Source organism: Ruegeria sp. CJ6, assembly GCF_056536665.1.
In genome coordinates, this window is record NZ_JBQFQB010000001.1 from 109764 (window position 1) to 563105 (window position 453342).

445 protein-coding genes, 9 tRNA genes, 1 other RNA gene and 1 pseudogene (2 of these 456 running past the window's edge) are annotated in these 453342 nt (G+C 56.5%); 235 read left to right on the forward strand and 221 right to left on the reverse strand.

Annotation, left to right across the window (positions count from 1 at the left end):
- The 4 genes from ACR0BT_RS00585 to ctaD form a co-directional block, all read right to left on the reverse strand.
- Nucleotides 1-363, reverse strand: the 5' portion of a protein-coding gene (locus ACR0BT_RS00585) for a DUF2244 domain-containing protein (protein ID WP_170465483.1). It extends 123 nt beyond the left edge of the window; 363 of the gene's 486 nt are visible here — the first part of the coding sequence; its start codon is at nt 361-363; its stop codon lies beyond the left edge, outside the window.
- A 46-nt stretch (nt 364-409) separates the two neighbouring features.
- Complete coding sequence (locus tag ACR0BT_RS00590) at nt 410-1009, reverse strand: 2-hydroxychromene-2-carboxylate isomerase (RefSeq protein WP_170393465.1); 600 nt, start codon at nt 1007-1009, stop codon at nt 410-412.
- An 83-nt stretch (nt 1010-1092) separates the two neighbouring features.
- Nucleotides 1093-2052 (reverse strand): bestrophin family protein, encoded by a 960-nt coding sequence (locus ACR0BT_RS00595; protein WP_480762298.1) that lies wholly within the window; start codon nt 2050-2052, stop codon nt 1093-1095.
- A gap of 231 nt (nt 2053-2283) precedes the next feature.
- Nucleotides 2284-3942 carry a cytochrome c oxidase subunit I gene (gene ctaD / locus ACR0BT_RS00600; protein WP_170393460.1) on the reverse strand — a complete coding sequence of 553 codons (1659 nt, stop codon included), beginning with the start codon at nt 3940-3942 and terminating at the stop codon, nt 2284-2286.
- Nucleotides 3943-4044: 102 nt separating this feature from the next.
- On the opposite strand from ctaD, the gene ACR0BT_RS00605 reads away from it, so the two are divergent.
- From ACR0BT_RS00605 to ACR0BT_RS00615, 3 genes are all read left to right on the forward strand, one after another.
- Nucleotides 4045-4221, forward strand: a complete 177-nt coding sequence (locus ACR0BT_RS00605) for a hypothetical protein (RefSeq protein ID WP_480762299.1) — start codon at nt 4045-4047, stop codon at nt 4219-4221.
- Complete coding sequence (locus ACR0BT_RS00610; protein WP_170510549.1) at nt 4221-4640, forward strand: HIT family protein; 420 nt, start codon at nt 4221-4223, stop codon at nt 4638-4640. Before ACR0BT_RS00605 ends, ACR0BT_RS00610 begins: the two co-directional genes overlap by 1 nt.
- A 486-nt stretch (nt 4641-5126) precedes the next feature.
- Nucleotides 5127-6062, forward strand: a complete 936-nt coding sequence (locus ACR0BT_RS00615) for a cation diffusion facilitator family transporter (protein ID WP_480762301.1) — start codon at nt 5127-5129, stop codon at nt 6060-6062.
- A gap of 314 nt (nt 6063-6376) precedes the next feature.
- On the opposite strand, the gene lipB is transcribed toward ACR0BT_RS00615, so the two are convergent.
- Nucleotides 6377-7033 carry a lipoyl(octanoyl) transferase LipB gene (gene lipB / locus ACR0BT_RS00620; RefSeq protein WP_170595979.1) on the reverse strand — a complete coding sequence of 219 codons (657 nt, stop codon included), beginning with the start codon at nt 7031-7033 and terminating at the stop codon, nt 6377-6379.
- Nucleotides 7034-7072: 39 nt separating this feature from the next.
- Nucleotides 7073-7732 (reverse strand): DsbA family oxidoreductase, encoded by a 660-nt coding sequence (locus ACR0BT_RS00625; protein WP_480753649.1) that lies wholly within the window; start codon nt 7730-7732, stop codon nt 7073-7075.
- 130 nt (nt 7733-7862) lie between these two features.
- Between ACR0BT_RS00625 and ACR0BT_RS00630 the strand changes: the two genes are divergently transcribed.
- Nucleotides 7863-7949, forward strand: a tRNA-Leu gene (locus tag ACR0BT_RS00630).
- Nucleotides 7950-7976: 27 nt separating this feature from the next.
- On the opposite strand, the gene ACR0BT_RS00635 is transcribed toward ACR0BT_RS00630, so the two are convergent.
- From ACR0BT_RS00635 to ACR0BT_RS00660, 6 genes are all read right to left on the reverse strand, one after another.
- Nucleotides 7977-8972: an ABC transporter ATP-binding protein gene (locus tag ACR0BT_RS00635; protein WP_480762302.1), complete on the reverse strand. Its 996-nt coding sequence runs from the start codon at nt 8970-8972 to the stop codon at nt 7977-7979.
- Nucleotides 8969-10003 carry a Gfo/Idh/MocA family protein gene (locus ACR0BT_RS00640; RefSeq protein ID WP_480762304.1) on the reverse strand — a complete coding sequence of 345 codons (1035 nt, stop codon included), beginning with the start codon at nt 10001-10003 and terminating at the stop codon, nt 8969-8971. Before ACR0BT_RS00640 ends, ACR0BT_RS00635 begins: the two co-directional genes overlap by 4 nt.
- On the reverse strand, nt 10000-10839 hold the full coding sequence (locus ACR0BT_RS00645) for a carbohydrate ABC transporter permease (protein WP_480762305.1): 840 nt from the start codon (nt 10837-10839) through the stop codon (nt 10000-10002). The genes ACR0BT_RS00640 and ACR0BT_RS00645 overlap by 4 nt, the downstream gene beginning before the upstream one ends.
- A 10-nt stretch (nt 10840-10849) precedes the next feature.
- Nucleotides 10850-11764: a carbohydrate ABC transporter permease gene (locus ACR0BT_RS00650; RefSeq protein ID WP_170393443.1), complete on the reverse strand. Its 915-nt coding sequence runs from the start codon at nt 11762-11764 to the stop codon at nt 10850-10852.
- A 66-nt stretch (nt 11765-11830) separates the two neighbouring features.
- Nucleotides 11831-13081, reverse strand: coding sequence for an ABC transporter substrate-binding protein (locus ACR0BT_RS00655; protein WP_170405048.1), 1251 nt, complete (start codon nt 13079-13081; stop codon nt 11831-11833).
- Nucleotides 13078-14001, reverse strand: coding sequence for an N-acetylmuramic acid 6-phosphate etherase (locus ACR0BT_RS00660; RefSeq protein WP_480762306.1), 924 nt, complete (start codon nt 13999-14001; stop codon nt 13078-13080). Before ACR0BT_RS00660 ends, ACR0BT_RS00655 begins: the two co-directional genes overlap by 4 nt.
- A gap of 160 nt (nt 14002-14161) precedes the next feature.
- Here ACR0BT_RS00660 and ACR0BT_RS00665 point away from each other — a divergent pair, with 160 nt between their 5' ends.
- The 5 genes from ACR0BT_RS00665 (at nt 14162) to ACR0BT_RS00685 (ending at nt 20118) form a co-directional block, all read left to right on the forward strand.
- The gene (locus tag ACR0BT_RS00665; protein ID WP_480762307.1) at nt 14162-15049 is read left to right on the forward strand and encodes a glucosamine kinase nucleotide-binding domain-containing protein; all 888 of its coding nucleotides are present in this window, start codon (nt 14162-14164) and stop codon (nt 15047-15049) included.
- A complete protein-coding gene (locus ACR0BT_RS00670) occupies nt 15036-15791 on the forward strand; it encodes a GntR family transcriptional regulator (protein WP_170393434.1) in 756 nt (251 codons plus the stop codon). Before ACR0BT_RS00665 ends, ACR0BT_RS00670 begins: the two co-directional genes overlap by 14 nt.
- A 12-nt stretch (nt 15792-15803) precedes the next feature.
- Nucleotides 15804-16832 (forward strand): SIS domain-containing protein, encoded by a 1029-nt coding sequence (locus tag ACR0BT_RS00675; protein ID WP_170421120.1) that lies wholly within the window; start codon nt 15804-15806, stop codon nt 16830-16832.
- A complete protein-coding gene (gene nagA, locus ACR0BT_RS00680; RefSeq protein WP_480561715.1) occupies nt 16829-17962 on the forward strand; it encodes an N-acetylglucosamine-6-phosphate deacetylase in 1134 nt (377 codons plus the stop codon). The genes ACR0BT_RS00675 and nagA overlap by 4 nt, the downstream gene beginning before the upstream one ends.
- A 155-nt stretch (nt 17963-18117) precedes the next feature.
- On the forward strand, nt 18118-20118 hold the full coding sequence (locus ACR0BT_RS00685) for a tetratricopeptide repeat protein (protein ID WP_480762308.1): 2001 nt from the start codon (nt 18118-18120) through the stop codon (nt 20116-20118).
- A gap of 2 nt (nt 20119-20120) precedes the next feature.
- Here ACR0BT_RS00685 and ACR0BT_RS00690 read toward each other — a convergent pair whose 3' ends face one another.
- The gene (locus ACR0BT_RS00690; protein WP_170563212.1) at nt 20121-20423 is read right to left on the reverse strand and encodes a DUF6476 family protein; all 303 of its coding nucleotides are present in this window, start codon (nt 20421-20423) and stop codon (nt 20121-20123) included.
- Between ACR0BT_RS00690 and ACR0BT_RS00695 the strand changes: the two genes are divergently transcribed.
- Nucleotides 20422-21456 (forward strand): RluA family pseudouridine synthase, encoded by a 1035-nt coding sequence (locus tag ACR0BT_RS00695; RefSeq protein ID WP_480762309.1) that lies wholly within the window; start codon nt 20422-20424, stop codon nt 21454-21456. The two genes, ACR0BT_RS00690 and ACR0BT_RS00695, sit on opposite strands and share 2 nt — an antisense overlap.
- Nucleotides 21457-21603: 147 nt before the next feature.
- Nucleotides 21604-22500 carry an RNA polymerase sigma factor RpoH gene (gene rpoH, locus ACR0BT_RS00700; protein WP_170393423.1) on the forward strand — a complete coding sequence of 299 codons (897 nt, stop codon included), beginning with the start codon at nt 21604-21606 and terminating at the stop codon, nt 22498-22500.
- A 47-nt stretch (nt 22501-22547) separates the two neighbouring features.
- Here rpoH and ACR0BT_RS00705 read toward each other — a convergent pair whose 3' ends face one another.
- Nucleotides 22548-23615, reverse strand: a complete 1068-nt coding sequence (locus tag ACR0BT_RS00705) for a fasciclin domain-containing protein (RefSeq protein ID WP_480762310.1) — start codon at nt 23613-23615, stop codon at nt 22548-22550.
- Nucleotides 23616-23953: 338 nt separating this feature from the next.
- Between ACR0BT_RS00705 and ACR0BT_RS00710 the strand changes: the two genes are divergently transcribed.
- Genes ACR0BT_RS00710 through ACR0BT_RS00720 form a run of 3 tightly spaced genes read left to right on the forward strand, consistent with a single transcriptional unit; the run spans nt 23954 to nt 26163 of the window.
- The gene (locus tag ACR0BT_RS00710; protein ID WP_480762311.1) at nt 23954-24928 is read left to right on the forward strand and encodes a Gfo/Idh/MocA family protein; all 975 of its coding nucleotides are present in this window, start codon (nt 23954-23956) and stop codon (nt 24926-24928) included.
- 56 nt (nt 24929-24984) lie between these two features.
- Nucleotides 24985-25254 carry a DksA/TraR family C4-type zinc finger protein gene (locus ACR0BT_RS00715; protein WP_010439380.1) on the forward strand — a complete coding sequence of 90 codons (270 nt, stop codon included), beginning with the start codon at nt 24985-24987 and terminating at the stop codon, nt 25252-25254.
- A 15-nt stretch (nt 25255-25269) separates the two neighbouring features.
- Nucleotides 25270-26163, forward strand: coding sequence for a DMT family transporter (locus ACR0BT_RS00720; RefSeq protein ID WP_170393415.1), 894 nt, complete (start codon nt 25270-25272; stop codon nt 26161-26163).
- A gap of 27 nt (nt 26164-26190) precedes the next feature.
- Here the strand turns inward: ACR0BT_RS00720 and ACR0BT_RS00725 are convergent, their stop codons facing one another.
- The 3 genes from ACR0BT_RS00725 to ACR0BT_RS00735 form a co-directional block, all read right to left on the reverse strand.
- On the reverse strand, nt 26191-28011 hold the full coding sequence (locus ACR0BT_RS00725) for a M3 family oligoendopeptidase (RefSeq protein WP_480762312.1): 1821 nt from the start codon (nt 28009-28011) through the stop codon (nt 26191-26193).
- A 79-nt stretch (nt 28012-28090) separates the two neighbouring features.
- Nucleotides 28091-29062: an alpha/beta fold hydrolase gene (locus ACR0BT_RS00730; protein ID WP_480762314.1), complete on the reverse strand. Its 972-nt coding sequence runs from the start codon at nt 29060-29062 to the stop codon at nt 28091-28093.
- Nucleotides 29062-29352 carry an SCP2 sterol-binding domain-containing protein gene (locus ACR0BT_RS00735; RefSeq protein ID WP_170393409.1) on the reverse strand — a complete coding sequence of 97 codons (291 nt, stop codon included), beginning with the start codon at nt 29350-29352 and terminating at the stop codon, nt 29062-29064. Before ACR0BT_RS00735 ends, ACR0BT_RS00730 begins: the two co-directional genes overlap by 1 nt.
- Nucleotides 29353-29382: 30 nt before the next feature.
- Here ACR0BT_RS00735 and ACR0BT_RS00740 point away from each other — a divergent pair, with 30 nt between their 5' ends.
- The 6 genes from ACR0BT_RS00740 (at nt 29383) to ACR0BT_RS00765 (ending at nt 35287) form a co-directional block, all read left to right on the forward strand.
- Complete coding sequence (locus ACR0BT_RS00740) at nt 29383-29991, forward strand: tetratricopeptide repeat protein (RefSeq protein ID WP_170405089.1); 609 nt, start codon at nt 29383-29385, stop codon at nt 29989-29991.
- Nucleotides 29992-30014: 23 nt separating this feature from the next.
- Nucleotides 30015-32831 (forward strand): helicase-related protein, encoded by a 2817-nt coding sequence (locus tag ACR0BT_RS00745; RefSeq protein WP_480762316.1) that lies wholly within the window; start codon nt 30015-30017, stop codon nt 32829-32831.
- A gap of 6 nt (nt 32832-32837) precedes the next feature.
- Complete coding sequence (locus ACR0BT_RS00750) at nt 32838-33203, forward strand: RNA-binding S4 domain-containing protein (RefSeq protein WP_170393403.1); 366 nt, start codon at nt 32838-32840, stop codon at nt 33201-33203.
- Between the two features lie 65 nt (nt 33204-33268).
- Complete coding sequence (gene fdxA / locus ACR0BT_RS00755; protein ID WP_010439399.1) at nt 33269-33607, forward strand: ferredoxin FdxA; 339 nt, start codon at nt 33269-33271, stop codon at nt 33605-33607.
- Nucleotides 33608-33891: 284 nt separating this feature from the next.
- Nucleotides 33892-34401 (forward strand): CarD family transcriptional regulator, encoded by a 510-nt coding sequence (locus tag ACR0BT_RS00760; protein ID WP_010439402.1) that lies wholly within the window; start codon nt 33892-33894, stop codon nt 34399-34401.
- Between the two features lie 124 nt (nt 34402-34525).
- Nucleotides 34526-35287, forward strand: a complete 762-nt coding sequence (locus tag ACR0BT_RS00765; protein ID WP_170406404.1) for an ion channel — start codon at nt 34526-34528, stop codon at nt 35285-35287.
- On the opposite strand, the gene cobS is transcribed toward ACR0BT_RS00765, so the two are convergent.
- Entirely contained in the window at nt 35284-36048 is a 765-nt protein-coding gene (gene cobS / locus ACR0BT_RS00770; RefSeq protein ID WP_480762317.1) for an adenosylcobinamide-GDP ribazoletransferase, read from the reverse strand. The two genes, ACR0BT_RS00765 and cobS, sit on opposite strands and share 4 nt — an antisense overlap.
- Before the next feature lie 79 nt (nt 36049-36127).
- Between cobS and cobT the strand changes: the two genes are divergently transcribed.
- Nucleotides 36128-37138: a nicotinate-nucleotide--dimethylbenzimidazole phosphoribosyltransferase gene (cobT, locus tag ACR0BT_RS00775; protein WP_480762318.1), complete on the forward strand. Its 1011-nt coding sequence runs from the start codon at nt 36128-36130 to the stop codon at nt 37136-37138.
- Here cobT and ACR0BT_RS00780 read toward each other — a convergent pair.
- Both ACR0BT_RS00780 and ACR0BT_RS00785 read right to left on the reverse strand, forming a co-directional pair.
- Nucleotides 37135-39018 carry a monovalent cation:proton antiporter-2 (CPA2) family protein gene (locus ACR0BT_RS00780; RefSeq protein ID WP_170393396.1) on the reverse strand — a complete coding sequence of 628 codons (1884 nt, stop codon included), beginning with the start codon at nt 39016-39018 and terminating at the stop codon, nt 37135-37137. The two genes, cobT and ACR0BT_RS00780, sit on opposite strands and share 4 nt — an antisense overlap.
- Before the next feature lie 20 nt (nt 39019-39038).
- Nucleotides 39039-39542, reverse strand: a complete 504-nt coding sequence (locus ACR0BT_RS00785) for an Lrp/AsnC family transcriptional regulator (protein ID WP_370644441.1) — start codon at nt 39540-39542, stop codon at nt 39039-39041.
- A 99-nt stretch (nt 39543-39641) separates the two neighbouring features.
- On the opposite strand from ACR0BT_RS00785, the gene hppD reads away from it, so the two are divergent.
- Nucleotides 39642-40739, forward strand: a complete 1098-nt coding sequence (gene hppD / locus ACR0BT_RS00790) for a 4-hydroxyphenylpyruvate dioxygenase (protein WP_480762320.1) — start codon at nt 39642-39644, stop codon at nt 40737-40739.
- Between the two features lie 56 nt (nt 40740-40795).
- Here the strand turns inward: hppD and ACR0BT_RS00795 are convergent, their stop codons facing one another.
- Nucleotides 40796-42682 carry a hypothetical protein gene (locus tag ACR0BT_RS00795; protein WP_480762321.1) on the reverse strand — a complete coding sequence of 629 codons (1887 nt, stop codon included), beginning with the start codon at nt 42680-42682 and terminating at the stop codon, nt 40796-40798.
- 164 nt (nt 42683-42846) lie between these two features.
- Between ACR0BT_RS00795 and ACR0BT_RS00800 the strand changes: the two genes are divergently transcribed.
- Nucleotides 42847-43542, forward strand: a complete 696-nt coding sequence (locus ACR0BT_RS00800; RefSeq protein ID WP_170405107.1) for an SIMPL domain-containing protein — start codon at nt 42847-42849, stop codon at nt 43540-43542.
- A 1-nt stretch (nt 43543) separates the two neighbouring features.
- Here the strand turns inward: ACR0BT_RS00800 and ACR0BT_RS00805 are convergent, their stop codons facing one another.
- The 3 genes from ACR0BT_RS00805 to ACR0BT_RS00815 form a co-directional block, all read right to left on the reverse strand.
- Nucleotides 43544-44254: a GNAT family N-acetyltransferase gene (locus ACR0BT_RS00805; RefSeq protein ID WP_480762322.1), complete on the reverse strand. Its 711-nt coding sequence runs from the start codon at nt 44252-44254 to the stop codon at nt 43544-43546.
- A 4-nt stretch (nt 44255-44258) separates the two neighbouring features.
- On the reverse strand, nt 44259-45551 hold the full coding sequence (locus ACR0BT_RS00810) for an O-acetylhomoserine aminocarboxypropyltransferase/cysteine synthase family protein (RefSeq protein ID WP_480762323.1): 1293 nt from the start codon (nt 45549-45551) through the stop codon (nt 44259-44261).
- Nucleotides 45552-45623: 72 nt separating this feature from the next.
- Entirely contained in the window at nt 45624-46619 is a 996-nt protein-coding gene (locus ACR0BT_RS00815; protein ID WP_480762325.1) for a hypothetical protein, read from the reverse strand.
- A 152-nt stretch (nt 46620-46771) separates the two neighbouring features.
- Here ACR0BT_RS00815 and ACR0BT_RS00820 point away from each other — a divergent pair, with 152 nt between their 5' ends.
- The 3 genes from ACR0BT_RS00820 (at nt 46772) to preA (ending at nt 50248) form a co-directional block, all read left to right on the forward strand.
- The gene (locus tag ACR0BT_RS00820) at nt 46772-47404 is read left to right on the forward strand and encodes a cupin domain-containing protein (RefSeq protein ID WP_170817646.1); all 633 of its coding nucleotides are present in this window, start codon (nt 46772-46774) and stop codon (nt 47402-47404) included.
- A 159-nt stretch (nt 47405-47563) separates the two neighbouring features.
- Complete coding sequence (locus ACR0BT_RS00825) at nt 47564-48898, forward strand: NAD(P)-dependent oxidoreductase (RefSeq protein ID WP_480762327.1); 1335 nt, start codon at nt 47564-47566, stop codon at nt 48896-48898.
- A 45-nt stretch (nt 48899-48943) separates the two neighbouring features.
- Complete coding sequence (preA, locus tag ACR0BT_RS00830) at nt 48944-50248, forward strand: NAD-dependent dihydropyrimidine dehydrogenase subunit PreA (RefSeq protein WP_480762328.1); 1305 nt, start codon at nt 48944-48946, stop codon at nt 50246-50248.
- 51 nt (nt 50249-50299) lie between these two features.
- On the opposite strand, the gene ACR0BT_RS00835 is transcribed toward preA, so the two are convergent.
- Nucleotides 50300-50521, reverse strand: a complete 222-nt coding sequence (locus ACR0BT_RS00835; RefSeq protein ID WP_480438453.1) for an N-(5'-phosphoribosyl)anthranilate isomerase — start codon at nt 50519-50521, stop codon at nt 50300-50302.
- A gap of 37 nt (nt 50522-50558) precedes the next feature.
- Nucleotides 50559-51167, reverse strand: a complete 609-nt coding sequence (locus tag ACR0BT_RS00840; protein WP_170817649.1) for a TetR family transcriptional regulator C-terminal domain-containing protein — start codon at nt 51165-51167, stop codon at nt 50559-50561.
- Between the two features lie 171 nt (nt 51168-51338).
- On the opposite strand from ACR0BT_RS00840, the gene ACR0BT_RS00845 reads away from it, so the two are divergent.
- The 10 genes from ACR0BT_RS00845 (at nt 51339) to ACR0BT_RS00890 (ending at nt 60665) form a co-directional block, all read left to right on the forward strand.
- Entirely contained in the window at nt 51339-52589 is a 1251-nt protein-coding gene (locus ACR0BT_RS00845; protein ID WP_170563162.1) for a Zn-dependent hydrolase, read from the forward strand.
- Nucleotides 52590-52681: 92 nt separating this feature from the next.
- Nucleotides 52682-54136, forward strand: coding sequence for a dihydropyrimidinase (hydA, locus tag ACR0BT_RS00850; protein ID WP_170393377.1), 1455 nt, complete (start codon nt 52682-52684; stop codon nt 54134-54136).
- Between the two features lie 55 nt (nt 54137-54191).
- Nucleotides 54192-54989, forward strand: a complete 798-nt coding sequence (locus ACR0BT_RS00855) for an ABC transporter ATP-binding protein (RefSeq protein ID WP_170393376.1) — start codon at nt 54192-54194, stop codon at nt 54987-54989.
- Nucleotides 54989-55420, forward strand: a complete 432-nt coding sequence (locus ACR0BT_RS00860; RefSeq protein ID WP_480762330.1) for a GNAT family N-acetyltransferase — start codon at nt 54989-54991, stop codon at nt 55418-55420. Before ACR0BT_RS00855 ends, ACR0BT_RS00860 begins: the two co-directional genes overlap by 1 nt.
- Nucleotides 55417-56334, forward strand: coding sequence for an ABC transporter permease (locus ACR0BT_RS00865; protein WP_480762331.1), 918 nt, complete (start codon nt 55417-55419; stop codon nt 56332-56334). The genes ACR0BT_RS00860 and ACR0BT_RS00865 overlap by 4 nt, the downstream gene beginning before the upstream one ends.
- Nucleotides 56331-57176 (forward strand): ABC transporter permease, encoded by an 846-nt coding sequence (locus ACR0BT_RS00870; protein ID WP_170421165.1) that lies wholly within the window; start codon nt 56331-56333, stop codon nt 57174-57176. Before ACR0BT_RS00865 ends, ACR0BT_RS00870 begins: the two co-directional genes overlap by 4 nt.
- Before the next feature lie 59 nt (nt 57177-57235).
- Nucleotides 57236-58225, forward strand: coding sequence for an ABC transporter substrate-binding protein (locus ACR0BT_RS00875; RefSeq protein WP_170393369.1), 990 nt, complete (start codon nt 57236-57238; stop codon nt 58223-58225).
- Nucleotides 58226-58386: 161 nt separating this feature from the next.
- A complete protein-coding gene (locus ACR0BT_RS00880; RefSeq protein WP_170421167.1) occupies nt 58387-59100 on the forward strand; it encodes an ABC transporter permease in 714 nt (237 codons plus the stop codon).
- Complete coding sequence (locus ACR0BT_RS00885) at nt 59093-59827, forward strand: ATP-binding cassette domain-containing protein (protein WP_170595904.1); 735 nt, start codon at nt 59093-59095, stop codon at nt 59825-59827. The genes ACR0BT_RS00880 and ACR0BT_RS00885 overlap by 8 nt, the downstream gene beginning before the upstream one ends.
- Nucleotides 59828-59849: 22 nt before the next feature.
- Nucleotides 59850-60665, forward strand: a complete 816-nt coding sequence (locus tag ACR0BT_RS00890) for an extracellular solute-binding protein (protein WP_170610232.1) — start codon at nt 59850-59852, stop codon at nt 60663-60665.
- A gap of 39 nt (nt 60666-60704) precedes the next feature.
- Here the strand turns inward: ACR0BT_RS00890 and ACR0BT_RS00895 are convergent, their stop codons facing one another.
- The 10 genes from ACR0BT_RS00895 to ACR0BT_RS00940 form a co-directional block, all read right to left on the reverse strand.
- On the reverse strand, nt 60705-61577 hold the full coding sequence (locus ACR0BT_RS00895) for a substrate-binding domain-containing protein (protein WP_480762333.1): 873 nt from the start codon (nt 61575-61577) through the stop codon (nt 60705-60707).
- Complete coding sequence (locus ACR0BT_RS00900) at nt 61578-61703, reverse strand: hypothetical protein (protein ID WP_480762335.1); 126 nt, start codon at nt 61701-61703, stop codon at nt 61578-61580.
- A 13-nt stretch (nt 61704-61716) separates the two neighbouring features.
- Nucleotides 61717-62979 carry a c-type cytochrome gene (locus tag ACR0BT_RS00905; RefSeq protein WP_170405161.1) on the reverse strand — a complete coding sequence of 421 codons (1263 nt, stop codon included), beginning with the start codon at nt 62977-62979 and terminating at the stop codon, nt 61717-61719.
- Nucleotides 62980-64188: a formate dehydrogenase subunit gamma gene (locus tag ACR0BT_RS00910; protein ID WP_480762336.1), complete on the reverse strand. Its 1209-nt coding sequence runs from the start codon at nt 64186-64188 to the stop codon at nt 62980-62982.
- 73 nt (nt 64189-64261) lie between these two features.
- On the reverse strand, nt 64262-64855 hold the full coding sequence (fdh3B, locus tag ACR0BT_RS00915) for a formate dehydrogenase FDH3 subunit beta (RefSeq protein ID WP_037307340.1): 594 nt from the start codon (nt 64853-64855) through the stop codon (nt 64262-64264).
- Between the two features lie 11 nt (nt 64856-64866).
- On the reverse strand, nt 64867-67761 hold the full coding sequence (locus ACR0BT_RS00920; RefSeq protein WP_480762338.1) for a formate dehydrogenase subunit alpha: 2895 nt from the start codon (nt 67759-67761) through the stop codon (nt 64867-64869).
- Between the two features lie 105 nt (nt 67762-67866).
- Nucleotides 67867-68055: a ubiquinol-cytochrome c reductase iron-sulfur subunit N-terminal domain-containing protein gene (locus ACR0BT_RS00925; RefSeq protein WP_170393361.1), complete on the reverse strand. Its 189-nt coding sequence runs from the start codon at nt 68053-68055 to the stop codon at nt 67867-67869.
- A 56-nt stretch (nt 68056-68111) separates the two neighbouring features.
- Nucleotides 68112-68723: a molecular chaperone TorD family protein gene (locus tag ACR0BT_RS00930; protein WP_170393360.1), complete on the reverse strand. Its 612-nt coding sequence runs from the start codon at nt 68721-68723 to the stop codon at nt 68112-68114.
- 4 nt (nt 68724-68727) lie between these two features.
- Complete coding sequence (locus tag ACR0BT_RS00935; protein WP_170626027.1) at nt 68728-69309, reverse strand: DUF3306 domain-containing protein; 582 nt, start codon at nt 69307-69309, stop codon at nt 68728-68730.
- On the reverse strand, nt 69306-69860 hold the full coding sequence (locus ACR0BT_RS00940) for a DUF3305 domain-containing protein (RefSeq protein WP_170510438.1): 555 nt from the start codon (nt 69858-69860) through the stop codon (nt 69306-69308). The genes ACR0BT_RS00935 and ACR0BT_RS00940 overlap by 4 nt, the downstream gene beginning before the upstream one ends.
- A 250-nt stretch (nt 69861-70110) precedes the next feature.
- On the opposite strand from ACR0BT_RS00940, the gene ACR0BT_RS00945 reads away from it, so the two are divergent.
- Nucleotides 70111-72066: a 4Fe-4S binding protein gene (locus ACR0BT_RS00945; protein WP_480705722.1), complete on the forward strand. Its 1956-nt coding sequence runs from the start codon at nt 70111-70113 to the stop codon at nt 72064-72066.
- Here the strand turns inward: ACR0BT_RS00945 and ACR0BT_RS00950 are convergent.
- Entirely contained in the window at nt 72060-72788 is a 729-nt protein-coding gene (locus ACR0BT_RS00950; RefSeq protein WP_480762340.1) for a hypothetical protein, read from the reverse strand. The two genes, ACR0BT_RS00945 and ACR0BT_RS00950, sit on opposite strands and share 7 nt — an antisense overlap.
- Nucleotides 72789-72920: 132 nt before the next feature.
- On the opposite strand from ACR0BT_RS00950, the gene ACR0BT_RS00955 reads away from it, so the two are divergent.
- Genes ACR0BT_RS00955 through ACR0BT_RS00965 form a run of 3 tightly spaced genes read left to right on the forward strand, consistent with a single transcriptional unit; the run spans nt 72921 to nt 75153 of the window.
- Nucleotides 72921-73982 carry an Mrp/NBP35 family ATP-binding protein gene (locus ACR0BT_RS00955; protein ID WP_480762341.1) on the forward strand — a complete coding sequence of 354 codons (1062 nt, stop codon included), beginning with the start codon at nt 72921-72923 and terminating at the stop codon, nt 73980-73982.
- The gene (locus ACR0BT_RS00960; protein WP_170510430.1) at nt 73979-74677 is read left to right on the forward strand and encodes a biotin/lipoate--protein ligase family protein; all 699 of its coding nucleotides are present in this window, start codon (nt 73979-73981) and stop codon (nt 74675-74677) included. The genes ACR0BT_RS00955 and ACR0BT_RS00960 overlap by 4 nt, the downstream gene beginning before the upstream one ends.
- Complete coding sequence (locus ACR0BT_RS00965) at nt 74674-75153, forward strand: DUF6505 family protein (RefSeq protein WP_480762342.1); 480 nt, start codon at nt 74674-74676, stop codon at nt 75151-75153. The genes ACR0BT_RS00960 and ACR0BT_RS00965 overlap by 4 nt, the downstream gene beginning before the upstream one ends.
- Here ACR0BT_RS00965 and ACR0BT_RS00970 read toward each other — a convergent pair.
- The 8 genes from ACR0BT_RS00970 to acs form a co-directional block, all read right to left on the reverse strand.
- Nucleotides 75150-75650, reverse strand: a complete 501-nt coding sequence (locus tag ACR0BT_RS00970) for a flavin reductase family protein (protein WP_170595890.1) — start codon at nt 75648-75650, stop codon at nt 75150-75152. The two genes, ACR0BT_RS00965 and ACR0BT_RS00970, sit on opposite strands and share 4 nt — an antisense overlap.
- Before the next feature lie 86 nt (nt 75651-75736).
- Nucleotides 75737-77149 (reverse strand): 3'-5' exonuclease, encoded by a 1413-nt coding sequence (locus ACR0BT_RS00975; protein ID WP_480569316.1) that lies wholly within the window; start codon nt 77147-77149, stop codon nt 75737-75739.
- Between the two features lie 2 nt (nt 77150-77151).
- Nucleotides 77152-77670: a hypothetical protein gene (locus ACR0BT_RS00980; protein WP_170393351.1), complete on the reverse strand. Its 519-nt coding sequence runs from the start codon at nt 77668-77670 to the stop codon at nt 77152-77154.
- A 27-nt stretch (nt 77671-77697) separates the two neighbouring features.
- Nucleotides 77698-79521, reverse strand: coding sequence for a putative nucleotidyltransferase substrate binding domain-containing protein (locus ACR0BT_RS00985; protein WP_480762344.1), 1824 nt, complete (start codon nt 79519-79521; stop codon nt 77698-77700).
- A 108-nt stretch (nt 79522-79629) separates the two neighbouring features.
- A complete protein-coding gene (locus ACR0BT_RS00990; RefSeq protein WP_170393349.1) occupies nt 79630-81414 on the reverse strand; it encodes a sodium:solute symporter family protein in 1785 nt (594 codons plus the stop codon).
- A gap of 5 nt (nt 81415-81419) precedes the next feature.
- A complete protein-coding gene (locus ACR0BT_RS00995) occupies nt 81420-81704 on the reverse strand; it encodes a DUF4212 domain-containing protein (RefSeq protein ID WP_010439512.1) in 285 nt (94 codons plus the stop codon).
- A 182-nt stretch (nt 81705-81886) separates the two neighbouring features.
- Nucleotides 81887-82570, reverse strand: coding sequence for an adenylate kinase (locus ACR0BT_RS01000; RefSeq protein WP_480762346.1), 684 nt, complete (start codon nt 82568-82570; stop codon nt 81887-81889).
- 7 nt (nt 82571-82577) lie between these two features.
- The gene (gene acs / locus ACR0BT_RS01005) at nt 82578-84542 is read right to left on the reverse strand and encodes an acetate--CoA ligase (RefSeq protein WP_170405196.1); all 1965 of its coding nucleotides are present in this window, start codon (nt 84540-84542) and stop codon (nt 82578-82580) included.
- A 408-nt stretch (nt 84543-84950) separates the two neighbouring features.
- Here acs and ACR0BT_RS01010 point away from each other — a divergent pair, with 408 nt between their 5' ends.
- From ACR0BT_RS01010 to ACR0BT_RS01020, 3 genes are read left to right on the forward strand one after another with little or no spacing between them, the layout of a single operon-like run.
- Entirely contained in the window at nt 84951-85967 is a 1017-nt protein-coding gene (locus tag ACR0BT_RS01010) for a C4-dicarboxylate TRAP transporter substrate-binding protein (protein ID WP_170393346.1), read from the forward strand.
- A 59-nt stretch (nt 85968-86026) separates the two neighbouring features.
- Nucleotides 86027-86656 (forward strand): TRAP transporter small permease subunit, encoded by a 630-nt coding sequence (locus ACR0BT_RS01015; protein ID WP_170393345.1) that lies wholly within the window; start codon nt 86027-86029, stop codon nt 86654-86656.
- 3 nt (nt 86657-86659) lie between these two features.
- Nucleotides 86660-88063, forward strand: coding sequence for a TRAP transporter large permease (locus ACR0BT_RS01020; protein ID WP_170393344.1), 1404 nt, complete (start codon nt 86660-86662; stop codon nt 88061-88063).
- Nucleotides 88064-88113: 50 nt separating this feature from the next.
- Here the strand turns inward: ACR0BT_RS01020 and ACR0BT_RS01025 are convergent, their stop codons facing one another.
- From ACR0BT_RS01025 to rocF, 3 genes are read right to left on the reverse strand one after another with little or no spacing between them, the layout of a single operon-like run.
- Entirely contained in the window at nt 88114-89157 is a 1044-nt protein-coding gene (locus ACR0BT_RS01025; protein ID WP_304621968.1) for an ornithine cyclodeaminase, read from the reverse strand.
- A gap of 6 nt (nt 89158-89163) precedes the next feature.
- On the reverse strand, nt 89164-90084 hold the full coding sequence (ctlX, locus tag ACR0BT_RS01030; protein WP_480762349.1) for a citrulline utilization hydrolase CtlX: 921 nt from the start codon (nt 90082-90084) through the stop codon (nt 89164-89166).
- Nucleotides 90084-91004, reverse strand: a complete 921-nt coding sequence (gene rocF, locus ACR0BT_RS01035; protein ID WP_170510828.1) for an arginase — start codon at nt 91002-91004, stop codon at nt 90084-90086. Before rocF ends, ctlX begins: the two co-directional genes overlap by 1 nt.
- An 86-nt stretch (nt 91005-91090) precedes the next feature.
- On the opposite strand from rocF, the gene ACR0BT_RS01040 reads away from it, so the two are divergent.
- On the forward strand, nt 91091-91519 hold the full coding sequence (locus ACR0BT_RS01040) for an Lrp/AsnC family transcriptional regulator (protein WP_170393340.1): 429 nt from the start codon (nt 91091-91093) through the stop codon (nt 91517-91519).
- Nucleotides 91520-91610: 91 nt separating this feature from the next.
- Nucleotides 91611-94217, forward strand: coding sequence for a bifunctional lysylphosphatidylglycerol flippase/synthetase MprF (mprF, locus tag ACR0BT_RS01045; RefSeq protein WP_480762350.1), 2607 nt, complete (start codon nt 91611-91613; stop codon nt 94215-94217).
- 3 nt (nt 94218-94220) lie between these two features.
- Here mprF and ACR0BT_RS01050 read toward each other — a convergent pair whose 3' ends face one another.
- The 4 genes from ACR0BT_RS01050 to ACR0BT_RS01065 all read right to left on the reverse strand — a co-directional run bounded on the left by ACR0BT_RS01050 (nt 94221) and on the right by ACR0BT_RS01065 (nt 98160).
- Nucleotides 94221-95783, reverse strand: coding sequence for an efflux transporter outer membrane subunit (locus ACR0BT_RS01050; protein WP_480762351.1), 1563 nt, complete (start codon nt 95781-95783; stop codon nt 94221-94223).
- A complete protein-coding gene (locus ACR0BT_RS01055; protein ID WP_170393337.1) occupies nt 95783-96928 on the reverse strand; it encodes an HlyD family secretion protein in 1146 nt (381 codons plus the stop codon). Before ACR0BT_RS01055 ends, ACR0BT_RS01050 begins: the two co-directional genes overlap by 1 nt.
- A 21-nt stretch (nt 96929-96949) precedes the next feature.
- Nucleotides 96950-97312, reverse strand: a complete 363-nt coding sequence (locus tag ACR0BT_RS01060) for a DUF3302 domain-containing protein (protein ID WP_170393336.1) — start codon at nt 97310-97312, stop codon at nt 96950-96952.
- Between the two features lie 89 nt (nt 97313-97401).
- Nucleotides 97402-98160: a DeoR/GlpR family DNA-binding transcription regulator gene (locus ACR0BT_RS01065; RefSeq protein WP_170421208.1), complete on the reverse strand. Its 759-nt coding sequence runs from the start codon at nt 98158-98160 to the stop codon at nt 97402-97404.
- A 190-nt stretch (nt 98161-98350) separates the two neighbouring features.
- Here ACR0BT_RS01065 and glpD point away from each other — a divergent pair, with 190 nt between their 5' ends.
- Entirely contained in the window at nt 98351-99928 is a 1578-nt protein-coding gene (glpD, locus tag ACR0BT_RS01070) for a glycerol-3-phosphate dehydrogenase (RefSeq protein ID WP_480762352.1), read from the forward strand.
- Between the two features lie 79 nt (nt 99929-100007).
- Here glpD and ACR0BT_RS01075 read toward each other — a convergent pair whose 3' ends face one another.
- The 3 genes from ACR0BT_RS01075 to metG form a co-directional block, all read right to left on the reverse strand.
- The gene (locus ACR0BT_RS01075; RefSeq protein WP_480762354.1) at nt 100008-103145 is read right to left on the reverse strand and encodes an efflux RND transporter permease subunit; all 3138 of its coding nucleotides are present in this window, start codon (nt 103143-103145) and stop codon (nt 100008-100010) included.
- On the reverse strand, nt 103145-104326 hold the full coding sequence (locus ACR0BT_RS01080; RefSeq protein ID WP_170393332.1) for an efflux RND transporter periplasmic adaptor subunit: 1182 nt from the start codon (nt 104324-104326) through the stop codon (nt 103145-103147). Before ACR0BT_RS01080 ends, ACR0BT_RS01075 begins: the two co-directional genes overlap by 1 nt.
- A 291-nt stretch (nt 104327-104617) precedes the next feature.
- Nucleotides 104618-106336 carry a methionine--tRNA ligase gene (metG, locus tag ACR0BT_RS01085; RefSeq protein ID WP_480762355.1) on the reverse strand — a complete coding sequence of 573 codons (1719 nt, stop codon included), beginning with the start codon at nt 106334-106336 and terminating at the stop codon, nt 104618-104620.
- A 210-nt stretch (nt 106337-106546) separates the two neighbouring features.
- Here metG and ACR0BT_RS01090 point away from each other — a divergent pair, with 210 nt between their 5' ends.
- From ACR0BT_RS01090 to ACR0BT_RS01100, 3 genes are all read left to right on the forward strand, one after another.
- On the forward strand, nt 106547-107473 hold the full coding sequence (locus tag ACR0BT_RS01090; RefSeq protein ID WP_480762356.1) for a hypothetical protein: 927 nt from the start codon (nt 106547-106549) through the stop codon (nt 107471-107473).
- Nucleotides 107474-107679: 206 nt separating this feature from the next.
- The gene (locus ACR0BT_RS01095) at nt 107680-108396 is read left to right on the forward strand and encodes an OB-fold-containig protein (RefSeq protein WP_170731962.1); all 717 of its coding nucleotides are present in this window, start codon (nt 107680-107682) and stop codon (nt 108394-108396) included.
- A 35-nt stretch (nt 108397-108431) separates the two neighbouring features.
- Entirely contained in the window at nt 108432-110105 is a 1674-nt protein-coding gene (locus ACR0BT_RS01100; RefSeq protein ID WP_480762357.1) for a flotillin family protein, read from the forward strand.
- Nucleotides 110106-110136: 31 nt separating this feature from the next.
- Here ACR0BT_RS01100 and ACR0BT_RS01105 read toward each other — a convergent pair whose 3' ends face one another.
- The 7 genes from ACR0BT_RS01105 to ACR0BT_RS01135 all read right to left on the reverse strand — a co-directional run bounded on the left by ACR0BT_RS01105 (nt 110137) and on the right by ACR0BT_RS01135 (nt 117063).
- Nucleotides 110137-111360, reverse strand: coding sequence for an MFS transporter (locus ACR0BT_RS01105; RefSeq protein WP_170421222.1), 1224 nt, complete (start codon nt 111358-111360; stop codon nt 110137-110139).
- Between the two features lie 81 nt (nt 111361-111441).
- Nucleotides 111442-111987, reverse strand: coding sequence for a YceI family protein (locus ACR0BT_RS01110; protein WP_480762358.1), 546 nt, complete (start codon nt 111985-111987; stop codon nt 111442-111444).
- Nucleotides 111988-112034: 47 nt separating this feature from the next.
- Nucleotides 112035-113249: an MFS transporter gene (locus ACR0BT_RS01115; RefSeq protein WP_170510795.1), complete on the reverse strand. Its 1215-nt coding sequence runs from the start codon at nt 113247-113249 to the stop codon at nt 112035-112037.
- A 43-nt stretch (nt 113250-113292) separates the two neighbouring features.
- On the reverse strand, nt 113293-113919 hold the full coding sequence (locus tag ACR0BT_RS01120; protein ID WP_170393325.1) for a hypothetical protein: 627 nt from the start codon (nt 113917-113919) through the stop codon (nt 113293-113295).
- 50 nt (nt 113920-113969) lie between these two features.
- Complete coding sequence (locus tag ACR0BT_RS01125) at nt 113970-114551, reverse strand: retropepsin-like aspartic protease family protein (protein ID WP_170465448.1); 582 nt, start codon at nt 114549-114551, stop codon at nt 113970-113972.
- Between the two features lie 41 nt (nt 114552-114592).
- Entirely contained in the window at nt 114593-115213 is a 621-nt protein-coding gene (locus tag ACR0BT_RS01130; RefSeq protein ID WP_480753479.1) for a MarC family protein, read from the reverse strand.
- Nucleotides 115210-117063: an ABC-F family ATP-binding cassette domain-containing protein gene (locus ACR0BT_RS01135; protein ID WP_480762360.1), complete on the reverse strand. Its 1854-nt coding sequence runs from the start codon at nt 117061-117063 to the stop codon at nt 115210-115212. The genes ACR0BT_RS01130 and ACR0BT_RS01135 overlap by 4 nt, the downstream gene beginning before the upstream one ends.
- Nucleotides 117064-117168: 105 nt before the next feature.
- Between ACR0BT_RS01135 and ACR0BT_RS01140 the strand changes: the two genes are divergently transcribed.
- From ACR0BT_RS01140 to rpiB, 3 genes are all read left to right on the forward strand, one after another.
- A complete protein-coding gene (locus ACR0BT_RS01140) occupies nt 117169-118371 on the forward strand; it encodes a multidrug effflux MFS transporter (protein WP_480762361.1) in 1203 nt (400 codons plus the stop codon).
- Between the two features lie 104 nt (nt 118372-118475).
- A complete protein-coding gene (gene ndk, locus ACR0BT_RS01145; protein ID WP_008757405.1) occupies nt 118476-118898 on the forward strand; it encodes a nucleoside-diphosphate kinase in 423 nt (140 codons plus the stop codon).
- A gap of 118 nt (nt 118899-119016) precedes the next feature.
- The gene (gene rpiB / locus ACR0BT_RS01150) at nt 119017-119466 is read left to right on the forward strand and encodes a ribose 5-phosphate isomerase B (protein WP_170563093.1); all 450 of its coding nucleotides are present in this window, start codon (nt 119017-119019) and stop codon (nt 119464-119466) included.
- On the opposite strand, the gene ACR0BT_RS01155 is transcribed toward rpiB, so the two are convergent.
- A complete protein-coding gene (locus ACR0BT_RS01155; protein WP_170563089.1) occupies nt 119463-119810 on the reverse strand; it encodes a TfoX/Sxy family protein in 348 nt (115 codons plus the stop codon). The genes rpiB and ACR0BT_RS01155 overlap by 4 nt on opposite strands.
- 92 nt (nt 119811-119902) lie before the next feature.
- Between ACR0BT_RS01155 and ACR0BT_RS01160 the strand changes: the two genes are divergently transcribed.
- Nucleotides 119903-121126, forward strand: a complete 1224-nt coding sequence (locus ACR0BT_RS01160) for a cytochrome P450 (protein ID WP_480762363.1) — start codon at nt 119903-119905, stop codon at nt 121124-121126.
- A gap of 35 nt (nt 121127-121161) precedes the next feature.
- On the opposite strand, the gene ACR0BT_RS01165 is transcribed toward ACR0BT_RS01160, so the two are convergent.
- The 9 genes from ACR0BT_RS01165 to ACR0BT_RS01205 form a co-directional block, all read right to left on the reverse strand.
- Nucleotides 121162-122532 (reverse strand): sensor histidine kinase, encoded by a 1371-nt coding sequence (locus tag ACR0BT_RS01165; RefSeq protein WP_170393317.1) that lies wholly within the window; start codon nt 122530-122532, stop codon nt 121162-121164.
- Nucleotides 122525-123205 (reverse strand): response regulator transcription factor, encoded by a 681-nt coding sequence (locus ACR0BT_RS01170; RefSeq protein WP_170393316.1) that lies wholly within the window; start codon nt 123203-123205, stop codon nt 122525-122527. The genes ACR0BT_RS01165 and ACR0BT_RS01170 overlap by 8 nt, the downstream gene beginning before the upstream one ends.
- Before the next feature lie 163 nt (nt 123206-123368).
- Nucleotides 123369-124805, reverse strand: coding sequence for a DegQ family serine endoprotease (locus ACR0BT_RS01175; RefSeq protein WP_170421237.1), 1437 nt, complete (start codon nt 124803-124805; stop codon nt 123369-123371).
- A 746-nt stretch (nt 124806-125551) separates the two neighbouring features.
- Nucleotides 125552-126166 carry a nucleotidyltransferase family protein gene (locus ACR0BT_RS01180; protein WP_480762364.1) on the reverse strand — a complete coding sequence of 205 codons (615 nt, stop codon included), beginning with the start codon at nt 126164-126166 and terminating at the stop codon, nt 125552-125554.
- A 31-nt stretch (nt 126167-126197) separates the two neighbouring features.
- On the reverse strand, nt 126198-128615 hold the full coding sequence (locus tag ACR0BT_RS01185; RefSeq protein ID WP_480762365.1) for a GcvT family protein: 2418 nt from the start codon (nt 128613-128615) through the stop codon (nt 126198-126200).
- A 105-nt stretch (nt 128616-128720) separates the two neighbouring features.
- Nucleotides 128721-130028 carry an HlyC/CorC family transporter gene (locus ACR0BT_RS01190; RefSeq protein ID WP_170393312.1) on the reverse strand — a complete coding sequence of 436 codons (1308 nt, stop codon included), beginning with the start codon at nt 130026-130028 and terminating at the stop codon, nt 128721-128723.
- 63 nt (nt 130029-130091) lie between these two features.
- On the reverse strand, nt 130092-131048 hold the full coding sequence (locus ACR0BT_RS01195; RefSeq protein WP_480759970.1) for a site-specific tyrosine recombinase XerD: 957 nt from the start codon (nt 131046-131048) through the stop codon (nt 130092-130094).
- Nucleotides 131049-131050: 2 nt separating this feature from the next.
- A complete protein-coding gene (locus ACR0BT_RS01200) occupies nt 131051-132577 on the reverse strand; it encodes a hypothetical protein (protein ID WP_480762367.1) in 1527 nt (508 codons plus the stop codon).
- Entirely contained in the window at nt 132567-132716 is a 150-nt protein-coding gene (locus tag ACR0BT_RS01205; protein WP_170393309.1) for a hypothetical protein, read from the reverse strand. The genes ACR0BT_RS01200 and ACR0BT_RS01205 overlap by 11 nt, the downstream gene beginning before the upstream one ends.
- 79 nt (nt 132717-132795) lie before the next feature.
- On the opposite strand from ACR0BT_RS01205, the gene ACR0BT_RS01210 reads away from it, so the two are divergent.
- Nucleotides 132796-133383 (forward strand): shikimate kinase, encoded by a 588-nt coding sequence (locus ACR0BT_RS01210; protein ID WP_480762368.1) that lies wholly within the window; start codon nt 132796-132798, stop codon nt 133381-133383.
- A complete protein-coding gene (gene aroB, locus ACR0BT_RS01215; RefSeq protein ID WP_170817674.1) occupies nt 133383-134495 on the forward strand; it encodes a 3-dehydroquinate synthase in 1113 nt (370 codons plus the stop codon). The genes ACR0BT_RS01210 and aroB overlap by 1 nt, the downstream gene beginning before the upstream one ends.
- A gap of 3 nt (nt 134496-134498) precedes the next feature.
- On the opposite strand, the gene ACR0BT_RS01220 is transcribed toward aroB, so the two are convergent.
- Together ACR0BT_RS01220 and ssb are read right to left on the reverse strand one after the other, a co-directional pair.
- Nucleotides 134499-135569 carry a site-2 protease family protein gene (locus tag ACR0BT_RS01220; RefSeq protein ID WP_170595835.1) on the reverse strand — a complete coding sequence of 357 codons (1071 nt, stop codon included), beginning with the start codon at nt 135567-135569 and terminating at the stop codon, nt 134499-134501.
- A gap of 18 nt (nt 135570-135587) precedes the next feature.
- Nucleotides 135588-136073 (reverse strand): single-stranded DNA-binding protein, encoded by a 486-nt coding sequence (ssb, locus tag ACR0BT_RS01225; RefSeq protein ID WP_170393305.1) that lies wholly within the window; start codon nt 136071-136073, stop codon nt 135588-135590.
- A 207-nt stretch (nt 136074-136280) separates the two neighbouring features.
- Between ssb and ACR0BT_RS01230 the strand changes: the two genes are divergently transcribed.
- The 3 genes from ACR0BT_RS01230 to ACR0BT_RS01240 all read left to right on the forward strand — a co-directional run bounded on the left by ACR0BT_RS01230 (nt 136281) and on the right by ACR0BT_RS01240 (nt 139028).
- Complete coding sequence (locus tag ACR0BT_RS01230; protein WP_170405293.1) at nt 136281-136859, forward strand: lytic transglycosylase domain-containing protein; 579 nt, start codon at nt 136281-136283, stop codon at nt 136857-136859.
- An 87-nt stretch (nt 136860-136946) separates the two neighbouring features.
- Entirely contained in the window at nt 136947-137909 is a 963-nt protein-coding gene (locus ACR0BT_RS01235; RefSeq protein WP_170405297.1) for a LuxR C-terminal-related transcriptional regulator, read from the forward strand.
- Between the two features lie 132 nt (nt 137910-138041).
- A complete protein-coding gene (locus tag ACR0BT_RS01240; RefSeq protein WP_170393302.1) occupies nt 138042-139028 on the forward strand; it encodes an MBL fold metallo-hydrolase in 987 nt (328 codons plus the stop codon).
- Between the two features lie 114 nt (nt 139029-139142).
- On the opposite strand, the gene ACR0BT_RS01245 is transcribed toward ACR0BT_RS01240, so the two are convergent.
- From ACR0BT_RS01245 to miaA, 5 genes are all read right to left on the reverse strand, one after another.
- Nucleotides 139143-141230, reverse strand: coding sequence for a dipeptide ABC transporter ATP-binding protein (locus ACR0BT_RS01245; RefSeq protein ID WP_170393301.1), 2088 nt, complete (start codon nt 141228-141230; stop codon nt 139143-139145).
- A gap of 93 nt (nt 141231-141323) precedes the next feature.
- Entirely contained in the window at nt 141324-142787 is a 1464-nt protein-coding gene (locus ACR0BT_RS01250) for an ABC transporter permease subunit (RefSeq protein ID WP_170393300.1), read from the reverse strand.
- A 13-nt stretch (nt 142788-142800) separates the two neighbouring features.
- Nucleotides 142801-143847 carry an ABC transporter permease gene (locus ACR0BT_RS01255; protein ID WP_170393299.1) on the reverse strand — a complete coding sequence of 349 codons (1047 nt, stop codon included), beginning with the start codon at nt 143845-143847 and terminating at the stop codon, nt 142801-142803.
- A 121-nt stretch (nt 143848-143968) separates the two neighbouring features.
- Nucleotides 143969-145639, reverse strand: coding sequence for an ABC transporter substrate-binding protein (locus ACR0BT_RS01260; protein ID WP_170393298.1), 1671 nt, complete (start codon nt 145637-145639; stop codon nt 143969-143971).
- A gap of 351 nt (nt 145640-145990) precedes the next feature.
- Nucleotides 145991-146884, reverse strand: a complete 894-nt coding sequence (miaA, locus tag ACR0BT_RS01265; RefSeq protein ID WP_480762370.1) for a tRNA (adenosine(37)-N6)-dimethylallyltransferase MiaA — start codon at nt 146882-146884, stop codon at nt 145991-145993.
- A gap of 97 nt (nt 146885-146981) precedes the next feature.
- Here miaA and pyrH point away from each other — a divergent pair, with 97 nt between their 5' ends.
- The 11 genes from pyrH to ACR0BT_RS01320 all read left to right on the forward strand — a co-directional run bounded on the left by pyrH (nt 146982) and on the right by ACR0BT_RS01320 (nt 158272).
- Nucleotides 146982-147734, forward strand: coding sequence for a UMP kinase (gene pyrH / locus ACR0BT_RS01270; protein WP_170405311.1), 753 nt, complete (start codon nt 146982-146984; stop codon nt 147732-147734).
- A 137-nt stretch (nt 147735-147871) separates the two neighbouring features.
- Nucleotides 147872-148081: a hypothetical protein gene (locus tag ACR0BT_RS01275; protein WP_480762371.1), complete on the forward strand. Its 210-nt coding sequence runs from the start codon at nt 147872-147874 to the stop codon at nt 148079-148081.
- On the forward strand, nt 148068-149294 hold the full coding sequence (locus ACR0BT_RS01280) for an aminotransferase class V-fold PLP-dependent enzyme (protein WP_480762372.1): 1227 nt from the start codon (nt 148068-148070) through the stop codon (nt 149292-149294). Before ACR0BT_RS01275 ends, ACR0BT_RS01280 begins: the two co-directional genes overlap by 14 nt.
- A gap of 47 nt (nt 149295-149341) precedes the next feature.
- The gene (locus ACR0BT_RS01285; RefSeq protein WP_480762374.1) at nt 149342-150766 is read left to right on the forward strand and encodes a cryptochrome/photolyase family protein; all 1425 of its coding nucleotides are present in this window, start codon (nt 149342-149344) and stop codon (nt 150764-150766) included.
- Between the two features lie 69 nt (nt 150767-150835).
- The gene (locus ACR0BT_RS01290) at nt 150836-152044 is read left to right on the forward strand and encodes an SAM-dependent methyltransferase (RefSeq protein ID WP_170393292.1); all 1209 of its coding nucleotides are present in this window, start codon (nt 150836-150838) and stop codon (nt 152042-152044) included.
- Between the two features lie 16 nt (nt 152045-152060).
- Nucleotides 152061-152501, forward strand: coding sequence for a TrgA family protein (locus ACR0BT_RS01295; RefSeq protein ID WP_170405320.1), 441 nt, complete (start codon nt 152061-152063; stop codon nt 152499-152501).
- Between the two features lie 29 nt (nt 152502-152530).
- Nucleotides 152531-153649 carry an NUDIX domain-containing protein gene (locus tag ACR0BT_RS01300; RefSeq protein ID WP_480762375.1) on the forward strand — a complete coding sequence of 373 codons (1119 nt, stop codon included), beginning with the start codon at nt 152531-152533 and terminating at the stop codon, nt 153647-153649.
- 66 nt (nt 153650-153715) lie between these two features.
- On the forward strand, nt 153716-154750 hold the full coding sequence (locus ACR0BT_RS01305; RefSeq protein ID WP_170393289.1) for a cysteine synthase A: 1035 nt from the start codon (nt 153716-153718) through the stop codon (nt 154748-154750).
- A complete protein-coding gene (locus ACR0BT_RS01310; protein WP_480561642.1) occupies nt 154750-157203 on the forward strand; it encodes a DUF3772 domain-containing protein in 2454 nt (817 codons plus the stop codon). Before ACR0BT_RS01305 ends, ACR0BT_RS01310 begins: the two co-directional genes overlap by 1 nt.
- An 87-nt stretch (nt 157204-157290) precedes the next feature.
- Nucleotides 157291-158118 carry a GMP synthase gene (locus ACR0BT_RS01315; RefSeq protein ID WP_480762376.1) on the forward strand — a complete coding sequence of 276 codons (828 nt, stop codon included), beginning with the start codon at nt 157291-157293 and terminating at the stop codon, nt 158116-158118.
- A 64-nt stretch (nt 158119-158182) separates the two neighbouring features.
- A tRNA-Ser gene (locus ACR0BT_RS01320) sits at nt 158183-158272 on the forward strand.
- A gap of 107 nt (nt 158273-158379) precedes the next feature.
- On the opposite strand, the gene ACR0BT_RS01325 is transcribed toward ACR0BT_RS01320, so the two are convergent.
- On the reverse strand, nt 158380-159258 hold the full coding sequence (locus ACR0BT_RS01325; RefSeq protein ID WP_480762377.1) for a LysR family transcriptional regulator: 879 nt from the start codon (nt 159256-159258) through the stop codon (nt 158380-158382).
- 96 nt (nt 159259-159354) lie between these two features.
- On the opposite strand from ACR0BT_RS01325, the gene ACR0BT_RS01330 reads away from it, so the two are divergent.
- Nucleotides 159355-160662 carry an aminotransferase class I/II-fold pyridoxal phosphate-dependent enzyme gene (locus ACR0BT_RS01330; RefSeq protein ID WP_480762378.1) on the forward strand — a complete coding sequence of 436 codons (1308 nt, stop codon included), beginning with the start codon at nt 159355-159357 and terminating at the stop codon, nt 160660-160662.
- Between the two features lie 58 nt (nt 160663-160720).
- On the opposite strand, the gene ACR0BT_RS01335 is transcribed toward ACR0BT_RS01330, so the two are convergent.
- Nucleotides 160721-161392 (reverse strand): GntR family transcriptional regulator, encoded by a 672-nt coding sequence (locus tag ACR0BT_RS01335; protein WP_170405336.1) that lies wholly within the window; start codon nt 161390-161392, stop codon nt 160721-160723.
- Nucleotides 161393-161520: 128 nt separating this feature from the next.
- On the opposite strand from ACR0BT_RS01335, the gene ACR0BT_RS01340 reads away from it, so the two are divergent.
- The 5 genes from ACR0BT_RS01340 to ACR0BT_RS01360 all read left to right on the forward strand — a co-directional run bounded on the left by ACR0BT_RS01340 (nt 161521) and on the right by ACR0BT_RS01360 (nt 165718).
- Entirely contained in the window at nt 161521-162465 is a 945-nt protein-coding gene (locus ACR0BT_RS01340) for a class II glutamine amidotransferase domain-containing protein (RefSeq protein ID WP_170421277.1), read from the forward strand.
- Nucleotides 162462-163175, forward strand: a complete 714-nt coding sequence (locus ACR0BT_RS01345) for a GltB/FmdC/FwdC-like GXGXG domain-containing protein (RefSeq protein ID WP_480762379.1) — start codon at nt 162462-162464, stop codon at nt 163173-163175. The genes ACR0BT_RS01340 and ACR0BT_RS01345 overlap by 4 nt, the downstream gene beginning before the upstream one ends.
- A complete protein-coding gene (locus ACR0BT_RS01350) occupies nt 163160-164584 on the forward strand; it encodes an FMN-binding glutamate synthase family protein (RefSeq protein ID WP_170393281.1) in 1425 nt (474 codons plus the stop codon). The genes ACR0BT_RS01345 and ACR0BT_RS01350 overlap by 16 nt, the downstream gene beginning before the upstream one ends.
- A gap of 50 nt (nt 164585-164634) precedes the next feature.
- Nucleotides 164635-165279, forward strand: coding sequence for a type 1 glutamine amidotransferase (locus ACR0BT_RS01355; RefSeq protein ID WP_480762380.1), 645 nt, complete (start codon nt 164635-164637; stop codon nt 165277-165279).
- Between the two features lie 88 nt (nt 165280-165367).
- A complete protein-coding gene (locus ACR0BT_RS01360; RefSeq protein ID WP_170510291.1) occupies nt 165368-165718 on the forward strand; it encodes a hypothetical protein in 351 nt (116 codons plus the stop codon).
- Here ACR0BT_RS01360 and ACR0BT_RS01365 read toward each other — a convergent pair.
- A complete protein-coding gene (locus tag ACR0BT_RS01365; protein ID WP_170393278.1) occupies nt 165715-166854 on the reverse strand; it encodes an FAD-dependent oxidoreductase in 1140 nt (379 codons plus the stop codon). The genes ACR0BT_RS01360 and ACR0BT_RS01365 overlap by 4 nt on opposite strands.
- 92 nt (nt 166855-166946) lie before the next feature.
- On the opposite strand from ACR0BT_RS01365, the gene ACR0BT_RS01370 reads away from it, so the two are divergent.
- From ACR0BT_RS01370 to ACR0BT_RS01430, 13 genes are all read left to right on the forward strand, one after another.
- The gene (locus ACR0BT_RS01370; RefSeq protein ID WP_170405351.1) at nt 166947-168239 is read left to right on the forward strand and encodes a glutamine synthetase family protein; all 1293 of its coding nucleotides are present in this window, start codon (nt 166947-166949) and stop codon (nt 168237-168239) included.
- Nucleotides 168239-168505 (forward strand): EutN/CcmL family microcompartment protein, encoded by a 267-nt coding sequence (locus tag ACR0BT_RS01375; RefSeq protein ID WP_170393276.1) that lies wholly within the window; start codon nt 168239-168241, stop codon nt 168503-168505. The genes ACR0BT_RS01370 and ACR0BT_RS01375 overlap by 1 nt, the downstream gene beginning before the upstream one ends.
- Nucleotides 168506-168548: 43 nt before the next feature.
- Nucleotides 168549-168857 carry a BMC domain-containing protein gene (locus tag ACR0BT_RS01380; RefSeq protein ID WP_170393275.1) on the forward strand — a complete coding sequence of 103 codons (309 nt, stop codon included), beginning with the start codon at nt 168549-168551 and terminating at the stop codon, nt 168855-168857.
- Nucleotides 168858-168880: 23 nt separating this feature from the next.
- The gene (locus ACR0BT_RS01385) at nt 168881-170065 is read left to right on the forward strand and encodes a hypothetical protein (RefSeq protein ID WP_480762381.1); all 1185 of its coding nucleotides are present in this window, start codon (nt 168881-168883) and stop codon (nt 170063-170065) included.
- Complete coding sequence (locus ACR0BT_RS01390) at nt 170065-171444, forward strand: aldehyde dehydrogenase family protein (protein WP_170662353.1); 1380 nt, start codon at nt 170065-170067, stop codon at nt 171442-171444. The genes ACR0BT_RS01385 and ACR0BT_RS01390 overlap by 1 nt, the downstream gene beginning before the upstream one ends.
- Complete coding sequence (locus ACR0BT_RS01395) at nt 171441-172064, forward strand: BMC domain-containing protein (RefSeq protein ID WP_170393272.1); 624 nt, start codon at nt 171441-171443, stop codon at nt 172062-172064. The genes ACR0BT_RS01390 and ACR0BT_RS01395 overlap by 4 nt, the downstream gene beginning before the upstream one ends.
- Nucleotides 172064-173245 carry a malate dehydrogenase gene (locus tag ACR0BT_RS01400; protein ID WP_480762383.1) on the forward strand — a complete coding sequence of 394 codons (1182 nt, stop codon included), beginning with the start codon at nt 172064-172066 and terminating at the stop codon, nt 173243-173245. Before ACR0BT_RS01395 ends, ACR0BT_RS01400 begins: the two co-directional genes overlap by 1 nt.
- A complete protein-coding gene (locus ACR0BT_RS01405; RefSeq protein WP_170510692.1) occupies nt 173242-173652 on the forward strand; it encodes a Rid family hydrolase in 411 nt (136 codons plus the stop codon). The genes ACR0BT_RS01400 and ACR0BT_RS01405 overlap by 4 nt, the downstream gene beginning before the upstream one ends.
- 96 nt (nt 173653-173748) lie before the next feature.
- Nucleotides 173749-175029: an ABC transporter substrate-binding protein gene (locus ACR0BT_RS01410; protein ID WP_170510280.1), complete on the forward strand. Its 1281-nt coding sequence runs from the start codon at nt 173749-173751 to the stop codon at nt 175027-175029.
- Nucleotides 175030-175094: 65 nt separating this feature from the next.
- Nucleotides 175095-175946, forward strand: coding sequence for a branched-chain amino acid ABC transporter permease (locus ACR0BT_RS01415; protein ID WP_170393269.1), 852 nt, complete (start codon nt 175095-175097; stop codon nt 175944-175946).
- A 2-nt stretch (nt 175947-175948) separates the two neighbouring features.
- A complete protein-coding gene (locus ACR0BT_RS01420) occupies nt 175949-176896 on the forward strand; it encodes a branched-chain amino acid ABC transporter permease (RefSeq protein WP_480762385.1) in 948 nt (315 codons plus the stop codon).
- Nucleotides 176893-177624, forward strand: a complete 732-nt coding sequence (locus tag ACR0BT_RS01425; protein WP_480762386.1) for an ABC transporter ATP-binding protein — start codon at nt 176893-176895, stop codon at nt 177622-177624. Before ACR0BT_RS01420 ends, ACR0BT_RS01425 begins: the two co-directional genes overlap by 4 nt.
- The gene (locus ACR0BT_RS01430; protein WP_170393266.1) at nt 177624-178331 is read left to right on the forward strand and encodes an ABC transporter ATP-binding protein; all 708 of its coding nucleotides are present in this window, start codon (nt 177624-177626) and stop codon (nt 178329-178331) included. The genes ACR0BT_RS01425 and ACR0BT_RS01430 overlap by 1 nt, the downstream gene beginning before the upstream one ends.
- A 7-nt stretch (nt 178332-178338) precedes the next feature.
- On the opposite strand, the gene ACR0BT_RS01435 is transcribed toward ACR0BT_RS01430, so the two are convergent.
- The 5 genes from ACR0BT_RS01435 to ACR0BT_RS01455 form a co-directional block, all read right to left on the reverse strand.
- Nucleotides 178339-179091 (reverse strand): outer membrane protein, encoded by a 753-nt coding sequence (locus tag ACR0BT_RS01435; RefSeq protein ID WP_255612112.1) that lies wholly within the window; start codon nt 179089-179091, stop codon nt 178339-178341.
- 80 nt (nt 179092-179171) lie between these two features.
- On the reverse strand, nt 179172-180416 hold the full coding sequence (locus tag ACR0BT_RS01440) for a DUF3179 domain-containing (seleno)protein (protein ID WP_170817690.1): 1245 nt from the start codon (nt 180414-180416) through the stop codon (nt 179172-179174).
- A 45-nt stretch (nt 180417-180461) separates the two neighbouring features.
- Nucleotides 180462-182129, reverse strand: coding sequence for a sulfatase-like hydrolase/transferase (locus tag ACR0BT_RS01445; RefSeq protein ID WP_170393264.1), 1668 nt, complete (start codon nt 182127-182129; stop codon nt 180462-180464).
- 99 nt (nt 182130-182228) lie between these two features.
- The gene (locus ACR0BT_RS01450) at nt 182229-183869 is read right to left on the reverse strand and encodes a sulfatase-like hydrolase/transferase (RefSeq protein WP_170393263.1); all 1641 of its coding nucleotides are present in this window, start codon (nt 183867-183869) and stop codon (nt 182229-182231) included.
- Nucleotides 183866-184144 carry a hypothetical protein gene (locus tag ACR0BT_RS01455; protein WP_170421299.1) on the reverse strand — a complete coding sequence of 93 codons (279 nt, stop codon included), beginning with the start codon at nt 184142-184144 and terminating at the stop codon, nt 183866-183868. Before ACR0BT_RS01455 ends, ACR0BT_RS01450 begins: the two co-directional genes overlap by 4 nt.
- Before the next feature lie 239 nt (nt 184145-184383).
- On the opposite strand from ACR0BT_RS01455, the gene ACR0BT_RS01460 reads away from it, so the two are divergent.
- The gene (locus tag ACR0BT_RS01460; RefSeq protein WP_480762387.1) at nt 184384-185601 is read left to right on the forward strand and encodes a tetratricopeptide repeat protein; all 1218 of its coding nucleotides are present in this window, start codon (nt 184384-184386) and stop codon (nt 185599-185601) included.
- Between the two features lie 11 nt (nt 185602-185612).
- Here ACR0BT_RS01460 and ACR0BT_RS01465 read toward each other — a convergent pair whose 3' ends face one another.
- From ACR0BT_RS01465 to guaA, 10 genes are all read right to left on the reverse strand, one after another.
- Nucleotides 185613-186227 (reverse strand): TetR/AcrR family transcriptional regulator, encoded by a 615-nt coding sequence (locus tag ACR0BT_RS01465; protein WP_170393260.1) that lies wholly within the window; start codon nt 186225-186227, stop codon nt 185613-185615.
- An 83-nt stretch (nt 186228-186310) separates the two neighbouring features.
- Nucleotides 186311-187180, reverse strand: a complete 870-nt coding sequence (gene ppk2 / locus ACR0BT_RS01470; RefSeq protein ID WP_170393259.1) for a polyphosphate kinase 2 — start codon at nt 187178-187180, stop codon at nt 186311-186313.
- A 48-nt stretch (nt 187181-187228) separates the two neighbouring features.
- Nucleotides 187229-188182, reverse strand: a complete 954-nt coding sequence (locus tag ACR0BT_RS01475; protein ID WP_480762388.1) for an alpha/beta fold hydrolase — start codon at nt 188180-188182, stop codon at nt 187229-187231.
- On the reverse strand, nt 188172-189089 hold the full coding sequence (gene metA / locus ACR0BT_RS01480) for a homoserine O-acetyltransferase MetA (RefSeq protein WP_170610376.1): 918 nt from the start codon (nt 189087-189089) through the stop codon (nt 188172-188174). Before metA ends, ACR0BT_RS01475 begins: the two co-directional genes overlap by 11 nt.
- A 38-nt stretch (nt 189090-189127) precedes the next feature.
- Nucleotides 189128-190000 (reverse strand): ATPase, encoded by an 873-nt coding sequence (locus ACR0BT_RS01485; protein ID WP_170562988.1) that lies wholly within the window; start codon nt 189998-190000, stop codon nt 189128-189130.
- Between the two features lie 49 nt (nt 190001-190049).
- Nucleotides 190050-190961 (reverse strand): DMT family transporter, encoded by a 912-nt coding sequence (locus ACR0BT_RS01490; RefSeq protein ID WP_480444162.1) that lies wholly within the window; start codon nt 190959-190961, stop codon nt 190050-190052.
- Nucleotides 190962-191043: 82 nt separating this feature from the next.
- On the reverse strand, nt 191044-192270 hold the full coding sequence (locus tag ACR0BT_RS01495; protein WP_170393255.1) for an OmpP1/FadL family transporter: 1227 nt from the start codon (nt 192268-192270) through the stop codon (nt 191044-191046).
- A 137-nt stretch (nt 192271-192407) separates the two neighbouring features.
- Nucleotides 192408-193295, reverse strand: a complete 888-nt coding sequence (locus tag ACR0BT_RS01500) for a DMT family transporter (RefSeq protein ID WP_480762390.1) — start codon at nt 193293-193295, stop codon at nt 192408-192410.
- Between the two features lie 187 nt (nt 193296-193482).
- On the reverse strand, nt 193483-194073 hold the full coding sequence (locus ACR0BT_RS01505) for an acyltransferase (protein WP_170393253.1): 591 nt from the start codon (nt 194071-194073) through the stop codon (nt 193483-193485).
- 57 nt (nt 194074-194130) lie between these two features.
- The gene (guaA, locus tag ACR0BT_RS01510; RefSeq protein ID WP_480590580.1) at nt 194131-195690 is read right to left on the reverse strand and encodes a glutamine-hydrolyzing GMP synthase; all 1560 of its coding nucleotides are present in this window, start codon (nt 195688-195690) and stop codon (nt 194131-194133) included.
- Nucleotides 195691-195760: 70 nt separating this feature from the next.
- Here guaA and ACR0BT_RS01515 point away from each other — a divergent pair, with 70 nt between their 5' ends.
- Nucleotides 195761-196201, forward strand: coding sequence for a GNAT family N-acetyltransferase (locus tag ACR0BT_RS01515; RefSeq protein WP_170625983.1), 441 nt, complete (start codon nt 195761-195763; stop codon nt 196199-196201).
- Between the two features lie 134 nt (nt 196202-196335).
- Nucleotides 196336-197880, forward strand: coding sequence for a trimethylamine methyltransferase family protein (locus tag ACR0BT_RS01520; RefSeq protein ID WP_480762391.1), 1545 nt, complete (start codon nt 196336-196338; stop codon nt 197878-197880).
- On the opposite strand, the gene ACR0BT_RS01525 is transcribed toward ACR0BT_RS01520, so the two are convergent.
- The gene (locus tag ACR0BT_RS01525; RefSeq protein ID WP_480762393.1) at nt 197881-198168 is read right to left on the reverse strand and encodes a DUF6477 family protein; all 288 of its coding nucleotides are present in this window, start codon (nt 198166-198168) and stop codon (nt 197881-197883) included.
- 253 nt (nt 198169-198421) lie between these two features.
- Here ACR0BT_RS01525 and ACR0BT_RS01530 point away from each other — a divergent pair, with 253 nt between their 5' ends.
- Together ACR0BT_RS01530 and ACR0BT_RS01535 are read left to right on the forward strand one after the other, a co-directional pair.
- The gene (locus tag ACR0BT_RS01530; RefSeq protein WP_170595789.1) at nt 198422-199519 is read left to right on the forward strand and encodes a DUF6456 domain-containing protein; all 1098 of its coding nucleotides are present in this window, start codon (nt 198422-198424) and stop codon (nt 199517-199519) included.
- 60 nt (nt 199520-199579) lie between these two features.
- Nucleotides 199580-200503, forward strand: coding sequence for a hydrogen peroxide-inducible genes activator (locus ACR0BT_RS01535; protein ID WP_170510237.1), 924 nt, complete (start codon nt 199580-199582; stop codon nt 200501-200503).
- 51 nt (nt 200504-200554) lie between these two features.
- Here the strand turns inward: ACR0BT_RS01535 and ACR0BT_RS01540 are convergent, their stop codons facing one another.
- The gene (locus ACR0BT_RS01540; RefSeq protein WP_480762395.1) at nt 200555-201103 is read right to left on the reverse strand and encodes a redoxin family protein; all 549 of its coding nucleotides are present in this window, start codon (nt 201101-201103) and stop codon (nt 200555-200557) included.
- 262 nt (nt 201104-201365) lie between these two features.
- On the opposite strand from ACR0BT_RS01540, the gene lipA reads away from it, so the two are divergent.
- A complete protein-coding gene (gene lipA / locus ACR0BT_RS01545; protein ID WP_170421324.1) occupies nt 201366-202316 on the forward strand; it encodes a lipoyl synthase in 951 nt (316 codons plus the stop codon).
- Nucleotides 202313-203458, forward strand: a complete 1146-nt coding sequence (locus ACR0BT_RS01550) for an amidohydrolase (protein ID WP_480561574.1) — start codon at nt 202313-202315, stop codon at nt 203456-203458. The genes lipA and ACR0BT_RS01550 overlap by 4 nt, the downstream gene beginning before the upstream one ends.
- Here the strand turns inward: ACR0BT_RS01550 and ACR0BT_RS01555 are convergent.
- Both ACR0BT_RS01555 and hpt read right to left on the reverse strand, forming a co-directional pair.
- Nucleotides 203448-203621: a hypothetical protein gene (locus ACR0BT_RS01555; RefSeq protein ID WP_170421327.1), complete on the reverse strand. Its 174-nt coding sequence runs from the start codon at nt 203619-203621 to the stop codon at nt 203448-203450. The genes ACR0BT_RS01550 and ACR0BT_RS01555 overlap by 11 nt on opposite strands.
- Nucleotides 203621-204169 (reverse strand): hypoxanthine phosphoribosyltransferase, encoded by a 549-nt coding sequence (hpt, locus tag ACR0BT_RS01560; protein WP_010439696.1) that lies wholly within the window; start codon nt 204167-204169, stop codon nt 203621-203623. The genes ACR0BT_RS01555 and hpt overlap by 1 nt, the downstream gene beginning before the upstream one ends.
- 72 nt (nt 204170-204241) lie before the next feature.
- Here hpt and ACR0BT_RS01565 point away from each other — a divergent pair, with 72 nt between their 5' ends.
- Together ACR0BT_RS01565 and ACR0BT_RS01570 are read left to right on the forward strand one after the other, a co-directional pair.
- Nucleotides 204242-204685 carry a type II toxin-antitoxin system RatA family toxin gene (locus tag ACR0BT_RS01565; protein ID WP_170421329.1) on the forward strand — a complete coding sequence of 148 codons (444 nt, stop codon included), beginning with the start codon at nt 204242-204244 and terminating at the stop codon, nt 204683-204685.
- Between the two features lie 38 nt (nt 204686-204723).
- Entirely contained in the window at nt 204724-206019 is a 1296-nt protein-coding gene (locus ACR0BT_RS01570) for an MmgE/PrpD family protein (protein ID WP_480762396.1), read from the forward strand.
- Here the strand turns inward: ACR0BT_RS01570 and pyrC are convergent.
- Nucleotides 206016-207053 (reverse strand): dihydroorotase, encoded by a 1038-nt coding sequence (gene pyrC / locus ACR0BT_RS01575; protein ID WP_480762397.1) that lies wholly within the window; start codon nt 207051-207053, stop codon nt 206016-206018. The genes ACR0BT_RS01570 and pyrC overlap by 4 nt on opposite strands.
- Nucleotides 207054-207199: 146 nt before the next feature.
- On the opposite strand from pyrC, the gene ACR0BT_RS01580 reads away from it, so the two are divergent.
- Complete coding sequence (locus ACR0BT_RS01580) at nt 207200-208108, forward strand: AAA family ATPase (RefSeq protein WP_480759868.1); 909 nt, start codon at nt 207200-207202, stop codon at nt 208106-208108.
- Between the two features lie 34 nt (nt 208109-208142).
- Nucleotides 208143-209399: a vWA domain-containing protein gene (locus tag ACR0BT_RS01585; protein ID WP_480759865.1), complete on the forward strand. Its 1257-nt coding sequence runs from the start codon at nt 208143-208145 to the stop codon at nt 209397-209399.
- 3 nt (nt 209400-209402) lie between these two features.
- Here the strand turns inward: ACR0BT_RS01585 and ACR0BT_RS01590 are convergent, their stop codons facing one another.
- Nucleotides 209403-209903, reverse strand: a complete 501-nt coding sequence (locus ACR0BT_RS01590) for a hypothetical protein (protein WP_170510628.1) — start codon at nt 209901-209903, stop codon at nt 209403-209405.
- Nucleotides 209904-210109: 206 nt separating this feature from the next.
- Here ACR0BT_RS01590 and ACR0BT_RS01595 point away from each other — a divergent pair, with 206 nt between their 5' ends.
- The 5 genes from ACR0BT_RS01595 to ACR0BT_RS01615 all read left to right on the forward strand — a co-directional run bounded on the left by ACR0BT_RS01595 (nt 210110) and on the right by ACR0BT_RS01615 (nt 216016).
- Entirely contained in the window at nt 210110-211078 is a 969-nt protein-coding gene (locus ACR0BT_RS01595; protein ID WP_170817705.1) for an XdhC family protein, read from the forward strand.
- Nucleotides 211075-212076, forward strand: coding sequence for a molybdopterin-binding protein (locus tag ACR0BT_RS01600; protein WP_480762398.1), 1002 nt, complete (start codon nt 211075-211077; stop codon nt 212074-212076). The genes ACR0BT_RS01595 and ACR0BT_RS01600 overlap by 4 nt, the downstream gene beginning before the upstream one ends.
- 155 nt (nt 212077-212231) lie before the next feature.
- Complete coding sequence (locus tag ACR0BT_RS01605; protein WP_170393234.1) at nt 212232-212717, forward strand: (2Fe-2S)-binding protein; 486 nt, start codon at nt 212232-212234, stop codon at nt 212715-212717.
- Nucleotides 212718-212768: 51 nt separating this feature from the next.
- A complete protein-coding gene (locus ACR0BT_RS01610; RefSeq protein ID WP_170405437.1) occupies nt 212769-215129 on the forward strand; it encodes a xanthine dehydrogenase family protein molybdopterin-binding subunit in 2361 nt (786 codons plus the stop codon).
- Nucleotides 215130-215224: 95 nt separating this feature from the next.
- On the forward strand, nt 215225-216016 hold the full coding sequence (locus ACR0BT_RS01615) for an FAD binding domain-containing protein (protein ID WP_170510198.1): 792 nt from the start codon (nt 215225-215227) through the stop codon (nt 216014-216016).
- A 47-nt stretch (nt 216017-216063) separates the two neighbouring features.
- Here the strand turns inward: ACR0BT_RS01615 and ACR0BT_RS01620 are convergent, their stop codons facing one another.
- The gene (locus tag ACR0BT_RS01620; RefSeq protein WP_480762400.1) at nt 216064-216963 is read right to left on the reverse strand and encodes a MurR/RpiR family transcriptional regulator; all 900 of its coding nucleotides are present in this window, start codon (nt 216961-216963) and stop codon (nt 216064-216066) included.
- Between the two features lie 88 nt (nt 216964-217051).
- Here ACR0BT_RS01620 and ACR0BT_RS01625 point away from each other — a divergent pair, with 88 nt between their 5' ends.
- Together ACR0BT_RS01625 and ACR0BT_RS01630 are read left to right on the forward strand one after the other, a co-directional pair.
- Nucleotides 217052-217825, forward strand: a complete 774-nt coding sequence (locus ACR0BT_RS01625) for a beta-keto acid cleavage family enzyme (RefSeq protein WP_480762401.1) — start codon at nt 217052-217054, stop codon at nt 217823-217825.
- Nucleotides 217822-219138, forward strand: a complete 1317-nt coding sequence (locus ACR0BT_RS01630; RefSeq protein WP_170510190.1) for an aspartate aminotransferase family protein — start codon at nt 217822-217824, stop codon at nt 219136-219138. The genes ACR0BT_RS01625 and ACR0BT_RS01630 overlap by 4 nt, the downstream gene beginning before the upstream one ends.
- A 75-nt stretch (nt 219139-219213) precedes the next feature.
- Here ACR0BT_RS01630 and infC read toward each other — a convergent pair whose 3' ends face one another.
- The 6 genes from infC to ACR0BT_RS01660 form a co-directional block, all read right to left on the reverse strand.
- Nucleotides 219214-219804, reverse strand: a complete 591-nt coding sequence (infC, locus tag ACR0BT_RS01635) for a translation initiation factor IF-3 (RefSeq protein ID WP_310793657.1) — start codon at nt 219802-219804, stop codon at nt 219214-219216.
- A gap of 116 nt (nt 219805-219920) precedes the next feature.
- Nucleotides 219921-220754 (reverse strand): ferredoxin--NADP reductase, encoded by an 834-nt coding sequence (locus ACR0BT_RS01640; protein WP_170393228.1) that lies wholly within the window; start codon nt 220752-220754, stop codon nt 219921-219923.
- Between the two features lie 105 nt (nt 220755-220859).
- Nucleotides 220860-221267 (reverse strand): DUF934 domain-containing protein, encoded by a 408-nt coding sequence (locus ACR0BT_RS01645; RefSeq protein ID WP_170393227.1) that lies wholly within the window; start codon nt 221265-221267, stop codon nt 220860-220862.
- Nucleotides 221264-222025, reverse strand: a complete 762-nt coding sequence (locus tag ACR0BT_RS01650) for a phosphoadenylyl-sulfate reductase (RefSeq protein WP_170510600.1) — start codon at nt 222023-222025, stop codon at nt 221264-221266. The genes ACR0BT_RS01645 and ACR0BT_RS01650 overlap by 4 nt, the downstream gene beginning before the upstream one ends.
- Entirely contained in the window at nt 222015-223679 is a 1665-nt protein-coding gene (locus ACR0BT_RS01655) for a nitrite/sulfite reductase (protein ID WP_480762403.1), read from the reverse strand. The genes ACR0BT_RS01650 and ACR0BT_RS01655 overlap by 11 nt, the downstream gene beginning before the upstream one ends.
- Nucleotides 223680-223744: 65 nt before the next feature.
- Nucleotides 223745-224059, reverse strand: coding sequence for a DUF2849 domain-containing protein (locus ACR0BT_RS01660; RefSeq protein WP_480762405.1), 315 nt, complete (start codon nt 224057-224059; stop codon nt 223745-223747).
- A gap of 245 nt (nt 224060-224304) precedes the next feature.
- Here ACR0BT_RS01660 and ACR0BT_RS01665 point away from each other — a divergent pair, with 245 nt between their 5' ends.
- Nucleotides 224305-224778 (forward strand): Lrp/AsnC family transcriptional regulator, encoded by a 474-nt coding sequence (locus tag ACR0BT_RS01665; RefSeq protein WP_010439761.1) that lies wholly within the window; start codon nt 224305-224307, stop codon nt 224776-224778.
- A gap of 106 nt (nt 224779-224884) precedes the next feature.
- Here the strand turns inward: ACR0BT_RS01665 and ACR0BT_RS01670 are convergent, their stop codons facing one another.
- Nucleotides 224885-226066 (reverse strand): cytochrome P450, encoded by a 1182-nt coding sequence (locus ACR0BT_RS01670; protein WP_480762406.1) that lies wholly within the window; start codon nt 226064-226066, stop codon nt 224885-224887.
- Between the two features lie 46 nt (nt 226067-226112).
- Between ACR0BT_RS01670 and ACR0BT_RS01675 the strand changes: the two genes are divergently transcribed.
- The 7 genes from ACR0BT_RS01675 (at nt 226113) to ACR0BT_RS01705 (ending at nt 233543) form a co-directional block, all read left to right on the forward strand.
- The gene (locus tag ACR0BT_RS01675; RefSeq protein ID WP_170421367.1) at nt 226113-227846 is read left to right on the forward strand and encodes an ATP-binding protein; all 1734 of its coding nucleotides are present in this window, start codon (nt 226113-226115) and stop codon (nt 227844-227846) included.
- Nucleotides 227843-229072, forward strand: coding sequence for a sigma-54-dependent transcriptional regulator (locus ACR0BT_RS01680; protein WP_170735136.1), 1230 nt, complete (start codon nt 227843-227845; stop codon nt 229070-229072). Before ACR0BT_RS01675 ends, ACR0BT_RS01680 begins: the two co-directional genes overlap by 4 nt.
- Nucleotides 229073-229390: 318 nt before the next feature.
- Nucleotides 229391-230392, forward strand: coding sequence for a DctP family TRAP transporter solute-binding subunit (locus tag ACR0BT_RS01685; protein ID WP_480762407.1), 1002 nt, complete (start codon nt 229391-229393; stop codon nt 230390-230392).
- A 116-nt stretch (nt 230393-230508) separates the two neighbouring features.
- Entirely contained in the window at nt 230509-231186 is a 678-nt protein-coding gene (locus ACR0BT_RS01690) for a TRAP transporter small permease (RefSeq protein WP_170393219.1), read from the forward strand.
- Nucleotides 231186-232562 carry a TRAP transporter large permease gene (locus ACR0BT_RS01695; protein WP_170393218.1) on the forward strand — a complete coding sequence of 459 codons (1377 nt, stop codon included), beginning with the start codon at nt 231186-231188 and terminating at the stop codon, nt 232560-232562. The genes ACR0BT_RS01690 and ACR0BT_RS01695 overlap by 1 nt, the downstream gene beginning before the upstream one ends.
- A gap of 157 nt (nt 232563-232719) precedes the next feature.
- The gene (locus tag ACR0BT_RS01700; protein ID WP_170510169.1) at nt 232720-233031 is read left to right on the forward strand and encodes a DMT family transporter; all 312 of its coding nucleotides are present in this window, start codon (nt 232720-232722) and stop codon (nt 233029-233031) included.
- A 65-nt stretch (nt 233032-233096) separates the two neighbouring features.
- Nucleotides 233097-233543 (forward strand): nucleoside deaminase, encoded by a 447-nt coding sequence (locus ACR0BT_RS01705; RefSeq protein WP_170510166.1) that lies wholly within the window; start codon nt 233097-233099, stop codon nt 233541-233543.
- A gap of 9 nt (nt 233544-233552) precedes the next feature.
- On the opposite strand, the gene tpiA is transcribed toward ACR0BT_RS01705, so the two are convergent.
- Nucleotides 233553-234302 carry a triose-phosphate isomerase gene (tpiA, locus tag ACR0BT_RS01710; protein ID WP_170465411.1) on the reverse strand — a complete coding sequence of 250 codons (750 nt, stop codon included), beginning with the start codon at nt 234300-234302 and terminating at the stop codon, nt 233553-233555.
- Nucleotides 234303-234422: 120 nt separating this feature from the next.
- Between tpiA and ACR0BT_RS01715 the strand changes: the two genes are divergently transcribed.
- On the forward strand, nt 234423-235337 hold the full coding sequence (locus tag ACR0BT_RS01715) for an isopenicillin N synthase family oxygenase (RefSeq protein WP_170393214.1): 915 nt from the start codon (nt 234423-234425) through the stop codon (nt 235335-235337).
- Here the strand turns inward: ACR0BT_RS01715 and ACR0BT_RS01720 are convergent.
- Complete coding sequence (locus tag ACR0BT_RS01720; protein ID WP_170465407.1) at nt 235334-235699, reverse strand: HesB/IscA family protein; 366 nt, start codon at nt 235697-235699, stop codon at nt 235334-235336. The genes ACR0BT_RS01715 and ACR0BT_RS01720 overlap by 4 nt on opposite strands.
- Nucleotides 235700-235863: 164 nt before the next feature.
- Here ACR0BT_RS01720 and ACR0BT_RS01725 point away from each other — a divergent pair, with 164 nt between their 5' ends.
- Complete coding sequence (locus tag ACR0BT_RS01725; RefSeq protein ID WP_170405485.1) at nt 235864-236187, forward strand: hypothetical protein; 324 nt, start codon at nt 235864-235866, stop codon at nt 236185-236187.
- Nucleotides 236188-236491: 304 nt separating this feature from the next.
- Here ACR0BT_RS01725 and ACR0BT_RS01730 read toward each other — a convergent pair whose 3' ends face one another.
- The 3 genes from ACR0BT_RS01730 to ACR0BT_RS01740 all read right to left on the reverse strand — a co-directional run bounded on the left by ACR0BT_RS01730 (nt 236492) and on the right by ACR0BT_RS01740 (nt 238118).
- Nucleotides 236492-236854 (reverse strand): SUF system Fe-S cluster assembly protein, encoded by a 363-nt coding sequence (locus tag ACR0BT_RS01730; RefSeq protein ID WP_170393211.1) that lies wholly within the window; start codon nt 236852-236854, stop codon nt 236492-236494.
- A 95-nt stretch (nt 236855-236949) separates the two neighbouring features.
- Nucleotides 236950-237228 carry an NfeD family protein gene (locus ACR0BT_RS01735; RefSeq protein ID WP_170405488.1) on the reverse strand — a complete coding sequence of 93 codons (279 nt, stop codon included), beginning with the start codon at nt 237226-237228 and terminating at the stop codon, nt 236950-236952.
- The gene (locus ACR0BT_RS01740) at nt 237228-238118 is read right to left on the reverse strand and encodes an SPFH domain-containing protein (protein ID WP_170393209.1); all 891 of its coding nucleotides are present in this window, start codon (nt 238116-238118) and stop codon (nt 237228-237230) included. Before ACR0BT_RS01740 ends, ACR0BT_RS01735 begins: the two co-directional genes overlap by 1 nt.
- Before the next feature lie 175 nt (nt 238119-238293).
- Here ACR0BT_RS01740 and ACR0BT_RS01745 point away from each other — a divergent pair, with 175 nt between their 5' ends.
- The 4 genes from ACR0BT_RS01745 (at nt 238294) to lon (ending at nt 243544) form a co-directional block, all read left to right on the forward strand.
- Nucleotides 238294-239205, forward strand: a complete 912-nt coding sequence (locus tag ACR0BT_RS01745; protein WP_480762409.1) for a nucleoside hydrolase — start codon at nt 238294-238296, stop codon at nt 239203-239205.
- A 63-nt stretch (nt 239206-239268) separates the two neighbouring features.
- The gene (gene tgt / locus ACR0BT_RS01750) at nt 239269-240399 is read left to right on the forward strand and encodes a tRNA guanosine(34) transglycosylase Tgt (RefSeq protein ID WP_170817880.1); all 1131 of its coding nucleotides are present in this window, start codon (nt 239269-239271) and stop codon (nt 240397-240399) included.
- Nucleotides 240400-240491: 92 nt separating this feature from the next.
- Complete coding sequence (locus ACR0BT_RS01755) at nt 240492-240902, forward strand: DUF6636 domain-containing protein (RefSeq protein ID WP_170421378.1); 411 nt, start codon at nt 240492-240494, stop codon at nt 240900-240902.
- 233 nt (nt 240903-241135) lie between these two features.
- A complete protein-coding gene (gene lon, locus ACR0BT_RS01760; RefSeq protein WP_170393206.1) occupies nt 241136-243544 on the forward strand; it encodes an endopeptidase La in 2409 nt (802 codons plus the stop codon).
- Between the two features lie 50 nt (nt 243545-243594).
- On the opposite strand, the gene ACR0BT_RS01765 is transcribed toward lon, so the two are convergent.
- Nucleotides 243595-245181 (reverse strand): APC family permease, encoded by a 1587-nt coding sequence (locus ACR0BT_RS01765; RefSeq protein ID WP_480762410.1) that lies wholly within the window; start codon nt 245179-245181, stop codon nt 243595-243597.
- A gap of 248 nt (nt 245182-245429) precedes the next feature.
- On the opposite strand from ACR0BT_RS01765, the gene ACR0BT_RS01770 reads away from it, so the two are divergent.
- Nucleotides 245430-245657 carry a hypothetical protein gene (locus ACR0BT_RS01770; protein WP_170405503.1) on the forward strand — a complete coding sequence of 76 codons (228 nt, stop codon included), beginning with the start codon at nt 245430-245432 and terminating at the stop codon, nt 245655-245657.
- Nucleotides 245658-245732: 75 nt separating this feature from the next.
- Here ACR0BT_RS01770 and ACR0BT_RS01775 read toward each other — a convergent pair.
- A tRNA-Val gene (locus ACR0BT_RS01775) sits at nt 245733-245807 on the reverse strand.
- Between the two features lie 213 nt (nt 245808-246020).
- Between ACR0BT_RS01775 and ACR0BT_RS01780 the strand changes: the two genes are divergently transcribed.
- The 4 genes from ACR0BT_RS01780 to uvrA all read left to right on the forward strand — a co-directional run bounded on the left by ACR0BT_RS01780 (nt 246021) and on the right by uvrA (nt 249860).
- Nucleotides 246021-246097, forward strand: a tRNA-Asp gene (locus ACR0BT_RS01780).
- Nucleotides 246098-246149: 52 nt separating this feature from the next.
- Nucleotides 246150-246226: transfer RNA gene (locus tag ACR0BT_RS01785), tRNA-Asp, on the forward strand.
- 127 nt (nt 246227-246353) lie between these two features.
- Nucleotides 246354-246896 carry a methyltransferase domain-containing protein gene (locus ACR0BT_RS01790; RefSeq protein WP_170510563.1) on the forward strand — a complete coding sequence of 181 codons (543 nt, stop codon included), beginning with the start codon at nt 246354-246356 and terminating at the stop codon, nt 246894-246896.
- A gap of 105 nt (nt 246897-247001) precedes the next feature.
- Nucleotides 247002-249860 (forward strand): excinuclease ABC subunit UvrA, encoded by a 2859-nt coding sequence (uvrA, locus tag ACR0BT_RS01795; RefSeq protein WP_480704711.1) that lies wholly within the window; start codon nt 247002-247004, stop codon nt 249858-249860.
- A gap of 74 nt (nt 249861-249934) precedes the next feature.
- Here the strand turns inward: uvrA and mmsB are convergent, their stop codons facing one another.
- Genes mmsB through ACR0BT_RS01810 form a run of 3 tightly spaced genes read right to left on the reverse strand, consistent with a single transcriptional unit; the run spans nt 249935 to nt 253002 of the window.
- The gene (mmsB, locus tag ACR0BT_RS01800) at nt 249935-250807 is read right to left on the reverse strand and encodes a 3-hydroxyisobutyrate dehydrogenase (protein WP_480762412.1); all 873 of its coding nucleotides are present in this window, start codon (nt 250805-250807) and stop codon (nt 249935-249937) included.
- 3 nt (nt 250808-250810) lie between these two features.
- Nucleotides 250811-251851, reverse strand: a complete 1041-nt coding sequence (locus ACR0BT_RS01805) for an enoyl-CoA hydratase/isomerase family protein (protein WP_480762414.1) — start codon at nt 251849-251851, stop codon at nt 250811-250813.
- Between the two features lie 8 nt (nt 251852-251859).
- On the reverse strand, nt 251860-253002 hold the full coding sequence (locus ACR0BT_RS01810) for an acyl-CoA dehydrogenase family protein (RefSeq protein WP_480753346.1): 1143 nt from the start codon (nt 253000-253002) through the stop codon (nt 251860-251862).
- Nucleotides 253003-253161: 159 nt separating this feature from the next.
- On the opposite strand from ACR0BT_RS01810, the gene ACR0BT_RS01815 reads away from it, so the two are divergent.
- Complete coding sequence (locus ACR0BT_RS01815) at nt 253162-254022, forward strand: hypothetical protein (protein ID WP_170393198.1); 861 nt, start codon at nt 253162-253164, stop codon at nt 254020-254022.
- Between the two features lie 2 nt (nt 254023-254024).
- On the opposite strand, the gene ACR0BT_RS01820 is transcribed toward ACR0BT_RS01815, so the two are convergent.
- Nucleotides 254025-255140 (reverse strand): carboxylate-amine ligase, encoded by a 1116-nt coding sequence (locus ACR0BT_RS01820; RefSeq protein ID WP_170393197.1) that lies wholly within the window; start codon nt 255138-255140, stop codon nt 254025-254027.
- Between the two features lie 135 nt (nt 255141-255275).
- On the opposite strand from ACR0BT_RS01820, the gene ACR0BT_RS01825 reads away from it, so the two are divergent.
- Both ACR0BT_RS01825 and ACR0BT_RS01830 read left to right on the forward strand, forming a co-directional pair.
- Nucleotides 255276-256127 carry a class I SAM-dependent methyltransferase gene (locus tag ACR0BT_RS01825; protein ID WP_480762415.1) on the forward strand — a complete coding sequence of 284 codons (852 nt, stop codon included), beginning with the start codon at nt 255276-255278 and terminating at the stop codon, nt 256125-256127.
- Nucleotides 256128-256198: 71 nt separating this feature from the next.
- Nucleotides 256199-256675: a fasciclin domain-containing protein gene (locus ACR0BT_RS01830; RefSeq protein WP_170662452.1), complete on the forward strand. Its 477-nt coding sequence runs from the start codon at nt 256199-256201 to the stop codon at nt 256673-256675.
- A 79-nt stretch (nt 256676-256754) separates the two neighbouring features.
- On the opposite strand, the gene ACR0BT_RS01835 is transcribed toward ACR0BT_RS01830, so the two are convergent.
- Together ACR0BT_RS01835 and ACR0BT_RS01840 are read right to left on the reverse strand one after the other, a co-directional pair.
- Entirely contained in the window at nt 256755-257354 is a 600-nt protein-coding gene (locus tag ACR0BT_RS01835; protein WP_170393194.1) for a L,D-transpeptidase, read from the reverse strand.
- A gap of 188 nt (nt 257355-257542) precedes the next feature.
- Nucleotides 257543-259042, reverse strand: a complete 1500-nt coding sequence (locus ACR0BT_RS01840) for a CoA-acylating methylmalonate-semialdehyde dehydrogenase (protein ID WP_480762416.1) — start codon at nt 259040-259042, stop codon at nt 257543-257545.
- Nucleotides 259043-259146: 104 nt separating this feature from the next.
- On the opposite strand from ACR0BT_RS01840, the gene ACR0BT_RS01845 reads away from it, so the two are divergent.
- From ACR0BT_RS01845 to coaD, 3 genes are all read left to right on the forward strand, one after another.
- Nucleotides 259147-260049, forward strand: coding sequence for a LysR family transcriptional regulator (locus ACR0BT_RS01845; protein WP_170393192.1), 903 nt, complete (start codon nt 259147-259149; stop codon nt 260047-260049).
- 61 nt (nt 260050-260110) lie between these two features.
- Nucleotides 260111-260548, forward strand: coding sequence for a CBS domain-containing protein (locus ACR0BT_RS01850; RefSeq protein ID WP_170510112.1), 438 nt, complete (start codon nt 260111-260113; stop codon nt 260546-260548).
- 82 nt (nt 260549-260630) lie between these two features.
- Nucleotides 260631-261122, forward strand: a complete 492-nt coding sequence (gene coaD, locus ACR0BT_RS01855) for a pantetheine-phosphate adenylyltransferase (RefSeq protein WP_170393190.1) — start codon at nt 260631-260633, stop codon at nt 261120-261122.
- Here coaD and gap (ACR0BT_RS01860) read toward each other — a convergent pair.
- The 3 genes from gap (ACR0BT_RS01860) to gap (ACR0BT_RS01870) all read right to left on the reverse strand — a co-directional run bounded on the left by gap (ACR0BT_RS01860) (nt 261114) and on the right by gap (ACR0BT_RS01870) (nt 263418).
- A complete protein-coding gene (gene gap / locus ACR0BT_RS01860; RefSeq protein WP_170393189.1) occupies nt 261114-262118 on the reverse strand; it encodes a type I glyceraldehyde-3-phosphate dehydrogenase in 1005 nt (334 codons plus the stop codon). The genes coaD and gap (ACR0BT_RS01860) overlap by 9 nt on opposite strands.
- Before the next feature lie 81 nt (nt 262119-262199).
- Complete coding sequence (locus ACR0BT_RS01865; RefSeq protein WP_010439846.1) at nt 262200-262343, reverse strand: hypothetical protein; 144 nt, start codon at nt 262341-262343, stop codon at nt 262200-262202.
- Nucleotides 262344-262416: 73 nt separating this feature from the next.
- Complete coding sequence (gap, locus tag ACR0BT_RS01870) at nt 262417-263418, reverse strand: type I glyceraldehyde-3-phosphate dehydrogenase (RefSeq protein WP_170393188.1); 1002 nt, start codon at nt 263416-263418, stop codon at nt 262417-262419.
- Between the two features lie 182 nt (nt 263419-263600).
- Between gap (ACR0BT_RS01870) and ACR0BT_RS01875 the strand changes: the two genes are divergently transcribed.
- On the forward strand, nt 263601-264572 hold the full coding sequence (locus ACR0BT_RS01875; protein WP_480762418.1) for a DUF808 domain-containing protein: 972 nt from the start codon (nt 263601-263603) through the stop codon (nt 264570-264572).
- 87 nt (nt 264573-264659) lie between these two features.
- Nucleotides 264660-265460 carry a thioesterase family protein gene (locus ACR0BT_RS01880; RefSeq protein ID WP_170465398.1) on the forward strand — a complete coding sequence of 267 codons (801 nt, stop codon included), beginning with the start codon at nt 264660-264662 and terminating at the stop codon, nt 265458-265460.
- A gap of 50 nt (nt 265461-265510) precedes the next feature.
- Here the strand turns inward: ACR0BT_RS01880 and tkt are convergent, their stop codons facing one another.
- Nucleotides 265511-267532: a transketolase gene (tkt, locus tag ACR0BT_RS01885; RefSeq protein ID WP_480762419.1), complete on the reverse strand. Its 2022-nt coding sequence runs from the start codon at nt 267530-267532 to the stop codon at nt 265511-265513.
- A 234-nt stretch (nt 267533-267766) separates the two neighbouring features.
- On the opposite strand from tkt, the gene ACR0BT_RS01890 reads away from it, so the two are divergent.
- From ACR0BT_RS01890 to ACR0BT_RS01900, 3 genes are read left to right on the forward strand one after another with little or no spacing between them, the layout of a single operon-like run.
- Nucleotides 267767-268600 carry a coiled-coil domain-containing protein gene (locus ACR0BT_RS01890; RefSeq protein WP_170393184.1) on the forward strand — a complete coding sequence of 278 codons (834 nt, stop codon included), beginning with the start codon at nt 267767-267769 and terminating at the stop codon, nt 268598-268600.
- On the forward strand, nt 268600-268992 hold the full coding sequence (locus ACR0BT_RS01895) for a cell division protein ZapA (RefSeq protein ID WP_170393183.1): 393 nt from the start codon (nt 268600-268602) through the stop codon (nt 268990-268992). Before ACR0BT_RS01890 ends, ACR0BT_RS01895 begins: the two co-directional genes overlap by 1 nt.
- On the forward strand, nt 268992-269342 hold the full coding sequence (locus tag ACR0BT_RS01900) for an MliC family protein (protein ID WP_170393182.1): 351 nt from the start codon (nt 268992-268994) through the stop codon (nt 269340-269342). Before ACR0BT_RS01895 ends, ACR0BT_RS01900 begins: the two co-directional genes overlap by 1 nt.
- A 1-nt stretch (nt 269343) precedes the next feature.
- Here ACR0BT_RS01900 and grxD read toward each other — a convergent pair whose 3' ends face one another.
- The 6 genes from grxD to ACR0BT_RS01930 all read right to left on the reverse strand — a co-directional run bounded on the left by grxD (nt 269344) and on the right by ACR0BT_RS01930 (nt 276176).
- Nucleotides 269344-269706, reverse strand: coding sequence for a Grx4 family monothiol glutaredoxin (gene grxD, locus ACR0BT_RS01905; protein ID WP_170393181.1), 363 nt, complete (start codon nt 269704-269706; stop codon nt 269344-269346).
- Nucleotides 269693-269983: a hypothetical protein gene (locus ACR0BT_RS01910; protein ID WP_170393180.1), complete on the reverse strand. Its 291-nt coding sequence runs from the start codon at nt 269981-269983 to the stop codon at nt 269693-269695. The genes grxD and ACR0BT_RS01910 overlap by 14 nt, the downstream gene beginning before the upstream one ends.
- 43 nt (nt 269984-270026) lie before the next feature.
- On the reverse strand, nt 270027-270263 hold the full coding sequence (locus tag ACR0BT_RS01915; RefSeq protein ID WP_170421425.1) for a BolA/IbaG family iron-sulfur metabolism protein: 237 nt from the start codon (nt 270261-270263) through the stop codon (nt 270027-270029).
- Between the two features lie 138 nt (nt 270264-270401).
- Nucleotides 270402-272561, reverse strand: a complete 2160-nt coding sequence (gene purL / locus ACR0BT_RS01920) for a phosphoribosylformylglycinamidine synthase subunit PurL (RefSeq protein WP_170610483.1) — start codon at nt 272559-272561, stop codon at nt 270402-270404.
- Between the two features lie 189 nt (nt 272562-272750).
- Nucleotides 272751-274997, reverse strand: a complete 2247-nt coding sequence (locus ACR0BT_RS01925) for a mechanosensitive ion channel family protein (RefSeq protein ID WP_480762421.1) — start codon at nt 274995-274997, stop codon at nt 272751-272753.
- A 270-nt stretch (nt 274998-275267) separates the two neighbouring features.
- Nucleotides 275268-276176: a LysR family transcriptional regulator gene (locus ACR0BT_RS01930; RefSeq protein ID WP_170393176.1), complete on the reverse strand. Its 909-nt coding sequence runs from the start codon at nt 276174-276176 to the stop codon at nt 275268-275270.
- 169 nt (nt 276177-276345) lie between these two features.
- Between ACR0BT_RS01930 and ACR0BT_RS01935 the strand changes: the two genes are divergently transcribed.
- From ACR0BT_RS01935 to ACR0BT_RS01980, 10 genes are all read left to right on the forward strand, one after another.
- Complete coding sequence (locus ACR0BT_RS01935) at nt 276346-279765, forward strand: indolepyruvate ferredoxin oxidoreductase family protein (RefSeq protein ID WP_480762423.1); 3420 nt, start codon at nt 276346-276348, stop codon at nt 279763-279765.
- Between the two features lie 78 nt (nt 279766-279843).
- On the forward strand, nt 279844-280722 hold the full coding sequence (locus tag ACR0BT_RS01940; protein WP_170421435.1) for a lysophospholipid acyltransferase family protein: 879 nt from the start codon (nt 279844-279846) through the stop codon (nt 280720-280722).
- 8 nt (nt 280723-280730) lie between these two features.
- On the forward strand, nt 280731-281540 hold the full coding sequence (gene murI, locus ACR0BT_RS01945) for a glutamate racemase (protein ID WP_480753321.1): 810 nt from the start codon (nt 280731-280733) through the stop codon (nt 281538-281540).
- A gap of 94 nt (nt 281541-281634) precedes the next feature.
- Nucleotides 281635-282663, forward strand: coding sequence for an N-acetyl-gamma-glutamyl-phosphate reductase (gene argC / locus ACR0BT_RS01950; RefSeq protein ID WP_170817735.1), 1029 nt, complete (start codon nt 281635-281637; stop codon nt 282661-282663).
- Between the two features lie 7 nt (nt 282664-282670).
- Nucleotides 282671-283117, forward strand: a complete 447-nt coding sequence (gene ccmE, locus ACR0BT_RS01955; protein WP_170405562.1) for a cytochrome c maturation protein CcmE — start codon at nt 282671-282673, stop codon at nt 283115-283117.
- Nucleotides 283118-283264: 147 nt separating this feature from the next.
- Complete coding sequence (locus tag ACR0BT_RS01960) at nt 283265-283876, forward strand: holin-associated N-acetylmuramidase (RefSeq protein ID WP_480762426.1); 612 nt, start codon at nt 283265-283267, stop codon at nt 283874-283876.
- Nucleotides 283867-284445 (forward strand): holin family protein, encoded by a 579-nt coding sequence (locus ACR0BT_RS01965; protein ID WP_170465392.1) that lies wholly within the window; start codon nt 283867-283869, stop codon nt 284443-284445. Before ACR0BT_RS01960 ends, ACR0BT_RS01965 begins: the two co-directional genes overlap by 10 nt.
- A 74-nt stretch (nt 284446-284519) precedes the next feature.
- Nucleotides 284520-286484, forward strand: coding sequence for a heme lyase CcmF/NrfE family subunit (locus ACR0BT_RS01970; RefSeq protein ID WP_223118277.1), 1965 nt, complete (start codon nt 284520-284522; stop codon nt 286482-286484).
- Entirely contained in the window at nt 286481-286936 is a 456-nt protein-coding gene (locus ACR0BT_RS01975; RefSeq protein WP_170405571.1) for a cytochrome c-type biogenesis protein, read from the forward strand. Before ACR0BT_RS01970 ends, ACR0BT_RS01975 begins: the two co-directional genes overlap by 4 nt.
- A 73-nt stretch (nt 286937-287009) precedes the next feature.
- Nucleotides 287010-287786, forward strand: a complete 777-nt coding sequence (locus tag ACR0BT_RS01980; protein WP_223118089.1) for an enoyl-CoA hydratase-related protein — start codon at nt 287010-287012, stop codon at nt 287784-287786.
- Nucleotides 287787-287794: 8 nt separating this feature from the next.
- On the opposite strand, the gene bmt is transcribed toward ACR0BT_RS01980, so the two are convergent.
- On the reverse strand, nt 287795-288808 hold the full coding sequence (gene bmt, locus ACR0BT_RS01985; protein ID WP_170510072.1) for a betaine--homocysteine S-methyltransferase: 1014 nt from the start codon (nt 288806-288808) through the stop codon (nt 287795-287797).
- A 121-nt stretch (nt 288809-288929) separates the two neighbouring features.
- Complete coding sequence (locus tag ACR0BT_RS01990; RefSeq protein WP_170393165.1) at nt 288930-289250, reverse strand: DUF1476 domain-containing protein; 321 nt, start codon at nt 289248-289250, stop codon at nt 288930-288932.
- Nucleotides 289251-289437: 187 nt separating this feature from the next.
- Between ACR0BT_RS01990 and purC the strand changes: the two genes are divergently transcribed.
- The 6 genes from purC (at nt 289438) to ACR0BT_RS02020 (ending at nt 297720) form a co-directional block, all read left to right on the forward strand.
- Nucleotides 289438-290193: a phosphoribosylaminoimidazolesuccinocarboxamide synthase gene (gene purC / locus ACR0BT_RS01995; protein ID WP_170393164.1), complete on the forward strand. Its 756-nt coding sequence runs from the start codon at nt 289438-289440 to the stop codon at nt 290191-290193.
- Nucleotides 290194-290293: 100 nt separating this feature from the next.
- A complete protein-coding gene (gene purS / locus ACR0BT_RS02000) occupies nt 290294-290524 on the forward strand; it encodes a phosphoribosylformylglycinamidine synthase subunit PurS (protein ID WP_170405579.1) in 231 nt (76 codons plus the stop codon).
- A 26-nt stretch (nt 290525-290550) separates the two neighbouring features.
- The gene (gene purQ / locus ACR0BT_RS02005) at nt 290551-291219 is read left to right on the forward strand and encodes a phosphoribosylformylglycinamidine synthase subunit PurQ (protein ID WP_480762427.1); all 669 of its coding nucleotides are present in this window, start codon (nt 290551-290553) and stop codon (nt 291217-291219) included.
- 36 nt (nt 291220-291255) lie between these two features.
- Entirely contained in the window at nt 291256-293034 is a 1779-nt protein-coding gene (locus ACR0BT_RS02010) for a sensor histidine kinase (protein WP_370644429.1), read from the forward strand.
- Between the two features lie 11 nt (nt 293035-293045).
- Nucleotides 293046-294380: a sigma-54-dependent transcriptional regulator gene (locus ACR0BT_RS02015; RefSeq protein ID WP_170393162.1), complete on the forward strand. Its 1335-nt coding sequence runs from the start codon at nt 293046-293048 to the stop codon at nt 294378-294380.
- Between the two features lie 508 nt (nt 294381-294888).
- Entirely contained in the window at nt 294889-297720 is a 2832-nt protein-coding gene (locus ACR0BT_RS02020; protein ID WP_480762428.1) for an Rne/Rng family ribonuclease, read from the forward strand.
- Nucleotides 297721-297776: 56 nt separating this feature from the next.
- Here the strand turns inward: ACR0BT_RS02020 and ACR0BT_RS02025 are convergent, their stop codons facing one another.
- Nucleotides 297777-298010, reverse strand: coding sequence for a sulfurtransferase TusA family protein (locus ACR0BT_RS02025; RefSeq protein ID WP_170393161.1), 234 nt, complete (start codon nt 298008-298010; stop codon nt 297777-297779).
- A gap of 105 nt (nt 298011-298115) precedes the next feature.
- Here ACR0BT_RS02025 and ACR0BT_RS02030 point away from each other — a divergent pair, with 105 nt between their 5' ends.
- The 4 genes from ACR0BT_RS02030 to ACR0BT_RS02045 all read left to right on the forward strand — a co-directional run bounded on the left by ACR0BT_RS02030 (nt 298116) and on the right by ACR0BT_RS02045 (nt 302470).
- Nucleotides 298116-298868, forward strand: coding sequence for a cytochrome c biogenesis CcdA family protein (locus tag ACR0BT_RS02030; RefSeq protein WP_170393160.1), 753 nt, complete (start codon nt 298116-298118; stop codon nt 298866-298868).
- A gap of 87 nt (nt 298869-298955) precedes the next feature.
- On the forward strand, nt 298956-300170 hold the full coding sequence (locus ACR0BT_RS02035; RefSeq protein ID WP_480762429.1) for a hypothetical protein: 1215 nt from the start codon (nt 298956-298958) through the stop codon (nt 300168-300170).
- Entirely contained in the window at nt 300167-301516 is a 1350-nt protein-coding gene (locus ACR0BT_RS02040; RefSeq protein ID WP_480762430.1) for a cytochrome P450, read from the forward strand. Before ACR0BT_RS02035 ends, ACR0BT_RS02040 begins: the two co-directional genes overlap by 4 nt.
- Nucleotides 301517-301588: 72 nt before the next feature.
- The gene (locus ACR0BT_RS02045) at nt 301589-302470 is read left to right on the forward strand and encodes a fructose bisphosphate aldolase (protein WP_480601606.1); all 882 of its coding nucleotides are present in this window, start codon (nt 301589-301591) and stop codon (nt 302468-302470) included.
- Nucleotides 302471-302482: 12 nt separating this feature from the next.
- Here the strand turns inward: ACR0BT_RS02045 and ACR0BT_RS02050 are convergent, their stop codons facing one another.
- The 4 genes from ACR0BT_RS02050 to fumC are packed head-to-tail and all read right to left on the reverse strand — an operon-like array spanning nt 302483 to nt 304933.
- Nucleotides 302483-303085, reverse strand: a complete 603-nt coding sequence (locus tag ACR0BT_RS02050; protein WP_480762432.1) for a DNA-3-methyladenine glycosylase I — start codon at nt 303083-303085, stop codon at nt 302483-302485.
- Between the two features lie 59 nt (nt 303086-303144).
- On the reverse strand, nt 303145-303366 hold the full coding sequence (locus ACR0BT_RS02055; RefSeq protein ID WP_170405591.1) for a ribbon-helix-helix domain-containing protein: 222 nt from the start codon (nt 303364-303366) through the stop codon (nt 303145-303147).
- Nucleotides 303363-303539 (reverse strand): DUF4169 family protein, encoded by a 177-nt coding sequence (locus ACR0BT_RS02060; protein ID WP_170393154.1) that lies wholly within the window; start codon nt 303537-303539, stop codon nt 303363-303365. Before ACR0BT_RS02060 ends, ACR0BT_RS02055 begins: the two co-directional genes overlap by 4 nt.
- Nucleotides 303539-304933 (reverse strand): class II fumarate hydratase, encoded by a 1395-nt coding sequence (gene fumC, locus ACR0BT_RS02065; RefSeq protein ID WP_170510046.1) that lies wholly within the window; start codon nt 304931-304933, stop codon nt 303539-303541. The genes ACR0BT_RS02060 and fumC overlap by 1 nt, the downstream gene beginning before the upstream one ends.
- Before the next feature lie 207 nt (nt 304934-305140).
- On the opposite strand from fumC, the gene ACR0BT_RS02070 reads away from it, so the two are divergent.
- Complete coding sequence (locus ACR0BT_RS02070; protein WP_480762434.1) at nt 305141-305704, forward strand: hypothetical protein; 564 nt, start codon at nt 305141-305143, stop codon at nt 305702-305704.
- A 26-nt stretch (nt 305705-305730) separates the two neighbouring features.
- Here the strand turns inward: ACR0BT_RS02070 and ACR0BT_RS02075 are convergent, their stop codons facing one another.
- The 9 genes from ACR0BT_RS02075 to ACR0BT_RS02115 all read right to left on the reverse strand — a co-directional run bounded on the left by ACR0BT_RS02075 (nt 305731) and on the right by ACR0BT_RS02115 (nt 312718).
- Complete coding sequence (locus ACR0BT_RS02075) at nt 305731-306198, reverse strand: SspB family protein (protein WP_170393151.1); 468 nt, start codon at nt 306196-306198, stop codon at nt 305731-305733.
- 76 nt (nt 306199-306274) lie between these two features.
- Entirely contained in the window at nt 306275-307525 is a 1251-nt protein-coding gene (gene chrA, locus ACR0BT_RS02080) for a chromate efflux transporter (RefSeq protein ID WP_480762435.1), read from the reverse strand.
- A complete protein-coding gene (locus ACR0BT_RS02085) occupies nt 307522-308337 on the reverse strand; it encodes a chromate resistance protein ChrB domain-containing protein (RefSeq protein ID WP_480762436.1) in 816 nt (271 codons plus the stop codon). Before ACR0BT_RS02085 ends, chrA begins: the two co-directional genes overlap by 4 nt.
- A gap of 129 nt (nt 308338-308466) precedes the next feature.
- Entirely contained in the window at nt 308467-308898 is a 432-nt protein-coding gene (locus ACR0BT_RS02090) for an ester cyclase (RefSeq protein ID WP_170393148.1), read from the reverse strand.
- A gap of 99 nt (nt 308899-308997) precedes the next feature.
- Nucleotides 308998-309344, reverse strand: a transfer-messenger RNA (tmRNA) gene (gene ssrA, locus ACR0BT_RS02095).
- A 36-nt stretch (nt 309345-309380) separates the two neighbouring features.
- Complete coding sequence (locus tag ACR0BT_RS02100) at nt 309381-309743, reverse strand: DUF4345 family protein (protein WP_170421482.1); 363 nt, start codon at nt 309741-309743, stop codon at nt 309381-309383.
- A 62-nt stretch (nt 309744-309805) separates the two neighbouring features.
- Nucleotides 309806-310456, reverse strand: a complete 651-nt coding sequence (locus tag ACR0BT_RS02105; RefSeq protein ID WP_170421484.1) for a hypothetical protein — start codon at nt 310454-310456, stop codon at nt 309806-309808.
- Between the two features lie 13 nt (nt 310457-310469).
- Entirely contained in the window at nt 310470-311870 is a 1401-nt protein-coding gene (locus tag ACR0BT_RS02110; RefSeq protein ID WP_170393145.1) for a selenium-binding protein SBP56-related protein, read from the reverse strand.
- A 116-nt stretch (nt 311871-311986) separates the two neighbouring features.
- Entirely contained in the window at nt 311987-312718 is a 732-nt protein-coding gene (locus ACR0BT_RS02115; protein WP_170421487.1) for a GntR family transcriptional regulator, read from the reverse strand.
- 89 nt (nt 312719-312807) lie between these two features.
- Between ACR0BT_RS02115 and ACR0BT_RS02120 the strand changes: the two genes are divergently transcribed.
- From ACR0BT_RS02120 to ACR0BT_RS02205, 18 genes are all read left to right on the forward strand, one after another.
- The gene (locus ACR0BT_RS02120; protein ID WP_480762437.1) at nt 312808-313599 is read left to right on the forward strand and encodes a DUF2182 domain-containing protein; all 792 of its coding nucleotides are present in this window, start codon (nt 312808-312810) and stop codon (nt 313597-313599) included.
- A gap of 4 nt (nt 313600-313603) precedes the next feature.
- Complete coding sequence (locus tag ACR0BT_RS02125; RefSeq protein WP_480762438.1) at nt 313604-314308, forward strand: DUF1326 domain-containing protein; 705 nt, start codon at nt 313604-313606, stop codon at nt 314306-314308.
- Nucleotides 314308-314814, forward strand: coding sequence for a DinB family protein (locus tag ACR0BT_RS02130; RefSeq protein WP_480762440.1), 507 nt, complete (start codon nt 314308-314310; stop codon nt 314812-314814). Before ACR0BT_RS02125 ends, ACR0BT_RS02130 begins: the two co-directional genes overlap by 1 nt.
- Before the next feature lies 1 nt (nt 314815).
- Entirely contained in the window at nt 314816-315910 is a 1095-nt protein-coding gene (locus tag ACR0BT_RS02135) for a dimethylsulfoniopropionate demethylase (RefSeq protein WP_170510029.1), read from the forward strand.
- A gap of 50 nt (nt 315911-315960) precedes the next feature.
- Nucleotides 315961-316956 (forward strand): acryloyl-CoA reductase, encoded by a 996-nt coding sequence (gene acuI, locus ACR0BT_RS02140; RefSeq protein ID WP_480762441.1) that lies wholly within the window; start codon nt 315961-315963, stop codon nt 316954-316956.
- A gap of 184 nt (nt 316957-317140) precedes the next feature.
- Nucleotides 317141-317704 carry a ribosome recycling factor gene (gene frr / locus ACR0BT_RS02145; protein WP_170393138.1) on the forward strand — a complete coding sequence of 188 codons (564 nt, stop codon included), beginning with the start codon at nt 317141-317143 and terminating at the stop codon, nt 317702-317704.
- Between the two features lie 9 nt (nt 317705-317713).
- Entirely contained in the window at nt 317714-318445 is a 732-nt protein-coding gene (locus ACR0BT_RS02150) for an isoprenyl transferase (protein WP_170421502.1), read from the forward strand.
- Complete coding sequence (locus ACR0BT_RS02155) at nt 318442-319224, forward strand: phosphatidate cytidylyltransferase (protein WP_170393136.1); 783 nt, start codon at nt 318442-318444, stop codon at nt 319222-319224. The genes ACR0BT_RS02150 and ACR0BT_RS02155 overlap by 4 nt, the downstream gene beginning before the upstream one ends.
- The gene (dxr, locus tag ACR0BT_RS02160; protein ID WP_480590431.1) at nt 319224-320396 is read left to right on the forward strand and encodes a 1-deoxy-D-xylulose-5-phosphate reductoisomerase; all 1173 of its coding nucleotides are present in this window, start codon (nt 319224-319226) and stop codon (nt 320394-320396) included. The genes ACR0BT_RS02155 and dxr overlap by 1 nt, the downstream gene beginning before the upstream one ends.
- A 5-nt stretch (nt 320397-320401) precedes the next feature.
- Nucleotides 320402-321754 (forward strand): RIP metalloprotease RseP, encoded by a 1353-nt coding sequence (rseP, locus tag ACR0BT_RS02165; protein WP_480762442.1) that lies wholly within the window; start codon nt 320402-320404, stop codon nt 321752-321754.
- Between the two features lie 91 nt (nt 321755-321845).
- Nucleotides 321846-321974, forward strand: a complete 129-nt coding sequence (locus ACR0BT_RS02170; protein ID WP_255612105.1) for a hypothetical protein — start codon at nt 321846-321848, stop codon at nt 321972-321974.
- 128 nt (nt 321975-322102) lie between these two features.
- Nucleotides 322103-324463 (forward strand): outer membrane protein assembly factor BamA, encoded by a 2361-nt coding sequence (gene bamA / locus ACR0BT_RS02175; protein WP_170393133.1) that lies wholly within the window; start codon nt 322103-322105, stop codon nt 324461-324463.
- Nucleotides 324464-324469: 6 nt separating this feature from the next.
- Complete coding sequence (locus ACR0BT_RS02180; RefSeq protein ID WP_170405633.1) at nt 324470-325054, forward strand: OmpH family outer membrane protein; 585 nt, start codon at nt 324470-324472, stop codon at nt 325052-325054.
- A gap of 72 nt (nt 325055-325126) precedes the next feature.
- Complete coding sequence (gene fabZ / locus ACR0BT_RS02185; protein WP_170393131.1) at nt 325127-325600, forward strand: 3-hydroxyacyl-ACP dehydratase FabZ; 474 nt, start codon at nt 325127-325129, stop codon at nt 325598-325600.
- Nucleotides 325597-326382 (forward strand): acyl-ACP--UDP-N-acetylglucosamine O-acyltransferase, encoded by a 786-nt coding sequence (lpxA, locus tag ACR0BT_RS02190; protein WP_170405636.1) that lies wholly within the window; start codon nt 325597-325599, stop codon nt 326380-326382. Before fabZ ends, lpxA begins: the two co-directional genes overlap by 4 nt.
- A gap of 4 nt (nt 326383-326386) precedes the next feature.
- Nucleotides 326387-327181 (forward strand): LpxI family protein, encoded by a 795-nt coding sequence (locus ACR0BT_RS02195; protein WP_480561525.1) that lies wholly within the window; start codon nt 326387-326389, stop codon nt 327179-327181.
- The gene (lpxB, locus tag ACR0BT_RS02200) at nt 327181-328338 is read left to right on the forward strand and encodes a lipid-A-disaccharide synthase (RefSeq protein WP_480762444.1); all 1158 of its coding nucleotides are present in this window, start codon (nt 327181-327183) and stop codon (nt 328336-328338) included. The genes ACR0BT_RS02195 and lpxB overlap by 1 nt, the downstream gene beginning before the upstream one ends.
- Nucleotides 328338-328919 carry a cadmium resistance transporter gene (locus ACR0BT_RS02205; RefSeq protein WP_480762446.1) on the forward strand — a complete coding sequence of 194 codons (582 nt, stop codon included), beginning with the start codon at nt 328338-328340 and terminating at the stop codon, nt 328917-328919. The genes lpxB and ACR0BT_RS02205 overlap by 1 nt, the downstream gene beginning before the upstream one ends.
- On the opposite strand, the gene mnmA is transcribed toward ACR0BT_RS02205, so the two are convergent.
- Nucleotides 328916-330061 (reverse strand): tRNA 2-thiouridine(34) synthase MnmA, encoded by a 1146-nt coding sequence (mnmA, locus tag ACR0BT_RS02210; RefSeq protein WP_170646018.1) that lies wholly within the window; start codon nt 330059-330061, stop codon nt 328916-328918. The two genes, ACR0BT_RS02205 and mnmA, sit on opposite strands and share 4 nt — an antisense overlap.
- 130 nt (nt 330062-330191) lie before the next feature.
- Between mnmA and sciP the strand changes: the two genes are divergently transcribed.
- The 5 genes from sciP (at nt 330192) to ACR0BT_RS02235 (ending at nt 335984) form a co-directional block, all read left to right on the forward strand.
- Nucleotides 330192-330485 (forward strand): CtrA inhibitor SciP, encoded by a 294-nt coding sequence (gene sciP, locus ACR0BT_RS02215; protein WP_170393125.1) that lies wholly within the window; start codon nt 330192-330194, stop codon nt 330483-330485.
- A gap of 84 nt (nt 330486-330569) precedes the next feature.
- Nucleotides 330570-331286, forward strand: a complete 717-nt coding sequence (ctrA, locus tag ACR0BT_RS02220) for a response regulator transcription factor CtrA (RefSeq protein WP_170393124.1) — start codon at nt 330570-330572, stop codon at nt 331284-331286.
- Between the two features lie 125 nt (nt 331287-331411).
- Nucleotides 331412-333664, forward strand: a complete 2253-nt coding sequence (gene ligA, locus ACR0BT_RS02225; protein ID WP_480762448.1) for an NAD-dependent DNA ligase LigA — start codon at nt 331412-331414, stop codon at nt 333662-333664.
- Complete coding sequence (recG, locus tag ACR0BT_RS02230; RefSeq protein WP_480762449.1) at nt 333661-335751, forward strand: ATP-dependent DNA helicase RecG; 2091 nt, start codon at nt 333661-333663, stop codon at nt 335749-335751. The genes ligA and recG overlap by 4 nt, the downstream gene beginning before the upstream one ends.
- Nucleotides 335752-335861: 110 nt before the next feature.
- A complete protein-coding gene (locus ACR0BT_RS02235; protein ID WP_255612104.1) occupies nt 335862-335984 on the forward strand; it encodes a hypothetical protein in 123 nt (40 codons plus the stop codon).
- A gap of 185 nt (nt 335985-336169) precedes the next feature.
- On the opposite strand, the gene ACR0BT_RS02240 is transcribed toward ACR0BT_RS02235, so the two are convergent.
- Nucleotides 336170-336808 carry a MarC family protein gene (locus ACR0BT_RS02240; RefSeq protein ID WP_170393121.1) on the reverse strand — a complete coding sequence of 213 codons (639 nt, stop codon included), beginning with the start codon at nt 336806-336808 and terminating at the stop codon, nt 336170-336172.
- Between the two features lie 54 nt (nt 336809-336862).
- Nucleotides 336863-337315, reverse strand: coding sequence for an iron-sulfur cluster assembly scaffold protein (locus ACR0BT_RS02245; RefSeq protein WP_480762451.1), 453 nt, complete (start codon nt 337313-337315; stop codon nt 336863-336865).
- Nucleotides 337316-337363: 48 nt separating this feature from the next.
- Here ACR0BT_RS02245 and hisI point away from each other — a divergent pair, with 48 nt between their 5' ends.
- On the forward strand, nt 337364-337753 hold the full coding sequence (hisI, locus tag ACR0BT_RS02250) for a phosphoribosyl-AMP cyclohydrolase (RefSeq protein ID WP_170625928.1): 390 nt from the start codon (nt 337364-337366) through the stop codon (nt 337751-337753).
- 23 nt (nt 337754-337776) lie between these two features.
- On the opposite strand, the gene gluQRS is transcribed toward hisI, so the two are convergent.
- The 4 genes and pseudogenes from gluQRS to ACR0BT_RS02270 form a co-directional block, all read right to left on the reverse strand.
- The gene (gene gluQRS, locus ACR0BT_RS02255; protein WP_480762452.1) at nt 337777-338622 is read right to left on the reverse strand and encodes a tRNA glutamyl-Q(34) synthetase GluQRS; all 846 of its coding nucleotides are present in this window, start codon (nt 338620-338622) and stop codon (nt 337777-337779) included.
- The gene (locus ACR0BT_RS02260) at nt 338619-339233 is read right to left on the reverse strand and encodes a class I SAM-dependent methyltransferase (protein ID WP_170595665.1); all 615 of its coding nucleotides are present in this window, start codon (nt 339231-339233) and stop codon (nt 338619-338621) included. The genes gluQRS and ACR0BT_RS02260 overlap by 4 nt, the downstream gene beginning before the upstream one ends.
- Before the next feature lie 38 nt (nt 339234-339271).
- Nucleotides 339272-340612: a methylenetetrahydrofolate--tRNA-(uracil(54)-C(5))-methyltransferase (FADH(2)-oxidizing) TrmFO gene (gene trmFO, locus ACR0BT_RS02265; protein ID WP_170405674.1), complete on the reverse strand. Its 1341-nt coding sequence runs from the start codon at nt 340610-340612 to the stop codon at nt 339272-339274.
- A gap of 251 nt (nt 340613-340863) precedes the next feature.
- Nucleotides 340864-341658, reverse strand: a pseudogene (locus ACR0BT_RS02270) (enoyl-CoA hydratase); the annotation flags it as partial.
- 49 nt (nt 341659-341707) lie between these two features.
- On the opposite strand from ACR0BT_RS02270, the gene ACR0BT_RS02275 reads away from it, so the two are divergent.
- Nucleotides 341708-342151 (forward strand): PaaI family thioesterase, encoded by a 444-nt coding sequence (locus ACR0BT_RS02275; protein ID WP_170625924.1) that lies wholly within the window; start codon nt 341708-341710, stop codon nt 342149-342151.
- Between the two features lie 59 nt (nt 342152-342210).
- Here ACR0BT_RS02275 and ACR0BT_RS02280 read toward each other — a convergent pair whose 3' ends face one another.
- Nucleotides 342211-342438: a YjiS-like domain-containing protein gene (locus ACR0BT_RS02280; protein WP_170393113.1), complete on the reverse strand. Its 228-nt coding sequence runs from the start codon at nt 342436-342438 to the stop codon at nt 342211-342213.
- A gap of 99 nt (nt 342439-342537) precedes the next feature.
- On the opposite strand from ACR0BT_RS02280, the gene ACR0BT_RS02285 reads away from it, so the two are divergent.
- A complete protein-coding gene (locus ACR0BT_RS02285) occupies nt 342538-343941 on the forward strand; it encodes an aminotransferase-like domain-containing protein (protein WP_480762454.1) in 1404 nt (467 codons plus the stop codon).
- 3 nt (nt 343942-343944) lie between these two features.
- Here the strand turns inward: ACR0BT_RS02285 and ACR0BT_RS02290 are convergent, their stop codons facing one another.
- The gene (locus ACR0BT_RS02290; RefSeq protein WP_480762455.1) at nt 343945-344310 is read right to left on the reverse strand and encodes a nuclear transport factor 2 family protein; all 366 of its coding nucleotides are present in this window, start codon (nt 344308-344310) and stop codon (nt 343945-343947) included.
- Nucleotides 344311-344549: 239 nt separating this feature from the next.
- On the opposite strand from ACR0BT_RS02290, the gene rplM reads away from it, so the two are divergent.
- Together rplM and rpsI are read left to right on the forward strand one after the other, a co-directional pair.
- Nucleotides 344550-345008, forward strand: a complete 459-nt coding sequence (gene rplM / locus ACR0BT_RS02295; RefSeq protein ID WP_039536983.1) for a 50S ribosomal protein L13 — start codon at nt 344550-344552, stop codon at nt 345006-345008.
- A 6-nt stretch (nt 345009-345014) separates the two neighbouring features.
- The gene (gene rpsI / locus ACR0BT_RS02300) at nt 345015-345500 is read left to right on the forward strand and encodes a 30S ribosomal protein S9 (protein WP_010440030.1); all 486 of its coding nucleotides are present in this window, start codon (nt 345015-345017) and stop codon (nt 345498-345500) included.
- Nucleotides 345501-345560: 60 nt separating this feature from the next.
- Here rpsI and ACR0BT_RS02305 read toward each other — a convergent pair whose 3' ends face one another.
- The 9 genes from ACR0BT_RS02305 to ACR0BT_RS02345 all read right to left on the reverse strand — a co-directional run bounded on the left by ACR0BT_RS02305 (nt 345561) and on the right by ACR0BT_RS02345 (nt 354280).
- On the reverse strand, nt 345561-346721 hold the full coding sequence (locus ACR0BT_RS02305) for an ABC transporter substrate-binding protein (protein ID WP_170393109.1): 1161 nt from the start codon (nt 346719-346721) through the stop codon (nt 345561-345563).
- A 30-nt stretch (nt 346722-346751) separates the two neighbouring features.
- Nucleotides 346752-348638: an AMP-dependent synthetase/ligase gene (locus ACR0BT_RS02310; RefSeq protein WP_480762456.1), complete on the reverse strand. Its 1887-nt coding sequence runs from the start codon at nt 348636-348638 to the stop codon at nt 346752-346754.
- Between the two features lie 5 nt (nt 348639-348643).
- The gene (locus tag ACR0BT_RS02315) at nt 348644-349417 is read right to left on the reverse strand and encodes an ABC transporter ATP-binding protein (protein ID WP_170405694.1); all 774 of its coding nucleotides are present in this window, start codon (nt 349415-349417) and stop codon (nt 348644-348646) included.
- The gene (locus tag ACR0BT_RS02320; RefSeq protein WP_480762457.1) at nt 349414-350178 is read right to left on the reverse strand and encodes an ABC transporter ATP-binding protein; all 765 of its coding nucleotides are present in this window, start codon (nt 350176-350178) and stop codon (nt 349414-349416) included. The genes ACR0BT_RS02315 and ACR0BT_RS02320 overlap by 4 nt, the downstream gene beginning before the upstream one ends.
- A complete protein-coding gene (locus ACR0BT_RS02325) occupies nt 350175-351272 on the reverse strand; it encodes a branched-chain amino acid ABC transporter permease (protein WP_480762458.1) in 1098 nt (365 codons plus the stop codon). The genes ACR0BT_RS02320 and ACR0BT_RS02325 overlap by 4 nt, the downstream gene beginning before the upstream one ends.
- Before the next feature lie 4 nt (nt 351273-351276).
- Nucleotides 351277-352152 (reverse strand): branched-chain amino acid ABC transporter permease, encoded by an 876-nt coding sequence (locus ACR0BT_RS02330; RefSeq protein WP_170393104.1) that lies wholly within the window; start codon nt 352150-352152, stop codon nt 351277-351279.
- Nucleotides 352153-352194: 42 nt separating this feature from the next.
- Nucleotides 352195-353223, reverse strand: a complete 1029-nt coding sequence (locus tag ACR0BT_RS02335; protein WP_480762459.1) for an alcohol dehydrogenase catalytic domain-containing protein — start codon at nt 353221-353223, stop codon at nt 352195-352197.
- Nucleotides 353224-353433: 210 nt separating this feature from the next.
- Nucleotides 353434-353988 carry a hypothetical protein gene (locus ACR0BT_RS02340; protein WP_170393102.1) on the reverse strand — a complete coding sequence of 185 codons (555 nt, stop codon included), beginning with the start codon at nt 353986-353988 and terminating at the stop codon, nt 353434-353436.
- 202 nt (nt 353989-354190) lie between these two features.
- Nucleotides 354191-354280, reverse strand: a tRNA-Ser gene (locus tag ACR0BT_RS02345).
- Nucleotides 354281-354403: 123 nt separating this feature from the next.
- Here ACR0BT_RS02345 and ACR0BT_RS02350 point away from each other — a divergent pair.
- The 9 genes from ACR0BT_RS02350 to ACR0BT_RS02390 all read left to right on the forward strand — a co-directional run bounded on the left by ACR0BT_RS02350 (nt 354404) and on the right by ACR0BT_RS02390 (nt 361889).
- Nucleotides 354404-355246, forward strand: coding sequence for a DUF2059 domain-containing protein (locus tag ACR0BT_RS02350; protein ID WP_170421599.1), 843 nt, complete (start codon nt 354404-354406; stop codon nt 355244-355246).
- 77 nt (nt 355247-355323) lie between these two features.
- A complete protein-coding gene (locus tag ACR0BT_RS02355) occupies nt 355324-356052 on the forward strand; it encodes a DUF2059 domain-containing protein (RefSeq protein WP_480762460.1) in 729 nt (242 codons plus the stop codon).
- 233 nt (nt 356053-356285) lie between these two features.
- Nucleotides 356286-356903: a 50S ribosomal protein L21 gene (locus ACR0BT_RS02360; protein ID WP_170405742.1), complete on the forward strand. Its 618-nt coding sequence runs from the start codon at nt 356286-356288 to the stop codon at nt 356901-356903.
- Nucleotides 356904-356914: 11 nt separating this feature from the next.
- On the forward strand, nt 356915-357184 hold the full coding sequence (gene rpmA / locus ACR0BT_RS02365; protein WP_010440093.1) for a 50S ribosomal protein L27: 270 nt from the start codon (nt 356915-356917) through the stop codon (nt 357182-357184).
- A gap of 95 nt (nt 357185-357279) precedes the next feature.
- Nucleotides 357280-357888: a LysE family translocator gene (locus ACR0BT_RS02370; protein ID WP_170393086.1), complete on the forward strand. Its 609-nt coding sequence runs from the start codon at nt 357280-357282 to the stop codon at nt 357886-357888.
- Nucleotides 357885-358421 carry a GNAT family N-acetyltransferase gene (locus ACR0BT_RS02375; protein WP_170393085.1) on the forward strand — a complete coding sequence of 179 codons (537 nt, stop codon included), beginning with the start codon at nt 357885-357887 and terminating at the stop codon, nt 358419-358421. Before ACR0BT_RS02370 ends, ACR0BT_RS02375 begins: the two co-directional genes overlap by 4 nt.
- 37 nt (nt 358422-358458) lie before the next feature.
- On the forward strand, nt 358459-359493 hold the full coding sequence (gene obgE, locus ACR0BT_RS02380) for a GTPase ObgE (protein ID WP_480762461.1): 1035 nt from the start codon (nt 358459-358461) through the stop codon (nt 359491-359493).
- Nucleotides 359481-360587 (forward strand): glutamate 5-kinase, encoded by a 1107-nt coding sequence (gene proB, locus ACR0BT_RS02385; RefSeq protein ID WP_480762462.1) that lies wholly within the window; start codon nt 359481-359483, stop codon nt 360585-360587. The genes obgE and proB overlap by 13 nt, the downstream gene beginning before the upstream one ends.
- A gap of 39 nt (nt 360588-360626) precedes the next feature.
- Entirely contained in the window at nt 360627-361889 is a 1263-nt protein-coding gene (locus ACR0BT_RS02390; RefSeq protein WP_480762463.1) for a glutamate-5-semialdehyde dehydrogenase, read from the forward strand.
- Here ACR0BT_RS02390 and ACR0BT_RS02395 read toward each other — a convergent pair.
- Entirely contained in the window at nt 361886-362482 is a 597-nt protein-coding gene (locus tag ACR0BT_RS02395) for a histidine phosphotransferase family protein (RefSeq protein WP_480762464.1), read from the reverse strand. The two genes, ACR0BT_RS02390 and ACR0BT_RS02395, sit on opposite strands and share 4 nt — an antisense overlap.
- A gap of 41 nt (nt 362483-362523) precedes the next feature.
- On the opposite strand from ACR0BT_RS02395, the gene ACR0BT_RS02400 reads away from it, so the two are divergent.
- The 5 genes from ACR0BT_RS02400 to tsf all read left to right on the forward strand — a co-directional run bounded on the left by ACR0BT_RS02400 (nt 362524) and on the right by tsf (nt 366329).
- On the forward strand, nt 362524-362706 hold the full coding sequence (locus ACR0BT_RS02400; RefSeq protein ID WP_170393080.1) for a DUF3553 domain-containing protein: 183 nt from the start codon (nt 362524-362526) through the stop codon (nt 362704-362706).
- Nucleotides 362707-362811: 105 nt separating this feature from the next.
- Nucleotides 362812-363567, forward strand: a complete 756-nt coding sequence (olsB, locus tag ACR0BT_RS02405; protein WP_480569703.1) for an L-ornithine N(alpha)-acyltransferase — start codon at nt 362812-362814, stop codon at nt 363565-363567.
- Complete coding sequence (gene olsA, locus ACR0BT_RS02410; RefSeq protein ID WP_480762683.1) at nt 363554-364408, forward strand: lyso-ornithine lipid O-acyltransferase; 855 nt, start codon at nt 363554-363556, stop codon at nt 364406-364408. Before olsB ends, olsA begins: the two co-directional genes overlap by 14 nt.
- Before the next feature lie 168 nt (nt 364409-364576).
- Nucleotides 364577-365377, forward strand: coding sequence for a 30S ribosomal protein S2 (gene rpsB / locus ACR0BT_RS02415; protein WP_170405761.1), 801 nt, complete (start codon nt 364577-364579; stop codon nt 365375-365377).
- Between the two features lie 76 nt (nt 365378-365453).
- The gene (tsf, locus tag ACR0BT_RS02420) at nt 365454-366329 is read left to right on the forward strand and encodes a translation elongation factor Ts (protein WP_170393077.1); all 876 of its coding nucleotides are present in this window, start codon (nt 365454-365456) and stop codon (nt 366327-366329) included.
- A 363-nt stretch (nt 366330-366692) separates the two neighbouring features.
- Here tsf and ACR0BT_RS02425 read toward each other — a convergent pair whose 3' ends face one another.
- From ACR0BT_RS02425 to ACR0BT_RS02435, 3 genes are all read right to left on the reverse strand, one after another.
- On the reverse strand, nt 366693-367445 hold the full coding sequence (locus ACR0BT_RS02425) for an autoinducer binding domain-containing protein (RefSeq protein WP_170393076.1): 753 nt from the start codon (nt 367443-367445) through the stop codon (nt 366693-366695).
- Nucleotides 367442-367891 carry a type II 3-dehydroquinate dehydratase gene (gene aroQ, locus ACR0BT_RS02430; protein WP_170509909.1) on the reverse strand — a complete coding sequence of 150 codons (450 nt, stop codon included), beginning with the start codon at nt 367889-367891 and terminating at the stop codon, nt 367442-367444. Before aroQ ends, ACR0BT_RS02425 begins: the two co-directional genes overlap by 4 nt.
- Before the next feature lie 129 nt (nt 367892-368020).
- Nucleotides 368021-369022: an NADPH:quinone oxidoreductase family protein gene (locus ACR0BT_RS02435; RefSeq protein WP_480762465.1), complete on the reverse strand. Its 1002-nt coding sequence runs from the start codon at nt 369020-369022 to the stop codon at nt 368021-368023.
- 108 nt (nt 369023-369130) lie between these two features.
- On the opposite strand from ACR0BT_RS02435, the gene ACR0BT_RS02440 reads away from it, so the two are divergent.
- From ACR0BT_RS02440 to ACR0BT_RS02455, 4 genes are all read left to right on the forward strand, one after another.
- A complete protein-coding gene (locus tag ACR0BT_RS02440) occupies nt 369131-369949 on the forward strand; it encodes an SDR family NAD(P)-dependent oxidoreductase (RefSeq protein WP_480762466.1) in 819 nt (272 codons plus the stop codon).
- A gap of 27 nt (nt 369950-369976) precedes the next feature.
- Entirely contained in the window at nt 369977-371008 is a 1032-nt protein-coding gene (locus tag ACR0BT_RS02445) for a phosphotransferase family protein (RefSeq protein WP_480613544.1), read from the forward strand.
- A 107-nt stretch (nt 371009-371115) separates the two neighbouring features.
- On the forward strand, nt 371116-372333 hold the full coding sequence (locus tag ACR0BT_RS02450) for a serine hydrolase domain-containing protein (RefSeq protein WP_480762467.1): 1218 nt from the start codon (nt 371116-371118) through the stop codon (nt 372331-372333).
- 49 nt (nt 372334-372382) lie between these two features.
- Nucleotides 372383-373249 (forward strand): acyl-CoA thioesterase, encoded by an 867-nt coding sequence (locus ACR0BT_RS02455; RefSeq protein WP_480762468.1) that lies wholly within the window; start codon nt 372383-372385, stop codon nt 373247-373249.
- Here the strand turns inward: ACR0BT_RS02455 and ACR0BT_RS02460 are convergent.
- Nucleotides 373246-374013 (reverse strand): SDR family oxidoreductase, encoded by a 768-nt coding sequence (locus ACR0BT_RS02460; RefSeq protein WP_480762469.1) that lies wholly within the window; start codon nt 374011-374013, stop codon nt 373246-373248. The genes ACR0BT_RS02455 and ACR0BT_RS02460 overlap by 4 nt on opposite strands.
- 133 nt (nt 374014-374146) lie before the next feature.
- Nucleotides 374147-375376: an acyl-CoA dehydrogenase gene (locus tag ACR0BT_RS02465; RefSeq protein WP_170393068.1), complete on the reverse strand. Its 1230-nt coding sequence runs from the start codon at nt 375374-375376 to the stop codon at nt 374147-374149.
- Nucleotides 375377-375474: 98 nt separating this feature from the next.
- On the opposite strand from ACR0BT_RS02465, the gene ACR0BT_RS02470 reads away from it, so the two are divergent.
- Nucleotides 375475-376386, forward strand: a complete 912-nt coding sequence (locus tag ACR0BT_RS02470) for a LysR family transcriptional regulator (protein ID WP_480762470.1) — start codon at nt 375475-375477, stop codon at nt 376384-376386.
- Here the strand turns inward: ACR0BT_RS02470 and phoB are convergent.
- The 10 genes from phoB to ACR0BT_RS02520 form a co-directional block, all read right to left on the reverse strand.
- Nucleotides 376383-377072: a phosphate regulon transcriptional regulator PhoB gene (gene phoB, locus ACR0BT_RS02475; protein WP_170393066.1), complete on the reverse strand. Its 690-nt coding sequence runs from the start codon at nt 377070-377072 to the stop codon at nt 376383-376385. The genes ACR0BT_RS02470 and phoB overlap by 4 nt on opposite strands.
- Nucleotides 377073-377084: 12 nt before the next feature.
- The gene (gene phoU / locus ACR0BT_RS02480; protein ID WP_170393065.1) at nt 377085-377786 is read right to left on the reverse strand and encodes a phosphate signaling complex protein PhoU; all 702 of its coding nucleotides are present in this window, start codon (nt 377784-377786) and stop codon (nt 377085-377087) included.
- A 16-nt stretch (nt 377787-377802) separates the two neighbouring features.
- A complete protein-coding gene (gene pstB, locus ACR0BT_RS02485) occupies nt 377803-378600 on the reverse strand; it encodes a phosphate ABC transporter ATP-binding protein PstB (protein WP_170393064.1) in 798 nt (265 codons plus the stop codon).
- A gap of 12 nt (nt 378601-378612) precedes the next feature.
- Nucleotides 378613-379929 (reverse strand): phosphate ABC transporter permease PstA, encoded by a 1317-nt coding sequence (gene pstA, locus ACR0BT_RS02490; protein WP_170393063.1) that lies wholly within the window; start codon nt 379927-379929, stop codon nt 378613-378615.
- Nucleotides 379926-381398: a phosphate ABC transporter permease subunit PstC gene (gene pstC / locus ACR0BT_RS02495; protein WP_170732224.1), complete on the reverse strand. Its 1473-nt coding sequence runs from the start codon at nt 381396-381398 to the stop codon at nt 379926-379928. Before pstC ends, pstA begins: the two co-directional genes overlap by 4 nt.
- A gap of 88 nt (nt 381399-381486) precedes the next feature.
- Nucleotides 381487-382527 carry a substrate-binding domain-containing protein gene (locus tag ACR0BT_RS02500; protein ID WP_170393061.1) on the reverse strand — a complete coding sequence of 347 codons (1041 nt, stop codon included), beginning with the start codon at nt 382525-382527 and terminating at the stop codon, nt 381487-381489.
- Nucleotides 382528-382708: 181 nt separating this feature from the next.
- Complete coding sequence (locus ACR0BT_RS02505; RefSeq protein WP_170625901.1) at nt 382709-383740, reverse strand: ATP-binding protein; 1032 nt, start codon at nt 383738-383740, stop codon at nt 382709-382711.
- 6 nt (nt 383741-383746) lie between these two features.
- Nucleotides 383747-384268, reverse strand: a complete 522-nt coding sequence (locus ACR0BT_RS02510; RefSeq protein WP_170625900.1) for a gamma carbonic anhydrase family protein — start codon at nt 384266-384268, stop codon at nt 383747-383749.
- Nucleotides 384265-384906, reverse strand: a complete 642-nt coding sequence (gmk, locus tag ACR0BT_RS02515; RefSeq protein ID WP_170393058.1) for a guanylate kinase — start codon at nt 384904-384906, stop codon at nt 384265-384267. The genes ACR0BT_RS02510 and gmk overlap by 4 nt, the downstream gene beginning before the upstream one ends.
- 15 nt (nt 384907-384921) lie before the next feature.
- Nucleotides 384922-385812: a YicC/YloC family endoribonuclease gene (locus tag ACR0BT_RS02520; protein WP_170393692.1), complete on the reverse strand. Its 891-nt coding sequence runs from the start codon at nt 385810-385812 to the stop codon at nt 384922-384924.
- Between the two features lie 232 nt (nt 385813-386044).
- Here ACR0BT_RS02520 and ACR0BT_RS02525 point away from each other — a divergent pair, with 232 nt between their 5' ends.
- Complete coding sequence (locus tag ACR0BT_RS02525) at nt 386045-386716, forward strand: PAS domain-containing protein (protein ID WP_170405809.1); 672 nt, start codon at nt 386045-386047, stop codon at nt 386714-386716.
- 55 nt (nt 386717-386771) lie between these two features.
- Here the strand turns inward: ACR0BT_RS02525 and ACR0BT_RS02530 are convergent, their stop codons facing one another.
- On the reverse strand, nt 386772-388142 hold the full coding sequence (locus ACR0BT_RS02530) for a class II 3-deoxy-7-phosphoheptulonate synthase (protein ID WP_170393056.1): 1371 nt from the start codon (nt 388140-388142) through the stop codon (nt 386772-386774).
- 169 nt (nt 388143-388311) lie between these two features.
- On the opposite strand from ACR0BT_RS02530, the gene ACR0BT_RS02535 reads away from it, so the two are divergent.
- Nucleotides 388312-389316: a GlxA family transcriptional regulator gene (locus tag ACR0BT_RS02535; protein WP_170393055.1), complete on the forward strand. Its 1005-nt coding sequence runs from the start codon at nt 388312-388314 to the stop codon at nt 389314-389316.
- 20 nt (nt 389317-389336) lie between these two features.
- Here ACR0BT_RS02535 and ACR0BT_RS02540 read toward each other — a convergent pair whose 3' ends face one another.
- Nucleotides 389337-389864, reverse strand: coding sequence for a GNAT family N-acetyltransferase (locus tag ACR0BT_RS02540; RefSeq protein WP_170393054.1), 528 nt, complete (start codon nt 389862-389864; stop codon nt 389337-389339).
- Between the two features lie 88 nt (nt 389865-389952).
- Nucleotides 389953-391047, reverse strand: coding sequence for a PQQ-dependent sugar dehydrogenase (locus ACR0BT_RS02545; RefSeq protein ID WP_480762471.1), 1095 nt, complete (start codon nt 391045-391047; stop codon nt 389953-389955).
- 170 nt (nt 391048-391217) lie between these two features.
- Here ACR0BT_RS02545 and ACR0BT_RS02550 point away from each other — a divergent pair, with 170 nt between their 5' ends.
- The 6 genes from ACR0BT_RS02550 to ACR0BT_RS02575 all read left to right on the forward strand — a co-directional run bounded on the left by ACR0BT_RS02550 (nt 391218) and on the right by ACR0BT_RS02575 (nt 396986).
- A complete protein-coding gene (locus tag ACR0BT_RS02550) occupies nt 391218-392399 on the forward strand; it encodes an ABC transporter substrate-binding protein (protein ID WP_170393052.1) in 1182 nt (393 codons plus the stop codon).
- A 125-nt stretch (nt 392400-392524) separates the two neighbouring features.
- On the forward strand, nt 392525-393313 hold the full coding sequence (locus ACR0BT_RS02555; protein WP_170393051.1) for an ABC transporter ATP-binding protein: 789 nt from the start codon (nt 392525-392527) through the stop codon (nt 393311-393313).
- A complete protein-coding gene (locus ACR0BT_RS02560; protein ID WP_170393050.1) occupies nt 393310-394140 on the forward strand; it encodes an ABC transporter ATP-binding protein in 831 nt (276 codons plus the stop codon). The genes ACR0BT_RS02555 and ACR0BT_RS02560 overlap by 4 nt, the downstream gene beginning before the upstream one ends.
- Before the next feature lie 85 nt (nt 394141-394225).
- On the forward strand, nt 394226-395236 hold the full coding sequence (locus ACR0BT_RS02565; RefSeq protein ID WP_170393049.1) for a branched-chain amino acid ABC transporter permease: 1011 nt from the start codon (nt 394226-394228) through the stop codon (nt 395234-395236).
- Nucleotides 395233-396546 carry a branched-chain amino acid ABC transporter permease gene (locus tag ACR0BT_RS02570; RefSeq protein ID WP_170421678.1) on the forward strand — a complete coding sequence of 438 codons (1314 nt, stop codon included), beginning with the start codon at nt 395233-395235 and terminating at the stop codon, nt 396544-396546. The genes ACR0BT_RS02565 and ACR0BT_RS02570 overlap by 4 nt, the downstream gene beginning before the upstream one ends.
- A gap of 227 nt (nt 396547-396773) precedes the next feature.
- Nucleotides 396774-396986, forward strand: a complete 213-nt coding sequence (locus tag ACR0BT_RS02575; protein WP_480438555.1) for a hypothetical protein — start codon at nt 396774-396776, stop codon at nt 396984-396986.
- Between the two features lie 45 nt (nt 396987-397031).
- Here ACR0BT_RS02575 and ACR0BT_RS02580 read toward each other — a convergent pair whose 3' ends face one another.
- Nucleotides 397032-398579: a helicase HerA-like domain-containing protein gene (locus ACR0BT_RS02580; protein ID WP_480762472.1), complete on the reverse strand. Its 1548-nt coding sequence runs from the start codon at nt 398577-398579 to the stop codon at nt 397032-397034.
- A 441-nt stretch (nt 398580-399020) separates the two neighbouring features.
- Here ACR0BT_RS02580 and ACR0BT_RS02585 point away from each other — a divergent pair, with 441 nt between their 5' ends.
- Entirely contained in the window at nt 399021-399620 is a 600-nt protein-coding gene (locus ACR0BT_RS02585; RefSeq protein ID WP_170421684.1) for an invasion associated locus B family protein, read from the forward strand.
- 52 nt (nt 399621-399672) lie between these two features.
- On the opposite strand, the gene ACR0BT_RS02590 is transcribed toward ACR0BT_RS02585, so the two are convergent.
- Genes ACR0BT_RS02590 through ACR0BT_RS02605 form a run of 4 tightly spaced genes read right to left on the reverse strand, consistent with a single transcriptional unit; the run spans nt 399673 to nt 403907 of the window.
- Entirely contained in the window at nt 399673-400881 is a 1209-nt protein-coding gene (locus ACR0BT_RS02590) for a beta-ketoacyl-[acyl-carrier-protein] synthase family protein (RefSeq protein ID WP_170393044.1), read from the reverse strand.
- Nucleotides 400882-400889: 8 nt separating this feature from the next.
- Entirely contained in the window at nt 400890-401147 is a 258-nt protein-coding gene (locus ACR0BT_RS02595) for an acyl carrier protein (RefSeq protein ID WP_170393043.1), read from the reverse strand.
- Between the two features lie 32 nt (nt 401148-401179).
- A complete protein-coding gene (lpxD, locus tag ACR0BT_RS02600) occupies nt 401180-402271 on the reverse strand; it encodes a UDP-3-O-(3-hydroxymyristoyl)glucosamine N-acyltransferase (protein ID WP_480762473.1) in 1092 nt (363 codons plus the stop codon).
- A gap of 34 nt (nt 402272-402305) precedes the next feature.
- Nucleotides 402306-403907, reverse strand: coding sequence for a L,D-transpeptidase family protein (locus ACR0BT_RS02605; protein ID WP_480762474.1), 1602 nt, complete (start codon nt 403905-403907; stop codon nt 402306-402308).
- A gap of 345 nt (nt 403908-404252) precedes the next feature.
- Here ACR0BT_RS02605 and mepK point away from each other — a divergent pair, with 345 nt between their 5' ends.
- On the forward strand, nt 404253-404822 hold the full coding sequence (gene mepK, locus ACR0BT_RS02610; RefSeq protein WP_170509840.1) for a peptidoglycan L,D-endopeptidase MepK: 570 nt from the start codon (nt 404253-404255) through the stop codon (nt 404820-404822).
- A gap of 128 nt (nt 404823-404950) precedes the next feature.
- Here the strand turns inward: mepK and ACR0BT_RS02615 are convergent.
- The 10 genes from ACR0BT_RS02615 to iscR all read right to left on the reverse strand — a co-directional run bounded on the left by ACR0BT_RS02615 (nt 404951) and on the right by iscR (nt 412752).
- Nucleotides 404951-405027 (reverse strand) — tRNA-Arg (locus tag ACR0BT_RS02615).
- 57 nt (nt 405028-405084) lie between these two features.
- On the reverse strand, nt 405085-406305 hold the full coding sequence (locus tag ACR0BT_RS02620; protein WP_480762475.1) for a cysteine desulfurase: 1221 nt from the start codon (nt 406303-406305) through the stop codon (nt 405085-405087).
- Nucleotides 406306-406318: 13 nt separating this feature from the next.
- Complete coding sequence (locus ACR0BT_RS02625; RefSeq protein WP_170510265.1) at nt 406319-406885, reverse strand: Yip1 family protein; 567 nt, start codon at nt 406883-406885, stop codon at nt 406319-406321.
- Nucleotides 406882-407367 (reverse strand): YIP1 family protein, encoded by a 486-nt coding sequence (locus tag ACR0BT_RS02630; RefSeq protein ID WP_170625888.1) that lies wholly within the window; start codon nt 407365-407367, stop codon nt 406882-406884. Before ACR0BT_RS02630 ends, ACR0BT_RS02625 begins: the two co-directional genes overlap by 4 nt.
- Complete coding sequence (gene sufD, locus ACR0BT_RS02635; RefSeq protein ID WP_480762476.1) at nt 407367-408647, reverse strand: Fe-S cluster assembly protein SufD; 1281 nt, start codon at nt 408645-408647, stop codon at nt 407367-407369. Before sufD ends, ACR0BT_RS02630 begins: the two co-directional genes overlap by 1 nt.
- The gene (gene sufC, locus ACR0BT_RS02640; protein WP_170393035.1) at nt 408647-409402 is read right to left on the reverse strand and encodes a Fe-S cluster assembly ATPase SufC; all 756 of its coding nucleotides are present in this window, start codon (nt 409400-409402) and stop codon (nt 408647-408649) included. Before sufC ends, sufD begins: the two co-directional genes overlap by 1 nt.
- Before the next feature lie 51 nt (nt 409403-409453).
- A complete protein-coding gene (locus ACR0BT_RS02645; protein WP_170405842.1) occupies nt 409454-409657 on the reverse strand; it encodes a hypothetical protein in 204 nt (67 codons plus the stop codon).
- Complete coding sequence (sufB, locus tag ACR0BT_RS02650; RefSeq protein ID WP_170393033.1) at nt 409657-411177, reverse strand: Fe-S cluster assembly protein SufB; 1521 nt, start codon at nt 411175-411177, stop codon at nt 409657-409659. The genes ACR0BT_RS02645 and sufB overlap by 1 nt, the downstream gene beginning before the upstream one ends.
- Before the next feature lie 18 nt (nt 411178-411195).
- Entirely contained in the window at nt 411196-412239 is a 1044-nt protein-coding gene (locus ACR0BT_RS02655) for a cysteine desulfurase family protein (protein WP_480762477.1), read from the reverse strand.
- A gap of 54 nt (nt 412240-412293) precedes the next feature.
- The gene (iscR, locus tag ACR0BT_RS02660; RefSeq protein WP_170393031.1) at nt 412294-412752 is read right to left on the reverse strand and encodes a Fe-S cluster assembly transcriptional regulator IscR; all 459 of its coding nucleotides are present in this window, start codon (nt 412750-412752) and stop codon (nt 412294-412296) included.
- Nucleotides 412753-412930: 178 nt separating this feature from the next.
- Here iscR and ACR0BT_RS02665 point away from each other — a divergent pair, with 178 nt between their 5' ends.
- Together ACR0BT_RS02665 and ACR0BT_RS02670 are read left to right on the forward strand one after the other, a co-directional pair.
- On the forward strand, nt 412931-413584 hold the full coding sequence (locus tag ACR0BT_RS02665) for an alpha/beta hydrolase (RefSeq protein ID WP_008758207.1): 654 nt from the start codon (nt 412931-412933) through the stop codon (nt 413582-413584).
- Complete coding sequence (locus ACR0BT_RS02670) at nt 413584-413829, forward strand: hypothetical protein (protein WP_170393030.1); 246 nt, start codon at nt 413584-413586, stop codon at nt 413827-413829. Before ACR0BT_RS02665 ends, ACR0BT_RS02670 begins: the two co-directional genes overlap by 1 nt.
- A gap of 72 nt (nt 413830-413901) precedes the next feature.
- Here ACR0BT_RS02670 and ACR0BT_RS02675 read toward each other — a convergent pair whose 3' ends face one another.
- Nucleotides 413902-414033, reverse strand: coding sequence for a hypothetical protein (locus ACR0BT_RS02675; protein WP_255612097.1), 132 nt, complete (start codon nt 414031-414033; stop codon nt 413902-413904).
- A 186-nt stretch (nt 414034-414219) separates the two neighbouring features.
- On the opposite strand from ACR0BT_RS02675, the gene ACR0BT_RS02680 reads away from it, so the two are divergent.
- The 3 genes from ACR0BT_RS02680 to ACR0BT_RS02690 all read left to right on the forward strand — a co-directional run bounded on the left by ACR0BT_RS02680 (nt 414220) and on the right by ACR0BT_RS02690 (nt 417538).
- A complete protein-coding gene (locus ACR0BT_RS02680) occupies nt 414220-414555 on the forward strand; it encodes a DMT family transporter (RefSeq protein WP_480453698.1) in 336 nt (111 codons plus the stop codon).
- Nucleotides 414556-414631: 76 nt separating this feature from the next.
- Nucleotides 414632-416449: a translational GTPase TypA gene (typA, locus tag ACR0BT_RS02685; protein WP_170421712.1), complete on the forward strand. Its 1818-nt coding sequence runs from the start codon at nt 414632-414634 to the stop codon at nt 416447-416449.
- 273 nt (nt 416450-416722) lie between these two features.
- Nucleotides 416723-417538: a hypothetical protein gene (locus ACR0BT_RS02690; RefSeq protein WP_170625883.1), complete on the forward strand. Its 816-nt coding sequence runs from the start codon at nt 416723-416725 to the stop codon at nt 417536-417538.
- A gap of 101 nt (nt 417539-417639) precedes the next feature.
- On the opposite strand, the gene ACR0BT_RS02695 is transcribed toward ACR0BT_RS02690, so the two are convergent.
- The 4 genes from ACR0BT_RS02695 to recA form a co-directional block, all read right to left on the reverse strand.
- A complete protein-coding gene (locus tag ACR0BT_RS02695) occupies nt 417640-418260 on the reverse strand; it encodes a transglutaminase-like cysteine peptidase (protein ID WP_170817786.1) in 621 nt (206 codons plus the stop codon).
- 360 nt (nt 418261-418620) lie between these two features.
- Nucleotides 418621-418908 carry a DUF1330 domain-containing protein gene (locus ACR0BT_RS02700; RefSeq protein WP_170610743.1) on the reverse strand — a complete coding sequence of 96 codons (288 nt, stop codon included), beginning with the start codon at nt 418906-418908 and terminating at the stop codon, nt 418621-418623.
- 1 nt (nt 418909) lies between these two features.
- Nucleotides 418910-421582, reverse strand: coding sequence for an alanine--tRNA ligase (gene alaS / locus ACR0BT_RS02705; RefSeq protein ID WP_480762478.1), 2673 nt, complete (start codon nt 421580-421582; stop codon nt 418910-418912).
- A gap of 181 nt (nt 421583-421763) precedes the next feature.
- A complete protein-coding gene (gene recA / locus ACR0BT_RS02710; protein ID WP_170393025.1) occupies nt 421764-422828 on the reverse strand; it encodes a recombinase RecA in 1065 nt (354 codons plus the stop codon).
- A gap of 190 nt (nt 422829-423018) precedes the next feature.
- On the opposite strand from recA, the gene ACR0BT_RS02715 reads away from it, so the two are divergent.
- Nucleotides 423019-423612 (forward strand): gamma-glutamyl kinase, encoded by a 594-nt coding sequence (locus ACR0BT_RS02715; protein WP_480704877.1) that lies wholly within the window; start codon nt 423019-423021, stop codon nt 423610-423612.
- A 5-nt stretch (nt 423613-423617) separates the two neighbouring features.
- Here ACR0BT_RS02715 and ACR0BT_RS02720 read toward each other — a convergent pair whose 3' ends face one another.
- The 3 genes from ACR0BT_RS02720 to guaB form a co-directional block, all read right to left on the reverse strand.
- Nucleotides 423618-425909, reverse strand: coding sequence for an ATP-binding protein (locus tag ACR0BT_RS02720; protein ID WP_480762479.1), 2292 nt, complete (start codon nt 425907-425909; stop codon nt 423618-423620).
- Nucleotides 425910-426012: 103 nt separating this feature from the next.
- A complete protein-coding gene (locus ACR0BT_RS02725) occupies nt 426013-427176 on the reverse strand; it encodes an RsmB/NOP family class I SAM-dependent RNA methyltransferase (RefSeq protein ID WP_480762480.1) in 1164 nt (387 codons plus the stop codon).
- 60 nt (nt 427177-427236) lie between these two features.
- On the reverse strand, nt 427237-428685 hold the full coding sequence (gene guaB / locus ACR0BT_RS02730; RefSeq protein WP_170393021.1) for an IMP dehydrogenase: 1449 nt from the start codon (nt 428683-428685) through the stop codon (nt 427237-427239).
- Between the two features lie 215 nt (nt 428686-428900).
- On the opposite strand from guaB, the gene ACR0BT_RS02735 reads away from it, so the two are divergent.
- Both ACR0BT_RS02735 and ACR0BT_RS02740 read left to right on the forward strand, forming a co-directional pair.
- On the forward strand, nt 428901-430946 hold the full coding sequence (locus tag ACR0BT_RS02735; protein ID WP_480762481.1) for an ASKHA domain-containing protein: 2046 nt from the start codon (nt 428901-428903) through the stop codon (nt 430944-430946).
- Between the two features lie 24 nt (nt 430947-430970).
- Nucleotides 430971-431828, forward strand: a complete 858-nt coding sequence (locus tag ACR0BT_RS02740; RefSeq protein WP_480762482.1) for a class I SAM-dependent methyltransferase — start codon at nt 430971-430973, stop codon at nt 431826-431828.
- Between the two features lies 1 nt (nt 431829).
- Here ACR0BT_RS02740 and ACR0BT_RS02745 read toward each other — a convergent pair.
- From ACR0BT_RS02745 to ACR0BT_RS02760, 4 genes are all read right to left on the reverse strand, one after another.
- Nucleotides 431830-431903 (reverse strand) — tRNA-Gly (locus tag ACR0BT_RS02745).
- Between the two features lie 111 nt (nt 431904-432014).
- Nucleotides 432015-433079, reverse strand: a complete 1065-nt coding sequence (locus ACR0BT_RS02750; protein ID WP_170393018.1) for a methyltetrahydrofolate cobalamin methyltransferase — start codon at nt 433077-433079, stop codon at nt 432015-432017.
- 9 nt (nt 433080-433088) lie between these two features.
- Nucleotides 433089-434015 (reverse strand): methylenetetrahydrofolate reductase, encoded by a 927-nt coding sequence (locus tag ACR0BT_RS02755; protein ID WP_170596104.1) that lies wholly within the window; start codon nt 434013-434015, stop codon nt 433089-433091.
- A gap of 26 nt (nt 434016-434041) precedes the next feature.
- Entirely contained in the window at nt 434042-434338 is a 297-nt protein-coding gene (locus tag ACR0BT_RS02760) for a virulence factor (RefSeq protein ID WP_170393016.1), read from the reverse strand.
- Between the two features lie 241 nt (nt 434339-434579).
- Between ACR0BT_RS02760 and ACR0BT_RS02765 the strand changes: the two genes are divergently transcribed.
- Both ACR0BT_RS02765 and ACR0BT_RS02770 read left to right on the forward strand, forming a co-directional pair.
- Nucleotides 434580-435692: a Ppx/GppA phosphatase family protein gene (locus tag ACR0BT_RS02765; protein WP_170393015.1), complete on the forward strand. Its 1113-nt coding sequence runs from the start codon at nt 434580-434582 to the stop codon at nt 435690-435692.
- The gene (locus tag ACR0BT_RS02770) at nt 435692-436408 is read left to right on the forward strand and encodes an RlmE family RNA methyltransferase (RefSeq protein ID WP_480762483.1); all 717 of its coding nucleotides are present in this window, start codon (nt 435692-435694) and stop codon (nt 436406-436408) included. Before ACR0BT_RS02765 ends, ACR0BT_RS02770 begins: the two co-directional genes overlap by 1 nt.
- A gap of 6 nt (nt 436409-436414) precedes the next feature.
- Here ACR0BT_RS02770 and ACR0BT_RS02775 read toward each other — a convergent pair whose 3' ends face one another.
- From ACR0BT_RS02775 to ACR0BT_RS02785, 3 genes are all read right to left on the reverse strand, one after another.
- Nucleotides 436415-436609 (reverse strand): hypothetical protein, encoded by a 195-nt coding sequence (locus ACR0BT_RS02775; RefSeq protein WP_480762484.1) that lies wholly within the window; start codon nt 436607-436609, stop codon nt 436415-436417.
- A gap of 91 nt (nt 436610-436700) precedes the next feature.
- Nucleotides 436701-438608, reverse strand: a complete 1908-nt coding sequence (locus ACR0BT_RS02780; RefSeq protein WP_480762485.1) for a cytochrome c3 family protein — start codon at nt 438606-438608, stop codon at nt 436701-436703.
- Nucleotides 438605-439462 carry a YihY/virulence factor BrkB family protein gene (locus ACR0BT_RS02785; RefSeq protein WP_170393012.1) on the reverse strand — a complete coding sequence of 286 codons (858 nt, stop codon included), beginning with the start codon at nt 439460-439462 and terminating at the stop codon, nt 438605-438607. Before ACR0BT_RS02785 ends, ACR0BT_RS02780 begins: the two co-directional genes overlap by 4 nt.
- A gap of 158 nt (nt 439463-439620) precedes the next feature.
- Between ACR0BT_RS02785 and ACR0BT_RS02790 the strand changes: the two genes are divergently transcribed.
- On the forward strand, nt 439621-440712 hold the full coding sequence (locus tag ACR0BT_RS02790) for an AI-2E family transporter (RefSeq protein WP_170393011.1): 1092 nt from the start codon (nt 439621-439623) through the stop codon (nt 440710-440712).
- A gap of 7 nt (nt 440713-440719) precedes the next feature.
- Here ACR0BT_RS02790 and ACR0BT_RS02795 read toward each other — a convergent pair whose 3' ends face one another.
- The gene (locus tag ACR0BT_RS02795; protein WP_170510220.1) at nt 440720-441400 is read right to left on the reverse strand and encodes a Crp/Fnr family transcriptional regulator; all 681 of its coding nucleotides are present in this window, start codon (nt 441398-441400) and stop codon (nt 440720-440722) included.
- A gap of 191 nt (nt 441401-441591) precedes the next feature.
- Here ACR0BT_RS02795 and ACR0BT_RS02800 point away from each other — a divergent pair, with 191 nt between their 5' ends.
- From ACR0BT_RS02800 to cls, 3 genes are read left to right on the forward strand one after another with little or no spacing between them, the layout of a single operon-like run.
- Nucleotides 441592-443202 carry an arylsulfatase gene (locus ACR0BT_RS02800; RefSeq protein ID WP_480569785.1) on the forward strand — a complete coding sequence of 537 codons (1611 nt, stop codon included), beginning with the start codon at nt 441592-441594 and terminating at the stop codon, nt 443200-443202.
- Between the two features lie 60 nt (nt 443203-443262).
- A complete protein-coding gene (locus ACR0BT_RS02805; RefSeq protein ID WP_480762486.1) occupies nt 443263-444237 on the forward strand; it encodes an HAD family hydrolase in 975 nt (324 codons plus the stop codon).
- A gap of 23 nt (nt 444238-444260) precedes the next feature.
- Entirely contained in the window at nt 444261-445673 is a 1413-nt protein-coding gene (gene cls / locus ACR0BT_RS02810) for a cardiolipin synthase (RefSeq protein WP_480762487.1), read from the forward strand.
- On the opposite strand, the gene ACR0BT_RS02815 is transcribed toward cls, so the two are convergent.
- Nucleotides 445670-446104 carry an ion channel gene (locus ACR0BT_RS02815; protein ID WP_170393683.1) on the reverse strand — a complete coding sequence of 145 codons (435 nt, stop codon included), beginning with the start codon at nt 446102-446104 and terminating at the stop codon, nt 445670-445672. The genes cls and ACR0BT_RS02815 overlap by 4 nt on opposite strands.
- A 166-nt stretch (nt 446105-446270) precedes the next feature.
- Here ACR0BT_RS02815 and ACR0BT_RS02820 point away from each other — a divergent pair, with 166 nt between their 5' ends.
- From ACR0BT_RS02820 to ACR0BT_RS02830, 3 genes are read left to right on the forward strand one after another with little or no spacing between them, the layout of a single operon-like run.
- Nucleotides 446271-446918 (forward strand): ABC transporter ATP-binding protein, encoded by a 648-nt coding sequence (locus ACR0BT_RS02820; protein ID WP_480601514.1) that lies wholly within the window; start codon nt 446271-446273, stop codon nt 446916-446918.
- Nucleotides 446915-449329 (forward strand): ABC transporter permease, encoded by a 2415-nt coding sequence (locus ACR0BT_RS02825; RefSeq protein WP_480762488.1) that lies wholly within the window; start codon nt 446915-446917, stop codon nt 449327-449329. The genes ACR0BT_RS02820 and ACR0BT_RS02825 overlap by 4 nt, the downstream gene beginning before the upstream one ends.
- Entirely contained in the window at nt 449319-450353 is a 1035-nt protein-coding gene (locus tag ACR0BT_RS02830) for a lipocalin-like domain-containing protein (RefSeq protein WP_480762489.1), read from the forward strand. Before ACR0BT_RS02825 ends, ACR0BT_RS02830 begins: the two co-directional genes overlap by 11 nt.
- Before the next feature lie 33 nt (nt 450354-450386).
- On the opposite strand, the gene ACR0BT_RS02835 is transcribed toward ACR0BT_RS02830, so the two are convergent.
- Nucleotides 450387-450472: transfer RNA gene (locus ACR0BT_RS02835), tRNA-Leu, on the reverse strand.
- Nucleotides 450473-450617: 145 nt separating this feature from the next.
- Here ACR0BT_RS02835 and ACR0BT_RS02840 point away from each other — a divergent pair.
- On the forward strand, nt 450618-451196 hold the full coding sequence (locus ACR0BT_RS02840) for a YqaA family protein (RefSeq protein WP_170393003.1): 579 nt from the start codon (nt 450618-450620) through the stop codon (nt 451194-451196).
- Nucleotides 451193-451657 (forward strand): disulfide bond formation protein B, encoded by a 465-nt coding sequence (locus tag ACR0BT_RS02845; protein WP_170421771.1) that lies wholly within the window; start codon nt 451193-451195, stop codon nt 451655-451657. Before ACR0BT_RS02840 ends, ACR0BT_RS02845 begins: the two co-directional genes overlap by 4 nt.
- A 3-nt stretch (nt 451658-451660) precedes the next feature.
- Here ACR0BT_RS02845 and ACR0BT_RS02850 read toward each other — a convergent pair whose 3' ends face one another.
- A complete protein-coding gene (locus tag ACR0BT_RS02850) occupies nt 451661-452248 on the reverse strand; it encodes an HNH endonuclease (RefSeq protein WP_170405905.1) in 588 nt (195 codons plus the stop codon).
- A gap of 211 nt (nt 452249-452459) precedes the next feature.
- Between ACR0BT_RS02850 and ACR0BT_RS02855 the strand changes: the two genes are divergently transcribed.
- Nucleotides 452460-453065, forward strand: coding sequence for an rRNA large subunit pseudouridine synthase E (locus tag ACR0BT_RS02855; RefSeq protein ID WP_480762490.1), 606 nt, complete (start codon nt 452460-452462; stop codon nt 453063-453065).
- Between the two features lie 31 nt (nt 453066-453096).
- Nucleotides 453097-453342, forward strand: partial view of a VOC family protein gene (locus tag ACR0BT_RS02860; RefSeq protein WP_170562618.1) — the 5' portion only. The gene runs 180 nt beyond the window's last position; 246 of the gene's 426 nt are visible here — the first part of the coding sequence; the start codon lies at nt 453097-453099; the stop codon falls past the right edge of the window.

The following is a 453342-nucleotide window of genomic DNA, read 5'->3' on the forward strand; positions in this document are numbered from 1 at the left end:
CGGACCACCGCTGGTGTGCATTTCGGGGCGGGCCCAATAGCGATTGCAGGTCCATTCCTGATCGCCCTTGTCTGGGTGGTGGTGCACAAGGTGGGCTTGCGTCTGGCCTAAGGTCAGAACCTCGAACACGCTGCGCGCGCGATAGTTTGTCTGGATTGCCAACCAGAGGCCCAGAACCGTCAGCAGCAGGAACGGCAGCAGACCCCACAGGACGATCGAACCCAACATCGCCAGCAGCGGGATCAGTCCGAACAGGAACACCGACAAGATGACGGTCATTGCACCACGTGGTGGCAAGGAGTTGTGCGGCCAAAGCCGCAGTTCCTGTTCAGCGTCCGAGTTTTTTGTCCATTGATAAGGCATGGCGAGAACCTAGCTCAGACCGGCGCAATGTCGAAGCAAAAATCAGTCAGACAACGTGGCCGACGCGGACCCATGACAGGGCATCGTCAAGCCGGTCATCGCCCCAGAACACTTCGTCGCGGACAACAAAGCTGGGTGCGCCGAAAACCCCCAGTTTGATGGCCTTGTTTGTCTCGTCCTCCAAGGCTGCAACAGCGTCCGGGCTGCGGGCACGGGCAAGCATCAGGCGTGGATCTTGTTGGCACCGAAGCAGGGCTTCGGAAATGGCGCTTTCGCTACCGGCCTCAATCCCGTCCTCGAACCAGATCCGATAAAGATTTTGCGTGAACCCCGCGCCCCAGCCGTCCTGCATGCCCAGCAAAGCCACCTGATTTGCCAGCGCCAGGTCAGAAATTGGATAGGGGGCGGGAAGTTTGGCGTGGATGTGATATTTCGCGGCGCGCCGCTCAATATCGCGCCACATATAGGCCGACTTCACCGGTTTGCCCGCGAAGGGTATATTTTGCTGTTCCGACATCACCGTGCGCACGTTGAAGGGGCGCCAGGTTACCGTCGCATCGTTTTCTTCGCACCAGCCATCCAGGCGCGTGATGGTCAGAAAACTGTAAGTGCTGCCGATTGAATACCAAAAGTCGATCTCGGGCATAGCAAGGCTCCTGTCAAAAGGGGCTTTGCCAACCAGAATACCGCAAAACGGAGGTTTTTTCGATCTTTGCCCAATTTAAATGGTCAAAGTAACGCTTTATCGATGGGTTCTGTCGGCTGAGGGGCAGTGCCGCAGGAAGTCATCTGGCGCAGGTCGATTTCGATCATGCGGCAGATGGACGAGATCGGAACATCGGTTACGTCGCCTTCGAACGGGTCCTCCATCGAGGCGCTGACCCGTTCAGTCACGAAGAAAATCCAGCAAACCAACGCTCCGATCGGAGCAAAGACTGCCCAGTCAAGCAGAACGGATTTTGTTACCGAGTAGCCCATGCCAGCGGTGATCGAGCGTTGGTCATTCAACGCCAGCGGTAACATGAAGATAAAAATATAGCTGAAGATGCGCCCGACCTCGGCGACCTGCCGCGGGAAGGGGGTATTCTTGATACGTTCGCTTTGGCCTTGCGCGTCTGCAAACCGTGCTAGCCGGTTCATCAGCGCCACATGCCAATAGGGTTCGATCTTGCCGGATTGCGCCAGTGATGAAAGCCGCTCACCCTGAAGAAACAACAGGTACGCGGCACGGTTGGATTTCCCTTCGAGCAGAGGCATATCAGCCGCCAGTTGGGTATCGCGCCAGCATTCGGGTTCCTGATGCAGCGCGATTTTGTCCACGACCGGTTTGTGTCCGAACATCCACGGGCGGCGGGCACGTCCATGCGTTGCGGGCTGGCGCAGCTGAAATGCCAGCATGTTGAGCCAAGCGATATGACGTTCCAGCAATTCACGCCGTATCTCGGGCGCAAGCGGCGTGCCGTCAGCCTGAACCAGATTGCTGATCGTGTTGCCCCAATCGCGACTGGCGTTGACGATGTCCCCCCAGATCTTGCGGGCCTCGACCCAGCGGCCATAGGCCGAGGTGTTCTTGAAACCCAGAAAAAATGCCACTGCCAAACCCAGCATCGTGACCGGTGGGCTGGAGTTCGAGATCAACTCAAGTGGAGTAACTTCATCCACTAGTTCAAGCAGGAGTATCCAGGCCATGACGATGCAAATGAACCCGGCAGAGCCTTTGACCAGTTGCCGAAGTGTGATGCCGTGATGGAGAATCATGTGGCGCGCACCCGTCTTAGATTATGCTGTTTTCGCAAATACTAGCGGCCTGATCTTTGGTGCGTCTACGTGTTGGAAGCAGCAAGTTGCGGACTGGGGGCATAAAAAACACAAAGCCCCGCACGGGGCGGGGCTTTGCTGAATTTGGTTTGGATGGCGGGATTAGTGCGCGTGGCCCTTATCCCAGTCTTCCTGCTTGGGCAGCTGCTCGAACGTGTGTTCAGGCGGCGGCGTGGGCAGGGTCCATTCCAACGTATCCGCGTATTCGTTCCACGGGTTCGGGCGTGTCTCTTTCGCACCACGCAGCAGGGCGTAGATCACGATGCCGAAGAACAGCAGGAACGAGGCGAACGAGATGAACGCACCAATCGACGAAACGAAGTTCCACTGAGCAAACGCTTCAGGGTAGTCGATATAGCGGCGTGGCATGCCCTGACGGCCCAGGAAGTGCTGCGGGAAGAAGGTCAGGTTGGCGCCGATGAAGAACAGCCAGAAGTGAACCTTGCCCCAGAACTCGGAATACTGACGGCCCGTCATCTTCGAGAAGTAGAAGTACACGCCAGCGAAGATCGCGAAGACGGCACCCAAGCTCATCACGTAGTGGAAGTGCGCAACGACGTAGTAGGTGTCGTGATAGGCACGGTCCACGCCGGCCTGCGACAGCACAACGCCGGTCACACCACCAACGGTGAACAGGAACAGGAAGCCGAAGGCGAACAGCATCGGGGTTTTGAACTCGATCGAGCCGCCCCACATGGTCGCGATCCACGAGAAGACCTTAACGCCGGTCGGAACCGCGATGACCATCGTGGCCAGCATGAAGTAGGCCTGCTGGCGCAGCGACATGCCAACTGTGTACATGTGATGCGCCCATACGACGAAGCCCAGCACACCGATCGCGATGATCGCCCAGACCATCGGCAGGTAGCCGAAGATTGGTTTACGCGCGAAGGTCGCGATCACGTGGCTGATGATGCCAAAGCCGGGCAGGATCACAATGTACACTTCCGGGTGGCCAAAGAACCAGAGGATGTGCTGATACAGGATCGGATCGCCGCCACCGGCCGGATCAAAGAAGGTGAAGCCGAAGTTGCGGTCCATCAGCAGCATGGTGATCGCGCCTGCCAGAACCGGCAGCGACAGCAGAATCAGCCACGAAGTGACGAAGATCGACCAGCTGAACAGAGGCACCTTGAACAGTGTCATTCCCGGGGCACGCATATTGAGGAAGGTGGTAATCATGTTGATCGCGCCGAGGATCGAGGAGGCGCCCGATACGTGCACGGCGAAGATCGCAAGGTCCATGGACATGCCGCCTTCGGTCGTCGACAGCGGTGGATACAGAACCCAGCCTACACCTGAACCAAGCTGGTCGTTACCACCGGGGCTGAGCAGCGAGGCGACGCCCAGCGAGGTGCCAGCGACATACAGCCAGAAGGACAGGTTGTTCATCCGCGGGAACGCCATATCCGGCGCACCGATCTGCAACGGCATGAAATAGTTGCCAAATCCGCCGAACAGGGCGGGGATGACAACGAAGAACATCATCAGAACACCGTGATAGGTGATCATCACGTTCCAGAGGTGACCGTTGGGGGTGCATGGATCGGCCATGAACCCTTCGAGGCACATATACTGAACACCGGGGTGCATCAGTTCGAGCCGCATATAGACAGTCATCAGAACCGAGATCAGACCGGCAAGGGCCGAAAAGACCAGGTAGAGAATCCCGATGTCCTTGTGGTTGGTCGACATGAACCAGCGGGTGAAAAAGCCGCGCTGATCTTCATGCTCGTGACCATGAATGGCTGCGTCTGCCATTAGGTGCCTCCTGTTGCAACTGTACCGCGCAGTCGGACCTCTCCAACGCGCGGGATTCATGCTGGTTTTAGATTGCGAAGGGGCGACCTTCAATGGTCGAGTTTGATCTGGATCAAGATTAATTGTCGCGGGCAGACTGTGCTGCGCGATAATCTGACCTCGGATGCGAGGGATTTGGGGATTCAGTCCGCGATTACAAGTGGTGACGAGGAAACCCGCTTGACCAGCATCAAGCGGCGGCTCAGAACAACGGGTAAGTCCAACACCGGAGGCCTGTAATGACCGCTTATGATCCCGAAAATGTCTTTGCCAAGATCCTGCGCGGAGAAATCCCGTCAAACCGTGTGTATGAAGACGACGACACCGTCGCGCTGATGGATATCATGCCCCGGGCGGACGGGCATTTGTTGGTGATCCCCAAAACCCCCTGTCGCAACATGCTGGATGCAACGCCCGAGCAACTGGCAGCGGTGATGGCGACGGTACAGAAGATGGCTCACGCTGTGAAAGAAGCGTTTGGCGCAGATGGCGTCACCGTTCAACAATTCAATGAGGCCGCAGGCGGGCAAGAGGTATTTCACCTGCATGTGCATGTATTGCCGCGCCACGAGGGCGTCTCGATACGCCCGCCCGGTAAAATGGGCGATTTTGACCTGATTGCTCAACACGCCGACAAGATCCGCGCGGCACTGACCTGATCCACCTTCGAAGCGAGCTGTCGCAGGCGACGTGATCACCAAACGCATGGAGCACGACACTTGCGTAATCGCGCTGCCCGTCGCAGACCTGAGGAATACGGATCAGTCTTGTTCCATTCATTTCATGCGTGCGATCCGGACTCGTAAAACATCAGGCTGCTGTTCGGCGATTTCATTAGCCCGGTTCAAGTTTTTCCATTTGCACTTTCGAGTGTGAGCAAAGCCTCTAATTAGGCCAGCGGGTGGCCAGATCTTGGCCATGGCGTACGCATTGCAACCGCCGCAGCGCGGTTTCGTCATAGCGGCGCCGATTACCCGCAGTAGGTTCGAACGGCGGTAGAAGTCCAGAACCGGATCGTAGGTGCTTTGAATCCAGTGCGAAATGAGGGAGCCCCGATTGCATCCATTTTCGAAAACACCCCCTTGAACCTCTAGTCACTAGAGGAATTATGTAGCATGGTGATTCAGAAAATAGGACACACTAAAATGGCTCATCAGCATTCCCACAAAGGGCACAGCCACGCGCATGTTAATCCGCAGGCCGGCGATGCGCGCGTTGCCTGGGCCATCGCGGTCAATATGTTCTTGACGCTGGCACAGATTGTGGGCGGGGTTATTTCAGGGTCGCTCGCCTTGATTGCGGACGCCTTGCACAACCTGTCAGATGCGATTGCGCTGGTCATCGCATTCTTTGCCCGCAAGATCGCTCGTCGACCCGCAAACGCGCGTATGAGTTTCGGGTATGGCAGGGCCGAGGTTGTAGCGGCGCTGGTTAACTACACAACACTGATCGTTCTGTCAGTCTACCTGCTGTACGAAGGCGTAATGCGGTTTGTCGAGCCCGAGCCGGTTAATGGCTGGATCGTTGTCTGGATCGCTGGGATCGCATTGGTCGTCGACCTTGTCACCGCTATGCTGACCTATTCCATGTCCAAGGACAGCATGAATATTCGTGCGGCATTCCTGCACAATGTGGCCGATGCATTGGGGTCCGTCGCCGTGATTGTCGCAGGTACCGCTGTAATTCTCTTCAACTGGACTTGGGTCGACCCAGCGGTCACCATCATGATCTCACTTTACATCCTTTGGCACGTCAAATCCGAGATCGGTGAAACCATACGCGTTCTGATGTTGGGCGCGCCAACAGAATTGGATCCGGAAGAGGTCGCCACAGCCATTGAGGGCGTATCGGGTGTGGCAGGAGTTCACCACATCCATCTGTGGAGCATGCAGGAGCGTGAGCCCGCGCTGTCGGCGCATCTGCTCATCAAACCCGACGCACAAGATAGTGCCGAGGATATCCGGGTGATGGTCAAGCAGGTTCTGCAGAACAAGTTTGGGCTTGGTCATGTTACGCTTGAAATCGAAGCCAGCGGGCACGCTTGCGTCGGATCAACCCGATTTGGGCATCAACAGATTTAGGGGCCTAAAACGAGAATTGCCGTTCCGATATGGGGTCGGAACGGCAGACTCGTAACCAAACACTTTCACGGATTTCGCAGGGCAGCCCTGAGATCACCGGTTAACACACCACTCACTCATGAACGGTCATTACATACTATGTGGTCAGATGGCGTTTGTAAGGAGAGGATGTGAAGAATCCCTGAATTTGAGGCGAATTGAGACCATTCAAAGGAATTTTCTGAATGATTTTCGAAACAGAGTGCCCCAAATTCTAGCATTGTCTTTTGCGTATTCTGGCCAGATCTGTCCGAATACGTGGAATCACCTATAAACTAGGCGCCTTCGGTGGCGAAGACCTCATCAAAGGTCTTTTTTAGCGCAACATCGACGTCATCCATGGTCACCGGCAACCCAAGATCGACCAGTGAGGTCACCCCGTGTTCCTGAATTCCGCAGGGCACGATACCGGTGAAATGGGACAGGTTCGGCTCGACATTGATTGAGATACCGTGAAAGCTGATCCATTTCCGCAGGCGAATGCCGATGGCCGCGATCTTGTCCTCGGCTGGCTGGCCGGTGATCGTCAGCGGCTTGTCTTGCCGTTGCACCCAGACGCCCACGCGGCCGTCGCGGATCTCACCGGTGACATTGAACTCGGCCAGAGCCGCAATCACCCATGCCTCAAGCTGCTGCACAAAGCGGCGCACATCATGACCGCGTTTGCCCACATCAAGCATGACGTAAACAACGCGCTGACCGGGGCCGTGATAGGTGTACTGTCCACCGCGCTTGCTTTCATAGACCGGAAAGCGATCCGGATCGGTCAGATCTTCTCGCTTGGCAGAAGTCCCAGCGGTATAAAGCGGAGGGTGTTCCAACAGCCAAATGCATTCGTCCGCTTCACCCGCTGCAATCGCGGCAACGCGCGCCTCCATGAAGGCAGTGGCCTCGTCGTAGTCGATCAGCCCGTCGGTAGTCTTCCATTCCATGCTCGTTCCTTAGACCGTCTGCGGGGCAGGGGGAAGGGGTCAGGCGGCCTCGGCCAGGCAGCGTTGCAGGACCTGCGCATAAGTGTCCGTGCCCTGTGCGCCGGTCAGCAGATATTTCCCTCCAAACACCATCGAAGGCACGCCCGAGATACCCTGGCTGGTCCAGAACTGTTGTTTTTCACGCACCGGTTGGGCATGCGCACCTGATTCAAGTGCGGTTCGCGCCGCCTCCGGGTCGAGCCCGGCCGTCTCGACCGCGCCCATCAACACTTCGATGTCAGAGACATCCTGTTGCTTGGTGAAATAGGTTTCGAACAGGGTCAGTTTCAGCGGATGCTGACGCCCCTGTGTTTCCGCCCAGTCAAGCAGTTGATGCGCGGCAAAGGTGTTCACGATTCTGCTGTCATCAGTGAAATTGAAAGTGAACCCAAGTTCAGTGCCCAACGCAGTCAAACGCTCGCGCGCCTGCTGGCTTTGTTCGGGCGTCGAGCCATATTTCTCGGCAATATGCTCCCGCAGGTTCTGCCCCTCGGGGCCCATGCTGGGGTTCAGTTCGAACGGATGCCAGCGCAATCGGGCCAGCACATTCTCTTGCTTCAGCGCGGCATCGAGTTGACGAAAGCCGACAATACACCACGGACAGACCACATCCGAGACGACATCAATCTGCACGGTAGGGCGGGGATCGGGCGAGGGCATGGGCTGCTCCAGATTGCATTGTATCGCGGTTAGATATGGCTAAAGCACGTGATTTCAATCGGCTGTGTTTTTGCCTCTTCACATCGCGCGGCTCAGCGTCTATACGCCGCTCTACTAAGTCATTGGCAGTGCGGTCGTGGCGGAATTGGTAGACGCGCAGCGTTGAGGTCGCTGTGGGGTAACACCCGTGGAAGTTCGAGTCTTCTCGACCGCACCAACATCCTGAAATTTTTAACCGAAATTGTCAGATGAGACGGGCGCCCTGTTGGTTGAAGCGGTACGTTCGATCCTGGGCGTAGCCGAAATGGACGGATTCACCAGCGTTGACCTGATGCTGGCCGAACAGGCGCGCGGTGATCTGGTGGTCTTTCATCATCGCGATTACGTTTGTGTCTCCGCCCAGATGCTCAACATGAGTCACGTTTGCGGTCAGGGGGCCTTCGTCGGATAAGTACAAGTCCTCTGGGCGGATGCCCAATGTTGTGTCCGCGCTGTCGCCGATTACGCTGGCGGGGAAGAAATTCATCGACGGAGCGCCAAGGAAACCCGCGACGAACTGGTTGGCGGGGTTATTATATAGCTCCATCGGGCTGCCAACCTGTTCAACGCGCCCGTCGCGCAGGACGACGATCTTGTCAGCGAGCGTCATCGCCTCGGTCTGGTCGTGAGTGACGTAGATCATCGATGCATCGAGCTGCTGATGCAGGTTGGCGATTTCCAGTCGCGTATTCATACGCAGGGCGGCGTCCAGATTGGATAAAGGTTCGTCAAACAGAAACAGTTTGGGTTCCCGCACGATGGCGCGACCGATGGCGACTCGTTGGCGCTGGCCGCCTGACAGTTCTGAGGGGTAACGGTCGATATAGGGCTCAAGGTTCAGCATCTTGCTGGCCTTGGCGACGCGTTCTTCGATGACCTGCTTGCTCTGGCCTTCCTGTTTCAGTGCCAGCGACATGTTCTTGCGCACATTCAGGTGGGGATAGAGTGCATAGCTTTGGAACACCATCGCGATGCCGCGTTTCGAGGGCGGCGTAAGGTTCATCACCTCTCCGCCAATGCGCACTTCGCCCGAGGTCACGTCCTCCAGCCCCGCGATCACGCGTAGCAGGGTGGACTTGCCGCAGCCGGAGGGGCCGACGAAGACGACGAATTCTCCGTCTTCGACTTCGATGTTAATATCTTTCAGTACCTCGACAGTGCCGAAGGACTTGTTCACGTTTGTCAGCGTCAGGGCGGTCATGTGCGTGCCTCTTTCAGCGAAATGGGTTGGCCAGTGCGGATGCTTTCATCGGCAGCTAGACAGATGGCCAGCGATTGCACGGCGTCGTTCATATGGCGGGTCAGGTCGATGTCCTCGGCGATGGCGCGCAGCATATAGGCTTGTTCGGCATCGCAGAGCTGCTGATGGCCGGGCTCATCGGGCATGTCGATTGTCTGGTCGCCATCGGGGCGATGGACCAGAAGGCCGCCAACCTTGGTGTGTCCGTCGATATCGGCGGATGCGCCCTTGTTGCCATCGGTGATCGAGACCGAGCCGTTGGGCGACACGATGTCTTTCACGAAGAACGCGGTTTCGGACATCATCGGGCCCCAACCGGCCTCATACCAGCCGACCGAGCCATCCTCGAAGACCACCTGAAACTGGCCGTAGTTGTACATGTCTTCGGCGATCTCATCGCTTAGGCGCAGGCCCATGCCGTGGACTCGCACGGGGTCGGAGTCAGTGATCTGACACATCACGTCGACATAATGCACACCGCAATCGACGATGGGCGAGGTGGTCTGCATCAGAGCTTTGTGTGTTTCCCACTCGGCCCCGCTGCTTTGTTGGTTGAGATTCAGCCGGAACACGTAGGGCCCGCCCAGGTCGCGCGCCTCGGAAATCAGGCGCATCCACGAAGGATGGTGTCGCAGGATGTAGCCGATCACCAGTTTGCGGTTGGTCTCAATGGCCTTTTCGACAGCACGCTTGGCATCTGCCACAGTGGTCGCTAGCGGTTTTTCGACAAATACATGCGCCCCGGCCTCCATCGCCGCGCAGGCGAAATCGGCGTGGCTGTCGGAGTAGGTCGCCACGACCACCAGATCGGGCTTGGTCTCTGCCAGAGCGGTGTGAAAATCCGAATAGGCCGGATAGATCGACAGATCTGGATGATCCACGCGACCGGATCGGTTCACCAACCCAACAATCTGCGCGTCTAGGTGGTTGTGGTGGGCCAAAGCGTGGCTCAGCCCCATATTGCCGAGGCCGGCGATCAGAACTTTGGTCATTTCACAGCTCCTGAAGTGATGCCGCGGATCATCTGACGTGAGAAGATGACATAGAGCACCAGCACCGGCAGGATCGCCATGCTGAGCGCCGACAGAACCGCGTTCCAGTCGGTGACGAACTGGCCAATGAAGACTTGGCTGCCCAGCGTCAGTGTTTTGGTTTCCTCGGCTGGGGCAAGAATCAGCGGGAACCAGAGGTCGTTCCAGATGGGGATCATGTTGAACACGGCCACGGTCGCCATGGCGGGGCGGACGAGCGGTAGGACCAATCGGAAGAATATGGTGTATTCGGACAGCCCATCGACGCGGCCTGCGTTCTTCAGATCGTCCGAGACTTGCCGCATGAATTCAGACAGGATGAACACCGCCAGCGGCAGACCTTGCGCGGTATAGACAAGGATCAGGGCCCAAAGGGTGTTCACCAACCCGGTTGCCACCATCATCTCAAGTATCGCCACGGTGCCGATGCGGATCGGGATCATAATCCCAAGCGCCAGATAGAGGCCCATCAGAGTGTTGCCCTTGAATTTGTATTCGCTCAGGGCAAAGGCGGCCATGGCGCCGAACAGCAGAACGAAGGCCAGCGACACCACGGTCACGATCAGCGAGTTTTGGAAATAAAGGAAGAAATCCCCTTGTTTCATAACCGTCTGGTAACCGATGAGAGAAAAGCTTTCGGCATCGGGCATGGCGAGCGGCTCGCGGAAGATCGAGCGTCGGGTTTTGAAGCTGTTGATGATGATCACGAAGACCGGGAACAGGGCGATCAGGGTATAGAGGATCAGCGCCCCGTGCATGGCAGCCGTGTTCAGCGGGTTATGGCGTGCTTTGTTCATGCGTTCATCCTCACAGCTGATACCGGCGCATCCGGGTCTGGATGCCGAAGAGGTAGATGCAGACACCCACAAGGATGATCGCGAACATGGCGCCAGCGATGGCGGAGCCCATATGCGGGTCGCCCAGTTGCAGTTGGAAGCCAAAGAAGGTGCGGTACATGAAGGTGCCTAGGATATCGGTTGAGAAATCCGGCCCTGCCAGCGCACCTTGCGAGACGTAGATCAGGTCGAACGCGTTGAAATTGCCGACGAATGTCAGGATCGAGATGATGCCAATCGAGGGAATGATCAACGGCAGCTTGATCTTCCAGAACGCCGAAGCACCGGTGATGCCGTCTATTTCTCCGGCTTCAAGGATCTCTTCAGGGATCGACAGCAGGGCGGCGTAGATCAACATCATCGGGATGCCGACGAATTGCCAGACCGAGACAAGTGCCAGTGTTGTCAGCGCGTATTCTTCCTTGCCCAGCCATGGTGCAAACAGCGACTTCAAACCAATGGCGTCCAGCATTGAAGGTGCGATGCCCCAAAGCGGGGACAATATCAGCTTCCACGCGAAACCGACGATCACAAAGCTCAGAATGGTCGGAATGAAGATCGCGGACCGATAGAGCGCGGCAAACCGCAAGCGTGGATGCGACAAAAGCGCGGCCAAAGCGATGCCGATGGGGTTCTGAACCAGCATGTGGATCAGGAAGAACCAGAAGTTGTTGCCCAAAGCGTTCCAGAACTGCTCGGACCAGATCGGATCGAAGAACAGGGTGCGGAAATTCTGCAAGCCCACGTAGATACGTGTCTGATCAACCTCGGAGAACAGTGCGAGGCGCAGTGTGTTGAACAAGGGGAAGATCATCACTGCCGTGTAGACCAGCACCGCAGGGGCGAGGAAAACGGCAATGTGCCAGCGTATGCGGCGGGTCTGCATGGGAATCTCCGGGGGAAAGGTCCGGACGCGACGCGGTAGCCGCGTCCGGTGTGAGTGGCCTAGGTGTTACTGATGCGGTGCGTACCAGCTGGCCAGACCGTCTTGCAGTTGCTGACCCAGCGCTTCGGGTGTCTCGGCACCCTTGATGGCTGCAACGGATGCACCCCAAGTCTCGTTTTCGAGGTTCGGTGTGCCGCGCGACAGGATTTGGTAGGTCGAGCGGATTGTGCTTTCGCACTCATCCCGCCAACCGACGATTTCCTTGGCCAGTGGGTCTTCCAACTCGACCGGAGTGCTGGACAGCGGGAAAAAGCCGGGTAGGGCGTTACCGAAGATGCTGGCGAATTCCGGGCTTGCGACCCAAGCCAGGAAGGTGCGCGCAGCTTCTTGGTTTTCGCTCGCCGCGTTCATGCCGATGCCGATATCGGTGTGGTCCGAAATATAGCAGGTGTCGCCCGCGTTCTGGACCGGTGGCTTAAAGGCGCCCATTTCGAAATCGGCCTGCGTGTTGAAGCCCGAGATTTCCCAGCTGCCTGCTGGATAGACCGCTGCACGACCCAGCGTGAACAGGTTCTGGCTGTCGGGATAGGTTTGCGCTTCATACCCGTCGCCGAGATAGTCGGCCCACTTGGCCAGTGTCGCATACGGGGCGACCCACTGGGGGTCGGTCAGCTTCTGCTCGCCTTTGATCAGCGCCTGACGACCTTCTTCACCTTTCCAGTAGTTTGGGCCGATATTGTTATAGCCCATCGTTGCGGCTTCCCACTGGTCATTGGTGCCCATCGCCATCGGGATATAGGTACCGTCTTCCTTGATCTTATCGAGGGCGGCAAAGAACTCAGCTTCGGTAGTTGGAACTTCGATGCCCAACTCATTGAACGCATCTTTGTTGTAGATGAAGCCGTGAATCACAGACGCCATCGGGACGCAGAAACTGGCAGAACCGTCATCGGTTTGCCACGCAGATTTGGCCACGTCCGAGAAGTTTCCCATGGCCTCAAGATCAGACAGATCGGTCAGGTGCCCCGACTCGTATAGCGCAAGCGAGGCATCAAACGGACGGCAGGTAATCAGATCGCCAGCCGATCCGGCCTCGAGCTTTGAGTTTAAGACAGCGTTGTATTCTGCCGGTGCAGAGGGCGAGAATATTACTTTGATGCCGGGATTCTCGGCCTCGAACGCCGGAATGATCTTTTCCTGCCACAACGCCAGATCGTCGTTTCGCCAACTTTCGATGGTCAAAGTGGCCTCTTGCGCATAGGCGCTTGTGACCAGCGCCGTGCTCATCATGGCAAGGCTCAGAACTTTGCGTGTCATTTGATATCTCCCAGGTTGATGGTTTCTTGGTTTTGTTTCATCCGCTCCAGCGCAGGGCGGAGGTGATCGTCGGTGTTGCTTAGCATTGCTTGCGCCGCGTCCAGGGACCCTGCGCCTACAGCCAAAAGGGCCGCGCATTTGAGGTTGCCCTCTGCCGCAGTCAACGCCTTTGTAGCCTGCGCGGAGGAAACACCGGTCAACTGACAGACGATCCCGTTGGCTCGGGCGCGTAGCTTGTCATTGTCAGCGCGCAAATTGATCATCATGCCGTCCTGAATATGCCCCAGTTCCATCGCCATCAGCGTCGAAAGCATGTTCAGTGCGATTTTCTGCGCTGTACCAGCGCCCATGCGGGTAGAGCCCGAGATCAGTTCAGGTGGTGTGGAAAGCAGGATTGGATGGTCAGAAAGCTGCAACAGTTCGGTGCCCCCGTTATTGGCAATGCCGATAACTGTGGCGCCTCTGTCCCGCGCGATCCGCGCTGCTGCGGTTGTGTACGGTGTGGTTCCGCTGGCCGAGACGGTGATCAAGGTGTCTTTGGCAGAAAGATCGGCCAGGTCTCGGGCAAGGCTGTCGGTGGCATCTTCGACATCTCCCGGCATCTCTACCCCTGAGGGCAATCCACCTGCAATGTGGATGCGAATCTGGCGGGCTGGTATCGAAAAAGTTCCCCCCAGTTCCAGCGCATCCGAGGCGGCCATCAAGCCGGAAGAGCCTGCCGCCAAATAGCGCAAAACCCCGCCCGATCGGATGGATTGCGCCATAGCTTTTGCGCCTGCGCAGAGGGTGGGCAGCGAGGAAAGCGGGGCAGCGGCAGCGTCGGCTTGCGAGCGGGCCAGCAGCTCGGCCACCTCAGTCAGCGGTCGGGCGTCAAGTCCGATCGCGTCTTGATGTAGCTGTTCGGTAACTGGCTTGGTCACGTGATTCTCCCCCGAGATTTTGAATATCATACCTTTTAGATACCATTAGTCTACCATTTTATTTTTTACGCCCTCTATTTTCAAGATTTAGACAATTATTACTGCATTATTGTGTAATTTGGTCTTCAAAATTAGAAATAGGTATTATAAAGGTATCTCCATGAGTCGCCCTTCTGATACCATTGTGCTGGCCGCTGATGGCGGTGGAACACGCTGCCGTCTTGCTGTTTCAGATGGCTCTGCGGTTCAGTGTGTCGAGGTTGGTGCGGCAAATGTATCAACCGATTTTGACGCAGCCTGCGCTGAGTTGATGCACGGAATTGCTGCTTTGGCCCGACGTGCCGGATTAGAGGCAACTCAAATCGCTCGTGCGCCAGCCTACTTGGGGCTGGCCGGTATCACGGGGCGCGCGCTGGCTGATCGGCTGGCAGAAAAGCTGCCATTTGACCATGTTCTGATTGAAGATGACAGGCCCGCCGCATTACGTGGTGCGTTGGGTTCGAAAGACGGTTTCGTAGCGCATTGCGGAACGGGTTCTTTTCTGGCGGTCCAGAATGGGGATCGCAGGTCATTTGCCGGGGGCTGGGGACCTGTTCTCGGGGATCAGGCCTCGGCGCAATGGGTTGGGCGGCGGGCTTTGGCCTTTACGCTTGACTGTGTGGACGCTCTGAAGCCTGCGTCTGATTTGGCGGACAGCCTGTTGTCGCGTTTTGATGGCGCTGCTGGGATTGTCAGGACCGCCTCCAAGATGTCGCCTACTGAGTTCGGAGCGCTGGCGCCTGTTGTCACGCAACACGCAAAGCAAGGAGATGCGCTTGCGCTGTCGATCATGGAGGATAGTGCACAGTATCTGGCGGATCAGATGTTGGCGATGGGCTGGATGCCCGGCCTTTCGATCTGCCTGACCGGCGGCATCGGCCCGCAATACGCGGAATTTCTTCCCGCACAGATGCAACAGGAATTGGCCGATCCGCTGGGCGATCCGTTGACCGGTGCCATCGCGTTGGCCCACGCCTTTCAAAAGGAGACCCGACATGAGCGTTGCTGACTTCTTGCGGCCCGAGGGTTGGCTGGGTCAGACCGCCGGTCCCCGATACGTACAGCTGCGGCAGCGGCTGGAGCAGGGGATTGAAGAGGGTATTCTGGCCCCGAACAGTTCACTCCCGCCCGAGCGCGAGATTGCCGAGCTGACGGACTTGTCGCGGGTGACGGTCCGCAAGGCGATTCAGGAACTTGTGCGCAAAGGCGCGATTGAACAGCGGCAAGGCTCGGGGTCATTCGTGCGTCAAGCGGTTGCACGGGTTGAGCAGTCGCTGTCGCACCTGACCTCGTTCACCGAAGACATGGAGAGGCGCGGTTTTGAAACGACTTCAACCTGGTTGGAGCGCGGTATATTCCTGCCGTCGCCTGATGAGATGCTGGCGCTGGGTCTGTCGGCCAGCGATCAGGTCGCGCGCATTCATCGACTGCGCGCGGCTGGTGGGCGGCCAATGGCGCTGGAACGCGCGGCGTTGCCGCTGGATATCCTACCCAACCCGACCGAGGTTACCGGATCGCTCTATGCGTTCCTCGAACACTCGGGCAATCGTCCGGTGCGCGCGATCCAGAAAATCTCAGCCATCAATCTCGAAGCGACCGAGGCCGGTTTGCTGGACGTTGCCGAAGGTACGGCAGGGCTGCGCATTCAGCGGACCTCATACCTAGAAAGCGGGCGCGTTGCTGAACTTACCCGATCCATCTATCACGGCGATGCCTACGATTTCGTGGCAGAGCTGCGTCTGTCAACCTGAAAGGCAGGGCACATGTCCAGCGAAACAACTCAAATGCGGCAGGAAATCAATGAGATACCTTTTGCCGTTGATCGGCTTCTCACTGATGGTGCCACGGCGATTACAAAGACCGCAAGCGCGATCCGCGCGCACGATCCCGGCTTCCTGATTTCGGTTGCGCGAGGTTCGTCGGACCATGCCTGCAGCTATCTGAAATACGCTTCGGAACTGCTGCTGGGCCTGCCCATGGCCTCGGTTGGGCCGAGCGTGAAATCGATCTACGGGGTCGATATGCGATGCCCCGGTGCGCTGTGTATTTCGGTATCCCAATCGGGTCAAAGCCCCGACATCGTACAGCTGACGAAGTCCCTGACAGAAGGCGGCGCGTATTCGGTGGCGATCACGAACGATACCACGTCTGCACTGGCCCAGAACGCCACCTCGGCTCTGCCCATCCTTGCAGGCCCCGAGCTTAGCGTGGCTGCCACCAAGACCTTCGTCACCTCTCTGGTCGCCGGGCTTTGGTTGCTGGCCGAGGTCAAGGGCGACGATACCTTGCTGGCTGCAATTCACAAATTGCCGGAAGATTTATCGCGGGCGATCACCTGCGATTGGAGCGCGGTGGTCGAGGCAGTCGATGGCCAATCCCTGTTCACTTTGGGACGTGGGATGTCCTGGGCAATTTCGAATGAGGCGGCGCTGAAATTCAAGGAAACCTGCCAGATTCATGCGGAAAGCTATTCCTCGGCCGAAGTTCTGCATGGCCCGGTTTCGATCGTGGATCAGGGCTTTCCGGTGATTGCGTTCTCGTCCGGAGACGCGGCTGAGGCCAACATCGCCGAAGTCGCCGATGCGCTCGCAGCTAAGGGCGCAAAAGTCTTCGCAACGACCAATCAGGTGTCTGATGCCGTGAGGCTACCACATGTCCGCACCACGCACTGGATGACAGATCCGGTAGCCTCAATCGCTTCGTTCTACGGTATGGTCGAAACTGTGGCCACGCGCCGGGGCATCAATCCCGATGCACCGCGTCACCTGCGGAAAGTGACGGAGACGGTATGACCGATGCGACGATCACCTTCGCGGGCGGGCTTATCTTTGATGGTAAAACCCTGAAGGACGGCCACGCCGCCCGTTTCGTCGGCGGGCTGCTCGACAGTATATTGCCCGAAGCCGAGTTGCCTTCGGATGAGATGGTTCAGGATCTGTCGGGTGATATTTTAAGCCCCGGCTATGTAGATTTGCAGGTGAATGGCGGCGGAGGCGTCATGTTCAACGACGATCCATCGGTCGAGACATTACAGCGTATTGCGGCGGCTCATCGCAAGCTTGGCGCGACGTCGATCCTTCCGACGCTGATCACGGACACGCCCGAAAAGACAACGGCTGCCATTTCTGCTGCTTCTCAGGCCATTCAGCGCGGAGTTCAGGGGATTGTCGGCTTGCATCTTGAGGGGCCGCATCTCTCGGTGCGACGCAAGGGCGCGCATGACGGCGGGCTGATCCGCCGGATGCAGGACGCTGATCTTGCACAGCTGATAGAAGCGGCAGGGGCGTTGCCTGCATTGATGGTAACGCTTGCGCCTGAAAGTGTCACGATTGCTCAGGTCGAAACGCTCAGCAAGGCGGGGGTCATCGTGTCGTTGGGGCACAGTGATGCCGAGTTTCAGACCTGCGTGGCTTACGCACAGGCGGGCGCGCACTGCGCCACCCATTTGTTTAACGCGATGAGTCAGTTGGGCAACCGCGAACCGGGGCTGGTTGGCGCAGTCTTGTCCAGCGGTGCGATGTCTGCCGGATTGATAGCGGATGCAATCCATGTTCACCCGCAGACGATGCGCGCCGCCTTTGCAGCTAAACAGGGGCCGGGGCATCTGTTTCTGGTGAGCGACGCGATGGCCGTTGCTGGAACGGATCTGCAGGAATTCAAGCTGGAAGGGCGTGTCATCCAACGTGAAAACAGCAGGCTGACCTTACCGGATGGAACCCTGGCCGGGGCCGATCTGAACCTGACCACCGCGCTGCGCGTGTTGACAACGGATGTCGGCGTTTCACTGACGGACGCCTTGGCAGCGGCCACACGCATTCCGGCGGATATCATTTCCCAGCGCTCAATCGCGCGTCTGAACTTGATATCGCAGGCCATTCGCATTTCTCCGGACTTGTCGCAGGCCCGTCCGGCGGTTGCTTAACCTCGCATTGCAACAAATTGCGAAACACCGCGTTTTTCGCATCTCGCCTCAACTGTAGCGGTTGTGTAAGACCTTAGGCGAACGTGGTTTGGGAATGTCTGTATGTATCAGATAATTGGAATAATTGGCAGGGCATTGACCACCCGGATCGCGCAATGATCCAAACGCGTGGCGTTTTCATTGGTCAGCGTACGGATTGTTTGGGCGCGCGCCTGCTGATGATCCTGACCTGTATCCGTCTGGTCGAAGACTTTGGGACAGACTACCGGGTGAACTGGTTCCCGCAAGGCGCCGATGCGCCGGAGTTGGATCATCCCGAGGAGTTATTCACCAAAGACTGGATGGATGCGCATTTCCTTGATCAGGCAGAGTTCGACGCGATAAGCGCGACCGCTCTGCCAATTTGGGCCTTCCAGAACGATCCATCGCCCGAGCGGCTGATCGACCATTTGGCGTCTGGCCGTTCGGTTCTGGTCGAAGAAGCGAGCGAGATATTGGCCTTCCCGTGGGAAGAGATCGAAACCATCCGTCCCCGCTATCGCGATTTCATACATAGCGTAGGATTTGTGGATGAGGTTCGTCAGATCATGTATCGCGCGGATCAGAAGCTCTCGGGGCAGGGGGTTTCGGCTTACCACATTCGGCGCGGAGAAATCCTGAACGGATTACCATGGAAGCATTCGATCTGGCCCGCCAAGATCGAACCTGACGAGTTTTACGAGGCCCATCTGGAGAAATCCAAAGGCCAGACGGTGATCATGTTTTCGGATCAGCCAGAGGTGATAGACCGTTTCAAGCAACGGTTTCCGGAGCTCATGCAGATGTCGGATATCGCTGATCTGTCAGCTCTGACGCGGGCGCAGCGGGACTTTCTGGAGCTTTTTGCGATGTCACGGGCGGATCAGGTGATCGCGCCACACATATCTGGCTTTTCAATGGCTGCAGCCCGGATTTCGGGGCAGCAGCGTAAAGTGTTCCGCGATGTATTGTCCAAGGATGAGATGCAGGCGGCCAATGCGCGGTTCATCGAACGGGTTGCGAAGGGGCCATCGGCCTTTCCGAATCCCTCAGAGGCGGCGCATATCTATTCAAAGGCGGTGCAATATCTGTCAGCGCAGGATCGCTGCGAAGAGGCGTATGATAGTGCGAAACCTATTCTGGACGCCGGGGCCGACAACGCCTTTATGCCACTTCTGCAATCCCTGAACTGTTTTTACCTGTCGAAGTGGCAGGAAAGCGAGGCACTTGCCAAAGCGGGATTGCAGAACCCGCATCTCTGGCCCGAAGACTATTCTGTTTTGTGCGCCTTGCGTGGCGCTGTTCTCGGCATGCAAGGCAAGCGTGGTGCGGCGACACACCATTTTGCAAAAGCGTTCTGGTCCAAGTCGTTACGGCCGGATATTGTGGTTCTGGGGTCCAGAATGCTCTACCGTGCTCAACTCGCGCTTAGGCTGATGCCGCCTGTGGACTGGTCATTGCAAAAGGTCGTTCGGCAACGCCGGTTTGCACCGTTCAATAACCTGTATCTGGTTCAGCGTAAGGTTGTTGTCAGGCGTCCTTGCAACTTCGATTTCATACTCTTGGATTGGGCCGAGTTGGCGCTGGATCAACGCGCAAGTCGTATCTTTGATCACCAACAAAGATTGGAAGCGCTTTCTACCTCACTCGATGAGGTTCACGACGTACCGGCAGACGACCCGCGATTGTTGGGCGCGAGGGTGATACTACAGAGGCATCTAGGGGAAATATCCGGAGCTCAGGCGATCGATAAAATCCGCCAGATCGTGGCTGGAGTGCCGGAAAGTGCCTTGTACCAAAAGCGGCTGTCCGAACTTTACGAAGCAGAAGGCGATACCGAAGCTGCGCATCGAACGATGGCTGAGGCGCTGGCTTGTGACCCGGAAAGCCCGTTTCTCATGTTCGCCATGGGTCGCTTGCTTGAGCGGACGGGCAAGATCGGGCAGGGCGAGAAGCTTATTCTGAAAGCTGCCGATCTTGATGACGTGACCGTCGTTATTCAGGGCATGGCGGGCCAGATACACATGCGGCGCGGGAACAAGAACAAGGCACGTCCCTATCTTGAGAAAGCGCGCGATCTCTATCCGCCTCACAAGCGCTTTACCAATCAGCTGAACCGGCTTTCGGGTCAGGCCTGACGCTAATCCAGCGCGACCTCTTGCCGTAGTTTTCCGGTTGTCTTGTCGAAGATCAGAATCCGATTGTCCTCGGTCACGACCGCATACCAGTTGTTGCCGATGGTCAACGCTTGCGCTTTTGCGCCGTCCGGAAGTTCGATCTGGTCGGGCAGCTTCGGAGTGCGGTCCGATAGGCGGATGACAATCAGGGCGAATGTCACTAGAACCCCGCCAATCATTACCGCGGTCAATAGCATGACCATACGCCGCAGCAGTCGAAGCTGCGGTGTTTCCTGCGGTTCCTGAGGTTCGGAAGGGACAGTCATGGGCACCCGCCTGATAGAGTTTCATATCGCGGCCGCTCCGCCGCCCCGCCTTGATAAGGCGCTTGCGCGGGATGTGCCAGCGGAAGAGAACCTGTCGCGCACCCGGCTGGCCCGACTGATCAATGAGGGTGCCGTCACCGTTGATGGCGTCGCCGTTGAAGACCCCAAAGCTAAGATAACCGAAGGCGCGCAGATTGGGATCACCGTGGCCGAGGCCGAAGATAGTCATATCGGCGCTGAGGATATCCCATTTGAAGTCGTCTATGAGGACGACGATCTGATCGTGATCAACAAACCAGCAGGGATGGTCGTGCATCCGGCGCCGGGCTCGCCGAACGGTACGCTAGTCAATGCGCTGCTGCATCATTGCGGGGATGATCTCTCGGGTGTTGGGGGCGTCAAGCGCCCGGGCATCGTGCACCGGATCGACAAGGAAACCAGCGGGTTGCTGGTTGTGGCGAAATCGGATGCGGCGCATCACGGGCTGGCTGCCCAGTTCGAGGCGCATAGCGTCGAGCGCTATTATCGCGCGATCTGCTATGGTGTGCCGGATGCCAATGACCCTCGGTTGCGTGGGATCAAGGGTGTCAGTTTTGAGCCCGGCAACATCATGCGCCTAACAACTCAACTGGCGCGGCACAAGACGGATCGGCAAAAGCAGGCCGTGCTGTTTCACGGAGGCCGCCACGCAGTGACACGGGCGCGGATTGTCGAAGTTTTTGGAACGCCCGGCGGTCTGTCCTTGATCGAATGCTGGCTTGAGACGGGCCGAACGCATCAAATCCGTGTCCATATGGCCCATGCCGGCCACGGGCTTGTCGGAGACCCGGTTTACGGCGGAAAGCGCAAACTGGCCGCGCGGGCATTCACGCCCGAAACCGCCGAGGCGGTGCAGGCTTTCCCCCGCCAAGCTCTGCACGCAGCAGTGTTAGGCTTCGAACACCCGGTTTCGGGCCAGGCATTACGTTTTGAAGCCCCGCTGCCGCAGGATATGGCGGACCTGCTGGAAAATCTCAGAAAACCACTGAAATAAACTGCAAAGGCTTGTGAAAAAGGCCTTTTCAGCTTTCCTTTACATAGGGTTAATCTCAGACTGTTAACAGATCCTCTTGAATGTATCGGGTCTGGTACCCATATCCCATGTTAAGGGCTTAAACATTTGTCCAAGGGGCAGAAATAAATGGCAAATTACTCAAATCTTCCAGCGCCGACACCCGAGGGTGGGCTGAACCGCTATATGCAGGAGATTCGCAAGTTTCCTCTGCTGGAGCCGGAGGAAGAATATATGCTGGCCAAGCGCTGGGTCGAGGAACAGGATACCGAGGCCGCGCATAAAATGGTCACGTCTCATCTGCGCTTGGCGGCCAAGATCGCCATGGGATATCGCGGTTATGGCCTGCCGCAGGCAGAGGTGATTTCCGAAGCCAATGTGGGCTTGATGCAGGCGGTCAAGAAATTTGACCCCGAAAAAGGCTTCCGGCTGGCGACCTATGCCATGTGGTGGATCCGCGCTTCGATCCAGGAATACGTCCTTCGGTCGTGGTCGATGGTGAAACTGGGTACAACATCGGCGCAGAAAAAGCTGTTCTTCAACCTGCGTAAAGCAAAGGCACGCATTGGCGCGCTGGAAGAGGGTGATTTGCGTCCTGAAAACGTGGCCAAGATTGCAGAAGACCTCGGAGTGACCGAGGAAGAAGTGATCAGCATGAACCGTCGGATGTCCGGTGGCGATGCGTCGCTGAACGCGACCGTGGGGTCCGAAGGCGAAGGCACCATGCAGTGGCAGGATTGGCTGGAAGATGAAGATGCCGATCAGGCTGGTGACTACGAGGCGCGCGATGAATTGGAAGCCCGGCGCGAATTGCTCGCTGCTGCGCTGGATGTTCTGAACGATCGCGAGAAAGACATCCTGACTCAGCGCCGTCTGATGGACCAGGCTGTTACGCTGGAAGAGCTGAGCACGCAGTACAATGTCAGCCGTGAACGTATTCGTCAGATCGAAGTGCGCGCGTTTGAGAAGCTTCAAAAGAAGATGCGTGAGCTTGCGCGCGAAAAAGGTATGCTGGGTTCAAACTGACCCCAGACAGATATCAGCCCGCCATATGAGCGGGCTGATTTTTTTTGTTATGCGAAAATGAAATCGGACTCGGACAGGTGGCTTGCCCAGACGCCTGATAGATAGATGCTGTCTCCGTCGTCCAATTCGATCTTGGTCCCGAAGAACTTACCGTCGATATCGTCTTCGATGTCCTCAAAGCTGGTAATGCCATCGTATTCGGACAGGTCGATCTTGTCCTTGCCGACGCGGAAATCGACAATCCAGTCGTGACCGTCGCCTTCATCGAACACAAACGTGTCCTTACCGCGCCCACCAAAGAGTTTGTCATTGCCTTCGCCGCCGTCGATGATGTCTTTCCCTCGGCCTCCGAAGATTTTGTCATGGCCTTCATCGCCACGCAGAATATCCTTTCCGCGCCCCCCGAAGATTATGTCGTTCCCGGCACCGCCAAGCGCCACATCATTGCCCGAGCCGGTGTTGATCACGTCATTGCCACCATCACCGTGAACAAAGTCTTTGCCGCGTCCGGTAAAGATGAATTCATCGCTGCTGTCACCTAGGATAAAGTCCGTGTTCTTTTTGCCCAGAATGCCCGACACCGAGACGGGTAGAAGTACGCCGTCAAGTACGTGAATGATACCGTTTGACGCATCCACGTCGAACGCGATCAAGCCGGGATCGTCGATGCCCGGATCGGCATCGCCCAGACTGGGGGGATCGCTTTCAAGGTTCAGTTCGACTGACGACCCAAGCAGAGTTTGGATTTCAGCCCCGTCGCCTAGACCGACCACTGTGGTGCTGTCGAACTCACCATCGACCACGTGATACTTCAAAATGTTGGTTAGCAAAGGGATGGGGTCTCCGCCGCCAAGCAGGGTGAGCGCCTTGATGATGTGGCCCAATGCTCCAGCCTCGTCATCCCCTTTATACCCAAGCGTTTGTGCCAGAGTAATAAAGGCGGCGTCATTTGGGGCAAAGACGGTCAGTTCTGCCTCAGGATTGTCCAGCGTTTCCGCCAGCCCGGCTGCAATAACCGCTTCGCGGAGAATGTCGAAATCCTGATTGTCGCTGTCAAACGTTCCGGGAACACCGCTTTTTAGCACTGTTCCTGTAATCGTATGTGTTGCTGGCATTTCAGTAAGCCTCCCACCCTGTTTGCCGTTGCTCCGGATGTTGCCAGAGCACCATCCGAGCATGATTCAGTCGATGTTTAAGCTACGGCGGCAGTATTAGACTGGATCAACAAAACTGATTTGCGAGGGCAGGTTTGACGCCGATCGATTTTAGATTATCGATATAAAGTATAAGGTTATCGGGGTTTTTTAATCTCATCAAAAAATTTACCGAGGCGTATGATTTTCAAATAGATAGAGAAAGGACTGACTTATTGGCAGGTGGTTGATAGACAGATCAGGAACTGAATTACATTGAGCTCGCCGTGAGCGGGTTACATCAATTTTTGGGGGGGCGCATGCATAAACCGGTCAATTGGGGTGTTCTGGGTGCAGCCAGATTCGCACGACAACACATGGCGCCCGCCATCCATGCGGCAGAGGGCGCGCGGCTGGCGGGGTTGGCGACCTCGGATCCGGCCAAGGCCGAGCCCTTTGCCAGATATTGCCCTGATTTGAATGTCTACAACAGCTATGAGGCATTGCTAGCCGATCCTGAGATTGAGGCGGTGTACATCCCGCTGCCCAACCATCTTCACGTCGAATGGAGCCTGAAGGCGCTGGATGCGGGCAAGCATGTGCTGTGCGAAAAGCCGATGACCATGCGGGCTGATGAATTTGACGCGCTGATCGCAAAGAGGGACCAGACGGGTTTGCTGGCTGCCGAAGCATATATGATCGTGCATCACCCTCAGTGGCATCTGACCCGTAAACTGATCGCGGACGGAGCGATCGGCCGGCTGGTCCATGTCACCGGGGCGTTCAGCTATGACAACCGGGCGGACACGGGCAACATCCGCAACCGTGCGGAAACCGGTGGGGGCGGGCTGCGTGACATCGGGGTGTATGTTATCGGCAGCGCTCGGTTTGCGACTGGGCAAGAGCCGGTCTTGGTCAGCGGTGCGATCCGGTGGGAAAATGACGTGGATGTCTTCACCGAAATACGCGCGCAGTTTCCCGAATTTACCTATTCCGCCTACGTCTCAACACGCATGCATCCACATCAGGAAATGGTGTTTCACGGAGAAGGTGGCATGATCCGTCTGACTGCTCCGTTCAATGCCCGTGTGTTCGGCGAGGCGCGGGTTGAACTGCACCGACCGGGCCTTGAGGTTCTGGTGCCCCGGTTTCCTGCGGACAACCACTATCAATTGCAGGTCGAAGCGTTCTGCCGATCGGTTCGCGAAGGGGTTGAATATCCCTGTTCGTTGGAATTCGTGAGGGGCACACAAGAGGTTATCGATCAGGTCTTTGACGCCGCCGTTTCGCTCTAGCTTGCCACGCCTGTGGTGTCTCGCGTATCCTGTCCCGACCGGATCAGGAGGGCTAAATGGCGGGCGGCTGGGCGCGCGATGGCGCGGTGAGTGAACAGATCGAAGCGTCGATTTCAGATGAACTGGCGCGGATGCAGGCGCAAAAGCGACCTGTGGGCGAAAGCCTGACCCATTGTGCTGAATGCGAAGAACCGATCCCCGAAAAACGCCGCCTTGCTCTGCCCGGCGTAAAGCTGTGCCTGGATTGCCAGCAAGAGCGTGACAGCAGCTTCAAGACCCGCGGCGGGATCAATCGGCGGGGTTCGAAAGACAGTCAGTTGAAATAACGCGAGGAGCACCCGGTGAAGGATCAGCCGCAGAGATCAGTACTGCAAAACGGGTTGGTTCTTGGGTTCCTAGCCGCGTTTCTATGGGGCACGCACAGCGTTATCGTGCGATATTTGACTAGTGATCTCGGCGGGTTACAGATTGCCGTGTCGCGCCTGTTCATTGCTGCTTTTGCGATTTACTGCATGTTGCGGGTGATGGGCGCACGGGTTTCAATCCAGTACAGGGATTGGAACTTCCGGCTGGCAGTGTTGTCGACGGTGGTGAACTATATCCTGTTCCATATCGGGCTGGAACATACAGGTGCCGCGAATGCGATGGTGCTTGAGAATACCGCGCCGTTCTTCGTGTTGATATTCCTGTATTTCTTCGCGGATACCACCGTTGGCCGGACTGATGTATTGGCGACCCTGCTGGCGATCCTCGGTGTGTTTCTGACCGTCTATCGGGATTTTCAAGGCGGGGGAGAACCCCTGCTGGGCGATCTGATGGAAATCGGGGCGGGACTTAGCTGGGCGGTGTTCCTGATTTCCAGCAGCCGCGCGATGCAGTCATCTGAGACCACTGCCGAAAGGTTGAACTTCCTGTTTGGCATCTTTTTGTGTTCGGGCGTTTTGCTGGTGCCACTGGCGGCTTTTTCTATTCAGATGCCGACCGCAAACGACGTGATCTTCTTGATCCTTCTGGGCGTTTTACCCACCGCGCTTGCCTATTATCTTTGGTACGAGGCCGCCGCCCGCGTGTCGACATTGACGGCGACGTTGCTATTCGCCGCCTCGGTTGTGTTTACCTTTGTCAACTCGGCACTGTTTCTGGGCGCAACGATCACACCGCTTTCGATTGTTGGCGCGGTATTGATTGTCACGGCCATTTTCGTGACGACGATGAAATCAGCCAAAGAGAAATGAGGCAGCCATACAGGCTGCCTTTCAACTTTAGCTTTCCATCGCTTCCAGTTCGTCAATAAAGCCCGAGATCATCGACAGGCCTTTGTCCCAGAACTCAGGGTCGCTGGCGTCCAGTCCGAACGGGGCCAGAAGCTCTTTATGGTGCTTGGAGCCACCGGCACGCAGCATTTCGAAATACTTGTCCTCGAACCCGTCCGCACCGCTTTCGTAAACCGAATAGAGCGCGTTCACCAAGCCGTCGCCAAACGCATAGGCATAGACGTAGAACGGCGAGTGGACGAAGTGCGGGATATAGGCCCAGAAGGTCTCGTATCCCTCCATGAATTCGAATGCGGGGCCAAGGCTTTCAGCCTGAACGCTCATCCAAAGGGCGTTGATGTCGTCTGGTGTCAGCTCGCCCTCACGACGGGCGGCGTGCAGTTTGCATTCGAAGTCGTAGAAGGCGATCTGGCGGACGACTGTGTTGATCATGTCCTCGACCTTACCGGCCAGAAGCACCTTGCGCTGCTCCGCTGTCTCGGCCTGATCCAGCATTTTGCGGAAGGTCAGCATTTCGCCGAACACGCTGGCGGTTTCGGCAAGCGTAAGCGGTGTGGACGATAGCATCTCGCCCTGATCTGCGGCCAGAACCTGATGCACGCCGTGGCCCAGCTCATGCGCCAGGGTCATTACGTCGCGTGGTTTGCCCAGATAGTTGAGCATCACGTAAGGATGAACTTCGGTGACTGTGGGGTGGGCGAAGGCGCCGGGTGCTTTGCCGGGCTTCACTGCCGCATCGATCCAACCTTTCGAGAAGAATGGGGCTGCAATTTCACCCATGCGCTGATCGAAGGCGTTGTAGGCGTCCATCACCGTCTTCTCGGCCTCGGACCAATCGACGATGCGGGTGTCCTCCATCGGCAACGGAGCATTACGGTCCCACACTTGCATCACGTCCAGACCAAGCCATTTGCGTTTCAGTTCGTAGTAACGATGGCTCAGCTTGGGGTAGGCGGCCACAACAGCCTCGCGCAAGGCTTCGACCACTTCGGGCTCGACATCGTTCGACAGGTGGCGACCAGTCTGAGCAGTTGGCATTTTGCGCCAGCGATCAACGATCTCTTTTTCTTTGGCCTGCGTGTTATGAACGCGCGCGAAGGTTTTGATATTACTTTGGAAAACGCTGGCCAGTTCGCGCGCGGCAGCTTCACGTTTGGCACGATCCTGCTCGGTTAAAAGGTTCAGCGTACCTTCGATATTCAACTCTTCACCATCGACGGTGAAGGTCAGGCCCGCGATTGTTTCGTCGAACAGGCGTTCCCACGCGTCACCGACAACGCCGAGGTCGTGCAGAAATTTCTCAAGCTCGTCGGATAGCTGATACGGTTTCATTGCGCGGATGCGACGGAACACGGGCTCGTATCGCGCCAGATCAGAATTGGCGGCAAAATGCGCAGCCAGCGCGTCATCGTCGATGCGATTTAGTTCCAGCGTGAAAAACACCAGAGGCGTGGTGAAGACGGTGATCTTCTCCTGCATGTCCGACAGGAACTTGGCGCGATCCGCGTCGGTGGTCAGTTGGTAATAGCGCAATCCGGCAAAGGACATGATCCGTCCGGCGATGGCGTTGATCTTTTCGTTGCGCAGCACGCAGGTCAATAGGCCAGCTGCGTCCAATTCGGCCAGCTTACCCTCATAATCTGTGGCAAAGGACGCACATTCGCCTTCCAGCCAGTCCAGATCGCGGGCCAGTTCGGGTGCATCTTCCGAGGCATAGAGGTCCGTCAGATCCCATTCCGGCAAATTGCCCAGATCATCGGCACCGCCGCCTGCATTTGCATCACGGACGGGAAAGGGAAGGTCGCGCATGGAACACCTCGAATAAACTGCGTTGGCAAACATTTAGGCGCGGCGTGTCCGGATCACAAGCAAGCTGTCTGGTCAAACCTTAATGACAGGGCTCGGGTTTTGGTTTCGCCGCGGCTGCCGCGAAATGTGCAGCAAGTTGATCAAAGACCGGCCCGCGCACCTCGGGTGCCTCCATCAGAACTTCGTGTTCGCCGTTGGGAATCTCGACCAGAGTACCGCTAGGCCAGTTGGCCATACGTGCCCGAATGGCCTTGCGGTCCACGATCTGTTCATGGCTACCCAAGAAGGTCAGGGCAGGGATCTCGGGCGCGGCCTGTTCCACCAGCCAGGTGCATTCATCCAGCGCCTCGCGCAGCCAGATGGTAGACGGTGCGCCCAAAGCAAGTTCAGGGTGTGTGGCCAACTGATCCTGCATCATTCGGTACATCGCCGGATCGCGTGTCAGCACGTTTCCTTCGAAGGGCTGTGAGGCCACATAGCTCTCTAGCGTGGTGGTGGGCGGGGTTTTCTCGCCCAAGCCCAAGCGTGGCCCCCAATAGGCAGTTAGCTGGCTGAGTGGCTTCATGATTGGTGTAAAGAAAATCCCCCACATCGGGCCCGTAAAGGCGCAGGCCGCAAAATCAGCCCCCTCCAAAACGGCGCGAAGCCCGATAGCTCCGCCCATGGAATGGCCTATGACGTACCAGGGCTTGGGCAACTCCAGTTGTTCGGCCAGTTTCAGTATTGAGCGAACGTCGTGCTGGTAATCGGTGAATTGTTCGACATGACCGATCCGCGGATCATCCAGCAGGCGATCTGCAAGCCCTTGCCCGCGCCAATCGACCGCGAGACTTGCAAAGCCCCGGTTCACAAATTCCTTGGCGGTATCACCATATTTTTCGATGTATTCCGTGCGACCGGGGAAAAGCATCACCGTGCCGTGCGCATCGCCGTCGGGCAGCCAATGTGCCACGCGGATACGTTTGCCATCTTCGGTGATCAGCCAATGCGCCGCACCATCGGCAGGGCCGCCGGCCACGTCTTCGAATAAGGGGGCCGGCGAAAACTCCATCAGGCCAGCACCGAGGCGAGTTTCATGGCAATACCCATGTCTCCGTCAACGCTCAGCTTGCCGGACATGAACGCACCGGTTGGGTTCAGGTCACCGCTGAGGATCTGTTCAAAGGTGTCCGCATCGGCGCTGAGGGTCACATCAGCATCTTCGTCGCTTACCCGCGCACCGCTTGCATCCAGAATGATAGAACCCAGATCGGCAATGGCAAATTTGGCTGACGCATCGAAATCGCCGCCCGACAGTTTCTCATTCAATGCCGCCGCGGCTTTTTCCAGAATATCGCTCATGGTCTTCCTCATATTGTTCATGCGCCGTGAATGGACATCCCCGGTCGCTACGCTACACTGACCATTGTTATGGGTATTGCAATCACCAATCTCAAACGTACCGTCGCGGCACTTGCCGTCATAGTCACGTTTTCCACCAGTTGCATCGCGCAGCAGGCGGATTCGCGGGACGAGGCATCATTGTTGCAGCAACTGGCGCAATCGACGCCCGAACAGGCCATCGGATTGGATCGGCAGTTGCAGGCGCTGTGGTCACAATCAGGTTCGGCTTCAGCGGATTTGCTGTTGGAACGCGGACGCGAAGCGCTGGATGACGGGGATGTCGAGGCAGCGCTTGATCATTTGACGGCGCTTACCGATCACGCACCCGAATTTGCCGAGGGTTGGCATGTGCGCGCTTCGGTTTTCTTCGGCATTGACAGGTTTGGCATGGCTGCGGCGGATCTTGAACAGGCATTGACGCTGAATCCGAACAACTACGACGCTATCTACGGCCTTGGCCTCATCTTTGAGATCGTGGGCAAGCCAGAACAAGCACTTGAGGCTTATTCACGTGCGCTGGCTATACATCCCCATCATGAAGAAGTAACCAATGCCGTGAATCGGCTGAAGCCTCAGGTTGAAGGCAAGGCGCTGTAAGTCTCAGGGCGCAGGGGGCAAAGGTGAGCGGGTCATCCCGGGTAGTGGCCGTACTTGGCCCGACGAACACAGGTAAAACTCACTACGCGATTGAACGTATGCTGGGGTACCGGACCGGTGTCATCGGTCTGCCGCTGCGGCTGCTCGCGCGCGAAGTCTATGACAAGATTGTCGCTATTCGCGGTCCGTCTGTTGTGGCGCTGGTGACAGGCGAGGAACGGATCGTACCGCCGCGCACCCAATACTGGGTCTGTACAGTTGAGGCGATGCCAGAAGGCATGGGCACTGATTTTGTGGCGATTGACGAAATTCAGCTTTGCGCGGATCCCGAGCGCGGCCATGTCTTTACTGACCGCCTGTTGCGGTCGCGCGGCACCAATGAAACGCTGTTTCTCGGCTCTGACACCATGCGCGGCCCCATCGCGGCCCTTGTGCCCGAAGCGCAGTTCATCCGGCGTGAACGGATGTCTCAGCTGGTCTATTCCGGTTCGAAAAAGATCAGCCGAATGCCTACGCGCAGTGCGATCGTCGGATTCTCGGTCGACAATGTCTATGCCATCGCCGAGCTGCTTCGTCGCCAAAAGGGCGGGGCGGCGGTCGTCATGGGGGCGCTCAGCCCTCGCACGCGGAATGCGCAGGTTGACCTCTATCAAAACGGTGAGGTTGATTATCTGGTGGCTACGGATGCCATCGGTATGGGGTTGAACCTGGATGTGAACCATGTGGCGTTCTCATCTCTGACCAAGTTTGATGGCCGCCGAATGCGGCCTCTGGCCCCCAACGAGTTGGCCCAGATCGCAGGACGGGCCGGGCGCGGAATGTCGGATGGCACGTTTGGTGTGACGGGCGAGGCTCCGCCGCTGGATGAGGGCGTAGCCCAAGCCATTATGGACAGCCGGTTCACGCCTATGAAAAAGTTGAATTGGCGGAATGCCGCTTTGCGGTTCGGCTCAATCGACGCACTAATCGACTCGCTTGAGGTCAGCCCAGACAATGAGCACCTGATCAAAGCGCGGCCAGCTGACGATCTGAACGTCCTGAAATCTCTGTCCCAAGTCACCGAAGTTGTTGCCCGTGCCAGCGATGGACCGTCGATCCGTTTGCTATGGGATGTGTGCAGAATCCCCGATTTTCGTGGCATCAGCCATGCCGAACATGCCAGCCTGCTTGAGGTGATCTATGGCCATCTGCATGAGCGCGGAAGTATCCCCGATGATTTCATGGCGCGGCAAATCCGCCGTATCGACCAAACCCATGGCGACATTGATGCATTGTCCAAAAGGTTGGCATATATTCGCACTTGGACATATGTTGCGCAACGAAACGGTTGGGTGCGTGACGAATCCCATTGGCGCGAGGAAACGCGCACTGTAGAAGACAGGCTGTCGGACGCTCTTCACGACCGTTTGACTCAGCGATTTGTGGACCGGCGCACGTCAGTGTTGCTGCGCCGGCTCAAACAGAAGGAGGCCCTTTTGGCCGAAGTAAATGACAAGGGTGAAGTGACCGTCGAAGGTGAATTCGTCGGTCGTCTGGAAGGGTTCCGGTTTACCCCGGACAAAAGCGCGCAGGGGACTGAAGCGAAAGCCTTGAAGTCAGCCTCTCTGCAAGCACTCGCGCCGCAATTCCATCTGCGTGCCGATCGCTTCTACAATGCGCCCGATACCGAAATTGATTTCACCGATCAGGGTGGCCTGATGTGGGGCGAGTATGCCGTGGGCAAACTTGTTGCCGGTGCCGAGCCTCTCAAGCCTGTGGTCGAGGTTTTTGTCGATGAGGCCGCCGGGCCGGACGTGGAACAGAAGGTTCAGCGCCGCCTGCAGCATTTCATCGACCGCAAAGTGGCAGCCCTGTTCGAGCCGCTGCTGAACCTGTCGCGGGATGAAGAATTGACGGGCCTGGCGAAGGGCTTTGCCTTCCGTATGGTCGAGTCGTTGGGCGTGCTGCCCCGTGTGCAGGTTGCGCAAGAGGTCAAGGATCTGGATCAGGACGCCCGTGGTGCGCTGCGCAAACATGGCATCCGGTTCGGTCAATTCACCATCTTCATGCCGCTGCTGCTGAAACCCGCGCCAACGCGCCTGCGTCTGGTACTATGGGCATTGTCCGGCGGCTTGCAGGAGTTCCCCGAAGCACCACCTCCGGGTCTGGTTACCGTTCCGGTCGCCAAGGATGCGCCGCAGGGCTATGACACCATGTGCGGCTACCGCGATGCGGGCGAACGCTCAATCCGGATCGATATGCTGGAACGGCTGGCCGACATGCTGCGGTCCGAGGATAGCCGCGGTGGGTTCGAAGCCAAACCCGACATGTTGTCGATTACCGGCATGACCTTGGAACAGTTTGCAGACCTGATGCAGGGACTGGGTTACAAGGCCGAACGCGGCGAACGTGAGAAGGCCAAGCCGGTCCCCACGGAGCAGCCTGTGGCGGAAGCCGAGGAACAACCTGTCGTCGATGAGACACCGACCGCAAATGCCGAAGCGGATGACGTCGGTATAACCGCCGAGGCGTCAGCCGAAGCCTCCGAAAGCACCGAGGCGGCAGCAGAGGTTACGGCCACTGAGAAATCAGCAGAGTCCAAATCGGATGAGCCCGAAATTGAGGTGTTCTACACCTTCACTTGGGGGCGCCAACGTCAGCAAAACCGTGGTCCGCGTCGCGAGCAGGGGCAGGGCAAGGGCAAGCCGCGTGGTAAACCTCAGGGCAAGCCGCATGGCAAGAAGGGGGGCAAGCCTCAGGGCGCCAAGACCTTCTCGTCACGGCCACCCAAAAAGGAAAAGGCAATCGATCCCGATAACCCGTTTGCGGCAGCGTTGATGGGTCTGAAGGACGGCAACTGATCCGCGATGGCCGAGGCCAAGCTGCGGATCGACAAATGGTTGTGGCAGGCGCGGTTCTTCAAGACCCGTAGCCTGGCCGCCAAACAGGTCAGCGGCGGCCATGTGCGTCTGAACGGAAATCGGGTGCTGAAACCGGCGCAAGCCGTGGCACCCGGAGATGTCCTGACCTTTCCGCAGGGGCGTATTGTTCGGGTTGTACGTATCGAAGCGCTTGGCGTGCGTCGCGGCCCGGCCCCCGAGGCGCAAGCTTTGTACTTCGATATGACCGAAAAGCAGGACGTATCGCCCAAGAATCCTGCGTTTGAGGGAAAAGGTCGTCCAACCAAGAAAGAAAGACGCGCGCTTGATCTTTCTCGCATCCCAAAGGGGTGATCTGACCTTGAAGCGGCGGTCAGACTGGATTAGCTAGTCGCCAAAGCGCAAACGGGAAATCCAACATGACCTACGTTGTCACCGAAAACTGCATTGGCTGCAAATACACCGACTGTGTCGAGGTTTGTCCGGTGGATTGTTTCTACGAAGGTGAAAACACATTGGTCATTCACCCCGACGAATGCATTGACTGCGGTGTCTGCGAACCCGAATGCCCCGCCGACGCCATCCGCCCCGATACCGAGCCGGGGATGGAGCAGTGGGTCGAGTTCAACCGGAAATACTCGGAAATGTGGCCGGTGATCGTGACCAAAAAAGACCCCTTACCCGAGGCCGAGGAACGCGACGGCGAAGAAGGCAAGATGGAGAAATATTTCTCGGAAGCCCCAGGCGAGGGCGGTTGACCGATTCGGCAGCCGGTTACCGTTCATTTGGCATCAATCTGTGCATTAATTAGTTGAGGTAGAAAGGGAATTTCCCATTTACCTCGGCGCGGTCTTTTGAGTGTCGCAAATTTGTGATATACTAGGGACTGAATGATGACTGTGATTGGGATGTGCTCCGTAAGTATGCTCGCTTTGGAGTTCTGAATTTATGACAAATAAGCCGCCTGACGGGGCCATGCAGGGCCTCGGCTGTGGTGCTTTTGTCGTCTCATATCCCGATCAGTAATGAAGGATGAATATGAATGTCGAAATCGAAAAAGCTTGAGTTCCGCCCGAACGATTATGTCGTCTACCCGGCTCATGGCGTAGGTCAGATCGTGTCAATCGAAGAGCAGGAAGTTGCGGGCTTCTCGCTTGAGCTGTTCGTGATTTCTTTTGAAAAAGACAAAATGACCCTGCGCGTGCCGACTAACAAGGTCACTGAATCGGGGCTTCGGTCGCTCAGCTCACCGGATGTGATCAGCCAGGCAATGAAGACGCTGAAGGGCAAAGCCAAGGTCAAGCGTGCCATGTGGTCGCGCCGGGCGCAGGAATACGAGCAAAAGATCAACTCGGGTGACCTGATCTCGATCGCCGAAGTGGTCCGCGACCTGCACCGCACCGACGACCAGCGCGAGCAGAGTTATTCCGAACGTCAGCTGTACGAAGCCGCGCTGGAACGTCTGACACGCGAAGTGGCCGCAGTTTCTGGCGCCGATGAGATTTCGGCTGCCAAACAGGTCGATGAGGTTCTGACCTCACGCGCAGCCTGATCGCGTTCAAGCCAATTTAAGGGTCGTCCCGATATCCGGGGCGGCCCTTTTTCGTGACTAGGCGCTTGGTCTTGTGGTGTGTGTCGGGTATTTTTCTGTAACTGCAGGAAGATACGGGGACATGATGAAGCAAACTGTCAAGTTTCTCTACATCAGCCACGAGCCGGTCTCGGTCTGGTTTCGCTATGGGCTGATCCTGTTCGATATCGCCTCGATCATCTTTTTTGTCTCCACGGCGAATATCCCGCATGGGCCTGGGCTGACGGCGGCAAGTTTGGGTGTCGGGCTGATCATCCTAATGGATTTCTGCGCGCGGATGTGGATTTCCAAAGACCGCTGGAAACTGCTGCGCCAGATTTACACGATGGCAGACATCGTTGTGATCGTGTCGCTGCTGCTTGACCCGTTCCTGACCGGCAATCTCGCGTTTCTTCGGATATTGCGCGCGTTGCGGCTGATCCATTCCTATCATCTGCTGCGGGATTTGCGCCGAGATAGTCCTTTCTTCCGAACCCACGAGGACGCGGTGATTGCGGCGATCAATCTGATGGTCTTTGTTTTTGCAACCTCGACTGCAGTACTGGTCTTTTTCGTCCCCGAAGATGCGCAGACCCCCTATATCGACGCACTTTATTTCACTATGGCGACCCTGACGACAACGGGGTTCGGAGATATCACGCTGGGCACACCAGCGGGAAAGCTGTTTTCCGTTTTCATCATGGTTGTTGGCGTGGCGTTGTTTGTCCGTCTGGCGCAGGCGATCTTCATGCCGCAGAAAGTGCGCTACAAATGCCCAAGCTGCGGCCTGTTCCGGCACGATCCGGATGCTGTGCATTGCAAACACTGTGGCGCGACGCTGCGCATTGAAACCGGTGGGGCGTCTTAGATTGAGGCTGTCAGCGCCAGGAGGAAGGTGATTTCCGAGACCTGCTGCGTGGCCCCCAGAATATCACCGGTTTGGCCACCGATCTTGGTCTTGGCGATGCGAGCGACAAAAGCCGCTGCAAGCAGGGCGCAGAGCATCGGCGTGATGGCTGATCCACCCAGCAGCAATAGCGACAGGACGATAGCCAACACGATACCGGCCAGCACCGCAGACAAGGGGGGCGCACCAACCGAATGGCTCAGCCCCGATTTGCGAGCGTTGGGTAGCGCGCGCATCAGCACGGGCATCATGGCGCGTGAGAACAGGCAGGCGGCCAAAATGCCCGTCAACAGACCTGCACCGATCAGCGCCATGACAGCCGCAATTCGGAGCAGTTGGGCCAGCAGCAAGGCCAGCACGCCGTAAGTGCCGATATGGCTGTCCTTCATGATCTCCAGTCGACGTTCGGTTGTGAAGCCGCCCCAAAGCCCGTCGGCCGTATCGGCTAGCCCGTCTTCGTGCATCGCTCCGGTTGCGATGATCAACGTGGCGACCAGCAGGGCGGCGGTGGCAAGGGTTGGCAGCTGCGCCCAGATTGCAATCCAGGCGACGCCGCAAGCCAGCGCCCCCACAACAAGCCCGGCAAGGGGATAGGCCCAAGCCGCACTCGACTGGCGGGTGAACGCTTGATCGGGCAGGCGCGGCAGGGGCAGGCGCGTCAAAAGGACCAGAGCCAGCGGGATATCCCACAGGGAAAACGGGGTTGTGTCGTTTTTGGTCACTCCCAGGCCTTTCCGGGTCTTGTTGCTTTGCCAGCATTGGTTAAACACACACAACCACTCTGATGCAACGAGGCTTTCCATGCTGCCCGAACTCAATGACCTGAACAGTTTTCGCAATGCGCTGACCGCCGCACCCGGTCCGGATACCGCTGCCAAGCAGGGCGCGGAAGAGCGCAACGGTCAACTAACCAAACCGCCCGGCGCGTTGGCGCGGCTTGAGGATCTGGCGATCTGGTATGCAGGTTGGCGCGGGGATGCGCGGCCTCAGATCGATGCGCCGCAGGTCATCGTGTTTGCGGGCAACCATGGCGTAACTGCTCAAGGTGTCTCGGCGTTCCCGCCCGAAGTGACGGTGCAGATGGTCATGAATTTCGAACATGGCGGCGCGGCGATCAACCAGTTGGCAAAGGCTGCGGGCGCGAAGATGGACGTGCACGCGCTGGAGCTGGACCGTCCGACCGCAGATTTTACCCAAGCCCCCGCGATGAGCGAAGAGGAATTTCTAAGCGCACTGCGCACAGGATGGCAGGCGGTTGATCCGCAGGCCGATCTGCTGGTTGTTGGAGAGATGGGGATCGGAAATACCACGCCGGCTGCCGCCATCGCTTGCGCGCTATTTGGCGGGGATGCCGCCGACTGGACCGGGCGCGGGACCGGTGTGGATGATGCCGGACTGGCGAACAAAACCCGGGTTGTTGCGGAAGGCGTCGCTCTGCATGGTCAGGGCGATGGGCTGCATATTCTAAGGTGCCTCGGCGGACGCGAGATTGCGGCTATGGCTGGCGCGATAGCCGCCGCGCGCGTATTGCGGATACCGGTCATTCTGGATGGATTCATCTGTACCGCAGCCGCAGCCTGTCTGGCGCAGATTTCGGAAACAGCGCTTGATCACACCATCGCGGGCCACCAAAGCGCCGAGGGCGCACATGCCGCGATGCTGGACAAGCTGGACAAAGAGCCGTTGCTGAGCCTAGGTTTGCGCTTGGGCGAGGGCTCGGGCGGGGCGTTGGCGATCAACATTCTGAAAAGCGCGGTTGCTTGCCATTCCGGCATGGCGACATTCGCTGAAGCGGGTGTGTCGGACGGTTAAGCCGACTTCTTGGCGTGTTCCTCGGCCAGTTCCAGCAGCGCGGTTTCCAGATCTTTTTCCAGTTGCCGCGCACGCTCGATGTATTTCTTGTTTTCGGCTGTCGGCATGCCGGGGATCCACAGTTCTGCAAGCTCGCGCACCGATCCCCGGTCGTGGTGATAGAAGGTCTGCTCGGCCTGTGCGGCCTCGTATTCACTGAGGCCGATATTCTCCAAAACATAGCGGCCCGCGCGTAGCGATCCGTCGAACATCTCGCGGACAATGTCGTTGGCCCCGGCCTGATACAGTTCATAGACATGGTTGCGGTCGCGGGCGCGGGCGATGATGTGCAGATCGGGCCGCTGGCGGCGGGCATATCCGACGAGACGGGTGACCTGTTTGTAGTCATCCATGGCCGCGACAAGGACCGCTGCCTTTTCGATTCCAGCTGCACGCAGCAATTCGGGGCGAGTGGGGTCGCCAAGGAAGCCTTTGACACCGAACCGTCGCATCAGCTGGATCGTTTCGATATCGTGGTCCAGAACAACTGTTTTAAACCCACTTGCCTGTACCAGCCGGTTGACGATCTGCCCAAAGCGACCGATCCCGGCGATGATGACAGGGCCTTTTTCGTCGATCTGATCGGGTTCAACCTGCGGATTGCTCTCGCCGAGAAAGCGCGAAAGTACGTCGTAGACGATAAACAGAAGCGGAGTGATCAACATGGTCAGCGCAATGATCATCAACAGTTTTTGCGACAAACCCGGTGGAATCACGTTCTGCTGCGTAGAAAACGCCAACAAGACAAAGCCGAATTCGCCGGCCTGGGCCAAACCCAGCGTGAACAGCCAGTGATCGCGCCCGCGCAGCTTGAAGGCGCGCCCGACGATGAACAGGATGATCCCCTTGGCCAGTATGACCAGCAAGGCCAAACCGATCAGGTCAAACGGGTCGGCGAAGAAATACCCGATATCGATCCCAGCGCCCACGGTGATGAAGAACAGGCCCAGCAACAGCCCCTTGAACGGCTCAAGGTCGCTTTCCATTTCGTGTCGGAACTCCGAACTGGCCAGAACCACTCCGGCCAGAAACGCGCCAAGAGCGGGCGACAGGCCCACAAGGGTCATCAGGAACGAGATGCCGACCACGATCATTAGCGCCAGTGCCGTATACATTTCGCGCAGGTGGGTGGCGTGGATGAAACGGAACAGTGGGCGGGTCAGGTAGATGCCGGCCAATACGACAAACGCGACGGCGCCAATGGTGACAAGTGTAACGGCCCAGCCGGGCAGACCTTCGACCAGCGAGAGTTTGGCGTGATAATCCGCGTCTTTGGCTATGCCTACGCCACGGCTGATGGAGCCGTCATCTTCGATGTGGATGCTTGCGGGCAGGGCAAGCAGCGGCAGGAAAGCTAGGATCGGGATTACGGCAATGTCCTGCGTCAGCAGGACCGAGAAGGTCGCTCGACCTCCGTTGGTTTGCATCAGGCCCTTTTCGGACAGGGTCTGCAGCACGATTGCAGTGGAAGAAAGTGACAAGGTTAATCCAACCGCCAGCGCCACCGACCACTGATGACCCGCATAGAACGCCACAGCTGCGATTGCGGCGGTCGACAGGCCGACCTGCAGCCCGCCCAAGCCTAACAATTTGTCCCGCATATCCCACAAGGCACGGGGCTCAAGCTCGAGCCCGATCAGGAACAGCATCATCACGACGCCGAATTCGGCCACATGCTGCAGGCTTTCCGTCTCGGCCCCGACAAGGCCCAAAATGGGACCAATCGCGATGCCTGCGGCCAGATAACCCAGCACCGATCCCAGACCCAGACGGGCGGAAAGCGGCACCGCGATCACCGCAGCTGCCAGATAGATCGATGCCTGATAAAGGAACTCGTTCATTATTGTCCTCTTAAATCCGCTCAGGTCGGGAGCGGCGCGTCGCGTTTCAATTGGTCCATTACGATCTGGCTTTGCACCCGTGCAACTGCAGGATGCGGCAGGATCACTTCGTGAAGCAAGGTATTGAGTGCGGATAAGTCGTCACAATAGACATGAAGCAGGTAATCTGCCTCACCTGTCATCGTCCAGGCGCTGGTGATCTCGGGGCGGGTGTTGACCATGCGGGCGAAGCCTGCGGATTGTTCGGGGCCATGAGTGCCCAGATGCACCTGAATGAACCCCTGAACCTGTAGCCCCAGCCTCAGCGGGTCCAGTCGTGCGGTGTACCCAGTGATATAACCCTCGGCCTCAAGGCGCTGTCGGCGACGGCCCGCCTGACTGGCGGATAGATTCAGCACATCACCCAATTGCTGCGACGTCAGATGCGCGTCGCGCTGCAAAGCTGCGAGTATTCCGATATCAATCCGATCCAGCACGTGCGGCGTTTCCTCAAGATTTGCAATCAATATGCGGAAAGTACGCATCTAAACTTAGTTTATACGAAAACAATGCGCAGAAACAGCACTCATTAAGGCGTATTTTTGAATCAGCAAAGAAATTCCTGTTTTCCGAGGAGACGCGCCATGGGTCCTTTCCCGCATAACGCCCCGAAATCTGTCATCAGCGAAGAAAACCCAGCCGGTACCGACGGGTTTGAGTTTGTTGAATTCGCACACCCCGAGCCGCAAGAGTTGCGAAACCTGTTTGCGCGAATGGGCTTCGACTATGTCGGCTATCACCGCAACACTCCCAGGGTCGAGCTTTGGCAACAGGGTGATGTAACCTACATTCTGAACGCGGATCCTGATAGTTTTGCAGCCAAATTCGTGGCCGAGCACGGCCCCTGCGCCCCTGCCATGGGCTGGCGCGTTGTTGATGCTCAGAAGGCTTATGAGCACGCGATCGCCAAAGGGGCTGAGCCCTATGATGGCGCAGACAAGACCATGAACGTTCCGGCGATCAAGGGCATTGGTGGTTCGCTGATCTACTTCATCGATCAGTATTATGACACCTCGCCCTACAACGAGGAATTTGAATGGCTGGAGCAGTCAAAACCGCGCGGCGATGGGTTCTACTATCTCGATCACCTGACCCACAACGTGTTCAAGGGCAACATGGACAAGTGGTTCAAATTCTACGGCGACCTGTTCAACTTCCGTGAAATCCGCTTTTTCGACATTCAAGGTAAGTTCACCGGGCTTTACAGTCGCGCGTTGACTTCACCTTGTGGTCGCATCCGTATTCCGATCAATGAAGATCGTGGCGAGACCGGACAGATCGTCTCCTACCTGAAGAAGTACAATGGCGAAGGCATCCAGCATATCGCGGTGGGCAGCGACGATATCTATGCCTCGACCGATGCCATTGCCGAGAAGGGTCTGAAGTTCATGCCCGGTCCGAACGAGGCCTATTATGACATGTCTTACGACCGTGTTTCCGGCCATGATGAGCCCAAGCATCGGATGATGAAGCACGGCATTCTGATCGACGGTGAAGGTGTAGTTGATGGCGGTGAGACCAAGATTCTGCTGCAGATCTTTTCGAAAACAGTCATTGGCCCGATCTTCTTTGAGTTCATTCAGCGTAAAGGGGATGACGGGTTTGGTGAGGGCAATTTCAAAGCCCTGTTTGAATCGATCGAACGCGAGCAGATCGAGTCGGGTGAAATCTCGGCAGCCTAAACATGAATCAATGAAATCAACCGAGCGCCGTGTCTGACCGACATGGCGCTTTTTCTTTACCCGCGCGGCATCTTGAGCGTGATGTTCTTGCCGCGCTTCTGATAGCGCAACTCGCTGTCGCCGATGGCGATGACATTACCTCCGTCGATGCGATCGCCCACCTTAAGCTTTTTGTAGCGTCCGCTGGGCAGGCGGACCAAAGCACGGCGGTTTGCCGGGGTGCCGTACACGCCGATTAGGTTCAACTTGCGCAGGTTAATCGCGTTGTCGATGGTTGCTTGTCTCGCAACTGACGCGGAAGACGGAATTTTGGGATTGACCGTTCTGGGCTGGAACGAACCAACTTCATCGGCATTACTGGCCACATTTGCGGTCGAGGCCAGCGCTGCACTCCCAGAACTAGGTTGCCGTGTCGCGCGCGCCGTGATGCTGGCAGGCCTGATTTTTGGACGGGGTACCCGTACAACAGCCAGCGCAGTCGGGGTTTCATCGACCTGCGGAGGGGTTTGCAGAGACTCGGGCCGCAGCTTGGGCCGGACCGAGGCCAGTTCTTGCCGGGATCGACCGCCAAGTTGCTGGCGTTCGAATTGATCCACCAGATTTTCCGGGCGTGGCCGCGGGCGAAACGCCGCGAGTCTCTCATCGACCTCTTCTATGACAACGGGTTCTGTTTCGAACCTGGTTGGGGGTTCGGGGGGCACGGATGCGGGACGACCCAGATAAACCATCACGCCGGCCGGGTTCAGCGTGCCTTCGGCACTTGGCGTCACAAGTCCGCGTTCATCCAGGTTGAACCGCTGCCCCGCTTGGCCTGGCAAAGAGATCGACTCAAAAGACGCATCTGTGTCGAGGCTGGCAAGTTCGGGTAGTGCGACGGAATCGGTCGACAGGTCCGAGCGATCGACCGATGTGAGATATTGATTATCCACGCCAGCCACAGGCGCTGGCTCCAGATCTGAAGGTTCAACAGGGGCGGTGCCGGTAAACTCACGAAACTCGGTTCTGCTCTCTGGCAGATCAGCGATGTCTTCGACCGGCTCCGGTTCAATCTTCAGTGCTTCGAGAATGGCCTCGTCCGTGGGGGTGAGCACCGGTTCTTCCTCTGCCACTTCAGGTTCTTGTGGGAGGCTTGCGATCTCGGTTTCCTGAGGTTCGGGTTGTGCCTGCGGTTCTGCAGTTACAGTTTCTGGCTCTGGCTGCAGCTCGGGCTCTAACGGTTCGGCCACTTCGACAATTTCGGGGTCAGAGCTGTTGTAAGACCAGACACCCAGCAACATTCCAAACACAACCGACGCTGCGATCGCAGGAATTGCAAAGCGTTTCAGATCCGTTCCTGTCTTGGCAGACGAGGGCAGTGCTTTGGTAGCAGGCTCAAATGCAGGGGGGGCTGCATCTTCAGCGATGGCGTGAACCGGTATGTCCGGCGTATCAACGGGTTTGGGGGCCGCAATCACTGCGTCCTCATCCACAATGATCGGCAGTTCCAGAAATGGCGCGTCCAGAGCATCGTTGCCGGTTGCGCTGACCCAGAATGCCTCGGGGATAAAGCCATGATCGGTGGCAAATGCGCTGGCTTCGTCCAGCGTTTGCTGGGCCACAGCGGCAACCGGGGTCTCAGTCCCCACGTCGCCCGCGACATAAGCCAGCTCTGATAGCTCATAGGGCGTGGCTGCGGCCAACGTATCCTTGACCTTTTTCGCCGCTGCATCGGTGTCCAAACCATCGGTGTCGACAACCAAGAGGCGCACCTGATCGGATGGAATAACAAGCTTGCAACTCAGGTCATTTTCCAGCGCGAATCCCTGATCCCGAAGGGCCTGCATCTGGTCCGCGAAATCTGACGCATCTAATGGAACGGTTCCAATGCAGTACCAGTCTCCATCCGACTGATGATGCAAGGAAATGCCGTTTTCAGAAAATGACAGCGCAAAGGCGGGTTTCATAATCGCGATGAACCATAATTGTCGGCTTTTATGCAAACGCTTAGATGTCTGCCCGCCGAGATTAGAGCAGGAACTCGCCGAGGGAAAGAAAAAGGCACGTTTCCCCCTTGCCGTGTACGGGCCCGACCACCCATCTTGAGAGCAAGCATCAAGGAGGGATCATCTTGAAGACACTTGCTTTTTTGGCCGCCATGGCCGCTGCCACCGCGACTCTGCCCGCCCATGCGGAAGAACGTCGCATCTCGGTCAGCGGGACCGGTACGGCTCTGGTTGCACCCGATATGGCAACGATAACACTGGGCGTGACCAATCAGGATGCGCAGGCATCGGTAGCGATGCAGGCGACCTCGGACGCGGTGACGCAGATCCTCAAACGACTGGACGAAATGGGATTGGAGGCGCGCGATGTTCAGACGCGCGATCTTTCGCTTTCACCGGTCTGGTCGGGGCGCAGCAATTCCAGCAATGAGCCACCCAAGATCACTGGGTTCACCGCGTCCAACCGCGTTTCGGTTCGCGTGCGGGATCTGGATAATCTGGGCCAGATCATGGATGCGGTCATCAAGGACGGTGCCAATGATTTCGGCGGTCTGAGCTTTGGCGTGCAAGAGCCCAAACCGCTTGAGGCTGAAGCACGGGCCAAAGCTGTGGCAGATGCGACCGAGAAGGCGCAGCAACTAGCGCAGGCGTCCGGGGTTACGCTGGGTCCCATCCTATCGATCAACGACCACGGCGGAGGTGTTCGCCCGATGGCTCAGATGCGCGAGATGGCGATGTCGGACGCCGGTGGCGTGCCGGTCGCAGGCGGAGAGATTTCCGTTTCGGTCAATATCGCGATGGAGTTCGAAATCGCGGAGTAAGCTACGATCCAACGCGGGCTTGCAGCGGTTGGCGCTGCTGGCCCGATGCATCGAAATTCCCCGGCGCAAGCCAGTTCTCGAATGCCGCGCGAATGCGCGGCCACTCGCTGTCGATAATCGAAAACCACGCCGTATCCCGGTTGCGCCCTTTGTAATGGGTCGCCTGCCGGAAGACGCCCTCGAACGTGAAACCCAAACGTTCAGCTGCGCGTTTTGATGGCGCGTTCAGGGCGTCGCATTTCCATTCATAGCGGCGATAACCAAGCTCATCGAACACCCGGCGCATCATCAGATACATCACTTCGGTTGATTGCGGTTTACGCTGCAGCAAGGGTGAGAAATGGATGTGGCCCACTTCTATTGCACCCGCGGCTGGTTCGACTCGAAGGTACGAGGCCATCCCGACGGGTACCTCATCCGCGTCGAACACTGTATGGAACATCGGGTCCGCATCCATGCAATTTGACTGCGCCCATGCGGTGAAATCCGCCTCAGAGTCGAACGGGCCGTAGGGAAGGTAAGTCCAATTGCGGCCGTCCATGTCATTGGCAAACGCCCGGTACAAGCCGGGCGCGTGCCTGTTTACATCCAATGGCACAACGGAACAGAACCGGCCCTGCATCGGTGTGTAAGGTGGCGTGGGGCGAGGGAACTCGCCCGTGACCGAAAAACCGATGGGTTGACCCAGTTCATTTGTGTTGTGCCCGATCATCGGATCAGGCGCTGGCTTTGGACAGAGCCTGATCGAGATCAGCGATCAGATCGTCTGCATCCTCGATCCCGATGGACACGCGCACCACTCCAGGGCCTGCGCCTGCAGCTTCCTGCTGCTCGGGCGTCAACTGACGGTGTGTGGTCGAGGCCGAGTGGATGATCAGCGACCGTGCGTCGCCAAGGTTGGCCACGTGGCTGAAGATCTCAAGCGCGTTCACCAGCTTGACGCAGGCGTCATAGCCACCCTTCACCGCAAAGGTGAACAGGGCACCCGCGCCGCGCGGGTAGTGCTTTTTTACCCTGTCGCTATAGGGCGAGGATGGCAGGCCAGCATATGTCACGTAATCCACACGGTCGTCTGCCTCGAGCCACGCTGCTATTTTCTGCGCGTTTTCGACATGGCGCTCCATCCGTAGCGATAGCGTTTCTATCCCCATCAGCGTGTAATGCGCCGCCTGAGGGTTCATCGTCATGCCCAGATCGCGTAGACTGATCGCGATGCCGTGGAATGTAAAGGCGAGCGGGCCGAAGGTCTCGTGGAATTTCAGGCCGTGATAGGCGGATTCGGGTTCGCTGAGCGAAGGAAACTTGTCATTTGCCGACCAGTCGAACTTGCCCGAATCCACGATGCAGCCGCCGGTCACGGTGCCGTTTCCGGTCAGGTACTTGGTGGTCGAATGCACGACCAGCGTCGCGCCGTGTTCAATCGGGCGGCACAGGTAGGGCGTGGCCGAGGTGTTGTCGACGATCAGCGGAATGCCTGCTGCATCGGCTAAATCCGCCAGCGCACGGATATCGGTGACATAACCGCCCGGGTTGGCGATGGATTCGCAGAACACCGCGCGGGTGTTTTCGTCGATAGCGTCCTTGACGGCGTCCAGATCATCGGTGTCGACAAACTTGGCCGACCAGCCAAAGCGTTTGATCGTCTGGCTGAACTGCGTGACCGTGCCGCCGTACAGACGGGTCGAAGCCACCACGTTGCAGCCCGGTCCCATCAGCGGGAACAGCGCCATGATCTGCGCCGCGTGACCCGAGGAACAGCACACCGCGCCAACGCCGCCCTCAAGCGTCGCCACACGTTCCTGCAGCACCGCAACAGTCGGGTTGGTCAGGCGGGAATAGATGAACCCCACTTCCTGCAGATTGAACAGCGCGGCGGCGTGGTCAGCGTCGCGGAAGACATAAGCGGTGGTCTGGTAGATCGGTGTCTGGCGCGCGCCTGTGGCAGGGTCGGGGCGGGCCCCGGCGTGAATTTGCAGCGTGTCAAAACCGTAGGTGGGTCCGTCAGACATCGAGGAAATCTCCTGTTGGAATGTGTGTTGCTGAATCTCTAGGACATTGGCTCGCCCGGCACAATGTCCGCGTCACCGCAGCCAAAGCCCCTTGGACTTGATCATTTTGCGAATGACCTGTTCGCGTGCGGGCAGGTTGTTTCGGTCGAACAATGCCCGGATCTTCGCACCCTTGCGCTGTATCACCAGCTTCTTCAGTGGATCATAGCCTTTGAGCACTTTTTTGATCTTGTTCGGGGCCACGACGGTTTCCAATATCTCGACCACATGATCGCTTTCGCGGGCGTAGAGCATCGGGAACAGGCGATAGTGGCAGCTGATCCGACCATCCAGCAGGCCCTCGGGCAGGGCATCCCGTCCGCCACCGAAGGAATGGATGACCAGCGGCAAGGCGATCTGATCTAGCCACGGGTTCAGAACTTGCCCGGTCAGTTCGGGGATTTCCTCGTCGCGAATGGTGCGGGTATAGCCCATAAACCGCTCACCAAATTGGCGGGGGCATTTGTAGAAGAAATAACCGGCGTTAAAATACAGGTAGCGCCGCCAATAGCCCTCGGGCTGGCTGGGATCGAGAGAGCTTTCGAAATCTAGCCCGAACCGGTCATACAGTGCGCGCCAGATACCCTCATATCCTGGGCCGTAGAGCGTGGGTTTGGGCCATGTTCCCTCGACCCGAAGTGAGGCGCCGGGCTGCTCGAAATCGAACGGGACGTCGGAAATTTCGCCGGTGATCAGAGTGTCGGAGTCGAAAAAGGCAAAGGGCTCGCCCTCTGGCATCGCCAGCAAAGCTTCGATCTTGTTGCCATTGGGATAGCTCGAGCCAAAAGCATGAGATTCAAAAGGCAGAATCTCGGCACCCAGATGCTGCAGGGCTTCAAGAACTTCGGCATCCTGAATGCTGGGGTTCTGAGGCCAAAGAGGGCCGGGCTGTGGCACCCCGACGAACAGCCGACCTTTGAACCCTGGTGAGCTGTGGCGCAGCGAGGCGGCGAACAAAAGAGCCTCGTATTGCAGCCGGTTGTTTTGCCCGATGATGAGGATGTTGAATGTCGCCGGGCTTGCCTGCATCGTGTTGCGCTTTCTGATCGGGCCGGTATTCGGCCGCTGCCTCAACCGGAAGTACAACAAGCTGTGAAGGGCGTCAAAACCCCAAACATGACCGGTTTGCAAATCCGGCTCGTGCTCCCATCTAATGTGACAGCAACGCAGGAGGATTGCATATGCGGGTCAATGCAGATTTCACACAGCGGGTCGCCGTTCACTTTGATCAGACCGAATGGGTCGCGTCACCGGCTGCTGGCGTCGAACGCAAGATGCTGGACCGCATTGGCGAGGAAGTGGCGCGTGCCACAACCATCGTGCGCTTTGCCCCCGGCAGCGCGTTTTCGTCGCATACTCATGACGGGGGTGAGGAATATCTGGTGCTGGACGGAGTGTTCCAGGATGAAACCGGAGATTTCCCTGTCGGCAGCTATGTACGCAATCCCCCGACGTCCTCCCATACACCCTCGGCCAGCGAAGGCGCGACTATTCTGGTCAAATTGCATCAGTTCGACCCCGATGACCGCACCGAGGTTCGGCGCTCGATCAACGGGGGCGGAGATATCGATTTGTTCAAGGATGTGCATGAGGATGTCCAGGTGCAAACCTGGGGCGCGGGCGAACATATTGAATTGGACACCGATAAGGGGTTTGAGGTCTTTGTTATCGAAGGTGGCTTTGCCGAGGCGGGCGAAGAATTTGGCACTTGGGACTGGTTGCGCTTGCCGCCTGGATCACGCTTTGCTGCTGTAGCAGGAGAGGGCGGAGCCCGTGTTTGGATCAAATCCGGCCACCTGGGCGGGATGGTCTGAGCCGCCGCTGCCAACAAAATAGGCAATTTCTGACTGAATCCGGGCCATTCCGCCCGGATTTTTCATTTTTTGACCATTCGGCAAATTTTACCAATTGATAAAAAATCAGATTGTGGCAAGCTGGGGTCCATAACAAACATATCTACAGGGAGTAGAGTGATGGCACAGGGCCAGATGGCACCCGGGATCGTCTCCGGGCGGCTTTCCAGCGATGAGCTGACCTCGAATTTCACCGATCTGCATCCGCCACTGGCCCCGCACGAGGCCGCTGTGGCCGCCGATCGATGCTATTTCTGCTATGACGCGCCATGTGTGACGGCCTGTCCTACGGATATCGATATTCCGTTGTTCATCCGCCAGATTCAGGCCGGGCAACCGCAGGCGGCAGGGCAGACCATTCTGGAGCAGAACATTCTGGGCGGCATGTGTGCCCGGGTTTGTCCGACCGAAACTTTGTGTGAAGAGGCTTGCGTGCGTGAGACGGCAGAAGGCAAGCCGGTCGAGATCGGACGCCTGCAGCGTTATGCAACCGACGATGTGATGGCTTCGGGCGTTCATCCGTTCGAGCGCGCCACGTCAACCGGCAAGACAATCGCTGTGGTCGGGGCAGGGCCCGCCGGTCTGGCCTGTGCGCATCGTCTGGCGATGCTGGGGCATGATGTGGTGATCCACGAAGGCAAGCCCAAGCCAGGCGGTCTGAACGAATACGGGATTGCGGCGTATAAATCTACCAATGATTTTGCACAGGCCGAGGTCGATTGGCTGCTTAAAATAGGCGGGATCGCGATCGAGACCGGTTCGATTCTGGGAGAGACGATTTCTCTGGAAGGGTTGCAGGAGAACTATGACGCTGTTTTCCTGTCAATAGGACTTGCGGGGGTGAACGCACTGCGGGCTGATGGGGTCGATAAAGACGGGGTGCGCCCGGCGGTCGACTTTATCTCGGATGTGCGACAGGCCAGCGATCTGGTTGATCTACCTGTGGGTCGCAATGTCGTTGTGATTGGCGGTGGTATGACTGCCGTAGATGCGGCAGTGAAATCGAAACTGCTAGGCGCTGAGCACGTCACCATCGCCTATCGCCGAGGTCGCGACGCGATGGGTGCCAGCCGGTACGAACAGGATTTGGCGGCGTCGCATGGTGTTCGGATTCTCTGCAATGTTCAGCCGGTGGCCATTCACGGAAATGGTGCCGCAGCAGAGATCGAATTGGAGTATACTGCGAGCCATGATGGTCGACTGACCGGAACGGGTGAAACTGTCCGTGTGCCCGCCGATCAGGTTTTTAAGGCCATCGGTCAGACGCTTGACGGTGCGCCGGAAGGCCTAACGCTGGATGGCAATAAGATTGCCGTGACCGGGGCGGGACGCACTTCAATGACCGGTGTGTGGGCTGGCGGAGACTGTGCGGCAGGTGGCGAAGACCTAACCGTGACCGCCGTAGCCGAAGGTCGCGATGCCGCGATGGATATCCACGCTGCACTGAGCGCGTGAAACTCAAAGACAAAGATGCAGAACTGCATCAGGGAGGCCGGATAAATGGCTGATTTAACATCAAACTTTCTTGGAATATCAAGCCCTAACCCGTATTGGCTGGCGTCCGCGCCACCGACGGATAAGGAGTACAATGTTCGCCGCGCCTTCGAGGCCGGATGGGGCGGCGTAGTGTGGAAGACCTTGGGGGCCGAGGGGCCTCCGGTCGTGAATGTGAACGGCCCACGCTATGGCGCGATTTATGGCGCGGACCGCCGGTTGTTGGGACTCAACAACATCGAACTGATCACAGATCGGCCGCTTGAGGTGAACCTTGAGGAAATGACCCGCGTAAAGGCGGATTATCCAGATCGCGCCCTGATCGCCTCGATCATGGTGCCCTGTGAGGAGGCTGCTTGGAAGGCCATTCTGCCGCGTGTGGCTGAAACCGGTGCGGACGGGATCGAGCTGAATTTTGGCTGTCCGCACGGGATGAGCGAGCGGGGTATGGGGTCTGCAGTCGGGCAGGTGCCGGAATACATCGAAATGGTGACCCGTTGGTGCAAACAGTATTACGACCGCCCAGTTATCGTGAAGCTAACGCCGAACATTACGGATATCCGCAAACCTGCGGCGGCGGCGAAGAATGGGGGCGCGGATGCGGTATCGCTGATCAATACGATCAACTCGATCACCAGTGTCAATCTGGACAGGTTCAGCCCCGAACCCTCGATTGACGGTAAAGGCAGCCATGGTGGCTACTGCGGACCGGCGGTGAAACCAATCGCGTTGTCGATGGTGTCCGAGATTGCGCGGGCCAAAGCCACGCATGGGCTACCGATCTCAGGCATCGGTGGCGTCACCACTTGGCGCGATGCAGCAGAGTTTATCTCGCTGGGTTGCGGCAATGTTCAGGTCTGCACTGCAGCGATGACCTATGGGTTCAAAATCATCGATGAATTGACGGCTGGCCTGTCGGAATGGATGGATGAGAAAGGCTATGCCAATATCGACGAAGTGATCGGACGCGCAGTGCCCAATGTGACGGATTGGCAATATCTGAACCTCAACTACATCGCCAAAGCGAAGATCGATCAGGATCAGTGCATCAAATGCGGTCGCTGTTTTGCAGCCTGTGAAGACACCAGCCATCAGGCGATTTCGATGTCGGCGGATCGGGTGTTCGAGGTTATCGACGAGGAATGCGTGGCCTGCAATCTTTGCGTGGATGTGTGCCCTGTAGAGGGGTGTATTTCCATGGAGCCGATGGCCGCCGGAGCGGTTGATCCGCGCACAGGCAAGGTCGTTGATCCTGAATATGCCAATTGGACGACACACCCCAACAACCCCATGGCGAAAGCGGCGGAGTAGTCAGAGATTTTTCGTCGAAAAATCTTGGCGTAGAAAATTCGACGAATTTACTCAGAACAGAATGTCGATGGGTCCGTTGTGGCAGATGATGACATATTGATTGGCGGTGCGGATCAAATGGTATCCGCGTCGTTTCACTTCTGCCTGAAAAGCCGCGTGACCAACCTCCCGTTCGACCCAAGCAACTAAGCGTCGTACAACAGCTCCCGTTCGAGCAGATCGGGACGAGAAAAGCTGGGTGATCCAAGGCTCGGGATCTGAGCGATACGTCATCATGCTCCGAGCTTTTCTCAATAGGGTTAAGTGTCTCTTAAGGTGTAAGCAGTTTTCGATAGAGCGTTTCTACGAACGGAACTGCGCCTTCGAATGGGTCTTCTTCCCCAAGAATTGCCCGGACTTGAACATCGAAATCCGCATAATGCTGTGTCAGTGCCCAGATCGAGAAAATCAGATGATAGGGATGGACTCGTGCAATTTTGCCCTGAGCCATCCAGCTTGTCAGAATCGTGGTTTTTTCATCGACCAGTTTTTTTAGATCGCTGGACAAAGCTACATGAATGCGCGGCGCGCCCTGAACAAGCTCATTGGCAAAGAGGCGGCTCTCGCGCGGCAGATCGCGGCTCATCTCAAGCTTGCGTTGGATATAAGATAGTATTTCTTCCAGTGGGTCGCCATCTTCATTCAACGCGTGCAGGGGAGCGAGCCAGACTTCAAGCAGACCAGACAACAGGGCTGTATGGATCGCTTCTTTCGATGGAAAATAATAAAGCAGGTTGGGCTTGCTCAGCCCCGCCTCGGCTGCAATTTGGTCGACGGTTGCGCCGCGAAAACCGTGGGCTGAGAACACATTCAGGGCCGCCTCGAGAATCGCTGCTCGGTTCTTTTGCTGAATCCGGGTTGGGGCGCGGTCTTTGGGCATGTTCACCTGTTGTCCTTTTTTCGGCCAGTTGGGCGTCAATTATGTCGAAAATTCCGGCAGGCCACTGCAATTTCTTGACTGATGTCGAACCCGTGATAGCGTGAGTTTGACCAGATGGTCAAATCAAGACACCAAAAGCGAGCCAAATCGCAAGCAACAGGGAAGAACAAGATGGCAGCTCCGGCGCAGAATCTCAGGATCAATGGCGACAGGTTATGGGACAGCCTGATGGAGATGGCCAAGATCGGCCCGGGCGTCGCGGGGGGGAACAACCGTCAGACGCTAACGGACGAGGACGCCGAAGGGCGCGCGTTGTTTCAGAAATGGTGCGAGGATGCCGGTTGCTCGATGGGGTTGGACCAGATGGGCAACATGTTTGCCCGACGAGAGGGAGCGGACCCCGAGGCTCTGCCGGTTTATGTAGGGTCGCATTTGGATACGCAGCCCACAGGTGGCAAGTATGATGGCGTTCTTGGCGTGCTTGGTGGGCTGGAGATCATTCGCACGCTGAATGACCTGGGCATCAAGACCAAGCACCCTATTGTGGCCACCAATTGGACCAACGAAGAAGGAACGCGATATGCCCCGGCGATGTTGTCTTCGGGGGTGTTTGCCGGAATGCACACTCAGGACTGGGCTTATGCACGTGAGGATGCCGAAGGAAAGAAGTTTGGGGATGAACTGAACCGCATCGGTTGGCGCGGCGATGAAGAGGTTGGTGCGCGCAAGATGCACGCTTTCTTTGAGTTGCACATTGAACAGGGCCCGATTCTGGAAGCTGAAGGTAAGGATATTGGCGTTGTAACCCATGGTCAGGGTTTAAGCTGGACCCAGGTTACCGTGACCGGCAAGGATGCGCATACTGGGTCTACACCGATGCCGATGCGCAAGAATGCCGGGCTGGCGATGGCGCGTATTCTTGAGAAAGTCGACGAGATTGCATGGTCGCATGCACCTCATGCCGTGGGTGCGGCGGGGCATATCGATGTCTATCCGAACTCACGCAATGTGATCCCTGGAAAGGCAGTGTTCACGGTCGATTTTCGCTCGCCCGAGTTGGACGTGATCACTGATATGGAGAACCGTCTGCGGGTCGCAGCTGAAGACATCGTCGAAGAGATGGGGCTGCAGATCGAATTCGAGAAGGTGGGCGGTTTTGATCCGGTGAAGTTTGATGAGGGTTGCGTGGCGGCGGTGCGCGATGCGGCTGAGCGGTTGGGGTATTCGCATACGGATATCATCTCGGGCGCCGGACATGATGCCTGCTGGATCAACCGGGTGGCGCCAACGGCGATGGTGATGTGCCCATGCGTTGATGGGTTGAGCCATAATGAAGCTGAGGAGATCAGCAAGGATTGGGCTGCAGCCGGGGCGGATGTTCTACTGCATGCGGTCGTCGAGACGGCTGGGATCGTGGAATAGGGGGCTCTGCCCCCGTCGCCCGATGGGCGGCTCCCCCGGGGTATTTTTAGCCAGATGAAGCAAGCGGCGCAGACCGCATCAGGGAGTTTAACATGAGCACTGTAATCAAGAACGGAACCGTTGTGACCGCTGATCTGACCTATAAGGCGGATGTAAAGGTCGAAGGTGGTGTGATTACTGAGATTGGGCCGGACCTGCGAGGTGATAAGGAACTTGATGCATCGGGCTGTTATGTCATGCCCGGAGGGATCGACCCGCACACGCATCTGGAAATGCCGTTTATGGGAACCTATTCCAGCGATGATTTCGAAAGCGGAACACGCGCAGCGCTGGCAGGCGGGACCACGATGGTTGTGGATTTCGCGTTGCCTAATCCGGGCGAAAGCCTGTTGGACGCCCTGAAGCGTTGGGACAACAAGTCTACGCGCGCGAACTGTGATTATTCGTTCCATATGGCGGTGACCTGGTGGGGCGAGCAGGTGTTTGACGATATCAAAACCGTCATCGAGACGCGTGGCATCAATACGTTCAAGCATTTCATGGCCTATAAAGGCGCGCTGATGGTGAACGACGATGAGCTGTTTGCTTCGTTCAAGCGTCTGGCCGAGTTGGGTGGCACCGCGATGGTTCATGCCGAGAATGGCGATGTGGTTGCAGAACTGAGTGCGAAGCTATTGGCAGAAGGTAATACCGGGCCAGAGGCGCATGCCTATTCCCGCCCGCCACAGGTGGAAGGTGAGGCAACCAACCGCGCGATCATGATCGCGGATATGGCGGGCGTACCGCTTTATGTGGTGCATACTTCCTGTGAGGAGGCGCATGAGGCTATTCGACGCGCCAAGATGCAGGGCAAACGGGTTTGGGGCGAGCCTTTGATCCAACACCTAACATTGGATGAAAGCGAGTATTTCCATCACGATTGGGAGCATGCGGCACGGCGAGTCATGAGCCCTCCGTTCCGGAATAAGCAGCATCAGGACAGCTTGTGGAACGGTTTGCAATCGGGAACTCTGAGCGTCGTGGCCACGGACCATTGCGCCTTTACGACCGAGCAGAAACGATATGGCGTGGGTGATTTCACCAAAATCCCGAACGGGACCGGAGGGCTGGAGGATCGGATGCCGATGCTTTGGACGCATGGGGTGAATACCGGGCGATTGACGCCGAATGAGTTCGTGGCTGTTACTTCAACTAACATCGCCAAGATATTGAATTGTTATCCGAAAAAAGGTGCGGTTCTCGTGGGAGCGGATGCTGATCTGGTGGTTTGGGATCCGGATAAGGCCAAGGTGATCTCGGCTGATACGCAGCAGTCGTCGATCGACTACAACGTCTTCGAGGGCAAAGAGGTGCGAGGCCTGCCCCGGTTCACGCTGACCCGCGGTGCGGTGGCTGTACATGATGGCGAGATTCAGACTCAGGAAGGGCACGGGAAGTTCGTTGCGCGCGAGGCCAACACCCATGTGAACAAGGCGCTGAGCACCTGGAAAGAGTTGACAGCGCCCCGGCCTGTTGAGCGGACAGGTATACCGGCAACGGGTGTATAAACCCCTTGGGTCGCCTTTCTGGCGATCCGGGTCTGAGCTTCTTCAAGGCAATGGAATGAATACAGAAAATACTACTCAGCCCGTTATTGAGGCAAGGCAGCTGGATCTTACATTTCAGACGAATGATGGGCCTATTCACGCGCTGAAAGATGTGAACTTGTCGATTGGCAAGGGGGAGTTCGTTAGTTTTATCGGCCCCTCGGGCTGCGGCAAGACGACGTTCCTGCGCTGTATCGCAGCGCTGGAAACACCGACCGGCGGGACCCTGACCGTGAATGGCATGACGCCTGACGAAGCACGGCGAAAGCGCGCTTATGGGTATGTGTTTCAGGCGGCCGGGCTCTACCCGTGGCGGACCATTGCAAAGAACATCAAGCTGCCGCTTGAGATCATGGGCTATTCCTCCTCCGAGCAGGAGGAACGCGTTAGAAAGGTTCTGGAACTTGTTGATCTTGATGGATTTGGCGGTAAGTTCCCCTGGCAGCTCTCGGGCGGGATGCAACAGCGGGCCAGTATCGCGCGGGCCTTGGCATTTGATGCGGATATTCTGCTGATGGACGAGCCGTTCGGTGCGCTCGATGAGATCGTGCGCGACCATCTGAACGAACAGCTTCTGGCATTATGGGCGCGCACCGAGAAGACCATCGGTTTCGTGACACATTCGATCCCCGAAGCGGTGTATCTCAGCACCAAAATCGTGGTGATGAGCCCTCGGCCTGGCCGGATCACGGATGTGATCGATAGCCCTCTGCCGAAAGAGCGGCCTCTGGATATCCGTGACACGCCCGAGTTTATCGAAGTCGCCCACCGCGTGCGAGAAGGATTGCGAGCGGGTCATGGGGATGATGTGTGATGGCGGATAAAGGCATCAGACGGGCATCCCGCGAAGATGTGGGGGATTGCGCGCGTATTATCGCGACCTGGGCCGCCCAGACCGATTGGATACCCGAGGAATTGCCAGAAGAAAAGCTGGCGGATCTGATCCTTGAGGCGTTCCCGATCAGGGACATCTGGATCGCAGGTGATCCGATTGATTGCTACATGTCTGTCGATCCGGTCGAACATAAGGTTGGTGCGCTGTATTGTTTGCGCACTGGGCAGGGCATCGGCAAGCAATTGCTGGATAAGGCGAAGGAGGGGCGCGACCATCTTTGGCTGACCACACATGTGCCAAATGTCGACGCGCAACGGTTTTATCGGCGCGAGGGCTTTGTTGAGACGGGAAGAGAGCCTCCGGTGCCACCTGACACGGTGCCTGTCATTCGGATGGAGTGGCACGCATGAAGCAGATCATTGCAGTCCTCACCGTGATCGCCGCCATTGTCGTTGTCTGGTACGCGGCCTGTATTCCTATGAATATCAAAGGGGTTCTGACCGAACTGGAGCGCGCGGGTGCTGAAGTCCAACCACCTTCAGCCAAGGATCGCCGGGACATGGGGGAGATCGGTCTGGCCTTGAACAACGCGTTTGCAGTCCCAGCTACATGGGAGCAGGACCGCCCGCGGCTGCCTGCACCGCATCAAGTTGGGATTGAGCTGTGGGAAACCACGATTGAGAAAAAAATCACCTCGAAACGCTCTCTGATTTATCATGGCTGGGTCACGCTGAGCGCCACGATGCTGGGTTTTGCTATCGGAACCGGGTTGGGTATCCTACTGGCGGTCGGGATCGTGCACAGTCGGGTGATGGATCTGTCGGTGATGCCCTGGGCGATCGTCAGCCAGACCATTCCTATCATTGCGCTGGCTCCGATGATCATTGTCGTTCTGTATTCTGTCGGGGTTCAAGGGATCATTCCTAAGGCGATCATTTCGGCGTATCTGAGTTTCTTCCCCGTCGTCGTAGGCATGGTAAAAGGGCTGCGCAGCCCGGATGCTATGCAGTTGGATTTGCTGCGAACCTACAATGCCAGCCGTTCGCAGGGGTTTTGGAAACTGCGCCTGCCGGCCTCGATGCCCTATCTCTTCACATCGCTGAAAATTGGCGTCGCTGCTTCGCTGGTCGGGGCCATTGTTGGAGAACTGCCGACCGGGGCTGTTGCCGGGTTGGGTGCACGGCTGCTGGCCGGTAGCTACTATGGCCAGACGGTACAGATCTGGTCGGCGCTGTTTGCTGCGGCCATTCTCGCCGCCTGTCTCGTCGGGTTGCTGGGGCTGATCGAGCGGACCGTCCTGAAACGAATGGGGATGGCACAATGATACCTATTCTTGGTGCAATCGCAGTCTGGTTATTGGGCTGGTGGTTGAACAGCCGTCTGGCCAGCGGACCCTATTCTGACACACGGATGGTGCGGTTTCTTGCGCCCCTGATCTTCGGTCTGACCGTGATTGGCATCTGGGAACTGGTGGTGCGTGGACTAGAAGTGCCCTTGGTCATCCTGCCCGCACCATCAGTCATCTGGGACCGTTTCTGGGACAGTTTGCCGACACTTTGGGCTGACTTTGTTCAAACGATCATCAAGGGAGCACTCAGCGGCTACATCATCGGCTGCGGTTCGGCCTTTCTCATGGCAATTGCCGTGGATAGATGGGATTTCCTGCGCCTAGGGCTTCTTCCCGTCGGCAACTTCGTTGCAGCGCTGCCGATCGTGGGCACCGCACCCATTCTAGTGATGTGGTTCGGGTTCGACTGGCATTCCAAGGCGGCGGTCGTCGTAGTGATGGTGTTCTTCCCGATGCTGGTGAACACGGTGGCAGGGCTGCGCGAAGCCACAACGATGCAGCGCGATCTGATGGAGACCTATGCCGCCACTTATTGGCAGAGCTTCCTGAAACTTCGCCTCCCCGCCGCGATGCCGTTTATTTTCAACGGGCTAAAGATTTCTACCACTCTGGCGCTGATCGGCGCTATCGTGGCTGAGTTCTTTGGCTCCCCCACATTGGGCATGGGCTTTCGGATATCGACCAGCGTCGGGCAATTGTCGCTGGATATGGTGTGGGCCGAGATTGTAGTGGCCGCGCTGGCGGGGACGGCCTTCTATGGCGTAGTGGCGATGATCGAAAAGGCGGTGACCTTCTGGCATCCGTCGCAGCGAGGATAAAGGAATAACTCAACAGACCCCATAAACGGGGCAAACATAAGCAACTAGGAGATATGAAGATGAAGAAGCTACTCAGTGGGGCGGTTGCGGCCTTTAGCCTGGCAGCCAGTGCGACACTTGCTGCGGATGAGGTGACACTACAATTGAAGTGGGTCACGCAAGCGCAGTTTGCGGGCTATTATGTGGCAAAAGACAAAGGGTTCTACGAAGAAGAGGGGCTGGACGTCACCATTCTGCCCGGTGGTCCTGATATTGCGCCCACACAGGTGATCGCAGGTGGTGGAGCAGACGTTACGGTGGAATGGATGCCGGCTGCACTTGCCGCGCGCGAAAAGGGTCTGCCTCTGGTGAACATCGCGCAGCCTTTCAAGAGCTCGGGCATGATGCTGACCTGCTGGAAAGATGCGGGTATTGCCTCGCCCGAAGATCTCAAAAATCGCACGCTGGGAGTCTGGTTCTTCGGCAACGAATTCCCGTTCATGAGCTGGATGAGTCAGCTGGGAATCGGTACCGATGGCAAAAGCGACAGCGGTGTCGAAGTGCTGAAACAAGGCTTTAACGTCGACCCGCTGCTGCAGCGTCAGGCCGATTGCATCAGCACTATGACCTACAATGAGTATTGGCAGGTCATTGATGCCGGTGTCACGCCTGAAGAACTGGTAACCTTCAAATACGAAGATCAGGGCGTCGCCACGCTTGAGGATGGTCTATATGTGCTTGAAGAAAATTTGAGCGATGCGGCCTTCACCGACAAGATGGAACGGTTTGTCCGTGCCTCGATGAAGGGTTGGAAATACGCCGAAGAGAACCCGGATGAAGCCGCCGAGATCGTTCTCGAAAACGATGCGACCGGCGCCCAGACCGAAGAGCATCAAAAGCGCATGATGGGCGAGATTGCCAAGCTGACCGCAGGGTCGAACGGGGCGCTGGACCCAGCCGATTTCGACCGCACGGTTGATACCCTGCTGGCGGGCGGATCTGATCCGGTTATCACCAAAAAGCCAGAAGGGGCATGGACACATCAGATCACCGACGCTGCGCTGAACTGAACCAGCTACAGCAAAAGACGTGCCAATCAAACGCGGCCCCGTCAGGGCCGCGTTCTTAGTTTTGAATGTCGAATTTGTGCCTGTACTTGCTGGCCAGAACCTTTAGTATTTCTCTGTAATTCATAGCATTTTGTCACAGCATACGGCATGAATGGTAGAATATGCAGGGATTTGCATCAGAATTCACTCAGGCGCTCTCGCTGATCCTCGAAGGGGATGCAGAGCTGTGGGCAATTGTGTTGTTGTCGCTGCGTGTTTCGATCTTTGCTGTTCTGATTTCGGCGGTCATCGGGATGCCTATTGGGGCAGCTTTGGCCGTCGCGCGGTTTCCGGGACGGCGGGCGTTGATTATCCTTGTGAACGCTCTGATGGGGTTCCCACCAGTCGTCGTCGGTTTGCTGGTCTACCTGATGTTGTCCCGATCCGGTCCTCTGGGGGTGCTGGAACTTCTCTACACCCCCACCGCAATGATCATAGCGCAGGTGGTGCTGGTGACGCCGATCATGGCCGCACTTACCCGGCAGGTAGTCGAGATGCTGGCCGAGGAGTATTCTGAACAGCTCCGCTCGCTCGGCGTATCGCGGTTGGCTTCGATCCCGGTGCTGTTGTGGGACGCGCGTCTGGCACTGGTCACCGCATTACTGGCCGGGTTTGGCCGGGCAATCGCCGAGGTTGGGGCGGTGATCATCGTCGGCGGCAATATCAATCACGTGACGCGTGTGATGACGACCACGATTGCGCTTGAGACTTCGAAGGGGAATTTGGCGCTGGCGCTGGCCTTGGGTGTGATCCTGATCGGTTTGGCCGTGGCGGTAAACGCGATGGTCAGCGCGTTGACCCTGCGGGCCGAGCGGGAAGGGCTGCGCCATGCGTGATGTCGTGACCGAGGCGCCGGGTATGTTGGAGGTCCAAGGGTTGCACATTGCACGCGAAGGCAAGGTGCTGCTCGATGTCCCGCATTTGTGTTTGGATGGCCCGGGTCCGACCATGATCTTGGGCCCAAACGGCGCTGGCAAAAGTCTGTTGCTGCGTTGTCTGCATGGTCTGATTCAACCCGACAGCGGGCGTGTCTGTCAGGACGGTGTTGTGTTGAATGCAGCCCACAAAGCGCGGCAGGCGATGGTGTTTCAAAGCCCCGTGCTGCTGCGCCGCTCGGTCGCGGCCAATCTGGACTTTGTGCTAAAGCGGAAATCGATGCCCCGTGCCCTGCGCAAGCAACGTATCGAAGCTTTGCTGGCCGAAGGTGGACTGGATGGCAAGGCACGTCAGTCCGCGCGTTCGCTGTCTGGTGGCGAGGCGCAAAGGTTGGCGATCCTGCGCGCGTTGGCCTTAGACCCCAAGACCTTGTTCCTGGACGAACCCACCAGCGCATTGGATCCAAGCGCCATGCAGATGATCGAGCGGATGGTCCTGCGTGCCTCGGCCCGGGGTGTGCGCATCGTGATGGTGACGCATGACATCGGGCAGGCGCGGCGCCTGGCATCTGACATCGTGATGATGCAGGCAGGGCATGTGGTTGAACATGGGGGGGCACAGCAGGTGCTGGAAACCCCAAAAAGCAACGAGTCGCGCCGGTATCTGGCTGGCGGTCTGGTAACCTGATTAACAGAGATGGAGACTTCGAATGATCCCTGATTTTGTTCGGGCTTCAATTGTTGCGCTTGGACTGACCACAGGCGCAGGTTTGGCGGAAGAACCCTTTATCGTCGTGCAATCCACGACCTCGACGCAGAACTCGGGTCTGCTGGACTATATCCTGCCAGGGTTTGAGGCTGAAACAGGTATCGATGTACGGGTTGTGGCCGTCGGGACCGGTCAGGCGATCCGGAACGCAATCAACGGCGATGGCGATGTTCTTCTGGTTCACTCCAAGCCCGCTGAAGAGCAGTTTGTAGCGGACGGTTGGGGTGTCGAACGGTTCGATGTCATGTACAATGATTTTGTATTGGTTGGCCCAAAATCTGATCCGGCCGGAATTGCCGGGGGCAACGACATTGTAACCGCTTTGACCGCTTTGGCCGAAGCGAAACTGCCGTTTGCCTCGCGCGGTGATGATAGCGGCACTCACAAAGCCGAGATGCGCTATTGGGAGGCGACCGGCGTTGACCCGACGGAGGCCTCGGGGACTTGGTATCGCGAGACCGGATCGGGGATGGGGGCAACGCTGAACGTGGCCAGCGGCATGGACGCGTATGCTCTGACCGACCGGGCGACTTGGTTGTCTTTCGGAAACCGGGGCAATCTGGAGGTCTTGGTCGAGGGCGATCCGCGCCTGTTTAACCAATATGGTGTAATCCTTGTGAACCCTGAAAAGCACACAGGCGTCCGCGCCGCTGCCGGGCAGAGGTTCATCGACTGGCTGACCGGTCCTGATGGGCAGGCGGCGATTGCGTCTTACACGCTGGATGGTGAGCAGTTGTTTTTTCCAAACGCACAGTAAGTTCGCCTTGGGTTGGCGCAACAAGGAATGGACGACGGATCAGCCACTGGCGCCGTTGTGGTGGATCCGACCCAGATTTGCGAGATCATAGCCGCCTAGTTCATCAGCGCGTTCGATAAAACGCTCGGATTTCAAAAACTGGGTCAGCGTCTGCATGGGGACCTCGAAGAAGGCGCGGCGCCAGATTGCAAGGTCCAGACGCTCGGAATGGGTGGGCACGAAACTTAGCCCATACGGGCGCGCCAGTGCACCGAGGCCAAAACCAACCTCTGCCTTGCCGTCACGCAGGGCGGTGGCCAGCTCTTCTTCTGTGCGGGCGCAAACAGGCAGGGTGTTCAGATCATCACGACCCAGACCGTGGGCGCCGAGCAGTGCATCGAACAGACGCTGGCTGGCGGCGCTGTCTTGCCGCAGAATGATCCGTCTGCCTTTCAGATCCTGAAACCCCGAGATGTCCGAGGTGCCGGGTGCCAGCAACAGGCCGCGCTGCCGGTTGGCAATCTGATAGAGGATCACAGGTGCTTCGCCCATCGTGTCGCGCAGGGTCTGAGTGTTGAAGCCTTCTGGTTCGTGGATATGCAAAGCCGCCGCCTGTGCGCTGCGCTCCGCAAGACGATTCAGCCCGTCGAAAGACCCATCATAATAAGTCGCAAGCCCAGAGCCGCTTTCCCGCAAAGCCCAGTCCAGCAGGGGATCGTGGCTACCTGCCACGATCGGCGGCAGGGGTGGTTCGACGACATCGGGGCCAGAGCGTGAGGCGTTGAGCCACGCTATGATCTCGGCTTTTGGGAACAACAGCTTGCCCATGGCGCGTACACACGGGATTTCGCCCGAGGATGCCAGATCATAGGCCTTCCGCTCACCAATGCGCAGCAGATCCGCCAATTCGCGGGTGGTCAGGTATTGCGGCATTCAGTCGAGGCGTACAGCCGAACCGGACGTCTTGTCGGCGGCGCTGAAACCGAATTGATCCAGCGTGTAAGGAGCGGCGACAGTGATCACGACCATCGCGGCGACGGCGGTCAGAAAGGCATTCATGTTCTCCTCCGGCTCAATCCTGCGGTGCGGTGGCGCTGCGCAGGAACGCGACCAGGTCTATCCGGTCCTGTGCTTGCGTGATCCGCTGCATCGGCATCTTTGACCCCGGAATGTAGTGGTCCGGGCCTTCGTCGAAAAGAGCATTTATTGTCTCTTCATTCCAAATAATATCAGAGTCTTGCAGCGTATCCGAGTACAAATAACCGGGCAATGTGCCCGCTTTCCGCCCAAAGATGTCGTGCAAGGTAGGGCCTGCACGTCGACCCCCATCCGGCGTCAGGCTGTGACAGATCGAACATTTGCGCGCAAATTGCCGTTCTCCGTTGCCCATCTCGCTTGGGTCTTTCAGAAAGCTGGGTTCGGCAGCGGCCATCTGTTCGCGATCGCCCAGCGCTGAAACGGGCCAGCTGTACATTGCCTCATCAATGCCGCCTGCGTGAAGGTTTTGACCATCGGCAGAAAAAGCGAGCGCCCAAACCGGACCGCGCAGGGTGGCGCGGAAATCTTGTGCAATGCGCCATTCAGCCGTGTCGATGACCATTATAAAGCCCTCACCATCACCGACAGCCAACAGCTTGCGATCGGGGCTCAATGCCATGGCGAGGATCGGGCGCCGATCCAACGTAAAGTCATGTTCTTCTTCGGTGGCGAGGCTCAGGATGCGTGTCACTCCATCGACGGTGCCATAGGCGATCCAGTTGTCATGTGCGTTCAGGACCAATTCATTGATGCCAAAACCATGCTCGATCAGGCGATTTGTTTCCTGACCGCTGGCGACATCCCAGATACGCAACGCTCCGTCGACACCTGCCGAATAAAGCTGCTTTCCGTCCGGCGTAAAAACAACTGCATTCACCCCGCTGCCGATTGGCCCAAGCAGGGTCGGCTCGGACCCGTCCACCGGCCACAGGCCGATGGTGCCATCCCAGCTGGCCGTCGCGATATGAGTTTTCGACGCTGCAATGCCGATAATCTTGCCTTTGTGCTGCCCGACTACATCCCCGCCGGGCCAGCGGCGGAGGGTGAAGTCATCCCCGGCAGAATAGATTGCAGTGCCATTGAAAACGACCGAGTTCACTGCCGCTTCGTGCCCCTCCAGCCATTCCGGTGTCTGTCCGGTCCAGAGACCGACCGAATTGTCGAAACTGGCCGTTGCGATACGCCCATCCGGCGCCGAAGCGATCCCCATGATCGGCCCGCCATGGCCTTTGAGCGTGAAAAACTCGGACCAGGCGGGCAGGGGGGTCAAAACAAGCGCAAGAGCGAGCCAGCGCATCTATTCTGCAGGTGAGGCCGATGCCTTGCCGGCCTCTTTTTCTTGCACCTCTTCCAGCCACAGCGAGTGGTGCTCGCGTGCCCATTGTTCTTCGACTTCACCGGTGCCCATGGCGTCAAACGCACCCTCCATGCCAACCGAGCCAAGGTAGATATGGGCGATGATGATGGCGATGAACACGTAGGCGACCATGACATGCCAGACTTGGGCATATTGCATCTCTTCCTGCGGTGACATCTGCACTGGCAGGTTCAGACCCAACGCCTGCGGAATACCTGTCGAGTTGGCGATTGAGAAGGTTTTGGCGAACATCGGCAGCTCGAACGGGAATAGCAGCGACAGGCCTGACAGGCTGATAGAGACACCCAGTAGAATGCAAGCCCAGAAGATTATCTTTTGACCCGCATTGAATTTCTTGGCTGGTGGATGGCTGTCTTTGGTGAACAAGCCCCCTCCGGCGGCCAACCATTTCAGGTCGGTCTTGTTGGGGATGTTATGGGCAATCCAGTTTATGGTGATGATTATCAGACCCAACATGAAGGCCCATGCGAGGTTGTTGTGAAGCCACTTGCACCCTTGCGCGATAGTGGCGAACCCTTCTTTGCCAAAGACCGGGATCAAGAAATCGCGGCCATAAAGGGTCAGTAGGCCTGTGATGCCGAGCACAAGGAACGACCCGGCAAAGAGCCAGTGACCGAAACGTTCGAAACTATTGAAACGAAGGACCGTGCGGCCGGTTTTTTCTCCGTCGATGCGGATTTTTCCTCGGATCAGAAAGAAAAGCACAATGATCGCAAGCATTCCGCCCAGAATGTAGGTTCCATATTCACGCAACGGGCCAGTTCGGAAGTTCAACCACCACATGCCGCCGTCTTGAATCAGCACGCTGTCCGCAGGTCCCTGGGATGAAACGGTGACGTCCGCAGATCCGTAACGCAGCGCGCGGTAGACGTCACTGTCAGAGGCAACACCGCGGGTGCCGAACTGTCCCAGCAGGCCTTCAACATTGCCCTGACCGGTGTTTTCAGACCTGTAGCTGTTGTCGACCTTCTCGCCACGCTGGCGGGCCAGAATGTCCTCAAGCGTGGTCGCGCCGCCGGTTGTAGACCGGTCGGTCGAATCCGCAGGGGCGGCCCCCTCACTGGTTTGAGCGCCCGCAACTTGGGTCAGCGTTAGCGAAAGCAGGAAAGCGATGAATAAGCGCAACATCGGAACCTCAATAAAAATCCAATGCAGGATGACCCACATCTGCGGGTCATCCGTTTTGCTTTAGTAGACGGGGTCAGCCGTCTTTCTGATCGTAGGCCGTGCCCCAACCCCAAGCGCCCGAACCAAATCCGCGCGCGACGACACGCTCACGGTAAATAGCCGAGACCACGTCGCCATCGCCGGCGAGCAGGGCCTTGGTAGAACACATCTCGGCGCAGATGGGCAATTTGCCCTCTGCGATCCGGTTGCGTCCGTATTTGGCGAACTCTGCGGTCGAGTGCGTTTCCTCGGGGCCGCCAGCACAGAAGGTACATTTGTCCATCTTGCCTCGCGATCCGAAGTTGCCCGCCTGCGGGTATTGCGGCGCGCCGAAGGGGCACGCATAGAAGCAATAGCCGCAGCCAATGCACAGGTCCTTGGAGTGCAGGACGACCCCTTCTTCGTTCTGATAGAAGCAGTCGACCGGGCACACCGCCATGCAGGGCGCATCCGAACAATGCATACAGGCCACCGAGATCGAGCGTTCACCCGGATTGCCGTCATTGATCGTCACCACCCTGCGGCGGTTGATGCCCCACGGCACCTCGTGCTCGTTCTTACACGCGGTTACGCAGGCATTACACTCGATGCAGCGTTCAGCGTCGCAGAGAAACTTTGCTCTAGCCATTATCGTCCTCCTTACGCTGCCCAGATCTTGCAGAGAGTACACTTGGTCTCTTGCATCTGGGTCACTGAATCATAGCCATAGGTCTGGGCTGTGTTGGTACTTTCACCCAGCACATAAGGGTCAGCGCCGGCGGGATATTTGTGCCGCTGGTCTTCGCCCTGGAAGTGGCCGCCAAAGTGGAAAGGCATGAAGGCGACACCGGCACCAACCCTGTTGGTCAGCATCGCCATCACCTTGACCTTGCCGCCCTCAGGACCTTCGACCCAGACCTGTGATCCGTCCCGAATACCAAGGTTGTTGGCATCGCGCGGATTGATCTCGACGAACATATCCTGCTGAAGCTCGGCCAGCCACGGATTTGACCGTGTCTCATCCCCGCCGCCCTCATACTCGACCAGACGACCAGACGTGAGGATTATCGGGTAATCCTTTGAAAAGTCGTTCTTTTGGATCGACGCATAAAGGGTAGGTAGACGATAGGCCTGACGGTCATCGTAGGTTGGATAGTCCTCCACCAGATCGCGCCGGTTTGTATAGAGCGGCTCGCGGTGCAGTGGGATCGGATCCGGGAAGGTCCATACGACCGCGCGTGCCTTTGCGTTCCCGAAGGGCGCACAGCCATGGGCAATCGCGACCCGCTGGATACCGCCGCTAAGGTCGGTTTTCCAGTTGGTCTCTGGTCCCGCTACGGCGTCGATGGCCGCACGTTCCTCAGCCGTCAGGTCACCGTCCCAGCCAAGGTCCATCAGCATCTGCATCGTGAATTCCGGATAACCATCCTGAATTTCCGAACCAACGCTATAGACCCCTTCGGCCAGCAGGTTGTCGCCGTCACGTTCCACTCCGAAACGGGCGCGGAAGGTCAGGCCACCTTCGGCCACCGGTTTGGACATATCATACAGGTTTGGTGTCCCCGTATGACCCATCTCAGCCGTTCCCCAGCAGGGCCAGGGCAGACCGTAATATTCGCCGTCGTTTGGTCCACCGATGGCTTGCAGCGTGGTTCTGTCGAACGTGTGCTGGTTGGCCATATGGCTTTTCAGACGTTCCGGCGACTGACCGGTATAGCCGATGGTCCAGAGGCCCGAGTTGAACTCACGCGTGATGCTTTCAACATTCGGGGTTTCGGGATCTTCCATCTCTATATTGCGGAAGAACCGATCCGCCCAGCCGAACTTGTTGGCGAACTTGGCCATGATGACCTCGTCCGGCAGGCTTTCGAACAGAGGTTCGACCACGCGGTCCCGCCACTGCAGCGATCGGTTCGAGGCCGTGACCGAGCCACGGGTTTCGAACTGCGTACAGGCGGGCAGCAGATAGACGCCATCGGTGCGGTCATGCAGCACGGCCGAGACGGTGGGATACGGGTCGATCACGACCAGCATGTCCAGCTTCTCCATCGCCGTCTTCATTTCCGTCATCCGGGTCTGCGAGTTGGGCGCGTGGCCCCACAGAACCATGGCGCGGACGTTGTTGTCCTGATCCATGTTGGCCGGATCTTCGAGAACACCGTCGATCCAGCGGGAGACCGGGATGCCGCGCTCATTCTGCAGCGGTTTATCCTTGCCTTCCTTGTCTTTGATCGTGGCGAACTGGCCTGCAAGCCACTCGGGCTCTTCACCCCAGACACGGGCCCAGTGACCCCATGCGCCTTTTGACAAGCCATAGTAGCCGGGCAGGGTATGGGACAGAACACCAAGGTCTGTCGCGCCTTGCACGTTGTCATGGCCGCGGAAGATGTTGGTGCCACCACCCGAGGTGCCCATGTTGCCAAGCGCAAGCTGAAGCACGCAGTAGGCGCGAGTGTTGTTGTTGCCGTTGGTGTGCTGCGTACCACCCATGCACCATACAACGGTACCGGGGCGGTTGTTCACCATGGTCCGTGCGACGCGGCGCAGCTGCGAGCCGGGCGTACCAGTGACGCGCTCAACCTCATCCGGGTTCCACTTGGCAACCTCTTCGCGGATCTGGTCCATGCCCCAGACACGGGTGCGGATGAACTCTTTGTCCTCCCAGCCGTTGTCGAAGATGTGCCACAGGATACCCCAGATCAGAGCGACGTCCGTACCGGGGCGGAAGCGGACATATTCATCCGCATGGGCCGCGGTGCGCGTAAAGCGCGGGTCGCAGACGATTAAAGGCGCATTGTTCTGCTCTTTCGCGCGCAGGATATGCAGCAGCGAGACGGGGTGCGCCTCGGCCGGGTTACCACCGATGATGAAGATGGCCCGGCTGTTGTGCATGTCGTTGTACGAATTGGTCATGGCGCCGTAGCCCCATGTATTCGCAACACCCGCAACAGTGGTCGAGTGGCAGATACGGGCCTGATGGTCCACGTTGTTCGTGCCCCAGTAGGCGGCGAACTTGCGGAACAGATAGGCCTGTTCGTTATTGTGCTTCGCAGACCCCAGCCAGTACACGCTGTCCGGCCCGGATTCTTCGCGGATGCTCATCATGCCATCGCCGATCTCGTTGATCGCCTCTTCCCAGCTGATGCGCTTCCACTCGCCACCTTCCTTTTTCATCGGATATTTCAGGCGGCGCTCGCCATGGGCGTGCTCGCGGACCGAGGCCCCCTTGGCGCAGTGTGCACCCAGATTGAATGGGCTGTCCCAGCCAGGTTCTTGCCCGATCCAGACTCCGTTCTGTACCTCGGCAACGACCGTGCAGCCGACCGAGCAGTGAGTGCATACGGATTTGATATTCTCAACGGCGGTGTTTGCCGCTGTCTGGGCACTGGCGGGCGTCACGGTTCCACCCGTGGCGCTGATCGCGGCAAGGCCTCCGATCGTCAGGCCCGAGCCACGCAAGAATGCGCGGCGATCGACGGTTTTCTCGCCGACCTGGGACAGGATACTTGTCCGCTGGGGGCGTCTCGCAACCCCGTTGGTCTTTTTCCTAAGCATTTCTTTCCTCCCTTGCTGGCCATGTAACCCATGGCTGGCTTGGTACTTCGCGAAACCGACGTCAGGGCCAATCGCAACCGTCTGTCGGGTATGACTACGTCCGGGTCAGAACCGGGCGCTGTCGAGGTATGCGCGCGTATGCGCGGTGTCCTGCATCCGGGTTTCGTCCGTCGGCAGTTCGGCTGCTTCGGCTTTCCCAGACAGGCTGGCGGCGGCTACAGCAGCGGGCGCTGCGGTTCCGGCCAGTTTCAGGAAGTCGCGGCGGGTTGCGCCTTCTTCCTTGGTCTTGCTCATGGGCTCCTCCTGTCCCAATTGCGGTTTGGTGCCTAAAGGCACCGGCGAGTGGCGGGCTAGGCCGCCGTCATTCGAAAGGCTTCACGTTCGATCTCCATGAACACCCGACCAGCCGTGCCGACCGAGGCGTAGAGAACCGAGTTCTCGGCACCTTCCAAATCCGAATAGAAATGCGCGGCCCAGGGCCCGATATGTTTGCTCCAGAACGCCTTTTGATCTTCCAGCGTGGCGGGCGCGCCGAACCGACCGACGATCATGCCCGCCATCATTTCCATTAGCGAGGCGATGTTGTCTTCGGGTTCATAAACATTCTGCGCCCGGGTGATGCCCCGCGCGGCCATGTCATTGCGCAGCTGCGCTAGGGGTTTTTCGTTCAGAAAGCCCGTCAGGTAGAAAGAGGCATAAGGCAGCAGTTCGCCTCGGCCCAATCCGATGAACAGTGCGTTGAATTCGCGCTCTGCGGCGGCAGGCTTGGTCACCTTGGCCACCCGTGCCATTGCCTGAATGGCCTGACCTAGATCCGAGTCATCACCGCTTAGCCCGGCCATCTGATCCAAAAGCAACTGATCGGGTGGACCGGCCAATAGCAGGCCAAGAAAATTATAGAAATCCGCACGCAGACGATCCTCAGTTGAGATATCCAATGTTTGCGCGTTGTCTGCGGTCATAGAGTTATCCTTCGAATTCGAATTTCATACGGCGTGGAGCAGGGGTGAGTTCGATTTCCTCTGGCTCTTCCATTTCAACCATCTGTGGGGCTTCCGGTTCTGGTTCGACGGCGTTGATCGGTTCTTCACCTGACTCGATCGCCTCGGGCATGTCAGCTTCTGTTTCTGCTTCGGACATTTCTGCCTCGGCGGCGAGCGCTTCGACATGCGCCAACATACCCTTGCCAACCTGATACGCGGTCTGGATGTTCTCAATCACGCAGGCCGCATCGGTATAATCCTCGCCGTAATCGACCAGCCCGTCGACATTGGCCAGAACAGGATTCAACCGCCATAGGCGCCGCAAGGCGCGGCGGCGCAAACGGTCAGGTACAGCTTTGGCCATGAAGCCCGAGACATCATCGCCGGCTTCCAGCGTATCGGGATCGGGCAGATCAAACTCGGCCAGAATTTCGGCGTCGCTTTTTTCCTCCAGCTCAGCTTGCCGCGTTGTGATGATCTGTTCCTCTGCGGCCAAAGCTTCTGCTTCGGTCTCGGCCTGAACGGCGGCCTTGCGGCGGGACCAGAAATCGCGGGCCTGGGTCATTGCAGCACCCGACGCGGAGCCCGGTAGACATCTGAATCCTGCCGGATTCGTGCATCGCCCTTGCCGTCTTCCACCAGATCGGTGCGTTTCTTGTCCCGTTTACGTTTTATGAACACCTCGTCCTGATGATGCTGCAGGGTGAAATCGCGGAGCCATGCAATCAACCCTTCGGTCATCGGAATCTTCTCAACGATCTCTTCGCCGGTATCCGCATAATCCTGCCCCTCGAACGGTGAGGCGGTGATCAATACGGCATTTAGGGGTGTTTCGCCTTTCAGCTCATCCCGCAAAACCAGGTACAGCGAAGGTTGACCGTCCGACAGGTTGACCATGTAGGCTTCGGTTTCATCGGCCCAGAGGGTGAGGGGCAGGGTGGCTGCATGGTATTCGATGGCCTCACCTTCACGTCGCAACTCTTGCCAGTCGGCAGGCCCTGCACCTGGCAAAACAGCGACCGCGCGCCAGTTCCAACGCGCCCAGCGTGTCACCCCGGGTGTTCTGCGCACGACGACGCCAATTGTCATTTCAGTCCGGCTTGCGGCCTTGGCCACTGGCTCCTCCCCGGAAGGCTCTCCCCTGCCTTCCATTGATGTACTATGTTACATAAATTGGCGACCTGCCAAGTCTAGTTTCGCCTAATATGAGACATTCACTTAGAGTTTATTTCTAACTTCAGGTTTTGATGGCGATTTGTGATGAAAAATAATGCACATATCGGGATTTTCTCTGATGCTTCGCATTGCCTCGGCGCGGATTGGGTCTAAGCTGCTGATGGGGCAGAACGCAGCGTCGGGAGGGGAAATGGCCAGCAAGCTCATATTGTGTGATTGCGAGGGGACGCAGTCCCTGAACGCAGATGGTATTTCTGCAGCCTGCGATACGGAGTGCTCGAAGGTGCATACCGCCCTTTGTACGCGCCAGATTCAAACTGCCGCCGAGTTGATGACGGGCGATGAGCAGGTGGTGTTTGCCTGCGCTCAGGAAAGTGCAGTTTTTAGCGAGCTTGCCGAGGAACTGGGTGTTGAAGCGCCCGGATTTGTCGATCTGCGCGACCGGGCTGGCTGGTCCGAACAGGGTACCGATGCAACCCCCAAAATGGCTGCGCTCGCGGCTGAGGCATTACTGCCGCAGCCAGTGACCCCAAGTTTCGATGTCATCAGTGAAGGAACCTGCTGTATTTTGGGGCCCGGAGAGGTTGTCTTTCCGTTGGCCGAACAGCTGTCCGCTGTGTTGGCCGTGACTGTGCTTTTGGTTGACGATGCAGAACCGCTAAGCCGCAACTATGACGTTGCGCGCGCACGAATACGCAGACTGACCGGCGCGCTGGGCGGATTTGTTTGGCATCTGGATCAGGTGCAGCAACTAGATCCCGGCGGACGCGGAGAATTTGGTTGGAGCGCACCCCGTGACGGTGCAACGTCGCGTTGCGACATTGTTGTTGATCTGACCGGAGCAACACCTTTGGTTAATGCCCCCGAAAAGCGCGAGGGGTACTTGCGCGCTGATCCTCGCGATGCGGTGGCCGTCGCGCGTCTTGCTTTTGAAGCGGTGCAACTGGTCGGGACTTTTGAAAAACCGCTCTATGTCCGATTGGATGAGACGCTTTGCGCCCATTCGCGAGCGGAACAAACGGGGTGTTCAAACTGTCTGGACGTCTGCCCGACCGGTGCGATCACACCGGCTGGCGATCATGTAGCCATTGATCCGATGATTTGCGCTGGGTGCGGTGAGTGTTCGGCGTTGTGCCCGTCGACTGCCATTACATATGAAGACCCTCCGGTCTCGGCGGTATTGTCGCGGATGCACATACTGGCCCGGACCTTCCGGCGCGCGGGCGGCGTTGCACCGCGATTACTGGTGCACGACGCCCATGGGGCGCAGATGATCCGGATGGCGGCCCGGTTTGGACGGGGACTGCCAGCGGATGTCATTCCGCTGGAGCTGAATGTGGTTTCGGGCTTTGGACATGCCGAGATGCTCGCAGCGCTGGCGCATGGCTTTGCGCGCGCCGATATCCTGATTAGCCCTAAGACCGAACGGGACGCGCTTGATCGTGAATTAGAGCTGGCTCGGGCTATCGAAGTGCACGACGCGCTGAGTCTGATTGATGAAACCGACCCGGATGCGCTGGCAGATCTGCTTTATGCGCAGAATGTTCCGCAGCCATTGGCTGATCCGGTGCTTCCACTGGGTAATCGTCGTCAAATAGCGCGTCTGGCGGCGCAAGCTTTGAACCCGGAGGTCGAGGTGCCGCTGGCCTTGCCCGAGGGCGCGCCTTATGGCGCGATTGCAGTGAATACCGACACCTGTACATTGTGCCTGAGTTGCGTGTCCCTTTGCCCATCGGGGGCGCTGATCGATAACCCGGACAAGCCGCAGTTGAATTTCCAGCAGGACGCCTGCCTGCAATGCGGGATTTGCCGAACGATCTGCCCAGAACAGGCGATCACACTAGTGCCCCAGCTTGATCTGAGCGACCAAGCGCTGTCACAACAGGTGCTGAATGAAGAGGAACCCTTTGAATGCGTCGAATGCGGCGCAGCGTTTGGCGTTAAATCAACGGTTGAGCGGATCATGGAAAAGTTGTCGGGCACACATCCGATGTTCGCGACCTCGGATCAGGCGCGGATGATCCAGATGTGCGACAATTGCCGGGTGAACGCCCAGTTCCATAGCGCTGACAATCCATTTCAATCCGCCCCCAGACCACGGGTTGTCACAACGGATGATTACCTTTCAAAGCGCAAGGATCACTGAAGTTGCAGTGGCGCGCCCAGATCGGCGGCGCGCATGGCGGTCACGAAAGCCAGAATTGCTTCGAGGTCATCCAGGCTCATCTCGACCGGATGGATCGGCGAGGGACGCTCGGGCGGGAAAGGTTCGGTGACGCCCTCGATCTGCGTGAAAGCTGGGTGTGGGTTCAGGGCAAAGAACGCCTGAAACCGTTCCGACCAGTCGGGCATTGCGCGCAGCACTGCGAAAGACGGGGTCGAACCCAGCCCGTTCATCCGATTCTTTGGGCCAATTACGTGGCACCGGCCACAATGGGTCATCGACAGTTCTTCGCCAAGCAGCGCGTTTCCGTCGACCACGACCTCTTTGGTAACAGTGGCAGTTTCGAAACTTGCGCTAAAGGGCGTGCCCTCGTCGGGGATGAAGTTTTCAACCGTCCGTCTGCCAATGTCGGAAAGTAGCCATTCACGAAACCTTACCTGCTTGGCGCTGTCGTCGATTCGTAGATGATAGACCACCCCGTCACGGGCAAAGACCGGATCGCCGGGCGAACTCGGGGCCAGTGACATGACGCCGCTTTCATCCGCAACAACACGTATTCCGGTCTTGAGAGAAAAGCGCGGAAGAATATGTTGCAAAAGACCTGAGTTTGTCACCTCATCCGGGGCGGCAAGGCCCAATGCCTCTTGCGACCAAGAGGGGGTGGCGGTGAGCGTCAGGCTCAGGCACAACAGGACAAAGCGCATGGTTAAGCCTAACGGCGGCTGACCCGATGCGTCAAATGTACAAAATGAGACGGAGACACATGCAATGAGCGGCGACTATATTCTGTCGATACGCAAGGCGCCCAGCGTGGGGCGGATCAAGGGGAATACGGCATGAGCATCCGTGATGCAGTTCTAGCGAACTTGAAGAAGATTACCGATCCGGTTTCTGGTCAGGATATTGTGAGCGCGGGTATCGTGCGTGCATTGAATGTTGAAGGCGATACCGTTCGGTTTGTGCTGGAGATCGATCCCAAACAGGCCGAGAAGATGGAGCCCGTTCGCGCCACAGCCGAACAGGCGGCGCAGATGGTTGATGGTGTTTCAAAGGTCTCGGCAATGTTGACCGCGCATTCGGACAAGGCGCCGCCTGATTTGAAGCCCAAGCCAAAGCCCTCGCAAACCGGACCGCAGGCCGTTCCCGGTGTGGACCGGATCATCGCGATTGCGTCGGGCAAGGGTGGCGTGGGCAAGTCCACCGTGTCGGCCAACCTTGCCTGCGCGCTGGCTGCTGAAGGCCGTCGCGTAGGCCTGTTGGACGCAGACGTATATGGCCCTTCACAACCCCGGATGCTGGGCGTGTCGGGGCGACCGGCCAGCCCAGATGGCAAGACGATCCTACCGCTGCGCAATCACGGTGTCACCATGATGTCGATGGGGTTAATGACCAACGAAGGGCAGGCGGTTGTCTGGCGCGGCCCCATGCTGATGGGCGCCTTGCAGCAGATGATGAGTCAGGTGCAATGGGGCGCATTGGATGTGTTGATCGTTGATCTGCCCCCCGGAACCGGCGATGTGCAACTGACGCTGAGCCAAAAGTTTCAGGTGGATGGAGCCATTGTCGTCTCAACCCCACAGGATGTTGCTTTGATCGACGCCCGCAAGGGGATCGATATGTTCAACCAGCTCAAGACGCCCATTGTTGGGATGATCGAAAATATGTCGACGCATATTTGCTCGAATTGCGGACACGAAGAACATGTCTTTGGCCATGGCGGTGTTGCCTCAGAAGCCGAGGCGCTGGGCGTGCCATTGCTAGGGGAAATTCCGCTGCATCTGGATATCCGAGTTGCCGCCGACGGGGGTGCCCCCATCGTTGTCAGCAAACCTGACAGCCCGCAAGCCGAAGCCTTCCGCAAGATCGCCCGCGACATGATTGCCAAGGACAAAGCGTGACCCAGCCGGTCTTTCCCCCATTGCTCAAAGGGCAACCTGCCAAGGCCGGCGAAGACCCGTTCGAGCGGGCCCAGGCCATGGCAGCGCTGGGCTGTGACGCGGGAACTGTGGTCCACAATATTCAGGCGGATCGTCTGCGCGTTGCGATAGTATTCGCGCCCGAGGTTCCGTTGCGGGATGCTATGGCGATGCTGCCGCTTTGTGCTGTCGGGTTCCAGAATGCGCTGGGCGCGCTGGCCCCACCCGAGGTCGCGGTGCACTTGGGTTGGGATGGGCTGATCTGTGTAAACGGTGCAAAATGTGGGACAATAAAAGTTGCAGCGTCGTCTGCCGAGGTGGATGAGGTTCCCGATTGGCTGATCGTTGGTTGGGAACTGGCCTTGCTTCAAACCAGCGATGCACCAGGGGAAACACCGGATGTTACCTCGCTCTATGATGAAGGATGCGCCGAGGTTTCTGCGACGCAGTTGGTCGAGAGCTGGTCGCGTCACATGTTGACCTGGTTGAACCGCTGGAACGAGGACGGTAACGCGCCGCTTCACGCAGAGTGGATGGGGCTGCTGCGCGGTGTCGGAGAACCTATTGGAGAAGGGGGTGTCTTTCTGGGCACCGACGAGCGCTTCGGTATGCTGATCCGCGACGGCGCGGACACACATTTACGCCCGCTGACAGAATTATTGGAGACCGCCAGATGAAACTCGCCCGTGCTATCCATTTTGATGAAAGCGATATGAACGTGTTTCATTCACCCGCAAGAACCGGTGAATGGTGCATCTCGGGCGGATTCGAGTTTTCGAACTGGAGTGAGGCTGATCTGGAAGGCAAGGCGCGTCAGGCCTTTGCCAATGGATGGCTGGGGCTTGAAACCTTCGGGCGCGTTACATTTGTTGCCGTCACACAAGTCGAGCAGGCCGAGATTGACCAGATCACGCAATATCTGGCCGAGCATTTCGTGCAATTCTACGGCGCGCCTTCGGTTGAAGCCGCGTTAGAAGTGGCGCAGGCCGAAGTCTCACATATGTCCGAGCTGTGCGAAGATCATGCCCCGAACACATTGCTGACCATCGCCCGAGAGCTGACGGGGGCAGGGGTGCACGAGGCATTCCGCGTGATCACCCCGCAAGAGACGCAACTTGAAGCGTTGGCCGTCCACGGCTCGCTGGACGATTAGATCAGATCGGCGAAGCCGCCGAATTGTCCGCGCTTGAAGATCAGCCCCTGACCTGGGCGATGCATGACCTGTTCAACATGACCAACAAGGATCAGGTGGTCACCTGCCTCATGACGGGCCGACAGGCGGCAATCGAAGCGGGCGAGGCATTCCGCAAGTCGGGGGCGCCCCGCGTCATCCTCCTGCCAATCCGCATGGGAAAAATCGAACCCGTTTCGCGCGAATTGCAATGCTTGGTCGTGCTGGTCCTGCGCCATTACGTGGATCGCGTAATGTTCGCAGTTGTGGAACGCGTCGTACCGGTTCGAATCCCGATCAAGACACCACAGGACCAGCGGCGGGTCCAGCGATACAGACGCAAATGAGTTCACCGTGATTGCTGCGGGGCCCTCGGAGGTATTTGTGGTCACAACGGTGACGCCGGTGCCGAAACAGCCCAGGGCCTCGCGAAAGGCAAGGCTTTGCTCGGGGCTGGGAATGAAAGTTTTTTCCGTCATCGCGCGCTCGTACATGGGCCTGTCTCAGGTGCCACGCGACGCCGGGATTGTCCACGGAAAGCTGCGGTGATTTTAGGAATTTCTGGTCAGTTCAGGTCTTCAAGCAACCGTCCGTGTTTGCGAGTCTCGGCGATGACGTCGCCAAAGGTCACCAAATTACGGGCCGTAAGCATCGGTAGCATCCGAACCAGCACTTCGGCGGTCGCGACGGCATCACCCAAGGCCGTGTGACGCAGGGCTTCGGGAATTGTTATGCCAAGCCGTTCGCAGACAGCGTCCAGCGTATGCGTTTCGCTTGCCCCGAACAGCACCGCCGACAGCAGGACCGTATCCAGAATGGGGTGGCTCCATTCCACCCCCATACGCTCGGCATGGCGGCGCAGGAAAGCCATGTCGAATGGTGCGTTATGGGCAACAATGACGGCATCCCGGGCAAATTGGTGAAAGCTGCGACCGGCCTCGGCAATATCAGGCGCACCTTGAACCATCCGGTCGCTGACCTTATGCACTTTGGTTGAAGCTGGGGGGATCGGGATGCCGGGGTCGACCAGGGTATCAAGCCGTTCGCCTTCGACGATCTTACCCTTTACGACGCGTACCGCACCGATCTGTACGATCTCATCCTTATGCGGGAGCAGGCCCGTGGTTTCGGTGTCAAAGACTACGAAGCAGAGGTCCAACAGGGGTCTATCTTCAAACGCGTCATCACCGGGTGTGTCGAGAAGTTCGAAATCGTAAACCAGCGGGCGGGCCGCGTCGGGGTCGATCTGCGCAGCACTGTCATCGAAAACCAGCATGTAACCAGGGGCATCGCCCAAGGGTTTCATACGGGCCGAATAGGATTGCCGCCCATCAACACTGGTCAGCGTGCAATGGACGTCTTTCCCGGTCTTGACCAGCTTCGCATAAGAATCCGTCAGGCCCGTCGCTTCGAGATAGTCAAACAGCGACGCGTTCAACCGGGGATGTGCGATCTGTGCCAGAACCTCAGCCGCCTGCGCGTCATATAGAACGATCTGATGCTTCGGTCCGGCTAAAAGCATTGCAACCGGAATCTCGGTCAGCAGCGCCGTTAGACGTTGTTTTTCCGAGGCCAGATGGGCCGTTTCCGCGGCCACGGCCTCAGCCGTGGTCATGGCGTTGGCAGCCAGTTGTTCGGCCAGTCCAGCGGCGGCGGGGGCCAGATCGCCCAAATAGCGCGCCGCCTGAAGGTCCAGATCCGTGCTGACCCCGGCGTGTGCGCGCGCCCGGAGTTGGGCCGAGAGCCGCTCGATTGGTTTTGCAACGTTATCATCAAAAAGAAGCCAGACTCCGGCAACCAGCGCCAACATTCCAAACGCGATCAGTATCTCTGCGAAGATGAACGCATCCATAAGCGCGGGATCACTTGCCCTCTGATAACCGACCCACAAAGCCAGGGTGCTGATGATCAGCCCTCCTGCCGCAAGTAATAGGAAGAACAGGAACACCCTCAGGCGCAGGCTCAGATGGTTCAACATAGTCAGACCCCGCAGGTTGCCTCGATTACCGGATCTTCAGCGTCGATCTTGATCCAGCTGGCGTTCAGCAAACGTCCGTCATCGGCGAATTCGGCCCCGTCTGCCAGGTTGGCGCGGCTGTTTTCGGCGCAGTTTACAGCGACCGGCATCTTCGAGACCGGTGCCCAGCGACCAAAAAAGTAAAGATCAACCAGACGCTCGTCCGGCAAATTGGCATTGGTGCGTACCGATGTGGCGTCGATCGCAGCAAAGCGGTCGACAAAGGGCACGGCATACGTCCAAGGGCGATAAAAGGCGCGGCTTTCCACCTCCTGCACGATGGTGAGGCTGTCGGGCAGTTGGTCGCGTGTACGGTCATACCAAGAATACTCGCTGGTAATCGTCATACCGATCATCCCCGCACCTGCCGCAACCGGCGCGGCCCATTTGGGCAAGCGGCCCCCGGTCAGCTTGTTCACCACCATCACGACACCCGCAAAGGCAAAGCCTGCAAAAATCGTGCCGATCAGTTCCAGAAACATGTGATTTCTCCGTTCATTTCCAGTTTCTTAACCCAGCATTCCTTTGCCATGGCCAACCGCTGATTGCATGGTTTTTACCACGACAAAGGCATCGCGGAGATGACTTCGCTCAAAGTCCGACAATTCAGCGGGTGGCAGGTAATTGTCCGGTGCATCCCCGGATTTGACCAGACGCACTTGATGTTCCAATCGGGTCTCAGCGATCAGGTCATATGCGTCCAGTAAATCGCGTGCGCCAGACGCGCTGAGCACACCCGCAGCCTCGGCGGCGCTAAGACGGGCGCGGGTGTTCGCTTCGGTTAATTGTCCCTGCAGGCTGTAGATGCGTGCCAGATCCACGATAGGCACCACGCCATTATGCTTGAGGTCGAGCGTATTGCGATGCTCACCCGAACGTATGGTGGCGAATCCACGCAGCAGGCCCAGAGGAGGCGTGTGTTTCAGTGAGTTCGAAATCATATGCGCGACAAAGATCGAATTCGCATTGGCTGCCGCCAGCGTATCGGCCTGCAGGTCGGTGAACAGATCGAAGGACCCTCCGATGGGCCGCAGGTCAAACATCACCGAGGCCAGCATTTGCGCCTCAGGGTTGGGTTTGGCGATCCAGCCATTGAAATATTCGCGCCAGACACGCACGGGCTGGCACCAGCGAGGGTTGGTCGCCATCATTTCACCGGGGCAATAGAAATAACCGCAGGTATCCAGCCCGTCTGAGACGAATTTGGCCAGCGCAGCGAAGTAGGCCATATCACCGACCGCCACACTGTCATCTAGCATCAGGCAATTGTCCTGATCAGAAACTCCGGTCTGTTCCTGCCGTCCTTGCGAGCCGCAAGCAAGCCACAAGTAGGGCACTGGCGGCGCACCCAGTTCAGCCTCAGCCAGTGCCAGCAACCGCCGCGTCGCAGTGTCTGCGATGTCGGTGATCAGCCGTGTAACGATCTCGTGCCGGTTGCCACCCGCGACGAGTTGGACCAGCAGTTGTGGTATCTCAGCGGTGACTTGAGCCATCTCTTGCGGGCTGTCGGCGCGGGCAATTCGTCCTACCAACTCGGCAGAATTGACCGCCTGATAGCGGGTGAGGTCGGTTTGGGTTACGATTCCGACCAGCTTACCGGCCTCGGAAATTGGAATATGACCGATGCCACGTTCCATCATCACGTGTAATACGTCCGAGCCGATATCTGTCGGGGCAAGAATGATTGGATCGGCGGTCATGATCGCCGAAACCGCGGTGTCAGCGGGCATCGCCTCGGCGACGTATTTGCCGGAAATATCGCGGAGGGTTGCGATACCCAACAATCTGTCCCCTTCGGTCACGCAAAGCGATGAGATATGGCGGTCGCGCATGATCTGCGCAGCGTTTTGAACCGGAGTATCGGGCGGGCAGGTGGCAGGGTCACGAGCCATCAGCACGTCAATTGCACTGGTAGCCAGGCTTTGCGGTCCGCTCCGCCCACCGCGTGAACGGTTAAAGAACTTGGACACCACATCGTGACCTTCGATCAGGTTTTTCACAAGGTCTGGCGGCAACACGATCAACACTGACGGCGTGTGCGCGCGCGCATGTGTGGCGGCTTTGCCGTCCTTCAGCAATCCCCGCTCACCAAAAGAATTGCGCAATCCCAGATGCGAAACGACAGCGCCGTTTTCATCGGTAATTTCTACCTGTCCTTCATAGATCACAAAGACGCCGGGCAGAGCGTTGCCCAGCTGGTAAATGCTGCCATCGGCATCGACTTCGCGCACTTCGATCTGCTTGGCCAGATCGTCCAAAGCATCATGGGGCAACGAGTCATAGGGGTGTACAGACTTCAGAAACCGGGTGATTTCGTCATGGGACAGGGGCATTTACGCTCTCCGGAGTTCCGAATAAAAAATCCCGCCCGGTGGTGTGCCGGGCGGGAACAGTAAGTCGAAAGATGCGATCGAAGACAAGAGCCGCCGACCGCATCACACTCAGTGATCCTGAGCTGCGCCCGCACCACGGGGAATGCGAATGCTTTCGACCATATCTTTGATCTCCTGCGGTGTCTCTTTGGTCATACCGGCAACGACGTAGGCGACGCCGAAGTTGATCATCGCACCGATGGCACCGAACGAGGTCGACTTGATCGGACCCAGAAGCGGATCAGCATCGGTGAACGAGTTGGTGCCTGGAATGAACAGCCAGCCCTTATGCAGGAAGATGTAGACCAGGGTTACGGTCAGACCAGCCAGCATACCTGCAACCGCGCCGGTGTTGTTGATGCGGGTCGAGAAGATCCCCATCATCAGCGCCGGGAAGATCGAGGCTGCTGCCAGACCAAAGGCCAAGGCCACGGTTTGTGCCGCAAAGCCCGGAGGGTTGAGACCCAGATAGGTTGCAACGACGATGGCTACAGCCATTGCAATCCGTGCCGCCAGAAGTTCACCCTTTTCAGAGATCGACGGGTTGATTGCACCTTTGACAAGGTCATGGGACACAGCCGACGAGATCGCCAGCAGCAGGCCCGCAGCGGTTGACAGAGCAGCCGCAAGACCACCAGCAGCGACCAGACCAATCACCCAACCTGGCAAGTTGGCAATCTCAGGATTGGCCAGAACCAGGATGTCGCGGTTGAACTTGGTCAGCTCGTTACCGACCCAGCCTTTTTCTTCGGCGATTGCAGTCATCGCCTCGGATTTGTCGTTGTAGTACTGGATCTTGCCGTCGCCGTTCTTGTCTTCCCAATCCAGCAGACCGGTTTTCTGCCAAGTGGCCATCCAGTCGTAACGCGGATCATTGTCGATTTCCTCGACCGAAACAGCGCCACCTTCGATGCCACCATTGGGCCACATCATGTCGGTGATGTTCAGGCGCGCCATTGCACCAACAGCAGGAGCCGTCAGGTACAGCAGAGCGATGAAGACCAGCGCCCAGCCCGCCGACCAACGTGCGTCAGACACTTTGGGAACGGTGAAGAAGCGCATGATGACGTGCGGCAGACCCGCAGTACCGATCATCAGCGACAGGGTGAACAGCACCATGTTAAGCGTATTCGAGTGGTGGGCCGTGTAGTCGTTGAAGCCCAACTCGGTCACGATGGCGTCCAGCTTGGTCAGCAGGGGTTCACCGCTGGCGGTGTCACCAAACAGACCCAGCGCTGGAACAGGTGTGCCGGTCAGCTGCAGCGAGATAAAGATGGCCGGGATGGTATAAGCGGTGATCAGCACGCAGTACTGAGCGACCTGAGTGTAGGTCACGCCCTTCATCCCACCAAACACTGCGTAGGCAAACACAACGCCCGCACCGATCAGCAGACCAGTGGTGTTGGACACTTCGAGGAAGCGGCCAAAGGCCACGCCAACACCGGTCATCTGACCGATCACGTAGGTCACCGACGCAACGATCAGACAGATCACCGCAACGATACGTGCGGTCTGGCTGTAGAAACGATCGCCGATGAATTCCGACACGGTGAACTTGCCGAACTTACGCAGGTAGGGCGCAAGCAGCAGGGCCAGCAGCACGTAGCCACCGGTCCAACCCATCAGGAAGGTCGAGTTGTCATAGCCGGTAAAGGCAATCAGACCCGCCATCGAGATGAACGAGGCCGCAGACATCCAGTCCGCTGCTGTCGCCATACCGTTGGTGACCGGGTGAACGCCGCGACCGGCGGCATAGAATTCCGATGTGGAACCCGCACGGGCCCAGATCGCGATGCCGATGTAAAGCGCAAAAGACGCGCCCACAAACAGCAGGTTGATGGTAAACTGATCCATGCCGATTACTCCTCGTCCACGCCGTGTTCAGCGTCGAGCTTGTTCATGCGCCAGGCGTAGTTGAAGATCAGCACCAGAAAGACCAGGATCGATCCTTGCTGAGCGAACCAAAAGCCCAGATCGGTGCCGCCAACGGCGATGCCCGATAGCAACGGACGCAGCAGAATGCCGAATCCAAACGACACCAGCGCCCAAATCGCGAGGCTGATGTAGATGAGGCGCAGGTTGGCCTGCCAATAGCCCTTGTCGGCTTCGGCAGTCTGCGCGGAGTTTGTTGAATGATCCGCCATCGCGGGTTCCTCCTTCGCTTCCCTCATTGGCGGCCCATTGCCCAACTCCTCCAGTGCGGTGGGCCGCTTCTCGGTTGTGCCAAACGCCCCGTGACGTCAGGCATAACTTCTCTGGTCCGCCACGGCGGGTCCATTGAAGTATTCTGATTTAGGATCAAAGCCCTAGGGCTTGTCTCCTCCCCTTATTTCATGACCTCGCCGACAATCCCTTGAAGGTCTTGCGCGATGTCGTCGATCTGGCCCATGGCATCGATGCCTTTCAGCACACCTTGGGCTTGATAGTAGTCAATCAATGGTGCGGTTTGCGCGTGGTAGGCAGCAAGCCGTGAGGCAACCGTCTCGGCATTGTCATCGGCGCGGCGCTTGAATTCTGTGTGACCGCACTTGTCGCATTTGCCGTCTTTGACGGGCTGCTTGTACGAGTCGTGATAGCCCTCACCGCATCCGGCGCAGGTGTAGCGGCCAGAAATCCGCGTCACCATCTCGGCGTCTTCAACTTCAAGGCTGATGGCCGCGTTGATCTTCTGATCTGAAGACGCGAGCAGACCATCAAGAGCCTCGGCCTGGACTGTGGTCCGGGGGAAACCATCCAGTATGACGCCCTTGTCGCAGTCCGGTTCTGCCATGCGGTCGCGCAGGATCGCGATGACGATGCCGTCGCTGACAAGATCGCCTGCCTCCATAACCGCTTTGGCAGCATTACCAGCCTCGGTACCTGCGGCGACCGCGTCGCGCAGCAGATCACCGGTGCTGAGTTGTACAAGCCCGAACTTCTCTTCAAGCATACGAGCCTGCGTACCCTTCCCGGCGCCCGGAGGGCCGAGAAGGATCAGAACAGCGGGGGATATGGTCGTGGCAGCGTCCATCACATCCTCACTTGTTTGCCCGGTTTTCGATCAGGTCTTCGACCACTGACGGATCGGCCAGGGTCGACGTATCGCCAAGCGAACCAAAGTCGTTCTCGGCAATCTTGCGCAGAATTCGGCGCATGATCTTGCCCGAGCGAGTCTTGGGCAGGCCGGGGGCCCACTGGATCACATCAGGCGAGGCAATCGGGCCGATCTCGGTCCGGACCCAGGTGCGCAGCTCTTTCAGCAACTCATCCGACGGCTCGCGGTCATTCATCAAAGTGACATAGCAATAGATGCCTTGCCCTTTGATTTCATGGGGGTAACCAACCACAGCGGCCTCGGCGACGGCGGCATGGGCGACCAGCGCGCTTTCCACCTCGGCCGTGCCCATCCGGTGGCCGGAGACGTTGATTACATCATCGACGCGGCCAGTGATCCAGTAATCGCCATCCTCATCGCGACGGCAGCCATCGCCGGTGAAGTAGTAGCCTTTGTAGTCCGAGAAATAGGTCTTCTCGAACCGCTCATGATCGCCCCAGACGGTGCGCATCTGACCGGGCCAGCTGTCTTTGATGCACAGAACACCCTCAACGCCATTTCCCTCGATCTCAACACCGGATTGCGGGTCCAAAACCACCGGCTGGATGCCGAAGAACGGTTTCATCGCTGAGCCGGGCTTCATCGCATGCGCACCGGGCAGGGGGGTCATCAGGTGACCGCCGGTTTCGGTCTGCCACCAGGTGTCAACAATCGGGCATTTGCCTTTGCCAACAACTTCATTGTACCAGTTCCAGGCTTCCGGGTTGATCGGCTCGCCGACTGTGCCCAGCGTCCGGAGATCGCTCAGGTCGCATTTCTCGACGAACTCGGTACCCTGACCCATCAGAGCGCGAATTGCCGTCGGAGCGGTGTAGAACTGGTTCACCTTGTGCTTTTCGCACACCTGCCAGAAGCGTGATGCATCCGGATAGGTCGGCACGCCTTCGAACATCAGTGTGGTCGCTCCGTTGGCCAGCGGGCCATAGACGATATAGCTGTGGCCGGTGACCCAGCCGACATCGGCGGTGCACCAGTAAACGTCGCCTTCATGGTAGTCGAATGTGATCTCATGCGTCATCGCGGCATAGACCAGATAACCGCCGGTCGTATGGACGACACCTTTGGGCTGACCGGTCGAACCGGAAGTATAGAGAATGAAAAGCGGATCTTCGGCATTCATCTCGGCGGGTGCGCAATAGTCATCCGCTTCAAGCGCCATTTCGTTGTAATCATAGTCGCGGCCATCAATCCAAGTGGTCTGCCCACCGGTGCGTTTGACCACCAGACATTTCACGCTGTCTTTGCAGTGCAGCAGGGCCGCGTCTGCGTTGGACTTCAGCGGAGTCTTTCGGCCACCACGTGGTGCCTCATCGGCAGTGATGACGACCTTGGCATCACAACCGTTGACTCGGGCTGCCAACGCATCGGGTGAAAACCCAGCAAATACAATCGAATGGATTGCTCCGATCCGTGCACAAGCCAGCATCGCATAGGCTGCTTCAGGGATCATCGGCAGGTAGATCACAACGCGGTCACCTTTGCGCACGCCCATCGACTCGAGAATATTGGCCATGCGACAGGTGCGACGGTGCAATTCGGCGTAGGTAATGTGCTGAGCTTCGTCGTTTGGATCATCTGGTTCCCAGATGATCGCTGTCTGATCGCCGCGCGTATTCAAATGACGGTCAAGGCAGTTGGCCGAGACGTTTAGCGTGCCGTCCGCATACCAGTTGATACCAACCGAACCAAAATCATAGCTGACGTCTTTGACCTGAGTATAAGGCTTGATCCAGTCAACGCGCTTGCCTTGCTCATCCCAGAATGCTTCGGGGTTGTTGATCGACGCAGCGTACATATCTGCGTATTTGTCGGCGTCGACATGCGCACGGGCGACAGTTTCTGCGGATGGCGGATATGTCTTGGCATCTGCCTGGGCAGCGGTAGTCATCTTTGAGGCTCCTCCCTCTGGACTGGATTACATGGGATCGATTTTGCCAGCCGATCAGGCAATGTCGATCCGGTTCCTCCCCAAGTTGAATAATACGGGGATCAGAAAAGAAATAAATAAATTGCCATAATCCTTGGATTTCTTTGTAAAGAAATTTCATTTTCGGCACTAACATTGTAAATAATTCTGAAATTGTGCGTAATATATACCTTAAATCAGCAAGATAGCTGTAATGACATAAGTGCTCATTGGCATGTGTCTGGGGCTTTGGCCGATAGCTTCACTTTGATCTCGAAGTCTGGTGGCGATAACACCACTTCTCCTCGCAGGGGTTGGCAGCTTCTAGACTTGGCGCTAGCTTCACAATCAAGCATCCCGACAGGGGGCGCAACTAAGGGAGATACCACTATGAAAAAGATGTTGAGCGGTGCGGCTTTTGCCGCCCTGAGTGTGGCGTTTGTCACTGAAGCAGCCGCGACCGAATGGAATGCCTCGGTCTGGGGTAAGCGCCGCGCATTTACCGAGCATGTTGAGAAACTGGCTGAACTGGTGAACGAAAAAACCGGCGGCGATTTCACCATCAATGTTAGCTATGGCGGATTGTCGAAGCCCAAGGAAAACCTGGATGGTATCGAGATTGGCGCGTTCGAGATGGCGCAGTTCTGTGCGGGCTATCACCGTGATAAGAACCGCGCGATCACCGTTTTGGAACTGCCCTTCCTTGGCGTAAACACATTGGATGAAGAGGTGGCCGTCAGCCACGCAGTCTATGATCATCCAGCAGTCAAGGACGAGATGGCGCAGTGGAACGCGCGCATCATCATGACTTCACCGATGCCTCAATATAACCTTGTCGGTACCGGTGACCCTCGTGATGAGCTTGCCGAGTTCGACGGTATGCGCGTACGCGCCACTGGCGGTTTGGGGCAAGCATTTGAAGCGGTTGGTGGCGTACCTACGTCCGTGCCCGCGACCGAAGCCTATAATGCGATGGAATCTGGCGTGGTCGATACCGTGGCCTTCGCTCAGCATGCGCATTTGTCATTCGGGACGATCAACGAAGCTGACTGGTGGACGGCCAATCTGAATCCTGGAACGGTAAACTGTCCGGTGGTGGTGAATATCGACGCTTATGAAGCGCTGCCTGCCGAACATCGCGAAGCGCTGGACAGCTCGATTAATGAGGCTATCGATCACTATCTGGCCAACTACGGTGGACTGCTTGAAAAGTGGGATGGCGTGCTGGCAGAGAAAGGCGTTGAAAAGGTCGAGATTGACGATGCCGTGCTTGAGGAGTTTCGCGCCAAAGCCGCTGATCCTATTCGCGCGAAGTGGATCGAAGACATGACCGCCCAGGGTCTGCCTGCGCAGGATCTTTATGATCTTGTGCAATCGACACTGCAACAGCAGCGCGGCGGTAACTGATCGCCACAGCCGGGTGTCATTAGGCACCCGGCATCTCCTTCAATCAAAGGAATGCTGAGATGGCAGGACATGCCACGGTGCTTGAGGATGGCAGTCTTCTAAGCCGGTTGGATCACCGTTTGTTACGTCTAGAGCGTTTTATGGCGCTGATCAGCGGTTTCGCGGTTTTCGGGCTCATGGTGCTAGCTGTTGTGTCAGTCAGCGGCCGAAACGCCTTAAACGCGCCTTTGCCCGGATATGTTGACTGGATTGAACAGGCGATGCCCCTGATCGCGTTTCTGGGTATCTCGTTTGTGCAACGTGATGGCGGGCATATCCGAATGGATATCGTTATCTCGCGTCTGAAAGGGCGGGCGCTGTGGTTGTTCGAGCTGATCTCGGTTCTGTTGATACTGCTGCTGATGCTGGCGCTTGTTTGGGGTAGTTGGTCCCACTTTGACCGGTCCTTTGACTTCGGCGCTCCGATGTGGAGTCGCGACAGCTCAATTGATATCGGGATTCCTATTTGGCCAGCCAAGCTGCTGGCACCCGTTGCTTTTTCGGTGCTGTGCGCCCGGCTAATCTTGCAGGTCTGGGGCTATGGACGCGCCTTCATGCTGGGGCTCGAGGCACCGGTGGCCGTACCGCTGATACAGGATGCCGCCGCACAGGCTGCAGCCGAGGCCGAACAATTCGAAGGACGTAACTGACCCATGGACACGATTGATATCGGCCTTTGGGTCACTGCCGGACTGTTGGTTCTTGTCGTCACTGGCATGCGGGTGGCATTTGCTGCAGGTCTGGCAGGGTTGGTTGGCCTTGTTTGGATATTCTGGGCAAAGTTTGGGTATGATCCCGAGCGGTTTGGTAAGGCACTGACGGTGGCCGTCAAAACGGCTGGCCAGGTGCCACATTCCAAGGTGGCGTCTCATACGCTGAGCCTGATCCCAACATTCATCCTGATCGGCTATCTAGCCTACTACGCTGGCCTGACCCGCGCCTTGTTTGAGGCGGCAAAACGCTGGGTGGCATGGGTGCCTGGCGGGTTGGCCGTTTCAACGATTTTTGCGACCGCCGGTTTCGCCGCCGTATCAGGTGCATCGGTCGCCACATCAGCCGTCTTTGCGCGCATCGCCATCCCTGAAATGCTGGCCGTCGGGTATAACAAACGTTTCGCCGCCGGTGTGGTTGCCGCTGGCGGAACCTTGGCCTCGCTAATCCCCCCATCCGCGATCCTTGTGATTTACGCCATCATTGTCGAGCAGGATGTGGGAAAACTGCTGCTCGCAGGCTTCATCCCTGGCGCGTTTTCGGCGGTGATCTATGGCTTGCTGATCGTCGGTATCGCCGTGATCTTCAAGTCCGTCGGACCGCCGGTCACCGGGTTTACCTGGAAACAACGATTTGCTGCTCTTCCGGGCGCACTGCCCATTGTGGCGGTGATCCTCATCATTATCTGCTTTGTTTACAACCCTTTCGGCGACAAGGCCTGGGGCACCCCGACCGAGGGCGGGGCCATCGGGGCCTTCATCGTGTTCTGCTTTGCCCTGATCCACGGCATGCGCTGGCCTGAATTCAAATCGGCCTTGCTTGAAACCGCCAAACTGACCGCCATGATTTTCGCGATTATTTGGGGTGTTTTGATCTACGTGCGCTTTCTTGGTTTCGCAGATCTGCCGGGGGCGTTTTCCGACTGGATCACTTCGCTCGAAATGTCGCCTATGTTGATCCTCATTTGCATCCTGCTGGCCTATGCCGTGCTGGGCATGTTCATGGATGCGATCGGTATGCTGCTCTTGACACTTCCGGTTGTGTATCCCGCCGTTATGGCCCTGAACGGAGGCGAGGCTGTCAGCGCAGCAGACAGCGCCTTTGGTATGTCCGGGCCGATGTGTGCGATCTGGTTTGGTATCTTGGTGGTCAAAATGGCCGAGTTCTGCCTGATCACACCTCCTATTGGTCTAAACTGTTTTGTTGTCGCAGGCGTGAGGCCCGATCTTAGTGTTCAGGATGTCTTCAAAGGTGTAACGCCGTTCTTCATTGCCGATGCTCTGACCATCGCACTGCTGGTGGCCTTTCCAGGGATTGTTCTCTACCTGCCATCGCTTGCGGGATAAGAAAAAGCCCCGGCCAAAGGCCGGGGCACAGTTTTAGAAGTGCGGGTTCTTTATCCTGCCCGCATCAACATCCCAAACAGATCCCGCGGGTCGTCAGGGTCTGCCAGCATATCCAATGCCTCATAGAAATCAGTGCCTTCAATCGCGCTTTTGATGTAACGTAGTGCCGAGAAGTCCTCGATCGCGAAGCCGACACTGTCGAACAACGTGATCTGTCGATCATCGGTGCGCCCTGTGGCTTGTCCGGTCATAACTTCCCACATCTCGGTGACAGGGTGATCATTCTCCAGAGCTTGAATTTCACCTTCGATCCGCGTTTGCTCGGGGTATTCTACAAAGATATTCGAGCGCAGAAGGATATCGCGGTGCAGTTCGGTTTTGCCGGGGCAATCACCGCCAATCGCGTTGATGTGCACACCGGGGCCGACCATGTTGTCGGTCAGGATGGTGGCGTATTTCTTGTCAGCGGTGCAGGTCGTTATGATCTGAGCGCCTTCGATTGCGTCCTCCGGCGTTTTGCAGGGCACGACCGTCAGCCCTTTGCCCTGCAGATTGGCTGCACATTTCGCCGTCGCGTTCGGGTCTGTGTCGTAGAGCCGGACCGTATCGATGCCGCACATGGCTTTGAAGGCGAGGCACTGGAACTCGGATTGCGCGCCGTTTCCAATCATCGCCATCGTCGTCGCGGATTTGGGCGCGAGATATTTGCCGACCAGCGCAGAGGTTGCCGCTGTCCGCAAAGCAGTCAACATCGTCATTTCGGTCAACAATGTCGGGTAACCGGTATAGACATCAGCCAGCAGGCCAAACGCGGTCACGGTCTGCAGGCCCTCAGACGTGTTCTTGGGATGCCCATTGACGTATTTGAACCCGTATGCCTCACCATCCGAGGTTGGCATCAGTTCGATCACCCCATGTGGTGAGTGGGCCGGGATGCGGGGCGTTTTGTCAAAGCTCTCCCAGCGTTTAAAATCGGATTCGATCTGCGCGGCAATCTGCGTGATCATCTGTTCGACCCCGATGTGGTGGACCAGACGCATCATGTTGTCGACGGATACAAACGGCACGAGGGCCTTATCAGAAGGTTGCATCAAAGACTCCTATCGGCGGGAAAGATGGATACCAGCGATCATACAACGTACGGATCCACCGGCTGTTTCAATTGTGGGAATCGAGAGCGGCAGCGGAGTTGCACTGGCTTCGATGATCGCGACTTGAGCAGGTGTAAGAGCCTGTAGCGCTCGGCTGGACAACGCCAGGACAAGACCATCATTGCCACTAAGCTCAATCGCGTTTCCTGCAAAATCTGCAATCTGCTCATGGGACAGATCGATGACAGTACGGCCAGATTCCTCAAGCCGTGCCCGAACTGTTGCCCGACGTTCTGGGTTGGAAATCATGTCCAAACAGATAAGGGCGTAGTGCGTGCCGATCCCCATCAGGACATTGGTGTGATAGACATCACGGCCTTCAGCGTCCTTTGCATCAAAGGCAATCGGCTCATAGTTGAAATGCGTACAGAAACGCTCCAACAACACCGGATCGGCGCGGTTGGATCGAACAGTGTAGGCAATACGGCCCACGTGATCCAGAACCATTGCGCCCGTGCCCTCAAGCGCGAGGTCGTCCTGTTCGAGGCCGGAATAGTCGATGACGTCTTGCACTCGATATTCCCGCTTCAGTAACTCAATTACATCTGAGCGTCTTTCGCGTCTGCGCGATGGAACGAACATCGGATAAACAGCGACATGACCGCCTGGATGGGTCGAAAACCAGTTGTTTGGGAACACGCTGTCGGGTGTGTCACGTTCGCCTTCGTCGTCAAACACATGAACGGTCACACCAGCAGCGCGAAGCTGTTCTACTGCTTTGTCATGCTCATCCCGCGCGGCAGCAGACGTCGCTGCAGCAGATCGATTTGCCAATGTTTGAAACGCATTGTCGTCGCGGGTCTCTGGATTTGACGCAAATGCATGGGGGCGCACCATCACGACAGCTGAAGGAGATTGAAGAGAAATCATCAGAAGCTCCGGGTTGGGCGATCGAAGATGCGACGACCCATAAGCGAGGCTGCAAGATCGACCATCAGTTTTGCGGTTCGGCCGCGCTCATCCAGGAACGGGTTCAGCTCGACGAGGTCCAGCGAACAAACGAGACCGCTTTCATGCAACAATTCCATGACCAGATGCGCCTCGCGCTCGGTTGCGCCACCTGGGACAGTGGTTCCAACCGCAGGCGCAATCGAGGGATCAAGGAAGTCCACATCCAGCGAGACATGCAGGATGCCGTTTGCTGCGCGTACTTTGTCAAGGAAGGCCAGTAGGGGTGTCTTGATCCCGTGCTCGTCGATGCTGCGCATATCGGCGAGCATCGCGTGATCTTTTTCCAATGCCGCACGTTCGGCGGGATCGACCGAGCGCAGACCGATCATACCGACGCGATCCGTTGGGATCGGCGATATCAGCGGTGGAAAGGCGTCAAAGCCTGACTGGCCAGTGAAATAAGCGACCGGCGTTCCATGCAAATTACCGCTGGCCGTACTGCTGGGCGTATGGAAATCACTATGTGCATCTAACCAGAGCACGAACAGAGGGCGCCCGATACGGTCCGCATGTGCCGCCATTCCTGCCACTGTGCCCATCGACAGGGCGTGATCACCGCCCATGAAAATGGGAAGGCCTTCAAGCGCGGCTTCCTGAGCCGTGCGGCTTAGCGCCTGTGTCCAGCCCACGCATTCCGGTAAAGAGAACAGATGGGTGTCTTCCGAAATGTCGACGGCATCTGGTCGCGTGTCACCGATGTCCGACACAGAATGCCCGAGATCTGACAGCGCTTGGGCGAGACCCGCGACCCGATAGGCATCTGGACCCATCCGACAGCCTTGGCGGTGTTTGCCGGCATCCATCGGCGCTCCGGCGAGAATGATGTTCATTTTGCTCATAAGTCTATCTATCGATACGATATGAGTTGAGAAAAGAGATCAAATTGGTCAAAGTGAATTGGCTAAATCCGATTTGGTAATCACGCATGGACGAACTGGACAATCGCTTATTGAACGCACTGCACAGAGATGCTCGGGCATCGTTGTCGGAACTGGCTGAACTGCTTGGGGTGACCCGAACAACCGTGCGCAGCCGACTAAAGCGGCTTCAGCAGTCTGGCGAAATCGTCGGCTTTACCGTTGTGACACGGCAGGGCGTGTCGGAAAGCCCTGTTCGTGGATTGATGATGCTTGAGATCGCAGGCCGCGGGACCGAGCGGATCAGATCGCGGATCGCTGCGATGCGTCAGGTTCGGGCGGTGCACTCAACCAATGGAAGTTGGGATCTGATCGCAGAGATCGGAACCGATACACTGGATGAGCTTGATGAAGTCCTGTTCCAGATCCGTCGGATGGAGGGCGTCACACGATCTGAGACCAATCTGTTGCTCTCGACACGCAAGGGCCGTTCGTGACGCGTTGCCCAAGGCCCTTTGCCGGATGGGAAAATCGTGCAAAGCTTTGAATTGACACTGATCTGAGGATCGCGGGGCAGGGGCGAACGGAATGACGACACAGCCGACAACGGAAGAGACACGCGCCGTACGTCTGGCCGAATATGTGACAGGGCTGTTGGAAAAGCCGCTGGTCAAGATTGCGGTTCCGTTGCTGATTACAGGAATCGCGCTTGCGGTTCTGCATGACCTCTCTGCGCATGTGAAATGGTCAGATATCCAAAGCGATATCGCAGCGAAACCATGGAAATTCATGTTTTTTGCGATGTGCTGGACGGCTTTCAGTTTTCTGTCGCTTTCGTTCTACGATGTGCTTGCCGTGCAGAGCGTCGCCGATGGAAAAGTGCCTCTGCCCGTTGCGGGGATGGCCGGTGCAAGCGGCTATGCGGTATCGAACTGCCTGGGATTCTCCTATATCACCGGCACCGCGATCCGATACCGTATCTATGCGTCGCTGGGGCTTGATCTTGGCCGCGTGGCCGGGGTGATCGCGACCTCTTGGGTGGCGTTCTGGATGGGACTGATCCTGCTTTTGGGCCTGTTGCTTACAATACACCCGGATGGCATTTCCAAGGTCCTGCCGATCAGTGAAACGACGGAAACTGTGATCGGTCTGAGCATGTTGGCGGGGCTTGCGGTCTTGTTTGTCTGGCTTTCAAGCGGAGGGCGGCGATTGGCCTATGGTGGGTTTGGGTTCAACCTGCCGGGCGGCAAGCTGGCGAGTCTGCTGACAATCGCGGCGGTAGGCGATCTGTTCGGCGCTTCAATGGCGCTGTATGTGCTCATGCCGGACGATCTGGGGGTTGGCTACCCGTATTTCTTCGCGGTCTATATAGGCGCAATAGCGGTGGGTATCCTTAGCCATGCACCGGGTGGAATCGGTGTGTTCGAGGCCACTCTGATCGGTGGTCTAGGGGCGTCGGGCCGGTCTGATGTGATCGCTGCGCTTCTGCTCTACCGACTGGTCTATACCTTCCTTCCGTTTGCCATCGCCAGCCTGTCGATCGCGGTCGCGTCGGTGCTGACACAGCGCCATCGCATCGGGGGCGCGGTCACTTGGGTCTATCGCGCAATTCGCCCCATTGTCCCGATGGTGGCTGCCGGCGTCGCGGCTGTGGCAGGAGTTATCCTGTTGGTTTCAGGGGCTTTGCCTTCCAGTACGCAGAACCTTGGCGTACTGCGAGAGGTTTTGCCTTTGTCATTTGTCGAGGCATCTCATCTTGCAGGCAGCGCCGTGGGTGTACTTCTGCTGCTTGTCTCACGCGGCCTATTCCGCAAGCTCTATCGGGCATGGGTTGTTGCCATGCTTTTGATGGTGGCGGGTTTCTTCGCCTCGCTCGCCAAAGGGCTTGATACGCATGAAGCCCTTTCATTGCTGTTCACGATTGGCCTTTTGGCGATGTTTCGGGGTGCGTTTTACCGGGTAAGCGGTGCATCTATCTTTCGGCTAAATATCCCCTGGCTGGTCAGCGTCGTCGCGTTGCTGGCGGTGATTTTCTGGATTGGATTGTTCGCTTATTCCCATGTCGAATATCAAAACGCGCTGTGGTGGGACTTTGCCTGGAGTGGAGATGCCTCGCGATTCCTGCGGTCCAGCCTCGTGGTGGCCGTGATCGTTGGCATCGTGGCGGTGAACTCGCTGTTCGGCCGTGAAATCCCCGCGCCGGTTAGGACTGAAATCCCCGAAGTTGTCGAACGTCTCGTGATGGAGAGCGAAGACACCGAATCTCAGATTTCACTGACGGGTGATAAGCAATTCCTGATCTCGCCTGACGAAACCGCATTCCTTGCCTATGCCGATACTGGCAATGCGCTGATCACCAAAGGAGAGCCTGTGGGTGATGAGCAAGCGGGACAGCAACTGATCTGGCAATTGCGAGAAATGGCCGATCGCGAAGGCAAGCTTTGTGCGTTTTACAGTGTATCGACCAAATATCTGCCGACATTCCTGGACCTCGGCCTATCGATCCTGAAGATCGGAGAAGTGGCCCGCGTACCGCTGCAGAATTTCTCGCTGGACGGAAAATCGCGCAAACGGTTCCGGCAGGCGAAGAACAGGGCTGAGCGTGAAGGGTACAAGTTCGAAATTATCCCCAAAGAACAGCTTGCACCGGTGTTGCCCGAACTTCGTCAGATCTCGGACGATTGGTTGGCGCAAAAGGCAGGTGAGGAAAAGGGTTTTGCCTTGGGCGGCTTTGATGATGCCTACCTTTCTTATTTCGACCATGCGGTTCTGCGGGATGAGACGGGCAAGATCATGGCCTTTGCGAACCTGTTTCAAGGCGGAAACAAATCCGAACTGTCTCTGGATTTGATGCGTTATGAACCGGACAGCCCCAGCTTTGTCATGGATGCGCTGTTTGCTGAGATGATGGTCTGGGGGTCCGAGCAGGGATTCCACTGGTTCTCACTGGGTGCTGCGCCATTTTCAGGGATCGAAAACCGGCAGTTGGCCTCGCTTTGGAATCGGATCGGTGGGTTCGTTTATGAACATGGCGAACAATTCTACCACTTCGAAGGCTTGCGCGCCTTCAAGCAGAAATTCGATCCGGAATGGAGCCCCAACTATCTAGCCAGCCCCGGCGGGTTGGCCGCGCCACGTATCCTCTACGAAGTTAACATCCTGATCTCGGGTGGCCTGCGCGGGTTGACGAAATAGGCCTTAGTTCAAGCTGGCGCGTGTTGGCGTTTTCTCCAACAGATCACCCCAATCGGTGCGATAGGCCATCTCGGCCAGCACCGTCTCGGGTAGGAATTCCTGATTCTGCCGAATCTGCCAACCACCACCCAGACCTTTGTAGATCGCGACCAGATTCGAAGAGACCTCCTGCCGGGCCTCGATCAGGTTCGCCTGCGATCGTAATAGCGCGGTCTGCGTGTTCAGGATACGCGAATAGCTGGCGATGCCGTCTCGGTACTGATCGACCGCGATTTCAGCCGCCTTGCGCGAAGCTTCGACGCTGCGCTGATAAAAGGTGACCTGTTTGCGCGCCTGTGCGTAAGCAACCATCGCGCTTTCGACCTCGGAATAGGCGGTCAGCACAGTGTTCTGATAATTGGCGATCAACGCTTGATAGGCGGCATCCTGCGCGCGGACATTGTTCTTAATGCGGCCATAATTCAGGACATTCCAGACAACGCCTGCGCTAGCCAATCCTGTGGCGCTGTTGGTGCTGAACAGATCGCGCCCACCCGAGGCCTGCAAACCGATCGCGCCCGACAGAATGAACTGCGGATAGAGATCAGCTAACGCGATCCCGACCTGCGCCGATTGGGTGGCTGCCGCCAACTCGGCGGCGCGGACGTCGGGCCGCCGCCGCAGCAATTCGGCAGGCACACCCACGGCCACGTTGCTGCGCCCAGTGGGAATACGCCCTGAATTTCCAATCAAGCCCGCCATCTGGGAAGGGGTTTTGCCCAATAGAACGGCCAGCGCGTTCTTGGCCTGTTGAATATCGCTTTCCAATTCGGGCACGAGTGCCTTGGTGTTGTTAAGCAGAGCAGTTGATTCCTGAACATCTAACTCGGTTGTAACGCCGTTGTTGAAGCGCAGCTGAGTGAGGTCTGCCGATGCCTGCTGAATCGTGATGTTTTCCCGCGCGATGCGCAGAGCCTCTTGCAACGAACGGATGTTGATATAAAGCGCCGCTACGTCCCCGGTCAGCGTGACCAGTGCGTCGTCATAATTAGCAACCTGCAGTGCCAGGTTCGATCGCGCGGCCTGTACGCCGCGACGTTGCTGGCCCCATACGTCCAGTTCCCATTGCGCATCAAACCCAACTTGCGAAGTCGAGAATTCGGTGTCCAAGGGAATGATTCGCCGGATGTCCGAAATCGGCCCAAGATTGTCGCTGATCTGTCGGCGTTGGAGCGAACCGCCCACGGCCTGCGATTGCGGGTAGAGCTCTCCGAATGCGATCCCAAGCTGCGCGCGGGCCTGAAGTACGCGGGCACCTGCGACCTGTAAGGTCAGGTTCTGCGCATAGGCTTCGGCGATCAGTTTGTTCAGCGTCGGATCATTGAACGTTTCCCACCAGCGCACTACCGGGGCGCTGCGCGAGGTCAGGCCGCTCTGGCCCGCGCTGGGGTTGTTGACCTCCATCCATTGCTTCACGACTGGAGAGTTGGGGCGCACAAAATCAGGCCCCACTGGCGTACAGGCGGTGAGGGTAGCGGCGCAAAGGGCAGTGCCTAACAACCGGCGGAGTGTCATCGTACGCATCATCAGATATCCAGTGGCCGGATGAAGTTGGCGAAGGAATAGAGGCGAATATTGATGCGCCTCAGAAATTCAAAGCTTTTTCCCATGCCGGTGTAAATCGCCACCGCAGCGTGGCCACCTGCAGGAAAAGTATGCCCCTCAGGCACATCGACCGAGATCTGAACAGCGATCCGACCGGGCAGTTTTGGCAATTCAAAGCCGGGCAGGCGGCCTGAGGGCAAGTATTGGCCCTGACGTGTGGCCCACCAGACCGCCTCAACCTTGCCGGTCAGAATTTCCCCGGGATAGAGGTCCAGAGCAACTTCGACTGGTTGGCCGACCTCGACAAATTTCAGGTTCTGCTGGCGGAAGGTGGCTAGAATATAGGGGTCTTCTTCGGTGACAAAGCTGGCAATGGCACCCAGACGAATTTCCCCCACAACCATCCCCGGGCGGGCCTGTTGCGAAACGATCATGCCATTTTCGGGGGCATAGATCGTTGTGTTGTCGAGAAAATACTCGGCCTCGGCCAGCTGCGCCTCAGCCTCAATAATGCCCGTATTCACGCCGTCGATCTGCGAATCCAGCGCAAGGTTGGCCTTTTCCAAATTGGCCTGAGCTTCCTTAATCTTCGCCTGATCTTCCGCGACCTGTTCGTTCCAGCGGTCTAGTTCATCCTGACGGGCACCTCCGGCGGGAACGAGATTCTCGTATCGCGCTTGCTCGGTCAGCGCATAGGCCAACTGCGCGTTTGCGCGTTCGACCGCTTCACCAGCGGCGATGACATCCTGTTCAAGGATCTTCGCGTTTTGCTGCGCCGCCACCAGCTGTGCATTCGCCTTGTCCACGGCCAGCGAAAACACCGTGTCGTCGAACTTATACAGCGGATCGCCCTTAGTGACCCAGGTGTTGGGCTCGACCAAAACCTCGGACAGGATTGTGGGCTGAGTCAGACGCGGGACGATCTGGATGGTGGAGCGCACGACGTGGCTGTCGACGGAAAAGGGTTGAAAGAAGCGCAGCGCGACCAAAAAGATCAGCAGCAGATGAGCGCCGACCCAGAATGAGACGATCCCCCACATGATGTTGAATTTCAGCCATTGCACCTTGAAGAAGATGAACCAGACAAAAATAATGTAGAAAAGCGTGATGCCTAGGGCGACGAACATGAGTGCTGAATTCCTTTGGCCTTAGGCTTGCTTTGTTTCGTCGGTATCAAGTGGGTCCTGGTATTCCGGTTTGACGGTGCCTCCCAGACGCTTGATTTCATCCCTTATGGCCTTGCGTTCTTCATCAGGGCCGCGGCGCATGTCGACGGTGACGCCGTCGTGAAACGCCCAGATAAAGGCATGCACCCAAGGGACAATCGCCAAAAATCCCATCCATCCCATGATCTTGACCGCTTCGGCATGGGGGTGATTGCGTTTGATCGCGATACGTCCGGGCAGACCCATTATGAATAGAAACAACGCCATCACCGCTGCCAGCAGCAAGATAAGTGCAACAAATGTCAGATAGTCATAGTAGCCCAGCGGCTGCCCCAAAAGTCCCATGCTCGCGCCTCCTGTTGTTGGAAACTGTTCCATCCTCGGGCGCTGTTGTCCAGCTAATCAATCACTTTCTGGCTGATCGGAAGGATGCATCAGCATTCAATAATTTTGGTGTTCCAGTCTATGCACTTCTGATGGAGGTCGCCGGGCAGCGGTAGATCAGTATAAACCATATCAACATCGGATAATGAGGCGATGCGTGCGGGCGCGGTGCGCTGAAACTTTGAAGCATCCGCAACTAGGCTGATCTGCCGGGCTTGTTCAATGATAGTTTGACTGACCAGTACTTCTTGGAGATCGAAATCCATTAGATCCCCATCCGCATCCAATGCGGAACAGCCGATAATCGCGTGATCGAATTTGAACTGGCGGATGGTCGAGACCGCAAGATTCCCGACCAACCCACTATCTGATCTGCGCAGCACACCGCCTGCAACGACGATCTGGCAATCGGGGTTATCGGCCAGTATATTGGCAACGTTCATATTGTTGGTCACGACCATTAGGTTTTTGTGTTTCAGCAATTGGCGGGCAACGGCCTCGGTCGAGGTGCCTATGTTCATAAAGATCGAGCTGCCCTCGGGGATGTCGGCCGCGCAGCGTTCAGCGATGCGTGTCTTGGCTTCATGGTTCAGGGCGCGCCGGTCTTCGTATCCAATATTAGACACGCCAGAACGCAGAACGGCACCCCCGTGAACCCGATCCAACTTACCAGCTTCTGACAGTTCAGTCAGGTCACGGCGAATGGTTTGAACCGTCACCTGAAAGCGCTCGGCCAGTCCTTCGACAGTAACGCGGCCCTCTTGCTCGGCGACTAAAAGAATGTCCGATTGGCGAAATGATAGTGACATGGGCGGTCCTGAGTTCCGGAGTTTTCGTTTTTGTTCTAATTTTGCGGTTAAGCAAGGGAATTCGTTAGTTGCACTTATTAATATTCGTTGTTTCAGCTAAAAACGAACAATATCGAAAAATAAAGTTGACGATACGAACCATCATACTGCTAATGCGCTTGAAACTGCCACGTTGGGGAATCAATTGGATATGTCATCGGACAGCAGCCAAGTTACCGATCTTTTTGTGATCGGCGGGGGTATAAATGGGTGCGGTATCGCACGTGATGCGGCAGGTCGGGGCCTATCGGTCACCTTGGCTGAAATGAACGATCTGGCCTCGGCGACGTCGTCAGCCTCGACCAAACTGTTTCATGGCGGGCTACGGTACCTGGAATTTTTTGAATTTCGTTTGGTGCGTGAAGCGCTGGTCGAACGCGAGACCTTACTGCGCGCTATGCCCCATATCAGTTGGCCCATGCGTTTCGTGCTGCCCTATCACGCCGATATGCGTTTTGACTCTGAAACGCCGACCTCACGGTTGCTAAGTACGGTGATGCCATGGATGCGCGGGCGTCGTCCTGCCTGGCTAATACGGCTTGGCCTGTTTTTGTATGACAATCTGGGCGGTCGCAAAATCCTGCCGGGTACACGTTCGCTGAACCTGCGCGCGACACCCGAGGGGGCTCCGCTGCAAGACAAATTTGAAACCGCCTATGAATACTCGGACTGCTGGGTCGAGGATTCGCGGCTGGTGGTTTTGAACGCCCGCGATGCCGAGGCACGCGGGGCCAAGATCATGGTCAGGACCGAGGTTCTTTCGGCTGAGCGGATCGATGAACTGTGGCAGGTTACGATCCGGGATCGGGATAGCGGCAAGACCGAAACCGTCCTTGCGAAGATGTTGATCAATGCGGGCGGACCTTGGGTAGGTGACATCATCCAGACCAAGATCCGGGTCAATTCCCGAGAAGGCGTCCGTCTGGTGCGTGGCAGCCATATCGTGACACCCAAGCTGTTTGACCATGACAAGTGCTATTTCTTTCAGGGCGAAGACGGGCGCATCATCTTTGCGATCCCGTACGAGCAGGATTTTACCTTGATCGGAACCACGGATCAGGATCATTCTGACCCCTCCGAGCCTCCGGTTTGTACCGAGGCCGAGCAGGAGTATCTGTGCGCTTTCGCATCGAATTACTTCGCGAAGCCCGTTACCCGTGAAGATATTGTCTGGACCTATTCAGGCGTCCGACCGCTATATGATGACGGCGCAAGCAGTGCCACGGCGGCTACCCGCGATTACACGCTGAAAGTTGATGCCGAGAGCGGGGCTCCGGTGTTGAATGTCTTTGGTGGTAAAATCACAACCTACAGACGCCTCGCGGAAAGCGCGCTGGAGAAGATTGGAGAGCATTTCCCGGATCTTGGCGGACCATGGACCGCAGGCGTCCCATTGCCCGGCGGGGATTTTCCGGTCGACGGCGTGCAGGATTTGATCGGGAAACTGATGGCGGAGTACCCGTTCCTGACCGATTTTTGGGCCCGTCGATTGATCCGGGCCTATGGCACCGAGACCTGGGACCTTCTGGGTCCGGCAAAAGATCAGAGCGATCTGGGTGACGATTTCGGCGCGACGTTGACCGAGGCCGAACTGGTTTGGCTGATGGACAAGGAATACGCGCGCACCGCTCAGGATGTCGTGTGGCGGCGCAATAAGCTGGGTCTAAGGCTCAGCCTCGAGCAGATCGGCCGGATAGACGACTGGATGGCCAAACGGTTAACTGACTAGCGCGCGGATCGGTTGATCCGTGCAAAAAAAAGAAACGCCCCGCAGATGTGCGGGGCGTATTTCGATTTCAATGCGGGTCTTACGCGGCTTCTTCTGACGGTTCCGGGTGTTTCTTGCTGCCTTTGACCCACTCGCGCAGGCTCTGCATCACAGCGTACAGGACGGGAACCAGAATGACCCCGAACAGAGTGGCTGCCAGCATACCGCCGAACACGGCAACGCCGATGGCCTTCTGGCTGGCAGCTCCGGCCCCGTTCGCGGCCAGCAGGGGAACCACGCCCAAAAGGAAGGACAGGGCGGTCATCATCACAGCGCGGAAACGCTGATATGCGGCTTCGGCCGCGGCCTCCTTGATTGACAGCCCCTTGGCCCTTTGCTCCATCGCGAATTCGACGATCAGAATCCCGTTCTTTGACGCAAGCCCGACAAGCATGATCATCCCGATCTGCGTGTAGAGGTTGATGTCGCTGCCAACGATCGCCACCGCTGCGACGGCACCGAACAAGGCCACGGTCACCGACATTAGGATCGAAACGGGCATCGTCCAACTTTCATATTGGCCGACAAGGAACAGGTACCCAAACAGGATCGCCAACCCAAGGATCACCACGACCAGACCGCCCGAGGCCAGCTGCTGCTGCGCCGTTCCGGTCCATTCATAGGCATAGCCGGGGGGCAGGGCAGTCGCCGATTCCTCGGTCATGACATTGATGGCGTCCCCGGTGGAGAGCCCCGGTGCCGGAACCGCTGTCACGGTGGCCGAGCGGAACAGGTTATGCCGCTTTAGCAGGACCGGACCCAGCACGTTCTCGATATCGATCAGCGTGCCAAGCGGTACCATCTCACCTTTGGTGGAACGTACATAAAGCTCTGAGATATCATCGACCTTATTCCGATACGAGCCTTCGGCCTGGATCATCACGCGGTAGACACGACCAAACAGGTTGAAATCATTTACGTAATACGAGCCAAGCTGCGCTTGCATGGTCTGGAAAATCTCGGCCACCGAGACTTGCAGAGTTTTGGCCTTTTCCCGATCCAGATCGACAAACAATTGCGGCACGTTCGCGCGGAAAGTGGTGTAGGCCTGCGCGATCTCAGGACGCTGGTTTGCGGCATAGACATACGACCCAACGGCCGAGGCCAGATCCTGCGGCGAGCCGCCACCGGTCTGCTGCACTTCCATTTCAACCCCTGCAGACATACCAAGGCCCTGAATGGGTGGCGGGTTGAACGCAACAATCGATGCGGCAGACTCACCATATGCAATCGCCAGAACCTGGTTCAGGATCGCATCCGCACTGAGCTCGGGTTCCTGCCGCTCTTCCCAGTTGGTCAGGTTGACAAAGATGGCTGCGCCATTGGTAGTGGTCCCGTTCAACAGCGAGAACCCATTGACCAGAACGGTACTGGCCACACCCGGGATCTGCTGAATCTGTTCATCGATCCGGGCGGAAACCGCTTCGGTCCGCTCAAGAGTCGCTGCGTCGGGAAGCTGGATATCAACGAACAGATATCCATTGTCTTCCAGCGGAATAAACCCTTTGGACGTGTTGCCCATAATGGTCCCGGTGCCCGCCGCGAAGGCCGCAATGATCCCAAGCGAAATGACTGGCAGGATCAGTAGCTTCCGCACAATGGCGACATAGCCGCTGCGCATGCCGCCGATAAATCCCTCGAACACGGCCAGCAGCCCCTTGGGCGGTCCTGAACGCGCCCGCAGCACCAGCCCGCAAAGGGCCGGTGAAAGCGTCAGAGCGTTGATCGACGAGATCACAACAGCGGTCGAGATCGTGACGGCAAACTGCGAATACAATCGCCCGGATATGCCGGGCATGAACGTCACCGGCACGAACACGGCCAGCAGTACCAACGTGGTTGCGATCACGGGGCCGGTGATCTGACCCATGGCTTTGCGGGTCGCTTCGGCAGGGGATAGGCCTTCGTCGGCGATGATACGCTCGACGTTTTCCACCACAACGATGGCGTCATCCACAACGATCCCGATGGCCAGCACGAGCGCGAACAGAGAGATCGTGTTCAGCGACATGCCAAAAGCCAGCAGGAAGGCAAATGTCCCGATCAATGAGACCGGAATTGCCACCGCCGGAATGATCGTCGCCCGCCAACTGCCAAGGAAGATGAACACAACTGTGATCACCAATATGAATGTCAGGATGAGGGTCGAGACCACGTCATTGAGCGACTGTTCCACGAAATCAGTCGTATTGAATGGAACATCGTATTCGACATCGGTGGGAAAGGACCGTGACAGGCGCTCAAGTTCGGCCTCAACACGTTCGGACACCGCAAGGGCGTTTGCGCCGGGGGCCTGATAGATGCCGATAACGGTCGCAGGAACGCTTTCGAAATAGCCCGAGGCGGAATAGAACTGCGCCCCTAGCTCGACGCGCGCAATGTCTTTGACGCGCACAATCGCACCGGCTTCGCCTGTACGGATTACAATATCTCCGAATTCATCGGCCGAGGTCAGGCGGCCTTTGGTCTTGATCGTATACTGAAAGGTTTGTCCTTCAGGCACAGGAGGCGACCCGATTGAGCCCGCAGAGACTTCGATATTCTGTTCGCGGATGGCATTGATCACATCACCCGGAGTGATTGACAGCGCGGCCATCTTGTCCGGATCCATCCAGATCCGCATGGCGTATTCCAGATTGGTCAAAACATCCGCTTTACCCACGCCCTGAACCCGCGCCAGAGCGTCTTTCAAGTTGATTGAGGCATAGTTCGACAGGAACACACTGTCATATGTGCCATTGGGCGAGGTCAGCGTGACCAGCAACAACATGTTGGTTGACGCTTTTTGCGTGACAACACCGGATGAAGTCACTTCGGACGGCAGCGATGCCATCGCCTGTGCCACACGGTTCTGCACGTTGACCGAGGCGATATCGGGGTCGGTGCCCACCTCGAACGTAACGTTCAACGAATACGAGCCGTTATCCGATGAGGTCGACGTCATGTAGATCATGTCGTCCACACCGTTGACCTGCGCCTCGATCGGGGCGGCCACGGTGTTTTCCACGGTTTCGGCATTTGCACCTGTATAGGTGGCCGTTACGCTGACCACCGGCGGCGTGATATCGGGAAACTGCGCAACCGGCAGAACCAGATAACCGATCCCGCCCAAAATGGTCAGGACCAGCGAAATGACAAGCGCCAGCTTGGGCCGGCTGATAAACAGGGCTGAGAACATCAGTTATTCTCCGGCTGCTCGGACGCAACGACTGCATCAACGGCGACGCCGGGGCGCACGCGTTGCAGGCCTTCGACGATGACGCTTTCGCCTTCGCGCAGGCCATCTGTGACGATAATCGCCGAATCCACGGTATCTCCGGTTGTGATGTAGCGTTGTTCAACCATCTGCTTGTCATTGACGACCAGAACGAATTCGCCGCGCTGATCACGCTGCAGCGCTGCTTGAGGGATCAATACCTGCAGCGTCGGCTCAAGCGCTTCGATCTGAACGTTCACGAAGGCACCATCTACGAGCAGACGCTTGGCATTGTCGAATTGAGCCGTGATCGTAATGGCGCCGGTCAGCGGGTCAATGCGGTTGTCGACAAAAATGATTTCGCCGGTTTCATCCAGCTCAGTACCGTTCGGCAGAGTCACATGAACATTCGGGCTTTGGCTGCTTTCAGCTAGCGTGGCCGGGTCTTCGCCAAATTGTTCAAGAACCGACGTGAACTGCTTCTCATTCAACGAAAAATTCACATAGATGGGGGCTTCGCTGACCAGGGTGACAAGCGGCGGATTGTTGGGGCCCACAACATCACCGACACTGGTTTCCACGCGGCCGATGCGGCCCGAAAACGGGGCGTGGATCTGTGTGTAGCTGAGATCAAGCTCGGCCTGTTGGATCGCTGCATTGGCGGCTTTGACCTCGGCCTCGGCGACCAGTTCATTGGCTCGGGCAATGTCACGTTCTGATTCCGGTGTAGCGTCGCGCTTGTACAGCTCTTCCTTGCGGGCGAGATCGACTTTGGCCAGTTCAAGGTTTGCCTGCGCCCGGTCCAGATCGGCTTTACGCGCCTCAAGCGTGGCTTCGTAAAGATCCGGTTCGATCGTGAACAGCAGGTCATCCTCATTCACCGGAGAGCCATCGTCGACGTTCTGGCTGTCCAGGAAACCACTGACGCGCGCGATAATATCGACCTTGTCGATTGCCTCGGCCCGTCCAATGAAGGTGGCCTGATCGGTGATCTCTTCGGTATAAGCTGCGGCGATCGACACCTTGGGCGCAGGGGCATCGCCCTGATCCTGCGCGACCGCTATCTGAGGCAGGCTGGAACATGCAAACAAAGCGGCAGAAACGCCTAGTGCCCTGAAATAGCCGCGTGGGCGGAGTGCTGGCTTCTTAAATGCAAGGGACATGTTGATGCCTCGTTCAAAGTAAAGATTGCACAACCGGGCAACAGAAACCCCCGGATGAGTCGATTGATTTTATAGGCAGGATGGCGGGTTTGACGCAGTTTCTCAAGCGTGTTGAGGTAATGCGTTGGCAAGAATCGACCCGAAATTTCTTTCCAATCTGCAGACTTAGCCTGCATCCGCAGGCGTTTATCTGCCCGATGTCAATTGGGGCGGGCGAATTTTCTCTGCCAAAAACCAGCAGCGGAGACGTTTCAGGGCTCCGCTGCGGCATTCATAAATCGAATTTTGTTGTTATTCACGCGTTCCCGCAAACCGATTCTGCCAGTCTTCGCGCTGTTCGTCCGTGATTTTGGCAAACAGCACGTCGGGAACCGAAAATTCATGGCCAGCGGGCAGGGCGCGCAGCGCGGCATCGATATCTTCGGGCCAGCTGGTATCGAGTGTGTTCATCGCGCTAAGCATTTTTGCAGACGCATCGGGAATGAACGGCGCGCTCAGAACTGCATAGAGGCGGATCAGGTTCAGCCCCAGCCGCACCTGCGCCGCAGCCTGCGCAGGATCTTCCTTAAAGGTAGACCATGGTGCGGCAGCCTGCAGATACTCGTTGCCCGCGACCCAGATCGCTCGCAGCTCTTGCGCGGATTTGCGCACTTCCATCGCTTCCATGTGGCCTTCGTAGGCACGTACTCGTCTAGTAAGCTCAGCAATCAGGGTCTGTTCACGTTCGCCATACGCACCACCTTCGGGCACTGCTTCACCGAATTTCGAGCGGCAGAACTTAGTGATCCGGCTGACAAAGTTACCCAGAACATCCGCAAGATCTTTGTTCACCGACTGCTGGAAGTTCTCCCATGTGAACTCGCTGTCGCTGCTTTCTGGCGCATGGCTCAACAGCCACCAGCGCCAGTAGTCGGCGGGCAGAATGTCCAGCGCCTGATCCATGAACACGCCACGGCCCTGTGAGGTCGAGAATTGGCCACCGTCATAGTTCAGGTAGTTGAATGATTTCAGGTGGTCGACCATCTTCCAGGGCTCGCCCGATCCCAGAATGGTGGCCGGGAAAGACAGGGTGTGGAAGGGCACATTGTCCTTGCCCATGAACTGAACGTAACGCACATCTTCTGCGCCTTTGTCGGTGCGCCACCAACGTTCCCAATCGGCATCAGACTTACCATTGGCGTCGGCCCATTCCTTGGCGCAGGCGATGTATTCAATGGGGGCATCGAACCAGACATAGAAGACTTTGCCTTCCATGCCGGGCCAATCTTGATCACCTTTCTTGACTGGTACACCCCAATCCAGATCGCGGGTAATGCCGCGATCCTGCAGGCCGTCGCCATCATGTAACCATTTCTTGGCGATCGAGGTTGTCAGGATCGGCCAGTCTGTCTTGCTGTCGATCCACGCGTCCAACTGATCTTTCATTGCGGATTGACGCAAATACAGATGCTTGGTCTCACGCACCTCAAGATCGGTCGAGCCGCTGATCGCGCTGCGGGGCTCGATCAGGTCGGTCGGGTCTAGCTGCTTGGTACAATTTTCGCACTGATCACCGCGCGCGCGCTCATAACCGCAATTGGGGCAAGTGCCTTCGATATAGCGGTCGGGCAGAAAACGGCCATCGGCGTTGGAATAAACCTGCTTTTCGCTGACTTCCCGGATCAGCCCGGCCTCATCCAGTTTGCCAGCGAAATGCTGGGTCAGTTTACGGTTCTGATCGCTGGACGAGCGGCCAAAGTGATCAAAGCTCAGGCCAAAGCGCTTGGCAATATCGGCCTGTACTGCGTACATGTCAGCGCAATATTCAGCCACCGGTTTGCCCGCTTTGGCGGCGGCCAGCTCGGCCGGGGTGCCGTGCTCGTCGGTTGCACACAGGAACATGACCTCATTGCCCCGGCCGCGCTGATAGCGAGCGTACAGATCGGCAGGCAATTGCGAGCCGATCAGGTTGCCGAGATGTTTGATCCCGTTGATGTAAGGGATCGCCGAGGTGATGAGAATTCGGGCCATAATGCGCTTCCACGTATCTGTCTGCGCGCTCGTCTACCTTATGTGGCCAGTAAGCAAAAGCCCGCATTCATACACGCTTGAATTTAACGGGTATTACTACGCGACTTCGTGCATTCCCGCGAGTTTGTGTCGCGTTCGTCAGCGATTTCGCACCGTGCGTACCAATGGTGTATGATGATCAGGAGAACCCAGCTTAGGGGGAATTTCATTATGCAGAGTTTATGGATGGGCTGCTGTGCCGCCGTTGCAGCTATTGTATTTACCGCCAGCGCCATCGCCGACCAGAGCGCCACAGATGATCCGGTGCATGCTTTTGACCACGCTATGCTCTCGATCTTTCACCGTGGCCAGGATGCGCTGACGGCTGAAACCCGGCCCGTCATGATTATCGCACGTGATGTCACAGTCATGACCGAAGACGGAGAGGCGAGCTATCCAAGGGATGCGCCAACCTATCAACATCTGAAGTCCACGTCGCATGTTGTGTTGGGATTGATCGGGGCGGTGACTCCATGGCCTGATGAAAATACCGATGATGAGCGCTGGAAGGCGGAGTTTGCAATTATCATCAATGAGATAGATGTATTTCTTGCGGCATTGGACGAACTGGACATAGCCAAGGACGACTTGGCGAGCCAGCGCAAAATGCTCGAAACAGCCCGGGCATTTGCTCAAGGTGCACTCGACAAGGATCAGATCACACGTGAAACGGTTTCGCAGGTGATCAACGACATGCGGCCCATCTGGGCAGAGAATATGGAGAAATCTGCACGTGCGGAGTTGAACGCACTTCATACCGCCGTGTCCGATGCACGCGCAGCCATAAGCGAAGTGGAGTGGGCCAAGATGTATGTGGTGCATCACGGCGGCTCCAGCGTCAAAGACGTCAATGTCGTGCTACTGTACCTACAGCGCGTGATGCCGGAAAAGGTTGCTGCCGGGCAGGTTCTGTTCGCTGAGAACGCACACGGGAACGACGCGTTGGCTGGATACGCCGGATACGTTCGAATGCAGAGGCATGTTGGTGCATGGGTGTTCGGAGACCCTGAACGGATGCGGGTTGACCTGCTGGGATATGAGGCGGGATCGATCCTGGATGAAATGATCCCGGCACCACCGCCAAAGCCCACCGATTAGAGAATTACTCCAGCAGGTGTGAACAGGTAATACGTTTCGCACGGGCGAAAGAAATTGAGCTTAATGTCATGGTTGCAGATTGTAACTGACATTTGGATGTAAATAACCTCAGGTTGAAACACAGAATCACAACCTCTTGAAATTGTAGCAATGACTTCCCATTTGTAGTGTATACAAAGGTATACAATAACGAGGGCAATCTGCTGATGTTCGACTTTTTACTAGAGGGCGCATTTGTGCCCTTTACCTTGGCGCTTGCGCTTTTGTTCGGTCTTCTGGGCCTTGAACTGATCGCATTGGTTTTCGGGGGAAGTCTTCTGGCAGGCGAGGGCGAGGTTGATTTGGACATGGTCGACGCGCCCGATCTGGACGTCGCCGACTTTGATCTGGATATCGACGCCGACATCGATCTGGGTGACTTGGAACTGGCCGAAATTGAAACCGATGTGCCTGCGGCTACGCCCGTCGGCCCGTTTGGCTGGTTGGGCATTGGCAAGATGCCATTCATGATCTGGCTCGTTGTGCTGCTGGCTGGTTTCGGCCTGAGTGGCATAGGCCTGCAACTGGCGCTGCGTGATCTGCTGGGCTTTGACTTACCTGCATGGTTGGCCGCGATTCCGGCCGGAGTATTCGGCCTATGGTTCGCACGTGGCTTTGGTGGTGTCTTCGCTCGCCTCCTGCCCAAAACCGAAACCGAAGCGATGTCGGAACGGATGCTGGCCCGCCGCCGTGGCGTGATCACTCAGGGTATCGCATCGCGAGGCCGTCCAGCCGAAGTCCGCGTCATGGATCGCTTTGGCAACACGCACTACCTGCGCGCAGAGCCGTTGCAGGACAAAGATTCGCTGGAGCAGGGAACAGAAGTCCTTGTTCTGCGTGATCGACGGCGCGACCGGTTCGTTCTGGTTCGCATGTCAGTTTAACCAAAAAATCTTAACCCCAATCCGGAGGATATTGCATGGAACTATCATTCCTGGCCATTACAGTTGTGACTATTTTAGCCGTACTCTTGTTCATAGGCCTTGTACTTGGCCGCCTTTATCGACGCGCCACGCGCGAGATCAGCCTGGTGAAAACCGGCGCGGGTGGCAAAAAGGTCATTATGGATGGCGGCGTCATCATCGTACCGTTGCTGCACGAAGTCAGCCCGGTCAACATGAAGACTCTGCGCCTTGAGGTGCAGCGCAGCGGTGAGGCCGCGCTCATCACCAAAGACCGGATGCGTGTCGACGTGGGTGTCGAATTCTACGTCTCGGTGATGGCGACTGAAGAGGGCATCGCACGCGCCGCGCAAACGCTGGGTGATCGCACCTTTGACGTCGAGCAACTACGTGAGATGATCGAAGGCAAGCTGATCGACGGTCTGCGCGCTGTGGCCGCTCAGATGACCATGGACGGTCTGCATGAAAACCGCGCCGACTTTGTGCAAGAGGTGCAGAATGCGGTGTCCGAGGACCTGCTTAAGAACGGTCTTTCGCTGGAGTCCGTCTCGCTGACCGCGCTGGACCAGACCCCGTTCGAGGCTCTGGACGAGAATAACGCCTTTAACGCCGTGGGTATGCGTAAGCTGGCCGAGGTGATCGCCATATCCAAAAAAGAACGCGCGCAGATCGACGCCGAGGCCGAGGTTGAGGTGCGTCGTGCGGCGATGGAAGCGGAGCGTCAGAAGTTGCTGATCGAACAGGACGAACAGCAGGCGCGCATCGAGCAGGCGCAGAAGGTGGAAACTCTTCGTGTGGCGCAAGAGGCGGAGATCGCTGCGCGAACTGAAGACTCGGTACGCGAAACCGAACGCGCCCGGATTGCCCGTGAAGAGGCCATTCGTTCCGCCGAGATTGAGCGCGAGCGCAAGATCCGCGATGCCGAGATCGCCAAAGAGCGTGAGATCGAAGTCGCGGAACAGGAACGCCAGATCATCATCGCGCAGAAATCCGAAGAGGAAAGCCGCGCACGCGCATCCGCCGATCTGGCTCGAGCCGAGGCGACCAAAGCAACCGAAGCCGTGGCTACGGCGCGCGAAGTGGCCGAGGCCGAGCGCCAGAAGCAGATTGTTCTGATTGAAGCCTCCCGTGAGGCCGAACGTCAGGCCACCGCGATCCGTTTGTCAGCGCAGGCCGAGAAAGAGGCCGCCGCAGATCGCGCCGAAGCCCGCCGCGAGGAAGCGCAGGCCGAAGCAGACGCGTTGAACATTCGCGCCGAGGCCAAGAAGAACGACATGCTGGCCGAGGCGGAAGGTAAGCGTGCGATCGTAGAGGCCGACAATGCCCTGTCACCTGAGCAGATCCGGATGAAGGTCGACTTGACCCGCATTGAAACCATGCCCTCGATCATCTCGGAAATGGTCAAACCGGCCGAAAAAATCGACTCGATCAAAATCCATCAGGTTGGTGGGATCGGAGCTGCCAATGGTGGTGGTGTTTCAAGCGGTGAAAAGCCGGTTGTCAATCAGGCGTTGGATTCGATCATGGGAATGGCCGTGCAGATGCCAGCGCTCAAGAAACTGGGCGAAGAGCTTGGCTTGTCCATGGAGAACGGCGTCGGGGGCGTGGTGAACGGTGCGCTTGAGAGCACCGTGGATCCAGATGAGGTGGTCGACGTGGTCGAGGGCCATGGGCCAGCGGTCCAGCAGTAAAACAGAAGGGCCGGGATTTCCCGGCCCTTTTTCATTGCTTTTCGCGAGAACCCTTGAGCAGCCTGCCGATGGTAAAGGATGTGCGCGGAGCATAGACATAATTCGTCCGTTTCTCGGGCGTCGGGCGCGAGCGCATACGGGCGAGGCCAAAAACAATAAGAAACACATGACCCAATGCAACAAAAGCAAACAGGGCTCCAGGGCCGAATTGCTGGATCAACGTGGATGAGATGTAGGGCGATGCAATCGCCCCCAGCGCGTACCAGAACATCAAGGCCGCTGCCAATTCAACGCGTTGTTCGGTCGTGGCAAAATCATTCGCATGCGCCGAGGAAACCGAGAAAATCGGAAACGTGGTCAGGCCAAAGAACCCGGCGGCCAGCATAACGCCGACCGTTCCAGTTCCGCTAGCCAACATCGTGACACCGCAGCTTAGCACCGCTGCCACGGATAGCCAGATCAGCACCCAGCGTCGATCATACTTGTCTGCGAGCCAACCCAAGGGGTACTGGGCCAGTGCGCCGCCCAGAACGAAAGAGGCCAGAAAGAATGCAATCTGATCTACGCCCAGTCCGACCTCCTGACCGTATACCGGGCCGACCATGCGAAATGATGCCGAGCTAAGCGCAGCCACGATAACGCCCGCCACAGCCAGTGGTGAGCTGTGCCAGGCCAGCTTGGGACGCAGGCGCGGGGTGTCCGGTGTCTTGGGTTGGCTGGCGCGAGTTAGGGCCAGCGGCAAGATCGATGCACAGCATAGGATCGCAAGCAGGTTGTATGAAACGTAAGAGGCGGGTGGCAGAACAGCAATGATAAGCTGTGCACAAAGCGAGGCCCCCATATCGGCGATACGGTAGGTGCCCATCGCGCGCCCACGGGTTTCGTTGGTGACCTTGGCGTTAAGCCAAGCCTCGATCACGGTGTAACAACCGGCGACACAGGTGCCCGACGCGATACGCAGAGCGGCCCAGACATAAGGGTTTTCAGTCAGCGTATGCCCCAGCAACCCCATCGCGCCCAAAGCGGTGCAGACCGCAAATGCGCGCGAGTGCCCGACACTGCCCATAAGCCGCGGAGCCCACCAGCAACCAACAAAGAACCCAATGAAGTGCGATGACCCCAGCAGACCGATCTGTTCGGTCGAAAAATCAAGCGTCAGCCCCGAGATTGCATCCAGCGGACCAACACCGCCCGTTGAGAGTTGCAGCAGAATGACCGAAAGAAAGAGGGCGGCAAATGAAATGATCGTACGCATGATAGGTGCAACTTGACCTTGTCGCCACGAAATGCGCGCGCCTAATCGACGCCCTGACGTCGTTTTTTGCCTTTTTTGTGGTTAATCCTGCCGGATGATTTCGGCGTGGATGTCCAGGCCGATCGTGGGTTGTACAAGATCAGGATATCCAGACGCGCCAAACTCATTTCGATTGATCGCCCCCTCTAGCCGGATGGACAGGGTGTCCAAATCATCCACCGCGCTTCCCGGTCTCCGATACAGGTTGGCGCTCAAAGTCACCGGACGCGTGATACCGCGCACTGTCAGATCGCCGGTCACGGTTGCACCTTCCGAGATACGGCCAGTGGGTCCCAGCTGAATCTTAGTCGTGATGAAACGGATGGTGGGGTATTGGGCAGCGTTCAACACACTTTTTCCTAACATCGGACCTCGGGCAAATGGTAGGTTCGTCCGCGCCCGGGCCACGTCCAGCACGACATCGACCCGGCTGTTTTGCAAGCGATTGGTATCAATCAGAATTTGGGCCGACTGTACTGGTATCGTGCCCGTCTGAAGCGCGCCGGACAAATCATAGGTGAAGCCAACGGAACTGCGCGATGCTGCCAGCGCATATGGGGTGAGGGCGGCCATCGCTGCCCGTGCCATTGGTAACGCGCAAAGGCTTGCAATCAGGCTGCGTCGGGTAAGGTTCCTCATGCCATTGCCGTGCGACCGCGCGGGCGCGAGCGTTTCATGAGCATCAGCACGATTGCGATGTTCAGCCCGTTCCAAAGGATGCCATTGATGAAAGCAAGCTGATAACTGCCAGTCACGTCATAGATCCAGCCCGACATCCAACCACCCAGAGCCATGCCGAGGATAGTCATCATCATGACAAAACCCACGCGCGCACCGGCCTCTTGCGGGGGCATATATTCACGTACAATCAGCGCGTAGCTGGGGACGATACCACCCTGGGCCAGCCCGAATAGCATGCTGACGACATAAAGCGAAACCATCCCATCATAAGGGAGAAACAGGAACAGAGCGATACATTGCAGGACCGAGCCGATCAGCAGTGTTGAAAGCCCTCCCAACCGGTCCGCGACAAGCCCCGAGATGATGCGGCTAACCACGCCGCCCAACAGCATCAGAGACAGCATCTCGGCACCAACGGCCGGGCCATAGCCCAAGCCCACACAATAGGAGACAATATGGACCTGGGGCATCGACATGGCCACGCAGCAGCCGATACCAGCCAGCCCGAGGATGTACTGCAGGGCGCGGGGTGAAAAGCCGACGCTTTGTGCTTTGACCTGTGCTGCCGCTGCTGCCGTGCCATGCGCCTCGACGGGGACCTGTCTGCGCAAAAGCAGGGACAGAGGAATGACGGCGACCAGGGTGATGACGGCGAGACTCAGATAAACCTGCTGCCACCCGTCGCGCTGCAGAATGCCCGACAGCAGCGTGGGCCAGATCGCGCCCGACAGGTAGTTGCCACTGGCCACCAGTGCCACGGCAATCCCTCGCCTGCGCATGAACCAATGCGAGATATCGGCGATCAGCGGTCCAAATCCGATTGACGTGCCGAGCCCCAGCAGAAGATGCGCAACCGACAGCAGCGCAATATTCGGCGCAAGGGTTGCCAGCAGATAGCTTACCGCGCTCAGCACAGCGGCGCCGATCAACGCCATTGTCACGCCCAGTCGGTCCACCAGCTTGCCCAGCCACATGTTGCCGAAGGCAAAGCCGATCATGGCGAGCGTATAGGGCATCGACGCTGCGGCTCGGTCCGCGCCAAACTCGGCCTCGATGGCGGGCATGACGACGATCACAGCCCACATGCCCACATTGACCACGGTTGCGATGGCCAGGGTGATCAGCAGGCGAAGCCAGGAATATCGGCTGTCATGGATCGGGTGTGTCATGCCGGCACGCTAGGGGGCAAGTCCGGTTTTGGCCAGTCACAAGTTATGTGATCATCGGGGCGTCTTCGGATTTGATCTGCTTTAACTGCAGTCCGCAATGAGGAGCAGCCCGCGTCACGTGCCAACTAGCCGGGGGCAGGGCGCGGGCGCGGCGGCGGGTCAGACACCAACTGCAGGCCTCGTCCCGATAGGTGGGCACCATATGCCAGCGCGTCTCAATCCCCTGTGCGCCACCATCGTCAGGCGTCAGCAATAGCCCCAGCGGAGCCTGTCCCGATATGCCGCCCTGTTCGGCAGCCAGATGCATCCGCCGGACCGGGGTCAGACCCGGCGGGCCGGGCAAATCGCCAATGACCAACGGGGCGGCACCGCTGCGCAAGGCTTCTTCCATGCACCACAACAGGTCTTCGGGTTTGTCAGGGCGGATCAGCAGAAACCGGGACGGATCGGCAAAAGGCAGCATGCCCTCGGGATGCAGCTGCGCCACCTCCCAAGCCGGGGCAATCCACATCACTGGCCCTTGAGTCTGCGCCGCCACCCACAGAGCAAAGCTACGCCGGGCAGGGCCGCAGGCTTCGTGTACACGGGCCAGTTGCAGACTGATCTGTGGGTGCAGGGCCACCCCGGGTGGGGTGCGCGCGGGCTTGCGGCCAAGAAGATTGGTGGACATGCTGATCAAATTAGCATGTTCTCATTTTGTTCTCAATTGGGGGAATGCGGTCAACGCGACAGGATTAGACGCCCATCTGCGAACTGGATGTTCGAAAAGCGGTGCAGATACGCCATCCCTAGCAAGGATTGACCCAGATCGCCTTCATTGACCGAGGCCGGGATATCGCGATCGGTGATGGGGCCCAAAGACAGGCTGTCCAGCCGAACCGGCGCTGTACGCACAATGCCATTGGCCGTCGAGGCGCGGCCGAGATAGTTCAATTGATCCGTATCGATTCCAATTCGTTCGGCATCTTTCGGGCTGATGACGATATTGCTGGCCCCGGTATCGACCAGAAAGGTCACCGCTGTGCCATTCACCAGCATTGGTAAATAGTAGTGTCCATCATAAGAGCGGGGCACTTCAATCCGCTGATCAGTTACGGTCAGTTGCGGGGTCGGGCTGACGGTTGAACGGATGTCATCCCACAATCCGACAACGGCAATGACACCGATAAAGATAAACACCCATGCCGCGACCTGCTGCATGGTTTTTCCCAACGACTGACGGTTCTGAGTGATAAACCACATCAACAGGGCAGCACCCAGCAAAACCAGATAGGTCAATCGCCCAATATCGTAGCCGTCCATTCAATCACCCGAAATCAGTTGTCTCATACCAATATGGTGTTTCATGCGGCGAAACCAAAGGCTTTGAGGCCATCAAGAATGAACTGAACCGACAGTGCAGCCAGCAGCATACCCAGCAGCCGTGTCAGCACGTTCAGCCCGGTCTTACCTAGAATACGGGCGATCATGCCTCCGGCCAGAAAGAACACAAATACAACCAACATGACGGCAAGCATAACAGCGCAGGCCGCTGCGATCCCAGGGACGCCCGGGTTTTGTCCGGCCAAAAGAATGATTGTTGCGATCGATCCAGGGCCCGCGATCAGGGGTATGGCCAAGGGGAACACCGAAGGGTCAGAATGATCTTCTTCCTCGGCGCGGTCCTCGCGGCGTTTGGTACGGCGGTCGAACAGCATGTCCAGCGCAGTCAGAAACAAAAGCGCGCCACCTGCAACGCGGAAGGCTTCCATCGAGATGCCGACGAATCCAAGAACCGCTTCACCAAAAGCGGCAAAGGCGATCAGGATGAAAACTGCGGTCAGGCAGCTGCGAATGGCAATCTTACGGCGTGTGGCCGCATCCATGTCCTGCGTCAAGGCAACGAAAATTGGCGTGGTGCCGAAAGGGTCAATCACCACGAACATCGTGGTGAAAGCCGTTATGAAAAAGGCAATGTCGATCATGCTGCGCTCTCTGCCTGTTCCAACCGTTCTGCGGCGGCGACCCATAGGGCTTCAGCCTTTTGCATGGCTTCGACCACCTCGGCGAATTTGCGGTTCCAGGTTTCCAGATCGTTGATCCGGTCATCTTCATAAAGCGCCGGATCGGCCAGCTTGGCAGAAAGCTTGTCGTGCATATTGGTCAGTTTCTCGACCCGGTCTTCGCATTTGCGCAGATCCGCACGCAGGGCCAATACGGTCTCGCGTGACGCACGTTTGGGTTTGGGCGCCTGTAGTTTATCTTTGACCGGTTTCTCGCGGGCCAGCAAAAGAGCGCGATAGGCCTCAAGATCGCCATCGAATGGCTTCACGGTGCCATCCGAGACCAGCCATAGCCGATCAGCGACAAGCGACAGTAGATGCATGTCGTGGCTGACCAAGATGACCGCGCCGGAATAGGCAGTCAGCGCTTCGACCAACGCTTCGCGGCTTTCGATGTCCAGATGGTTCGTCGGTTCGTCGAGGATCAGCATATGCGGCGCGTCGATGGTGGCGATCAGTAGCGACAAGCGCGCCTTTTGTCCGCCCGACAGGCGACCGACCAGCGTTTCTGCCTGATCCGCGTTCAATCCGAACCCCGCCAGACGCGAGCGCCACTTGCCGGGTGCTTCATTTGGGCGTAGGCGGCGCAGGTGATCCAATGGTGTTTCGTCAACATGCAGCTCATCTACCTGATGCTGCGCGAAATAGCCGATGCGCAGCTTGGAGCTTCGGGTCATTTTACCTGCCATCAGGGGTAGGCGGTCAGATAGCAGTTTTGAAAGGGTTGACTTTCCCTGACCATTCTTGCCCAGCAGAGCGATGCGATCATCCTGATCAATGCGCAGGTTCAGTCGTCGCAGAACCTCGGTCTCACCATAACCGGTCACGCCTCCTTCAAGCTGAATGATCGGTGGCGACAGTTCTTCTGGCTCGGGGAATGAAAAGGCGCGCAAAGCCGCCTCTTGTGGAGTTGAAACCAGTTGGATGCGCTCGATCATCTTCAAACGAGACTGGGCCTGTACGGCCTTTGACGCCTTATAGCGGAAACGATCCACGAAACTTTGCAGATGTGCGATGCGGGCCTTGGCCTTGGCGTTTTCCGACTCTGCTTGTGCCAGACGTTCAGCGCGACGTTCGGCAAATTTGTCGTAGGGAACCGCGTAATAAGTCAGCTTGCGATCTTCGAGATGCAGAATTGATCCGACGGCGCGGTTCAACAACCCCCGGTCGTGGCTGATGATGATGACGGTGTGAGGGTATTTGGTCAGATAGCTTTCAAGCCACAACGCACCTTCAAGGTCCAGATAATTGGTCGGTTCGTCCAACAGCAACAGGTCAGGCTGCGAAAACAGTACGGCCGCCAGCGCTACCCTCATGCGCCATCCGCCCGAGAAATCCGAACAGGGTTTCAGCTGATCCTCATCGTCAAAGCCCAGTCCTTTGAGGATCGAGGCTGCCCGAGCCTCAGCCGACCAAGCATCAATATCAGCCAGCCGTGTCTGGATTTCAGCAATCCGGTCCGGATCTGTCGCGCTGTCTGCTTCGGCCATCAATGTGCTGCGTTCCACATCCGCGGCCAGAACCGTGTTGATTAGCGAGACATCCGAGGATGGCACTTCCTGCGCCACGCCCCCGATCCGCGCACGTTTGGGCAGGGATATATTGCCTGATTCCAGCGACAGCTCGCCCCGGATCAACCGAAAGAGCGTCGTCTTTCCGGTACCATTGCGCCCGACAAGGCCGACCTTGTGGCCATCGGGAATGGTCGCGCTGGCCTCGTCGAACAGAGGACGGCCTTCAACGGCGTATGTGATGTTCTCGATCCGTAGCATGAGGCGCTCTTATCAGAGCATCCAAGACGCCGCCAGAGGTCACCATGTTCAAGCCAGAAGCAATGTGTTAGCGCTGTTCCGGTTCGTCTTCCAAACGGTTTCGATATGCGTGCGGCTCAATCTCCTCCGACCCTGATAACGCTGATCTTTGCAACGGCGCTCTCGGTTCTGACACTGAATATGTTCCTGCCGTCGCTGGCGCATATGAGCGAAGATTTCGGCGTGGATTATGGCCTGATGAACGTGGCCGTCGCAGGGTACCTATTTGTCTCGGCGGTCTTGCAGTTGATCGTCGGGCCGCTGTCGGATCGCTACGGGCGAAGACCTGTCTTGTTGATCGCGATGGTCATATTTGTCGCCGCATCAATTGGATGCGTCTTAGCCGAGTCAATCTGGGTTTTCCTTTCGTTTCGGATGATTCAGGCGGCGGTGGTGGCCGGGCCGGTGCTGTCGAGTGCTTCGATCCGCGACCGATATCCACCAAACGAGGCCGCCAGTAAGCTCGGCTACGTCGCAATGGCCATGGCACTGGCACCGATGCTCGGGCCAATGCTGGGCGGCGCACTGGATATGCTTTTTGGTTGGCGGGCCGGGTTCGTGCTGTATTCGCTGCTTGGGGCAGGGGTGCTGTTGCTGCTTTGGGCTGACATGGGTGAAACCAACACCAACCGCTCGTCGACTTTCGCGGCGCAGATGCGGGAATACCCGCATTTGTTCCGCGCGCGTAGGTTCTGGGGTTACGCCTTATGCGCCGCGTTCTCCATCGGCGGTTTTTTTAGTTTTATCACCGGCGCGCCATTGGTCGCCGCAGCCTGGTTCGACCTGAGCCCAGCAATGCTGGGTCTGGGCATCGGTATCATCACGGGCGGGTTTATGGTCGGCAACTTTGTCACCGGGCGCATCGCAAAGCGCACCCAGCTGACGACAATGATCTTGTTCGGTCGGGTCGTGGCGTCGGTTGGGCCATTTTGCGGGCTGCTGCTGTTCATCGGCAATATGGGCTCGGTCTGGGTGTTTTTTGGATCCGCCATCTGCGTTGGTTTCGGAAATGGTTTGACCAATGCAAATGCCTCGGCCGGGGTGATGTCGGTACGTCCGAAACTAGCCGGCAGCGCGGCTGGATTATCAGGCGCTTTGATCGTGGCGCTGGGGGCGGTCTTGACCATGATGACCGGGACGTTCGTAAACCCCGAAAACGGGCCTTATCTGGTGCTGAGCATGATGTGCGGCAGCAGCTTTGCGGGTCTTTTGGCAGTGCTATATGTCCGCCGGTTGGATCGTACCGACCCGCTGCCCGATGCGATCTGAGTGATAAACGATCATAACGCTTTTCATGAGGCAAATACCATGTTAGGCGGCGCGCGATGGATTTCGGCGCGGGTATCGCGCCCTTAAGTCAAGGAGAGGCCAATATGGCACTGGAACGCACATTCTCGATCATCAAACCCGATGCAACCCGCCGCAACCTGACTGGCAAGATCAATGCCAAGTTCGAAGAAGCTGGCCTGCGCATCGTTGCGCAAAAGCGCATCCACATGACCAAAGCCCAAGCAGGCAAGTTCTATGACGTGCACGCCGAGCGTCCGTTCTATGACGAACTGTGCGAATTCATGTCGTCGGCCCCTGTTGTTGTTCAGGTTCTGGAAGGCGAAGGTGCCATTGCCAAGAACCGTGAAGTCATGGGTGCAACCAACCCTGCAGACGCAGCACCTGGCACCATCCGCGCCGAGTTCGCTGAATCGGTCGGTGAAAACTCGGTCCACGGTTCGGACGCTCCGGAAACTGCCGCGGTTGAGATCGCCTACTTCTTCTCGGGCATCGAACTGGTCGGTTAATCGGCCGTCAGATCACAGCTTTAGGCCGTACCCCATATCGGGTGCGGCCTTTCTTATGAGGGCAGGGCTCAAGAGTGTTTGTCCGCATTGCTTTAGTCGACAGGAGCGAAATGCCGTCATGAGCACAAACAAACGCATTGTTCTTTCCAGTGATCACGCTGCAATCGACCTCAGGCAGGCTATCTCTGCTTACGTTGAATCCCAAGGTTGGGAGGCCGTAGATATCGGTCCGACCACATCGGAAAGCACTCATTATCCCGAACACGGAGCCGCCGCCGCGCGCCTCGTGGCATCGGGTGATTGTCGCTTTGGTATCATCCTGTGTGGCACCGGGCAGGGCATCATGATAGCGGCCAACAAAATCAACGGCGTCAGATGTGGTGTTTGCAGTGATGTCTTTTCGGCCCAGATGATCCGGCAGCACAATGACGCAAACATGCTCTCGCTGGGGGCGCGGATTCTCGATGAAAAGCAAGCACTGGAAATCACGGCTGCTTTCCTGACATCCGAATTTGAAGGTGGTCGCCACGCAATGCGGGTCGATATGATCGGGGCGCTCGAAGCCTAGTCTGCCGCCAAATCCTTGGCCGATATACGCACGCCCAAAGCATCAAGATCGGCAATCATCTGATGCTTTGGTGCTATGCTGACTCCGGCCTTGATCGCATCGAACCGTTCGCGCAAGGCCTTCTTTTCCTCGCCCTTGCAGTCATTCCAGGGGCGACCTTGCAAGCCCATGACCAATACATAATAGCCGATGAAATGAGGGCGCGTTCCGGCCTGCAATAGGCGCGAATAAGCCTCGTCTGCTCCCAACGCGCGCAACTCCTGAGCTGTCATAATGCCCGCTCGTGCGCAGGCTTGTTCGAATGCCGGGCCAAGATTGCGGATGGAGGAGATCGGATCAGACATGCCTTGTCTTATCCCGCCCGAAGCGGCCTGTCACCCGCTCAAGGTTGTTTGCGGCTTCCCTTTCCGCTACCCAAGCATTGGAGGGGTCAAGAATGAACGATCTAAGCCTAGAGAATGTCGCGCAAAATCTGGACCTGATGAACCCGCCCGAGGGGTTTGTCGACGACCCGTTCCCCTTTTACGATGCACTGCTTGAGCATGCGCCAGTATTGCGACAGCCGGACGGTTCCGTGTTGTTGTCACGCCATGCGGATCTGGATGCCATTTATCGCAACACGACGCTTTATTCCTCGGATAAGGAGGCGGCGTTTGGCCCTAAATTCGGTGTTGGCTCGCCGTTATTCGAACATCATACAACTTCATTGGTGTTCTCCGACCCGCCTTTGCACACGCGTGTGCGCAAGATCATGACCTCAGCCCTGACGCCCCGGGCAATCGCGCGGATGGAGCCGGGTCTGATCGAAACCGTTGATACGCTGCTGGATGATATGGCGGGCAGGGGGCAGGTTGACCTGATCGCGGATTTTGCTTCGACCATTCCGATCCAGATCATCGGCAATCTGCTGGATGTACCGATGAACGAACGCGCGCCTCTGCGCGATTGGTCGTTGGCCATCCTTGGTGCTTTGGAACCCGCTTTGACAGAAGCTCAGCTGGAAAAGGGCCACACTGCTGTTCGCGAATTCAAAACCTATCTTCAGGATCTTGTTGCCCGTCGTCGCGCAAATCCGGGAGATCCGGAAACAGATGTTCTGACACGTCTGATCCGAGGCGAAGGCGCGGACGAGATGCTGAGCGAGATTGAGCTTCTGCAAAACTGTATCTTTATCCTGAATGCGGGTCACGAAACGACCACCAATCTGATCGGCAATGGGCTGGCGCTGCTTCATGACTATCCAGAACAACGCCAAAGACTACTGGAAGATAGCGAATTGATTGCCCCGGCGGTTGAAGAGGTCTTGCGCTTTCGGTCACCCAACCAATTTGGCAACCGGGAAACCACGGAGGACGTTGAAATCCGAGGACATCAGATCGCCAAAGGAACGAACCTGCATCTCTGTATCGGGGCAGCGAACCGTGAACCCGAGGTGTTCGCCGACCCGACCCGATTTGACATCACACGCAAGCCGAACAGGCACCTGGCCTTCGCGGGCGGGCCGCATGTCTGCGTTGGCCTGACTTTGGCGCGCCTTGAAGGTCGTGTTGCACTGGATCGATTGCTGAAGCGATTTCCCGATTACCAGATTCAAGGAAAACGGGTGCAGGGTGGTCGCATTCGGTTTAACGGATACGCGTCGTTGCCTGCAGTTATGTAATTAGATCAACGCTCTAGTAGATGTTTTTCATGCAATTACGAATTGCGTGACAACTTCAGGGTTGTCTCAAGCCCTGGTTTACGATTGCGCGCCAGAAATGTGCCGCCGTGCATATGTGAAATTGCCGCCACAAGCGCCAGTCCAAGGCCGGCATTCCGCCCGGTCCTTGCAGGATCAAGCGTGACAAACGGCATCTGCAATCGGGGCAGATCGCTTTCTGGTACGCCAGGGCCCCGGTCGCGAACGCTGAGTAACGCATAGTCGCCGTCGTCTCGAATTTCGATGGTGATCGCTGTGCCGGGCGGGGCGTAGCGCATGGCGTTTTCAAGAAGGTTCGACAGTGCTTGAGACAGCAGAGGGCGATGGCCTTGGATTGGGTCCGCGTTTCCAACGACCTCAAGTCGGATGTTCTGATCAGACGCGACAGGTTCGTATAACTCAACCACGTCACCGACCAGTTGCAAAAGCTTTACCGGTTCAAATTGTTCGCGGCCCAGACCGGCCTCGGCACGCGAAATCTCGGTCAGTTGGCTGAGAACGCGCAGCAGGTGATCAATCTCGCCGGTCGCGCGCGCCATGTCGATCTCGCGATCTTGATCGCTTTTGCCGGGCTCAGCCAGGGATTCGACCCTTTGCCGCAGCCGCGACAAGGGAGAGCGCAGGTCATGAGCAATCGAATTGGAGGTTGTGCGCAGGTTGCTGATCAACTCTTCAATACGGTCCAGCATGTTGTTCAACGTGCCCGCGACCTGATCGAATTCATCGCCCGTGCCACGTAGAGGCATGCGCAGAGCTAAATCGCCGGAAACGATATTGTCGGCTGTATTGGCGATGTCTTTCAGTCGTGAAAACACCAGCCGGGTCAGCAGCCAGCCGGTCAACAAACTCAGCGCCAATGAAGTGGCAAGTGCCAGTGCAACAGACCGGAACAGAACCCGGTCGAATTGCTGTCTGGCCAATGAATCACGCCCGACAAGCAGCCTCTCACCACCCGGCAGCCGGACCGAAGCGGCAGAGATCGGGACATATTGATCCGTATCTTCTTTGCGAAGCTGAAGATCGACCCAGCCGCTGCCCGGAGTTATCCCTTCCGGCCAATGCGTCAGGTTGCCCGCCAGTTTCGTGCCTTGCCGACCTGTCAGCAGGTACAAGGCATCCCGCTCAGCCGCTGTCGGCAAACGGCGGTCGATGGCAGAGATCAACCCGATCATGCCACGCCGTTCATATTCATCTGCGAGGCCCGTAAGCTCGGCCTGAACGACCGAACGCGTCTCGCCTGAAATCGTGCGATTGGCCGTAAAATACACCATCGTCAGAACGGTCGCCGTCAGCAAAGTGCTAAGCACCATACTGGCCAGAACCAACCGAGTACGAGAGTTTTTCAGCGACAGGCGCAGGTTATCCATCCGAAACCATGTATCCGGCGCCTCGGACTGTTTCAATCACCGGGTCAGCTCCGTCTTCATCAAGTTGGCGGCGCAGTTTCGAAATATGGACGTCGACCACGTTGGTGTTCGGGTCAAAGTGGTAATCCCACACACCTTCAAGCAACATCGTGCGCGAGACGACGCGGTTTTTTCGGCGCAGAAAGAACTCCAGAATTTGAAATTCGCGCGGAGTCAGGGTGATTTCACGACCGTTGCGTGTGACCTTGCGGGTCAACAGATCCATTTCGAGATCGCGGCAGGCAAGGGTCGGCGTTTCTTCGGCTTCTTGCGGTCGACGCAACAGGGCTTCGATCCGGGCATGAAGTTCCTGGAATGAAAATGGTTTGACCAGATAATCGTCTGCGCCCGCGCGGAGGCCTTTGACTCGCTCGTCCACTGCACTCATGGCGGTTAACATCAGAACAGGTGTTTTCAACCCAGCCGCACGCATTGACTTAATCAGTGATAACCCGTCCAGCCCGGGAAGCATTCGGTCCAGTACGACCGCATCAAATCCGCCGTCAGTTGCGTGGTACAGGCCTTCGCGGCCATCTGATGCGACTTCGACAACATAGCCTTCTTCACCAAATCCCTTGGCAATGAAGTCCCGTGTGTCTTGGTCATCTTCAACGATCAACAAGCGTCTGCTCATGGTCAGGGCTCCTTCCCAATGGGATTTAAACACACATACTCTTTGAAAAAAACATGCCGGGTGCAAAGGTGCACCCGGCTGTTCCGGCGGCACGTGGACAATCCGTGCCTGCCAGAATAAGCGCTCCAGATTTCCCCATCATGTGGCGCGCTTAGGTGTAGGGTTAAGCGATTTCGACCGCGACGAAGATCTGGTTGCCACCGCGATTGATCAAAACCAGAGCTGGATCCGTCTTTTCGTTCTCCAGCGCTTCTTTCAAAGCGTCTGGCGTAACGGTATCCAGATTGCCCAGTCGAACGATCACATCACCACGCTGCAATCCGGCCTTGGCCGCGGGGCTTTCGGGCTCCAGATCAGTGACAACAACACCATCGACGTTCTCGGCCACGCCAATCTCGGCGCGGGCGGTTTCGGTCAGCGGTGCCACGGTTACGCCCAGCGACGTACCTTCGAACTTGTCTTCAACCACGCTATCGGTCGCCGCCGAGGCTGACTGATGCTGACCGATTGTCAGTTCGATCTGTTCTTCTTTGCCATTTCGAAGAACAGTCAGCGTGCTATCAGTACCTACCTTGGTCGTGCCAACCAGGATCGGAAGATCGCTACTGGAATCAACGGCTTCGTCATTGAAGGTCAGGATCACGTCACCTTGCTGCAGTACGCCATCGGCCGGGCTGTCCGGTACAACATCCGATACCAGTGCACCTGTTGCCGTATCGATACCCATCGCAGCAGCCAGTTCGGGGCTGACATTCTGGATCGACACTCCCAACCAACCGCGGCTGACCTCGCCGTCATCGCGCAGATCAGCCGTGATGTGATCTACAATATTCGAAGTCACCGCAAAGCCGAGTCCGACTGAGCCGCCGCTGGGCGAATAGATCGCCGAGTTCACACCGATCACCTCACCATCCATGTTGAATAGCGGACCACCCGAGTTGCCTTTGTTGATAGCAGCGTCGGTCTGGATGAATTCGGCGTAGGGGCCTTCCGAAATATTGCGCCCCTTCGCGGAAACAATACCGGTCGTAACGGTTGCATTCAGGCCAAACGGGTTGCCGATGGCGACGACGTCTTCGCCTACGCGAATGACGTCGCTGTCACCCATTTGAACGGCTTGCAGGTCTTCTCCTGCGTCGATTTTAAGCACGGCGATGTCCGTAAGCGGATCTGTACCAACGATTTCAGCTTCGAATGTGCGGTTATCGCTCAGACGTACGGTCACTTCGCTGGCGTTGTCGACAACGTGGTGGTTGGTGACGATGTATCCCGCCTTATCAAGTACAAAGCCTGATCCCAAACCCTGGCTGGGGCCTCGCTGCGGCATGTCAAATCCTTCAGGACCGCCGAACCGCTTAAAGAACTCGCCAAAGGGATGGTTTTCGAGGTCGAACTCCTGACCTTGTGTGGGGCGTGGTTTGGCATCTTGCTTGGCGGTGATCGTGACCACCGAGGGCGAGACGGTTTCGACCAGATCGGCCAGAGCCTCGTCTGCCATTGCGGGCAGGGCGGTGGTGGCCATCATGGCCGCGCCCAGTGCGGTAGCTCCCATCCAGCTGGATGTGCGTGGAATAAGCAGTGAGGATTTACGGATGCTCATTTTGACTCCTGTCTATTTCGGCGGTTGATCCCGCGCATTGAGACAGGAGATGCACTGGCAACCTTGGGATATCCTGAGAGAAATATTAAGAAACCTTAATTTCGCCACGTTTCGCCGCTTTAATGACTCCGTTCAAGGTGCTCGGGTAGCAAGAATCAGCTTGGGTGCTATGTGGCGAATCGGTGGATTGTTGCCGATAAAGTCAATAATTTCGAAAAAGCATTGAATTGATTCATTTTTGTTAACAAAGAAACGACGCTTTTGCGGTCTCAAAAATACTTCTCCTAAAAGTTGCGTGAGATGGAGTGTTCAAATTTCGAACACGCCCGTCGATGCCTTTGAAATAGGTAAGTTAGCCGTATTCTAAGTGCGCAACTGACGGAAACTTCTGGAAAAAGTATAAGTCGATGCAACCATTGGTAGAATCCAGAGTGTTGCATTGTTGCTCAAAAGCCAGTGCGCCTGCGCTGAAATTTACCATTTCATCCAATTTTACATTGTTTGAACGCATCGGATCAGCGACATTGGAGTTGCCCAAGTGAGGGGGGCCTTAGGCACTAGGGGGTGTCAAAGGCGCATCTCAGTCTCCATAGCGCTGAGCGGCATGTTAACGAGGGGGTCTTGTTTAGGTTCAGCAGCACAACGTCGGGAAGCCTGATTGGCGATCTGACCGCGCTTTAGAGATTGGTGAAAGTGGTAGTCCTGTTTTTGGGCATGCGGCCCGGTCATTATTGACCGGGTCGCGTTTATTTGAGGGGCTGCTTTTGCGGTCGGCCCGCATTCCAACGGGTCCAATCGGCGGGTGTATCCAAATCAAGCAGCGCATTCTGGGCGGGCAGGCGATGCAGATGAACCTTGCCCTTGTAGCGTTGCACGACAATCTGCGCGCCGCTGTCACCGTTCAATTCCGAAAGCTCTGAAAATAGAGAACGATCAAAGACGACAGGATGGCCGGGAGCGCCTTCGTCAGTAGCCCCACGCCATATCAGATTGTCAGGGTGGGTTTTGACTGATCGGAGAACGCTGTTCAGGTCTTGGGTTGTGAGGTCCGGAAGGTCCGATAACAGGATCATGACCGCAGGTGCATTTGCTGGAACGGAGGCCATTGCGCCTCTCAAACTGACATTCATGCCTTCTTGCGCATTTGGGATTTCGACCAGTTGAACATCGAGGCCCTCCAGCACCGTATATCGGGGATGTGGGGCCGGGGGCAGAGCGATGATAACGTGACCTGCGGCAAGCGCCCGCTGAGCCACTCGGCGCAGAAGCGGCACGCCTTCAATCGGTTGCATTAACTTATCAGCACCACCCATGCGGCTGGATTGCCCGGCAGCGAGCAGGATGATGGGAATCTGGGTCATTTCGCAAGCATGCCGTGGGTGGATTAATAAGTCATCCCCGCATTCTTGCGCCATCGGGATCGAAAAGTGGGGTCGTGATGACACGCGCTTTGTGCATCTGACCTAGAATTTCAATTTCAACCGCACGTCCCTCGGTGGCCTGTTCAGTCGGGAGGAACCCCATGGCAATCGACTTGCCCGCAAAGTGCGAATACCCACCAGATGTACAGAAGCCGACAACAGCGCCGTCTAACCAGATCGGTTCGTACGCGTTTACATCCGCATCTGCCGCGTCGACCTCAAAAGCCACCAAGCAGCGATCAACGCCAGATGCGCGCTCGGCCTCGGCCGCTGCTCGGCCGATGAAATCACTGTTCTTGGAGAATGAGATGAACCGATCCAACCCGGTTTCTGCCGCTGTATAGTCGGGTGAAAATTCTCGCATCCACGAGCCAAAGAACTTGTCCAGACGCAGACTCATCATTGCGCGCATGCCAAATGGGATCATGTCATGAGCTTGACCCGCTTGCCACAAACTCCACCAGAGTTGCCGTTGGGCCATTGGGTCGCAATAAATCTCATAACCCAGATCGCCGGTATAGCTGACACGCTGAACGATGCAGTCCGTCATGCCAATTGTCATCTCGCGCACGTCGAGGAACCTGAGCGAGTTGACTGCTTCTCGGGTGCAGGCCGACAAAACCTCGGTGGCCTTGGGGCCTGCGATCTGAAACCCATTCAACCGGTCGCTGATGTTCTCGATGCCCACGCCATGGTCCTGGTTTTGCAGGAACCAGCGCATATGAAATGCCTGACTGCCGTATGAGGCGGTCAGGTGAAAAAGGTCGTCGCCCAAGCAGGAGACGGTGAAATCCCCGATCAGCTTACCTTTATGCGACAACATTGGCGTCAGTGAAACGCGGCCTGGTTTGGGTATGCGGCCCGCCATGATGCGATCCAGCCATGCACGAGCACCGGCACCGGTAATACGGTATTTTCCGAAATTGTGGACTTCGTTGATGCCAACACCTCCACGCACGGCACGAACTTCGCGGCCGGTGGCCTCAAAGGCGTTGGAACGGCGGAACGAGGGTGTCTCGAAATCCGGTTCATCGCCCTGGGCAAAGTAGTTTGGTACTTCCAGCCCGTATTGCTGCCCCCAAACGGCACCGAGATCGCCGAAGATGTCGTACATTGGTGTTGTTCGGTTGGGTCGCGCTGCAGGCAGTTCCTCGTTCGGATAAGCGACGCTGAACCGCTTCTGATAGTTCTCGATCACCTTGGGGCGCGTATAGCCCGGGCTGATCCAATCGCCAAAACGCGCCACATCCATGGCAAACACATCGCGTTCGGGTTCGCCTTCGATCATCCATTGAGCAAGGGTCAAGCCAACACCACCGCCTTGGCTGAAACCGGCCATGACACCGCAGGCTGACCAGTAGTTCCGCACTCCAGGCACCGGACCGACCAGAGGGTTGCCATCCGGGGCAAAGGTAAACGGCCCATGGATGACGGATTTGACACCCGCCTCAGCGAGAACAGGGAAGCGTTTGTAGGCGAATTCAATGCTATCGGTGATCTTGTCGAAGTCATCGGGCAGCAGTTCGTGGCCAAACTCCCACGGGGTGCCATCGACAGCCCAAGGCTTGCAGGGCTGTTCGTAGAAGCCGATGCACAGTCCACGCCCTTCCTGCCGCAGATAGCTTTCGCCAGCGGGGTCCATCACATGCGGGTGCTCGCCACCTGCGTCGATGATGGCCTCGATCTCGGGTATGTTATCGGTGACCAGATATTGATGCTCCATCGGATGCAACGGGAAATAGATCCCGGCCATCGCACCGACCTCGCGCGCCCACAATCCGCCCGCATTGACGATATGTTCGGCGTGAATTGTACCCTTGTCGGTCACCACGTCCCAAGTTCCGTCCGGGCGCTGGTTGGTCTCGCGCACCATGCAATGTGTTTCGATCGTAGCCCCGCCCATACGCGCGGCCTTGGCGTATGCGTGTGTTGTACCCGACGGATCAAGATGCCCGTCCAGCGGATCATACAGCGCACCAAGGATGCCATCGGTGTTGGTGATCGGAGCGATCTTCTTGATCTCCTCTGGCCCGACAATCTCGGTCTCAAGACCCATGAATCGGTGCTTGGCGCGTTCGGCAAGCAACATGTCGAACCGGTCTTGATTGTCAGCCAGCGTGACGCCGCCGACGTGGTGCAGGCCACACGACATGCCCGTGATCTCTTCCAGTTCTTTGTACAGCCGGATGGTATAGCCCTGCAGGGCGGCCATGTTTGTGTCACCGTTCAGGGTGTGAAACCCGCCCGCCGCATGCCAGGTCGAACCGCTGGTCAGCTCAGACCGTTCCAGCAGCATCACATCCGACCAACCGAGCTTGGTCAGGTGATAGAGGACCGAGCATCCGACAACGCCGCCTCCGATAACTGCGACACGGGTGGTGGTTTTCACGATGTTTCTCCCTCGGCTTTTGGCCGAGCCTGCCGAGGGCTCTGGCGTATTACTGTTCCGTTCGCGACACCGCGCGTCGTTTGCTGAATACGCGCGCTGTAGGGCTTAGAGAGGACGAACCTTGAGGGCGGTGATCCTGTTGCCTTCGCGGGCCGTGACCTCAAATCGGAAACCGTGGAACGAGAATACTTGGCCCACAATGGGGATCATCTGAGCCTCGTGGATCACCAACCCGGCCAGCGTGTTGGCTTCTTCATCCGGCAGCGACCAGTCTAGCGCGCGGTTTGCGTCGCGGATGGTCATCGCGCCTTCGACCAGATACTGGCCGTCGTCAGATCGGGTAACGGGGACATCTTCGTCGATGTCGAACTCGTCTGCGATCTCGCCCACGATCTCTTCCAGAATATCTTCCAGCGTGATCAGCCCGCGCAGCGATCCGTATTCGTCGACAACCAAGGCAAAATGGCTGTGCATCCGAAGAAACTCACGCATCTGGTCGTCCAGAGTGGTGGTTTCGGGCACGAAATAAGGATCGTTGGCCACCTTCGCGATGTCGAAATTCTTAAGCCGCTCTGGGTCACCATCCGCGCCACCTACCTGCGCATACATTGCGCGAAACAGGTCTTTGGCGTGCACCACACCCACGATGTTTTCCTGTTCCTCACGGAACACAGGCAGGCGGGTGTGCGGGCTTTCCAGACATTGTTTCAAGATCGCTTCGGGTTCGTCATCCGCATCGATCATCTCAATATTCGAGCGGTGAAGCATAATCTCTTCCACCGCGCGGTCGCCAAGATCGAGCGCGCCCAGAATACGGTCGCGATCTTCTTTTTCGACCACACCTTCGGAATGGCCCAGTTGCAATGCGCCAGCGATTTCTTCACGGACCGCAAGGATGTTGCTATCAGGGTCGATCTGTACGCCGAACAGGCGCAATACACCGCGCACCAGTAGCCGGACGGCAGCCACCACCGGCGAGAACACCGTTACGACGACGCTGATAACGGGTGCCACCAAGGCGGCGGCTTTTTCGGCGTTGGTAATCGCGTAGGTCTTGGGCAGCACCTCGGCAAAGATCAGCACCAGAAGGGTCATCACGAGCGTCGCCAGCGCCACACCGCTTTCGCCGAACAGGCGGGTAAACAGGGCGGTCGCCAACGAAGCGGCAAGGATGTTGACAAGGTTGTTGCCGAGAAGGACCGAGCCGATCAGACGTTCGTTATCATCGGTGATTTCCAGCGCTTTTTTCGCCCCGCGCGAGCCTTTGTCAGCCTGCGCTCTCAGCTTGCCGCGCGATGATGCGGTCAGCGCAGTTTCAGAGCCCGAGAAAAAGCCCGATAGGACAAGGAGAAGAAGAATGGATCCTGTCGTGATCCAGAATGCGCCATCAAGCAGAGAAGGAGTGGGTTCCATTGGTCCTAGGTTGTTCGTGTTGCTGCATTCGTTATGGGGGTGCGGGCCCGGCCAATCAAGGGGTTAGCCCTGATCTGTGGTGTCGTCTTTGGCCAGCGGGTGGTGTTCCAACACCAGTTCCGACAGGCGTTCATCCAGAACATGCGTATAGATCTCGGTTGTCGCCACATCTGCATGGCCCAACAGCGTCTGGATCGAGCGCAAATCCGCGCCATTGGCCAGCAGGTGCGTCGCAAACGCATGGCGCAGCGTATGAGGTGTGACTTTTTCAGGCGAAACACCGCCTTCGATCGCCAGTTCCTTGACCAGCAGAAAGAAGCGATGCCGCGTCAGGTGCCCGGATTTCCCGCGCGACGGGAACAGGAAACGCGACGCTTGCCCCCCTTTGGAAACGGCTTTTTCCTCGGCCGCATCGCGGGCTTGCAGCCAGTCTGCCAACGCCTCGCGGGCAGGGGGGGACAGCGGAACCATCCGTTCTTTCCCGCCTTTGCCGAGGACCAGCAGCATGCGCGGATCACCTCTGGCTGAACTGACCGGCAGCGATACCAGTTCTGTCACCCGCATCCCCGTCGCATAGAGCAGTTCCATCAGGCACGTGTTGCGAATTTTGTCTGCGTCGGAACGGCCCGTGCGCCGCGCTGCTGCAAGCAGGCGGTCAACTTCGGGCACGTCCAGTGTTTTTGGCAATCGCTTGGGGCGCCCTGGTCCCTTGATCTGGATGGCCGGGTTGCTTTCGCGCCAGCCTTCTTCGAAAGCAAATCGATACAATTGTTTGATCGCCGACAACCGCCGTGCCCTTGTCGAGCGCGACAGGCCCTGCGCATCGCAATCGATCAGGTAACCTTCGATCCGATCGCGATCCGCTTCGGAAAAGCCCGATTTCCGACGCGTCAACCAATCAGAGAAATCTTTCAGATCCCGGCCATAGGCGAGCAGGGTGTTGGTGGCGGCGCCAAGCTCGGCAGCTTGCGCTTCGAGGAAGGTGGAAATCCACAGCTCCTGAGACGCGGGCGCGGTCATGCTCAAGCCCCGTTCAAGATCATCAACTGCAACGCGGCCCGACGTGCGGTGTCTTCAAGACCCACGCGGCGGAACGCAGCGATTGCAGCGGTCAGGTCGACCAGATTGCCGCGCGCGCCATGGGCGAACAATTGCATCGTTTCCAGAATGGCTTCGCCCAATTGATCGTTGCTCAGAAGCCCGTCGATATCCGAAGGGATGGGCGCGGACCAGGCAAAGCCCTGCGAAATGGCATCCGCCAGAGGGGTTGGCGACGGCGCGCGTTGCGGATCGCCCTGTGCCAGGGCGGCCAGAAACATATTCGCATCGGAACCTTCGGGCACATCTTGCGCCGCGTCTTCATAAAGCTCGGACAACAGCAGAATACGCCACCGCAGATTCTTGGCGGCCGAACCTGATAGTTTCATTGCTGCCAGACGCGGGGCAAAAAGTTCGGCAAATGGAACCTCAAGCCCGACGGTTTTCATCTGAGCCCAGACCTCAACAAGAGTTTTGGAAACTGCCTCGGGATTTCCGGTTTCCAATGCGGTTTCGAACCGTTGGATGGCGGCCACGCGATCCCACACGGCGCCGGAAGCAGCCGGCGAACGTTCGGTATATAGGCCAAGCAACTGATTGGGTGTCAGCGCCCCAATCCGCGTCAATCGTTCAGCAGCTTCGACCTGGGCTTTCCAGCCCGCCACATCGCGCAGATCGGCATTGGCGAACGCCCGTGGCAGTGAAGCCGTGGGCAAACGTTCACCAATGGCTTCGAACAGACGGAACGTAAGCGGATTCGGGTCGTCGGGCTGAGGAAGATACTCAGCCCCTTCGAACAATTCCGGGCTGAGAAAGCGATCGAGCAAGGCAAGCTGGTCTTCGGGAAGCACCTGCAGCGCATGAGCGGCTTCGAGTGTCAGAGCAGCTGACGCCCAATCTCCACGACGGGCCTTGCAGAATATTTGCGCTGCGTAATCCCGAGACAAATTCGGCTGCGCGATCAGCGCGGTGCAACTCCGGTCTTCGTCACCCGTCAGCAACGTCGCATCGAACCAGCGTTTGAAACGAGCTTGCGTATCGGTCGGACCGGCCAGCTGAACCAGAGATTGTACCGGATCGGATGCGCCCAATTGCATAAGGCGGTCCAGTCGCGCCATCAGCAATTTGTCTTCTGCCTGTCCTCCGCTCGGGGGACGTGCCTCGGAAAGGAGCAGGGTGAACAGCAGCCGCTGCATTGCGGGGTTGGACTTGACCCGCACCTGCGCGATCAGTTCCGCCAACCGATCCGCATCGCTGTTCTGCCACAAGTTGACCGGCAGACCTGTGACGGAAGAGGCCACCAAACCCAGCGGTGGCGACAACGCCTCAAGCGGGGTGACCTGAATATCCGGCTGCAACCCTGTCTGGGTGACAGGTGGCTCTAATAGAACTGTGCCCGGCAGATTCTCAGGCGGGTCGGTCAGCCAGTCGATGATCGACAAGGGCTCCGTCGATTGTGCCTGCGCAGTTCCGGCTAGAAAAAACGCCAGAAGAGTGGTTCTAGTCGGCATTCAAGATGACCGGTTCGCGGACTTCACTTTGAGGAGCGGAAAAGTCCGCACCAAAAAACGGCCCGACATAGGCATACCCAACCAGCCCGATGAAACACAGGCAGATGAGGTAAATCAGGAACTTGATTAAACGGCCCATGGGTGAACGCTGCCTCAATTTTTGCTTTTGCCCAAGTTATAACTAGCATTTTTCTTAAGATCACGTCATTCACGACGAAATGAGCGAAATTAAGCATAACACGGTGCGTTCCGACACAGCGGCGCAGTTTCAACTGCACAAAACCGTCGTTTTGGTCGGAATGATGGGGGCTGGAAAGACTGCGGTGGGCCGGGCTCTGGCGGCTCGGCTAGGCGTTCCCTTTCTCGATAGCGATTCCGAGATCGAATCGGCCGCCAACATGACCATCCCCGAGATCTTTGCCCGCGATGGTGAGGGGTTCTTTCGCAGCAAGGAAAGTCAGATCATCGGGCGGCTTCTGGACGAGGAAAAAGGCATCCTGTCGACTGGGGGCGGCGCGTTTCTGGCAGAAGGCAATCGAAAAATGATCTCAGATCGCGGTGCATCTGTGTGGTTGCGGGCCGATCTGAACGTGTTGTGGAATCGCGTCAAACATAAAGACACGCGCCCATTGCTGCGTACGGCAGACCCGTATGCAACGTTGCGCGGTTTGTACGAGGCGCGCGTGCCGATCTATGAACAGGCCGATCTGGTGGCTGACTCAGATGGCGAAACCGCAATCGAAGATATGGTGGATCGGGTGATCGCTGCATTGGTGACGCGCCCTGATATTTTGGAACGAATTTAATGCATCAAACCGTACATGTTGATCTGGCCGAGCGTTCATATGATGTTGAGATCGGTCCCGGCCTTTTGGCGCAATCTGGGGAACGGATTGCTCCACTGATAAAGCGTAAGCGTGTCGCGGTTCTGACGGATGAGACTGTCGCGGGCCTGCATCTGGATGCACTGCGTGAAGGCCTGGCCTCAGCCGGGATCGGGATGAATGCTCTGGCACTGCCAGCGGGTGAGGCCACCAAAAGCTGGCCGCATTTTGAGCGAGCGGTAGAATGGTTGCTGGCGGAGAAGGTCGAACGGAACGACATCGTCGTTGCGCTAGGTGGGGGTGTGATCGGTGATCTGGTGGGATTTGCTGCAGCAGTGATGCGGCGCGGGGTACGCTTTGTTCAGATACCGACTTCGCTGCTGGCACAGGTCGACAGCTCGGTTGGGGGCAAGACCGGGATCAATGCGCCACAGGGCAAGAACCTGATTGGAGCGTTTCACCAGCCGTCACTGGTGTTGGCCGACACGGACGTGCTGGGCACGTTACAGGCGCGGGACTTTCTCGCCGGATACGGCGAAGTCGTCAAATATGGACTGTTGGGCGATGCCCAGTTCTTTGAGTGGCTTGAAGACAACGGGCCTCTGTTAGCATCCGGCGACATGGCGGCGCGCGTGCAGGCCGTCACACGCTCGGTTCAGATGAAGGCCGATATCGTGGCACGCGACGAGACCGAGCAGGGCGACCGGGCGCTGCTCAATCTGGGTCATACTTTCTGCCACGCGCTTGAGGCTGCAACCGATTATTCTGATCGATTGCTGCACGGTGAAGGTGTCGCCATCGGCTGTGCGCTGGCGTTTGAAACTTCTTCTCGGTTGGGGCTTTGCCCGCAAGAAGATCCAAGCCGTGTCAGGGCGCATTTGCGCGCCATGGGCATGAAGACTGATCTGGCCGATATTCCGGGTGAATTGCCGGATGCAGAAACGCTGGTCGATCTGATGGCGCAGGACAAAAAGGTCATGGATGGCCAGTTGCGTTTCATTATGGCACGAGGCATCGGACAGGCCTTCGTCACTTCAGAAGTGCCGCGCGAGACAGTGGTCTCGGTGCTTGATGATGCGCTGGCCGCCTGCTGAGATTCAGCGCCCCTGGATTACCATCAGCTCGCCGATGTTTTCGCGGGTGATATAGCCAACCATGTGTCCCGATTTGGTACAAACAGCAATTGCGGGTGCACCTTTATGCAGGCCATTCAGAACTTGGTCCAAACCGCTGGTGAGCGCGACTTGTGGTATGTTCTTATCCATAATCGACGCTGCAGGCTCGGATCGGGGATGGTCGCTTGCTAACGCTGCGAACAGTCGGTCACGAGTGACAAAACCCAAAAGGCTGCCATCCTCGGCCAAGACGGGAAACTCGTGCTGGGTCGTATGAATGACCGCTTGAGCCGCCGTCGCCAACGTATCATCGGGCGACAACGCCTTGAACTCGGTGATCATCGCATCCCGGGCCTTAACACGCCGCGCAACCGAACGTAGCGCAACGTCCTGGTTTTCGGAATTCGCGGCAATGAAGACAAAGACGGCGATCAGAACCAGTATCGGGTTGCCAGAGGTCAGCCCCAGAAAACCAAGCCCGACCGCTACGATCTGACCGCCAAGGGCGGCGATCCGCGTGGCCTTGGCACGTTCCATCTTCATACATAGCAAGGCGCGGAATACACGCCCGCCGTCCATCGGAAATGCCGGGATCATGTTGAAGGCCGCCAGCAGCAGATTCACATAGGCCAGACGGCTCAGTAGGTTTGTGCCTGCCGAGTCGATCTGGGCCAGCGATCCAAGTTGTATCCCCGCGCCTAAAACCACGAGGATGGCCCAGATGACGACGTTTACGGCCGGGCCTGCTAAGGCGACCCAAACCTCCTGCATCGGTTTTTCTGGCATCCGCTCAAGACGTGCCAGTCCACCGATTGGCAGCAAAGTGATATCAGGGGTGCGAATCCCGTATCGCCTTGCCATGAGCGCGTGACCGAATTCATGCGCGACGACACAGGCAAACAAAGCCAGAACGAACAGGATGTTGTTGAGCGCAGCGGGCCAACCGCCGCTGGAATACGCTGCAAAACCAACCCAGGCGAGCAGCAGGAAGAAGGTGACATGGACCCTCAGTTCCGAGCCGAGCAATCGGCCAAGTGAGAAGGACCATGCCATGTTGTTTCTCCGTTTGGTTTAGAACGGAATCTCGTCGTCATCGATGCCGCCGGATGCAGGGGCAGGGGCGCTGGACTGGCCGCCATAGGGATCACCATAGCCTCCTCCGGCCTGACCACCGCCATAGCCACCACCGCCGCCACCGCCTTCACCGCGGGCATCCAGCATAGTCAGCTCGCTGCGGTAAGGGCGCAGGACAACCTCAGTCGAATAGCGATCCTGCCCCGACTGATCCTGCCACTTGCGGGTCTCTAACTGGCCCTCGACATAGACTTTGCTGCCTTTACGCAAATACTGCTCGGCAACGCGAACCAGAGGTTCCGAAAAGATGGCGACTGTGTGCCATTGGGTTCGATCCCGACGCTCACCAGTGTTGCGGTCTTTCCATGTCTCTGACGTTGCGATGCGCAGGTTGCACACCTTACCACCGTTCTGGAACGACCGCACCTCGGGGTCGGCACCGAGATTGCCGATCAGAATGACCTTGTTGACTGAACCCGCCATATATTCCCTCGTTTTACTCTGACTGGATGGCGCCCGAATCTGGCGCTGTATTCTGGTGCTGACCCTATACGGGCTACGACTTGGTTGAAACATGATTGATCGTGCAACGCTGAGCAGGAAAACATTAGGACTGTCTTAACCAAGCTTTCATTTCCGGCTGATTTAACTATAATCTGATTGGTTGTTGAGGGTGCAGGATTGGCATTAATGCGTTTTCTGGTCGGCGGTATCTCGGTATTGGGTCTTTGTCTGACGTCGTTCGCGACGCAGGCAGAAACGCTGTCCACCAAGAATCGCAAGGCGATATTCCTCAAGCAATCCAAGGTTTTGGATAATCGGGCCGCTACGCAATATCGCGGCTCTGAACGGCTTAAACCCAAGACCGAGCGTGGGAAATTCGTCAAGCGTTACACTGGTAACTATCGGGGCCAGTATCTGGATCATGCCAGAAAAGCAGCGCGGCAACATAACGTGCCGGAAGAACTTTTCCTGCGACTTGTTCAACAAGAAAGCGGGTGGAACCCGAATGCCAAATCCCACAAAGGGGCCTTAGGTCTTGCGCAACTGATGCCCCAGACCGCGCGGCTGCTGGGCGTCAATCCGCACGATCCGATCCAGAATCTGGAGGGTGGTGCGCGTTATCTTTCCTGGCAATACCGTAAGTTCAAGTCCTGGCGCCTTGCACTGGCAGCTTACAATGCAGGGCCCAAAGCAGTTGAAAAGCACGGCGGAATTCCACCCTACAAGGAAACCCAGAACTACGTAAAAGTGATCTGGGGGGGCTAGCTGCGCCGCAGCGTGTCTGTTTCTTGATCTACCGCCAAACGCTGTCCTAGTCTGATTGGATAACCTTTCGGACTTGTGCGAATTACGATGATCCAAGATCGACCCAACATACCACCCGAAACAATGGCGAACTGGCAGCGTTTGGTCGACCTTGTTTCGCAGCTGGCCGATGTGCCCGCCACTTTGATCATGAAGACCGAAGCGCCGGATCATGCGGTTCTGATCACATCGGATCATCCAGAAAACCCATACCCGGTCGGCATGAATTTTCGACTGAACCCCAAGCTCTATTGTCAGGGCGTTCTGGAACGCGACGGCGAATTTGTTGTCGAGGACGCAACATGTGACCCGGCCTGGAGCGACAATGAGGACATGGAGCATGGCATGTCCTTCTATATCGGTTTTCCGCTGAAGTGGCCGGATGGTTCGGTATTCGGAACAATCTGCGTCTTGGACCGTCACCGCAATCGCCGAGCCTTGTTGTTTCGTGAAGGTTTGGCACAGTTTGCGCGCATGGTTGAATCGGATTTGGCTTTGATCCAAGAGGTTTACCTGCGCCGAGCGCTGGAAGTGAAGTTGAATGAAACTCTGGCGCAACTGGAGCACCGCGTCGCGGCGAGGACGCGGGAGCTGCAGGAAACAAACACGGCGCTACGGGTGCTGTTGACCAGTTTGGACGACGATCGGAAAGACCGGGATCAGGATATCGTAGATCAGGTTCGCACGATGGTGTTGCCTTATCTGGACAAGTTGCGCGGGCTATTGACTGAAGGCGACGCCTCGCAAGTTTATCTGGAACTGGCCGAGCGTAATCTGCAAGAGATTACTTCAATGATTTCCGACAAGCTTTCGGATGCGTTTTCGGTCATGACGCCGACTGAGATCGAAATTGCTCAGCTGGTCATGTCGGGCAAAACCACGAAAGATATCGCCCGGGCGATGTCGCGCGAAACTTCTACAATTGATTTTCATCGTAACAATATTCGTCGAAAACTTGGCCTCGAAGGCCGTGATCAGAACTTGCGAAGCCATCTTTTGTCGATTTCGTGATTTCTGAATATGGGGATTTCCCCCATATTCCCCCCCGATTTTTCTGATCTGAGCAACCTGTGCCACGCGCGCTAGGCTGGTCGCAAGGGTGCGGACCAAGCCGTGCCTTTTCAACTCGGGAGGATAAAAAAAATGGATCGCAAAGATCTGAAACCCACAATTCTAAACGGAGAACGCGACACATTGGCAAGTGGTCTGTCGCGTCGATCGTTCTTTATGGCTGCCGGGGCCGCCGGCGTCGGTGCAGGGGCCTCACTGTTGGGTAGCAAACCGGCCGAGGCGCAATCGCAGGCCTGGCTGCAGCCTGGCAACAATAACCATGTAATCGATCTACAGGGCTCGACTGGTCAGGCAAGCACGGGAGCGGTTGGAATCGATTATTACGGTCACTGCGCGATTAAAATTACCTCTCCAAACGGAGCGACCGTTTTGTTTGATCCTTGGCGCGATGATCCCTCCGGCGCATGGGGCCTGTGGTTCCGCAACGAGTTCCCGCAGATCCCAGTTGATATCACTATGTCCACTCATGCTCATTTTGACCATGACGCTATCGAGCGGCCAAGTTCCACAATGGTTTTAGACAGGATGGCGGGCAATTTTGAATTTGCTGATCTTAAGATCACAGGTTTTGCTGACAAACATGCCTGCGTTGCGCCGGGTTGGTACGAATGGACCAACGCCTTGGCCGAGTTTGGCGCGGAAGCTTGTCCGCCCAACAACGTCGGACATATGGACATGGTGGTCTACCTTGTCGAAACCGGAGGCATTCGCACCTTGATCTGGGGCGACAACCGCCACAATCCGCCTCAGGAGTTCTGGGATGCTATAGGACAGGTAGACGTGCTGACTTTGCCCGTCGACGGATCGGAACACATCCTTAGCTTCGATCAGGGCAACGATATTGTCGCCAAGCTCAAGCCCAAGATCATCATCCCGACGCACTACCTCAATGAGGTTACGTCATACACGCTTACGACGCTGCAGGCCGCAGACGATTGGGTCAAAAGCCAGCAGAGTTACAAGATGCTCGACAGCGCCAGTCTAAAACTGGAAGCCGGAGATGTGGCGGGTATGAATCAGGAGTTCATGCACTTCGGCAACAACGTGATGACGGGCTGATTACGATCAGAAACTGCCACTCACCCACGACCTGCGTCGCCTGTCTCCCCACTAAACGTGACGCAAATTGAAAGGGCCGGTTTTGACCGGCCCTTCTCTTTCGTTTGCGCGGATCTATTCGGCCGCAATTTTGATAACCGGCTCCATTTTGGCCAGAATGTCTTCGGCAAGGTGACATTTCACCTGATGACCATCCGCAAGTGTTTGCACCGGGGGCACATGGGATTCGCATCGCCCATCCGGCACTTCTGATTTCCAGCGACAGCGTGTTTGGAATGGGCAACCCGGCGGCGGGTTCATGGCCGAGGGGATATCGCCCTCAAGCACGATGTGCTGTTTTTCGATCGATGTGTCCGCGATTGGAACCGCACTTAGCAATGCCTCAGTGTAGGGATGATAGGGTGGGCTAAAGACCTGATCGGTGGTGCCCAGTTCAACCACATGCCCCAGATACATCACCATCACACGGTCACTGAGATAGCGTACGATTGAAAGGTCGTGACTGATGAACAGCAGCGTGGTTTTGTGCTCGCGCTGAATCTCCATCAACAGGTCCGTAACGGCAGCTTGTACGGATACGTCCAGCGCCGAAACCGGTTCATCCGCAACCACGATCCGTGCATCACCGGCAAAGGCGCGGGCGATACCGACGCGCTGCTTCTGACCGCCTGATAGCTGGCGTGGCATCCTGTCCGCGAAGGCGCGGGGCAATTTCACGAGATCCAGCAGTTCCAGCATCCGCTTCTTGCGATCGGCCTCGGAGTCACCGACGCCAAAGATTTCCAGCGCCCGGATGATTTGACGGCCTACGGTCATCGACGGGTTCAGCGTGTCGAACGGGTTCTGAAACACCATCTGCACTTCGCCAACGGTCTTGGCGTCGCGTTCTTCGATGGGCACGTCCTCGATATTGCGATTGTCCAGCAGGATCTGCCCGTCGGTGGCTGTTTCCAGCCCCATCAAGACCTTCGCAAAAGTGGATTTGCCGCAACCGGATTCGCCGACAATGGCAAGCGTCTCGGATTCATGCGCTTCAAAGCTTAGCGTCTCATTGGCCTTGACCACTTTGGTTTCACCACCGCCGAACAATGCATTCGCAGCCACCTCATAGTATTTCTTGAGGTTATCCATTTTCAGAACAGTCCGGCCAATCTCGCCTTTCTCTTTCTGCTCACCTACTGTGATCGGTGCGTTCCAGTCGATTTCCTGGAATTTCAGACACCGCGTATGATGGCGGTCATTGCCCGGCACCGCCTCCATCAGAATGTCTTTTGCGTCACAGCGACCTTCTTCGAAATAGTCACAGCGCGGGCCAAAATTACAGCCTGGGGGGCGCTCATGGGGCAGGGGAAAGTTCCCCGGGATGGCAACCAGCGGGCGCGAGTTCTTATCTGCCCCCGGCAGCGGGATCGAGCGGAACAGCGCCTGCGTATACGGGTGCTGCATTTCGTCGAATACATCCTTGATCGAGCCACGCTCGACGGCCTCACCTGAATACATCACACACAGCCGGTCGCAGGTTTCCAGCACCAGACCCAGATTGTGCGAAATGAACAGCATCGAGGTGCCGTATTTCTTGCCCAGATCCTTGACCAACTCGACCACGGCGGCCTCGACCGTCACGTCCAGAGCGGTTGTTGGCTCATCCAAGATCAACAAGGCAGGTTTCGACATCAGCGCCATCGCAATCACGATCCGCTGCTGCTGACCGCCTGACAGCTGATGCGGGAACGAGTTCAGCATCCGCTCAGGGTCGGGCAGGCGTACATCGGTGACCACTTCCAACGCACGAGCATAGGCCTCTTCGGCACCAACGCCCTCATGAATCATTGGCACTTCCATCAGCTGTTTGCCGATCTTCATCGCCGGATTCAGCGAGGCCATCGGCTCCTGATAGATCATCGCGATTTCATTGCCACGTATGTCGCGCAGCTCTTCGGTGGTCATTTCACCCAGATCACGCCCTTTGAACTTGATCGAGCCACCGACGATGCGGCCATTCTTGCCCAAATCCTGCATGACACCCAGCGCCACGGTAGATTTCCCACAACCTGATTCACCCACCAAACCGACGGCTTCGCCGGGTTGCACACTGACCGAGAAATCCATCACGGCAGGGATCTCACGAAGGCGGGTAAAGAAGGAAATCGAAAGCTTGTCGATCTCCAGGATTGGCCCGTCATAATCCGCCAGTTTGTTCATCTTATTACTCCTCGCGAGAGTCCGGGGGTTCCCCTTCATCTGGCTAAAAATATCTCGGGGGTCCGGGGGCAGAGCCCCCGGCCTCGATCACAATCAGTCCTTCAGACTTTCTTCGCGCAGACCATCCGCCAGCAGGTTCAAGCCAAGAACCAGCGACAGCAATGCCAGCGCGGGCGGCAGTGCGGGATGTAGATAGATCGACAGAAGCTTGCGCCCCTCGTTGATCGTCGAGCCCCAGTCCGGGCTTTCCGGTGGCAGCCCCAGCCCAAAGAAACCCAAGGTTCCAAGCAGGATGGTCGTGTAGCCGATGCGCAGGCAGAAATCGACGATCAGCGGGCCACGCGCGTTGGGCAGGATTTCCCACAGCATGATGTACCATGGACCCTCGCCGCGCGTTTGGGCCGCAGCCACATAGTCGCGAGTTTTGATGTCCAGCGCCAGTCCGCGTACGATGCGGAACACGGTCGGAGAGTTCACGAAGACCACCGAGACGAACACCACCAGAATACCGCCTGGAATATCGAACAGATCAAGGTAGGTCGGCAGACCCCAGATGCGGTAGCTGTCGGTGTTGATGATGTAGCCACCGGTCGAAATCAGCGACAGGTAGAGCCAGAGCGCAACACCCAGAACGCCGATCAACAAAGGCGTTCGAAAACTGGGACGCGTATAGAAACGCGAATTCAGCAGAACGCCGAGGAAGATGATCGGGAACACGAATAGGATCGCCGCCATATAGTTCGGCACGCCGGTCGCTACGATCTCGGGCGTGACCAAAAGGTAGAACAGCAAGATAACGGGAAAAGCCAGGATCAGGTTCGCGAGGAATGACAGGAGCGTATCCAGACGCCCGCCATAGTAGCCTGCGGGTAAACCCAGAGTGATACCGACCATGAAGGCAAACATCGTCGCCAGCGGCGCGATCTGCACGACGATCCAGGCACCTTTAACCATACGGCTAAAGACGTCGCGCGCGAGGTTATCTCCACCCAGCAAATACCAAGCGTATTGACCGTCCTCCAGATTGGGAAGCGGGGTGCCCGGCACTTTGTTCTTCATACCCGAGACCTGCGACAGGGGATCGTGGGTTACGATCAGATCGAGTGCGCCAAATATGCCGGTGAACACCCAGAACATCACAAGGCCAAAGCCGATCATACCAATGGGGCTGTCGAACAGCTTGCCATATAGGCCCAGCTTGCGCTTGAACGCAATCGACATCGCATAAAGGATGATCAGCGACAGCCAGACGGGCAGAAACTGCTGAGAGATAGCGCCGATGATGCCAGCACTGGTCCCCATCAGGATGCCAAGGACAATGTACGCCACCGCGATTCCCACACTTGCCAAAAAGCTATAGCGCAGCGCCGATTGTATCAGGATTCTCAGGCCAGAGCTCGAACTGAGCGTCCCATCGGCATTCACAATCATCTGATCTTCGGGCAGCACGATACTTGCCAGCATCCAGACAACGATGGACAAAAGCATCAGTCCCAACGCAAGCATCAACAGCGGGTTCAGGAAGGCGATAGAGCCGGTCCAGGTAAGTGGTTCCATGATCTATCCCTCCTTACGAAATGCGGATGCGCGGGTTGAGGTAGACATAGCCGATATCCGAGATCAGCTGCGTCACCAGCACCACAAAGACCGACACGACCGAGATCGCCAGCAGCAGCTGGATGTCATTGTTGCCCGCTGCCTGTACAAGCGCCCAGCCAAAGCCCTTGTAGTTGAACAGGGTCTCGACGATCACGACACCATTCAGCAGCCATGGGAACTGCAGCATGATGACTGTAAAGGGCGCGATAAGCGCGTTGCGCAGCGCGTGTTTCATGACGATGTTCGGGAATGACACGCCTTTCAGACGCGCCGTCCTGATGTATTGCGCCGTCATCACCTCGGTCATTGAGGCGCGGGTCATCCGGGCGATATAGCCCATCCCGTAAAGCGCGATGGTCAACACTGGTAAGAAGAAATTCTCAAATGTCGGGTTCTCCATCGCCTGAGTGGCGGTGCCTTTGAACCATTTGAGTCCGACGGCGGAGGATGTGAAGATCGCTATGAAGATAACGCCCGAGACGTATTCTGGGGTCGCCGTCGTCGTGATGGCAAAGGTTGAAAGCGTCCGGTCAGTGGCCGAACCTTCCTTCATCCCGGCCAGGATGCCCAGAATAAGTGCCGAAGGGACCATCAGCAGCATCACCCAGAACATCAGCCGTCCGGTCAGTGCCAGCCGGTTGCCAACAACGGTAGAGACCTCTTCCTTGAAGACAGTTGAATATCCCCAGTACCCCTGCAGGATACCGCAGAAATTCGGAGATTCCTCGGCTGTTTTGCCTGGCAGGATACATCTACCCTGAACGGTTCCGTCCTCATTCGTGTGTCGGAACGAGGGCAGGACACCGAGCCATTCACCGTATTTGATCGGCGTGGACTGGAGGTAGCCGTTTTTCTCCAGATAGCTCTCGACCTGTTCATCAGACATCCTGAAATTGCCCTGCGTCTTCGCAAGCTTTTCCAGGTTCGGGTAGAGATTGGTAAGGAAGAAGACCAGGAATGTCAGGCACAATGCTGTCAGCAGCATAATCCCCACACGCCTTAGAATAAAAAGTCCCATGTTAGCCCCTGTTGATCGGCTGGCGTGACAGGCATTTCGCCCCACGCGTTGCTATTGTTCTGGTCGCCGTATTGAGGACGAAGGGCCGCGCCAGTTCGGCGCGGCCCTTGTAGGTTTCGGCTTAGGAAGTCAGGCCGAACTTATAAAGCTGCGGCAGGTCCGCAATGTGCTTTTCGACACCGACCATATTATCGCGGTGGTGACGCATCGCGGTCCGCCAATAGGGCTGGATGACCACGCCTTCGTCGATCATGATCGCCTGCAGTTTCGCCATCACCTCGCGGCGCATATCGACATCCGCGATCGAGTTCGCCTCGGCCAGCAGCTTGTCGAACTCTTCGTTGGCAAAACCAGATTCGTTCCAAGCGACACCCGACTTATACGCCAGTGCCAGAACCTGCGTGCCCAGCGGGCGGTGGTTCCAGTTGGTCGAGGAATACGGATACTTGGTCCAGTCGTTCCAGAATGTCGAACCAGGCAGAACCGTGTGCTTTGCCTTGATGCCCGCATCGTTCAACTGAGCCACTACCGCAGCCGTGGTATTGCGACGCCAGTCATCGTCGATCGACTGTACTTCGTGTTCGAAATCGCCCATACCCGCTTCGTCCATCAGCGCCTTTGCGCCTGCCGGATCGTAAGGGATACGCGTCACAGCCGAGTCGTACTCGGGGTGCATCGGGCCGACATGACAGTTGTCGGCAGTGATGCCGTAGCCGGACATGCCAAGTTCAAGGCAGACGGCGTTGTCGACTGCCATGGCAAGGGCCTGACGGACCCTCTTGTCGCCATAGATTTTGTTGCCGTCGGCGTCTTCAGCCAGCTGGTTGGGGCGAATGACAATGGTAAAGCCCGATGGGATTTCCGAGCGGACAAGGCCAATACTGTCAAAGATGTCGACAAACTCGCCAACCGATTCCCAGTTCATATCGATCTCTTCGGCCTCATAGGCGGCCAGGAAAGCAGCAGGGTCAGTGCCATAATCGATGAATTCGATCCGGTCGATATAGCCGCCTTTACCAGCTTCGTAGCCCCACCAGTCAAAGCCTTCGTTGCGGACCAGTACGCCCTTCACGCCGACCTCATGGCTTTCGGGCATCATGAAACCCGTACCAACTGGGTTGGACAGCATATCATTTGCATCAAAGCTGCTGTGTACGATTGCACCCGGATAATCTGCCATGCCGGGGATGATCGTGATATCCGGCGCGTTGCACTTCAGCTTGACTGTATGCGAGTCGACAACGGTGATGGCGCCATCTGCGGCTTTCTGAGTGCTCTCATCCATCAGTGAGGCCATGCGCGAGGCCATCGAGTTCCCTTCCAGAGACCCGTCGCACCAACCTTCGATATTGCGAGCTACGTCTTCGGCAGTGAAATCGTCACCATTGTTCCACTTCACACCTTTGCGGACGTTCAGCGTGTATTCAGTGGCGTCATCATTGGCTTCCCAGCTTTCCAGCAGCATGGGTTTGAACGAGCCGTCATTATTGTATTCGACAAGATATTCCAGCCAGCCAGCCGTGAAGGTTGCGATCTGCGTCCAGTCATATGTGCGCGGGTCTTTCAGTGCGCGCACTTCCATTTGATAGCGGATGGTGCCGCCACGCTGAGGTTCGGCAGCGGCTGCCGGTGACTGCAGGCCAATCATGCCATATGCCGTCGGTACAGCAACGCCCAGCGCGGTTACACGGGCCAGAAATTCACGACGGCTCAGATTGCCCTCACGATATTCCTTGGCGTGCATCTCTGCCGCCCAATGCATCGGCTTTCCGTTGATTGTCTGGTTTTCCATAGATGTCTCCCTGTGACACATAATTTTTTTAGATTTCGTGTTTCTGATTGATAGAGCCGGGCACTACAGGGACCGTTTGGTCTCGGTTGGTAGGGCCACGGGCTTGGATTTACGATTTATCAACATCCCCATAGCCGCATTCGGCACCAGTTTTTTCCCTGCGTCAATGTTGGAAATCGTCATAGATGGTACAAAAACGACATCCGAGCAGAAAGTGAGGTTCGGAAAGTTTCAATGTGAAAGGAAACGAGACACGTTGTGACGGGTAGATGGATATATATCTATCTCTCACCATGGTGCTGATTAAGACGTTGTTATATTAGGCTTTATCGTCTCCGGCGACTGCAGCCTTCAACACGCAGCGTCAAGGTGATGCCAGAGCTTCATGCGCGCACGGAACCATGTGCGTTGGCGTTTGGCAAACTGCCGTGTCGCGATCGTCGCTTTTTCGCGCGCCTCATCCAGTGTCATGCGGCCGTCCAGGTAGCCCATTAGCTCCGGAACGCCGATCGCTTTACAGGAGGGAAAAGAGGGGTCAAAGCGATCGCGCATGGCCTCCACTTCCACTATAGCTCCTTGGTCCAACATCAGGTCGAACCGTCGGTTTATGCGATCCAGCAGCCAGTCTTTTCTGGCGTCGAAAACAATCGGCACCGTGTTTTGAATATGCAGTATCGGGGCGGGGGTGTCAGCCTGCCAATCCGAAAGGGATCGCCCGGTTGCGCTCTGAACCTCCCAGGCGCGCTGAACACGCGCGCGGTTTTGGGTGTCGATCCTCTGCAGGGTCAGACCGTCCAAACCCGCGATCAGTTCTTGCAACGGCAACTTATCCGCGTGTTCCCGGATTTCCGGCGGGGTTGCAGGGATATCGGCCATCCCCTCGGTCAGAGCTGTGAAATACAGACCGGTCCCTCCGACGATTATCGGACGAGGGCGTTGCGACAGCATCGGCGTGACCTCTCGCAGCCAATGACCAGTCGAATAGGTCTGGTCATAGGCAACATGCCCATACAAACGGTGCTGTGCGCGGGCCTCATCCTCGGGCGAGGGTCGGGCCGAGATAATACGCCAGCAGTCATAGATTTGACTGGCATCGGCGTTGACAATCACGCCTCCGAAACGCTCGGCGATCAACAGCGCCAGCGCCGATTTACCCGAGGCAGTGGGCCCGGCGATCAATACAGGTTTGTCATCGGGGATCGACGGCAATTGCGCCAAAAGCCGGTTCTCAGAGTTGTCGGCCATGACTGGTTGCCCCGTTCCTGACTATCCGCATTGAACCTGCGGAGGTTTTGCTTCATTTTGCGCCGGAAAATAACCCCGTGCCAGCCCGGAGCGCAACATGAGCCTTTCCCCTTCCGTCGAGACCACCGAGACCCCAAAAACAACATATGACCGTGTCATGTTGAAGATTTCCGGCGAGGCGCTGATGGGAGATCAGGGATTCGGACTGCATCCGCCCACCGTTCAGCGCATCGCGCAAGAGGTCAAATCGGTTCATGATCTTGGTGTTGAGATTTGCATGGTCATCGGGGGTGGCAATATCTTCCGTGGTCTGTCTGGATCTGCGCAGGGGATGGAGCGTACGACAGCCGACTACATGGGTATGCTGGCGACTGTCATGAACGCGCTGGCGATGCAATCCGCGCTGGAGGGGGTAGGGGTCTTTACACGTGTAATTTCGGCCATTCGGATGGATGAGGTGTGCGAGCCCTACATTCGCCGCCGTGCTGTTCGTCACCTTGAGAAAAAGCGGGTTTGCATCTTTGCCGCAGGAACCGGGAACCCCTATTTCACCACCGATACCGCTGCGACTCTGCGCGCTAACGAAATGGCGTGTCAGGCGATCTTCATGGGCAAGAACGGTGTGGATGGCGTTTATGACAAAGACCCCAAGGTACACTCGGATGCAGTGCGCTATGATCAGGTTTCCTATGACGATGTTTTGGCCAAGCGGCTGCGCGTGATGGACGCATCGGCCATTGCATTGGCGCGCGACAACAATCTGCCACTGATCGTTTTCGGTCTGGATGAACCCGGCGGGTTCCGCGGCATCCTGGCGGGTGAGGGGACTTATACCAAAGTTCAGGGCTAATGCTGATTTGAGCAACACTGAGCCGGGCATCTCTGCCCGGCATTTTCCTACCTAAAAGAAACTAAGCCCCGCGTGGGCCAATGACTTCGTCAGTGCACGCATTGCGTGGCGGCAAAAAATACCATTAACGCAATCACTTGACCCAACCTTCTACCTCTGGCTATCTGGCCGGGTCTGCTGGTGGTGATGGGGCCATCATGGGGGCTGCCGCCGATCCTTACCCGTTCCAAGGACCTGCGGCTGGGCTGGAAGACCTGCCTTGTTTTCGGGGATGTCCGGACTTTGCGCGGGCAACGACCCGGACTGTAGTGCATGATAAGGGAGAGAGATGCGATGGGCGCTCTTGATATTGAATTCGTTCGGGCACAGTTCCCGGCCTTTTCGGAACCCAGCCTTCAGGGACAGGCCTTTTTTGAGAATGCAGGTGGATCCTATACCTGCAAACCTGTGCTTGATCGGTTGAGCCGGTTCTACACCCAGCGAAAGGTTCAGCCCTACGCGCCCTATGAGGCGAGCCGTGCGGGTGGCGCGGAAATGGACGAAGCACGAGCGCGACTTGCCGCGATATTGGGGGTGGAAACAGATGAGCTGAGCTTTGGCCCTTCGACGACGCAGAACGCCTATGTACTGGCTCAGGCATTCCGGCAGTGGATGCAGCCGGGCGAAGCGATTGTCGTGACCAATCAGGACCACGAAGCAAACTCGGGGCCCTGGCGGCGATTGGCCGATGAGGGGATCGAAATTCGGGAATGGAAGATTGATCCGGAGAGTGGGTCTTTGAACCCGCAAGATTTGGAGAATTTGCTGGACGAGAAAGTGCGGCTGGTGTGCTTTCCGCATTGCTCGAATGTCGTTGGGGAAATCAACCCGGTCACCGAAATCACCGCGATCGCCCATGCTGCGGGTGCTTTTGCCTGTGTCGACGGGGTCTCTTACGCACCGCACGGGTTCCCCAATGTCGGTGATCTGGGCCCAGATATCTATCTGTTTTCCGCCTACAAAACCTATGGCCCGCATCAGGGTTGCATGGTTATTCGACGAGCTCTGGGTGAATTGCTGCCCAACCAAGCGCATTATTTCAACGGCGACACTCTTTTTAAGCGGTTCACACCAGCCGGGCCTGACCATGCTCAGATCGCGGCCAGTGCAGGCATGGCGGACTATGTGGACCTGCTTTGTTCCCATCATGGCGGACCGGAAGCAGGAGCTTCGGCAAGGGGGTCCTTTGTGCATGATCTGATGCGGGAACACGAGGTCGCTCTGTTGCAACCTCTGCTGGACGCGGTCAAAGACCGGAACGCTCTGCGCCTGATCGGACCGTCTGATGCCAGTCGGCGCGCACCGACGGTAGCGTTAAGTCTGAATAAGAAGGCCGAGCCTGTTGCTGCCGAGCTTTCGAAACACGGTATCATGGCAGGTGGCGGTGATTTCTATGCTCATCGCCCTCTGCAGGCGATGGGTGTCGATGCAGACCAAGGGGTCTTGCGTCTTAGCTTTACGCACTACACCAGTCGACAGGAAATTGATCAGCTTTTGGAGGCGCTTGACCGCGTTTTGTGATCCAGTTTCTGCGGCGCTTCGTAGTTCGAAGAAAACATGGGGCGGACATGGATTTTGATCATTCTCCGATCATTTTGTGGTTCAGGCGCGATCTTCGGTTAGGAGATCATCCGGCGCTGAGCGCGGCGGTGCAATCAGGTCGACCCATCGTGCCCGTATTTGTTCTCGATCATCAGGTTCAGACTTTGGGTGCCGCGCCGAAATGGCGCCTTGGTCTGGGCCTTGACGCTTTTGCCAGCAGGCTTGAGCAGCTTGGCAGCAAGTTGATACTGCGCCAGGGTCAAGCACTGGATGTTCTTTGTGAACTGGTCAGAGAAACTGGGGCAGGCTCCGTATTCTGGACGCGGGCTTATGATCCAGAGGCGATCAACAGGGATACCCAGATCAAGGCTGCTTTGACCGAACAGGGTATCCAGGCACAGTCTTTTGCTGGCCAACTTCTGTTTGAGCCTTGGACGATCGCCACCAAAACCGGCCAGCCGTTTCGGGTCTTCACTCCGATGTGGCGATCAGTGCAGGGGCGCGAAGTCTCTTTGCCCGAGCCCGCGCCCACGCGGCTTATGACGCCGAAAACCTGGCCTGCGTCCGATCAATTGCCTGATTGGCGTCTGGATCGGGATATGCAGCGCGGGGCCGCAGTGGTCCGCCCGTTTGTCCACCCGGGTGAAAATGCGGCGCTGGACCATTTGGATGCGTTTCTGGAACGTATTGATCAGTATCGCGAACAGCGGGATCAACTGGATCAATCTGGAACCTCTGATCTTTCAGAATACCTTGCACTGGGCGAGATCGGGCCGCGTACAATCTGGCATCGGGTGCAAATCGCCGACCAAACCGGGGCGCATGGTGGTGAAGGCTATCTGCGTCAGCTTGTGTGGCGTGAGTTCGCCTATCACTTAATGTACCACTGGCCGCATCTTCTGAGTGCCAATTGGAAGCCTGAATGGGACGCATTCCCTTGGAATACTGATCCCGACACGCCCGAAGTGCGCGCGTGGCGCCAGGCAAGAACCGGAATTCCGCTTGTCGATGCCGGTCTAAGACAAATGTATGTCACCGGGCGCATGCACAATCGGGCTCGGATGATTGTCGCGAGTTATCTGACAAAGCATCTGATGACGCATTGGAAAATCGGCGCAGACTGGTTCGGGGATTGCCTGATCGACTGGGACCCAGCTGCAAATGCGATGGGATGGCAATGGGTGGCCGGCTCCGGCCCTGATGCCGCACCGTATTTCCGTATCTTCAATCCCGACACACAGCGCGAGCGGTTTGATCCAAACTCAGGTTATGTGCGTCGCTGGATTGCCGAGGGCCAATCCGAGCCGCCATCCACCGCGCTGGCCTATTTTGATGCCGTGCCGCGATCATGGGGGCTTTCTCGTGACCAGATGTATCCCGCACCGGTGGTGGGGCTGAAGGAAGGCCGCGCCCGTGCGTTGGGCGCGTATAGTGCCAGAAAAGACCAGTAAGGAACTGAAAACTTGCCAGAAACCGAATCCCGTCCTAGCTTTGACCCGCAACCGCAGAGGGGAGAGCGGATGTTCCTGACGAGCACCGAAGGGCAGGAAAACCTGCCGAGATATTTTACACAAGTCTTCAAGATGCTGAAGAGGATGGAGCGCGGCCGACTTGACATCGCGCTGCCCGACGGACGCATTTTCCGCGCGGATGCGCCACAACCAGGCCCCGTGGCACATGTGGACATCCACGACCCGGACGTCTTTTCCCGGCTGGTGCGCGAGGGAGAGCTGGGCTTCTCGGACGGCTACCTTGAAGGCGATTGGAGCACACCGGACCTACGCAGTTTCATGGACCTCGTGCATCTGGGAACTGAGACGGTCTACGATGATTTTACCGGACAGTTTCTAGTGCGAGCCTATGAAAGACTGCGGTTCTGGTTGCATCGTAACAACCGGTCGCAGGCGAAAAAGAACATCTCGTATCACTATGATCTCGGCAATGACTTCTATGGCCTGTGGCTGGATGACACGATGACCTATTCCAGTGCCATATTTGAAACGGGTCAGGAAAGCCTCGAAAAGGCGCAAACTGCGAAATACGCCAGCCTGGTGGATGAAATGGGGGCCAAACCGGGGGATCATATCCTTGAGATCGGGTGCGGCTGGGGTGGGTTCGCCGAATATGCCGCGAAAGAGCGTGGGTTGCGCGTCACCGGGCTGACCATTAGCCAAGAGCAGTTGAAGTTTGCTAGAGAGCGAATTGAAAAAGCGGGACTTTCTGATCTCGTGGAGTTCAAGCTACAGGACTACCGCGATGAGCAGGGTCAATATGATGGAATTGCCTCGATCGAGATGTTCGAGGCAGTCGGTCAGAAATACTGGCCCGCATATTTCAACACGGTCCGTGATCGGTTGAAGCCTGGCGCCCATGCCACTTTGCAGATCATCACGGTCGCGGATCATCGCTGGGACATTTACAAGAACGGCGTTGATTTCATTCAGAAATACATCTTTCCCGGTGGGATGCTGCCCGCACCGTCAATCCTTAGAGATCAGATCGATCAGGCGGGGTTGACCGTTGTACGCTCAAAAGAGTTTGGCAAAAGCTACGATCTGACCCTGCGACGCTGGTACGAGACATTCAATGCCAAGTGGGATCAGATATCGGAGATGGGGTTTGATGAGCGTTTTCGCCGCATGTGGAATTATTATTTGACCGCATGTGGCGCAGCCTTTGACACCGGTAATTGTGATGTGACACAGATCACGATAGCCAAACCCAGTTGAAGAACGGAAAAATCGAATGCCTACAGCCTCACGTCTCGTCGCCGCGTTGTGTCTGCTGGTGATCGCGTTCCTTGTGTCGGGCATGATTATCGATAACGGGGAAGAGGGTAAGGACTATGGTTATTTCACCTACGTGAACATAATCCTGGGTTGGATCTGCGGCTGGGTTGTCATGGGTAAACGTGCTGGCCGTGGCTGGACCGCGGCCGTCAACAACGGTTTGACCGGTGTTGCGGCGCTGGTGTTCTGGGGGCTGTTCGTTCAGGGCACCTACGAGATGTTCAGTCAGGCGATGCGCCATCGGTTTGGTGGTCCGTTTGAGGCTCTGCTTGCTATCTTTCAGATCGGGATTGGCTATGGTGAACAGCTTCTGGCACCGGAAATCCTGCTTACGCTGGGTTTTGGTGCTGTTCTCAGCGGGATACTTACCGAAATTGCCTTTCGCCGCTGGCGTTAAATCTGATCTGCCAATTCGGGGCCTCAACTTTGTCCAATCTGTTTTTCTATGGCACTCTGCGCCATGTCTCTTTGCTGGAACTCGTCATGGGTCGCAGCGCAGACGATTTATCGGCGATGCAGGCTGTTTTGCCCGATCACGCCGTATACGCGGTTCAAGATCAACCCTTTCCAATGATTGTCACCGAAAAGGGCAGTAAGGCCAGTGGCGTTCTGGTGCAGGGCCTAGGTGACGTCGAGCGTAGTCGATTGGCCTTCTATGAAGGCGGTTTCGAATATGAACTGCGCCCGGAGACAATCGTGACTGAGGATGGAAAAGAACATCAGGCCTTGGTGTTCTTTCCGGATACTGACATTTGGAAAAAAGGCGCACCGTGGGATCTTGAAACCTGGATCAGGGATTGGGGTGCGCTTTCGGTGTTCGCGGCAGACGAGGTGATGGCCCATTTTGGAAGAGTCGATGCCTCGGACATCGTGCGCAACTTTCCAGCTATAAGAACACGCGCCTGGGCCAGATTAGCGGCAAGACAACGTGGAACGGGGGATGAGCGGAGCGTTGCGGATGACGTGATCGTTCATGACCGCAAGCACGCTTATGTCAACTATTTTGGGATGGATGAAATTGAACTGCAGCATCGTCAGTATGACGGCGCCCTGAGCCCGGTGCTGCATCGCAGCGGGTTGATGCAAGGGGCTGCAGTGATCGTCCTGCCTTATGATCCGGTGCGCGATACGGTGTTGCTGGTAGAGCAATTTCGCGCGCCCGTGTTCTTGATCGACGACCCCGAGCCGTGGATGTGGGAGCCTGTGGCTGGCATGATCGACCCGGGCGAAACACCTCAGCAGGCGGCCACCCGCGAGGCCATGGAAGAAGCGCAGATTTCACTATACCAACTGGAATATGCAGGTGGTGCCTATTCATCCAGCGGATCGTCAACAGAATATGTTTATCTCTATGTCGGTCTTGGGGATCTGACTAGTACGGTTGAAAGCGGTGGCCTCGCTTCGGAAGGTGAGGATATCCGCAGCAGAATTCTGCCGTTTGATGAATTCATGAGCATGGTAGATGCTCATGTTTTCAAGGATCTGCCGCTTCTAACTCTTGCTTATTGGTTGGCGCGGAACCGCGATCGACTGCGCGCTAAGTGATCGCTGCTTGTGATCGCGTCAGGGCACCTGTAAATCTGCTGCAATACCATATGACAAGAGGATGCCATGCGCATTGCACGAGACCTTGCCGACGCCGTCGGTAAAACACCTTTGATCCGGCTGCGTCGCGTCAGCGAAGAAACGGGATGCGAGATCCTCGGCAAGGCCGAATTCATGAACCCGGGTCAGTCCGTCAAAGACCGTGCTGCGTTGTTTATCATCCGCGATGCGATAGCGCGCGGTGATCTGAAACCCGGCGGCACGATTGTTGAGGGCACGGCCGGGAATACCGGCATCGGTCTGGCGCTGGTTGGTGCCTCGATGGGGTTCAAGACGGTGATCGTCATTCCTGAAACCCAATCCGAAGAGAAAAAGGATATGCTCCGCCTGGCGGGCGCTCAGCTTGTGCAGGTGCCTGCGGCGCCGTACCGTAATCCCAACAACTTTGTGCACTATTCGCGCCGTCTGGCCGAGCAGTTGGCTCAAACCGAACCAAATGGCGCGATTTGGGCCAATCAGTTCGACAATGTCGCCAACCGTCAGGCACATGTGGAAACCACTGGTCCCGAAATCTGGGAGCAGACCGGCGGTAAAGTCGATGGCTTCATCTGTGCCGTTGGATCGGGTGGTACTCTGGCCGGGGTGGCCGAAGCGTTGCAGCCCAAGGGTGTCAAGATCGGTTTGGCTGATCCGATGGGGGCGGGGCTCTATTCCTTCTACACCACTGGTGAGATCGCGATGGAGGGAGGTTCTATCGCCGAAGGTATCGGACAGGTGCGGATTACCAAGAACCTAGAAGGGTTCACACCTGACCATTCCTGGCAGATTACCGATAGCGAAGCGCTGCCCTATATCTTCGATCTGCTGCGCGAAGAGGGTCTGGTGATGGGCGGGTCAACCGCGATCAACATTGCCGGTGCCGTCCGTTTGGCGAAAGAACTGGGGCCAGGGCACACCATTGTTACGATTTTGTGTGACTATGGCACTCGCTATCAATCCAAACTGTTCAATCCTGAATTCCTGCGTGAAAAGGAACTTCCCGTGCCCGATTGGATGACCGATGCGCCGCGCAGTATTCCTGGCGTGTTTGAGGACGTGTGATGCTGCGACAGGTCCGCCTGTGTCTGGTTCTGGTGCTATTCTGCTTGATTGGTTTGGGCGGGATTGCCTCTGCCCAACTTACTGACCGGCAGAGCGAATATTATCAGGGCTGGGTCAGCACGGCGGACCGGGCGGAATCTGTTATTCGCGCGAACCGTGCATCCAACGCAGCATTAGAGAATTTGCGTTCGGAAATAAATGAGTATCGCGAAGACTTTAACAAAGCCCGAGGTGCCAACACCGATCGTATTCAGACGCTGGAAAGCCAACTCAAGGCGCTTGGCCCAAAGCCGGCTGACGGGGAAAGCGAGGCCGAAGACATTGCCAAGCTGCGCGCGCAACTCGAAACCCAGTTGAACAGTTTGCGTGTTCCCCGCATCATCTCGGAAGAGGCTTTCAGTCGCGCGAATGGGCTGATCAGCGAAATTGATCGGATCGTCCGGGATAGACAAAAGAAAGAGATGCTGAAACGCGGGCCGTCGCCGCTCAACCCCGTCTATTGGGGACCAGCCTGGGTCGACATCAAAGAGGCGACGCACAGTCTTATTAACGAAACCATCGAAAACTTGCGCTCTGATGTGGTGCGCGAACAAATCCGCGAGCGCGGTCTTGGCATTCTCGTGCTGTTGGTTGTTTCAGCAGTTCTATTGCTGTTTGGGCGCAAATGGTCCGAGAAAGGCGGCGAATATCTCCGCTCGCTAGGAGGTAGCGGCAGCGGGGTTTGGACCTTTATTGTTTCGCTGTTGCGCATTCTTTTGCCTTGGTTGGGCGTGTTGGCGTTGGTCACCGCCGTCGTGCTAACTGGCGTGCTGGGCCTGCGCGGTACACTTTTGTTCCAGCAAATCCCCTATTGGGCCGCGATTATCTTCTATTTTGATTGGATCGGCCGGCAGGTCTATCTGATGGGAGCGGCGCAGAACTTCCAAAGACTGTCCGCAGGTAAAATCAGAGAATTGCGGGTTTATATCGACCTGTTGGCGGTCATGCTTATTCTGCACGAGCTGGCGCAATTGTTCGAGCAGATCGAGAATATCTCGGACGCGACCCGCGCCGTTGTTGGCTTCCCGATCGTTGTGGTATCGGCCCTTCTTTTGCTGCGTGTGCGTCAGGTCCGCCAATCAGAGCCTCAGCAAGAACAGACAGACCAAGAAGCTACCCGCCGTGGCGCAGGGTTCAGCCAATTGGTCGAGTTCCTGCGGCGCGCCTTGTTCATGCTTGGGATTGCGACTCCAATCTTGGGGGCCTTCGGATACATTAACGCCGCCGAAGCTATCGTATTTCCTGCCATCAAAACGCTGGTTCTGATTGCAGCTCTGGTGATCGTGCAGCGATTTATCGGTACAGTGTATGGCTGGCTTTCGGGGCAGGGCGACGCCGCGCGCGATTCACTGTTTTCGGTTCTGGTCGGGTTCGCGCTTGCCATTCTGGCGTTGCCGATATTAGCGCTTTACTGGGGCGCGCGGCAGACGGATCTGCTTGAAGCTTGGTCGCGATTGTTGCTGGGGTTCGATATTGGCGGGGTTACGATTTCACCCAGTAACTTCCTGACGTTCGTTGCCATTTTCGCCATTGGATATACGCTGACCCGTTTGCTGCAAAGCGGGCTGCGCAATTCACTGCTGCCGAAGACCAGCATTGATCCCGGCGGGCAGAATGCCATCGTGTCGGGTACCGGATATGTCGGAATTTTTCTAGCGGCACTGATCGCCATCATGGTTGCCGGTTTTGACCTGTCCTCGCTTGCGATCGTGGCGGGTGCTTTGTCGGTCGGCATCGGTTTCGGTCTTCAGACCATCGTATCGAACTTTGTCTCAGGGATCATCCTGCTGGTTGAGCGTCCTATCTCCAAAGGTGACTGGATCGATGTGAACGGCATGATGGGATATGTGCGCGATATCTCAGTCCGGTCGACGCGGATCGAGACGTTCGACCGGACGGATGTGATCGTTCCGAACTCGGACCTGATCAGTGGGGTGGTTACGAATTACACCCGGGGCAATACGATTGGCCGAGTGATCGTGCCTGTAGGCGTCGCCTATGGTACCGATACCCGCAAGGTCGAAACTATTCTGGGCGAGATCGCAAACGGGCACCCGATGGTTCTGGCCAATCCCGCGCCCAGCGTAGTGTTCCAGGGCTTCGGTGCAGACTCGTTGGATTTCGAAATCCGCGCAATCCTGCGGGATGTGAATTGGGTGCTGTCTGTCAAATCCGACATGAACCACGAGATCAATCGCCGGTTCGTTGAGGAAGGCATCGAGATACCGTTTGCGCAGCGTGACCTGTGGCTCCGTAACCCTGAGGTGCTGACGGGTCAGTCCGATCCGTCCAATGATGCTTCTGCCGTGGATGACGACCTATCACCCCATGCGCCATCGACAAAACCAGTGGACATGACAGCGGACGATCTGGACGCGGCAGGGGATCAGGACGGCGAGGGCGACAACCACTGAGCGTGATGCGATCGGCATTTTCCCGCAAATGGTTATCGGACTGTTTCATTTTGATGTAGTCTGAAGTCATTTGCAGGAGGAATTTTGATGGTTACATTTTCACACAGCCTCGCGCGTATTGCCGTCTGGAATCTGGCCGGCTTCAATCCGGTGAACACAAGTCTGGGTATTCCAGCCAGCAGTGACCGAGTCACCCATCAAATCGAAGGGCTGGCCCTGCTGGACGCCGAACTGATCACTCTGGTCGAGGTCAGCCCCATCGAACATATTGATCGGCTTGCCTTGGGTCTGGCCGATAAGGGGCTGGACTATCAGGTCAAGATCCTGCCGCAGCCCAACGGCAATATCCATATCGGGTTTCTGCACAAACCGGGGGTCTCGGTGATAGGTTTGCAGCTGATCGACGGCTCGGAAGGTGACGATCCCGGCGGACGTCAGGCCCTGATCGCCGATGTCGAGGTCGGCAAATTCAAGGCCAAGCTGATCGCTGTGCATCTTAAATCCGGACGAGACCGGCCCGAGCAGCAGATACGTGACAGCCAATGCAGGATTATCGGAGACAAGATCGCCGAGATCCGCTCGACCCCCGGTCTGACACAACGCACGATTCTGCTGATGGGCGACTTCAACATGATCCCCGGTCAGGACGTCAGCAATTTCCACCATCTTGGTGGGGATGACATGATGGACTTTGTTTCGTGCTGGGATCTGCAAGACCGATTTTCGCATATTCTGGATAGGGGTCGCGCCAATTTACTGGACGGTTTTGCCGTATCACGCACTTATTCCACCGATTATGTCCGCGGCAGCCTGCGACTGTTTCCAATGCACTGGACCATGAATATGGGGCGCGAGGCGTTCAAGGATGAGGTGTCGGATCATCTGCCATTTGTTGCCAGCTTTCGTATTTTCTGACCCGTCCATTTTTGCGAAAGGGGCCTTGCACTCGGTTCAGAAATTCGCATAAGTCACCTCTACCGGAGAGGTGGCCGAGTGGTCGAAGGCGCACGCCTGGAAAGTGTGTAGGCGGGAAACCGTCTCCAGGGTTCGAATCCCTGTCTCTCCGCCATATGCCCTATGAAATCTGAGTTGCCTTGCGGTCTATGCGAGACTGTTTTGTGCACGGCTTTCAATGTGAAGTGTCGTGCACAATGCACCGGATTGATGAGATTTGACTCAATCTGACAACAAGGCGATGACTTGATCGGTTTCGGGTCTTCGTCGCGATGCCACCGGCACTTGAACCGCTAGAGCACGCCCTGTCGGGCAGAATTGCGCGTGGGCCGTTACGAGTGCACCAGATTTCAATGGCTCTTCGAGTAAGCATAGGTGCCCCATTAGCACGCCAGCTGCGGCCTTGGCCTCTTCCACGGCAAGGCTGTAAAGCGAAAACTGCGGGCCAGTTTTGACATCTGGGACCTCACAACCTGTGCTTCGCGACCATGTGGACCAATCGCTGCTCCACGTCTGATCGTGCAACAAGGGAGTGCCTTGAAACCCGTTGTTGTCGGTCACCCGATCCAGCAGAGCAGGGGCGCAAACCGGTTGGGTTTCATCCTCGCACAGAACAATTTGGTCAGGTGCTTCGTCCAAGGTCGCGAAGAAGATCGCCAAATCGAACATCTCACGCGAAAGGCTGGGTGGTGTTTCCAGCGCCGTGACCGAAAAATTGATATGCGGAAAACACTCTCTGATCCGGCGTAATCGTTTGGGCAACCAGAGTTGGGCAACAGCAGGCAAGGCGGCGATGTGAAAATCGGCATTTGGTTTAAGGTTTCGCAAGGCCCGAGCGGCATCGCCCATCTGATCAAAGGCTGTGGTGAAGACAGCGACAAGTGATTGACCTTGGGGCGTCAGTTCAACCCCTTGCGCGTTGCGGCGAAACAGCGGCGCACCTGCCCAACCCTCCAACGCCTTTACATGTTGCGAGATCGCCCCCGGTGAGACGTTCAACTCTTCCGCCGCCGCGACAAAGCTGACATGCCGCGCCGCGGCCTCGAACGCCCTCATTGCATTCAGCGGAGGTCCCTTGGGGCGTTTGGGGGAGACACTCATTGATCTAGCCTTAGTTTTTCTACGCCAAGAAATAACAATTCTGCTTTGCGGTGTCACGCGAAAGCCGCCAAACTGCAAAAAACAGGAGGATGTCAGATGACACTTGTACAAAGAGATTGGGTGCCTGCCGCAAGCGAAACTCTGATCCAGGACATCGCGACAAAGGCCGCATCGTTGTCGTCTGGCGATCTTCTGGCCCGGATCGAGCATCTGGCGGACGAAAACCGCCGCATTCACGAAAAAGAGTGCTTTAACCTCAACCCGGCGACAAATGTCATGAACCCGAGGGCCGAGGCGCTATTGTCTTCGGGCATTGGATCCAGACCATCGCTGGGATACCCCGGTGACAAATATGAAATGGGACTGGAGGCGATCGAAGAGATCGAAGTTATCGCCGCAGAACTATGTGCCGATGTCTTTGATGCGCAGTTCGCCGAGGTTCGCGTGCCCTCGGGGGCCATTGCCAACCTCTATGGCTTTATGGCGACCTGCAAACCCGGAGATACGATCATCGCTCCGCCCGCGTCGATTGGTGGCCATGTGACTCATCATTTGGCGGGGTGTGCGGGGCTGTTTGGTCTGCGCACTATTGAGGCCCCCGTCAATGCGGATGGGTATACCGTTGATCTGGACCGGTTGAGGGCATTGGCGAAGACCGAATGCCCCAAGCTAATCACGATAGGCGGCAGTCTGAACCTGTTTGAGCATCCCGTGGCCGAAGTGCGTGCGATAGCGGATGAAATCGGCGCAAAGGTCATGTTCGACGCCGCCCACCAGTGCGGGATCATCGCCGGGCATGCGTGGTCCAACCCGCTGAAGGAGGGTGCGCATTTCATGACCATGAGTACCTACAAAAGCCTGGGCGGACCGGCCGGGGGTCTGATTGTGTCAAACGATGCAGAAATCGCCAAGGCGCTGGATGCAATTGCTTTCCCCGGTATGACAGCCAACTTTGATGCCGCAAAAACGGCTGCACTTGCCGTCACCATGCTGGATTGGAAAGAGTTCGGCTCAGCCTATGCAGATGAGATGATTGCGATGTCCAAAGCACTTGCTGCCGCGTTGGATGCGCAAGGTGTTCCGGTCTTCGCGGGTGGAGAGGGTTTCACCAATTCTCATCAATTCGCGGTACTGGCAGCGCCGTATGGTGGCGGTCAGACTGCCTCCAAACTGCTTCGAAAATCCGGGTTTCTGGCATGTGGCATCGGATTGCCAGTTGAGCCGGTGGAAGGCGACATGAATGGCCTACGGATCGGCACGCCCGAGCTGGTCCGGTGGGGTATGACAGGAGGAGATGCAGAGCGTCTGGCAGAACTGATCCGACGTGGCTTGGGCGGTGAATCCGTTCTATCCGAGGTATCTGGATGGCGCAGTGAGTTCGATAGGTTGCATTTTGTGATTTGAACCAGTTGCGGCCAATCAGGTCTCAGGCCCTGATTGGTCGCTCGATCAGAAACGCGGTTTAGCCGTTATCCGCTTCTTTCAGACCTTCGATCTGAAGGTCGAAACCTTCCTGAATGTGGCTGGTGAAAGTTTCCAGCGCTTCGGTGACATCACCCGTCGCAATCGCGTCAACGAGCGTCAGGTGGTTTCCGAGCGATTTGGAGATATCGACGTTTTCAATCGCCGAAAACAGATGGAACGCCATTGCTTTGCCCCAAATCATATCGAACATGTCGATCAGAAATTTGTTGCCCGCCTCAACCATGAAGGCACGGTGAATGCGCCGGTTTGCGATAAAGTAGTCTCGGGTCGTCGGCTGGCTCAGATCTTCTTCGCGACGAATGAGTTCGCGCAATCGATCAAGAACCTCTGGTTCAGCGTGTACCGCAAGTATGCGCGCGGCTTGTCCTTCGATGGCTGCACGTGCCTGGTATAGTTGCCGCACCTCGGTCTGGTCCATGCGCGCCAGTCGAAATCCGCCGCTGGCGGCCACTTCCAACACGCCTTCAGTCTCCAACCGCATGAGCGCTTCACGTACAGGCGTCCTGCTGATGTTCAACTCGGCGGCCAGCTTTTCCTGCACCAGCCGATCTTCACCGGTGATCTCGCGACTCATGATGGCTTCGACCAGTTGGTCATAGACCTCGTCCGCCAGGCGTCTGCGTTGTGTTTTGATTTGTTTCAGAGCCACTCGGAGCCTCTCTTTCTGTCCTTCATGAATTCTGTATTCAATAAAACAACTGCTGCCAAGGCGAATGGGGTTGCTATTGTTCGTGTACTGTATACAGTATACAAGAAAGAATGAACAGGGAGCTCTTCATGTGTGGAATTGCTGGTAGAATACTGGCCGCGCCCGGGAAGGTTGGGGCGGATCTTGTTGACCTGATGGATGCGCAGGAACATCGAGGCGCCGACAGCACTGGCTTCGCCGTTTATGGTTTGCCACGAGAAACGGGATACGTTCTACGCGGAATGGGATTCGACAAGTCTCAACAGGATGCGGATCTCTCCGCGTTTGAAACGATATTGCGTGAACACGGAAGCAGCTTTCTGTCTGACCCCCAAATCGTAACGGACCAAAGTCGTCACTATTGCTTTCGGATGGAAATTTCAGACCCAAGGAATCTTCAAGCCTGGGTCGCGGACGCGGATGAGCTGACAGACCGCATTGAAGTTCAATCCTGCGGCCGCAGTCTTGAGATCATCAAGGATATTGGCGGTGCCGAAGCCGTGGCCGAAAAGCACGGAGTTCGCGATATGATAGGAACACATGGGCTGGGGCATGCACGGCTTGCTACGGAAAGTTCGGTATTGCCTAACGCATCGCATCCGTTCTGGGCGCGCCCATTTTCGGATGTCGCGATCGTACATAACGGGCAGATCACCGATTACTTCACCTGGCGCGATAAGCTGACCCGAATGGGTTATCGGTTCTTGACTGAGAATGACAGCGAGTTGATTGCCGTCTGGGTCAGCGACCAGATGAAGGCGGGCCTGACCATGGAGCAGGCGCTAAAGAAGTCCATTACCTCTATCGATGGTGTGTTTACCTACATGATCGCAACGCCAAACGGGATTGGGTTTGCCAAAGACCGATTTGCAATGAAGCCTCTGGTCGTCGTCAACCGCAATGGCGATCTGGCGGCTGCGACCGAAGAACAAGCGGTCCGCCGGGTGATGACCGAGGAATGCGATGTGATCAACTACGACGGCCCGTCGCTGACCGGTATCTGGGGCGTCGGAAACCGGAGTTTGGCGGCATGAATGAGGTGGCTGCAAAGATGGATGAGATCGTCATCGAAGTCGGCAAGCGACATATCCGCGAGGTCAATCGTGAGATAATGGAAGCCTGCACAATGGGTCGGCCGATCCGCGTGGTAGATACGCTGTCTCGTCATAATTTGGGCGTGGGTCTGCCAGACAATGTGGATATCACATTTGAGGGCTCTGTGGGGTACTACTGCGGCGGCCTCAACATCGGGGCGAACATCACAATTGAGCGCAATTGTGGGTGGGCCGTTGGCGAAGGTATGGCCAAAGGGCACATCACTGTCGGTGGCTATGCCGGTATGTCCTGTGGTGCTGCGATGATCGGCGGCACGATCCATGTCAAAGGCGATGCGGGCCCAAGGGTCGGCGTTGCGATGAAAGGTGGAAACATCGTCGTCGAAGGAAAGATTGGCTATCAGTCCGGCTTCATGGCGCATTCCGGTCGGATCATAGCGCTTGGCGGAGCGGGGGAATCCTGTGCTGATGCGCTTTGGGAAGGTGAGGTCTGGGTAGCTGGCGAGGTCGACAGCCTGGGTGTGGATGTCGACGTGATCGAACCGACTGCTGAAGAAGTGGCCGAGGTCGATGCGATCCTCGACCCGCTCGGGCTTGTCGACAGTTCGCGAAATTGGCGCAAAATGGTTTCGGGCCAGCGTCTTTGGTATTTTGAAAGCAGGGACGCAAGCGCATGGCTCATGATCTGAGTAAACCTTACGAATATCCGTTCGACGTTGCCTCGGAAGAGGAAATCAGGTTCCGCGATGCGGGAGCGATCGACGGCCGCCCGGCTGGCGTTCCTTCGTCGTATGATGAAGGAGGTTCGACCCGCTGGACACCCGAGGCGATCTCGGAAGTTCACGCGCTGGCGCAGCTTGGGCGCTATCAGGTACGTGGATACAACACGTTCAACAAGCAATTGCCGACCTTTGATGATCTGACATTCGTTCCTGCAACGATGACCCGCCTGCCGCTGGAAGGCTATCGCGAGAATTGCGATACGACGACCGTACTGGGTGGAGGGCGCGGCCTTGTGGAGCGCCCGCTTGAATTGAAGATCCCGATCTACATCGCTTCAATGTCCTTTGGTGCTTTGTCGGCATCGGCCAAGGCATCGCTGGGTTATGGGGCCTCGAAAGTAGGAACCATGACTTGCACGGGTGAGGGTGGCATGCTGGAAGAGGAGCGCGAAGCCTCCCAACGCCTGCTCTATCAGATGTCACCCGCGCGGTATGGTGTGGATCTGGATCATCTGCGCCGCGCGGATGCCTTGGAACTTGTCGTGGGGCAGGGTGCGAAACCCGGAACCGGGGGTCTGTTGCTGGGTATGAAGGTCAGCCCGCGCGTCAGCCAGATGCGAACTTTGCCCGAAGGCGTGGATCAGCGATCTACGATCCGCCATCCCGATTTTCTCGGCGCTGATGATTTGGCAGTGAAGATTGAGGAATTGCGCATCGCCACCAACTATCAGGTGCCAATCTTCATCAAGATGGGTGCGACACGTCCCCGGTTTGACGTGGCAGTTGCTGCCAAAGCGGGTGCAGATGTTGTAGTAGTTGATGGTGCCGAAGGTGGTACCGGCGCGTCTCCGGAGCTGTTGTTAAACCATACCGGTATCCCAACGATGAGCGCTATTCGCGCTGCGCGTGAAGCATTAGATGAATGTGGCATGACCGGCAAAGTCTCTCTCGTGGCTGCCGGTGGCATTCGGTCCGGTGTGGACGCCGCGAAGTGTCTGGCCCTCGGTGCTGACGCTGTGATGATCGGCAACGCGGCTATGGTTGCGCTAGGGTGCAACAGTCCGCGCTATCTCGAAGATTACGCGGCCTTGGGAACATCCCCAGGTGCCTGCCACCATTGTCACACAGGTCGCTGCCCGGTCGGGATTGCGACGCAGGATGAAAGTCTCGAAGCTCGTATGAACCCGAATGCAGGGGCAGAGCGCATTGCGCGCTATTTGACGGCCATGACCATGGAGATTACAGCGCTTGCGAAAGCCTGCGGAAAGTCCTCGGTACACAATCTGGAAACCGAAGACTTGCGTGCGCTTAGTTTTCAAGCGTCAGCTTTCACTGGGGTGAAAATGGCTGGAATTGACAGGGCTTTTGACTGGTGAAAATCGCAGTTCTTGAGTTGACTAGCCACCCGCTGCCATTGTTGGAGGGAATGCCGCGGACTTCACAGCAGATTCAGGAGTGGATCGCCCCACACCTACCGGAAGCCGAGTTCGTAGTAGTAGGGGTTGTTGATGGAGAACCGCTCCCGGACGAGAGCATTTTCGACGGTGCTATAGTCGGCGGATCTGAATTTGGCGTTTATGATGACACGGATTGGATGCAGCCGCTACGTGCCTTCCTGGACCGTTGTCGAGAAATCCGAATTCCAGTCTTTGGTATCTGTTTCGGACATCAGATCATGGCTGACGTCTATGGTGGTCGGGCCGAGAAAGTCGAGGTAGGCAATGTCGTTGGTGCACGGCCCTTCAACTATGGCGGAGATAGTGTGGATGCATATGTCTGGCATCAGGATCAAGTAACAAGCATTCCGGACTCGGCTCGGGTGACCGGATCAGCGGGCCACTGTCCAGTTGGTGCACTGGATTATGATTTTCCTGCCCGCTCTGTTCAGTTTCATCCCGAATACAAGGCGCATCACTTGCGCGATCTGTTCACCAGAGGTCGAGAGGTGCTTTTGTCAGCTACGGAGGCGGATGATGGGATGTCCTCGATCAACGCGGCAAATGTGCCCGACGACATTGCAGCGCTTCAAGCAGTAGAGCTTTTTCGCGGTGCATACGTCCCTGAACAATAAGCGTTTGAGCGAACGGCTCTTGATCCTAATCAAGTCCAGCCAGCCGCATTTTGTATACTGTATACGCAATCGGTTGGGAGATTTGGCAATGACGGGATACAAGGATTTCTTTGAGAGGATTGCGCGGATTGTGAATGCTCCACGCGAGGGAAGTATCAGCGATCTGGAGCTATCGGATCTCGGCCTGTCCAGCGCTGATTTGGCCATGTTGCGCTCTGGCGCGCCCAATGCGCGAGAGCGTATCCTTTCTATGGCAAGTCAGTTTGGTCTTAGCGAAGATGATCTCAATGCACATCCTGAGCTTAGCCTTGAGCTTGCAGAAAAATGTGGGCATTGCCGTCAGGCGAAAACCTGCCGCGATGCAATTCGATCAGGTAATCGCTTGCCGCAGGAGGAGTGCCCGAACTCAGGTTTTTATAGTGCTCTGTCGGACCTTTAACGCCCGCTTGGACTTTCTTTTGGGCTCAGTTTTCTTCGACCAGTGATCTTGAAACGATCAGCCGTTCCGAAATCCTTCATTCCAACACCGGCCGCAAACTCTGCAAAAACCGGCGCGTGTTTGAACAGATGTCCCGAGCAGCCTCCGGCGAACAGCACGTTTTCATGCTCGGGGTGCCAGTCGACAATAAAGTGCGTGTCAGGTGTCAGGATGATTTGGTTGAATTTGGAATCCACCACCCGCTCACCCTCAAGGCCCGGAAGACGATGACGGATATAGCTGCGAGTGCGTCCTAGCGTTTCCTGTCGGATTAGCCTTTCGTCATTGTCCAGATCGATCTTGTCCGGGATGACGACTGCCGCTTTTACCCCTGAACCCTCGGAGGAGGGCAGCCCGAATGAGCCCTGACCATGATCGATCCAGCAGGGCATTCGGCTCATATCGAACTCCTCGGACCCATCTGGCGTTGAGGTATAGAGGACATTCACACCAACCACCGTCGATATCGGCTTGATCGTCCTGGGGAACATGTCCGCCATCCAGGGGCCGGTTGAGACAATGATAAGATCAGCCTCAAGCGGCTTTCCATCCAGCATTGGGCGCTCTGATCCATCGGTGGTCACGCGACCGCGCTGTACGATCCCGCCCGCTCGACGAAACAGCTCAAGCCCGGTCAGGACACAGCGATGCGCCATCAGCATTCCGGCTTCGGGTTCGAACAGGGCGTATTCGATGTCAGGAACGCGAAACTGCGGAAATCGCGATTCGATGTCCTGCCGCCCGAACTTGTAGTAGGGCACACCAACGCGGTCGAAGGTTTCGGCTGTGGCGTTCTCCCAGTCGCAATGACCGCCTGTTGCAAGAATCAGCGCACCGCATTCATACATCAGGTTCTGGCCGCTCTCGGCTTGCAGTTCCAGCCAGCGCAGGCGGCTTTCGCGGGCCCAACGTGTATAGAACTCATCCCGCCCGGAAATCGCACGGATGACACGGTTGTAATCCGTTGAAGATGCACGGGAATGTCCCGGTTCCCAGCGATCTATCAAAGTCACTGCCTCACCACGTCGTTGCAGTGTAAGCGCCGTCATGACGCCGACGATGCCGCCTCCGACAACGATGACCGAGTTCTTGGACATGATGCAGATTTTCCTTGTTTATCGATTGTCTTTGTGAATACTGTATACAGAATACAACAATTATAAAGCCAAAAAACAGGGAGAGCGCATCAATGAGTTCGGGATTTGATCTGCCCGAAGGCACGCACACCGTCATACTTGGTGTGGGTGACCTCAACGGCATCATGCGTGGCAAGCGCATTCCGGCCAGCCACTGGGACCACGTCTGCAAAAGCGGCAATGCGCTGTCGATTGCATTGATGGCGATCGATATGACGTGCGACGTCTGGGATACGCCTTATGTCAATTTCGACAACGGCTACCCCGATATGCACGTCTTCCCAATGACCCAGCCCGTCGCTGTGCCGTGGGAGCCAGGCGTCGCTGTTTGCTTTGGTCGGGCGGAAGGTATGGATCACAAGCCTGTTCCGATCGATCCGCGTCAGGCGTTGGTGCGTCAAGTTGAACGGGCCCGCGAAATGGGGTTCGAGGTCAATGTCGGCACTGAACTTGAATTCTATCTACTGGATCCGGAGACCGGACAGCCGCGCGATAGCGGGATTCAGGTCTACGGTCTGGGCCGCGCCGCGCGTATGGAGCACATCGTTGGACCGATCCGTCAGCAGATCAACGAGTGCGGTATCCCAATCGAGCAATCGAACCCCGAATACGCTGCGGGTCAGATTGAGGTGAATATCCGTTACGGCGAAGCGCTGGCAGCGGCAGATCGTGTCGTCTTGTTTAAGTCGCTGATCCGCCAGCTGGGCATCGCCCACGGCTATCTGGCAACCTTCATGCCAAAACCGTTCTTCGATCAGTCCGGCAACGGCTTCCACACACACTACTCGCTTTGGAAAGACGGCAAGAATGTCTTTGCCGACAACGGCAAGATAAACGATACCGGCAAATCCTTCATCGCCGGGCTGCAACAACGCATGTGCGAAACGGCAATCTGTGGCAGTGGCACCGTCAATGGTTATCGACGCCGTCAGCCTTATACTTTCTGCCCGATCAACACGAGCTGGGGTTATGACAACCGAACCGTTGGTATTCGGGTCATTGAAGGATCCGACAGCGCGGTGCGCGTGGAAAAACGCGATGCTGGTGCGGATGCCAACCCCTACCTTCTGTTGGCTGCTGAGATTGCAGCGGGGCTGGACGGGATCGAGCAGGGCCTGGCTCCGTCAGAACCGACGACCGGCAACGGTTACGAAGAAGGGATCGGCGATCCGATCCCGACCGACTTGCCAACGGCGATCGAACTGGCGCGAGGATCCGAATGGCTTCGCGATCTCATGGGCGAAATGCTGTGGGAGTTGGTATTGCAACAGGCCGAGCGCGAGCTTGAATTCTTCAATCAACAGGTCACTCCGGTTGAGTTGGACCGTTACCTGAGGACTTTCTGATGCATTTGGGCAAGGTCGCCGGGACCGTCACAGCCACGGCCAAAGACGCAAAACTGGTCGGTACGAAACTGCTGGTGACGGATTTGGTCGATAGCAAAGGCAAGGTGATCGAACCGGCGCGGGTCGCCGTCGACACCTGCGGTGCCGGGGTGGGGGATACGGTTCTGCTGGTCAACGGCTCGGCGGCGCGTATGGCCGCCGGTCTGTCCACCGCGCCCGTCGATCTGGCGATCATCGCGATTGTGGATCGCGTGTCCACGACCTGAACCAAGAACACCAAACATCTAAATTTCTTTGGAGGAACTAAAAATGGCGAAACCAGTGGCGGGGCAAATGGCCCTGGGCATGATCGAAACGCGCGGACTGGTCGGCGCGATCGAAGCGGCAGATGCGATGGTCAAGGCGGCCAGCGTTTCGATTGTCGGCCAAACCAAGGCTGGCGGAGGCCTAGTCACCACCCTTGTGCGTGGTGAAGTCGGCGCAGTCAAAGCCGCCGCGGATGCAGGTGCGACAGCGGCAAATAAAGTTGGTGAAGTCGTATCCGTCCACGTGATCGCGCGCCCACATGATGAACTTGAGGCCATAATCGACAGCCTTGGTGCTGGCTCTGCGGCTTAATCCGTCTGTCTTGAGGAGACGCTATGTCAGCCGGTTTCGAGGAATTCACACGTGCAGCGACACGTGGCTCAACCCGGGGTGCACCTGAACATCCCAAGCTCGACCGAATATCGGTGTTGGGCGGCGGGGCTGATGCGCGCCTGTTGGCCGCTCTTTGTCTTGCCGAAGGGGCTGAAGTCACCTTGTTTTCGGCCTATGGGGCCGAACTGTCGCTGTTGGCCCAGTCCTCAGGCATCTCGCTTCGCGGTGAAGGTCCGGTCGGGACCTATCAAGTCGATCGGGATGGGCCGTCGGTGCGCACAACCGCTGAGCTGGATGCAGCGGTGCGCGATGCACAGGTGATATTCCTGACCGGACCGCTTCACAAACAGCGCACGTATGCGATGGTGCTGGCCGATCACCTCAGCGACGGGCAAATCTTGGTCCTTGCGCCGGGACGATCTCTCGGGGCTGTGGAAACAGCCTGGTTGTTGCGGATCGGAGGCTGCGCGGCGGACGTCACGCTGGTTGAGGTTCAGGGTCTGCCATACTGGTTCCGTTCCGAGGGCGCAGCTTTGACGCTTTCGCAGGCGGCACCGATGGCTGCGGCAACCTTGCCGCGCGGTCGGGAAGAGGTTCTGGACGCCGTGTCCGCCTATTTGTCCAACGTTCAGGTGGTCGACTCGGTTTTGTCGTGCGGCTTCAACGATCTGTCGGCCGCAGTCGAGATACCTGCGCTGATCCTCGGCGGTGCCGCAATGGGGACAGGTGGTCCTGGCATTCCAATGGGTGGTGTTCCGCTTGAGGATAACCAGACGTTTGCGTCTCTGATTGGTCCGGACCAGACAGATGTCATTCAGGGTCTTGCAGACGAACGGCGACGCATTGCTGCTGCGTTTGGAGTTCGTAATCTGCCGGAGACAGGGCGGTGGATATCCACTTTTGCCGGCGCCGAACGTGGCTCGGGCGCGCGTCCGATCCCGGATCAACAAACGTCGCGCGGTATGATGCGGGATGGCGTGTTGGGCTCGCTTGTACCTTTGGTCTCAGCGGGTGAGCTTGCGGGTATCCCGAGCCCGCTGACGAACAGCCTGATCGCGATGTCCGACCGAATTTTGGGGGCGGATGTGGCTGCCGCCGGACGGCGCCTCGAAGCAATAGGGGTTTCAGCGGGCGACGTTGATCAAGCGCGCCGTATCTTTGACACCATCGTCACCGGAGCTTCTTGATGGATGCAGATCTGAAATCAATCGCCGCCGCACGGCGTGCCGCAGATAGCGCTTTCGAGGCTTATCGCGCCTTTCTGGGCACCGACCCGGCGCAGGTAGACGCAATAGTCGACGCCATGGCGCGCGCCATCGAGCCCGAGGCCGAACGGCTGGGGCAAATGGCCGTCGAGGAAACCGGATATGGGAATGTGCCGGACAAGCGCGTCAAGAACCTGTTCAACGCGCTTTCAGTCGCGGATTATCTAAGAGATGTGACAACGCTGGGATTGCTTTGGCGCGATGATGCGACAAAGATCGCAGCCTTCGGTGAACCGATGGGCGTTGTGGCAGCTCTGATCCCGGTGACGAACCCCACTTCAACCATCATCTACAAAGTGCTTTCTGCGGTGAAGGCAGGCAATGCGATCGTGTGTGCGCCGCATCCGCGTGGTGTGAGTTGTGGCATCGAAACGGTGCGAATTATGGCGCGCGTGGCTGAACAAATGGGTGCGCCCACGGGTCTAATCCAATGTCTGGATTCCGTGACAATTCAGGGCACAGCCGAGTTGATGAAACATCGCCGTACCTCGGTTGTGATGGCAACCGGTGGTCCTGCCATGGTCAAAGCGGCGTATTCCAGCGGCAAACCCACGCTCGCGGTCGGTGCGGGCAACGTGCCGTGTTACGTACACAAGTCGAAAGCACGCGATCTGGCGGAAGTCGCCGAGATGATCGTGACGTCGAAGAGCTTTGACTACGGGACCGCCTGCGTCAGTGAGCAGGCCGTCGTCGCTGATCCTGAGATCGCACGTGATTTGCGCCACGAGCTTAAATTGAAAGGTGCCTATTTCTGCACACCGGCCGAAGCGGATCGTCTTGCCGGGGTGATCTTCAAAGGCGTGCAGGCCATGGACCCTGAGAAGGTGGGGCAAAGCCCGCAGGCGCTGGCGGATTCTGCCGGTTTTTCCATCCCACCACGCACCCGGTGCCTTGTTTCGGAAGAGACAGAAGTAGGTTGGCAGCGCCCGCTGTCTGCAGAAAAGCTGAACCCCGTTCTAGCGTTCTACGCGGCGAAATCCACAGACCATGGGATCGAGCTGGCGCAATCCATCGCCAAGTTCGAAGGGTGGGGTCATTCCTCGGTCATCCATTCGGACGACCCTGAGATCGTGGCCCGTTTTGCCACCGTGCCGACGGGTCGGGTACTGGTGAATACACCGGGCATCATGGGCGGTATGGGATATTCGACTGATCTGGAACCATCCTTCATGCTGGGCACCGGCACGTGGTCCGGTTCGATCACTTCGGACAATGTGACGGCCCTGCATCTCATCAACATCAAACGGGTAGCCTATGAAAGCAGACCCTGGCGCGACATTTACGAGGAGTATGGCGCATGAGCGAGATTACCATCCGGGCGCTGATGCAGATCGACAACCTGCAACCAAAATTCGCCGCCTATAACGGTGCGACGGTGCAAGGGTCGGTGCCCTTGTCCGGGGATACGGTTTTGATCGGAGAGTTTGCGCCGGGTAACGGAGTATTCTCGCTGATCGACCGGGCGCTCAAGGCATCTTCGGTTGAGGCGACAACACAGATGGTCGAGCGCGAGTTCGGGTTTTTTATCTTGCGGTCTCCGTCGAATGCGGAGGTGTCCGCCGCGCGCGATGCGATGCTGGCCGAGCTCGGCGCAACAATGTCTGACCGGTTGAAACCGGCGATCAGTTCCACGCAGATTATCACCAGCGTCGAACCCTATCAGGCGCAACTGCTGAACAAATGGCGCAAGGGGGCTCTGATCGTTCCAGGGCAGACGTTGGGCATCGTCGAGTGTGCCCCGGCTGCTTATATCTCGATTGCCGCGAATGAAGCGGAGAAGGCGGCAGAGATCGATATTGTCGAAGTGCGCGCCGTGGGGCGGTTTGGCCGCCTGTTCATCTCGGGGTCTGAAAACTCGGTCAAGACCGCCGTCGAGGCCGCAACCCGCGCGATAGAGGCGGTGGACGGGCAAGCCAACTGATGGCAGTGCCGCGCGTCATAGGTTCAGAGGCGGTCGAAGATGCCCGCCGTCGCGGTCGGATCGTGTTTGAAGTCCTGCCCGACGATATCGTGACGGCCTTGGCACGCGAAACTGCCGAGCGCGTTGGCATAAAGCTTGTCGACGGACCGCTGGAAAAGCCACAACCAACGCGTACAGACGCTGCTATTTCAATGCAGCGTGTGTTGTATCGCCGCTCGCCCAAATGGGTTGCTCCGGTGCGTTCGAAACGCAAGGCCCGAAGGCTTGGCAAACTTGCCATGATCGGGGCAGGGGGCGTTGGGGGCAATGTGGCGCATCTGGCGGCGATGCAGGATATCGCGGATGAGATTGCTCTGATCGACATTGCTCCGGGGATGGCGGCTGCAACCGCGTTGGATTTGAATCACACTTCAGGCATCACCGGAGCGCGCGCCCGGTGTATTGGCGGCGAGTCGCTGGACCTTGTGGCAGGTGCCGAGGTGGTCGTGGTGACCGCAGGCCTTGCCCGGCGTCCGGGTATGAGCCGCGCGGATCTGATCGACGTGAATGCGCGCGTGATCCGCCAGGCCGCTGAGGCCATACGCTCCGCTGCGCCTGATGCCATCGTCATCGTGGTGACCAATCCGCTTGACGAAATGACCGTAGAAATGCTGCGCGCAACCGGGTTCCCTCGTGAAAGAGTGCTGGGCATGGCCGGTACTCTGGACAGCAGCCGGTTTCGCAACGCCCTTGCTATGGCTGCGGGAGTAGCGCCCGCTGATGTCGAAGCCTTCACGCTCGGAAGCCACGGGGACGAGATGGCGCCAATCCCAAGCCGGGCCAAAATTAAGGGCAGGGCATTGGAGGTGTCTTTATCGCCTGATCAGATTGAGGCTTGCGTTCAGGACGCCGTGACCGGCGGTGGGCAGGTAGTTGCCCTGAAGAAATCCGGTTCCGCAACCATAGCACCGGCGCACGCGTCGATCGAGTTGATCGACCATATCCGGGGCGCACGCACCGGCCCGGTTCCGGTCTCGGTCATGTTGCAGGGGGAATATGGCATCGATGGGGTTGTGCTTGGTGTTCCTGCCCATCTGGGGTCTTCCGGGTTGGTCGAAGTCGAGGAGTTGCGGCTGACCGATCAAGAACAAGCAGCCTTGCAGAAAGCGGCGGATGCCATCCGATCGAGGTTAGGCCTGTGACCCTCCGCATCTGGAAGTCAGGCGGGCGGTTCGAAGAAGTTGCGTCTTATTCCCGCGCAAAGCGCATCGGTCCCTTCGTTTGGGTCGCAGGGACCACAGCGATCGAACCCAGCGGGCGTATTCATGCGCCAGGAGATGTGGGCGCCCAGACAAAATACATTCTGTCCCGTATAGAAGAGGCGCTTAAGGCCGTCGGTGCCGAGATGCGCCATGTTGGCCGGGTCCGCGCATATCTGACCGATCTGTCGTGCGCGGGTGAATTCGCGAGCGTTCACGGAGAGGTATTCAAGGATATTGATCCTGTTCTGACAGCCGTTCAAGCCGGGCTGACGCAACCCGGTTTGACGGTGGAAATCGATGTGGATGCGGTAATTCACGACGAAAACGGCGAAATCAGCGGAATCTGAACATGAGTCACCAAGAAAGGATTTGATCGAACTATCGTCTTGTGTACTGTATACAGAATACAAGAAGGGCACAATAAGACACAGGGAGCTAATGTGATGATCAAGACAGCGCTACTCAGCGGAACATGTATCGCGCTTGTGGCCTCGGCGGCCGCAGCTGAAATCAAGGTGGGCTTTATTGGATCTCTTTCCTCAGACACCGGTCTGTCGACGCTGCGTGGTGCAGAGATCGCGATTGAAGAGCTTAATGCGAATGGCGGCGTTATGGGGGAACAGATCACGCTGGTGTCCGCCGACACTGGGCAGGACCCGACCGAAGGGGTGCGGGCCTATGAATACTTGGCGGAAACCGAAGAAGTGGATTTCATCATCTCAGGCTCTATCGATGATGTTTCGCTGGGCTGGCTGCCGCGAATGCAGGAATACCGAATTCCGACGCTGGACACGTGGACGTCATATATCGGCATCATCGACATGGTGGTCGAAGATCCCGAAAGCATGGCACCATATTTCATGAACATCGCCTCAGACGAGGCGCTTGCCACGCTCTACATAAATTTTGGTGCCGACGTCCTGAAGGAAAAGATGGGTTGGGACTCCGTTGTCATTCTGGCTGAGGATACAGCGTTTGGCGAAGCGATCACCGGATTGGTGACCGAGGCGCTTGCGCCGGTTGCGGGGATCGAGGTCAAGGACATCATCACCTATGATGTTGCCACCGTTGATTTCGCGCCGATCTTCAGCCGTGCGCAGGATACCGGGGCTGACTTTATCTATCAGGTCTCATCCGTAAATTCGCAGGTGGTTTCGTCGCAATATGTGAAACTGCAGGTCCCCATGGCGATGACAGGTGTGAACGTAGCCGCATTGGGTATGGAATATTGGGAAGACACTGGCGGAGCCGGTGGCGGCATCTCGACCCTGTCTCCGATTCCTTCCGTGGGATTCAAGCTAGATCCGGCCAGTCAGGCCTTTGTTGATACCTATCAGGCCAAGTATGACAGCCGCCCACTGCTGCCGCATTTCAATGGGTTCAACGCCTATCACGGTCTGAAACAGGCTATGGCTGCCGCGGAAGAGGCGGGTGGCTTCGACAATGTCGAAGGCTGGGCCGATGCGATGAAGAAGCAGGATCTGGTGCTTGAGATGGATGGTCAGCTTTGGCTGCGCTACGCCTTCTGGGGCGACGATGAGGTCGAGCCTGTGACAGGCCGCACCTATCCTCACAACATTCGCTTTGATCTGTCTGAGCCGTTTGATGATGCGGCCCCGTCAATGGTCGTTGTTCAGTGGTATGAAGACGGCACTGCCGCAGTTGTGTACCCCGAGAAATACGCGACGGGCGAATTCACGCTTCCCAGCTGGGTCAAGCCGTAACCCGGTCGCGTCGTTAGCTTGAAACGGGTGCGCGGCAGCGCGCACCCGCAGCCAAGGATCCATTTATGTTGCAGATACTGATTCAGGGGCTTTTGCTCAGCGGTCTCTACGCGCTTATAGCAATGGGGTTTACGCTGATCTTCAGCATAGGCCGCGTTCTGAATCTCGCCTATGGCGCCTATCTGATGGTCGGCGGCTACATTTACTTCTGGATATCGCAGTCACTTGGTATGCCAAAACTCATGGGCGTTGCCGTTGCCGCTGTGCTTGGTGTTTTGATGGGAGTTCTGAAGTACCGCCTGATCGTCAAAACGCTCAAAGGGGATCACGTGGCTGTCGAGATTTCGACGTTGATCCTTGCTGTCGTCATTCAGGCCGGGATCGTTTTGGTCTTTGGCGACAGCAGCAAAATCCTTTTGCCGATTGTCCCCGGTGTGATCAATGTGGCCGGGGCCTCGGTCACGTATAACATCCTGATTGCAACCCTTATTAGCTGGGCAATTCTGCTAGGGCTCTATGCCTTTGTGCGGCTCACACATACCGGACGGGCGATGCAGGCGGTGTCGATGGATGCTAAAGGCGCTGCAATTTCCGGGATCGATCCGGATCGCATCAATCTGATCACCTGGGGTATCTCGGGCGCATTGGGCGCAATCGGAGGCGTCTTCTTTGCCAGCTACACTCAGCTATCGCCATCCATGTGGGTGGCGCCACTAATCATCTCGGTAGCCGTCGTTATTGTGGGCGGGATCGGCTCGATCCTCGGTACACTGGTGGTGGCCCATATCGTCGGGTTTCTTGAAGTCATCGTTGTGGCAACGCTTGCACCGGAGTTGCGAGGTGTCTTCACGATGCTGTTGATCATCGGCGTGCTGGTCACGCGACCGCAGGGCCTGTTTGGCCGCGAGGAGCTGTGACGATGGGGCTACGCTGGTTTCACTTTGCGCTCTGGGGTGGCTTGATCGCCGGAATGTTCCTGTTGCCGCAATTCGTCTCGAACGGGACGATGCGCACGATGATATTTGCCAATTATTTGGCCATCTTTGCCATCAGTTGGGACGTGCTGTCTGGCCGAACAGGGTATGTGAGCTTTGGTCATCCGTTCCTGATCGGTATCGGGGCCTATACCACGGCAATCCTGACCAAGCGCTTTGACGTCGCTGTCGAAATCTCGATCCCGATCGCCGTGCTTGTCACCATGATCGCGGGCCTATTGGTGCTGCTACCAGCGCTGCGTATCCGTGGAAGTTATTTTGCGCTCGTCACGCTGGCGTTCATGGAGTTGCTCTACCAACTGGTCCAGGTCATTCGCCCGGATCTGACCGGCGGAACACGCGGCATGTCGGGTATTCAAACTCTGACGCGCGGCGCGGCGAACGGCTATTACCTGTCCACGACGCTGATGTTGGCAATCGCCGTCAGCATGTGGCTTTTGATGAAGACGCGACTAGGTACGGCCTTGTCTGCCATCGGAATGAACGAGGAAAGTGTGCGCGGATCGGGCCTCAGCACCACGCGCCTCAAAGCTTTTGCCTTTCTGACAAGTGCGATGATCGCGGGCTTGGGTGGTGCCTTCTACGTTCACTATCTGGGATCGCTTGCGCCGCGTGCGTTGTTTGATATTAACTTCCTGTTCACAATCATCGTTGCGGCACTTCTGGGGGGAACATCGACCATCATTGGCCCCATGATCGGCGCGTTCTTCATGACATTCCTGTTGGAGTATCTGCGACCGGTCCTTCCTGGCGCCGAACGGTATTTCGTCTACGGAGCCATAGCTCTGCTCCTCTACATGTATCAGCCGAAAGGCATTGTTGAGCTGGTTCGGCGTGGTTTCAAAGGCCTGTGCAAGGGGCGGACGACATGAGCGTGGCGTTACAGGTTACAGGTCTGGTAAAACGTTTCGGTGGATTAGTCGCGACGAATGATCTGTCGTTTTCTCTCAAAGAGGGCGAGTCGCTTGGATTGATCGGTCCCAACGGGGCAGGCAAGACGACCGTGTTCAGCCAGATCATGGGTGAGTTGCGGCAAAACGGCGGAACGATCGAACTGTTCGGACAGGAAATCTCGACGCTGTCGACCCCGCAACGCATTCGGGCCGGGGTCAGCCGAACCTATCAGATCCCACGCCCGTTTGGTGATATGAGCGTTGCCGAAAATATCCGGGTTGGCCTAATGCCCGACAATATCTGGCAGATGATCGTCTCACCCCCAGATAAAGAACGTGAGCGAGAGCTTGCGCTCAGCGTCGGGTTTACAGAAGCGGACTTGAAACGCGCGCCGACAGAACTGGCCATGGGTGATCTGCGTAAACTTGAGATGGCGCGCACAATGGCAACCGCGCCCAAGGTGATGCTGCTGGATGAAGTGTTTGCGGGTCTCACCACAGGAGAGATCGCCCAAATCTCTGATCTCATTCAGTCGATGCGCAAAGATGGGATGACTTTTCTGATCGTCAGCCATGATTTGCCTGCGCTTGAGCCATTGGTCGACCGTGCGATCGCCATTGAACGGGGCACCATGATTGCCGAGGGCTCGTTCAGCGAAGTCATGAACGACAAGGCTGTTCAGGCCTCGTATCTGGGGGGCGCGTAATGTCGTATCTGGAAATCGAAAACCTGTCGGCATTCTATGGCAAGGCGCAAGCGCTGACCGACATCTCGATCACCGTCCAACCCGGTGAGATTGTCGCTGTGGTGGGTCCAAATGGGGCTGGAAAATCGACCTTGCTGGACAGCATCATGGGGCTAGTCAAAATCGAGGGCGATATCCGGCTCAGGGGGCACAGCCTTGCCGGTCGGACGCCTTCCGAAATTGTACGACATGGCGTGGGTTATGCGCCCGAACGCTTCAACCTGTTTCCCTATATGTCGGTGCGTGACAACCTAATGGTCGGTGCCTTCACGGCCCGCGAAGACATCCAGAGCAATCTGGCAATGGTACACAGCCTGTTCCCGCGTCTCGAAGAGAGGGAAGGGCAGGAGACCTCGACCCAGTCGGGCGGGGAACGTCAGATGGTCTCGTTCGGACGCGCGCTGATGACCAGCCCCGAGCTGTTGCTCGTCGACGAACCGACGATTGGTCTGGCCCCGAAAATCTGTCACGAAATCGCCGAGGTGGTGCGCAAGCTCAACAAGGAATACGGGCTGACGGTTGTGATCACCGAGCAAAACGCCAACTTCGCGCTTTCGCTGGCGAGCCGGATTTACGTGCTCGAGTCAGGACGCATGCAGACATCAGGCACCGCAGACGAGTTGCGGAATGATAAGCGATTGCTTGAGGCCTACTTTGGCGGTCACTAGAAGCCGCTCAAAAGCGGTAAGTCGCGCCAATCAGTGGACCGGATTGGTCGAACTTGAAATCGTTTCCGTCGATGTCGTGGTCGAATGAGATATAGCGGTATCCACCGCGGATCAGCCAACGATCATTAATCGCATAGTCGGCTGTCAGCAGAACCTGCCATGTCTCGCTGCCGCTGCGGAAGCCGCCATAGTCTACAAACCCAGTTCCTGACCATTTGTCCGAGAACTTGACGCGTGCGCGGGCCCCGATTACGGGATCGGTCCAGCTTGAATCAACCGTTGTTCGACGGCCGGGGGCCGCGCCTGGTTGCAATTCAAAGTCGGTTTCCGTGCTGAACCACCTGAATCCACCGACAATATCCACATTTGCGGTTTGATCCTCGTAGACCCTGTAGCCGACATAGCCGCTGAGAAATTGCGTGGTAAAGGATGTGTCCAAGCCTGAGCTGGCAGGGCCGGGAGTGTCGCTGCTGAAAGACAGATTGGTATAGTTATAGTCGGCCAACAGGGACCACCGGCCATTTGTGGCGGCAAACGCGGCCATGAAGGCAAAATCGAGATTGTCCAACGCATCGGAAAAACTCAGGGTGCCATCCAGTGTACCCATCGGTGTGCTGAGTGAGGTCTCAGTTTCCGGCATGAAAAGATAGATTGAGGCCTCATATGACCAGTCCGACTGTTGGGCCAAGGCCATTGGTGCCATCGAACCTGCCATTGCGAGGCCAAGAGCCAATCCTGTCCACTTTACTGTCACATCCATTTTCCGTCTCCCGCCAAGAACCTTGAATTGATTTCTATTGTCGCCTCATGCCAACCTAGCCAGGCGCATTGTTCGTTCCTTCATGCTGCCACGTCTTCGGATTTGCCTGCGCCGTCACCGACACGATTGATATCGGTGCTGGGAAAAAACTCGGACCAGACATGCCAGAACACGCCTGCGCGCAGCGTTTCGACCCGTTGTAGTTGGCCCTGATCAGACATTCCCCAAAAGTCACATTGGGTCACGGGTTGACCGCTGTCATTGTACCAAACGCCCAAGCTTTCAAATTTCGGATCGAGGCTGACGACGATATCCCGCCCGCCGACACGCGCGTTGACGATCCAATCGTTGTCGACAACGAAATCGTCGGTCCAGCAGGTGGCATCCTGTCCGATTGTGATCCCCCAGACATAGGTTTTATTCGGCAGCCGATTGTCCGAACGGTCCATGTTGTCCATCACCGGAGCCTCTTCCTGATGCTGGCGGCCAATGCCCCAGCCGAACGTGATCTCGGTCATCATGTCCAGCAACCGCAGCAAGGGGTTTGGGGAGGGTTTGTTCAAAAACACCTCTCCATCCGGGAAAGCCTTTTGAAATCCACGGAAAGTCATCCGATAGGTTGGCCAGGGTGTCATCTGCGCTTCGGGCCGCAGAGGGCACGCGAGGCCGTTTGCATTTGTGTCACGATCCGCTTCGCGAAAGCCGTATATGTGCTGGATGGGTTCACCAGTATCGTTGTCCCGCAGGATCAGGTTGTTGCCGTGCTGGGCGAGAACCTCAAGGTTCAGCCGTTTGCCTTCGATGCTTGGCGCATAGCCCTGACCGAGATTGGCCATGGCGCAATAGGTCATCACGACGTCTTCTCCGCCCAGCCCTTTGTCGTCGCCCGCCAAATGTGGGCGCATGATTTGTGCATCAGGATGGGCTCGGGCATGGCCGTCATTCTCAATCACCATCACGGGGGCAGTCGGCCCGACATATTTGCGGGCCTCGTCGATGGGAAAATACTGCGCGTCATTTAGCTGATTTCTCAGACCTAGATGAACCCAGACATAGGGAAAGCCATAGAGAAGTAGAACAAGTAAAGCGGCAATGAGCCAAAGCCAGAACGGCCCGGCTCCCAGGGCGAAATGCGCGAGCGTTGCGAGAGCAAATGCGCCCAACCCGATGGCAATCAAGCGGTATTCATTGCGGATGAAGCGCACCATATTCTCGCGCTTTACCTTCAACAGCATCTGGGACACGTCGCCCAAATCACGGAAGTAGACGAACCCGATCCCAAGTGATCCGATTAAACCCAGTGCGAATAGGAGTAATCCAAGCATGTGATGATCCTAGAAACTTGAGTGAATGACGACGGCGACACCGTGCTATTGCTGCGGGGATTGGCTTTTGATCAGGAAAGCCTCGACCGCTTGTTGGGTTTCGGGGCGCAGGTTCTCGATCCCTTCATAGGGCACGCCATACGCGGGTGGCGTGTCGGGGAATTTCTCTTTGCGGGCCATGTGTCGGCCAAGGATGCGTGCGAATTCCTGCCCGCCCCAGGCGCCAACCTCGGTCGAGACTGAATATTCCTCGCGCGTGTCCCGGTAGAGATCAAAGAACTTTGCCAGAATAGCGCTTTCCCCGGCTCCCGGCAGTTTGAGCTTAAGCTGGTCCTTCACGATCGCCTCGGGTTTGTTCACCGAATAGATGATCACGTGATCTCTGCGCGCTTTGGCTTCGTCCGCAAACAATAGCGCTGCGGATTGATCGACGCCATCCACAAGACGATCTCGCGGGATGTATTGCTCGGCCCCCGCAAAACGTGAAAGCGTTGTATAAAGGTCCGAAACGTGAATGATGCTGTTCAGCAAACCATCTGCCTGAATCATCCCCGGCCAGCGAATAAAGGCGTCTACCCGAACGCCGCCCTCAGTCGTATCCCCTTTGCCACCAGCATATATCATCGGAGTATAGCCCGATTGCGGGGCGTATTTGGTAAAGTGGCCGTTGTCCCCCATAACGATGACGATGGTATTCTCGCTGACCCCCAACTCTGCCATGCTGGCGAACAAATCACCCAGCCATTGATCCAAAAGTTGCATCTTGTCGACATAGAGACCGCCATTCGCGCTTTCGGGACCAGAACGTCCGGCGCGGGTATTATCCAGAGGGATCATCGGCCAATACTGCAGGAAAAAGGGGGTATCGTCGCTGGCAAGACGTTCAAGCTCTGACAAGGTTTTGTCCTGAAAGGCCTGGTTCATCTCATCGTATTTGGCCGCATTCCAGCGCTCACCTGACTCCATCCGAATTTCGCGAATTGGACCGCCCGTTTCGCCTTCGATGACGGTCATCATCGCTGAGGCGTCCGGCCTGAACCAACCGTCCAGCGTGTATTTGTCATCATAATCTCTGATCGCGACCGAGACCTGCTCTTTGATTGCATCATCATTGAAAATCGTCAGCTGACCCTGCTGGTGAATGGCGTGTTGCGCATAGTCAAAGCCTTGGTTCATCGCCCAACTTTCCGCGATATCTCCCATGTGCCACTTGCCAACATGGCTGGTTGCGTAACCAACCTGTTTCAGCACTTCGGCCAACGTCACTTCTGCCCCCGGCAGTCCAAAGCCGGCAATATCAACGGTGGTATCACCCATTCCCATGCGTACAGGCAGCCGCCCTGTCATTTGGGCGACGCGAGTAGGGGTGCAAGAGGGTTCGGTATACATCCGAACCATGCGCATCGCGTCGTCGGAGAAATCGTTGATATTCGGCGTCGAGTAACCCCGAACGGCGTTCAACTCGGGTATCCCCATGTCGCCGAATCCCAGATCATCGATCAGAACGCTGATGATGTTCGGTGGCTTACCGTTGTTGCCTTCGCGAAATGCAGCCAGGGCTTCATCCACAGCCATATCATCCTGGGCCCATTGCTCTGCGCGCTGTGCTTGCAAGATATAGAATTCGGCATCGTGTTGGATTGGGTTTTCTTGCGCGAACGTGCTGCGCGCGGCAAGGCTGGCGAATAAAACCAATACCCCTGAAATCTTCATTCGATATCCCCCGATCATGTACTGGGCGGAACGCAAACACTCCTGCCGCTGATTTCACATTAAAACATTATCATATTTAAACAGGAATTTCTGTAGCCTTCACTGCTGCCAGCTCGTGAACACATCGCGAGCCAGTTCAGATTCCGGACGCAGGTTGTCGATGCCCTCGTAGGGGATGCCGCGCCCGATTTCGGAATGCGGGTGTTTCGCGATCATCTTCTGATGGCGTTTGATCATGTCCTGAAACGACGCTCCGGCCCAAAGTGAGTAACCGACCAAAGGGTGCAGTTCGCGTGGATCACGATAGATGTTGAAGGTCGGGGCCGCCGCTCCGGGTTGGCCGGGCGCGGGCAGGTGCATTTTGAATTCCTGCTTGACCACCGAGCGCAAAACCGGGCCTTCATAGACATATACATAATCGCGGCGACCGTTGCCTTCACCGTTCAGCAGCAGGGCGGTCTGATCGACACCATCGATGATGCGGTCGCGCGGGATATGATCAGTCGCGCCTGCGATCCGAGCCATTGTGGTATAGATATCAGACACATGAAAGATATCTCCGGCGGCGCTGTCAGCCTCGATTACTCCGGGCCAGCGAATGAATGCATCCGTGCGTACGCCACCTTCCAGATGTTGGGTCTTACCGCCACGATAGATCAGTTGATTGAGCCCCGAAGTTCCTTCGTAGTGGTACATCAGTCCATTGTCGGCCATCAAAACCACAATCGTGTTGTCGGCTTCTCCGGTTTCTTCGAGCTTGACCAGCAGGTCACCGATCCAGCCATCCAGTAGTTGCAGTTTGTCAGCATGAAACCCGCCGTTGCGAGAGATCGCGTTCTCGGCATAAACGAAATTCAGCGGGTAGAGCGGCCAATATTGCAGGAAAAACGGTTCTTCCTCGGCTGCGGCACGCTCCAATTGCTCAAGAGCCTGACGCTGATACCTCTCGTTCATCGCTTCATACTTGGCTTGGGTCCAGACCTCGCCCGGTGACATATCCACCTCTCGGGCGGTGCCGCCTGCTTCTGCCTCGACACCAGTCACCAGTCCGTAGGGTTTGAAACGCTCATCCAGCAGAAACTGATTGTTCTGCCCCTCGGGCACGTATCCGAGCATATTATTCGCGCGCATCGCCTCGGGGGTCATGAGGCTCAGTTGAACTTGTTGATGCAGGGGGAAGGCGGCCCAATCGAAACCTTGGTTGTGGGGGTAGGCCTGTTCGATGTCACCTTGGTGCCACTTGCCAACATGCACGGTGTTGTAGCCAACCTCTTTTAGGATCTCGGGCAGGGTCACCTCGCTGGCTGGAAGGCCTTCGCCTACCAGAGCCACTTTGACTTCCGTCACACCGGCACGCACCGGATGTCGCCCGGTCAGCATCGCCGTTCGGGTCGGCGTGCACGAGGGTTCCGTGTACATCCGCATCAGCGACAAACCTTCGGTGGCGAACTGGTTGATGCTGGGCGTTTCGATGCCCATGACGTAGTTCATCTTGCGATCACCCATCTGACCAAAGCTGATGTCGTCGATCAGGATGTACAGGATATTGGGTGGTTTGCCCCCGTTTGCGTCGCGGATTTCGGCCAGTTTCGCGTCAATCTCAATGTCCTGGGCATCCCAGACCGCGCCGAACTGGGCACGCAGAAATTCGAACTCACCATCGTGAATAATCGGGTTCTGTTGGGCATATGCCGAAGCTGCAGTCAGGATTAGCGCGGGCAAAATGTGTTTCAGGGTCATTTCAAGCCTTTCGTTTTATCCAAATGCCCGGGCGTACCCGGAACGTCTGACAGCTTTGCTTCGATAGAGCTTCGCAAATCAGTAACGGTTTCCGCCAGATCCGCGAGGTACCGAGGGCGAACACCCGTGTCGGAAAGAGGAGACTGAGCCAGCTCGGTCATCATCTCCTGATAGTCGAGGCAAATCCGGTCGAACTCACTGTCTTGGGCGCGCATGTTTCGCAGCAGAACGGAGGTTCCCGGGAATTGTGCGTCAAAGAAGTCTTCTTCGTCCATCCGCGTTGCCTTCGTGGAAATTGCTCATAAAGCATGCATTCCCTAGAATATGACTTGAACGTATAAAGCCGCATGCTACCGTAGCACCATGGGGTCAAGCCATTGTCATGAAAGGATAGTTCTTGACTGCCCAGGCGGATAACAAACAACGTGACACAGCGCCTTCTTTCTCGGATGAGGAGGTGCGAAGTGCTCTTGAGCGGGTATTGAACTCAGGTGGCTTCAAAGGATCTGCCCGAATGCGGGCCTTTCTTAGCTATGTCGTGACCGAAGCGCTTGCGGGCCGCACGGATGAGATCCGCGCCAAGACCATTGCCATGGATGTTTATGGCTACAGCGCCGACGACTTGACCAAGCGGGAAGGGGTTGTGCGCGTTGATGCGGGTCGTGTCAGGCGAAAGCTAAAAGCTTATTACGGAGGTGATGGCGCAACTGATCCCGTGGTGATTTCTCTGCCTGTCGGTAGCTATGCACCCGAGTTTACGCTGGGGAGTTCGCAAGCCCAAAACCCACAGGGCATTCGGCGAAGCGCGTTGGTCATCGCGTTCTTTCTGGCTTTGATTGGCGTAGGCATCTGGGTATCAGGCTATTATTCAAAGAATGAGCCACGCAGCGCTGTGGGCCGAGGGCAAAGCGCGATTTATGACGTATCTCCCGCGCGGGTAGAAGCGATAAACCTTTGCAGTGCTGGCCGCGATGTGATGTTCCCCGTCGTTGATCTATCGCGTCTGCAACCGGCTTTGCTGATTTTTGAGACGGCGATTGAACGAGATCCACTCTTTTTCTGCGGCTATGCCGGAGCGGCACAGGTCGAGACCATGCTGGCCATTTTGTTGTTCTTTGAACCGGATGCAGAAAGGTATTTGAAGTCTGCCGATGAAAAAAGCGCCCATGCGATGGATATCGCACCTGATGAGGCCTGGGCGCTTTCGGCGCGGGCCTGGCTGGAATTTGCACTGGGCAATTTCGATCGGGCATCGGCCCTGTCTCGCAGAGCCGTTGATCTGGCCCCCACCGATCCGCATGTCGCTGAGTTCGATGCACTTATTTCACTCTATACTCTGAATTTCGAGCGGATCCTGGCGCAATCTGAATGGTATGAAGAGCTCGCGGAACGCAGCGGCGGGCTTGTCTTTGGCAATGTACTAGGGTCTGCGCATTTTCATACCGGAGACTATGCCGCGGCGATCCGAACTTACGAGGACACGATCGAGCGCGGAGGACCATTTGGGCCGATTTCAGCGGCCTATCTGATGGCCGCACATTGGAACAATGGCGAACAAGTCGAGGCACGGCGTCTCGCCAATGTTTACCAGAAAACTTGGCCTGGTTTTCCGCTGGAGGCCCTGAAGCGCCGCGTATTCAAAGAGTCGCAACCGGTTGATGCGCTTATTGCAGGCGTGAGGGCAGCGGGAGTCCCGTTGGTCGACGGCGAGACCGCCCGCGAAAGCGATTGACTGGCAGGGTCTTATTCGTCCTGTGCGACCAGACCCAGACCGCGCAGATAGATACCAATTCCGCTCTCCAGAAGGTCTTCGGGTGGGAAGGGGGAACTTGCGCCGGTATTGCGTGCGAAAAGTTCGACAACACCATGGCTCATGGCCCAGATATGGGCGCTGAACATCGAAGCGGGCGGACGCTTCTCCGGCGGAATATGCTGCGACAGATCGCTGGCGGCCTTTTCAAGCACGTTTTTGGCCCGGTTCGCGGCCAGCGCCAGTTCCGGTGTACGATTGATTGAAATCCCGCTTTCGAACATCGCAATATAATAGCCGGGGTGCTTGCGGGCAAAGGCGAGATAGGCGCGGCCCGTGGCCTCAAACGCCGCAAGTGCCGAGGGTTGCCCTTTGTCATAGGCAAATTGCATCAGGTCGGCGAACATCTCAAACCCCTGACGGGCAGCCTCGGCGATCAGGTCCTCACGCCCTTCGAAATGGCGATAAACGGCTGCGGGAGTGACCCCAGCGGTCTTTGCGGCCTCTGACAATGTAAAACCGGTCGGTCCCTTCTGTTCGATCAGGGACAAGGCAGCCTCCATCAAGGCTTGCTTTAGGTTTCCGTGGTGATATCCGCGTTTCGTCATCCCGGCCTCAGGCGCGTTTTATTGTATATATGCAGCGGCCAGGGCCTAATCCAGCGTAGGCTGAGCAGAGTGTTGCAATTAGCTTATGCATCCCAGATTTCCGGACCACCACTGATCTTTTCATCCGGCATGCCCACCACTTCCAGGTTTTTGCCTTCGTAGTCGAGTTGGCTTAGCACGGTGCGAATGGCTGCCAGCCGGGCGCGTTTCTTGTCATCTGATCGAATGATCGTCCAAGGGCAGTTTTCGGAATGGCTTCGTGTAAGGGTTTCGGTAATCGACTGGCTGTATTCGTCCCATTTGTGTAGGCCTGCGATGTCGATCGGGCTGAGTTTCCACTGCTTCAGAGGGTCGGTTTCGCGGGCAAGAAAGCGGTTAAGTTGCTCGGCGCGCCCGACATTCAGCCAGAACTTGAAGATATGTATGCCATCATTGCTAAACCCGGTTTCCAAGGGCAGGACCTGCCTGAAAAAACGTTCACGCTCTTCCGTCGTGCAGAAGCCAAAGACATTTTCGACAACGCCCCGATTATACCAACTGCGATCAAAAAACACGATTTCACCAGCCGATGGGAGATGAGAGATATAGCGTTGGAAATACCATTGGCTGCGTTCTGCGTCCGAGGGTTTGCTAAGCGCCACGTTCCGCGCGCCCCTTGGGTTCAAATTCTCGCGGAACCTTTTGATGGTTCCGCCTTTGCCAGCGGCGTCACGGCCCTCGAACAGGATAGCGATGCGCTGGTCATTCTCCTTGACCCATCGCTGCATCTTGACCAGCTCAATCTGCAGACCTTCCATCTGCTGATCGTATTCCTTGCCTTTAAGCTTTTTGGAGTAGGGGTAGGTCGGGTTCAGAATTTCACCCTTCTTGGCCTCTTCAATAGCCGAGCGTATGGGTTTTGGGGCGTGGTTGTGAAAATAGTTCTCGATAGTGTCCGGGTCTGATTGGGTCATGCACGCCTCGCAATAAAATCCATATCTTACTATGAATTACGGATGGGCTTAACGCAAACCCGCGCGCTCGGCTGCGCGGTTGATTGCGGCGGCAACCTCTGGGGCGGCCACAACCTGCGGCATGTGTCCTATGCCGTCCAATTCGATCAGCTCAGCGCCAGGGATTTGTTCGATCAGGCGCTCGGAATGCCAGCCCAGCCCGACAGTCGTATCCGCCGTACCGTGGACAATTTCGGTTGGCACGGAGATCTCGCCATAGCGGGGTTGAAGCTCGGTGATTTCATCCAGCAGATTTGCACGCTGTTTGGCATTTGCGTGCATCGAAGACTGGCGCATGGTCAAGCCCGGCCCGAAATGCTCGGCATATCCTTCGGGGGCTTTTTGCGGTGCAAACACCTGGTCCAACGCCTTCGTAACAAACCAGTCAGGAACAAATGCGCTGACCAAAGGCAAAGCAAGGGCGTTGCCCGCTGTCGTCGCACCAATAGTGTTGAACGCGTCCAGAGGTGTTTCCCACGGGATCGCCGCCGGAGCGATCAGGACCAAAGCTTCGATGTTGTCGGGCCGAGTGACAGCCCAGGCAAGCGAAACCGAACCGCCATAGCTTTGCCCGGCGACGATCGGTTTTTCTGCGCCTAGTTTCGATGCGGCTCGTTGTAGGATTTCCGCTTGTTCGACAATGGTTTCGCCGTCGGAGTTAAAGCTATCTGAATATCCAAGACCCGGGCGGTCAAAGACGATGACGCGATAGGTCTCGGCCAGAATTGGGGCCAGCGCAAAAGTCATGTCGCGCGTGTTTCCGCTGGACCCGTGGATAAGCACCACATCCGGCCCTACGCCCATCACGACGGCATGCACAGCAACGCCATCGACATCGACGATCTGGCCTTCTGGCGGAAACGAAGCCTCGGCGCTGCTTTCACGCTGCGCGCTGCGCCATGCGGTCACAAGGGCGAGACCCACAAGCGCAACGCTGAGTGATATCAAAAGCTTACTGGCCAATTTTACTCATATCAAACGGGGTTGTCTGGTAAATTTCATTGATCCAGTTACCATAAAGCAGATGCGCGTGACTGCGCCACCTGTTCTGAGGGTTCTGGCTTGGATCATCGTCGGGATAGTAGTTGATAGGCACATTAATCGGCGTGTTATTTGCGATGTCCCGGTCATATTCCTGTTTGAGCGTATCGCTGTCATACTCAAAGTGATTGAAGATATAGAGCGCCCGATGCACGGGATCTTCGATCAGGCAGGGGCCGACATCATCACTGCCAAGCAAAGTGATCAGATCAGGAACCGCATCGATCTCGTATTGCCGCATCTCGGTCCAGCGGCTGACGGGTATCACGCAATCATCAGAAAAACCACGCAAAAATGGAGACGCGGGTGCTAGGTTCCGGTGCCGGAAGCAGCCAAAGGCCTTCGCATCCAGCATGTGTTTTTCAACGTCGTGGAAATGGTTGATCATCGCCATACCACCCCAGCATACGCCAAATGTGGAATGCACATTGGTCTGGGTCCACTCGAACACTTCGCGGATTTCATCCCAATAGGTGACGTCAGCGAAATCCAGATGTTCGATTGGTGCACCGGTTATGATCAGGCCGTCGAACTTCTGGTTCTTCACCTCCTGAAAAGGATGGTAGAACTCGGCCATATGCTCGGCGGCGGTATTCTTGGTCTGGTGTTCCGTCATGCGGATCAGCGATAGCTCAATCTGCAGCGGGGTCGCTCCGATCAGGCGTGCGAACTGGTTTTCGGTCTGTATCTTCTTTGGCATCAGGTTCAAAAGCCCGATCCGAAGGGGGCGAATATCCTGCCGTGCGGCCTGATCATCAGCCATGACCATGACGCCCTCATTTGTCAGGACTTCAAAGGCGGGCAGGTCAGAGGGGATTTTGATCGGCATTTGGTCACGCTGTTGAAACTGCGAAGGAAGTCTGGAACTTAGGCGGGGTTGGGGCGGGTCTCAAGGGTGCGTTCGATCAACTCATCGAAATCGCCACTATCCCGCACTTTGGCGATGTCATCGGCTGCTATTGTAACGCCCCAATTTCGGGCCATCGCTTCATAGCGTGGCTGCCGGTGCGCCAGCGCTTGCGCATAGGTCCAGCGGATGAATGCATCCGGATCAACCTTGGTGCCGGAACACTTGTTGAGGGCGAGGTATTCGTCCCAAACCCTCTGCAGGAACTCTGCCTTATAGGACATAGGCTTTGGTGCCTTGTCGAAGCGTTTGATCAGTTCTTCAGTGTGGGCTTCATCGCCCTTGATCCAGATCATCAGGGTCTGGCGCGACAATTCGGTCAGAATGTGGTCATTTGGATTGTCAGGCTCTACCCATTCGCAGATTGACCCGCCGGTATCGCAGATAAAGTGTGGATAGCTATAAAGACGATTGGCCCGGTCTATGAAATACTTGGTATCCAACAGGGCATGGATTTCGGCCTGACGAAACTGGTCTTGCCGCAGCTGATATTCCGAGATTTCAAGGCCTCCCAGATCGGGATTGCCCGGCTTGCCCAGATAAGTCGACACCGGGGTCAGGTTCTGAAACGTGATGTTCGACCCGATATATATTGAATCCGACAGCAAAAGCTCGCGGAGAAAGGGTACTTTCATCGCCTCAGCCTTGGCATTGTCCGCGATATGTTCGCCCATATAGCGGGTGCCGATGCGGTAATCGATTGAATAGTGGAACCAGTCCCCGGCATCTCGCAGCGTGTTTGAGACATAGGATTTTCCCAACCCGGACATACCGAAGAACAACACCTTCTTTCGCGCAGCCTGACGCCAGTCCGTTGCCGAGTTGTAGATCATAATCCGCCGTCCCTTGTTTTGCCCTAGCTAAAACGGGCCGCTGGCGGCGTCAATCGCGTCGGCGAGATCGGCTGAGGATGAGCAAGCCGATCGCCAGTACCGTAAAACCAATAAAAGCACGTGGTGGCAAAGCTTCATCGCGCACCAAAGCACCCATTAGGATTGCGATTGGAGGAATGATGAGCGTTACGAGCAGAACATTGCCGCTGCCTGCTTGTTGCAGCACCCGATAGTACAGCAAATAGGCTCCGGCTGTTGCCAGCAGGGCGTAATAGGCGATTGCCAGCCAGGTTTGCAGGGGCAGGGTGAAGGTCGGAACTCCATCGACCAACAACATAACAGGCGTCATCAGGATCGCAGATCCGGTCAACATACCTGCCGCGGCGATCTGAGGGGGAAGGGCGCTCATGTGGCTACGCGCCCAGATGGCTGCAAACGCATAAGAAAGCGTCCCAGCCAGGATCGCAACCTGACCCAGGTTGCTTGGGTTTAGGTTACTAAACTGTCTGAGGCCAATTGTGATTGAAACGCCCAGAAACCCAAGCCCTACGCCAAGGAGGCGGGTTTTGGTCAGCCTCTCGTCGCGAAAAAACAAGGCCGCCAGAAGGACGCCGAAGATCGCGGTGGCAGCGTTCAGAATCGATGTCAGCCCAGTTTCGACATAGAGCTGCCCCCAGGCCATAAGCGAGAATGGCAGGACATTGTTCAACAGCCCCATGATCAGAAAAATACCCCAGACCTTCGGATCGCTCGGGACCGGTTGGCGTTGAAAGATGATGACGATCCACAACGCCAGCGCTGCCCAAAAAACCCTGTGGAAAACTGATGTTATGACGGGAATCGTATCAAGTGCGATTCGGATCGCAAGGAATGACATTCCCCAAATGACACCAAGGAGTATCAATTCGGACCAAGTGCGAGCTGTGAGTGTTTTCTGAGAAGTCATGGCTTGTTCTGGCATCTCTCAATCAGCATATCGACCCGGAACATGCGAAAAAGCCCCACCGAATTGGCGGGGCTTAATATGCACATTTGCATCTGCTTTAGTTCAGCGCGTAAGTCACCTGAATACCAACGCTCCATGCGCTGTTGCCAGTGAACGTGGCACGGTTATCGGGGCCAGTACCGTTGGCAGTGGCATCCCCAATATCCGTGTAGCGTACACCACCGGAAATCTTGGCCTTTTCAAGAGAGTAAGTGCCGCCCAGACCGATACTCCAGAACCCATCCGTCGGGCCTAGGTTCGAGACCGAGTTCCCCTGAGAGCTCTCGTAACCCAGCGTTACCGCGCCAGAGAATTCTTCGCTGAACTGATAGCCGAGACCCAGTGAGTAGGTCCATGTCGCCTCTTCGTAGTCGACCAGGTTAATACCTGTCAGACCAGTATAGACCGGCGGTGCGTACACGGTTTGCGGCCAGTCAACCCAACGGATCGAACCAAACAACAGGGTTTTTGGCGCGACACCTGTCTGGAAATCGAGATTGACCGATTGAGGCGTCACAACCTCGGTCGATGAATCGGCGCTGACGCGACCCACGACGGGTATTCCGGGTGGAACAATTCCAGTGATGGCATCGTTCGCTTCGGTCTGCGACAGATCATGTGTGATTTTCGAGTTATAGGTCAGAGCGACCCGTGCGGCGATATCTGGCCGTTCCCAAGCAACACCGACAACGTAACCGAAATCGATCTCGGCATCGGTTTCAACGCGGTATCCGCCGGACGCGAATGGTGTTGTGCTTGCACCAGCGATCGGAACTGAAACACTTGCTTTCAGACGCTGGGCGCGGAGACCACCGATAACACTGAAGCCACCATCCAATTTGTAGCGAAGCAAAGCCGTGATCGCATCGGTATCTGCTTTTGCGCGAAGCACGTCAGTTGTTGCTCCGGGAAGACCTGCCAGAGCCAAGACATTCTGCGACAAGGGATAATCCGAAGAATAGTCGATATCCGCGCCAAACGGCTCGTCATAAACCAGCGCGAAGTCGAGCTTTTCGGTCAAAGAAGTCTTGTATGCCAGATGCGGCGTGAAAAAGCTGTTCGAGACATTGCCCGAGTCAATCGTTTCCCCAAACGTCGGGCTGGTCGGGATTTGATCCTCCATCGATCCGCTTACGTCCGGCTTTGTATACCCAAGCCGAAACTGCACGACAGATCCCTCTTCGAACAGGATGTTAACACCTTGCCCACTTCGGTCTAGGCCGCCGGCCTGCGCCGCGGTTGCCCCAATGCACAACGCGCATGTGTGCAACAACACTCGTTTCATATATTCCTCCCTACACTGTCCAAATTGCCTGTTATACGCATCCTCATTGGGCGTATTCGGCCTCGTTACCGCTTTTTACTGTCTTAAACTTTAAAATTGGGTCAACCGGTGACGGAGCGTTATTCAGCAAAATAGCTCTATGCGGGTGTTGCTGAATTGTTACGGTTCTCGGACCAAACGTTCAGGAAAATCCCGGCAAAGATCACCACGGCCCCCAGAAGCGTCCAGTGATCCAGCGGCTCGTGATAAATGACCATCCCGAGGATCGCGATGGTCGGAAGGCGTGCAAAATCAAACGGCACGACCACGGTCGCAGGCGCGATGGCCAGGGCATTGGTAATACAGTAGTGGGCCAATAGGCCTGCCAAGCCGACAAGCAAAAGAAGCGGCGCAGTCGTTAAGGTTGGAAGTGTTATTTGCCCATCCAGACCTGATGCAACCAGACCCAAACCGGCCTGCATCAAAGTAAGCCAGAACATAATGCATCCGATGCTGGCTGTGCGCGTTAAGGACTTGGTCGATATTGCTGTTAACGCGAAGAAAATCGCAGATGCGGCCGCAGCAATAACGCCGGGACTAAGTGTGGCGGCCCCTGGACGGGCCACAATGAGAATCCCGGCAAATCCGATCAGGGCTGCGGTCAGACGCAAAGCGGTCAACCTCTCGTGCAGCAGCAGTGGGGATAGCAGGATCACCCAGATGGGTTGAGTGAATTCGAGTGCAAAGACCTGGGCCAACGGGATCATCGTTACTGCATAGAACCACAGGTTCTGCCCGGTGAAATGCAACACGTTCCGAATACCATGCAAACCAAGACGTTTGGTGGTTACCTGATGCCATTTGCGTGAAGCCGAGAGGACGATTGCCACCACGCAGATACCAACTAGGCTGCGATAGAACATGATCTCAAAGGTGTCGTGTGTCACGCTCAGCTCGCGGCCGGCAATGGCCATCGATGTGAATGAGGCGATCGCCCCTGTCATCCACAGCGCCGCCTTACCGATCTGCATTTTATTGCTGTTCATGAGATCTCTTACATGTGCCGTGGTGCAACGGGCTGAATAGATTGCGTTTTACCCGATGAAGCAAGGCTAAATGTAAGTCTGGCCGTCTATGATCGCTTTGGGTGAGCGGCTTAGATGATGCCAGTATTCTGACGCGAACCCGCAAATAAAGGAGGTTCTTAGCCGGTCAGCGCGCTGGCGCTGATACTCAGGTGGTTGGCAGAGCTTTGCTGACCGAATCGCCGTTCAACACGTATCGAGCACCGGTATGAGGGCAGGTAACCTCACCACGCCCAGTGAGAGGTAAATCCAACTGCTCGCCATACTCGCTCATCCAGCCAATCTGTTTGGCAGCGACGCCCACCATCAGTGCGTATGGCTTCACGTCAGCATTAACAACGGCACCTGCGCCGATAAAAGCGTATTCCCCGATTGTAGCACCGCAAACGATCGTGCAATTGGCGCCCAGCGTGGCCCCTTTCTTTACCAGAGTATTGCGGTATTCGGCCTTTCGTTCGATCAATGAACGCGGGTTGTACACATTCGTGAACACCATGCTCGGCCCACAGAATACGCCATCTTCCAGCGTGATGTTGTCATAGATCGAAACGTTGTTCTGAATTTTGCAATCGTCGCCAATTATGACCTTGTTCCCAACGAAGACATTCTGCCCGAGTGAAACATTTCGGCCCAGCTTGGCGCCTCCGCAGATGTGCACCCAATGCCAGATTCGGCAGCCATCTCCGATCTGCGCGCCTTCATCGACGATTGCCGTTTCATGTACCGAGTAGTTGCTCATCGAATTGTCCTTCTCCCGTCAAATGCGGTGCATTTCAGCACTGCCGAGGGGGAATAATCATTCCCATTCAATCGTTCCGGGAGGTTTCGAGGTGATGTCGTAAGTGCATCGGTTGATGCCCTTGACTTCGTTGATGATACGCGTGGCGGTTTCACCGAGGAATTCGTGGCTGAACGGATAGTAGTCCGCTGTCATGCCATCGACGGATGTGACCGCGCGGAGGGCGCAGGCATAATCGTATGTTCGTCCATCCCCCATTACACCGACTGTGCGCACCGGAAGAATGGCGACAAAGGCCTGCCAAATCTCATCATACAGACCATGTTTGCGAATCTGGTCGATATAGATGGCATCGGCTTCGCGTAGGATCTCAAGCTTTTCGCGAGTTATCTCACCCGGGCAGCGAATGGCAAGGCCGGGGCCGGGGAAGGGGTGGCGACCGATGAAGCTGTCGGGCAGGCCCAACTCTCGGCCCAACGCGCGGACCTCGTCCTTGAAGAGTTCACGCAGAGGCTCGACCAGCTTCAAACCCATCTTTTCAGGTAGGCCACCCACATTGTGATGCGATTTGATGGTCACAGATGGACCGCCCGAAAACGACACGGATTCAATCACATCTGGATACAGGGTGCCCTGTGCCAAGAACTCGGCGCCGTCGATTGTGTCGGCGTGTTTCTGGAACACGTCGATGAACAGCTTGCCGATAATCTTGCGCTTGGTTTCAGGATCGGATTGTCCATCAAGTTCACCCAGGAACAGTTCGCTTTCGTCCGCGTGGATCAACTGGATATTGTAATTGTCGCGGAACATGCCGACGACTTCGGCAGCCTCGTTCTTGCGTAGCAGCCCATGGTCGACAAACACGCAGGTCAGCTGATCGCCAATCGCCTCATGTATCAGGATCGCCGCAACCGAGCTGTCGACACCGCCAGACAAGCCACAAATGACTTTTTTGTCCCCGACCTGTTCGCGGATCTTGCGGATCATCTCGTCCCGATAAGCCCCCATGGTCCAATCGCCCTTGAACCCTGCCAGTTTGACAAAATTCTCATAGAGCTTTGCACCCTTGGGTGTGTGATGAACCTCGGGGTGAAATTGCACCGCATAGAAATGACGCGAGGCGTCGGCCGTGATGGCATACGGCGCGTTGGGTGAAGTACCGAACACCTCAAAACCCGGAGCGATTTCGCTGACATGATCGCCGTGGCTCATCCAGACCTGCTCGTCACCTTCGGCGAACCAGCCATCGAGGATATCAAGCCGATTATTCTGAGTAACAAATGCGCGGCCAAACTCTGCAGTGCCGTGCCCGCTTTCAACCTTGCCGCCCAGTTGATGCATCATCACCTGCTGACCATAGCAGATGCCCAGGATCGGCACGCCGTAGTCAAAAATCTCTTGCGGGGCGCGGGGTGAACCCTCGCGCGTAACACTGTCAGGGCCGCCCGAAAAAATGACGGCCTTGGGCGCCATCTCTCGCACGAAATCCATCGTGACGTTCTGGTAGGGGTGGATTTCGCAATAGACGTTCAGTTCGCGCAAGCGGCGGGCAATAAGCTGCGTCACCTGGCTGCCGAAGTCGATGATCAAAAGGCGGTCATGGCTGTCTTGGGTCATGATTGGCTATTAGGTCGCAAGCCTTGCTTGTGCAAGCGTAATGACGTCAATTCAGCGAGGAGGCTGATACATGACCACCATAAAACTCAGAACTGCCGAACGAAGCGACGCCAAGTCGATACAAGTTTGTATCGCAAGCGCTTATGCCGATGCGATGAGAGACATCGCCGATCTGCCGGATGTTGCGTCTGGTATCGAGGAAGAGATCGCAGAGCATCAGGTTGTTATTGCAGAAGTGGACGGGAAACTTCTTGGGGTCATCATCTTTGATCAACAGGCCGAGGCGATGATGATATTCAATCTCGCCGTTTCGCCAGAGGCTCAGGGCAAGGGTGTTGCGCGGCAACTGCTTGCAGTTGCTGAAGCTAAGGCCGTTGAGGCCGGGCTTTCAGTCCTGCGCTTGCGGACACATCGGCTGATGCGTGCAACCCGTGAAATGTACACCCATCTGGGTTGGGTGGAGGTCGAGGAGGCAGGGAATTCTGTCGTCATGCAGAAATGGGCAAAGTAGGGACTGACCGACATATGTCGCTGTGGCCTACAGTTCATGTCGCTTTTACCTCTAGAGCGCCGTAAACTACCTGTGGCGGAGTTTGCCGTTCATGTAACACATCTACCAAACCAACCAATCACGGGATTTACTCAATGGCAGAGGCAAACACCCGGCGCAGGGCACGGGGTGGCGGTGGTGCCGCCCGTCGTGCCGAGCGTACGGCGGTCAAGATCGAAACCGCGAAATATATCGAACGCAATATCCCCAATTTCGAGGTCCTCAACGAAGAGGCGCTGGAGATTATCGAAACCAATGCGGAAACCGTATTGGCTGAGATTGGCGTCAATTTCGTAGACAATCCGGCAGCGCTTGAGCGCTGGAAAGACGCGGGTGCAGATGTGGATGGTGAGCGCGTCCGCCTGCCGCGCGGCCTGGCACGTGAGCTGATCAAGACCGCCCCTAGCGAATTTACCCAGCACGCCCGCAATCCCGAGAAATCGGTAGTCATCGGCGGCCGCAATATGGTTCTGGCTCCGGTCTATGGTCCTCCGTTTGTACGCGATGCGCAAGGCGGACGTCGTTACGCGACAATGGACGATTTCAACAAGTTCGTGAAGCTGGCCTACATGTCCAAGTGGCTGCACCATTCGGGCGGTACGGTCTGCGAACCGACAGATATTCCGGTAAACAAGCGCCATTTGGACATGCTGATGGCGCATATGACTCTGTCCGACAAACCGTTCATGGGTTCGGTCACTGATCCCAGCCGGGCGCAGGATTCGATCGAGATGTGCGAGATCCTGTTCGGCAAAGAGTTCGTGCAGAACAACACCGTGATGACATCTTTGACCAACATCAACTCGCCGATGACCTTTGACGACGTGATGATGGGTTCTCTGGAAGTTTATGCCGCAAACAATCAGGCCTGCATTATTTCGCCGTTCATCGTGGGTGGTGCTATGGCACCAGTTTCGGTCGCGGGCACGCTGACGCAGGTTCTGGCCGAGGTCATGGCAGGTGTAGCATATAGCCAGATCATCCGTCCGGGTGCTCCTGCGATCTTTGGGGCGTTCGTATCGTCGATCGACATGAATTCAGGAGCGCCGACCTTTGGCACCCCAGAGGCTTCGCACGTCACTTATGGCGCGGGTCAGTTGGCGCGCCGACTGAGTCTACCATATCGCTCTGCGGGTTCGTTCTGTGGTTCAAAATTGCCGGATGCGCAAGCTGCGTATGAGACCGCGAACTCGTTGAACATGGGCCTGATGTCGGGTGTGAATTTCATGCTGCATTCCTGCGGTTGGCTCGAAGGCGGCTTGGTGGCGGATTTCGAGAAATTCGTCATGGATGCCGATCAGCTCGGCGTCTTGCACGGATTGGCCAAAGGTGTGGCCTATGATGAGAATGCACAGGCGATGGACGCCATCCGCGAAGTAGGTCCCGGAGGTCACTATTTGGGTTGTGCCCATACGCAAGCCAACTTCAAGGAAGCGTTCTGGAAAACCGATCTCTTGGATTATAAGCCGTTTGAGACCTGGGAAGAAGAAGGCGCCCGCGATACACGGACGCTGGCTTCGGCACGGGTTGAGCATCTGTTGGCGAACTACCAGCAGCCGCAGCTTGACCCTGATGTAAAGGCGGCGCTCGACGCATATGTTGCCGAAAAGAAAGCATCGATGCCGGACGCGTTCACCTGATTACTGATACTGCGTTGCGCGACTGGCTTGATACAGTTGCGCTTCGCCATTCAATGCAATCAGCAGATCAAGATGGCGAACCAGTGAATAGGCCGCATCTTCTTCGATGCGTTGCGCGTTAATCTCACGCTCCAATTCCAGCAAACGGATCAACGCTGCACCAGTGACCGGTGTTGATCCATATCCAAGAAGCCGTTGCAGGTGGCGGTCGCGATTATAGTCCTGCGCCCCGATCTTGGCGGCACGGGCCAGTAGTCGCGGGCGGCGGAGTGTGGTGATCATGGTCATCAGGTCCTGCACGGCAGCTTTCCTTCTTTTTCAATTTCGCTGTCTGAAATGTGACACAACCTAAGCGGGTGTTGCCTTGTGCGGGATCACCCCGAACTATGGTTTCACCACTGTTTATCTTTTTGAATCAATTCTGCTCTGTGCCGTCTGTGATTAACGAACGAGTAACGAAAGCAACTCTAGTTAGATTTGGTTAACTAAGAATCCGACGGCTAAAACTGTCAGTTTGTTTTGTCGACGAGGGCGAAGAAATATGGAAAACAGCGTGGCATTCACTGTACCGGCATGGGTTCCCGAAGGGGCGCAACGATATCTGGACCATACGGAGTCAGGGCGATCTATTCGGGATATTGCGCGGTCCGCAGGATGCCATGCCTCGACCATTCTGCGTCAGATCCGCAGGGTTGAGATGCGCAGGGACGATCCTTTGGTGGATGCAGCTCTGCATTCTCTGGCCCAGTCACACTTTGCGCCAATGGAGCGCACAGGTTCTGCATTTGCAATCGTGACGTCTGAGGCAGGACGGCCCGAAGCCCAAGACGACGAATTCGAGCGCGAGTCGCTGCGTGTACTGAGGCGCATGTGTGAATCCGGTGCAGTGCTTGCCGTGGCCGAGGATATGGACAAGGCTGTTGTGGTTCGGGACAACGGCGAAGGTGGAACTACTAAAACAGCAGTTGTAGATTGCCGGATCGCGCAGGCTCTGGCGCTGAATGATTGGATTTCATGCGATAGTCCGGGTCGGATCTCGCGCTACCGGATTTCAACCTCGGGCAGGGCTGCGCTAAGTCATTTGATTGCCGAGGCCGAAAACCGGGCGCGTACGCAGAATGAATTTGGCATGGCGGAAGCGCAGGCCGCATTCAAACCCGCAACTGCGGGTGCAAGGGCGCCATCACAGCCTCGCGTCCGTTACAGCACTGTGGAAAGCCCGCTGATCGCTTTGGCGCGCCGCCGCGACCGGGATGGCAAGCCGTTTCTGGATGAAACTCTGGTGAGCGCGGGCGAGCGCTTGCGTGAGGATTTCGAACTGGCCCAGATCGGACCTCAGGTCACACAAAATTGGGATCGCTTTCTGACAGGCGGTGGACGCGGTGACTTTGCCTCGGACAGCCAGGTGGGGCGAGGACCTTCTGGTGCCAGGGATCGTGTGGCCCGCGCGCTGTCTGACCTTGGGCCGGGTTTGAGCGACGTCGCGCTGCGCTGTTGTTGTTATCTAGAAGGGCTTGAGCTGGCTGAAAAGCGGATGGGCTGGTCTGCGCGATCAGGCAAGATCGTGCTGCGGATCGCGTTGCAAAGGCTGAAGCGCCACTACGAGGACCAGACCGAGCGGGATCGGATGATCGGCTGAACGATTCATGCAGCCATATACCGGCCTTGCGGAAATGACCCCAAATGATAGTCAGGGGTTATGAATTTCACCTTCCGCCAGCTGCAATATTTCCAGGCCGTCGCCGAACAGCGTAACTTTGGCCGTGCCGCGCAGGTCTGCCATGTGTCGCAGCCTGCGCTTTCGGTTCAAATCAAGGCACTGGAAGACTCGATCGGTGGGCCGTTGTTCGAACGGCAGGCCCGCGACATCCTGTTGACACCACTTGGTCGAGACGTTTTGGACTATGTCCAACATGTCCTGAACGCGGCCGAACGGTTGGACCGGTTTGCACGCGACCATTCGGGTGGCCATAGGTCCCTGTCGATCGGGATCATTCCTACGGTTGCACCTTATTTGTTGCCGGGGGTGTTAGCCGGGTTGCGGGCTGCGGATGTCTCGTTGCGGGTTCAGATTCGTGAGGCCCGGACCGAGCGATTGCTATCCATGTTGGGCTTGGGTGAAATAGATGCCGCCGTACTGGCGCTGCCCTTGGGAAATGGAACTTTCCACGAAGAGCCACTATTCGAAGATCGGTTCTTGCTGGCAGGAAGTCAGACTCGCTTGAATCGATTGACCATCAGCCCGGAAGAGTTGCGGCCTGTGGACTTGAAGACAGCGCAGTTGATGCTGTTGGAAGACGGGCACTGCCTGACAGATCAGGCGCTAGAAGTTTGCGGTCAGGATCGTACCAGCGGCCAAATTAATATGGGTGCGTCCTCACTTGCCACGTTGTCGCGTTTGGTCGCCGAAGGGTTTGGCCTGACGTTAATGCCTGAACTTGCGGCGCAGGCCGAGACGGATGCAGTTCCTGGTCTGCGATTGTTGCGATTTGGTGCGCCGCAACCGGCGAGGACCATTGGCCTGGTGCGTCGCAGCTCGACCGGAGCGGAGGAGTGGTTCGATCGATTGGCGCAAGTAATCCGGCAGGTCGGTGAAGACGTGGTAGCTAAAACTCGAACCTAACGAAAAAGGCCCACCGAAATGGCGGGCCTTTCAAAGTAGTGCATGACAGGATTATGCCAGCGCCGGTTCGCGGGCTTCGTCCAGATGCTTCATTAGGTTTTCTGGGGACGACACGCCGTAAGGGTCTTCGGGGCAGTTATCCATCAGGCCGGGCTCTTCGAACCATGCCTCCACAACGCCATCGTTGACGATGGCTGCGTAACGCCATGAGCGCATGCCAAAGCCCAGATTGTCCTTGTCGACCAGCATACCCATTTTACGCGTGAACTCACCGGATCCATCAGGAATGACCTTGACGTTTTCCAGACCCTGATCGGCGGCCCATTTGTTCATGACAAAGCTGTCGTTGACGGACATGCAGTAGATTGCATCGATGCCCTTGGCCGCAAAATCGCCGTGGCCTTTTTCGAAACCAGGCAATTGATAGGTCGAGCATGTCGGGGTGAATGCGCCGGGCAGCGAGAACAGGATAACGCGCTTGCCTGCAAAATAATCCGCAGTTGTCTTGTCTTCCCAACGGAACGGGTTGGGGCCTTCGACGGCCTCATCGCGGACACGGGTGTGGAAGGTTACGTCAGGTAGTTTTGCAACGGTTTTCATCATCAAAATCCTGTGATTCACATATGTTTGCCGCGAGAGTTAAAATGATTCTATCTCGGCTTCAATGATATATATGCTGCAAAAGCATAATATCTTTGATGGCGTTAAAGCATTATAAGTAATGCGTAAAATGATGTGCGTGGTCACTTTCGCTGCAGGCGCGTAGACGTGCCGCATAGCGGCTATGCGCCGCTGGTGTAACCAAATGAGTCGGTCTATGTTATGAACAAAGAAAATTGACCCAAAGTCAGGAAAGCCAGCCGTGCGTGATCTGAAAATACCCGAGCAAAGACACCCCGAAAAGGCACATCGACCTGACAATGCGGCTCCGCGCAAACCGAACTGGATTCGGGTCAAAGCGCCGGGTGGCAAGGGCTATGCCGAGACGCATAAGATCATGCGTGACAACAATCTGGTCACCGTCTGCGAAGAAGCCGGATGCCCGAATGTGGGTGAGTGCTGGAGCCAGGGTCACGCGACCATGATGATCATGGGCGAGATTTGCACGCGCGGCTGTACATTCTGCAACATCGCGACCGGTAAGCCGGATACTCTGGATGCATTTGAACCGGGTCGCGTGGCGCATGCGGTGCAGAAGCTGGGCTTGAACCATGTGGTCATCACATCCGTGGACCGGGATGACCTGCAGGATGGAGGGGCTGACCATTTCGCCCAAACCATACGCGCAGTACGCCACCGCTCGCCCAAGACTACAATCGAGATTCTGACGCCGGATTTCCTGAAATGCGATCCCTCGGTGCTTGAGATTGTTGTCGAGGCCAAGCCAGATGTGTTCAATCACAATCTTGAAACGGTGCCGGGCCTTTATCCTCAGGTGCGTCCCGGTGCGCGATATTTCCACTCATTGCGCTTGCTGCAGCGGGTCAAAGAGATGGACCCGTCCATTTTCACCAAATCCGGCATAATGGTCGGACTGGGCGAGGACGAGCAGCAAGTTCGTCAGGTCATGGATGACATGCGCGCGGCGGATATCGATTTTCTGACTATCGGCCAGTATCTGCAGCCAACACCCAAGCATCATGGCATTGACCGCTTTGTTACACCCGAAGAGTTTGCGGCCTATGAAAAAGCTGCATTCGGCAAAGGTTTCCTTATGGTCTCGGCAACTCCTTTGACCCGGTCGTCTTACCATGCGGGCGATGATTTCGCCCGTTTGCGCGAAGCTCGACAAAAGAAGTTGAACCAGAGGTGAAACCCGAACTTCAATCCTGGCTTACCGAAAAGCGTCATGAACTGCATCAAGTGCCTGAGATATCGGGCGAGGAACGTGGAACCGCGACGAGTATCTCGAACTTGCTTCAGGCGTGTGATCCCGATGCGGTTCTGACAGGTATCGGTGGCCACGGTGTCGCGGCGGTTTATGATAGCGGACAGCCCGGACCAACCATCGGAATCCGATGTGAATTGGACGGTTTGCCGATTCAGGAAATCTCAAGTGCACGATACGCGTCGCAACATCCCGGAAAGGGGCATCTTTGCGGGCATGATGGCCATATGGCGATGGTGCTTGGTGTTGCCTTTGTATTGGGGGACAAGCGTCCGACCAAGGGGCGGGTGGTTCTGATTTTTCAACCCGCCGAAGAAACCGGTCAAGGTGCGATTGCCTATCGTGCTGATCCCAAGTTTGCGGATATCGCTCCGGACTATGTGTTTTCTTTGCACAATTTGCCGGGTTTGGAATTGGGCGGGGTTGAGCTTTGCTCGGGTCCGGCGAATTGCGCCTCGCGTGGGATGCGAATTGTTTTGACGGGCAAAACCTCTCACGCGGCGGCTCCTCAGGATGGAGTGTCGCCAGCCGGTGCGTTGGCAGAGCTTATGCCTGCTTTGGCCATTCTGGGGCAGGGTGGGGCGCTGGATGCAGAATATGCGCTGACAACGGTAACCCATGCTAGGCTGGGTGAGGCCACTTTTGGTATCGCACCCGGTCAGGCCGAACTGTGGGTGACCCTGCGCACGGTCTCGGACAGCCGGATGGCAAGCCTGATCCGCGACGCAGAACAGCTGGTGGCTACACGTGCTCAGGCACAGGGATTAGGTGTTGAAATCACCTATGACGATGTGTTTGAGGCTTGCACAAATACGGGTGAAGCCGTGCAGATCCTGTCAGAGGCCTGCCAAAGCCGCGACATTCCTTGCAAGCTGGTTGCGACCCCACAAAGGTTTTCGGAAGATTTTGGGCAGTTCGGAAAAGGCGCCAAAAGCGCCATGTTCTGGCTAGGCGCGGGGCGGGATCATCCGCAGCTACACAACCCCGACTATGATTTCCCGGATGCTTTGATCCCGATCGGGACAGATATTTTTCTGGCTGCTATCGAACAAACGCTCAAGGCCTGAGTTTTCTGGGCTGGCTTTCTGCCCATTCGGGCCACCAACCCATATATTCAATTCCGGCAATCATCAGGCAGATAAGGATCGCGCCAAACACCAGTTTCACGCGCCGTTCCGAGGGCGGGTTTCGCCCCCATTTCGACATGCGAACAAAATGGCGCAGACTCATCAGTCCTGATCTTCGACAAATCGAACCTTGCCGATAAACGGCAGGTTGCGATTGCGCTGCGCATAGTCGATGCCATAACCCACGACAAATTCATCAGGGATTTCAAACCCGATCCAGTCCGAGCGGAAATCAACCTCGCGCCGGCTGGGTTTGTCCAGAAGGGCGATGGATTTCAACCGGTGTGGCTTGCGGGTACGGAGCAGCTTGGAGACGTGGTTCAGGGTATGGCCGGTATCCACGATATCCTCGACCACCAAAACATCGCGCCCTTCAATGGCGCCGCGTAAGTCCTTAAGAATACGAACTTCTCGACTGCTTTCCATCGAGTCACCGTAGGACGATGCCTCCAGAAAATCGACCTCGATGGGCAGGTCCAGCTCACGCACCAGATCAGCGATAAAGACGAAGCTGCCGCGCAGCAGGCCGACAACGACCAGCTTGTCGGTGCCGCCGAATTCAGCCGTTATTTCGCGGCAAAGCTCTTCGATCCGGGCAGCAATTGCCTTGGCCGAGATCATCTCATCTATCACATATGCGCGCTGGCTCATCGCTGCCCCCTTGATCTTTGGCGCGCAACATACGAAATCACGCGCCATTGTCACCAGTTAATCCCGGATATCATGCCAACCCATTCCGAGACCCGCCCGCTGCCTTACACCGCACAGCAGATGTATGATCTGGTCGCGGATGTGGCGAAATACCCCGAGTTCCTGCCATGGTGCGCTGCGGCCCGCATCCGTCGGACCTATCAAGCCGGAGATGGCAAGGTGATGGAGGCGGATCTGGTTATTTCATTCAAGGTGTTCCGCGAACGCTTTGGCAGCCGCGTCACGCTGTTTGATGAGCTGAAACGGATCGATACCGAGTATCTGGACGGTCCGTTCAAATACATGCGCTCGGATTGGGAGTTTGAAGATACGGAAGACGGCTGCAACGTCTCGTTCCACGTTGATTTCGAATTCAAGAACGCGGTTCTGCAAGGAATCATTGGCGTGGTTTTCAACGAAGCCATGCACCGTATCGTCCGAGCATTCGAACAACGTGCTGCCGTCCTGTACGGCTGAGGCTTTACGCCCGAGCGGCGCGCGCTAGACTGCGCCACATGACCGATTTGACAACTGCCCTTGCCGAGTTTGTTGCTGGTTCTGTGTCGACCACGGCGCAGGCTCGTATCGTGACATCTCTATCCGCGTTGGACTGGCTTGCTGTGGGGCGGGCAGGCGCAGATGAGCCGGTTTCCCGCATCATACGTCAGATGGTTCTTTCCGAGAGCGGTGCCGCACAGGCGCGTTTGTTCGGAGGCGGTGATGCGCCGCTACGTGCAGCGGCGCTAGTGAATGGTACCATTTCTCATGCGCTTGATTATGACGACACGCATTTCGCTCATATCGGTCATCCATCGGTTGCTGTTTTTCCTGCAGCCCTTGCTCTTGCGGCGTGGGAAGACCGACCTCTGGTCGATCTGCTTGAGGCAGCGCTAGTGGGAATGGAGTTATCGATCCGCATCGGTTTGTGGCTTGGTCGTGGTCATTATCAGGCTGGTTTTCACCAAACAGCCACGGCTGGCGCGTTTGGGGCTGCGGTGGCTGCGGGTCGGATTATGGCATTTGACGTAAAGCAGATGCGTGACCTGTTGGGGCTAACCGCGACCCGGGCCTCAGGGCAGAAATCACAGTTTGGGACAATGGGTAAACCCTATAACGCTGGGCTTGCAGCCTCTAACGGTGTTGAGGCCGCCCAGTTGATCCGCAACGGCTTTCAACCCGGTGCTGACGCATTGGAAGGCCCGTTTGGGTTTGGGGCGACACATTTGGGGGCTGACGATTTAGCTGCTGCGCTTGATGGTTTGGGGGACGAGTGGCTGTTCGAAAGCATCAGCCACAAATTCCACGCTTGCTGCCATGGCCTGCACGCGGCGCTTGAGGCTGCGCGCGATCTCGACATCGCCGAGCCTGAAGTGGCCGAGATCAAGATCAAAACCCACCCCCGCTGGATGAGCGTGTGCAATCAACTGCAGCCGACCAGTGGTTTGGGTGCGAAGTTTTCCTATCGTACGGTGATCGCGATGCAGGCGATGGGCTACGATACAGCTCTGCCGGGGAGCTATTCCGACAAGATTTGTGCTGATCCAAGACTGCAATCCTTAAGGGACCGGATCACGGTCGAGGCGGATGAGAGTCTATCCGAGACACAAGCCCATCTGTCCCTGTTACGCCGGGACGGCGCGCGCCGCGAGGCCAACCATGATCTGCTGGCACCGATGTCTTTATCGGATCGCGAAGATCGCGTCAGGGAGAAAGCGGCGAAGCTGATCGGGGGGGATGAGGCAGACGCCATATGGTCAATGCTACGCACCGGCGGGCGCGCAGCGGATTTGGCTGAAAGGCTAACTGATTAAGCGACGCGCCAATGCAGCGGAAAGCCCGGATCGAATACGGTCACGGGGCCTTCGCCGCATTCGATTTTGGCGGGATAGATAACCTCATCAACTTTGGTCAGCGTGATGGTCTCTTCGTTCACTGGCAGGCGATAGAAGGCCGGGCCGTTGAGTGACGTGAACGCCTCTAGCTTGTCCAACGCATCTGCGCGCTCGAACATTTCGGCCAGCAGTGACATCGTATTGGTTGCAGTGAAACAGCCGGCGCAGCCACAGGCCATTTCCTTGTTAGCATCCGTGTGCGGCGCGCTGTCTGTGCCAAGGAAGAAACGCGCGTCGCCCGAGGTCGCGGCGGTCAACAGCGCCAGCCGATGCTCTTCGCGTTTGGCGACCGGCAAGCAGTAGTAATGCGGCTTGATGCCGCCGACCAGAATGTGGTTGCGGTTGATGATCAGGTGATGCGTTGTAATCGTCGCACCCAGATCTTTCTCATTCGCCTTGACGTAATCCACGCCGTTTGACGTCGTGATGTGCTCCATCACCACGCGCAGTCCGGGTGTTGCTTTGCGAATCGGATCAAGAACGCGGTCGATGAACACCGCCTCGCGATCGAATATATCGATCTCGGCATCCGTGACTTCGCCGTGCACACATAGCGGCAGACCGATTTCGGCCATCTTCTCCAGCACCGGGCGTACCTTGTCGAAATCGCAAACGCCCGAAGACGAGTTGGTTGTTGCCCCAGCTGGGTACAATTTGACCGCCTTGATCAGACCGCTTGCATGTGCGGCGGCCACATCCGCCGGGTCCGTGTCTTCGGTCAGGTAGAGCGTCATCAGCGGCTCAAACGTCATATCCTCTGGCAGAGCAGCAAGGATGCGGTCCCGATAAGCTGCTGCGTCGTCACCTTTGACAACGGGCGGAACCAGATTCGGCATGATGATGGCACGGGCAAAATGGCGCGCGGTTTCAGGCAAGACGGCTTGCAGCATCGCGCCATCGCGCAGATGCAAATGCCAGTCATCGGGGCGGCGGATCGTCAGGGATTGGGTCATAGCCCCCGGCTAACACAGCCGCTTGGGTGGTGAAAGACCCTCTTGCCCTTGCCGATGAGACAGATCGCCGTAAGTCACTGACGGATGGTGGTCTTGACCTCTGGTTGTGGTCATGACCTGTTGGGGCGCAGGAAAAAGGGGAACTCATGACACAGCCAAACTCCATCGATGCCGTGCAAGAGCTTTTGGGCTCTGAGGGTTATGTCTGTGGCCGGGCTTTGGCGACGGTTGTGTTTCTTTCGCTGAAACTTAGTCGACCTCTATTTCTGGAAGGCGAGGCGGGCGTCGGCAAGACTGAGATCGCCAAGGCGCTGGCCGCAGGATTGGGGCGGCGCCTGATCAGGTTGCAGTGCTACGAAGGCCTTGATGCCTCTTCCGCTGTGTATGAGTGGAATTTCCCCGCCCAGATGGTGGCGATCCGAACCGCAGAAGCGTCGGGTGGGGCGGACCGAGGCGCGTTGCAGACCGAGCTGTTCTCGGATGATTATCTGATCGAACGCCCCTTGCTGCAGGCCATGCGTCCGGATGCCAATGGGGCACCTGTATTGCTAATTGACGAATTGGACCGGACCGACGAACCCTTTGAGGCTTTCTTGCTGGAGGCGCTCAGTGACTTTCAGGTCACGATCCCCGAGCTTGGTACTGTCAAAGCTCCAGAACCGCCCATTGTGATCGTCACCTCGAACCGCACGCGCGAAGTACACGACGCACTGAAGCGCCGCTGCCTATATCATTGGGTTGATTACCCTGACTTTGCGCGCGAAATCGAAATCCTGCACGCACGGGCTCCCGAAGCGGCAGAAGCGCTGAGCCGTGAGGTGGTCGCCTTTGTTCAGCGCTTGCGCACAGAAGATTTGTTCAAGAAACCGGGGGTGGCCGAGACCATCGATTGGGCTAAGTGTCTGCTGGCGCTGGACGTTATCAACCTCAGTCCCGAAGTAATCGGCGATACGTTGGGTGCCATCCTGAAATACCAGGACGACATCCAAAAGTTGCAGGGGTCCGAGGCCAAACGCATTCTGGATCAGGCGAAAGCCGATCTCGAACCAGCCTGATGCTTCATATGCTCGAAAATACTTTGGGGGTTTGATGGCCGAACAACTCCCACTCGATATACCGGACAACCCCAAACTGGCCCAGAACATCACCCATTTTGCGCGCGCTTTGCGCAAGGCCGGACTGCCGATAGGAACTGGGCGCGTGATTGACGCGATCCGCGCGGTGCAGGCTGCGGGGTTCACCGAGAAAAGAGATTTCTACTGGACGCTGCATGCCTGTTTCGTGAACCGGCCGGAACATCGAACGGTTTTTGCGCAAGTCTTCCGCCTCTATTGGCGCGATCCGCGGTATCTAGAACATATGATGTCCATGATGCTGCCCGCCATTCGCGGTGTTCAGGAGGAGCGCAAAGCGGATGCGGCTGAAAAGCGCGCGGCTGAGGCGTTATTGGATGGCGTCGAACGCGACTTGCCAGAATCAACCGAGCAACAAGAGGAAAGCGAGATCGAGATCGACGCAACCCAAACCGCGTCATCTGAAGAACGCTTGCGCAACCTCGATTTCGAACAGATGAGTACATCCGAGATCGCGCAGGCCAAACGCATGCTGTCGCGCCTGAACTTACCGGTCAAACCCATCGAGTCTCGCCGAGGTCAGGCCAGTCACCTCGGTCACCGCATTGATCGCGCTCGGACACTTAGGTCAGCGATGCGGCAGGGTGGCGAACTACGCGATATCGCGCACTTGCAACCCAAACCTCGCTGGCCGAATTTGGTGGCGTTGTGCGATATCTCCGGGTCGATGAGCCAATACAGTCGGATCATTCTGCACTTTCTACACGCGGTTTCGAATGCCAAAGGCGCAGGTTGGGCCAAAGTGCACGCCTTCACGTTTGGCACACGCCTGACCAACATCACCCGCCATCTGCATCAACGTGATGTCGATGCAGCGCTGGCCGCTGCTGGGGCCGAGGCGCAGGACTGGGAAGGCGGAACCCGGATCGGAGAATGCCTGCATCAGTTCAATCGCGACTGGTCGCGGCGCGTCATGGGGCAGGGGGCGGTCGTGTTGTTGATCACCGACGGGTTAGAGCGGGGCGATCCCGAGATGCTGGAAAAGGAAATCGAGCGCCTACACCTGTCGTCGCGGCGTCTGATTTGGCTGAACCCATTGCTGCGCTGGGACGGGTTCGCACCGAAAGCTCAGGGTGTGGCGACAATGCTTCCACATGTCGACAGCTTCCGCGCCGGGCATTCGATTGCGTCGCTGGAAGATCTGGCCGCCGTGATTTCACAGCCAGATGATCAGGGGCAGAAAGCGCGGCTGATGTCCGCGCTTTCCGACTAGCTGTTACGAAAGCTGCTCTTCATTGCACTTCCGTGCCATCTCCATGGCTTTGTAAGTGCCGGTCAGATCGACGGTGAAGGCGAACTCTTTTTCCGGGAACACGACCATTACCTTCTTCTTGGCAAGGTCATCCGCGAACTGAGGGTCGTCCGACAGAACATACCCGCCCGAATAGCCCTTGGTGATGTTCCCCTTCATACCGGTGGCTTCTCCGACATAAATATTGTCGCCTATAAGGATGGCAACAGCCTCTTTCTCGCCTTTCTTGATGTTGGTTTTGGCCTTGGTGAAGACACCAACATAGCCAACGCCGCGATCTTCGGTCAGGCCCATCTGCACGACATTTTCAGCGTCATCAACCGCTTCGATAAGGCAGGATTTCTTGTCCTGATCGATGAAAACCTTCCAGCCTTCGACCTCACCGTATTTCAGAAATGTGTCAGCCCAGCCGGTGCTGGCAGTCAACAGGCCGATCGCTGCTCCGAGTGTAAGAATGCGTTTCAACTGTTTGTCTCCGCTATGAAATATGTTGGGACGATCCCGAATAGGCCCCGGAATCGCATGCAGGCTAGAATGACGCCTTCCAACATTCAACAATTTGTGAATGTGAGTTCAAAATCGGCTTGTTAGCGCCACAAGATCGACCCGCTGAGCGCTTTTCATTGCTCCAAAGCTGACTATGTTGAACCCAAGCAAGGCCGGAGGTCTAAATGGAACGATTCGATAGCAGCCCGGAAACCGCACTAAAATGGTATCGCGCCGGGAAGGGCGCGGCTTTGGCCACTGTGGTTGAGACCTGGGGCAGCGCGCCGCGCCGTGTAGGCGCGCAGTTGGTCATTGCGGGCGATGGTCGGATCGAAGGCTCGGTTTCTGGTGGTTGCGTCGAAGGTGCCGTGATCGTCGAAGCGCTGGAAGCCATAGAGGAAGGCGAGGCAAGGCTGCTAGAGTTCGGTGTAAGCGACGAGGATGCGTTTGCCGTCGGTCTGGCCTGCGGCGGTACGATCAGGGTTTTGGTTGAACCGGTCGGCAAGGTCCTGCCCGAACCAATGCTGGCCGAACTGGTCGCGGCACGGGCGCGGCGCGAATCCTTGGCCTATGAAGTCAATGTCGAGACGGGCCAGCGCGCGTTGCGCCGCAATGCCTATTCCGAACGCTTGCGTATGGACAGGTCCGGGTTCGAAGAGGATGGGCAAACCTTTGTCGCTGTCCACAACCCACCGCTACGGTTGATAGTGGTGGGAGCGGTGCACATCGCCCAAGCTCTGGTGCCGATGGCCCGGATCGCGGGCTATGACCCGGCGATTATAGATCCGCGCGAGGCCTTCGCATCGGACGCACGTTTTCCCGGAGAAACCATCCTGACGGATTGGCCGGATGAGGCTGTGTCAAAGCTTGGTCTCGACTCGCGCACGGCGCTTGTGTTGCTGACCCACGACCCCAAACTTGATGACCCCGCGCTTCAGGCCGGTTTGGCGGCCGATGTGTTCTACATCGGCGCACTCGGATCTAAGCGCACACATGCCAAACGCGTGGAGCGGATGAAGCAGGCCGGGTTCAACGATGACCAGATTTCACTGATTCACGGACCTGTTGGGCTTGATATCGGGGCGGCTGGACCGTCTGAGATAGCCGTTGCGATTCTGGCGCAGATGACGGCGGTCCTGCGAGGCAGAGCGTGAAGTTTGGTCCGGTACCCGTTTCCGACGCCGACGGCGCGATATTAGCCCATTCCGTCAAAGCGGGAAACCGCAAGCTTAGGAAAGGTATAACGCTTTCGTCCGAGCACATAGCCGAGTTGCAACAAGTCGGTCTGACCGAGGTCACAGTCGCCAGACTGGAGCAAGGTGATTGCCATGAGGACGAAGCCGCAGCGCTGCTGGCAGAAGCGCTTGCACCAAGTCCCACACAGGCAAATCTGCGTGTCACCGAAGCCTTTACAGGCCGGGTCAACCTTTTAGCAAATGGACCAGGCGTCGCGGTGCTGGATACCGATGCCTTGCAAAAGTTCAATCAGGTCAACCCGATGATCACGGTTGCGACGGTGCCACAATATCAGCAGATGACGGCTGGCGGTATGGTCGCGACGATCAAGGTGATTTCTTATGCCGTACCTCGATCCGACGTTGAGAGTGCGGCCCGTCATGCGCAGGACGCTATTCGCTTATCGGTGCCCAAATACGAAAATGCGGGTCTCATCGTTACCGACATTGCTGGCGGGCCATCTAATGAAAAAGGTATCGCTGCTATTCGTAGCCGGGTTGAGGCTTTGGGTATGAATCTGTCAGATGTTCAGGTGGTGCCGCATCGGATGGGCGACTTAACAGCATCGATTTCGACCATTCGGGGTGAGATCGTCATGATCCTGACCGGATCGGCCACGTCGGATAAAGATGATGTGGCGCCTGCTTCTGTGCGGGCGGCGGGGGGCATCGTCGACCGGTTTGGAATGCCGGTCGATCCGGGGAACCTGTTGTTTTTGGGATCTTCCGGCGAGCGCCCCATCATCGGTTTGCCCGGATGCGCGCGCTCACCAGCATTGAACGGGGCGGATTGGGTCTTGTCCCGCGTTGCTTGCGGAATCGAAACGACGGGCGCGGACATCGCAGGGATGGGTGTCGGTGGGCTGCTAAAAGAAATCCCGACGCGGCCACAGCCCCGCGCTGCCAAGAGTAAATGACGCAACGGCAATTTTGCCCTGTTTGGTGGACACATCACTGTTAGAAGGCTGATCAGCGAAACTGCGGAAAAATCAGGCAAATATTTTTGTTCTCAAACGAAATTTACCGTGTTTAACTCTGGCTTAGCAAATAAGCCAAAAAAGGGGAGGATCTTATGACCAAGGTCTCAATGACCGTGAACGGCGTTGCCGTCAGCGGTGATGTTGAAGGGCGGACTCTATTATCCGGATTTCTACGCGACCACCTGAATTTGACAGGCACACATATTGGCTGCGACACGGCTCAATGTGGCGCGTGCGTGGTGCACGTGAATGGTGAGGCGGTCAAATCCTGCAACATGCTGGCGCTGGAAGCAGACGGCGCGGATGTGGGCACGATCGAGGGGCAGGCGGCCGAAGATGGCACGCTGAACGTGATCCAACAGGCCTTTCAGGATCATCACGGGCTGCAATGCGGGTTTTGCACTCCGGGCATGGTGATGAGCGCTGCAGCATTGCTAAAGGATAACCCGCGCCCGACCGAAGGCGAAATTCGCAAGTACCTTGAGGGTAACCTATGCCGGTGCACAGGCTACCACAACATCGTCAAGGCAATCATGGCCGCATCGGGTCAAGACGTTTCCAGCATCGCCGCCGAGTGAGGCGGTTAAGAATTTTCGACGAAAATTCTTTTCCACGGAGGAGAACAAGCAATGCCCAAAGACAGTGGCATCGGAGCCAGTTCCAAGCGGCGCGAGGACGTACGCTTTCTGACCGGAGCAGGCAATTACACCGACGACATCAACGTACATGGCCAGGCCTATGTGCATTTCCTACGGTCCGACATCGCGCATGGCCGGATCACCAACATCGACACATCTGCCGCCGAGGGTATGCAGGGGGTTGTGAAGGTGTTCACCGGCAAGGACTTTGAAGGCGTGGGCGGAATGCCTTGCGGCTGGGAAGTAACCGACCGTCATGGCGCCCCGATGCAGGAACCACCGCATCCCATTCTGGCGCAAGGCAAGGTCCGACATGTAGGCGATCCCATCGCTGCCGTTGTCGCGGACAGCCTTGAACTCGCCCGCGATGCGGCGGAAGCGATTGAAGTGGATATCGAAGAGCTCCCTGCCGTGCTGGATATGAAAGCCGCAGCGCAGGATGGCGCGACGCTTATCCATGAGGATTTGAAGAACAACATCTGCTATGACTGGCATCTAGGCGAAGAAGACAATGACAAGGTCAATGAGGTTTTTGCCAACGCGGCCCATGTCACCACTCTGGACCTGATCAATAACCGTCTGGTTGCTAATCCGATGGAGCCGCGCGTTGCGGTGGCCGAATACAGCCGGGGTACGGATGAGTACACGCTCTACACCACTTCGCAGAACCCGCATGTGATCCGCTTGCTGATGTGCGCATTTGTTCTGGGCTTGCCTGAACACAAAGTGCGTGTTGTAGCGCCTGATGTTGGTGGTGGATTTGGCACGAAGATTTTCCACTACGCGGAAGAGGCGTTCTGTACATTCGCTGCCAAGGCCTGCAACCGTCCGGTCAAATGGACCGCCAGCCGGTCCGAGGCGTTTATGTCGGATGCGCAGGGCCGCGACCACGTCAGCACGATTGAGCTCGCTTTGGACGCGGACAATAACTTCACAGGCCTTCGCACCAACACCTACGCCAATCTGGGCGCGTATCTGTCGACCTTCTCAAGCTCGGTTCCGACTTGGCTGCATGGCACTCTGATGGCGGGCAACTACAAAACGCCGGTCATTCAGGTGAATGTGAAGGCAATGTTCACCAACACAGTGCCGGTGGACGCTTATCGCGGTGCGGGTCGGCCAGAGGCAACCTATCAGTTGGAGCGCGTCATCGACAAGGCAGCGCGTGAACTGGGTGTCGATCCGATCGCCCTGCGTCGCCAGAATTTCATCACCCAGTTTCCGTATGACACACCGGTGGCGCTGACCTACGACACCGGGGATTACAACGGGACGATGGATAAGCTTGAGGCTGCTGCTGATTTGGCTGGCTTTGCCGCGCGGCGGGCGGAAAGCGAGGCCAATGGCAAGCTGCGTGGTCTAGGCGTCAATTGCTATATCGAGGCCTGCGGCATCGCGCCCTCGAACATCGTCGGTATGCTGGGGGCCCGGGCAGGACTCTATGATGCAGCTACGGTTCGGGTAAACGCCACCGGTTCTATCAGTGTCATGGTTGGTGCACATAGCCACGGGCAGGGGCATGAGACTGCTTTCCCGCAGGTAGTGGCCGACATGATCGGCATCGACGAGTCGATGGTCGAGATTGTGCATGGCGACACCTCGAAGATCCCGTTCGGCATGGGCACTTATGGCTCACGCTCGCTGGCGGTCTGTGGTTCGGCCATGGTTAAGGCGACCGAAAAGGTCATCGACAAAGCCAAGAAGATCGCGGCCCACCTGCTCGAGGCGTCCGAGGCCGATATCGAGCTGAAGGACGGTCAGTTCAGCGTCGCGGGCACTGACAAGTCGGTGGCCTGGGGTGATGTGACTCTGACAGCCTATGTACCGCACAACTTCCCATTGGAGGTTGAGCCGGGGCTGGAGGAGACCGCATTTTATGACCCGGCCAACTTCACCTTCCCAGCGGGGGCATATGCCTGCGAGGTTGAGGTGGATCCCGAGACTGGACAGGTGACCATCGAAGCGTTCACCGCTGCGGATGACTTTGGCAACATCGTTAACCCGATGATTGTGGATGGTCAGGTACATGGCGGTATCGGTCAGGGTATCGGTCAGGCTTTGTTGGAAAACTGCGCCTATGACGAGAATGGCCAGTTGCTGAGCGCATCCTTCATGGATTACGCGATGCCACGCGCCGATGATCTGCCGTTCTATGCGGTCGACCATTCCAGCCAGACGCCGTGTACGCACAACCCGTTGGGTGTGAAGGGCTGCGGTGAAGCTGGTGCGATTGGCTCGCCGCCTGCGGTAGTCAACGCGGTTCTGGATGCGCTGAACTCGGGTGGAAAGGCTGTTGATCACATTGACATGCCGATGAGCCCGTCGCGTGTTTGGACAGCAATGCATGGTTGAGAGGTTCGGGTGCGAGGGGCCAGCCCCTCGCGCTCCCCGAGATATTTATAGCCAGATGAAGGGCGGATCCGCGCTTTTCGGAAAGGAAGAACGAAATGTACAATTTCGAGTTTGAGAAACCCTCGACCATCGCTGACGCGGTTACTGCGTTGGGAGTTGAGGATGCACAGGCATTGGGGGGTGGGCAAACCCTGATCCCCACAATGAAGCAGCGGTTGGCCGCGCCATCCAAGCTGGTTTCGGTCAATGGAATCGCTGAAATGAAAGGGGTCTGCGTCGAGGATGATGGCTCGGTAGCGATAGGCGGTGCGACAACCCACGCAAATGTGGCCGCTGAAGCTGCTGGTAACTATCCGGCGCTGGCAGCGCTGGCCGGCCAGATCGGTGATCCTGCGGTGCGTAATCGTGGCACTATTGGCGGTTCGATTGCCAACAATGATCCAGCGGCCTGTTATCCGGCGGGAGTGCTGGGTTCAGGCGCGACCATTGTCACCAATAATCGCCAGATAGCGGCGGATGACTTCTTTCAGGGCATGTTCACGACAGCTCTGGAAGAGGGCGAGATTATCACTTCGGTGCGTTTCCCTGTGCCTCAGGCGGCGAGTTATCAGAAGTTTTTGCAGCCCGCGTCTCGGTTTGCGTTGGTCGGGGTTTATCTCGCTCGGTTCGCCAATGGCGTTCGGGTTGCAGTAACCGGCGCAAGCGAGGACGGAGTTTTCCGCTGGGCAGAGGCTGAGGAGGCCCTGAACAAAGAGTTCCGCGCGGACGCTTTGATGGGGCTGCACATCAATCCGATGAACATGATTGGTGATCTGCACGGGAGCAAAACGTATCGGGCGCATCTGGTCACTGTTATGACGAAACGGGCTGTCGAAGCTTGCAGCTGATCTGATTGTTAATCAGCTTTGAGAGCCTCGGTGAAAGCCGGGGCTCTTTATTCTTTCCGAACTCTTGGGGGCTTGGCGGGGCGCCAGTAGGCGCCGGTGTCTTCTCGTGCCGTCTGATAGCGTTCCACGCGGTCACGCGCGGCTGATCCCCCGGCGGCAAAGAGATGACCTAGCAGGCATTCAAGCACTGCCATCGCTCCGGAGAAGCTGGAAAAGTGATGTTGCGCGCGGGTACTTACAGGCAGCACGATGTCAGGGTTAACACCAGGGGCGATGACGTCGCTATCCGACAATAGCACGATGCGCATGCCGCGTTTACGCGCAAAACGCATGGATTGTATGGTGTCAGAGGAATAGGGGTGAACGGTAATAGCGAAAAGGCAGTCCGCTTCATCGGCCTCGAGCAAATCATCGATGGCTGATCCCATATGTCGCGGGATAAGCTGAAATCCTGGGTGTGCCATCCGGCCCGCATAGTGGAGATAATAGGCCAAAGCATAGCTGGCCCGGGTCGCGGTTATGAAACAGCGATTAGCTGCAATCATGTACTCTGTGACCTGTTGCATCAAATCAGGATCGGCCAGTCGCAGGGAGCGGGCTACGACGTTCAGTTCGTTTTGCGCAAACCCAGCTTGCGCAGCGCTGAATTGGTCCCCCGATTTCATGTGATCCAGCCAGCCCTGACCCAGCCGATCTTCTCGGTCTGTGACAAGGGTTTGGCGAAAGGGGCGTCTGAACGCATCAAAACTGTCGAACCCCATACGTTGTGCCAACCGAACCAGAACGTTTGAACTGACACCGATTTTCTCGGCGGTTAGTCGAACTGGGTCGAGCCCGAAATCGCCGGGATGGTCGATGATGTATTTCGCTGCGGCTTGCATTTGCTGAGGCAAGGTGTCGATTTCGTGCCGAAGCTGCTCGGTCAGTTGGGATGAGGTGTGTTGCATCCGATAAGAAAAACAAATGTTATGAAGAATGCAAATTGAAAACGTTGGCAGGTTGTCTAATTCGGGATCGTGCAAAACAGGTGACGGAATGTCAGAGACTGGTTCGAGGATGGCGGGAAGGCCATATGTGTTGGTGGCTCCGAACGGGGCGCGGCGGGGGCATGGGGATCATCCTGCGCTGCCGATCACAACGGACGAAATCGTCAAAGCTGCGAAGACGTGCAATCGGGCAGGTGCGCAAGGCCTGCACCTGCATGTTCGTGATCAGGCGGGTCAGCATTCGCTTGATGCGGGTTTGTATAGTGAAACCATTGCTGAACTGCGTGCTGCGGCCCCTGATATGGACATCCAGATTACGACAGAAGCTGCTGGCGTTTTCGGCGTTCAAGCACAACTTGCTTGTTTGCAGAATGTGCGCCCGGACTGGGCTTCGATTTCGGTGCGCGAGATTGCACGGTCGCCCGAACTTGCGCCAAAGGTCTACGCTCTGTGCGCGGAACAAGGGACTCGTGTTCAGCATATCCTCTATGATGTCGCTGACGTCGAGTTACTGACCCATTGGCAGGCTGGGGGGGTGGTAAAATCGGATCAGGTCGACCGTCTGCTTGTCCTTGGTCGCTATGCCACGGCGCAGGAATCGAGTCCGAATGATCTGGATGTGTTTCCGCACAGCGCTGATCCATGGATGGTCTGTGCCTTTGGAGGGCAGGAGCATGCGTGCCTGCAAAAGGCCGCGCAGTTGGGTGGCGATGTGCGCGTGGGTTTTGAGAACAGCCTTGCCGGTCCGGATGGACAAACCTGGGCTGACAATGCCGCATCCGTCGCGGCGCTGATTGATCTTCTGAAAAGGACGTCGACATGAGTCACGTATTTCCACGCCATACAAAGTCGGAACTGCCTGAGGCCGCTGGTGGTGACGGCTGTTATCTCATCGACTCAACCGGCCGTCGCTATCTGGATTGTGGTGATGCTGCCGTTTCATGCCTCGGCCATTCCAACGCCGCTGTGGTCAAAGCGGTGCAGGATCAGGTGGCGCAGATTGCGTTTGCGCATACGGGCTTTATGACCTCGGCACCGGCCGAGGCACTGGCCGATCTGCTGATTAAACACTCCCCCGGCGAACTGGACCGGGTCTATTTTGTCTCGGGCGGGTCAGAGGCGACCGAGGCTGCTATCAAACTGGCGCGGCAGTATTATCTGGAAACCGGCCAGCCTGAACGCCGTCATGTCATAGCGCGCCGACAAAGCTATCACGGCAACACTTTGGGGGCACTTTCGGCGGGTGGCAATGAATGGCGGCGGGCGCAGTTTGCACCGATGCTGATCGAGATGACTCATATCGCTCCTTGCTATGAGTACGCCGAAAAGCCTGAGGATGAGAGCAGTTTTGAATATGGTCAGCGCGTTGCGAATGAGCTGGAGGCAGAAATCCTGCGCCTTGGGCCTGAAACGGTCATGGCTTTCATGGCGGAGCCGGTGGTTGGTGCGACGCTTGGGGCTGTTCCGGCAGTCGAGGGGTACTACAAGCGAATCCGTGAAATTTGCGATCAACACGGCGTTCTTCTGATCCTCGACGAAGTAATGTGCGGCATGGGGCGTACCGGGCATTTGTTTGCCTGTGATCATGACGATGTCACGCCGGATATTCTTTGTATCGCCAAAGGGTTGGGGGCTGGGTATCAGCCTATCGGAGCGATGCTGTGTTCGGGTCGAATCTATGATGCGATCCGGGATGGATCGGGCTTCTTCCAGCATGGCCACACCTATATCGGTCATCCGGTTGCGACTGCGGCTGCGCTTGCCGTTGTACAGGAACTTACTTCTCGTGAACTGCCAGCGCGGGCCGGCGTAATGGGGGGCAAATTGCAGAGCATGTTGGAAAACAAGTTTGGCCAACACCCGAATGTCGGGGACATACGGGGCCGCGGCTTATTCCGAGGAATTGAGTTGGTCGAGGATCGGGATACGAAAACTCCGTTTGATCCGTCGCGCGGCCTAGCGGCCAAGATCAAGAAGGCCGCCATGGCCGAGGGATTGATCTGTTACCCGATGTCGGGAACGCGTGATGGACGCAACGGAGATCATATCCTCCTAGCACCGCCCTTTGTCATCGAAGATGACCAACTGGTCGAGCTTGTAGACAAGCTGGATCGGGCGATATCCTCGGTGATCTGATTTAGGCGAGAAGCCAGAAAACAAAGAAGCCCCTCCGATTTCGGAGGGGCTTTTGTCATTCTACAAAAAGAAAACCTACTTCTGTGGCAGCGGGCCAATCATCATGATCATCTGACGGCCTTCCATCTTGGGCATGTTCTCGATCTTGCCCAGATCCTTGACGTCTTCGGCCACACGTTCCAGCAGCTCACGCCCCAGGTTCTGGTGCGCCATCTCGCGGCCCCGGAAACGCAGGGTGACTTTGACCTTGTCGCCGTTCTCAAGAAACTTGAACACGTTGCGCATCTTGACGTCATAGTCATGCGTGTCGGTGTTGGGCCGGAACTTGACCTCTTTCACCTCAATGATCTTTTGCTTCTTGCGGGCTTCGCTTTCGCGTTTCTGCTGTTCGTACTTGAACTTGCCGAAATCCATGATTTTGCAGACCGGCGGGTTCGCGTTGGGCGAAATCTCAACCAGATCGAGGCCGACATCGGCGGCCATCTGCATGGCCTTTGCGGGATGAACCACCCCGACATTTTCACCTTCGGCGCCAATCAGGCGAATTTCGGGAGCACGGATCTTGTCATTGACGCGCGGGCCGGTATCTCGCTGTGGCGGCGCGTTGTGAGGTCTGCGGGCTATGGGTTCATTCCTTTGATGATTGCAGAATTTCGAGCCCGGAATTTAGACCGGGCTGAGAGGTGTTTCAAGCGGCATAAATTGCAAGCCGCATGAATTTTCCATGAATTTCGTGAGTTTTTGCCGGTTTAGGGTGTCGATAACCCCACCGGCAAACCCCATTAGCCCACAAATGCCTTTTCAATCACGAATTCCTTGGGTTCGGAATTTGCACCTTCTCGCAAGCCGAACTCTTCCAGAATTGCTTTGATGTCATGGTTGAAGGCAAGGCTGCCACAAACCATCGCGCGATCAGTATCTGGCTTGATACCACCTTCGATGCCCAGATCGGCGAATACGGTGCCGTCTTTTAACAGCTCGGTTATACGGCCCATCTTTGGGCTCTCTTCCCGCGTGGTGGTGGGATAATAGCGAATCTTGTCGGCGAAACCGTCACCAATCAGTTCGGCCAGCAACTCGTCCTGTTTGACGCTCTCGATCAACTCGCGGCCGTAATCCAGTTCAGCTACGTCGCGGCAGGTATGGGTGATGATAACCTCGTCATAATCCTCGTAGGTCTGCGGTTCACGCAGCAGCGACGCGAAGGGCGCAAAGCCTGTGCCGGTGGCGAAGAACCAGATGCGCTTGCCGGGCAGCAATGCGTCATGCACCAGTGTGCCAACGGGTTTAGGCCGAAGGATGATCTGATCACCAGGCTGGATGTGCTGCAGTTTTGAGGTCAGCGGGCCGTCTTGCACTTTGATCGAGTAGAATTCCAGTTCCTCATCCCATGAAGGCGAGGCGATGGAATAGGCGCGCAACAGCGGTTTGCCATTATCGCCCAGTAGGCCGATCATAACGAACTCACCCGAGCGAAAGCGCAAGGAAGCCGGGCGCGACACCTTGAAAGAGAACAGGCGGTCGGTCCAATGTTTGACCTCGGTCACAGTCTGGGCGTCGGGCAGGACGGGGGCCTTAACGGCGGTTGCTTCACTCACGGATTTCATCTCTGTCATCATTTCACTGCCGGTCTGCTAAACCGGTATCTCCGTTTAATCTTTGATCCAAGTCAGGAAAAGGGGCAGATTGCCCCTTTCGTATCACAGGTTGGCGATGGCGGGTCAGCCGCGCAGGCGGGCCTGGTAGTTGTTGTCCTGCCAATTGGCCCGGGCCAGCCACTGATCTTCGGGCTGCCGGTTCGCCAAGGTGTCATCAATTTCGACTTCGTCAAAGCCGCTACGACGCGCCATGGCGTATTGGTCTGCAAGAACATGGCCTTTTGCCCGCAGGCGACCTGTATAACCTTTCAGACGCAGAACACGCGCGATGGTGAAACCGCGCCCATCCGCTGAGGATGGAAAGTCCACGCGCACCATTTGGGCGCTGCCCAGCCGGTCAAACAGTTCATCGGGGTCAGTGTCCGAGGCGATATCCAGTGCGACCACGTCATTCGCTGCGTCGTCCAGCGTGACATAGCCATCGGTCCAATCATCGGGGGCAAAGCCCTCGTCGTTTACGATTACGTTCATGTTTTCTCTCCGATGCGCACCATTTTTCCATCAACAAAATGGATGCCGCATTCTTCCTTGTTCTGATCGCGCCAGCGCCCGGCGCGGGGGTCTTCGCCTTCTTTGACCGGCGAGGTGCAGGGCGCACAGCCGATCGAGGGGTATCCTTTGGCCACCAGCGGATGCCGGGGCAGGTTGTTTTCGTCCATATAGGCGCGCACATCCTCGGGTGCCCAATGGGCCAGTGGGTTGACCTTGATCCGGCCGGTCCCGTCCTCGACCTCGAAAAAGTCCAGCGCGGCACGGGTGCCGGACTGAAACCGTTTGCGCCCGGTGATCCAGCCACAATACCCGGTCAGAGCTTTCTGCAGCGGGAAGGTCTTGCGCAGGTTGCAGCAGGCATCGGTGTCACGCAGACGCAACGCGCCATAAGGATCGTCGCGCTGAACATCTTCATCCTCGGCGCGGATGATCTGCACATTGCGCAGGCCCAGACGCTCGCTGACCTCCTGCTGGTATTCCAGCGTTTCGGCAAACAGCATCTGGGTGTCCACGAACAGCACTGGGGTCATCTTGTCGACCACTGCAGCCATATGCAGCAACACCACCGATTCCGCGCCAAAGCTGGAGACCAGAGCAAGCTCCTCGATCTCGTCCAATGCGCCATGCATCACATCATGGGCACTGTGGTGGCGGAAGCGGGCGTTCAGCGCCTCGACCTTTTCGGTCAGTTCGGCGCGGTCAGCCCCCAGTTCCGTTTGGATCAGGTCAAGCGGCATTGGCCTGTGCCTCGGGGTAAAGCGCCGCTTTGAACGGTGCCATGCCAACGCGGCGATAGGTCTGCAAGAAGGTCTCTTCGGCGCTGTCGCGCTGCTCCAGATACGTGTCGACGATGCGCTCGACCGCCGGAACGATCTCGTCATAGGCGAAGCCCGGGCCAGTACGATCACCGATGGCGGCGGATTCGGTACCGTCACCACCCAGAGTGATCTGGTAGTTTTCGACGCCAGCGCGGTCTAGGCCAAGAATGCCGATGTGACCCACATGGTGGTGACCACAGGCGTTGATGCAGCCTGAAATCTTGATCTTCAGGTGACCGATATCATGCTCCAGCTTCAAGTCTTCGAACCGGGTCGCGATTTCCTGCGCCACGGGAATCGAACGTGCCGTCGCCAGTGCGCAGTAATCCATACCGGGACAGGCGATAATGTCGCTGATCAAGCCGATGTTGGCGGTCGCCAACTCGTATTCTTTCAGCGTCGCGTGGATCGCGGGCAGGTCGGATTTGTGGACATGCGGCAGGATTACGTTCTGCTCGTGGCTGATACGCAGTTCATCATAGGCGAACTCTTCGGCCAGATCGGCCATCACGCGCATCTGCTCTGCAGTCGCATCGCCCGGCGTCTGGCCGTGCTTCTTGATCGAGATCGTGACGATCGCGTGGTCCGCGTTCTTGTGCGGCGCGATGTTGGTGTCGACCCACGAACGGAAGACCGGATCGTTGGTGTAGGCACTCTCGAACGAGGCAACCGAACCATCACGGAAGGCTGGAGGCGCAAAGTGGCCTTTGATTTCGTCCAGCAGGTTCATATCCGCGCCTTTGAATTGCGGGCGAACCTTCAAAAAGCGTTCGTTCACTTTGGCACGGATGGCGTCGATGCCGTGCTCATGCACGGTGATCTTGATACGTGCCTTGTACTTGTTGTCGCGACGGCCGATCTGGTTCCACACGGAAACGGTGGCCTCAAGATAGGCCAGCAGGTCGTCAAAGGCGACGAATTCCGATAGCTCTTTGCCGATCATGGGCGTACGGCCCAGACCACCGCCAACGATGACGCGGGCACCCAGAACGCCATCACGCTCAACCAATTGCAGACCGATGTCATGCGCCTTGATCACGGCGCGGTCATTCTCGCTGCCGGTGATGGCGATCTTGAATTTGCGGGGCATGAACTGGAATTCAGGGTGGTCGGTCGACCACTGGCGCAGCAGTTCGGCATAGGGGCGCGGATCAGCGACCTCATCCGCGGCGGCACCGGCGAAATGATCGGCGGTCACGTTGCGGATGGTGTTACCCGAGGTCTGGATGGCGTGCATGCCAACCTCGGCCAGTGCGTCCAGCATATCCGGCACGTCGTTCAGTTTCGGCCAGTTGTACTGAATGTTCTGACGGGTGGTAAAATGGCCGTAACCTTTGTCCCATTTCTCGGCCAGCAAAGCGAGCTGACGCATCTGAGCACTGGACAGCGTGCCATATGGAATAGCGACCCGCAGCATATAAGCGTGCAATTGCAGATACAGACCATTCATCAGGCGCAGTGGCTTGAATTCGTCTTCAGTCAGCGAACCGTCAATGCGACGCTCAACCTGCGCACGGAACTGCGCGTTGCGTTCTGCCAAAAATGCTGTGTCGAACTCGGAGTAGCGATACATGTTTAGCTGTCCTTAGTTGCAGCCCCGGACCCGGGGCCTTGAAGGGGAGAGAGAATGGCCTGAGATCAGGCCCGAGGCTGCGGGGAGGTTTCCTGTTTGCCGTGGGCATAGTTGGACGGACCAGTCCGGCGGAAATCCTCCCGAAAATGGGTGGGTTCGGGGCCGTTTTCTCCGGCCACCGCGTCGGCAAGATAGGCGCCGACGATCTTGTTGGCCTGACGCGCGGCATCCAGCAGACGAACCTGCGCGTGAGCTTCGTCCGCGATCAGTTCGGCATCGGACAACTCGCGCGACCATCGGTCATCTTCGGTCTGGTAAATCACATCACCTTCCAACAAGTCGTTGGCGGTGACGACTTTGGGGGTAAAAGCGCGGGCCATCAGGCAAGCTCCTTATTGAAAACCGAGACTTTGTGCGGGTATTGCGCAACTCGGGCGACGCCGGGTTTGTGAATGCGCATATTTGTTTGTTTGACCTGCATCGGATCATCTCGTGACTGAATTGACTTGTGTGCCAATATAGGAAATATTCCCGCCAAATCGCCATATGCGTGAAGAAATAAGAACAGATGTTCTATCTGCGGCGAGTGGAAGAAGATTTGTTCTGAATTGGAAGGGAAATTGGAATGTCGGTGCGAATAGACGACACGGATCGGAAAATTCTAGCCGAGCTGCAACGGGATGCCAGCCAGTCGCTTGACGAAATCGCAGCCCGTGTAGGGAGCTCCAAGACGCCGGTTTGGAATCGCATTCGCAAGCTGAAGGGGGCAGGGGTCATTGGCCAGCAGACCGTATTGCTGGATGCCGAAGCGTTGGGCTTTGAGGCCACATTCTTTGTGCTGATCCGTACGTCGGAACATGAGGCTGAGTGGCAGCAGAAGTTCCTGAAAGCGTTGCGCGATCGTCCAGAGGTTCAGGAAGCGCACCGTTTGGCTGGAGACATCGATTACATTCTGAAAGTGCGCGTCAAGAACGCGCGTGCGTATGATGCGTTTTATCAGGCGTTGATTTCAGAGGTGCGAGTGCACAACGTAACAGCCTTGCTTTCGATGGAAGAGATCAAATCGACCACCATGCTACCACTGAAGTCTGTCGGATAGGATGAAGCGTGAATGGGGGCGCCGCCCCCGCCGCCCGAAGGCGACTCCCCCGAGATATTTATGGCCAGATGAAGCACGGATCCGGGTTTCTTGACAGGATATTAAGTCAGACCGTTACCATGAGTTTGGTCAGCCCGTGGAAATGGTAGCTGTCCGAATACTGCGGCTCTGCCGTCAGCTTTAGCTTTGGGCATTGCTGGAACAGGATGGGCAGGGCGATCCGCATCTCAAGCCGGGCCAGCGGAGCGCCCACACAGAAGTGAAGGCCACCACCAAAGCTAGTATTGGCGCTTACATCTCGCATCGGGTCGAATGTATCGGATTGGGACCAAGCAGCAGGGTCGCGATTGGCTGCGCCCAGAAGCAAGGCAACTTCGTCACCACGCGCAAAGCGGTGACCGAAGAGTTCAATATCTTCATAGGCATAGCGTCTGAACATGTGCAGTGGTGGATCGAAACGCAGGATTTCCTCGACTGCGCCGTCGATGGTGCCGGGCGTCAGGACATACTGCTGTGTACCCGTTGTTAATATAGTCTTCACGCCATTGCCGATGGCGTGCACGGTGGCTTCGTGACCGGCGTTCAGCAACAAAATGCAGGTCGTGATCAGTTCGTCGCGCGAGAGTTTTTCACCATCTTCCTCTGCCGCGATCAACCGGGTGATCAGATCGTCACGCGGGTCAGTGCGGCGTTTTTCGATGTATTCTTCGAGATAGGTGGTAAAGGCTTGTGTGGCGCGGACGGCTTCGTCTTCGGTCTGGCGCGTCCGGTTTGCCTGATACATGGCCACCATGGCGTGCGACCACTGCAACAGTTGCGGTGCCATGTCTTCCGGCACACCAAGCAGACGGCAGATCGTGATCACGGGGACCTGGGTGCAATAGGCCTCCAGCAGATCGAAGGGGCCAGCGGGGAACTGCTTGATCAAATCGTGGCACAACTGTTCAGTGGACCCCTCAAGCGCCGTGATCGCGCGAGAGGTAAACGCCCGCAGAACCAGAGAACGCAATCGAGTATGACGCGGGGGTTCAAGCTCTAACATCGAATGGGATTCGACTTCTAGCCAGGGTGCAAGATGGTCTGGGCCGGGTTTTGCAAGTTCCGCCGGGATTTCACGCCCGAAGCGCCGATCGCGCAGCAGAATTTGCACCGCTTTGTGCGAGACAGCCGCGACAAGGCCGTAGTCTTTCCAGTAGAACAGATCGCCCGACTGACGTGCGCTGTCATAAAAGGGGTATGGGTTTTGCACGAATGCCGGGTCGGTCGGGGATTGGGTCAGCGTCTTCATGCGGTGCAGACTTGCCATGGCGGCTGCTGAATGCAAGACCCTAGATATGCAACGTTTTTGGATCATAGCCGGTTTCTTATGCGCGGTCGGATTGCTGTCAGCGGCGGTCTGGACTTATGGCTATCGTCAGGCCCTGTCGCAACTGAGCGAGAAGGCCGAGGCTGATTTGGAACTGGCCGCCGACCGTCTGAGCACGCAAATGCAGGTCTATCAGGAAGTGGCCGCCTTGATGGCGGATCATCCTGCTTTGCAGGAGCTAGAAACATCAGAACAGCAACGGGCCGCCCGAAAGGTGCTGCTGGATGTGGCAGACAAAACCGCTGCCGTTAACGTTATGTACCTGAATCCGGAGGGTCAGGTTCTTGTCGCGGCCCAACCGGTGACGCAGCGCGATATGTCCGCACATCCGGCCTTCGAGCGCGCCATGCAGGGGGCCCTGGGCAGCGCGCATGGGGTCGAAGACGCAAGCGGCGATCGCATCTATTCATATGCGGCCCCTGCATTTGGGGAATTGGGGCAGATACAAGGCGCGTTGATGGTTCTGGCCGATGTGCAGGACGTTGAACAAACTTGGCGCGGTAGCACCGATGCGGTGTTTTTCGTTGATACGGATGGGGTTGTCTTTATCTCGAACCGATCGGATCTGCTACTATGGCGCCGCGGGCAAGGGCAGCAGGGCCTGATGTCACCCGAAGGTGAGAATGTCGATTTCGCCTCAACCTGGATTGCGGGATATGAAGTGTGGAAGCTCAATTGGGGTCGCTATCTGCCCCGTCGCGCCCTGCATCTGACGCTCGATCTTCCGGTGATTGCGATGACCGCAGAGATGCTGGTTGATGTCGCCCCGGCGCGCCGGTTGGCGGGGTTACAGGCGGCAGCGGTTGCGGCGATCTGTTTCGCCTTTGGTGCGTTGTTGTTTCTGGCCTCGGAACGCCGTCGGACACTTGCAGAGGCAAATACCGTGCTGGAAAGCCGGGTCGCGCAACGTACGCGCGCCTTGACGGCGGCTAATAGCGCTTTGCGCCACGAAGTTGCCGAGCGGCAGGAGGCGGAGGCCGCGCTCAAACAAGCGCAGGCCGATTTGGTTCAGGCTGGTAAGTTGAGCGCTTTGGGCAAGATGTCGGCTGGCATCAGTCATGAATTGAACCAGCCCTTGATGGCGATTCAGCAGTTCGCCGACAACGGGTCCGCCTTTCTTGAGCGCGGCAAGGGCCAGAGAGCTGGCGAAAATCTGGGCCGCATTTCCGATATGGCCGCACGCATGGCGCGGATCATCAAGAACCTGCGGGCCTTTGCGAGAAATGAAAGCGAACCAATGGGGCGCGTTGATCTGGTTCAGGTTCTGAACACTGCCACAGAATTGACCGAGGCGCGCCTGCGCGATGAGAACGTCGCGTTGGAGTGGGTGCCGCCAAAGACTGCGGTCTATGCTTGGGGTGGAGAGGTGCGACTGGTACAGGTGTTTGTCAACCTAATCAATAATGCAGCGGATGCGATGGTCGATCGACCGACGCGCAGGATATTGGTCACTCTGTCAGGGGGGAAGCCTATTCGCGTGTCGGTGCGGGATACCGGACCCGGCATCGAGGACCCCGACCGCGTGTTTGAGCCGTTCTACACCACAAAAACGGTTGGGACGTCCGAAGGGATGGGTCTGGGGCTGTCGATATCCTACGGTCTGGTTCAGAGCTTCGGGGGGGATATTCGCGGTGCCAACACGGACGAGGGTGCTGAATTCACGGTTGAACTGGAACCCTTTGAAGAAGATGAGGCAGCATGATCCGCAAAGTGCTTTTGGTCGATGATGATGCCGCCGTACGTGAGGCCTTGGCGCAAACCCTCGAATTGGCCGAGTATGAACCGGTCACCGCGGGATCTTTCGTGGCCGCAAAGGATCATATTCATCGTGACTTCGGCGGTGTGATCATCTCGGATATTCGCATGCCGGGGCGGGATGGGTTTCATCTGCTCGCATACGCGCGCGAGGTTGATCCTGAGCTTCCGGTGGTATTGCTGACAGGTGAAGGCGATATCCCGATGGCGGTACAGGCCATGGGGCAGGGAGCATTTGATTTTCTGGAAAAGCCCTGTGCAGCAGCGGACTTATTGGCGGTACTCGAGCGAGCCTTCGCAGCGCGCGCAGAAATTCTGCAGGAACGCGAGCAACGGCGCGAACTTGAGCGTGGCGATCCCGCAGCACGCATGCTGTTTGGGTTGTCAGATCAAGCCGAAGCCTTGCGTGAGCGAGTGCGGAGCGTAGCGCCAACACGGGCCGAGGTACTGGTTACCGGGCCAGCGGGTAGCGGAGTTTCAAAGGTCGCTGAAGTTGTCCATCTGATGTCTCCGGTTGGACAGGGGCCATTTGTCAAACGCCCTGCCTCAGGCCTGAACCCGGATGATTTGTTGCGTGTCTGTAAGGATGCGGCAGGCGGATCGCTGTATCTGGATGAGATCTCGGCGATGTCGGATGCCACGCAATACGCCGCGCTGGAACTGATCGAACAAGGGACGGACGCCAGAATCATAGCGGGGGCAACGGCTGATTTGTCTGAACTTACTGCACAAGGAAGATTCAATGCCGATCTGTTCTATAGGTTGGATGTCATGCGGGTGCGAATCCCGGCCCTGTCAGAACGGCCCGAGGATATCCCCGTCATCTTTCGCCGCTATGTGGCGCAGGCCGCTGAGCAGGCCGGGATTGCGGAACCTGAAGTGACACCCGAGCATCTGGCCTCGTTGATGGCGCAGGATTGGCCGGGCAATGCCCGATCGTTGATGTCGGCGGCAATGCGGTTTGTGTTGGGGATGCCGGATGAGGTTGCACAGGCCGCTGATCTGGGGTTGAGCGAGCAATTGGCGCGGGTTGAGAGGTCTTTGCTGATTGCAGCCCTTGGGCGCCACAATGGCAAGGCTGCGGATGCAGCCAAAGCACTGAAGCTGCCGCGCAAAACTTTTTATGACAAGCTGACCCGCTACCACATCAGGCCAGAAGACTATCGTCGTTAGCAAAACACTTCCGCTAGGGCGAGCCGCGGTTGCGCTGCGTCTTAAGCGAGCGATTCGCTCGCATCGATTCGGATATTGTGCGGAAATTCGCACAAGGTGCTGACTGCCTGTGCGAAAAATCGCACAGCGTAGTTCTGCCGAAACACCAGATTTATAACGATCATCATTTAACAGTAAGAAATTAATTGGAAAAAACAGATTTCAGTAACATCTAAACAAAATGTTGAGAGTGAGGAGCCGATTCGGTTCACTCCGCAACATACGGCGCTGATTGAGCGCTCGATGGAAGTTTTAGGGAAGTCTGGGAGGATAAGACTGATGAAATTCCTGACAACGGCAGCAACCGCAATCGCACTGTCCGTGACAGCGACCGCTGGTGTAGCAGCTTGCGATGATGGCGAGATCGTCGTGAAGTTTGCGCATGTGACCAATACGGACAAACACCCCAAGGGCATCGCCGCTTCGCTGCTTGAGCAGCGCGTCAATGACGAGATGAACGGCGTGATGTGCATGGAGGTTTATCCGAACTCCACTCTTTACAACGATGACAAGGTTCTTGAAGCGATGCTGCAGGGCGACGTGCAGTTGGCCGCGCCCTCGCTGTCGAAGTTCGAGAAATTTACAAAGCAATTCCGCCTGTTCGATCTGCCGTTCATGTTCAAGAACATCGATGCTGTGGATGCGTTCCAAGCCTCGGCTGATGGTCAGGCGATGAAAGACAGCATGCAGCGCCGCGGCCTTCAAGGGCTGGCATTCTGGCACAATGGCATGAAGCAGATGTCTGCGAACAAGCCGTTGGAAGATCCTTCGGATGCGAACGGCCTGAAGTTCCGCGTTCAGTCATCGGACGTATTGGTTGCCCAGATGGAAGCAATTGGTGGCAGCCCTCAGAAGATGGCGTTCTCGGAAGTGTACGGTGCTCTGCAACAGGGCGTTGTTGACGGGCAGGAAAACACCTGGTCGAACATCTACGGCAAGAAGTTCTTCGAGGTGCAGGACGGCATCACAGAAACGAACCACGGTATCATCGATTATCTGGTTGTAACCTCAGTTGACTGGCTGGAAAGCCTGGAGCCTGAAGTTCGCGATCAATTCCTGACGATTCTCGCCGAAGTGACCGAGACCCGTAATAAGGAGGCCTTTTCCGTAAACGAAGCTGCCAAGGCTTCGATCACTGACGCAGGGGGCATCATCCGGGAACTGAACCCCGAGCAGCGCCAGGCCTGGGTCGATGCGATGAAGCCAGTCTGGGACAAATTTGCCGGTGACGTTGGTCAGGACAAGATTGACGCCGCACAGGCGATCAACGCCGGGTTCTGATCCCGGTTCAAGCCACGCGTCCGGGGACTGGGGAGTTATGGACGCATTGGCTGGGCGGGCCTTAGTGGCCCGCCACACTCCCACCACTCTCATCAAAAAAATGCGGGGACAGAGAGATGTCTGGTGCGAAACCCGGCCAAGGCGGGCTGGTCGACCATATCGAAGAAACCATGATTGCGTGCCTGTTGGGTCTGATGACAATTGTCACCTTCGCCAATGTGATCGCGCGGTTTGTATTCAATTCTAACATTCTTTGGGCGCTGGAACTGACAGTATTCACCTTCGGTTGGTTGGTGCTGCTGGGTGCGTCTTATGCAGTGAAAAAGCATGCACATCTGGGTGTTGATGCGATCCTGAACATGCTGGCCCCCGCGCCACGCCGGGTTTTGGCGCTGATAGCCGTGGCTTGCTGTCTGGTGTTTTCTCTGCTCCTGCTCAAGGGTTCGTATGACTACTGGGCAGTGTTTGCCGATCTGCCGCCCACCTCGGGTCGCTGGTTTCCGACCGGCTTTGACATGAGTGCGCGCAGCCAGAGCTTCTATGAAGTTGATGATATCCCGATGGTCGCGCCGCTGCGGTTTCTGGAAGATATGATCAACTATGGCGAATATTACGAGAAACTGCCCAAGGTCGTTCCGTATTTCGTTCTGCCTCTTTCGATGTTGCTGCTGGTGATCCGTTTTGCACAGGTCGCAGTACAGATTTGGCGCGGTGAAACTGATCGCCTTGTAGCTAGCCACGAGGTTGAGGACGAGATCGAAGAAGTCCGCGCCCAGCAGGGGGAGCATGACTGATGGACGTCGTACTACTTTTCTCGATGGTCATTGGCCTATTGTTGATCGGCGTTCCGATCGCGGTGGCACTTGGTCTCAGCTCGACCCTCTTCCTGCTGATCTATTCCGACAGCTCATTGGCTTCGGTCGCGGGCACGCTGTTTGAGGCATTTGAGGGGCATTTCACCCTCTTGGCTATCCCGTTTTTCATTCTCGCGTCATCTTTCATGACCACAGGTGGAGTGGCGCGGCGGATCATCCGGTTCTCGATCGCTTGTGTGGGGCACTTGCCCGGAGGTCTGGCAATTGCTGGCGTCTTCGCTTGTATGTTGTTTGCGGCCTTGTCCGGTTCGTCTCCGGCGACAGTTGTGGCCATCGGATCGATCGTCATCGCTGGCATGCGTCAGGTGGGCTATTCCAAGGAATTCGCCGCCGGTGTGATCTGTAACGCAGGGACACTGGGCATTCTGATTCCGCCATCAATCGTGATGGTGGTCTATGCGGCAGCCGTGGAGGTTTCGGTCGGGCGAATGTTCCTTGCAGGCGTTATTCCGGGTTTGATGGCCGGTCTGATGCTGATGATCACCATTTACGTCATGGCCAAGGTCAAGAACCTTCCCAAAGGCGATTGGAAAGGTTGGGGCGAAGTTTTCACCTCGGCGCGCGAGGCCGGTTGGGGTCTGTTCCTGATCGTCATCATCCTCGGCGGTATCTACGGAGGTATCTTTACCCCGACCGAGGCCGCGGCTGTTGCTGCCGTCTATGCGTTCCTGATCGCAAGTTTTGTCTACAAGGATATGGGGCCGCTCAGCACCGAAGGGGATGCGCAGAACATCTCGCTGCTCAAGAAACCCTATGCGTTGATCACGGCCTTTGTGCACCCCGACACCAAGCATACACTTTTCGAGGCGGGCAAGCTGACTGTCACGCTGCTGTTCGTGATCGCCAACGCGCTGATCCTAAAACATGTGCTGACGGATGAGCAGGTGCCTCAGCATATCGCAAGCGCCATGCTATCGGCGGGTCTGGGGCCAGTGACTTTCCTGATTGTGGTCAACGTGATCCTGCTGATCGGTGGCCAGTTCATGGAGCCCTCAGGTCTGCTGGTCATTGTGGCCCCGCTGGTCTTCCCGATTGCCATCGAGTTGGGTATCGATCCGATCCATCTGGGCATTATCATGGTGGTGAACATGGAGATCGGGATGATCACGCCTCCGGTCGGGTTGAACCTGTTCGTAACCTCGGGCGTAGCGGGTATGCCGATGATGAGTGTTGTGAAGGCAGCGTTGCCGTTCTTGGCCGTGCTGTTCGTCTTCCTAATCATGGTTACGTATATCCCGTGGATTTCGACATTCCTGCCCAACACATTCATGGGGCCTGAGATTATAACCAACTAGATCGGTTACACCGAACATATGAACCGGGCGGTGTAATCCGCCCGGTTTTTTTTGCCTTGAAACCGATGCCCAAACACATATTTGTGGATCAGAGGACGACCTCACCATCATGGACGATTATTCGGGACGACCCGATCTCGGAAAGTGAGGTGTTCTTATGCCCTGGATATTACTGTTGTTTGCTGGCCTCCTCGAAATCGTCTGGGCCGTCGCGATGAAGCAGACCGCTGGTTTCACGCGGCTGTGGCCGACGGCGATCATGGGTGTTGCGATGATCGGGTCATTTGGCCTGCTTGCAATGGCGATGCGGGATCTACCGCTTGGCACCGCCTACACGATCTGGACCGGGATCGGCGCAGTAGGGGCGTTCACTGTTGGCATCCTATTCCTGGGTGAAGCGCTGACGCCCATGCGGATCGGCGCTGCGATTCTAATCGTGACGGGTTTGGTCATCATGAAACTGGCCTAAGCGTTGACCGCCGTAGTGGTGTCGGGCAGCTTTGCGAAACAACTCCGAACAAAGGACACCTGCATATGCTGACCGACACCGATGCACGCTTGCTGCGCGTTGCCTATGATGAGGCGAAAGCTGGATTTGACGAAGGAGGCTGCCCAATCGGTTCAGTGCTTGCGCGGGGTGGTGAGGTCGTTGCGCAAGGGCGTAATCAGCGTGTCCAACTGGGCGACCCGATCGCCCATGGGGAAATGGATGCGCTGCGCAAGGCAGGGCGGCAGAAGACCTATCGCGATACTGTGCTTTATACCTCGCTGTCGCCTTGCATGATGTGTTCTGGCACGATCGTACAGTTCGGTATCCCGCGCGTTGTGATCGGAGACACCGTGAATTTTGGCGGCAATGAGGACTTCCTGCGCGATCGTGGTGTCGAGGTCATCATCGCAAATGACCCGGACTGCATTGCATTGATGAAGCGTTTTATCGAAGAGAAGCCCGCGCTTTGGGCCGAAGATATTGCCGAATGAGGTTGGCGATCAGGCGCTTTCAAGCGCCTGAATGATGCCCGAGAAATCATTTGCTTTCAGACTGGCGCCACCCACCAACGCTCCGTCAACATTTGAAACGCCAAAAATCTCTGCAGCATTACCGGGTTTGACCGATCCGCCATACAGCAGGCGGACTGACCGGCCGACACCTTCGCCAAATCGGCGTTCCAGACGTGCGCGTATGAAATCGTGCACTTCTCCGATCTCTTCCAAAGTTGGAACCTTACCGGTGCCGATGGCCCAGATCGGCTCATATGCGACAATCAGGTTCTCGCCTGTCGCTTGATCCGGGATCGAACCCGACATCTGTCCACCGATGATATCCAGAGTATTTGCTGCTTCGCGCTGCTCAAGGCTTTCACCGACGCAGATGATCGTCTTCAGGCCTGCATCCATGGCGGTGCGGGCTTTGGCACGAATGTCTTCGTTCTGCTCAGCATGATCTTCACGGCGCTCGGAATGGCCAAGGATCACTGCGCTCGCCCCTGCATCCAACAGCATCTCGGCACTCAGATCCCCGGTATGCGCACCCGAGAGCGCCGCGTGGCAGTCTTGGCCACCAACAGTAATGCCCGAACCTTCAACCGTATTTGCCGCGCGATGAAGCAAAGTGGCTGGTGGGCATATCAGGATTTCTACCGCAGAAGATGGGTGCGAGGCTTTCAACGCTTCCAGCTCGCTCAGCGCAACGCCAGTTCCGTTCATTTTCCAGTTGCCTGCCGCCAACTTACGCCGCATCGCGATCCCTCCGGTTTTCTGCTTTGAACCCTCGGATATCACCCGCAGGCGGGGCTGACAATTCCGGTTGCATAGCGCTACGTGTCGGGACACATTGCGCGCGTTGTTGCGGAGGATGGCATGATAGACGATCTCGATCTCGCCAAATTGGATCTGCGTGATCCAGCTGAGATGGAAAAGCTGAGACATGCTGTTCGCCAGATCGGATTTCTAACAATCTCCAATTCCGGCCTCGATGCCGCCCGTGTGCAGCTGGTGATTGACGCGTATCGCGATTTTTTTCGTCAACCCGATGAGATCAAGCAGAGCGTCGATATGGCAGCTACGGGTGCCAACCGCGGTTGGGGTGCGCCGCGTTCCGAACAGGTGGATCTCAGGGCGAACCCGGATTTCAAAGAAGTCTTTGATAGCGGTTTTGAACTGCCAGCCGATGATCCCTATGCGGGGCGGGGATTAAGTGTGTATGCCCCAAATCTCTGGCCAGACGGGGCCGACGCGTTTCGGAGAACGATTCAGAGTTACTATTCAGACGCCTGCTCAGTTGCCATTCGCGTTTTGCGCGCGATTGCGATTGCCATCGGTAGGGATGCAAACAGTTTTGATGCGGCCTTTGATACGCCAATGGCGCTGCTGCGCGGTAACTTCTATCCGCAACGCCCTGATTGGGCAGGAGAAAAGGACTTTGGTATCGGCGCGCATACGGATTATGGCTGCCTGACTTTGCTGGCCACGGACGGCACACCGGGTCTGGAAGTTCGTATGCCTGATGGCGATTGGCAAGCTGTAAACGCCACGCCGGGACAATTCATAATCAATTTCGGGGAGATGCTGGAGTTTTGGACGGCAGGAGAAGTCAAAGCGACCGAGCATAGGGTCAAAGGCAGCGTGAACGAGAGGATCTCGGTTCCGTTGTTCTTTAATCCTTCTTACGACACAAATGTTGCGCCCCCGGGTTCATACGCCACGATCCGCGCCGGAGAGCACCTGACGCGGCGATTTAATGAGACCTACGTCCACCTAAAAGCTGCGAGTTAGCGTTGTTCAGCCAAGGTTTCGTCGAACTTGATCGATTCTCCGCATCCGCATGCATCGACTACATTCGGGTTTCGGAACTTGAACCCGGCCTCAAGCAGTGAAACCTCGTAGTCGATCTCGGTTCCGAACAGGAACATCTGTGCCATGGGGGCGATCATCACACGCGCGCCATCCTGCTCGACCACTTCGTCATTCGGGTCGGCATCATCGACATAGTCCATGGTGTATTCCATCCCCGCACAGCCGCCTTTCTTGACGCCGATGCGCAATCCGGTGTGACCGCCGGATTTCATAAGCCGAACAATCTGTTCAGCAGCTTTAGGTGTCATGGTCACGGCTTGTTTGCCGGGAATGCCAAACATAGTGGGCTCCGTTATCGCGCGTTATATCTAATCTAAGGCCGACACGCGCCGGGCTCAAGAGAGAGCCTGTTCAAATACACGCTCCGAGCAGGGTTGTCACGATGGTGCGCAAAGCTTTAGCGTATCTGAAGTAAAGGACAGGCATTCCAGAGAGGGTTGGATCGATGAGAGCGCAGAACTGGGCAGGAGCAGCCATTTTCACATCTATGTTGCTGGCGTCCGCGTCTGCGGCATTTGCGATAGATGACACAAAACGGCACCCGGTCAACTGTGCTACCGCACCTGGTGATCTGCGCGCAATCGCAGCTGAAAAGAAACATGCCGAGGACCAGCAGGCTGAAAGCGTGTTCTCGATCCTCCCTGCCGGTGCCTTGCTGGGTCTCGTCACAGGAACCGAGAGCAAGCACCTGAAGATGCTGTCAGGCGACTATATAAAAGAGCTGGACGCGCGCGCTGCTGAAATCAAGTCGACCTGTAACATCGAATAATCAAACAAAAAGGGCCGCTCTCGGGCAAGAGCGGCCCGGAATGGGCCCATTGAATGGGGGATGGCTATGGTCAGAGGCCCATGCAATTCACGAAGTATGTCAATTTAGCGGGGCAATCGGATAAGACGCCCGCTACTCGACATCCTGCGCCAGCACGTCCAGCAGATCGAAAAACGCATGCTTAATCACTGGGTCAGTACCTGAGGACCTTGTGACCCAGCATTGTGACAACATGAAAACGGTTAAGTAACACGCAGTACACCGTTTTGTAACATCGCCATGTTTTTTGTGAGTAAGTCGAGAGTTACATGAAACCCAGCTCAAGCCGGGCTTCATCTGACATCATTTCCATGCCCCAAGGTGGCTCCCAAGTCAGTTCGACGTCGACCTCTTTGACGCCAGCAACGGGTTCGATTGCTTCCACGATCCAACCGGGCATTTCGCCTGCGACAGGACAACCCGGCGCAGTGAGGGTCATGATCACCTTGACCGCGTTTTCTCCGGTGATGTCGATCGTATAGATCAGACCGAGATCGTAGATATTGACCGGTATTTCTGGGTCAAACACCGTCCGGCAAGCTTCGACCACGGGTTCGTAGAGCGGGTGATCGATGGTCGAGGGAGCGATTAGGGGGCTGCCTTCGAACTGTTCACTGGGGTGGGTCATTGATGCCTCGGGTCTGTTACCTGAGAAATTATATAGGGAAAGTGCCGGGCAGCGTCCAGAGGTGCCGTGGCGCCTGATTTGGGCGCCACGACAGATCAGTCGTTGATGTCGTGCTTGAAGGTTTTGACTTGGCCGTGCGGCAAGGCAAACATACGGCGCAGAACCAGCCATGCGACCAGTGATAGAACGGCAAATATCAACAGCAGAACAGGCAGGGATGGCGTGAGGCCAGGGATCAGCAAAACCACTCCGGTAATGGCTGCACCGATGGCAAAACCCAGGAAAATGAAGCCGGGCAGCGCGACCTCAAGGATGCCCAGAGCAAGCGCTCCGGCCAACCAAATCCACCACGTCAGCCAGAATGGATCGGCCATCATTTTCCTCCTTTAAGCATGTTAAAGGCATTGCCGAAGGCTTCAAGGGCGTTTGCAGGCACAACGATGGTCTGCGAGCCGGTGCCGTTGCCTAGGGCGTTCAGCGATTCCACCTGTTTCAACGCAACCTGATACTGTGCCGCTTCCAGCCCGTTGTCTTGAATGGCCTTTGCCACGACCTGAGTCGCATAAGCTTCGGCCTCAGCCGAGATTCGGCGGGCCTTGGCGGTCTGCTCTGCCGCATAAAGTTCGGCATCTGCCTGCAGCTCAACGGCACGCTTTTGGCCCTCGGCCTCGGTCACCTGTGCGCGGCGGGCACGTTCGGCGTTCAATTGCTGCAACATCGCGTCACGAGTGGCCTGATCGAGGTTCACGTCCAGAATCTCGGCGCGGGTTACTTCGATCCCCCAATCGTCAACGGCGGTTTCGACACTTTCCTGAATACGTTCAATTAGTTGCGCCCGGTTCGATTGCACTTCATCCAGGTCCATCTTGCCGATCTCGGCGCGGACGATACCGGCTACGGTCGTTGCAATCGCACCGTCGACATCGCGGATGCGATAGACCGTCTTTTCCGGCTCGAGAATGCGGTAGAACACCGAGGTATCGATCTGCACCAGAACGTTGTCCTTGGTAATTGCGTCTTGCGTTGCGTTTGGCAACTGACGCTCAAGGATGGATATCTTGTGGCGGGCAACATCTAGAAAAGGAACGATAAAATTGATCCCGGGCCCAAGCACCGAATGCAGGCGGCCAAACCGTTCAACAACGTATTTCTCGGATTGAGGCACGATCTTGATGCCCTTGAAGATGACAATGGCAATAAGCGCCGCTGCCAGCAGGTAGATAATGTTCGAAGTAATCAGTCCGATAATCTGGTCTTCTATCATACTGTCCTCATTTATTGTGTACTATGGTATACATATGGGGATTGAATCGCTCAATTTCAACTCTGGTATGGATTGTACAGGCTGGAATGCAAATCTGTGAAAGCGTTCATACCGGCCAGAAATTCCCTTTTGTGGCAGCTTTGCATCCCACTGGTGTTTGCGTTATCGGACGAGGATGAAACTGATTATCGATACAGACCCCGGCATCGACGACGCAATGGCCATTGCCTATGCCGCCGCTGCGTCCGAAATTGACCTGATCGGCCTGACCACCGTGTTCGGCAACACCCATGTGCATCAATCCAGCCGCAATGCGCGATTTCTGGTGGACAAACTGGGGCTCGGCATTCCCGTGGCCCAAGGCGCGCCCTTCGCATTGGGAGAGATCGCGCATTCACCTTCTGAACATGTGCACGGCCCCGAAGGCTTTGGTGACCTGACCCAGATTGAAGAGATCGGTGAAAACCACGCCCTGTCCGCCGCAGAGTTTCTTGTCGACATGGCGCGCAGCCATCGCGGAGAGCTGGTCGTATGCGCGGTTGGGCCATTGACCAATATCGCTGATGCCATGCGATTGGACCCTGAGTTTGCAGAGAATCTTGGCAAGCTCGTCATCATGGGCGGGGCCGTGTACTGCCCGGGCAACATCACCGAACATGCCGAGGCGAATATCTATCACGATGCCAAAGCTGCAGACGAAGTCTTTGCCGCGCCGCCGCCTACGATTCTGGTGGGATTGGATGTGACTCTGAAAACGCTCTACGAGACCGCTGATTTTGAGGCGCTCTCTGAACGTTCCCCTGACATGGGTGGTTTTCTGCGTGATATCTCACGCTTCTATTTAAAGTTCTACAAAGAGATCGGTGGGCTTGAAGGGTGCGGACTGCATGACTCGACTGCCGTTATCGCCTGCACCCATGAACCGATGTTCGAAATGGTCGAAACGGGTTTGCAGGTGGCGTTGGACGGGGCTGAAATCGGTGCGACTCGTCCTGACCCTGCACGGCCACCAGTGCGAGTGTGCCGGGATGTCGATGGGGCAGGGGTGGTGCGCCTGTTTACGGACCGTGTAGCCTCGCTGCCCTGACGGGTTGCAATGCCCTTGCAGATCGGGCAAAGCCTGCCCGGTTCAGCGATCCAAGGCGTTACCATGACCCAGCGATTTTCTTTCGACCTGAAATCCACCGATGGCAAGGCCCGCACAGGCGTGATCAACACGCCGCGCGGTGAGGTGCGGACGCCAGCGTTCATGCCTGTGGGCACAGCCGCGACCGTCAAGGCGATGATGCCGGAAAGTGTGCGCGCCACGGGTGCCGATATTCTGTTGGGCAACACCTATCATCTGATGCTGCGCCCAACGGCCGAGCGTATCGATCGTTTGGGAGGCCTGCACAAGTTCATGAACTGGGACCGGCCCATCCTGACGGATTCTGGCGGATTTCAGGTGATGTCGCTGGCCGGTCTGCGCAAACTGACCGAGAAGGGCGTGACCTTTAAATCTCACGTCGATGGCTCGAAGCACGAATTGACGCCGGAACGGTCGATGGAAATCCAGCGGCTTTTGGGCTCGGACATCGTCATGTGCTTTGATGAATGCCCTGCGCTGCCCGCCGATCGCGACCGTATCGCCGAGTCCATGCGCCTTTCGATGCGGTGGGCCGCGCGGTCGCGCGAAGCGTTTGGAGACCGCCCCGGACATGCCCTGTTTGGGATCATGCAGGGCGGGCTGGAACAAGATCTTCGGGAAGAAAGTGCCGAGGCACTTAAGCAGGTCGGTTTTGAAGGCTACGCCGTCGGCGGCCTTGCCGTGGGTGAGGGGCAGGAGGCCATGTTCAGCTGCCTTGACTATGCGCCTGACTTCTTGCCCCAGGATAAACCGCGTTATCTGATGGGCGTAGGCAAGCCTGATGATATCGTAGGTGCCGTTGCACGTGGGATAGATATGATGGATTGCGTTCTACCTTCGCGGTCGGGTCGCACCGGGCAGGTGTTCACGCGTTACGGTGTGGTCAATATCAAGAACGCCCGCCATGCTGACGACCCACGCCCGCTGGATGAGAACTGCACATGCCCCGCGTGTTCAAGTTATTCTCGCGCCTACTTGCATCACGTGTTCCGCTCGAATGAGATGATCTCGGGCATGCTGCTGACTTGGCACAATCTGCATTACTTTCAGGAAATCATGCAGGGAATGCGGGACGCGATTTCACAGGGCACATTCGCAGAGTGGCAATCGCAATTCCACGCGCTTCGGGAGCAAGGCGATATTGAACCGCTGTAGATTGTGGCCATTGCGGTGACAAACGTAGTATTTTTTGCTATACTGTTCGCGCATTATTTACCATTTTCATTTGTTTTGTTCAGGAGGATTCAATGCCTCGCTTTATTGCTTCTATCGCAATCGTTTTTTGCGCCTCGACATCTCTTGCGGATGTCTGGACCTTCGAAACCCCGTCCGAGAATATTCAGTGTGTCGTCGGGCAGGGGGCAAGTGTTTCGGACCTGTCTTGCACCATAATTGAGCGGAGTGGTGCGCCTGCGTTCCCGCGCCCGGCGGATTGCCAGTCGGACTGGGGACATGATTTTTTCATGACCAATACGGGCGCCGTCCGCATGCTGTGCCAACCAGTCAGCCATAACCGGGACGGATTTGACCGTGCAGACTACGGCGTAACCGGAGAGTTTGGCGGGTTCGTTTGCCATTCCTCGAAAAAGGGCTTGGAATGTAGAAACGAAGTCGGTCATGGCTTCTTTTTGTCCCGAGCTAAGCAGAGGGTGTTCTGATCCACGCTGGATGATTTGTTGCCCGTTTTAATGCTGGGTTCGCTAAAATCGGTGGATATGTCTGTCGGATGCCTTGAAGTCCCCAAATCATCCGGTCATGCTGCATCACGACAAACGACGATGAGGTTGAAATGGGGGAACAGGTGCCCCACCTTTATCGTCCAAGACAGGAGATGGCCAAAGGTTGCCTGAATCAGGGACCAGCGCCGTCTTGCCAATGATAAGGATAGAGCATGCAAGAGCCTCTGAATTCCTCATACCCCGTCCTGCCGCTGCGCGATATCGTGGTCTTTCCACATATGATCGTGCCGCTGTTCGTGGGCCGTGACAAATCGGTCCGCGCCCTGGAAGAGGTGATGCAGGATGACAAGCAAATTCTGTTGTCCAGCCAGATTGATCCTGGTGAGGATGATCCGGAAATCGACGGTATCTACCGCTCGGGCGTTCTGGCCAACGTGCTGCAACTGCTGAAACTGCCCGATGGCACCGTGAAGGTGCTTGTCGAGGGGCAGGCGCGGGTGCAGATCACAGAATTCCTTGAAAACGATCAGTTTTTCGAAGCGCGCGCCGAGTATCTGACCGAGATTCCGGGCGATGTCACCACGACCGAAGCGCTGTTGCGCACCGTCGCGGACGAGTTTGAGCGCTATGCAAAAGTGCGCAAGAATATCCCCGAAGAGGCGCTGGCCGCCGTCGGTGAAACCACCGAGCCTGCAAAGTTGGCCGACCTTGTGTCAGGTCATCTGGGCATCGAGGTTGAACAGAAACAGGAACTGCTTGAGACGCTCTCGGTGAGCGAGCGGCTTGAGAAGGTCTATGGCCTGATGCAGGGCGAGATGTCGGTTCTGCAGGTCGAGAAAAAGATCAAGACCCGCGTCAAATCCCAGATGGAGAAGACGCAGCGCGAATACTATCTGAATGAGCAGATGAAAGCCATTCAGAAGGAGCTTGGCGATGGTGAGGACGGCAGCAACGAAGTTGCCGAACTGGAAGCCAAGATCAACGAGACCAAGCTGTCGAAAGAGGCGCGCGAAAAGGCCGAGGGTGAGCTGAAAAAGCTCAAGAACATGTCGCCCATGTCGGCTGAAGCGACCGTTGTGCGCAACTATCTGGACTGGATCCTGTCACTGCCGTGGGGCACCAAATCCCGCGTCAAAAAGGATCTGGGTCGCGCGCAGGACATTCTGGACGCCGATCACTATGGACTTGAGAAAGTCAAAGAGCGGATCGTCGAATATCTGGCGGTTCAGCAGAGGTCGAAGAAGCTGAAAGGCCCGATCCTGTGCCTTGTTGGCCCTCCGGGTGTGGGTAAAACCTCGCTGGGTAAATCGGTCGCAAAAGCCACGGGGCGCGAATTCATTCGCATCTCGCTGGGTGGTGTGCGCGACGAATCTGAGATTCGTGGCCACCGTCGGACTTATATCGGGTCGATGCCCGGCAAGATCATTCAGGCGCTGAAGAAGGCGAAAACCACAAACCCTCTCATCCTGCTCGATGAAATCGACAAGATGGGGCAGGATTTCCGTGGCGATCCAGCCTCGGCGATGCTGGAGGTGTTGGACCCGGAACAGAACAACACGTTCATGGATCATTATCTTGAGGTCGAATATGACCTGTCCAACGTGATGTTCCTGACCACGTCTAACAGCTACAACATGCCTGGGCCTCTGCTAGACCGGATGGAGATCATCCCGCTGGCCGGTTACACCGAAGAGGAAAAGAGCGAGATCGCCAAGCAACACCTGATCGACAAACAGGTCAAAAACCATGGTCTGAAAGCCAAGGAATTTGAGCTGACCGATGAGGCGTTGCAGTCGATCATCCGCACGTATACCCGCGAGGCGGGTGTGCGGAACCTCGAACGCGAAATCGCCAAAGTGGCGCGGAAATCGTTGACCAAGATCATCAAGAAAGAGGCGGAGACCGTAAAGGTGACGCCCGACAATCTGGATGATTTCCTTGGAGTGCCCAAGTTCCGTTATGGCTTGGCTGAACAGGACGATCAGGTTGGTGTAGTCACTGGCTTGGCCTGGACTTCGGTCGGTGGTGATCTGCTGCATATCGAGGCTCTGAAACTGCCCGGCAAAGGGCGGATGAAGACCACTGGTAAGCTGGGCGATGTGATGAAGGAATCGATCGACGCGGCGTCGTCTTACGTCCGATCAATTTCGCCTCAGATCGGAGTTAAACCGCCGCAGTTCGACAAAATCGATATCCACGTGCACGTGCCCGATGGTGCGACGCCAAAGGATGGTCCGTCTGCGGGCTTGGCTATGGTGACCTCGATTGTTTCGGTCCTGACCGGTATTCCTGTGCGCAAGGACATCGCCATGACAGGCGAGGTTTCGCTGCGCGGCAACGCGATGCCGATTGGCGGGCTGAAAGAAAAACTGCTGGCTGCCCTGCGTGGCGGGATCAAGACCGTCCTCATTCCCGAAGAGAATGAGAAGGATCTGGCGGATATCCCCGACAACGTAAAAGAAGGGCTGGAGATCATCGCGGTCAAACACGTCTCGGAAGTACTGGAGCAAGCGTTGATACGTAAGCCTGAGTCAATTGAGTGGGATGAGGCCGCTGAAGAGGCCGCTGCCGCTGCCGCCAAGGCGGCCGAAGGGGCAGGACCGTCGGCAACAGCCCACTAAGCCTGAAACAGATTAATTAGAAAGGCGGGGTCATTCCCCGCCTTTTTTGTTCAAAGTCCAATGACAGGTTTGGCCGGGTCCAGCACCTCTTCGTTTTCGATGTAAGCCTGGAATTTTTTGTCTGACAGCGCCGAGCGTACGGCGAGCGCAAAAATCACCGCCGAAAATGCCGCACACAGCACAATGTCCCAACCAAACGGGATCTGCTTTTGCGCGCCTTCTCCAAACTGACCCATGTAGGAGATCAGCCCCAAACCACAGAAATAGGGCATCAGCCAAAGCGCCTCGGTTGCGTCCATTTCATCGAGCCGATTGTGAAAGCGGATCAGCAGCAGCGCCATGCCGATGAGCAGTGCAATTCCCAGCCTCCAGACCGTGTCCCATCCGCTCCAGTAGACGATCAGGGTTGAGATCGCGAAGGCCGTGATCCCGACAAGTTTGACGGCGGGAATACGGATTGAGCGCGGGCGGTCAGGCATCAGATCACGTAAGCACACCACGGCGATTGGGCCGACCGCGAATGAAAGCACAATGGCGGCCCCGTTCAGGGCGATTACGGTTGCGAACGGGACCGTCAGTAAAAACAGAGTACCAATCAGAAAGTTGAGAGCCAAGGCCCAAAGCGGTACTCCGAACGATGACAAGATCTGCAAACGTTTCGGCAGGAACCCGTTTTGCGACAGGGCCAGAGCGATACGAGCGTTCGATCCTGTTGCAACCAACCCATTGCCAAACGGGCCGATGACCGACCCGACGTTCAGCAAGCTGAGGAACCACAATATCCCGACGGACATTATGACGCCATCCAAGGGACCTTGTCCGCCAAAGTTGATGCTTGCCCAACCATTGCGGATCATCGCGGGATCAAGCGCGCCGATAAAGGCCACCTGTAATCCAAGGTAGATCAAGGCACATAATACAATGGATAGAACCAGAGCGGCCGGGATGTCGAATTTTGGGTTTCGAACTTCTCCTGCCATATCAACAACATGTCGGAAACCTATAAAGGAAAAGATCACCCCACCGGTTGATACTGCGGCCATGATGCCTTTCAGGCCGTAGGGGGCGAAACCGTCAGGGGCGGAGAAATTCTGCACGTCAAAGCGGGTCGCGATCAACAACACGGACAATACTATCGGAATGGCAATCTTGGCCCAGGTCAGCGTTGCATTTACCTGTGCAAAAAATTTTACGCCCAGTGCGTTCACAGCGACGAACAGCAACATGAACAGCAAGGCGACCGAGACACCAGCGCCGGTCAGTTCGCCGGTATCCGCGGCGTGGAGCCATGACGCGTAGGGCGCGAGGTATTTAAGCATGGCTTCAACTTCGATCGGAGCGGTGGTGTTGTAGCCAATCCAGGCCGTCCATCCCATCGCCATCGACACGATGTTGCCGTGTGAGAACTGAGGGACGCGTGCGATTCCGCCTGGGATAGGTAACATCGCTGAAATCTCGGCGAATGTTATTGCCAGTATGAACATCGCAACGGCGCCAATAATCCAAGAAAGAACCGCGGCGGGGCCTGCGTGTTGCACGGCGAGTAGGGGGCCGAAAAGCCAGCCTGACCCAATGATTCCTCCAACCGAAATGAAGGTCAGGCCGACCAGGCCAATTTCCCGCTTCAGTTTCGCCATGTTATTTCTCGCCCAAAGAGGGGTGCCTTATTGGTGGCTATGACATCAGGATAAGCAGGCCACGGGAAACATGGCAAGTGCCACATATCATGCAGAAAATTCGCGAAAACGAGGTCTGCCCGATTCATCTTCTAAATCCTGCTGGGCGTGTTCTTCGAAACGCGATCGCCGGCAATAGGTATTTTAAGTGGAATCGACTCGGAACATGAGGCACGCTGGTCGTCTGTGCCAAGGTAGGAGAACCCAGGATGCCTCTGTACAATGATATGTTCGAGCTTTCGGTCGAAGATATGGATATAATCGAAGAGGCCATGCGTCATGCCATAGCGTCCAGATCGAATGTCCCTGTTGACGAGAGGGTAGAAGAAAGGGAAACCCGTGAAGACTTTGTGCGCAAGGCACACGACCTTCTGGGGCGACTGCATGACCAAAAGGTTTTTTATCGTCCTAAATCCGGCGTGTATGTCGGAGGATGACAGCATTGTGCTCGCAGCGTTGAACTAAATGGTTCCAAAACGCTTCAACTATGTCGCATAAGCATTTGAATAATATGGTGGGTGATAAGAGATTTGAACTCCTGACATCTTCGATGTGAACGAAGCGCTCTACCACTGAGCTAATCACCCATAGCGGCGGTTGATACAGCGGCTTGTGTTTCGCCGCAAGTTCAAAGCGTTCAAATTGCAGCGCGTCAGACGAAATCCGGTTTTCACACATTGCCCGCCAAGTCGGATAGATCGGAAAAAATCAGGTTCGAGCAAAAAACTTGAAAACGCCGCTTGACGATGCCGGGGTGTAGCCATAATACACCCCAACGTTCAGAGATGAACGGGCAGTGGGCGGTTGTAGCTCAGTTGGTTAGAGTACCGGCCTGTCACGCCGGGGGTCGCGGGTTCGAGCCCCGTCAACCGCGCCATCGCTGCCAGCCTTTGATCCGGGCAAACGGATCGCACATAGACCCTAAATGCGCGGTTGTAGCTCAGTTGGTTAGAGTACCGGCCTGTCACGCCGGGGGTCGCGGGTTCGAGCCCCGTCAACCGCGCCATTTTCCTTCGATTTAGAAAGTCATACGCCCTTGTGGGCGTTTTTTTGTGCCGACATCTTACTGATCTTATGGTTTATTGCCTGCAAAACATCAGGGGCAAGCAGTGACCAGTCTAAATCGAGTTATTATGGCACGGCGCAGCCGGCAGTGGGTCCGCGGCCTAAAGCCGGAAACACTTGATGTCATTGAGATTTCTGGTTCGTGGGGTAAGCAATTTGGATTTTGCAGCTATGAACAGATTTGGCACAAGCAACATGATATCTGCACCGGACCCGTTCTGGACAAGCAGCAGCAGGTGCGAAAGGTCGATCTGGTTTTGGCCAATCAGGTGTGGGAGCACTTGGATCGCCCGGTTGAAGCCACGCTGAATGTGCTAGAGATGTTAAGGCCCGGAGGGTATTTCTGGCTTGCCGTCCCGTTCTTCATTCCGTTTCACGCTGCTCCGCATGACTGTTCGCGCTGGTCTGCGCGCGGATTGAAAAACCTGCTCACTGAGTGTGGGTTCGACCCGGATCTCATCCGGGCCGAACAGTGGGGCAATCGGCATGCCGCTTTGCGCAATCTCGAACTTGAATGGCCTCCTGTTTATGACCCTGAGACAGACAATTTGGAGAACGATCCCGATTTTCCAATCTGCGCATGGGCTCTGGCTAAGAAAACCAGTGCTTAAGCCGAGCGTCGAAAAATCGCCTGTTCTTACTTTGTTCTAATTTTTTGGTTGGAGACTCAGCCACTCTCGCCTATCTCTGAGTGACGTTGGTTGTTGGGGGCCTGAATGGCTGAGCTGAAGAATATCGAGGTGCGCGGTGCGCGCGAGCATAACCTCAAGAGCATTGATGTCGACATCCCACGGGATCAGCTGGTGGTGATCACTGGCCTGTCAGGCTCGGGTAAGTCTTCTTTGGCATTTGATACGATCTATGCCGAAGGGCAGCGCCGCTATGTCGAAAGCCTGTCGGCCTATGCGCGCCAGTTCCTCGATATGATGGAGAAGCCCGATGTGGATCACATTAGCGGACTAAGCCCCGCGATTTCGATCGAGCAGAAGACGACCTCAAAAAACCCGCGTTCGACCGTGGGCACCGTAACCGAGATCTACGACTATCTGCGCTTGCTCTTTGCCCGTGCTGGTACGCCTTACAGCCCGGCCACAGGATTGCCAATTGAGGCGCAGCAGGTGCAGGACATGGTCGACCGGATCATGACGATGGAGGAGGGCACGCGCGGCTATCTGCTGGCCCCAATCGTTCGTGATCGGAAGGGTGAATATCGGAAAGAATTCCTTGAGCTGCGCAAGCAGGGTTTTCAGCGCGTCAAGGTAGATGGTGAGTTCTATGAATTGGATGAGCCGCCGACACTGGACAAGAAGTTCCGCCACGATATCGACGTCGTTGTCGATCGTCTGGTGGTACGAGAAGGCATGGAAACTCGCCTGGCCGACAGCCTAAGGACCGCACTGGATCTGGCGGACGGGATCGCAATCCTCGAAACCGCACCGAAAGAGGGCGACCCCGAACGCATCACATTCAGTGAGAATTTTGCCTGCCCGGTCAGCGGGTTCACCATCCCCGAGATCGAGCCGCGCCTGTTCTCATTCAACGCGCCCTTTGGGGCTTGCCCCGATTGCGACGGGCTTGGGGTCGAACTGTTCTTTGATGAACGTCTGGTCGTGCCGGACCAGACATTGAAACTCTATGACGGGGCGCTTGCGCCCTGGCGAAAGGGTAAATCACCCTATTTTCTGCAAACGATCGAAGCTATCGCGCGACATTACGAGTTTGACAAGAACACTCCCTGGAAGGACTTGCCCAAGAAAGTCCAGCAGGTGTTTCTGCGCGGGTCTGGTGATGAAGAGATCCAGTTCCGTTATGATGAAGGTGGCCGCGTCTATCAGGTTACCCGAAGCTTTGAAGGCGTCATCCCCAACATGGAGCGCCGCTATCGCGAGACTGACAGCGCCTGGATTCGCGAAGAATTCGAGCGCTATCAAAACAACCGACCCTGCGGCACATGCAAAGGCTACCGTCTGCGTGCTGAGGCGCTGGCCGTCAAAATTGCGGGTTTGCACGTTGGACAGGTCGTCGAAATGTCGATCCGCGAGGCGTTGGCCTGGGTCGAGGATGCCCCAAATCATCTGAGCGCACAAAAGAACGAGATCGCGCGCGCAATTCTCAAGGAAATTCGCGAGCGGTTGGGTTTTTTGAATAATGTTGGATTAGAGTATCTTACGATGTCTCGTTCAAGTGGTACCCTGTCCGGAGGTGAAAGTCAGCGTATCCGTCTGGCGAGCCAGATCGGCTCGGGCCTGACCGGGGTATTGTATGTGCTCGACGAGCCATCGATTGGTCTGCACCAACGCGACAATGATCGTCTGCTGGGAACGCTTAAGAATTTGCGTGACCAGGGCAACACGGTCATCGTCGTTGAACATGACGAAGAGGCCATTCGCGAGGCGGATTATGTGTTTGATATCGGTCCCGGTGCAGGAGTGCATGGCGGACAGGTGGTCAGCCACGGCACGCCCGAGCATATCGCCGGCGATGCGGCCTCGATCACCGGTCAATATCTTTCGGGCACGCGCGAGATCCCGGTGCCGGTTGAGCGGCGAAAGGGTAAGAAGCAGAAAGTAGCCGTTGTTAAGGCGACGGGAAACAACCTCAAGAACGTTACGGCCGAATTTCCGCTGGGAAAATTTGTTTGTGTGACCGGTGTGTCTGGCGGTGGAAAATCGACGCTGACGATTGAGACTTTGTTCAAAACCGCCTCGATGCGGTTGAACGGCGCTCGCCAGACACCGGCGCCCTGTGAAACGATCAAAGGGCTAGAGCATCTGGACAAGGTGATCGACATAGATCAGCGACCCATTGGCCGGACTCCACGTTCAAATCCAGCGACTTACACCGGGGCTTTCACCCCGATCCGAGACTGGTTTGCCGGGTTGCCAGAAGCCAAAGCGCGTGGATACAAGCCCGGGCGGTTCAGCTTTAACGTCAAAGGCGGCCGGTGCGAAGCGTGTCAGGGTGATGGCGTCATCAAGATCGAGATGCACTTTCTGCCTGATGTTTATGTCACCTGCGAAACCTGTAAAGGCGCGCGATACAACCGTGAGACGCTTGAGATCAAATTCAAGGGTAAGTCCATCGCGGATGTACTTGATATGACAGTGGAAGATGCGCAGGAGTTTTTTAAAGCGGTGCCATCGATCCGTGACAAGATGGATGCCTTGGCTCGCGTTGGGCTCGGCTACATCAAAGTTGGTCAACAGGCGACCACGCTCTCCGGTGGTGAGGCGCAGCGTGTAAAGCTCTCTAAAGAACTGAGCAAGCGATCAACGGGTCGAACGCTGTATATTCTGGACGAACCCACAACGGGTCTGCATTTCGAGGACGTGCGTAAACTGTTGGAAGTCCTGCACGAACTGGTCGACCAAGGAAATACTGTTGTTGTCATCGAACATAATCTCGATGTCGTAAAAACCGCCGACTGGATAATCGACATTGGCCCGGAAGGTGGCGATGGCGGAGGTCAGATTGTGGCTGAGGGTACGCCCGAAGACGTCGCTGAATGTGAGCGTAGCCACACTGGGCGTTATCTGAAGCCAATGCTGGATGGGCAAGCCGTAGCTGCCGAATAGGAACAGAGCGAGAGAAGAAAATGCTGCGAATTTTCTTCTCTGTTGCTTCGTAGTGCGCTGCGTTCTGAGGTTGTTCAGTCTCTGGACCGCTTCTCAAAACGTGGCAGCATGGCGCTGAAATCGCGCCCCAAGCCATCTTCGTGTTCGACAAACAATTCATAGAGCTTTGTCGCAACCTGTCCCATGGGCGTATCAGCGTCCGCACTCTCGGCAGCCTGTTGGCTGAGACGTAGGTCTTTCAACATCAGCTCGGCGGCGAAACCAGGGGTATAGTTATTGTCGGATGGGCTTTCGGGTCCAACGCCGGGGGCAGGGCAATAGGCGTTCATTGTCCAGCTGTACCCTGAGGACGTGCTGACGACATCGAACATCTTTTGTCGATCCAATCCCAATTTATCAGCAAGCGCAAAGGCCTCGCAGGTCGCGATCATCGTCACGCCGAGGATCATGTTGTTGCAGATTTTGGCGGCCTGACCCGCGCCAGCTTCACCGCAGTGAACCGCTTTTTGCCCCATGATTTCAAATAACGGAGCCGCCTTGGCAAAAGCTGCGTCAGATCCACCGGCCATAAAGGTCAACGTGCCTGCAGCGGCCCCACCAATCCCGCCGGATACAGGTGCATCGACTGATAGCAGACCAGCCTGAGCAGCTTGCTGCGCCACCGCGCGGGCGCTGTCGACATCGACCGTAGAGCAGTCAATCAGAACCGCGCCGTCTTGCATTTCAGGGACAACTTCATCGGCCACAGCGCGCAGAATTTGCCCGTTGGGAAGCATGGTGATAACCACGTCGGCTTCCGCAGCTGCAGCGGCGCCAGAGGGCGCCATGGAAACGCCTTCGATGGCGACATCAACTTGATCAAAGCCGATGACGTCATGGCCCGCGCGCGCCAGATTGGCCGCCATCGGGCCGCCCATGTTGCCAAGCCCTATGAATGCGATTTTCATCCCTTACTCCTCTGAAAAGCTTAGTGCATCCGCACCGAGCGGTTGCAGCATCTTGGACACCGCGACTGCAGGCACATCCAAATCAGCAAACTGCCAATTCGGGTTGCGATCCTTGTCGATGATCTGGGCGCGAATGCCTTCCAGAAAATCGCCATGCTCCATCGCGCGATAGGTAAACCGGTACTCCAGATCCAGCGCTTTTTGCAATGTCAGGTTGGTTCCGCGCAGCCGATGCAAAATCTCGACAGCACAAGCCATGGAGATAGGAGAGTTTCGCTGCAGTGTGCCGAGAATTTTCGTCGAAAATTCTGTGTCATCGTTGCGCAAGCTGTTCAGGATATCGCTAAGGCTTTCTCCGCTGAATAGCCTGTCGATCTCGCCCTGCATTTCAGCCAAGGGGCTATCCGGTGCGGGCACTGCATGCTCATCCACCAGTTCCGCCCGTCCAGAGGCTTCCAACTGGTCTATCAGCCCCGCCCAATGCTCTTGGGGAATGAAATGGTCGGCAAACCCGGCATAGATCGAATCTCCGGGCCCCATGCGGTGGCCGGTGGTGCCCAGATACTCGCCCAATCGCCCCGGCGCCAGCGCCAACATCAGCGATCCGCCCACATCAGGAACCAGCCCGATTGAGCATTCCGGCATCGCGATCTTTGAGCTTTCTCCAACCACTCGATGGCTGCCATGGCACCCGATGCCAACCCCGCCACCCATGGTGAAACCTTGCAGGAAGCTGATCACTGGTTTTGAGTACTCAAAAATCAAGGCATTCAGGCGGTATTCGTCGCGCCAAAACGTTTGGCCATAAGCATAGTCCGCCTTGGTGCCGGTCGCATAAAGCTCGGCAATATCTCCGCCAGCGCAAAAGGCTTTGTCGCCTTCGGCATCGAGAATGATCAGATCGACTTGATCATCCTCACGCCAGTTGCGCAGAGCGGTATCAATGGCCATGCACATCTCATAGCTAAGGGCGTTCAGGGCGTGTGGTCGTGTCAGCGTGATGCGCCCGGCACGGCCTGTGGTGCGAATGTCGATATCGGACATCAAAGACCTCAGCGATTGGAGAGCATCTGGCGCGCGACGATCACGCGCATGATCTCGTTCGTGCCTTCCAGTATTTGGTGCACGCGCAGATCCCGCACCAGTTTCTCGATGCCATAATCAGCCAGATAGCCGTATCCACCGTGCAATTGCAGACACTGATCCACGACTTTCGATCCGGTTTCGGTTACGAACTTCTTGGCCATCGCGCAGAATTTTGTGGCGTCCGGTGCGCCTTGATCAAGTTTCCACGCTGCCTGACGCAGGAAGGTGCGCGCCGCCTGTAGCTCAATCTCCATATCTGCCAGTCGGAACTGCAGCGCCTGAAACTGATCGATCGATTGTCCAAAGGCCTTGCGCTCGGACATATACTGCAACGTCATGTCCAGACCGTTCTGAGCTGCCCCCAGCGAGCAGGAGGCGATGTTCAGACGGCCACCGTCCAGCCCCATCATCGCGTATTTGAAACCGTCGCCTTCAGCTCCGACCAGATTGCCGGATGGAATTTTGCAATCGTCAAACTGAACTTGCGCGGTTGGCTGGCTTTTCCAACCCATTTTCTGTTCCAGACCACCGAAACTCAGGCCCGGCGTGCCGTCTTCGACATAGACGGTAGAGATCCCCCTAGGGCCGTCTTCACCCGTGCGCACCATGCAGACATAGGCATCCGAATAGCCGCCGCCGGAAATGAACGCTTTTGTGCCGTTGAGCGTGAAGCCTTCATTGGTCCGTTCAGCGCGCGTTTTCAGCGCCGCAGCGTCCGATCCCGATCCGGGTTCCGTCAGGCAGTAGCTGAGGACGGTTTCGAGGCTGAGGATACTTGGCATAATGCGGTACTTCAGATCGTCACTGCCAAAGCTGTCCAGCATTTTGGCGCACATGTTGTGAATCGACAGGAACGCCGCGACCGAGGGGCAGGCCATCGATAGCGCTTCGAACACCAGTGTCGCATCCAATCGCGTCAAACCCGAACCACCAGCCTCTTCCGAGACATAAAGTCCACCAAATCCTAGTTCGCCGATTTTGGGCCAAAGCTCTTTGGGGATGGTTCCGTCTGCTTCCCACTGACGCGCGAAGGGGGCGATGTGGTCTTGGCCAAAGGCGTAGGCCATGTCGAAAATGGCCGTTTGTTCTTCGGTCAGCGCGAAATCCATGACGTGTGCTTCCTGATGGCTATAGAATTGAACGAGCGTTTTATTCTTCAATCCTTACAGAAATTTTTCAATGACGGCAAACCCGACGATTTAGGGGATTTCTGGACGGTGAGGTATACTGCGGGAATTCTGCTTTCTTGATCATTACGGAGTATTCTTATGTCGTCACACAAGCTTGCTGTTATCGCGATTCACGGCATGGGCAGCCAGTACAATCCTCAGAACCAGCCGCCATCCACGACCCCAACGTTTTCCAAAGGGCTGAAAAGACGCGTTTCGAACCGGGTCGGCGCGGATATGGATGATGTAATCTGGCACGAGGTGGTCTGGGCACAGATCCTGCAAGGGCGGCAGAAGGCATATCTGCGCAAGGTCAACCGCAGCCTTGGATACGACAAGCTGCGCGAGTTTGTAGTGTGCAATCTGTCGGATGCTGCTTCCTACCGACCAACTCCGGATGATGGCGATAAGATCTATGAGGCGATCCACAAGAAAATCGAGAATGTGATGGGGGTCGTCAAATACCAGGTCGGACCACAGGGGCCTGTACTGATCCTGGCGCATTCGCTGGGTGGGCACATAATGTCGAACTATATTTATGACATGCAAAGACATCTGCGCCAGGGTGGTTCACCGGTTCATCCGACAGATGTTGAAAACATGAAAACCGTTGCTGGCCTCGTGACGTTTGGGTGCAATATTCCGATTTTTCTGTTCGCATATCCCGAGAATGAGATTTTTCCGATCATGGCCCCGAACCGCGCGCTGCCGCCTGCGTTGCAGTTTTCGACCTGGTGGCGAAACTACTATGACAAGCATGATGTTTTGGGTTTTCCTTTGGGCAAAAGCGCGCCAAGCTATGAACAACTCGCTCAAAGTGGGGCCTTGAAGGATAAGCCGATCAATGCGGGCAAAATCTTTACGTCGTGGAACCCGCTTTCGCATAACGGATACTGGACGGATCGCGATTTGTATGAACCCGTAGCGGACCGGATCAAGGAGATTTTGGCGGCGGTTTGACTTTATAGGTCGGCGTGAAATTCCTCGATCAGGTGCTTGACCACCGCCATGCCCGGATCATCCCCGCGCGCTAAAGCTTCAGCGTAAACACGGCGTTGGCGGGTGGCGGAGGTGCCATTTTCTGCGATCTGCCGAAGGCGGGCGAGTTCGGTCATGGTGCCCAATGCCTCGGTGTCTTCGGCCAACATGCCCATCAGCTCTCCGATCAGTTCAGCCATCGGCTTGATTGAGCGATCACCGAAATCGATCAGACCTTCGCCCACACCGTAGCGCTGCGCGCGCCAACGGTTTTCGCCGATCAGAAACTTATCATATTGCCGCCAACGAAGATTGCGGTCTTTCAGGCGGCACAGCATCCGGGTCAGCGCTTGCACTAGCGCTGCAAGCGAAAGCGTATGTTCAAGCCTTGGCTGTACGTCCATGATGCGTGTTTCTAGGGTGGGGAACCGGTGAGATGGACGTAGGTCCCACCAGATTTTAGAGGTGTCCTCGATCACGCCGAGTTCGACCAGCACGCCGGTGGTGCGTTCGTATTCGCCCCAACTGCTGAACACCGGGGGCAGACCGGTCCGGGGCAGATTGTCGAACACGGTGAGCCTATAGGAGGAAAGCCCGGTATCTTCGCCGTTCCAATAAGGAGACGAGGTCGACAACGCCAGCAGATGGGGCAGAAAGTAAGAAAGCTGGGGTACCAGGTCGGCGCGCAAGGCTTGATCTTCGACGCCCACATGCACGTGCATTCCGCAGATCAGCATCCGCCGCGCCACGCCGCCCAAAGCATGCTGCAGGGCGTCGTAGCGCTCTTTCCGTGTGTGGTGTTGATCTTTCCAGTTCGCAAACGGATGGCAAGAGACCGCGATCGGAGCCAGATTATACTCGGACGCACGTTTTGATACACAAGAACGCAGGCGCTTTAGATCTTCGCGCGCCGATCTGATCGTAGCATGTGGGCGGGTCCCGACTTCGATCTGGCACTGCAGAAATTCCGGGCTGACCTGGCCTTCGAAATCTGCCTGACAAGCTTCCATCAATGCTGCGGGCGCCTCGGCGAGCTGCAGGCTGTCTTGATCGACCAGCAGGTATTCCTCTTCAATGCCGATCGTAAATTCCTGCTGCATGGCGGCCCTCGTTGGTCAATTCACGTTAGTGAATACGGAAATTAGCGTTTTGCCAAGGGTTTGGCCTGTCGGTTCTTGCGGAAGTCCTGCGTGCACGGGTAAAGAGCGGGCGCAACGCAATGTGGAGCCGTCCTCGTGAAACCCAGAAAATTTCCGCAGATCAATGCCGCCCTGGATGAGTTGGGCGTTAAGCTGATCGACAAGGTTACGGAACAGGATGAACGGGCGCGGCTGGAAGCGTTCGAACGGACAGGGGGATTGACCAGGCCCGCTTATGCCCTGTCGCCGGGAATGGACGGATTCGATATCGCGCAACTTGTCGAAGAGTATACGCGCCATGCCGATGCGCTTGCAGCTTTGAAGGACCCGGCGCGAAATCAGACTGGGTATCACACCGGCAATGGATATTACGATAGCCCGGATGCGGATGCGCTTTACCTGATGATCCGCCGCTTTCAGCCCAAGCGCGTGATCGAGGTCGGTTGTGGGAACTCTACCCGCGTGACGCGGCAGGCGATCATTGATGGCGGGCTGGATACGACGATCACGGCAATTGATCCGTACCCGCGCGCAGATATCGCCCATGTCGTCGATCAGTTTGAGCAGAAGCGACTGGAAGAAGTAGATCCCGCGCTGTTCGATCAGCTTGAGGCTGGGGATGTTCTGTTCATCGATTCAAGCCATGTGGTTCGGATGAGCAACGATGTCGCCCATCTATTCTGTCGGATCATTCCGGCGCTGAAACCCGGCGTTGTCATTCATGTCCACGATGTTTTTCTGCCTTATGAATATCCCAAACGGTTCTTCTATGACTGCCCAGGATGGGGTGAGCAGTACATGTTGCACGCCTTGCTGCAATCCGGTTTCTATTCAATGCTTTGGCCCGGATATTACCTGCAGCAGGATCGCCCCGACGCCGTCGCAGCGCTGCCGTTTCTAGAAGAGGGCCGTGCGCAGAGCATCTGGGTTCAGCTCAAAGAAAATTGATTTCTGTGTGATCCGGTTCGAACCCAGGCCCGTAACCCTTTCCATAACAAGCTGGAGAGGAGTTAACAGCCATGTTCCGCCGCACATTCATGGGCGCTGCCGCCGCATTTGCACTTGCACTGCCCGTCAAGGCACAGGCCGCTGATATCGTAGATACCGCAGTTGCTGCCGGGTCATTCAACACCCTGGTTGCTGCCGTTCAGGCCGCGGGCCTGGTTGATACGCTGAAAAGCGATGGGCCCTTCACCGTCTTTGCACCCACGGATGAGGCTTTTGCAGCTCTGCCTGAAGGCACTGTTGAAACCCTACTTCTGCCAGAAAACAAGGACCAGTTGGTGTCGATCCTGACCTACCATGTCGTGCCAGCCAAAGTGATGTCCGGCGACATTGCAGGAAAGCGCGCTAAGGTTCTGACCGTGCAAGGCGACCGACTAAGCGTGAACGCGAAAAATGGCGTGAAAGTTAATGGTGCCAAAGTTGTGCAGGCCGACATCGAAGCCAGCAACGGCGTCATCCACGTTGTCGACGAAGTGATCATTCCTGAATAAATCTACCACCTTCACGAAAACAAAAGCCCCGTTCCTGATGGACGGGGCTTTTTTTGTGTTTCGTGTAGAAACTCGCCGTTTAGACCAAACGTACCTGAGTACCGACCTTTACCAGCGGGTACAGCTCTTCAACGTGCTGGTTATAAAGACCGATACAGCCGGACGAGCTCTGACGTCCAATCTTGCGGGTATCATAGGTGCCGTGAACCAGGTAGGCAGGCCAGCCAAGATACATAGCGCGAGTTCCCAATGGGTTTCCAGGTTCACCACCCTCCATGCGAATTGGCAACGAGGGATCGCGCTCGCGCATTGATGGGGTTGGTGTCCAGCTTGGGTTCTCCGCCTTGCGTGTGACTTTGGTATAGCCGCGCTTGGTCAGCTCTTCGCTCATCGGGACAGAACTGGGGTACAGCTTGTAGGTTCCATCCGGCCCCCAGTAATGAACAGCCCGGCTGGTGATATCGGCCAACAATGCGCCGACGCCCAACTCGTCAAAGTGATCCTGCCAATTCTGCTGCGAGAACGATGAAACGTTACGACGTACTGGAAGCTGCGTACTGATTGCTTCCTCGGTCTGTGGGAAAGCATCAGTGCTTTGAGCGCGCACGATAGCAGGGGCCGCAATCAGCGATGCAGCGCCCAAAAGGGCGTGACGACGGGTAAAACGATTTTGGGACAAGGTTGCCTCCAGGGAGTTATGAGCTGCTCGGATAGTTGAATTACCGATAAAATATTAGTGAATGCCTGCTTTTTCCAGAGGGCGACCTCTGAATTTCTTGTGAGGTACGCGATAAGGCAGCAACTGGCGCATGCACGAAAAAACCCGACCCATGTAGGGCCGGGTTTCCTGATTTGTAAGCTGAATGATCAGTCCATCGCTTTGAAGTTGAACTCGCCACCTTCCTTGATGCCCGACGGCCAGCGCGATGTCACTGTTTTGGTGCGTGTGTAGAACTTGAAGCTGTCCGGACCGTGCTGGTTCAGGTCGCCGAACATCGATTTCTTCCAGCCGCCAAAAGTGTGGTAGGCCAGCGGAACCGGGATCGGAACGTTGATGCCGACCATGCCGATGTTCACACGGCTGGCAAAGTCACGCGCCGTATCACCGTCGCGGGTGAAGATCGCAGTGCCGTTGCCGTATTCATGATCCATCGCCAGTTTCAGCGCCTCTTCGTAGGAACCCGCGCGGACGGTCGACAGGACCGGTCCAAAGATCTCTTGCTTGTAGATATCCATGTCGGGAGTGACGTTGTCGAACAAGTGCGGGCCGACAAAGAAGCCGTCCTCATAACCCTGCAAGCTGAAATCGCGGTTGTCGACAACCAGCTTCGCGCCCTGCTCAACGCCCGAGTTGATCAGGCCAAGGATACGCTCTTTCGCGGCGGCAGTAACAACCGGACCCATGTCTACGTCGTCGCCCGCTGTGTAGGGGCCAACTTTCAGCTTCTCCACGCGAGGGATCAGCTTTTCGATCAGTGCGTCTGCGGTTTCTTCGCCCACAGGCACGGCCACCGAGATTGCCATGCAGCGTTCGCCAGCCGCGCCGAAACCTGCACCGACCAGCGCATCAGCAGCCTGATCCAGATCGGCGTCAGGCATAACGATCATGTGGTTCTTGGCACCACCGAAACACTGCGCCCGTTTGCCGTTGGCGGTTGCACGAGCATAGATGTATTGCGCAATCGGGGTTGAACCCACGAACGACACGCCCTGAATGATTTCGCTGTCCAGCAGGGTGTCCACGGCCTCTTTGTCACCGTTTACGACTTGGAACACGCCCTTGGGCAGACCAGCTTCGACAAACAGCTCTGCCAGCATCAATGGAACAGAGGGGTCGCGCTCGGACGGCTTTAGAACAACTGCGTTGCCGCAGGCCAGCGCCGGGCCAACGTGCCAAAGCGGCATCATTGCGGGGAAGTTGAATGGCATGATCGAAGCGACCACGCCCAGCGGCTGACGCATCGAATACATATCGATGCCCGGGCCCGCGCTGTCGGTGAACTCACCTTTCAGCATCTGGGGCGCGCCGATGCAGTATTCTATCACTTCCAGACCACGCTGCAGATCACCCTTGGCGTCCGGGATGGTTTTGCCGTGCTCGCGGCTGAGAGCCTCGGCCAGCTTGTCCATGTCGCGGTTCATCAAGCCAACCATCGCCATCAACACGCGCGCGCGCTTCTGCGGGTTGGTTGCGCCCCAAGCGACCTGAGCTGCTGCAGCGTCTTCGATCGCAGCGGTGGTCTCGGCGACACTGGCCATCGGGCATTGGTACTGCACTTCACCCGTTGCTGGGTTGAATACATTGTCAAAGCGGTCAGATGTGCCAGCGACATTTTCGCCGTTGATGAAATGGGTCAGGTTCTGCATTGCAAACTCCTCCGGATTAAGTTGCGCGAAGAATAGACTTGCGAAAATCACCTGAACAGAGGCAATATTTCAAATCAGTTTTGCAAAAATGCAAAGGGTAGAACATGACGCCGAATTGGGATGATTTGCGGGTTTTCCTGGCGGTCGCGCGCGATGAAAGCCTTTCGGGTGCGGGGCGGGTTCTCAAGATCGACCCGGCGACAGTCGGGCGCAGAATCGCGCGGCTCGAAGCGGCATTGGACGCGGTGTTGTTCACGAAATCACAGCAGGGCTATGTGTTGACGACTGCAGGACAACGCCTGATGGAGCATGGGCTGCAGGCGGAAGAAGCTATGCGCGCAGCGACTGGTGTCATGTCAGGCTCTGCCAAATCGCTAAGCGGTCAGATCCGAATTGGTGCCCCGGATGGTAGTGCCAATTACCTGTTGCCGCAGGTCTGCGCCAAGATCAGCGATGCCAATCCTGATCTCGACATTCAGATCCTGGCGTTGCCGCGCATCATCAACCTATCCCGGCGAGAGGCCGACATGGCGGTAACAGTCAGTGCGCCCACCGCAGGGAAACTGCTGGTGCAGAAGATATCCGACTATCGGCTGCATATGGTCGCAACGAAGGAATACCTGAGTCGTCACGCCGAAATTCGATCCATCGAGGATCTAAAAGGGCATCGGATGATAGGCTATATTCCGGACATGATTTTCGACCGCGAGCTGGACTATCTCAACGACATTGGTGTTGAACGTGTCGCGCTTGCATCAAACTCTGTTTCCGTTCAGCTGCGACAAGTTTCGCTGGGAACAGGGGTCTGCGTGGCACATGATTTCACATTGCCGTTCCATCGGGGATTGCAGAAAATCCTGACGGATCAGGTCAGTCTGACCCGGGGGTTCTATCTGGTCCGCCATCAGGGCGATCAGCGCAATGAGCGGTTGAACCACTTTGCCGAGGCGTTGACGCGCGGAATACGGGACGAAGTAGCGCGGCTCGAGCGCGAAGCTTCACCTTGACACATTCACACATTCCGGCAACGCTTTGGAAAACAGTACGTAATTCCGGAGGTTTTCGCTTATGCTTGTACAGGCCATTCTCAAATCCAAGGCCAGCGGCGGTGTGGAGACGGTCGAGCCAACGGCATCCGTTTCTCAGGCTGCCAAGATTCTTGCGGAAAAGCGGATTGGTACTGTGGTCATTTCCGAGGATGGGGGGCAGACGGCAGCGGGCATTTTATCCGAACGAGACATTGTTCGCGAGTTGGCTGCCAGCGGCAGCGGATGCTTGGATAAACCCGTTAGCAACTATATGACCAAGCAACTTGTGACCGCCAGCCAGCAGGATACTGTTGAGTCTATCCTGTCCCAGATGACCGAAGGACGATTTCGCCACATGCCTGTATTGGAAGATGGCAAACTGGTCGGCATCGTTACGCTGGGTGATGCGGTCAAGGCGCAACTGGCTGAACTTGCTATGGAAAAAGACGCGCTTGAAGGCATGATCATGGGGCACTGAACGCGGGGGCTGTTTCAGCCTCTTGCACCTGCGGCAAAGTTATGTTTGCTTGCGCAGAAATATTGTTGCGCTGGAGAGCCCAATGCGGGTTGGATTATATCCCGGTACTTTCGACCCTATCACCATGGGTCATATAGACATTATTCGCCGCGCGGCTGCGCTGGTGGATAAGCTCGTCATTGGTGTTGCTATCAACCGGGACAAGGGCCCGCTGTTTTCTTTGGAAGAGCGTGTCGCGATGATCGAGGCCGAATGCGCCCATCTAACCGAGCAGACTGGCACCGAGATTGTCGCGCATCCGTTTGAAAACCTGCTGATCGATTGCGCCCGCGATGTAGGCGCTCAGATCATCGTGCGCGGACTGCGTGCGGTTGCGGATTTCGAGTATGAATTCCAGATGGTTGGGATGAATCGCGCGTTGGACGACTCGATTGAGACCGTGTTCTTGATGGCAGAGGCACGGCATCAAGCCATTGCGTCGAAACTGGTCAAAGAAATCGCCAGATTGAACGGGGACGTGTCAAAATTCGTCACGCCCCGCGTCAATTCCGCCTTGAAAGAGCGGTTAGGATAGCGCGCCCATCGCGGCGGCTGTGTCCAGCATCCGGTTCGAGAAGCCCCATTCGTTGTCGTACCATGCAAGCACACGAACCAATGTGCCGTCAGTTACTTTGGTTTCAGCCAGTGAAACCGTCGAGCTATGCGAGTCGTGGTTGAAATCGATCGAGATCAAGGGGCGATTCTCGGCCGCCAGCACACCGGGGATTTTGGCGGCGGCTTCTACAAAGAGGGCATTGACCTCTTCTTCGGTCGTCGGTCGCGAAACCTCAGCAACCAGATCAACGACTGAGACATTGGGCGTGGGGACACGAATGGCTTGCCCGGTCAACTTACCAGCAAGCTGCGGCAGAACCAGACCAACAGCCGATGCCGCGCCAGTTGTCGTCGGAATCATCGACAGCGCTGCTGCGCGCGACAGGTAGGGGTCTTTACCCGCAGTGTCGTGAACCGGTTGGCTGGCCGTGTATGCATGAACTGTGGTCATGTTGCCGTGTTTGATGCCCAGTCCTGCGTCCAAAGCCGCCGCGACCGGCGACAGGCAGTTGGTGGTGCAGGAGGCATTGGAAACAACGATATCGTCGGCGGTTAGCTCATGATCGTTCACGCCGAACACGACTGTCTTCACGCCGCCGTCGCCACGGGCAGGGGCCGAGATCAATACTTTCTTTGATCCGTTTTTCAGGTGCCGCTCAGCTGCTTCACGGGTCCGGAAAACACCGGTGCATTCCAGAACCACATCCACATCAGACCAGTCCAGTGCTTCGGGATCACGCTCGCTGGTCAGCCGGATGGGCCCAGCACCCACGTCCAGACCTGCATCAGTCAGAGTTACGGGATTGGAATAGCGTCCATGCACACTGTCGAACTCGAACAGATGTGCGTTCATTTCGGGCTTTGCCAGATCGTTGATTGCGATGATTTCAACATCAGTACGTCCGGATTCCATGACGGCCCGAAGAACGCCGCGCCCGATCCGTCCAAATCCATTGATTGCCAGCTTGAGTGTCATAATGCGCTCCGTCAGAACATGGTCCATAGATGGTTAGCGCTAACAAAGCCAGATTGGCGCGAAAGTCAAGAAAAACCTCTGTCAGCGCCAGAAGGCGAGCCAATCCAGGAAATCGTAGAGCTTCTTGCCCAGGAACAGCAGGTGTTCGGTGCCGAATAGTGCCACGTCCAGCATCAGACCGCCCAGAATTAGGATTCCAAGCCAGATGGCGATTTGATTTGTCATTTCTGCGCCCTGAACGTAAATGCCCGCTCAGATAACCTGAGCGGGCATAAAGGTACAAGCGATGTGCGAAGGGTCAGTTAAGGCGGCCCATCGCGACGGCGACATCCGCCATACGCACCGAGAATCCCCATTCGTTGTCATACCACGCCAGCACGCGCACCATACGGTTGTCGACAACTCGGGTCTGATCCGGCGCAAAGATCGAGCTTTCTTCGGTGTGGTTGAAATCGGTCGAAACCAGCGGCGCAGGCTCATACCCTAGAACGCGCTGCATCGGGCCTTTCGCTGCCTCTTCGACGATGGCGTTGACCTCTTCGACAGTGACGTCGCGCGAGGCGCGGAAAGACAGGTCAACGGCCGAAACATTCGGGGTAGGTACGCGGATGGCCGAGCCGTCCAGGCGCCCTTTGAGGTTCGGCAGAACCTCTCCCAGTGCTGCAGCCGCGCCAGTGGACGTCGGGATCATCGACATCGCGGCAGCGCGGGCGCGATACAGATCGCTGTGGCGACGGTCCAGCGTCGGTTGGTCGCCGGTATAGGCGTGAATCGTGGTCATGATGCCATGCTCGATGCCGATACCTTCGTCCAGAACCTTGGCAAGCGGAGCAAGGCAGTTGGTGGTGCAAGAACCGTTCGACACCATATTGTCGTTTGCGGTCAGGCTGTTGTGGTTCACACCAAATACGATGGTCTTGTCGACATTTTTGCCGGGAGCCGACAGCAGAACCTTACCAGCGCCGCGCTCAAGATGGGTTTTAGCCTTCAGGCCGTCGTTGAATTTACCGGTGCATTCCAGAACGACATCGCAGCCTTCCCAGTCCAGCTCGTTCATATCGTAGGTCGAGAACATCTCCATCGGGCCGCGACCCAGATCCATGGTGTTGCCTTCGACCGAGACGTCTCGTGGGAAACGTCCATGGATGCTGTCGTATTTCAACAGATGCGCCGAGGTTTCCAACGGGCCGGTGGCGTTGACCTTGATCACTTCGATGTCGTTGCGCGCCGATGCGGCGATGTGCGACAGAGTACAGCGGCCGATGCGGCCAAAACCATTGATACCGACCTTGATGGTCATCCGACGTCTCCAAAAATGCGCTTGCGTTGCAGGCCATATAGCCGCGAATATTGAATCTCAAAAGGGCAAAAATGGCATATTTTTAAGGTGTTAGCGCAAACCTGCGCCGATTGCGCTAACGCTTGCGCTAGCCGTTGGATCAGGTAGGGTCCGATCGAACAGATGAATGGAAAGGAAGCGCGATGAGTGGTCTGTTGGCCCTGTTGGACGACGTGGCGGGCATTGCAAAGGTTGCGGCGGCCTCGGTGGACGATGTGGTGGCCGCTGCCGGCAAGGCTGGGGCCAAGACTGCGGGTGTGATCATTGACGACGCGGCCGTGACGCCCAAATACGTTCAGGGTTTTGCCCCGGCGCGGGAACTGCCGATTATCTGGCGCATCGCGCGCGGATCAATTTTCAACAAGATCATTCTGTTGTTGCCGGTTGCCTTGCTACTCGCCAATTTTGCGCCTTGGTTGATCACACCGCTGCTTATGCTCGGTGGTTCATATCTGTGTTTCGAGGGGGCCGAGAAGATTTTTCACGTCCTGTTTCCACATGGGAGCCATGCGATAGACGAAGATATGAAAAATCCTGATCCTGGCCATCTGGAAGAAAAGAAGGTGAAGGGTGCGATCAAGACTGACTTTATTCTGTCTGCTGAAATCATGACCATCGCTTTGGCGGCCATTGAAGCGCCGAATGTGTGGATGCAAGCCGCGACGCTGGCCGTGGTGGGCGTTGGGGTCACCGTCACCGTTTATGGCTCGGTCGCTCTGATCGTGAAAATGGATGATGTCGGCCTGTATTTGGCGCAAAACGCGCCGACGCCGATAGGGCGTGGAACGGGAAGGGGCCTCGTCAAAGCGATGCCCGTTGTTATGAAAGTTCTGTCTATCGTTGGTACTGCTGCGATGCTGTGGGTCGGCGGGTCGATCATGATCCACGGTATGGAGGTCCTGGGCTTTGGCTGGCTGGGCCATCACATTTACGACTGGGCAAATGCTGCGAGTCATACTGTGCCTGAACAATGGGCAGGCGCGGTAAAGTGGATCGCGAAGGCGACGATGGATGGTGTATTCGGTCTGGCCTATGGGCTGGCGCTGATACCGGTGGCAACCAAGCTGCTGTCCCCCGCGATCAGCGCGATTTCGGGATCTGCGAATAAACACTGAAATCAGGATCATGTGACGTGAGGTTTCATCTGGCACAACGGTAAGAGCGGGGTAAGTTCCAATCGAAGCATATCCGGTGTGAGATCGATGACTAAACTCAGCCTTTCCCAAGTCCTTGCCAGTTCAGATCGGTTGAACGGGATGCTGCAGTTTCCGGTACCGCCAAACTGGATGCAAGGCCGCACAACATATGGCGGCTTCTCGTCTGCCTTGCTGCTGGCTGCTGCGAGAAATGCGGTCGATGTTCTGCCTCCATTACGCTCGGCCCTGATCAATTTTACCGCGCCCATCGGTTCACCTCCGCTGATCGAAACCGAGGTGCTTCGCAATGGGCGGAATGTCACGACGATCAATACACGAGCAAGGATTGAGGGGAATACAGCCGCACTTGGGACATTTACGTTTGGCAAGGCACAGGACAGCCATGTGGCGTTCGAACATCCGGCTAAGGCAGAGATACAGCCAGAGATCACAGAACACTATTTCCCGCCAGATTTGCCAAAACTTCCCATCGCATTTCTTGAGAACTTCGACGTTCGGTTGATCGACGGGGCGCGGCCATTTGCTGGTGCAGAGCGTGGCTATGTGAAGGTTTGGGCGCGCCATAATGATGCCGATATGCGCGATAGGATCGAAGGGTTGATCGCAATTGCGGACCTGTTGCCACCGGCCATATTCCCGACATTGAAGAAGCCGGGAAACAACTCATCAATGAACTGGATTTTCAACGTGCTATCCGAAGATATTCATACTCGCGATGGATGGTGGTTGATGGAACATCAATTGACAGCTGGACATGACGGCTACAGCTCTCAGGTCATGCGGATGTGGAACACCGATGGTGATCTAATTGTCGATGGTATGCAGTCAGTAATAATTTTCGTCTAACAAAAAAGGCCCCGGTTTTAACCGAGGCCTTCTGACTAATTTGGGTAGGTTCAACCCAGCAGTTCTTTGACCTTGGCGACTGTTGCCTCGGTCGTGATGCCGAAGTGCTTGTAGAGCTCTCCGGCGGGTGCCGACGCACCAAAGCTGGACATGCCGATGAACCCGGCTTTGGCCTCGCGACCACGCTCGCCCAGAAGCCAACGGTCCCAGCCTCCGGCGCGAACCGCAGCCTCGATACCGACGCGGACGGCTCCCGCAGGTAGTACGCGCTTGCGGTAGGCTTCGTCTTGTTCGGCAAACAGCTCCATACAGGGCATGGAAACGACCCGAGTGCCGATGCCTTCGGCCTCAAGTATTGCTTTAGCTTCCATCGCCAGCGAAACCTCGGAACCTGTGGCAATCAGAATCGCCTGACGCTTGTTTTCTGCGTCAGCCAATACATAAGCGCCTTGTGCGGTTAGGTTTTTGGCTTTGTGCTGGGTCCGAACAGTTGGCACGCCTTGACGGGTCAGCGACAGGACTGAGGGGCTATCCTTGAAGGTCAGCGCCAATTCCCAGGCTTCGGCGGTCTCAATCGTATCGGCTGGGCGGAACACATAAGTGTTCGGCGTCGCGCGCGAGATCGCCAGATGTTCCACCGGTTGGTGCGTCGGACCGTCTTCGCCCAGACCAATCGAGTCGTGGGTCATCACGAACACCGTCGGGATCTTCATAAGTGCAGCCAAACGCATCGAGGGCCGCGCATAGTCGGTGAAGGCCATGAACGTACCGCCATACGGGCGAATGCCACCATGCAGCGCCATACCGTTCATAGCAGCGGCCATACCGTGTTCACGAATGCCGTAATGGATATACCGACCCTTGCGGTTTTCCGGAAGGAACACGCCCATATCAGCCGATTTGGTGTTGTTCGATCCAGTCAGGTCAGCCGAGCCGCCAATGGTTTCGGGCATGATCGGGTTAACGACATTCAACACCTTCTCTGAAGAGGCGCGTGTGGCCAGCTTTGGCTGGTCTTCCGACATCTGTTTCTTGAACGACCGGATGGCGCCGGCCAGCTTCTTTGGTGCCTCAAACGCATAGGCGCGGTTGAATTCGGCTTGTTTACGTTCGGAGACTTGCGCAAAACGCTCCTCCCACGCTGCGCGCTCGGCGTTGCCACGTGCACCAATGGCCTCCCAAGCGGCTTTGACCTCAGCAGGGATGACGAACGCATCATGCGGCCAGTCATATGCTTCTTTGGCGGCGTTCAACTGATCCTGATCGGTCAGAGCGCCATGGCCTTTTGAAGTGTCCTGCGCCGCGTGACCCAGTGCAATGTGGCTTTCACAAGCAATCATCGTCGGTTTGTTCGACTTCTTCGCCTGCACGATGGCCGCATCGATGGCCTTGGGGTCGTGGCCGTCAATCTCAAGCACATGCCAGCCCGAGGCCGCAAAACGGCGCACCTGATCGGTGCGGTCGGCGATGTCGACTGTGCCGTCGATGGTGATGTTGTTGTTATCCCAGAAGACGATCAGCTTGCTCAGCTCGTGGCGACCGGCCAAAGTGATCGCCTCTTGGCTGACGCCTTCCATCAGGCAGCCGTCGCCCGCAATCACGTAGGTATAGTGATCAACGATCTTCTTGCCATAATGCGCACGCTGAATTTCCTCGGCCATCGCAAAGCCAACGGCATTCGAAATGCCCTGACCCAAAGGTCCGGTAGTGGTTTCGACACCATCGATCAGGAAGTTTTCAGGGTGCCCGGCAGTTTTAGCGCCCAATTGACGGAAGTTCTTGATCTCTTCCAGCGTAACATCGCCATGACCGGTGAGATACAGCAGCGAATAGACCAGCATCGAACCGTGACCCGCCGATAGGATGAACCGATCGCGGTCCGGCCAGTTCGGGGCAGCGGCGTCGAATTTGAGGTGCTTTTCGAACAATACGGTCGCAACATCGGCCATGCCCATCGGCATACCGGAATGGCCGGAATTGGCGGCGGCGACAGCGTCGAGGGTCAGGGTGCGGATGGCCGCAGCCTTGTCCCAGTGTTCGGGGTTGGCATTGCGCAGCGCAGTCAGGTCCACGGGCGTAGTTCCTTTGGTTTACGGGCAGATGGGCGCTGAATACCATCCGATTGTCAAAGTGCAAGCAGAACCGCGTGGCACACCGAATTGGCGCTTCAAGAGCGGTGTGCAAGTGGTTGAAACCAAACAGTGGGTATTTTCTGTCGCATTCCGTTAGACTAGGGCTGAGCGCCGCCGCTTTTGATTCGGGTAGGCGAATATCAGAACGAACCTTGATAAAGAGGTGACACAGGCATGAGTCAGATCGAAGAACTACAACGCCGTATTATCACCGCGATGGAGCGGATCGGTAATGGTGTCGAGGCCTTGCACGATGCTGGATCCGCAGCCGGTGATGACACGTCGCTGCGAACGGCGCTTGAAGAAGAGCGGGTGGCCAATGCCCAGCTTGAGGAACGGCTGAAAACGATCAAAGAGAGACACGCGCAAGAGATTGACGCGCTGCGTGCGCAACCGGCACCGAGTTCGGAAGTGGATGCGCTGCGTGCGCAATTGGCCGAGGCGACCTCTCAGCTCGCCACGGTTGAGGCTGCGCGGGCCGAGTTGGCGGATGCCAAGGCTGCGCTTGAAAACACGGACGAAGTCGAGGGCTTGAAGGCTGAGATTGAGACTCTGCGATCACATCAGGGCGCCGCAGAAGAGGCCAATACGTTGCGCGCGCAGGTCGAGAAACTGACCCCAATCGCGGATCGCGCGGAAGAGATGGAGGCCGAATTGGCGCGTCTGCGGGCTGAACTGGTCGATAGCGAGCGGTTAACCGAACTCAATGCCGAGCTTGAGATGCTGCGCGCGGAACGGGCTAGCCATGGGGCCGCGATGTCCCGGTTGGATGATGATTTGCAACGGCTTCGCAATGCAAACGATCAGCTCCGGAGCGCTGTCGATGAATTACGCGCCGCCGCAGAGGACGGTGTCACGGATGCTGACATGCTGAACCGGGCCACGACAGCCGAATTAGAAGCTATACGTGCCGCGCGCGCGTCGGACGCAGCCGAAGCGCATGCGGTCCTGGCTCGACTTGAGCCATTGCTAAGTCATGCCAATCTGGCCGAGGGAGAGGTGGAATAATGCCCGAAGTAACCATTCATATCGGTGGCCGCGGCTTTGATGTCTCGTGCCAGGACGGTGAAGAACCGTTTCTGCAAGCGGCAGCCAGACTGCTGGATGATGAGGCTCAGGTTTTGTCGGACCAGATCGGACGTATGCCGGAATCGCGGATGCTGCTGATGGCGGGACTCATGTTGGCAGACAAGGCAGCCGCGCATGAAGATCGCATGAAACTGGCCGAGGCCAAGCTGGTTGAATTGGAGACCGAATTGAAGCGGCTCCGCAGCCAACCGCAGCCGGAACCTGAACGGATCGAGGTCGCGGTAGTGCCGCCATCTGTCACGGATACGCTGGCTGAAATGGCGGCGCGCGCCGAAGCCCTGGCGGCAGTCATTGAAGAAAGGACGGCCTAATGCCGATCGCCCGAATGGCCTTTTGCGCGGCCGTCGTCTCGCTGACTGGCACGATGGCAAAGGCCGATATCGACATTCTGTCCGTGACGTTTATCTGTGAAAACAACACGCAAGTGCCGGTGTCCTACTTTAACGCCTCAAATGGCGATGGGGCGGCTGCGATGATGATCGATGATCAGTTGATCCCCATGAAACAGGTTCCAAGCGGTTCGGGCATCCGGTATGAATCCGTCGGAGGGGCAGGGACATACACCCTGCGCTCCAAGGGGTGGGATGCCACGATCAGCCATCAGGCCGAAGGCGACACAGCCCCGGAACTCGTATTGTTCAAGGACTGTAGCAGCCGATAGCTTACGCGTTTGCTTCGCGGATTTTGTCCGCAGCGTCTTTGTTGTAGCCCACACTGTTTTCATCGAACAGTGTGTCTAGCTCGCCCGACAGCGTCATTTCAGTGATAATGTCGCAACCGCCGACAAACTCGCCTTTGACATAAAGCTGAGGCACGGTTGGCCAGTCGGAGTAGTCCTTGATGCCCTGGCGCACAGCTTCGTCAGCCAGAACGTTTACGTCGGTGTATTCGACGCCCATGTAATTCAGAACACCGGCCACCCGGGATGAGAACCCGCACTGCGGCATCTCTTTGGTGCCTTTCATGTAAAGCACCACATCGTTGGCTTTGACGGTTTCGTCGATCTGGGTCTTAACGTCGCTCATCTTGCTTTTCCTTTTCATCCGCTTGCGCGGCGGTCGTTCGGTTATCGGGCAGTTCAGGTGCCCATCCTTCTTCTTCAAGCCGCCGGTGTTCTGCTTGTGCAAGCGTCACCGGATCAAGCCCGTATCGTTCAATTCCCCCAACCTTGCTAAGCGTATCGGGGTCAGGGCGCATATCCGACAGTTTTCGTTTTCTGTTGCGTTTGACATAGGCTTCGATGAGGGCGGCGACAACTATCAATGCACCAAGAAGAGATATCCAGAAGGGCCAGCCACTCATGTTTTCAAAGCCACTTAGGCGCTTTTTTGAAAGTAGTTCTGTGTCATTCAGGTACCTTCGTCGTCAACGCCAGCGCGTGCAATTCCCCATCAGATCCATCCATCTTGCCTTTCAGCGCAGCGTAAACCGCACGCTGTTGCTGAACGCGGTTTTTGCCGCGAAAGCTCTCGTCCACGACCATGGCGGACATGTGCACGCCATCGCTGCCACCAACCTGAATTTGCGCATTGGGAAAGCTTTCGCGCAGCAGGGTTTCGATCTCGTGGGCGCTCATCGGCATGTAGGTTCACTCCTGTAGGTCTTTCCCAAGATGTAGAGTGATGAGAGCGGGCGTGCAAGATGTCGAGCATCTTTCAGATACGCGAATCCCGCGCCTATGGAAGACGCGGGAATTCTGGAATTCGGAAGAGACGATTTATCAGGCGACCGCGGCGGCAAAGCTCTGACGGAAGGTCTCGGTCAGTTCTGCCAAAGGAGCTTCGGAATTGCCGATCTTCACGCTGTCACCGGTAAATCGACCAACCGAGACCAGCGGGACACCGGCCTGACCGGCAGCGATCATCAGCGCCTCGGCTTGATCGAAGTTGCACGCCACAAGATAACGGGCCTGGTCTTCGCCGAATAGGAACTCGGATGATGCATCATCCAGGCAAACGCCGACGCCTGCAGCTTCAGCAAGTTCAAACGCAGCCAGTGCAAGGCCGCCATCGCTAAGATCAGTACATGCTTTGATCATCTCGCGATTGGCACGGATGAATTCCCCGTTGCGCGCCTCTGCAGCCAGATTAACATGCGGCGCGTCTCCGTCCTCGCGGTTGAATACCTCGGCCAGCAGGGCGGACTGACCCATATGGCCGTTGGTTTCGCCGATGACCAGTGCAACATGGCCATCCCGAACTTCGTTTCCGATTATCTCGTCGCTATGAGCAAGAAGACCAACCGCGCCGATGGTGGGGGTTGGCAGGATCGCCTGGCCGTCAGTCTCGTTATAAAGCGAGACGTTGCCCGACACGATGGGCATATCCAGCGCACCAACGGCGGCACCGATACCTTGGATCGCGCCGACGAACTGACCCATGATCTCGGGCTTTTCGGGGTTCCCGAAGTTCAGGTTGTCTGTGGTGGCAAGTGGTTTGGCCCCCACGGCGGTCAGGTTGCGATAGGCCTCGGCCACCGCTTGTTTGCCGCCTTCCACCGGGTTTGCACGGACATAGCGCGGGGTTACGTCGCTGGTGAAGGCCAGCACCTTGTCAGTGCCATGTACGCGGACCATGCCAGCGCCCAGACCCGGCGTGCGAGTTGAATCCGCCATGACCATGGTGTCGTATTGCTCATAGACCCATTGTTTGCCTGCGTAATTGGGTGAAGAGAGCAGGGCGCGCAGACCGTCGATCGGATCGATCTGTGGTACGTCTTCCAGTGGCGCGGACTCAGGGGTCGGTTCCCACGGGCGGTCGTATTCAGGCGCGGTCGAGGACAGTTTAGACAGGACCAGATCGGCTTTGATCTCACCATTGTGCATGATCAGGAAACGGTCTTCGGCAATGGTTTCGCCTACGATGGCAAAATCGAGGTCCCATTTTTCGAACACGGCGCGGGCCTCGGCCTCAAGCTCAGGTTTGAGGACCATCAGCATCCGTTCCTGAGATTCCGACAGCATCATTTCATAGGCTGTCATGTTCTCTTCGCGCTGAGGTACGTTTTCCAGATCAAGGCGCACGCCAAGGCCGCCCTTATCGCCCATTTCCACGGCAGAACAGGTCAGGCCCGCTGCGCCCATGTCCTGGATCGAGATCACGGCACCGGTCTGCATCAGTTCCAGCGTTGCTTCCATCAGGCGCTTTTCGGTGAAGGGGTCGCCGACCTGAACGGTGGGGCGTTTTTCTTCGATGGTGTCATCGAATTCGGCCGATGCCATGGTTGCTCCGCCCACACCGTCACGACCGGTTTTTGCGCCCAGATAGACGACGGGCATCCCAACGCCCGAAGCGGCCGAGTAGAAAATCTTGTCACTGTCAGCCAGACCAGCGGCAAACGCGTTCACAAGGCAGTTGCCGTTATAGGCCGGGTGGAACCGAACTTCGCCACCCACGCAAGGCACACCGAAGCAGTTGCCGTAGCCGCCAATACCCTCGACCACTCCGTTCACCAATTGGCGCGTCTTATGGTGGCCTGGCTCGCCAAAGGACAGTGCGTTCATCGAGGCGATGGGCCGTGCGCCCATGGTGAAAACATCCCGCAGGATGCCGCCCACGCCGGTCGCTGCGCCCTGATAGGGTTCGATATACGAGGGGTGGTTGTGGCTTTCCATCTTGAACACCACGGCCTGACCGTCGCCGATATCGACGACACCCGCATTCTCGCCTGGGCCGCAGATAACCTGAGGGCCAGAGGTTGGAAGGGTGCGCAACCATTTCTTGGATGACTTATAAGAACAATGCTCGTTCCACATCGCCGAAAAGATGCCAAGCTCGGTAAAGGTCGGCTCACGCCCGATGATCTCAAGGATCATGTCGTATTCCTCGGGCTTGAGCCCATGTGCGGCAATCAGATCGGGTGTGATGGCGGGCTCTTGCATCTTCTGTCCTGTGTCCAAGTGGGCCGAGATTGCGGGCCTTTTAGGGCAATGGGCCGCTTGAGGAAAGAGCCAAACCCGCACAGGGGTCATCGGGCAACAAAAAACGAAACCGGCCATAAGACCGGTTCCGATTTGAGAGGCGTGCTGATTTGGTTCAGCCAGCGGCTGAAACGTGTCGAAGCCTAAGTGTCAGGCGGGGTTTTGCCCTTTGTTGACCGCATCTGCGGCGGCTGCGCCGGCGGCAGCTTTTTGTTCTTCAGTTATGTTCTCAGCCTCATCCAACCCCGGGATGGCGACGCGCACCTCGCGGCGGGCGAAGTCGATACCATTTGCGTTGAATTCGGCCTTCACACGGTTAAAGATTTCCTTACGCAGTGTGAATTGCTTGCCGGGCTTGGCCATGAACTTGCCTCGGATGATCATACCGACATCGTCGAAGTCGAACACACCCTGAGATTTGAAGGGCTGCAGGAAGCCATCTTTGTGAACCTCGTCCTGCATCATCTCGGCACCGATCTTCTTGAAGATCTTCTTGACCTTGTTGGGGTCGGTGTCGAACGGCACAGTAAATTTCAACTTCATGATCACCCAGTCACGGCTGAAGTTGGTGAGCTTTTGAATCTCGCCATAAGGTATAGTGTGCACCGGACCACGATGGTGGCGAAGCTGCATTGAGCGGATCGAAATTTTCTCGACCGTTCCCATGGTCCCGCCGACATCGACATATTCGCCGACGCGGAAGGCGTCATCGATCAGGAAGAAGATGCCGCCAACGATATCGGCCACCAGTTTCTGCGCACCAAAGCCGATGGCCAGACCCAAAACACCAGCACCAGCCAGCAGCGGCGTGATGTTGATTCCCAAAGCGCTCAGGGCCAGTAGGCCGAAGATCACCGAGATGGTGACTTGTGCGGTAATCCGCAACAAGGGCAGGACGGTCGCCAGACGCGAACCACCCGCGCCGCCACCTTCTCCGCCGGCTTCTTCATCCAGCTCCTCGGCCGCTGTCTGTTCCTTGGCCAGACGACGGTTAATCCACAGCGAGACGATCTCGTTCAGGATGTAGCCGACAGCGATGATCAGCAGGAACTCGATGATTGCGCCGCCAACTTCGGCACCGATACCTGCGGACGCAACATGGCGCAGATCAAGCTGCCAAACACGGGAAATCATGAAGACGACGAAGAGGCCAGCAATCACCCGACCGATGCGAATATAACTGCGCTTGGCCGATCGATAGGCGCGTTCTGCTAATGGCCCTTCGCCCGACATTGGCGGCTGCAGGTGACGCACCAAACCACGTATCAATGTATCAAGTGCAGGTGCAATCAACAGCCAGAACATGGTTGTGAAATGCGCTCCACCGGACAGCACGCGGATCAGCGCCGGGTTGCGTTGTGCCACCAGGAATTCGACCAGCAGCCAAATCACAACCGAAACGCCGATTGCAAAATACGGGTAATACCGCGCGACTTCTTCGTCGAACTTGGTGTGGTCTGGGTCGGTACCCAGCATCATCTGTGACAAACCTTCGCGCGCAGTCCAGGCGATTACGCCAATATAGACGTGGATTGCAGCGTTCAGCCAGAAACCGATGCGCGTCTGATCGCCGGTTACCCCGTTGAGCGCGTTGAACCTTAGTACGAACAAGGTAAAGCCGATAAGGATCAGCAGACCGATCAGGTTGCGATGCAGGTATTTTGCCCAGTGGTCGTCAATGTTTACCAATCGGAATTGTGGCTTTTGCGGCGCAAGAACAAAGCGCGAGACTGCTGCCCCCAGACGCGGCACCCAGATTAGGTAGAATACAAATGGGGCTGCATAGATGATCTGCTCGGGGCTCAGCAAACCTCGGCCAATCGCCCGAATGACGACGTAGAATACGATAAGCCCTGCAATTTCGCGGCAAAATCGGCGGAACAGGTAGTTCACAGCGCCTCTGAGATCAGCGTCACCCGAGGGCTCGGTTGCCTCATGCCAGCGGCGGGTCAGGAAAATGAATAGCTTCTCAGCAATGAAGCCGACTATCAGGACCGAGAGCACCAGCCCCATTAGCGTCAGAACACCAGCGCCCCCCAATTTGTCAGAGAAATTGCTAAATGCAGTGATTTGCGCACTGATGATATTGGGAACTGTGGTCAGAACATGTGTCCAGGATGCGACCATTTCTGCCCAGATCTCATTGAGCTCGGTCAGCGGGTCTTCCTGACCTTCCTTTTCCGCCGCTTGCTTTTCGGCAACAGCGTCAAGGCGTTCCAGAAGGATTGCCCGTACCTGGTCGTCAGACATGCGCGCAACCAGATCATCAACCTGTTCTGGCGTCAGATCTTCGGGAATTTCAACTGTAGCGGTTGTGCTTGTGTCTTGTGCATGAAGTGGCACGGCCAGGAACAAGACTGAAATCATCGCCAACAATAGGCGGAATGAGTGGTACATGAATTAGCCCTCGAACACGAAATTTAGGTGTTTTTTCGGGATCATAGGCCTACGCGTTGGATTTTCCCAGTGCTTTCCACTGAATTGCATCAGCCTGGCGCAAAAAAAAAGGCCGAGCACTGAGCTCGGCCGTAGTCCAACAGGGAGGTATGAAGATGATGAGCGTTTCAGCATCACCGCCTTCATGTGCTCATTTAGGGATCAGTTTATTAACGATCAAGGTCTATTAGCAGACCCCGGCGTCATGCCCGCTATGCTCTGAGTGCATGGCTATAGCTTGCCCAATTGCCTTAGCTGTTTGCGATGGGCGATTATCTCATCCTGCACAAAGTCCCGAAATGCCGCTATCCGTTTGGAATGACGCAATTCTTCGGGGTAGGCGAGGTAAACCGGGACATCAGCACTTTCGATGTCTGACATGACGGGGACCAGATCCGGGAAGTCCTCAGTCACATAATCAGGAAGTACTCCGATACCCAGATCATGCAGCACGCCCTGAAGAACGCCGAAATAGTTGTTCACGGTCAGCAACGAGCCGGGATTGTATGTCATAAGGTGACGAACCATCGACGCGCTTGCCCCAACCTGAGGGGCTGCGGGCGTTTGGCAGATCAATCGGTGCTTGGAAATGTCTTCCAGCGTTTCAGGCGCCCCACCATGAGCATCCAAATAGCTGCGCGTTGCATAGAGCAGCATCTGCACAGTCATCAGCCGTTTGCGCACGAGATCGGCCTGGCTGGGCTCTTTCATGCGGATGGCCACATCGGCTTCACGCATTGGCAGATCCAACACCCGCTCTTCAAGCATGAGGTCGATATTGAGGTCGGGATACTGTTCATAGAGCTTCGGTAGGCGCGGGGCGAGCCACAGCGTGCCGAACCCGAAGGTGGTGGTCACCCTCAGTACGCCAAATACCTCATCTTCACTATCCCGGATACGCGCTGCAGCGGCATCCAGACGTTTCAGCATGGCCGTCGTGGCATCGAACAGCAATTCGCCTTGTTCTGTCAGAATCAGGCCGCGTGCATGGCGGTGGAACAAGGTTGCATCGAGTGATTCTTCAAGCGCGCGGATCTGACGGCTCACCGCGGATTGAGATAAATTGAGCTTGTCTCCCGCGTGTGTGAGGCTGCCAGCGTCTGCAACCGCGTGAAATATTCTGAGCTTGTCCCAATCCATCGCCGCAACTTTCGTTATCCTCGCGCAGCCCTATATGAAACAGGTAACAAATTCCACAATGAAACCCGGAAATCGTTACGGAATAGAGTAAAATCACTATACAGGTCAGTATTTATGACCTAATATGCACGAGAATAAAGCACACTAATCCGACGAGGGGAGACGTCAGATGAGTCAGCCGAAAATTTCACTCAACGACCGGTTCGACCTGTCCAAAAGCCCGGTTCTTTTGAACGGCACGCAGGCACTCGTGCGTTTGATGCTGATGCAAAAAGTACGAGACACTGCGGCGGGATTGAACACAGCGGGTCTGGTCACAGGCTATCGGGGGTCTCCGCTTGGGGCTGTAGACCTTCAGATGTCTCGTGCCGAAAAGCAACTTGCCGAAAGGGATGTCACCTTTCAATTCGGATTGAACGAAGATCTGGCTGCAACCGCATTGTGGGGCAGCCAACAGGCGGGGCTGCGTGGCGACGGAAAATTCGATGGTGTTTTTGGGCTCTGGTATGGCAAGGGGCCGGGCGTAGATCGATCCGGTGATGTGATGCGCCATGCCAATATGGCGGGCACGGCGCAACATGGCGGTGTATTGATGGCCATGGGCGATGATCACACTGGTGAAAGCTCGACCGTTTTACATCAGTCGGAATGGTCACTGGTGGACATGTATATGCCCGTGGTCAGCCCGGCAGGTGTGCAAGAAATTCTGGACTATGGCATCTATGGATTTGCGCTCAGCCGGTTCGCCGGGGTCTGGGTCGGGCTGAAAACGATGAAAGACACGATCGAAGTGACTTCCGTCGTAGATGGCCGCCCTGACCGAATGCAGCTGGTCACCCCTCAATTCGATATGCCAGAGGGTGGGCTGAATATTCGGCTGGGTGATACGCCGCATCTGCAGGAAGCGCGCGTAATCGACCACAAGCGCTTTGCGGCAGAGGTCTTTTCGCACGCCAACAAGCTAGACAAAAGGGTCTGGGGAAAACCGGGCGCCAAGATTGGGTTTGTGGCGGCGGGTAAGAACTGGCTTGATCTGACTCATGCCATGTCGCTGCTGAACATCAACGCGGATGAGGCCGAACGGCTAGGCATTACCACCTATAAGGTCGGTCAGACTTTCCCTTTGGATATGAAGGGCTTCCACGATTGGGCTGAGGGACTGGACCTGATCGTGATCGTCGAGGAAAAGCGCAAGCTGATCGAAGTTCAGGTCAAAGAAGCGATCTTTGACGACCGTCGTGGGCGCCGTGTTTATGGCTGGTACAAAGGCGGCGCGGGGACGCTGCACCGCGAAGAACTGTTCCCGACCCGAGGAGCGCTCGACCCGATCATGATTGCCGAGAAGCTGGGTGAGATCCTGATCGAAGAGGGGCGGGATACAGATGGCGTTCGTGCCGGACTGGAGGCGCTGTCCGAAGCGCGCCGGGCTGACAATGCGCAGGAAATCGCGGCGCGTTTACCATACTTTTGTTCAGGATGTCCGCATAACAGTTCAACCAAGCTGCCTGATGGCAGCCGAGCCTATGCCGGGATTGGCTGTCACTACATGGTGCAGTGGATGGATCGCGAAACCACCGGTTTCACCCAGATGGGCGGCGAAGGGGCGAACTGGATTGGCGAGGCTCCGTTTTCAACCACACAGCATGTGTTCCAAAACCTCGGCGATGGCACCTATAACCATTCCGGCGTGCAGGCGATCCGGGCGGCACTGGCTGCGGGCACAAATATCACCTTTAAGATCCTCTATAACGACGCCGTTGCGATGACCGGAGGTCAGGAGAACGAAGGTGGGCTAAGTGCCGAACGCATCGTCGCCGAGGTCCGCGCGATGGGAGTCAGCAACGTCGCTGTCGTTTACGACGAAAAAGAAGATGTGAATTTTGGTGCGTTGCCTTCGGGCGTTGAGACGTTCGAGCGTTCAAAACTGATGCAGGTTCAGGAAAAATTCCGCGAAATCGAGGGTGTATCGGTCATTGTCTATGTTCAGACCTGCGCAGCTGAAAAGCGCAGGAGACGCAAGCGCGGCACGTTCCCCGACCCAGATAAGCGAGTGTTCATAAATACCGATATCTGTGAGGGTTGCGGAGATTGCGGCGTTCAGTCGAACTGCGTTTCCATCGTACCGAAAGAGACCGAACTTGGCCGCAAGCGTGCAATTGATCAGTCAAGCTGCAACAAGGATTTTTCCTGCTTGAACGGGTTCTGCCCGTCTTTTGTAACCGTTGAAGGGGCGAAAATCCGCAAAGAGGCGACGACCGACCTCGACTTGCCCGACCTACCGGACCCCGTTTTGCCACAGATCAACGGCACCCATAATGTCGTGATCACCGGCGTTGGTGGCACAGGCGTTGTCACCATCGGGGCGGTTCTGGCGCAAGCCGCACAAATCGACGGCAAGGGTGCCGGTATGATGGAAATGGCCGGCCTCGCACAGAAGGGCGGCGCCGTACATATCCATTGCCGTCTGGCCAACCGGCCCGATGATATCAGCGCGATCCGTGTTGCCACTGGCGAGGCGCATGCGCTGATCGGCGGTGATCTGGTGGTATCGGCCGGAGCCAAGACGCTTGGCCTCACGCAAACCGGCCAGACCGGCGCTGTTGTGAACAGTCATGAAATTATCACCGGTGACTTCACGCGCGATACAGAATTCACAATCCCCAGCGATCAATTGCAGCTTGCGCTGCAGGCGCGGTTGAAAGATGGGGTGGCACTTTTCGATGCCACCGATCTGGCGCGAGCCGTGATGGGCGACTCAATCTACTCCAATATGATGGTCTTTGGCGCAGCCTGGCAGCGTGGTCTGCTACCGATCAGTCACCAAGCGATAATGGGTGCTATTGAGTTGAACGGCGCGGCGGTCGAGCGCAACAAACGCGCCTTTGAAGTTGGTCGCTGGGCGGTGACCCACCCCAACGACGTGGCCAGTATTTTGCGCCCCAACGTGGCAGAGTTGCCAAAGACCCTCGATCAAGTGATCGAATTCCGCGCTGCGCACCTGATCGACTATCAGAACAAGCGGTTGGCGAAACGTTATCGCAAGCTGGTCGACAGCGTCGAAGATCAACACGTTCGTGAGGCTATTGCCAAAGGCTACCATAAGCTTTTGTCATATAAGGATGAATATGAAGTCGCCCGATTGCTGCTCGACAGTCGCCAGAAGGCGGAGGCCGAGTTTGATGGTGACTTTAAGATGACCTTCCATCTTGCGCCGCCAACCCTGGGGACGAAGGGCGACAATGGACGCCCGGCCAAGAAAGCGTTCGGAGAGTGGTTTCTTGGTCCGTTGAAGGTTCTAGCCAAGCTGAAAGGTTTGCGCAGCACTCCGCTGGATATCTTTGGCTACACGACAGAGCGCAAAATGGAGCGTGCTCTGATCCGCCAGTATGAAAAGGACATGAAAGAGGTTTTGCCCAGCCTGACACCCGAAACCAGTGATGCGATCGCGGCCCTTGCGGCTCTGCCATTGGACATTCGCGGTTTCGGTCCGGTTTTGGTCGCGAATGAAGCCAAGGCTGCGAAACGTCGCGAGGAATTGTTGGCTGTTATTCGCGATGGCGGGCCTCAGATGAAAGCTGCGGCAGAGTGAGGCTTTACAAGCTTGTCATCAAACCTATGCAAACTGGCTACCCGGCCTTATCTAAGCGGCAGCAAACCGGAGTAGCCAATGCCCTCGCGCCATCACGTCGCTCGTGACATCTCTTACGCCCATTCCGCAGAAACGCGGAGCGGGCGGATGGTGATCAAGTTGATGGAAAACACCACCGGTCGTCTGCGTCTTATCCGCCGCGCTGACGGGTATGAGCAGGAGGTCGCACAGGGGCGTGATTTTTGGTCCGTAATGGTGGATCGATATGGGCTGACATTAGATGTGGTGGGCGGTGCGTTGTCGAACATCCCAAAAGATGGGCCATTGATCCTAATTGCGAACCATCCTTATGGCATTCTAGACGGGCTAATGATGGGACACATCCTGTCTCAGACTCGGACAGACTTTCGCATTCTCGCCAATCATGTTTTTCGCAAAGCTGAAGACCTGAACAGCATTGTGCTGCCAATTTCGTTTGATGCCACAAAAGATGCGATGAAGCTGAATCTTGCGACCCGCAAAACCGCTCTGAACTACCTAAGCGATGGTGGTGCAATCGGGATCTTCCCGGGTGGCACAGTCAGCACTGCGGCCAAGCCATTTTCTCATCCGATGGATCCGGGGTGGCGCGGATTTACAGCGCGGATGGTTGCCAAATCCAATGCGACCGTTGTGCCGGTTTTCTTCGATGGTCACACCTCGCGTTTGTTCCAGATTGCCAGCCATCTGCACAACACTCTGCGGATGGGGTTGCTGATCAAAGAGTTCAAGAAACGTGTCGATACCCCTGTCCGCGTGGTTGTAGGAGACCCCATTGGGCGAGACATTCTGGACCCGCTGGGCAAGGATACGCGCAAGATGATGGATTTCCTGCGCAAAGCCACGTATGAGCTGTCTCCAGAGCCATTGAAGTCTTATGACTATGGCTATGAATTCGAGGAACGGCATCGCGCCTGAAGGGGCAAATGGCAGTAGGTATCTTTGATTCCGGATTGGGTGGTTTGACCGTCCTGAACGCCGCGCAGAAACGTCTGCCCGACGTTGATTTCCTTTATTTCGCGGACAGTGCGCATGCGCCTTATGGTGTGCGCGATGCCGAGGATATCTTTAACCTGACACGAAACGCTGTGCAGGACCTTTGGGATCGCGGCTGCAATCTGGTGATTCTGGCCTGCAATACCGCAAGCGCCGCCGCCCTGCGTCGGATGCAAGAAGCGGGCGTGCCAGAAGGAAAGCGTGTACTGGGCGTATTTGTGCCTTTGATTGAGGCGCTGACTGAACGGCAATGGGGCGACAACTCTCCGCCGCGTGAGGTTCAGGTGCAGCATGTTGCGCTGTTTGCGACGCCCGCGACTGTGTCGAGCCGTGCGTTTCAGCGGGAGCTGGCGTTTCGGGCGATCGGGGTTGATGTCGAGGCGCAAGCCTGCGGCGGGGTGGTGGACGCCATCGAAGAGGGCGACATGATCTTGGCCGAGGCCTTGGTACGCAGCCATGTGGATGCTCTGAAGCGCAAGATGCCGGAACCGCAAGCAGCCATTCTGGGCTGTACGCATTACCCGCTGATGGCAGAGACGTTTCAGCAGGCGCTCGGACCGGATGTGAAAGTCTATAGCCAGGGTGATCTGGTTGCGGAAAGCCTTGCAGACTACTTGCAACGGCATCCGAAAATGCTGGGTGAGGGCACTGATGGCTTCCTGACAACGGGTAAGCCGGGCGTTGTGACGGATCGCGCGACTCAGTTCCTCCGACGACAAATCACCTTTGAAGCCGCCTGACCTAGGTCAAGGACGGCGCTTTTCCGATTCCGTAATTCGTTGACCGTCACAGCGGCGGTCACCCCATGTGACACATGAATGAAAGAGGTCTGACATGACCCATAAAATCGCAATTCTTGGCGCTTCTGGCTACACCGGCGCGGAACTCGTGCGGCTGATCGCCGGGCATCCGAGTATGGAAATCAAATCTCTGGCCGCCGAGCGGAAGGCTGGACAGACAATGGCGCAGGTATTTCCGCATCTACGCCATATGGATTTACCGGTGCTTTGCAAGATTTCCGAGATCGACTTTAGCCAAATCGACCTGTGTTTCTGCGCTCTGCCGCACAAGACTAGTCAGGAAGTCATTCGCGAACTGCCCAACACCTTGAAAATTGTTGACCTGTCAGCAGATTTTCGACTTCGCGATGGCGACGAATACAAGAAGTGGTATGGGAATTCACATGCCGCGCTTGGGCATCAGGAAGAGGCGGTTTATGGTCTGACCGAGTTCTACCGTGACGAAATCCGCGGCGCTCGGCTGGTTGCCGGGACCGGATGCAATGCCGCGACGGGTCAGTATGTGCTGCGTCCGCTGATTTCGGCGGGTGTGATTGATCTGGATGACATCATTCTGGACCTGAAATGCGCGGTCTCGGGCGCAGGTCGGGCGCTGAAAGAGAATCTATTGCACGCAGAACTCAGTGAAGGGGCGAACGCATATGCCGTTGGCGGGACGCACCGGCATCTGGGCGAGTTTGATCAGGAATTCACGGAACTGGCTGGACGGACGGTGCATGTGCAGTTCACACCGCACCTGATCCCAGCCAACCGGGGTATTCTGGCCACAACCTATGTAAAGGGTGACCCGCAGAGCGTGTATGAGACACTTCAATCGGCCTATGAAGCCGAGCCCTTCATTGAGATGCTGCCATTTGGCGAGACGCCCTCAACCCACCATGTGCGGGGGTCGAACTTCTGCCATATCGGTGTCGTTGGAGATCGGATCGAACGCCGTGCAATCGTGGTGGCAGCATTGGATAACCTGACAAAAGGTAGCAGTGGGCAAGCCTTGCAGAACGCCAACCTGATGTTAGGTGAGGATGAAACCCTGGGTCTGATGATGGCCCCCTTGTTCCCGTGAGGACGGTATGAAAACGCTTAAGAAACGTCGTCGTGTACAAGTCATTCTAGTGGCTGTTGCGGCCCTGATACTGGCGACGGGTCTGATCGGATATGCGATGCGTGATGGCATCAACTTCTTCCGCTCACCCAGTCAGGTGATTGCAGAACCGCCGAAACCGACCGAGGTGTTCCGTATAGGTGGATTGGTCGAAGAAGGTTCGATCATTCGCGGGCAGGGTGAGACTGTGCATTTCGTCGTGACCGACGGCGGTGAAAGCGTAAAGGTCGCTTTTACCGGTGTTCTGCCTGATCTGTTCTCGGAAAATCAGGGTATGGTGGGCACCGGAAGTTATGTGAACGGAGTTTTTGAAGCCACTGAAATCCTTGCGAAACACGATGAAACCTACATGCCAAAAGAGGTTGTGGACGCATTAAAAGAACAAGGCGTTTATCAGGAATCAGGCGATAGCTGAATGCAGCATCGCTGAATGCCATCGGCGTCAAATTTCTAAACAGAAGAAGCGGGGCGTTGCGTGCGAGAGGTAGGCAGCGCCCTTTGTTTTGCAGTGGTGTTAACGAAATTGTCCGACCGTTTGCCAAAGTTTGGCATAGGGTTGACGATGTTGACGGTACGACAGATTGCAAAAGGGATCGTGGCGCGGGAAGGTGGTTTTGTGGATGACCCCGATGATCCCGGCGGTGCCACGAAATACGGGGTGACGATCCATACCATGCGCCGATTGGGTCTCGATCTGGACCGAGATGGTTCGGTGACGCAACAAGACGTGCGCATGCTTAGCAAAGCGCAGGCCGTCGATATTTTTCTGGAACACTATTTTGAGAAACCACGCCTTCAGGTGCTGCCGGAAGCCGTACAGGCATCCGTGTTCGACATGTACGTCAATGCAGGAGCTCAAGCGGTGAAAATCCTGCAGAACCTGCTGCGGCAGATGGAGTATGACGTTACGGTTGACGGGGTCATCGGCCCTCAGACTGCAGAGGCAAGCCGCGAGGCGGCCAGTCCAAAGCCTCTGGTGTTTCGCGATGCCTATGGGGTCGCAAGACGAAACTATTATTTCCGTTTGGCAGACCGGCGGATGGCTCTTCGTAAATATGCCAGAACACGCGCGGGCGGCAAAGGCGGATGGATCAAGCGTGCCGAAGAGTTTTTATCGCCCAAGTATCATCTGAGCGAGGACGCGTTTCAGAAAAGGGTTTCGGGATGGGTTTGATCTCGGGTTTGTTGGCGCTCTTGTTTGGCGGAGGTCGCAATGTGGTTCGCGAAACTGCGGAAATGTTTCGCGAAAATGTAGAAAGCGGTGCCGAGCGTTCTGTCGAACTGCGCAGTGCGGCCATGGCGCAATTCGGCACTGAATTCCAAGCCCCAAGCAAAACCAGATTTGATCGGTTCATGGACGGGCTGAATCGCCTTCCGCGACCGGCGCTGGCTTTGGGAACATTGGGTTTGTTTCTGGCCGCCATGATCGATCCGCTGTGGTTCGCAGCACGTATGCAGGGAATTGCGCTGGTGCCAGAGCCACTGTGGTGGCTGTTAGGGGTGATCGTGTCGTTTTACTTTGGCGCGCGGCATCAGATCAAAGCGCAGGATTTTCAAAGAGAAATCAGCGCGACAATGCTGAGGGCGCCTGAGGTGATCGCCAATCTTGAAACGATCCGCGGGCTGCGCGATGACAGTCCGGGTGTCGCCGATACTGGCTCGGACGCATCGTTGGCCGAAGCAGTCAACCAGCCGGATTCGAACCCTGCATTGGAGGACTGGAAGCGACTACGAAAGACCTGAGGCGCGACATTATGTGCGGTGATCCGAGGCGAATGTGAATGGCACTTGCACCGGTGCCGCAGTATAAGCAGGCCATGATTACAGAACTCGGCCATTTCGCACTTATCTTAGCCTTCCTCGTTGCCATCGTCCAAACTGTGGTGCCGTTGATCGGGGCTGCCAACCGTTGGAACGGGTGGATGGTTTTCGCTGAACCGGCCGCCATCACGCAGTTCATTTTGGCCGCCTTTTCCTTTGGTGCGCTGGTCTGGGCGTTTACCACGTCTGACTTCTCGTTGCGGATCGTGGTCGAGAATAGCCATTCGGCAAAACCGATGCTCTACAAGATCACCGGGACCTGGGGAAACCATGAAGGTTCGATGCTGTTATGGGTCTTGATTGTAGCGATATTCGGCGCGATGGCCGCCATATTCGGCGCTGGCTTGCCTCCGACCTTAAAGGCGCGGGTGCTGGCCGTTCAGGCCGCGATCGGAGTGGCTTTCTATGCCTTTATCCTCTTCACATCGAACCCGTTTGACCGACTGCCTGTTCCTCCGTTCGATGGACGAGACCTGAACCCGCTGCTGCAGGACCCCGGTTTGGCCTTCCATCCGCCATTCCTGTATCTGGGCTATGTCGGCCTCAGCATGGCGTTCAGTTTTGCCGTTGCTGCATTGATCGAGGGCCGGGTGGACGCGGCTTGGGGGCGTTGGGTACGGCCTTGGACATTGGCGGCTTGGGTCTTCCTGACGATCGGTATCGCACTTGGATCATGGTGGGCCTACTACGAATTGGGCTGGGGCGGGTTCTGGTTCTGGGATCCTGTTGAGAACGCCAGCTTTATGCCTTGGCTACTGGCGGCCGCTCTATTGCATTCCTCCATCGTGGTGGAAAAACGCGAGGCGTTGAAAAGCTGGACGATCTTGCTTGCGATCATCGCGTTTGGGTTTTCACTGATCGGAACCTTTATCGTGCGCTCGGGGCTGCTGACGTCTGTCCATGCCTTTGCCAATGATCCTGAGCGCGGCGTGTTCATCCTGTTCATTCTGATCATCTTTACCGGCGGCGCGTTGACCCTGTTTGCCGCCCGCGCGCAGGCGATGGAGGCGAAGGGTGTCTTCGGAATGGTCAGCCGCGAAAGCGCGTTGGTTTTGAACAACATCTTGCTGGCCGTTAGCTGCTTCGTCGTGTTCTTTGGTACGATGTGGCCAATGGTGGCCGAGATGGCGTTTGACAGAAAACTCTCGGTGGGCGCGCCGTTCTTCAATGCGGCATTTACCCCCTTCATGGTCGCCCTCGGAATCGTTCTTCCCGTTGGCGCAATGCTGCCGTGGAAACGGGGCAAGTTGGGCCGGGCCGCATGGTCCTTGCGCTATGCCTTTGTTCTGGCGGTCGCGATCGCGATCCTGGTCTGGGTGATGCAAACCGGACGCAGCGCTTTGGGACCTGTGGGTCTATTCTTGGGGGCGTGGATCACCTTCGGTGCCATCGTTGATCTTTGGAGCCGCACGGGCCGCAAAGGCAATCTGGCACGCCTGTTCCGACTGCCGGGTGCGGATTGGGGCAAGGCGGTGGCCCATACGGGTTTGGGCGTCACCATGTTTGCCATCGCGGGTCTGACTGCTTGGGAGGTTGAGGATATTCGTATCGCGCAACCGGGTCAGCCATTTGAGGTCGGGCAGTTCACTTTGACACTGCAAGACGTGCGTCAGGTACAGGGGCCGAACTATTTTTCGACCATGGCGGATGTAATCGCTGAAAAGGGCGGGCGCTATATCGCGACTCTTAACCCGGAAAAGCGCGACTACCCTGTGGCACGGATGCCGACAACTGAGGCTGCAATCGACTACCGCTTTCTGCGCGATCTATATGTTGTGATCGGGGATCAACAAGCTGATGGCGGCTGGGTGATGCGTACCTATATCAAACCTCTGGCCAACTGGATTTGGGGCGGATGTATCCTCATGGCTCTGGGCGGTGTGCTCAGCCTGTCGGATCGCCGTTTCCGTGTTGCAGCCGGTGCACGGAAAACGCCTGCAAGCGGGGTTCCTGCCGAATGAAGCGCCTGCTTGTTATCCTGCTGCTGATTGCATCCCCGATCATGGCTATTCAGCCGGATGAAGTGCTTGACGACCCGGCGCTCGAGACACGAGCGCGGGATATTAGTACCGGTCTGCGCTGCTTGGTGTGCCGGAACGAAAGCATTGACGAAAGCAATGCTGAACTTGCGCGTGATCTGCGTATCTTGGTGCGAGAACGTCTGGTTGCGGGGGATACTGATCAAGAGGTTGTGGACTTCATCGTTGATCGCTATGGCGAATATGTGCTGCTGAAACCCACCGCGACCGGCGCCAATCTGTTGTTATGGCTGTCGGCTCCTGTCATGCTGCTGATAGCGGCCGGCATGGGGTGGAACTTTTTGCGCAAGCGTGCGCAGCATCAGGAAGTAGCGCATTCAGAAGGCCTTAGTGAGGAAGAACAAGAGCGTCTGCGCCGAATTCTGGAAGACTGACGCGCGGTTCTTCTTTTCCTTTTTCCGCATTTGCGTCAGTGTTTTGCAGAACGCTGCGCAGCTGAGGTTTTGCATGGAATACGAAGCGGTCCTTCTGGACATTACTGATAATTTGGCGGTTTTGACATTGAACCGGCCGGATAAGATGAATGCGTTGACGACGCAGATGCGGGCCGAGATCACCTACGCAATGAAAGATGCCGCGCAACACGCTCGCGCGATCGTCCTGACCGGTGCTGGACCTGCCTTTTGTTCGGGGCAAGATCTTGGCGACGCGTCGAGCACAGGAAAGATCGACCTCGAACGCGCGCTTCGGGACGAATATGAACCGATGCTTGAGGCTGTCTATGATTGCCCCGTGCCAACTATAGCGGCAGTTAACGGGCCAGCAGCGGGGGCGGGGGCTAACCTGGCACTTTGTGCCGATGTAGTGATAGCAACCCAGAGTGCCTATTTCCTGCAAGCTTTCGCTCGGATCGGTCTGCTGCCCGATGCAGGCGGCACCTGGTTCATGCCGCGTCAGATGGGGTTTGCCAAAGCGATGGGTGCAGCGTTGTTTGCAGACAAGATCAGCGCGCGCCAGGCGGATGAATGGGGATTGATCTGGGAAGCGGTTGCAGATGATGAGTTCGACGCTCATTGGCGCAAGAGAGCCGCGTATTTGGCGAATGGCCCAACCTCTGGGTTTCGCGCGATCAAACAAGCGATCCGGGGAACTTACGATAGAACATTACCTCAGCAACTTGCAGCCGAAGCCCACCTGCAGGGCGAATGCGGACGTACCCGAGACTTTGCCGAAGGCGTCGTAGCCTTTCTGGAAAAGCGCCCTGCGAAATTCGAAGGGCGCTGATCATTCAATCAGGCCCGGCGGCGGCGACGAGTGCGCCGTTCGGGAACGGCCTCGTCCCCAGTGCCATCTGAGGCTGAGGTAAACGGACCAAGCGCCGATACGATCTGATCCAGGGTCGGGCGCTCGCCGCGCGGACCGTTATCTAACGCCTCGCGCATTTTGCGCAAATGCGCAGGCATAGTGCCACAGCAACCGCCAATGATCGTTGCACCTGCATCGCGCGCCATGGCAGCGTACTGGCCCATCAGTTCAGGCGTTCCGTCATAATGGATATGACCGTCCACATATTTCGGAATCCCTGCGTTGCCCTTGGAAATCAGTGGACGTTCGTTTCCTTGGGCAGCGAACCCAAGCACCGTCCGCAGTATATCCGAGGCACCAGTGCCGCAATTCGCCCCGAACGCAACCGGAGGATTGGGCAGAGTTTCCACGATCATTGCCAGATCAGAAGATGTAACACCCATCATTGTGCGGCCAGCCGTGTCAAAACTCATGGTGCCGCACCACGGCATATCTGCCAGAGCGAACGCTTCTGCCGCAGCCCGGAATTCTTCCGGCGCGCTTATGGTCTCAAGCCACAGAACATCTGCGCCTCCAGCCTTTAGCGCTTCAGCCTGTTCATGAAACATCTCGACGGCTTCGGCGTGCGAAAGGCTGCCGACAGGTTCCATGATCTCGCCGGTCGGGCCAACAGAGCCGGCCACGATGATCGGGCGACCTGCCTTGTCAGCGACTTCGCGACCCAGTTCAGCGCCAGTACGGTTCAGCTCGGCCACGCGGTTCTGGGCGTCGTGTAACTTCAAACGCGCGGCTGTTCCACCAAATGTGTTTGTCAAAAACAGATCACTGCCGGCATCGACCGAGCCCTGATACAGAGCACGAATCTTGTCAGGCGCATCGACGTTCCACAATTCCGGCGCATCGCCTGATTGCAGGCCCATGTTGAACAGGTTCGTCCCGGTTGCGCCATCCGCCAGAATGACGTCTACGGTTTCCAGAAGGTTGCTGAGCGCGTTAGTCATTGGAGTATTCCAAAATTGGGGCCACAGCCCGTCAAAATATGAGACGCCCCGTGTCTCACGACCGGGGCGTCAAATCAAATTCATAAAACTCATGAAGATCATGAGTTTTGCAGCTCAGGCATCAGGACTCGGCTTCCGCCATCACCTGCTCTTTGGCTTCGACCAGAAGTTCGACCATCTTCTCGCGGATTTTAGCCTCATCCGCGAGATCACCGAGGTATCCTTTGACCGCCTCGACAACATCGTCTTCGCTGACATTTTGCAGGTCGGTGTGGACCAATTCCTGCCCGTATTTACGCGCCTGTTCCACAGTCTCGCCTTTCAGCGCCGAGGCCCATACAGCCATAAATCGGTTGCGGCGCATCCGAGCGATGAACTGCATCTTTTCGTCATGAGCGAATTTGTTTTCAAACGCGGCTTCACGTTCGTCGAATGTGGTCATTGGTTGGGGACCTCTTGGGTTAGATGTTCTTTTCTGATGATATGACTATACGACGCCCTGTGCGCAAGGTATTTGCGCTGCGTCAAAGCCTCTCGGGGTTGCGAACTTGCGGGAAAGCGGGGCTTGCACTATGAGGGCGCCAACGTGAAGGGACTCATTCCCTTTCCCCAGACTGGAAAGGTCGCTCATGGCGCGTCGCAAGAAGATTTACGAAGGTAAAGCCAAGATCCTGTATGAAGGTCCCGAGCCGGGCACCATCGTGCAGTACTTCAAGGATGACGCCACAGCTTTCAACGCCGAGAAGAAAGACGTGATCGATGGAAAGGGCGTTCTGAACAACCGGTTAAGCGAATTCTTCATGACCGGTCTGGCCCAGATCGGAGTTCCGACGCATTTCATTCGCCGTCTGAACATGCGGGAGCAACTTGTGCGGAATTGTGAGATCATTCCACTGGAAGTGATCGTCCGCAACTATGCCGCCGGATCGATGTCCAAACGCCTCGGTATCGCCGAGGGTACTCAACTGCCGCGCCCGATTGTTGAATACTGCTACAAGGACGATGCGCTGGGTGATCCGCTGGTGACCGAAGAGCACATTGCGGCATTCGGCTGGGCGAGCCAGCAGGATATGGACGATATCCTGAGCCTTGCACTGCGCGTTAATGATTTCATGAGCGGCGTGATGCTGGCGGTTGGTATTCGTCTGGTCGATTTCAAAATCGAGATCGGGCGCGTGTTCGAAGGCGATTTCCAACGACTGATCATTGCGGACGAAATCAGCCCCGATAGCTGCCGTCTATGGGATATCGAAACCGGTCAGAAGCTGGACAAGGATGTGTTCCGCCGTGATCTGGGTAGTCTGACTGATGCATATTCTGAGGTCGCCCGCCGTCTTGGCGTTCTGCCCAAAAGCAATGTCACAAAACCAACGCTGATCAACTGATCCTGTCTCATATCGACAGGGTTGTCCGACAAGCCCAAGCGGGGTATCCCGCGCCCAACGAAACGGATCGATGCGCGGTCCATCAGTGGAGTTCTCGAAAATGAAAGCACGTGTGCATGTGATGCTCAAGAACGGGGTTCTGGACCCGCAGGGCGAGGCTGTGCGTCACGCATTGGGTGCGATGGGCTTTGATCAGGTCGAAGGTGTCCGTCAGGGCAAGGTGATCGATCTGGAACTGGCCGACGGCTCGACCGAAGCGGACGTAACAAAGATGTGCGAAAAGCTATTGGCCAATACGGTCATCGAACGCTTTGAGATCGAACTGCTCTAAGTTTTTCTGACCTAGGAGGGTCCGCCATGCGCGCAGCCGTCATCGTTTTCCCCGGTTCCAACTGCGATCGTGATCTTGCCGTTGCCTTCGAGCAGGCCGGTTTTTCCGTCGATATGGTCTGGCACAAGGATGCCGCGCTGCCCGAGGGTATAGATATCGTCGGTGTGCCGGGTGGGTTTTCTTATGGTGACTATCTGCGCTGCGGCGCGATTGCGGCCCAGTCGCCCATTTGCAAAGCGCTGGCCGCGCATACCGAGCGTGGTGGCTATGCCGTCGGCATCTGCAACGGTTTTCAGGTTCTGACCGAAACCGGAATTCTGCCTGGCGCGCTGTTGCGCAATGCCGGTCTGAAATACATCTGCAAAACGATCGGTCTGAAGGTCGAAACCAGCGATAGCGCCTTTACTGAAGGGTACAATGCCGGGGATGTGATCGATATCCCGATTGCGCATCACGATGGCAATTATTTCGCAGACGATGAGACCTTGGTCGAGTTGAAGGATCAGGATCGCATTGCCTTCAAATATGCCGAAAATCCCAATGGTTCGCGCGACGATATTGCAGGGATTTTATCGCACAACCGGCGCGTGTTAGGCATGATGCCCCACCCAGAACGAGCGGCGGATTCAGGCCACGGAGGCACCGACGGGACGGCGCTCTTCCGCGCATTGGCCGGGGTGCTGACGCCCGCGTGACTTGAGGTCATCAGTCGGGACGCGTAGCGTCAGTACATGAGCGCGGAAGATCAAGCAGACAGCAAAGGGTTTCTGAACCGGTTTCGCGGCGCGCCTATGGGCTGGCGGCTGCGTCTTGCCGTGTTTTTGTTGCTGCTTGCTACTGTCGCCACAGTGTGGATCACCAACAGTCTGCTAACCAGTCGCTTCACCGAATCGACCAGAAACCGCGCCGAACTGCGGTTAGCCTTGTATTCCGGCAACCTGCTGAGTGAGTTGCGACGCAACGCCATCGTGCCGCAGTTGCTCGCCCGTGACCCCACCCTGATTTCGGCCCTGCAATCCAGCGATTACACGCTGTCGAGCCAGCGCCTGATCTCTTTCGTTGAAGAAATCGGGGCGGCCTCGCTGGTTTTGCTGGATGGGGATGGCCTGACACGTGCTGCAACCGACCGGAACCGGTTGCAGGAAAGCCACCGGAACTCGCCTTACTTCATCGATGCAATTCGATCGAATGCCACTATATTCTCGGTCATTCCACGTGAGTCCGGCGGTTACAGCTTTGTGTACTCACGGCGAATCGAGGCGAATGCAGAGATCCTTGGCGTGATCGTAGTCGAAGTTGATTTGCAGAAATTTGAACGCGCCTGGGCTGGTATTTCTGACGCGGTGATGGTCACAGACAGCACTGGTACGATCATCCTCTCGACCGAGCCTCAGTGGCGAGGTCTGGATGAAAGCGGTGCCATGTTGCGCCAACCCCCTCAGAACGCGATCCAGCGCGCAATCCGGGCCACAACCGATTGGAGCGCTTTGCCCCCCGATGCCTATCTTCAGGGCGAGGCTGTGATGCGGATGGAGACCCGCATTCCGTTCCGGGGCTGGCAAATGACTTCGTTCACCACCTATTCATCGATCCGCGAGCGGGTGAACAGCGTTCTGGCGCTTGAGATCATGGCATTTGCGATTCTTCTGGCGCTGACCTTCTATGCGCTCAGCCGCAGAGCAACGTTGCGCATGACCTTGTTCCAGCGCGAGTCGGCGGAGCTTCGCGCATTGAACGTAAGGCTGCAGCGGGAAATCGCTGAGCGTGAACGTGTTGAAAAGACGCTGGAAGTTGCCGAACAAACCCTTGCCCAGAGCTCAAAACTGGCAGCACTTGGAGAGATGTCTGCGGCAGTCAGTCACGAGTTAAATCAACCTCTGGCTGCGATGAAAACTTATCTGGCAGGCGCGCGTCTGCTTTTGCGTCGAAACCGGCCCGAAGAGGCGTTGGCCAGCTTTGGGCGGATCGACGGATTGATCGAGCGGATGGGAGCGATCACGCGCCAGCTCAAATCCTATGCGCGCAAAGGTGCAGATGCATTTTCGCCAGTAAATCTTGGCGAAGCGCTGGCCTCGTCCCTGTCGATGATGGAGCCGCAGCTGCGTCAGCGGCATGTGAAGATAACCCAGATTTTGCCCGAAGAACCTGTTATAGTGATGGGTGATCGGATGCGGATCGAGCAGGTTATGGTCAATCTCTTGCGCAATGCGCTGGATGCGACCAAGTCTGTGGATGAGCCGGATGTCGAGATCATTCTCGCTGCAGGTGAAACTGCGGTACTGACCGTGCGGGACAATGGCCACGGGATCGAGGATATCGAAAACCTGTTCGAGCCGTTTTATACAACCAAACGCCCGGGGGACGGCGTTGGTCTGGGGCTTGCCATCTCGTCCGGGATCGTGAACGACCATGGCGGACGGCTGACCGCGCGCAACGGCCAACAGGGTGGCGCGGTGTTTGAGATGCAATTGCCCATATTGGGAAGCGACGGCCTTGAGGCCGCGGAATAGAGGAAGTGACTATGGCACAGGCCATGAAAATCGCCATCGTGGATGATGAACAGGACATGCGCCAGTCGATCAGCCAGTGGCTGGCTTTGTCGGGGTACGACACCGAAACCTTTTCAAGCGCCGAGGATGCGCTCAAGGTCTTGGGGCCAGAATACCCCGGGATCGTGATTTCTGACATCAAGATGCCGGGAATGGATGGCATTCAACTTCTGAAAAAGCTGATGGGGGCCGATAGCACGCTACCGGTGATCATGATCACGGGACATGGCGACGTGCCAATGGCCGTAGAGGCGATGCGTGTCGGGGCGTTCGATTTCCTTGAAAAGCCGTTTAACCCCGATCGCATGTCCGAACTGGCCAAACGCGCCAGCAATGCGCGTCGTCTGACGCTCGACAATCGAGCCCTGCGGCGTGAGCTGTCTGGCGGTACGCAGATCATGAACAAGCTGATCGGTGCCAGCCCCGTCATGGAGCGGTTGCGTGAAGATATTCTGGATCTGGGGCAGGCGGATGGTCATGTCCTGATCGATGGGGAAACCGGAACCGGAAAGACTTTGGTGGCGCATGCGTTGCACGCGGTTGGTAGCCGGGCGGGTAAGAAATTCGTTCTGGTTTCTTGCGCAGCACTTGAGGAAGAAGCGCTGTCGAAACGCCTGTTTGGCCCGATGTTGCCCGAGGACACGCAGTTGCCCGCCATCGAAGAGGCCCGCGGCGGTACGCTGGTTCTTGAGGATGTCGAAGCCCTGAGTGATACGCTGCAGGCCCGTCTCTTGAGCGTTATGAATGAGCAGGGCACCCCTGCGGAAACGCGGATCGTTGCGATTTCGAACCTGCAGGAAGCGGGCAAAACCTCAGAAGATGTATTGCGTCCCGATCTGTTCTATCGGTTGGCGGCGCTGCGCATCACCATGCCTCCGCTGCGACAGCGGGGTGAGGACATCCTGACGCTGTTCACCCGTCTGAGCGAACAGTTCGCAGAGGAATATGGCTGCGACGCGCCTCAGGTCAGTGCGCAGGAAGCGGCTCAGCTGCTTCAGGCCCCGTGGCCCGGGAATGTGAGGCAGTTGATCAACATTGCTGAGCGTGCGGTGCTGCAGTCGCGGCGCGGGTCGGGGACAATTGCTTCGCTGCTGATGTCGGATCACGAAGAGATGCAGCCAGTGATGACAACTGAAGGCAAGCCGCTGAAGGAATATGTTGAAGCCTTCGAGCGGATGCTGATCGACAATACGATGCGCCGTCACAAGGGATCGATCGCCTCGGTGATGGAAGAACTCTGCCTGCCACGCCGGACACTGAACGAAAAGATGGCGAAGTACGGGTTGCAGCGTTCGGACTACCTGTGAAGGTGGAGGAGGGGGCTGGCCCCCCTCTTGAGCCTGCGGTTCAATTCAACCCCTGGATATTTCTGAACAGATGAAGGGACTCTTCGGCGCGTTCTTGGGTCGCGATGCAGTTTGCCCATTGTCTTTTCCACAGGACTGCTTTTATTGTGATCGAACGGGCCGGGTATTTTGTGCCTGCAAGCCCCGTGTTTTGAGTTTCGCTGCTGAGCTGATGGTGAGGATAGATCCCGCGCGGCGCGGCAGACCGATTATGCCCCAATGGGGCAGATGAATGCCTGAACCCGTCTATGCGGGTGAAAGGAATAAATGGGCGGGCCGCATATAGACGCGCCTGTCGGAGAAGAACCGCGATGACGCGCGCGCAACGATTGAGTATACGGGCAGGGGGCCAAAGCGCCAGACCCTGCCGCGCGCCGTCCGATATCGCCCGTACAAGACACCTCCCCAAAAGCGCCTGTCCGCCTGGACGGGTCAGGACAACGCGTTTGGCGCGGTGCACCAAGGACACATGGCTAAGAAAATGCTTATCGATGCCACCCACGCGGAGGAAACCCGCGTTGTGGTGGTCGACGGAAACAAGGTTGAGGAATTTGACTTTGAATCCGAAAACAAACGCCAGCTTGCTGGCAACATCTATCTTGCAAAAGTAACACGGGTTGAGCCGTCGCTGCAGGCGGCATTTGTGGACTACGGCGGGAACCGGCACGGGTTTCTGGCGTTTTCCGAAATACATCCCGACTACTACCAGATCCCCGTCGCTGACCGCGAGGCGCTGATGGAGGAAGAGCGCGCCTATGCCGAGGCGATGAAGGCGCGGGATGAGGCCGAGGAAACAAAGCCCAAGAAGCGCCGGTCGCGTTCGCGCTCAAAGGCCGCTGACGTCAAGACGGACGATCCGGTTGAGACGCTGGAGGTTTCCTCAGAGCCGACCGGAATGGAAACCATCGATCTGGATGACGGTGAAGAGACGGAGGTGCCCGAAGGGACGTCTCCGATGGAAATCGTTGCCGAGACGCCGGTGGAAGAGCCTGAGGATGCCGCCGAGCCTGTTGCTGAAGAAGCTCCGACCGAAGAAGCCGAGTCCGAAGATGTAGATCAGCAGGCGGAAGCGCCAGAAGAGACTGCTGAGGTAGCGGAAGACGCACCTGTCGAAGCAACTGATACCGACCAAGAAGAACCTTCGAATGAGGTCGAAGCCAAGTCTGACGAAGAAGAGGCGGAAGCTTCTGGTGACGAGCCCGAGGCGGATGGCGAGACAGAAAGCAAAAGCGCTGACGCGGCTTCGAAAGACGATACCATCGAGTCGGTCGCAGACGAAGACGATAGCGAGGATATCCGTCCTCCGCGCAAGCCACGCCCGCGCCGCTACAAGATTCAGGAAGTTATCAAGGTGCGTCAGGTCCTGCTGGTGCAGGTGGTCAAGGAAGAGCGCGGCAACAAGGGTGCGGCACTTACCACGTATCTGTCTTTGGCGGGTCGGTACTGCGTACTGATGCCCAATACCGCACGGGGCGGCGGAATTAGCCGCAAGATCACCAATGCCGCTGACCGGAAGAAACTGAAAGACATTGCCGCTGAAATCGACGTGCCCACGGGCGCGGGTCTGATCGTGCGCACGGCCGGAGCCAAACGGACAAAATCAGAGATCAAGCGCGACTATGAATACCTGCAACGACTGTGGGAGCAGATCCGCGAGCTGACGTTGCAATCCATTGCGCCTGCGAAAATTTATGAAGAAGGCGACCTAATCAAACGCTCGATCCGCGACTTGTATAATCGCGACATCGATGAGGTTCTGGTTGAAGGCGAGGGCGGGTATCGCATCGCCAAAGACTTCATGAAGATGATCATGCCGTCGCACGCCAAGAACGTGAAGCGATACGAAGACGCGCTGCCGCTATTCGCGCGATATCAGGTGGAAAGCTATCTGGCCGGGATGTTCAACCCGACGGTTCAGCTGAAATCCGGTGGCTATATCGTGATCGGGGTGACCGAAGCACTGGTGGCGATCGATGTGAACTCGGGTCGGGCGACCAAAGAAGGTTCGATCGAGGAAACCGCGTTGAAGACCAATCTGGAGGCCGCCGAAGAAGTGGCGCGCCAATTGCGTCTGCGCGATCTGGCCGGTCTGATCGTGATCGATTTCATCGATATGGACGAGCGCAAAAACAACTCGGCCGTTGAGAAGCGACTGAAGGACAAGCTGAAAACGGATCGTGCCCGTATTCAGGTGGGCCGGATTTCGGGCTTTGGACTGCTCGAAATGAGCCGTCAGCGTCTGCGTCCTGGAATGCTTGAGGCGACGACCCAGCCATGCCCGTCTTGCCATGGCACCGGCCTGATCCGGTCGGACGACAATATGGCACTGTCAATCCTTCGCCAGATTGAAGAGGAAGGCACTCGCCGCCGTTCGCGTGAGGTATTGGTGCGTTGCCCGGTTAGCATCGCCAACTTCCTGATGAACCAGAAACGCGAACACATCGCGCAGATCGAAGCGCGGTATGGTTTGTCGGTTCGGATCGAAGGGGACGTTCATTTGGTCAGTCCCGACTTCTCGATGGAGAAGTTCAAGACCGCTAGCCGCGTTGTTCCTGAAGCAACTGCGCCGGTGGTATCGGTTGATGCGTCGCTGATGGATATGGTCGACGCCACGGATGAGGACGAAAACGAAGAAGAAACTGCGGTTCAGAGCGAGGAAGAGACCAAGCCCAAGCGTAAACGGCGTCGGCGCCGGCGCAAGAAGAGTTCGGGCAATGGTGACGCGCCGGATGGCAATGCAGACGAGTCTGACGCAGACAGTGTAACCGACTCGAGCAACGAAGCTGAGAGCGTCGATACCAAGCAGACCGAGGCTGAGCCTGTTGCTGAGGAAGATGCTGAGAAAGCGGCCAAACCGAAAAAGCGCCGGGCACCGCGTCGACGCAAAAAGGATACTGAGGCCACAGTCGAAGCAAGCGAGACGCAGACCGAAGCGGATAATGCGAACTCCGATCCGCAGAAAGAGCCGGTCAATGCTGAGGCCGCCGAGGCTGAACAGCAAGAGCCAGCCGATGAGTCTGAAAGCATCGAACCAGCCGCTGAGCCAGATAGCGCTGATGCACCATCAGAGCTTGAGATCGCCGAAGCAACGTCGGCTTCTGAAGTCGCTGAAGAAGTGCCAGAGGAACCTGCTGAAGCGCCTGAACTGGTTGCCGAAGAAGCCGAAGAATCGACCGTGGCAGCAGAACCCGAAGTCATTGAGGCTGCCACCCCAGAGCCGGTCTTGGAGGCAGTGGCAGACGAACCCGAACCCGCGCCGGCCAAGCCAAAGCGCCGAGGGTGGTGGTCATTGGGACAGTAAGAAAAAGGCGGGCCAACTGGCCCGCCTTTTTCATTAGGGTGCGTTCCAAAGAATCCTCAGGCCGATTTTTGGATCACATATATCTGATGACCATCCACTGTGTCTTGCGAGACAAGTGTATGGCCAGATTCGGTACAGAAATGCGGTACGTCGATAATCGCGGCAGGATCATCGGCCAGCACGCGCAGCATACCCCCCGCAGGCAAGGATTTCAGGCGCTTCCGAGCCTTCAAAACAGGCAAGGGGCACAACAATCCCAACGCATCCAGTGTTTCAATCTCATTGGTCATGGGGCTGAGATATTTCTAACGAGCCATACTGTCCAGCGCGCAACCACGAGGATGTGACCGAATGGCCTCGTGACGAAACCCGCGCGATAACTTATGTGCTGAGTCATGTTCGGAATTGAGATCATAGACGCGGGCCTTCTGCCTGCCATGTTTATCGCCATGCTGGGCGGGTTGATAAGTTTTCTGTCTCCCTGCGTGCTGCCGATTGTGCCACCGTACCTCGCGTATATGAGCGGTGTGACTATCAACGAGATGCAGGATGAGGCGCGCGCGCGGCGCAAGGCGACCCTGGCGGCACTGTTTTTTGTTCTGGGTCTGTCGACCGTGTTCCTGCTGCTAGGCTTTACAGCCTCGGTCTTTGGGGCGTTTGTTCTTCAGAATCAGGTGCTTTTCGCCAAACTCTCGGGCGCTGTCGTCATTGTCTTTGGCCTGCACTTTCTGAACGTGTTCCGTATTCCTTTGTTGGATCGTGAGGCACGCGTTGATACGGGTGACTCCAGCGGATCTGTGTTCGGGGCATATATTCTGGGACTGGCCTTCGCCTTCGGTTGGACGCCGTGTATCGGCCCACAATTAGGTGCAATCTTGTCGCTGGCCGCCTCCGAAGCATCAGTAACGCGTGGCACCGTATTGCTTGGCGTATATGCGGCAGGCCTGGGCATTCCATTCTTGCTGGCTGCGATGTTCCTGAACCGCTCGATGGCGGTTATGAACCGCATCAAACCGCATATGGGCACAATCGAGAAGGTGATGGGCGGGCTGCTGCTTTTTGTCGGCATCATGCTTGTCACCGGTTTGTTCACCGAATTCAGCTGGTGGCTGCTGGAAACATTTCCGGCTTTGGCAAACCTCGGTTAACCCTCTGGCTTTAAACGCGGATGGATAGACGCCAGGTCTTACCTTGGCGTCAACGCTGCGCTAATCTTTGGCGCAGAGGGCCGGGTAATGAGCAGTCAGCAATCCAATCCGCAGGTGCGCAAACGCCGGGTGTTTTACATTCCCGGCTACGACCCGATTCATCCGCGCCGATATCGAGAGCTCTACCGCAAAGAGGGGGGCGCCCAGGCTGAGATATCGGGATACCAGATCGATATTAGCGCTAGGACGGGCGAAGGTCCCTACGGCTGGCAGGTGACTTCTCAGCAGGACGGCAGTCCTGTTGATGCAGATGTTCAGGTTCTGGTCTGGTCCGATATCGTGCGTGACAGCATGGCTCAATCGATCCCGGCAACCTATCTGCAACTGGCGAGAACCGCCTGGATATATATCTCGACCGGTACGCTTTGGCGGCTGATGCAGCTGCGCAAGGGGCCCGTAATTGCGGCGCTATACCCGGTGGCAATGCTGCTGCTACAGCTTTTTGCATCGTTGTTGATTGCTTGGGGTTTAGTCTCTGTATTGAAACCACTCGTTGGGTGGTGGTCTTTGGTACCTGCTGCCGGGGTAATCTATGCTCTGATGCAATGGTTCCGAAAGATCGATAATCGACTGTTCGCTTATTACCTCATGCATGACTATGCCCACTCGGCGAAGCTATACGGCGCGTACTCGCAAGATCTGCAATCGAGGCTGCGGGAGTTTTCTGACCTGATCACCGAGACGCTGGACACAGACACCGATGAGGTGCTGGTCGTGGGTCACAGCTCTGGCGCCCATCTTGGTGTGTCAGTGTTGGCAGATGTTTTACGACGACGGGGCGGTGTACAGGATAAGCCAGTCTTATCCTTTCTGACCTTGGGGCAGGTGGTGCCAATGGTTTCGTTTCTACCGCAGGCACACACGCTTCGCGCTGATCTTAAATATCTGTCCGAACGCGCGGATATGACTTGGATCGATGTCTCTGCACCAGGGGATGGCTGCGCGTTTGCGTTGTGCGATCCGGTCGCGGTCAGCGGCGTCGCTGGCCCCAAAAAATGCGGGCCGCTGGTTCTTTCTGCGGCCTTCACCCAAACACTGTCCCCTGCGCGATGGCAGCAATTGCGTTGGCGCTTTTTTCGCCTGCACTTTCAATATCTTTGTGCGTTCGATCAACCTGGACTTTATGACTATTTCCGCATCACCGCAGGTCCTGAAACATTGAAACAGCGGTTTGAAAGGCGCGCGCCATCACGATCGCGCATTGAGCGGGCAGTTTCGAAATACATCGCGGTGGAAGCATGATGCCCCCAAAGCCCGAAGCACGACCAGATAAGGTCTCGCTGTGGCGGTATCTACGTCTGTTTCGGCAAGACTTGCTGTCTGCTCAGCCCCAGCGTCTATATCGAGCGTGGATGGCTGAATTCCGAACGCCGTTCTTTCGCTCGTATTTAGTCAACCAACCCGATCTGATCCGTGCAGTTCTGAAAGAGCGCCCGGATGCGTTTCCAAAATCAAATCGCATCAGCGAAGGCTTACGCCCCTTATTGGGCCGGTCCGTGTTCCTGACCAATGGCGAAGTCTGGAAACGGCAGCGCAGGATCATTGATCCCGCCTTTGAAGGCGGACGTTTGAAAGACACGTTTCCCGCAATGTTAAATGCGGCGCAGGCTTGTGCGGATCGGCTTTCTGGCAGGGTTGGGCAGAAGGTGGAATGTGAAGAAATCACAAGCCATGTCGCGGCGGATGTGATTTTCCGCACCCTGTTTTCGGTTCCCATCGAACATGAGGTTGCCGCGCAGGTCTTCGATAAATTCAGAATCTATCAGCGCGAACAGCCCTTGCTGAACCTGGCCGCATTCGTTCCGGTTCCAAGCTGGATGCCCCGATTTCATTCTCGCAAAACTCGCCAAACCGCCAGCGAGATTCGGGATCTGATCAGCCGATTGACGGATGCACGCGCTATAGCAATCGAAAACGGGTCGGCCCCCGATGATCTGGCCACCAAGATCATGACGACAACAGATCCGGAAACCGGAGACCGGTTTGATGCGCAGGAAATGGTCGATCAGGTCGCCATCTTCTTTTTGGCGGGGCATGAAACCAGCGCGTCTGCACTGGCTTGGACGCTCTATCTGATGGCGATGTATCCGGACTGGCAGGAAAAGCTGGCTGAGGAAGCGAAAGCTCTGGACATGCCCGAGTTTTCAACCATGTCCCAACTAAAACTTAGCCGCGATGTGTTTCGTGAAGCTTTGCGCCTGTATCCACCAGTTCCAATGATGGTGCGCGAGGCGACATGTCCTGAACGCTTCCGTGATCGGGATATTTCGCAGGGTTCTCAGATCGTTGTAAGCCCCTGGCACTTACATCGGCACGAAAGGCTTTGGGACCGGCCGGACGATTTCGACCCCACGCGATGGACGACGGAAAACGGAAAGAAATGCCAGCGCGAGGCCTATATTCCCTTTTCGGCTGGCACCCGGGTCTGCACGGGCGCAGGGTTCGCGATGGTAGAAGGTCCTTTGATCTTATCGATGCTCTTGCGTCGTTACCGATTCGAAACAATACCAGACGAAACGCCGGTACCGGTCGCGCATTTGACCGTCAGATCGAAAGACGGAATTTGGTTGCGCTTGGTTGAGCGCTAACAAACTACCATCGCTCTTCGGCATGCTGTATGCGGATTGAAAATGCGGAATCATATTGAACGGGATTGAGTTATGTCGAAAGCAGAACAGCGCGCGCAGATGTCCGAAGGCGCAGGATTTATCGCAGCACTGGACCAAAGCGGCGGTTCAACCCCCAAAGCGCTGGCTTTGTATGGTGTTGAAGCATCGGACTACGGATCAGACGAAGAGATGTTCGGCGAGATTCAGAAGATGCGCGCGCGGATTATTCTGGCTGACGATTTCACCAAGGATAAAGTGATTGGCGCGATCCTGTTCGAACGGACCTTGGGCGAAGAAATCGACGGCAAGAAGGTCGCGGATTATCTGTGGTCCGAAAAAGGCATCGTGCCGTTTCTGAAAATCGACAAGGGACTTGAGGATCAGGCCAACGGTGTTCAGATGATGAAGCCAATTCCGGGGCTGGCTGAAACGCTGTCCAAGGCGGATGGGGTTTTTGGCACCAAGGAACGTTCAGTTATCCACGAAGCCAATGCTCAGGGCATTGCCGACGTTGTCGCGCAGCAGTTCCAGGTCGCACGCGTGGTCACTGATGCGGGAATGGTCCCAATTGTCGAGCCTGAGGTAAACATCCACTCGGAAACCAAGGCCGAAGCTGAGGACATTCTGAAATCAGAAATTCTGAAGAACCTGGATCAATTGGTCGAGGGTCAGGAAGTGATGCTGAAGCTGACGATCCCCAGCCAGGCCAACCTGTATGATGAGGTGGCGGATCACCCGCGCGTCCTGCGTGTTGTGGCGCTTTCCGGCGGATACTCGACCGAGCAGGCCTGCGACCTGCTTGGCCAAAACAGCAAGATGATCGCGTCGTTTTCGCGCGCACTGACCGAAGGGCTGTCCAAGCAGCAATCAGACGCGGAATTCAATGCAGCGCTCGGCGGGAATATCGACAATATCTTCCGCGCCTCGGTCTGATAGTGGGGTAATCTATTCGGGCTTGATGAAATCGCGGCGCAATTGCGCCGCTTTTTCGCGCATGACACATCCGTTGGCGTGATCATTGATCAACCCCATGGCCTGCATAAAGGCAAAGATCGTGGTGGGGCCTACGAATTTCCAACCGCGTTTTTTCAGATCTTTCGACATCGCAATGGATTCTGCCGACGTGGAAGCGCTTTGCGGGGCGGGTGGCGCCGTAGGCTCGTACCTCCAGACATAAGCGGCCAATGATCCTTCGGAAGCGATTAGGTCCTGCACGCGGCAGGCATTGTTGATAACGGCTTCAATCTTACCGCGGTGTCGCACGATGCCTTTATCGTCCAGAAGTCGATTGATATCTGCATCAGAAAATTCTGCTATCTTGTTGAAATCAAAATTTCTAAACGCTGCCCTGAAGTTCTCGCGTTTTGACAGAATGGTGCGCCAACTCAAGCCTGACTGAAAGCTCTCGAGGCAGAGTTTCTCAAACAGTCGTCTGTCATCGGAAACCGGATATCCCCATTCGTTATCATGATAGTCAAAGAATTCGGGGGCGGCGTTGCACCACGAACACCGAGGTTTTCCATCTGGGCCCGTTGCCAAATCGTTCATGAATGTACCCTTTTTGTTCTCCGCGAGGATAAGCGACGCGATTGTTTGAAATCAAGTACTCAATCGGTTTGACGATACCAATTCAGAATGAAGACACGAATGGCCGAAGCCAGTCCGGTTTCCGGGTCTCGCTCTGCATCAATATTTGCCGCCAGGACATTGATTGGGATATCTTTTTTCCGCGCGATGTCACGAAAGGCTTGCCAGAACTCATCCTCAAGCGAAACGGATGTTCGATGACCTTGCAAGGTCAGGGAGCGTTTGACAGGACGTCCACTCATTCGTCGACCTTGTGACCGTCAAGGTCCCGGCGCTGCCGGTCTTGCTGCAGCTTTACAACGGTCCTGTCGGCTTTGGATTGCCCGTGTTTCGCAGCGTTTGCATCCGCGCGAGCCTTTTTTTCAGCCCGCGCTTTTTCTTTTCGAAACCGGTTCAGGTTAACCGGTTTACCCATCAGTCCTTGGGTCCAATCATATGCTCGGGCCGCACAACCGCATCAAACGTCGCCTCATCCACAAAGCCCAACGCAATCGCTTCTTCCTTAAGTGTTGTGCCGTTCTTGTGCGCTGTTTTGGCGACGGTCGTGGCGTTGTCATACCCGATTGTCGGTGCCAGAGCAGTCACCAGCATCAGGGATTCCTTCATCAGCTTGTCGATGCGTGGCTCGTTGGCTTTGATGCCCAACAGCATCCGCTCGGTAAAGCTGTCGGCTGCATCGCCGAGCAGCTGGATCGACTGCAGCAGATTATAGGACATCATCGGGTTGTAGACGTTCAACTGGAAATGGCCCTGCGAGCCTGCAAACTTCATTGCTGCGTCGTTGCCCATCACATGTGCGGCCACCTGAGTCAGCGCCTCGGCCTGTGTCGGGTTCACCTTGCCTGGCATGATGGACGAACCGGGCTCGTTTTCGGGCAGAATAAGCTCACCCAATCCTGAGCGGGGCCCCGAACCCAACAGACGGATATCGTTGGCAATTTTGTAGCAGGAACCGGCGATCGTGGCCAACGCGCCCGACAGGAAGACCATGGCATCATGTGCGGCCAGCGCTTCGAATTTGTTCGGCGCGGTCACAAAGGGCAGGCCGGTGATATCGGCCATATTCTTGGCGACAGCCTCATCCCAGCCGCCATGCGTGTTCAAACCGGTACCCACAGCAGTACCGCCTTGAGCCAGTTCATAGATACCGGGCATTGCAGCTTCTACACGCGCAATGCCCTGACGAATTTGATGCGCATACCCGCCGAATTCCTGTTCCAACGTCAACGGCGTGGCATCCTGCGTATGGGTGCGGCCGATCTTGATGATACCGGCAAACTCTTTTGCCTTGGCTTCCAGCGCCGAGGCGAACTTCTCAAGCCCGGGCATCAACACATCGCGCACACTCATCGCTGTGGCGATGTGCATCGCGGTGGGGAAAGTATCGTTCGAGGATTGACCCATATTGCAGTGATCATTCGGGTGAACGGGATCTTTCGAGCCAATCTCGCCACCCATAATCTCAATCGCGCGGTTCGCAATGACCTCGTTCGAGTTCATATTGGATTGCGTGCCCGAGCCGGTTTGCCATACGACCAGAGGAAAGTTGTCGTCAAACTTGCCTTCGAACACTTCACCGGCCGCTTGTATGATCGCGTCGGCGATCTTGGCGTCCAGCTTGCCGATGGCTTTGTTTTCAATTGCACAGGCCTTTTTGATCACACCCAGCGCGCGCACGATGGCGACGGGCTGCTTTTCCCAGCCGATGGGGAAGTTCATGATCGAACGCTGCGTTTGCGCGCCCCAGTACTTATCGGCAGGCACCTCAAGCGGGCCAAAGCTGTCGGATTCAGTGCGGGTTTGAGACATCGGTCGCTCCGGTCTGGTATGCAGTCGTATGCCGTTTACCCGCAGCAAGGCTGTGGCGCAATCGGCCAGTTGAGCGCACCTTAAACTTGGGCCGCGCAAAGGTATAGACGCGGCACAGCTACAAATAATTTCTGTTAGCGAAAACAGTGCCATTGTACGTCGGCGGGCTAAAGTTAAGATGGGACAATAACCCTGACGGAGGCAACCATGCGCGTGTCACTTCTCAAAAGCCCTTTGTATACGCTTGCGTTATTGTTTGTCGCGAGTTTTTGGCTGGCAGTATTTGTGCAACACGCTCAGGCGACGGGAATCGAGCCGTTCGTGGGCGACTATACCGGTTCGGCCGACGTTGTTGATGCGGATGGTACGGCGACCCCTCGGGATATGAGCGTTTCAATTCAGGAAATCAAAGGGGGCTTCAACGTGAGTTGGACCACCACGACTTACAAAGCCGACGGTCGCATCAAGGATGAGAAATACTCGGTTGATTTTCAAAGCTCGGATCGGCCCGATGTTTATTCTGCGGCCATGAAGCGTAATGTGTTTGGCCACGAGGTGCCGCTTGACCCGATGAAAGGGGAACCCTTTGTTTGGGGGCGGATCGAAGGAGATACTCTGACGGTGTTTTCGTTGTTCATAGCCGAAAACGGTGGCTATGAGCTTCAGCAATTTGACCGGACACTAGCTGATGGCGGGCTCGAGCTGTCATTTTCCCGGTTTCGCGATGGGGTTAAGTCGCGCTCGGTCGAGACATTCCTTCAAAAAGAATAAACCCCGCATCAAGCGGGATTTTCTGGTCATTTCCGGAAGCTGTCCAGCGAGACCACATCCGCATCATGCTGCGGTTCTGCCTCTTCGGCCTCAAGCTCAATCGGGGCCTCTTCCGTCACATGGATCTCTTCGTCCTCGTCTTCCGGGCTTTCAAAGCGCAAGCCAAACTCAACCGAAGGATCCACGAAGGTTTTGATCGCCAGATAGGGGATGTAAAGCGGTTCCGGCGCATCCCCGAAATTCAGCGTAATCGAAAAGCCATCGTCACCGACTTCGAGGTTTTCGAACCAGTGCTGCATGACAATCGTCATCTCGCCTGGATAGCGCTCACGCAGCCAATCGGCCAACTCAACGCCCTCATGCCGTGTATCAAAAGTGATAAAGAAATGATGCGAACCGGGCAGGCCGGTTTCGGACACGTCGGTCAGGACGGTCTTGATCAGGCCTCGCATGGCCGTGTGCATCAGATTCCCGTAGTCGATGTCTTGCGACATGGTTGATCCTCGAAAGTGGTTAATCCCAGCATAGTTCATTCGGACGGAAACGAAAGGCTGTGCTGGGCTGTATTGATTACAAAATCTGCATGCCTAGTCCGGCCAGAACCATGATACCAAGTGTGGTTGCTAAACCGGATTTCATACGGAAAATCAACAGGCCAGCCAGAACGGTCAGCACAAGTGCGCTGAATTCAAGCGACGAAGGGTCGGGTAGGGGGAGAGAAACTGGTCCCCAATGCCACCCCGGAATTGAGGTGAACAAGACGTTTAGCCCGAACCACACGGAGAGGTTGAGAATCACTCCGACGACCGCAGCTGTGATTCCGTGCATCGCGGCCCCAAGACGCGGACGCTCGGCGATTCTGTCCAGATGCGGGGCTGCAAGAAAAATCCACAGAAAACACGGTACAAACGTCGCCCATAAAGCGACAATGCCCGCCGCAAACGCCAGCGAGGCGCCTCCGGCAATCTGACCGCTAAGCATGGCCACAAACTGAGTCACCAGAATCAGTGGCCCAGGCGTGGTTTCGGCCAAACCTAGCGCGTCGATCATCTGGTCCGTGCTGATCCATTGGTAGGTTTCGACCACGGTCTGGGTCATATAGGCCAGCACCGCATAGGCACCGCCAAAAGTTACAACCGCAAGGCGGGCAAAGAACCAGCCCAGATCGCTGAGCAGTTCCTGGCCGCTCAAAGACAGCACAAACAAAGGCCCCAGCCAAAGGATAAGCCAGAAAACCGCTGTGCGAACAGGATTGGCAAGTGTTGGGCTGGCTTGAACGGCAAAGCGCATGTCGTCTTTCGAAGTCACGAATCCCCAAACGGCAGCGCACAGTATGATTAGCGGGAAGGGCAGGTTGAAGACAAAGATCCCCAAAAAGGCTAGGCCCGCGATAACCCGGTGCTCGACGTCTGTAAGCGCTTTCCTCGATAGGTTCCGTAATGCTTGCAGGACGATGATGATCACCGTGGCCTTGATGCCCAAGAATCCGGCTTGAACCAAAGGCAATGTACCATAGGCCGCATAAAGCAAAACCAGCAGCGCGATCACCAGAGCACCCGGTAGTACAAACAAACTGCCTGCGATTAACCCACCGGCCACTCCGCGCAGCCGCCATCCTGCATAAGTGGCAAGCTGCATGGCCTCGGGACCCGGCAACAGCATGCATAAGGAAAGCGCGCGCAGATAGGTCTGTTCGTCCAGCCAGGGGCGCCTTTCAACCAGCTCCTGATGCATCAGCGAGATCTGGGCGGCGGGGCCGCCGAAGGACAGCAGCCCGATGCGCCCAAACACCCTGATCAACTCTTGATATGAAGGGGTCATCTGCCGTGACCCGCGGGCCAGTCATGCGTCTCGCCAGACCCATCGCGCGCCCAGCGATAGAGAGCATCATAGATATGCAATCCAGCCTGCAATTGCTGCTGGTCATCCCGATACTGGCGCGACAAGCCGACCGAAAGGGCGAGCAATCCGGCAGCCTCAGGCGCCAGATCGTGCTTGTTTGTATCGGCTGCACGTATGATCGTGGCCATGCGGTCCAAGGGCTCTGATCGAAGCTTGAAGTCATCCAGCATCGTGTCAAAGGTGCAATTGTCGCCGCGATGGCTCCAATCAGTTCCTTCAACATCAAAGGGTGTGGCGCCGAAGTGCTCGGCAACCCCCTGAATTTCATCCGGTGCTACAAACAGGAACCGAGCGCGCCTGTCGACAAACCTGCGGATCAGCCAGGGGCACGCGATGCGATCAATCTTGGGGCGGTGCCGCGTCACCCAGACCGTGTTGCCTTTTGCAACTGCAGGAAGGGCAGGCACAGGCACGACCATTGCGCCCGGCATAGCGCGCCAGGCGAACATTCCACCTTCCAGAAATTCTGCCACCACCCCTTCAGCCTGCAGCCATGAAACAACGCCCTGACTCAGCTTTTTGCCTTTCTGGCAAATTACTACGCAAGAATGATCGCCGGTATGATTTCTTATGCCATCAACATTTTGATATGGCATTCGGAATGCGCCGGGTATGAGGGAGGGATCATCGTCGAAATCCCCATCTGTTCGCACATCAAACAGGATAGGAGCCTGAGGCGTACCGATCAGGCGCAAGAGTTGTCGGGGTGTAATTGCATTGGGGGCAGCCATTGCATGTTTCCTTATTGCTTTGGATACATGCGAACTTGGGCTGCCGCCTCACGGGGTGTTCGCAAGCTTACCCCTTGATCCTCTGCTAGCGCGCAAATGCGGGATGGGTCAAGCTTGCGGTCAAGTTTATCAGGCCCAGTCCAACCTTTGCCCGGTCATGCAAACCGGAAGGGTATCCTGTGGGAACTGCCCCAGTTGTTCAAAAAGTGTAATGAAATCAAACTGATTATAGGCCTCGACCATCTTGTCCCCTTTGAAGCGCGCCATGACTTGTCCGGTAACTTCAAGCGGGGCACCGTTATCGGCCCGGAAGGTGCGGACATGCAGAATACCAGAGACCCAATCACCATTTTCGATGATCTTCGGCAGTTCGACTGTGATCTCGCCCAGAACATGACGAAACGCCATGACCAGATCGCGAAAGTCGTCCGCGCCAACCTGCATTTCGGGTATCAACCCTTCGGCCATCGTATCCGGGGCAAAAAACTGATCGATTGCATCGGTATTGCCTTGTTCCCAGACCTCTGAATACCATGCCCTAAGCCTGTCAGAATTCGTCATCTCAGCCCTCCTGTCGCTTGTTCAGGAAGATGGATCAGAGAAATGAATAAACCCTGAATCCCTGGTGAGTTATGGGCATGGAGCAGACATAATCGGTAAAATGCAGGTTTCTGTTGCCAGGTACCTGCGAACCCCGCCTTACGCGGCTAGGCGCAAGGGCTTAAGTTTCGGTCTTGCTACTGCTTACGCAGCAACTGCAACCGGAGCACGATTGTCGTTTGCAATTGTACTAGTTTCGCCGGTAACGGTGGCAGACAGCCGAGACAAAGCTAACCCCTTTAGACGTTCGTCGATCCTATTTCGGCCCCATGATCCTCAAACGAAGGATGTTGGTGGAGCCGCCGGGTACCGCCCCCGGGTCCGATCCGCTTATTACGAGCGCGTTTATGTCCATAGTCCCGAAGGACCCCTCATATATAGGTTAGGACGTGGTCGGATGCAAACCCGGAATGCTAAGGTTGACTTATATAAAATTCAATAAGTTAAGCAGCTCTGTTCATGTTGGCGATAATAAGCCAAAGGGCCAGAACAAGCTCGATTCCACCAAAAGTCAGCGCCTTGACGAACGGGGGATTATCCAGCGCCAAAGACACAAACCGACCCAACGCCGCCCCTGCATAAACAACGCCCAGCATGGCATATGCCATCGGTGTGTTGAGCCAGAGAACCACGGCACCTGTCACCACGAACAACCCGCCAACCGAGGCTCGCATCTCACTAAGTCCCATGGTGCTTTTGGTGGGGGCTAGGTCCAGCGCGTTGGCTGTGTAGGCCGGGGCCAGAAATCCGAACAAACCAAAGCCGACGGTCAGCAAGGCGGCAATCACGTTAAGGGTTGCGATCATGGACTTTTTCCCTTTCTGCTCTGCTCGCAGAGTCTAGCGCAGCACTATGTAAAGAAAAGCATCTAAATCGCTGACCACAAGCCTATAACTCCGACCGCGATCAGGCTGAGAGCCCAGACAAGTTCCAGATTGAACCAGCTGCGTGACAGAAATTGAAGGCCCAGCCAGCGATAGACGGCGAAGGCCAAAATGCCTCCGCCAAGGATCATGGCGGCTGTGTGAAGTGCAGCGACCGTCAGTACGAGCAGGCCATTGCTCGCCATGATCTGAGAGACTGCGATCTGGCCCGTTTCCAGCTCGTCTGATCCACACAATCCAAGATAAATCGGAACCAACATCAACGCCGCGCCGTGTGCCAGCGCAACGAGGAACGACCAAAGTGCCAATTTGCTTGGCGGTACGCGCGACAACATCCGGGGATGCCGGCGTGTTATGGCGATGTAAACACCCATTGTGATCACAATCAGCGCAGCGCCGATACGAATTTCGCGTTGATATTCAACCAGAACTGCCATCATAGCAAATGGCAGTAGGACCCCCAGCATGGCGACGAAATGACCACCAGCCAGGGCGGTCAATGCGCGCCACAAAGCTGATGGCCGTTGTTCCATCAACGCCGAAGATACCGCAAGCGGCCAGCCCATTCCGGGATTCAGGCCATGATAAGCGCCGCTAAGCACAACGGCCAGCCAGAGACCAGCCGTTGATGTCATCAGAGTCTCCAACTCAGACCGATGGGTAGCAGAAACTATCGGTTGAACAGTCTCCACCCTCAAGCCGGATTTGGTGGGCCCGATATCCGTCGGGGAAGTCGACCCAGAACTTCGGATCCAATGTCAGGCCCCCGTTCTCGCCAACATCCGCCTTGACCATCGCAGCCCCGCGTTCACCGGGATAGAACTGATCATCCCATGTGGAATACAGCGAATTGGTCCAATATACCCGCTTTCCGTCGCGGCTGATTTCAACCATCTGCGGCCCGTAACCAAAGTCTTGCCCGTTGGGATGTTTTGTTTTCTTGACGATCCCCCCGATCTCGACTTTGCCCGCAAGGGTCGGGTTCATGGGATCAGAGACATCGTATTGATGCATCTCACCCGTGCCCCAACAGGCCACATAAAGGTATTTATCGTCCAAGCTGAGATCGATATCCGTGACCAGTGGCGGAACGGCAGAGAAGCCTTTCAGCAATTCAGGCAAGTCATCTGGATCAGCGGGCTGCGGATCGATCGTGATAGTCTTCTTGGCCTCGAAGGTGCCATCATCATTACGCCACCAAGTAAAGATCGCGCCCTGCAGGTTGGTCGTGTCAACCACCACACCACAGAACCCATATTGTTTGACCGGATCGTGAGCGGGCCGGATTTCCAGGGCCATCTGGTGATTTTCACCTAGATCGATGGTCTGAATATTGGTCCGGCTGCGTAGGTTCCAGAAATGGATGCTGTGCCCGTATTTGTTCGAAAGCAGATCCTCGGCCACGATGCCGTTTTCGAATTGCGGAGGCAGTCCCCATTCCGAACTGACCATATAGTCGCGTGGCAGGTTCCACCAGAAATCGTAGTGTTTGTCTTGGATACCTCGCTCGATCTCGTAGCGCCCAATGATCTCGAAGCTCTCGCAATCCATGATGAAAATGCCCGGTGGGCCGTCCGTGCCGTCTTCGCCACCGCCTCCAAGCGTGCTCACGTAGATCCCCTCCGGTCCGCAATGGATCGTGTGCGGGCGGGAATATCCAGTTTTTGCAAAGACTTCTTCGGGTTCGATGATCTTGTGTATCTTGGCCTCAAGCGGGTTCTTTACGTCGATAATGTAGATCCGGCTGGATCGTATGCCAGGAACAATGAGGTAGCGGCGTTCCAGAAACGCATGGCCACTAAGCGGTGACAGCGCAGAGGAACAAGCGTTCCACCCGAAATGGTGAAACTCATCGCCTTTTTCTGGCATGATCACCTGATGAACAATTTTTCCGTAATCATCCGAAGTCGGATCCACGTTCACGACGGCCAAACCGTCTGGTTGGGAAAAATCAGGGCTTAGCATCAACGTGAATGCAAGCGTTTCAGTGGGGCCCTCCATCGCCAGTTTGGCTGATGGGTAAAAGGTTGGGTCCGGTCTTTGGTTCATAACGTCCTCCCGTAAGTCATTGATCTTCAATTCATGTTGGAAGTTCCGGTCTTAACGCCGGATGTCATGCTGCCTGCTCGGGCACCTCGCCGTCCTTCGTTCCTTTTTGCCTGTGGTCAGGCGGGTTTGCGTCGTCTTTCGGCCACGTCCTGCGCCAGTTGCCGTGTGTAGGCCTCAAGTTTGATCAATGCTGCATCGACCGAGCCGGCATCACGCGCTTCTAGTGCGTCTGTGATGTCACTGTGGAGGGCGATGATCTCTTCGCGGGATCGGGCCGTGAACGTAATCATGTTCATCAGAGGTTGCATAGCCTCGACCGCGCCGGCCAATTGGTAGGACAGAACGGGGTTGCCCGCGCCATCCACAAGCGCGCGATGAAAGGCGACGTCGGACGCGCAGAAAGCCTCATCTGTGAGACCTGGTTGCGCCTGACGAAAAATCTCGGCCCGCATGGTGGCAAGTTGATCCGCGGTACGACGTTGTGCCGACAAAGCAGCGCATGCACGTTCGAGCGCATAACGCGCTTCGCATGCGGTGTCGAAACTGACTGCGTTCATCGACAGCAGCAGTGTCGAGGTTGTGACTTGTTGGGAATAGGCGTCCTCAAAACTCAGTCGGTTAACAAACGCACCACCCGATGCCCCGCGTTGCGTGCGGATAAGGGACTGCGCTGCCAGACGTTTCAATGCTTCGCGAACCGTAGGCCGTGATACTTTGAACTGATCGGCCAACTCAGATTCTGAGGGCAGACGCTCATCTACGATCAGCCGACCCGAGATAATTGCGTCCCGGATCGCCTGAGCAATTTGAGCGGACAGATCTGCAGTACTCTGAGGGTCGATTTTCATGGTTGTTTTCGGCGATGCGTAATTTTTATTTGTCTGACATTTAAAAGTCTGACATTTGAAAAGCAAGAGAGTTGAGTCGGGAGGAGCAAGTGAGTCGCTCAATTTTCCGCAGCGCGCTTTGGTTGGGCTTCTACATCACGATCCTTTGGTCGTGGTGGATGATGGTCTCGATGAGCCGCGATATGGACGTGGACTGGATCGGTCGACCCGGACCGATGGGTCAGGCGATGGCGGCCATGGATCCGCGTATGGACATGTATATGCCCATGGCCGAGTTCGGCCCACTTTTCTGGATGTGGGCGATCATGATGGCGGCCATGATGCTGCCGACTTTGGTGCCCACGTTGCGCAGTTATGATGATCTGATCCGCAGCGCGAACGGTACGCGGGCAGGGTGGCTGGGCGTTCTATCCGGATACTTCATAGTTTGGGTGGGCTTTGCTGCGCTGATCACTGGCCTGCAATTGGCGCTGCTGTTTGGCGGCGCGGTTGATATGTTGGGAGTCGCCAAATCGCCATATCTGGCCGCCGGCCTGTTGATCGCCGTGGGTGCCTTTCAGTTTTCTCGGGCGAAAGAAGTCTGCCACGGTGTTTGCCATGCACCGATGACGTATTTTCTGGGCCACTGGAAAACCGGATTCGGCGGCGGTGTACGCATGGGCGTTGGACTGGGTGCGTTCTGTGTCGGTTGCTGCTGGGGCTTCATGGCGTTGGGCTTTGTCGGCGGCGTCATGAGCCTGCTCTGGATGGGGCTGGCGACCCTGTTCATGGTATTGGAAAAACTTCCCCAGATCGGGCACGCCGTGACCCGTCCTATGGGATTCGTCTTGATTGCGGGTGGTTTTGCACTGCTCGCTCATCACATTGTTTACGGAGGATAAGTCGATGGCTAAAAAAAGAAAACCGGATGCAGACAAGCTGCCGGTCAGTCAAAGAATTGACAGCCGGATGCCAAATCCCAAGCGGCGTGAGATGAGCCCGACCGATTGGGCGGTTAAGGGTGAACTGATCCTGAATTGTTCGTGCGACGTATTCTGCCCATGCGTGGTTTCGCTGGGTGCACACCCTCCGACCGAAGGGCATTGCCACGCGTGGATGGGTATCGCGATCGACGAAGGCCATTACGAAGGCGAAGATTTGTCCGGTCTGAATGTAGGTCTGCTGGTTGATATCCCCGGACGCATGGGCGAAGGCCAGTGGAAAGTCGCGGCTTATGTGGATGAACGTGCCAGCGGCAAGGCTTATAATGGACTGTTGCAGATATTCAGCGGTCAGGCAGGTGGCACAACCGGGCTGTTCACTATGTTGGTCAGCGAGATCATAGGGGCTGAACGTGCACCGGTTCAGATCGAAAGGGACGGCACCAAACGCCGGATCATGATAGGGCGCAAGATTCAGGGTGAGATCGAAATGCTGGCGGGCAAAGACCCAGAGCACCCGGTGATGGTTTCAAATTCGAAATACTGGATGGGGCCGGACATCATTGTAGCAAAAGGCACGAAATCCAAGGTGCGCGACTATGGTCGCGTATGGGACTTCGGCGGCAAGTCAGCCGAGATCTGCCCGATTGACTGGCACGGGCCTAAGTAATGATAACCGGTGCCTATGCCCGTGAAATGGCGCGATATAACCACTGGAAAAACAACCAGTTAAAGGGCTTTCTCGAAGCTCTTTCAGACGAAGAATTGGCACGGGATCGCGGCGCTTTTTTCGGGTCGATCATGGGAACTGCCAATCATCTGCTTTGGGGGGATTGGATCTGGATTTCCCGGTTTGACAAGGGACCGGGGCCAGGTGGTGGCATTCCTAAGAGTGTCTCGATCTGCACTGGCATGGCCGACTGGCTGCCGCTGCGCGATACGATTGACGCCCGTATTGCGAGATGGGCCAATACGTTGGGGGATGATGTCCTGAGCGGTTCGTTCACGTGGTACTCGGCTGCAAAAGAGAACGACGTAACAAAGCCTTACGGGCAATGCGTCATTCATATGTTCAATCATCAGACGCATCATCGCGGACAATTGCACCAAATGCTGACCGAGGCTGGTTCGCAGGCACCTGTCAGCGATCTTGTCTTTCTGCCAGAGGATTTCTGACATGGCAGTCATCTCACCGAACCGGCGCGTGCGCAAAACCCCATTCACTCCGGGCGTCGAGGCCGAAGGCGTCACAGGGTATACCGTTTATAATCACATGCTGCTTGCGACGGTTTTTGAAAGCATCGAGGCTGATGCGGCGCATCTGAAACAGCATGTACAGGTCTGGGATGTCTCGTGTGAGCGGCAGGTACAGATCAAAGGCCCGGATGCGTTGCGGCTGATGAAGATGCTCAGCCCGCGCGATATGGACAAAATGCAGGCGAACCAGTGCTATTATGTGCCGATAGTAGATCACAATGGCGGCATGCTGAATGATCCTGTTGCGATCAAACTGGCGGATGATCACTATTGGTTGTCGGTTGCCGATGGTGACCTTTGGCAGTTTGCTCTGGGAATCGTGATTGCGCTGGGGCTGGATGTCGATATTTCTGAGCCGGATGTGTCGCCCTTGGCGGTACAAGGCCCCAAGGCGGACGAGCTGATGACGCGCGTCTTTGGTGATGAAGTCAGGGATATAAAGTTCTTTCGATATAAACGGTTGGCGTTTGAAGATACATCATTCGTCGTCGCCCGGTCTGGCTGGTCAAAACAAGGCGGGTTCGAGATATACGTCGAAGGGACGGATTATGGCATGCCACTATGGGACACGCTGTTTTCTAATGGCCGAGACCTGAACGTGCGGGCAGGTTGCCCAAACGGGATTGAGCGTGTTGAAAGCGGTCTGTTGAGTTTCGGGTCGGACATGCGGCGCGAGAATACGCCCTATGAATGCGGGCTAGCACGGTTCTGCAATTCTCCGCTGGATTATATCGGCAAAGCCGATTTGGCGGATCAGGCGAAAAACGGTCCGCCCCGGCAGATCCGTCCGCTTGTCATTGAAGGTGAGATCGGACCGTGCACCGAATCTTGGCCGCTGATGGCCGGGGGCCGGCAGGTCGGGCAGGTGGCTTCGGCTGCGTATTCACCCGAGTTTGGAGTGAATGTAGCCATTGGAATGGTCGACCGGTCCCATTGGGCGCCAGGTACGCGGATTGAATTGATGACCGAACATGGAATGCGATGGGCCGAGGTGCAGGAAAAATTCTGGCGCTAAGCCCTTGTTTCAGGAACACAGCCGATTGAGGCAATAGAAGGAGTAAGTTCATGTTTAATGCACTTGTCGTTGAAAAAGATGAAGAAAGTGGCCTCGCAAGCGCTTCGGTGAAGCAGATTTCTCTGGATGCGCTGCCGGATGGAGAAGTGACGATCGCCGTTGAATATTCAACGGTGAACTATAAGGACGGTCTGTGCATGTCGCCCAAAGGCGGTGGTCTGGTGCGTAGTTATCCTCATATTCCGGGCATCGATTATGCGGGCACGGTCGAGCAGTCCTCGGATGCACGCTACAAACCTGGCGACAAGGTCGTGCTGACGGGCTGGCGCGTAGGTGAAGCGCATTGGGGCGGCTATTCACAAAAAGCAAACGCGCGGGCAGATTGGCTGGTGCCGTTGCCGGATGGGTTGGATACACGGCAGGCGATGGCAGTTGGCACTGCCGGGTTCACCGCTATGCTGGCCGTCATGGCGCTGGAGGATCAAGGTTTGCAGCCGGGTCATGGCCCGGTGTTGGTCACAGGTGCCGCAGGAGGTGTCGGCTCGGTCGCGACGGCCATTTTGGCCCATCTGGGCTATGAGGTTGCAGCTGTGACCGGGCGTCCTGAAACCGAAGAATACCTGAAATCACTGGGTGCAACCACAATTGTCCCGCGTGACGAGTTGAACGAGACCACCAAGCGTCCGCTGGAAAGTGAAACTTGGTCCGGATGTGTTGATGCGGTGGGCGGAGCGATGCTTGCCCGCGTGCTGGGGCAGATGAAGTATGGGGCCTCGGTCGCTGCGGTTGGCCTTGCCGGTGGTGCGGCGCTGCCCGCAACCGTGATCCCATTCCTGCTGCGCGGTGTTAATCTGTTGGGCATCGACAGCGTGATGCAGCCATATGACAACCGGGTCCGTGCCTGGACGCGTATCGCAACCGATCTGCCTATGGATAAGCTTGAGGCGATGGTCCATGCAGCAACCCTTTCTGATCTGCCCCAGTTGGGAGCGGACATCCTGCAAGGTCAGGTAAAAGGGCGTGTCGTGGTAAACGTGAACGCTTGATAGACAAAACAGACAACGGATCGGCCGGAGCATGCATCCGGCCGACCCAATTGTCGGGAATGAGGCCGAAATGCCGGAAACAGTTCTGGCCATTGCCACATTTCGTGACCATGATTGCTATACATCCCATTTGTGATGGCTTAAGACCCATCCGAACATCACCTGAAGACGGGGAGTGAGCAGCATGTCTGATGATTTCGAACTCGATACCGATGATCTGAAACGCCGTATGGACGGTGCCATGGCCAACCTCAGAACCGAATTCGCTTCGCTGCGGACCGGTCGTGCATCGGCTTCAATGCTTGAGCCCGTCATGGTCGATGCTTACGGCGCGATGACTCCGATCAATCAGGTCGGTACCGTGAACGTCCCTGAACCGCGCATGGTAACCGTGAATGTTTGGGACAAGGGCCTCGTCGGCAAGGTTGAAAAGGCCATTCGGGAAAGCGGTTTGGGTATAAACCCGCAACTGAATGGTACCATCATCATGCTGCCGATTCCCGAGCTGAACGAAGAACGCCGTCGCGAGCTCGGCAAGGTCGCGGGTCAATATGCAGAAAGCGCACGGGTTTCGATCAGGAATGTGCGCCGTGATGGCATGGACCAGATCAAAAAGGCCAAGGCAGACGGCATGTCCGAGGACGATCAGAAATTCTGGGAAACCGAGGTTCAGGAGCTGACGGATACCATGATCAAATCCGTCGATGATGCGCTCGAGACCAAACAAGCCGAGATCATGCAGGTCTGAGCCTCGGATATGCCAAAGGATCCCGATACCTCTCCGATTGCAGGGCCGCGCCACGTTGCTATCATCATGGACGGCAACGGTCGCTGGGCACAGTCGCGCGGGCGGCCTCGATTGTTTGGCCATCATGCAGGTGCGCGCCGCGTCCGTGAGGTGGTCGAGGCCTGCCCAGGTTTAGGGATCAAGTATCTGACAGTATTTGCGTTTTCGACTGAAAACTGGAAACGCACTCAGGTCGAAGTTGCAGGCCTGATGAGCTTGTTTCGCCGTTACATCGTCAAAGAGACCAAGACCTTGAAAGATAACGGCATTCGGGTCCGTTTCATTGGGGATAGAGTTCGGCTGGATGCCAAGTTGACCGAGCTGATGGATACGCTTGAACGCGAAACACAGAACAATGACCTGGTTCATCTAACCGTTGCCTTGAACTATGGCGGTCGTGACGAGGTGGCGCGCGCGACCAGACGTTTGGCACGTGACGTGGCCGATGGCATTCTGCGCCCCGAGGACGTGGACGAGGAAACTCTGCCCAAATATCTGGACACGCGCGTTCTGCCAGACCCCGACTTGGTGATCCGTACCAGTGGTGAAGCGCGGATCTCGAATTTCCTGCTGTGGCAGTCTGCCTATTCCGAATACGAATTCATCGATACTCTGTGGCCTGATTTCACCGCTGCAGAACTAGAACGGCTGTGCCGCAACTATGGATCGCGAGAACGGCGGTTTGGAGCGGTCCCGGCATGAGTGATGGCCGATGGTCTGATCTGACTGCCCGGGTTTTGTCGGCTTCGGTTCTTGTGACTATTGCGGCAGTCGAAGTTTGGCTAGGCGGCCTGTGGTTTGAGATATTTATCGGCACCGTCTGCGGTCTGATGATATGGGAACTGATCCGGATGATCGACCCAGAACGTCAGGGTGTCGCGATTCAGCTGGCGATACTGACCGGGTTCGCCGTGGTCCTAAGCTATCATCTACCACCGCTATACAAGCTTCCATGTTTGGTGGCCCCGGCATTGGTAGGAGCAGGACAGATCAACCGTGCGCGCGGGATATACGTCCTGTTTGCCCTTTGGATCGCGATGTCGGGGCTGGGATTCATATCGATCCGAGAGAACCTGGGATTTGGATGGATGGTTTGGCTGATCCTTGTGGTCGTGGCCACGGATGTCGCCGGGTATTTTGTGGGCAAAACGCTTGGCGGACCTAAGTTTTGGCCCAGAGTTAGCCCCAAGAAGACATGGTCCGGTACGGTTGGAGGCTGGGTTGCCGCCGCGCTGGTCGGAACAGTTTTTGCGCACTATGCCGGTTTCGGCATTGCTTTTATCGTTGTCTCGGTTCTTGCCTCTATGGCCAGCCAGATCGGTGATATTGTTGAAAGCGCGACAAAACGTGGCTTTGGCGTTAAGGACAGCTCAAACCTTATACCCGGTCATGGCGGGTTTCTGGATCGGTTTGATGGGATGATGGGCGCGTCAGTCTTTGTGTTGCTCGCAGGGCTGTTTTACGCGCCCGGAGGTATGTGATGCGAAGGGTATCCATATTTGGTGCGACTGGTTCCATTGGCCAGAATACGATTGATCTGATCGCAAGAAATCCGAATGCCTATGACGTGGTCGCGTTGACCGGTGGACGCAACGTCGCGCAGCTTGCACGCGATGCAGTGCGCCTGGATGCAGACGTGGCGGTGACTGCGTTTGATGACAAACTCGATGATCTGCGTGACGCATTGGCCGGCAGCGGAGTGCGAGCGGCTGCGGGGCAGGCCGCTCTGATCGAGGCCGGGGCGCGACCGGCGGATTGGGTGATGTCTGCAATTGTCGGTTCCGCAGGACTGGCTCCGGGGATCGAAGCGTTGAAACAAGGGGCGACACTCGCGCTTGCCAACAAGGAAACGCTGGTTTGTGCCGGGCCGCTGGTTCTGGAAACGGCTCGGGCGCATGGCGCCACGCTATTACCCGTGGATAGCGAACATTCGGCAGTTTTTCAGGCGCTTGTGGGCGAGGATATGACTAGCGTCGAACGGATCATTATCACCGCAAGCGGTGGAGCGTTCCGGGATTGGCCGCTTGGCGATCTGGCCAAAGCAACTGTTGAACAGGCATCGAGTCATCCGAACTGGAACATGGGACAGCGGATTACGATCGACAGCGCATCTATGTTCAACAAGGCATTGGAAGTTATAGAAACCAAAGAATATTTTGGCGTTAACCCATCGAATATCGAAGTCCTCGTACACCCAGAATCCATCGTTCACGCACTGGTCGGGTTTCAGGACGGCGCCTTGATGGCGCATCTGGGTGCTCCGGATATGCGCCATGCCATCGGGTACGCGCTGCATTGGCCCGAACGGCGCGATTTACCTGTTGCGCGCCTGGATCTCGCGCAACTGGGTCAGTTGCGATTTCATGCACCGGATGAAGCGCGTTACCCGGCTTTGCGTCTTGCCCGCGAAGTGATGCAGCGCGGCGGCTTGTCCGGTGCGATCTTCAACGCCGCCAAAGAGCGCGCATTGGACCACTTTATAGAAAACCGGATACGTTTTTTGGATATGGCAGACACGGTGTCGGCCGTGTTGGAGCGTTTTGAGGCCTCAGACAGCCTGATTGATGCACCATTGACCCTTGATAATGTACAGCAAACGGACCATCTCGCACGTCAGTGGGTCGATGAAACCGTATTGGAACGAGCAGGATAGAACTTTTGGACATACTCTCTTTGATCCCGCAATTTGGCAATCTGCTCTACACGATAATAGCCTTCGTTATTGCGCTTTCAGTGATTGTCGCGGTGCACGAATACGGCCACTACATCGTTGGTCGGTGGTCTGGCATTCATGCCGAAGTGTTCTCGATCGGTTTCGGCCCGGTTCTATGGAGCCGCGTAGACAAGCGCGGCACTCGCTGGCAGGTCGCGCTGCTGCCATTTGGCGGTTATGTCAAATTCCTGGGGGATGCCAATGCCGCGTCCGGCAAAGACGTAGACGCGATGAGTGAGATCTCTGCACAAAGCCCGGAAGAGCTGCGCCGCACCATGCACGGCGCCCCGCTTTGGGCGCGTGCGGCTACTGTTGCGGCAGGGCCGGTCTTTAATTTCGTGATGTCGATATTGGTGTTTGGCCTGATTTTCTGGTCGCAGGGTGTATCCCGTGAACCTTTGACTGTCGGCGCACTGCAGCCGTTGCCTGGTACAATTCAGGGTTTGCAGGAGGGCGATGAGATTATCGCCATCGCAGGCATTCCAACACCGGATTTCGATGACGCAAGCAACTGGTCCGATTTCATCAATTCGCTGCCTGTAGAACCAGAGTTGGACTATACGGTTATCCGAGATGGAGAGACCACTGATGTCGTGGCACCTTGGCTCTTTCCACCGCTAATCCAACAGGTTACGCCGCGCAGTGCAGCGATGGACATACAGTTGCGGCAGGGCGACGTAATCACGGCGGTAGACGGTGATCCGATCTTTGCGTTCGAGCAGCTTAAGGAACATGTCGAAGGATCGAACGGGCGTGTATTGCTGCTGGATGTATGGCGCGACGGGGCGGATTTGGAATTTGCACTTGCGCCCCGACGCACGGACGAGCCGACGTCGGATGGTGGTTTCATCACCCATTGGCGCATCGGTATCGTAGGCGGCATGATGATCGATCCCGAAACCGTTCCAGCGGGCATTTGGGATTCGATCGAAGGTGGCGTGGTCCAAACCGGGCGCATCATCGAAGGCTCACTGTCGGGAATGTGGCACATGATCACCGGAGCGATCAGCACCTGCAACATTTCCGGGCCGATCGGTATTGCCGAAACCTCGGGTGCTATGGCCAGCCAGGGGGCACAGAACTTCATCTTCTTCATCGCCGTATTGTCAACGGCGGTCGGGTTGCTGAACCTGTTCCCGATCCCAGCCTTGGATGGGGGGCATTTGCTATTCTACGCTTATGAAGCTGTGTCTGGTAGACCACCCAGTGATAAAGCGCTGAGGGTACTGATGGGGGTCGGTGTCACACTGATCCTGTCATTGATGCTTTTCTCGGTCAGTAATGATCTGTTCTGCTGATTAAGGCGATCTTGGCACCGTTCCGACGCAAAATTGCCGCAATTCAAGCCTATCTTATTGGGGTGCATCGATAAGTGTAGGCTTGAGTTCAATGACCAAGGCGTTTCAAAAATCCTATCAGAGTGTCAGCGTCCTGTTCCAGTTGAACTGGGATATGCTGCTCAGCTTTGCCGTGACCGCACTGGCCCTAGCTGTTGGTGGTTATCTGCTCGGTTTGTGATTCTCCTGAACATGTCTGACTTACGTGCAACGGCCTTATGGGCCGTTTTTGCTTTTTCGTCTTTTGACATGGCCCCACAATCGGGCTACTCAGCAGCTAAAGGCTGAAAATTCTGGGTAGTGATAAAAATGACTGACAGCAGGCGCACGGGCACATACTGCGGCTCGCGGGGGCGGAAAAGCAACATTTTGTGGCAGGCACTAACGTTCTTTTTCCTTTTTGCTACACCGGGTTTACTGGTTCTGACGCAGCCCGCACAGGCGCAATCTTACACCATCAACAGCTTCGAAGTTGAGGGCAATCGACGGATCGAGACTTCGACGATTATCGCCCGCACCGGAATCGAACCGGGGCAGACTGTTACGGCAGGACAATTGAATGATGCCTTCCAGCGTTTGCTTGACAGTGGTGTTTTTGAAACAGTCGAACTTACACCGCGTGGCAGTACGTTGGTCATTGCGGTCGAGGAATACCCGACCATCAACCAGATCAGCATCGAGGGCAATCGCCGCGTAAAAGATGATCTCCTGCTCGAAGCGATATCGTCCCAAACCCGCCGCGTATTCACGCCTCAACAGGCCGAAGCGGACGCTGACCTGATTGCCGAAGTATATTCGGCGCAGGGCCGCGTATCCGCGACGGTTATCCCCCGCATCATTCGTCGCAGCGATAACCGTGTCGATCTGGTGTTCGAAGTCGCCGAAGGAACGACAATCGAGGTCGAGCGCGTCAGTTTTGTAGGAAACCGCGCGTTTTCGGACCGTCGCCTGCGCCGCGTGCTTGAAACAAAGCAGGCGAACATTCTGCGGACCTTCCTTCGCGGCGACACCTTCATTGCCGACAGAATCGAATTCGACAAACAGGTGATCCGTGATTTCTACCTGTCACGCGGTTATATCGATTTTCGCGTCAATAGTGCCAATGTCGAATTCACCCGCGAACGGGATGCATTCTTTCTGGTTATGAACGTCACAGAAGGACAGCGGTTCTCGTTCGGTCAGATTACGACCGTCAGTGAGATCCCGGGTGTGGACCCAGCGCCTTATCAGGCGGCTCTGAAAGTCAAACCAGGTGTAATTTACTCTCCGACGGTGCTTGAGAACTCGATCGCGCGGATGGAGCGTCTGGGGCTGAAAAACGGCGTTGATTTCCTGCGGGTCGAGCCCCGGGTAACGCGTAATCCCCGCGATCTGACGTTGGATGTCCAGTTCGTGCTAACCCGTGGCCCGCGTATCTTTGTGGAACGCATCGATATCGAGGGGAACACAACCACGCTAGACCGTGTGATCCGCCGTCAATTCGATACCGTTGAAGGCGACCCCTTCAATCCCCGTGAAATCCGCCAGAGCGCCGAACGTATTCGCGCCTTGGGTTTCTTCTCGGTCGCTGATGTGGAAACCCGCGAGGGATCGTCGCCAAGCCAGGTCATCGTGGACGTGGACGTCGAAGAACAACCCACCGGTTCGTTGAGTCTGGGCGGTAGCTACTCGGTCTCGGACGGTTTCGGGATCGCAATCGGATTGAATGAATCGAACTTCCTCGGCCGCGGGCAAAACCTGGGTATCACGTTGTCGACAGCTCAGGATTCTGAGCAGTACGTTATCAACTTTACCGAGCCTTATCTGCTGGGCCGTAAGCTACGCTTTGATCTTGGGCTTGGTCTGGCCAGCACCAATTCGAGCTTTGCCAGCTACGACACAAAAACAGTGTTCTTCCGCCCACAGCTGAGCTACGCGATTGGTGAATTGTCGGCGTTGCGTCTTCGCTATGGTTGGGATCGCAGCGAAATGACCCAGCAGAGCAATGAGCGGAACGGCGCTGTCATCTCATCAGAGATCGATCAGGGGAAACGAACCAGCAGTTCTCTGGGTGTGTCCTACGTATACGATAGCCGTATTGGTGGCCTGAACCCCACAGCGGGCGTCTTGTTCGAAGTCGGCGTGGATGCTGCTGGTCTTGGCGGGGACAATGAATTCTTCAAAACCACGGCGCGGGCGATCGCGCAGAAACGCGTCCTCAACGAAGAAGTCGTATTGCGCGCGACGCTTGAATTGGGTGCACTGAACTGGACCGGGGACGATTTCAGCCGCACGCTCGACCGGTTTGTTCTAGGTCCTAGCACATTCCGCGGGTTTGAGCCTGCTGGTATCGGGCCGCGTGACCTTTCGAACGGGCAGGACGATGCCATCGGCGGCAACTACTACTGGGTTGCTCGTTTCGAATCGGACTTCCCGCTGGGGCTGCCCGAAGAACTGGGGCTGCGTGGCGGCGTCTTCTATGATGTAGGCAACCTCTACAATCTCAACAACGTCAACACCGCTGGCGCTGATATTGTTGGTGAAAGCGGTTCGATCCGGCATGTTGTAGGGGTATCCGTACTGTGGGAAACACCGTTTGGTCCGCTTCGCTTCAACTTCTCGCAGGCCCTCAAGAAAGAGGACTTCGATAAAGAGCAAAGCTTTGACCTGACAGTTCAAGCCAGGTTCTGATCGCGAATGATCACCGAAGTTAAGAACATCCTGCAGGGCCCGCTAAGGGCCCTGTGCGTTTTGGTACTTCTAGCTGTAGCAATGCCGCTGGGTGCGCAGCAATTGGGCGTGCCACAAACAGACGTTCTGACAATCTCCAGTGAGCGTTTGTTTGCAGATTCCGCCTTTGGGCAGCGCGTCTTTCGCGAGATTGAAGCCGAAAGCACCCTTTTGGCTGAAGAAAACGAACGGATTGTGGCGCAGTTGAGCAAGGAAGAAAAAGATCTGACCGAAAAGAGGTCAGATCTTTCGGCGGACGAGTTTCGCCCGCTTGCCGAAGCTTTTGACGAGAAAGTTCAATCACACCGTGACGGCCAGCGCGCCAAACTGGACGCATTAGCGCGGCGCGGCGAAGAGGCGCGTGGTCAGTTTTTTGAAATGGCGCAACCGGTGCTGATCGAACTGCTGCGTGAATTTGGCGCTTCGATTGTGATCGAGCGGTCCAATGTGGTTCTAAGCACGGACGCCTCAGATATTACCAACGCTGCGATAGCCAGGATCGATGCCGCAATCGGCGACGGCGCTACACTTGAAAACAATAACAACGAATAGGCTGGCTTGCCCTTGGGTACGGGTATTGCTAACCACGCTTGAAAGAGACATCCAGAACAGGACATCCGCACCATGACCACGGAAACCAAGAGCGCCGACATTCAGCTGATTCAGCGTATATTGCCGCATCGCTATCCGTTTTTGCTGGTCGACAAGGTTGTGGATATCGATGGCTATCAATCAGCGGTGGGCATCAAGAATGTCACCATGAACGAGCCGCACTTTCAGGGCCATTTCCCCGGAACTCCGATCATGCCTGGCGTGACCATTGTCGAGGCGATGGCGCAGACTGCAGGGGTTATGCTGGGTGTCGGCATGGATGTAATCGACAGCGAGTTGCTGATCTATTTCATGAATATCGACAAATGCAAATTCCGCCGCAAGGTCGTACCTGGCGATGTTCTCGAAATGCATGTCGAAACTGTACGCGGTAAGAAAGGTGGCAAGATCTTCAAGTTCAGCGGCCGCGCGACAGTCGAGGGCGAGGTTGCTGCCGAAGCTGAATTTTCGGCCTATGTCGACTGGGACATGGAAAAAACAACATGAGCGGTATTCATCCCAGCGCCATTATCGAAGACGGTGCGCAGATCGGGCAGGGTTGTACGATTGGTCCATTCTGCCATATCGGTCCGCAGGTCCGTCTGGGCGATCGGGTCGAACTGAAATCCCATGTCGTAGTCACCGGCGATACGTCAATTGGTGATGACACAGTGATTTTCAGCTTTGCTGTTGTCGGGGAAATTCCGCAAGACAAGAAATTCGGTGGTGAGAACACGCGCCTTGAAATCGGTGAGCGCAACCGTATCCGCGAACACGTCACTATCAACACCGGCACGGATGGCGGCGGTGGTATCACCCGGATTGGCGATGACTGCTTACTGATGGCCGGTGTCCACGTGGCGCATGATGTACAAATCGGCAACCGGGTCATTCTGGTGAATCACGCTGGCGCAGCTGGTCACTGTATTATCGAGGATGACGTCATCGTTGGCGGAATTTCGGGCTTACATCAGTTCGTGCGCGTAGGTCGCGGTGCCATCATTGGCGCGCTTACGATGGTCCCGAATGATGTGATCCCATATGGGCTTGTTCAGGCGCCTCGGGGCGAGCTGGATGGCTTGAATCTGGTCGGTTTGAAGCGGCGTGGTGTAACGCGTGAGGATATCTCGGCATTGCGCGCGGCCTTCAAGGAACTATCCGAAGGAGACGGCACCTTCATGGATCGCGCCACCCGGCTGGGCGAGGATGCAGACAACGAATATGTGCGCCAGATCGTCGAATTTGTGACGGGGCAAACAGACCGTTCGTTCCTGACCCCAAGGAAGTAGGCCAATGCTGGCATTGATCGCAGGAACTGGCGCTTTACCAGACGAGGTGGTCAATTGTCTGCCAAACCGCCCGCTGATCTGCGCTCTGGAAGGGTTTGAGCCCGATACACTGACCACCGACTTGGTTTTTCCATTGGAGCAACTGGGTAGCTTCGTCGCCGATCTCAAAGCCCGCGGCGTGACCGAGATTTGCATGGCAGGGGCAGTGCGTCGTCCGACTGTCAATCCAGCTCGCATTGATGCGGCGACGATGCCGCTGGTGCCGATCCTGCAAAAGGCCATAATGGCCGGTGACGACGGCGCATTGCGCGCGGTCATTGGTATATTTGAGGATGCCGGTTTGACGGTCCGTGCGGCGCATGAGATCGCGCCGGATTTGCTGCCGCCGCTTGGCTCATTGACCGAAGCCCAGCCTTCTGAAGCGGATCACGCCGACGCAGATCGAGCGGCAGGAATCCTGCGCAACATGGGGGCGGCGGATATCGGTCAGGCTTGCGTAGTACTGAAATCCCAAGCGTTGGCGATCGAGGGCATCTATGGCACCGCATGGATGCTGCAATCCTTGACACAGCGCCCCGACGCGGGCGGTGGCATTCTGTACAAAGGTCCAAAGCCGGATCAGGACCGGCGCGCAGATATGCCTGCCATCGGACCCGACACCGTGTCAGCAGCCGTCGCTGCGGGCTTGTCTGGCATTGTCATTGAAAAGGGCGGCGTCATCGTTTTGCAACGCGATCGCGTGATTGAAGAATGCAATCGCCTTGGTCTGTTTCTTTATGTCCGCGAGCGCACGGTCTGATGCGCGTTTTTCTGGTCGCCGGTGAACCTTCGGGCGACCGTTTAGGAGCCGCGTTGATGGAAGGTCTGCGTACCCTTTTGCCAGAGGTGCACTTTGATGGGGTTGGCGGGCCGCTAATGCAGGCGCAGGGGCTGACCAGCCGATTTCCCATGTCTGAACTCAGCATTATGGGGTTGGTCGAGGTTCTGCCCAAGTTCTTTCACCTAAAACGCCGTATCGCTGAGACTGCTCAGGCAGTTCTAGACACGAAGCCTGATGTACTGATCACTATCGACAGCCCGGATTTCTCGTTGCGTGTGGCTAAGCTGGTAAAGGCCTCCAGCGAGATTCGCACTGTCCACTACGTTGCCCCCAGCGTCTGGGCCTGGAGACCGGGGCGCGCAGACAAGATGGCGAAAGTAATCGATCACGTCCTTGCGCTGTTACCCTTTGAACCGCCTTATATGGAGCGGGCAGGGATGGAGTGTGACTTTGTCGGCCATCCGGTTGTGAACGAACCCATTGCGTCCGATCAGGATATCCAGCGATTCCGCGCGGCTCACGATCTGGGCGACGCGCCCATCGTGCTGGCTTTGCCCGGCTCTCGGCGGGGTGAGGTCGAACGGCTGGCTCCGATCTTTGGCGCTGCTTTGCAGGAATTTCTGAAAAACCGTCCCGATATGCGCGTGGTCGTGCCCGCAGTTGCACATATGGTTGATGCGGTCGCCGAACAGGTTCGGAACTGGCCGGGGAATCCGATAGTTGTCGATCCGCGGGAATTGCCTTCGGACGACGCGCAAGCGCAGAAACGGGCAGCGTTTGCCGCAGCTGATCTTGCATTGGCTGCATCCGGCACGGTCTCATTGGAACTGGCCGCGCAGGCAACACCGATGGTGATCGCCTATAACCTCAACTGGCTGACCACGCTGATCGCAAAACGAATGGTTAAGCTGGACACCGTCACACTGGTCAATCTGGTCTCGGAGACACACGCAGTACCCGAATGTTTGCTGGATGAATGCCAACCGGACAAGATCGCTTCGGCGTTGGAACAGGTGGCCGCCACCCCCGACGCCCAACATCAAGCCATGGCGACGACGATGGAGCGTCTTGGTCGCGGTGGCGAAGCACCGGGTTTGCGTGCGGCAAGGTCCGTTTTGGACAGAATGAAATCGTGATGCTGGATCATGTGATCTTTGCTGCTTCGGCCTTCATGGCGCAGGTTTTGACCAATCTCGACAACCTTGCAGCTCTTGTAGCGTTGATGATGGTGTCTGGTCCGCGCCGGACCGTTGCGGGCTTCCTGCTGGCGCAGATGTTAATCATCGCGGCCGCCTTATTGTTGGCCTTGGGTGTCGATGATGTGGTGCCACATTGGGCTGGATATCTGGGCGTGATACCACTTGGCCTCGGGCTGATCGGAGTTATCCGTCAGTTCCGCGGATCAGAAACCGACGAGGCCCCCCAAATATCCACGAGTGCCTCAACATTCGTCACCATGCTGCTGTTCATAAGTCTGTCGATGGACACGTTCGCTGTGCTTGCGCCGCTATTGGCCGACTCAGCCCCCAGCTATCGGATTGCGGGTGTCACCGGCGCGGTGGCCGCAGCGCTGACGCTGACCATGCTGGGGCTTTGGGGCGCACAATCCCCGATCATGACTGGCGGTTTCGCGCGACGGCTTGAAAAACTGGTGCCTTACGTGATGATTTGTGCCGGGATCTATATCCTCAGCAACTCGTGGACTGACGCGATTTAGTAACCGCGCCAGATCCAGCCGCCGCCGAAGATACGGCTGCCATCGGTTTCGTAGAACACACAAGCCTGACCCGGAGAGATACCTTCCTCGGGCGTCAGCAATTCAACCTCGGCTGTTGTGTCCGAAAGGGGGCGAATAATCGCCTCACGCGGGGGGCGGGTCGAGCGGACTTTGACCGAAACATGCCATTCGTTCTTTGACGTGAACGGTTCGTCTCCCAGCCAATTGATCTCGCGCACGGGAACGGTTCTTGTGGCCAACATCTCTTTGGGGCCGACAACAACCTGTTTCTTGTCCACATCCAGCTTGACCACATACAAAGGTTCGCTGAGACCACCGATACCGAGCCCACGACGCTGACCGATCGTATAGTGAATCACCCCGTTATGCTGCGCCAGAACGCGGCCATCGGCGTGTACGATCTCACCGGGTTCTGCGGCTCCGGGGCGCAGTTTTTCGATCACGCTGGCATAGTTTCCGTTGGGCACAAAACAGATGTCCTGACTATCCGGCTTGTCCGCAACGGCCAGCCCATATTGTGCCGCCATCTCGCGCGTGGCGTCTTTGGAGGGCAGGTGGCCAAGCGGGAAACGCAGGAAATCCAACTGTTCCGGTGTGGTCGAAAATAGGAAATAGGACTGATCGCGATTTGCATCCTCAGCGCTATGAAGCTCGGCGCCGTTGGGGCCCATCTTGCGCTGAATATAGTGGCCCGTGGCCATGCAGTCGGCCTCAAGGTCCTTGGCGGTCTCAAGCAAGTCCTTGAACTTCACCCGTTCATTGCAACGGATGCAGGGCACCGGAGTCGCGCCGGCAAGATAGCTGTCGGCGAATTCGTCGATTACGGCGTCCTTGAAGATATTTTCATAGTCCAAGACGTAGTGAGGGAACCCGCGTTCTTCCGCCACGCGACGCGCATCGTGGATGTCGATCCCCGCACAGCACGCGCCTTTCTTGGCCAACGCCGCACCGTGATCGTAAAGCTGCAAAGTAACACCTACGACATCATAGCCTTGATCAGCGAGATGGGCCGCCACAACAGAGCTGTCCACACCGCCGGACATGGCCACGACAACCCGCGTTTCCGAGGGTGGTTTGGCAAAGCCAAGCGAGTTCAGCGGGGTCTCGGTATCGAGGGCCATAGGCGGTTCCTGTCCGGGTTAAGAAAGACCGGCAGAATATAAGAAAATTCTAGACACTCTCAAGGGGCGGTTTCACGCCCTTTTAAGTAGGCTGGGTGCAGCTTTGTCGCAGCAGCAGAAGGTATGAGAGATGTATTTGCACAAAGTGGAAGGTCCAAGGTCGGTCACCCTACCGGACGGGAGCGTGCTGACACGCGCCGATTTGCCTCCTGCGGATACGCGGCGCTGGGTGGCGTCGCGCAAGGTGATCGTCGTGCGTGGTGTACTTTATGGGTTGATTTCGTTGTCCGAAGCCAAAAAGCGCTATGGCATCAGCGATGAAGAGTTCAACTCGTGGGTCTCAGCAGTTGCTGAGCACGGGATCGATGCGTTGAAGGTGACGGCCTTAAAAAAATATCGACAACTTAAAGGTGAAAGTGAATAAATGATTCAACGGTAACGTCAGATTAACCATTTTTATTCAGGCTCAAATCAGTTGAAGAATTTGACCTAAATTGGAGCAGTGAACATGCGCATACTTCTTGTCGAGGATGATCCAACCACGTCCAAAAGCATCGAACTGATGCTGACACACGCCAATCTCAACGTGTATGCGACGGACCTTGGCGAAGAAGGCATCGATCTGGCCAAGCTATATGATTACGACCTCATCCTGTTGGACTTGAACCTGCCGGATATGAACGGCCATGAAGTGTTGCGCCAACTGCGCATAGCACGGGTAGAGACACCGATCCTGATTCTGTCGGGCGCTGATGACACCGAAAGCAAGATCAAGGGATTTGGATTTGGAGCAGACGATTATCTGACCAAACCTTTCCATCGCGAAGAGCTGGTGGCGCGCATTCATGCGATTATCCGCCGCTCTAAGGGGCATTCTCAATCCGTGATTCACACCGGGCAGGTCGCCGTAAATCTGGATGCCAAAACCGTAGAGGTGAACGGAAAAACCGTACACCTGACAGGCAAGGAATATCAGATGCTGGAACTTCTGAGCCTGCGGAAAGGAACAACACTGACCAAAGAAATGTTCCTGAACCATCTCTACGGCGGCATGGATGAGCCCGAGCTCAAGATTATCGACGTCTTCATCTGCAAGTTACGCAAGAAACTCAGCAATGCGACCGGCGGTGAGAATTATATCGAGACGGTCTGGGGCCGTGGATATGTCCTGCGTGATCCGCAAGCCAACAACATGGGTGAAACCCGCATGGCCGTGGGCGCTTAATCTGATCTGATTGCTACCGTCAATGGTCCGGGGCGGTAAATCCACTCGCGTGTCAGCACAACACTGGACCTGACCATGGCCTCGTCCTATCACTGGTTTTCAAGACGATGTGACAGGGCGGGGCCATGAGCGATACCACAGCAATCGCAGATCTGACAGAAGATGAAGCACGGGAAGAATTGGCCCGGCTCGCCAAGGAATTGCTGCGGGCAAACCAGCTTTATCACACTGAAGATGCTCCAGAAATTTCGGATGCCGACTATGATGCTCTCAAGCGTCGCAATGCCGAGATCGAGGCGCGTTTCCCCGAACTGAAACGCTCCGACAGCCCTACTGAACAAGTGGGCGCACGCGTTTCAGATGGGTTTGCAAAAGTGACCCACGCCGTGCGTATGATGTCACTGGGCAATGCGTTTGATGACACGGATGTTGCCGATTTTGACCGCTCGATCCGCAAATATCTAGGACTGGGAGATGAGGCACCGCTCGCCTATACAGCTGAGCCCAAAATCGACGGCCTGTCATTATCCCTGCGGTATGAGCAGGGTGAACTGATGCAGGCTGCAACACGTGGTGATGGTGAGACCGGTGAAAACGTTACCGCAAATGCGCGTACGCTTTCCGATATTCCACACCGAATTGAGGGTGCACCAGACGTTCTTGAGGTTCGCGGCGAGGTCTACATGTCTCACCATGATTTCGAGGCTTTGAACGCACGTCAGGTCGAAACAGGTGGAAAGACCTTTGCAAATCCGCGCAACGCTGCGGCTGGTTCGCTCCGTCAACTGGATTCCGAAATAACACGATCTCGCCCGCTGAAATTCTTTGCCTACGCCTGGGGTGAGTTGTCTGTACCGCTAGCTGAGACTCAGATGGACGCAATTGATCGCCTCAAAACCTTGGGGTTCCAGGTCAATGCGCTGACAAGGCGTTGCTCAACGACTAATGAGATGTTGGAACATTACCGTCAGATTGAAGCTCAGCGCGCGACCTTGGGCTATGACATTGATGGGGTCGTATACAAGGTCGATGATCTGAGTCTGCAGGCCCGGCTGGGTTTCCGATCTACCACGCCCCGCTGGGCGATTGCGCACAAATTTCCTGCCGAACTGGCTTGGACGCGGCTTGAAGCCATCGACATTCAGGTGGGTCGTACGGGCGCGCTTAGCCCGGTAGCGCGCCTGCATCCGGTAACCGTTGGCGGGGTAGTTGTTTCGAACGCGACCCTACACAATGAAGATTATATTGCAGGGCGGGACGCCAAAGGCGGGGTCATTCGTGAGGGCAAGGATATTCGCGTTGGAGATTGGGTTCAGGTCTATCGGGCCGGGGATGTGATCCCGAAAATCTCGGATGTTGATCTGTCGAAACGACCCGATGATGCGCGGCCCTTCGCTTTCCCGACGAAATGCCCGGAATGTGACAGCGACGCGATCCGGGAAGAGGGGGATGCGGTCCGCCGCTGCACAGGGGGGCTGATATGTCCCGCTCAGGCGGTTGAAAAACTCAAACATTTCGTATCGCGCAAGGCGTTCGATATCGAAGGGCTTGGCGCAAAACAAATCGAGATGTTTTATGGCGATCCTCTTCTGCCAATAAACACACCCGCTGATATATTTACATTGAAAGATCGCGACGCCGAAAACCTGGCCCGATTGAAAAACCGCGACGGCTGGGGCGAGACATCGGCCAGCAACCTGTTTGCAGCGATCGATGACAAGCGAACCATACCGTTTGCCCGTCTGTTGTTCGCTCTGGGGATTCGTCATGTGGGCGAAGTTGGTGCACGAGATTTAGCGTTGTTTTATCGGGAATGGGATGTAATGGCGGCCTCCATTGATACGGCCCGGCCTGCCGCGCTTGCGCAGCGTGCAGCCGATGAAGCGGAAGACGCCGAGAGGATCGCGGCTACTGCAGAAGCGAGGCGTGCGAAAGTTAAAGAAGTTCGGGACGCGGCTTTCGTGCGAATGGATGTTTCGACAGATGCCGCCAGCGCCTGGGCTGATCTGATTGGTATCGATGGAATCGGCGCCACGCTCGGGTTGTCACTATCTGATGCGTTTGCCAATTCGGAGGAACGCCAAGCATTTGATGATCTGCGTAAACATCTGACGGTTGTTCCACCAGAGGCTCCTGCGTCAGACAGTCCGGTCGCAGGAAAAACCGTCGTGTTTACGGGAACGCTTGAAAAGATGACACGCGCCGAGGCCAAGGCCCGCGCCGAAGCGTTGGGAGCCAAAGTGTCCGGCTCAGTCAGCCAGAAAACTGATTTGCTCGTGGCGGGCCCGGGCGCAGGGTCCAAGGCGAAAAAAGCGGCTGATCTGGGCATCGAAACCTTGGATGAAGATAGCTGGCTTCAACTGATTGGCGATCTATGAGCGGCAGGCCTGAACAGCTCTTTCCGCTGTTTGCGGGTCTTGAAACACTAGATGGTGTGGGGCCGAAGACCGCGCAGCTTCTGGGCCAATTGGGGATCGATTCACCGCGCGATGTATTGTTTTCGCTACCCTATGCGGTGATTGACCGGCGGCGACGCGATACGATTCAGGGCGCCGACCTTCCGACGACTCTGACTGTTGAGGTGACGATCGGCGCGCATCGACCACCGCGGAACAAAGGGGGCGCATATCGCATTCATGTTGAAGACAGTCAGGCGGATTTCCAACTGGTGTTTTTTCATGCCCGAGGGGACTATCTGAAGAAGCTGTTGCCGGAGGGCGCACGCCGGGTGGTATCGGGAAAGCTTGAGCTGTTCGATGGCATGGCTCAGATGGTACACCCCGATCATATGGTCGCGCCTGAAAATGCAGGCGAATTGCCCGAGTTTGAGCCGGTTTATCATCTGACGCAGGGTGTAACGCAAAAAACTGCCTATAAAGCTGCTCAAAGCGCGTTGGCGCGAGTACCTGCATTGGCCGAATGGGCCGACCCCGCTCAGGCGGCACAACAGAATTGGCCTGATTGGGCAACTGCTATTCACGCGGCGCATCACCCGCAGGGGGCGGACGACGTAGCACCTTTTTCGCCCGCGCGGGAACGTCTGGCTTACGATGAGCTGCTCGCACATCAACTGACGCTGGCCCTGGCACGACAGCGTGAGCGCAAAGCGCGGGGGATCGTCAGTCTCGGCACCGGTGCTTTGCAATCCAAGGTGCTTGCAAGCCTTCCATATCGACCAACCGGAGCGCAGACACGCGCGATCGAGGAAATCTCGGCAGATATGGCCGCTGAGACCCGGATGAACCGGTTGCTTCAGGGCGATGTGGGGGCAGGAAAAACTCTAGTAGCATTTGTTTCGCTGCTCATAGCCGTTGAAGCTGGCGGGCAGGGGGTAATGATGGCCCCTACCGAAATCCTTGCCCGGCAGCATCTTGAAGGGCTGCGTCCATTGGCAGAAGAAGCCGGAGTTGTACTGGAAATCCTGACCGGGCGCGACAAGGGGGCTGAGCGTCGAGCGAAGCTGGCCGCGCTGAAGCAGGGAGATATTCAGATATTGGTCGGTACCCACGCGGTGTTTCAGGACGATGTTGAATTCAAAGCCCTAAGGCTGGCCATCGTTGATGAGCAGCACCGTTTTGGCGTCCGCCAACGCATGGAGCTGTCCGAAAAGGGCCAACGCGCTGATGTGCTGGTGATGACCGCTACGCCCATCCCGCGCAGTTTGGCGCTTGCGCAGTACGGCGATATGGACGTCTCGGTGCTGGATGAAAAGCCGCCGGGTCGTAAACCGATCAAGACCGCAGTCGTCAGCACGCAACGCATGGACGAAGTTGTGGCCCATCTGCGCGGTGCGATTGATGCAGGCAAACAATGCTATTGGGTGTGCCCATTAGTCGATGAATCCGAGGTCTCGGACCTGACTGCGGCTGAGGAGCGTTTCAAAAGGTTGCGCGCGATCTTGGGGGACGATGTGGTGGGCCTGGTACACGGCCAAATGCCGCCCGCCGATAAAGACGCGGCAATGGCGGCGTTTCAGAGTGGTAAGACCAAAGTCCTTGTCGCTACTACGGTGATCGAGGTTGGGGTGAACGTGCCGAACGCCACGATCATGGTGATTGAGCGGGCAGAGATTTTTGGTCTGGCGCAGTTGCATCAGCTTAGGGGCCGAGTTGGACGTGGTGAAGATGCCTCAACCTGTTTGTTGATGTATCAGACACCGCTTAGCGAGGGTGGTCGCAAACGGCTGGAGGTACTCCGAGAAACTGAAGACGGCTTCCGCATTGCCGAGACCGATCTGCAGATGCGCGGTGCGGGTGACTTGATCGGAACCGCACAATCTGGCCTGCCAAAGTTCCGGATAGCTGATCTTGAAAGGCAAGCTGGGCTGATGGCGGTGGCGCAATCAGATGCGCGCGCTTTGCTGTCCGCAGACCCCAAATTGACCTCGGATCGGGGGCAGGCTGCGCGTGTTCTTCTGTGGCTTATGAAGCAGGATCAGGCGATCCGTTTGATATCAGTGGGTTAGACCGAAAATCCCACTAAGTTCACAAATGTTCTCAAAAAGTTCTTTACCGACTCGTTAAAATATGAGAACAAAAGGTCAACAAAGGATTAAACCTGACCGGAGGTGAGACCATGCTGAGCCAGATCAAAACTGCCTTTACCCGTTCACAATCCACGATTTTGCAGGATGCAGCGGGCGCGGTTTCACTGGTTGTGATGCTGGTGGTTGCCCTTCACCTGCCAACCGGGTTCTGAGCCTTTCTGCCTGCGATCTCGTGCCGATCACACCGCGCTTGTCTCCCCGTCATAGTCAAGGGTGACCTGCCTGTCCCATTTCCCTTGAAGGGGCCTGCCTCGGCCCCGTGCGGTGATCCGGACCCTACATGAGAAACGCATGACTTGCCGCCGCCCTTTCCGCCCGGAAGGTGCGGCGGTTCTTTTTACAGCTGTCCGGTTTTGATGATTTCGATCGTGGCGGATAGAACTGAATTTACGGCGACGGATGCAAGGATCATCCCCATCACGCGGCTGATGATCGCCGCGCCGGAATGCCCGATCAACCGGATGATCGGCTCGGCCAGCAGCATCAGCACAAACGCTATGGCAATAACGACCAACATAACCAGTGCAGTGATGCTCTGATCGGCGACGCTGTATCGGTTGTTGTCCGTTAGAACCACTATCGCCAGCATCGCGCCCGGTGACGCAAGCGAAGGGACGGCCAAAGGGAAAATGGCCGGATTGGTCTTGTGCATTTTGTCGTCCAGGTCTTCTTCGGCCTGGCGCTGCTCGATCACCTGTTTGCTTTCGCCAAAGATCATGGTCAGAGCGAAGAGAAACAGAATAATTCCGCCTGCAACCTGAAACGAGTTAAGGCCGATATCCAAAGCCTCGATCACAAGTTGCCCAAAGATCAGAAAGAACAGCAGAATGCCTGCGCTGACCAACGCGGCCAGTAAAGCAGTTTTACGACGCGCACCCGTCGCGATCCCAGCAGTGACAGCGATAAAGACGGGGATGGTGCCGATCGGGTCGATCACGACCCAGAGCGTCACAAAATGTTCCAGCAAATTGTTCACGTTAGCCCCCCAATCATTGGGGGCACCCTATACGGCTTTGTATGGAAAAGCCAATCAGGCGCAGTTGGCCTGTTCGGCCTGCTCCATCGCCTCGGCGGTCGCGTCAAGCGCCAGCAGGATTGACGCGTGGCGGTTCTTGTAGTCCCGCGCGGGCATCAGAACTTCGAGCCCGTTAAAGGGCGCCTCGGGGGCAGGGCCGTCTTTCTTCAGCATTGCGGAAAGCTGATCACGTGCAGTTTCGACCTGCGCCCGCGTCGCTCCGATCACGGAACTGCCCACGACAGAGGCCGAGGCCTGACCCAGCGCACAGGCTTTTACGTCCTGCCCAAAGTCCGCGATCCGCCCGTCTTCAAGCTTGACGTCAACAGTTACAGTCGATCCACACAAAGGGGCCCGTTTCTTCACCGTCGCATCGGGATTATCCAAGCGATCCAGATGCGGAATATCCGCAGCTAGCGCCAAGATGCGTCCGGAATAGAGCTTGATCAGATCGGTTTCGCCGCTCATGGCTTTCCCTCGTTGTCCATTCCCCATACATAATGGCGGGATTCTGGGATGCAAAAGGTTTTTGCGATGGCTGACGCAGTCTTGTTCGATCCGTCGACACTGAAATTCAACGAGGCGGGTTTGATCCCCGCGATCGCACAGGACGAAGCGACGGGTGAGGTTCTGATGATGGCCTGGATGAATGCCCAATCCATCGAGCACACGTTGGAAACCGGACGGGTTACGTATTGGTCGCGGTCACGACAGGCGTTCTGGATCAAGGGCGAAAGCTCAGGCCACTTGCAGGCCCTGGTGGATCTTCGCGTCGATTGCGACAGGGATTGCCTGCTGGTCGTGGTGAACCAAACGGGGCCAGCCTGTCACACCAATCGGCGAAGTTGTTTCTACACGGCCGTCCGCGGTGGGACCGAAGTCGAGCTCATGAAGCCGATGGAATAGTGGGGCCTCTGATGGTGGTCAGGTCAAATGCCCACCATCTTTCTGATTTCAGCAGGAGATGCTCCTTGTTCGCGATAAAGCGAGATGGCGCGTGCGTCGTCACGTTTCGCGAGGCGTTTGCCATTGTTGTCCCGGATCAGACGGTGATGATGATAAACAGGTGTCGGCAACCCAAGCAGCCCTTGTAAAAGGACATGTATCTGCGTGGCATCGAACAAATCCTCGCCTCGGACCACATGGGAGATGTTCTGATCCGCATCATCAACCACGACGGACAGGTGATACGAACTGCCCATATTGCGCCGAACGAGAATGATATCGCCAACCGCGTTCAGAAGGTTGTGCGCATCAAGCGCATGCGTTCCCGAATACTTCGCACCAGTTTCACAAAATCCACGAAGTTCGGATGCCTTAATAGCCTTGTGCATGTTCAGGCGCAGAACATCCCCAGCTGAAGCATCCGACAAAGGGCGTTCGCGGCACGTGCCTGGATAGATGCGCCCGTCAGGTCCGAACTGGGGTACACCTTCCTGCGGAGCACCGGCCGCAGATTCGATGTCGGCACGATTGCAGCTGCAAGGGTAGGCAAGGCCCATGTTTTTCAGAATTTCCAATGCCTCGCTGTATCGCGGCAGCCTGTCCGACTGGCGCATCACCGGGTGCGGCCAGCGCATTCCAAGCCAGTGCAGGTCGTCGTAGATCTGGGTTTCCCAACGGGACCTGGATCGCGATTGATCAATATCTTCGATCCGCAAAAGAAATGATCCACCCGCAGCCCGTGCCTGATCAAACGCAAGAAGCGCGGAATAGGCATGCCCCAGATGCAGCGGACCTGTTGGAGATGGTGCAAAACGCGTTGTGAATGTCACGTTTTTTCAACAACATAAACGTCAGATTTCATGTCCATACCAGGTAGGTGTGGACCATATTCGCGGAATAACAGCCTTGCGTGCCCCATGTCCAGCCAATCGTTCAGCCGCCCGGTGTAAGTGCGGTCAGCCAAAGTGTGATCGTTGAAAGAAAACGCCAGATATCCGCCACGTGGCAGCGCGTTCATAAGTAGATCAAAGGTTTCAGGCGGCGCTGCACCAACGCCGATGACGCCAATGCATGTTATGGCTGAGTAAGCTTCGGCCTCAATGGGGTTGGGATCAGTAACTTCGAAGTTTATCAAGTTGCGATAAACCCCCTTGGCAGCGGCACCTTCCAGCATCTTTGGTGTTGGATCCATCCCATCGATGACACGAAAACCCGCCTTGCGAAGTGCTAAACCCGACAACCCGGTACCGCATCCGTAGTCCAGCACCGGCACATCAGCATCTGAGACAAAGGATTTCAATGCTGCCGCAACACGGTCCGGGGTGACATATCCGTGCTCACCGACCTCATCATCGTATGAGGCCGCCCATTTCTGGTAGTGATCGTGCGTTTCCTGGGCAGAATTCAGATTGTATGTGTCTTTCAGAAACTTATCGCTCATACCTTACATGTTAGGCGCAGGCTGGGGGCGACGTCCAGTCAACACTGCTTTACCCAATCGCTCCAGACTTCTTTTGCGCGATCGGTATAGGCCTTGTAGCGGTCCTTACGGCCTCGGCGCCCCCCCTTCAGGCCGTCGACCGGACGAAACAGACCGAAATTCACGTTCATCGGCTGGAAGGTCTTGGCTTCGGCGCCGCCCGTGATGTGGTGGATCAATGCGCCCATCGCACTGTCTTGCGGTACGTCGGGAAGTGATCGGCCTAGTATTTCGGCAGCGGCCAAACGGCCTGCCAAAAGGCCCATCGCTGCGCTTTCCACATACCCTTCCACCCCCGTGATTTGCCCCGCAAAACGAATATTTGGCCTAGACTTGAGCCGCATCTGCGCGTCCAGCAAAGTCGGAGAGTTGATGAAAGTGTTGCGGTGAATGCCACCCAATCGCGCAAAGCTGGCATTCTCCAAACCCGGTATCATACGAAATACCTCGGTTTGCGCACCGTATTTCATCTTGGTTTGGAAACCGACGATGTTGAACAACGTGCCCAAGGCATTGTCGCGCCGCAATTGGACGACGGCATAAGGTTTTACGTCCGGTTGATGCGGATTTGTCAGGCCAACAGGTTTCATCGGGCCATGGCGTAAAGTTTCACGACCGCGCTCGGCCATAACCTCGATCGGCAGACAGCCGTCGAAATAACCAGCGGTCTCTCCCTCGTGGAATTCGGTCTTATCTGCAGCCAGCAGCGCATCAATGAAGGCTTCGTGCTGATCACGATCCATCGGACAGTTGAGGTAGGCGGTACGCTCTTCCTCAGTCTCGCCCTTATCGTAGCGTGACTGCATCCAGGCTTTGCTCATATCAATGCTGTCTGCATAGACGATGGGGGCGATCGCGTCGAAAAAGGCCAGCGCCTCGGCACCAGTTTCTGCGCGAATGGCTTCCCCCAATGCGGGCGAGGTCAACGGCCCGGTTGCAAAGATCCACTTTCCGTCTTGGGGTAGACTGGTTACTTCTTCCGCTGAGACCGAGACCCGTGGATGGGCCTTCAGCTTGGCAGTGACGGCTTCGGCAAAAGGATCACGGTCAACCGCAAGCGCGCCACCCGCAGGCAGGCGATGGCTATCTGCGGTCGTCATGATCAACCCGTTTGCCGCGCGCATTTCCCAATGCAGCAAGCCGACTGCGTTCTGTTCATCATCATCCGATCGGAATGAGTTCGAACACACCATCTCGGCCAGATTGCCGGTCTGGTGTGCAAACGTGCCCACATTAGGACGCATTTCGTGGATCACAACATCCACGCCCATTTCCGCTGCCTGCCAGGCGGCCTCGGACCCGGCCATGCCGCCGCCCACGATATGCAATGTCTCTGTCATGTGCTGCCAAATAGGGCAGAGCAGCGCCATGCGCAATGCGCAGTAATCGCTTTAGTTCTGAGGGGAATTCTTGGGGTCGCCGCTGCGGGAATGTCGACGCCGGTGAGAGAAACCAGCTTGGAGGGACCTTCCGCCCACGGCGACCCAAAAGTATGGTCAGGCCTTGGCCTTGACCCAGCTTTGCCACAGTGTCGCCCTTTTGAAAAGTGAAAAAATGCGAACAGTCGGCAAAAATGTATTAAATAATTGCGTTACTGGTGCCAATCAGGCGGGCGCTTTTCGATAAAGGCACTAATTCCTTCCTCAGTATTCCGGTCCATCATATTCTGTGCCATTACCTCGGCGGTATAATCGTATGCCTGATCAGTCCGCATTGTAATCTGTTGATAAAAAGCGGTTTTACCGATTTTCACCGCACTGCTGAGCTTGCCTGCCAACTTCTCGGCCAACGCATTGGTTTCATCTTCCAACAAGTTCTCGGGAACCGTTCGATTGATCAGACCCAGCTCAGCCGCGCGTTCGGCGGTGATAAAATCACCGGTCGTGAGCATTTCAAACGCCTGTTTCCGCGGTATATTCCGGCTGAGAGCCACCATCGGAGTGGAGCAGAACAAGCCGATATTGACACCATTTACGCCGAACCGTGTACCCTCGGCCGCGATTGCCAGGTCACAGGTTGCTACAAGCTGACACCCTGCGGCAGTGGCGATCCCGTGCGCTTGGGCGATCACGGGTTGGGGCAGGGACTGAATGGACATCATCATCTTAGCACATCGGTCGAACAGATCCTGAAAATAGGAAAGCCCACCATCGGGTGCCTGCCGCCCCTGGGTCATCTGTTTCAGATCGTGCCCCGCGCAAAAGGCTTTCCCCGCACCGGAAAGAACAACAACACGAATCGACTTGTCTTCGCGCAGCGCATTGAACTCTGCCTGCAGGGCCGCCAGCATTTCATCGCTGAGGGCGTTCAACCGCTCAGGCGCGTTCATTCGAAGCCGTGCAATCGCACCTGTGTCGTGACGTTCCAGAATTGCCATCTTGCCCTCCCGCTGGCGTTCAGGCCAACTCTAGGCGGGCAGAGCGACGAGGGGAAGCATGTCATTAGCACTGAATAAACAAGAATTGACGGAATACCTGGCGCAGGTGTTTCCACAGGTTCATAACGACTTTGTTGTCGAGGGTCTGACAGAAGCCAACATCACCATGCGCCTGAGGGTCGAAGACCGTCACCTGCGCCCCGGAGGCACAGTATCTGGTCCATCCATGTTCGGGCTGGCCGATGTCAGTGTATATGCAATGGTTTTGGCGCGGAAAGGTCGGCAATCTCTGGCTGTCACGACCAACAGTTCTCTGGATTTCTTGCGCAAGCCGGAAGGCGGGGCGGACCTGATTGCTGAGTGTAAGTTGTTGAAATTAGGTCGAACACTGGCTGTCGGGGATGTGCTGATTTACTCGGAAGGCTCTGACAAACCCGTCGCGCGGGCCAGCATGACCTATTCGCTTCCTCCAGAAGGCTCAGCCGCTGCTGCCTTTGGGTAAAAAAGGCCGGGGATAAACCCCGGCCAGGAAGAGGTCCCTTAGATGGGACTGGGGATAGTCTATTTCATCCAGAAATAGCGGCTGACTTCTGCATCTGCCCGATGGCGGGTCAGCCCGACATCGCGGAGCAGCCTGTCATCCAGCTTACCTAAGTTTACCCGGCTGCGGCGGCGTTGTTCCCATTGTGTGACCGACGCCGCAAACCGCACGGCCAGCGCGGCGATCAGCGGCAGCCGGGGGCTGTCGTTCAGCAGCAAGAGGGCGGGGTTGTGCATTGCGCGTGTCATCTTGGGTATCCTTTCAAATTGTATTGACACAAAGTAAAAATGTTCGGTACACTGCTTTGATACATTCAGCATTGTGTCGAAATCAAAGGAAGAATTGTAATGAATACAATTTGGCCAGAGGCGTTACCGAAGTCCAAAGGTCCAAAATATACTCTGGTCGCTGACACGATCCGAAAAGCGATAGAAAACAAAACGCTGGAGGTTGGAAAGAAACTGCCTCCGGTGCGGGAACTGGCGTATCGATTAAAGATCACACCGGGCACTGTCGCGCGCGCCTATACGATCCTGACCGATGAAGGTTTGCTACAAGCCGAGGTCGGACGTGGTACATTTGTAGCCCCGCCGAGATCGCCCATTCTGGACGATGTCTGGTCGCGGCAGTTACATCTGAGGGACGACAAATATGAATCCAATGTCAGTCTGTTCAGTCCACGCTTGCCAGATGTGGGGCAGGTGACATTAATCCGCGAATGCCTTGAAAAGGTTGCAAAAGGCGATCCGCGGATGTTTATGAACTATCCGACCCGAGATGCCTACCTACCCGTGCGTCAGGTTGTGGCCGACTGGTTGTCAGATCTTCCTCTGGGCTCATTGAATGCAGATGACATTGTACTGACACACGGTGGGCAAAGTGGCATTTGCGTCGTGTTCCAGACCGTTCTGAAAGATCCGAAACCCATCGTGTTGGTTGAGGACCTGTCTTATGCCGGGTTCAGACGGGCAGGTGAGTTGATGCGCGCCGAGGTTGTCGGGGTTAAAATGGACAAATGGGGCATAAGCCCCGATGCGCTGGACCACATCCTCAGGCAAACGAAGGCACAGGCGATCTGCGTCTCACCCGAAGTGCAGAACCCAACGGGCGGGCATTCGCCGTTGGAACGGCGCAAAGAAGTTGTCGAGATTGCGCGAAAGCATGAATTACAGATCATCGAAGACGATTGCTATCGCATGGGCGAGGCCCGCGCGCCCAGCTATCGTGCTTTGGCACCCGAACGGGGATGGCATGTTTCGTCAATTTCGAAAACCCTTACACCAGCGTTGCGGGTCGGCTTCGCCATTGCACCGAAAGAGCAGAGCGTCGATCTGCGGCGTTCTGCAGAATACGGGTATTTCGGGCTCGCCCAGCCTTTGGCTGAGTTGACGCGGTTGCTGTTGGGACATCCAGAGGCGAGGCAACTTGCAAAAAACGTCCGTACCAAGATGGGCGAATATGTACGTGTGGCGGTAAACTCCCTGGGTGGCTTCGATCTAAACTGGGATTCTGAGATTCCCTTCGTCTGGCTTCATCTGCCTTCCGGTTGGCGGTCTGCTGCGTTCAGCCGGGCGGCCGAGCGGGAAGGTATTCAGTTGCGATCGGCCGATGAATTCGCGCTGCGGGATGGTCGCGCGCCAAATGCCGTTCGTATAGCGGTGAATGGGCATGTCTCGCTTGAGAAGTTCGAAGACGCCATGCTGCGTCTGCGCGCATTGCTGGACAACCCACCCGAGCAAATAAGCGTCTAGTACCTATTGCAATGGGGCAGGGTCGCCAAAAAAGCCCGCCAAATGTGCAATCTTGCCATCGGCATCGAGACGAATGAAATCATGCCCGGTAACCATAATGGACCCATCGGGAGCAACCATTTGCCAGGTGAAGTGGACCACATCATGGTGTGAATTCGGCTCACTGGTCAGCTCAACTCGGCCCTTTGTATCACTCAGAACCGCTCCGATATGGGCATTGAGTTGATCTCTGCCGGAAACTTCTGCAGTTGGATCGACGTAACGACCAGTTTGTGCAAAACACTGCTCAAGAAGGCTCAGTCGCCTTTCGGGATCGGTCGACTGCCATGCCGCACCATAGGCAGCGATAACCTGTTCCAATTCTTGCATAGCCACCTCCGACATTGGATGATCTTGGTTGAGTCTAGCTTAACTAAGCTACGCAAAATTGGATATGCCGAAGAAATTTTGGGGTAAAATAATACCTATTTTATAAGTTATTGTTATTGATAGATATATTATACTTTGCCTGTATTGACCTGCATAACTAGTAGGTCTAAACCCCCTCCATCGAATTCGGGCCGCTCCGCCAAGGGGCGGTCTTTCACATCAAACAGGACTATCCTGCCATGAAAACCTTTTCTGCAACACCTGCAGACATCGACAAGAAATGGATCCTGATCGACGCCGAGGGCGTTGTTCTGGGCCGTCTTGCCTCGATCGTCGCCATGCGCCTGCGTGGCAAGCACAAAGCGTCGTTCACACCCAACATGGACATGGGCGACAATGTCATCGTAATCAACGCTGACAAAATCCAGATGACTGGCAAGAAGCGCGAAGAGAACTTCTACTGGCACACTGGCCACCCGGGCGGCATCAAGTCGCGCACCAAGCAGCAGATCCTTGAGGGTGCACACCCCGAGCGCGTCGTGACCCAAGCGGTCAAGCGCATGCTGCCGGGCAACCGTCTGGCGCGTCAGCAGATGACCAACCTGCGCGTTTATGCTGGTGCCGAGCATCCTCATGAGGCGCAAGCGCCCGAAGTTCTAGACGTTAAGTCCATGAACAAGAAAAACACCCGGAGCTAATGACCGATGGCTGATCAGATCAATACTCTCGAAGAGCTGAGCGCCGTCGCAGGCGTTGAAACCGTGGCCGAAGAAGTCATCGTACGTGAGCCCGTACGTGACGAGCTGGGTCGTTCCTACGCCACCGGAAAGCGTAAAGACGCTGTTGCCCGCGTTTGGATCAAGCCGGGTTCCGGCAAGGTCACCGTGAACGGCAAAGACCAGGACAAGTATTTTGCTCGTCCGGTTCTCCAGCTGATCCTGCGCCAGCCGTTCCAGGTTGCTGGTGTGGAAGGTGAGTTCGACGTTGTTGCAACCGTCAAAGGTGGTGGCCTGACCGGTCAGGCCGGTGCGGTCAAGCACGGCATCTCGAAAGCGCTGCAACTGTACGATCCCAACCTGCGTGGCGCTCTGAAAGCCGCAGGCTTCCTGACCCGCGACAGCCGCGTTGTGGAACGTAAGAAATACGGTAAGCGCAAAGCGCGTCGTTCGTTCCAGTTCTCGAAGCGTTAATCGCTACGGATACCGAATTGGAAAGGGCTCGCAACTGCGAGCCCTTTTTCCTTGGTCGGTTTATTCTTCGTAAACCAGTTTCCACGCACCATTTTCGACGACGCTGACAAATACAGAGTCAGCACCCTGATGGTCATCGGGCCCATATGTGATCTGGTTGCCGACCAACTCATCCATGTAATCCAGAGATTCCATCGCGGCAATGAAGCTATCATGCGTCAGATCAGGACCTGCAGCTTCAAGTGCTTTGACCATCATCTCGGCCGCTGAATAGCCCAGCATTGAAAATCCGACCGGGTCTTCGCCCGTAGCCTCTTTGTATTCAGCAATAAATGCTGCCGGGGCGGGCTCTTCGGCGCGCGCCCAGAGATCCAGCCACGAGGCCGCCGCATAGAAACCGTCGGTCACACCACCGGGCACCTGTGCGACCACGGTTAGGAAGCTGGCCGAGGTGCCGAGAAACTTCATGTCGGTCAGGCCCATTTTCTTGGCCGTTCCAACAACAGTGATTGCCTGACGCACGCCGAGCGCCATCGTGACGATGTCACAACCTTCTTCTTTAAGCTTGCTCAAGGACCCCACGAAATCCGTCTCGTCCGGTTTGTGGGTGGTCTCAGCGCCGAAAGTGATGCCAGCCTCTTCGGCTCCCGCTTTGCTGCCTTCCAGAATTTCCTCACCGAAATCAGTAGGCAGGTACATGGTGCAAACGGTTTGCGATCCAAATTCACCGTTCAGATACTTCACCCCAATCCGAGCTTGATCGTAATAGGTCGAGAACGAGGTGAACTTGTTCTTCATCGGCTCTTGCAGCATTTGCCGCGCGGCGGTCAGAGGGGCGACGTTGGGAATACCTTTCGGGTCCAGCAGCTTGAACCCAGCAACATTCATCGGCGTACCCAGCGACTGCAACATCGCGAAAACCTTGTCGCGGTTCAGCAGCTTGTTATAGCCCTGCATCGCGCGTGGCATCTGATAGCCGTTATCCTCGACGACAAAGCGGATCTTGCGGCCATGCACGCCACCCTCGGCGTTGACGCGATCAAAGACCACATTTGCGCCTTTGGTGGCCGGAACGCCCACGGCAGCGAAGATGCCGCTGAGGTCGTTGACTGAGCCAATGACGATCTCGTCATCTGTCACGCCTTGTGTTTGCGCCCAGCTGATCGTGGCGGATGCAGTCAATGCCGTCGCTGCGGCAAGGCCCTTAAATAAGTGTTTCATACTTCTCCTCCCTGTTGGGTCGCCCCTTAACTAATTGTACATATCTTCAATGAGATGTGCGTGTTTCTTTTCCACCAGACCACGTTTGAGTTTCATCGTCGCAGTCAGCTCCTCATCTTCGGCAGTGAGCAACACGTCGATCAGCCGGAAATCCTTGATCTGTTCGACCCGCGCAAAGTCCTTATTAACCGCTGCGATTTCCTCGCCGATCAGCTCCGTCACTTCGGAAGCAGCACAAAGGGAAGAAAAGTTCGAAAAGGGGATCTTGCGCTCTTGTGCGAATTTCTCGACATTTTCCTGATCGATCATGATTAGCGCCGTTAGATACTTGCGCCGATCCCCGATGATCACCGCGTCCGAGATATACTGGCTGAACTTCAACCCGCTCTCGATCTCTGCGGGCGTGACGTTCTTACCGCCCGCAGTGATGATGATGTCCTTGAGGCGCCCTGTGATGGTGACAAAACCTTCCTCGTCGATATGCCCCATATCCCCAGTGCGCAGCCAGCCGTCGCAGGTGAAGCTTTCGGCTGTTTTGGCATTGTTGCGCCAGTAGCCCTGAAAGACGTTGAGGCCTTTGACCTGAATTTCTCCGTCATCCGAGATGCGCAGGTCGTTGCCAGGAACAGGTTTCCCAATGGTGCCGATCTTGTTGGCCTCAAGCGTGTTCAGCGCTGCTATGCCGGCGGTTTCAGTCATACCGAAGCCCTCGACAATGGGCACGCCAATTGCCCAATACCACCTGAGCAAATCGGGAGAGATCGGCGCTGCACCAGAGCCGCCTCGGCGGAGACGATCTAAGCCCAGCATCCGGCGCAGGTTGCGCAGAACAAGCCGATCCCAAAGCCAGAACTGCATAGCGATCGGTGCTGGAACAGGTTTGCCTGCAAGGATAAATTCGGCGCGCGCCATTCCAGACTTGAGCGCCTGTGCAAAGGCGAAGCGTCCTGTGGGCGTTGCTTCCTTCGCCATGAACATGACCTGAGAGTAGATCTTCTCCCACACGCGCGGGACGGCAGTGAAGGTGGCGGGAGAGACCTCTTGCAGGTTGGAGAACACTGTCTCGGGGCTTTCAGCGAAATTCACAGTAGTCTTCATCGCAAGCGGGTAGTAGATCGACACGTCGCGTTCGAGGATATGACAGAGCGGCAGAAAGCATAGCTGTTCGTCGGTTGATTGGGAGGGCAGGGAATGCGCCCCTGCCTCTATCGCGGCCATGATGTTCTCATGGCTCAGCATGGCGCCTTTGGGATTACCGGTGGTACCTGACGTATATATGAGCAGGGCGGTGTCTTGTGACGTGGTTTCAGCGATTTCTGCTTCGAATGCGCCGGGTTCATCGACCTCAGCCTGCTGCCCCAGAGCATACAAGTCCTCGATCATCATGCAACGCGGATGATCCAGGTCGTGCAGGCCTTCATCCTCAAGGATAATGACCTTGAGCAGATCGGACAGATCCGCCTCGACTTCGAGGAACTTGTCCAACTGCTCTTCATCTTCAACGATCAGAAACCGGCTGCCACTGTCATTGATCAGGTATTTTAACTGGCTGGCCGAATCTGTGGTGTAGACGCCCGAAGCAATCCCTCCGACACACTGGATGCCCATGTCGAACCACGCCCATTCCTTGCGGTCTTCGGACAGGATCGAGACAACCTCGCCACGTTGCAGACCCAGCTTGCGCAGGGCCAGCCCGATCCATTTGGCGTGTTGCCAGTAGTCGGCCCATGAGTAGGATTTCCAGATGCCGAAGTCCTTCTCGCGATGCGCCGTACGCTGTCCCAGTTCGGCACAGCGTTTCTGGAATAGCTCGCATATCGTGACACAGCCATCGACTCGCAGGGGTCTCTGACCTGGCGTAGCGTTGAACTGCACACCGTTGATTCTGGTCTGAGGGGGCAGGGGGCTTGCGTCCATCCAGCTCACCTCCATGTCTTCTTGCGTTTCCAGCGGCGGTTTTCTCGCGCGCCTTCTTCCTGAACGCCCAGATAGAAATTCTGAATGTCCTCGGATTGCAGCAAGGTTTCAGCCGCACCATCCATAACGATCCGTCCGATCTCCATTACATAGCCATGATGGGCGAGTTCCAGTGCCGCATTGGCGTTCTGCTCGACCAGCATCATTGTCATGCTCTGTTCGTCATTAAGGCGTTTGAGAATGCCAAAAATCTCTTGCACCAGCAGCGGCGATAGGCCCAGCGAAGGCTCATCCAACAGCATGATACGCGGGTTAGCCATCAGGCCGCGCCCAATCGCCAGCATCTGCTGTTGCCCGCCGGACAGAGTGCCAGCCTCCTGATTGCGGCGGTCTTTCAACACAGGAAAGTAGGAAAACACCAGATCGCGGTCATGATCGATCTGTCCTTTATCCGACAGGGTATAAGCCCCAAGATTCAGATTCTCGTCGACGGTCAAAAGTGGAAAGACCTCGCGTCCCTCGGGCACATGGACGATGCCTTTTTGCACGACCTTGTGAGGTTCCGATCCCTGTATCTGCTGACCGTCAAATGTGATTGAACCTTTTTCGGGATCCATCACGCCTGAGATTGTTTTCATCAGCGTTGTCTTGCCCGCGCCATTTGCGCCCAGGATTGAAACGACCTGCCCTCGATGCACGTCCAATGACACGCCACGAATGGCCATGATCGGGCCATAAAAACTTTCAACATTGCGAATGCTAAGGATCGGTTGGTTCATGAAGCTTTGCCCAAATAGGCCTCTACCACAGCAGGATGAGATTGAACTTCGGTTGGGGTTCCAAGGGCAAGCTTCGCTCCGTCGGCCATGGCAAGAACCCGGTCGGACACGCCCGAGACCAGACCCATATCGTGCTCTACCATAAGCACGGTAATGCCCATCTGACGCCGGATGTCATCGATCCACCAACGCATATCTGTGGTCTCTTCCACCGATAGGCCCGAGGCGGGTTCATCGAACAGCAGGAGTTTTGGATCGGTGGCCAACGCTCGGGCGACTTCGACCACCTTACGCACGCCATAGGGGAGGCCCGAGATCATCTTGTCACGAAAGGCCTGGAGGTCGAGGAAGTCGATGATCTCTTCAACCTTTTCTCGGTTCTCGATCTCCTGCCTGCGAGCTGAGGGCGAGAACAGAATTTCCGAGATCAGATTGGTTTTGCGGTGCCGGTGGCGCCCGACCAGAAGGTTCTGCAAAACGGTCGCATGTTCGAACAGTTCAATGTTCTGGAATGTCCGCGCGACGCCATAGGCCGCGACACCCGAGGGCTTGATACGCAGCAGATCATGCCCGTCAAAGTGGATCGCCCCTGCATAAGGATCATAGAAGCGCGAAATCAGGTTGAAGACCGTTGATTTGCCGGCGCCGTTGGGACCGACGATGGCGAACACCTCACCTTCTTGCACGTTGAAGGACAGATCATCCACAGCAGTCAGACCGCCGAATTTCAGGGTAACGTTTTCAAACTCCAGCAAGCTCATCTCAGACGCTCCGTCTTGAGATAGGACTTTTGTCTTTTGAACATGTCCTTGCGGTAGAAGGGGAACAGTTCGAACCACGTCCGGATTTTTAGCCATCGACCATACAAACCCAACGGTTCGAACAGGATGAAGGCGATCAGGATCATGCCAAAGATGCCGAATTCGAGCCCCGGAATGGCGACCGTATTGCCACCAAACAAGGCTGCTGCGTATTCCTTTGAAATCGACAGAAACTGCGGCAGGAAACCGATCACAATTGCGCCCAAAAACGCGCCATGGATTGAGCCCAGACCTCCGATAACGATCATCATCAGCAATTGGATGGAAATTACGACACTGAAGGTCTCGTTATTGAACGCCCCAGAGAACATACCCATCAATGCGCCTGCTAGTCCGGTGACCGCGCAGGAGAGGGCGAAAGAGATCGTCTTGGTGCGCGCGATATCCACACCCATCGCCTGCGCTGAGACCTCAGAGTCTCGTACGGCGATGAAGCTACGGCCTAAGGGCGCGCGCAATAGGTTGATATAGCCCAGTGTCACGACAACGGCGACGGCCAGCACCAGCCAGAAGAACGGGGCCGGGGTGGCCCAACGATCGACCAGATGTCCGAAGATTTCGACACCACCCAGATATTTACCCGCGACACCTCCGGTGACGGGTTCGGCCAGAACGATGATGTCGTCCATGAGCACAGACAGAGCAAGGGTGAAGATCGCAAGATAGATGCCATGCAGGCGCAGGGCAGGGATGGCGACGGTTGCTCCGACGATGCCGGTCAACAGGCCCGCCAACGGGAACGCCAGCAGAAAGGGCACCCCAGCCTCAATCAGGATGACATTGGCATAGCACCCAACGGCCAGAAAGGCGGCATGGCCAAGGCTGGCCTGCCCGGTATGGCCGGTTAGGATCATCAAGCCCAAACCCGCGATGGCCCAGATCAGAACATTGGTCAGTTCGCCAAGATAAAAGTCATCCAACCACCACGGCGCAGCGGTTACGACCGCCAACAGGATCAGATAGAGGCTGAGCTGATAGCCATCCTTCCAAGGGCGAATGTCCTGCATATAGTTTGTTTTGAAAACAATCCGCATGCGATCAGACCTTCTTGACCCGCACCTGGCTGAACAGCCCATGCGGTCGAAAGATCAGAACTGCCAGCAACAGCGCATAAGGCGCGATCTGACTGTACCCGGCTGCAATATAGCGGCTGGCAAAGGGCTCAATCACGCCGACGATTAGCCCGCCGGCCAATGCGCCGGGCAGGCTGCCAAACCCGCCGATCACAGCTGCTGCAAATGCCTTGATCCCCAGAAGCCCAGTTGTGGGATCGACCGAGCCTTTGGCCGCGAACAAAATTCCGGCAATCCCGGCGACAACTCCGGCCAATGCCCAGATTAAGCCCTGAACCCGCTTAACCGGTATCCCCATGTAATATGCCGCCAACTGGTTTTGAGACGCACCTTGCATGGCAAGCCCCAGCTTGGTCTTGCTGAAGAACACATAAAGACCCCAGGTCAGTAGGACGGTGACAACAATCACGGCCACGTCCTCCATCCCCAGCACAAGACCACCGAACCGGATCTCCTTACCAGCCAATGGGTTCTGCAGCGTTTGCGGCTCGTGCCCCCAGATCAGACCAGCTGCAAACCTGATCACAAAGCCCAAGGCGATGGTTAGGATCACCACGGCAGTCTGACTTTCGCCAAAGACGCGGCGGATGATCAGCCGATCGATCAGATACCCAAGTGCGCCCATAATCCCCAGTGAAATCGGTAGCGCCAGCCAGAAAGGCAGCCCCATATATTCCGTATTCGTAAGGCCAATAGTGACAAACGCACCCAGCATCATGAAATCGCCCTGCGCAAAATTCACTGCCTCGGTGGCTTTGTAAATCAGTACAAAGCCAAGGGCGATCAGGCCGTAGACACAGCCGTTCGCCAGCCCGCTGATCAGCAGCTGCGCGTTATCCAATCTCACCCTCCCTAAGCCGGTTAAGTCCGGCGCTTTGTTCTACTATGGAGTGATTATCACCTTCCCGTCACTCTTTTTCAGAGCATCCGCCAGATTTGGCAGCACTTCTCGTAGCGAAAGCCGTGCGGAAACATCTGTGCGCCAGCGCCCATCTGCAAATCGCGCCTGCACTTCGCTGACAACTCGCATTTGATCAGCCGGGGGGGTGTCCATCATCCAGCGGGTCAGCCAGAAACCCTCGATCCGTTTGCTCATGAAGATCAACTGGCCCATCTGAGTCAACTTCGGCATTTCCGTACTGAGTTTCCCATAGCAAACCCACCGCGCGCCATTGGGCATCGCGCAGAACACCTGCTCTGACAGTTGGTCGGCAACCGCGTCGAGAAAAACAAGAGGTTTCAGATCTGCACTGATCGTGGCAAACCGCGTCGGCGCATCCGTATCGCTGGTCACGACCACCTCTGCCGCACCCAGGCCTTTTAACATCTCGACCGTTTCGGCGCGCCGCACCAGAGCGATCGGTTTCAACCCAAGATCCCGTCCAAGGCTGCACATCAACTTACCAAGCTGGCTGGTGGCGGCAGAGACCACAAAAGCCTCGCCCTCAGCCCGTGCGATATCCACCATCGCCATTGCGGTTAGCGGGTTTACGATCTGCGCCGCCCCGTCTTCATCCGAGATTTCGGGGCGCAAGGGGATACACATCTGGGCCTGCGTCACAACATACTCGGCCCAGGCACCAGAGCCTGCTGCCACAAAGGCCACGCGCTGATCCAGCAGGGCGTCAGCCCCGGTACCGGTGGCAACAACATCTCCGCACCCCTCGAACCCTGCTGCGGCGCCTTTGACCCGCGGCTGACCATATTCTCCTTTGATAAAATGGATATCTGAAGGATTCACCGAGGCAGTGCGCACTTTGATCAACACTTGTCCCGCCTTTGGGACAGGTACAGGCAATTCAGCCTCCGCTAACCAGTCCGAGGCATTCTCCAGCGTCGGTCCCGTGGCTGTGCCGGAATATCCGTCCTGCGTCTGAACAACGGCAAACATGGTGTCGGGCAGGGTGGTCATCGTTCGATCCTTCTTTGATGCGAGTTCAGCACGAGGCCTTCATCGTCACAATGTAACACACTGACAAAAGGTTTTATTTTTTCAAAGCAATCTCAAGAAAGCAATCAAACACGGTGAGCTATGTCAATTGGGTAATGCCGTAATGTGACGCAAATTAAGTCGCATCCCGACCGGGTGAACCAGCCCTATTGGGGCTGGTTCTGGAATTGATCACTGCTGCGTCATCAGATTGCGCAGATCCTGTATCTTCGCGACAACCAGCTCAGGCGACGCTTTGATCTCGTCGAGGATCTTCATAACCTGTGTTTTGATGTCCTGAGACAAGGCGCTTTCCTGAACTGACGTGACGATTGCGTCATAGTCGAAATTCTGCGCGGTCAGCATGCCGTCCTGAACCCACGAGTTGAACAGTTCCTGTCCCTGACCGGCAAGCGCTGCGACCTGATCGCCAGCTGCTGAGGCTGCATCATTGGCCTGCTCGGTCAAAGATGTAGCAGCGTCGCTGGCCTGTTCCGATACCGAAGATGCAGCTTCCGAGGCCTGATCAGCAATCGAGGACGCAGCCTCGGATGCTTGTTCAGTCGCCGCCTCAACGGCATCAGCAGCGCCCTCTTGTATTGCCGAGGCTGCTTCACCAACCGCCTCTGAGGCATCTTCAGCCGCCGATTGCAACTGCTCGGCAGGGGTTGGTTCAGGTTTTGTGGCGAAATAGTAAGCGCCTCCGCCGATAACGGCGATGGCTACGATAAGTAAAAGACGCGACATTGGATGTCTCCTTCAAATGATGTGTCGCTCAGATGGGGTTAAGGTACGTTAAAGCAAAGGGGAAAACACGTGAGTTTGCAGCATATTGCGGGTTTGAGCCACACTGCGCTGATTGACACTGCAGGCAGTGGCAACATCATGCCATCCATTGCAGGAATCGCAACACAAGCAAAGAAACAGCCTTGAAGGATGAGTTGATTTATGGCGGAGAGACAGGGATTCGAACCCTGGGTGGGCTTGCACCCACAACGGTTTTCGAGACCGCCCCGTTCGACCACTCCGGCACCTCTCCGCGGGGGTCTGTGAGGGGGGGATTTAGTGGTGAACGGGCAGGGGTGCAAGCAGAAAATTCCGGATTTTGACGATAGTGGGATTTTCCATTGCCAGAGGTAAGAAAACACCTAGGCTGATATGTATGACTTACTTTATACGCCAGTTCGCAATCAGCCTCATCCTTCCAATTTTCTCGCTTGGTGTCATGGCCTCGCCATCTCAGGCCGCCAGTCAGGATCAGATTGAGGCGTTTCTGACCACGACAGGGTTTGACGTTGCCTTGGAAAGCATAGCGCAGGCCTCTGCTTCGGCCCCGCAGATGCTGGGTATCGACCCTGACGGCTTCGGATCGGATTGGGCGCGTCTGACCGAAGAGGTGTTTGATACCGCTTTGATGCACGAAACGGCCGTCTCTATCCTTGAACAGACGCTTAGCGAAGAGGCGCTGGTCCACGCGGTCTCGTTTTATGCCTCGGAGTTGGGGCAAAGACTGGTCGTTGCTGAAAACGCCGCTCATATGGATGACGATGATGATGCCAAACAACTGGCCGGGCAGGAAATCGTCTCGAAGTTGATAAAAGAAGGCTCATCGCGCGTTGAAAGCCTGAAGCGCATGAACCGTGCGGTGGACGCCAGCGGAACCTCGCTGCGCGCGCTGCAAGAGATTCAGGTGCGGTTTTTACTGGCCGCAAGTGCGTCTGGCATTATCGACATGCAACTGAGCGGAGATGAACTGCGCGCGATGATCCAACGCAATGAAGGTGAGTTGCGTCGATCTCTGCAACTGTCAGCTTTGGCAGGGGCGGCTTACACCTACCAGGATTTCTCGGATGAGGATGTCGACGCCTATGTTGACGCTCTGGAACAGCCTCTGATGCAGGAGGTCTATGAGCTGTTGAATGCGATCCAATATGAAATCATGGCGATGCGGTTTGAAGTATTAGCCGCCCGCATGGCCGAATTGCGCCCGGCGCAGGATATCTGATGCGAGTTTTAGCTACGGCACTCTGTTTGACGATCTGGGCGCTGCCTCTGGCCGCAAGCGAGCGTGCTGAAAGACTGATGCAGGCGATGCATATTTTGGATTTTATGAAAATTCTTAGTGAAGAAGGCGTGGCGCAAGGGCATGCAATCAACGAGTCGATGCTGGGCAGCTCAGGAGGAGCCTATTTTTTGGCGCAAGTTGAGGATTTGTACGATCCGAGCACGATGCACCAACAACTTTCGCTGTCGGTTGGCGAGATGATGTCCGATGCGCAGCTAGAACAAGCTTCGATCTTTTTTGAAAGCGAACTGGGGCAAAGCATCGTTTCTCTGGAAAACTCGGCGCGCCGGGCCATTGCAGATGACGCGATCGAAGAGATGGCACGCAGCGCTTACGAACAGGCTGATCGCGAGGGCATGTTTTTTCGTCTTGTAGATGAATATGTGCAGGTCAACGACCTGATCGAGAAAAATGTGCAAGGCACCATCAGCGCTGATTATAGTTTTTACCAAGGACTTGCCTCTGGGCAAAGCGCCCTGTTTGACGATGCATCCGTGTTGCAGGAACTGCTATCTCAGCATGAGAACACCAGGGCTGAGACAACTGAATGGATGTACTCGTTCCTTTTATTGGCCTATCAGCCGTTGAACGAGTCTCAGATGCGAGAGAACATCGCCTTTTCCCGCACCGATGCGGGTCGGGCCTTGAATTCCGCCTTGTTCATGGGTTTTGATGAGATGCTAAACGGCATCTCTTACCAGCTTGGGCAATCCGTCGCGCAAGCCATGAAAGCGTCGGATCTCTGAGCCACAGATTTTCGGATCTCAAAGCTGCGGATTTTTGGTTGACTTTCTTCATGAATGCTTCGATAAGCGCGCATCCCGGTCGGCTTTCCGCGCCGGGTATCGTTATTCTTTGACCTGATGGCATGCGCCAAAGGTCATTCACACAGCCCGAAAAGGGCGCGCTGTTCGAGGTGGCGAAAGCCAGTAACACCCAATCGGGGACCACAGAACGCGGTTAGACAAAGGAAAGACGCATGTTTGCGGTCCTCAAGACTGGCGGCAAGCAGTACAAGGTTCATGCGGGCGATGTGCTCCGTGTTGAAAAGCTGGCTGCCGACGCAGGTGAAAAAGTTCAATTCAACGATGTTCTGATGCTGGGCGGCGACGCACCGGTTGTTGGTGCACCTTTCGTTGAAGGCGCAGGTGTACAGGCCGAAGTGATCGAACAGATCAAAGGTGACAAGGTCATCAAGTTCGTCAAGCGCCGTCGTAAGCACAGCTCGAAGCGTACTGTTGGTCACCGTCAGAAACTGACTCTGGTCAAAATCACCGACATCCTGTCGTCAGGCGCTGACAAGTCGGGCATCAAAGCTGCAACCGGTTCGGCACCGGCTGGCGAAGCTGCTCCGGTGGCAAAAAAGCCTGCCAAGAAAGCTGAAGCCAAAGCAGAGGCACCCGCCGCAGCTGCTGCCGCTGACGATCTGACTGCTCTTAATGGTGTCGGCCCTGCCGCTGCCAAAAAGCTGGTTGAAGCCGGTATCGAAAGCTTTGCCGCTCTGGCCGCCTTGTCGGACGAGCAGATTGCTGCTATCGACACCATCAAAGTGAAACCCGAATGGGTTGAGCAAGCCAAAGAGCTGGCTCAGGGCTAAGGAGAGAGAGAATGGCACATAAGAAAGCTGGCGGTTCCTCCCGTAACGGTCGCGACTCAGCTGGTCGTCGCCTTGGCGTAAAACTGTATGGTGGCCAGGCCGCCATCGCAGGCAACATCATCGTGCGTCAGCGCGGCACCAAGTTCTGGCCGGGCGAAGGCGTAGGCATGGGCAAAGACCATACCATCTTTGCAACTGTCGATGGCGCCGTGAAGTTCCATAAGGGACTTAAAAACCGCACCTTTATTTCGGTCCTGCCAGTGGCGGAGGCCGCAGAGTAAGCCGAAACCCAGAAGGTTTAAGAAAAATTCATGGGGGACCGGCACAAAGTGCCGGTCCCTTTTTCGTTTTAACGCAGTCGTGATCACAAGAACCGATGACAGTCGCAACCACCAGTTTCCTGATTTTTGCCGCTTCGCAGGTCGGCACGCCGGGACCGGCCAATATGGTCCTGCTGGGAACAGGTGCGCGTTATGGCTTTCGGTCGGCTCTACCCTTTGTGGGCGGGGTCATTCTGGGCAAACAGCTGATCATCTGGCCGGTTGGTTTTGGCCTGATGCAAGTTGCCGATCAGGCGCCGTTGGTGTTCGAGGCACTCAAATATGCTTCTGCTGCATATATTTGCTGGCTTGCGTGGAAAATTGCCAATCTGCGGCTTTCCCGAGGTCAATCGGATAAGCAAGTGCCCGGTTTTCTGGCGGGGTTAATAGTGCATCCGCTTAACCCTAAGGCTTGGGCAATGATTATCGCAGGTTTCACCGGGTTTGTGGCAACTGGAACACCCAGTTTTGAGGCGACCCTCACGATCGCTCTCTGTTTGTTAATCTGCCAGATCGTATTGCACCCGATCTGGACATTTGCAGGAGATCGGATCGCCCATGCGGTTGAAGGTCGGCCTGCGGAAAAATATCTGATGTGGACGTTAGCCAGTTTGACAGTTGCGTCCGTACTTTTTGTGTTGTTCGGAGGAGGAACGCACTCATGAAAATTGAGGCAATAATAAATCAGCCGGTCATTGAAACCGAGCGGTTCGACCTTCGCCCTCTGCGTCGGTCGGATTTGGGTCTCATTGAGCATTACGCAGGCGATGAGCGTGTGGCGCGCATGACGACATCGATCCCGCATCCATTGCCGCCCGGCTCGATTGAAGCGTTTGTGATGCGCGCGATGGCCGAAGACCGGGACGAGGATGTCTGGGCAATGGATGCCACAAAGGATGGTGGCCCGGAGCTGATCGGACTGATTTCATTGACCCGGCTGGATCGCAACCAGTCCGAGGTCGGCTATTGGGTCGCCCCGGTGTATTGGAACACCGGCATTGCATCGCTGGCCGTTGAAACGCTGGTCAACGCCAATCCGCTGGAAAACGCGACCATGTTCGCCAGCGTGTTCCAGGACAACCCGGCCTCGGCCCGGGTTCTGACCCATTGCGGGTTCCAGTATCTTGGCGATGCGGAAACCTATTCGGTGGCGCGCGATGCGAATGTGCCCACCTGGACCTATACAAAGAAACTCTGACTTGTGGCCGATGGGGCCTTTGCAGTAGGGGACAGCTATGAAATTTCTCGATCTTGCAAAGGTCTACATCCGGTCCGGGGCCGGAGGTGGCGGCTGCGTCAGCTTTAGACGTGAAAAGTACATCGAATACGGCGGACCCGATGGTGGGGACGGCGGAAAGGGTGGGTCTGTTTGGGCCGAGGTTGTGGACGGGCTGAACACCCTGATCGACTTTCGCTATCAACAGCATTTTTTCGCCAAGAACGGCCAACCCGGTCGCGGTCAGCAGCGTACGGGTAAGGATGGTGACGACATCATCCTGCGCGTTCCCGTCGGAACCGAAATTCTGGACGAAGACGAAGAGACCGTGATTTGTGACCTGACCGAGGTTGGTCAGAGATTTTTGCTGGCAAAAGGCGGCAACGGCGGCTTTGGCAACCTGCATTTCAAATCCGCGACCAATCAGGCCCCGCGCCGCGCCAATCCGGGGCAGGCGGGGATCGACCGCACCATCTGGCTGCGGCTGAAGCTGATTGCGGATGTGGGTCTTTTGGGCATGCCCAACGTCGGGAAATCAACTTTCTTGGCTGCCACATCCAATGCACGGCCCAAAATCGCCGACTATCCTTTTACTACGCTGCACCCCAATCTGGGCGTTGTCGGTGTCGATAACGTGGAGTTCGTCGTTGCTGACATTCCAGGTCTGATCGAAGGCGCGCATGAGGGGCGTGGAATCGGTGACCGGTTTCTTGGCCACGTGGAACGCTGCGCGGTACTGTTGCATCTGGTCGACGGCACCTCGGAAACTGTGGTCGAAGACTATCGCACAATCATCACCGAGCTTGAGGCCTATGGCGGAGAGCTCGCGGATAAGCCGCGTATCACCGTATTGAACAAGATCGACGCTCTGGACGATGAGGAACGCGAACTGATCAAGGCCGAACTGGAAGATGCCGTTCGCGGCCCGGTCATGACCATGTCAGGCGTTGCGCATTTGGGCGTGACCGAGGTGCTGCGGTCCTTGCGGGCTCAGATCGATGAAAACCGCCTGCGCCAGAAACCCGCCGAGGAGGCCACGCCTTGGCAACCCTGACCCATGCCCGCCGCCTGGTGGTCAAGATCGGATCGGCCTTGTTGGTCGATCGGGATACGGGATTGCTCAGGTCGGATTGGCTGAAATCGCTGGCGCAGGACGTGGCTTGGCTGAAAGGGCAGGGGACAGATGTTGTTCTGGTCTCGTCCGGGTCAATCGCGTTGGGTCGAGGTGTACTTGGCCTGCCGATGCAGAATCTGCCGCTGGAACAGTCACAGGCCGCTGCGGCGGTTGGACAAATCCGGCTTGCCCGTGCGTATGAAGAAGCGTTGACGCCGCATGAGATCAAAACCGCTCAGGTGCTGGTCACGTTGGAAGACAGCGCAGATCGGCGGCGTTATCTGAATTCCCGTGCAACGCTGGAAACGCTGCTGAGCCTGGGTGTTGTTCCGATTGTCAACGAAAACGATACAGTCGCCACGGATGAGATCCGGTATGGCGACAATGACCGGCTGGCAGCGCAAATCGCCGTGACTATCGGCGCGGATCAGTTGATCCTGCTTTCAGATGTCGACGGGTTCTATTCGGGCAATCCCAGCGAGGACACGACAGCCACCCGGTATGACGTAATCAAACAGATCACGCCCGAGATTGAGGCCATGGCAGGTGACGCGGGATCGGGGCTGTCAAAGGGCGGCATGAAGACCAAGCTGTTGGCTGCCAAGATGGCAACCGCAGCTGGCTGCGATATGGCGATAACTGAAGGATCACCCCTGAACCCGCTGAAAACGCTTGAAAATGGCGCGAGCTGCACTTGGTTCACGGCCACACTCGATCCGCATGCAGCCCGGAAACGCTGGATTTCGGCGATGAAACCGCGAGGGGAGATCGTGATCGATGACGGCGCGGCAAGGGCGCTTTCCAATGGCAAAAGCCTGTTGCCCGCTGGCATTGTCGAGGTGACGGGTGATTTTGGTCGCGGCGATCCCGTCGCTGTTCTGGATGCGCAGGCGCGGAGGCTGGCACAGGGGCTAAGTCGCTATACCGCGCAAGAGGCGGATGCGATCAAAGGACGTAAATCGTCTGAAATCGAGGCGACGCTAGGCTATCCAGGCCGCGCGGCCCTGATCCACCGGGACGATCTGGCGCTGTAAGGGCGTGATTTGATAAACTGAGACCGAAAGGCGCTTGAGATGAAGGATTTCGACAACATTCCCGCAATGATGGCCGACCTTGGTGCGCGCGCCAAAGCAGCCTCGCAAGAGCTTGCCTTTGCCACCGCCGAACGCAAGCACGCCGCGCTGATCGCAGCCGCAGACGCCGTTTGGCACAAACGTGCCGACATTATCGAAGCGAACAAGAAGGATTTGGAGTTCGGGCGAGAAAAGGGTTTGAGCCCCGCGATGATGGACCGCTTGATGCTGGATGAAGCACGCGTTCAGGGCATGGTTGACGGGCTGCGCACCGTTGCCGATCAGACCGATCCTGTGGGTGAGGTGTTGGCCGAATGGGACATGGCCTCGGGCCTCAACATTCAGCGTGTGCGCACGCCTTTGGGTGTGATCGGCGTGATCTACGAAAGCCGTCCCAACGTGACGGCGGATGCGGGTGCATTGTGCCTGAAATCCGGAAACGCCGTGATCTTGCGAGGCGGGTCTGAGAGTTTTCATTCGTCAACCGCGATCCATGCCTGTCTGGTTGAGGGGCTAGCAGCTGCAAGCTTGCCCGAAGACGCCATTCAACTGGTGCCGACTCGCGACCGGACTGCGGTGCAAGAGCTTTTGACCATGACAGATTATGTCGACGTCATCGTTCCCCGAGGTGGCAAAGGATTGGTGGGTCTTGTGCAACGCGAGGCGCGCGTGCCCGTCTTTGCGCATCTCGAAGGCATCGTTCATATTTATGTTGATAAAGCCGCCGATCCCCAGAAGACGCTGGATGTTGTGTTGAACGCCAAAACTCGGCGCACCGGTATCTGTGGCGCGGCAGAATGCTTGCTGATCCATCAAGACGTTGCAGAAACACTGGGCCGTGATCTGATCGCTGCTCTTCAAACTGCGGGTGTTGAAGTGCATGCCGAAGGCGTTTTGGCCAATGAAAACACGGTTCCTGCGTCGGATGATGACTGGGGCAAAGAGTACCTAGATAGTATCATCGCTGCACGGCCAGTCGCAGATATCGACGCCGCGATTGCGCATATCCGGCAGTTTGGCTCAAGCCACACCGATTGTATCATGACCGAGGATTCCGTGGCCGCCGAGCACTTCTTCGAACGGCTTGACAGCGCAATCCTGATGCATAACGCCTCGACCCAATTCGCGGATGGCGGTGAGTTTGGCATGGGTGCTGAGATTGGTATCGCCACCGGCAAGATGCACGCGCGCGGTCCTGTCGGTGCCGCTCAGTTGACCAGTTTTAAGTATCTGGTACGCGGAAACGGGACCACGCGGCACTAAAACCGCAGTGTCACCTGGGTTGCGGTCGTTTCTACCGTGATTCTGCGACCCATCGTCGAGGCTGTATCCGGCAGCAGGGCAAATTGAACCTGCGCCGGGCTTAGTTTTTCGGTGAATCGCCCCGAGCCAATCCCTTTCCACAGTCCCGTATTGAGGTTCAGCTTGTCAGCAACGCCAGTCACCGTCCATACGTCGCCCTGAGTTTCGATTTCCACTTCGCCGCCGAAGGGCATCGCACTTTCACAGCACATCACAGCCAGAAACGCGAGTTTAACCTGATTGCGCGGGACAGGTTCGGTCAGGTTCCAACTGATCCGCAGACGCCCGGCCTTTTCCACATCTTTAAGAAGCTCGACCACTTCGGTGCGACCCAATGGCTGATCGCTTGCTGATCCAAAGGCAACGCGGAAAAACCGGATGCGGGCGCCTGCACTGCCAACGCTGCCTGAAATCAGCTCCATTTCAGGGCCTTGGACTGCGCCAACCATCTCCAACAGCTCAAGCCCGTTGGTAATTGCCCCAATGGGGCTGATCAGATCATGACAGATCCGAGAGCCGATCAATTCGGCCAGGTTGACGTCTGACGCGCCCATGCGTACCTCCTGCTGCATCTGCCTTGGACCCGGAGCCCGATATGACAGATCTGAATGCCATTCTTGCACCGGGCATGTTTGTCCGCCACCCCGATTTCCCCGATTGGGGCGTTGGACAGGTGCAGTCCAATATCGGAGGCAAGATCACCGTTAACTTTCGCGAGCAGGGGAAAGTGGTGATCGACGGGACACGCATAGCCCTGATGCCGGTCTTTGATCCGTGAAACTGGTTTAGGAAAGGTTAACAACTCGGGCAAAACGCGGGCGAGTTGCCTTTGGCCGAGCAATCGCGTTATCAGCGCGCAACCGCGATCGATGGAATTTTCTTGATGCCAGACGAAGGCCCCTCATTCACTGTCAAATTGGCCAATACCGAGGTTGAACTGCGGGCGGCCCAACGTCTGCGCTATGACGTGTTTGTTCAGGAATTGGGCGGTGGCGGCGAGATGGTGGATCATGAGGCGGGGCTCGAGAAGGATCGGTTCGATCCATACTTCGATCATATGCTCGCCATCGACGATTCATCTGGAGAGGTGATCGGCGTCTATCGACTGCTTCCTGGTGAGCGAGCTGCCGAACTGGGGCAATTCTACTCCGAGGATGAATACGATCTCACCGTTCTGAAACAAAGCGGGCGCAAGCTGTTGGAGCTTGGACGCTCGTGCGTGCATCCGGATTATCGTGGTGGCACGGCGATGTATCATCTGTGGAATGGTCTGGCTGCATACGTCACTGAGCGTGGTATTGAGATCTTGTTCGGGGTCGCGAGTTTCCACGGAACCGACGTGAGCAAATTGGCGCAGCCGCTGTCGATGCTGCATCACAACCATCTTGCCCCGCTGGATTTGCGGGTTCGGGCCCAGCCAGAGGTATTTCAATCAATGGACCTTTTGGCACCCAACGCGCTGGATCGGCGCGCGGCGATGGTTCAAGTGCCGTCTCTCATCAAGGCCTACCTTCGCCTCGGTGGATTCGTGGGCGAGGGGGCATTTATCGATCATGCCTTCAACACAACCGATGTGTGTCTGATCCTTGACACAGCCCGCATGAATGAGCGTCAGCGGCGTATTTATGGTGGAGCATAACCCTGTGAGCGACCCATCGTGGCAGAGTGGAGACGCTCCTGATCCAATTGAGCTTGGTTTCTTAGGTTGGGTCCTGGTGATACTTCGCGGTCTGCCGCTGGCCCTTCTGGTTTTTGGGGGGCTGTTCGTCTTATTGGCCATACGTCTCATCGAACGACCGCTTTATGGCGTTCAACGGCCGGTGACACCGTTCATTTCTCAGTTCGTTTGTCGCAGTGCATTTCGAATTCTCGGGATCAGATTTCGCACCTCTGGCGCGCTCATGCAGGAACGCGGCGCTGTGGTTGCAAACCATACATCGTGGTTGGATATCTTTGCGCTGAATGCCCGTAAGCGCGTGTATTTCGTATCGAAAGCCGAAGTTGCAAAATGGCCCGGCATCGGCTGGCTGGCACGCGCGACGGGTACGGTCTTTATCGAACGTGATCGCAAGAAAGCCCGCGAGCAGACCCGGATTTTCGAGGAACGTCTGAAAGCCGGGCACAAGCTGTTGTTCTTTCCTGAAGGCACTTCGACCGACGGACAGCGAGTTTTACCCTTTAAAACAACACTCTTTGCCGCGTTCTTCACTGAAGAGCTGCGGGAATTCATGTATGTTCAACCGGTTTCGGTCATCTTTCACGCTCCCCAAGGTCAGCCCGATAGGTTTTATGGCTGGTGGGGCGACATGGATTTCGGACCGCATTTGCTTAAGACTTTGGGGGCACGTCGACAAGGCACCGTGGAATTGATCTACCACGCGCCAGCTAAGGTTAGCGACTTTGAAAACCGCAAAGCTCTGGCAGCCCATTGCGAAGACGCGGTACGTCATGCGCATTCACTGGCGCGGCTTGAAAAATAGGGGCATTTGGCCCTTGCGCTGATGCTAAACCTGCCGTATACGCGCGCCATTCAAACCCGCAGGCGGGGTTTGGGCTTTTTGAGGGAGACATCCTTATCTGGCCCGCCGGTTGGAGCATCCGCTTCTTTCACCCCCGCCGAGGCGTAAACCGGAAAAGGAAAGTAAAGCATGGCTCTTCCCGAGTTCACCATGCGTCAGCTGCTAGAAGCTGGCGTTCACTTTGGTCACCAGACACAGCGTTGGAATCCCCGCATGGGCCCGTTCATCTACGGCTCGCGCAATGGCATCCACATCATGGACCTGACTCAGACCGTTCCGATGCTGGATCAGGCTCTGCAGGCTGTTCGTGACACCGTCGCAAAAGGTGGCCGCGTTCTGTTCGTAGGCACCAAGCGTCAGGCAGCTCAGCCGATCGCAGATGCCGCTGAAAAATCGGCTCAGTACTACATGAACCACCGCTGGCTGGGCGGCACGCTGACCAACTGGAAAACCGTTTCCCAGTCGATCAACCGTCTGAACCAGATCGACGAAGCCATGGAGTCGGGTGCCGAAGGCCTGACCAAGAAAGAGCGTCTGGGCATGGAACGTGACCAGGCCAAGCTGCAGGCTTCACTGGGCGGTATCCGCGAGATGGGTGGCGTTCCGGATCTACTGTTCGTCATCGACGTCAAGAAAGAAGCACTGGCTATCGCCGAAGCCAACAAGCTGGGTATCCCGGTTGTGGCTGTTGTCGACACCAACTGCTCGCCCGATGGCGTTGACTACATCATCCCCGGCAACGACGACGCAGCGCGCGCAATCGCTCTGTATTGCGATCTGGCCGCACGTGCCGCTCTGGACGGCATGACCGCTCAGATGGGTGCTGCTGGCGTTGACCTGGGTGCATTCGAAGAAGCTCCGGTTGAAGAAGTGGTTGCCGAAGAAGCACCCGCTGAAGAAGCCGCACCGGAAGTCAAGGCCGAAGCGTAAGCTGCCCGTCACGTAAATGACATATGGGGCAGGGTAGACCTGCCCCAATTCCGTTTGAATTGAGGAGAGCCAAAAGATGGCAATCACAGCAGCAATGGTAAAAGAACTGCGCGACTCGACCGGCGCAGGCATGATGGACGCAAAAAAAGCGCTGACCGAAACCGGCGGCAACATGGACGAAGCCGTTGACTGGCTGCGCACCAAAGGCCTGGCCAAGGCGGCCAAGAAATCGGGCCGTACCGCAGCCGAAGGTCTGGTTGCTGTTCACGTCAACGGCGGCAACGGTGTTGCTGTCGAAGTGAACTCGGAAACCGACTTCGTTGCGAAAAACAGTGAATTCCAGGAGATGGTCGGCAAGATCACCTACGCAGCCGAAGGTGTTGATGACGTCGACGCGCTGCTGGCTGCCGATCTGGGCGGCAAGTCTGTTGCAGATACCCTGACCGACAAGATCGCCACCATTGGTGAAAACATGTCGGTCCGCCGTATGTCGAAACTGTCGGGCGATACCGTCGTGTCCTACGTTCACAACGCGGCGACAACCGGCATGGGCAAAATCGGCGTTCTGGTTGCTCTGTCCGGCGGCGATGAAGCCTTCGGCAAGCAGGTTGCAATGCACATTGCAGCGGTGAACCCGGCGGCCCTGTCCGAGGCGGACATGGATCCGGAAGTTGTCGAGAAAGAGAAGCAGGTCCAGATGGACATCGCTCGCGAATCCGGCAAGCCGGAGCAGGTGATCGAAAAGATGATCGTCGGTCGCATGAAGAAATTCGTCGCCGAAGCGACCCTGCTGAACCAGGACTTCGTTGTGAATCCTGATCTGACCGTCGAAGCGGCTGCCAAAGAAGCAGGTGCTACCATCACCGGTTTTGTCCGCATGGAAGTAGGCGAGGGCATCGTGGTCGAAAAAGAAGACTTCGCTGCCGAAGTTGCCAAGGCAGCCCAAGGCTAAAATCTTTTGCAGCTTCGGTTAGAGGCTGCAACAAATACCGAGCCCGGTTGCATAGCGCAGCCGGGTTTTTTTCATGTCAAAAGACTGAAAACCGATGCTTGCGAAGATTGGTGAATTGAGGGGCCCTGCATGATGGGGATGGAAGGGCCCCTCAATAATCCCGACAAAGAGACGTGGACGAATAGACGCCTCGGTGTCAGAGCGATCAGAGAGCTTTGGTATTACAAAGATCCGATCAAAACGTTCCCTGGCTAAAGCCACCACTCACGGAACAATATCAATTTGCAATTTTATCGGGAGATTCGGAAAGTCATGTATTCCTTACCCTAGGTCAATTTGATGCTAATTAGCATCAAAATAGGGTCATGCTTCCATCACAAACATCTGATTCTGCAACGCGGCCTTCAACACGGCCTGTGCCGTTGTTTCAACCGAAAGCGCCTCGCGCGCGAGTCTCAGATGTTTTTCCACCGTTGCCGAAGTCAAACCCATCAATAGCGCGATGTCTTGCGTGGTCTTTCCGTCGCCGACCCATTGCAAAGCTTCGCGCTGGCGTTTGGTCAGCGCGCGGTTCGGGGCATGATATGGCAAGGTCAGGATTTTGAGATGGGCAACATTGTTCATCAGAAGGATGTCGTCGCCGTGCTCGTTCCAGACCTCGTCCATCTCCTCCTGGCTGTGATTACGTGCCGCAAGCGAAATCGCCCCTTTGGAACGCATCGACACCGAGTTGAAGCTGACCGTATAACCTACTGTAATATCACGCGACTTATTGAACTCAAAAACCCGAAGCTCTTCGTTCGACATGACCCCGCTGGACATCATGTCCTGTATCATGCTCCAACTTGCAGCGCCTTCGTTGTTCAGCGCCCATTTCAGCATGGGGGCGTGAAAATACAGGCCAGATTGAAGGAACCCTTCCAAGTAATCCGAGCAGTGATTGGTCAGGATTACAAAGTCTTCTGGATCGCCGAGCGAAGTCGCCGTTCGGTATTGCGTATACCCATACAACAGCCGGTCGAAGCCATACTTTTCCATCTGGCGGCAATGTGCATCCCAAAGCTCTTCCAGAGTTTTCGTGTAGCTCAGAAAATTCAGATACTCTTTGAGGGTCATCCTGTGTCCCTCTCAGCCAGATGCGCGGCAATCGCGTTCAGTGCAAGAACATAGCTTTGCGCGCCAAAACCACAGATCTGTCCAATCGCGACTGGTGCGATATGCGATTTGTGACGAAACGCCTCGCGCGCGTGGATGTTAGATAAATGAACTTCAACCACGGGTACTTCGGCCGAAGATATCGCATCCATCAGCGCAATCGATGTATGCGTGAATGCGCCTGCATTCAGTACTATGCCATCCTGAACGCCGCGTGCCGCGTGGATCGCATCAATCAGCGCGCCTTCGTGATTGGATTGGAGATGGGTTATGTTTTGACCCAGCGTTTCACCATGCGCAACGCACAGGTCCTCGATCATCTGCAACGTCGTTGCACCGTAGACCTCGGGTTGCCGTGTACCAAGCAAATTCAGGTTCGGACCATTCAGAACCAGGATATTGTGCATATTCAAACTGTCCCCATCTTCCTTTTTTCATAAACATGAATTTAAAGGTCGTCCAGCGACCTTCGCTCTTATGGGTAGAGCTTCATTGACGCATGCAGGTTGCTGGATCGGCTCAATCCCATCCTCTATTCAATTATCTTCCATCGTGACCACAACTTTACCGAGAGCCTCGCGCCGTTCGAGCATGCCAATTGCCTCTGCCGCTTGGGTTAGCGGAAATCGTGCACTGATACGGGGTGAAATCTCTCCCGAACCATATAGGCGGAACAACTCGGCCAGGTTCTGTGCGTGCCCTTTCGGGTCGCGAAATACGGACGCGCCCCAGAACACCCCGACGATCTGACAGCCCTTGAGCAAAGTCAGGTTCAGCGGAATGCTGGGGATGCCGGCAGGAAAGCCAACAACCAGATAACGCCCGCCCCACGCCATACTTCGCAAGGCGGGCTCAGCGTAGTCTCCGCCGACCGCGTCGTAGACCACATCCACACCTTCGCCCCGGGCCAGTGCCTTTATCTCGGCGGACAGGGCCTTTTGCGCTTCGCGGTCCAAATCGCGTGGATAGATCAGCGTCTGGTCTGCACCAATATCTCTGCAAAACAATGCTTTGTCTTCAGACGAGACCGCCGCGATCACATGTGCCCCCATCGCTTTGGCTAGCTCGATCGCCGCAGACCCAACGCCACCGGCGGCCCCCAGAACAAGTACTTTTTCGCCGGGCTTAAGTAGCGCACGGTCCTTGAGGGCGTGGTATGAAGTGCCGTAGGTGAAGACAAAGCTAGCCGCATCTTCAAACGGCATCACGTCGGGTATCTTGACGGCAGTCGCTGGTTTGAGCTTCAGGTGCGTAGCGAACCCTCCGTGCCCTGTCAGCGCCAGAACCCGATCACCAGGCGCGAAGTCTGTGACGCCTTCTCCGACCGAGACAACTTCTCCGGCGATTTCACCACCTGGTGCAAAGGGGCGGGGTGGTTTTATCTGATAGAGGTCCCGGATCATCAGCGTATCAGGGAAGTTCACCCCGGCGGCGCGGATACGCAATACAATTTCACCTGACTCAGGGGTTGGATCGGGCAGGGTGGTCAGTTCCAAACTCTCGGGGCCGCCTGGTGTGACGCTGAGTAATGCCTGCATGTTTTTCAATTGCCTCTTGCTTCACCTGTTTTGAAATCGTTGGATTGTCAGCACGTATTGTCAAGAAGACCTCACGCCAGAATCCCAGATCGCCTGAATGGAGTGCACATGACGCCCGAGACTTTGTTTTCGCTCAGTGGAAAGACGGCACTGGTAACTGGGGGTGCCACCGGTATCGGCCGAATGGCGGCCGAGGCGTTGGTACGTGCCGGGGCGCATGTGCTGATCGCTTCTCGCAAAGGCGAGGCATGCGAGGAGGTTGCAACAGAGTTGAACGCTCTGGACGCGCCAGGCTCGGCCGAAGGGTTTGCTGGCGACATCAGCAGTGAGGCGGGTGTAGATGCGTTGGTGGATGAAGTCAAAAGTCGCACTCAAGCGATTGATATATTGATGAATAATGCAGGTGTGTCTTGGGGCGCGCCGATGGGGCAGTTCCCTCATTTCGCTTGGGACAAAGTCATGTCGGTTAATGTCGCAGGCGTATTTGATCTGACCCAGAAATTGCTGCCACTTCTGATGAAATCCGCAACCGACGAGGATCCTGCGCGGGTCATCAATGTAGGTTCGGTCATGGGTGAAGTTCCGATGGGTGACGGGGCCTACAGCTATTCCGCGTCCAAAGCGGCGGTTATTCACCTGTCCAAAATCATGGCTAAGGAATTGGCACCATACAGAGTCACGGTGAATGCGCTGGCCCCGGGACCATTCGTATCGCGCATGACGGCCTTTGCCACCGAAGACGAAACCAAGCGCGCGCGGGTCGGCAAAGGTGTTCCACTGGGCCGGGTTGGCCAGGCCGAGGATATCGCTGGTTGCATGTTGTTTCTATGCGGTCGCGGAGGCAGCTATGTCACTGGCGCGGTCATCCCTGTCTCCGGCGGGATAAATGTGCAGACCGGTGGCAATATCTTTGCCGATGCCCTTTAGCCGTGGGTTCATACGCAGGCTGAATATATGACACACACTGAAAACACTCTGGATATCAAGTCCGTCGACGCTTATCTAAACACGCATCTTGTTGGGTATCATGGCCCTCTTGAAGCTACAAAATTCACCGTGGGCCAGTCGAACCCAACCTATCTGCTGCGTACGCCGGCCAAATCCTATGTTCTGAGACGCAAGCCGCCGGGCATATTGCTGAAATCCGCACATGCAGTGGATCGAGAATTTCGCGTACAAGCGGCGCTGGCTGGAAGCAAAGTGCCCGTCCCGCAAGTACATCTGCTTTGTGAAGATGACAGCGTCATAGGCTCTGCCTTCTACGTGATGGAGCATTTGAAAGGGCGCACATTTGTCGACCCTGTCATGAAAGGCGAAAACAATGCGACGCGCACGGGTGTGCTGAAAGAGATGAATCGCGTACTGGCCGAACTGCACATGGTCGATATCGATGCGGTCGGTCTTTCGGATTTCGGACCTCCAGGCAACTATTTCGAGCGGCAAATTGCTCGCTGGACCAAACAATATCGCGCCTCTGAGACCGAAAAAATCGCCGAGATGGATCAGCTGATCGCCGGGCTTGAGCGCCAGATCCCCGAGGATGACAATCAAAGAACACTGGTTCATGGGGACTACCGAATCGACAATCTGATGTTCGAGGCGCATGGCACCGCCTGCATCGGAGTGCTGGATTGGGAGCTATCGACCATCGGTCACCCATATGCGGACCTGGCAGCCGTCATCATGCAATGGCAGCTGCCTCCGGGCAAGGAGGGTCGGGGGCTAGCTGGCGTAGATCGGTTGAGCCTTGGGCTACCGTCCGATCAGGACTTCATCACCGAGTATTGCGCGCGCCGCGGCCTAACGGGGATTGAGAATTTTGGCTTCTACCTTGCTTTCAACTTCTTTCGGATGGCCGGTATTCTGCAAGGTGTCTACAAGCGGGCCTTGGATGGAAACGCGTCAGACCCGGCACGCGCTAAGGCTTTCGGTGCCTATGTGCCGGTCTTCGCCCAACACGGATTATCTGCGCTGCAAAAAACGTAGGCAGTATTCTCGACGCCCTTCAACAAATCCAGCAAAAATCGGCAGAATTCGCTGTTGCCTAGGGTCTTACGAAGGCAAGATCGGCCTGATCAAGATGGAGTTGCCTCATGGGATTTGATCCGACCGCGCAGACCCACATCCGCCAATGGATGCACAGATATGTTGAGCAGAAGAAATATGCAGGCAGCGCCCTTCTGATCCACCAGAACGGGCAAGAGGCATTCTTTCACGCATGTGGCCGCCGCTGCATTGAAACCGACCTCGCGTTCCAGCGCGATAGCCTGGTTCGGATCTATTCGATGACTAAGCCTGTGACGTCCGTTGCTTTGATGATGTTGGTGGAACAAGGATTGTTTCATTTAGATGCCCCGGTTTCCGATTTCCTGCCAGAGTTTGCAACGATGCAAGCCTTGGTCCCGGGTGCAACGCAGTTGAACCAGACCGAGGACGCGCCGACACCCAGCTTGCATCAATTGCTGACGCACACCAGCGGGCTGAGCTACCCGTTCAATCCCGGTGTGTTACCCGAGGCTATGGATGCGTTTGATCTAATCTTTTCTCCGCAACAGGGTCTGCTGGCAGATCGGGTCAAAGTGCTGGCAGAGTTACCGCTGGCGTTTCAGCCGGGCAGCCGCTGGGAATATTCGGTAGGGATCGACGTGATTGGCCGCGTGATTGAAGTCGTATCAGGCAAACCGCTGGACGTGTTTCTGACCGAACACATCTTTCGACCACTTGGGATGAGTGAAACCGCGTTTTCAGTGCCTGAAGGGGCAGGGGACCGATTTGCCTCGCTCTACACCCCGCTCGAAGGCGATGCCATGGCGCTGAATGCCGCAAAATCGGGTGGCGAAACACTTCGGTTGGTGGATCGGGCCGGAGAGTCCCCGTTTGAGGCGGCAACGACCTTTTCTGGCGGTGGCGGATTGATCAGTACCATCGACGATTACAGCAAGTTCGCCGAGATGTTGCGAAACAAAGGAACCGCAAATGGCGCGCGATTGCTTGGGCCGAAGACTGTAGAATTCATGTTTCGCAACCATTTACCGGACGATATTGCATCCATGGGTCCACAAAGCTTTGCCGAGCAACCCATGGAAGGCACAGGCTTTGGCATCGGAGGCGCGGTGGTACTGAACCCGGCGCGCACCCGAGCCCCAAGCTCGGTTGGCGACTATGGCTGGGGCGGGATGGCCTCGACCTACTTCTGGATCGATCCGGTCAACGCGCTGTCGACTGTGTTTTTTACACAGCTCTCGCCATCCAGCTCTTATCCTTCCCGAGCCGAGTTAAAGGCGCTTGTTCACGCGGCGCTCGTTGAATGATCGGTGTTTGAGTGATACCGGAAAAGGCCAAGACGCCGGAGAGCCCCGAATGACCGAAGCCGAACGCATATTGCTTGATCTGCTGAATATCGAACCGCTTGAGGTCGATTTGTTTCGCGGAACCGGTTCTGGTGGCGAGACACCAACGCGTATCTTTGGCGGGCAGGTGATCGCGCAAGCGCTTGCGGCAGCGTACAGGACGGTCGAGGATCGTCTATGCCATTCCTTGCACGCCTATTTCATAAGGCCCGGAGATCCGTCAATTCCGGTTATATATCAAGTGGATCGCGCGCGCGATGGTGGTTCTTTCACAACCCGCCGCGTGGTTGCGATCCAGCATGGCAAGCAAATTTTGAACATGTCGGCCTCGTTTCACAAGCAGGATGACGGATGGGAACATCAGCATCCGATTCCGGACGTTCAAGCGCCCGAGCACCATCCATCGCGTGACGAATTGCGCGAAAAATACCTGGATCGCGTTCCCGAAAAGCTGAAAACTGAATTGCTGCGCGAGCGCCCGATCGAAGTGCGCGAAATCGATCCGCTGGACCTGTTTGCGCCCGCCAAGGCAGATGACAAGAATCACGTCTGGTTTCGCATGGGCGCAGCGAACCACGCGGACACCGTTACACAACATCTTCTATTGGCCTATGCCTCGGATATGAGTTTGCTCAGTTCCGGAATGCGGCCCCATGGGCTGAGCTGGTTCACTGGTGAAATTGATGGGGCCAGTCTGGACCATGCAATCTGGTTTCATGCACCCGTGCAGTTTCAAAACTGGCATCTGTATTCGATGGAATCGCCGTGGACAGGGCAGGGGCGCAGCTTCAATCGGGGTTCGATCTTTTCGCAGGATGGCAAACTGGTTGCGTCCGTCGCGCAAGAAGGCCTGCTCAGAAGACGGAAACCGCGCTAAGAACTGCCAGCAAACCTTTGATTAAGCTTCATCATTCCACCTAACCATCGGTCGTAGTCTTCTGTTTTTAAACGCATATAGTCAAGCACTTGTGGATGCGGAAGAATCAAGAAACGTTCATCCGCCAGCGCCTCGACACAGGCTTGGGCGACCTCATCAGGTTCAATTATTCCGTCAATCGCGGCGACCGAATCCTCATGTCCACGTATCATCTCGGACCGAACGGCCTGCGGACACAGAACCGAAACCCTGAGACCTTTATCGCCATAGGTCATCGCGATCCATTCAGCAAAACCCACAGCCGCATGTTTGGTTACGCCATAAGGGGCTGTGCCGGGTTGATTGAGCAATCCAGCCGCTGAAGCAGTGATCATCAAATAACCACCACCACGCGCAACCATCCTTGGGATCAGGTGCCGCGCGGTCCAGACATGGGACATAACGTTGATCTGCCAGATGCGGTCCCATTCAGCATCCGGCACTTCAAATCCACCTAGGGTGAGTATTCCCGCATTGGCACAGAATAAATCAATCGGAGCGATCGTATCCTCGACAGTCTCAATCAGATTTCGAATATCACTTTCCTTGGACACATCACAGCTGAGTGCATCACCGCCAATTTCCGCCGCCACGGCCTGCGCGCCGGCAAGGTCGATATCGGCGCAGAGTACATGCGCACCTTCTTCTGAGAACCGCTTGGCAAGACCTTTACCTATGCCATTTGCAGCGCCAGTGATGACGACGGTCTTCCCAATCAGAACCATTGCATAGCTCGTGTCTTACTTCTCAGACACAGCGTAACATATTGGCATGCCACGACCAATGTGTGTTCTATAGTCGTGGCTCGCTTGCTACTTATTTTACATAATACCGATTATGCGAGTAACAGATGCAGCCTCAGTAAAATGCCTGTAGTCCGGTTTGCGCCCGCCCCAGGATCAATGCATGAACGTCGTGCGTGCCCTCGTAGGTGTTGACTGTCTCAAGATTGATCATGTGACGCACCACCTGGAACTCAAGTGAGATACCGTTGCCGCCGTGCATGTCACGCGACATCCGCGCAATGTCCAATGCCTTGCCGCAATTGTTACGTTTGATGATCGAGATCATCTCGGGCGCAGCTTCAGCCTGATCCATCAGACGGCCGACGCGCAAGCTTGCTTGCAGTCCCAAAGAGATTTCGGTCTGCATCTCTGCCAGTTTGCGTTGAAACAACTGGGTCTGCGCAAGTGGTCGATTGAACTGTTTACGATCCAAGCCGTATTGACGCGCTGCGTGCCAGCAGCATTCCGCGGCCCCCATCGCACCCCAGCTGATACCATAGCGTGCGCGGTTCAGGCAGCCGAACGGCCCCTTGAGACCCTGAACATGTGGAAGCAAAGCGCCCTCGTCTACCTCAACGCCATCCATGACAATTTCACCTGTGATCGAAGTACGCAGGCTCAGCTTGTTCTCGATCTTCGGTGCGCTCAGGCCCTTGGTGCCTTTATCCAGCACGAACCCACGAATCTTGCCGTCATGTGCATCAGACTTGGCCCAGACCACATAGACATCTGCGATCGGTGCGTTTGAAATCCACATCTTGCTGCCGGTCAGACGATACCCGCCATCAATTTTCTCGGCGCGGGTCTTCATCGCCGCCGGATCCGAACCCGCATCCGGCTCTGTCAGGCCAAAACACCCAATCCATTCGCCACTTGCCAGTTTCGGCAGATATTTGCGACGCTGTTCTTCGCTGCCATAGGCGAAAATCGGGTACATCACCAACGAGCTTTGCACCGACATCATCGAGCGATAGCCGGAATCCACCCGTTCAACTTCCCGCGCCACCAGTCCATAAGATACGTAGCTTGCACCGATCCCACCATATTCTTCGGGGATTGTCGTGCCCAACAGCCCCATTTCACCCATTTCACGAAAGATCTCGGGATCGGTTTCTTCGTTTGCAAAAGCCTTGGTGACACGCGGCTGCAATTTCTCCTGGGCGTAAGCGCGCGCGCTGTCGGCAATCAGGCGTTCATCCTCTTCCAACTGGTCCGACAAGCGAAACGGGTCGTCCCAGTTGAAACGTCCAAGGTCAGGCGCATCTTTTGCGCGCAGGACAGGCTTTGTATCTGGAGCGTTCATTTTGCTTCTCCGACTTGAATAGATTTGCGCAACTATAATCTGAGAAATATTCAAAAAACAGCGAGACATTTGCATTGTTTCATGATCAAAACGCATAGATGGACACCAAGCGCCCTATCCTGCCGCCTATATCCGCGCTGCGCGCGCTTGAAGCTTTGGATCGCCTTGGATCAGCCTCGTCAGTCGCGGATGAAATGGCACTGACGCAGAGCGCGGTCAGTCGGCAACTGCAGACGCTTGAAGCGCATTTGGACGCAGAATTGGTCAGCCGTGATCGCAAGCGATTGTCACTGACAAAGGCTGGACAAGACTATGTACAAGAAATTCGGCCAGCCTTGTCTCAGATCGCGCAGGCGGCGCTGAAACTGCACATTTCCCCTGTCGGTGGGACATTGAATCTGGCGATTCTGCCGACATTCGGAATGCGCTGGCTGGTACCGCGTCTGCCGGATTTCGCCCGCCGCCATCCGGATATCACAATCAACATGACCACGCGGTTGCGACCGTTTAGTTTTGCTTCGGAACCCTTTGATGCGGCTTTACATTTTGGGGAACCTGATTGGCCGGGAACTGATCGCTTGTTATTAAGTGTCGAGCGGGTTTTGCCCGTCTGCGCGCCCGAGCTTTTACCCAAAGGCACTCCGACCTCACCTCGCGATCTGCTAAAACTGCCGCTGCTGCATATCCAGACACGACCGCGCGCCTGGCAGGACTGGTTTCAGCAGATGGGTGTCACGCACCCGCATCCCCTGCCCGGCACCGTCCACGACCAGTTCAACACCATCAACCAAGCCGCGTTGCACGGCCTGGGTGTTGCGCTGTTGCCAAACTATCTGGTGGAACAAGACCTTGCGACAGGTAGGCTGGTTGCAGCCTTCCCTGACGCGATGGAGACGATGGGGGCATATTATCTGGTTTGGCCGCGCGAAAAATCGGATGACGGATCATTGCGAGAGTTTCGACACTGGCTTGCTTCTCAGGCCCAGACCGAAGAGTCATTGCCACGTTAGCCGAGCGCGTACCCTGCCCCGCGCACCGTTCGCACCGGATCTTCGCCGCCATGTTGGGTCAACGCTTTGCGCAGACGACCGATATGAACATCAACAGTACGCGTGTCGACGTAGATATCGCGGCCCCATACGCGGTCAAGCAACTGCTCGCGGCTCCAGACCCGGCCGGGCTTTTCCATGAATGTGCTCAGCAACCGGAACTCGGTCGGGCCCAGTTTTAACAGCTTGTTGTCGCGGCTGACCTTGTGGGTCTCAGAGTCCAGTATGATATCGTCAAACTCCAACCGGATGCCAACGGTCGCTGGACGGACTCTGCGCAATTGTGTCCGTACACGTGCCATCAATTCGACAACCGAGTAAGGCTTGACCACATAATCATCGGCACCGGTTTCAAGGCCGCGCACTTTATCAACCTCTTCCGAGCGCGCCGACAGCATGATGATCGGAATTGATCGGGTGTCCGGCCGCGTTTTCAGGCGGCGGCAGACCTCGATACCGCTGAGATTGGGCATCATCCAATCCAGAACGATGATATCCGGGCGGTCTTCTTCGACCAGCAACAAAGCTTCGTCGCCATTAGCGGCACGGATTACCCGGAACCCTTCGGCGTCCAGATTATAGGCCAGTACCTCTCTTTGGGCCAACTCATCCTCAACAACCAGTACCGTCGGTTGATCAGCGGACATGACTGAGATCTCCTAGATCGTTTGCGACGTGTTGTCGGCTTTGGGGCGCGCTTCGCTGGGTCTCTCGCCGGTGACGAGATAGACGACCTGCTCGGCAATGGCGGTGACGTGATCGCCCATGCGTTCGATATTTTTTGCGATGAAATGCAGGTGCATGCACGATGAGATGTTGCGCGGATCCTCCGCCATGAAGGTCAGGAACTCGCGAAACAGGCCGTTATACATCTGGTCCACTTCCAGATCCCGCTCGATCACGTCCTGCGCCAGCTCAGCATCACGCTGGATATAGGCATCCAGCGCGTCGCGCAGCATCCGCTCGACCTCGCGCGCCATTCGGCGCAGAGCGGCGGCACTGCCGTTGATTTCGCCGGCATTCACCAGAACGGTCGTTCGCTTGGCGATGTTCTTGGAGTAATCTCCAATCCGTTCAAGGTTGGTCGCTACCTTCAGCACGGACAGCACCAGCCGCAAATCGCTGGCCGTCGGTGCACGCAAGGCAATCAGGCGCGCGGTCTCTTCGTCAATCAGTTCTTCCAGTGCGTCGATGGCCTTGTCGCCTTGACGCACTTCATTTGCCAGTTCTTCGTCGCGGGTCTCCAGCGACCGGGCCGCGCCCATAATGGCGGCTTCGACCAGTCCACCCATCTTCATGATGTGTGCTTGGATGGCCTCAAGGTCGCGGTCGAACGCGGATGCAATATGTTGTTCGCTCATTGCAGTTATCCTGTGCTCAGCCAATCCGGCCGGTGATGTAACTTTCGGTTCGGGGATCTTCGGGGTTGGTGAAGATCTGCCCGGTTTCGCCGAACTCAACCAAGTTCCCCAGATGGAAAAACGCTGTCTTCTGACTGACCCGCGCGGCCTGTTGCATCGAATGGGTTACGATCACCACTGAATAGCGTGAACGCAGTTCGTCGATCAGTTCCTCGACCTGCGCGGTTGCGATTGGGTCGAGCGCCGAACAGGGTTCGTCCATCAATAGCACCTCAGGCTCGGTGGCTACGGCGCGCGCGATGCAAAGACGCTGTTGCTGACCACCAGAAAGGCCGGTACCGGGGGCATCCAGACGGTCCTTGACCTCATCCCAGATCGCACCACGACGCAGAGATTTCTCTACGATTTCATCCAGTTCTGCCTTATTCTTGGCAAGGCCGTGGATACGCGGACCGTAAGCCACGTTGTCATAGATCGATTTGGGGAACGGGTTCGGTTTTTGAAAAACCATGCCGACCTTGGCACGCAACTGTACCGGATCGACGCGCTTGTCGTAAATGTCTTCACCGTCCAGCAGGATATCACCCTGCACCCGGCAAATGTCGATTGTGTCGTTCATCCGGTTCAGACAGCGCAAGAAGGTGGATTTACCGCAGCCAGAGGGACCGATGAAAGCCGTCACAGTCTTGTCTTCGATATCGACGCTCACGTCCTTAATGGCGTGGGTCTCACCGTAGTAGACCTGAACCTGCTTGGCGTTGATCTTGATGTCTTTGGAGTCCACGGTTCTCTCCACTCGTGTCATATCGTTCATTTTAAACCCCTCCTACCAGCGGCGTTCAAAGCGGCGGCGCAGGATGATAGCGATGATATTCATGGTCAGCAGGAACATCAAAAGGATGATGATGCCGCCCCAGGCTTTCTCGTAAAAACCCACATCGGCACGCGCGGCCCAGGTGTAGATCTGTGCCGGCATGGCCGAGTTCGGCTCGGTGAAGCCCGCCAAAAAGCCATCGGGATAGCCTCGGGCGACAAAGCCCACCATGCCGATCAACAGCAACGGAGCAGTTTCACCCAGCGCCTGCGCCAAACCAATGATGGTACCAGTCAGGATACCGGGCGCGGCCAACGGCAGCACGTGGTGGAAGACGGCCTGCATCTTCGAGGCCCCTACCCCCAACGCCGCGTCGCGGATAGACGGGGGAACCGCCTTTAGCGAGGCTCGGGTCGAGATGATGATCGTTGGCAGGGTCATCAGCGTCAGCACCAGACCACCCACCAGCGGTGCCGACTGCGGCAGGTGCATGAATTGAATGAACACTGCCAGCCCCAGGATACCGAAGACGATGGACGGAACGGCGGCCAGGTTCGAGATATTCACCTCGATCAGGTCGGTAAATTTGTTCTGCGGCGCAAACTCTTCCAGATAGATCGAGGCGGCGACCCCAATGGGCAGCGATAGGCACAGCACCACCAGCATCATGAAGAACGAGCCAACAACTGAGGCACCAATACCCGCGCCACCGGGGTTATCCACGCCCGAGTCCGCACCAGTGATGAACGGCCAGTTGAATGCCTGTTTGATGATCCCTGCCTCTTTCAACGCGTCCACCAGATCCAGATCGCTGAGTTGCAGGAAGCGGCTGTCCTGCAGGGTGTCACGAGACACCCGACCCTTGAAGTAGCCATCCACACGGCTTGAAGCCGCCAGATCGAACATGATCGGCTCACCCAGCTTGCTAGGATTATCGGCATAGAAGGTTCGGATCGTACCGCCGATTTTGCCCAACAGACGCTCGATGGCATCCTGATCGAAATCCACGGTGATGCCACTTTCGGCTAGTTGTTCATTCAGTTCCGCAATGAACAGATTGGAGTAGGCCTTTGTCTTGAACATCGTGCCTTCGGCTTCATCGCGCTGCGCTTCGCTCAGCGTGAATTCTAAACTGATCACTGTGCGCTGGAAGGCCGGGATGCCCTGCGACAGGATTGAGGCAAACAACACAATCAGAAAGAACAGTCCGGTCGCGATAGCGACGATCCCGTAGGCGCGAAAACGCTTTTCGGCAGCCGCGCGTTTTTTGGTCCGGGCATCGGATGCAGTCAGCGAGGTCGAGGTGTTTTGCATGCTGGCGTCGGTCATTCGTACTGCTCCCGATACTTGCGCACGATATACAGGGCGAAAACGTTCAGCCCCAGCGTGAGAATGAACAGTGTCATGCCAAGCGCGAAGGCGACGAGGGCCTCGGGCGAGGCGAAATCGGCGTCGCCTGTCAGCTGGCTGACGATCTTGGCGGTTACGGTGGTCATGGCCTCGAACGGGTTCAGGTCCAGACGCGCAGCGGCCCCTGCCCCCAGAACCACGATCATGGTCTCACCAATTGCACGCGAAGCTGCCAGCAAGATCGCACCGACGATCCCGGGCAAGGCTGCGGGCAAAACGACCTGCCGGATGGTCTCGGATTGTGTGGCCCCCAGCCCGTAAGAGCCATCACGCATGGCCTGAGGCACCGCGTTGATGATGTCGTCGGAAAGCGACGAAACGAACGGGATCAGCATGATGCCCATGACAAGACCGGCGGTCATCACCGCCGTACCGGCTTTCATCCAGCCCAAACCATCATCCCCGAACACGCTCAGCAACAGCGGGCCAACCGTCAGCAGAGCGAAAAGGCCGTAAACGATGGTCGGGATACCGGCCAGCACTTCCAGCATTGGTTTGGCGATCGAGCGCACGCGCGAAGAAGCGTACTCACTGAGATAAATCGCAGCGAAAAGACCGATTGGCACGGCCACCAACAACGCCACCAACGAGATATAGAACGTGCCCCACAGCAAAGGGATGATACCCAGATCTGATGCCCCACCACGGCCCGAGAAACTGGGCGCCCAGGTAGTACCGAAAAAGAATTCTGATGCCGGGTAAAGCTTGAAGAACTCCCACGTATTGAAAACCAGCGAAAGGACGATGCCGACCGTTGTCAGGATCGCAATCGACGCAGCCGCCAGCAGCATCACACGAATTCCCTGCTCAACCACATTGCGGGCACGATATTCAGAATGCGTCTGTAACCAACTGAACGCAGCACCGGCCAAGGCGACGAGTATCACAGCGACGGACATGATCGCGTAACCGGTTGAATTTATCGCCCGATAGGCTTGAGCTGCATGCAAAACCGTCTGCGTGATGTCCGAGGTTACGACTTGACCCGCGTCCTTCAACTTTTGGGTCATCTCGGAAATATCTGCCCGCGCATCCTGTGCGAGCGTTTCGGTGAGATGTCCCTGCGCAACGGCACTGTCCAGACCATTTGCGGTCCGACGCACCTCGGCCATAACAAGACTGCGCGACGATCCTTCCTTGATCGCCGTTTCGGGAACCATCTCCGAGATCTGAGAGTTAACGTAGAGCGGCTGAACCAGCAGCCAGACGATCAACAAACCCAAGGCGGGAACTATGACTTTCAGTGCGACGTTCGCGCCATAAAACGAGGGCAGAGAATGCAGATTGCGGCTGTCCCCTCCGGCACTTTGCAAGGCGCGCATTCGCCCCAAAACATATCCGACTGCCGCGATCGCAAGCACGATCAGAATGAGCCAAAGAATTGGCATGACGCCCCCATAGGTCTTGATCGGGATTAGGGAAAAATTGGGGGCGACAGAAAACGCCGCCCCCAGTCAATTCAATCGGGGTGAGGGATTAGCTGCCCGAACCCAAGGTTACTTCGTTGGCAATCGCGTCCTGCGTTTTTGCCAGTTCAGGATCGGCAACCAGACCGTAGTTGGCCAGCGGGCCCGAGGGACCAGCAATTTCTTCATGAGTGAAGAACTGGGCGTATTCTTTCAGACCGGGGATCACGCCGATATGCGCTTTCTTGACGTAGAAAAACAGCGGGCGTGAGACGGGGTATTCACCCGACGCGATGCTCTCGGTCGACGGTGCGATACCACCCATCGTAGCCACTTTCAGCTTGTCGGTGTTGTTCTCGTAGAACGCCAGACCAAACACGCCGATACCATTGGTGTTGGTATCGATGCGGGCCAGAGTTTCGGTGTAGTCACCGTCGATATCGACCGATTTGCCGTCGGTGCGCACGTCCAGGCATGCATCTTCGGCGTCATCTTCGCTTAGGCCGCCCGCGACCATGGCTTCCATCGCGCCCGTCGCTTCACAACCTGCCAGCAGAACTTTGTCTTCGAACACTTCGCGGGTGCCGTGCTTGGTGCCCGGGATGAACATTGCGATTTCCACATCCGGCAGGTCAGCGTTGAACTCGGCCCAGCTGTTGAAGCTGTTGTCGACCAGCGCGCCATCTTTCATCACTTTCGATCCGATGGCATTGTAAATATCCGCAGGCTCAAACGCCGTGAAGGCAGGACCCGACTGCTGGCTTGCAAATACGATGCCGTCATAACCGATGCGGACTTCCATGATGTCGGTCACACCGTTTTCGGCGCATGCTTTAATCTCTTTTTCACGGATGGCACGCGATGCGTTTGCAACGTCGATCGTGTTTTCACCGACGCCTTCGCAGAAGCGTTTCAGACCGGCGGACGAGCCGCCTGATTCAACAACCGGTGTGGGGAAGTCGGTATTTTCACCGAACAGTTCTGCAACGATTGACGCATAAGGCAGAACGGTGGAAGAGCCAGCAACTTGAACGTTGTCACGCGCAGCAGCAGTGGTTGCCGAGACGGCAGCGATAGCCAGCGCAGAAGCCGACAGTTTTACAAAGGACATTTCAGTCTCCTTGAAAAGGATGGGTACTGATCATCCCCATGATGATCTGAGCGCAGCACTATGACGCCTGCGTAAGCCTTTTGTGACAGGTATGTAACGGTTTCATGACAACTCATGAATTTCTCAGAAATTCTTAACTTGACGATGCGTCACCCCAGTAAAGCCTGCGTTTGGCACGACCTTAGCGTGGTAGAATGACCGTAAACGTCGCTCCCTGCCCCGGTTCACTTTCCACACGCAACCTGCCCCGATGGCGATTGACGATATGCTTCACGATCGCAAGCCCCAGTCCGGTTCCGCCCAACTCGCGCGAGCGGTGACTGTCTGCGCGATAGAACCGTTCGGTCAACCTGGGCAGGTGTTTGGCATCAATACCGGGCCCTTGATCAATGATCTTGATCCGTACCGCAGGACCGCGCATCGCCGTATCCCGCTCAGACAGGGTTACGACCACACCGACCTTGCCGCCGCTGCCCCCGTATTTGATCGCGTTTTCAACGAGATTGGTTATCACCTGGCGAAGCTGATCGCTGTCTCCGACCATCTCGATCGACTCGTTTGGGGCATCCAACGAAACAACAACACTGGCATCATCCGTCAGCGGTCGCAGAGTGTTTAAGGTCGATTGAATCAAGCCTGTCAGTTCCAATGGCTCTTTGGGTCTGACCCGCTCTTCACTTTCCACCCGATTGAGCGACAGCAAATCCCCCACAAGCCGGTTCATCCGATTGGCCTCATCCGCCATGATCTGAAGAAAGCGGTCGCGGGCGGCCGTGTCGTCGCGAGCGGGGCCTTGCAATGTTTCGATAAACCCCATCAAGGCCGTTAGCGGCGTGCGCAATTCATGGCTGACATTGGCCACGAAATCGCGCCGCATCTGACCGGCCTGTTCCAGATGCGTGATATCCTGAAATACCGCCAATACCGCCTCGGTCCCGCCGACGAATCTGCACTGCACCTCAAACGTCGTATCCTGAGCACCATCATTGGAAAGATGCCGCGCTTTGCCGGGCTGCTTCGAGCGCAGGCATTGTTCGACGGCATCGATGACCTGAGGCTGGCGCAGGATCGTGGCAAAATGCCTGCCTTCGATTGCGTGCCCCAAAAGCGTCCGCGCCTCGCTATTTGCGGCGACAATACGCTCAGTCTGACCAACCAGCACGGCGGGCATCGGAATGGCTGAAACCAATTCGGCAAGCAGGGTATCCGTCATACGCGTTTAGACCGGAAGCAGTGTTTGGCGAAACTTGCGCATGTTGTCCTGATAGTGCAGCGCACTCAGCGTTAGTTTCTGGGCCGCCGCCTCATCAAGCTGCCGCACAACTTTGCCCGGCGAGCCCATGACCAACGAATTATCGGGAACTTCTTTGCCTTCGGTGATCAGCGCCCCTGCCCCGATCAGACAGTTCTTTCCGATCTTCGCCCCGTTTAGAACGATAGCCCCCATACCGATCAGCGTATTGTCTCCGATCGTGCAACCATGCAGCATGACCTTGTGACCAATTGTGCAGTTCTTCCCAATGGTCAGCGGATAGCCCGCATCGATGTGCATCACGCAGTTTTCCTGCACATTGCTGCCTGCGCCCACACGGATTTCTTCGTGATCGGCCCGGATGGTGCACCCGAACCAGACCGAAGCGCCTTGTTGCAGGACTACTTTGCCGATCAAGTTGGCGTCGGGGGCTACCCAGGTGTCTTCGTGAATTTGCGGCGAGTGATCGCCCAAGGCATAGATGGTCATGACAAGCCCTCGAACTCGGTCTGCAACGAGCGGATGTGGTTCTGCAGGCTGGGCTGTTGGATGCGACGCATGCGTTCTGCGCTAACGATGGTCTTCAGCTTTTCCTCGGTGGTATCCAAATCATCGTTGATCAGAACATAGTCGTAGTAGCCCCAATGGCTGATCTCATCCCAGCTTTTCAACATGCGCTTGGCGATCACATCCTCACTGTCCTGCCCACGCCCTTCCAGCCTGCGGCGTAGTTCACGGATCGAGGGAGGGAGGATGAAAATCGACAACGCATGCTTGCCCAGATCCGAATTGCGGATCTGCACTTCTCCCTGCCAATCGACATCAAAAAGCACATCACGCCCCTGTGTGATGGACTCGCGGACCGGTCCAGCAGGAGAGCCGTAGAAGTTGCCGAACACATGCGCGTGTTCCAGCATCTGCCCATCCGCCACCTGCTGTTTGAACTCGTCCTCGGATAGGAAGTAATACTCCCGGCCATGCTCCTCACCCGGGCGCGGAGCACGGGTGGTGGCCGAGATCGAGAATTCCAAACCGACATCCCATTGCATCAAACGGCGGGCCAGAGTGGATTTACCTGCGCCCGAAGGCGAGGACAGTATGATTAATAGACCGCGGCGATCCGCCATGTGATGTTCCCGTCCTTATTCCACGTTCTGCACTTGCTCGCGCATCTGATCGATGACCGCTTTCAGCTCCAACCCAACCGCCGTCAGTTCGGCATTCTGCGATTTCGAGCAAAGCGTATTGGCCTCACGATTGAACTCCTGCATCAGGAAATCCAGCTTACGCCCAACCGGGCCGTCTTGCGTTAAAAGGGAACGCGCCGCAGTGACATGGGCCTTCAACCGGTCAATTTCTTCGGTAATATCGGCCTTGACCGCGATCAGGGCCAGTTCTTGTGCAACGCGATCAGGGTCCGCACCTTGCGTATTGTCGAGAACGCGCGTCAGATTTTCGCGCATGTTTTGCGCCATTTCCTCGCGGCGACGCTCGGCCAGATCAGCGGCCTGATCCGTCAGCTTTGCGACTTGGTCGAGTTGTCCCGCAAGAATGCCTGACAGAGCTTCACCTTCGGAACCGCGCATCTCAATGAATGAAGCAAGCAAGCCACCGAACTCAGATTTCAGGTGCTCGACAAGTTGGGCTGGATCATCCGCGTCAGCTCCGGCTTCCAACATCCCTTTCAACGCAAGAAGATCACTGGCTTTGGAGGGAGCCAACAATACGCCCCGCGCGCCAGCAAGCGCTTCGGTCTGGGCCAGTGCATCCAGCGCAGCTTCCATCGCTGGGGTATTCAACCGGACATCCGCGGCGGATTCTTCCCGTCCCATCCGAAGGGACAGCGTGATGTTCCCTCGGTTGACCTGCTTCGACAGATCGCCTCTCAGCGCGGCCTCTAACCCTGTCAACCAATCGGGAAGCCGCAGACGTAGATCCAGCCCCTTGCCATTGACGCTGCGCAATTCCCAAGTCCAGCTATGGGGACCAAACGCCCCCTTGCCCGAGGCGAAACCGGTCATGGATTTGATCATGCCTGCCCTTTCCGTCAAATTCACTGGTCGCACCTAATGCCATTGACCAGCAAGGGGCAAGACCTTGCTCATTCCCCAATCAATGCCAAGAGGTTAACCATTCGTTAAAGAATTGCTCCAAAATTGTATTAACCCGTGTCAATCTGACAGTCAGAAAAGCTGGCGGATCGCAGCTTTGCCCATTAGATGGCATTTTAGGAAAATCGCGAGTGATTGATGGTAGGGTGATGAAATGAAAACCTTTTTCGGGACTGGTTCCGGCTCAGAACTTGGAAAGATCATCGCAATGGACCGATTTGACAGCGGGCGAAGCCTTTCTCCCATCCGTCAGGCCGAAGCCTATTGGACCGCCTTGCTGACAGGTGAAGGCGTTCCGATGCGCTCGCAGATCGATCCGCGCGGCCTGGAGAATATTCTCGAATACACTTTCATACTGGAACGCATCGCGCCGGGTTTGGCCCGGTTTCGGCTGGCGGGAAGTCACCTGAACAATCTGGCGGGCATGGAAGTTCGCGGTATGCCTCTAACGGCTTTTTTCGAACCGAGCGCCCGCGATGATGTCAAATCCATTCTGGACCAAGTCCTCACCCGCCCCGCGGTTGCCGAACTGGGCTTGCTTTCGAAAGGCAAGCTGGGACGAACCAGCCTTCAGGCCCGCATGATCCTGCTGCCGCTTAAAAGCGATCTGGGCGACGTCAGCCGCATTCTTGGGGTCATGGTCAGCGACGGAACCATCGGGTCGACACCGCGTCGCTTCATCGTCTCGGATCGCCGCGTCAACACGATCTCTGATTTGCAACAGCCTCCGAGGCCTGTCCAACAGCAAGCAGAGGGGTTCGCTGAAGACCAGACCACGTTCAAAGGGGCACCGCACTTAAGGTTGGTATCATCACGTGACGACTAAATGAAAACGGCGGGCATGAGGCCCGCCGTCTTACTAATTCAGGATGTATTCGAAGTCAGCTTGCAGCGCGCTTGCTGCGGTCACGACGTAGGTTGGTCAGTTCTTCCGCGACAAGGAATGCAAGTTCCAGCGACTGCGAGGCGTTCAGGCGCGGGTCACAAGCTGTGTGATAGCGATCCGAAAGATCCTCTTCGGTCACCGCGCGCACACCTCCGGTGCATTCGGTGACATCCAGCCCTGTCATCTCGAAATGAACACCACCGGGGATCGTGCCTTCAGCCTGATGTACGCCAAAGAAATCGCGTACTTCGCGCAGCACGGAATCAAACGGCCGGGTCTTGTAGCCGGTCGCGGATTTGATCGTGTTGCCATGCATCGGATCGCAGACCCAAGTAACCTGTGCGCCCTCTTCCTTTACGGCTTTGACCAGACGCGGCAGATGCTCACCCGCTTTACCTGCACCAAAGCGCGCGATCAGAGTCAGACGCCCCTCTTCGTTTTCGGGATTCAACTTGGACATCAGAACCTTGAGGTCTTCGGCACTGGTTGTCGGGCCACATTTCAGACCAATCGGGTTCAGAACACCCCGGCAGAACTCGACATGCGCACCGTCGGGCTGACGGGTCCGATCGCCGATCCAGATCATGTGCCCAGAACCGGCCAACCAATTGCCCGAGGTCGAATCCAGACGGGTCAACGCCTCTTCGTACTCAAGCAACAGGCTCTCGTGGCTGGTGTAAAACTCCACCGATGAGAATTCGTGGGTGGTGTCGGCGGTGATGCCAGCAGCCCCCATGAAGTCAATCGAATCCTGAATGCGGTCAGCGATCTCAGAGTATTTCTGAACATCTTGCCCATCGGCGAAACCCAGCGTCCACGAGTGCACGTGGCTCATATCCGCAAAACCACCGGTCGAGAACGCCCGCAGCAGGTTCAGTGTTGCCGCCGCCTGTGTATAGGCCTGAAGCATCTTGTCGGGATTCGGAATACGTGCCTCGGGTGTAAAGGCCAGCTCATTGATGATGTCACCGCGGTAGCTGGGCAGCTCCACACCGTCCACAACCTCTGTCGGCGCACTGCGCGGTTTTGCGAACTGGCCCGCCATGCGGCCAACTTTAACCACGGGAACCTTGGCGCCGTAGGTTAGCACCATTGCCATCTGCAGCATCACTTTGAACGTGTCACGGATCGCATCCGCGCTGAACTGCTCAAAGCTTTCAGCGCAATCCCCGCCTTGCAACAGGAACGCTTCGCCACGGCCCGCGGCTCCCAGATGCTGCTTCAGCCGTCGCGCTTCACCCGCAAAAACCAGCGGGGGATACTGCGAAAGCTGCGCCTCGACTTTGGCCAGCGCGGCCGCGTCGGTATAGTCTGGCATCTGAACCCGGGGCTTGTTGCGCCAGTTCGTTTTTTGCCATTCAGTCATAGCTTTTATCTCCGCTGAAGTATTTCAGGTGGCCTCTATACAAAAAGCATGAATGAGAGGCCATATCCCTTTTGCGCCTCTTGACGCCATAATCAAGCTTTGAGCATGGTGACTGGCATATCCGCCACCGTGGAAATCCCGGTGCGCGCCGAATCAAGGACAGTTCGCCATGCAAGAGCAACGCCAAGTTGTCACTGTGGATCATAGCACAGGCAAGCCGCATAACTTTGTATTTGTGCTTTTGGACAAGTTTTCCCTTTTGTCATTCGCTTCGGCTTTGGACAGTCTGCGGATCGCCAATCGAATGGCCAACCGAGAGCTTTATACCTGGACCTTGACGGGCGAAGGCGGTGAAACAGTGACTTGTTCAGCCGGAACTTCTTTCAATCTTGATTCTGATCTGACCGAATTGCAGCGTGACGATGTCGTCCTGATCTGCGGGGGGGTCGATGTACAAGCGGCAACCACCAAACGCATCCTGAACTGGGTACGCCGCGAAGCGCGTAAAGGGTTGAAAATCGGCGGTCTTTGCACCGCGGCCTATACGCTGGCCAAAGCCGGTTTGCTGGAAGGCAAGCGCGCAACGATCCATTGGGAAAACTCAGACAGTTTTGCCGAAGAATTCGACACAGTAGAGCTGACCAAGTCGGTGTTTTTGGTTGATGGCAACCGAATGACAACTGCTGGCGGCACATCCTCGATTGACCTGATGCTCAAGCTGATTGCCGAAGATTACGGAGAAGATCTGGCCAACGCGGTCGCTGATCAGATGATCTATTCTTCGATACGTACGGATCAGGACACGCAACGTTTGTCGACACCTACACGGATCGGCGTGCGCCACCCCAAGCTCAGTCAGGTTATCCTGATGATGGAAAAGAACATAGAAGAGCCAATCTCGCCTTCTATTCTAGCCAAGGACGTAGGCATGTCGACGCGCCAGCTAGAACGTCTGTTCCGCCGCTATCTCAGCCGCTCGCCCAAGCGCTACTATATGGAACTGCGCCTGCATAAAGCGCGGAACTTGCTGATGCAGACCGATATGAGCGTCATCAATGTGGCGCTGGCTTGCGGCTTTGCCAGCCCGTCGCATTTCTCCAAATGCTACCGGGCGCATTACAACACCACGCCTTATCGCGAACGCGGTGCACAGAGCGGTCGGTTGTCTGTCTAATCCAAAGCCGCAGGGAAACCTTACAAATCTTTCGCAAAGTAGTGCAGGTGCGGCCGTAACATCGGTTGATCCAGATAGGTCGTGGTTTCGATTGGTGAGTCCAGTTCAACAAAACCAAGTTTGGGGTACAGGTCGCGCATTTCGACATTCGGTGTAAGCGTATCGGCGATGAGGCGTTTCAAACCCATATCACGCGCGGCCTGTTCCCGGGCTTCGATCAAGGCACGCCCGGCACCGGTCCCCCGTGCCTCCTCGGTCACAAAAACCCGCTTAAGTTCACCGGTTTGGTGATCAAATCGTTTCAGCATCCCACATCCAATGATGTCTCCGGCATCGTTTCGCGCCACCACAAGACATCCATTCGGGGGTAGGTAATCCTCTGTATGCGCCCAAAACTCCGCCAATGCGCTTTCGGGGGCTGCTGGATCAATCTCAAAGCCCATATCCTGCATTCGTTGCACGATAAGCGCGTAATATTGTGCCAGGATCGTATTCAGTTCGCGCTTTGGCGGCATTGTTTCACAAAGCTCGATTACAAAATCACACATTCAAATCTCCTGATCACCCTGAAGCCTGGAATAGATACACCGTGACCGAATGGCATAGAAGCAAACGCCCTAACCCCGTTTAATACCGTCAGAGGGGCGTCATTCGGTAAACCGCGCCTTGCCCGACGGAAATGAACCAGATCGACCCATCTGGTGCTTCGGCGATGTCGCGAACACGTTCGGTCTCGGGGCCTTCGATCTGCTCAGCCTCACGCAGTGGATCGCCCGCCAAACGTGCAATGTAGTCGAATTTCAAAGAGCCAACGAACAGATTCCCCTTCCATTCCGGCCAAAGTTTCCCGGAATAGACCATCAAGCCAGAGGGTGCGATGGAAGGATCCCAATAATGCTCGGGCTGTTCCATTCCTTGCTTCGACGTGCCTTCACCGATCTTCTGACCCGAATAATGAACGCCATACGAAATCACTGGCCAGCCATAATTGGCACCGGGTCTGATCAGATTAACCTCATCCCCGCCTTTTGCCCCGTGTTCCGAAATCCAAAGCCGACCCTGCAGATCCAAATTGGCACCCTGCGGGTTTCTGTGACCAAACGACCAGATCTCGGGCCTTACATTGGAATCGCCAACAAAAGGGTTATCAGCGGGAACTGAACCATCACGGTTGATCCGAATGACCGTACCCATGTGGTTCGATCGATCCTGCGCAGCCGGGCGATCACCTCGGTCACCGATAGTGACGAACAATGTGCCATCATTCGCTTCAACGACGCGAGAACCAAAGTGGCGCCCGCCTGAGCCACCGGGAGAGGCCTCGAATATCACACGCAGATTGGTCAGACGTTCTCCGTTCTCCGATAAACGAGCGACAGCGACAGCGGTGCCTGCACCGCCTCGTTGCGATTTGGAGAAAGTCAGAAAAAGCTCGCGGGTCTGATTGAAGTCACGCGCGATGGTGACATCTAGCAAACCGCCCTGCCCGTTCGCGACCACTTTTGGCAGACCCTTGATGCGCTTCGCCTCACCTCCGGCAACGTACAAAAGCTCGCCATCTCGCTCAGTGACAACAAAGCTGCCATCCGGAAGAATGCCAATCGCCCAAGGTGTATCAAGGCCTCTGACCACCTGAGTAACCTGAACCGGCCCGCCGGTTGTGTTGATGACATCGGACCAGCCTGCAATCGACCAGCACGACAGAATGAGAATCGCAAAAGTTCTGATCATATCGACCCAATCCCTAGTGGTGCACCGCAACAAACTGACCTAGCCTAACAAAACAGATAGGATTGCTGCTTTCAAAAGCACTTTTTTGTTAGGACTTTTCTTTTTCGGACAGCTTGCCTAGGGTCATGCCCAGAACGACGACGTTCAAACGATAAATAGGGAGTAACCTAATGAAAAAGCTGCTTACCGCTACTGCAGCAACCGCTCTGCTGGCGGGTACCGCTATGGCCGAGGACGTGAAGCTGGGCGTGCTGTTCGGCTTTACAGGCCCGATTGAATCGCTGGCCCCGGCCATGGGTTCGGGCGCTGAAATGGCGATGGCCGAGGTCACCGAATCCGGCAAACTGCTGGACGGCGCAAGCGTGACCGGAACCCGCGCCGATACCGGCTGTATCGACAATGGTCTGGCCACCTCGAACGGCGAACGTATGATTGCCGATGGCGTTGCCGGTATCATCGGCGGCGACTGCTCGGGCGTCACTGGCGCGATCCTGCAAAACGTCGCAATCCCGAACGGCATGGTCATGATCTCGCCGTCGGCCACGTCTCCGGGTCTGTCGACCATGGAAGACAACGGCCTGTTCTTCCGCACCGCCCCGTCGGATGCGCGTGAAGGTCAGGTGATGGCTGACATCCTGAACGATCGTGGCATCAGCTCGATCGCGCTGACCTACACCAACAACGACTATGGCAAGGGTCTGGCGGATGCGATCCAGTCCTCGTTCGAGGCATCGGGTGGCGAAGTCACCATCGTTGCCGCGCACGAAGACGGCAAAGCCGACTACTCGGCTGAAGTTGGCGCGCTGGCCTCGGCCGGTGGCGATATTCTCGTGGTCGCAGGATATCTGGACCAAGGTGGTTTGGGCATCATCCAGTCGGCTCTGGACAGCGGAGCGTTTGACACGTTCGGTCTGCCGGGCGGCATGATCGGTGACTCGCTGCCGGCAAACGTTGGCCCCGACCTGAACGGCTCGTTCGGTCAGATCGCTGGCTCGGGCGGTGAAGGTGCCGAGAAGTACTTTGCCATGGCTGAAGCTGCGGGCTTTGACGGTTCGTCGCCCTACTCGCCGGAAAGCTATGACGCCGCCGCGCTGTTCATGCTGGCGATGCAGGCCGCAGGTTCGACCAACCCCGCTGAATACGGCGCGAAAATCATGGATGTCGCCAATGCTCCGGGTGAGCAAATCTTCCCCGGAGAACTGGCTAAAGGTCTGGAGCTGTTGGCTGCCGGTCAGGACATCGATTATGTCGGCGCATCGGGCGTTGAACTGATCGGCCCAGGTGAAAGCGCAGGTTCCTATCGCGAGATCGAGGTGACCGACGGCGAAAACAAGACCGTCAACTTCCGTTGATCCAAGATTAAAAGTCATAAAAACAAGCAGCCCGGCCCTTGTGTCCGGGCTGTTTCAATGAAAAAAGGCCGCACTCCGGTTAACGGGGATGGTAAAAACGCCGAAAACGGCGGCTAGGGGAAAAGATGATCGTCGTCGATGACGTGCACAAGCATTTCGGCGGGTTTCATGCGGTGGACGGGGCATCGCTGGAAATCCAAAAGGGCTCGATCACCGGTCTGATCGGACCGAACGGGGCCGGAAAAACCACGCTATTCAACGTGATCGCGGGCGTACTTCCACCGACTAGCGGTAAGGTACATATGGACGGTGAGGATATCACTGGCCTGCCCCCGCATGAGCTGTTTCATAAAGGTCTGCTGCGCACCTTCCAGATCGCGCATGAGTTTTCGTCGATGAGCTGCCGTGAAAACCTGATGATGGTGCCCGGCGCACAATCCGGAGAATCGCTGTGGAACACATGGTTCGGGCGTAAGCGTATCGCGGATGAGGAACGCGCACTTAGGGCGAAAGCCGATGAGGTGCTGGAGTTCCTGACAATCGAACATCTGGCCGATCACAAGGCCGGTCAGGTCTCGGGCGGTCAGAAGAAGCTGCTGGAACTTGGCCGAACCATGATGGTCGATGCCAAGATCGTGTTTTTGGACGAGGTCGGCGCTGGTGTGAACCGCACCCTGCTGATGACCATCGCCGACACGATCCTGCGCCTGAACAAGGAGCGCGGCTATACCTTCGTCGTTATCGAGCACGACATGGATTTCATCGGCAAGATTTGCGACCCGGTCATCTGTATGGCCGAGGGAAAGGTGCTGGCCGAAGGCACTCTGGACGAGATCAAGGCCAATGAACACGTGATCGAAGCCTACCTAGGCACCGGCCTTAAGAACAAAGACAAGCTGGAGGCGGGCGCATGAGCGACAACCCCTACCAGGACGACAAGGGCAACAAGGACGCCTCGATCACCAATACGCATGGCGTCGGCACCATGACTCCAGCACATCGCAAAAGCGGTGAAACGCATCGGGTCGAGGGCGGTCCTTTCCTGATTGGCGACACCATGACTGGTGGCTATGGCAAAGGGCCGGACATCCTGCATGACTGCACCATCGCCGTTGACAAGGGCGAGATCGCGGTGATCGTCGGCCCCAACGGCGCGGGCAAATCCACCGCAATGAAGGCTGTGTTTGGTATGCTGGACGTACGCCAAGGGTCTGTGCGGCTGGATGGCGAAGATATCACCAATCTCAGCCCGCAAGACCGCGTGGTACGCGGCATGGGCTTTGTCCCGCAGACCTCGAACATTTTTACGTCGATGACAGTGGAAGAGAACCTAGAGATGGGTGCTTTCATCCGGCGCGACGACATCAGCCAGACGATGGAACAGGTCTATGACCTCTTCCCCATTCTCCGCGACAAACGCAATCAGGCCGCCGGAGAGCTGTCAGGTGGTCAACGTCAACAGGTCGCCGTGGGCCGTGCGCTAATGACCCAGCCCAAGGTGTTGATGCTGGACGAACCCACCGCCGGTGTCTCACCAATCGTGATGGATGAGCTGTTCGACCGGATCATCGAAGTTTCGCGCACCGGCCTGCCGATCCTGATGGTCGAACAGAATGCCCGTCAGGCGCTGGAGATTGCGGACAAGGGATATGTACTGGTCCAGGGTCGCAATGCCTATACCGGGACAGGCAAGGAGCTGTTGGCCGATCCAGAAGTTCGCAAGAGTTTCTTGGGGGGATGACGCCAGTGACAGCTACTCTCGTGTTTGATCACTCTGAAATCAGGTCGAAAAGACGTACGAACTTGGAAAATGAGGTAACGAACTAATGGACTTCCTCAACGCCCTTGTGGCGCTCTCCAACTTCGTTCTTGTTCCCGCAATCGCCTATGGCAGTCAGTTGGCGCTGGGCGCTTTGGGGGTGACGCTGATCTACGGCATCCTGCGGTTTTCGAACTTTGCCCATGGCGATACGATGGCCTTTGGCGCGATGATCGCGGTGCTGGTCACTTGGGGCCTGCAAGCCGCAGGCGTCAGTTTCGGGCCGTTGCCAACGGCTCTGCTCGCCCTGCCCTTTGCCATTCTGGGCTGTATCGTTCTGGTGCTGATCACCGACCGGTTGGTCTATCGCTTCTATCGGGAACAGAAGGCCAAGCCTGTCATTCTGGTGATCGTCTCGATGGGCGTGATGTTCATCATGAACGGGCTGGTTCGTTTCATCATCGGTCCGGATGACCAGAGGTTCTCGGACGGAGCGCGTTTCATCGTCTCGGCGCGAGATTTCAAGGCGATGACTGGGCTGCGTGAAGGGCTGGCAATCAAGACCTCCCAGGGCATCACGGTGATCGTCGCGGTTGTCGCCGTGGCGCTGTTGTTCTGGTTCCTGAACAAAACGCGCACCGGCAAATCAATGCGGGCCTATTCTGACAATGAGGATCTTGCGTTGCTGTCCGGTATCAACCCCGAGCGCGTGGTGATGATCACATGGATCATCGTTGCCGCGCTGGCGACCACTGCTGGTGTGCTCTACGGCCTCGACAAAAGCTTCAAGCCATTTGTCTATTTCCAGCTTTTGCTGCCGATTTTTGCCTCGGCTATCGTGGGTGGCCTAGGAAACCCTCTGGGCGCTATCGCGGGCGGTTTCATCATCGCGTTTTCTGAGGTGACGATCACCTACGCGTGGAAGAAAGTGCTGACTTATCTGGCACCTGAAAATCTGGAGCCGTCAGGTTTGGTGCAGTTCCTGTCCACCGATTACAAATTCGCTGTCAGCTTTGCCATTTTGCTGATCGTACTTCTGTTTAAGCCAACCGGCTTGTTCAAAGGAAAAGTGATATGAGCGAGCCCGTCAAAAACACGCTGCTTTTTGTGGTCGTCGGCGCACTCATCCTGTTGACCGGATTCACCCAAAGCTGGAACGCCGCAATCCTGATCCTGAACATGGGCTTGATCTCGGCCATCATGTCGATTGGCGTCAACCTGCAATGGGGCTTTGCTGGCCTCTTCAACGTTGGTGTCATGGGCTTTGTCGCGCTGGGCGGGCTCGCGGTTGTGCTGGTTTCGACACCCCCAACCCCCGGCGCCTGGTCTGGTGGAGGATATGGCGTCATCCTGTCGCTTTTAATGGGCGCGGCAACCGTGGTTGCAGCTGTGATGGTGGCCCAAAAAATGCCCAAGGGACGCACACAAACCTTTGCAATCATCGGTATTCTGGTCGTAGGTTTTTTTGTTTACCGCGCAATTTTTGATCCCAACGTAGCTGCGATCGAAGCGATTGATCCTGCTGTCGCTGGTAATATCGGCGGTTTGAACCTTCCTGTCCTATTCGCTTGGCCTGCCGGGGGACTTTTGGCGGCGGGCGCAGCATGGCTGATCGGAAAAACAGCGCTGGGCCTGCGCTCGGACTATTTGGCAATCGCCACACTTGGTATCGCCGAGATCATCATCGCCGTCATGAAAAACGAGGACTGGCTGGCACGTGGGGTCAAGAACGTCTACGGCATTCCACGCCCCTCACCGGTGGTTGGCTACGAAGTTGAATTGCAGCAAGACCCAACTTTCCTTGCAAGGGCCGAGTGGTTCGGGCTGGATCCGGTTACTGCCTCGACGCTTTCCGTCAAGCTGGGCTACTCTTTGCTGTTCCTGATCGTGCTACTGGTGCTGCTGTGGATGGCTCAGATGGCGTTGAAAAGCCCTTGGGGCCGCATGATGCGCGCCATCCGCGACAACGAGGTTGCCGCCGAGGCGATGGGCAAGGATGTCACCCGCCGCCATCTACAGATCTTTGTTCTGGGCTCAGCCATCTGCGGCATCGCCGGTGCGATGATGACCACTTTGGACGGGCAGCTGACGCCGGGCACTTACAACCCGCTCCGCTTTACCTTCCTTGTCTGGGTCATGGTGATCGTCGGCGGGTCGGGCAACAATTTCGGAGCCGTACTGGGAGCGTTCCTGATCTGGTTCCTGTGGGTTCAGGTTGAACCCATGGGCCTGTGGCTGATGAACCTGATAACCTCAGGCATGCCTGACGGCAGCGCACTTAAGACGCATCTGATCGATAGCGCCGCACATATGCGCCTGTTCACCATGGGACTGATTCTTTTGATTGTTCTCAGATTCAGTCCAAGAGGGCTGATCCCCGAGAAATAAGCAAAATTTCCTGCGAAATTCCCCTAACGCACCGTTAATCGGTGCGTTTTATTGTGCGGCGAGTCAGAACGCTCTAAATCGGTGTATCGTGATCCACCACATCGCGCTGTGCCCCATACCATGTTTGTTTGGTGCGGAGTTGTAACGATCTGACAGTTAACCAAGATGAGAGCACCGTAGTCGCAATGATTAAACCACTCAGAGTTTTCGCAATCGGGATCCCGCTGATGGCAACGCTATCAGCGTGTATTCCCTCACCTGAACAATTAGAGACCACCCCGGTCAAGGTCCAGACGCCCAAAGGTGTTGTGACCTGTCAGCTTTACCGCCAGGACCGCGTCACCTGGGACCGCGCAATCGATTTTCCGGCCACCAAAATGTCGGTGCCCGAGGCGGATAATTATTGCAGACAGGAAGGCCTGCGCCGGCTTAATCGATAACAATATGGGCGCGCGACTGGTTCGGCGCGCGCCGCACTCCGGATCCTAGCGATTGCGGAACAAGCCGCCCAGTATGCCCCTGACGATGCGGCGGCCAGTTGTTCCTTTCAGCTCTTTGATCACGGCCTCGCTCATGGCCGTGGCGAAGGTATCCTTTTTGCGCGAAAGACGAGATGACGATCGCCCAACGCGGTTGCCCGAATACCTTCGGGCCGAGGCGTATTCGCGTTCTGCCGGGGTCTGCTGTTCCAGAACTTCGTCGGATTCCGCCTGTTCCGCCGCATTCGCAGCGGCATCCGCGCGCGCCTGCAGAATCTCAAACGCCGATTTGCGGTCGATACGCTTGCCGTATTTTGCATCCATCGGCGAAGCTTTGATCACCGACTGACGCTCAGCTTTGGTAATCGGACCAAGTTGAGAGCCCGGAGGCCGGATCAAAGTGCGCTCGACCACGCCCGGAACACCTTTCTTTTGCAACATCGAGGTCACGGCCTCGCCCACGCCCACCTCTCGGATTGCGGTCTCAGTATCGAAAGCTGGGTTTTCACGATAGGTCTCAGCAGCAAGTCGCAGATTCTTGCGGTCGCGCGCTGTGAAGGCCCGCAGCGCATGTTGGACCCGGTTGCCCAGCTGACCCAGAATATCATCCGGGATGTCTGCCGGATTCTGCGAGATGAAATAAACGCCAACGCCCTTTGATCGGATCAAGCGCGCCACCTGCTCGACCTTGTCCACCAGCACCTTGGGGGCGTCCTCGAACAGCAAGTGCGCTTCATCAAAGAAGAACACCAGTTTCGGTTTTTCAGGGTCCCCCACTTCGGGCAGTTCTTCAAACAATTCGCTAAGCAGCCACAACAGGAAAGTCGCGTATAGGCGCGGAGAGCCCATCAGCTTGTCAGAGGCCAGAATGTTCACCATCCCCTGCCCGTTCGCATCTGTCCGCATCAGGTCGGCCAGGTCCAACGCAGGCTCGCCAAACAGATTGGTACCGCCCTGATTTTCCAGAACCAGCAAGCGGCGTTGAATAGCACCGATCGAAGATGTCGAGACATTGCCATAGCGCAGCGATAGTTGGGCGCGATTCTCGCCTATCCAGACCAGCAATGCCTGCAGGTCTTTCAGGTCAAGCAGCGGCATGCCTTCTTCGTCTGCGACCCGAAAGGCGATGTTCAGAATGCCTTCCTGCGCCTCACTCAGTTCCATCAATCGCGATAGCAGCAGTGGGCCCATCTCGGTTACGGTGGTTCGGACCGGATGCCCTTGCTCGCCAAACAGATCCCAGAACGTGACTGGACACGCGGCGTAAGAGAATGTGCCGAACCCGATCTTCGCGGCCCGATCCAAAAAAGCCTGGTGTAATTTGTGGGTTTCGCTTCCAGGCAGCGCCAGCCCCGACAAGTCACCTTTCACATCGGCCAGAAACACTGGAACCCCCGCCTGTGAGAAGCCTTCAGCCAGAATTTGCAGCGTAACCGTTTTGCCCGTACCGGTCGCACCGGCAATCAGGCCATGGCGGTTCGCATATTTAAGCGACAGCCCCTGTGCCACTGAATAGCCGTCGCCACCACCGCCTACGAAGATCTTGTTGTCCATTGAAAATCTGTCCCGAATTCTACCGATCTGCTGCAAGCATACAAAGTTAACCTTTCGCTGCGAGAGTAAATGTTGCTTCTCGTGGCCTGGCTGCGGGGGCAAACTTCCTCCCTGTCGACTGGCCGTGCCTTTGGGCACGGCTTTTTTTTAAATTCTACGAAAACCGAAAGACGCAAGAATAGTTTTTTAGGGTTAGGAGTTGACCAACGGGTTCCCCTTTCGTAACGTCTGCGCATAACTAAGTCGGCCAGTCCGACGGGGAGAAAATATTCAGGAAGGGAGCCGCTCCACCGGCTCCCTTTTTCGTTGCAGATCGCGATGTTTCCCACGCATTTCGGCAAAAAACGATCAATTCACGGTCTGGAATTCGGATTTACCCTGACACCACTGAATTGCGGTGATAGAGGAAACAAAAAACTGGATCAGTTAGATGAGGCATTCATGATCAGGAAACTTGTCCCTTTTAATGTGGCGGCCGCAGCACTGTTGTGCGGAACAGCATTTGCGCAGGAAACCACACAGCAACCTGAAGCCGGTGATGAAGCCGAAGTTGGCAGCGATCTGGATCTGGGTGAATCCGGTCCCCGTGTTGGCGAGCAATACGTCAAAGAACAAACGGGTGAATGGAATATTTCCTGCATCAAAACCGAAGGCGAAGACGATCCCTGCGCGATGGTTCAGATCCTGAATAACCAACAGGGTGATCCGATTGCCGAAGTTTCGATCGGAAAACTGCCCGAAGGCGGTGCCGCTGTTGCTTGGGCGAATGTTGTTGTACCGCTCGAAACCCTGCTGCAGGCGCAATTGGCTATGTCGATCGATGGGGCACCGCGCAAGCTTTACAATTATCACCACTGCATTCCAGTTGGCTGCGTGGCGCAACTGGGTTTGACACAGGGTGATATCGACGCGATGAAATCAGGCCAAAAGGCAGTGCTGTCGCTGGTTCCTGCGCGCCTGCCAGATCAGGTTCTGAATATGGACATGTCTTTGTCTGGCTTCACAGCAGGCTTTGACGGACTGAACGTTTCCATAAACTAAGCCCCGCAAAAGCATCGAATAAGAAAGCCGCCGTGATAACACGGCGGCTTCTTCATATACGCTTCAACGCAAGAACGGCGTTCAGCCCACCAAAGGCGAAAGCATTGCTAAGGGCGACATTAACTTTCGCCTCACGCGCCTCGTTTGGCACCACATCCAGCGCGCATTCGGGGTCGGGCTCTTCATAGCCAATGGTCGGGGCGATCACCCCGTCGCGCAGGGCCATGATACAGGCTAATAGCTCAACTGCGCCGGTACCGCCGATCAGGTGTCCGTGCATGGACTTTGTTGACGAAATCATCAGATCGTCGGCGTGCGGACCAAACACACCAGCAACGGCTGCACATTCGGTTTTGTCATTTGCAGCCGTGCCGGTCCCATGGGCATTTATGTAACCCACATCGCTTGCATTCAGCCGTGCATCCGATAACGCCCCGGCCATGGCCCGTGCTGCCCCTTGTTTGCTGGGCATAACTATGTCGGCCGCGTCCGACGACATAGCGAATCCCACGACCTCGCACAGGATATCTGCTCCGCGCGCGCGCGCGTGTTCGTATTCTTCGAACACAAAAACACCCGCACCTTCGCCTTGCACCATCCCGTTTCGGTTTGCGCTAAAGGGCCGACAGGCATCTTTTGACATGACGCGAAGCCCTTCCCATGCCTTGACGCCCCCAAAGCACAGCATCGACTCCGAGCCACCGGTCACCATTGCGGGCGCTGCCCCGCTGCGCACCATCTGAAATGCCTGCGCCATCGCATGGTTCGAAGACGCACACGCTGTTGATACTGTAAAGCTAGGGCCTTTGAGGTTGTGCTCCATTGAAACGTGGCTGGCCGCCGCGTTGTTCATCAGCTTGGGCACGACAAAAGGATGCACGCGATTTTTGCCATCCTCGTAAACCGAGCGGTAGTTGTCATCCCAGGTGGAGACGCCACCACCGGCCGTTCCCAGAACCACCCCCGACCGCGCGGCTGTGTCACCCGAGAATACGATGCCGGATTGATCGATCGCTTCTTTGGCGGCGGTTAACGTGAACTGCGTGAACCGATCATACAGCGTCATCTGTTGGCGGTTGAAACGGCCCTCGGCCTCAAAACCCCGGACTTGACCACCGATCTTGATCGACAGGCGATCCACATCACGAAACTCAAGCTCGGAGATACCACAACGACCCTCGCGCATGGCTTCCAGAGTGTCGGGGACGGAATGGCCCAACGCATTAATGGTGCCAGCACCCGTAATGACGACGCGTTTCATACCGGCGGTCAGACCTTTTCCGATACGAGTTTTTCGATACCCGCAATGATCGCTGTCACATTCGAAATGTCGAAATCGCCGGATGTGGGCTCGTTTGCGTTGAAGGGCACGGTGATATCGAACTCTTCCTCGATGGCAAAGATACTCTCAACAAGACCCAGGCTATCGATGCCCAATTCTTCGAGCGTACTGTCGGGCGTCACATCCGAAGGCTCAAGCACGGCCTGTTCGGCAATGATTGCTATGACGCGGTCGCTGATGCTCATCTCGATCCCCTGATTTTCGCCTTGGGGATGATTTAATCACTTGAAGGCTGTTTGAAAACAGCCTTTTTCAACGCCTCGACGTCGCGCGACAATCGGGGCAGACGACGTTGGGCTTTATATATCTCGGTATGGCTTTCCATTTTAATGCCCGGGTAGCCCATGATTACGCGACCAGCAGGAACATTTGACAGAATCTTGGTGCCGCCACCGGCAATCACGCCATCACCGATGAAAATATTATCGACAACACCAGTCTGACCGCCCAGTACTACGTTATTACCAATCTCGACCGAACCAGAAACGCCGGTTTGCCCACATAACAAACAATCCCGCCCGACTCGGGTGTTGTGTCCCACGTGGACAAGATTATCCAGTTTCGATCCACTTCCGATTACAGTATTGCGTATGGTCCCGTTGTCGACAGTGCAGTTCGAGCCGACTTCGACGTCGTCGCCAATCTCGACCGCACCCAGCGAATGGATGCGCAACCAGCTTTGCGCCTTTGCATCCCCCTGATCACCCAGAGTTTTCCGCGCATTTTCGGCACCCGAGACTTCTGGTGTGACATAGCTGAAACCGTCCCCGCCGATACGGGCACCCGGCTGCGCGATAAAGCGATCACCGATTTGAGCCCGCGCACCGATGCTGACCATTTCGCGCAGCAGAGCGTTTTCACCAAGCGACGCATCCATACCGATCACGCAATGCGCGCCGATAACCGAACCCGCGCCGACGCGCGAGCGCGCACCGATAACAGCAAGCGGGCCGACCGATACGCCGACCCCGATCTCGGCGGTTTCATCAATGACAGCCGATGGATGAATTCCCGGCGCAATCCCCTGCCCGCGATCCAGCATCGCGGTGATCCCTGCCATCGCCATGCGGGGGCGTTGCACAAAAATGGCGGCCTCAAGCCCCAGTGCTTTCCAGTCCGCGCCATCCCACAAAACCGCGGCCCGTGCTGTACCGGTCTCCAAAGCTTCAGCATATTTTGGCGACATCGCCATGGCCAGATCGGTTGGCCCGGCATCTCCCGGCTCGGCTGCTCGCAAGATGGTCAGGCCAGTCTGGCCTTCTGCGACGACCCCCAGGGAATCGGCGATTTGTTGAACGGTAAACTGCATGTCGGGCGTCCTCGTGGCGGGATTTGCCTCGTGATTACCCTTGAACGTCCGGCAGGACCACCCCTGCCTTTTGCAGCGCTTCCCAGATCTTGCGATCCCGGTCATACACGTCGCGGCGATACTGCACCTCGCCTTTGGGGCCAATATAGGCCGTGCGATAAATCAGATGCACCGGAATTTTTTTATCCAGTTCAACCTTCGTTTCTTTGCCCGTGTCCAGCACGCGGTGGAAAAACGCCTTTGGATCCTCTTCCTGCTTGGCCAGCAGCTTATAGGCAAACTCGAACGGTTGCGCCAAACGGATGCATCCATGCGAGAATGCCCGAACCTCGCGTGCGAACAGAGATTTCTGAGGCGTATCATGCAGATAGATGTTGTACTTATTAGGGAACATGAACTTCACCAGCCCCAGTGCGTTGCTTTTGCTGGGGGGCTGACGCATGGAAAACGGGAAATTACGCGCAGTGAACTGGGTAAAGTCAACCGCTCCACGATTCACCTGACGGCCACGGCGGTCGGTGATCTGGATATGGCCGACAGCATTTGGATTGGCCCGCAATTGCGGCAGATATTCCTTCGTGATGATCGAGCGTGGTACATACCAACTTGGGTTGATCACCATATGCTCCATCTCATCCGAGAACTCTGGGCTGCGGCGATCATGTGTGTTTTTGCCGATCACGGCACGAGTCTCAAACGTGACCTGCCCGTCATCGACGATCTTGGCAGAAAAATCGGCCAGATTCACCAGAATATGCCGCTCACCACGGTCTTTTGGTAACCAGCGCTCCCGTTCAAGCGCAACGTAAACAGCTTTCAAGCGGTCTGAAACTGGGCGATTGATCTCGGAAATAGTGCCTTTGCCAGCTACGCCATCCGCCTCAAGACCATGAGCAGCCTGAAAGGATTGCACCGCCGCAAACAGCGCATCATCATAGTTTGGGCTGGCAGTAGGCTTCAGATAACCCATCGCGACAAGTCGATTGCGCAGCCTGATGACACTGTTCCCTGTGTCCCCAAGCTCAAGCTTGGAGACAGGAACGGTCTCGCCCCAGCCACCTTGTGTCATCAGCGCTTCCAGCGCCTTCTTCTGTTTCAACAGCGCAAGATACTGGCGCGATTGAGGCATCATATCCCTGAAATAGGTATCACCCTGGCTGGAAACGAGCAGTTCAAGATGCTCTGCGGCGCTGCGTCGTTCCACCGCCCGCACTAGGCCGGGATCAATCTGCGAAGGCGTTACAGAACCGGAATGCAAGTCTCTGGCATATTTGACAAAAACCCGAGTCAGCTCGGCCTCGAGCATGCCCAGATCACGGGTGTTGCGCGCGTCCTGCATCTTTGTCTTCAAAGTCTGGACGTCGTAACGTGCCCCAGGCAATCCATGCAGATCGGTCGTCGAAAGCGCTTCGATCAGGGCTTTGCGTCGTGCAGCATGTTCGGGCGTATCGCCAACCCAAACCGGATCAAACCCGTTTGAGCGATAAAACTCAGCAATTGCCGGGCTGTTGGACACACTTTCCGCAACGGCCAATTGAAACGCTGTGCCATCCGTCCCCGCCTGCGCGACTGAGGCCGAAGCCACAAGGAAAGCGGCGATAAAAACACTTGAACGAGCACGGGTAACAAATGACATAGGATGGCCCTGTTTCTTCAATGACTTGGCACGCCCTATAAGCGGCGTCTGAAAATAATGTTTTGCTGAGCGCCTGATGTCTATTCACAAATTCATCACCAGACCGCTTCTTTGACCCCTGGTGCGCGTTTGCATCGCCGACGCGCGAACTGCGCCAAAAGCAAGCATACTTGCATCAGTTGCGCAAAAAACTGCCGAAATTTCCCCCTTGATTTGACTGCGACCAAAGATTTCTTGGCTGTTGAATCCTACTGTGCCATAAATCCCGCATCTGGGATGGGAAAAAATTAATACGGCGCGCGTAACATCGTGTGCAGGCAGGAACAGTACGGGACGAAACAAAAAATGACCAAGAGCAGTACCTCGGGCCTGACCCGGCGTGCCCTATTGGGCGCATTCGCCGCAACCGCAGTTGTTGCAGCCCCCACATATTCCAACGCAGCAGGTTTCCTTCGCGGCGGAGGCGATATTCGCCGTATCCGCATGTATTCCGGCCGTACCGGTGAACGTATCGATATGGTCTATTGGGTTGATGGCAAATACATCAAAGACGCGGTGAAAGAGGTCAACCACTTCATGCGCGACTGGCGCAGCGATCAAGTCAAGTCCGTGGACCTGAGGACCGTCGACATCATGGCGGCCACTCATAACCTTCTGGATGTCAGCGAGCCATACATGCTGCTGTCGGGTTACCGCTCGCCGCAAACCAACGCAATGCTGCGCCGCCGCTCGCGGGGTGTTGCCAAGAATTCGCTTCATATGAAGGGTCAGGCTGCTGATCTGCGACTGTCATCACGCTCGGTCTCGCAAATGGGCAAAGCAGCGATGGCCTGCCGTGCCGGTGGCGTTGGACAGTACTATCGTTCGAATTTCGTTCACATGGATTGCGGTGTCATCCGCTCGTGGCGCGGCTAATCGAGCATTTCATCTTTCGCTGTTGCACGACCCCCATCAGATAGTTCTGGCGGGGGTTTTGTTTTGCCTGGAAAAACAGGTTCGTGTACCGTCAGTTCTGCGTAATATGACGACTAGCAAGGGTGAAATGGCGCACCTGAGAGGATTCGAACCTCTGGCCTCTGCCTTCGGAGGGCAGCGCTCTATCCAGCTGAGCTACAGGTGCCTTGGCCGTTAGCTACCCTCGTTCCAATCCGGGTGCAACTGCAAATCCGCAGTACGATCAGGCAAACAGATCGTGGGCAAGCTCCAACGCATCGATCAGGGTGTCGACCTCATCCGTCGTGTTATAAAGCCCAAAGCTGGCACGACAGGTAGCAGTGACCCCCAAATGATCCATCAGCGGCCCGGCGCAGTGGTGGCCTGCGCGCACGGCGACACCCTTTTTGTCCAGAATGGTTGAAACATCATGGGCATGCCCTGCCCCATCCAAAGTAAAGCTGAATATCGCGGCTTTGTTCGCTGTGGTGCCTTGAACCTGCAGCCAGTTCAATCCATTCAACCGTTGCATCGCATAGTCGCGCAAGCCGGCCTCATGCGATGCGATGCTCTCCATGCCAAGGTCCATCATATAGTCAAGCGCCACACCCAACCCGATGGTCTGCACGATGCCGGGAGTTCCGGCCTCGAACTTCATTGGCGGATCGTTGTAGATCACCTGATCTTTTGAAACCTCTTTGATCATGTCACCGCCACCTATAAAGGGGCGCATTTCAGCCATGCGGTCCGATTTGACAAACATTGCACCAGAACCGGACGGGCCGTACAGTTTATGACCCGTGATGGCATAGAAGTCACATCCGATGTCATCGACATTGACGGGCATATGAACCGCGCCCTGGCTGCCATCCACCAGAACCGGAACGCCTTTGGCGTGGGCGCCTTGCGTGATTGCTTTGACATCAACCACAGTGCCCAGCACGTTCGAGCATTGGGTCACCGCAACCAGCTTTGTCTTGGGGCCAATGGCATCGATTACCGCCTGAGGGTCAAGATGGCCGGTCGCATCGACATCGACCCATTTCAGCACCACGCCCTGCCGTTCGCGCAGGAAGTGCCACGGTACGATGTTGGCGTGATGTTCCATCACGCTGAGGACAATCTCGTCCCCCGCCTGCAGGCGTGGCATTGCCCAACCGTAGGCGACCAAATTGATTCCTTCGGTCGTACCCGAATTCAGGACAATCTCATTCTCGTTTGATACGCCCAGAAACCGCGCAACCGTGCCACGGACGGCCTCATATTTCTCGGTCGCGAGATTTGACAGATAGTGAAGCCCTCGATGTACGTTCGAATATTCGTGCGCATAGGCCTGCGTGATCGCGTCGATCACTACCTGGGGTTTCTGCGCGGAGGCCCCGTTGTCTAGATAAGTCAGCGGCTTTCCGTTGACCTGACGTGACAGGATCGGAAAATCTGCGCGGATTTTTTGTACGTCATACATAGACAGGACTTCCCTATACAGACCCGGCGGGGATCAGCCAAAGAACAAACGGGACGGCCACAAGACCAGAGATCAGGATCACCACAAACGATTTTCCCAACGACTGAAATCGATGCGCCTCGTTGAGAAAATGCAAGGTGATGTAAAGGCTAAGACCCAGCATCGCCAGACTGGCCGGTAAGAATAGAAACGGCAGCGCTGCAACCAGCGCTAGAATGATTGCTTGCCCCGCAATTTGCAGGATTTGCAACCAGACAATCAGCGTCATGAAGTCGTTGAACGTTCCCGTTCCACCCAGGACGCGGCCCACTAATAGGAACGTCACGACGCTGATCATGATTGCCGCAACGGAAACAAAAAGCGTCCTCGATAGTGGCTCAGCCAGTTGCTGAACATCCGGACTGATAAGCGGCAGGACGAAGCTGGACGCAGACTGGACCAGTGCGTTCAGGATCACCGCGAGAGAGAAGGCGAGCCACAGTACATCCGTACCCAGCCGCAACGCGAGCAATCGTCTTGCGGCTTCGGCTGGATTGGACAGGGTCAGAACGACCAGGTTGAGCAGTGCGGTGGAATTCATATAGCAGCCTTTTGCGATTGCTTGAGGCCCGACAACCAGAACCAGAGAAAAACCGCAACCCATAACAGCCCCACAAGTGTTTGCGCTGACCCGGGGCCGATGAAACCGGACACCAGCCCATTCAGCAACACCAAAGGCGCTGACGCGAGAAGCGCCCAGAACAAGGCTAGCCGCGCGCCATAGCTGGTGCCATCGCCCCCCATCATCCGCGCGATGAAATGGGTAAGCCAAGCAAGAAGATAAAAGCACAATGGCAGAATAAAGACCGAGCCCAACAGGGCCCCGCCCAACAGCATGTTCAGCTCTATCCCTTCCAGATGAGCCCTCCGTGCAAGGCCGGGCAATTGTGCGATAAAGCCGATTACACAGAACGCCATCACAAACGCCAATGCGCGATCTTCGCGCGGCCCCATATCAAGCAGCCGACGCACCACACGCCCCGGTCCGCGATACGTGGCCACGATATCAGTTGTGACAGGCATCAGCGGCGGCGTGCCAGCCAATCTTGCAATCGGGATACGATATCGGTTGCCAGATCCTCGTCCTCGATCTCATCAACGGCTTCAGCTAGGAAGGCCAGTGTCAACATGTCGGTTGCTTCTGCCGTTGGGACGCCACGGGAGCGCAGGTAGAACAAAGCCGTTTCATCAATGGCGCCCGAGGTCGAACCGTGCGAACACGCAACGTCATCGGCGTAAATCTCAAGCTCGGGTTTGGCGAGGAACTGACTGTCATCGTCCAGAAGCAACGACTGGCTGATCTGGTAACCATCGGTTTTCTGGGCACCTTCCTTCACCAAGATCTTGCCCTGAAAAACACCCGTCGCACCATTGCGAAGCACCTTCTTGAACACTTGGCGGCTCTCGCAATTCACCGCATCATGGGTGACAAAGACCGTGTCATCATGGAGAAAATCACCGTCTCCAACACACGCACCCGCCACGTGCGCGACCGCATCGTCACCCGTCAGTTCGACGACTTGCTCGTTTCGCGTCAAAACTCCGTTCACGGTCAGCGTGAAGGATTTATAGACGGATTCCTTACCAAGCCGCGAGAACATATGAGTCGCCGCACGGCGTTGATGATCCCGGCCCTGCGCACGGATATGATGCAGTGTGCCATTGTCGGCGATATCGATCTCCATGCATTTGTTGAAGCGCGAAGCTGCGGGTCCGTTTTCAAGGATCGTGACTTCGGCACCGCTTTCAACCCGAACGACATGATGCAGGATTGCATCCGACGTTTCGGATTCATGGCGATAAATCAGGTTAATCGGTTTGCTCGGCTTGCCAGATACATGAATGGCAACTCCATCTGACGCATAGGCCGTGTTCAGCGCCGCCAAGGGACGCGCCACTGGATCTTGGCCTTTTGCTTCAAGAACGCCGTATAACTCTTTGGCCCAATGGATATCTTTGCAACAGATATCTTCCAGCCGATCGATCGTTACACCCTCCAGAGACAGATCATCAGACTCTTCCGGGCTGAATACGCCATCAATGAAAACGATCTTCAGTCGGTCGAGCGCGTGGAACAGAGCCGGTTCATCCGTTTTGAACAAAGCAGCACTGGGAGCTTCCGCAGAGACCAGAGTGTCTGGACGGGTATATTTCCAGTATTCATCTCGACGACTGGGCAAACCCATCGCGCGTACACGTGCAATTGCGGCTTCGCGCGCTTTGCGTGTGCATCCCGCATCCGGCATGGTCAGCGCTGCCAGCCGTTCCTCGGTCGCCGTTTGTTTTGCTTGGGGCAAAGCCATCAGTTCACCTCGGCCAGAATGTCGGCATAGCCGTTGTTTTCAACTTCCAGCGCCAGTTCGGGGCCGCCGGATTTCACGATGCGACCATCCGCCATAATGTGAACCACGTCAGGTTTGATGTGATCGAGAAGCCGCTGATAGTGCGTGATAACAAGGAACCCGCGCCCCTCATCACGCAACGCGTTCACGCCCTCGGCCACCAGTTTCATCGCGTCCACGTCAAGGCCCGAGTCTGTCTCATCCAGGATGCACATCTTCGGCTCAAGCATCGCCATTTGCAGGATTTCGTTGCGCTTTTTCTCACCACCCGAAAAGCCAACATTGACCGGACGTTTCAACATTTCAGCGTCGATTTTCAGCGCCTTGGCCTTGGCACGAACCTCTTTCAGAAAATCCGTCGCCGACAGCTCTTCCTCGCCACGTGCTTTGCGCTGCGCATTCACGGCGGTGCGCAGGAAGGTCATGTTGCCCACACCGGGAATCTCGACCGGGTACTGGAACGCCAGAAACACACCTGCGGCTGCACGTTCTTCCGGTTCCATCTCAAGCAGATCCTCGCCATCAAGCGTCGCGCCGCCCTCGGTCACCTCATAGCCATCACGACCAGACAACACGTAGCTGAGCGTTGATTTGCCCGAGCCATTGGGCCCCATGATCGCATGCACCTTGCCAGGCTCGACCGTCAGGTCGACCCCTTTCAGAATTTGCTTGTCTTCTTCCTCAAGTTTGACGTGCAGGTTATTGATTTCCAGCATTTTCTGTCCTTTAGCATCTCGCAAGGGGCGCATTGCGACCCCGATAAGTTCTTATCCCAGCACCTTGCGGATCACGCGGGCGATGATCCATCCAAGCAACGCGCCTGCGCCCACTGCCCAAACCGGGTTTATGAAGTCCATGTACTTGGTATTGACGTAAGCAACCCCCAACAGGCCGCCGAGCACCGGCAACGCATAGCCAAGCACGGTCAGGACATCGTCCTTTCGGATTCGCTGTTGGGGTTTTGGTGTCATCAGCCGACTGATCCCTCAAGGCTGATTGCCACAAGCTGTTGCGCTTCCATCGCAAATTCCATCGGCAGCGCCTGCAGAACGTCCTTGCAGAACCCGTTGACGACCAAGGCCACGGCTTCTTCCTCGTCCATGCCACGCTGACGGCAATAGAACAGCTGATCGTCATCCACTTTTGATGTCGTCGCCTCGTGCTCGACCCGAGATGAGTTGTTCTTCACCTCGATATACGGAACCGTATGCGCCCCGCATTTGTCGCCAATAAGCAAGCTGTCGCACTGCGTATAGTTGCGGCTATCCTTGGCCTTTGGATGCATCGACACCAGACCACGATAGGTGTTCTGCGCCTTACCGGCACTGATCCCTTTCGATACGATCCGCGACTTGGTGTTCTTGCCCAGATGAACCATCTTGGTGCCGGTATCGGCCTGCTGCATGTTGTTGGTGATCGCGATCGAGTAGAACTCACCCTGGCTATCGTCGCCACGCAGGATGCAAGACGGGTATTTCCAGGTTACGGCTGAGCCGGTTTCGACCTGCGTCCACATCACCTTGGAGCGATCACCCCGACAATCGGCGCGCTTGGTCACGAAGTTGTAGATACCGCCCTTGCCATTCTCATCTCCGGGGAACCAGTTCTGAACGGTCGAGTATTTCACCTCGGCATCTTCTTCGACGATGATCTCGACAACCGCCGCGTGCAACTGAGCGGTGTCGCGCTGGGGCGCGGTGCAGCCTTCCAGATATGAGACGTAAGAGCCCTTGTCGGCGATGATCAGCGTGCGCTCAAACTGGCCGGTATTTTCAGCATTGATGCGGAAATATGTGCTCAGTTCCATCGGGCAGCGCACGCCAGGCGGGACGTAGACGAATGAACCATCCGAGAATACAGCTGAGTTCAGCGTGGCATAGAAATTGTCCGAGACCGGTACGACCGTCCCTAAGTATTTCTTGACCAGTTCCGGATGCTCTTTGATCGCCTCGGAAATCGAGCAGAAGATAACGCCGGCTTTCTTCAACTCTTCCTGAAAAGTCGTCCCGACCGAAACCGAGTCAAATACTGCATCAACAGCAACCTTACGGCCTTCTGCCGGTGCATTCTCAGCGCCCTCGACACCTGCCAGGATCATCTGTTCTTTCAAAGGGATACCCAGCTTTTCGTAAGTCGCCAGAAGTTTGGGATCGACCTCATCAAGAGATTTGGGTTTATCTTCCATCGATTTCGGACGGGCATAATAATACTGGTCCTGAAAGTCGATCGGCGGGTAGTGCACCATCGCCCATTTAGGCTCTTCCATCTGGGTCCAGCGCTCGAACGCGGCCAGACGCCATTCGGTCATCCACTCAGGTTCATCATTTTTGTCCGAAATCAGACGAACGATATCGGGATTCACGCCTTTTGGCGCATACTCCATCTCGATATCAGTTTCCCAGCCGTATTTATAAGTGCTGACCTCGCGAACCGCGTCTACGGTTTCCTGATCGACACCCTCTTTCACCTGGGTCTGGTCCAAAGCGGCCATAATTCACCCTCCGTCAGATCACGCGGCCCGCGCGCGATGCTTTTTCTCTTTTTCAAGCCACGTTTCCGCGAAACGCAGCACATCTTCTTCTGCCGTCTCTGGCCCCAGCGATACGCGGATTGCGCTGGAGGCCGTCATCTCATCAAATCCCATGGCCGTCAGTACGGCGCTTGCACGAACCTTGCCGCTGGAACAGGCCGAGCCTGCGCTGACCGCAAATCCCGACAAATCCATCTGCATGACCTGGGTCTCACCCTTCCAGCCTGGTGTGGCGAAGCACAGAGTGTTGGGGAGTCGCCCTTGGTCTTTCCCGACAAAAATAGTAGCTTTCGTACCAGCCTCAAGAGCGTTTTCTAGAATATTTCTAAGTTCTGCAACGTTTTCCCAAACGCCATTTGCTAAATCACGGGACGCGGCTTCAGCTGCTGCTCCGAACCCCGCAATTCCAGTGACATTTTCTGTACCCGAGCGACGCCCCATCTCCTGCCCGCCGCCCTTGATTTGCGCAGCAAGATCGGTGCCGCGTTTCATCACCAACGCCCCGATCCCTTTTGGCCCGCCAAGTTTGTGGGCTGAAATCAGCGCCATCTCAGCCCCCAGCCAGTTGAAGGCTATCGGCAACTTACCAAAAGCCTGAGTCGCGTCGGTGACCGCAAGACCGGCAGGCAAAGTTTGAACAATTCCAGTTTCCGAATTGGCCAGTTGCAGCGTGGATCGGGAAGCGTCCGGCACGTCAACGTAACCGCCTTGGGAGACAGGCAGAACCTCATTAATCCAAGCTCTTACCGCGTCATGTTCAATCGCTGCACCTTGAAGATCGCGCCCCGCCATGGCCAAAGCCGCTGCCTCAGTCGCGCCGGATGTAAACACGATGTCGGCACCATCGGCCCCAAACGCTGTTGCGATTTGAGCCCGCGCTTTCTCGACCACCGCTTTTGCGGCGCGCCCTTCGGCATGGACCGAGGACGGATTGCCCACCAAATCCATCGCCGCGATCATTGCATCGCGGGCCTCGGGCCTCAGAGCGGAGGTTGCGTTATGGTCGAGATAAACCCGTTTCATAGATGTATCTTTTCCAAGATGGGTTTTGACGGAACACAGAAAAACGTCATCAGATCAATCGTCCACGACTGCGAACAAGCTAGGAACAGCGGGACACGGTGCAAGATCATTCCGAATTACATCCGACAGCCGCGTTTGATGCAGGAATACGTAAACATTCGCGCTCAGGCTTTCCCACAACCGATTGGTCAGTGACTGCGCCCGGCTGCCCGAAGACGCGCCCGAGGCACCTGCCCCCTTGTGCATCGCATCCACCGTCTCATCAACCGCGGCCAGTATCTCGACCACACGGATTTCCGAGGCAGGTCGCGCCAGGCGATAGCCCCCACCCGGTCCGCGTACTGAACTGACCAGATCAGCTCGGCGCAGTTTCACGAAAAGCTGCTCCAAATACGGCAGTGAAATATCCTGGCGTTCGGAAATCTCGCCCAACGTGACGAGTTTGTCCGAGGACTGAAGGGCGATATCCGCCAGCGCAACCATCGCATAGCGGCCTTTGGTCGACAGCTTCATTTTGTTTCCTTCAGGCAAGAACTGCGCGAAAACATTGACGTCGCCCGAGCCAGTGCGTATCTCCCACTGACAGCGTTTTCACGCGACACAATGTAATTAGAACCGTTCTAAGGTACCTGAGGATTACCGTCAAGATAATCTCGGGGCCGACGCGTCAAAAAACAGGACCAAAGCACACATGCCCGAGGTGATTTTTCCCGGACCCGAAGGCCGCCTGGAAGGCCGCTACCACCCGCAAAAGGAAAAAGACGCACCGATCGCTATCGTGCTTCACCCGCATCCACAATTTGGCGGGACCATGAACAACAAGGTGGTCTATAACCTGCATTACGCCTTTTACAACATGGGCTTCACGGTTCTGCGTTTTAACTTTCGCGGCGTTGGTCGCAGCCAGGGTGAGTATGACCAGGGTGTAGGTGAGCTGAGCGATGCAGCATCAGCGCTGGATTACCTTCAGTCGATGAACAACAACTCCAAGCATTGCTGGGTCGCTGGGTTCTCGTTCGGTGCATGGATCGGAATGCAGCTTCTGATGCGCCGCCCCGAGATCACTGGCTTCATCAGTGTATCGCCGCCCGCAAACATGTACGACTTTTCGTTCTTGGCACCCTGCCCGTCTTCTGGCTTGATCATCAACGGATTGGCGGACCGTGTCGCGCCACCTGCAGACACTGCGTCTCTGGTCGGAAAGCTGCATGAACAAAAGGGTATCACCATCACCCATAATGAGGTGGAAGGTGCCGATCACTTCTTCCAAGACCGCCACATGGACACGCTGATGACAGATGTGACGGATTACGTGAAACGCCGCCTGACAGAGAATACGCGCTGATGTCCGATACCATCACTACCCTCGCCGCCAGATTGGCCGAGGACACGATGAAGGTTATGGACGAGACAGGCGAGGATCGATTCTTTGTGGAGGTTGGAGACGTTCTCGGTGCAGCCTCGCAATCTCTGGAAGAAGCGTTCTTGACCGAAATCCGGGTTAGGCTGGCGGAACGCAAGGCGCGGCAATTCGTGGTGAAAAGACTGTCTGAACATCGATCCAAGCTGAAAGCGATCGAAAAGCAGTAAAGATTGCTTAGCGTCTGAAGAAAAGAAAAGGAGCCCGAAAGCTCCTTTTCGAGGATATCGCTCGGTGGGCGCCTAAACCGGAAAACCTGTGAACCGCTCAACATTCTGGGCTGCATCAATGTCGACGGACCCCCCGTCTGCAAGCCACCCCAACGCCACAATCAAAACCGAAGCGATAATGACCGATTTTGCAAAAGTCGTCATCTTATCAAACTCATTAAAAACACACTAAAAACAATCGAGTGTTTAGCACGAATGCAAAAGCCCGAATAGTCGGGTTTACCTGACCTTTGGTAAAGTTAGGGTTTTGATCATCTGCATCTGAATCCCCTTGCCCAAATGATCGCAAGTATGCTCAACCTTTCGCGATAATTCAGAGAGGCATCGCTCGTGCCAAAGACCTACCTAATCCTAATGTTGGCTGTTATCGCGGAAACCATCGGCACGACTGCGTTGCAGGCTAGCCATCAGTTTACGCGATTTTGGCCGTCGGCTCTTGTCGTGGTTGGCTATGGGTCGGCCTTTTATCTTATGGCCCTCACGTTAAAGGTCATGCCTGTGGGCATTGTCTATGCAATCTGGTCGGGCCTTGGAATTGCCCTGATCGCACTGATTGGATTTCTGGTTTTTGGCCAAAAACTCGATTGGCCCGCAGTCTTGGGTTTGGGCATGATTTTGAGCGGCATTCTGATCATCCACCTGTTTTCAGCTACAGCGGGCCACTGACCGCCGGTTAGGGCTGGTATATTTTGTCGCGCCGCGTTATGCGCGCGGCAACTTCCCGTTCAAAGGCTGACCTCTCATGGACCTGCGCAACATCGCAATCATCGCTCACGTGGACCACGGCAAGACGACCCTGGTGGATGAGCTGCTCAAACAATCCGGCGCGTTCCGGGAAAACCAGGCCGTGGCAGAACGCGCCATGGACAGCAACGACCTGGAACGCGAACGCGGCATTACCATCCTGGCCAAAGCCACCAGCGTTGAGTGGAAGGATACCCGCATTAACATCGTCGACACCCCCGGCCACGCTGATTTCGGTGGGGAAGTCGAACGTATTCTCAGCATGGTCGACGGCGTTGTACTGCTGGTCGATGCCGCCGAAGGCCCGATGCCGCAAACCAAATTCGTGACCTCAAAGGCGCTGGCTTTGGGCCTGCGCCCGATTGTCGTGCTGAACAAGGTCGACAAACCCGATGCCGAGCCTGATCGCGCGCTGGACGAATGTTTCGACCTTTTCGCCAACTTGGGCGCCGATGACGATCAGCTGGACTTCCCGGCCATGTATGCTTCGGGCCGGTCCGGCTGGGCCGATATGGAGCTTGACGGTCCGCGCAAGGACTTGACCGCCCTGTTCGATCTGATCGTTGATCACGTCCCCGCCCCCAAGCAGATCGAGAAAAAGGACGAACCGTTCAGGATGCTCGCCACCACTTTGGGCAGCGATCCATTCATCGGTCGTATTTTGACCGGTCGTGTGGAAAGTGGAACTCTGAAAGCGGGTGACAGCCTCAAGGCACTCAGCCGAGATGGCACCCAGATTGAAAGCTTCCGCGCGTCGAAAATCCTTGCATTCCGTGGATTAGCTCAACAACCCATTGACGTCGCTGAAGCAGGCGACATTGTCACGATTGCGGGTATGAGCAAAGCCACCGTGGCAGATTCCCTTGTAGCCCCGCAAGTCGAAGAGGCCCTGCCTGCCCAGCCTATCGATCCGCCAACCATCACAGTGACCTTCGGCATAAACGATTCCCCGCTGGCCGGTCGTGACGGCAAAAAGGTTCAGTCTCGGGTCATTCGTGATCGCCTGATGAAAGAAGCCGAATCGAACGTAGCCATCCGCATCAGCGACACGCCCGGCGGCGAGGCCTTCGAGGTTGCTGGTCGCGGCGAATTGCAGATGGGTGTTCTGATCGAAAACATGCGCCGCGAAGGATTCGAGCTCAGCATCTCGCGCCCACAGGTTTTGTTCCGCGAGGAGGACGGCCAGCGCCTTGAACCTATCGAAGAAGTCACGATCGATGTGGATGATGAATATTCTGGCGCGGTGATCGAGAAAATCACGGGTGCGCGCAAAGGTGAACTGGCTGAAATGCGCCCTGCAGGGGCAGGCAAAACCCGGATCATCGCCCACGTGCCGTCTCGTGGCCTGATCGGCTATCACGGAGAGTTCCTGACCGATACACGCGGAACTGGTGTCTTGAACCGGGTCTTCCACGGCTGGGCAGCCCACAAAGGGCAGATTCCTGGTCGACGTGCGGGTGTTCTGATCTCGATGGAAAACGGTCAGGCGGTCGCCTATGCGCTGTGGAATTTGGAAGAGCGTGGCCGCATGTTTGTTGGCCCGCAAACTGATGTCTATCAGGGCATGGTGATCGGAGAGCATTCGCGAGACAATGATCTGGAAGTGAATCCGCTGAAAGGTAAAAAGCTAACCAACGTGCGTGCCAGCGGCTCGGACGACGCAGTGAGGCTGACCCCTCATATTCAGTTCTCGCTTGAAGAGGCAATCGCTTATATCGACGACGATGAACTGGTCGAGGTTACACCCAATGCGATCCGGCTTCGCAAACGTTATCTGGATCCGCACGAGCGTAAACGGATGTCAAAATCAGCCTGATCAATGCTGTGAACTTGTTCACGTTTTGGAAACATTGCCACATTCGTGACATTTTTGCGTCAGACTAGAAACAACACAGAAAAAGAAGATCTGGCGTAACGGCAGGTCTTCTTTTTGTTTTTTATGGATTAATCGTGTTTGAGTGAGCTGGATCACAGAAATCCAACAGAAAGTTTGCTTGAAAATAGGCGATAGAAAGAGGACTTTGTGTTCAAAGTGTGACGCCGTTTGAGTATACGGCAATTTAGTTAACGAGTGCTTAAGGAGCGTGCGATGCGCATTAGATCCAAACTGTTATCGATTGCTTTTGCTTCTGCAATCTTACCCTTCACCTTCGGAAATTCCGCTCAGGCAGCTGGTACGTGCACTGTGAGCACGGCCAAACAGTCTGTTTCTTCGAACACTCTTTGTGCGTGTGACGTGGTTACTTCGGGCATGCTCCGGTATATCCAGCGACGCGCCGACTTCGAGTCGATCCTGGAGCGTACAATTCTTGATTGCCCGAGATTTGCAGCAGTTTTGACTGACTTGCCGACTGCGAGCATCGGCATAAACCCACAGCGCACGGGTGACGGTGCCTCAGACGAAAGAACCGAGCGCGATAGGCCTGATACCCCGGTCACACCCGATACGCCTGACACACCTGATACGCCTGACACACCCGATACGCCCGAGAAGCCAAACGGCGACAAGGAAAAAGCCAAGGAAGAAAGAAAAAAGGCAAAAGAATATAGGGAAAAAGTCAAAGAAAAAAGAGAAGGGATCAAGCGGGTCCGGCAATTGGCTAAAGACTATTCTGAAAAAGCCAAGCAACTACGTGACGCTGGCGATAAAAAGGGTGCGAAGCAGGCAAGGGAAGAAGCGCGAAAGTTTGCTAGATGGGCCAGAGAAGGTCGAGCTTGGGCTGATGAGCAACTTGCATACGCACAACAGCATGCCGCTAATGCCAAGAAGTACCGGGAAAGTGCCCGGCAGTCGCAAGAGCGTTTGGCAAAACTGTCAATAGCCGAATCCAAACGGGTCAAAGACAAAGCCAAATCCCAAGAACGCAGAGCTGAGCGCGAGAAAGAGGATGATCGCGGTCATTAATTCCTTCGATCAGGGTTGGGCGCGACCATAGCGCCACTGACGAGAATAGCGGATGGGCGGCGTGCAGATGCACCCGCCCACTCTAGTTGAGGTCGAAGAACTCAGCTTTTTCCATAAACTCCCAGCCATCTGGCGGGCTGCTTAGGATCTTGCATCCTCAGGAACAGATAGCGCGTCGCCTTCCAAGGCTTGATCTGATTGGTCAAATTATCCAGAACCAGATCGCCGCCGCTCGACCGATAAACCAAAACAGCATGAGAGTTTCTGCGCGTATCCAACACTGTCGCGAGCAGTAGTTTACGAGGGTCGAAACCAGCCTGGATCAAATCTCTTTTCTTTAGAAGCGCAAAATCTTCGCAGTCACCACCGCGCGACGTTGGAAGCGCCCAGAGTTCACTGGTTTTGTATTGCGACTGATCCGTGACCTCTCGCGTGGATCGATTAACGCGGCGGTTGATCTCTTTGACAAGCTTCAATTCTTGGCTGGTGGATAAGGAACCGATACCTTTTTGCGCACATGCCCAGGAATACTTACCGCAAAGCTGACGCGCACCGGAGGGTGGTGGCGAGGCAGCGATACTCGGGATAAACGCGGCATCTTTCGCCGATGCTTCAGTCCCAAACAACAGCGAACCGTTAATCAGGATAGCCAAACCAAACAGCCCGCCAAGCTTGGCAGCGCTCTTTAAGTGGGCGTCTAAGGTCGTACCAAAGAATTTCATGCCTGTCCCTCGAGTCCTATTAATCCCTGCAAACTGCGTGGATCAGAACCCATCTGTATACCGGACCATATCCGCAAACCGTGGTTGTCACGCAATCAAATCCGAGATTGAGCGGAAAAAACGGCGGAAATTCGTCACTTTTCGTGACCATTTCCGCGCAAGAAAGTGGCGCGAAGTGCCACAATCGGACAGAAAAATATGTTCAAAACCAACAGGAAGCACGCACAACCCATTGTAATAATGTGTATAAATTCAGAGCGATCGTGAAGAGCCGCCCACGCTAAAATGCATGGCAGGTCGCACGGCTCTGGGCCGGGCAGAATTTGCAAATTTCATGCGAAGGTAGATTTAGCCTGATTCTCAGTCGGTAATTTCAACGACCACCAGCTCTCGCTCGCTGGCGCCACGGGCATGATCCAATGCCTGCTGATATGCAGGAGAATTGTAGCACTCTACCGCAGCATCGACGGTTGGGAAGCGGGCGACCACATTGCGTGGTCGCTCTTTGCCCTCTAACTGCACGTAACGTGCCGCGCGGGCGATGAATTCACCCCCATGCGCCGCAATTGCCGGCCCTGCAAGCTCGGCGTATTTTCCATAAGCATCGGCGTCTGTCACAGTGACGTGTGCGATCCAAAGTGCTGGCATCTTATCCTCCCAAAACCTGTTCAGCGGCCTTGATTGCAGCCTCTGCATTCGAGGCATCCTTGCCCCCACCCTGTGCCATGTCAGGCCGTCCACCACCGCCCTTGCCGCCAAGTTCAGTCACCGCCGCGCGGACCAGATCCACCGCAGATACCGTGTCTGTCAGGTCCGAAGTGACACCCGCTGCGACAGCCGCTTTGCCCCCAGTATCAGCAATCAATAATACTGCGCCCGTACCCAAACGGCTTTTGTGCTCATCAATCAATGCAGGCAGGTCCTTTCCGGAAACACCCGAGAGCGACTGCGCAAAGAACGCCACACCGTTTACATCGCGCGCTTCAGCGCCACTGCCCTGCCCCGCACCTCCGGCCATCGCCAGATCACGGCGCAACTGCGCAACTTCGTTTTGCAGCGACTTACGCTCATCCAGCAGAGTCTTTACACGCGCCACAACGTCATCAGGCTGCGCTTTCAACTCAAGCGCAATTGAGGAAAGGCGATGATCCTGTTTCGACAGATACTTAAATGCGTCATCACCGGTCAAAGCCTCGATCCGCCGCACGCCCGCGCTGCTGGCACTGTCGCCCAGCACGACGAAGGTTCCGATATCACCGGTCTGGCGCACATGGGTACCGCCACACAGTTCAATCGACCATGTTTCGCCATCCTGGCCTTTGCCGGTGGGTGCTTTGCCCATCGAAACCACGCGCACCTCATCCCCGTATTTCTCACCGAACAGAGCTTGAGCACCCAGTTCACGGGCGTCATCAGGTGTCATAATCCTGGTTTCCACGGTTGAGTTTTGCCGGATGAATGCGTTCACCTCTCGCTCAACTTTCTGCACTTCTTCCAGTGTCAGAGCCTTGGAATGGCTGAAATCGAACCGCAAACGATCTGATGCGTTGAGCGACCCGCGCTGCGCCACGTGGTCACCCAATGTCTCGCGCAGAGCTTCATGCAGAAGGTGCGTCGCGGAGTGGTTGGCACGAATGGCCGTGCGGCGCGCGTGATCGACTTCCAGCTCAACTGCGTCACCTTTTGAGATCGCCCCATGATCAATCGTGACCTTGTGAGCATAGACTTTGCCATCAGCAAACTTTCTGGTGTCTTCAACGCGGGCGATATCGTCGCGCTCATCCAGCCTGCGAATTTCACCGGTGTCGCCGACCTGGCCGCCGGCCTCGCCATAGAACGGTGTCTGATTGACTACGACCCAGCCGGTACCACCCTTCTCTATCTTGTCGACCAATACACCATCGACCACCAACGCAGCGACCTGCCCTTCGGCCTTTTCAGTATCGTAGCCAAGGAAATCGGTCGCACCGGCCGCATCCAGCACATCGAACCAAACCACCTGATCGGCAGATTCGCCAGACCCGGCCCACGCCGCGCGAGCCTTGGCTTTTTGTTCGGCCATCGCCACGTCAAATCCATCGGTGTCGACGGTTCGACCTTTCTCGCGCAGCGCATCCTGCGTCAGATCGAGCGGGAAACCATAGGTATCATACAGTTTGAACGCCGCGTCTCCGGGTAGTGGATCGCCTTCAGGTAGGCCCGAAACTTCCTCATCCAACAGTTTCAGACCGCGATCCAAAGTTTGCTTGAACCGAGTTTCCTCAAGCAGCAGTGTCTCTTCGATCAGTGTCTGCGCCTGACCAAGCTCTGAATATTGCGCACCCATCAATTGCACCAGCGTGGGTACCAGGCGGTGCATCACCGGATCTTTGGCCCCCAACAGATGCGCATGGCGCATCGCGCGGCGCATGATACGGCGCAGAACATACCCTCGCCCATCATTTGACGGCATCACACCATCCGCGATCAGGAACGAAGTTGAACGCAAGTGGTCCGCAATCACGCGATGATGCACGTTTTGATCCCCATAAGGATCAACACCGGTCGCATCCGCGGAGGCTTCGATCAGCGTTTTGAACAGATCGGTGTCATAATTGTCGTGGCTGCCTTGCAGCAACGCACCAATGCGTTCCAATCCCATGCCGGTGTCGATCGACTGCATGTCGAGTTCGACCATCGAGCCGTCTTCGAACTGCTCGTTCTGCATGAAAACGATGTTCCAGATTTCGATGAACCGATCACCATCTTCCTCAGCCGAACCCGGAGGCCCACCCCAGATGTGATCACCGTGGTCATAGAAAATCTCGGTGCACGGGCCGCAGGGGCCGGTAGGGCCCATTTGCCAGAAATTGTCATTGGTTGCGATGCGGATGATCCGGTCTTCAGGGACACCAACCTTTTTCCAGATTTCAAATGCCTCATCATCGGTGTGATAGACAGTGGCCAACAGACGGTTCTTATCGATACCAAACTCTTTGGTGATCAGTTCCCAAGCGAACGGTATCGCCTCATGCTTAAAGTAATCCCCGAATGAGAAATTCCCCAGCATTTCAAAGAACGTATGGTGGCGAGCGGTATAGCCCACATTGTCCAGATCGTTGTGTTTGCCGCCTGCACGCACGCATTTCTGTGCAGTGGTAGCACGGCTGTAGTCGCGGGTTTCGACGCCAGTAAACAGATTCTTGAACTGAACCATACCCGAGTTGACGAACATCAGTGTCGGATCATTGCGCGGAACCAGCGGGCTGGACGCAACCACTTCGTGCCCCTGCTTGGCAAAGTAGTTCAGGAAGGTAGATCGAATGTCGTTCAGCGTTGGCATAAGGCTCTCTCGGCGCGCAGTCGTTATGGTCAGCAAAGGTTTAGCCCCACCCCCCGAGAGTGTCCACAGCATAGGCCCGTCCGAAACGAAACAAGGTGGCCCCGACGGGCCACCCTGTTCAAGATATGCTCAGCACCACCGGGCTGCCGAGGGATTTCTTCGGCTCCCCCTCACGCGTGCTTTAAGCTTCTAGGATGTCATCCTCTTCCGCCTCTGGCGGCATTTCAAAGTCTAACCCATGCGCGGCACGTATTTTGTCTTCGATCTCGAGCGCCGCACGGGAATTGTCACGCAGATATTGCTTGGCATTCTCACGCCCCTGCCCGATCCGCTCATCACCGTAGCTAAACCACGAACCCGACTTTTCGACCACACCGGCCTTGACGCCCAGATCCAGAAGCTCACCCATTTTGCTGATGCCTTCGCCATACATGATGTCGAATTCCACCTGCTTGAACGGCGGTGCCACCTTGTTCTTGACGACCTTGACGCGGGTCTGGTTGCCCACAACTTCGTCCCGATCCTTGATCGCACCGATACGGCGAATATCCAGACGGACCGAGCTGTAGAATTTCAACGCATTACCACCGGTAGTGGTTTCCGGGCTGCCAAACATCACACCGATCTTCATCCTGATCTGGTTGATGAAGATCACCATGCAGTTCGAGCGATTGATCGAGCCGGTCAGCTTGCGCATCGCCTGGCTCATCAGCCGGGCCTGAACACCCACGCTGCTGTCACCCATGTCGCCTTCCAACTCGGATTTCGGCGTCAGCGCCGCAACCGAGTCGACCACGACCATGTTCACGGCCCCCGACCGCACCAAGGTGTCGGTGATCTCAAGGGCCTGCTCGCCGGTGTCGGGCTGAGAGATCAGCAATTCATCCAGATCCACACCCAGCTTGCGCGCATATTGAGGGTCCAGCGCATGTTCTGCGTCGACGAACGCGCAGACTCCGCCGCGTTTTTGCTGTTCAGCGATGCAGTGCAGCGTCAGCGTGGTCTTACCCGAGCTTTCCGGGCCATAAATCTCGACGATCCGCCCCATCGGCAGGCCGCCGATCCCCAGCGCGATATCCAAGCCCAGCGACCCGGTCGAGCTCGCATCGATATCCTGCTTGGAATCTTCGCCCAACTTCATGATCGAGCCTTTGCCGAACTGCCGTTCGATCTGGGCCAATGCGCTGTCGAGCGCCTTTTGCTTGTCTGCGTTTTTCTTGTCGCTCATCGTCAGAAGATCCGCCATTGTCCTGTCGCCTTCTCTTTTGTCACACCCTTGATCGGGCGGCAATCGCTGCTTTGTTCGCCTCTTGTTCCTTATGGGACCAAAAAGAGAACATTTCAACTAAAACTTATGAAAACTACTCTTCAGCAATTGTGTTAAAGAGTCGTTTACGACAATCTGAGACATGAAAGGCATTGAAGAGAAAAGATAAATGCTTGTTTTCTATGAAAAGCGGCTTGCGCTTCTGTCTGTTCCAAAGACCGGCTCCACCGCGTATCAATCAGCTTTGCGCGATCGGGCCGATATCGTCGTGTCCGGACCAACAGACCTGAAACATGCGAACATGCGTCGCTATGATCGCTTCTTCCAGACCATGTTTCGCAAGATGTTTGATGCAGAAATGGACGTCATGGCCATTGTGCGCGAACCTGTCGATTGGTTGGGAAGTTGGTATCGATATCGAACGCGCGCCGAATTGGCAGGTCATCCGCATTCCACAAATGGTTTAAGCTTCGAGGCATTCCTTGACGCCTATATGCAAAACCCCCGCCCGGCCTACGCAGATGTGGGATGCCAAACCGATTTTTTGCAACCCCGCAGTAACGGTAAAGGTGTTGCGCATATCTTCAAATATGACAGCCAGCAAAAGATACTGGATTTCCTTCAGAATCGGCTGGAATGTAAAATCGATCTACCGCGTGAGAACGTCTCGCCCGCTTGCCCAATGGACTTCTCAAAACAAACTGAACTCCGGTTCCAATCATTGCACGCCGCAGAATACGCATTGTATCGTGCTGCCGAATAACGTTTTCAGTTCATTTGCTGAAACACCGCTTCGGTCAGCTGGGTCAACGAAAACGGCTTGGGCAGGAAGGTGGAATTTTCGATCTGAGGACCAGATTCGCCGAACGCCCCCTCAGTATAGCCTGACATGAAGACCACCCGCACTTCAGGCCGTGTTTTCATGGCCTCGCGCACCCAGGTCGGGCCGTCCATTCCGGGCATGACGACATCGGTGACAAAAACATCCACCAGCAAATTGGGGTCGTCCAACAATTGCAGCGCATCTTCGGCTGATTCAGCTTCAAGCACAGTGTAGCCTTTCAAGCGAAGCGCCCGCGTTGCGAAGGCGCGCACCGGGGCTTCGTCTTCGACCAACAAAACCACGCCTTCACCCAATCGGGAACTTTGCACCTCTGACGTATCGGGGGCCTCAGGCTCCGATTCTTGGACCCGGGAACTCACAGGCAAGAGCACGGTGAATTCCGTTCCCCGGTCCTGCACACTGTCGACAAATATGAAACCACCAGTCTGTTTTACGATCCCATAAACAGTCGATAGCCCCAGCCCCGTCCCCTCGCCTGTGCGTTTGGTCGTATAAAATGGCTCAAACACCTTTTGCAGTTTGTCTGCAGGAATCCCGATGCCGCTATCGATGACTTTGACCGTAACATATTCCCCCGGCTGTACCGTAGCCCGATCGCGCGTGATCGATTGATCCAACGTCACTACTTCGGTCTCGATCCGAATCTCCCCACCCTCGGGCATCGCATCACGCGCATTGACGACCAGGTTCATCAAAACCTGCTCTAACTGGCGCTTGTCCGCGCAGACGGATTTGAGCACCGGATCATGACTGAGCGTCAGGCGGACCTTCTCGCCCACAAGACGGTTTAGCAAATGGATAAGGTCTGAAATCGTATCTCGCAGATCCAGCACTTCGGGCCGGAGCGTTTGTTTGCGCGAAAAGGCCAGAAGCTGGCTGACCAACGCTGCAGCACGGTTGGCGTTCTGATTGATCTGTACAAGATCGCCGTAATTCGGGTCATCTTGGTCATGGCGCAACAGCAACAGATCACAATGCCCCGAAATCGCCGTCAGCAAGTTATTGAAATCATGTGCCACCCCGCCCGCCAATTGCCCAACGGCTTGCATCTTCTGGCCTTGAACAAACTGCGCCTCCATCGTTTTCAGTTCGGTGGCATCGTTCAGAACCGCAATAAGACAGACCTGACCATCCCTGAGAATCCGTGACAGCGTAACTTGCACAAATACCTCTTTGTCCTTGCGCACCAAACGCAGGAATTCAGACCGCGGTGCTGCGCCTTGTTCGGCAGCACTCGCCAGCCAGTCCCTGATCGGATAGCCGAGCCCCTGCATCATGCTTTCGATATTCGTCCGCCCCGGTTGGATCTCACCGACCAATTCAACCGCGAGGTGGTTTGCTTCGCTAACATCTCCATCGGGAGACATGCACATGATCGCAACTGGCAAATCTGCAAATGATGTCGTGTGCTGCGGTCCTTCGGCGTGCTGCAGCGGCGTTAAAAGCAACTCACGCACAATACCGCTGTGCCTTAGCGTTGTGACAGTGAATGATGCTTCGGTTTCCCCGGTTTTAATCTGTATGATGCTACCATCAACTGCACCGCCAGCCTGAACCATCGGCTTGAGGCATGTGGGAATCTGACCAAAAAGCTCGATAGCCGCATCATTGGCATCCAGCACCACGTCATTTCGTCCGAGCGTCAGAACCGGCCGCTGCACGCTGCGCCAGATCTGGGGTGCATCTATCCTAAAACGCCAGCAAAACCGATTTTCACCCAGCTTTGAAACAGACACCGGTATTGTTTGTCCGCGCGTGACAACATCTTCTTCCCAAAAGCCCCGTTTCAGGGCACGAGATTGCAAACGCAACAGCACCGCCGACGGGTTTGCAAATACGGTACGCAGAGACTCATCTAGTCGCGTACCCGCGTTCCGAATAAGACGCGCATTGGCCTGAGCGTTTGCAACTAGCACCTCGCCCGTCGCATCCGAAATGACACAGGCATCGGTTTCTTGCTCTAGAAAACCCGTCATCGCAGCGTATGTTTGCGCTTCGATCTGATTCAATATCCAAGCACGCGCCAATGCAAAGACCACTACTACCAGGAAGGACAAGCCAACGGCTGCGACCCCGGCACTTAACCGTGGCGGCAAGACGTCAAAGAAGGAAAGTACGCTCAATAAAATGGCGATCAATGCCAGTGAGGCATAGCGCCCACGATCAATGCCCCATCCACTTGATCGAGAGGGGGTAAATTCAGATTGAATAGACATAAACAGCCCGGATTATTACAATTTCTGATCAATATCTGCCTGCAATGGTTAATTGCTGCTTAATGATCAGTGACATAAACTTCTTAAGGTTGTGTTTTAAATTTTATATTCGCGTCAAGTGTGCTGTAAAAAATCCATCGGTCCCGTGTGAAACCAGCCACGTTTTGCGGTATCCGCTCTGCCATTCGGGATTGCTGGCCAAGAATCCATCAATAATGTCGTCGTTTTCAATCGCCAGCATCGAGCAGGTCGCATAGGCAAGCACGCCTTTGGGCGCAACGAGAGGTGATACGTCTCGTAGAATAGCGGCCTGAATCTGCGTCAGCTCGTCCAAGCGCTCCGGTGTAAGCGCCCATTTCCCTGCCGGTGCGCGGCGCCACGATCCGCTGCCGGAACATGGCACATCTGTCAAAACCACATCGAACGGGGCCTGACCGGTGATTTGGCCTGTGGTCAGGATCTTGACATCCGCGCCCGCCCTTGCCGCGCGCGCTGGCAAGTCGCGCATACGGTTGGGATTGGCATCATGGGCAAAGACCTGAACACCCATATCCGTAGCCGCTAAAGCAAGGGACTTGCCTCCGCCACCCGCACAATAGTCAAGGACACGCATGCCTGGCTGCAAATCAAGCGCGGCAACTACCGCTTGGCTCGCGGCATCCTGCAACTCAACCAGCCCATCTGTATACGGACCGCTCTGAGATATCTTGCGTGCGCCCTCGGTAACTTCCAATGCAGTATCGCAGGCCGGATGTGGATGCGCCGTGATCTCCTCGGCAGCCAGTCGTTGAATGGCTGTAGGCAGGTCAGTTTTCAGCAGGTTGACCCTCAGATGAATCGGAGCGCGCGATTGTAGCGCGGCTGCGGCAAGTTCAGCTTCGTCCTTCAACGCGGCCTGAAATTGGGGCCACAACCACTCGGGGATATCCAGACGTTCTGCGTCGCTCTGAAATGACCTGGGTTGGTCAGCTTCGGTTACCTCTGCAGGTGCATACCGCGCACCCGAAAATAATGACGTTAGGTCTGAGTCCAAGGATCGGGCGGCACCGATCATCAGGCCGCGCCCCGTCTCGGATCCACCGAGCGCCGAGAAGGATCGCTTGCACCGCAATGCATCAAACACATGATCCCGGATCGCAGCGCGATCCTTAGATCCCGCGAACCGACTGCGTCGAGCCCAGCCGGTCAACGCCTTCTCGACCGGTGCACCGGCAAGAATGTCATCGAGGATCTCGATCGAGGCCTGTACCCGAGCAGCAGGTGTCATCGCGTTTTCCGTTCGTCTACACGATCAATTTCGAGAGACCCCCTGAAGGGTCTCACAAACTTACATCACGCGATAATTGGGGCTTTCCCGTGTGATCTGAACGTCATGCACATGGCTTTCCTTCAAACCTGCGCCAGTGATTTTGACAAAGTTGCAGTTCTGGCGCATCTCATCGACGGTGGCACAACCGGTATAGCCCATCGCCGCGCGCAAACCTCCAACCAGTTGGTGCACAACAGCGCTTGCGGACCCTTTGTACGGCACCTGACCTTCGATCCCTTCGGGCACCAGCTTGTCATTCGCGGCGTCCTTCTGGAAATAGCGATCCGCCGAGCCGCGTGCCATCGCACCCAGGCTGCCCATGCCGCGATAGGATTTGAACGAACGTCCTTGATACAGAATGACTTCGCCCGGGCTTTCATCCGTACCAGCGATCATTGAGCCGACCATGGCACAAGACGCACCCGCCGCTATGGCCTTGGCAAAATCGCCCGAGAATTTGATCCCGCCATCCGCGATGACCGGAACATCCCCGGCCGCAGCAGCGCAATCCATGATCGCCGTCAACTGTGGAACCCCAACGCCCGCAACCATCCGTGTTGTGCAGATAGATCCCGGCCCGATGCCCACCTTGATTGCGTCAGCGCCCGCGTCGATCAACGCCTTCGTTGCCTCAGCTGTGGCGACGTTCCCGGCGATGATCTGCACCTCATTCGACAGTGTCTTGGCGCGCTTTACCGCGTCCAGCACCCCCTGCGAATGGCCGTGTGCCGTGTCCACAACGATGATGTCGACGCCTGAATCCACCAGCTGCTCAGACCGCTCAAATCCTGCATCACCAACCGAGGTAGCCGCTGCCACCCTCAGGCGACCCAGGCGGTCTTTGCATGCAGTAGGGTTCAGCACAGCCTGTTCGGTGTCTTTCAGGGTCAGCAAACCGGTCAGTTTGCCACCACCGTCAACAACCAACAGTTTTTCGATCCGGCGCGCGCGCATCAGGCTTTTGGCTTCTTCGAGATCGGCAGGCTCTTGCAGCATAGCCAGATTGTCCGAAGTCATCATCGCGTGGATCGGCGTATCATCCGAGGTTGCAAAGCGCATATCTCGGTTCGTGACGATACCAACGACCCGGCCACTTTCGTCTACCACAGGGAAACCTGTGAAATTATACCGCTCGACCAAAGCCTGCGCATCCGCCAGTGTCTGATCCGCGCGCAACGTCACAGGGTTATAGACGATACCGGATTCGAACCGCTTTACCCGACGAATTTCACGCGCCTGTTCCTCGACTGAGAGGTTCTTGTGCACAACTCCGATCCCTCCGGCTTGTGCCATCGCGATGGCCATGCGCGCCTCGGTCACCGTGTCCATCGCCGAACTGAGCAGCGGGATGTTCATAGTGATTTCACGCGTCACGCGTGTGCTCGTATCTGCCGTTGCCGGCAGCACAGAAGATGCGCCCGGAACCAGAAGAACGTCGTCGAAGGTGAGTGCCTCACGAATCTGCATTTGATAACCCCATGCAAAAGCCCGTTTGACGGTGACCCTATTGCATGGATTTCACCAGAGGGAAAGCCCCGAACCCAAGTTGTTTTCCCCTGCGGGCTTCTACCACGCCCGAAAACGACGCAAGCAATGCAAAACGTGCCGCTGAATGCCCTTTCCCTTTGCGTTCAAACCCATATGTTCGCCGGCATACGCGCGAATACAAAGGCAGGCCATTCATGACCACCGATCCTCTTGTCGTTTTCACCCCGTCCGGCAAACGCGGGCACTTTCCCGTTGGCACGCCAATCCTGACGGCAGCGCGCCAGTTGGGTGTCGATCTTGATTCAGTCTGCGGTGGACGCGGTATTTGTTCGAAATGTCAGATCACCCCCAGCTATGGCGAGTTTCCCAAGCATGGCGTGACCGTCTCGGAGGACGCGCTGAGCGAATGGAACGCGGTTGAACAGCGTTATGACGACAAGCGAGGCTTGAAACCCGGGCGCCGTTTGGGCTGTCAGGCCTCGGTTCAGGGTGACGTGGTGATCGACGTGCCTCCTGAAAGCCAGGTTCACCGTCAGGTGGTCCGCAAGGCCGCCGCCGCCCGCGCCATCACCATGGACCCTGCAACACGCCTGTATTTCGTGGTGGTGGAACAACCCGACATGCACTCGCCCACAGGCGATCTGGAACGGTTAGAACGCGCCTTGCGCGAACAATGGAAGATCGATGCAATCACCGCCGACCTGTCCCTGATGTCCAAGCTGCAGCCAGTGCTGCGCAAAGGGAAATGGGAGGTCACGGTCGCCGTCCACAAAGGCCACAAGGACAACGTGGCCCGTATCGTCGAAATTTGGCCCGGCCTGCACGAACATGGGCTTTACGGTCTGGCTATCGACCTCGGCTCGACAACCATCGCTGCGCATCTGACCGATCTGGAAACAGGTGAAGTCAAGGCTTCTTCCGGCCTGATGAACCCGCAAATTCGTTTCGGCGAAGACCTGATGAGCCGCGTGTCTTACGCCATGATGAATCCCGGTGGCGACAAGGAAATGACCCGGGCCGTTCGCGAAGCGATCAATGACCTGACCACTTATATTGCTGACGAAGCGGAGATCGATGCCGCTCTGATCGTCGAAACAGTGTTCGTCTGCAATCCGGTCATGCACCATCTTTTGCTGGGTCTGGACCCAGTCGAACTGGGTCAGGCGCCATTTGCGCTCGCGACGTCTGAAAGCATGTCCCTGCCTGCGCATGAGATGGACCTGACCACGATGAATCCGCGCGCGCAGGTCTACATCCTGCCGTGTATTGCGGGCCATGTGGGTGCGGACTGCGCTGCCGTTGCCCTATCCGAGGAACCCGGCAAGTCCGACGATCTGGTACTGATCGTGGATGTGGGTACCAATGCGGAAATCTTGCTGGGCAACACCCACCGCGTTCTGGCCTGTTCGTCACCCACCGGCCCCGCATTTGAGGGTGCCCAGATCAGCTCGGGCCAGAGAGCCGCGCCCGGTGCGATTGAACGAATCGAAATCGATCCTGTCACCAAAGAACCGCGTTTCCGCGTGATCGGGTCCGAGAAATGGTCGAATGACGAAGGCTTTGATCAGGACATTGCCACCACGGGCATCACCGGTATCTGCGGCTCAGGCATTATCGAGGCCGTGGCCGAGATGCGCATTGCAGGTCTTCTGGACGAAAGCGGGCTGATCGGCTCGGCCGCGCAGACGGGCACATCGCGTTGCGTTCCCGAAGGCCGCACCAACTCCTATCTGATCCACGACGCCAGCGCCGAGGGCGGTCCGCGTATCACGGTAACTCAAGGTGATATCCGTGCCATCCAGTTGGCTAAATCCGCGCTTTATGCCGGTGCGCGTCTTCTGATGGACGAGATGGAGGTCGACCGCGTGGACCGCGTGGTACTGGCCGGAGCTTTCGGCGCGCATATTTCGACCAAACACGCGATGGTGCTGGGTATGATCCCTGATGCACCGCTGGAGAAGGTCTCCAGCGCGGGTAATGCCGCTGGAACCGGTGCCCGGATCGCGCTGTGTAACATCGGATCGCGGGCCGAGATCGAACGCGTGGTGCGCGAGATCACCAAGGTCGAAACGGCAATCGAGCCCAAGTTTCAGGACCATTTCGTCGCCGCCAATGCGATCCCGCACAAAACCGATCCGTTCCCTGAATTGGCCCAGGTCGTCACCCTGCCCGCTCCGTCCTTCAATACCGGTGGCGGGGATGAGGAAAAATCTGGCCGCCGACGCCGCCGGAGGTCATAGTCGCCCCATCCACAGGAGGCGAATATGACATCAGTGAACGAGGAACAGGCGGAATTCTGGGGAAACTCGGAACAAGGCACCAAATGGCTGACCTATGAGGATCAGCTTGACCACGCCTTCGCGCCCGTTCTTGATCTCGTTCTGAACCGGGCCGCCTTGTCGGCAGGCATGAAGGTGCTAGATATCGGATGTGGCACGGGCGTCAGTGCAATCGCTGCCGCCCGCGCGGTAGGGCCGAACGGGCACGTTCTGGCCGCTGACATTTCACAGCCCTTTCTGGACCGCGCAGCCAAACGTGCTGAAAGCAACGGGATACAGACTATCACTTTTCAGCACGCGGATGCGCAAACCTACGCGTTTGAACCCGGACAAATGGATGCCGCAATCTCCCGGTTTGGTGTCATGTTCTTTAGCGACTCGATCGCAGCATTCCGAAACATCGCCTCGGCACTGAAACCAGGTGGGCAAATGACGTTCGCTTCCTGGGGGCCATTGGACGTCAACCCGTGGTTCAAGATACCCCATGTCGCCGCCGTTCGGCGAATGGGTCAACCGCCCCGCGTAGACCGCTATGCGCCCGGGCCGCTGGCGTTCCACGACATCGACCATGTCAAAGGTCTGATGACCCAAGCGGGGCTGTCTGAAATAACCGGCGACGCGATCACAGTGAACCTGACGGGTTTTGGCGGCGTTGAAGGCACGGCGAGGCTGGTGACACGTGTTGGTCCTGCGGGCCGTGTTGTTGCTCATTTCGAAGGGAGTGAGGCTGATACTGACGCTATTCAAGAAGCGGTCGCAAAAGAGTTCCGACAGTATAAGTCTGGTTCGGAGATCCTCATCCCGGCGATGATCAACCTCTATCAGGCCCGACGCGCAGAATGATTGGAGCGGGTAGCGGGAATCGAACCCGCGCGTTCAGCTTGGGAAGCTGACAGGCTACCATTACATCATACCCGCCGCTGGGCATTGATTAGCACTGCTCTTTACTGGGGTTCAAGGGTCAACAAACGCTGACGAATCGAAAAGGCCGGATCAAAAAATCCGGCCCAATCCATTGTTTTATTTACCTTAAGCGCGGCGACGACGACCACCGCCACGACGTCCGCGTGCACCCTCGCCTTCGGCTCCGGCCTCGGCGGGTGGTTTGTTGAACCTGATCCACTCACCGCCATGTGCGTCGTTGTTGGTCAGCAGGTTGGCGGCGCGGATGGCCTCCATCTCTTTGCCCGCACGCGGAAGGGTCGAACCCAGACCGAACATCTGTACAAAGGTTTCGTCGTCCATATCCTCGGGCAGAATGATACCGGCGGCAGCAACGGCCTCTTTCTTTTCAGCAATCTTCTTCTGCGTAACCGGCAGAGCCACCGGGTTCATGATCGCTGAAGTCATTCCAGCACCCATTGCCATCGGCAGGAAGGCGTTGTTGATACCGTGACGGTTCGGCAGGCCGAACGAGATGTTGGACGCACCGCATGTGGTGTTCACGCCCAGCTCTTCCCGCAGACGACGGACCAGAGCAAACACCTGCTGGCCAGCTGTTGCCATCGCACCAATCGGCATGACCAGCGGATCGACCACGATGTCATGAGCCGGGATGCCGTGATCGGCTGCACGCTCAACGATGGTTTTGGCGACGGCAAAACGCACATCAGGGTCTTCCGAGATTCCGGTGTCATCGTTCGAGATCGCCACAACGGGTACGTTGTATTTCTTGACCAGTGGCAGAACCAGTTCCAGACGCTCTTCTTCACCGGTGACCGAGTTCAACAGCGGACGACCTTCCGCCGCCTCAAGACCGGCTTCCAAAGCGCCCGGAACCGAGGAATCGATGCAAAGCGGTACATCAACAAGCCCCTGCACCAGCTCGACGATCTTGGTCATCAGCGGCGGCTCGGTCTCGTTCGGGTTGGGGTTCGAGTTGTAGACGACACCTGCGTTGATATCCAGAACGGTCGCGCCTGCAGCGACCTGCGCCAGAGCATCCTTTTCGACTGTCGAGAAATCGCCTGCTTCCAATTCGGCAGCCAGTTTCTTACGGCCCGTTGGGTTGATCCGCTCACCGATAACGCAGAACGGTTCGTCAAAGCCCAGAACGGCAGTTTTTGTTTTTGATTCTACGACTGTACGGGTCATGTCCGTTCCTTAGGAGTTAACCGGCTTTGCCGAAGCGCCGCCGTTGTTGATCGCCCAGTTGGCGTTGGTCTTGATCCCGCCCAGCGGGAAGAAGTGTACCTTGGTGATATTGAAATCCGGGTTGGCTGCCTTGTGATTGGCCAGTTCGGTGACCACATCGGTTGGCTCGTAAGGCAACAGCAGCTTGGACACGTCCATGGCGCGCTTCTGCAGGACTTTCAGCGATGGACCAACGCCGCAGGCGATAGCGAATTTGATCAGCGTCTGCAGCTTCGCCGGGCCCGCGATACCGATATGGATCGGCAGATCAATACCCGCTTCTTTCAGGCTATCTGCCCAAGCAATGATCGGCTTGGCGTCGAACGCAAACTGAGTGGCCAGCGCCATTTCGGCGTCGGTGGTTTCCGAAAACTTCTGCTTCCAGCGCAGCGCGTCATCGACATTCTTGGTCGAGCCGTCGGGATCGATATCCTTGTTACCTTCGGGGTGACCGGCTACGTGCAGTCGCTTGAACCCCGCCCTGTCGAACAGTCCGGTTTCCAGCAGCTGCATCGAGCTGTCGAAATCACCATGCGGTTTGGCGACACCACCAGCCAGCAGAAGCGCCTGCTCGACGCCCGCTTCACCCTGATACATGGAAATCCAGTTTTCCAGTGTCGCGGCATCCTTGATGATCCGTGCCGGGAAATGCGGCATGACAGGGTAACCTTCGGCCGCGATGCGCTTGGCGGTTTTGACCATGTCTTCGATTGGCGTGCCCTCGATATGGGCGATGTAGACACGGGTGCCTTCTGGCAGCAGCGCGCGGAAATCTTCGACCTTTTCCGCAGTGCGCGGCATCACCTCGATCGAGTAGCCCTGCAAAAAGGCTTCGACGGTCGGGTTCACAGGGCCGTTTTCGACCGCATCACGTTTCTTGAAGTTCAGCAAAGCCATAGCGGCCTCCCATAAAGATCTGGGGCTCATGCCCAACCGTCATTGGCGATCAGGGTCTTGATACGGTCCTGATCGTACTCTGTTTCCAAACGCGCGGCCTCGGCTTCGGCAATTTCGGACGGGTCGCCCTCAACTGCGAAAGGCTCGGCTTTGCGCCACTCGGCCAGATAGGCATCACTATCCTTGGCGTTCACCTTCATTGCGGCCCGGTCGATGGCTTGTTCAAACCGCTCTTCCAACTGCCGCTTAGCGCCACGACGGCCCTTGCCGACGATGACTTGGGCGGGAATATCGCGCCAATATACGATGGTGACGTCAGGCATTACCGTGATTCCTCCTAACCAGATGGACCGGTTCTAAACTTCAATGTGGGTCCAAGTCGGTCGATTTTCGACATACGGCGTATTTGCAGCGACCTTTTTGCCCACGGCTGCATACCGCAGCTTTTAATGCCTTGGTGGCCAAAACCGAACATCAAAATCCTAATGACTTTAATGAGCGTCTTGCGTGATCCAATTGCGCGACCTATGGTCGGGGTAACTCGAAAATCGGAGGGCGTTTAAGATGGCGCCCAAGCGTCCCAGAGGTGCGGGCGCGTTCCCGAAAGCGGTCGAAAGCCCCGCGCCGGCAAGACCCGATCCAGATGCGTTATATGCGGCACTGGATTTGGGGACAAATAGCTGCCGCATGTTGATCGCCCAGCCCAAGGGCAGTGGATTTCATGTGGTGGACAGCTTCTCCAAATCGGTGCAGTTGGGTGCCGGTCTGGAACGCACCGGGCGATTGTCGCGGGCGTCCATGGCACGTACCGTACAGGCGCTGCGGATTTGTCAGCAAAAACTCAAGCGTAACAAGGTCAAGCGCATGCGCTTGATCGCAACCGAGGCTTGCCGTCGCGCCAAGAATTCACGCGATTTCATCCGGCAAGTTAAACGCGAAACCGGCCTGACGCTCGACATCATCCAGCCCGAGGAAGAAGCACGTCTGGCTGTGATTTCCTGTGCACCGCTGGTGTCGACCAAGACCGAGCAATTGTTGGTCGTCGATATCGGCGGCGGCTCAACCGAATTGGTCTGGATCGACATCTCCTCTGTTCCTCGTCGGGATCGGCCTGCCGCGATTATGAGATTGCATAACGGGTTCCACACACCTGAAAGCCCTTTCCCTGCGGCCAAAGTGGTTGATTGGATCAGCGTCCCGCTGGGCGTGGCAACATTGCGTGATCAGTTCAACGACGTCGAAGACGATGCCGCGCGTTTTGCGCTAATGAGCTGGTTTTTCGAAGAAAATCTGGCCGATTTCGCACCTTACAAGGATGAACAGGCCCGCGAAGGGTTTCAGATTGTGGGCACCAGCGGAACGGTGACCACTGTCGCCGCCTCACACCTTGGCCTCAAGCGCTATGACCGGACGAAGGTGGACGGATTGCGGATGACCAGCGATCAGATTGACAAGGTGATACGAGGCTATCTAGAACTCGGCCCTCGTGGGCGCCGCCGTGATCCCCGGATCGGAGAAGATCGGCAGGCCCTGATCATGTCCGGCTCGGCCATCTTGCAGGCGCTGTTGCGCTGCTGGCCCACCGATCGCCTTTCTGTGGCAGACCGTGGGCTGCGCGAGGGTTTGCTTTATGCGCAAATGAGTGCGGACGGTGTATTGGAAGACGGACCGTTCTGATGGCGAAGACACCAACTGGCAAAAGCAACTCGGGTCGCGGGCAACGCGACCTGAAGGTGAAGGTCAAGACAGCGCGCGGGCGCAAGCTCAGCTCGACCCGCTGGCTGGAACGGCAGTTGAACGACCCCTATGTCAAACGCGCGCAGGTCGAAGGCTATCGCGGACGCGCGGCATTCAAGATACTTGAGTTGGACGACAAGTTCCGGTTTCTCGTACCCGGCGCGCGCGTGGTCGATCTGGGTTGTGCGCCCGGTGGCTGGCTGCAAGTCGCCGTGAAACGCGTCAATGCACTCGGCGAGAAAAGCGGCAAGCGCGTCGGCACCGTTCTGGGGGTTGACCTTCAAGAGGTTGAGCCCGTCGCCGGTGCCACCGCGCATGTCCTTGATTTCATGGAAGTTGACGCCGATCAGAAGGTCAAGGACTGGCTGGGTGGCAAAGCGGACGTGGTCATGTCTGATATGGCGGCTGCGTCTTCGGGCCACAAACAGACTGACCACCTGCGGATCATGGCCCTGTGCGAAACGGCGGCTTATTTCGCGTTCGACGTGCTGGAAGAGGGCGGCACTTTCGTTGCCAAGGTGCTTGCTGGCGGGGCTGAGGGGGACCTTCAGAAACTGCTCAAGCAGAAATTCAACAAGGTTGCCAATGTGAAGCCTCCGGCCTCACGTTCTGATAGTTCCGAGAAGTTTGTTGTCGCCACCGGCTTCCGGGGTTAAGCGGCGTTAATCCAGATCGATCTTTCCCGGCGCTATGCTCTGTTTCCGCAGAGACGCTGCAGCTATGCCTTGCAGCAATAGTGCTTCGCCATGATTGATATCGACAGGCTTGCGCGCGCGCAGCTCTGCAATACGCTGGTCAAGCGTCGTTTTACGGGCCGCCGTCAGCGGCTTTGCGAGGGTAGCGGTGCGATCCGGCATACATCACCTGTAGCAATCCGAGTGCTTATACCGGTTGGCTAACCGCAGAATGCGCCGTGAAGATGGCGCAAATCTGCCAGTTCCATGCCAGTTATCTCCCGAGTTCCTGCGCCAGTTGCATTAAGTTCGGATCATCGGGAAGAACTAACAAGGCCTCGTCCAATGTCGCCAACGCAGCCTGAACACCGCGATTGATGTGGGCAAGTTGAACCAGCATCGGCCAAGCCTCAACGCGCTGCGGGTCGAGCGCTACAACCTCGCGGAATGCACGTTCTGCAGCCGGCGCGTTTCTGAGCGTAAGCGCCCAGCCACCCAGCACCAAATGGGTCTCAGGAAAGTCCAAACGATTGGAAATGCTACGTTGCCAATCCGCCATGCCCTGCTGCGCGCTTGCGCGTTGGTCTTGCGTCATGGCCTGCGCTGGGATCGATAAGAACTCTTTCGCAGCCGAGATGCGTACATTGCGCATGGGGTCGGATAACAACGGCTCTAACCGCGAAGCGCGCAACTGGGCAGGAACCTGACGCTGCAGTACCGGTCCATTGGCACGTATCAGTGGGTCCGGATCGGCCAGCAACGGTGCCAGACGCTCGGCAAGATCAGGCGTTGCAAAAGGTTGCAACAAATACAGGGCGGTTGCGCGAACGATACCTGCCTGCCCTTCATCCAGAGCGATCGCGACCAGCGTTTCGGGGTCGTCCAATTGACCACTGCCTGCTGCTGCAAATGTCGTGCCATAATGCGCCACTCTGTAGGATGATTCCGGGAACCAGAGTTCAATCTGCTGCGCCGCCCAAGACTGATCTTCATCCGCATGGCAATCGGTGCAGGCATCAGTTCCGAGCCCCAGATCAGGGCGGGGAATGCGGAAGCTGTGATCGCGCCTGCCATCTACACCCATATAGACACGCTCGATCATGTGGCAGTTCTTGCATTGGGCACCCGCAGAATTTTCAGCATGTTGGTGATGCACGGGCGTGTCATATTCGGCCAGCCGAAGGGTCGGGAAATCCGGGTTGCCAGCGGGGGAGTGGCATTGGGTACACAACCCATTACCCTCGGCTTTTACCTCAGCCCGGTGCGGATCATGGCAATTCATACAACCCACCCCTTCTGCATACATGCGCGACTGCAGGAATGAGCCATAAACATAGACCTCGTCCAAAATCTGGCCATCTGGGTGATACAAACCCGGTCGCAGCAACGCCAAGTTATAGGCGTCGTGATACGGCTTGCCGGGAAGCGGATTACCATCTTCTAACGCCTCGCGCCGGGAATGACAGCCGGCGCATTGCTGAATTTCCGCTTCTTTCTGCCCCCTGCCCCATGTCGTAGGGAATCCGAACTCGCTCAAACCGTCTTGCAACACTTTTCCGGTCGTCCACTCCAAATGCGCAGAACCCGGCCCGTGGCAAGCCTCGCACCCGACACCAATTTCGACCTGTGTCGAGGCATAGCGCCTTTCCTCAGAGTCGTAGTTCTTCACATAACCGGTCGCATGACACTCGGCACAGCGGGCGTTCCAGTTTTTGTACGGACCGGTCCAGTGCAGCCCATCATTCGGAGGCAGATCCTGATCCGGGTAAAGGTGGAACCAACGGCCCTTTTCGACGTCCCAAACCACATCAAAACTCTGCAATCGGCCGGGCTCGGTTTCGAAAAGATATTGCTGTAGCGGCGCGATACCGACAACGGAATGGACCGGATAGGTCGTTGTAACGCCGTCCTTTTCGGTGACCTGCGCCGTAAGAGCTCCATCTTGATCCGCAAAGGCCACGCTCATTCCATCATGCGAGAATCGTGTTCCATCGAAATCAGCCTGAACGTGGCCGTCCTCCACCTCGGTCCAGGCAAGCGCATGGTATGAGCTTTCCCAGGCTTCGGTTTCTTCCTTATGACAATCCGAGCACGCGTCTGATCCAACATAGTCCTGCGCCTGCGACTGCTGCACGGTCAACCAAAGGATCGCGGTCACCAAGATTGCGCGGAGATACATCATTGCCCCTCTTCGTTTTGCAAATCGATCAGCGCGCCGTTGTATTCAGCCCCGAGGATCAGCATGGCCGAGCACAAGTACAGGAAAATCAGCGCTGCCATTGCCCCTGCAAGCCCGGCATACGTCGCGCTATAGGTCGCAAACTTGGCGATGTAGATTGAAAAGCCCCATCCACCTGCAGCCCACAAAGCCAATGTCAGGATTACGCCCGGCAAGATTTGTAGTAGGCTGTGCCGTCGGGTGGGCAAGATCAGATGGGCCAAAAGAACGGTGCCAGCGGGGACAGCCACGGTAAAGGTCCATCGCAGACGATCCACCGACAGCCAGTTGTCCACATCCACGGCCGTCTTTTCCGAGACCAAACGGGTATAGACCGGCAGAACGACTTCGACCGCCGCGATGGCCAGAATGGCAGCACCGCCGATTATGACCAGCACAAAGCACAGCAGTCGGGTCTTCCAGAACGGCCAATTGTCCGTGTCGTGATAGGCCTGCGCCATCGCCTTTCGCACAGCGGCGACTCCGTTTGAGGCAAAGTAGATCGCCAACAAGCCACCCAAAGTGATCACGCCCGAGCCCGCACCGGCCAGAACAGCACGCAGTTCTGAAACGATGGGATCGGCCACGTCTTTGGGCCAGGCGCCAAATATCAGTTCGATCAGTTCATCGGTCACATAGCCCTGTGACAAGGCCCCTGCCAGCGCAACCGTGAACAGAACGAATGGAAACAGGGCCATCATCAACGACATGGCGACGTGGCTGCTCATGACGAAGCCGTTTTTGTCATTAAATCGGCGCACAGCAAGCCAGAGCGCACGCAGGAATTGGCCGAACGAGGGAATCAAAACAGTTGGCATTGCGCTAGCCTAGCCTGCCTTTTCCTTTGGCAGAACCGCCAATCGGATCAGGCCACCGATTTCATGCGTATAACCTTCTGTATGGATTGCATAAACCCGCCAGCCTGTGCAGGATCAATAAAAACACATTCAGGCAGCACTCAGACCAAGGCCATCTTATGACCTCTGACCCAGAAAACAGCCCATCCCGTGCGCGTCCGCAACTGAGCGTATTGCGGGATGTAGCGATCGTGGCCACGCTAATGGTGCTTGGCCTCTATGCAGGGGCAAACTTTCTGGTGCCGTTGACCATGGCGTTACTGGTCAACGTGCTGATCCTGGCCCTTAGCGACCGGGTCATTGCAGTGACGCGGGTGCCAATCTGGTTGGCGAATGTCGCGGGAGTAACAGTTGTATTGGCCGGTTTGTTCATGATCATGTACATTCTGGGCAGTCAGGCCACGCAATTTGCACGCTCGATCAACACCTACGAAAGCCAGTTTGACGGGGCTGTTCATAGAATTACCGGGTTGGTCGGCAACGATGTCACAAGTTTTATCCGAGACAATCTGGTCAGCATCGATATGTCCTATGTCGCTCGGATATTGCTGGGCAGCGCCACATCACTGCTTAACCAGTTCTTCCTAATCAGCCTCTATGTCGCCTTTCTAATGGCCGAGCGGTTGGCCTTTCGCAAGAAAATCCAGCTTGCCGCCGGCAACCCACGGCTGGGGGCTGACCTGGCCTTGGTTCTGGATGCGATTTCGTACAGCCTGCAGCGATACGTCGGCGTGAAAACATTTATCAGTCTGATCACCGCCACCATCAGCTACGCCGTATTCAAAGCGCTGGGTCTGGAATATGCTGAAACCTGGGCCGTGCTGACTTTCGCCCTGAATTTCATCCCGTCAATCGGTTCGATCATCGCCGTCATCTTTCCCGCAATGATCGCTCTGGTTCAGTTTGAGACGATCGGGCCATTTCTCGTGATCGTTCTGGGGTGCGGCACACTACAGTTTCTAATCGGCAACTTTCTGGATCCGGCTATGCTTGGCCGATCGCTGAACATGTCGACCTTCCTAGTGATTTTGGCATTAACTTTCTGGACTACGGTCTGGGGTCTGATCGGAGCGTTCCTGAGTGTGCCTTTGACCGTCTGCATCCTGATCATCTTCAGCCACATCCCCGCGCTGCGCCCTGTCGCGATCTTGATGTCTTTGGATGGAAGGCTTGGCGAGGATGATCGGTCGTCAACCGAACATTCGGCTTGAAGGTCCGTCAACTTTGACAGCTAGCGACGAGGGCTCGTCGATCTTTCAACCTCAGCCGACCATACCCGCCTTCGATCAAGTCCAATTCGATAAGCCTGTGTAATGCTCGGTGAAGCGTTGGCGCAGAGACTGCAATCATAGCCGCCAGCTCTTCCTGCGAAACCGGTATCCAACCCTCTGCATCGGATGTCACCTCATCCAGATGCAGCAACCTCAGAACCAGCCGTTTCTCGGTGCCGGTCACCGCAAGATTGGCAACGATACGTAGGGCTTTTTGCATGTTTTCATGACTTAAGGCGTAGAAATCCCGAACAAAGTCAGGAGAATCCTGCACTAAGCGTTCTAACCGCGGGGCCGGAAAGAAAAGCGTCTCGGTTGGCCGAGTCGCCACCACGCTGATCAGCCGATGCGCAGTCGCAAACAACGCGAGATCGCCGATCCAAAAGCCACGTCCCTCTTGGTGTATGACAAATTCCTGACCGTCATCTGCGGGGACGGTGATCTTAACACTACCATCCAATACAGCGTGAATCCCGTTGGCGGGATCACCCTGGACAAACAAAGCTTCGTCAGCACCGTAAGTTCGGCGCACGGCGCTGCGCATCAGAGCATCCTGAAAGGCGGGAGATCTGGTTTTGAACCAGGAACTTTCCTGCAGCGCGTCTAGATCAGTTTCAATTAATGCCATCTATATATTTAAACTTCATCATATGATAAATTTCAATCAGGCTCACTGGCCTACATTACTTACACACGAATCCCGCAATCTGGCTATTTTCGCGGGATATCCAATGCTTAACGACTGCAACTAATCCTATTCTGGACACAAGTCTCAGATAGTTCACAGGGACAAATTGTCCACAAGTTCAGGAGTAAAACATGTTAACTACAACCCGGTTCTTGGAAAGCTGGCGTATCGGACTGCGCCGTACCGCAGCAGCGTCGATTGCCGTTCTGGTCGCACTGCCCGCATGGGCGCAGGATCAAAAACCCAACATTCTGGTCATTTGGGGCGATGACATCGGCCAATCCAACATTTCGGCCTACACAATGGGCCTTATGGGATACCAGACCCCCAATATCGACAGGGTCGCCGATGAAGGCATGATCTTCACCGATTATTATGGCGAGCAATCCTGCACAGCTGGCCGCTCATCTTACATCATGGGCCAATCGGTGTTCCGGACTGGACTGTCCAAGGTTGGCTTGCCTGGCGCTAAAGAAGGGATGCAGATCGAAGACCCCACGATTGCAGGGTTGCTTAAGGATCATGGGTACGTGACCGGCCAGTTTGGCAAGAACCACCTGGGCGACAGGGATGAGCACCTGCCGACAAATCACGGATTTGATGAGTTTTTTGGGAATCTCTATCACCTCAATGCCGAAGAAGAACCCGAGCATGAAGATTATCCCGGGGACGCGGTTTTGCCCGACGGGCGCACGTTCCGCGAGGCCTATGGTCCGCGCGGTGTGATCAAGTCCAGCGCAGGTGGCCCCATCGAAGACACCGGTCCACTGACACGCAAACGCATGGAAACGGTGGATCAGGAAACCCTGGAAGCTGCCGTTGAGTTCATTCGTGAGGCCAACCAGAACGGCACACCATTCTATGTCTGGTGGAATGGCACACGCATGCATTTCCGCACCCATGTCGGGGAAGATATGCGCGAAACAGCCAACGAAATCCTAGGTAGTCCGGCCGATGAGTACACGGCGGGCATGATCGAACATGACATTCAGGTCGGCCAACTGCTTGATCTGCTGGACGAACTCGGCATCGCCGACAACACGATCGTTCATTACTCCACCGATAACGGCCCGCATTACAACACATGGCCGGATGCCGCTTCGACACCGTTCTGGGGCGAAAAGAACACCAACTGGGAAGGCGGCTGGCGCGTACCATCCATGGTGCGTTGGCCCGGCAAGATCGAAGCGGGTTCGATCTCGAACGAAATCGTGCATCACATGGACTGGCTGCCCACCTATCTGGCGGTCGCTGGCGACCCCGAAATCAAGGAAAAGCTGAAAGCCGGCTATTCCTCACCTGCCATGGGTCGCGACTACAAAGTGCATCTGGATGGCTACAACATCTTGCCACTGCTGACCGGTGAGACCACTGAAAGCCCCCGCCGTGAAATCTTTTATTTCACGGATGACGGCGACCTGTCCGCTTTGCGCTTTGACGACTGGAAGCTGATCTTTTTGGAGCAAAAAGCATGGGCCACCCTGCGCGCATGGATGGAACCATTTACAGAACTGCGCGTGCCGATCATCGTGAATTTGCGCCGCGACCCTTATGAGCGTGGATACCGTACATCCAACACATACTACGACTGGATGATCGACCGGGTGTATTTCCTAGTACCGGCGCAGCAATATGTGGCGAGTTTCCTGAGTACTTTCCAAGAATTCCCACCACGTCAGAAGGCGGCCAGCTTCAGCCTTGATCAGGTGATGCAGAAATTGGCCACACCAACTTCGAACTAGAAAACAAGACAGGGGCCGCCGTAAAGCGCGGCCCCTTTTTCCAGTATCAGAGGCTATTACATGAGATTTCTCAAACTCACGGCATTTATAGCCACCGTCCCCCTAGTGGCGTTCGCAGACCCCCTGCCCAGCTGGACCGACTCGGCATCAAAACAGCAGATCATCGACTTTGTTGACGCGGTCAGCGACCCGGCGAATGAATTCTATGTCACTCCCGCCGATCGGATTGCGGTGTTTGACAATGACGGCACGCTCTGGGCTGAACAACCGGTCTATTTTCAGTTCATATTTGCCATGGACCAACTGGCAGAGCTTGCTAAACAAGACCCATCCATCTTATCGACCCCAGCGTTGAAAGCGGCTGCTGAGGGTGATCTGAAGACCATTCTGGAAGGCGGGCACGACGCTCTGATCGAAGTGGTCAACGCATCGCATTCCGGCAGCAGCGTTGAAGTATTTCAGGCGTCGGTGGCCGATTGGCTGGACACTGCACGACATCCCGAGACCGATCTGCCCTACGACCAGATGACCTATCAGCCGATGGTCGAGCTGTTGCGCTATCTGCGGGATGAGGATTTCAAAACTTATATCGTTTCAGGCGGAGGCCTGCATTTCATGCGTGTCTTCGCCGAACAGGCATATGGCATCCCGCCCGAACAGATTCTGGGCACCTATGGGGAAACAACTTATGACAGCGAAAACGGCACGCCCGTAATCAACAAGGCCCCCGGCATTGCCTTCATCGATGACAAAGAAGGCAAGCCAATCAACATCGAGCGCACCATCGGCAAACGCCCCATTTTTGCCGGAGGAAACTCGGACGGGGATTTTGCCATGCTTGAATGGACCACCGCAGGCGACGGGCCACGGCTGGGCGTTTTGATCCATCACACTGATGCGGATCGCGAATGGGCCTACGATCGCGAAAGCCCGATTGGACGGCTGGTCGATGGGTTGGACAAAGGCCCGAATATGGGATGGGTCATTGTTGATATGGCCAACGACTGGTCCCGCATCTACACTGGGGCAAACTAAGCAACCCGGATCGCTGCGCCCCGATGTGGACATTACTCGTCTCGTTTTTTCTGTTTTCACTCTATTGCGTAGCGGTCGTCTTTGCAGTTCGCGCTGCGCAGACTGCACGCACACCACAAGGAGCGGTTGGCTGGGTTGTGTTCCTGCTGTCGGCCCCGATGTTAGGCGTGCCGCTGTATCTATTCCTCGGTCACCATCGGTTCAGAGGATACCGGATCGCTCGGCAAGAAAGTGAGCGCGTCGTCGAAGGGATCAAGACCTTTGCCGACTTCTCGAAACCCGACCCTCAGACGATGCGAGTCAATCCTCGCGCGTTTGAAGCGCTGGCCCATTTGCCCGTCTCACGTGGGAATGGAGCCGAGCTGCTGATCGACGGCGAAGCTACGTTTGATGCCATTCTCGACGCCATAGATAAGGCCGAGAATTACGTTCTGATCCAGTTCTACATCGTCCGGGATGATGATCTTGGGCGAAGGGTGCGGGACCGGCTAATCGCCGCGGTCAAGCGTGGCGTACATGTTCGGTTCATGACCGATGCAGTGGGTAGCTATGGCTTGCCGTCCAGCTATTTTGAGACGCTGCGCCAGGCCGGTGTGGATGTTGCAGATCCCCGCGAACAACGCGGGCCCAATTTCCGGTTTCAACTGAATTATCGCAACCACCGAAAAACTGTGATCGTGGATGGCAATGTCGGCTTTATCGGTGGTCACAACATCGGCGTTGAATACTTGGGGCAAAGCCCTCGGTTCGGTCGCTGGCGGGACACGCATATCAAGATGACCGGCCACGTTGTACGGCAACTGCAATTGATTTTTACCGAGGATTGGCACTGGGCGCGCAACGAAGATCTGATCGACCAACTCGATTGGGCTGGAAATGAATCTGATCAGGACATGAATGCGCTGCTGGTGGCAACGGGCCCGGGCGACGAAACAGAAACCGGCGCAATGATGTTCTTTGCGGCCATCACTGAGGCGAAAGAACGGCTTTGGATCGCCTCGCCCTATTTTGTGCCCGACATCGACATCATGACCGCGCTACAGCACGCGGCGTTGCGTGGTGTGGATGTACGAATACTCGTGCCGGATGTCATCGACCATCGTCTGCCCTGGCTGGCCGCTTTTGCCTATTTCGACGAAATCCGAGACTGTGGCGCCCGGGTGTTTCGCTATACCGACGGCTTCATGCATCAAAAAGCGTTTGTTGTAGACGATACCTTGGCCGCCGTTGGCACCACCAATCTGGACAACCGATCTTTCCGTCTGAACTTTGAGGCGATGGCCCTGTTCTTTGATCGCCGCGCAGCAAACGCAGTGGCTGCGATGCTGGAAACTGATTTTGAAGCAAGTTACGAACTGACCCGCGATTTGCCCCAGCAACCGTTCCACATCCGTTTTGGTGCGCCGCTTGCTCGGTTGTTTGCACCGATCCTCTAGTTCAGGAACCGTTCTTCAAAGACCCGCGTCATGAGGGCCACCAGGAACGCGGTCGACAGCCCAAAGGCCAGTAGGCCCGTGACCGATGCAAACGCTCCGAAGATGCGCAGCCCTTCGCCCAAGACGATGTCGCCGTAACCCAGCGTTGTGAACGTCACCAATGAGAAATAGAGGGCCGAATTCCAATCCGGCAGCACATCACCCCACACCCAGACAATCGCCCAGATCCAGACCTGAACCGTATGGGTCAGCACGATAAACACCAGCGCCACGCTGATCGGGCCTGCGGTTGCAAGGATAGTGCTGCGCGTCTCCCATTTCGCAACCAGTTTTCGGATGACCAGAACGCACCATGTCAGCAGCATGATTTCGATCAGAAAACAAATACCCAGATAGAAGCTGCCCCAAATGATTTGTTGCGACAATGTCATGTAAACGGCCTTTGTTCTGATCGCTGAAAACTGTGCAAGCATGGGGGTTTCGCGCGTTGCCGACAACCCCATGCGATGCGTAAGGCTGCGGCGAATAGAACCGATCTCGGCTCTGGACACTGGCGCGCCGCGTTGCACATTGTGACGGGACCAGATGAGAGTTTGTATGTTGCTATCAATTGATCACGTTCGAAAATCCTATCCCGGTGGGCGACCTGTCCTGACTGATGTTTCATTGACGCTGGAACAGGGACAGACCTTGGCGCTGACCGGAGAAAGTGGCAGTGGCAAAAGCACATTATTGCATCTGGTGGCGGCGCTGGATGGGTTTGATGGCGGAGAGATTACTCTGGACGGGCGCGCCATGTCGGCCCTGAATGATGCGGAACGCGCCGAATTGCGTCGCGGCACCCTGTCTCTGGTCTTTCAGCAGTTCAACCTGATCCCGTCGCTGTCCGTTGCCCAGAACCTCTCGATCCATGCGCGACTTGCGGGTCGGGACGACCCGGATTGGGTTGTCCACCTGACCGAGCGCCTTGGCCTGAGCGAATTGCAAGACCGCTACCCCGAGAACCTTTCGGGCGGACAGCAGCAGCGGGTTGCCATCGGACGCGCCATGGCGATCCGACCACGATTGCTGCTAGCGGATGAGCCGACGGGCAATCTGGACGAAACAGCAAGTGCGGTGGTGCTGGACCTGATGCTTTCATTGGTTGCCGATACCGGCGCTGCGCTCCTGCTGGTCACCCACTCGAATGACATCGCCAGCCGTCTCGACCGGCGTGCCCACCTGACGGGCGGGCATATCGCATGACACGCGCTGCGGTCCTGGCGCTGGTGTCCCATTGGCGGATGCACCCATTGCAATTGATGACGCTTCTGACGGGTATCGCGCTGGCAACTTGTCTGTGGTCGGCCGTGCAAGCCATCAATGCCGAAGCGCGCGCCAGCTATGTACGCGCCAGCACCCAGCTTGCCATCGGACAATTCGACGAACTGCGCGCCTCCGGTTCCACGATCCCTCTTTCCCGCTACGCCGAGCTCAGGCGCGCAGGTTGGCAAGTGGCGGCCGTCTTAGAAGGCAGGCTGCGCATCAAGGGCCGTTCCGTACGTCTGATGGGGGTGGATTTGGTGGCCTACCCTGTCCTACCCGCGATCACCCAGATCGAGCAAGGCGCGGATGCCCCCGACCCGGCTGATATGCTGACAGCTCCGGGGCGGCTGCTGATGTCACCCGCCCTGGCCCCGCTGTTTCAATCTAAAGACAAATTCCCACCGGTGCTTTCCAGCACCGCGCTGCCACCTGATCTGGTGCTCACCGATATTGGAGTGGCCGAGCGTCTTCTGAACCGTCCCGGTCAGATTTCCCGTCTGGTGATCTTGCCCAATCAGCCCCGTGGTGTCCCGTCTCTGTCAGAACTTGCGCCTGAACTTCAACGCATTAGCCCCTCGGCCCAGTTGGATACCGCGCAGCTTACCGACAGCTTTCACCTGAACCTCTCAGCTTTCGGCTTGCTGTCTTTCGCCGTCGGCCTGTTCATCGTTCACGGAACGGTCGGCCTCGCCTTCGCGCAGAGGCGTGGCACTATCCGTACATTAAGGGCGTTGGGCCTTCCCATGCGGGGCCTGATCTGGATCGTTCTGGGTGAATTGCTTCTCTTGGCCCTGATCGGTGGCCTGTTCGGGTTAATCCTGGGGTATTTTCTGGCTGGAGCCTTGTTGCCTGATGTCGCCGCCACGTTGCGCGGCCTCTACGGGGCAACAATCGACGGGCAGATGTCATTACGCCCCCAATGGGTCGCCGCAGGTCTTGCGATGGCAATAGGCGGCACGTTGGCGGCCAGTGGCCACGCTCTTTGGCGACTTTCGCGCATGCCCATCCTCGCAGGGCCGGGCTTACAAGCTTGGCGTGGCAGTAAAGCCTCGGCCCAGATTACGGGCGCGTGTGGCCTAGCCCTGCTAGCAGTGGGCTTTATCGCATATTTCACAATCGGCGGACTTATCGCAGGGTTTGCCTTGCTTGCCGGGATGCTGACCGGAGCGGCCTTGTTGCTGCCGCTCGCACTGTCAGGGATATTGACCTTGTGCCTGCGCCGGGCCCGCACGCCTGTTGGTCAATGGGTGCTCGCGGACATGCGGGCGCAATTGCCCGGTCTGTCACTTGCGCTGATGGCCTTGCTGCTAGCGCTCGCCGCGAATATCGGCGTGGGCACAATGGTTTCAAGCTTCCGCCTCACCTTTACTGGCTGGCTCGATCAACGGCTGACCTCCGAACTTTACGTGACCGCAGCCGACAATGCACAAGGCGCAGCCCTTATCGATTGGCTCGCCCCAAGGGCGTCAGCTGTCCTACCCATTCGCAGCACCGAATTGCCGCACGAGACCGGGCCGTTGTTTCTGTACGGGATTGTTGATCACGATAGCTATCGCAATAACTGGCCACTGATCGCCAAGGATCCCGACGTCTGGGACAACGTCCTGTATCGCGGCGCCGTACTCATCAACGAGCAACTCGCACGACGCGCGGATCTGTGGCCCGGAGATACCGTCGCGATCACACCCGAGCACAGCTTGCCGATTGCAGGTGTCTATTCCGACTACGGGAACCCGACAGGTCAGGCCATCGTCGCAATGCCGATGCTGGATCAGATTGCCCCGGATACGGATACACGCCGCTTTGGCATTCGCATCGCACCGGATCAGGCCTCGGAGCTGGCACAGGCGTTGCGTGACCAATTTGACCTGCCTCCATCGGCAGTTGTGCAGCAGGCCGCTATGAAAGCGCAATCGATGGCTGTTTTTGAAAAAACTTTCGTCGTCACCTCAGCGCTGAATGTGCTGACACTGGGCGTTGCGGGGTTCGCGATACTCACCAGTTTGCTGACATTGTGGACCCAGCGCCTGCCTCAGGTCGCACCGGTCTGGGCGCTGGGTCTAACGCGCGCGCAACTGGCCAAGCTAGAGCTTCTGCGCAGTGTCCTGCTTGCGGTGATGACTGCTTGCTTTGCCCTTCCATTGGGCCTTGTATTGGCATGGGTGCTGCTGGCCGTGATCAACGTGCAGGCCTTCGGATGGCGCTTGCCCATGTATTTGTTCCCAACTGATTGGCTGAGCTTATTCCTGCTGACTCTGGTTGCCGCCGTGCTCGCAGCGGCCCTACCCGCATTACGATTGCTCCGCCTACCACCTGCTGCGCTGTTGAGGGTTTTTGCCAATGAACGTTAAAGCCTTCATTCTGTTCATCCTCCTTCCAATTCCCGGTTGGGCGCAGGGTTATGCCGGGTTGGGCGGCAATGCGGATGGCTTTACGCGTCCTGAACCGGGCTACAGCTTTCAGTTTCCGCAAGATCACGGCGCCCATCCGGATTATCGGATTGAATGGTGGTATCTGACGGCAAACCTCAAAGACGCAGAGGGTCGCGACTATGGCATACAATGGACCCTGTTCCGATCGGCCCTGAAACCGTCCGAGGCTGACGGCTGGCAAAGCCCGCAGATCTGGATGGGCCATGCCGCGCTCACAACGCCAGAAACACACTATTTCGCCGAACGACTCTCTCGCGGCGGTGTCGGACAGGCTGGCGTAACGGCCCATCCGTTTGAGGCATGGATCGATGAATGGCACATGCGCGGCGATGATTTGGAAACCCTCAGCCTGACAGCAAACGGATCAGACTTTGGGTATGATCTGAACCTGAAGGCCCAAGGCCCATTGGTGTTTCACGGGGCCGAGGGGTATTCGGTGAAATCCGCCGATGGTCAGGCAAGCTACTACTATTCACAACCCTTCTACTCGGTCGAGGGCACGCTCCACCTGCCCAACGAAGATGTCGAAGTCGCCGGCCAGGGTTGGCTGGATCGCGAATGGTCTTCGCAACCCTTGGCCGAAGATCAAAGCGGCTGGGACTGGTTCTCGCTCAGCTTTGACGACGGTGACAAGCTGATGGCCTTCCGCCTACGCGGGGATCGAGGGGATTTCACGGCCGCTACGTGGATTGAGCCTGATGGGCAAACGACCCCCCTACCTGACGGCTCAGTCCTGCTAGAACCCCTTGAAACCGCCCGCGTGGCGCATCGTGACGTTCCGATCAAATGGCAGGTATCCTTGCCGGATCGCGGGATCGATGTTGAAGTCGATGCCATAACCCCGAAAGCCTGGATGGGAACCCGGTTCGAATACTGGGAAGGGCCAATCACCATCACTGGCAGCCACACAGGGCGCGGATATCTTGAGATGACGGGGTATTGAAGCCGAACTTCAGCAATATATTCAGAATTGCTGTGGTGCCCAAGGAGAGACTCGAACTCTCACGCCCGTGAAGGCGGGGGATTTTGAATCCCCTGCGTCTACCATTCCGCCACTTGGGCCACGAACACTGGATTAGCGCCCTACCGAGAGAAGGTCCAGAGGCAAAAAACAACCACTGCCCTGAATGTTTCGTCGAAGGAGGTTGACGGTCAGTCGGGTGCATGGTTTGGCTTGCCGCAGCGGTTACCAGGATACTTATTCTTCATGTTGCGATCCCTTTATGACTGGACCATTCGTCTGGCCGAACATCCTCATGCGCTCTGGGCGCTGGCTGTTGTGGCTTTTGTCGAAAGTTCGTTTTTTCCGATCCCACCCGATGTTTTGATGATTCCCATGATCCTTGCGCGTCCGTCGCGGGCCTGGCTGATCGCGACGGTCGCCTTGGTTGCCTCGGTGCTGGGTGGGATATTGGGTTATGCAATTGGGGCATTCTTTTACGAAAGCCTTGGGCAGCCTGTTCTGGAAGCCATGGGCAAAGCCCACGCAATGGAAGAATTCAATACCCGCTTCAATGATTTCGGCTTCTGGGCCGTGCTGGCGGCTGGTGTGACGCCTTTCCCATATAAGGTCATCACCATCATGTCGGGCTGGACCGGGATGCCGATTGGGACGTTCATAGCCACCTCGATCCTGGCGCGCGCCTTGCGCTTCTTTCTTGTGGCCGGGCTGCTGTGGAAATTTGGGGAACCAATCCGTGACTTCATCGAAAAACGGTTGGGTTTGATGTTTACCCTATTCATAATCCTGCTGTTTGGCGGCTTTCTTGTGGTGAAATACTTATGACGCGCAAAAGACTTCTGGTTCTGGTTGCCGCATCCGGCTCAGCCGCGTTGCTACTTGGGGCTTGGGGCTTTCAGTACATCGGTGGGCTCGCGCCGTGCAAAATGTGCATCTGGCAGCGGTATCCTCATGGTGTCGCAGTGATTCTTGGTGCTCTAGCCTTTGCCTTCCCGGGCGTCCGCCCCCTGCCCCTACTAGGCGCTCTGGCCGCGGCCACAACGGCGGGAATAGGGTTTTACCATGCTGGGGTCGAGCAAGGCTGGTGGGAGGGCCCATCGACCTGCACATCTGGTGATATCGGCGGCCTGAGTGCAGAAGAGTTAATGGATCAGATCATGTCCGCCCCGCTCGTGCGTTGCGATGACATCCCGTGGGAGATGTTCGGGATTTCCATGGCGGGCTGGAATGGATTGATTTCGACGGGTCTGGTCCTGATCTGGATCGCAGCCTGGCGCGCGCGCTAGGGTTTATAGCTGATCCAGTTCGGCATCCCAGTAGAGGAAGTCGATCCAGCTTTCGTGCAGATGGTTCGGGGGGAACTTCCGACCGATATTGCGCAAAGCCTCAGCATCCGGCTGACGCGGCGGTTTATTCAGAGACATTCTGGCTTGTCGCAGGGATTTTGAGCCCTTGCGCAGATTGCACGGGCTGCACGCTGCAACGACATTCTGCCAACTTGTGACCCCGCCCGCAGCGCGCGGTACAACATGATCAAAGGTCAGGTTTTCACGGCTGCCGCAGTACTGGCATTTGAATTCATCCCGCAAGAATAAATTAAAGCGCGTGAAGGCCACGCGCTTTCTGGGTTTTACATAGTCTTTCAGGACAACGACCGAGGGTATTCGGATCTCGGTACTGGGACTGCGGACAACCTCGTCATATTCCGCAACAATATCCACCCTGTCCAGCCAGGCAGCTTTGATCGCCTCCTGCCACGGCCATAAAGACAACGGGTAGTAGGAAAGAGGTCTGTAATCGGCGTTCAAAACCAATGCCGGATGATGCTTGAGAGCACCGGTTTCCCTGACAAATTCGGTCCTGAAGTCTCCGTCCATAACAGAATCGCTCCTCGCTCTGTACTGCCCGTTTGTGACATCAGAGCGGGGAACACCCGCCCCGGCCTTAAGTTAACTATATATCGTGTTAAATCTCTGACAAGTGCCGAGTTCACACAACATCTCGGGTATTGGTTAGGCCGAATACGTAACAGATAAGTGACACTTATCCACAGGTTGCGCAGATGTGGTCTGCAAGCTATGGCGGGGCATGTCCTGGTTCATCCGTTTCAACAAACCTTACGATGTATTGCCGCAGTTCACCGACCGCGCCAATTCTGACTCGCCCCGCAGCACGCTCTCGGAATTCATCGACCTGCCCGGTGTCTATCCTGCGGGACGCTTGGACCGGGATAGCGAGGGTTTGATGCTGCTGACTGATAATGGGCGATTGCAGGCGCAGATATCAGACCCCATGCACAAGATGCCTAAGACATACTGGGTTCAGGTCGAAGGCATTCCCGATACAGCGGCACTAAAGGCGTTGCGGGAAGGTGTTGAACTTAAGGATGGTTTGACGCGCCTCGCCAAGGCGCGGCTGATTGACGAACCCGAATGGCTGTGGGCACGCACCCCGCCGATCCGGGTTCGCCAAACGGTGCCAGACAGTTGGGTTGAACTGACGATTAAAGAGGGCCGCAACCGTCAGGTTCGCCGGATGACAGCCGCAGTCGGGCACCCAACTCTGCGCCTGATCCGAGCCCGTGTTGGAGATTGGTCTTTGGACGGCCTTGACCCCGGTCAGTGGGAAAGCCTGCCGATGCCAGCTGTTGACGCAGCACCGTCGCGCAAGCGGGACCGCCGCCCGCGCCGGTGACAAAAACTGCGTGATGTGATAGGCTTAGGGCATGAAGGTAACACCGGATATCCCTGCCCCGTCTGCCATCCTGGAAGCCGCGCTGTATGTCGACGATCTAGATGCGGCCGAGGATTTCTATGGTCAGATATTGGGGCTAGAGAAAATCCAGCGCGTCACCGACCGCCATGTGTTCTATCGGATCGGCGGGTCCGTCCTGTTGCTGTTCAATGCCAGCGAAACCGAGAAACCGCCAGGAAACCCCGATCTGCCAGTCCCACCGCATGGGGCGCGCGGT

Bases quoted from the DNA above. Each gene is read 5' to 3' on its own strand.
- ACR0BT_RS00590 (WP_170393465.1), bottom strand. From the start codon at position 1,009: ATGCCCGAGATCGACTTTTGGTATTCAATCGGCAGCACTTACAGTTTT.
- ACR0BT_RS00595 (WP_480762298.1), bottom strand. From the start codon at position 2,052: ATGGCCTGGATACTCCTGCTTGAACTAGTGGATGAAGTTACTCCACTT.
- ctaD (WP_170393460.1), bottom strand. From the start codon at position 3,942: ATGGCAGACGCAGCCATTCATGGTCACGAGCATGAAGATCAGCGCGGC.
- ACR0BT_RS00610 (WP_170510549.1), top strand. From the start codon at position 4,221: ATGACCGCTTATGATCCCGAAAATGTCTTTGCCAAGATCCTGCGCGGA.
- ACR0BT_RS00615 (WP_480762301.1), top strand. From the start codon at position 5,127: ATGGCTCATCAGCATTCCCACAAAGGGCACAGCCACGCGCATGTTAAT.
- lipB (WP_170595979.1), bottom strand. From the start codon at position 7,033: ATGGAATGGAAGACTACCGACGGGCTGATCGACTACGACGAGGCCACT.
- ACR0BT_RS00625 (WP_480753649.1), bottom strand. From the start codon at position 7,732: ATGCCCTCGCCCGATCCCCGCCCTACCGTGCAGATTGATGTCGTCTCG.
- ACR0BT_RS00635 (WP_480762302.1), bottom strand. From the start codon at position 8,972: ATGACCGCCCTGACGCTGACAAACGTGAACAAGTCCTTCGGCACTGTC.
- ACR0BT_RS00640 (WP_480762304.1), bottom strand. From the start codon at position 10,003: ATGACCAAAGTTCTGATCGCCGGCCTCGGCAATATGGGGCTGAGCCAC.
- ACR0BT_RS00645 (WP_480762305.1), bottom strand. From the start codon at position 10,839: ATGAACAAAGCACGCCATAACCCGCTGAACACGGCTGCCATGCACGGG.
- ACR0BT_RS00650 (WP_170393443.1), bottom strand. From the start codon at position 11,764: ATGCAGACCCGCCGCATACGCTGGCACATTGCCGTTTTCCTCGCCCCT.
- ACR0BT_RS00655 (WP_170405048.1), bottom strand. From the start codon at position 13,081: ATGACACGCAAAGTTCTGAGCCTTGCCATGATGAGCACGGCGCTGGTC.
- ACR0BT_RS00665 (WP_480762307.1), top strand. From the start codon at position 14,162: ATGAGTCGCCCTTCTGATACCATTGTGCTGGCCGCTGATGGCGGTGGA.
- ACR0BT_RS00670 (WP_170393434.1), top strand. From the start codon at position 15,036: ATGAGCGTTGCTGACTTCTTGCGGCCCGAGGGTTGGCTGGGTCAGACC.
- ACR0BT_RS00675 (WP_170421120.1), top strand. From the start codon at position 15,804: ATGTCCAGCGAAACAACTCAAATGCGGCAGGAAATCAATGAGATACCT.
- nagA (WP_480561715.1), top strand. From the start codon at position 16,829: ATGACCGATGCGACGATCACCTTCGCGGGCGGGCTTATCTTTGATGGT.
- ACR0BT_RS00685 (WP_480762308.1), top strand. From the start codon at position 18,118: ATGATCCAAACGCGTGGCGTTTTCATTGGTCAGCGTACGGATTGTTTG.
- ACR0BT_RS00695 (WP_480762309.1), top strand. From the start codon at position 20,422: ATGGGCACCCGCCTGATAGAGTTTCATATCGCGGCCGCTCCGCCGCCC.
- ACR0BT_RS00690 (WP_170563212.1), bottom strand. From the start codon at position 20,423: ATGACTGTCCCTTCCGAACCTCAGGAACCGCAGGAAACACCGCAGCTT.
- rpoH (WP_170393423.1), top strand. From the start codon at position 21,604: ATGGCAAATTACTCAAATCTTCCAGCGCCGACACCCGAGGGTGGGCTG.
- ACR0BT_RS00705 (WP_480762310.1), bottom strand. From the start codon at position 23,615: ATGCCAGCAACACATACGATTACAGGAACAGTGCTAAAAAGCGGTGTT.
- ACR0BT_RS00710 (WP_480762311.1), top strand. From the start codon at position 23,954: ATGCATAAACCGGTCAATTGGGGTGTTCTGGGTGCAGCCAGATTCGCA.
- ACR0BT_RS00715 (WP_010439380.1), top strand. From the start codon at position 24,985: ATGGCGGGCGGCTGGGCGCGCGATGGCGCGGTGAGTGAACAGATCGAA.
- ACR0BT_RS00725 (WP_480762312.1), bottom strand. From the start codon at position 28,011: ATGCGCGACCTTCCCTTTCCCGTCCGTGATGCAAATGCAGGCGGCGGT.
- ACR0BT_RS00730 (WP_480762314.1), bottom strand. From the start codon at position 29,062: ATGGAGTTTTCGCCGGCCCCCTTATTCGAAGACGTGGCCGGCGGCCCT.
- ACR0BT_RS00735 (WP_170393409.1), bottom strand. From the start codon at position 29,352: ATGAGCGATATTCTGGAAAAAGCCGCGGCGGCATTGAATGAGAAACTG.
- ACR0BT_RS00740 (WP_170405089.1), top strand. From the start codon at position 29,383: ATGGACATCCCCGGTCGCTACGCTACACTGACCATTGTTATGGGTATT.
- ACR0BT_RS00750 (WP_170393403.1), top strand. From the start codon at position 32,838: ATGGCCGAGGCCAAGCTGCGGATCGACAAATGGTTGTGGCAGGCGCGG.
- fdxA (WP_010439399.1), top strand. From the start codon at position 33,269: ATGACCTACGTTGTCACCGAAAACTGCATTGGCTGCAAATACACCGAC.
- ACR0BT_RS00760 (WP_010439402.1), top strand. From the start codon at position 33,892: ATGTCGAAATCGAAAAAGCTTGAGTTCCGCCCGAACGATTATGTCGTC.
- ACR0BT_RS00765 (WP_170406404.1), top strand. From the start codon at position 34,526: ATGAAGCAAACTGTCAAGTTTCTCTACATCAGCCACGAGCCGGTCTCG.
- cobT (WP_480762318.1), top strand. From the start codon at position 36,128: ATGCTGCCCGAACTCAATGACCTGAACAGTTTTCGCAATGCGCTGACC.
- ACR0BT_RS00780 (WP_170393396.1), bottom strand. From the start codon at position 39,018: ATGAACGAGTTCCTTTATCAGGCATCGATCTATCTGGCAGCTGCGGTG.
- ACR0BT_RS00785 (WP_370644441.1), bottom strand. From the start codon at position 39,542: ATGCGTACTTTCCGCATATTGATTGCAAATCTTGAGGAAACGCCGCAC.
- hppD (WP_480762320.1), top strand. From the start codon at position 39,642: ATGGGTCCTTTCCCGCATAACGCCCCGAAATCTGTCATCAGCGAAGAA.
- ACR0BT_RS00795 (WP_480762321.1), bottom strand. From the start codon at position 42,682: ATGAAACCCGCCTTTGCGCTGTCATTTTCTGAAAACGGCATTTCCTTG.
- ACR0BT_RS00805 (WP_480762322.1), bottom strand. From the start codon at position 44,254: ATGATCGGGCACAACACAAATGAACTGGGTCAACCCATCGGTTTTTCG.
- ACR0BT_RS00810 (WP_480762323.1), bottom strand. From the start codon at position 45,551: ATGTCTGACGGACCCACCTACGGTTTTGACACGCTGCAAATTCACGCC.
- ACR0BT_RS00815 (WP_480762325.1), bottom strand. From the start codon at position 46,619: ATGCAGGCAAGCCCGGCGACATTCAACATCCTCATCATCGGGCAAAAC.
- ACR0BT_RS00820 (WP_170817646.1), top strand. From the start codon at position 46,772: ATGCGGGTCAATGCAGATTTCACACAGCGGGTCGCCGTTCACTTTGAT.
- ACR0BT_RS00825 (WP_480762327.1), top strand. From the start codon at position 47,564: ATGGCACAGGGCCAGATGGCACCCGGGATCGTCTCCGGGCGGCTTTCC.
- preA (WP_480762328.1), top strand. From the start codon at position 48,944: ATGGCTGATTTAACATCAAACTTTCTTGGAATATCAAGCCCTAACCCG.
- ACR0BT_RS00835 (WP_480438453.1), bottom strand. From the start codon at position 50,521: ATGACGTATCGCTCAGATCCCGAGCCTTGGATCACCCAGCTTTTCTCG.
- ACR0BT_RS00840 (WP_170817649.1), bottom strand. From the start codon at position 51,167: ATGCCCAAAGACCGCGCCCCAACCCGGATTCAGCAAAAGAACCGAGCA.
- ACR0BT_RS00845 (WP_170563162.1), top strand. From the start codon at position 51,339: ATGGCAGCTCCGGCGCAGAATCTCAGGATCAATGGCGACAGGTTATGG.
- hydA (WP_170393377.1), top strand. From the start codon at position 52,682: ATGAGCACTGTAATCAAGAACGGAACCGTTGTGACCGCTGATCTGACC.
- ACR0BT_RS00855 (WP_170393376.1), top strand. From the start codon at position 54,192: ATGAATACAGAAAATACTACTCAGCCCGTTATTGAGGCAAGGCAGCTG.
- ACR0BT_RS00860 (WP_480762330.1), top strand. From the start codon at position 54,989: ATGGCGGATAAAGGCATCAGACGGGCATCCCGCGAAGATGTGGGGGAT.
- ACR0BT_RS00865 (WP_480762331.1), top strand. From the start codon at position 55,417: ATGAAGCAGATCATTGCAGTCCTCACCGTGATCGCCGCCATTGTCGTT.
- ACR0BT_RS00870 (WP_170421165.1), top strand. From the start codon at position 56,331: ATGATACCTATTCTTGGTGCAATCGCAGTCTGGTTATTGGGCTGGTGG.
- ACR0BT_RS00875 (WP_170393369.1), top strand. From the start codon at position 57,236: ATGAAGAAGCTACTCAGTGGGGCGGTTGCGGCCTTTAGCCTGGCAGCC.
- ACR0BT_RS00880 (WP_170421167.1), top strand. From the start codon at position 58,387: ATGCAGGGATTTGCATCAGAATTCACTCAGGCGCTCTCGCTGATCCTC.
- ACR0BT_RS00885 (WP_170595904.1), top strand. From the start codon at position 59,093: ATGCGTGATGTCGTGACCGAGGCGCCGGGTATGTTGGAGGTCCAAGGG.
- ACR0BT_RS00890 (WP_170610232.1), top strand. From the start codon at position 59,850: ATGATCCCTGATTTTGTTCGGGCTTCAATTGTTGCGCTTGGACTGACC.
- ACR0BT_RS00895 (WP_480762333.1), bottom strand. From the start codon at position 61,577: ATGCCGCAATACCTGACCACCCGCGAATTGGCGGATCTGCTGCGCATT.
- ACR0BT_RS00900 (WP_480762335.1), bottom strand. From the start codon at position 61,703: ATGAATGCCTTTCTGACCGCCGTCGCCGCGATGGTCGTGATCACTGTC.
- ACR0BT_RS00905 (WP_170405161.1), bottom strand. From the start codon at position 62,979: ATGCGCTGGCTCGCTCTTGCGCTTGTTTTGACCCCCCTGCCCGCCTGG.
- ACR0BT_RS00910 (WP_480762336.1), bottom strand. From the start codon at position 64,188: ATGTTGCGCTTATTCATCGCTTTCCTGCTTTCGCTAACGCTGACCCAA.
- fdh3B (WP_037307340.1), bottom strand. From the start codon at position 64,855: ATGGCTAGAGCAAAGTTTCTCTGCGACGCTGAACGCTGCATCGAGTGT.
- ACR0BT_RS00920 (WP_480762338.1), bottom strand. From the start codon at position 67,761: ATGCTTAGGAAAAAGACCAACGGGGTTGCGAGACGCCCCCAGCGGACA.
- ACR0BT_RS00925 (WP_170393361.1), bottom strand. From the start codon at position 68,055: ATGAGCAAGACCAAGGAAGAAGGCGCAACCCGCCGCGACTTCCTGAAA.
- ACR0BT_RS00930 (WP_170393360.1), bottom strand. From the start codon at position 68,723: ATGACCGCAGACAACGCGCAAACATTGGATATCTCAACTGAGGATCGT.
- ACR0BT_RS00935 (WP_170626027.1), bottom strand. From the start codon at position 69,309: ATGACCCAGGCCCGCGATTTCTGGTCCCGCCGCAAGGCCGCCGTTCAG.
- ACR0BT_RS00945 (WP_480705722.1), top strand. From the start codon at position 70,111: ATGGCCAGCAAGCTCATATTGTGTGATTGCGAGGGGACGCAGTCCCTG.
- ACR0BT_RS00950 (WP_480762340.1), bottom strand. From the start codon at position 72,788: ATGCGCTTTGTCCTGTTGTGCCTGAGCCTGACGCTCACCGCCACCCCC.
- ACR0BT_RS00955 (WP_480762341.1), top strand. From the start codon at position 72,921: ATGAGCATCCGTGATGCAGTTCTAGCGAACTTGAAGAAGATTACCGAT.
- ACR0BT_RS00965 (WP_480762342.1), top strand. From the start codon at position 74,674: ATGAAACTCGCCCGTGCTATCCATTTTGATGAAAGCGATATGAACGTG.
- ACR0BT_RS00970 (WP_170595890.1), bottom strand. From the start codon at position 75,650: ATGACGGAAAAAACTTTCATTCCCAGCCCCGAGCAAAGCCTTGCCTTT.
- ACR0BT_RS00975 (WP_480569316.1), bottom strand. From the start codon at position 77,149: ATGTTGAACCATCTGAGCCTGCGCCTGAGGGTGTTCCTGTTCTTCCTA.
- ACR0BT_RS00980 (WP_170393351.1), bottom strand. From the start codon at position 77,670: ATGTTTCTGGAACTGATCGGCACGATTTTTGCAGGCTTTGCCTTTGCG.
- ACR0BT_RS00985 (WP_480762344.1), bottom strand. From the start codon at position 79,521: ATGCCCCTGTCCCATGACGAAATCACCCGGTTTCTGAAGTCTGTACAC.
- ACR0BT_RS00990 (WP_170393349.1), bottom strand. From the start codon at position 81,414: ATGGATCAGTTTACCATCAACCTGCTGTTTGTGGGCGCGTCTTTTGCG.
- ACR0BT_RS00995 (WP_010439512.1), bottom strand. From the start codon at position 81,704: ATGGCGGATCATTCAACAAACTCCGCGCAGACTGCCGAAGCCGACAAG.
- ACR0BT_RS01000 (WP_480762346.1), bottom strand. From the start codon at position 82,570: ATGGACGCTGCCACGACCATATCCCCCGCTGTTCTGATCCTTCTCGGC.
- acs (WP_170405196.1), bottom strand. From the start codon at position 84,542: ATGACTACCGCTGCCCAGGCAGATGCCAAGACATATCCGCCATCCGCA.
- ACR0BT_RS01010 (WP_170393346.1), top strand. From the start codon at position 84,951: ATGAAAAAGATGTTGAGCGGTGCGGCTTTTGCCGCCCTGAGTGTGGCG.
- ACR0BT_RS01015 (WP_170393345.1), top strand. From the start codon at position 86,027: ATGGCAGGACATGCCACGGTGCTTGAGGATGGCAGTCTTCTAAGCCGG.
- ACR0BT_RS01020 (WP_170393344.1), top strand. From the start codon at position 86,660: ATGGACACGATTGATATCGGCCTTTGGGTCACTGCCGGACTGTTGGTT.
- ctlX (WP_480762349.1), bottom strand. From the start codon at position 90,084: ATGATTTCTCTTCAATCTCCTTCAGCTGTCGTGATGGTGCGCCCCCAT.
- rocF (WP_170510828.1), bottom strand. From the start codon at position 91,004: ATGAGCAAAATGAACATCATTCTCGCCGGAGCGCCGATGGATGCCGGC.
- ACR0BT_RS01040 (WP_170393340.1), top strand. From the start codon at position 91,091: ATGGACGAACTGGACAATCGCTTATTGAACGCACTGCACAGAGATGCT.
- mprF (WP_480762350.1), top strand. From the start codon at position 91,611: ATGACGACACAGCCGACAACGGAAGAGACACGCGCCGTACGTCTGGCC.
- ACR0BT_RS01050 (WP_480762351.1), bottom strand. From the start codon at position 95,783: ATGATGCGTACGATGACACTCCGCCGGTTGTTAGGCACTGCCCTTTGC.
- ACR0BT_RS01055 (WP_170393337.1), bottom strand. From the start codon at position 96,928: ATGTTCGTCGCCCTAGGCATCACGCTTTTCTACATTATTTTTGTCTGG.
- ACR0BT_RS01060 (WP_170393336.1), bottom strand. From the start codon at position 97,312: ATGGGACTTTTGGGGCAGCCGCTGGGCTACTATGACTATCTGACATTT.
- ACR0BT_RS01065 (WP_170421208.1), bottom strand. From the start codon at position 98,160: ATGTCACTATCATTTCGCCAATCGGACATTCTTTTAGTCGCCGAGCAA.
- glpD (WP_480762352.1), top strand. From the start codon at position 98,351: ATGTCATCGGACAGCAGCCAAGTTACCGATCTTTTTGTGATCGGCGGG.
- ACR0BT_RS01075 (WP_480762354.1), bottom strand. From the start codon at position 103,145: ATGTTCTCAGCCCTGTTTATCAGCCGGCCCAAGCTGGCGCTTGTCATT.
- ACR0BT_RS01080 (WP_170393332.1), bottom strand. From the start codon at position 104,326: ATGTCCCTTGCATTTAAGAAGCCAGCACTCCGCCCACGCGGCTATTTC.
- metG (WP_480762355.1), bottom strand. From the start codon at position 106,336: ATGGCCCGAATTCTCATCACCTCGGCGATCCCTTACATCAACGGGATC.
- ACR0BT_RS01090 (WP_480762356.1), top strand. From the start codon at position 106,547: ATGCAGAGTTTATGGATGGGCTGCTGTGCCGCCGTTGCAGCTATTGTA.
- ACR0BT_RS01095 (WP_170731962.1), top strand. From the start codon at position 107,680: ATGTTCGACTTTTTACTAGAGGGCGCATTTGTGCCCTTTACCTTGGCG.
- ACR0BT_RS01100 (WP_480762357.1), top strand. From the start codon at position 108,432: ATGGAACTATCATTCCTGGCCATTACAGTTGTGACTATTTTAGCCGTA.
- ACR0BT_RS01105 (WP_170421222.1), bottom strand. From the start codon at position 111,360: ATGCGTACGATCATTTCATTTGCCGCCCTCTTTCTTTCGGTCATTCTG.
- ACR0BT_RS01110 (WP_480762358.1), bottom strand. From the start codon at position 111,987: ATGGCACGGGCAGCGATGGCCGCCCTCACCCCATATGCGCTGGCAGCA.
- ACR0BT_RS01115 (WP_170510795.1), bottom strand. From the start codon at position 113,249: ATGACACACCCGATCCATGACAGCCGATATTCCTGGCTTCGCCTGCTG.
- ACR0BT_RS01120 (WP_170393325.1), bottom strand. From the start codon at position 113,919: ATGTCCACCAATCTTCTTGGCCGCAAGCCCGCGCGCACCCCACCCGGG.
- ACR0BT_RS01125 (WP_170465448.1), bottom strand. From the start codon at position 114,551: ATGGACGGCTACGATATTGGGCGATTGACCTATCTGGTTTTGCTGGGT.
- ACR0BT_RS01130 (WP_480753479.1), bottom strand. From the start codon at position 115,213: ATGATCGACATTGCCTTTTTCATAACGGCTTTCACCACGATGTTCGTG.
- ACR0BT_RS01135 (WP_480762360.1), bottom strand. From the start codon at position 117,063: ATGCTACGGATCGAGAACATCACATACGCCGTTGAAGGCCGTCCTCTG.
- ACR0BT_RS01140 (WP_480762361.1), top strand. From the start codon at position 117,169: ATGCGTGCGGCTCAATCTCCTCCGACCCTGATAACGCTGATCTTTGCA.
- ndk (WP_008757405.1), top strand. From the start codon at position 118,476: ATGGCACTGGAACGCACATTCTCGATCATCAAACCCGATGCAACCCGC.
- rpiB (WP_170563093.1), top strand. From the start codon at position 119,017: ATGAGCACAAACAAACGCATTGTTCTTTCCAGTGATCACGCTGCAATC.
- ACR0BT_RS01155 (WP_170563089.1), bottom strand. From the start codon at position 119,810: ATGTCTGATCCGATCTCCTCCATCCGCAATCTTGGCCCGGCATTCGAA.
- ACR0BT_RS01160 (WP_480762363.1), top strand. From the start codon at position 119,903: ATGAACGATCTAAGCCTAGAGAATGTCGCGCAAAATCTGGACCTGATG.
- ACR0BT_RS01165 (WP_170393317.1), bottom strand. From the start codon at position 122,532: ATGGATAACCTGCGCCTGTCGCTGAAAAACTCTCGTACTCGGTTGGTT.
- ACR0BT_RS01170 (WP_170393316.1), bottom strand. From the start codon at position 123,205: ATGAGCAGACGCTTGTTGATCGTTGAAGATGACCAAGACACACGGGAC.
- ACR0BT_RS01175 (WP_170421237.1), bottom strand. From the start codon at position 124,805: ATGAGCATCCGTAAATCCTCACTGCTTATTCCACGCACATCCAGCTGG.
- ACR0BT_RS01180 (WP_480762364.1), bottom strand. From the start codon at position 126,166: ATGACCCAGATTCCCATCATCCTGCTCGCTGCCGGGCAATCCAGCCGC.
- ACR0BT_RS01190 (WP_170393312.1), bottom strand. From the start codon at position 130,028: ATGGAACCCACTCCTTCTCTGCTTGATGGCGCATTCTGGATCACGACA.
- ACR0BT_RS01195 (WP_480759970.1), bottom strand. From the start codon at position 131,048: ATGACCGCGCCCGCGTCTCAGGAGCTGTGGATTTCCACCTTCCTCGAA.
- ACR0BT_RS01200 (WP_480762367.1), bottom strand. From the start codon at position 132,577: ATGCCGACTAGAACCACTCTTCTGGCGTTTTTTCTAGCCGGAACTGCG.
- ACR0BT_RS01205 (WP_170393309.1), bottom strand. From the start codon at position 132,716: ATGGGCCGTTTAATCAAGTTCCTGATTTACCTCATCTGCCTGTGTTTC.
- ACR0BT_RS01210 (WP_480762368.1), top strand. From the start codon at position 132,796: ATGAGCGAAATTAAGCATAACACGGTGCGTTCCGACACAGCGGCGCAG.
- aroB (WP_170817674.1), top strand. From the start codon at position 133,383: ATGCATCAAACCGTACATGTTGATCTGGCCGAGCGTTCATATGATGTT.
- ACR0BT_RS01220 (WP_170595835.1), bottom strand. From the start codon at position 135,569: ATGGCATGGTCCTTCTCACTTGGCCGATTGCTCGGCTCGGAACTGAGG.
- ssb (WP_170393305.1), bottom strand. From the start codon at position 136,073: ATGGCGGGTTCAGTCAACAAGGTCATTCTGATCGGCAATCTCGGTGCC.
- ACR0BT_RS01230 (WP_170405293.1), top strand. From the start codon at position 136,281: ATGCGTTTTCTGGTCGGCGGTATCTCGGTATTGGGTCTTTGTCTGACG.
- ACR0BT_RS01235 (WP_170405297.1), top strand. From the start codon at position 136,947: ATGATCCAAGATCGACCCAACATACCACCCGAAACAATGGCGAACTGG.
- ACR0BT_RS01240 (WP_170393302.1), top strand. From the start codon at position 138,042: ATGGATCGCAAAGATCTGAAACCCACAATTCTAAACGGAGAACGCGAC.
- ACR0BT_RS01245 (WP_170393301.1), bottom strand. From the start codon at position 141,230: ATGAACAAACTGGCGGATTATGACGGGCCAATCCTGGAGATCGACAAG.
- ACR0BT_RS01250 (WP_170393300.1), bottom strand. From the start codon at position 142,787: ATGGAACCACTTACCTGGACCGGCTCTATCGCCTTCCTGAACCCGCTG.
- ACR0BT_RS01255 (WP_170393299.1), bottom strand. From the start codon at position 143,847: ATGGGACTTTTTATTCTAAGGCGTGTGGGGATTATGCTGCTGACAGCA.
- ACR0BT_RS01260 (WP_170393298.1), bottom strand. From the start codon at position 145,639: ATGGAAAACCAGACAATCAACGGAAAGCCGATGCATTGGGCGGCAGAG.
- miaA (WP_480762370.1), bottom strand. From the start codon at position 146,884: ATGGCCGACAACTCTGAGAACCGGCTTTTGGCGCAATTGCCGTCGATC.
- pyrH (WP_170405311.1), top strand. From the start codon at position 146,982: ATGAGCCTTTCCCCTTCCGTCGAGACCACCGAGACCCCAAAAACAACA.
- ACR0BT_RS01280 (WP_480762372.1), top strand. From the start codon at position 148,068: ATGGGCGCTCTTGATATTGAATTCGTTCGGGCACAGTTCCCGGCCTTT.
- ACR0BT_RS01285 (WP_480762374.1), top strand. From the start codon at position 149,342: ATGGATTTTGATCATTCTCCGATCATTTTGTGGTTCAGGCGCGATCTT.
- ACR0BT_RS01290 (WP_170393292.1), top strand. From the start codon at position 150,836: ATGTTCCTGACGAGCACCGAAGGGCAGGAAAACCTGCCGAGATATTTT.
- ACR0BT_RS01295 (WP_170405320.1), top strand. From the start codon at position 152,061: ATGCCTACAGCCTCACGTCTCGTCGCCGCGTTGTGTCTGCTGGTGATC.
- ACR0BT_RS01305 (WP_170393289.1), top strand. From the start codon at position 153,716: ATGCGCATTGCACGAGACCTTGCCGACGCCGTCGGTAAAACACCTTTG.
- ACR0BT_RS01310 (WP_480561642.1), top strand. From the start codon at position 154,750: ATGCTGCGACAGGTCCGCCTGTGTCTGGTTCTGGTGCTATTCTGCTTG.
- ACR0BT_RS01315 (WP_480762376.1), top strand. From the start codon at position 157,291: ATGGTTACATTTTCACACAGCCTCGCGCGTATTGCCGTCTGGAATCTG.
- ACR0BT_RS01325 (WP_480762377.1), bottom strand. From the start codon at position 159,258: ATGAGTGTCTCCCCCAAACGCCCCAAGGGACCTCCGCTGAATGCAATG.
- ACR0BT_RS01330 (WP_480762378.1), top strand. From the start codon at position 159,355: ATGACACTTGTACAAAGAGATTGGGTGCCTGCCGCAAGCGAAACTCTG.
- ACR0BT_RS01340 (WP_170421277.1), top strand. From the start codon at position 161,521: ATGTGTGGAATTGCTGGTAGAATACTGGCCGCGCCCGGGAAGGTTGGG.
- ACR0BT_RS01345 (WP_480762379.1), top strand. From the start codon at position 162,462: ATGAATGAGGTGGCTGCAAAGATGGATGAGATCGTCATCGAAGTCGGC.
- ACR0BT_RS01350 (WP_170393281.1), top strand. From the start codon at position 163,160: ATGGCTCATGATCTGAGTAAACCTTACGAATATCCGTTCGACGTTGCC.
- ACR0BT_RS01355 (WP_480762380.1), top strand. From the start codon at position 164,635: ATGCCGCGGACTTCACAGCAGATTCAGGAGTGGATCGCCCCACACCTA.
- ACR0BT_RS01360 (WP_170510291.1), top strand. From the start codon at position 165,368: ATGACGGGATACAAGGATTTCTTTGAGAGGATTGCGCGGATTGTGAAT.
- ACR0BT_RS01365 (WP_170393278.1), bottom strand. From the start codon at position 166,854: ATGTCCAAGAACTCGGTCATCGTTGTCGGAGGCGGCATCGTCGGCGTC.
- ACR0BT_RS01370 (WP_170405351.1), top strand. From the start codon at position 166,947: ATGAGTTCGGGATTTGATCTGCCCGAAGGCACGCACACCGTCATACTT.
- ACR0BT_RS01375 (WP_170393276.1), top strand. From the start codon at position 168,239: ATGCATTTGGGCAAGGTCGCCGGGACCGTCACAGCCACGGCCAAAGAC.
- ACR0BT_RS01380 (WP_170393275.1), top strand. From the start codon at position 168,549: ATGGCGAAACCAGTGGCGGGGCAAATGGCCCTGGGCATGATCGAAACG.
- ACR0BT_RS01385 (WP_480762381.1), top strand. From the start codon at position 168,881: ATGTCAGCCGGTTTCGAGGAATTCACACGTGCAGCGACACGTGGCTCA.
- ACR0BT_RS01390 (WP_170662353.1), top strand. From the start codon at position 170,065: ATGGATGCAGATCTGAAATCAATCGCCGCCGCACGGCGTGCCGCAGAT.
- ACR0BT_RS01395 (WP_170393272.1), top strand. From the start codon at position 171,441: ATGAGCGAGATTACCATCCGGGCGCTGATGCAGATCGACAACCTGCAA.
- ACR0BT_RS01400 (WP_480762383.1), top strand. From the start codon at position 172,064: ATGGCAGTGCCGCGCGTCATAGGTTCAGAGGCGGTCGAAGATGCCCGC.
- ACR0BT_RS01410 (WP_170510280.1), top strand. From the start codon at position 173,749: ATGATCAAGACAGCGCTACTCAGCGGAACATGTATCGCGCTTGTGGCC.
- ACR0BT_RS01415 (WP_170393269.1), top strand. From the start codon at position 175,095: ATGTTGCAGATACTGATTCAGGGGCTTTTGCTCAGCGGTCTCTACGCG.
- ACR0BT_RS01420 (WP_480762385.1), top strand. From the start codon at position 175,949: ATGGGGCTACGCTGGTTTCACTTTGCGCTCTGGGGTGGCTTGATCGCC.
- ACR0BT_RS01425 (WP_480762386.1), top strand. From the start codon at position 176,893: ATGAGCGTGGCGTTACAGGTTACAGGTCTGGTAAAACGTTTCGGTGGA.
- ACR0BT_RS01430 (WP_170393266.1), top strand. From the start codon at position 177,624: ATGTCGTATCTGGAAATCGAAAACCTGTCGGCATTCTATGGCAAGGCG.
- ACR0BT_RS01435 (WP_255612112.1), bottom strand. From the start codon at position 179,091: ATGGATGTGACAGTAAAGTGGACAGGATTGGCTCTTGGCCTCGCAATG.
- ACR0BT_RS01440 (WP_170817690.1), bottom strand. From the start codon at position 180,416: ATGCTTGGATTACTCCTATTCGCACTGGGTTTAATCGGATCACTTGGG.
- ACR0BT_RS01445 (WP_170393264.1), bottom strand. From the start codon at position 182,129: ATGAAGATTTCAGGGGTATTGGTTTTATTCGCCAGCCTTGCCGCGCGC.
- ACR0BT_RS01450 (WP_170393263.1), bottom strand. From the start codon at position 183,869: ATGACCCTGAAACACATTTTGCCCGCGCTAATCCTGACTGCAGCTTCG.
- ACR0BT_RS01455 (WP_170421299.1), bottom strand. From the start codon at position 184,144: ATGGACGAAGAAGACTTCTTTGACGCACAATTCCCGGGAACCTCCGTT.
- ACR0BT_RS01460 (WP_480762387.1), top strand. From the start codon at position 184,384: ATGCGGGCCTTTCTTAGCTATGTCGTGACCGAAGCGCTTGCGGGCCGC.
- ACR0BT_RS01465 (WP_170393260.1), bottom strand. From the start codon at position 186,227: ATGACGAAACGCGGATATCACCACGGAAACCTAAAGCAAGCCTTGATG.
- ppk2 (WP_170393259.1), bottom strand. From the start codon at position 187,180: ATGACCCAATCAGACCCGGACACTATCGAGAACTATTTTCACAACCAC.
- metA (WP_170610376.1), bottom strand. From the start codon at position 189,089: ATGCCGATCAAAATCCCCTCTGACCTGCCCGCCTTTGAAGTCCTGACA.
- ACR0BT_RS01485 (WP_170562988.1), bottom strand. From the start codon at position 190,000: ATGATCTACAACTCGGCAACGGACTGGCGTCAGGCTGCGCGAAAGAAG.
- ACR0BT_RS01490 (WP_480444162.1), bottom strand. From the start codon at position 190,961: ATGCCAGAACAAGCCATGACTTCTCAGAAAACACTCACAGCTCGCACT.
- ACR0BT_RS01495 (WP_170393255.1), bottom strand. From the start codon at position 192,270: ATGAAACGAGTGTTGTTGCACACATGCGCGTTGTGCATTGGGGCAACC.
- ACR0BT_RS01500 (WP_480762390.1), bottom strand. From the start codon at position 193,295: ATGAACAGCAATAAAATGCAGATCGGTAAGGCGGCGCTGTGGATGACA.
- ACR0BT_RS01505 (WP_170393253.1), bottom strand. From the start codon at position 194,073: ATGAGCAACTACTCGGTACATGAAACGGCAATCGTCGATGAAGGCGCG.
- guaA (WP_480590580.1), bottom strand. From the start codon at position 195,690: ATGACCCAAGACAGCCATGACCGCCTTTTGATCATCGACTTCGGCAGC.
- ACR0BT_RS01515 (WP_170625983.1), top strand. From the start codon at position 195,761: ATGACCACCATAAAACTCAGAACTGCCGAACGAAGCGACGCCAAGTCG.
- ACR0BT_RS01520 (WP_480762391.1), top strand. From the start codon at position 196,336: ATGGCAGAGGCAAACACCCGGCGCAGGGCACGGGGTGGCGGTGGTGCC.
- ACR0BT_RS01525 (WP_480762393.1), bottom strand. From the start codon at position 198,168: ATGACCATGATCACCACACTCCGCCGCCCGCGACTACTGGCCCGTGCC.
- ACR0BT_RS01530 (WP_170595789.1), top strand. From the start codon at position 198,422: ATGGAAAACAGCGTGGCATTCACTGTACCGGCATGGGTTCCCGAAGGG.
- ACR0BT_RS01535 (WP_170510237.1), top strand. From the start codon at position 199,580: ATGAATTTCACCTTCCGCCAGCTGCAATATTTCCAGGCCGTCGCCGAA.
- ACR0BT_RS01540 (WP_480762395.1), bottom strand. From the start codon at position 201,103: ATGAAAACCGTTGCAAAACTACCTGACGTAACCTTCCACACCCGTGTC.
- ACR0BT_RS01555 (WP_170421327.1), bottom strand. From the start codon at position 203,621: ATGAGTCTGCGCCATTTTGTTCGCATGTCGAAATGGGGGCGAAACCCG.
- hpt (WP_010439696.1), bottom strand. From the start codon at position 204,169: ATGAGCCAGCGCGCATATGTGATAGATGAGATGATCTCGGCCAAGGCA.
- ACR0BT_RS01565 (WP_170421329.1), top strand. From the start codon at position 204,242: ATGCCAACCCATTCCGAGACCCGCCCGCTGCCTTACACCGCACAGCAG.
- ACR0BT_RS01570 (WP_480762396.1), top strand. From the start codon at position 204,724: ATGACCGATTTGACAACTGCCCTTGCCGAGTTTGTTGCTGGTTCTGTG.
- pyrC (WP_480762397.1), bottom strand. From the start codon at position 207,053: ATGACCCAATCCCTGACGATCCGCCGCCCCGATGACTGGCATTTGCAT.
- ACR0BT_RS01580 (WP_480759868.1), top strand. From the start codon at position 207,200: ATGACACAGCCAAACTCCATCGATGCCGTGCAAGAGCTTTTGGGCTCT.
- ACR0BT_RS01585 (WP_480759865.1), top strand. From the start codon at position 208,143: ATGGCCGAACAACTCCCACTCGATATACCGGACAACCCCAAACTGGCC.
- ACR0BT_RS01595 (WP_170817705.1), top strand. From the start codon at position 210,110: ATGGAACGATTCGATAGCAGCCCGGAAACCGCACTAAAATGGTATCGC.
- ACR0BT_RS01605 (WP_170393234.1), top strand. From the start codon at position 212,232: ATGACCAAGGTCTCAATGACCGTGAACGGCGTTGCCGTCAGCGGTGAT.
- ACR0BT_RS01610 (WP_170405437.1), top strand. From the start codon at position 212,769: ATGCCCAAAGACAGTGGCATCGGAGCCAGTTCCAAGCGGCGCGAGGAC.
- ACR0BT_RS01615 (WP_170510198.1), top strand. From the start codon at position 215,225: ATGTACAATTTCGAGTTTGAGAAACCCTCGACCATCGCTGACGCGGTT.
- ACR0BT_RS01620 (WP_480762400.1), bottom strand. From the start codon at position 216,963: ATGCAACACACCTCATCCCAACTGACCGAGCAGCTTCGGCACGAAATC.
- ACR0BT_RS01625 (WP_480762401.1), top strand. From the start codon at position 217,052: ATGTCAGAGACTGGTTCGAGGATGGCGGGAAGGCCATATGTGTTGGTG.
- ACR0BT_RS01630 (WP_170510190.1), top strand. From the start codon at position 217,822: ATGAGTCACGTATTTCCACGCCATACAAAGTCGGAACTGCCTGAGGCC.
- ACR0BT_RS01640 (WP_170393228.1), bottom strand. From the start codon at position 220,754: ATGACAGAGATGAAATCCGTGAGTGAAGCAACCGCCGTTAAGGCCCCC.
- ACR0BT_RS01645 (WP_170393227.1), bottom strand. From the start codon at position 221,267: ATGAACGTAATCGTAAACGACGAGGGCTTTGCCCCCGATGATTGGACC.
- ACR0BT_RS01650 (WP_170510600.1), bottom strand. From the start codon at position 222,025: ATGCCGCTTGACCTGATCCAAACGGAACTGGGGGCTGACCGCGCCGAA.
- ACR0BT_RS01655 (WP_480762403.1), bottom strand. From the start codon at position 223,679: ATGTATCGCTACTCCGAGTTCGACACAGCATTTTTGGCAGAACGCAAC.
- ACR0BT_RS01660 (WP_480762405.1), bottom strand. From the start codon at position 224,059: ATGGCCCGCGCTTTTACCCCCAAAGTCGTCACCGCCAACGACTTGTTG.
- ACR0BT_RS01665 (WP_010439761.1), top strand. From the start codon at position 224,305: ATGTCGGTGCGAATAGACGACACGGATCGGAAAATTCTAGCCGAGCTG.
- ACR0BT_RS01670 (WP_480762406.1), bottom strand. From the start codon at position 226,066: ATGAAGACGCTGACCCAATCCCCGACCGACCCGGCATTCGTGCAAAAC.
- ACR0BT_RS01675 (WP_170421367.1), top strand. From the start codon at position 226,113: ATGCAACGTTTTTGGATCATAGCCGGTTTCTTATGCGCGGTCGGATTG.
- ACR0BT_RS01680 (WP_170735136.1), top strand. From the start codon at position 227,843: ATGATCCGCAAAGTGCTTTTGGTCGATGATGATGCCGCCGTACGTGAG.
- ACR0BT_RS01685 (WP_480762407.1), top strand. From the start codon at position 229,391: ATGAAATTCCTGACAACGGCAGCAACCGCAATCGCACTGTCCGTGACA.
- ACR0BT_RS01690 (WP_170393219.1), top strand. From the start codon at position 230,509: ATGTCTGGTGCGAAACCCGGCCAAGGCGGGCTGGTCGACCATATCGAA.
- ACR0BT_RS01695 (WP_170393218.1), top strand. From the start codon at position 231,186: ATGGACGTCGTACTACTTTTCTCGATGGTCATTGGCCTATTGTTGATC.
- ACR0BT_RS01700 (WP_170510169.1), top strand. From the start codon at position 232,720: ATGCCCTGGATATTACTGTTGTTTGCTGGCCTCCTCGAAATCGTCTGG.
- ACR0BT_RS01705 (WP_170510166.1), top strand. From the start codon at position 233,097: ATGCTGACCGACACCGATGCACGCTTGCTGCGCGTTGCCTATGATGAG.
- tpiA (WP_170465411.1), bottom strand. From the start codon at position 234,302: ATGCGGCGTAAGTTGGCGGCAGGCAACTGGAAAATGAACGGAACTGGC.
- ACR0BT_RS01715 (WP_170393214.1), top strand. From the start codon at position 234,423: ATGATAGACGATCTCGATCTCGCCAAATTGGATCTGCGTGATCCAGCT.
- ACR0BT_RS01720 (WP_170465407.1), bottom strand. From the start codon at position 235,699: ATGTTTGGCATTCCCGGCAAACAAGCCGTGACCATGACACCTAAAGCT.
- ACR0BT_RS01725 (WP_170405485.1), top strand. From the start codon at position 235,864: ATGAGAGCGCAGAACTGGGCAGGAGCAGCCATTTTCACATCTATGTTG.
- ACR0BT_RS01730 (WP_170393211.1), bottom strand. From the start codon at position 236,854: ATGACCCACCCCAGTGAACAGTTCGAAGGCAGCCCCCTAATCGCTCCC.
- ACR0BT_RS01735 (WP_170405488.1), bottom strand. From the start codon at position 237,228: ATGGCCGATCCATTCTGGCTGACGTGGTGGATTTGGTTGGCCGGAGCG.
- ACR0BT_RS01740 (WP_170393209.1), bottom strand. From the start codon at position 238,118: ATGATAGAAGACCAGATTATCGGACTGATTACTTCGAACATTATCTAC.
- ACR0BT_RS01745 (WP_480762409.1), top strand. From the start codon at position 238,294: ATGAAACTGATTATCGATACAGACCCCGGCATCGACGACGCAATGGCC.
- tgt (WP_170817880.1), top strand. From the start codon at position 239,269: ATGACCCAGCGATTTTCTTTCGACCTGAAATCCACCGATGGCAAGGCC.
- ACR0BT_RS01755 (WP_170421378.1), top strand. From the start codon at position 240,492: ATGCCTCGCTTTATTGCTTCTATCGCAATCGTTTTTTGCGCCTCGACA.
- lon (WP_170393206.1), top strand. From the start codon at position 241,136: ATGCAAGAGCCTCTGAATTCCTCATACCCCGTCCTGCCGCTGCGCGAT.
- ACR0BT_RS01765 (WP_480762410.1), bottom strand. From the start codon at position 245,181: ATGGCGAAACTGAAGCGGGAAATTGGCCTGGTCGGCCTGACCTTCATT.
- ACR0BT_RS01770 (WP_170405503.1), top strand. From the start codon at position 245,430: ATGCCTCTGTACAATGATATGTTCGAGCTTTCGGTCGAAGATATGGAT.
- ACR0BT_RS01790 (WP_170510563.1), top strand. From the start codon at position 246,354: ATGGCACGGCGCAGCCGGCAGTGGGTCCGCGGCCTAAAGCCGGAAACA.
- uvrA (WP_480704711.1), top strand. From the start codon at position 247,002: ATGGCTGAGCTGAAGAATATCGAGGTGCGCGGTGCGCGCGAGCATAAC.
- mmsB (WP_480762412.1), bottom strand. From the start codon at position 250,807: ATGAAAATCGCATTCATAGGGCTTGGCAACATGGGCGGCCCGATGGCG.
- ACR0BT_RS01805 (WP_480762414.1), bottom strand. From the start codon at position 251,851: ATGTCCGATATCGACATTCGCACCACAGGCCGTGCCGGGCGCATCACG.
- ACR0BT_RS01810 (WP_480753346.1), bottom strand. From the start codon at position 253,002: ATGGATTTCGCGCTGACCGAAGAACAAACGGCCATTTTCGACATGGCC.
- ACR0BT_RS01815 (WP_170393198.1), top strand. From the start codon at position 253,162: ATGTCGTCACACAAGCTTGCTGTTATCGCGATTCACGGCATGGGCAGC.
- ACR0BT_RS01820 (WP_170393197.1), bottom strand. From the start codon at position 255,140: ATGCAGCAGGAATTTACGATCGGCATTGAAGAGGAATACCTGCTGGTC.
- ACR0BT_RS01830 (WP_170662452.1), top strand. From the start codon at position 256,199: ATGTTCCGCCGCACATTCATGGGCGCTGCCGCCGCATTTGCACTTGCA.
- ACR0BT_RS01840 (WP_480762416.1), bottom strand. From the start codon at position 259,042: ATGCAGAACCTGACCCATTTCATCAACGGCGAAAATGTCGCTGGCACA.
- ACR0BT_RS01845 (WP_170393192.1), top strand. From the start codon at position 259,147: ATGACGCCGAATTGGGATGATTTGCGGGTTTTCCTGGCGGTCGCGCGC.
- ACR0BT_RS01850 (WP_170510112.1), top strand. From the start codon at position 260,111: ATGCTTGTACAGGCCATTCTCAAATCCAAGGCCAGCGGCGGTGTGGAG.
- coaD (WP_170393190.1), top strand. From the start codon at position 260,631: ATGCGGGTTGGATTATATCCCGGTACTTTCGACCCTATCACCATGGGT.
- gap (WP_170393189.1), bottom strand. From the start codon at position 262,118: ATGACACTCAAGCTGGCAATCAATGGATTTGGACGGATCGGGCGCGGC.
- ACR0BT_RS01865 (WP_010439846.1), bottom strand. From the start codon at position 262,343: ATGACAAATCAAATCGCCATCTGGCTTGGAATCCTAATTCTGGGCGGT.
- gap (WP_170393188.1), bottom strand. From the start codon at position 263,418: ATGACCATCAAGGTCGGTATCAATGGTTTTGGCCGCATCGGCCGCTGT.
- ACR0BT_RS01875 (WP_480762418.1), top strand. From the start codon at position 263,601: ATGAGTGGTCTGTTGGCCCTGTTGGACGACGTGGCGGGCATTGCAAAG.
- ACR0BT_RS01880 (WP_170465398.1), top strand. From the start codon at position 264,660: ATGACTAAACTCAGCCTTTCCCAAGTCCTTGCCAGTTCAGATCGGTTG.
- ACR0BT_RS01890 (WP_170393184.1), top strand. From the start codon at position 267,767: ATGAGTCAGATCGAAGAACTACAACGCCGTATTATCACCGCGATGGAG.
- ACR0BT_RS01895 (WP_170393183.1), top strand. From the start codon at position 268,600: ATGCCCGAAGTAACCATTCATATCGGTGGCCGCGGCTTTGATGTCTCG.
- ACR0BT_RS01900 (WP_170393182.1), top strand. From the start codon at position 268,992: ATGCCGATCGCCCGAATGGCCTTTTGCGCGGCCGTCGTCTCGCTGACT.
- grxD (WP_170393181.1), bottom strand. From the start codon at position 269,706: ATGAGCGACGTTAAGACCCAGATCGACGAAACCGTCAAAGCCAACGAT.
- ACR0BT_RS01910 (WP_170393180.1), bottom strand. From the start codon at position 269,983: ATGAGTGGCTGGCCCTTCTGGATATCTCTTCTTGGTGCATTGATAGTT.
- ACR0BT_RS01915 (WP_170421425.1), bottom strand. From the start codon at position 270,263: ATGCCGATGAGCGCCCACGAGATCGAAACCCTGCTGCGCGAAAGCTTT.
- purL (WP_170610483.1), bottom strand. From the start codon at position 272,561: ATGCAAGAGCCCGCCATCACACCCGATCTGATTGCCGCACATGGGCTC.
- ACR0BT_RS01925 (WP_480762421.1), bottom strand. From the start codon at position 274,997: ATGTACCACTCATTCCGCCTATTGTTGGCGATGATTTCAGTCTTGTTC.
- ACR0BT_RS01930 (WP_170393176.1), bottom strand. From the start codon at position 276,176: ATGGATTGGGACAAGCTCAGAATATTTCACGCGGTTGCAGACGCTGGC.
- ACR0BT_RS01935 (WP_480762423.1), top strand. From the start codon at position 276,346: ATGAGTCAGCCGAAAATTTCACTCAACGACCGGTTCGACCTGTCCAAA.
- ACR0BT_RS01940 (WP_170421435.1), top strand. From the start codon at position 279,844: ATGCCCTCGCGCCATCACGTCGCTCGTGACATCTCTTACGCCCATTCC.
- murI (WP_480753321.1), top strand. From the start codon at position 280,731: ATGGCAGTAGGTATCTTTGATTCCGGATTGGGTGGTTTGACCGTCCTG.
- argC (WP_170817735.1), top strand. From the start codon at position 281,635: ATGACCCATAAAATCGCAATTCTTGGCGCTTCTGGCTACACCGGCGCG.
- ccmE (WP_170405562.1), top strand. From the start codon at position 282,671: ATGAAAACGCTTAAGAAACGTCGTCGTGTACAAGTCATTCTAGTGGCT.
- ACR0BT_RS01960 (WP_480762426.1), top strand. From the start codon at position 283,265: ATGTTGACGGTACGACAGATTGCAAAAGGGATCGTGGCGCGGGAAGGT.
- ACR0BT_RS01965 (WP_170465392.1), top strand. From the start codon at position 283,867: ATGGGTTTGATCTCGGGTTTGTTGGCGCTCTTGTTTGGCGGAGGTCGC.
- ACR0BT_RS01970 (WP_223118277.1), top strand. From the start codon at position 284,520: ATGATTACAGAACTCGGCCATTTCGCACTTATCTTAGCCTTCCTCGTT.
- ACR0BT_RS01975 (WP_170405571.1), top strand. From the start codon at position 286,481: ATGAAGCGCCTGCTTGTTATCCTGCTGCTGATTGCATCCCCGATCATG.
- ACR0BT_RS01980 (WP_223118089.1), top strand. From the start codon at position 287,010: ATGGAATACGAAGCGGTCCTTCTGGACATTACTGATAATTTGGCGGTT.
- bmt (WP_170510072.1), bottom strand. From the start codon at position 288,808: ATGACTAACGCGCTCAGCAACCTTCTGGAAACCGTAGACGTCATTCTG.
- ACR0BT_RS01990 (WP_170393165.1), bottom strand. From the start codon at position 289,250: ATGACCACATTCGACGAACGTGAAGCCGCGTTTGAAAACAAATTCGCT.
- purC (WP_170393164.1), top strand. From the start codon at position 289,438: ATGGCGCGTCGCAAGAAGATTTACGAAGGTAAAGCCAAGATCCTGTAT.
- purS (WP_170405579.1), top strand. From the start codon at position 290,294: ATGAAAGCACGTGTGCATGTGATGCTCAAGAACGGGGTTCTGGACCCG.
- purQ (WP_480762427.1), top strand. From the start codon at position 290,551: ATGCGCGCAGCCGTCATCGTTTTCCCCGGTTCCAACTGCGATCGTGAT.
- ACR0BT_RS02010 (WP_370644429.1), top strand. From the start codon at position 291,256: ATGAGCGCGGAAGATCAAGCAGACAGCAAAGGGTTTCTGAACCGGTTT.
- ACR0BT_RS02015 (WP_170393162.1), top strand. From the start codon at position 293,046: ATGGCACAGGCCATGAAAATCGCCATCGTGGATGATGAACAGGACATG.
- ACR0BT_RS02020 (WP_480762428.1), top strand. From the start codon at position 294,889: ATGGCTAAGAAAATGCTTATCGATGCCACCCACGCGGAGGAAACCCGC.
- ACR0BT_RS02025 (WP_170393161.1), bottom strand. From the start codon at position 298,010: ATGACCAATGAGATTGAAACACTGGATGCGTTGGGATTGTTGTGCCCC.
- ACR0BT_RS02030 (WP_170393160.1), top strand. From the start codon at position 298,116: ATGTTCGGAATTGAGATCATAGACGCGGGCCTTCTGCCTGCCATGTTT.
- ACR0BT_RS02035 (WP_480762429.1), top strand. From the start codon at position 298,956: ATGAGCAGTCAGCAATCCAATCCGCAGGTGCGCAAACGCCGGGTGTTT.
- ACR0BT_RS02040 (WP_480762430.1), top strand. From the start codon at position 300,167: ATGATGCCCCCAAAGCCCGAAGCACGACCAGATAAGGTCTCGCTGTGG.
- ACR0BT_RS02045 (WP_480601606.1), top strand. From the start codon at position 301,589: ATGTCGAAAGCAGAACAGCGCGCGCAGATGTCCGAAGGCGCAGGATTT.
- ACR0BT_RS02050 (WP_480762432.1), bottom strand. From the start codon at position 303,085: ATGAACGATTTGGCAACGGGCCCAGATGGAAAACCTCGGTGTTCGTGG.
- ACR0BT_RS02055 (WP_170405591.1), bottom strand. From the start codon at position 303,366: ATGAGTGGACGTCCTGTCAAACGCTCCCTGACCTTGCAAGGTCATCGA.
- ACR0BT_RS02060 (WP_170393154.1), bottom strand. From the start codon at position 303,539: ATGGGTAAACCGGTTAACCTGAACCGGTTTCGAAAAGAAAAAGCGCGG.
- fumC (WP_170510046.1), bottom strand. From the start codon at position 304,933: ATGTCTCAAACCCGCACTGAATCCGACAGCTTTGGCCCGCTTGAGGTG.
- ACR0BT_RS02070 (WP_480762434.1), top strand. From the start codon at position 305,141: ATGCGCGTGTCACTTCTCAAAAGCCCTTTGTATACGCTTGCGTTATTG.
- ACR0BT_RS02075 (WP_170393151.1), bottom strand. From the start codon at position 306,198: ATGTCGCAAGACATCGACTACGGGAATCTGATGCACACGGCCATGCGA.
- chrA (WP_480762435.1), bottom strand. From the start codon at position 307,525: ATGACCCCTTCATATCAAGAGTTGATCAGGGTGTTTGGGCGCATCGGG.
- ACR0BT_RS02085 (WP_480762436.1), bottom strand. From the start codon at position 308,337: ATGGCTGCCCCCAATGCAATTACACCCCGACAACTCTTGCGCCTGATC.
- ACR0BT_RS02090 (WP_170393148.1), bottom strand. From the start codon at position 308,898: ATGACGAATTCTGACAGGCTTAGGGCATGGTATTCAGAGGTCTGGGAA.
- ACR0BT_RS02100 (WP_170421482.1), bottom strand. From the start codon at position 309,743: ATGATCGCAACCCTTAACGTGATTGCCGCCTTGCTGACCGTCGGCTTT.
- ACR0BT_RS02105 (WP_170421484.1), bottom strand. From the start codon at position 310,456: ATGACATCAACGGCTGGTCTCTGGCTGGCCGTTGTGCTTAGCGGCGCT.
- ACR0BT_RS02110 (WP_170393145.1), bottom strand. From the start codon at position 311,870: ATGAACCAAAGACCGGACCCAACCTTTTACCCATCAGCCAAACTGGCG.
- ACR0BT_RS02115 (WP_170421487.1), bottom strand. From the start codon at position 312,718: ATGAAAATCGACCCTCAGAGTACTGCAGATCTGTCCGCTCAAATTGCT.
- ACR0BT_RS02125 (WP_480762438.1), top strand. From the start codon at position 313,604: ATGGCTAAAAAAAGAAAACCGGATGCAGACAAGCTGCCGGTCAGTCAA.
- ACR0BT_RS02130 (WP_480762440.1), top strand. From the start codon at position 314,308: ATGATAACCGGTGCCTATGCCCGTGAAATGGCGCGATATAACCACTGG.
- ACR0BT_RS02135 (WP_170510029.1), top strand. From the start codon at position 314,816: ATGGCAGTCATCTCACCGAACCGGCGCGTGCGCAAAACCCCATTCACT.
- acuI (WP_480762441.1), top strand. From the start codon at position 315,961: ATGTTTAATGCACTTGTCGTTGAAAAAGATGAAGAAAGTGGCCTCGCA.
- frr (WP_170393138.1), top strand. From the start codon at position 317,141: ATGTCTGATGATTTCGAACTCGATACCGATGATCTGAAACGCCGTATG.
- ACR0BT_RS02150 (WP_170421502.1), top strand. From the start codon at position 317,714: ATGCCAAAGGATCCCGATACCTCTCCGATTGCAGGGCCGCGCCACGTT.
- ACR0BT_RS02155 (WP_170393136.1), top strand. From the start codon at position 318,442: ATGAGTGATGGCCGATGGTCTGATCTGACTGCCCGGGTTTTGTCGGCT.
- dxr (WP_480590431.1), top strand. From the start codon at position 319,224: ATGCGAAGGGTATCCATATTTGGTGCGACTGGTTCCATTGGCCAGAAT.
- ACR0BT_RS02170 (WP_255612105.1), top strand. From the start codon at position 321,846: ATGACCAAGGCGTTTCAAAAATCCTATCAGAGTGTCAGCGTCCTGTTC.
- bamA (WP_170393133.1), top strand. From the start codon at position 322,103: ATGACTGACAGCAGGCGCACGGGCACATACTGCGGCTCGCGGGGGCGG.
- ACR0BT_RS02180 (WP_170405633.1), top strand. From the start codon at position 324,470: ATGATCACCGAAGTTAAGAACATCCTGCAGGGCCCGCTAAGGGCCCTG.
- fabZ (WP_170393131.1), top strand. From the start codon at position 325,127: ATGACCACGGAAACCAAGAGCGCCGACATTCAGCTGATTCAGCGTATA.
- lpxA (WP_170405636.1), top strand. From the start codon at position 325,597: ATGAGCGGTATTCATCCCAGCGCCATTATCGAAGACGGTGCGCAGATC.
- ACR0BT_RS02195 (WP_480561525.1), top strand. From the start codon at position 326,387: ATGCTGGCATTGATCGCAGGAACTGGCGCTTTACCAGACGAGGTGGTC.
- lpxB (WP_480762444.1), top strand. From the start codon at position 327,181: ATGCGCGTTTTTCTGGTCGCCGGTGAACCTTCGGGCGACCGTTTAGGA.
- ACR0BT_RS02205 (WP_480762446.1), top strand. From the start codon at position 328,338: ATGCTGGATCATGTGATCTTTGCTGCTTCGGCCTTCATGGCGCAGGTT.
- mnmA (WP_170646018.1), bottom strand. From the start codon at position 330,061: ATGGCCCTCGATACCGAGACCCCGCTGAACTCGCTTGGCTTTGCCAAA.
- sciP (WP_170393125.1), top strand. From the start codon at position 330,192: ATGTATTTGCACAAAGTGGAAGGTCCAAGGTCGGTCACCCTACCGGAC.
- ctrA (WP_170393124.1), top strand. From the start codon at position 330,570: ATGCGCATACTTCTTGTCGAGGATGATCCAACCACGTCCAAAAGCATC.
- ligA (WP_480762448.1), top strand. From the start codon at position 331,412: ATGAGCGATACCACAGCAATCGCAGATCTGACAGAAGATGAAGCACGG.
- recG (WP_480762449.1), top strand. From the start codon at position 333,661: ATGAGCGGCAGGCCTGAACAGCTCTTTCCGCTGTTTGCGGGTCTTGAA.
- ACR0BT_RS02235 (WP_255612104.1), top strand. From the start codon at position 335,862: ATGCTGAGCCAGATCAAAACTGCCTTTACCCGTTCACAATCCACGATT.
- ACR0BT_RS02245 (WP_480762451.1), bottom strand. From the start codon at position 337,315: ATGAGCGGCGAAACCGATCTGATCAAGCTCTATTCCGGACGCATCTTG.
- hisI (WP_170625928.1), top strand. From the start codon at position 337,364: ATGCAAAAGGTTTTTGCGATGGCTGACGCAGTCTTGTTCGATCCGTCG.
- ACR0BT_RS02260 (WP_170595665.1), bottom strand. From the start codon at position 339,233: ATGAGCGATAAGTTTCTGAAAGACACATACAATCTGAATTCTGCCCAG.
- trmFO (WP_170405674.1), bottom strand. From the start codon at position 340,612: ATGACAGAGACATTGCATATCGTGGGCGGCGGCATGGCCGGGTCCGAG.
- ACR0BT_RS02275 (WP_170625924.1), top strand. From the start codon at position 341,708: ATGTCATTAGCACTGAATAAACAAGAATTGACGGAATACCTGGCGCAG.
- ACR0BT_RS02280 (WP_170393113.1), bottom strand. From the start codon at position 342,438: ATGACACGCGCAATGCACAACCCCGCCCTCTTGCTGCTGAACGACAGC.
- ACR0BT_RS02285 (WP_480762454.1), top strand. From the start codon at position 342,538: ATGAATACAATTTGGCCAGAGGCGTTACCGAAGTCCAAAGGTCCAAAA.
- ACR0BT_RS02290 (WP_480762455.1), bottom strand. From the start codon at position 344,310: ATGCAAGAATTGGAACAGGTTATCGCTGCCTATGGTGCGGCATGGCAG.
- rplM (WP_039536983.1), top strand. From the start codon at position 344,550: ATGAAAACCTTTTCTGCAACACCTGCAGACATCGACAAGAAATGGATC.
- rpsI (WP_010440030.1), top strand. From the start codon at position 345,015: ATGGCTGATCAGATCAATACTCTCGAAGAGCTGAGCGCCGTCGCAGGC.
- ACR0BT_RS02305 (WP_170393109.1), bottom strand. From the start codon at position 346,721: ATGAAACACTTATTTAAGGGCCTTGCCGCAGCGACGGCATTGACTGCA.
- ACR0BT_RS02310 (WP_480762456.1), bottom strand. From the start codon at position 348,638: ATGGACGCAAGCCCCCTGCCCCCTCAGACCAGAATCAACGGTGTGCAG.
- ACR0BT_RS02315 (WP_170405694.1), bottom strand. From the start codon at position 349,417: ATGAACCAACCGATCCTTAGCATTCGCAATGTTGAAAGTTTTTATGGC.
- ACR0BT_RS02320 (WP_480762457.1), bottom strand. From the start codon at position 350,178: ATGAGCTTGCTGGAGTTTGAAAACGTTACCCTGAAATTCGGCGGTCTG.
- ACR0BT_RS02325 (WP_480762458.1), bottom strand. From the start codon at position 351,272: ATGCGGATTGTTTTCAAAACAAACTATATGCAGGACATTCGCCCTTGG.
- ACR0BT_RS02335 (WP_480762459.1), bottom strand. From the start codon at position 353,223: ATGACCACCCTGCCCGACACCATGTTTGCCGTTGTTCAGACGCAGGAC.
- ACR0BT_RS02340 (WP_170393102.1), bottom strand. From the start codon at position 353,988: ATGTCGCGTCTTTTACTTATCGTAGCCATCGCCGTTATCGGCGGAGGC.
- ACR0BT_RS02350 (WP_170421599.1), top strand. From the start codon at position 354,404: ATGACTTACTTTATACGCCAGTTCGCAATCAGCCTCATCCTTCCAATT.
- ACR0BT_RS02355 (WP_480762460.1), top strand. From the start codon at position 355,324: ATGCAGGCGATGCATATTTTGGATTTTATGAAAATTCTTAGTGAAGAA.
- ACR0BT_RS02360 (WP_170405742.1), top strand. From the start codon at position 356,286: ATGTTTGCGGTCCTCAAGACTGGCGGCAAGCAGTACAAGGTTCATGCG.
- rpmA (WP_010440093.1), top strand. From the start codon at position 356,915: ATGGCACATAAGAAAGCTGGCGGTTCCTCCCGTAACGGTCGCGACTCA.
- ACR0BT_RS02370 (WP_170393086.1), top strand. From the start codon at position 357,280: ATGACAGTCGCAACCACCAGTTTCCTGATTTTTGCCGCTTCGCAGGTC.
- ACR0BT_RS02375 (WP_170393085.1), top strand. From the start codon at position 357,885: ATGAAAATTGAGGCAATAATAAATCAGCCGGTCATTGAAACCGAGCGG.
- obgE (WP_480762461.1), top strand. From the start codon at position 358,459: ATGAAATTTCTCGATCTTGCAAAGGTCTACATCCGGTCCGGGGCCGGA.
- ACR0BT_RS02390 (WP_480762463.1), top strand. From the start codon at position 360,627: ATGAAGGATTTCGACAACATTCCCGCAATGATGGCCGACCTTGGTGCG.
- ACR0BT_RS02395 (WP_480762464.1), bottom strand. From the start codon at position 362,482: ATGGGCGCGTCAGACGTCAACCTGGCCGAATTGATCGGCTCTCGGATC.
- ACR0BT_RS02400 (WP_170393080.1), top strand. From the start codon at position 362,524: ATGACAGATCTGAATGCCATTCTTGCACCGGGCATGTTTGTCCGCCAC.
- olsB (WP_480569703.1), top strand. From the start codon at position 362,812: ATGCCAGACGAAGGCCCCTCATTCACTGTCAAATTGGCCAATACCGAG.
- olsA (WP_480762683.1), top strand. From the start codon at position 363,554: ATGGTGGAGCATAACCCTGTGAGCGACCCATCGTGGCAGAGTGGAGAC.
- rpsB (WP_170405761.1), top strand. From the start codon at position 364,577: ATGGCTCTTCCCGAGTTCACCATGCGTCAGCTGCTAGAAGCTGGCGTT.
- tsf (WP_170393077.1), top strand. From the start codon at position 365,454: ATGGCAATCACAGCAGCAATGGTAAAAGAACTGCGCGACTCGACCGGC.
- ACR0BT_RS02425 (WP_170393076.1), bottom strand. From the start codon at position 367,445: ATGACCCTCAAAGAGTATCTGAATTTTCTGAGCTACACGAAAACTCTG.
- aroQ (WP_170509909.1), bottom strand. From the start codon at position 367,891: ATGCACAATATCCTGGTTCTGAATGGTCCGAACCTGAATTTGCTTGGT.
- ACR0BT_RS02435 (WP_480762465.1), bottom strand. From the start codon at position 369,022: ATGCAGGCATTACTCAGCGTCACACCAGGCGGCCCCGAGAGTTTGGAA.
- ACR0BT_RS02440 (WP_480762466.1), top strand. From the start codon at position 369,131: ATGACGCCCGAGACTTTGTTTTCGCTCAGTGGAAAGACGGCACTGGTA.
- ACR0BT_RS02445 (WP_480613544.1), top strand. From the start codon at position 369,977: ATGACACACACTGAAAACACTCTGGATATCAAGTCCGTCGACGCTTAT.
- ACR0BT_RS02450 (WP_480762467.1), top strand. From the start codon at position 371,116: ATGGGATTTGATCCGACCGCGCAGACCCACATCCGCCAATGGATGCAC.
- ACR0BT_RS02455 (WP_480762468.1), top strand. From the start codon at position 372,383: ATGACCGAAGCCGAACGCATATTGCTTGATCTGCTGAATATCGAACCG.
- ACR0BT_RS02460 (WP_480762469.1), bottom strand. From the start codon at position 374,013: ATGGTTCTGATTGGGAAGACCGTCGTCATCACTGGCGCTGCAAATGGC.
- ACR0BT_RS02465 (WP_170393068.1), bottom strand. From the start codon at position 375,376: ATGAACGCTCCAGATACAAAGCCTGTCCTGCGCGCAAAAGATGCGCCT.
- ACR0BT_RS02470 (WP_480762470.1), top strand. From the start codon at position 375,475: ATGGACACCAAGCGCCCTATCCTGCCGCCTATATCCGCGCTGCGCGCG.
- phoB (WP_170393066.1), bottom strand. From the start codon at position 377,072: ATGTCCGCTGATCAACCGACGGTACTGGTTGTTGAGGATGAGTTGGCC.
- phoU (WP_170393065.1), bottom strand. From the start codon at position 377,786: ATGAGCGAACAACATATTGCATCCGCGTTCGACCGCGACCTTGAGGCC.
- pstB (WP_170393064.1), bottom strand. From the start codon at position 378,600: ATGAACGATATGACACGAGTGGAGAGAACCGTGGACTCCAAAGACATC.
- pstA (WP_170393063.1), bottom strand. From the start codon at position 379,929: ATGACCGACGCCAGCATGCAAAACACCTCGACCTCGCTGACTGCATCC.
- pstC (WP_170732224.1), bottom strand. From the start codon at position 381,398: ATGCCAATTCTTTGGCTCATTCTGATCGTGCTTGCGATCGCGGCAGTC.
- ACR0BT_RS02500 (WP_170393061.1), bottom strand. From the start codon at position 382,527: ATGTCCTTTGTAAAACTGTCGGCTTCTGCGCTGGCTATCGCTGCCGTC.
- ACR0BT_RS02505 (WP_170625901.1), bottom strand. From the start codon at position 383,740: ATGACGGATACCCTGCTTGCCGAATTGGTTTCAGCCATTCCGATGCCC.
- ACR0BT_RS02510 (WP_170625900.1), bottom strand. From the start codon at position 384,268: ATGACCATCTATGCCTTGGGCGATCACTCGCCGCAAATTCACGAAGAC.
- gmk (WP_170393058.1), bottom strand. From the start codon at position 384,906: ATGGCGGATCGCCGCGGTCTATTAATCATACTGTCCTCGCCTTCGGGC.
- ACR0BT_RS02520 (WP_170393692.1), bottom strand. From the start codon at position 385,812: ATGATCAAATCCATGACCGGTTTCGCCTCGGGCAAGGGGGCGTTTGGT.
- ACR0BT_RS02525 (WP_170405809.1), top strand. From the start codon at position 386,045: ATGAAAACCTTTTTCGGGACTGGTTCCGGCTCAGAACTTGGAAAGATC.
- ACR0BT_RS02530 (WP_170393056.1), bottom strand. From the start codon at position 388,142: ATGACTGAATGGCAAAAAACGAACTGGCGCAACAAGCCCCGGGTTCAG.
- ACR0BT_RS02535 (WP_170393055.1), top strand. From the start codon at position 388,312: ATGCAAGAGCAACGCCAAGTTGTCACTGTGGATCATAGCACAGGCAAG.
- ACR0BT_RS02540 (WP_170393054.1), bottom strand. From the start codon at position 389,864: ATGTGTGATTTTGTAATCGAGCTTTGTGAAACAATGCCGCCAAAGCGC.
- ACR0BT_RS02545 (WP_480762471.1), bottom strand. From the start codon at position 391,047: ATGATCAGAACTTTTGCGATTCTCATTCTGTCGTGCTGGTCGATTGCA.
- ACR0BT_RS02550 (WP_170393052.1), top strand. From the start codon at position 391,218: ATGAAAAAGCTGCTTACCGCTACTGCAGCAACCGCTCTGCTGGCGGGT.
- ACR0BT_RS02555 (WP_170393051.1), top strand. From the start codon at position 392,525: ATGATCGTCGTCGATGACGTGCACAAGCATTTCGGCGGGTTTCATGCG.
- ACR0BT_RS02560 (WP_170393050.1), top strand. From the start codon at position 393,310: ATGAGCGACAACCCCTACCAGGACGACAAGGGCAACAAGGACGCCTCG.
- ACR0BT_RS02565 (WP_170393049.1), top strand. From the start codon at position 394,226: ATGGACTTCCTCAACGCCCTTGTGGCGCTCTCCAACTTCGTTCTTGTT.
- ACR0BT_RS02570 (WP_170421678.1), top strand. From the start codon at position 395,233: ATGAGCGAGCCCGTCAAAAACACGCTGCTTTTTGTGGTCGTCGGCGCA.
- ACR0BT_RS02575 (WP_480438555.1), top strand. From the start codon at position 396,774: ATGGCAACGCTATCAGCGTGTATTCCCTCACCTGAACAATTAGAGACC.
- ACR0BT_RS02580 (WP_480762472.1), bottom strand. From the start codon at position 398,579: ATGGACAACAAGATCTTCGTAGGCGGTGGTGGCGACGGCTATTCAGTG.
- ACR0BT_RS02585 (WP_170421684.1), top strand. From the start codon at position 399,021: ATGATCAGGAAACTTGTCCCTTTTAATGTGGCGGCCGCAGCACTGTTG.
- ACR0BT_RS02590 (WP_170393044.1), bottom strand. From the start codon at position 400,881: ATGAAACGCGTCGTCATTACGGGTGCTGGCACCATTAATGCGTTGGGC.
- ACR0BT_RS02595 (WP_170393043.1), bottom strand. From the start codon at position 401,147: ATGAGCATCAGCGACCGCGTCATAGCAATCATTGCCGAACAGGCCGTG.
- lpxD (WP_480762473.1), bottom strand. From the start codon at position 402,271: ATGCAGTTTACCGTTCAACAAATCGCCGATTCCCTGGGGGTCGTCGCA.
- ACR0BT_RS02605 (WP_480762474.1), bottom strand. From the start codon at position 403,907: ATGTCATTTGTTACCCGTGCTCGTTCAAGTGTTTTTATCGCCGCTTTC.
- mepK (WP_170509840.1), top strand. From the start codon at position 404,253: ATGACCAAGAGCAGTACCTCGGGCCTGACCCGGCGTGCCCTATTGGGC.
- ACR0BT_RS02620 (WP_480762475.1), bottom strand. From the start codon at position 406,305: ATGTATGACGTACAAAAAATCCGCGCAGATTTTCCGATCCTGTCACGT.
- ACR0BT_RS02625 (WP_170510265.1), bottom strand. From the start codon at position 406,885: ATGAATTCCACCGCACTGCTCAACCTGGTCGTTCTGACCCTGTCCAAT.
- ACR0BT_RS02630 (WP_170625888.1), bottom strand. From the start codon at position 407,367: ATGCCTGTCACAACTGATATCGTGGCCACGTATCGCGGACCGGGGCGT.
- sufD (WP_480762476.1), bottom strand. From the start codon at position 408,647: ATGGCTTTGCCCCAAGCAAAACAAACGGCGACCGAGGAACGGCTGGCA.
- sufC (WP_170393035.1), bottom strand. From the start codon at position 409,402: ATGCTGGAAATCAATAACCTGCACGTCAAACTTGAGGAAGAAGACAAG.
- ACR0BT_RS02645 (WP_170405842.1), bottom strand. From the start codon at position 409,657: ATGACACCAAAACCCCAACAGCGAATCCGAAAGGACGATGTCCTGACC.
- sufB (WP_170393033.1), bottom strand. From the start codon at position 411,177: ATGGCCGCTTTGGACCAGACCCAGGTGAAAGAGGGTGTCGATCAGGAA.
- ACR0BT_RS02655 (WP_480762477.1), bottom strand. From the start codon at position 412,239: ATGAAACGGGTTTATCTCGACCATAACGCAACCTCCGCTCTGAGGCCC.
- iscR (WP_170393031.1), bottom strand. From the start codon at position 412,752: ATGAAGCTGTCGACCAAAGGCCGCTATGCGATGGTTGCGCTGGCGGAT.
- ACR0BT_RS02665 (WP_008758207.1), top strand. From the start codon at position 412,931: ATGCCCGAGGTGATTTTTCCCGGACCCGAAGGCCGCCTGGAAGGCCGC.
- ACR0BT_RS02670 (WP_170393030.1), top strand. From the start codon at position 413,584: ATGTCCGATACCATCACTACCCTCGCCGCCAGATTGGCCGAGGACACG.
- ACR0BT_RS02675 (WP_255612097.1), bottom strand. From the start codon at position 414,033: ATGACGACTTTTGCAAAATCGGTCATTATCGCTTCGGTTTTGATTGTG.
- typA (WP_170421712.1), top strand. From the start codon at position 414,632: ATGGACCTGCGCAACATCGCAATCATCGCTCACGTGGACCACGGCAAG.
- ACR0BT_RS02690 (WP_170625883.1), top strand. From the start codon at position 416,723: ATGCGCATTAGATCCAAACTGTTATCGATTGCTTTTGCTTCTGCAATC.
- ACR0BT_RS02695 (WP_170817786.1), bottom strand. From the start codon at position 418,260: ATGAAATTCTTTGGTACGACCTTAGACGCCCACTTAAAGAGCGCTGCC.
- ACR0BT_RS02700 (WP_170610743.1), bottom strand. From the start codon at position 418,908: ATGCCAGCACTTTGGATCGCACACGTCACTGTGACAGACGCCGATGCT.
- alaS (WP_480762478.1), bottom strand. From the start codon at position 421,582: ATGCCAACGCTGAACGACATTCGATCTACCTTCCTGAACTACTTTGCC.
- recA (WP_170393025.1), bottom strand. From the start codon at position 422,828: ATGGCGGATCTTCTGACGATGAGCGACAAGAAAAACGCAGACAAGCAA.
- ACR0BT_RS02715 (WP_480704877.1), top strand. From the start codon at position 423,019: ATGCTTGTTTTCTATGAAAAGCGGCTTGCGCTTCTGTCTGTTCCAAAG.
- ACR0BT_RS02720 (WP_480762479.1), bottom strand. From the start codon at position 425,909: ATGTCTATTCAATCTGAATTTACCCCCTCTCGATCAAGTGGATGGGGC.
- ACR0BT_RS02725 (WP_480762480.1), bottom strand. From the start codon at position 427,176: ATGACACCTGCTGCTCGGGTACAGGCCTCGATCGAGATCCTCGATGAC.
- guaB (WP_170393021.1), bottom strand. From the start codon at position 428,685: ATGCAGATTCGTGAGGCACTCACCTTCGACGACGTTCTTCTGGTTCCG.
- ACR0BT_RS02735 (WP_480762481.1), top strand. From the start codon at position 428,901: ATGACCACCGATCCTCTTGTCGTTTTCACCCCGTCCGGCAAACGCGGG.
- ACR0BT_RS02740 (WP_480762482.1), top strand. From the start codon at position 430,971: ATGACATCAGTGAACGAGGAACAGGCGGAATTCTGGGGAAACTCGGAA.
- ACR0BT_RS02750 (WP_170393018.1), bottom strand. From the start codon at position 433,079: ATGACCCGTACAGTCGTAGAATCAAAAACAAAAACTGCCGTTCTGGGC.
- ACR0BT_RS02755 (WP_170596104.1), bottom strand. From the start codon at position 434,015: ATGGCTTTGCTGAACTTCAAGAAACGTGATGCGGTCGAAAACGGCCCT.
- ACR0BT_RS02760 (WP_170393016.1), bottom strand. From the start codon at position 434,338: ATGCCTGACGTCACCATCGTATATTGGCGCGATATTCCCGCCCAAGTC.
- ACR0BT_RS02765 (WP_170393015.1), top strand. From the start codon at position 434,580: ATGGCGCCCAAGCGTCCCAGAGGTGCGGGCGCGTTCCCGAAAGCGGTC.
- ACR0BT_RS02770 (WP_480762483.1), top strand. From the start codon at position 435,692: ATGGCGAAGACACCAACTGGCAAAAGCAACTCGGGTCGCGGGCAACGC.
- ACR0BT_RS02775 (WP_480762484.1), bottom strand. From the start codon at position 436,609: ATGCCGGATCGCACCGCTACCCTCGCAAAGCCGCTGACGGCGGCCCGT.
- ACR0BT_RS02780 (WP_480762485.1), bottom strand. From the start codon at position 438,608: ATGATGTATCTCCGCGCAATCTTGGTGACCGCGATCCTTTGGTTGACC.
- ACR0BT_RS02785 (WP_170393012.1), bottom strand. From the start codon at position 439,462: ATGCCAACTGTTTTGATTCCCTCGTTCGGCCAATTCCTGCGTGCGCTC.
- ACR0BT_RS02790 (WP_170393011.1), top strand. From the start codon at position 439,621: ATGACCTCTGACCCAGAAAACAGCCCATCCCGTGCGCGTCCGCAACTG.
- ACR0BT_RS02795 (WP_170510220.1), bottom strand. From the start codon at position 441,400: ATGGCATTAATTGAAACTGATCTAGACGCGCTGCAGGAAAGTTCCTGG.
- ACR0BT_RS02800 (WP_480569785.1), top strand. From the start codon at position 441,592: ATGTTAACTACAACCCGGTTCTTGGAAAGCTGGCGTATCGGACTGCGC.
- ACR0BT_RS02805 (WP_480762486.1), top strand. From the start codon at position 443,263: ATGAGATTTCTCAAACTCACGGCATTTATAGCCACCGTCCCCCTAGTG.
- cls (WP_480762487.1), top strand. From the start codon at position 444,261: ATGTGGACATTACTCGTCTCGTTTTTTCTGTTTTCACTCTATTGCGTA.
- ACR0BT_RS02815 (WP_170393683.1), bottom strand. From the start codon at position 446,104: ATGACATTGTCGCAACAAATCATTTGGGGCAGCTTCTATCTGGGTATT.
- ACR0BT_RS02820 (WP_480601514.1), top strand. From the start codon at position 446,271: ATGTTGCTATCAATTGATCACGTTCGAAAATCCTATCCCGGTGGGCGA.
- ACR0BT_RS02825 (WP_480762488.1), top strand. From the start codon at position 446,915: ATGACACGCGCTGCGGTCCTGGCGCTGGTGTCCCATTGGCGGATGCAC.
- ACR0BT_RS02830 (WP_480762489.1), top strand. From the start codon at position 449,319: ATGAACGTTAAAGCCTTCATTCTGTTCATCCTCCTTCCAATTCCCGGT.
- ACR0BT_RS02840 (WP_170393003.1), top strand. From the start codon at position 450,618: ATGTTGCGATCCCTTTATGACTGGACCATTCGTCTGGCCGAACATCCT.
- ACR0BT_RS02845 (WP_170421771.1), top strand. From the start codon at position 451,193: ATGACGCGCAAAAGACTTCTGGTTCTGGTTGCCGCATCCGGCTCAGCC.
- ACR0BT_RS02850 (WP_170405905.1), bottom strand. From the start codon at position 452,248: ATGGACGGAGACTTCAGGACCGAATTTGTCAGGGAAACCGGTGCTCTC.
- ACR0BT_RS02855 (WP_480762490.1), top strand. From the start codon at position 452,460: ATGTCCTGGTTCATCCGTTTCAACAAACCTTACGATGTATTGCCGCAG.